The sequence below is a fragment of the Nocardia sp. NPDC058058 genome, assembly GCF_042885355.1.
Classification (GTDB): Bacteria; Actinomycetota; Actinomycetes; order Mycobacteriales; family Mycobacteriaceae; genus Nocardia.
Genome location: NZ_JBHVSA010000001.1, coordinates 2063413 through 2442888 on the forward strand (window position 1 = coordinate 2063413; position 379476 = coordinate 2442888).

General features: G+C 66.8%; 351 protein-coding genes, 7 tRNA genes and 2 pseudogenes (1 of these 360 only partly in view). 169 read left to right on the top strand and 191 right to left on the bottom strand.

Translation table 11 applies throughout. The features are described from left to right. Positions 1 to 1000: the 3' portion of an alpha/beta hydrolase gene (locus ACFVUS_RS09420; protein ID WP_387763063.1), read on the top strand. 56 nt of this gene lie to the left of the window's left edge; only the last 1000 of its 1056 coding nucleotides appear in the window; its start codon lies beyond the left edge, outside the window; it ends in the stop codon at positions 998 to 1000. A 165-nt stretch (positions 1001 to 1165) separates the two neighbouring features. Continuing rightward, complete coding sequence (locus tag ACFVUS_RS09425; RefSeq protein ID WP_387763066.1) at positions 1166 to 2104, top strand: SGNH/GDSL hydrolase family protein; 939 nt, start codon at positions 1166 to 1168, stop codon at positions 2102 to 2104. 99 nt (positions 2105 to 2203) lie between these two features. Here the strand turns inward: ACFVUS_RS09425 and ACFVUS_RS09430 are convergent, their stop codons facing one another. Together ACFVUS_RS09430 and ACFVUS_RS09435 are read right to left on the bottom strand one after the other, a co-directional pair. Beyond that, positions 2204 to 3871 (bottom strand): bifunctional 3'-5' exonuclease/DNA polymerase, encoded by a 1668-nt coding sequence (locus tag ACFVUS_RS09430; protein ID WP_387763068.1) that lies wholly within the window; start codon positions 3869 to 3871, stop codon positions 2204 to 2206. A 68-nt stretch (positions 3872 to 3939) separates the two neighbouring features. Then, entirely contained in the window at positions 3940 to 4608 is a 669-nt protein-coding gene (locus tag ACFVUS_RS09435; RefSeq protein ID WP_387763071.1) for a macro domain-containing protein, read from the bottom strand. 104 nt (positions 4609 to 4712) lie between these two features. On the opposite strand from ACFVUS_RS09435, the gene ACFVUS_RS09440 reads away from it, so the two are divergent. From ACFVUS_RS09440 to ACFVUS_RS09450, 3 genes are all read left to right on the top strand, one after another. Further along, on the top strand, positions 4713 to 6302 hold the full coding sequence (locus ACFVUS_RS09440) for an ADP-ribosyltransferase domain-containing protein (protein ID WP_387763074.1): 1590 nt from the start codon (positions 4713 to 4715) through the stop codon (positions 6300 to 6302). Positions 6303 to 6407: 105 nt separating this feature from the next. Beyond that, positions 6408 to 6530, top strand: a complete 123-nt coding sequence (locus ACFVUS_RS09445; RefSeq protein ID WP_387763077.1) for a hypothetical protein — start codon at positions 6408 to 6410, stop codon at positions 6528 to 6530. Between the two features lie 29 nt (positions 6531 to 6559). Continuing rightward, positions 6560 to 7027 carry a hypothetical protein gene (locus ACFVUS_RS09450; RefSeq protein WP_387763080.1) on the top strand — a complete coding sequence of 156 codons (468 nt, stop codon included), beginning with the start codon at positions 6560 to 6562 and terminating at the stop codon, positions 7025 to 7027. A gap of 24 nt (positions 7028 to 7051) precedes the next feature. Here ACFVUS_RS09450 and ACFVUS_RS09455 read toward each other — a convergent pair whose 3' ends face one another. From ACFVUS_RS09455 to ACFVUS_RS09510, 12 genes are all read right to left on the bottom strand, one after another. Then, positions 7052 to 7639: an SRPBCC family protein gene (locus ACFVUS_RS09455; RefSeq protein ID WP_387763083.1), complete on the bottom strand. Its 588-nt coding sequence runs from the start codon at positions 7637 to 7639 to the stop codon at positions 7052 to 7054. A 61-nt stretch (positions 7640 to 7700) separates the two neighbouring features. Further along, positions 7701 to 8324 (bottom strand): hypothetical protein, encoded by a 624-nt coding sequence (locus ACFVUS_RS09460; protein WP_387763086.1) that lies wholly within the window; start codon positions 8322 to 8324, stop codon positions 7701 to 7703. Between the two features lie 44 nt (positions 8325 to 8368). Further along, positions 8369 to 9634 carry an MCE family protein gene (locus ACFVUS_RS09465; protein WP_387763089.1) on the bottom strand — a complete coding sequence of 422 codons (1266 nt, stop codon included), beginning with the start codon at positions 9632 to 9634 and terminating at the stop codon, positions 8369 to 8371. Further along, the gene (locus ACFVUS_RS09470; protein ID WP_387763092.1) at positions 9631 to 10713 is read right to left on the bottom strand and encodes an MCE family protein; all 1083 of its coding nucleotides are present in this window, start codon (positions 10711 to 10713) and stop codon (positions 9631 to 9633) included. Before ACFVUS_RS09470 ends, ACFVUS_RS09465 begins: the two co-directional genes overlap by 4 nt. Beyond that, positions 10710 to 11804, bottom strand: coding sequence for an MCE family protein (locus ACFVUS_RS09475; RefSeq protein WP_387763095.1), 1095 nt, complete (start codon positions 11802 to 11804; stop codon positions 10710 to 10712). Before ACFVUS_RS09475 ends, ACFVUS_RS09470 begins: the two co-directional genes overlap by 4 nt. Continuing rightward, positions 11804 to 12847: an MCE family protein gene (locus ACFVUS_RS09480; RefSeq protein ID WP_387763097.1), complete on the bottom strand. Its 1044-nt coding sequence runs from the start codon at positions 12845 to 12847 to the stop codon at positions 11804 to 11806. Before ACFVUS_RS09480 ends, ACFVUS_RS09475 begins: the two co-directional genes overlap by 1 nt. Beyond that, entirely contained in the window at positions 12847 to 13869 is a 1023-nt protein-coding gene (locus ACFVUS_RS09485) for an MlaD family protein (RefSeq protein WP_387765467.1), read from the bottom strand. The genes ACFVUS_RS09480 and ACFVUS_RS09485 overlap by 1 nt, the downstream gene beginning before the upstream one ends. Positions 13870 to 13874: 5 nt before the next feature. Continuing rightward, on the bottom strand, positions 13875 to 15134 hold the full coding sequence (locus ACFVUS_RS09490) for an MlaD family protein (protein WP_387763100.1): 1260 nt from the start codon (positions 15132 to 15134) through the stop codon (positions 13875 to 13877). An 8-nt stretch (positions 15135 to 15142) separates the two neighbouring features. Further along, a complete protein-coding gene (locus tag ACFVUS_RS09495) occupies positions 15143 to 16003 on the bottom strand; it encodes an ABC transporter permease (RefSeq protein ID WP_387763102.1) in 861 nt (286 codons plus the stop codon). 1 nt (position 16004) lies between these two features. After that, on the bottom strand, positions 16005 to 16850 hold the full coding sequence (locus ACFVUS_RS09500) for an MlaE family ABC transporter permease (RefSeq protein ID WP_387763104.1): 846 nt from the start codon (positions 16848 to 16850) through the stop codon (positions 16005 to 16007). Then, positions 16847 to 17062, bottom strand: a complete 216-nt coding sequence (locus tag ACFVUS_RS09505; RefSeq protein ID WP_387763106.1) for a hypothetical protein — start codon at positions 17060 to 17062, stop codon at positions 16847 to 16849. Before ACFVUS_RS09505 ends, ACFVUS_RS09500 begins: the two co-directional genes overlap by 4 nt. 13 nt (positions 17063 to 17075) lie before the next feature. Then, positions 17076 to 18158, bottom strand: a complete 1083-nt coding sequence (locus ACFVUS_RS09510) for an oxygenase MpaB family protein (protein WP_387763108.1) — start codon at positions 18156 to 18158, stop codon at positions 17076 to 17078. 184 nt (positions 18159 to 18342) lie between these two features. On the opposite strand from ACFVUS_RS09510, the gene ACFVUS_RS09515 reads away from it, so the two are divergent. Beyond that, positions 18343 to 19017, top strand: coding sequence for a TetR/AcrR family transcriptional regulator (locus tag ACFVUS_RS09515; RefSeq protein ID WP_387763111.1), 675 nt, complete (start codon positions 18343 to 18345; stop codon positions 19015 to 19017). 141 nt (positions 19018 to 19158) lie between these two features. After that, on the top strand, positions 19159 to 21063 hold the full coding sequence (locus ACFVUS_RS09520; protein ID WP_387763114.1) for a CocE/NonD family hydrolase: 1905 nt from the start codon (positions 19159 to 19161) through the stop codon (positions 21061 to 21063). Positions 21064 to 21324: 261 nt separating this feature from the next. Here the strand turns inward: ACFVUS_RS09520 and ACFVUS_RS09525 are convergent, their stop codons facing one another. Continuing rightward, positions 21325 to 22326 (bottom strand): SDR family NAD(P)-dependent oxidoreductase, encoded by a 1002-nt coding sequence (locus tag ACFVUS_RS09525; protein WP_387765468.1) that lies wholly within the window; start codon positions 22324 to 22326, stop codon positions 21325 to 21327. 106 nt (positions 22327 to 22432) lie between these two features. After that, positions 22433 to 24493, bottom strand: coding sequence for an AMP-binding protein (locus ACFVUS_RS09530; RefSeq protein WP_387763116.1), 2061 nt, complete (start codon positions 24491 to 24493; stop codon positions 22433 to 22435). 204 nt (positions 24494 to 24697) lie between these two features. On the opposite strand from ACFVUS_RS09530, the gene ACFVUS_RS09535 reads away from it, so the two are divergent. The 3 genes from ACFVUS_RS09535 to ACFVUS_RS09545 are packed head-to-tail and all read left to right on the top strand — an operon-like array spanning position 24698 to position 28564. Further along, positions 24698 to 26002 carry a TetR/AcrR family transcriptional regulator gene (locus ACFVUS_RS09535; protein ID WP_387763119.1) on the top strand — a complete coding sequence of 435 codons (1305 nt, stop codon included), beginning with the start codon at positions 24698 to 24700 and terminating at the stop codon, positions 26000 to 26002. Further along, positions 25999 to 26940, top strand: coding sequence for an SDR family NAD(P)-dependent oxidoreductase (locus ACFVUS_RS09540; protein WP_387763122.1), 942 nt, complete (start codon positions 25999 to 26001; stop codon positions 26938 to 26940). The genes ACFVUS_RS09535 and ACFVUS_RS09540 overlap by 4 nt, the downstream gene beginning before the upstream one ends. Then, entirely contained in the window at positions 26930 to 28564 is a 1635-nt protein-coding gene (locus ACFVUS_RS09545; protein WP_387763124.1) for an AMP-binding protein, read from the top strand. The genes ACFVUS_RS09540 and ACFVUS_RS09545 overlap by 11 nt, the downstream gene beginning before the upstream one ends. 21 nt (positions 28565 to 28585) lie before the next feature. Here the strand turns inward: ACFVUS_RS09545 and ACFVUS_RS09550 are convergent, their stop codons facing one another. From ACFVUS_RS09550 to ACFVUS_RS09560, 3 genes are read right to left on the bottom strand one after another with little or no spacing between them, the layout of a single operon-like run. Continuing rightward, positions 28586 to 30223 carry a long-chain fatty acid--CoA ligase gene (locus ACFVUS_RS09550; protein WP_387763126.1) on the bottom strand — a complete coding sequence of 546 codons (1638 nt, stop codon included), beginning with the start codon at positions 30221 to 30223 and terminating at the stop codon, positions 28586 to 28588. A 47-nt stretch (positions 30224 to 30270) separates the two neighbouring features. Beyond that, positions 30271 to 31776, bottom strand: a complete 1506-nt coding sequence (locus ACFVUS_RS09555; protein WP_387763129.1) for an aldehyde dehydrogenase family protein — start codon at positions 31774 to 31776, stop codon at positions 30271 to 30273. Beyond that, positions 31773 to 33368, bottom strand: a complete 1596-nt coding sequence (locus tag ACFVUS_RS09560; RefSeq protein ID WP_387763132.1) for a GMC family oxidoreductase — start codon at positions 33366 to 33368, stop codon at positions 31773 to 31775. The genes ACFVUS_RS09555 and ACFVUS_RS09560 overlap by 4 nt, the downstream gene beginning before the upstream one ends. Before the next feature lie 148 nt (positions 33369 to 33516). Between ACFVUS_RS09560 and ACFVUS_RS09565 the strand changes: the two genes are divergently transcribed. Next, the gene (locus ACFVUS_RS09565) at positions 33517 to 34548 is read left to right on the top strand and encodes an AraC family transcriptional regulator ligand-binding domain-containing protein (protein WP_387763135.1); all 1032 of its coding nucleotides are present in this window, start codon (positions 33517 to 33519) and stop codon (positions 34546 to 34548) included. Position 34549: 1 nt separating this feature from the next. Here the strand turns inward: ACFVUS_RS09565 and ACFVUS_RS09570 are convergent, their stop codons facing one another. Continuing rightward, on the bottom strand, positions 34550 to 35230 hold the full coding sequence (locus ACFVUS_RS09570; RefSeq protein WP_387763138.1) for a formyltransferase family protein: 681 nt from the start codon (positions 35228 to 35230) through the stop codon (positions 34550 to 34552). After that, the gene (locus ACFVUS_RS09575) at positions 35227 to 38388 is read right to left on the bottom strand and encodes an amino acid adenylation domain-containing protein (RefSeq protein ID WP_387763141.1); all 3162 of its coding nucleotides are present in this window, start codon (positions 38386 to 38388) and stop codon (positions 35227 to 35229) included. The genes ACFVUS_RS09570 and ACFVUS_RS09575 overlap by 4 nt, the downstream gene beginning before the upstream one ends. A gap of 263 nt (positions 38389 to 38651) precedes the next feature. Between ACFVUS_RS09575 and ACFVUS_RS09580 the strand changes: the two genes are divergently transcribed. Further along, positions 38652 to 39368 (top strand): hypothetical protein, encoded by a 717-nt coding sequence (locus ACFVUS_RS09580; RefSeq protein ID WP_387763144.1) that lies wholly within the window; start codon positions 38652 to 38654, stop codon positions 39366 to 39368. A gap of 6 nt (positions 39369 to 39374) precedes the next feature. Here the strand turns inward: ACFVUS_RS09580 and ACFVUS_RS09585 are convergent, their stop codons facing one another. The 5 genes from ACFVUS_RS09585 to ACFVUS_RS09605 all read right to left on the bottom strand — a co-directional run bounded on the left by ACFVUS_RS09585 (position 39375) and on the right by ACFVUS_RS09605 (position 43347). Then, positions 39375 to 40058: a hypothetical protein gene (locus ACFVUS_RS09585; protein WP_387763147.1), complete on the bottom strand. Its 684-nt coding sequence runs from the start codon at positions 40056 to 40058 to the stop codon at positions 39375 to 39377. 108 nt (positions 40059 to 40166) lie between these two features. After that, the gene (locus ACFVUS_RS09590; protein ID WP_387763150.1) at positions 40167 to 40937 is read right to left on the bottom strand and encodes a DUF5984 family protein; all 771 of its coding nucleotides are present in this window, start codon (positions 40935 to 40937) and stop codon (positions 40167 to 40169) included. 60 nt (positions 40938 to 40997) lie between these two features. Next, positions 40998 to 42551 carry an acyl-CoA carboxylase subunit beta gene (locus tag ACFVUS_RS09595; protein ID WP_387763153.1) on the bottom strand — a complete coding sequence of 518 codons (1554 nt, stop codon included), beginning with the start codon at positions 42549 to 42551 and terminating at the stop codon, positions 40998 to 41000. A gap of 134 nt (positions 42552 to 42685) precedes the next feature. After that, positions 42686 to 43126, bottom strand: coding sequence for a type II toxin-antitoxin system VapC family toxin (locus tag ACFVUS_RS09600; protein ID WP_387763156.1), 441 nt, complete (start codon positions 43124 to 43126; stop codon positions 42686 to 42688). Beyond that, positions 43123 to 43347 carry a ribbon-helix-helix protein, CopG family gene (locus ACFVUS_RS09605; RefSeq protein ID WP_387763159.1) on the bottom strand — a complete coding sequence of 75 codons (225 nt, stop codon included), beginning with the start codon at positions 43345 to 43347 and terminating at the stop codon, positions 43123 to 43125. Before ACFVUS_RS09605 ends, ACFVUS_RS09600 begins: the two co-directional genes overlap by 4 nt. Before the next feature lie 149 nt (positions 43348 to 43496). On the opposite strand from ACFVUS_RS09605, the gene ACFVUS_RS09610 reads away from it, so the two are divergent. Next, positions 43497 to 43883: a hypothetical protein gene (locus tag ACFVUS_RS09610; protein ID WP_387763161.1), complete on the top strand. Its 387-nt coding sequence runs from the start codon at positions 43497 to 43499 to the stop codon at positions 43881 to 43883. A gap of 76 nt (positions 43884 to 43959) precedes the next feature. On the opposite strand, the gene ACFVUS_RS09615 is transcribed toward ACFVUS_RS09610, so the two are convergent. Further along, positions 43960 to 44772: an alpha/beta fold hydrolase gene (locus ACFVUS_RS09615; protein WP_387763164.1), complete on the bottom strand. Its 813-nt coding sequence runs from the start codon at positions 44770 to 44772 to the stop codon at positions 43960 to 43962. A 68-nt stretch (positions 44773 to 44840) separates the two neighbouring features. Between ACFVUS_RS09615 and ACFVUS_RS09620 the strand changes: the two genes are divergently transcribed. Continuing rightward, complete coding sequence (locus ACFVUS_RS09620; RefSeq protein ID WP_387763167.1) at positions 44841 to 45161, top strand: hypothetical protein; 321 nt, start codon at positions 44841 to 44843, stop codon at positions 45159 to 45161. 75 nt (positions 45162 to 45236) lie between these two features. Here the strand turns inward: ACFVUS_RS09620 and ACFVUS_RS09625 are convergent, their stop codons facing one another. The 3 genes from ACFVUS_RS09625 to ACFVUS_RS09635 form a co-directional block, all read right to left on the bottom strand. Further along, positions 45237 to 45509: a three-helix bundle dimerization domain-containing protein gene (locus ACFVUS_RS09625; protein WP_387763169.1), complete on the bottom strand. Its 273-nt coding sequence runs from the start codon at positions 45507 to 45509 to the stop codon at positions 45237 to 45239. Between the two features lie 246 nt (positions 45510 to 45755). Continuing rightward, positions 45756 to 46382, bottom strand: coding sequence for a class F sortase (locus tag ACFVUS_RS09630; protein WP_387763172.1), 627 nt, complete (start codon positions 46380 to 46382; stop codon positions 45756 to 45758). Then, the gene (locus ACFVUS_RS09635) at positions 46379 to 47200 is read right to left on the bottom strand and encodes a hypothetical protein (protein WP_387763175.1); all 822 of its coding nucleotides are present in this window, start codon (positions 47198 to 47200) and stop codon (positions 46379 to 46381) included. Before ACFVUS_RS09635 ends, ACFVUS_RS09630 begins: the two co-directional genes overlap by 4 nt. 480 nt (positions 47201 to 47680) lie before the next feature. Here ACFVUS_RS09635 and ACFVUS_RS09640 point away from each other — a divergent pair, with 480 nt between their 5' ends. Continuing rightward, positions 47681 to 47872, top strand: coding sequence for a hypothetical protein (locus tag ACFVUS_RS09640; RefSeq protein WP_387763178.1), 192 nt, complete (start codon positions 47681 to 47683; stop codon positions 47870 to 47872). 51 nt (positions 47873 to 47923) lie between these two features. Here ACFVUS_RS09640 and ACFVUS_RS09645 read toward each other — a convergent pair whose 3' ends face one another. Together ACFVUS_RS09645 and ACFVUS_RS09650 are read right to left on the bottom strand one after the other, a co-directional pair. Continuing rightward, positions 47924 to 48802: an EamA family transporter gene (locus ACFVUS_RS09645; RefSeq protein WP_387763181.1), complete on the bottom strand. Its 879-nt coding sequence runs from the start codon at positions 48800 to 48802 to the stop codon at positions 47924 to 47926. 256 nt (positions 48803 to 49058) lie between these two features. Then, a complete protein-coding gene (locus ACFVUS_RS09650; RefSeq protein ID WP_387763184.1) occupies positions 49059 to 49967 on the bottom strand; it encodes a LysR family transcriptional regulator in 909 nt (302 codons plus the stop codon). A 170-nt stretch (positions 49968 to 50137) separates the two neighbouring features. Here ACFVUS_RS09650 and ACFVUS_RS09655 point away from each other — a divergent pair, with 170 nt between their 5' ends. The 6 genes from ACFVUS_RS09655 (at position 50138) to ACFVUS_RS09680 (ending at position 57746) form a co-directional block, all read left to right on the top strand. Then, positions 50138 to 51127 carry an ABC transporter substrate-binding protein gene (locus tag ACFVUS_RS09655; protein ID WP_387763186.1) on the top strand — a complete coding sequence of 330 codons (990 nt, stop codon included), beginning with the start codon at positions 50138 to 50140 and terminating at the stop codon, positions 51125 to 51127. Next, positions 51124 to 53421, top strand: a complete 2298-nt coding sequence (locus tag ACFVUS_RS09660; RefSeq protein WP_387763189.1) for a hypothetical protein — start codon at positions 51124 to 51126, stop codon at positions 53419 to 53421. Before ACFVUS_RS09655 ends, ACFVUS_RS09660 begins: the two co-directional genes overlap by 4 nt. A 29-nt stretch (positions 53422 to 53450) precedes the next feature. Then, positions 53451 to 54188 carry an ABC transporter ATP-binding protein gene (locus ACFVUS_RS09665; RefSeq protein WP_387765469.1) on the top strand — a complete coding sequence of 246 codons (738 nt, stop codon included), beginning with the start codon at positions 53451 to 53453 and terminating at the stop codon, positions 54186 to 54188. After that, a complete protein-coding gene (locus tag ACFVUS_RS09670) occupies positions 54175 to 55020 on the top strand; it encodes an ABC transporter permease (RefSeq protein ID WP_387763192.1) in 846 nt (281 codons plus the stop codon). Before ACFVUS_RS09665 ends, ACFVUS_RS09670 begins: the two co-directional genes overlap by 14 nt. Before the next feature lie 150 nt (positions 55021 to 55170). Continuing rightward, the gene (locus ACFVUS_RS09675) at positions 55171 to 56367 is read left to right on the top strand and encodes an LLM class flavin-dependent oxidoreductase (RefSeq protein ID WP_387763194.1); all 1197 of its coding nucleotides are present in this window, start codon (positions 55171 to 55173) and stop codon (positions 56365 to 56367) included. 11 nt (positions 56368 to 56378) lie between these two features. Then, a complete protein-coding gene (locus tag ACFVUS_RS09680; protein WP_387763197.1) occupies positions 56379 to 57746 on the top strand; it encodes an NtaA/DmoA family FMN-dependent monooxygenase in 1368 nt (455 codons plus the stop codon). A 22-nt stretch (positions 57747 to 57768) separates the two neighbouring features. On the opposite strand, the gene ACFVUS_RS09685 is transcribed toward ACFVUS_RS09680, so the two are convergent. The 3 genes from ACFVUS_RS09685 to ACFVUS_RS09695 all read right to left on the bottom strand — a co-directional run bounded on the left by ACFVUS_RS09685 (position 57769) and on the right by ACFVUS_RS09695 (position 60631). Beyond that, on the bottom strand, positions 57769 to 58089 hold the full coding sequence (locus ACFVUS_RS09685; RefSeq protein WP_364631925.1) for a metalloregulator ArsR/SmtB family transcription factor: 321 nt from the start codon (positions 58087 to 58089) through the stop codon (positions 57769 to 57771). Positions 58090 to 58117: 28 nt separating this feature from the next. Continuing rightward, complete coding sequence (locus ACFVUS_RS09690; protein WP_387763201.1) at positions 58118 to 58489, bottom strand: hypothetical protein; 372 nt, start codon at positions 58487 to 58489, stop codon at positions 58118 to 58120. 120 nt (positions 58490 to 58609) lie between these two features. After that, positions 58610 to 60631, bottom strand: coding sequence for a serine/threonine-protein kinase (locus ACFVUS_RS09695; RefSeq protein WP_387763204.1), 2022 nt, complete (start codon positions 60629 to 60631; stop codon positions 58610 to 58612). 170 nt (positions 60632 to 60801) lie between these two features. On the opposite strand from ACFVUS_RS09695, the gene ACFVUS_RS09700 reads away from it, so the two are divergent. Then, complete coding sequence (locus ACFVUS_RS09700; protein WP_387763207.1) at positions 60802 to 61110, top strand: hypothetical protein; 309 nt, start codon at positions 60802 to 60804, stop codon at positions 61108 to 61110. Positions 61111 to 61140: 30 nt separating this feature from the next. Further along, positions 61141 to 61944 carry a HEAT repeat domain-containing protein gene (locus ACFVUS_RS09705; RefSeq protein WP_387763210.1) on the top strand — a complete coding sequence of 268 codons (804 nt, stop codon included), beginning with the start codon at positions 61141 to 61143 and terminating at the stop codon, positions 61942 to 61944. Positions 61945 to 61959: 15 nt separating this feature from the next. Here ACFVUS_RS09705 and ACFVUS_RS09710 read toward each other — a convergent pair whose 3' ends face one another. Then, entirely contained in the window at positions 61960 to 62340 is a 381-nt protein-coding gene (locus tag ACFVUS_RS09710; protein WP_387763213.1) for a hypothetical protein, read from the bottom strand. Positions 62341 to 62385: 45 nt separating this feature from the next. Further along, complete coding sequence (locus ACFVUS_RS09715; RefSeq protein WP_387763215.1) at positions 62386 to 63396, bottom strand: sigma-70 family RNA polymerase sigma factor; 1011 nt, start codon at positions 63394 to 63396, stop codon at positions 62386 to 62388. 138 nt (positions 63397 to 63534) lie between these two features. Here ACFVUS_RS09715 and ACFVUS_RS09720 point away from each other — a divergent pair, with 138 nt between their 5' ends. Continuing rightward, positions 63535 to 64125, top strand: coding sequence for a dihydrofolate reductase family protein (locus ACFVUS_RS09720; protein WP_387763217.1), 591 nt, complete (start codon positions 63535 to 63537; stop codon positions 64123 to 64125). A 38-nt stretch (positions 64126 to 64163) separates the two neighbouring features. On the opposite strand, the gene ACFVUS_RS09725 is transcribed toward ACFVUS_RS09720, so the two are convergent. From ACFVUS_RS09725 to ACFVUS_RS09740, 4 genes are all read right to left on the bottom strand, one after another. After that, a complete protein-coding gene (locus ACFVUS_RS09725) occupies positions 64164 to 64592 on the bottom strand; it encodes a pyridoxamine 5'-phosphate oxidase family protein (RefSeq protein WP_387763220.1) in 429 nt (142 codons plus the stop codon). A gap of 48 nt (positions 64593 to 64640) precedes the next feature. After that, positions 64641 to 65291 carry a response regulator gene (locus tag ACFVUS_RS09730; RefSeq protein ID WP_387763223.1) on the bottom strand — a complete coding sequence of 217 codons (651 nt, stop codon included), beginning with the start codon at positions 65289 to 65291 and terminating at the stop codon, positions 64641 to 64643. Further along, entirely contained in the window at positions 65288 to 66457 is a 1170-nt protein-coding gene (locus tag ACFVUS_RS09735; protein ID WP_387763226.1) for a sensor histidine kinase, read from the bottom strand. The genes ACFVUS_RS09730 and ACFVUS_RS09735 overlap by 4 nt, the downstream gene beginning before the upstream one ends. 110 nt (positions 66458 to 66567) lie before the next feature. Beyond that, on the bottom strand, positions 66568 to 67035 hold the full coding sequence (locus ACFVUS_RS09740; RefSeq protein ID WP_387763229.1) for a hypothetical protein: 468 nt from the start codon (positions 67033 to 67035) through the stop codon (positions 66568 to 66570). A 168-nt stretch (positions 67036 to 67203) separates the two neighbouring features. On the opposite strand from ACFVUS_RS09740, the gene lanKC reads away from it, so the two are divergent. The 3 genes from lanKC (at position 67204) to ACFVUS_RS09755 (ending at position 73450) form a co-directional block, all read left to right on the top strand. Continuing rightward, the gene (lanKC, locus tag ACFVUS_RS09745) at positions 67204 to 69819 is read left to right on the top strand and encodes a class III lanthionine synthetase LanKC (protein ID WP_387763232.1); all 2616 of its coding nucleotides are present in this window, start codon (positions 67204 to 67206) and stop codon (positions 69817 to 69819) included. Positions 69820 to 70139: 320 nt separating this feature from the next. Beyond that, complete coding sequence (locus tag ACFVUS_RS09750) at positions 70140 to 71405, top strand: MFS transporter (protein WP_387763235.1); 1266 nt, start codon at positions 70140 to 70142, stop codon at positions 71403 to 71405. Further along, positions 71402 to 73450 (top strand): prolyl oligopeptidase family serine peptidase, encoded by a 2049-nt coding sequence (locus ACFVUS_RS09755; RefSeq protein ID WP_387763237.1) that lies wholly within the window; start codon positions 71402 to 71404, stop codon positions 73448 to 73450. The genes ACFVUS_RS09750 and ACFVUS_RS09755 overlap by 4 nt, the downstream gene beginning before the upstream one ends. Positions 73451 to 73548: 98 nt before the next feature. Here the strand turns inward: ACFVUS_RS09755 and ACFVUS_RS09760 are convergent, their stop codons facing one another. Both ACFVUS_RS09760 and ACFVUS_RS09765 read right to left on the bottom strand, forming a co-directional pair. Then, a complete protein-coding gene (locus ACFVUS_RS09760) occupies positions 73549 to 74214 on the bottom strand; it encodes a hypothetical protein (RefSeq protein WP_387763240.1) in 666 nt (221 codons plus the stop codon). 71 nt (positions 74215 to 74285) lie between these two features. Further along, entirely contained in the window at positions 74286 to 75227 is a 942-nt protein-coding gene (locus tag ACFVUS_RS09765) for an oxidoreductase (RefSeq protein ID WP_387765471.1), read from the bottom strand. Positions 75228 to 75342: 115 nt separating this feature from the next. Between ACFVUS_RS09765 and ACFVUS_RS09770 the strand changes: the two genes are divergently transcribed. Then, positions 75343 to 76167: a hypothetical protein gene (locus ACFVUS_RS09770; protein ID WP_387763242.1), complete on the top strand. Its 825-nt coding sequence runs from the start codon at positions 75343 to 75345 to the stop codon at positions 76165 to 76167. Positions 76168 to 76242: 75 nt separating this feature from the next. Here ACFVUS_RS09770 and ACFVUS_RS09775 read toward each other — a convergent pair whose 3' ends face one another. After that, complete coding sequence (locus ACFVUS_RS09775; protein WP_387763245.1) at positions 76243 to 77604, bottom strand: VWA domain-containing protein; 1362 nt, start codon at positions 77602 to 77604, stop codon at positions 76243 to 76245. A 70-nt stretch (positions 77605 to 77674) separates the two neighbouring features. On the opposite strand from ACFVUS_RS09775, the gene ACFVUS_RS09780 reads away from it, so the two are divergent. From ACFVUS_RS09780 to ACFVUS_RS09795, 4 genes are all read left to right on the top strand, one after another. Further along, a complete protein-coding gene (locus ACFVUS_RS09780) occupies positions 77675 to 78781 on the top strand; it encodes a helix-turn-helix domain-containing protein (protein ID WP_387763248.1) in 1107 nt (368 codons plus the stop codon). A gap of 241 nt (positions 78782 to 79022) precedes the next feature. Next, positions 79023 to 82130 (top strand): MMPL family transporter, encoded by a 3108-nt coding sequence (locus ACFVUS_RS09785; RefSeq protein WP_387763251.1) that lies wholly within the window; start codon positions 79023 to 79025, stop codon positions 82128 to 82130. Positions 82131 to 82167: 37 nt separating this feature from the next. Next, positions 82168 to 82611: a hypothetical protein gene (locus ACFVUS_RS09790; protein WP_387763253.1), complete on the top strand. Its 444-nt coding sequence runs from the start codon at positions 82168 to 82170 to the stop codon at positions 82609 to 82611. Positions 82612 to 82746: 135 nt separating this feature from the next. Next, positions 82747 to 83190, top strand: coding sequence for a hypothetical protein (locus ACFVUS_RS09795; protein ID WP_387763255.1), 444 nt, complete (start codon positions 82747 to 82749; stop codon positions 83188 to 83190). A gap of 163 nt (positions 83191 to 83353) precedes the next feature. Here the strand turns inward: ACFVUS_RS09795 and ACFVUS_RS09800 are convergent, their stop codons facing one another. From ACFVUS_RS09800 to ACFVUS_RS09825, 6 genes and pseudogenes are all read right to left on the bottom strand, one after another. Further along, the gene (locus ACFVUS_RS09800; protein ID WP_387763258.1) at positions 83354 to 84064 is read right to left on the bottom strand and encodes a hypothetical protein; all 711 of its coding nucleotides are present in this window, start codon (positions 84062 to 84064) and stop codon (positions 83354 to 83356) included. A 191-nt stretch (positions 84065 to 84255) separates the two neighbouring features. After that, positions 84256 to 84471, bottom strand: a pseudogene (locus ACFVUS_RS09805) (nitroreductase/quinone reductase family protein); the annotation flags it as partial. An 18-nt stretch (positions 84472 to 84489) separates the two neighbouring features. After that, positions 84490 to 85740 (bottom strand): hypothetical protein, encoded by a 1251-nt coding sequence (locus ACFVUS_RS09810; RefSeq protein WP_387763261.1) that lies wholly within the window; start codon positions 85738 to 85740, stop codon positions 84490 to 84492. Further along, positions 85737 to 86930, bottom strand: coding sequence for a hypothetical protein (locus ACFVUS_RS09815; RefSeq protein ID WP_387763264.1), 1194 nt, complete (start codon positions 86928 to 86930; stop codon positions 85737 to 85739). The genes ACFVUS_RS09810 and ACFVUS_RS09815 overlap by 4 nt, the downstream gene beginning before the upstream one ends. A gap of 99 nt (positions 86931 to 87029) precedes the next feature. Further along, positions 87030 to 87524 (bottom strand): anthrone oxygenase family protein, encoded by a 495-nt coding sequence (locus ACFVUS_RS09820; protein WP_387763267.1) that lies wholly within the window; start codon positions 87522 to 87524, stop codon positions 87030 to 87032. Beyond that, positions 87521 to 88369, bottom strand: coding sequence for an SDR family oxidoreductase (locus ACFVUS_RS09825; RefSeq protein ID WP_387763270.1), 849 nt, complete (start codon positions 88367 to 88369; stop codon positions 87521 to 87523). The genes ACFVUS_RS09820 and ACFVUS_RS09825 overlap by 4 nt, the downstream gene beginning before the upstream one ends. 54 nt (positions 88370 to 88423) lie before the next feature. Here ACFVUS_RS09825 and ACFVUS_RS09830 point away from each other — a divergent pair, with 54 nt between their 5' ends. Continuing rightward, the gene (locus ACFVUS_RS09830; RefSeq protein ID WP_387763272.1) at positions 88424 to 88888 is read left to right on the top strand and encodes a MarR family transcriptional regulator; all 465 of its coding nucleotides are present in this window, start codon (positions 88424 to 88426) and stop codon (positions 88886 to 88888) included. Between the two features lie 58 nt (positions 88889 to 88946). Here ACFVUS_RS09830 and ACFVUS_RS09835 read toward each other — a convergent pair. Continuing rightward, positions 88947 to 89018: transfer RNA gene (locus tag ACFVUS_RS09835), tRNA-Val, on the bottom strand. Positions 89019 to 89367: 349 nt separating this feature from the next. Here ACFVUS_RS09835 and ACFVUS_RS09840 point away from each other — a divergent pair. From ACFVUS_RS09840 to ACFVUS_RS09850, 3 genes are all read left to right on the top strand, one after another. Further along, positions 89368 to 89440: transfer RNA gene (locus tag ACFVUS_RS09840), tRNA-Gly, on the top strand. Between the two features lie 23 nt (positions 89441 to 89463). Then, positions 89464 to 89534: transfer RNA gene (locus ACFVUS_RS09845), tRNA-Cys, on the top strand. 27 nt (positions 89535 to 89561) lie between these two features. Further along, positions 89562 to 89636: transfer RNA gene (locus ACFVUS_RS09850), tRNA-Val, on the top strand. 49 nt (positions 89637 to 89685) lie between these two features. On the opposite strand, the gene ACFVUS_RS09855 is transcribed toward ACFVUS_RS09850, so the two are convergent. Continuing rightward, a complete protein-coding gene (locus tag ACFVUS_RS09855; protein WP_364631856.1) occupies positions 89686 to 89931 on the bottom strand; it encodes a hypothetical protein in 246 nt (81 codons plus the stop codon). Between the two features lie 151 nt (positions 89932 to 90082). On the opposite strand from ACFVUS_RS09855, the gene ACFVUS_RS09860 reads away from it, so the two are divergent. From ACFVUS_RS09860 to ACFVUS_RS09875, 4 genes are read left to right on the top strand one after another with little or no spacing between them, the layout of a single operon-like run. Further along, a complete protein-coding gene (locus ACFVUS_RS09860) occupies positions 90083 to 90376 on the top strand; it encodes a hypothetical protein (RefSeq protein ID WP_387763277.1) in 294 nt (97 codons plus the stop codon). A 22-nt stretch (positions 90377 to 90398) separates the two neighbouring features. Beyond that, positions 90399 to 90824 carry a helix-turn-helix transcriptional regulator gene (locus tag ACFVUS_RS09865; protein ID WP_387763279.1) on the top strand — a complete coding sequence of 142 codons (426 nt, stop codon included), beginning with the start codon at positions 90399 to 90401 and terminating at the stop codon, positions 90822 to 90824. A 28-nt stretch (positions 90825 to 90852) separates the two neighbouring features. After that, entirely contained in the window at positions 90853 to 93270 is a 2418-nt protein-coding gene (locus tag ACFVUS_RS09870) for an ATP-binding cassette domain-containing protein (protein WP_387763282.1), read from the top strand. Positions 93271 to 93280: 10 nt separating this feature from the next. After that, positions 93281 to 93691, top strand: a complete 411-nt coding sequence (locus tag ACFVUS_RS09875; protein WP_387763285.1) for a VOC family protein — start codon at positions 93281 to 93283, stop codon at positions 93689 to 93691. A gap of 61 nt (positions 93692 to 93752) precedes the next feature. On the opposite strand, the gene ACFVUS_RS09880 is transcribed toward ACFVUS_RS09875, so the two are convergent. Beyond that, the gene (locus ACFVUS_RS09880; protein ID WP_387763288.1) at positions 93753 to 94967 is read right to left on the bottom strand and encodes a sensor histidine kinase; all 1215 of its coding nucleotides are present in this window, start codon (positions 94965 to 94967) and stop codon (positions 93753 to 93755) included. Between the two features lie 131 nt (positions 94968 to 95098). On the opposite strand from ACFVUS_RS09880, the gene ACFVUS_RS09885 reads away from it, so the two are divergent. The 3 genes from ACFVUS_RS09885 (at position 95099) to ACFVUS_RS09895 (ending at position 95748) form a co-directional block, all read left to right on the top strand. Beyond that, positions 95099 to 95458 carry a hypothetical protein gene (locus tag ACFVUS_RS09885; protein WP_387763291.1) on the top strand — a complete coding sequence of 120 codons (360 nt, stop codon included), beginning with the start codon at positions 95099 to 95101 and terminating at the stop codon, positions 95456 to 95458. A gap of 128 nt (positions 95459 to 95586) precedes the next feature. Beyond that, positions 95587 to 95659, top strand: a tRNA-Gly gene (locus ACFVUS_RS09890). 14 nt (positions 95660 to 95673) lie between these two features. After that, positions 95674 to 95748: transfer RNA gene (locus ACFVUS_RS09895), tRNA-Val, on the top strand. Positions 95749 to 95772: 24 nt separating this feature from the next. On the opposite strand, the gene ACFVUS_RS09900 is transcribed toward ACFVUS_RS09895, so the two are convergent. Then, positions 95773 to 96711 (bottom strand): LysR family transcriptional regulator, encoded by a 939-nt coding sequence (locus tag ACFVUS_RS09900; protein WP_387763294.1) that lies wholly within the window; start codon positions 96709 to 96711, stop codon positions 95773 to 95775. 143 nt (positions 96712 to 96854) lie between these two features. Between ACFVUS_RS09900 and ACFVUS_RS09905 the strand changes: the two genes are divergently transcribed. Beyond that, on the top strand, positions 96855 to 97172 hold the full coding sequence (locus ACFVUS_RS09905) for an EthD family reductase (protein ID WP_387763297.1): 318 nt from the start codon (positions 96855 to 96857) through the stop codon (positions 97170 to 97172). 11 nt (positions 97173 to 97183) lie between these two features. Here the strand turns inward: ACFVUS_RS09905 and ACFVUS_RS09910 are convergent, their stop codons facing one another. Both ACFVUS_RS09910 and ACFVUS_RS09915 read right to left on the bottom strand, forming a co-directional pair. Then, positions 97184 to 97669 (bottom strand): hypothetical protein, encoded by a 486-nt coding sequence (locus ACFVUS_RS09910; RefSeq protein WP_387763299.1) that lies wholly within the window; start codon positions 97667 to 97669, stop codon positions 97184 to 97186. A gap of 126 nt (positions 97670 to 97795) precedes the next feature. Continuing rightward, positions 97796 to 98215 carry a hypothetical protein gene (locus ACFVUS_RS09915; RefSeq protein WP_387763302.1) on the bottom strand — a complete coding sequence of 140 codons (420 nt, stop codon included), beginning with the start codon at positions 98213 to 98215 and terminating at the stop codon, positions 97796 to 97798. Between the two features lie 136 nt (positions 98216 to 98351). On the opposite strand from ACFVUS_RS09915, the gene ACFVUS_RS09920 reads away from it, so the two are divergent. Beyond that, positions 98352 to 98792: an SRPBCC domain-containing protein gene (locus ACFVUS_RS09920; protein WP_387763305.1), complete on the top strand. Its 441-nt coding sequence runs from the start codon at positions 98352 to 98354 to the stop codon at positions 98790 to 98792. A 104-nt stretch (positions 98793 to 98896) separates the two neighbouring features. Here ACFVUS_RS09920 and ACFVUS_RS09925 read toward each other — a convergent pair whose 3' ends face one another. The 4 genes from ACFVUS_RS09925 to ACFVUS_RS09940 all read right to left on the bottom strand — a co-directional run bounded on the left by ACFVUS_RS09925 (position 98897) and on the right by ACFVUS_RS09940 (position 101502). After that, positions 98897 to 99745, bottom strand: a complete 849-nt coding sequence (locus tag ACFVUS_RS09925; protein WP_387763308.1) for an alpha/beta fold hydrolase — start codon at positions 99743 to 99745, stop codon at positions 98897 to 98899. Further along, positions 99738 to 100217, bottom strand: coding sequence for an SRPBCC family protein (locus tag ACFVUS_RS09930; protein WP_387763311.1), 480 nt, complete (start codon positions 100215 to 100217; stop codon positions 99738 to 99740). Before ACFVUS_RS09930 ends, ACFVUS_RS09925 begins: the two co-directional genes overlap by 8 nt. A 40-nt stretch (positions 100218 to 100257) precedes the next feature. Next, the gene (gene sigJ, locus ACFVUS_RS09935) at positions 100258 to 101139 is read right to left on the bottom strand and encodes an RNA polymerase sigma factor SigJ (RefSeq protein WP_387763314.1); all 882 of its coding nucleotides are present in this window, start codon (positions 101137 to 101139) and stop codon (positions 100258 to 100260) included. A 162-nt stretch (positions 101140 to 101301) separates the two neighbouring features. Then, the gene (locus ACFVUS_RS09940) at positions 101302 to 101502 is read right to left on the bottom strand and encodes a hypothetical protein (protein ID WP_387763317.1); all 201 of its coding nucleotides are present in this window, start codon (positions 101500 to 101502) and stop codon (positions 101302 to 101304) included. 379 nt (positions 101503 to 101881) lie between these two features. Here ACFVUS_RS09940 and ACFVUS_RS09945 point away from each other — a divergent pair, with 379 nt between their 5' ends. After that, complete coding sequence (locus tag ACFVUS_RS09945; RefSeq protein WP_387763320.1) at positions 101882 to 102787, top strand: helix-turn-helix domain-containing protein; 906 nt, start codon at positions 101882 to 101884, stop codon at positions 102785 to 102787. Further along, positions 102784 to 102975 (top strand): DUF397 domain-containing protein, encoded by a 192-nt coding sequence (locus ACFVUS_RS09950; RefSeq protein WP_387763322.1) that lies wholly within the window; start codon positions 102784 to 102786, stop codon positions 102973 to 102975. Before ACFVUS_RS09945 ends, ACFVUS_RS09950 begins: the two co-directional genes overlap by 4 nt. A gap of 40 nt (positions 102976 to 103015) precedes the next feature. On the opposite strand, the gene ACFVUS_RS09955 is transcribed toward ACFVUS_RS09950, so the two are convergent. Then, on the bottom strand, positions 103016 to 103645 hold the full coding sequence (locus ACFVUS_RS09955; protein ID WP_387763325.1) for a hypothetical protein: 630 nt from the start codon (positions 103643 to 103645) through the stop codon (positions 103016 to 103018). A gap of 310 nt (positions 103646 to 103955) precedes the next feature. Here ACFVUS_RS09955 and ACFVUS_RS09960 point away from each other — a divergent pair, with 310 nt between their 5' ends. The 10 genes from ACFVUS_RS09960 to ACFVUS_RS10005 all read left to right on the top strand — a co-directional run bounded on the left by ACFVUS_RS09960 (position 103956) and on the right by ACFVUS_RS10005 (position 113817). Continuing rightward, entirely contained in the window at positions 103956 to 105074 is a 1119-nt protein-coding gene (locus ACFVUS_RS09960; RefSeq protein ID WP_387763327.1) for a hypothetical protein, read from the top strand. A 22-nt stretch (positions 105075 to 105096) separates the two neighbouring features. Continuing rightward, the gene (locus ACFVUS_RS09965; RefSeq protein WP_387763330.1) at positions 105097 to 105882 is read left to right on the top strand and encodes a hypothetical protein; all 786 of its coding nucleotides are present in this window, start codon (positions 105097 to 105099) and stop codon (positions 105880 to 105882) included. Positions 105883 to 105886: 4 nt separating this feature from the next. Continuing rightward, positions 105887 to 106744, top strand: coding sequence for a MinD/ParA family protein (locus ACFVUS_RS09970; RefSeq protein ID WP_387763333.1), 858 nt, complete (start codon positions 105887 to 105889; stop codon positions 106742 to 106744). Beyond that, the gene (locus tag ACFVUS_RS09975; RefSeq protein WP_387763336.1) at positions 106741 to 107370 is read left to right on the top strand and encodes a hypothetical protein; all 630 of its coding nucleotides are present in this window, start codon (positions 106741 to 106743) and stop codon (positions 107368 to 107370) included. Before ACFVUS_RS09970 ends, ACFVUS_RS09975 begins: the two co-directional genes overlap by 4 nt. Positions 107371 to 107388: 18 nt before the next feature. After that, positions 107389 to 109086, top strand: coding sequence for a cutinase family protein (locus ACFVUS_RS09980; RefSeq protein ID WP_387763339.1), 1698 nt, complete (start codon positions 107389 to 107391; stop codon positions 109084 to 109086). Beyond that, on the top strand, positions 109083 to 109946 hold the full coding sequence (locus ACFVUS_RS09985; RefSeq protein ID WP_387763341.1) for a hypothetical protein: 864 nt from the start codon (positions 109083 to 109085) through the stop codon (positions 109944 to 109946). The genes ACFVUS_RS09980 and ACFVUS_RS09985 overlap by 4 nt, the downstream gene beginning before the upstream one ends. A gap of 86 nt (positions 109947 to 110032) precedes the next feature. Then, positions 110033 to 110105 (top strand) — tRNA-Gly (locus ACFVUS_RS09990). A 221-nt stretch (positions 110106 to 110326) separates the two neighbouring features. Then, positions 110327 to 110659: a hypothetical protein gene (locus tag ACFVUS_RS09995; protein WP_387763344.1), complete on the top strand. Its 333-nt coding sequence runs from the start codon at positions 110327 to 110329 to the stop codon at positions 110657 to 110659. A gap of 102 nt (positions 110660 to 110761) precedes the next feature. Further along, positions 110762 to 112066, top strand: a complete 1305-nt coding sequence (locus ACFVUS_RS10000; protein WP_387763347.1) for a hypothetical protein — start codon at positions 110762 to 110764, stop codon at positions 112064 to 112066. 152 nt (positions 112067 to 112218) lie between these two features. Continuing rightward, positions 112219 to 113817, top strand: a complete 1599-nt coding sequence (locus ACFVUS_RS10005) for an ABC transporter substrate-binding protein (protein ID WP_387763350.1) — start codon at positions 112219 to 112221, stop codon at positions 113815 to 113817. A gap of 151 nt (positions 113818 to 113968) precedes the next feature. On the opposite strand, the gene ACFVUS_RS10010 is transcribed toward ACFVUS_RS10005, so the two are convergent. Then, the gene (locus tag ACFVUS_RS10010) at positions 113969 to 114841 is read right to left on the bottom strand and encodes a hypothetical protein (protein ID WP_387763353.1); all 873 of its coding nucleotides are present in this window, start codon (positions 114839 to 114841) and stop codon (positions 113969 to 113971) included. 299 nt (positions 114842 to 115140) lie between these two features. Between ACFVUS_RS10010 and ACFVUS_RS10015 the strand changes: the two genes are divergently transcribed. Further along, entirely contained in the window at positions 115141 to 116379 is a 1239-nt protein-coding gene (locus tag ACFVUS_RS10015; protein ID WP_387763355.1) for an MFS transporter, read from the top strand. Then, the gene (locus ACFVUS_RS10020) at positions 116376 to 116915 is read left to right on the top strand and encodes a GNAT family N-acetyltransferase (RefSeq protein WP_387763358.1); all 540 of its coding nucleotides are present in this window, start codon (positions 116376 to 116378) and stop codon (positions 116913 to 116915) included. Before ACFVUS_RS10015 ends, ACFVUS_RS10020 begins: the two co-directional genes overlap by 4 nt. A gap of 66 nt (positions 116916 to 116981) precedes the next feature. On the opposite strand, the gene ACFVUS_RS10025 is transcribed toward ACFVUS_RS10020, so the two are convergent. Together ACFVUS_RS10025 and ACFVUS_RS10030 are read right to left on the bottom strand one after the other, a co-directional pair. Next, positions 116982 to 118781 carry an ABC-F family ATP-binding cassette domain-containing protein gene (locus tag ACFVUS_RS10025; RefSeq protein ID WP_387763361.1) on the bottom strand — a complete coding sequence of 600 codons (1800 nt, stop codon included), beginning with the start codon at positions 118779 to 118781 and terminating at the stop codon, positions 116982 to 116984. A 183-nt stretch (positions 118782 to 118964) separates the two neighbouring features. Continuing rightward, a complete protein-coding gene (locus tag ACFVUS_RS10030; protein WP_387763364.1) occupies positions 118965 to 119630 on the bottom strand; it encodes a TetR/AcrR family transcriptional regulator in 666 nt (221 codons plus the stop codon). Between the two features lie 160 nt (positions 119631 to 119790). Between ACFVUS_RS10030 and ACFVUS_RS10035 the strand changes: the two genes are divergently transcribed. Further along, positions 119791 to 120741, top strand: a complete 951-nt coding sequence (locus ACFVUS_RS10035; RefSeq protein WP_387763367.1) for an oxygenase MpaB family protein — start codon at positions 119791 to 119793, stop codon at positions 120739 to 120741. 107 nt (positions 120742 to 120848) lie between these two features. Here the strand turns inward: ACFVUS_RS10035 and ACFVUS_RS10040 are convergent, their stop codons facing one another. Continuing rightward, the gene (locus ACFVUS_RS10040) at positions 120849 to 121676 is read right to left on the bottom strand and encodes a tyrosine-protein phosphatase (protein ID WP_387763370.1); all 828 of its coding nucleotides are present in this window, start codon (positions 121674 to 121676) and stop codon (positions 120849 to 120851) included. Positions 121677 to 121730: 54 nt separating this feature from the next. Further along, positions 121731 to 122756: a cell division protein ZapE gene (zapE, locus tag ACFVUS_RS10045; protein ID WP_375953979.1), complete on the bottom strand. Its 1026-nt coding sequence runs from the start codon at positions 122754 to 122756 to the stop codon at positions 121731 to 121733. Positions 122757 to 122791: 35 nt separating this feature from the next. Between zapE and ACFVUS_RS10050 the strand changes: the two genes are divergently transcribed. From ACFVUS_RS10050 to msrB, 4 genes are all read left to right on the top strand, one after another. Then, positions 122792 to 123562 (top strand): pyrimidine reductase family protein, encoded by a 771-nt coding sequence (locus ACFVUS_RS10050; protein WP_387765473.1) that lies wholly within the window; start codon positions 122792 to 122794, stop codon positions 123560 to 123562. A gap of 36 nt (positions 123563 to 123598) precedes the next feature. After that, a complete protein-coding gene (locus tag ACFVUS_RS10055) occupies positions 123599 to 125161 on the top strand; it encodes an alpha/beta hydrolase (protein ID WP_387763374.1) in 1563 nt (520 codons plus the stop codon). Positions 125162 to 125308: 147 nt separating this feature from the next. Continuing rightward, positions 125309 to 126592 carry a glycosyltransferase family 87 protein gene (locus ACFVUS_RS10060; protein WP_387763377.1) on the top strand — a complete coding sequence of 428 codons (1284 nt, stop codon included), beginning with the start codon at positions 125309 to 125311 and terminating at the stop codon, positions 126590 to 126592. Positions 126593 to 126631: 39 nt separating this feature from the next. Beyond that, entirely contained in the window at positions 126632 to 127075 is a 444-nt protein-coding gene (msrB, locus tag ACFVUS_RS10065; RefSeq protein ID WP_387763380.1) for a peptide-methionine (R)-S-oxide reductase MsrB, read from the top strand. Positions 127076 to 127089: 14 nt separating this feature from the next. On the opposite strand, the gene ACFVUS_RS10070 is transcribed toward msrB, so the two are convergent. After that, on the bottom strand, positions 127090 to 128550 hold the full coding sequence (locus ACFVUS_RS10070; protein ID WP_387763383.1) for a flavin-containing monooxygenase: 1461 nt from the start codon (positions 128548 to 128550) through the stop codon (positions 127090 to 127092). Next, complete coding sequence (locus ACFVUS_RS10075; RefSeq protein ID WP_387763386.1) at positions 128547 to 129395, bottom strand: short-chain dehydrogenase/reductase; 849 nt, start codon at positions 129393 to 129395, stop codon at positions 128547 to 128549. The genes ACFVUS_RS10070 and ACFVUS_RS10075 overlap by 4 nt, the downstream gene beginning before the upstream one ends. A 71-nt stretch (positions 129396 to 129466) precedes the next feature. Between ACFVUS_RS10075 and ACFVUS_RS10080 the strand changes: the two genes are divergently transcribed. Continuing rightward, a complete protein-coding gene (locus ACFVUS_RS10080; RefSeq protein ID WP_387763388.1) occupies positions 129467 to 130483 on the top strand; it encodes an AraC family transcriptional regulator ligand-binding domain-containing protein in 1017 nt (338 codons plus the stop codon). A 60-nt stretch (positions 130484 to 130543) separates the two neighbouring features. Here ACFVUS_RS10080 and ACFVUS_RS10085 read toward each other — a convergent pair whose 3' ends face one another. The 4 genes from ACFVUS_RS10085 to ACFVUS_RS10100 all read right to left on the bottom strand — a co-directional run bounded on the left by ACFVUS_RS10085 (position 130544) and on the right by ACFVUS_RS10100 (position 134916). Beyond that, on the bottom strand, positions 130544 to 132244 hold the full coding sequence (locus ACFVUS_RS10085; protein WP_387763390.1) for a hypothetical protein: 1701 nt from the start codon (positions 132242 to 132244) through the stop codon (positions 130544 to 130546). 182 nt (positions 132245 to 132426) lie between these two features. Then, positions 132427 to 133374 (bottom strand): glycosyltransferase, encoded by a 948-nt coding sequence (locus tag ACFVUS_RS10090; protein ID WP_387763393.1) that lies wholly within the window; start codon positions 133372 to 133374, stop codon positions 132427 to 132429. Positions 133375 to 133518: 144 nt separating this feature from the next. Further along, positions 133519 to 134214, bottom strand: coding sequence for a hydrogen peroxide-dependent heme synthase (hemQ, locus tag ACFVUS_RS10095; protein WP_387763396.1), 696 nt, complete (start codon positions 134212 to 134214; stop codon positions 133519 to 133521). Between the two features lie 51 nt (positions 134215 to 134265). Beyond that, a complete protein-coding gene (locus tag ACFVUS_RS10100) occupies positions 134266 to 134916 on the bottom strand; it encodes a TetR/AcrR family transcriptional regulator C-terminal domain-containing protein (protein WP_387763399.1) in 651 nt (216 codons plus the stop codon). Between the two features lie 114 nt (positions 134917 to 135030). On the opposite strand from ACFVUS_RS10100, the gene ACFVUS_RS10105 reads away from it, so the two are divergent. Continuing rightward, on the top strand, positions 135031 to 135972 hold the full coding sequence (locus ACFVUS_RS10105) for a threonine/serine dehydratase (protein ID WP_387763402.1): 942 nt from the start codon (positions 135031 to 135033) through the stop codon (positions 135970 to 135972). Positions 135973 to 136070: 98 nt separating this feature from the next. Here the strand turns inward: ACFVUS_RS10105 and ACFVUS_RS10110 are convergent, their stop codons facing one another. The 3 genes from ACFVUS_RS10110 to hemE form a co-directional block, all read right to left on the bottom strand. After that, positions 136071 to 137417 (bottom strand): protoporphyrinogen oxidase, encoded by a 1347-nt coding sequence (locus ACFVUS_RS10110; protein WP_387763405.1) that lies wholly within the window; start codon positions 137415 to 137417, stop codon positions 136071 to 136073. Between the two features lie 501 nt (positions 137418 to 137918). After that, positions 137919 to 139418, bottom strand: a complete 1500-nt coding sequence (locus ACFVUS_RS10115) for a DUF222 domain-containing protein (protein WP_387763408.1) — start codon at positions 139416 to 139418, stop codon at positions 137919 to 137921. Between the two features lie 79 nt (positions 139419 to 139497). Then, positions 139498 to 140565: a uroporphyrinogen decarboxylase gene (gene hemE, locus ACFVUS_RS10120; RefSeq protein ID WP_387763411.1), complete on the bottom strand. Its 1068-nt coding sequence runs from the start codon at positions 140563 to 140565 to the stop codon at positions 139498 to 139500. A gap of 74 nt (positions 140566 to 140639) precedes the next feature. Here hemE and ACFVUS_RS10125 point away from each other — a divergent pair, with 74 nt between their 5' ends. Together ACFVUS_RS10125 and ACFVUS_RS10130 are read left to right on the top strand one after the other, a co-directional pair. Continuing rightward, positions 140640 to 141269, top strand: coding sequence for a DUF3000 domain-containing protein (locus tag ACFVUS_RS10125; RefSeq protein ID WP_387763414.1), 630 nt, complete (start codon positions 140640 to 140642; stop codon positions 141267 to 141269). Between the two features lie 139 nt (positions 141270 to 141408). Next, a complete protein-coding gene (locus ACFVUS_RS10130; protein WP_387763416.1) occupies positions 141409 to 142662 on the top strand; it encodes an HRDC domain-containing protein in 1254 nt (417 codons plus the stop codon). A gap of 118 nt (positions 142663 to 142780) precedes the next feature. Here the strand turns inward: ACFVUS_RS10130 and ACFVUS_RS10135 are convergent, their stop codons facing one another. After that, positions 142781 to 143614 carry an enoyl-CoA hydratase gene (locus tag ACFVUS_RS10135; RefSeq protein WP_387763419.1) on the bottom strand — a complete coding sequence of 278 codons (834 nt, stop codon included), beginning with the start codon at positions 143612 to 143614 and terminating at the stop codon, positions 142781 to 142783. Positions 143615 to 143766: 152 nt separating this feature from the next. After that, on the bottom strand, positions 143767 to 145737 hold the full coding sequence (gene dxs, locus ACFVUS_RS10140) for a 1-deoxy-D-xylulose-5-phosphate synthase (protein ID WP_387763422.1): 1971 nt from the start codon (positions 145735 to 145737) through the stop codon (positions 143767 to 143769). Between the two features lie 144 nt (positions 145738 to 145881). Between dxs and glsA the strand changes: the two genes are divergently transcribed. The 3 genes from glsA to ACFVUS_RS10155 all read left to right on the top strand — a co-directional run bounded on the left by glsA (position 145882) and on the right by ACFVUS_RS10155 (position 148971). Further along, positions 145882 to 147756 (top strand): glutaminase A, encoded by a 1875-nt coding sequence (glsA, locus tag ACFVUS_RS10145; RefSeq protein WP_387763425.1) that lies wholly within the window; start codon positions 145882 to 145884, stop codon positions 147754 to 147756. A 77-nt stretch (positions 147757 to 147833) separates the two neighbouring features. Then, positions 147834 to 148520, top strand: coding sequence for an SIMPL domain-containing protein (locus tag ACFVUS_RS10150; protein ID WP_387763428.1), 687 nt, complete (start codon positions 147834 to 147836; stop codon positions 148518 to 148520). 76 nt (positions 148521 to 148596) lie between these two features. Beyond that, positions 148597 to 148971 (top strand): hypothetical protein, encoded by a 375-nt coding sequence (locus tag ACFVUS_RS10155; RefSeq protein WP_387763431.1) that lies wholly within the window; start codon positions 148597 to 148599, stop codon positions 148969 to 148971. Here ACFVUS_RS10155 and ACFVUS_RS10160 read toward each other — a convergent pair. The 3 genes from ACFVUS_RS10160 to ACFVUS_RS10170 form a co-directional block, all read right to left on the bottom strand. Next, the gene (locus ACFVUS_RS10160) at positions 148858 to 149667 is read right to left on the bottom strand and encodes a hypothetical protein (RefSeq protein ID WP_387763434.1); all 810 of its coding nucleotides are present in this window, start codon (positions 149665 to 149667) and stop codon (positions 148858 to 148860) included. The two genes, ACFVUS_RS10155 and ACFVUS_RS10160, sit on opposite strands and share 114 nt — an antisense overlap. Positions 149668 to 149760: 93 nt before the next feature. Further along, entirely contained in the window at positions 149761 to 151383 is a 1623-nt protein-coding gene (locus ACFVUS_RS10165; protein WP_387763437.1) for a class I SAM-dependent RNA methyltransferase, read from the bottom strand. Beyond that, positions 151383 to 153368 carry an APC family permease gene (locus tag ACFVUS_RS10170; RefSeq protein WP_364631716.1) on the bottom strand — a complete coding sequence of 662 codons (1986 nt, stop codon included), beginning with the start codon at positions 153366 to 153368 and terminating at the stop codon, positions 151383 to 151385. Before ACFVUS_RS10170 ends, ACFVUS_RS10165 begins: the two co-directional genes overlap by 1 nt. 228 nt (positions 153369 to 153596) lie before the next feature. Here ACFVUS_RS10170 and ACFVUS_RS10175 point away from each other — a divergent pair, with 228 nt between their 5' ends. After that, the gene (locus tag ACFVUS_RS10175) at positions 153597 to 154262 is read left to right on the top strand and encodes a TrkA family potassium uptake protein (protein ID WP_364631713.1); all 666 of its coding nucleotides are present in this window, start codon (positions 153597 to 153599) and stop codon (positions 154260 to 154262) included. Between the two features lie 3 nt (positions 154263 to 154265). Then, positions 154266 to 154955, top strand: coding sequence for a potassium channel family protein (locus ACFVUS_RS10180; RefSeq protein ID WP_375954014.1), 690 nt, complete (start codon positions 154266 to 154268; stop codon positions 154953 to 154955). 26 nt (positions 154956 to 154981) lie between these two features. On the opposite strand, the gene ACFVUS_RS10185 is transcribed toward ACFVUS_RS10180, so the two are convergent. From ACFVUS_RS10185 to ACFVUS_RS10195, 3 genes are all read right to left on the bottom strand, one after another. Further along, a complete protein-coding gene (locus ACFVUS_RS10185) occupies positions 154982 to 155686 on the bottom strand; it encodes a sigma-70 family RNA polymerase sigma factor (RefSeq protein WP_364631707.1) in 705 nt (234 codons plus the stop codon). 160 nt (positions 155687 to 155846) lie between these two features. Beyond that, positions 155847 to 156677, bottom strand: coding sequence for a DUF3159 domain-containing protein (locus ACFVUS_RS10190; RefSeq protein WP_387763441.1), 831 nt, complete (start codon positions 156675 to 156677; stop codon positions 155847 to 155849). Positions 156678 to 156682: 5 nt separating this feature from the next. Then, the gene (locus ACFVUS_RS10195; protein WP_364631704.1) at positions 156683 to 157075 is read right to left on the bottom strand and encodes an OB-fold nucleic acid binding domain-containing protein; all 393 of its coding nucleotides are present in this window, start codon (positions 157073 to 157075) and stop codon (positions 156683 to 156685) included. 158 nt (positions 157076 to 157233) lie between these two features. Between ACFVUS_RS10195 and ACFVUS_RS10200 the strand changes: the two genes are divergently transcribed. Next, positions 157234 to 157950: an alpha/beta fold hydrolase gene (locus ACFVUS_RS10200; RefSeq protein ID WP_387763444.1), complete on the top strand. Its 717-nt coding sequence runs from the start codon at positions 157234 to 157236 to the stop codon at positions 157948 to 157950. Positions 157951 to 158127: 177 nt separating this feature from the next. On the opposite strand, the gene ACFVUS_RS10205 is transcribed toward ACFVUS_RS10200, so the two are convergent. After that, positions 158128 to 159015, bottom strand: a complete 888-nt coding sequence (locus ACFVUS_RS10205) for a DUF3710 domain-containing protein (RefSeq protein ID WP_387763447.1) — start codon at positions 159013 to 159015, stop codon at positions 158128 to 158130. Between the two features lie 2 nt (positions 159016 to 159017). Next, positions 159018 to 159518 (bottom strand): dUTP diphosphatase, encoded by a 501-nt coding sequence (gene dut / locus ACFVUS_RS10210; RefSeq protein ID WP_364631695.1) that lies wholly within the window; start codon positions 159516 to 159518, stop codon positions 159018 to 159020. A 79-nt stretch (positions 159519 to 159597) separates the two neighbouring features. On the opposite strand from dut, the gene ACFVUS_RS10215 reads away from it, so the two are divergent. Beyond that, complete coding sequence (locus ACFVUS_RS10215; RefSeq protein ID WP_387765475.1) at positions 159598 to 160086, top strand: DUF3093 domain-containing protein; 489 nt, start codon at positions 159598 to 159600, stop codon at positions 160084 to 160086. 93 nt (positions 160087 to 160179) lie between these two features. Here the strand turns inward: ACFVUS_RS10215 and ACFVUS_RS10220 are convergent, their stop codons facing one another. After that, on the bottom strand, positions 160180 to 160482 hold the full coding sequence (locus ACFVUS_RS10220) for a DUF4193 domain-containing protein (protein ID WP_067566805.1): 303 nt from the start codon (positions 160480 to 160482) through the stop codon (positions 160180 to 160182). A 420-nt stretch (positions 160483 to 160902) separates the two neighbouring features. Here ACFVUS_RS10220 and cei point away from each other — a divergent pair, with 420 nt between their 5' ends. Then, a complete protein-coding gene (cei, locus tag ACFVUS_RS10225; RefSeq protein ID WP_387763452.1) occupies positions 160903 to 161580 on the top strand; it encodes an envelope integrity protein Cei in 678 nt (225 codons plus the stop codon). Positions 161581 to 161803: 223 nt separating this feature from the next. Here the strand turns inward: cei and ACFVUS_RS10230 are convergent, their stop codons facing one another. Next, positions 161804 to 162736 (bottom strand): inositol monophosphatase family protein, encoded by a 933-nt coding sequence (locus ACFVUS_RS10230; protein ID WP_387763455.1) that lies wholly within the window; start codon positions 162734 to 162736, stop codon positions 161804 to 161806. Positions 162737 to 162911: 175 nt separating this feature from the next. Here ACFVUS_RS10230 and ppgK point away from each other — a divergent pair, with 175 nt between their 5' ends. Together ppgK and ACFVUS_RS10240 are read left to right on the top strand one after the other, a co-directional pair. Beyond that, complete coding sequence (gene ppgK / locus ACFVUS_RS10235; protein ID WP_387763458.1) at positions 162912 to 163670, top strand: polyphosphate--glucose phosphotransferase; 759 nt, start codon at positions 162912 to 162914, stop codon at positions 163668 to 163670. A gap of 151 nt (positions 163671 to 163821) precedes the next feature. Continuing rightward, entirely contained in the window at positions 163822 to 165216 is a 1395-nt protein-coding gene (locus tag ACFVUS_RS10240) for an RNA polymerase sigma factor (protein WP_387763461.1), read from the top strand. An 864-nt stretch (positions 165217 to 166080) separates the two neighbouring features. On the opposite strand, the gene ACFVUS_RS10245 is transcribed toward ACFVUS_RS10240, so the two are convergent. Continuing rightward, positions 166081 to 166401: a hypothetical protein gene (locus ACFVUS_RS10245; RefSeq protein ID WP_364631678.1), complete on the bottom strand. Its 321-nt coding sequence runs from the start codon at positions 166399 to 166401 to the stop codon at positions 166081 to 166083. 347 nt (positions 166402 to 166748) lie between these two features. Between ACFVUS_RS10245 and ACFVUS_RS10250 the strand changes: the two genes are divergently transcribed. Then, positions 166749 to 167414: a pyridoxamine 5'-phosphate oxidase family protein gene (locus ACFVUS_RS10250; protein WP_387763465.1), complete on the top strand. Its 666-nt coding sequence runs from the start codon at positions 166749 to 166751 to the stop codon at positions 167412 to 167414. A 60-nt stretch (positions 167415 to 167474) separates the two neighbouring features. Here ACFVUS_RS10250 and ACFVUS_RS10255 read toward each other — a convergent pair whose 3' ends face one another. Then, positions 167475 to 171218: a BTAD domain-containing putative transcriptional regulator gene (locus tag ACFVUS_RS10255; protein WP_387763468.1), complete on the bottom strand. Its 3744-nt coding sequence runs from the start codon at positions 171216 to 171218 to the stop codon at positions 167475 to 167477. Positions 171219 to 171420: 202 nt separating this feature from the next. On the opposite strand from ACFVUS_RS10255, the gene ACFVUS_RS10260 reads away from it, so the two are divergent. From ACFVUS_RS10260 to ACFVUS_RS10270, 3 genes are all read left to right on the top strand, one after another. Next, positions 171421 to 172254 carry an alpha/beta fold hydrolase gene (locus ACFVUS_RS10260; protein WP_387763471.1) on the top strand — a complete coding sequence of 278 codons (834 nt, stop codon included), beginning with the start codon at positions 171421 to 171423 and terminating at the stop codon, positions 172252 to 172254. A 142-nt stretch (positions 172255 to 172396) separates the two neighbouring features. Further along, positions 172397 to 173383, top strand: a complete 987-nt coding sequence (locus tag ACFVUS_RS10265; protein ID WP_387763474.1) for an MHYT domain-containing protein — start codon at positions 172397 to 172399, stop codon at positions 173381 to 173383. Positions 173384 to 173458: 75 nt separating this feature from the next. Then, positions 173459 to 175051, top strand: coding sequence for a Na+/H+ antiporter (locus tag ACFVUS_RS10270; protein WP_387763477.1), 1593 nt, complete (start codon positions 173459 to 173461; stop codon positions 175049 to 175051). Here ACFVUS_RS10270 and ACFVUS_RS10275 read toward each other — a convergent pair. The 6 genes from ACFVUS_RS10275 to ACFVUS_RS10300 form a co-directional block, all read right to left on the bottom strand. After that, positions 175048 to 176115 carry a YdcF family protein gene (locus ACFVUS_RS10275; RefSeq protein ID WP_387763479.1) on the bottom strand — a complete coding sequence of 356 codons (1068 nt, stop codon included), beginning with the start codon at positions 176113 to 176115 and terminating at the stop codon, positions 175048 to 175050. The genes ACFVUS_RS10270 and ACFVUS_RS10275 overlap by 4 nt on opposite strands. Beyond that, positions 176112 to 177302, bottom strand: coding sequence for a DUF418 domain-containing protein (locus tag ACFVUS_RS10280; RefSeq protein ID WP_387763481.1), 1191 nt, complete (start codon positions 177300 to 177302; stop codon positions 176112 to 176114). The genes ACFVUS_RS10275 and ACFVUS_RS10280 overlap by 4 nt, the downstream gene beginning before the upstream one ends. A gap of 144 nt (positions 177303 to 177446) precedes the next feature. Continuing rightward, entirely contained in the window at positions 177447 to 178094 is a 648-nt protein-coding gene (locus tag ACFVUS_RS10285; RefSeq protein WP_387763484.1) for a response regulator, read from the bottom strand. Further along, positions 178091 to 179212, bottom strand: a complete 1122-nt coding sequence (locus ACFVUS_RS10290; RefSeq protein WP_387763487.1) for a sensor histidine kinase — start codon at positions 179210 to 179212, stop codon at positions 178091 to 178093. Before ACFVUS_RS10290 ends, ACFVUS_RS10285 begins: the two co-directional genes overlap by 4 nt. A 109-nt stretch (positions 179213 to 179321) precedes the next feature. Beyond that, positions 179322 to 180263: an ethanolamine ammonia-lyase subunit EutC gene (gene eutC / locus ACFVUS_RS10295; protein WP_387763490.1), complete on the bottom strand. Its 942-nt coding sequence runs from the start codon at positions 180261 to 180263 to the stop codon at positions 179322 to 179324. A 12-nt stretch (positions 180264 to 180275) separates the two neighbouring features. Further along, positions 180276 to 181688 carry an ethanolamine ammonia-lyase subunit EutB gene (locus ACFVUS_RS10300; protein ID WP_387763493.1) on the bottom strand — a complete coding sequence of 471 codons (1413 nt, stop codon included), beginning with the start codon at positions 181686 to 181688 and terminating at the stop codon, positions 180276 to 180278. 207 nt (positions 181689 to 181895) lie between these two features. On the opposite strand from ACFVUS_RS10300, the gene ACFVUS_RS10305 reads away from it, so the two are divergent. After that, on the top strand, positions 181896 to 182783 hold the full coding sequence (locus tag ACFVUS_RS10305) for a rhomboid-like protein (protein ID WP_387763496.1): 888 nt from the start codon (positions 181896 to 181898) through the stop codon (positions 182781 to 182783). Here the strand turns inward: ACFVUS_RS10305 and ACFVUS_RS10310 are convergent. The 4 genes from ACFVUS_RS10310 to ACFVUS_RS10325 all read right to left on the bottom strand — a co-directional run bounded on the left by ACFVUS_RS10310 (position 182679) and on the right by ACFVUS_RS10325 (position 186195). Beyond that, a complete protein-coding gene (locus ACFVUS_RS10310) occupies positions 182679 to 183869 on the bottom strand; it encodes a cation:proton antiporter (RefSeq protein ID WP_387763499.1) in 1191 nt (396 codons plus the stop codon). The genes ACFVUS_RS10305 and ACFVUS_RS10310 overlap by 105 nt on opposite strands. Positions 183870 to 183873: 4 nt before the next feature. Further along, a complete protein-coding gene (locus tag ACFVUS_RS10315) occupies positions 183874 to 184356 on the bottom strand; it encodes a cation:proton antiporter regulatory subunit (protein ID WP_364631644.1) in 483 nt (160 codons plus the stop codon). A 43-nt stretch (positions 184357 to 184399) separates the two neighbouring features. Further along, complete coding sequence (locus ACFVUS_RS10320) at positions 184400 to 184768, bottom strand: DUF952 domain-containing protein (RefSeq protein ID WP_387763502.1); 369 nt, start codon at positions 184766 to 184768, stop codon at positions 184400 to 184402. A 101-nt stretch (positions 184769 to 184869) separates the two neighbouring features. Continuing rightward, complete coding sequence (locus ACFVUS_RS10325) at positions 184870 to 186195, bottom strand: aldehyde dehydrogenase family protein (RefSeq protein WP_387763505.1); 1326 nt, start codon at positions 186193 to 186195, stop codon at positions 184870 to 184872. A gap of 135 nt (positions 186196 to 186330) precedes the next feature. On the opposite strand from ACFVUS_RS10325, the gene ACFVUS_RS10330 reads away from it, so the two are divergent. From ACFVUS_RS10330 to ACFVUS_RS10350, 5 genes are all read left to right on the top strand, one after another. Next, a complete protein-coding gene (locus ACFVUS_RS10330; RefSeq protein ID WP_387763507.1) occupies positions 186331 to 187368 on the top strand; it encodes an AraC family transcriptional regulator ligand-binding domain-containing protein in 1038 nt (345 codons plus the stop codon). 111 nt (positions 187369 to 187479) lie between these two features. Beyond that, complete coding sequence (locus ACFVUS_RS10335) at positions 187480 to 189285, top strand: acyl-CoA dehydrogenase (protein ID WP_387763510.1); 1806 nt, start codon at positions 187480 to 187482, stop codon at positions 189283 to 189285. Positions 189286 to 189620: 335 nt separating this feature from the next. Beyond that, a complete protein-coding gene (locus ACFVUS_RS10340; protein WP_029903635.1) occupies positions 189621 to 189815 on the top strand; it encodes a hypothetical protein in 195 nt (64 codons plus the stop codon). 226 nt (positions 189816 to 190041) lie between these two features. After that, positions 190042 to 191769 (top strand): DEAD/DEAH box helicase, encoded by a 1728-nt coding sequence (locus ACFVUS_RS10345; protein ID WP_387765477.1) that lies wholly within the window; start codon positions 190042 to 190044, stop codon positions 191767 to 191769. A gap of 1 nt (position 191770) precedes the next feature. Then, a complete protein-coding gene (locus ACFVUS_RS10350; RefSeq protein ID WP_387763512.1) occupies positions 191771 to 192331 on the top strand; it encodes a hypothetical protein in 561 nt (186 codons plus the stop codon). On the opposite strand, the gene ACFVUS_RS10355 is transcribed toward ACFVUS_RS10350, so the two are convergent. Further along, entirely contained in the window at positions 192310 to 192894 is a 585-nt protein-coding gene (locus ACFVUS_RS10355) for a class I SAM-dependent methyltransferase (RefSeq protein ID WP_387763515.1), read from the bottom strand. The genes ACFVUS_RS10350 and ACFVUS_RS10355 overlap by 22 nt on opposite strands. Before the next feature lie 55 nt (positions 192895 to 192949). On the opposite strand from ACFVUS_RS10355, the gene ACFVUS_RS10360 reads away from it, so the two are divergent. The 4 genes from ACFVUS_RS10360 to ACFVUS_RS10375 all read left to right on the top strand — a co-directional run bounded on the left by ACFVUS_RS10360 (position 192950) and on the right by ACFVUS_RS10375 (position 195431). Continuing rightward, positions 192950 to 193717, top strand: a complete 768-nt coding sequence (locus ACFVUS_RS10360) for a helix-turn-helix domain-containing protein (protein ID WP_387763517.1) — start codon at positions 192950 to 192952, stop codon at positions 193715 to 193717. A 71-nt stretch (positions 193718 to 193788) separates the two neighbouring features. Further along, positions 193789 to 194469 (top strand): hypothetical protein, encoded by a 681-nt coding sequence (locus tag ACFVUS_RS10365; protein ID WP_387763519.1) that lies wholly within the window; start codon positions 193789 to 193791, stop codon positions 194467 to 194469. Positions 194470 to 194496: 27 nt separating this feature from the next. Continuing rightward, positions 194497 to 194994, top strand: coding sequence for a DUF1992 domain-containing protein (locus ACFVUS_RS10370; protein WP_387763522.1), 498 nt, complete (start codon positions 194497 to 194499; stop codon positions 194992 to 194994). A gap of 125 nt (positions 194995 to 195119) precedes the next feature. Next, complete coding sequence (locus tag ACFVUS_RS10375; protein ID WP_387763525.1) at positions 195120 to 195431, top strand: DUF1905 domain-containing protein; 312 nt, start codon at positions 195120 to 195122, stop codon at positions 195429 to 195431. 77 nt (positions 195432 to 195508) lie between these two features. Here the strand turns inward: ACFVUS_RS10375 and ACFVUS_RS10380 are convergent, their stop codons facing one another. Both ACFVUS_RS10380 and ACFVUS_RS10385 read right to left on the bottom strand, forming a co-directional pair. Then, complete coding sequence (locus ACFVUS_RS10380; RefSeq protein WP_387763528.1) at positions 195509 to 196378, bottom strand: hypothetical protein; 870 nt, start codon at positions 196376 to 196378, stop codon at positions 195509 to 195511. A gap of 200 nt (positions 196379 to 196578) precedes the next feature. Continuing rightward, on the bottom strand, positions 196579 to 197193 hold the full coding sequence (locus ACFVUS_RS10385; RefSeq protein WP_387763531.1) for a TetR/AcrR family transcriptional regulator: 615 nt from the start codon (positions 197191 to 197193) through the stop codon (positions 196579 to 196581). Positions 197194 to 197286: 93 nt separating this feature from the next. Between ACFVUS_RS10385 and ACFVUS_RS10390 the strand changes: the two genes are divergently transcribed. Beyond that, positions 197287 to 199005: an amidohydrolase family protein gene (locus ACFVUS_RS10390; RefSeq protein WP_387763534.1), complete on the top strand. Its 1719-nt coding sequence runs from the start codon at positions 197287 to 197289 to the stop codon at positions 199003 to 199005. On the opposite strand, the gene ACFVUS_RS10395 is transcribed toward ACFVUS_RS10390, so the two are convergent. Next, positions 199006 to 200721, bottom strand: coding sequence for a DEAD/DEAH box helicase (locus tag ACFVUS_RS10395; protein WP_375954076.1), 1716 nt, complete (start codon positions 200719 to 200721; stop codon positions 199006 to 199008). 122 nt (positions 200722 to 200843) lie between these two features. Between ACFVUS_RS10395 and ACFVUS_RS10400 the strand changes: the two genes are divergently transcribed. Continuing rightward, the gene (locus ACFVUS_RS10400; protein WP_387763538.1) at positions 200844 to 201920 is read left to right on the top strand and encodes a YihY/virulence factor BrkB family protein; all 1077 of its coding nucleotides are present in this window, start codon (positions 200844 to 200846) and stop codon (positions 201918 to 201920) included. A 14-nt stretch (positions 201921 to 201934) separates the two neighbouring features. On the opposite strand, the gene ACFVUS_RS10405 is transcribed toward ACFVUS_RS10400, so the two are convergent. Both ACFVUS_RS10405 and sigJ (ACFVUS_RS10410) read right to left on the bottom strand, forming a co-directional pair. Next, on the bottom strand, positions 201935 to 204127 hold the full coding sequence (locus ACFVUS_RS10405) for a DUF4132 domain-containing protein (protein WP_387763540.1): 2193 nt from the start codon (positions 204125 to 204127) through the stop codon (positions 201935 to 201937). Positions 204128 to 204173: 46 nt separating this feature from the next. Then, a complete protein-coding gene (gene sigJ / locus ACFVUS_RS10410) occupies positions 204174 to 205085 on the bottom strand; it encodes an RNA polymerase sigma factor SigJ (protein ID WP_387763543.1) in 912 nt (303 codons plus the stop codon). A 135-nt stretch (positions 205086 to 205220) separates the two neighbouring features. On the opposite strand from sigJ (ACFVUS_RS10410), the gene ACFVUS_RS10415 reads away from it, so the two are divergent. Next, the gene (locus ACFVUS_RS10415; protein WP_387763546.1) at positions 205221 to 205826 is read left to right on the top strand and encodes an NADPH-dependent FMN reductase; all 606 of its coding nucleotides are present in this window, start codon (positions 205221 to 205223) and stop codon (positions 205824 to 205826) included. Continuing rightward, a complete protein-coding gene (locus ACFVUS_RS10420; protein ID WP_387763549.1) occupies positions 205792 to 206226 on the top strand; it encodes a YybH family protein in 435 nt (144 codons plus the stop codon). The genes ACFVUS_RS10415 and ACFVUS_RS10420 overlap by 35 nt, the downstream gene beginning before the upstream one ends. A gap of 36 nt (positions 206227 to 206262) precedes the next feature. On the opposite strand, the gene ACFVUS_RS10425 is transcribed toward ACFVUS_RS10420, so the two are convergent. Beyond that, complete coding sequence (locus tag ACFVUS_RS10425) at positions 206263 to 206415, bottom strand: hypothetical protein (protein WP_387763552.1); 153 nt, start codon at positions 206413 to 206415, stop codon at positions 206263 to 206265. 36 nt (positions 206416 to 206451) lie between these two features. Next, a complete protein-coding gene (locus ACFVUS_RS10430; RefSeq protein WP_387763555.1) occupies positions 206452 to 208071 on the bottom strand; it encodes an FAD-dependent oxidoreductase in 1620 nt (539 codons plus the stop codon). 164 nt (positions 208072 to 208235) lie between these two features. On the opposite strand from ACFVUS_RS10430, the gene ACFVUS_RS10435 reads away from it, so the two are divergent. Then, entirely contained in the window at positions 208236 to 208499 is a 264-nt protein-coding gene (locus ACFVUS_RS10435; protein WP_387763558.1) for a metal-sensitive transcriptional regulator, read from the top strand. 79 nt (positions 208500 to 208578) lie between these two features. After that, on the top strand, positions 208579 to 209220 hold the full coding sequence (locus ACFVUS_RS10440) for a dihydrofolate reductase family protein (protein WP_387763561.1): 642 nt from the start codon (positions 208579 to 208581) through the stop codon (positions 209218 to 209220). Between the two features lie 16 nt (positions 209221 to 209236). Here ACFVUS_RS10440 and ACFVUS_RS10445 read toward each other — a convergent pair whose 3' ends face one another. From ACFVUS_RS10445 to ACFVUS_RS10480, 8 genes are all read right to left on the bottom strand, one after another. Next, the gene (locus ACFVUS_RS10445; protein ID WP_387763564.1) at positions 209237 to 210157 is read right to left on the bottom strand and encodes a universal stress protein; all 921 of its coding nucleotides are present in this window, start codon (positions 210155 to 210157) and stop codon (positions 209237 to 209239) included. A gap of 35 nt (positions 210158 to 210192) precedes the next feature. After that, the gene (locus ACFVUS_RS10450; protein ID WP_387763567.1) at positions 210193 to 211044 is read right to left on the bottom strand and encodes a universal stress protein; all 852 of its coding nucleotides are present in this window, start codon (positions 211042 to 211044) and stop codon (positions 210193 to 210195) included. Positions 211045 to 211259: 215 nt separating this feature from the next. Continuing rightward, the gene (locus ACFVUS_RS10455) at positions 211260 to 213071 is read right to left on the bottom strand and encodes a tetratricopeptide repeat protein (protein ID WP_387763570.1); all 1812 of its coding nucleotides are present in this window, start codon (positions 213069 to 213071) and stop codon (positions 211260 to 211262) included. 112 nt (positions 213072 to 213183) lie between these two features. Continuing rightward, positions 213184 to 213564, bottom strand: a complete 381-nt coding sequence (locus ACFVUS_RS10460; RefSeq protein ID WP_387763573.1) for a hypothetical protein — start codon at positions 213562 to 213564, stop codon at positions 213184 to 213186. Positions 213565 to 213632: 68 nt separating this feature from the next. Beyond that, a complete protein-coding gene (locus tag ACFVUS_RS10465) occupies positions 213633 to 214580 on the bottom strand; it encodes a hypothetical protein (protein WP_387763576.1) in 948 nt (315 codons plus the stop codon). After that, the gene (locus ACFVUS_RS10470) at positions 214577 to 215080 is read right to left on the bottom strand and encodes a CGNR zinc finger domain-containing protein (protein ID WP_387763579.1); all 504 of its coding nucleotides are present in this window, start codon (positions 215078 to 215080) and stop codon (positions 214577 to 214579) included. Before ACFVUS_RS10470 ends, ACFVUS_RS10465 begins: the two co-directional genes overlap by 4 nt. A gap of 196 nt (positions 215081 to 215276) precedes the next feature. Further along, positions 215277 to 215774 carry a hypothetical protein gene (locus ACFVUS_RS10475; protein WP_387763582.1) on the bottom strand — a complete coding sequence of 166 codons (498 nt, stop codon included), beginning with the start codon at positions 215772 to 215774 and terminating at the stop codon, positions 215277 to 215279. 118 nt (positions 215775 to 215892) lie between these two features. After that, a complete protein-coding gene (locus ACFVUS_RS10480; protein ID WP_375954105.1) occupies positions 215893 to 216126 on the bottom strand; it encodes a DUF3039 domain-containing protein in 234 nt (77 codons plus the stop codon). A gap of 163 nt (positions 216127 to 216289) precedes the next feature. Between ACFVUS_RS10480 and ACFVUS_RS10485 the strand changes: the two genes are divergently transcribed. Continuing rightward, positions 216290 to 216640: a DUF3099 domain-containing protein gene (locus ACFVUS_RS10485; protein ID WP_387765479.1), complete on the top strand. Its 351-nt coding sequence runs from the start codon at positions 216290 to 216292 to the stop codon at positions 216638 to 216640. Here the strand turns inward: ACFVUS_RS10485 and ACFVUS_RS10490 are convergent. Then, the gene (locus tag ACFVUS_RS10490) at positions 216611 to 217921 is read right to left on the bottom strand and encodes an MFS transporter (protein WP_387765481.1); all 1311 of its coding nucleotides are present in this window, start codon (positions 217919 to 217921) and stop codon (positions 216611 to 216613) included. The genes ACFVUS_RS10485 and ACFVUS_RS10490 overlap by 30 nt on opposite strands. A 172-nt stretch (positions 217922 to 218093) precedes the next feature. On the opposite strand from ACFVUS_RS10490, the gene ACFVUS_RS10495 reads away from it, so the two are divergent. Next, positions 218094 to 219089, top strand: a complete 996-nt coding sequence (locus ACFVUS_RS10495) for a GlxA family transcriptional regulator (protein ID WP_387763585.1) — start codon at positions 218094 to 218096, stop codon at positions 219087 to 219089. Further along, positions 219086 to 219811 (top strand): VOC family protein, encoded by a 726-nt coding sequence (locus ACFVUS_RS10500; RefSeq protein ID WP_387763588.1) that lies wholly within the window; start codon positions 219086 to 219088, stop codon positions 219809 to 219811. The genes ACFVUS_RS10495 and ACFVUS_RS10500 overlap by 4 nt, the downstream gene beginning before the upstream one ends. 26 nt (positions 219812 to 219837) lie before the next feature. Here the strand turns inward: ACFVUS_RS10500 and ACFVUS_RS10505 are convergent, their stop codons facing one another. The 7 genes from ACFVUS_RS10505 to ACFVUS_RS10535 form a co-directional block, all read right to left on the bottom strand. Continuing rightward, positions 219838 to 220410: a hypothetical protein gene (locus ACFVUS_RS10505; RefSeq protein ID WP_387763591.1), complete on the bottom strand. Its 573-nt coding sequence runs from the start codon at positions 220408 to 220410 to the stop codon at positions 219838 to 219840. Then, positions 220410 to 220916 (bottom strand): F0F1 ATP synthase subunit B, encoded by a 507-nt coding sequence (locus ACFVUS_RS10510; RefSeq protein ID WP_387763594.1) that lies wholly within the window; start codon positions 220914 to 220916, stop codon positions 220410 to 220412. Before ACFVUS_RS10510 ends, ACFVUS_RS10505 begins: the two co-directional genes overlap by 1 nt. A 7-nt stretch (positions 220917 to 220923) precedes the next feature. After that, positions 220924 to 221181, bottom strand: coding sequence for a F0F1 ATP synthase subunit C (locus ACFVUS_RS10515; RefSeq protein WP_364631538.1), 258 nt, complete (start codon positions 221179 to 221181; stop codon positions 220924 to 220926). Between the two features lie 44 nt (positions 221182 to 221225). Continuing rightward, entirely contained in the window at positions 221226 to 221975 is a 750-nt protein-coding gene (atpB, locus tag ACFVUS_RS10520; protein WP_387765483.1) for a F0F1 ATP synthase subunit A, read from the bottom strand. Between the two features lie 29 nt (positions 221976 to 222004). Further along, positions 222005 to 222385, bottom strand: a complete 381-nt coding sequence (locus tag ACFVUS_RS10525) for a hypothetical protein (RefSeq protein WP_387763597.1) — start codon at positions 222383 to 222385, stop codon at positions 222005 to 222007. A 173-nt stretch (positions 222386 to 222558) separates the two neighbouring features. Continuing rightward, the gene (locus ACFVUS_RS10530; RefSeq protein ID WP_387763600.1) at positions 222559 to 224163 is read right to left on the bottom strand and encodes a cation acetate symporter; all 1605 of its coding nucleotides are present in this window, start codon (positions 224161 to 224163) and stop codon (positions 222559 to 222561) included. Then, entirely contained in the window at positions 224160 to 224498 is a 339-nt protein-coding gene (locus ACFVUS_RS10535; RefSeq protein WP_387763603.1) for a DUF485 domain-containing protein, read from the bottom strand. The genes ACFVUS_RS10530 and ACFVUS_RS10535 overlap by 4 nt, the downstream gene beginning before the upstream one ends. A gap of 213 nt (positions 224499 to 224711) precedes the next feature. Here ACFVUS_RS10535 and ACFVUS_RS10540 point away from each other — a divergent pair, with 213 nt between their 5' ends. Together ACFVUS_RS10540 and ACFVUS_RS10545 are read left to right on the top strand one after the other, a co-directional pair. Beyond that, positions 224712 to 226229 carry a methyltransferase gene (locus ACFVUS_RS10540; protein WP_387763606.1) on the top strand — a complete coding sequence of 506 codons (1518 nt, stop codon included), beginning with the start codon at positions 224712 to 224714 and terminating at the stop codon, positions 226227 to 226229. Positions 226230 to 226673: 444 nt separating this feature from the next. Beyond that, entirely contained in the window at positions 226674 to 227642 is a 969-nt protein-coding gene (locus tag ACFVUS_RS10545; protein ID WP_364631520.1) for a sigma-70 family RNA polymerase sigma factor, read from the top strand. 152 nt (positions 227643 to 227794) lie between these two features. On the opposite strand, the gene ACFVUS_RS10550 is transcribed toward ACFVUS_RS10545, so the two are convergent. Further along, the gene (locus ACFVUS_RS10550) at positions 227795 to 229891 is read right to left on the bottom strand and encodes a glycogen debranching N-terminal domain-containing protein (protein ID WP_387763609.1); all 2097 of its coding nucleotides are present in this window, start codon (positions 229889 to 229891) and stop codon (positions 227795 to 227797) included. Further along, positions 229888 to 231132, bottom strand: a complete 1245-nt coding sequence (locus ACFVUS_RS10555) for a glycosyltransferase family 4 protein (RefSeq protein ID WP_387763612.1) — start codon at positions 231130 to 231132, stop codon at positions 229888 to 229890. Before ACFVUS_RS10555 ends, ACFVUS_RS10550 begins: the two co-directional genes overlap by 4 nt. A gap of 170 nt (positions 231133 to 231302) precedes the next feature. Here ACFVUS_RS10555 and ACFVUS_RS10560 point away from each other — a divergent pair, with 170 nt between their 5' ends. After that, the gene (locus ACFVUS_RS10560) at positions 231303 to 232160 is read left to right on the top strand and encodes a class I SAM-dependent methyltransferase (protein WP_387763614.1); all 858 of its coding nucleotides are present in this window, start codon (positions 231303 to 231305) and stop codon (positions 232158 to 232160) included. A 7-nt stretch (positions 232161 to 232167) separates the two neighbouring features. Here the strand turns inward: ACFVUS_RS10560 and ACFVUS_RS10565 are convergent, their stop codons facing one another. Beyond that, complete coding sequence (locus ACFVUS_RS10565; protein WP_387763617.1) at positions 232168 to 232977, bottom strand: helix-turn-helix domain-containing protein; 810 nt, start codon at positions 232975 to 232977, stop codon at positions 232168 to 232170. Between the two features lie 86 nt (positions 232978 to 233063). Here ACFVUS_RS10565 and ACFVUS_RS10570 point away from each other — a divergent pair, with 86 nt between their 5' ends. Continuing rightward, the gene (locus tag ACFVUS_RS10570; protein ID WP_387763620.1) at positions 233064 to 233915 is read left to right on the top strand and encodes an SDR family NAD(P)-dependent oxidoreductase; all 852 of its coding nucleotides are present in this window, start codon (positions 233064 to 233066) and stop codon (positions 233913 to 233915) included. On the opposite strand, the gene ACFVUS_RS10575 is transcribed toward ACFVUS_RS10570, so the two are convergent. Further along, positions 233905 to 234477: a TetR/AcrR family transcriptional regulator gene (locus tag ACFVUS_RS10575; RefSeq protein WP_387763623.1), complete on the bottom strand. Its 573-nt coding sequence runs from the start codon at positions 234475 to 234477 to the stop codon at positions 233905 to 233907. The genes ACFVUS_RS10570 and ACFVUS_RS10575 overlap by 11 nt on opposite strands. Positions 234478 to 234560: 83 nt before the next feature. Here ACFVUS_RS10575 and ACFVUS_RS10580 point away from each other — a divergent pair, with 83 nt between their 5' ends. Then, positions 234561 to 236084, top strand: a complete 1524-nt coding sequence (locus ACFVUS_RS10580) for an MDR family MFS transporter (protein ID WP_387763626.1) — start codon at positions 234561 to 234563, stop codon at positions 236082 to 236084. Here the strand turns inward: ACFVUS_RS10580 and ppc are convergent. The 3 genes from ppc to ACFVUS_RS10595 all read right to left on the bottom strand — a co-directional run bounded on the left by ppc (position 236081) and on the right by ACFVUS_RS10595 (position 242884). Further along, entirely contained in the window at positions 236081 to 238843 is a 2763-nt protein-coding gene (gene ppc, locus ACFVUS_RS10585) for a phosphoenolpyruvate carboxylase (protein ID WP_387763628.1), read from the bottom strand. The two genes, ACFVUS_RS10580 and ppc, sit on opposite strands and share 4 nt — an antisense overlap. A gap of 74 nt (positions 238844 to 238917) precedes the next feature. Next, positions 238918 to 241653, bottom strand: coding sequence for a GNAT family N-acetyltransferase (locus ACFVUS_RS10590; protein WP_387763631.1), 2736 nt, complete (start codon positions 241651 to 241653; stop codon positions 238918 to 238920). Further along, positions 241646 to 242884: an acetoin utilization protein AcuC gene (locus ACFVUS_RS10595; RefSeq protein ID WP_387763634.1), complete on the bottom strand. Its 1239-nt coding sequence runs from the start codon at positions 242882 to 242884 to the stop codon at positions 241646 to 241648. Before ACFVUS_RS10595 ends, ACFVUS_RS10590 begins: the two co-directional genes overlap by 8 nt. A 204-nt stretch (positions 242885 to 243088) precedes the next feature. Between ACFVUS_RS10595 and ACFVUS_RS10600 the strand changes: the two genes are divergently transcribed. Beyond that, on the top strand, positions 243089 to 243775 hold the full coding sequence (locus tag ACFVUS_RS10600; protein ID WP_364631491.1) for an iron dependent repressor, metal binding and dimerization domain protein: 687 nt from the start codon (positions 243089 to 243091) through the stop codon (positions 243773 to 243775). 3 nt (positions 243776 to 243778) lie between these two features. Beyond that, positions 243779 to 244762 (top strand): UDP-glucose 4-epimerase GalE, encoded by a 984-nt coding sequence (gene galE / locus ACFVUS_RS10605; RefSeq protein ID WP_387763637.1) that lies wholly within the window; start codon positions 243779 to 243781, stop codon positions 244760 to 244762. 23 nt (positions 244763 to 244785) lie between these two features. Here the strand turns inward: galE and ACFVUS_RS10610 are convergent, their stop codons facing one another. Then, positions 244786 to 245967, bottom strand: coding sequence for a DUF4192 domain-containing protein (locus tag ACFVUS_RS10610; RefSeq protein ID WP_387763640.1), 1182 nt, complete (start codon positions 245965 to 245967; stop codon positions 244786 to 244788). Between ACFVUS_RS10610 and ACFVUS_RS10615 the strand changes: the two genes are divergently transcribed. Next, the gene (locus ACFVUS_RS10615) at positions 245966 to 246109 is read left to right on the top strand and encodes a hypothetical protein (protein WP_387763643.1); all 144 of its coding nucleotides are present in this window, start codon (positions 245966 to 245968) and stop codon (positions 246107 to 246109) included. The two genes, ACFVUS_RS10610 and ACFVUS_RS10615, sit on opposite strands and share 2 nt — an antisense overlap. A gap of 214 nt (positions 246110 to 246323) precedes the next feature. Here the strand turns inward: ACFVUS_RS10615 and ACFVUS_RS10620 are convergent, their stop codons facing one another. Continuing rightward, positions 246324 to 246731, bottom strand: coding sequence for a VOC family protein (locus ACFVUS_RS10620; protein WP_387763646.1), 408 nt, complete (start codon positions 246729 to 246731; stop codon positions 246324 to 246326). Between the two features lie 91 nt (positions 246732 to 246822). Here ACFVUS_RS10620 and ACFVUS_RS10625 point away from each other — a divergent pair, with 91 nt between their 5' ends. After that, positions 246823 to 247764, top strand: coding sequence for a helix-turn-helix transcriptional regulator (locus ACFVUS_RS10625; RefSeq protein WP_387763649.1), 942 nt, complete (start codon positions 246823 to 246825; stop codon positions 247762 to 247764). A 125-nt stretch (positions 247765 to 247889) separates the two neighbouring features. After that, positions 247890 to 248405 (top strand): hypothetical protein, encoded by a 516-nt coding sequence (locus ACFVUS_RS10630; RefSeq protein ID WP_387763652.1) that lies wholly within the window; start codon positions 247890 to 247892, stop codon positions 248403 to 248405. A gap of 48 nt (positions 248406 to 248453) precedes the next feature. On the opposite strand, the gene ACFVUS_RS10635 is transcribed toward ACFVUS_RS10630, so the two are convergent. Continuing rightward, the gene (locus ACFVUS_RS10635) at positions 248454 to 249125 is read right to left on the bottom strand and encodes a sensor domain-containing protein (RefSeq protein ID WP_387763655.1); all 672 of its coding nucleotides are present in this window, start codon (positions 249123 to 249125) and stop codon (positions 248454 to 248456) included. Positions 249126 to 249382: 257 nt separating this feature from the next. Between ACFVUS_RS10635 and ACFVUS_RS10640 the strand changes: the two genes are divergently transcribed. The 4 genes from ACFVUS_RS10640 to speD all read left to right on the top strand — a co-directional run bounded on the left by ACFVUS_RS10640 (position 249383) and on the right by speD (position 255437). Then, the gene (locus ACFVUS_RS10640; protein ID WP_387763658.1) at positions 249383 to 250330 is read left to right on the top strand and encodes a PAC2 family protein; all 948 of its coding nucleotides are present in this window, start codon (positions 249383 to 249385) and stop codon (positions 250328 to 250330) included. 63 nt (positions 250331 to 250393) lie between these two features. Beyond that, complete coding sequence (locus ACFVUS_RS10645; RefSeq protein ID WP_387763661.1) at positions 250394 to 252904, top strand: DEAD/DEAH box helicase; 2511 nt, start codon at positions 250394 to 250396, stop codon at positions 252902 to 252904. A gap of 245 nt (positions 252905 to 253149) precedes the next feature. After that, positions 253150 to 254211, top strand: a complete 1062-nt coding sequence (locus ACFVUS_RS10650) for a type III PLP-dependent enzyme (protein ID WP_387765485.1) — start codon at positions 253150 to 253152, stop codon at positions 254209 to 254211. A gap of 8 nt (positions 254212 to 254219) precedes the next feature. Further along, on the top strand, positions 254220 to 255437 hold the full coding sequence (gene speD / locus ACFVUS_RS10655) for an adenosylmethionine decarboxylase (RefSeq protein ID WP_375954152.1): 1218 nt from the start codon (positions 254220 to 254222) through the stop codon (positions 255435 to 255437). Positions 255438 to 255525: 88 nt separating this feature from the next. On the opposite strand, the gene ACFVUS_RS10660 is transcribed toward speD, so the two are convergent. Next, entirely contained in the window at positions 255526 to 256833 is a 1308-nt protein-coding gene (locus tag ACFVUS_RS10660) for a class I SAM-dependent methyltransferase (protein ID WP_387763664.1), read from the bottom strand. A gap of 85 nt (positions 256834 to 256918) precedes the next feature. Then, on the bottom strand, positions 256919 to 257530 hold the full coding sequence (locus ACFVUS_RS10665) for a TetR/AcrR family transcriptional regulator (RefSeq protein ID WP_387763667.1): 612 nt from the start codon (positions 257528 to 257530) through the stop codon (positions 256919 to 256921). A gap of 98 nt (positions 257531 to 257628) precedes the next feature. On the opposite strand from ACFVUS_RS10665, the gene ACFVUS_RS10670 reads away from it, so the two are divergent. After that, a complete protein-coding gene (locus ACFVUS_RS10670; protein WP_387763670.1) occupies positions 257629 to 259059 on the top strand; it encodes a DHA2 family efflux MFS transporter permease subunit in 1431 nt (476 codons plus the stop codon). Here ACFVUS_RS10670 and ACFVUS_RS10675 read toward each other — a convergent pair. Next, on the bottom strand, positions 259019 to 259924 hold the full coding sequence (locus ACFVUS_RS10675; protein ID WP_387763673.1) for a sterol desaturase family protein: 906 nt from the start codon (positions 259922 to 259924) through the stop codon (positions 259019 to 259021). The two genes, ACFVUS_RS10670 and ACFVUS_RS10675, sit on opposite strands and share 41 nt — an antisense overlap. A gap of 173 nt (positions 259925 to 260097) precedes the next feature. Here ACFVUS_RS10675 and ACFVUS_RS10680 point away from each other — a divergent pair, with 173 nt between their 5' ends. The 13 genes from ACFVUS_RS10680 (at position 260098) to ACFVUS_RS10740 (ending at position 284473) form a co-directional block, all read left to right on the top strand. Then, the gene (locus ACFVUS_RS10680) at positions 260098 to 260883 is read left to right on the top strand and encodes a DUF1963 domain-containing protein (RefSeq protein WP_387763676.1); all 786 of its coding nucleotides are present in this window, start codon (positions 260098 to 260100) and stop codon (positions 260881 to 260883) included. A gap of 10 nt (positions 260884 to 260893) precedes the next feature. Further along, positions 260894 to 261112, top strand: coding sequence for a DUF397 domain-containing protein (locus ACFVUS_RS10685; RefSeq protein WP_387763679.1), 219 nt, complete (start codon positions 260894 to 260896; stop codon positions 261110 to 261112). 81 nt (positions 261113 to 261193) lie between these two features. Continuing rightward, on the top strand, positions 261194 to 262177 hold the full coding sequence (locus ACFVUS_RS10690) for an aldo/keto reductase (RefSeq protein WP_387763682.1): 984 nt from the start codon (positions 261194 to 261196) through the stop codon (positions 262175 to 262177). A 124-nt stretch (positions 262178 to 262301) separates the two neighbouring features. After that, positions 262302 to 265682 carry a DUF4132 domain-containing protein gene (locus tag ACFVUS_RS10695; protein WP_387763685.1) on the top strand — a complete coding sequence of 1127 codons (3381 nt, stop codon included), beginning with the start codon at positions 262302 to 262304 and terminating at the stop codon, positions 265680 to 265682. Positions 265683 to 265716: 34 nt separating this feature from the next. Beyond that, positions 265717 to 267471, top strand: a complete 1755-nt coding sequence (locus ACFVUS_RS10700; RefSeq protein WP_387763688.1) for a hypothetical protein — start codon at positions 265717 to 265719, stop codon at positions 267469 to 267471. A 72-nt stretch (positions 267472 to 267543) separates the two neighbouring features. Continuing rightward, complete coding sequence (locus tag ACFVUS_RS10705; protein ID WP_387763691.1) at positions 267544 to 271041, top strand: DUF4132 domain-containing protein; 3498 nt, start codon at positions 267544 to 267546, stop codon at positions 271039 to 271041. Positions 271042 to 271109: 68 nt separating this feature from the next. Beyond that, positions 271110 to 273341, top strand: coding sequence for a DUF4132 domain-containing protein (locus tag ACFVUS_RS10710; RefSeq protein WP_387763694.1), 2232 nt, complete (start codon positions 271110 to 271112; stop codon positions 273339 to 273341). Between the two features lie 74 nt (positions 273342 to 273415). Further along, positions 273416 to 276763 carry a DUF4132 domain-containing protein gene (locus ACFVUS_RS10715; protein WP_387763697.1) on the top strand — a complete coding sequence of 1116 codons (3348 nt, stop codon included), beginning with the start codon at positions 273416 to 273418 and terminating at the stop codon, positions 276761 to 276763. A gap of 99 nt (positions 276764 to 276862) precedes the next feature. Continuing rightward, positions 276863 to 277927, top strand: a complete 1065-nt coding sequence (locus ACFVUS_RS10720) for an AAA family ATPase (RefSeq protein WP_387765487.1) — start codon at positions 276863 to 276865, stop codon at positions 277925 to 277927. 2 nt (positions 277928 to 277929) lie between these two features. Beyond that, entirely contained in the window at positions 277930 to 280587 is a 2658-nt protein-coding gene (locus tag ACFVUS_RS10725) for a DUF5682 family protein (RefSeq protein ID WP_387763700.1), read from the top strand. Continuing rightward, positions 280580 to 281704 (top strand): VWA domain-containing protein, encoded by a 1125-nt coding sequence (locus ACFVUS_RS10730; protein ID WP_387763702.1) that lies wholly within the window; start codon positions 280580 to 280582, stop codon positions 281702 to 281704. The genes ACFVUS_RS10725 and ACFVUS_RS10730 overlap by 8 nt, the downstream gene beginning before the upstream one ends. A gap of 2 nt (positions 281705 to 281706) precedes the next feature. After that, positions 281707 to 283989: a hypothetical protein gene (locus ACFVUS_RS10735; protein WP_387763705.1), complete on the top strand. Its 2283-nt coding sequence runs from the start codon at positions 281707 to 281709 to the stop codon at positions 283987 to 283989. 40 nt (positions 283990 to 284029) lie between these two features. Continuing rightward, entirely contained in the window at positions 284030 to 284473 is a 444-nt protein-coding gene (locus tag ACFVUS_RS10740; protein WP_387763708.1) for an RpiB/LacA/LacB family sugar-phosphate isomerase, read from the top strand. Positions 284474 to 284596: 123 nt separating this feature from the next. Here ACFVUS_RS10740 and ACFVUS_RS10745 read toward each other — a convergent pair whose 3' ends face one another. From ACFVUS_RS10745 to ACFVUS_RS10755, 3 genes are all read right to left on the bottom strand, one after another. After that, positions 284597 to 285058 carry a gamma-glutamylcyclotransferase family protein gene (locus tag ACFVUS_RS10745; RefSeq protein WP_387763711.1) on the bottom strand — a complete coding sequence of 154 codons (462 nt, stop codon included), beginning with the start codon at positions 285056 to 285058 and terminating at the stop codon, positions 284597 to 284599. After that, entirely contained in the window at positions 285055 to 285831 is a 777-nt protein-coding gene (locus tag ACFVUS_RS10750) for an MBL fold metallo-hydrolase (protein WP_387763714.1), read from the bottom strand. Before ACFVUS_RS10750 ends, ACFVUS_RS10745 begins: the two co-directional genes overlap by 4 nt. A 123-nt stretch (positions 285832 to 285954) precedes the next feature. After that, positions 285955 to 286863: a hydrogen peroxide-inducible genes activator gene (locus ACFVUS_RS10755; RefSeq protein WP_387763717.1), complete on the bottom strand. Its 909-nt coding sequence runs from the start codon at positions 286861 to 286863 to the stop codon at positions 285955 to 285957. A gap of 108 nt (positions 286864 to 286971) precedes the next feature. Here ACFVUS_RS10755 and ACFVUS_RS10760 point away from each other — a divergent pair, with 108 nt between their 5' ends. From ACFVUS_RS10760 to ACFVUS_RS10775, 4 genes are all read left to right on the top strand, one after another. Beyond that, on the top strand, positions 286972 to 287559 hold the full coding sequence (locus ACFVUS_RS10760) for a peroxiredoxin (protein ID WP_153806595.1): 588 nt from the start codon (positions 286972 to 286974) through the stop codon (positions 287557 to 287559). 40 nt (positions 287560 to 287599) lie between these two features. After that, positions 287600 to 288139, top strand: a complete 540-nt coding sequence (locus ACFVUS_RS10765) for a carboxymuconolactone decarboxylase family protein (protein ID WP_387763720.1) — start codon at positions 287600 to 287602, stop codon at positions 288137 to 288139. A gap of 215 nt (positions 288140 to 288354) precedes the next feature. Further along, positions 288355 to 289095: an HNH endonuclease family protein gene (locus ACFVUS_RS10770; protein WP_387763723.1), complete on the top strand. Its 741-nt coding sequence runs from the start codon at positions 288355 to 288357 to the stop codon at positions 289093 to 289095. Positions 289096 to 289122: 27 nt separating this feature from the next. After that, positions 289123 to 289815 carry a PhzF family phenazine biosynthesis protein gene (locus ACFVUS_RS10775; protein WP_387763726.1) on the top strand — a complete coding sequence of 231 codons (693 nt, stop codon included), beginning with the start codon at positions 289123 to 289125 and terminating at the stop codon, positions 289813 to 289815. Positions 289816 to 289931: 116 nt separating this feature from the next. Here the strand turns inward: ACFVUS_RS10775 and ACFVUS_RS10780 are convergent, their stop codons facing one another. Continuing rightward, the gene (locus ACFVUS_RS10780; protein WP_387763729.1) at positions 289932 to 291155 is read right to left on the bottom strand and encodes an aspartate aminotransferase family protein; all 1224 of its coding nucleotides are present in this window, start codon (positions 291153 to 291155) and stop codon (positions 289932 to 289934) included. 172 nt (positions 291156 to 291327) lie between these two features. After that, a complete protein-coding gene (locus ACFVUS_RS10785) occupies positions 291328 to 292068 on the bottom strand; it encodes a DUF5134 domain-containing protein (protein WP_387763731.1) in 741 nt (246 codons plus the stop codon). Positions 292069 to 292461: 393 nt separating this feature from the next. Here ACFVUS_RS10785 and ACFVUS_RS10790 point away from each other — a divergent pair, with 393 nt between their 5' ends. Further along, positions 292462 to 293052 carry a VanZ family protein gene (locus ACFVUS_RS10790; RefSeq protein WP_387763734.1) on the top strand — a complete coding sequence of 197 codons (591 nt, stop codon included), beginning with the start codon at positions 292462 to 292464 and terminating at the stop codon, positions 293050 to 293052. On the opposite strand, the gene ACFVUS_RS10795 is transcribed toward ACFVUS_RS10790, so the two are convergent. Together ACFVUS_RS10795 and ACFVUS_RS10800 are read right to left on the bottom strand one after the other, a co-directional pair. Further along, positions 292986 to 294815: a hypothetical protein gene (locus ACFVUS_RS10795; protein WP_387763737.1), complete on the bottom strand. Its 1830-nt coding sequence runs from the start codon at positions 294813 to 294815 to the stop codon at positions 292986 to 292988. The genes ACFVUS_RS10790 and ACFVUS_RS10795 overlap by 67 nt on opposite strands. Positions 294816 to 294818: 3 nt before the next feature. Beyond that, entirely contained in the window at positions 294819 to 295877 is a 1059-nt protein-coding gene (locus ACFVUS_RS10800; RefSeq protein ID WP_387763739.1) for an ATP-binding protein, read from the bottom strand. Between the two features lie 124 nt (positions 295878 to 296001). Here ACFVUS_RS10800 and ACFVUS_RS10805 point away from each other — a divergent pair, with 124 nt between their 5' ends. After that, positions 296002 to 296457 carry a GNAT family N-acetyltransferase gene (locus ACFVUS_RS10805; protein WP_387763742.1) on the top strand — a complete coding sequence of 152 codons (456 nt, stop codon included), beginning with the start codon at positions 296002 to 296004 and terminating at the stop codon, positions 296455 to 296457. Position 296458: 1 nt separating this feature from the next. On the opposite strand, the gene ACFVUS_RS10810 is transcribed toward ACFVUS_RS10805, so the two are convergent. Next, positions 296459 to 297103, bottom strand: coding sequence for a Pr6Pr family membrane protein (locus tag ACFVUS_RS10810; RefSeq protein ID WP_387763745.1), 645 nt, complete (start codon positions 297101 to 297103; stop codon positions 296459 to 296461). 137 nt (positions 297104 to 297240) lie between these two features. Between ACFVUS_RS10810 and hrpA the strand changes: the two genes are divergently transcribed. Beyond that, positions 297241 to 301515 carry an ATP-dependent RNA helicase HrpA gene (gene hrpA, locus ACFVUS_RS10815; protein WP_387763748.1) on the top strand — a complete coding sequence of 1425 codons (4275 nt, stop codon included), beginning with the start codon at positions 297241 to 297243 and terminating at the stop codon, positions 301513 to 301515. Positions 301516 to 301640: 125 nt separating this feature from the next. Here hrpA and nrdR read toward each other — a convergent pair whose 3' ends face one another. From nrdR to ACFVUS_RS10830, 3 genes are all read right to left on the bottom strand, one after another. Next, complete coding sequence (gene nrdR / locus ACFVUS_RS10820; RefSeq protein ID WP_387763751.1) at positions 301641 to 302120, bottom strand: transcriptional regulator NrdR; 480 nt, start codon at positions 302118 to 302120, stop codon at positions 301641 to 301643. A gap of 97 nt (positions 302121 to 302217) precedes the next feature. Then, entirely contained in the window at positions 302218 to 303456 is a 1239-nt protein-coding gene (locus tag ACFVUS_RS10825) for a hypothetical protein (protein WP_387763754.1), read from the bottom strand. A 441-nt stretch (positions 303457 to 303897) separates the two neighbouring features. Continuing rightward, a complete protein-coding gene (locus tag ACFVUS_RS10830; protein ID WP_387763757.1) occupies positions 303898 to 304305 on the bottom strand; it encodes a hypothetical protein in 408 nt (135 codons plus the stop codon). A gap of 303 nt (positions 304306 to 304608) precedes the next feature. Between ACFVUS_RS10830 and lexA the strand changes: the two genes are divergently transcribed. Next, positions 304609 to 305310, top strand: coding sequence for a transcriptional repressor LexA (gene lexA, locus ACFVUS_RS10835; RefSeq protein ID WP_387765489.1), 702 nt, complete (start codon positions 304609 to 304611; stop codon positions 305308 to 305310). Positions 305311 to 305386: 76 nt separating this feature from the next. On the opposite strand, the gene ACFVUS_RS10840 is transcribed toward lexA, so the two are convergent. From ACFVUS_RS10840 to ACFVUS_RS10925, 18 genes are all read right to left on the bottom strand, one after another. Beyond that, the gene (locus ACFVUS_RS10840; protein ID WP_387763760.1) at positions 305387 to 305848 is read right to left on the bottom strand and encodes a DUF2231 domain-containing protein; all 462 of its coding nucleotides are present in this window, start codon (positions 305846 to 305848) and stop codon (positions 305387 to 305389) included. Between the two features lie 110 nt (positions 305849 to 305958). Beyond that, entirely contained in the window at positions 305959 to 306594 is a 636-nt protein-coding gene (locus ACFVUS_RS10845) for a hypothetical protein (RefSeq protein WP_387763762.1), read from the bottom strand. A gap of 162 nt (positions 306595 to 306756) precedes the next feature. Next, positions 306757 to 308424 (bottom strand): alpha/beta hydrolase, encoded by a 1668-nt coding sequence (locus ACFVUS_RS10850; protein WP_387763763.1) that lies wholly within the window; start codon positions 308422 to 308424, stop codon positions 306757 to 306759. A 58-nt stretch (positions 308425 to 308482) separates the two neighbouring features. Continuing rightward, complete coding sequence (locus ACFVUS_RS10855) at positions 308483 to 308815, bottom strand: hypothetical protein (protein WP_387763766.1); 333 nt, start codon at positions 308813 to 308815, stop codon at positions 308483 to 308485. A 166-nt stretch (positions 308816 to 308981) separates the two neighbouring features. Then, the gene (locus tag ACFVUS_RS10860; protein WP_387765491.1) at positions 308982 to 309929 is read right to left on the bottom strand and encodes an acyl-ACP desaturase; all 948 of its coding nucleotides are present in this window, start codon (positions 309927 to 309929) and stop codon (positions 308982 to 308984) included. A 110-nt stretch (positions 309930 to 310039) separates the two neighbouring features. Next, a complete protein-coding gene (locus tag ACFVUS_RS10865; RefSeq protein WP_387763768.1) occupies positions 310040 to 311131 on the bottom strand; it encodes an alpha/beta hydrolase in 1092 nt (363 codons plus the stop codon). A gap of 116 nt (positions 311132 to 311247) precedes the next feature. Next, positions 311248 to 312108: a hypothetical protein gene (locus ACFVUS_RS10870; RefSeq protein WP_387763771.1), complete on the bottom strand. Its 861-nt coding sequence runs from the start codon at positions 312106 to 312108 to the stop codon at positions 311248 to 311250. 18 nt (positions 312109 to 312126) lie between these two features. Beyond that, positions 312127 to 312759 carry a hypothetical protein gene (locus ACFVUS_RS10875; protein ID WP_387763774.1) on the bottom strand — a complete coding sequence of 211 codons (633 nt, stop codon included), beginning with the start codon at positions 312757 to 312759 and terminating at the stop codon, positions 312127 to 312129. 12 nt (positions 312760 to 312771) lie between these two features. Continuing rightward, entirely contained in the window at positions 312772 to 313401 is a 630-nt protein-coding gene (locus tag ACFVUS_RS10880; protein WP_387763777.1) for a hypothetical protein, read from the bottom strand. Positions 313402 to 313412: 11 nt separating this feature from the next. Beyond that, on the bottom strand, positions 313413 to 314366 hold the full coding sequence (locus tag ACFVUS_RS10885) for an MlaD family protein (protein WP_387763780.1): 954 nt from the start codon (positions 314364 to 314366) through the stop codon (positions 313413 to 313415). Beyond that, positions 314363 to 315517: an MlaD family protein gene (locus ACFVUS_RS10890; protein WP_387763783.1), complete on the bottom strand. Its 1155-nt coding sequence runs from the start codon at positions 315515 to 315517 to the stop codon at positions 314363 to 314365. Before ACFVUS_RS10890 ends, ACFVUS_RS10885 begins: the two co-directional genes overlap by 4 nt. A gap of 5 nt (positions 315518 to 315522) precedes the next feature. Then, positions 315523 to 316692: an MlaD family protein gene (locus ACFVUS_RS10895; protein ID WP_387763786.1), complete on the bottom strand. Its 1170-nt coding sequence runs from the start codon at positions 316690 to 316692 to the stop codon at positions 315523 to 315525. A 2-nt stretch (positions 316693 to 316694) separates the two neighbouring features. Continuing rightward, on the bottom strand, positions 316695 to 317738 hold the full coding sequence (locus tag ACFVUS_RS10900; protein ID WP_387763789.1) for an MCE family protein: 1044 nt from the start codon (positions 317736 to 317738) through the stop codon (positions 316695 to 316697). Further along, entirely contained in the window at positions 317735 to 318739 is a 1005-nt protein-coding gene (locus ACFVUS_RS10905; RefSeq protein WP_387763792.1) for an MlaD family protein, read from the bottom strand. The genes ACFVUS_RS10900 and ACFVUS_RS10905 overlap by 4 nt, the downstream gene beginning before the upstream one ends. Continuing rightward, the gene (locus ACFVUS_RS10910) at positions 318736 to 319887 is read right to left on the bottom strand and encodes an MlaD family protein (protein ID WP_387763795.1); all 1152 of its coding nucleotides are present in this window, start codon (positions 319885 to 319887) and stop codon (positions 318736 to 318738) included. The genes ACFVUS_RS10905 and ACFVUS_RS10910 overlap by 4 nt, the downstream gene beginning before the upstream one ends. A gap of 2 nt (positions 319888 to 319889) precedes the next feature. After that, positions 319890 to 320750, bottom strand: a complete 861-nt coding sequence (locus ACFVUS_RS10915) for an ABC transporter permease (RefSeq protein WP_387763798.1) — start codon at positions 320748 to 320750, stop codon at positions 319890 to 319892. Further along, positions 320751 to 321650: an MlaE family ABC transporter permease gene (locus tag ACFVUS_RS10920; protein ID WP_387763801.1), complete on the bottom strand. Its 900-nt coding sequence runs from the start codon at positions 321648 to 321650 to the stop codon at positions 320751 to 320753. Positions 321651 to 321735: 85 nt separating this feature from the next. Continuing rightward, positions 321736 to 322371, bottom strand: coding sequence for a hypothetical protein (locus ACFVUS_RS10925; protein ID WP_387763804.1), 636 nt, complete (start codon positions 322369 to 322371; stop codon positions 321736 to 321738). An 84-nt stretch (positions 322372 to 322455) separates the two neighbouring features. Between ACFVUS_RS10925 and ACFVUS_RS10930 the strand changes: the two genes are divergently transcribed. From ACFVUS_RS10930 to ACFVUS_RS10950, 5 genes are all read left to right on the top strand, one after another. Then, positions 322456 to 322983: a hypothetical protein gene (locus ACFVUS_RS10930; RefSeq protein ID WP_387763807.1), complete on the top strand. Its 528-nt coding sequence runs from the start codon at positions 322456 to 322458 to the stop codon at positions 322981 to 322983. Positions 322984 to 323080: 97 nt separating this feature from the next. After that, a complete protein-coding gene (locus tag ACFVUS_RS10935) occupies positions 323081 to 325204 on the top strand; it encodes an MMPL family transporter (protein WP_387763810.1) in 2124 nt (707 codons plus the stop codon). Beyond that, positions 325201 to 325605: a hypothetical protein gene (locus ACFVUS_RS10940; RefSeq protein WP_387763813.1), complete on the top strand. Its 405-nt coding sequence runs from the start codon at positions 325201 to 325203 to the stop codon at positions 325603 to 325605. The genes ACFVUS_RS10935 and ACFVUS_RS10940 overlap by 4 nt, the downstream gene beginning before the upstream one ends. A 100-nt stretch (positions 325606 to 325705) precedes the next feature. After that, positions 325706 to 326728 (top strand): hypothetical protein, encoded by a 1023-nt coding sequence (locus tag ACFVUS_RS10945; protein WP_387763816.1) that lies wholly within the window; start codon positions 325706 to 325708, stop codon positions 326726 to 326728. A 241-nt stretch (positions 326729 to 326969) separates the two neighbouring features. Beyond that, on the top strand, positions 326970 to 328007 hold the full coding sequence (locus ACFVUS_RS10950; RefSeq protein WP_387763819.1) for a YbhN family protein: 1038 nt from the start codon (positions 326970 to 326972) through the stop codon (positions 328005 to 328007). Between the two features lie 41 nt (positions 328008 to 328048). Here ACFVUS_RS10950 and ACFVUS_RS10955 read toward each other — a convergent pair whose 3' ends face one another. Together ACFVUS_RS10955 and ACFVUS_RS10960 are read right to left on the bottom strand one after the other, a co-directional pair. Next, complete coding sequence (locus tag ACFVUS_RS10955) at positions 328049 to 328318, bottom strand: hypothetical protein (protein ID WP_387763822.1); 270 nt, start codon at positions 328316 to 328318, stop codon at positions 328049 to 328051. Between the two features lie 123 nt (positions 328319 to 328441). Continuing rightward, the gene (locus tag ACFVUS_RS10960; RefSeq protein ID WP_387763825.1) at positions 328442 to 329416 is read right to left on the bottom strand and encodes an oxidoreductase; all 975 of its coding nucleotides are present in this window, start codon (positions 329414 to 329416) and stop codon (positions 328442 to 328444) included. Positions 329417 to 329534: 118 nt separating this feature from the next. On the opposite strand from ACFVUS_RS10960, the gene ACFVUS_RS10965 reads away from it, so the two are divergent. Then, positions 329535 to 329978: a phage holin family protein gene (locus ACFVUS_RS10965; RefSeq protein ID WP_387763828.1), complete on the top strand. Its 444-nt coding sequence runs from the start codon at positions 329535 to 329537 to the stop codon at positions 329976 to 329978. 1 nt (position 329979) lies between these two features. Then, positions 329980 to 330573, top strand: a complete 594-nt coding sequence (locus tag ACFVUS_RS10970) for an SRPBCC family protein (RefSeq protein WP_387763831.1) — start codon at positions 329980 to 329982, stop codon at positions 330571 to 330573. Here ACFVUS_RS10970 and ACFVUS_RS10975 read toward each other — a convergent pair. Further along, positions 330570 to 331373 carry an SDR family NAD(P)-dependent oxidoreductase gene (locus ACFVUS_RS10975; RefSeq protein WP_387763834.1) on the bottom strand — a complete coding sequence of 268 codons (804 nt, stop codon included), beginning with the start codon at positions 331371 to 331373 and terminating at the stop codon, positions 330570 to 330572. The genes ACFVUS_RS10970 and ACFVUS_RS10975 overlap by 4 nt on opposite strands. Before the next feature lie 102 nt (positions 331374 to 331475). On the opposite strand from ACFVUS_RS10975, the gene ACFVUS_RS10980 reads away from it, so the two are divergent. Both ACFVUS_RS10980 and ACFVUS_RS10985 read left to right on the top strand, forming a co-directional pair. Further along, positions 331476 to 332456, top strand: coding sequence for an SDR family NAD(P)-dependent oxidoreductase (locus ACFVUS_RS10980; protein ID WP_387763837.1), 981 nt, complete (start codon positions 331476 to 331478; stop codon positions 332454 to 332456). Positions 332457 to 332459: 3 nt separating this feature from the next. Beyond that, on the top strand, positions 332460 to 332582 hold the full coding sequence (locus ACFVUS_RS10985; RefSeq protein ID WP_364631335.1) for a hypothetical protein: 123 nt from the start codon (positions 332460 to 332462) through the stop codon (positions 332580 to 332582). 28 nt (positions 332583 to 332610) lie between these two features. Here the strand turns inward: ACFVUS_RS10985 and ACFVUS_RS10990 are convergent, their stop codons facing one another. Together ACFVUS_RS10990 and ACFVUS_RS10995 are read right to left on the bottom strand one after the other, a co-directional pair. Next, positions 332611 to 333948 carry an ABC1 kinase family protein gene (locus ACFVUS_RS10990; RefSeq protein WP_387763840.1) on the bottom strand — a complete coding sequence of 446 codons (1338 nt, stop codon included), beginning with the start codon at positions 333946 to 333948 and terminating at the stop codon, positions 332611 to 332613. 100 nt (positions 333949 to 334048) lie between these two features. After that, positions 334049 to 334825, bottom strand: a complete 777-nt coding sequence (locus ACFVUS_RS10995; protein ID WP_387763843.1) for a GntR family transcriptional regulator — start codon at positions 334823 to 334825, stop codon at positions 334049 to 334051. Between the two features lie 116 nt (positions 334826 to 334941). On the opposite strand from ACFVUS_RS10995, the gene ACFVUS_RS11000 reads away from it, so the two are divergent. The 10 genes from ACFVUS_RS11000 (at position 334942) to ACFVUS_RS11045 (ending at position 344884) form a co-directional block, all read left to right on the top strand. Then, positions 334942 to 336390: an ABC1 kinase family protein gene (locus ACFVUS_RS11000; protein ID WP_387763845.1), complete on the top strand. Its 1449-nt coding sequence runs from the start codon at positions 334942 to 334944 to the stop codon at positions 336388 to 336390. A 120-nt stretch (positions 336391 to 336510) separates the two neighbouring features. Then, positions 336511 to 337677 carry a TDT family transporter gene (locus ACFVUS_RS11005; protein WP_387763848.1) on the top strand — a complete coding sequence of 389 codons (1167 nt, stop codon included), beginning with the start codon at positions 336511 to 336513 and terminating at the stop codon, positions 337675 to 337677. A 100-nt stretch (positions 337678 to 337777) separates the two neighbouring features. Next, complete coding sequence (locus ACFVUS_RS11010; RefSeq protein WP_387765493.1) at positions 337778 to 338353, top strand: RNA polymerase sigma factor; 576 nt, start codon at positions 337778 to 337780, stop codon at positions 338351 to 338353. Beyond that, complete coding sequence (locus ACFVUS_RS11015; RefSeq protein ID WP_387763851.1) at positions 338350 to 339042, top strand: ubiquinol-cytochrome c reductase iron-sulfur subunit; 693 nt, start codon at positions 338350 to 338352, stop codon at positions 339040 to 339042. The genes ACFVUS_RS11010 and ACFVUS_RS11015 overlap by 4 nt, the downstream gene beginning before the upstream one ends. Positions 339043 to 339266: 224 nt before the next feature. After that, positions 339267 to 339602: a cupredoxin family copper-binding protein gene (locus ACFVUS_RS11020; RefSeq protein ID WP_387765495.1), complete on the top strand. Its 336-nt coding sequence runs from the start codon at positions 339267 to 339269 to the stop codon at positions 339600 to 339602. A 20-nt stretch (positions 339603 to 339622) separates the two neighbouring features. Continuing rightward, on the top strand, positions 339623 to 340525 hold the full coding sequence (locus ACFVUS_RS11025; RefSeq protein WP_387765497.1) for a metallophosphoesterase family protein: 903 nt from the start codon (positions 339623 to 339625) through the stop codon (positions 340523 to 340525). 112 nt (positions 340526 to 340637) lie between these two features. Further along, the gene (locus ACFVUS_RS11030; RefSeq protein WP_387763854.1) at positions 340638 to 341858 is read left to right on the top strand and encodes an Ig-like domain-containing protein; all 1221 of its coding nucleotides are present in this window, start codon (positions 340638 to 340640) and stop codon (positions 341856 to 341858) included. Between the two features lie 143 nt (positions 341859 to 342001). Next, positions 342002 to 342988 carry a nitrilase-related carbon-nitrogen hydrolase gene (locus ACFVUS_RS11035; protein ID WP_387763856.1) on the top strand — a complete coding sequence of 329 codons (987 nt, stop codon included), beginning with the start codon at positions 342002 to 342004 and terminating at the stop codon, positions 342986 to 342988. A gap of 156 nt (positions 342989 to 343144) precedes the next feature. Next, on the top strand, positions 343145 to 343777 hold the full coding sequence (locus ACFVUS_RS11040) for a TetR/AcrR family transcriptional regulator (RefSeq protein WP_387763859.1): 633 nt from the start codon (positions 343145 to 343147) through the stop codon (positions 343775 to 343777). 93 nt (positions 343778 to 343870) lie between these two features. Continuing rightward, the gene (locus ACFVUS_RS11045) at positions 343871 to 344884 is read left to right on the top strand and encodes an NADP-dependent oxidoreductase (protein WP_387763862.1); all 1014 of its coding nucleotides are present in this window, start codon (positions 343871 to 343873) and stop codon (positions 344882 to 344884) included. 18 nt (positions 344885 to 344902) lie between these two features. Here the strand turns inward: ACFVUS_RS11045 and ACFVUS_RS11050 are convergent, their stop codons facing one another. Beyond that, a complete protein-coding gene (locus ACFVUS_RS11050) occupies positions 344903 to 345556 on the bottom strand; it encodes a hypothetical protein (RefSeq protein ID WP_387763865.1) in 654 nt (217 codons plus the stop codon). A 48-nt stretch (positions 345557 to 345604) separates the two neighbouring features. Beyond that, the gene (locus ACFVUS_RS11055) at positions 345605 to 346252 is read right to left on the bottom strand and encodes a hypothetical protein (protein ID WP_387763868.1); all 648 of its coding nucleotides are present in this window, start codon (positions 346250 to 346252) and stop codon (positions 345605 to 345607) included. 283 nt (positions 346253 to 346535) lie between these two features. Between ACFVUS_RS11055 and ACFVUS_RS11060 the strand changes: the two genes are divergently transcribed. Beyond that, positions 346536 to 347741 carry a PucR family transcriptional regulator gene (locus ACFVUS_RS11060; protein ID WP_387763871.1) on the top strand — a complete coding sequence of 402 codons (1206 nt, stop codon included), beginning with the start codon at positions 346536 to 346538 and terminating at the stop codon, positions 347739 to 347741. A 139-nt stretch (positions 347742 to 347880) separates the two neighbouring features. Here ACFVUS_RS11060 and ACFVUS_RS11065 read toward each other — a convergent pair whose 3' ends face one another. Continuing rightward, positions 347881 to 348786: a LysR substrate-binding domain-containing protein gene (locus ACFVUS_RS11065; RefSeq protein WP_387763874.1), complete on the bottom strand. Its 906-nt coding sequence runs from the start codon at positions 348784 to 348786 to the stop codon at positions 347881 to 347883. A gap of 79 nt (positions 348787 to 348865) precedes the next feature. On the opposite strand from ACFVUS_RS11065, the gene ACFVUS_RS11070 reads away from it, so the two are divergent. Next, positions 348866 to 349522 (top strand): SDR family oxidoreductase, encoded by a 657-nt coding sequence (locus ACFVUS_RS11070; RefSeq protein WP_387763877.1) that lies wholly within the window; start codon positions 348866 to 348868, stop codon positions 349520 to 349522. Positions 349523 to 349684: 162 nt separating this feature from the next. Further along, on the top strand, positions 349685 to 349921 hold the full coding sequence (locus tag ACFVUS_RS11075) for a hypothetical protein (RefSeq protein WP_387763880.1): 237 nt from the start codon (positions 349685 to 349687) through the stop codon (positions 349919 to 349921). A gap of 102 nt (positions 349922 to 350023) precedes the next feature. On the opposite strand, the gene ACFVUS_RS11080 is transcribed toward ACFVUS_RS11075, so the two are convergent. Then, complete coding sequence (locus ACFVUS_RS11080) at positions 350024 to 350563, bottom strand: hypothetical protein (RefSeq protein WP_387763883.1); 540 nt, start codon at positions 350561 to 350563, stop codon at positions 350024 to 350026. 218 nt (positions 350564 to 350781) lie between these two features. Here ACFVUS_RS11080 and ACFVUS_RS11085 point away from each other — a divergent pair, with 218 nt between their 5' ends. Then, positions 350782 to 351720, top strand: coding sequence for a hypothetical protein (locus ACFVUS_RS11085; protein ID WP_387763886.1), 939 nt, complete (start codon positions 350782 to 350784; stop codon positions 351718 to 351720). A gap of 89 nt (positions 351721 to 351809) precedes the next feature. On the opposite strand, the gene ACFVUS_RS11090 is transcribed toward ACFVUS_RS11085, so the two are convergent. From ACFVUS_RS11090 to ACFVUS_RS11130, 9 genes are all read right to left on the bottom strand, one after another. Then, a complete protein-coding gene (locus tag ACFVUS_RS11090; RefSeq protein ID WP_387763888.1) occupies positions 351810 to 352214 on the bottom strand; it encodes a hypothetical protein in 405 nt (134 codons plus the stop codon). Positions 352215 to 352363: 149 nt separating this feature from the next. Continuing rightward, a complete protein-coding gene (locus tag ACFVUS_RS11095; RefSeq protein ID WP_387763890.1) occupies positions 352364 to 352714 on the bottom strand; it encodes a hypothetical protein in 351 nt (116 codons plus the stop codon). A gap of 50 nt (positions 352715 to 352764) precedes the next feature. Beyond that, entirely contained in the window at positions 352765 to 353910 is a 1146-nt protein-coding gene (locus tag ACFVUS_RS11100) for an acyl-CoA dehydrogenase family protein (protein WP_387763892.1), read from the bottom strand. Positions 353911 to 354071: 161 nt separating this feature from the next. After that, positions 354072 to 354920, bottom strand: coding sequence for a lysophospholipid acyltransferase family protein (locus ACFVUS_RS11105; RefSeq protein WP_387763894.1), 849 nt, complete (start codon positions 354918 to 354920; stop codon positions 354072 to 354074). Positions 354921 to 355048: 128 nt separating this feature from the next. Beyond that, positions 355049 to 356578, bottom strand: a complete 1530-nt coding sequence (gene hflX / locus ACFVUS_RS11110) for a GTPase HflX (RefSeq protein WP_387763896.1) — start codon at positions 356576 to 356578, stop codon at positions 355049 to 355051. A 71-nt stretch (positions 356579 to 356649) separates the two neighbouring features. Then, positions 356650 to 357567, bottom strand: coding sequence for a diaminopimelate epimerase (gene dapF, locus ACFVUS_RS11115; protein ID WP_387763898.1), 918 nt, complete (start codon positions 357565 to 357567; stop codon positions 356650 to 356652). A gap of 25 nt (positions 357568 to 357592) precedes the next feature. Continuing rightward, a complete protein-coding gene (locus tag ACFVUS_RS11120) occupies positions 357593 to 358414 on the bottom strand; it encodes a TrmH family RNA methyltransferase (protein ID WP_387763900.1) in 822 nt (273 codons plus the stop codon). Then, positions 358415 to 359347 carry a tRNA (adenosine(37)-N6)-dimethylallyltransferase MiaA gene (gene miaA, locus ACFVUS_RS11125; protein ID WP_387763902.1) on the bottom strand — a complete coding sequence of 311 codons (933 nt, stop codon included), beginning with the start codon at positions 359345 to 359347 and terminating at the stop codon, positions 358415 to 358417. It abuts the gene before it with no gap. Next, positions 359344 to 360093, bottom strand: coding sequence for a hypothetical protein (locus tag ACFVUS_RS11130; protein WP_387763904.1), 750 nt, complete (start codon positions 360091 to 360093; stop codon positions 359344 to 359346). The genes miaA and ACFVUS_RS11130 overlap by 4 nt, the downstream gene beginning before the upstream one ends. Before the next feature lie 173 nt (positions 360094 to 360266). On the opposite strand from ACFVUS_RS11130, the gene ACFVUS_RS11135 reads away from it, so the two are divergent. Next, a complete protein-coding gene (locus ACFVUS_RS11135) occupies positions 360267 to 361691 on the top strand; it encodes a DUF349 domain-containing protein (protein ID WP_387763906.1) in 1425 nt (474 codons plus the stop codon). Here ACFVUS_RS11135 and ACFVUS_RS11140 read toward each other — a convergent pair. Continuing rightward, positions 361678 to 362985 carry a glycosyltransferase 87 family protein gene (locus tag ACFVUS_RS11140; RefSeq protein WP_387763909.1) on the bottom strand — a complete coding sequence of 436 codons (1308 nt, stop codon included), beginning with the start codon at positions 362983 to 362985 and terminating at the stop codon, positions 361678 to 361680. The genes ACFVUS_RS11135 and ACFVUS_RS11140 overlap by 14 nt on opposite strands. Before the next feature lie 207 nt (positions 362986 to 363192). Here ACFVUS_RS11140 and ACFVUS_RS11145 point away from each other — a divergent pair, with 207 nt between their 5' ends. Further along, on the top strand, positions 363193 to 363984 hold the full coding sequence (locus ACFVUS_RS11145) for a phosphatase (protein ID WP_387763911.1): 792 nt from the start codon (positions 363193 to 363195) through the stop codon (positions 363982 to 363984). A gap of 156 nt (positions 363985 to 364140) precedes the next feature. Here ACFVUS_RS11145 and ACFVUS_RS11150 read toward each other — a convergent pair whose 3' ends face one another. Next, the gene (locus ACFVUS_RS11150; RefSeq protein ID WP_387763913.1) at positions 364141 to 365205 is read right to left on the bottom strand and encodes a GlxA family transcriptional regulator; all 1065 of its coding nucleotides are present in this window, start codon (positions 365203 to 365205) and stop codon (positions 364141 to 364143) included. 95 nt (positions 365206 to 365300) lie between these two features. Here ACFVUS_RS11150 and ACFVUS_RS11155 point away from each other — a divergent pair, with 95 nt between their 5' ends. Continuing rightward, complete coding sequence (locus tag ACFVUS_RS11155) at positions 365301 to 366689, top strand: MFS transporter (protein WP_387763915.1); 1389 nt, start codon at positions 365301 to 365303, stop codon at positions 366687 to 366689. Between the two features lie 3 nt (positions 366690 to 366692). Here ACFVUS_RS11155 and ACFVUS_RS11160 read toward each other — a convergent pair whose 3' ends face one another. After that, positions 366693 to 367274, bottom strand: coding sequence for a hypothetical protein (locus tag ACFVUS_RS11160; protein WP_364632787.1), 582 nt, complete (start codon positions 367272 to 367274; stop codon positions 366693 to 366695). Between the two features lie 81 nt (positions 367275 to 367355). On the opposite strand from ACFVUS_RS11160, the gene ACFVUS_RS11165 reads away from it, so the two are divergent. Further along, positions 367356 to 367505 carry a hypothetical protein gene (locus ACFVUS_RS11165; RefSeq protein ID WP_387763918.1) on the top strand — a complete coding sequence of 50 codons (150 nt, stop codon included), beginning with the start codon at positions 367356 to 367358 and terminating at the stop codon, positions 367503 to 367505. An 84-nt stretch (positions 367506 to 367589) separates the two neighbouring features. Here the strand turns inward: ACFVUS_RS11165 and miaB are convergent, their stop codons facing one another. Beyond that, the gene (gene miaB, locus ACFVUS_RS11170) at positions 367590 to 369146 is read right to left on the bottom strand and encodes a tRNA (N6-isopentenyl adenosine(37)-C2)-methylthiotransferase MiaB (RefSeq protein ID WP_387765499.1); all 1557 of its coding nucleotides are present in this window, start codon (positions 369144 to 369146) and stop codon (positions 367590 to 367592) included. 229 nt (positions 369147 to 369375) lie between these two features. Between miaB and ACFVUS_RS11175 the strand changes: the two genes are divergently transcribed. The 4 genes from ACFVUS_RS11175 (at position 369376) to ACFVUS_RS11190 (ending at position 372605) form a co-directional block, all read left to right on the top strand. Continuing rightward, complete coding sequence (locus ACFVUS_RS11175) at positions 369376 to 370104, top strand: amino acid ABC transporter ATP-binding protein (RefSeq protein ID WP_387765501.1); 729 nt, start codon at positions 369376 to 369378, stop codon at positions 370102 to 370104. Positions 370105 to 370144: 40 nt separating this feature from the next. Next, entirely contained in the window at positions 370145 to 370978 is an 834-nt protein-coding gene (locus ACFVUS_RS11180) for a glutamate ABC transporter substrate-binding protein (protein WP_387763920.1), read from the top strand. Between the two features lie 71 nt (positions 370979 to 371049). Beyond that, the gene (locus ACFVUS_RS11185) at positions 371050 to 371730 is read left to right on the top strand and encodes an amino acid ABC transporter permease (RefSeq protein WP_387763922.1); all 681 of its coding nucleotides are present in this window, start codon (positions 371050 to 371052) and stop codon (positions 371728 to 371730) included. Continuing rightward, the gene (locus ACFVUS_RS11190; RefSeq protein WP_387763924.1) at positions 371727 to 372605 is read left to right on the top strand and encodes an amino acid ABC transporter permease; all 879 of its coding nucleotides are present in this window, start codon (positions 371727 to 371729) and stop codon (positions 372603 to 372605) included. The genes ACFVUS_RS11185 and ACFVUS_RS11190 overlap by 4 nt, the downstream gene beginning before the upstream one ends. Positions 372606 to 372976: 371 nt before the next feature. On the opposite strand, the gene ACFVUS_RS11195 is transcribed toward ACFVUS_RS11190, so the two are convergent. The 4 genes and pseudogenes from ACFVUS_RS11195 to ACFVUS_RS11210 form a co-directional block, all read right to left on the bottom strand. Beyond that, the gene (locus tag ACFVUS_RS11195) at positions 372977 to 373630 is read right to left on the bottom strand and encodes a hypothetical protein (protein ID WP_387763926.1); all 654 of its coding nucleotides are present in this window, start codon (positions 373628 to 373630) and stop codon (positions 372977 to 372979) included. Positions 373631 to 374351: 721 nt separating this feature from the next. Further along, positions 374352 to 374867 (bottom strand): annotated as a pseudogene (gene recX, locus ACFVUS_RS11200) (recombination regulator RecX); the annotation flags it as partial. Positions 374868 to 375635: 768 nt separating this feature from the next. Further along, entirely contained in the window at positions 375636 to 376670 is a 1035-nt protein-coding gene (recA, locus tag ACFVUS_RS11205) for a recombinase RecA (RefSeq protein ID WP_387763928.1), read from the bottom strand. Between the two features lie 160 nt (positions 376671 to 376830). Continuing rightward, entirely contained in the window at positions 376831 to 377853 is a 1023-nt protein-coding gene (locus ACFVUS_RS11210; RefSeq protein WP_387763930.1) for an Lrp/AsnC family transcriptional regulator, read from the bottom strand. Between the two features lie 100 nt (positions 377854 to 377953). Between ACFVUS_RS11210 and ACFVUS_RS11215 the strand changes: the two genes are divergently transcribed. After that, positions 377954 to 379476, top strand: a 1523-nt coding sequence (locus ACFVUS_RS11215) for an MFS transporter (RefSeq protein WP_387763932.1), incomplete at its 3' end; no start/stop codon positions are given.

The following is a 379476-nucleotide window of genomic DNA, read 5'->3' on the forward strand; positions in this document are numbered from 1 at the left end:
CGCGGCCTCGGGTTTCTGGGCCGCACCCGCATTCGCCGATCCGGGTGATCCGGTGATATCGAGCGGACATCTGCTCGCGAATCCCAATTCCGATGATGGGTCCAGCATCACCGGTGTCACGGTGACCGGTGATCGAACGTTGCGACTTCAGGTGTTCTCGGCGGCAATGCAGAAGAATGTCGAAGTCGATGTGCAGCGCCCCGCCGATCCCTCGCAACCGGCGCCCGCGCTCTATCTGCTCAACGGGGGCGGCGGCGGTGAGGATCAGCTGTCCTGGACCCAGCAGACCGACGCACTGAACTTCATGGCCGATAAGCAGGTCAATGTGATCCTGCCGGTCGGCGGCCGGTTCAGCTACTACACCGATTGGCGCGCACCGGATCCCGTGCTCGGGGTCAACGAGTGGAAGACCTTCTTCACCGCGGAACTGCCACCGCTGATCGATGCGGGATTGGGCACCACCGGCGCGAATGCCATTGCGGGCCTGTCGACTTCGGGAACCTCGGTGCTCCAGCTGGCCATCGCCAAGCCGGGCCTGTTCCGCTCGGTCGCCGCCTACAGCGGTTGCGCCCAGATCAGCGATCCCATCGGCCACGCCTTCGTCAATCTGTCGGTCGATGTCTGGGGCGGCGGCGACACCTTCAATATGTATGGGCCACAGAGCGATCCGATGTGGGCGGCGAATGATCCGTACCTCCACGCCGATGCCCTGCGCGGCACCAACCTGTTCGTCTCGAGCGGCACCGGCGTTCCCGGACAGTACGACTTCCCCGGCGCACCGCACTCCGAGGGCAGCATGGCGAACCAACTGATCCTCGGCGGCGGTATCGAAGCCGCCGTGAACTGGTGCACCCACAACCTCGCCGATCGCCTCCAACAACTCTCCATTCCGGCGACTTTCGACTTCCAGCCGACCGGAACCCACTCCTGGGGGTACTGGCAGGACGCACTGCGCAACTCCTGGCCGGTGCTCGCCGCGGGTCTGGGCGTTCCCGCGTGAAGGCGATCGGCCACCGGTTCAAGATGAAACCGACCGGTTTACTTGGAAATTGACTTAGCGAGTGTCTCCGCCGGAATGCCCGATATGTGCGTCAGGATGACCGTCGATCATCTGCTCCACCTCCCTCGAAGCTGTCCAACTGACCAGTTCGGAGGTTCCGCCGCAGTGAAAACGGTCCACCCCACACGAAACACCCTGCTGGTCTTCGGCGTACTGGCCGCATCCCTGATATCGATTCCGGCGCAGGCGGATACACCTGTCTACCGCGAATATGTGGCCCTCGGCGATTCCTGGACCGCGGCGGTTTTCACCACCCTGCCGCCCGCGATGACGGACGTACCCGCGGACTGCGTCCAATCCACCTCGAACTACCCGCACCAGGTGGCCGCCGCCCTCGGTATCAAGGTATTCCGCGACGCCAGCTGCGCCTCGGCCACCACCACCGATATGACCGGGGAGCAGCAACTCCCGCTGGGCGGTGTCAATCCGCCACAGTTCGACAAGCTCTCCCCCACAACCGATTTGGTGACACTCGGTATCGGCGGGAACGATATCGGGTTTCCGGCGCTCGCCATGAGCTGCCTGCAACCCCTCCCCGCGACCGCGACGGGGGCCGGTGCCGGGGCCGCCAAGGAAACCCCCGCCTGCGCGACGACTCCCGCCGCCGACGATCGCGTCACCGCCAAGATCGACGCCACCGCACCCCTGGTCCAGGCGACCATCACCGGCATCCGCGAGCGCGCGCCCAAGGCGCGAATCCTGCTGGTCGACTATCTCAACGCACTCCCCGTCACGGGAAAGGGTTGCCGCCCCGACCTACCCGCGGCCGATGTCGACATCACCTACCTACGAGACAAATTCGCTCTCATGAACGCCATGCTCGCCCGCGTGGCCAAGGCCGCCGGTATCGAGTTCGTGGACACCTACACCCCGAGCACCGGTCACGACGTCTGCCAACCGGCGGCGACCCGCTTCGTGGAGGGCATCGCCTTCTCCTCGCCGCACAATGCCCCCGGCGTCGCCTACCCGCTGCACCCGAATGCCCTGGGCGCCAACGCCCAGACCGCCGTCGTCCTCGAAAAAATCAGGCGCGCAACCTCGTAGCGAGCCGAACCGCCCCCTACCGCGCCACCTTCGGGATTCGGACGTGATCCGAACCGGATGCAGGCAATTCGAGCTCTCGATGAGCGTTGGGCCCGAATCCTATTTGGCGTCGTGGTAGCACTCGACGATCGCGGTGGTGAACGGGAAGCGGACCGGGATGGGGCCGAAGGCCAAGCGCGCCGCGGTGTCGGCGGCCGCCGAGATCGCGGCGGCCGCCGTTTCGGCGTCTGCGGCCGGACAGTGCACGATCACCTCATCGTGCTGGAAGAACACGAGTTCAGCGGCGGGCGTGGTCCGGGCCAGCTCGGAGCGCAGGGCCGCCAGTAGCAACAGCGTCCAGTCCGCCGCGCTGCCCTGAACGACGAAGTTGCGGGTGAACCGGCCTCGGGCACGAGCTTTCGGGCTCGGACCGTATCGGGTGGACAGTCCCGGATCATCGTCGGACTCGGCCTGCGCCGAGGCGGGCGGGCTGGTGCGGCCCAGCCAGGTCCGCACCAGGCGGCCCTGCTCCCCGGCGGTCGCGGCATCATCGACATAGGCGACCGCGGCCGGATAGCGGCGGCGCAGCTCGGCCATGTGCACCAGCGCGTCGCCGGAGGTCTGGCCGTAGATCGCGCCCAGCATCGCGATTTTGGCCTTGGCGCGATCGCCGTTGAAGGAGCGGGCGGCCAGATCGGCGTAGAGGTCCTCGCCGCGCCCCGCCACCTCCATCAGTCCCGGATCGCGGGAGATGGCGGCCAGTACACGCGGTTCCATCTGGTCGGCGTCGGCGACCACCAACCGCCAGCCCGGATCGGCGCGGATGGCCTTGCGAATGATCTTCGGGATCTGGAGCGCGCCACCGCCATTGGCGGTCCAGCGGCCGGATACCGTGCCGCCGGGCAGATATTCGGGACGGAAGCGGCCGTCGCGGACCCACTGATCGAGCCAGGACCAGCCGTGCGCGGTGTAGAGGCGGTACAGGGATTTGTAGGCGAGCAGGGGCGCGATGGCGGGGTGATCCACCTCCTGCAGCTCCCACTTGCGCGTGGAGGACAGCGGGATACCCACGCGGGCAAAGGCTTTGATGATGTCCTGGGGCAGATCGGGGCGCACCCGCACACCGTCGCCGAAGGCGCGCGACACCTCCTCGGCCAGCTCGACCATCCGCCGCGGTTCGGTACCGCTCGAAATGCGTTCGCCCAGCAGACTATCGAGCAGTTCCCGGTGCACATCGGCGTGCCAGGGAATTCCGGCGCGGGACATCTCGGCGGCCACCAGCATGGCCGCCGACTCCGCCGCGAGCAGCAGGCGCATGCGATCGGGGTGCTCGGCCTGCGCGGTGCGGGCCACCTGGTGGGCGTAAACCTCCAGCAGCGCGGTGAATTCGTCGATTCCGGACGGCAGCGGCACCGGACCGGACTCGAACAGCGACGGCTGGGCATCGGCGGCCCGCAGCGGTGCGTCCGCGGGCACCGGCTGCCGGTGCAGTCGCGCCCACGCCGCCGCCAGCGAACGCGGCTGGCCGGACTGCCCGTGCTCATGACCGATCAGCAGTGCTTCGGCCGCCTCCACGTCATAGCAGCGCTCGACCCGCACCCCGGCGTCGAGCAACTGCCGGTAGATCTCGGCGGTGGATCGCCACACCCACCGCTCCACCTCGGGACGATCCCGCACCGCCGCGGCGAGCGAGGGCTCGCGCAGCACCGGGCCGGCGGAACGACCGTCCGACTCCAGCGGACACAGCAGTGCACCTCCGTCACCCGTTGCCGCCAACGCCCATCGCATGTCCCAGAGTCTCGCATCGAGCACAGACAAGAACGGACAGCCACGAGCGCGGGCGGGCCGGAATCAGCTCAGCGCCTGGTCGCGGGACGCTTGATGCGCACCGGCTTATCGGCGGGCGCGTTCTCGATATCGTCCAGCTGAGCGAGCACGGTCGCGCGCAACTCGTCGTAATCGTCGAAGCTGTGGTCGTTGAACAGGGTGTACCCGGTCCACATCAGGTTGGCGCACACCCGCGCCGGCACCTGACCGGTGTTGGCCCCCATGCCCACCAGCGCGACCGAGGAGATACTGCCCGGGGCGGTTTTGTTCTGCCGGTGGATCGCCTGGAACGCCGCCGCGCAGGCGAGCGCGACATTGAGTGTCTCGCTGACATTCTCGGACGACTCCCGCATGGTCGGCGTGGAGATCAGAAACTTCGGATTGATCGCCCCCGACGACACGCAGACCGCGCTGCCGACCGGCAACCTGCCCTCGAATTCATCGCGGATGGCGCGCTGCACCCGCAATTGGATGCCCGCGCCGAGGTGGCGCTTGATGGCCGCGTCGACCCCGCCGTCCATCAGCCCGCGCGCATTGGTCGGGGTGACCCAGGCGTCGACCCGCTCGTCCAGGATCGACCCCTTGTGGATCTCGATCTCGGGATGGTCGGCGAACGCCGCCAGCCACGCCTGCACAACCTGCGGATTGATATCGGCCAGTACCACCCGCAGCGGCGGCTGCACACGGTTCGAACTCATGAAAACACTCCTGGTGAGATGCGGTCCTGCACTGTCCGGAACGCTACCCGGGCCCACCGACATGCTTTCTGCCAGAGCGATTTTCATGACATATAGTGCCGGGCGTGAGCACGAATGACCCGCTGGCCCTGACCGATCTCTTCCACGGCGGCGGTGAGCCGTGGCTGCCGGTTCTGCGCCCGGTGATCGAGGCGCAGCCGAACGCCGAGACCTTCATCGGCCCCGGCCGGGGTCCGAGCATCGTTCCGGTGCGCGAGTTGACCTTTCAGGCGCTCAAGCCCCATCCACCGCATAAGTGGAAGGTGGTGGTGTTCGGCCAGAACCCGTATCCGCGACCGGAGAGCGCGACCGGAATCGCCATGTTCGACAACGCCTTTCATGATTGGAAGGACAGTCAGTTCGGCCGGGTGATCAGCATTCGCTGCATCATCAAGGCGGCGGCCATGTGGAAATACGGTATTCCCAAGAAGACCCCGATCGCCGATATCCGCGCCCTGCTGCGCGAGCAGGACACCGTGCAGCCGCCGGAGTGGTTCCAGGCCATGCTCACCCAGGGTGTGCTGCTGCTCAATGCCGCTCTCACCGCCAGCAGCGACGGGGCGCTGCCCACCGATCAGCACACCGCGTTCTGGCGTCCGGTGGCCGAGCGCATCATCGAGGAGATCCTGCGCGCCAAGCAGGAGGCAGACGAGGCCGATCGCGGTGTCGTGTTCGCGTGGTGGGGCACGCACGCGCGCAGCCTGAAGAAGATCGTGCTGCAACTACAGCAGAAATATCCCGGCGTCGACGTCCGCCATGTGGATCACGCCAATCCCGCCGCACAGGGCGATATCTTCTGCGACGGTGACCATTTCGCGACGGTGAACGCGGCCCTGGCCGCCACGGGCGCGGATCCCGTCGACTGGCTGCCGAGCACCGGATGGAATACCGGCGAGACGGAAACCGCCGGGGCGGACCGCGATACCGCCGATCGCATGGGCGCGTTCATCGCCTCCACCATGGAATTGCATCAGCTCTATCTGGAACGCCTGGCGAGCGTCAAGGATGAGGGCCTGATCCTGCCCGCGATCACCGGCGTATTCGACACCCCGCTGATGAGTTTCCGCGATGCCATCGCGCCCGTGGCGAAACTGCTGTCCGGATTGGACCGGCACGCGGTGCTGTCGCACGAATTCGGCAAGCGGCGAGCGGATCAGCCCGGTGGTGGCCTGTCCGCCGATGCGATCGCGGCACTGTATCTCTACACCTGCGAGTCGGCGTTCTATCGGGAGATCAATGCCGTCTTGCGGACCGCGGACCGCTCGCGCCTGCTCCCCTATCTGCCCTATCTGCGTCTGCTGTTCGCGGCGGTGGCGGCACTGCCCACCCGCGATGCGCCGCTGTGGCGCGGCGTCGCCCTGGATCTGCGCGCGCAGTATCCGCTGAATCGCACCGTGACCTGGTGGGGTGTGTCGTCCTGCACGTCGAATTCCGGTGTGGCGCGCGCATTCCTGGGTGGTCGCGGCAAACGCACGCTTTTCGAGGTGCGCCCGGCGCGCGCGGTGAGCATTCGGAATTTCTCGGCGTTCACCGAGGAGGAGGAATTCATTCTGCTGCCCGGTACACAGCTCGAGGTGACCGGTGTGCGGTCCGAACGCGGCGGGCTCAGCATTGTGCAATTGACCGAATCGGCGGAGCGGCCGCTCGTGTCCTGACCACTCCGACGCCCGGCTATGACTAGAGTTCGGTGCGGATCATAAAGCTCGACTGTGCCACGCGACAATCTTTCCTATGCCACGCGACAATTGGGAGCGTTGTCCATGTCAGCAACATTATCTTCGGGCTTGGTCGCCCTGGGTTCGGCGGCACTGTCATTGGCGGACACCGTCACCGCCATCGCCGCGAATGTGGTGTTCATTCTGAGCGCCTTCGGCCTGCTGTGAATCGCAATCGGGACAGGACAGGAGCAGCAATGAGGGCTATTCCATGCGTCGCTGCCATCGCCGCGACCGCACTGGCGGCGCCGCTGTTCGGCGCGAGCACGGCCACCGCCGACCCCGCCGATCCGCCGCGGGTGTGCACGGTTCCGGCCGATATCACCGGCAAACACCTGATCACCTACGGCAGCACCGCGGCCGTCCCCGCCGCCCCCATCGGCGATTCGATGACGCTGCTGCGCTTCCCGGCCCCCGGCGCACTGCAGTACATGGTCGTCGGCAGCGGTATCTGGCGCGACGGCACCTATACCGCCACCTCCCCCGAACAGGGGGTCATGGTGATCGACGCGGTGCAACCCACCGAGGCCGAACCGATCACCTATTCCCTCACCCTGAAATGCCGCACCAACGACACCGGCGATTACACCTATTCCGCCCCGGGCGTCCCCGCAGCGAGTACGGACAATGTGGCGGTCTATCGCTTCACCACCGTGCAGCACTGATGCACTCGCGGTGCGGCTTTCAGCTCAGAGTCGACTCTGCAATTGGTCCATGATGATGCGCGCGAATGGGCGGACGAATACGGCCGCCCAGGAGAGCGGAATGAAGGACAGCAGGGCGGGGCGGCCCGCGATCGTCCAGGTCAATTCGGTGCCGCCCTCGGATGTTTCGCGCAGCTGGTAATCGACGGTGTAGAACTTCACCACCGGTGGGACCGAGGTGTGAATGCCGATCACGCTGAGCCGTGCGTTCGGGACGCGGCGGGTGACCTGTTCGGCGGCGGCGAAGAACAGCAGGCCGAGTTTGCGGACGGTGCCCGGGGTGCGGGCGGTGTCCGCGTAGCGCACGCCGTCCATCATCGGAATCCAGGAGAACGCTTCGTTTTCCAGCACCGACCACACCCGATCCGGCGGGGCGGCGAATTGGTTGACGACCGTCATCGTGAAGGTGGGTCGTACTGCCTCGAATTCGGTGAGCACCTGCTCGTCGACGGGTGGGATATCGGATTCGATGAGACGCCGGGCCCGGCGCAGCAGTGCGGCCGGGATGATGACGGCCAGCATCGCGCCGACGGCGACCAGCACCGCCGCAAGCACGATGAGCAGCTGAATCATGAAGTGCGGACTCCTGTTCGGCACGGCCGGAGATACGGGGAAATTGGTCGAGCGGGACGGGTCATTGGGTGCGCAGCAGCGGGGAGGACACCTTGTCGACCAGCCAGCGGTCGCCCGATTTGACCAGGGACAGGGTGATCGCGAGCTGTCCTCGGCGCGGCTGCCCCTGGGTGCCGACACTGGTGACGGATTGATCGATGACGACGACCGCCGCGGCGGTGTTCGCATCACTGGCAGAGATGGCGCAGTCGACGGTGCCGGACTTGGATTTCACCTGACCCTGCACCAGCACGTCTCGCAAATCCTTACTGGTGGAATCGAATTCCCGCTTCCAATCGCCGGTGGCGTGATCCAGGACCGCCGCGAAGTAGGTGTCGAGATGTTCGACGTCGTAGTTGGCCAGGACCGGGCCGTACTCGCAGGCGGTCTTGCGGGCCGCCTCGCGAGCCTCGACCAGGTCTTCGGCGTGCCGACTCCGCACCCACGTGTAGACATCGTGTGCGATCGCCGCACCGGTGAGCACCACCGCGGCGGCAGCGAAAAGTACTGTACGACGGGACAATCGGCGAGTGCGGCGCAGGTCGGCTGACGGCTCACCCGCCGGCACCGCCGCGCCCGGGGCCGGATCGCTCTCGTCCGCGGCGGGGCGAGCCACATCGTCGATCACTTCGTGGGTGTCGTTCACGGGTATCACGTCTCTCAGTGCGGTATCGGTGGGTGCTGCCGTAATCAGTTGGCGGGCAGGGGAACAGACAGTTCATTGCCGGTGACCCCGGGCGGCGGTCCGGAGGTGTTGTCGGGCCCGCCCGGGCGGGGTGCGTCGGCCGATCCGCGGATCTGCTGGCCGGGATCGTCGGTGACGCAGTAGTTGTAAAGCCGGATCGCGCCGTCGCTGACCTTGACCGGCGATACCGGGATGGTCGCGTACTCGCAGGTGGGTCGCGGCCAGATATCCACCATGGTGTGAAAAGCATTGTCGTGCACCGGGATACCCAGCATGGCGGTGCCGGAGCGCAGCGCCGGGAACAGTGCCGCCAGCGCGGGTGTCCGCAGCCGCGCGGCCCTGGTGATCGCGGCGAGATTGGTGACCAGATTCGTCACCGGATCGGTGGTCTCGGCGACCACCCCGCCGAGCGTGGCCAATTGTCCGGGACCCAGTTCGAGCAGTCGGCGCACCTCCTGATCGGCGGCGGTGAACTGCCCGAACAGCACGCCCGCCCCGCCGACGAGGGTGCCGAGATCGGGTTGCGCGTGGCTGGTGGTCTCGGCGATCACCTCGAGCTTCTCGACCAGATTGCGGGTTTGCGGCAGCAGTCCGGTCAGTCCGTTCATGGCCTGACTGATCCCGCTCAGCACGGTGCGCAGCCGGTCCGGCCCACCCGCGAGCGCTTTATCCAGCTCGGCGACAATCACATTCAGCCGTTCGGGGTTCAGTCCGCCGATGAATCCCGCCGTATCGGTGAGGAATTCGTTGATCGTCACCGGTGTGCCGGTGCGATCGGCGGAGATGACCGCGCCATCGGCCAGATAGGGTGGCCCGTCGGTATCGGGCCGGAAGTCCAGATACTGTTCCCCCGCCGCGGACAGCCGCGCCACCACGACCGTCCCGCCGACCGGAATATGCTGCGCCGCATCTATTTCGGCGATGGCGATGACACCGTGTTCGGACAGTTCCGCCGATCGGACGGTGCCCACCCGCACGCCCCGGAAGGTGACGTCGGAGTTCGGCAGCAACCCGCCCGAGGAGGTCAACTCCACCCGCACCGTCATGGTCTCCCGCAACGGATCGATGCGAACCACATCGATCAGCAGGTAGCCGCCACCGACCAGCAGCGTGATCACCAGGCCCACCGCCGCCAGCCCGGCGATATGCCGCCGAGCCCGGTCGGCGGCATCGAGCAGCACTTGCGCGACCACCTCCAGCACCAGGGCCGTCACCCAGCCACCCAGGGCGAACAGCTCGCGCCCGTTGCCCTCGGGGCGTTGCCGGTTCATCGCGCACCGCCCTGCAACCGGTTGATCACCCGGGTCAGCACATCGGCCAGGCTGCCGAGGAACGCGCCCGGATCGGTGCCGTCCGGCAGTCGGCTGCCGTTGGGATCGGTGAGCGCGCCGATGCTCAGGTAGGAAACCGTCGCCGCCACAGCCAGATTGGTCCCCTTCGTCGATGCCAGCACCGAGGGTTGCAGGGCATGCAGCCGATCGAGCGCACCCGCGAGGTTGTCCCCCATCGCGCTGAAACCGTCCATCAGCTGCTGCACGCTGTGGAACAGGCTGACGGTCTCCGCACTGCTGGTGGCGGTGAAATCACCTAGTGCGCCAAGGGTTCCGGTGACTTTGGCGGTGAGATCGGTGATGGCCCGGTTGTTCTCGGTGATGATGGAGATCAGCGGCGGGAAACTGTCCGCGGCCTGCCCCAGTTCGGCCTTGCGCTGATTCAGCGTGGTGCCCAGCGCGTCCATCCCGCGCAGCACACTGTCGAGCTGATCGGTGCGCTGATTCAAGGCCGTCAGCGTCGCGGTGATCTCGGTGAGCAGATGCGACAGCTGCGGCCCGCGCCCGGCCACCATGGAGTCCGCATCGCTGGTGATGCGCGCGACCTGTTCCAGCGCACCACCATTGAGCAGCATCGACAGTGACATCATGAGCTGCTCCACCGATGCGCCCGCCGAGGTGTGGTCGCGGTCGATGACATCGCCGTCGCGCAGCAGCGGCGTCCCGTCCCGATGCTCCGGAAGCGTCACCGCGACATAGATATCGCCGAGCGGGGTCGGCTGCCGCAGTTCGGCGCGCGCGTCCCGCGGCAGCGGGATGTCGTCCCGGATTTCCAATTCCACGGTCGCCAGGAAATTCACGGTGTCGATATGGGTGACGATGCCGATATCGCTGCCGCCGATCTTCACCCGGGCGCGCTCGGGCAGGTTCAGCGCATTGTCGAAGACGGCGCGCACCCGGTAGGTCGGCCCGCCCACACCGGGTTTGGGCAGCGGCATGGAATCCACGGTCACCGCGCACCCGGTCATCGACAGCGTGAGCAGGCTCGCCGCGGCCAGGCGGCGGATGCGGCGGCTCATCGCAGCAGTCCCAGCAGTGCGGCGGTCAGCCCGAAATCCGGTCCGAAATCCCGGAGTTTGCCGGTGCGGCAACCGTCGGATCGCATCTGCAATCGCTCGCAGAACAACGCGAGCAGTTCATTGTCGAGCAGGGTCTTATCGGTGAGCAGATGTAACCGCACGGCATTGGCCTCCGGACTCACCGCGTTCCCCAGGTTGGTGAAGAACAGCGGTCCGACATCGACGATTTCGGTGAGATCGCGGGCGTGGTCCCGCATTTGCGCGGTGATGCCGGTCAGGCGCGCCAGCGCGTCGGTGAGCGGTTGCCGGTTCTCCCCCACCACCGCACTGATATTGGCGACGAAGTCATTGATCTGGCCGAGCACCGCGCCCAGGCCGGGTGCTTGATCGCGCATGAGGGTTACCAATTGGGTGAGCCGGGCGCTGAAATCGCGGACGGTGGAATCATTGTCGGCGATGGTCTGGGTGATCTCGCTGAGCCGGACGATGGCATTGGAGATCTGATCCTTGTTGGCCAGAGTCACCCCGAATGCCCCCGACAGCGCGTCGAGCGTCTCGCGAATGCGATCGCCATTGCCGTTCAGCAGCGGGAACAGCACCCGGCTCGCCATCGGGCCGTCGGTATTGCTGCCCGCCAGCGCCTTTCCGATATCGTCGAACGACCGCAGGATGCGATCGAGTTCGACCGGAGTTCTGGTGCGCGGCAAGGGAATATGCCCGCCGTCCGAGAGCCGCGGACCGCCGGTGTAGGCGGGGGTCAGTTCGATATGCCGGTTGGTGATCAACTGCGGCGACACCAGCGCAGCAATGACTTCCGCGGGCAGTTGGACATCACCGTCGACGACCATATGAACCTCGACGTACCGGCCCTTGGGAATCAGCTCGGTAACCCGGCCCACGGGCAGTCCGAGCACGGACACCTCATTGCCGGCGTACAGGCCCGCGGTGTTCTCGAAATCGGCGGTGAGGGATTTCTCCTTACCCAGCAATCGATCCGGTAGTGAGGTCACCCCGTGTGGCAGGCCGGAGCAGCCCGCGGCGAACAGCAGGACGAGGGCGATAATGGCGAGACGAATAGGCGCGGTGCGCATCAGTGGCACCCCTGCACCGCTGCGGTCGCGCACAGCAGATTGTCCGGGAACACCCACGCCAGATACAGCTCGGAGTACGGCCCGTTGCCGAGGCTGTTGTTGAACTGCCGCAGCGTCACCGGCATGATCTGGAAGAGTTTGTCGAGGTTGTCCCTGTTCTTCTGCAAACCGTCCGACATCGTGTTCAGATCCCGGATCAATGGGGCCAGCCCACCGTTGTTCTCGATTCCCATATCCCGCAGGTTCTTCGAAATGGTCGCGATATTGTCGAGCAGCTGGGTGATCAAGCTCTGCCGGGCGGCGACCGCGTCACCGACGGCTTGGCCGCGGGTGAGCAGCAGCAGGACCGCGCTGCGGTTGTCCGATACCAATTGCGAGACCGAGTCGATATTGCGCAGCAGTTTGCCCACCTCGTCGCCGCGATCGCTGATCACCTTGGCCAGTACGCCGACCGAATCCAGCGCCTGTGCGGTCAGCTGCGGGGAATCACCCAGCTGCCGCGCGACCGCGTCGAGGGAGGCGCGCAACGCATTCGGGTCGACGCGTTCGAGGTGTTCGAACGAATGCGTGTACTCGGGATCGTTCACGACCTTGGCCAGGTTGTACGGCACCTCGGTTCGTGCCAGGGGTATGCGGTCGGTCCCGGGCCCGGTGGTCTTGCCCGCATCCAATTCCACGTGCATGCGGCCCAGAATGGTGGACATCTTGATCGCGGCCTTGGCATCGTCGCCGAGGCGGATATCGCTCTTGATCGACAGTCCGACCACGACCCGGTCACCGGCCACTCGCGCGGATTGGACCGAGCCGATCTCGATGCCGGCGATATCGACGCTGTCGCCGATGCGCAATCCGGCGGCCTGCGCGAATTCCGCTGTGACGGTGTGCCGTCCGATGCCCGCCCGGGTCAGCACGCTCGATGCCACCAGCAGCAGCAGGATCGCCGCACCGGCGGCCACGCCGAGCCACCACTCACGATTGCGGGAATAGCTCGGCACCATGTACCACAGCATTTTCAGGCGCGCGCCGACGTTCACTGCTCTCATTACCGGCATACCTCCGAATGCGCATTGCCGCCGATCTGGCTGATCACCCCGGGCGGGAACAGCACGCCCCAGAGCGAGACATCCAGACTGCAAATGTACGAACCGATGTAGGTGCCGTTGCCGCTGATCCGGGCCAGCCCGGCCAGCAGATAGGGCAGTTCGGCGGCGGTGATGTCGAGCCGGGAACCGTTGGACAGCAGGAGATTCACCCCGGCGGTGGCCGACTGCTGGGCTTGGGCCAGCCCCGGTTTGATCTGGTCGATGAGCTGGGCGAGCCGGGTGGTGGAACCGGCGGCCTGATCGACCGCGCCTTTGAGCGTCTCGCCCTGCGCGTAGAGATCGGACAGCAGTGTGCGCGATTGGGTGATGAGCGTGGCCAATTCGTCGCCGCGATGGGCCAGGCCCTCCACCACACCGCCGAGGTTGGTGATCACCTGGCCGAGGATCTCGTCGCGGTCGCGGAAGGTGCTCGCCAGTGCGGCGGCCTGGGTCACCAAGGCGCTCAACGAGACTCCGTCCCCCTGTAGCGCCTGCACCAGGGTGTTCGACAGTGAATTCACCTGTTCCGGTTGCAGGGTGCTGAACAGCGGCTGGAATCCGGCGAGCACGGTGGAGACGTCGAAGGAGGATTCGGTGCGCTCGTAGGGAATCGAGCTGCCCGGTGCGAGGGGTTGTGCCGCACCGGTTCCCGGGGCGAGCGCCACATAGCGCTGTCCGATCAGATTCTGATAGCGGATCAGCGCCTTGGTGGCGGTGGTGAGATGTTGGCGGGCCTGGACGCGGATCACCACGCGGGCGCGGCGATCGGCGTCGAGTTCGACCGTATCCACCCGCCCCACCCGCACCCCGGCCATGCGCACGTCATCGCCGACTCGCAGGCCGAGCACATTGCCGAATGTCGCCGTATAACTGGCGGTTTCGCCGCTCACCCCGCGTTGCAGGGTGGAGAAGATGGTGTAGGTGGCGATCAGCGCCAGCCCCGCGAACAGGGCCAGGCCCAGCACCGCGGTGCGAAGTTTCATCATGGTCAGCGCCCTCCCGGTCGCGGCGTCGAATCGGTGACGGTGAGCGAGCCGCCGGTCAGGATCGGGCCGAGCAGCATGAGCTGGGCGGCATTGGCGGTGCCGCCGGTCAATGCCGAAATGGCCTGTGCGCCTTGTAATCTGCCGGTCTGAAACGAGGCGGGCCGGGTCGACCCCGAGGGCATCGGCGAGCCGGACCCCGGGTCCGCCGCGGCGGTGCATCGCGGACCCGCCAGTTCGCCATAGCGCGGGCAGTCCCGCGCGGTGTACTGCTGGAACGGGGTGACGCTCAGATCCATCACCCAGCTCATCAGCTTGTTCGGACCCCAGTTGAAGACCGTCGACAATTTGCCCAGTGCCGCATTGAGATTGGCCACCGAGGCGGCGATGGCATCCGGATCGCGGGCGAGCGCGCCGAAGGTCTGATCCAGCCCGCCGACCAGCTCCGGGCCCGCGCCCGGATTGCGGGCGAACAGATCGTTGGTGGCATCGACCGCCCCGCTCGCGGAGCTCAGCAACGCCACCAGATCGGCGCGGTGATCGTTCAGGGTGCGGGCCACGGTCACCGATTCGGTGAGGGTGTCGATCAATTGCGGTGCGGACCTGTTCAGGGCCGACGCCGCCGCGCCGAGATCGCCCAGCAGATCACCGACCCCCGGAATGGCGCGGACCTCGGTGGTCCAGGTGTCCAGGCGTTCGATGGTGGAGCCCGGCATGCGGTAGGCGGGGTCGAGGGCATCGGCGAGCGAGCCGAGCACATGGGCGAGTTTGATCGGATCGATGGCATCGAGCACGGTGCGCAGGGTCGTCAGCGTGGCCTGCAATTGCGTGGTCACGGTGCTGGTGTCCTGTGCGATGGTCGTGCCGTCGCGCAGGCCCTGACCCGACGGGCCGTTGTCGATCAGCTCGACCGCGGTCACCCCGAACAGGTTGTTCGGCACCACACGGGCGGTCACGGTGGACGGGATGGCTTGGGCCAGTTCCGGTTTGATGCGCAGCACCACATCCTGGCGTTGTCCCGCCGCCGCGATGTCCGAGCTCCCGACCTGGCCCACCAGCATGCCGCGGAATTTGACGTCCGCCCGCTGCGGTAGGCCGTCGCCGGTGCTGGTCAGCCGCGCGGTCACATCCACGGTTCCGGCGAAGGCCCCGGTGTAGCGCAGTCCGAGCAGGTACACGGTGACGGTGGTGACCGCGGCGATGAGCAGGCCGATCAGGGCCAGCCAGGGCGCGGACAGACCCCTGCCGCTGGGATCGATGTACACGAAGACTCCTATCCGGAGATCCGGATGCCGGGATCGATGCCCCAAATCGACAGGGACAGGACCAGATTCACGAAGACGATGACGATGATCGAGGCGCGAATGGCCCGCCCGGCGGCCACGCCCACGCCCTCCGGTCCCCCGGCGGCGACGAAGCCGTAGTAGCACTGCACGAATGTCGAGATCAAAGTGAACACAACGACTTTGAGAATCGAGTAGAGCAGGTCCACCGGATTCAGGAACTGGTGGAAGTAGTGGTCGTAAGTGCCGAGCGTGGTACCGCCGAGGAAGATCACCGTGAATCGCGTACTCAGATAAGCGATCGCCAGGCCGATGGTGTACAGCGGCACGATCGCCACCACCGCCGCGACCATGCGGGTGCTGATCAGATACGGCAGCGGCCGGATGGCGATGGACTCGAGCGCGTCGATCTCCTCGGAGATGCGCATCGATCCGAGCTGTGCGGTGAATCGGCAGCCGGCCTGCGCGCCGAACGCCAAAGTGGCCAGTAGCGGGGCCAATTCGCGGGTGGTCGCGAAACCGGAGATCGCGCCGGTGAGCGGGCTCATGGTGAGCAGGTTCAGCGCGGTATGCGATTCCATGCCGACGGTGATGCCGCCGAACCCGCACAGGATCGCCACCACGCCGATGACACCGCCGCCCACCACCAGTGCGCCATTGCCGAAGCTGACATCGGTGATCAGTCGCAGCAGCTCTTTCCGATACTGCTTGAGCGCGAACGGAATCGCGGCGACCGCCTGGAAGAACACCAGCCCCTGATGACCGAGCCGCACCGGCACTGCCGCCGGGGCCGCGGCGACCGCGCGCACGCGCCGCAGCGGGCGCAGCACCGGCGGAACATAATTCGCCATTTCAGATGACCTTCGTCGGAAACAGCGTGTTGTACAGCTGGGTGACGATGATATTGCTGGCGAACAGCACGATCGCGGAGTTGACCACCGCCGAGTTGACCGCGTCGGCGACCCCGGCCGGGCCGCCCCGGGTGTGTAATCCGGTGTCGCAGGCGATGATCGCGGCCAGTGCGCCGAAGATCATCGCCTTGACCATGGCGATGATCAGATCGCTGGCCACCGCGAAGGAGGCGAAGGTGCTGATGTACGCCCCCGGCGTGCCCGCCTGAATGTAGACGTTGAACGCGTAACCCGTTGCGAAGCCCACGAATACGACCAGGCCGCACAGCAGGGTGCTGACCACGACGGCCGCCGCCAGGCGCGGTGCGACCAGCCGCCGGACCGGATCGACCCCCATCACCCGCATAGCGTCGATCTCCTCGCGGATGGTGCGCGATCCCAGATCGGCGCAGATGGCCGAACCGACCGCGCCCGCGATCATCAGCGAGGTGACCAGCGGCGCGCCCTGGCGGATGATGCCCAGGCCGTTCACCGCGCCGATGAAGGTGGTCGCGCCGACCTGGCTGACCAGCGATCCCACCTGGATGGAGACCACCACGGCGATCGGGATGGCCACCAGCAGCGTCGGTGTCGCCGATACGCTCGCCATGAACGCGCACTGTCTGATGAACTCCCGCACCGGGAATCGCCGCCGGACGAGCGAGCCGAACAGCTCCGCGGTCGCTCGTCCGGTCATCAGCACCTGCCTGCCCGCCGTTTCCACCGAGCGCTGCGGATGGTCGCGCCAGTAGTCCAGGCCGAAGGTCAGTACGCGCATGCGCGCGCTCTGCGGCGTGCCGATGGTCATCGCAGCTCGATATTCGAGATCACCAGTGGCGGCCAGGCGATGACCTCGCCGATCGCCGAGAACAGCAGGTCGAATCCGTGCAGATCGTTCAGGTGATCGTGGTGCAGGCCCAGCCAGACCAGTCCGATCACGACGTAGGGAACGCCGAATGCTATTGCCAGATACATGATCTGGCGCAGGCTGATGCGGTAGTTCAGCAGCTCTCTCAACATGACGCGCCCGCGCTCAGGCGATATTGCCGAGAATGGGCTGGGATTCGATGATGCCCTCGTCACCCGGGGGCAGACCGCTGCCGAAGATGCGATTCGCCTGCTTCTCGCGCAGTGCGCGGTGCGCCTGGGCGGGGATGTCATATCCGTAGCGCCGCTGCGCTTCTCGCGGTGTCATCGTCTCCTCGTGCACCGGCGGTATGCCCAGTAATACGGGGGCCGCGACGGCGACCGTCATCGGCGAGATCAGACGCAGCAGCAGAATCTCCAGTCGCGCATTGAGACTCACGATGGTGAACGCGGAACTCAGCAGGGGTACGACGAGCAGGTCAAGCAGCGGATTGGTCGGCAGCCCGGCCATTTTCCGCATCCAGCGCGGCATGGTGGCCAGGGTTCCCCGCCGCAGGAAGGCCGTGACGATATAGAACGCGGGCCGCAGCAGCGGCGGCATGGGCGGCAACATGACATCGGCCCGAAGCAGATGCCGCATCGCCTTTTTCGCGATGTCCGAGCCGAGCAGCTGCGGGCGCATGTGTTCGAAGTAATCCTGGATCCCTTCCCGGGTGCGCGGGACATCCGCCGGATCGCAGGTCTGGAGTTCGGCGGCCCGCGCGCATTCCTCCCAGTACCTGCCCTCCTCCTCCGCGCTCAGGCGGCCGGGGCCGTACTTCTCGTACGCGATGAGCAGCGAATGCCAGGCCGTGAGGTGAATCCACAACTGGGACTTGGGATCATTGGCGTCATAGCGCTGACCGGTGACCGGGCAGGTACCCACGCCCTTGGAGTGAATCTTGACCAGTACGTCCGCGGCCTTGGCGGTGGAGCGGCTGTCGGCGAACATCACCATGGCGAAATAGCGCAGGGTGCGGTCGTATCGGGTGCGCGGGCGATCGTAGATGGCGGCCGTGGCGTCCACGGACGCGACCAGCGCGGGGTCGAGTTCCTCGATGACGACGGCGCGCTGGAAGCCGATCGTGAGGCTGCTCGGATAGCTCCACACCTTCCAGGCGATGGAGTCGGGGCCGAAGAAGCCGTAATCCTCGGCCGGTTCCACCTCCGGCAGTGTGAGCCAGGAACGCAGGGATTCGATCAGTGGCATAGCTGTCCCACCCACTTTCTACTACTGCGTAGATTTCACTACTACGCTTGAGTAGAAAGAGTATTCACGCACGGAAACGCCCGTCAACGGCAGGACTCGCCAATTTCTACGCGACCGTAGCGATGCGGTCAGTCCGGATTGGGGTGCATGCGGGCGAGGCCTCGCACTGAGGGATCATGGCTGGGTGAGCATCGAGAAGAAGTCCGTCGGCGTCTGGCAGATATCGCCGGAGCGCGCGGAGTCGCGGCCGAAGCGGCGCAATGGTCCGCGACTGCCACCGCATCTGCGGCGGGAGCAACTTCTCGACGCGGCGCTGACCGTGGTCGGCGAGGACGGACTCTCCGGGCTCACCATGCAGGCGGTGGCCAAGACCGCCGGCGTCGCGAAACCCGTGCTGTACGCGGTGTTTCCGACGGCCCCCGAATTGGTCGGGGCGCTGCTGCACCGCGAGCACAGTCAGGGCATGACGCAGATCTTCGATGCCATGCCCAAGGATCTGCGCAATTCCAATCCCGATGCCGAGTATCAGGCGGCGGTGATGGCGTTCCTGGCCGCCGTGCGCACGGATCCGGTGCGCTGGCGGCTGATTCTGATGCCGCCCGATGACGCGCCCACCGATTACCGGGGGCTACTCGCCGCGGCGCGGGACCGGCTGGTGGAGCGCTGCGTCGAGTTGCTCGAACTCGGGATCGAATTGCGCGGCGGCCCAAGCGATGCCGATACCGAGCTGGTCGGGCATGTGCTGCTCGGGTTCATCGAGGTGCTGGGGCGGCTGGTGCTGTCCGATCCGGAACGCTTTCCACCGGAGCGGCTCGAATCCACGGTGCGCGCGCTCGCGAACACCCTGCCCAGGGGCTGACGCGACACCGCGGTTGCGCGGGGTCGCGCTGCGGGTCTACCGGTCACGAAAGATCGTCCCAGACAATATTGCCCGAATCCTGGACGAGGGTGTCTAGTCCGCCTTATGGTCGTTGCCAAGACGACGTTTTGGAGGCTCTTCATGTCCAGGTCCGCTGTCTCCGCCAGTTCCGGTATCGCATCGCTGCCACCGGACACGCGCTTCGATATCGGGCCCGCGCGGTTCGCGGCGGTACACACCGACACCACCGTGACGATTCCGATGTCGGACGGGGTGGTGCTGTGCGCCGATCTGGTGCGGCCCGGATACGACCGGAATACGCCTGTGCCGCAGGCATTTCCGGTCGTGGTGAACTTCACGCCGTACAACCGGATGGGGAATCGGTTCGCCGGGCGGATCGCGGGGTGGGCGCAACGGCGCGGTCAGCGAGGCTCCGGGTCGGATCGGCGGCGGTTCACCCGGCGCGATCTCACGCATACGCCCGCCGGGGGTGCGATCGATGTGTGGGCGACCAACCGAACCCTGGTGTCGCGCGGATACATTCAGTTGATCGTCGACGTGCGGGGTACCGGATCGTCCACGGGCGGATGGGATTTCTTCAGTCCGCGCGAGCAGCGGGACTATATCGAGACCCTCGACTGGGTGCGTGCTCAGCCCTGGTGCGATGGACATCTCGCGCTGACGGGCATCTCCTACGGCGGGATCGCGGCCTTGATCGCCGCCGGGCTGCGGCCCGAGGGGCTCGATGCGATCTTCGCCATCGTGGCCGGGGAGGACGCGCCGCGCGAGCTGGGATTGACCGGGGGCGCACTCACACTGGGGATGGGAGCGTGGCTGGCGGCGGTCAACGCGGCGAAATTCCTGCCCTCACCGCGCGGGATGATCCGGAATCGGGTACTGGGGTCATATCTGCGGGATCGGGTGCGCGAGTCCGGCGGGCTCGCACACGCCGCGCAGATCGCGCGGATCGCGGATCATCCGGACGGATTCCTCAATGAGCACTGGGATGAGCGCCTGGCCAGGTTCGAGGAAATCACCTGTGCCACTTGGATTCACGGCGCCTGGCACGATGTCTACAACCGGTCCAATTTCCGGATGTTCGATCGGCTGGCGCTCTCGGACGGGCGCAAACAGGTGCTCGTCGATGACGGCTATCACCTCACCGTGGGAGCCGGATTCGGGGAACCGGGGAATCCGCAATCGCTCGATGAATTGCAGTGTGCGTGGTTCGACAGGTGGTGCAAGGGGATCGAGAACGGGATCGACGGCTACGGCCCGGTCACCGTGCGCCGTCAGGGCGGCGGCGGATGGATCTCGCGCCCGGCGTTTCCCGATGCCACCGCACAGGTGCGGCGACTCTACCTCTCCCCCGAGGTCAGCGGTTCCGCCGCGCACGCGAATGCCGATGCGGCCCTTGGCGATACCCCACCCGACGAACTCACCCGACTACCGCTGCCGACCGCCGAGGCCAGCTGGACCTCCAACAATGTCGCGCTCATGTCCATGGGCGTGACCACCCTGTTGAGCGCCCGCGCGGGCTCGGACGACCGGGGCGCGGAAGCCACCGCGGTCACCTTCACCACCGCACCGCTGGACGCCGACCTGGCACTGTCCGGCCCGTTGAACCTGCGACTACGAGTGGAAGCCGGTGGTACGGACGCCTTCTGGTCCGTCACCGTCACCGATGTCGAACCCGACGGCGCGTCCGCCACCCTCACCCGCGGCTGCCTGCTGTCCTCGCTCCGAGCGATCGACACCGAACGCAGCACCCACATCGACGGCGAGCTGATCTTCCCCCTGCACACCCTGCGCGCCGACACGGTCCTCCCGGTCACCCCCGGCGCACCCTTCGACATAGCTATCGAGATCAACCCCACCGAGGCGGTCCTGCGCGCCGGTCATCGCCTCCGCGTCGCCATCGCCTCCAACGCCCCCGGCCGGCACTGGCTCCGCCCCGCCCTGAAACGAAAGATCAACGGCCAAACCATAATCCTGGACCCCGCCCACCCCAGCCACCTCACCTTCCTGGCAGCCGCCGACCACTGACCGGCAATACGATGGTCATCGGTCCAGCATGGGGAACTTACCTGGACAACGGTGCACAGGTCACCACGGCAACAATCAAGATTGCCCACAAACGAAGAGTTTTCACACCAACTCCTTGTCGACCGTCGACCCCCGAACCTCCCTTTGGCAAATATATAGCTACCGTCACGGGATTCGGTGCCGACACATCGAAGAGCCCGTGCCCTCGTCGCCGATCACACCGGTGACCGGCGACATCGCGTAGGCCTACTACCGAGAAGGTCAGTCGCCCACCGGGACTGACGAGGTGGCGACCTCGACGGGCGCGGGCGTGGGGACCTTGCCGGTCGGACGGCTCACGGGCAGGCCTTCGTGCCGCACGGGCGGCTGGGGGTTGCCGGGTCCGGGGTCGGGGAGCATGCGGTGGAGCTGGCGCAGGCCCTGGCGTGCGAGACCCGGGAACATCGTGTTGAAGAGCAGGGAAAGAGAGCCATGCGGGTTCTCGAGGGTGATCGGGCGGCGCACGATCGCGTTCACCAGCATTTCCACGGCAGCTTCGGCCGACAGGGCGGTGTAGCCGGTGAAGCCCAGGGGCGCGCTCAGTTCGGTCGCGACCAGCGGCAGCCGAACGTCGCTGAAAGCGATTCCGTCAGCGTGGCATTCGACCGCGGCCACGCGCATGACCGCTTCCAGAGCGGCCTTGGAGCCGAGGTAGGCGGAGAAACGGGGGACGTTGGTGATGACGCCGAGGGTGGAGCTGGACACGATGTGGCCGGAGCCGCGGCGGCGCATTTCCGGCAACAACCGCAACATAAGACCGACCGGTCCGAAGTAGTTGATACGCATGGTGCGCTCGAAATCGTGCAGGCGATTTTCGGAACTGGCGATCGAACGCCAGATGGAACGACCCGCGTTGTTCACCAGGATGTCCGGCGCGCCGAACTGGACCAGCACCTCATCGGCGAACTTGTTCACCCCTTCCTCGGTGGACAGATCCGAGGTGACGGCGTACGCCTGCCCGCCCCGGGTCCGGATCTCGGCGACGAGCTGATCCAATTCGCTTGTGCGGCGGGCGGTCACGACGACGATGGCACCCTCGTCCGCGACCCGCAACGCCAGCGCCCGCCCGATACCGCTGGACGCACCGGTGATGAGAACCGTCTTGCCCGCCACCCGGTCGTGCAGGGTGGGACCGAAGGGCCGCGGTAGCGGCCGCGGCACGGTCAAGACATTGACCACCTGCCGGACCAGTTCGTTCTGGAGTCCCGCAATGGCCTTTTTCACGCTGTTCAACGCACTACCTCGTACTTCTCAAACCTCAAATTCCCTGTGCGGGGATCGTATTCGATCATCGGGCAGGAGGCTTGCCAGGCAGTGTCGGGCGACCGGGTCAGTCGGTATACGCGCCGGTCAAGAGGTGTTTGAGAATTTTGCCCGTCTCACCACGTGGTAATTCGGCCACGAACTCGACCGCGCGCGGCACCGAGACGCGGCCCAGTCGCTGCCGGATGAACCGGCGCACACCCTCCGAATCCAGCTCAGCTCCTTCATGTTTCACCACGAACGCGATCAGCCGCTGGCCGAACTCGACATCCGGGACCCCCGCCACCGCCACTTCGCGGACCTGCGGCAACAGCGCCAGCATCTCCTCCACCGGGCGCGGGAAGACGTTCTCACCACCTGAGATAACCATCTCATCGTCACGACCCGCGATGAACAGTCGCCCGGTGGCGTCCAGATATCCCAGATCCCCGGTATCGAGCAGCGTCCCATTCTGTTCGGGCGGAACAGCATTCACATAACCCTCGAACAGCATCTGATTGGCCACGAAGACCCGGCCGATCACGCCCACCGGCACCGGTTTGCGATTGTGGCCGAGCACAGCGACTTTCGTGCCGAACGGCGGTCGCCCGGCGGTCATCGGGGAGATCCGCAGATCCTCCGGCGTGGCGATGGTCGCCCAGGACACCTCGGTGGACCCGTACACGTTGTAGAGCACCTCGCCGAACGCGTCCAGGAAACGCAGCACCGTCGAACCCGCCAGCGGCGCACCGCAACTGGCCACCACCCGCAGGCTGGACAGGTCGTACCGCGCCCGCACCGCGGTGGGCACATCCAGCAATCGCTGCACCATGGTCGGCACCACCAGCACGCTGGTGACCCGATGCCGGGCGATCAGGTCCAGCAGTTCCTCGGCCGAGAATCGTTCCGGCAGCACCACTGTCGCGCGCAGGGCCGCGGCCAATTGCAGCCCGCCCAAGCCCCAGGTGTGGAACAGCGGAGCCGGGATCAGCATGATCTCGTTCATACCGAAGGGAATTCGGGACAGCAGCGCCGCGAGCGCACCGAAACCCCGCGCGTGCGGCCGGCGCGCACCCTTGGGCGCTCCCGAGGTGCCGGAGGTCAGCACCACCAGCCGTCCGGGCTGGGGCGGCCGCCGAAAACCCTGCGCCGCCAACCCGATCAGCTCGTCCACGGTGAGCCGCCGCGCCACCGGCGGCTCACCCGCGGTGGTGACGCGCTGAATGCCCTGGTGCAAATAGTCCACCAGCGGTTCCAGTTCCGCGTCGACGAACAGCTTGATGAGACGATCGCGCTGCACGATCTCCTCCAAGCGCCGCGCCGACAGCCCCGCGTTCAACAGCACCACGTCCACGCCGATCTTCCCGGCCGCGACCATGGTCTCCACCATCCCGGCGTGATTGCGCGCCAGCAAGCCGATCGCATCACCGAACCGCAAACCCAGTGCCGCCATCGCGGCAGCGAGAGCCGTTGTCCGACTGTTGATCTCGGTGAAGGTATGACTGCCCCGCGCGTCCACCAGCGCTACTCGATCCGGGGTCACCGCCGCACCCGCCGCATAGCCCCCGGCCAGATTGAATCCCCAGCGCACCAGTCCGAACAATTGCCGCACCGCGAGATCGGGCCGTTTGGGCGCGACCACCCCGCGGTGCACCATATGCCAGGCCACCCCCAGTTGCCTGCGCGCCGGGGAATCCTCGGCATTGACCGCCACCGAGTTCCGCACACCCCGATTGATATCGGCGGCCCGCTCCAATCCGGTCCGAATCCAGCGCTGCACAGTCGCTTTCGGCAATTGCCCGAGCACCGGATGAATCCGGCCGATGCCGGAACAGCTGACCGTGACCCGGGTGCGCTCGGCATCGCCGACCAATTGCACCCGCACCACGCTGCCGAGCCGTTCGGAGTGCAATTCCAATCCCTCACACCAGCGTCCGGCAATCACCCGCACCTCGATCAGGCCGATTCCGGTATCCGGATCGCCGATGCGGAAGATGACGACCCGATCGCCGTCGATCGTGCCGAGCGGTTCGCATGCGCCGATACCCGGCAGAATGCGCGGATACGCGTGCGGGTCGACGAGCAACGACCACAGCGCATGCCGAGGGGCGACGATATCCACCGAAATATCGAAGTCATCGGTTATCACCGGAGTGCCACTCCCCTGTCCCCCGGAACGACCCTGGTTCCGGCCCTCCCGTTCTAGCGATCCAACCGGTCCGAAATGCCGGAATCGACAAAACTCCGTCGAATCACAAACGCCCATCGGAATCCGTTGTGCACCGACACATCCGATCCCGGGCGCACAACTGGTGAGTGACAGTACTCAAATACCAGTGGTATCTTGATTCGCATGGCACGCATGTCCCGACCCGAAAGCCAGGCGCGCACCCGTACCGATCTGGTTCACACCGCGCGCGATCTGTTCATCGCGGACGGGTTGTCCAGCACCTCGCTGGCCCGGGTCGCCGAGGTCGCCGGATATTCCAAGGGCGCGGTGTACTCCAATTTCCGCAGTAAGAACGAGCTCTGCCTGGAAGTCGTGGAACTGATTCACCTCGAGGCCATGGCCGATCTCGCGGAACTGCGCGAACGCGACGGGCAACCACCGGATCGGCTTGCGGCGGCGCTGAATTGGGCGGGCGCGAATGTGCGGGACACCGGCCGCAATCGACTCGAACTGGAGTTGGCACTGGCGGCGCAGAGCGATCCGGGATTGCGCGATCAGCTGACCGCGAATCTGGCCACGCTCCAGGACGCCATTGCCGCGCTCTTCGCCGATATGGCCGGTTCCGACGCACCGGACAGCTTCCGCGATGCCGCGAAAACCGTGTTCAGCCTGGGCGTGGGGTTGAGCGCACAGCGCCTGATCGATACCTCGGTCACCGCCGATCGGATCATGGCGCTGCTGCTGCCCAGCCTGCTGGCCACCGCCGGATTCGACGTATTGAAAGGTGTTCAAGCCGAGGCGGCGGTCGATACGGTTGAAAGTCGTTCAAAACAGAAGACGGCATCCACCCGCAGCGAAGCGTCCCGGGCCGCACTGCTCGGCGCGGCCGTCACCGTCTTCCGCGCCAAACGCTTCGACGAGGTGTCCACCACCGAAATCGCACAGCGCGCGGGCGTGGCGATCGGTTTGATCAACTACCACTTCGGCGGTAAGCGCGGCCTCTACCTCGCCGCCGCCGAATCGATCTACACCGGGTTCTGGGATCGACTGCAAGCCCTGCGCGGCCCCGCGGTATCCCGGCTCATCCGCGGCCTGGACCTGTACCTCGATACGGCCGCCGAATTCGAGGGCTCCCCGCTCGCATTGTCGACCCGGGTTCCCGATGCCGAATTGCGCGCCATCCAGCAGCGCCATATCGACCGCCTGGTCGACGGGATGATGCAGGAGCTGAGCGGCGGCGCGATAACGGCTTTGGCGCGCAGCGCCGTCATCGGCTGGCTCGCGTTCGTCGAAGGCGTGGTGACCGACTGGTTGCAGCACGCCGAACTGAGCCGCGTCCAGGTGCGAGAACTGCTGGTGGCCAACCTGTTCGCCACCGGGCAGACGGTACTGTCCCTCGCCCCCGGCACCCCACTGTCCTCGCGCGCCATCGGCGCGCTCCTCGACCGTTCCCAATTGCCCACCGAGACAACGGAGTACAACGAGTGAGCAACTCACTGGACGCCGGGCCCAACAATTGGCTCGCCGCCGGACCCATCGGCAGGTCCGCCATCTGGCTGGTCGGCCCGCGCCCCTACCGCAATCACGCCAAACTGCGCGCGGAGGTCGCGGACAAGATCGCCGTGATCACCGGCGCGTCCTTCGGCGTCGGCGAGGCCACCGCCCGCATCCTCGCCGCCGCGGGCGCGACCGTGGTGCTGGGCGCGCGCTCGGCCGAACAACTCGACCTCATCGTCCGCGAGATCAAGGAGGCGGGCGGTAACGCGGTCGCCATCCCGCTGGATCTGGCATCGGAGGAATCGATCTCGGCCTTCGCCGAACAGGTACTCACCCAGTTCGGCCAGGTCGATTACCTGGTGCACAACGCGGGCAAATCGCTGCGCCGTTCGATTCACCTGTCCTACGACCGGCCCAAGGATCTCAACACCACGACCGCCGCCAATTACATCGGGCCGATGCGGCTCACGCTGGCCCTGCTGCCCGGTATGCGCGCACGCGGGTCCGGACACATCGTCAATGTCTCGACGGCGGCGGTCATGTTCCCGGTCGCGCCCAAATGGAGTTTCTACCTATCCACCAAGGCCGCGTTCGATATCTGGATGCAGTCGGTCGCCATGGAGGCCCGACCGGACGGCGTCACGCTGACCAGCTTCTACGCCGGTGCCATGTTCACCCGGATGAGCGCGCCCAGCGGCTGGGTATCCGCGATTCCCGGACACTCCGCCCGCGATGCCGGATACATCATCGCCCGCGCGATCGTGCGCAAACCGCGCACGCTGGCCCCGAATGTGGTGTGGCCGCTGTCGGTGCTGGTGCCACTGCTGCGCACCCCGCTGGAGATCTCCACCACGTTCCTCTACCGGTTCCTCGGCGATACCAAGGCCTCGCTGCACAGCGTCGAGAACGGGGCGCGCAATGGCCAGTGACACCTTCCAATGGCGGGATGCCGTTGTGCCCCTGCTGACTTCGGGCGCGGTGCGCCCGATCGGACCGAGCGCACTGTTCCGCATCGGCCGGGGATTGCGGCAGTACGGGCCGTCCATCGCGACCGTGCTGGCCATGTCGGCGGCCCGGTATCCGGATCGGGTCGCGGTCATCGACGAGCGCGGTTCGATCACCTACGGGCAGCTGCAACGCCGGGCCGAAAAGATCTCCGCCGCACTGTATTCGCTGAGCCCCGCCGCGAAATCGCTTGCGGTGCTGTGCCGCAATCATCGCGGGTTCCTCGAGGCCGCGGTGGCGGGTGCGCAGTTGGGCTGCGAACTCGTCTTCCTCAATACCGATCTGCCCGAGGCGCAGTTGCGGCAGATTCTGGAACGGCATCGCCCCGATATCCTGGTGCACGATCAGGAATACGATTCGGCGGTCACGGCATCGGGTTTCGGCGGTGTGCGGGTGACGGCCTGGCAGGACTCCGAGACGGCCGTATCGCTGGATGCGCTGGCCCGGCAATCGCATCCGACACCACCGCCGGTGCGGCAGCCGGTGAAGATCACCCTGCTCACCTCCGGCACCAGCGGGCTGGCCAAGGGCGTGTCCCGCCCGATCAGCAGACGGGCGATCGCCGAGATGGTCGCGACCGCCATGGCGGCCACCCGTTTTCGCAATGGTGAGGCGATGGTGCTCGCACCGCCGTTCTTCCACGGTTTCGGCCTGGCCATCGCCCTCGGCGGGCTCGCACTCGGTTCGACGATGATCATTCGCAGGCGGTTCGATCCGGAAACCGCACTGGCCGATATCGACCGGCACCGCGCCGCGGTATTCGTGGGCGTGCCGGTGATGATCCAGCGGTTGATGGCCGTTCCGGAGCAGCGGCGTGGCGAATTCCGCACCGGTTCACTGCGTTTGGCGGTGACCGGGGCGGCTCCGATCTCACCCGCGACGATCGGGCAGTTCCTCGCGGCGTTCGGCCCGATCCTGGTCAATGGCTACGGTTCCACCGAGGCGGGCGTGGTCTCGCTGGCCACGGCGGCGGATCTGGCGCACTCCCCCAAGACGGCGGGACGCCCCGCGATCGGTGTGTCCGTGCGGATTCTGCGCGCCGATCGCACCCGGGCCGCGATCGGTGAGACCGGGACCATCTTCGTCCGCGGCGGACTCGGCTACCACGGTTATGTGTCCGACGGTAAATCCGCCGCACCGACCAAGGAGATCATCGACGGGCATGTGAACACCGGCGATATGGGCCACCTCGACACCGACGGCCGCCTGTACATCGACGGCCGCGATGACGACATGATCGTCTCCGGTGGCGAGAACATCTACCCCAAGGAGGTGGAGGATGTCCTCGCCGACCATCCGGCCATCGCCGATATCGTCGTAATCGGTGTTCCCGACCCGGAATTCGGACAGGTGCTGCGCGCCTACCTGGTGCCCGCGCCCGAACATCCCGTTCCGGCCGCCGATGCGCTCAAGACCTACATTCGGGGTCGACTCGAGCGATATAAGGTGCCGAAGGAATTCGTTGTGCTGGAGCAGATTCCGCGCAATCCGAGTGGAAAGGTATTGCGCCGCCAGCTCGACGGCCTATCCGGCCACGTGGCCGGTTAGGCTGCCGATTCGCGGCCGGAATCAGCCCAGCTTGGTGACCGATAGGGCACCATCTGCGTACTGGCCGCGCAGGCGCTTCTTGTCGTACTTGCCGACGGAGGTCTTGGGCACCTCCTCGATGAAGGTCCAGTACTCGGGCAGCTGCCATTTGGCGAACTTGTCGGCCAGGAAGTCGCGCAGCTCTTCGGGTTCGGCCTGTGATCCGGCGGCCAGCACCACCGCCACCAGCGGGCGCTCATCCCATTTGGGATCGGGAATGCCGATGACGGCGGCCTCGGCGACCGATGCGTGGCCGAGGACGGCGTTCTCCAGGTCCACCGAGGAGATCCACTCGCCACCGGACTTGATGACGTCCTTGGAGCGATCCACCAGGGTCAGGAAGCCGTCGGGACTGATCTTGCCGACGTCACCGGTGCGCAGCCAGCCGTCGTGGAACTTGTCCGGATCGATGGTCGCGCCGTCCGGGGAGTAGTACGAGCCGGTGATCCACGGGCCGCGAACCTCCAACTCGCCCAGCGATTCTCCGTCGTTCGGGATGACGTCGCCGTCATCGGAGACCAGTCGGGCCTGGACACCGGCGGGGAATCGGCCCTGGGTGTAGCGATAGGCCCAGCGCTCCTCGCCCTCGGAGGTGCTGGGCGGATGCGAGACCGAGCCGAGTGGGGAGGTTTCGGTCATACCCCAGGCGTGCAGGAGTTTGACGCCGTACTTGTCTTCGAAGGCGTGCATCATCGAGGGCGGCAGGGCGGCTCCGCCGACCACGCAGGTGCGCAGATGCGAGATGTCCTGGGGTGCGGCTTGCAAACCCGCCAGCACACCACCCCAGATGGTCGGCACCGCAGCAGCGAAGGTCGGCTTGAGCGCGGCCATCATCTCCAACAGCGGACCCGGTTGCAGGAAACGGTCCGGCATCAACAGGTTCGCGCCCGACATCATCGCCGCATACGGCAAACCCCACGCGTTGGCATGGAACAACGGCACGATCGCCAACACGGTGTCGGCTTCGCTGAAACCCATCCCGTTGGGCGCGCACACCTGCATCGCGTGCAGGAAATTCGAGCGATGCGAGTACACCACGCCCTTGGGGTCACCGGTGGTGCCCGAGGTGTAACACATACCCGCCGCCGACCGCTCATCCACGACCGGATAGTCGAAGGTATCAGGTTGCGCGGCAAGCAATTCCGCGTACGAATGCACCTGCACACCCTCGGGCGCGGTCAACGTCGACGCGTCACCGTTGGCCACGATCACATGCCGCACCGTCGTCAAATTCGGCAGGTACTGCGCGAACATCGGCACCAGCGTGCCATCGACGATCACCACCTGATCCTCGGCATGATTGGCCACATACACCAACTGCTCCGGGAACAAGCGAATGTTCAATGCGTGCAGCACCGCACCCATCGCGGGCACCGCCACGTACACGACCATGTGCTCGTTGTTGTTCCACATGAAGGTCCCGACCCGATCACCCTCACCGATGCCCAGCTCACGCAAGGCATTGGCAAGGCGGGCCGCGTCCGCGCCGATCTCGGCGAAACTCTGGGTACGCACACCATCACCGGTCCAGGTCGAAATCGTGCTCTCACCCTGGAAGGTCGACGCGTACTTCAGCAGTGTCGCCAGCGACAGCTGCTCGTCCTGCATTGTGCTCAACATTGAACTCTGATTCCTATCAATGGATTTCGAGGCGGGGAGGTCGGCGCTCAACCGTGTCGCAGCACGGTCAGGGTGGCCATCAGCTTGTCGATCTTGGCGGTGCGCGCGAAGGTGGTCAGCGGCAGCAGCGCCGGGAAGCGGCGGTGCGCAATGGATTTCGCGTAGGTGAACTCGCGCAGTCCGTCCGGGCCGTGAATGCGGCCGAAACCGGAATCACCGACGCCGCCGAACGGCAGTTCGGGCAGGGCGGCGAACAGGTAGACCAGGTTGACCCCGGTCATACCGGATCGGATGCGCCGCGCCAGCTCCTGGCCGCGCGCCTTGGAGAATACGGCCGCGCCGAGCCCGTAGCGGGAATCGTTCGCCCGCGCGATGGCCTCGTCCATATCGCGAACCCTGTTGACCGCCAACGTGGGTCCGAAGGTTTCCTCCGTCATGGCGATGGAGTCCTCGGGCACCTCCACCAGCACGGTGGGCTGCACCAGCCGATCGCCGACCGAGGCGATGCCGCCGACCAGCGCTCGCGCACCCCTGCCGAGCGCATCGGCGATATGGTCCGCGACCACCTTCGGCTGGGACGGCATGGTCATCGGGCCGAGCTGCGCCTCCGGATCATCGCCGGCGCGCAGGTTCGACACCAGATGGCCCAGCTTGCCGACGAATTCGTCGTACACCCGCTCGTGCACGTAGACCCGCTCGGTGCCGATGCACGCCTGTCCGGCGTTGGAGAGCCCGCCCCAGACCGCTGCCTCGGCCGCCTTGTCGAGGTCCGCGTCCGCGTCGACCAGCAGCACGTCCTTGCCACCGGCCTCGATCAACACCGGGGTGAGAGTATCGGCGCAGGCGCGCATGACCTTCTTGCCGGTGGCGGTCGAGCCGGTGAAGGCGATCTTGTCGACGCCCGAATTACACAGTGCCGCACCGGTTTCACCGAGACCGGTGACCACCTGGAGCACCGGATGTTCGGGCACCGCCTGCGCGAAGGCGTCCACCAGCCAGACACCCACGCCGGGGGTGAATTCACTGGGTTTGAACACCACCGCGTTACCCGCCGCGAGCGCGTACGCGATGGAGCCCATCGGGGTGAAGACCGGGAAGTTCCACGGCCCGATCACGCCGATCACGCCCAGCGGCAGGTATTCCACCGAAGCGCCGAGATCCGGCGCCATCAACCCGGTGGAAACCTTCTTGCGGCCCAGCACCTTTCGGGCATTGCCCGCCGCCCAGGCCAGGTGATCGAGCATCATCACGATTTCGAGCTGGGCATCCGCGGTGGGCTTACCGGTCTCGGCGTGCGAGATCTCGGCGAGCTGCGCCATCCGGCGGGCGATGATGCCGCGCCAGATCTTCAGCCGGTCGGCGCGTTCGGCGAAACTCAGCCCCGCCCACCAGGTCGCGGCTTCCCGGGCGCGGGCCACCGTATCGCGCACCTGTTCGGCGTCGAACACCGGATGGGTGCCGACCAGATCACCCGTGGCGGGGTTCAGTGAATCGAATGTCTCGGTGACCGTTGCCGTCACGATGGCTCCCTGGATATCTTCGGCCCGCGTCATGACGCCCGGCCGCCGCGAATCAGATCGGATGCCTTCTCGCCCACCATGACCGTGGGGGCGTTGGTATTGCCGCGCGGCACCACCGGCATCACCGAGGCATCGGCCACGCGCAGCCCGTCGATGCCGTACACCCGCAAGTGCGGATCCACGACCGCATTGTCGCCGGTGCCCATGGAACAGGTGGCGACCGGGTGGTAGAGCGTCTGGGTCCAGGCCCGAATATGGTCGGCCAGTTGCTCATCGGAGATGCCGTCGACGCGATCGGGCAGGAAGGGCTCGCCCAGGAAACGCGCGAGCGGCCGTTCGCGCGCGATCTCGAACACCCGGCGCGCACCGGCCACCGACGCGGCCAGATCGGCGGGATCCTCGAAGTAGGCGGGATCCATCTCCGGCTTCCACGCCGGATCGGCCGAACGCAGGCGCACCCGGCCCCGGCTGCCGACATTCACCAGGGTCACCCCGGCGGTGAACATCTGCCCGGCGGGTTCGCGGAAGCCATTGTCGTAGAAGCCGGTCGGCGCGACGATGACCTGGATATCGGGTGCGTCCAGACCGTCCCGGGAGGCGAAGAACGCCCCGCCCTCACCGACATTCGAGGACAGCGGGCCGCGGCCGGCCAGCTTCCACTGCGCCAGCCGCGCGGGGTTGGAGAAATCGGTGAGGTCCGAGGTGCCCTCGGTACGCCAAATCAGCGGCGTCACCGGATGGTCGTGCAGGTTCTCGCCGACGCCGGGCAGATCGACCACCGGATCGATACCGTGCTCGCGCAGATGCGCGGCGGGGCCGATGCCCGAAAGCATCAGCAGCTGCGGCGAATTGATCGCACCGCCGGACAGCACCACCTCACCGTTGGCGTGCGCCACCAGTTCCTGACCGCGATACCGGTATGCCACGCCGACCGCTCGGGTGCCGTCCAGAATCACCTTGGTGACAAACGCGTGCGTGCGGACGGTCAGGTTGGGCCGTTCCAGCGCGGGCCGCAGATAACCGTCGGCGGTCGACCAGCGCCTGCCGTTCTTGCAGGTCACCTGATAGTGGCCCGCGCCCTCCTGGGTCGCGCCGTTGAAGTCGGCATTGCGCGCCAGTCCGTGTCCCCGGGCGGCGTCGATCCAGCCGTCGGTCAGCTCGTGGGTGTAGCGCCGGTCCTCCACGTGCAACGGCCCTGTCGCACCGTGGAATCGGTCGCGCAGGCGCGTATTGGTTTCCGCGCGAACGAAATACGGCAGCACATCGTCGTAGCCCCAACCTTCCGCGCCGAAATCGTCACGCCAGGAATCGAAGTCGGCGCGATTGCCGCGAATGTAGATCATGGCGTTCATGGACGAGCAGCCGCCGAGCGCCTTCATGCGCGGCCAGAACGCGCGCCGCCCGCCCATATGCTTCTGTTCGGTGGTCTCGTAGTTCCAATCCCACCTGGTCTTGAACAGCTGCGGGAAGGCCGCGGGGATGGCGATCTCATCGGCTTCGTCCGCACCACCCGCCTCCAGCAGCAGTACCGAAATCGATGGATCCTCCGACAGCCGTGCGGCCACCACCGCACCGGCGCTGCCCGCTCCGACGATCACGTAGTCGAAGCTGGTGTGCTCGCTCAAGATTCTCCTCGCATCCTCACCGCTCCCGTGATCGCCGTCACGGTCCGCTCCGCCCGAGGGTAAGTCGGCGGGGGTGGTGATTCCCACGTCCGCGCGGGCCGGTTTTTTGATATTTTTGGCCAGTGACACTCGCTGTACGGAGTCGGCCATGAGCGTGCTGACCGCATTGCGCGCACCGACCAGCGCGCTGCTGATCACCCGGCTGGCCGCCGAACACGGCGTCGCCGAGGCGAAATGCCTGCGCGGCACCGGGGTCGCGGCCGCCGACCTGCGCCGTCCGGGCGCGCTCGTGACCGGGGCGCAGGAAATCGCCATCATCACCAATGTGCTGCGGGCGGTACCGGACACCACCGGATTCGGGCTGGCCGCCGGACTGCGCTATCACGCCACCGCGCACGGCATCTGGGGGTACGCGCTCATCGCGAGCCGATCGGTGCGCGATGCCATCGATGTCGGGCTGCGGTTCCTGGATCTGTCGTATTCGTTCAGCCGGATCACCGCGGCCGAGAGCGACGGCGAACTCGCGCTGGTGATCGAGCCGGAGGTGACCGATCCGCTGGTCGCCCGGTTCGTGGCCGAACGCGATATCGGCATCATCGCCACGCTGTACAGCGATATCACCGCGGCGGGAGGGCGATTGCACGCGATACGGCTGCCCTATTCCGGTCCGGAGTTCGCGAGCGCGCGGGCGACCACCGAACTCATTTCCCACACAACGCGATACGGGGCCGCCGACTACGCGGCCGTGTTCGATGTGCGGACCGTGGACGCGCCGCTGCCGCAATCCGATCCCTATACCGCCGACCTCACCACCCAGCAGTGCCGGGAACTGGCCATCGCGCGCCGCGCCCGGATCGGGACGGCGGGGCAGGTGCGCGAGGTCGTGCTGACCCCGCCGCGCGGACTGCTCACCGAACCCGAAGTGGCGGCGGCACTGCATATCTCGACCCGCACCCTGCGCCGGCAGCTGGCGGCGGAGGGGCATTCGTATCGTTCGCTGGTCGATGAGGTGCGCAGTACGCTCGCGTGTGAACTGCTGTCCGCCACCACCCTGCCGACCGCGACCATCGCCGATCGGCTGGGGTACTCCGAATCCGCCAGCTTCACCCGCGCTTTCGCACGCTGGACCGGACAGTCGCCGCTGCGCTGGCGTAAGTCGCAGCGCGAGGGCTCGGGTTAGGTCAGGCGGATCGGCTGGCAGCCGCGAGTTCGGGATAGAACGCCGAGAAGATGCCGAGATCGGTGGCCCGCGGGAAATCGGGGTGATCGGTCAGGTCGCGGAGACTGTCGAGGGCCTTGCGACCGTAGTAGCCGCTGTTCTCGGTCGGCTGTGGGATGGGGGTGATGCGTTGCGTGACAATGGCTTCGAGATTGCGTTCGAACAGCACCGTGCAGGCCCGCAGGCCCTGCAACATGATGTCCTGGAAGCCATCGGTCGGTGCGATCGGGAACTGTTCGACATCGAGCACCGAACCGGTGTCGACGCCCGCGTCGATTTCGTGCAGGGTCGCGCCGTAGGCGTTGTCGCCGTTGAGGATCGCGTGCGCGATAGCCGCCTCGGGCAGGCCCCGATGGCGGGGCAGCAGGCCATTGTGGATGTTGTAGATGCGCAAGCCCTTGTCCAGCACGGGGTCCCGCAGGATGGTGGCGTTATTGACCGAGAACACGATGCCGTCCGAGCAAGCGGCGGCCAGCTCATCGGCGGCGGCGTTCACATCGGCGGTGGCGAGCACCGGGGTTTGCCTGGCACCGGCCGATGCCCGCTGACCGGCGGGCACCACCACGAGATCGACGGAATACCCTGCGGCGGTGGCGAAATCGACGGCGCGCCACAGTAGCGAACCGCTGCCGATGAAGATCATTCGAAAGCTCCTGTACCCGCGGCGACGGCCACGGCCTCACATACTCGATTCAGGGTCAGATGGGTGATGAGGCCCTCGACCTGGGCCACGAACGCCTGTTCGGCGTCCCGGCCGACAATCCGCTTGGATACCTGGGCCAGCATCTCGACGGTGGCCAGTGAATCGCCGCCCAGGGCGAAGAAGTCGGAATCGGCCGCCAGATCGGCGGAATCGCAGCGCAGAACGCGAGCCCAGATCTCGGCGACCTGCTCCTGGAGATCGTTGTCGACGCCGGAGGGATTGCCGGGCAAGGCATTCCGGTCCGGACCGGAATCTTGCGCCGAGAGGTTCGCGAGCGCGGCGCGGTCGGTCTTACCGTTGCTGGTGAGCGGGAGTTCGGCCAGGTGGTGGAAACCGCTGGGGATCATGTACACCGGGAGGCGGTCGGCCAGGAAGTCGCGCAGCGCCTGATCGGCTGGCTGACCGGCCGGGGAGGTCGGCGCGGGCACCACGAAGGCTTCCAGGATGTGATCGCTGTATTCCTCGCGGCGGCGACTGATCACGGCCGCGGCGGCGATATCGGGGTGCGACTCCAGTACGCAGCGGATCTCGTCGGGCTCGACACGATTGCCGCGAATCTTGACCTGGTGGTCGACGCGGCCGACGAATTCGAGCGCACCGTCCGCGAGACGGCGCACCAGATCGCCCGTGCGGTAGGTGCGTTCGCCGTGCACGGTGACGAACCGCTCGGCGGTCAGCTCGGGGCGGTCGAGGTAGCCCGCGGCGACCTGCGGTCCGCCCAAATACAATTCGCCCGCCGTGCCGTCCGGCACCGGCTCGCCCTCGGGATCGAGCAGGTGCGCGGTGGTGCCGGGGGCGGGGAATCCGATCGGCGCGGAGGTCGCGCCGGGCGATCTCGTCTCGGTGAGGATGTGCGAGACACAGACCAGGCTGACCTCCGTCGGGCCGTAGCTGTTGACCAATCGCACCTCGGGGCCGAAGAATTCGCGCACCCGGCGGGACAGGTCATGGCTGAGCTGTTCGCCGCCGAGGACGACCGTATCGAACGCGGCGGGCCGAATATCCTGGCGCAGCGCCACTTCCGCGAGACTGGGCGTGAAGAACAGTGTGTTCGCACCGTTCTCGCCGAGCATGTCCGACAGGGTGAGGTGATTGATCTCGCCCGGCACCAGCAGCACCGTGCCGCCCGCGATGACCGGGGAGACCATCGCCATGGCCGCCATATCGGCCGCGGGCGTGTGATAGTGCGCGTACCTCGTGGCGGGCGTGAGCCGATACCAGTCCAGCGCCGCGCGCAGATAGTGCATGACGCCGTCATGGGTGACGCGCACGCCCTTGGGGCGGCCGGTCGAGCCGGAGGTGTAGGTCACGTAGGCGACATCGCCGGGTTCGACGCCGATATCGATTGGCTCGGAACCACTTTCGGGCAGGTTCTCCAGCACCAGGGTCGGCACGGCATCGCCGACGATATCGGCGTACCGGCGTTCGACCAGACAGACACCCACCCCGGAATCGCGCAAGGTCTGGATGATCCGCTCGCGCGGATGCTTGGGATCCAGCGGCAGGAACCCGGCCCCGGCCTCGAGAATGCCCCACTGCCCGGCCATCCCGTCCAGCGTCCGCCCAGCGAGAATGGCGACGATAGCGCCCCGCCCGATCCCGCGCTCGCGCAGCACATCCGCGACATCGGCCGAGCGCGCCCCCAACTGCGCATAGGTGAGCGAACCGTCCGGCCCGGTCACCGCGAGCGCGCCGGGACGCGCCGCGATCTGCGCGCGCAGCAATTCCACGAGCGTGACCGCCTGATCGACGGACGGGGGGCGCGGCGCATCGGCAGGGTTCAACTCATCGGCATCCGACCGATCGGACTCGACGGGCTGGCGCGCGGGATGCGATACCTCCGCATCGGCGACGGACCGCAGCACCGGCTCGGTCCGGTCGATGTGCACCTTTCCATCAGTCCCCGCCTGCTGAACCGGCTGATCGGGTGCGGTGAGCGCGGCCGCGATGGCGTCCAGCAGGGATTCCAGGCGTTCGGCGACACCGTGCCCGTTGCGGCAGGAGACCGTGATGCCGGTCGACTGCTCGGATTCCACGATGGCGAAGCTGATCGGCGCGAGACCGGTATGCGCCGGAATCGCCACCACGCCGGTCGGCGTGAAATCCGGTCCGGCGAAGTCCGCGAGCGCTACCTTGCCCGCGTGCGAGACGATGGCCGAGCACAGGTTGCGGCCCGTGCGCCTGCCGATCGCGTCGACCGTGCGCACCGCGGCCTTGGCCACCGGTACCGGAATCTGTTCCAGGCCCGGATTTTTCATCTGGTTGAGTTCATCGCGGCGCATCAGTCCGGCCAGCATGCGGCCGTTGATCTCGCGCCAGTTCTCCCCCGGCTCGGTGTCCAGGAACAGTGGCAGGGTGAGGTTCGCGGTCGAGCGCAGTTCGGCGTCATGGCGGCGCAGGTCGACCGGGATCATCAGGCGGGCCGTCGAACCCGTTGCACGGGCGACGATTTCACCGACCCGGGCCACGATCGCGTTCGTCGTCCCGGGCACGTTCCGATGCCGGAGCAGGAACGGGCGGCCCGCGACCGGGGCGCCGTGCCCGATCGGCGAGCGGAAACGCAATCGCATCGGCGCAGGTGATCCCGGAATGCCCAGGCGCAGTGCGAATTCCAGGTCGGTGGTCGGATCGTCAGCGCCCTCCGGCGTCTCACCGCGCAGTGCCCGGAAAACATCACTGGCCCACATCTGTAAGCCCTTGGCGTCCATGACGCCGTGGAAACCGCGGAAGATCACCGTGACGGGTTCGGCGGTGAGCAGCACCACCTCGCAATTCGGTGCTTCGGAGACGTAATCGGGCCGCGAGATGGGGCCGTTGAGGATGCCGTCCTCGGTGAGCCGGTCGTAATCGACGGTGGTGTTCGCGATCACCCGCACCCGGGGCGCGTCGGCCCCGGCGACCCAATCCCGGCCCGATCGCACCAATCGCGATCCGGGATGCGCCAGCGACGCGACCTCCACCGCGTCCCGCAGCCGCTCGGGGTCCAGCGCCCCCGCGCCCTCGACGACCACCTGGATCAGAAAGTGTGGGTGGACCTCCCGGGCGGAGAGATACATCCGTTCGGTGGGCGAGACGCGGCGTCGGAAGGCGCTGCTCAACTGGATCCACTCCTCAAACGATTCCCGCGCGAAAAGCGCGGTGCCACAAGCGATCATCATCGACCGGAACTCGCAGCCAGTCTAAGTGGGCAAACGGCAGGCAATGTGTGTGCTTGCTCTCACCGGTCAACGGTCCAGGTACGGCACGGTGCCGGACTTGGGTGTTTCCGAATACCGGTGGATCCGGCGCAATAGACTTCGGGTGATCTCATCTCGTCCCGGATCCGTCGAGTCTCGACCCGCTGGAGAACAGGAGCGGCCTCATGATCGCTGTCCGAGTCGCCGCCACTTTGGCCGCCGCCGTCACCTTCGGCGCCACCCTGGTCTCGATCGGCGCGGGTGCGGCCGACGCCTACGGTCCGGCGTCCTGCGCGGCCGGGGATCCGCTGCGGCCGACCGCGGAATTGTTCGGCACCTGGAATACCGCCACCATCACCGATCCCGCCGATCCGCGGCTGAACGATCCGCTCACCCAGTTCGAGCTGGAAGTGAACCTCACCGCGGCCATGGAACTCGGGCTCACCGTGCACTCCGAACCCATCGACGGCGTGTTCTGGTCCGAACAGTCGCAGCAGATCACCTATGAGCCTGCCCGCCGCTTCGAACTCGCCTGCACCGGACGCGACAATCTGTGCTGGATCGCCGACGATCTGCGGGTGCGGTACCACCAGGAAGCCGTGCTCGGCATCGAATTCTTGCCCGCAGACGATCCGCGTGCGGACGGATTCGTGGTGCAAGTGCCCGGGGTCGATCGGACTCGGCTGCACGATGGTCTGCTGGCCGACCCCGCCGCGCGTGACACCCTCGGCGGCGGATCGGTGACCGAGGACGGCACTCTCCTTCTGATCGCCGATCGCGCCGATCTCGACGCGGTGCGATCGTTTGTCGAAGGTCTTGGCGCACAATGGGATCCGGCCTCGGTGCGCTACGGCGACCGGCAGTATGTCACCGGGTACTGCGTCCCGGGCGTCTACTTCTGAGCCTGTTCACGACTCCGTATCGTGGCGGTGCAGCATGATCTCGCAGCCGACCAGGAACGTCCACGCCGGGAACAACCACCAGATCTGCCAGGCCAGCCCGGATCCGATCAGCAGAAGCAGCGCGATCACCACATTGACCGCGGACAACCAGCGTGGGAACGCGCCGCTGATCCGGCCCAGGGTCGTCAGCGAGAGAATGAAAACGGCGGCGACGCGCGGCGCGACACCGGTGAGCAGTTCGGCCCCCAGTGAATAGGCGAACGGTACCGACGCCGCGGCGGTGCCGCTATCGGTCATCCCCGCCAGCACATTCGGTGTGGCGAGCACCGCGAACGCCGCGAGCAGCAGGGCGATCAGCACCAGCCCACTGCCCAGGAACACCGTCGCGAACAGTTTGTCCTCACGATCGCCGATGCGACGGCGCAGCGTCCCGATGAACCACAGCAGCGCAATCGATGCGAACACGATCAAATAGCCCGCGATCGCCACCTCACCGTGCCCGCTCCCCCCGCGCAGCAGCGCCGCCGCCGTCCCCGCGTCCAGGTGCTCCCTCGACACCGGCCGCGTCAGCAGCACGGCCGCCGTGGCGAACACCGCGAACGCGATACCGGTCCCCCCGGTCGCCTCCAGCGACACCGCCCAATTACGGGCCCTGTCAAAGAATTTCGTCGAACTCGTCTCAGCTGTCATCGCGGCGAGACTCGCACACCCCTCACCCGGTCGGCCTCACCCACCGCGGGTGAATCCGGCCCGCGCACAGCGATATCCCGCCGCGACCCGTCTGTCCTGGACCAACCATCAGCGCGGAGCCAGCAGCGCGGCCCCCGCCCGCACCGCATCCCAATCGGTGCTGACCTGTCGTGCCAGCGCCCGGGGCAACCAGGTACGACGGTCCCGCTGTTCCCACATCAGGTGATCGATATCGAGTTCGACCCCGGCGGGTGGGCCGGTTTCGGCCAGCCGATCCACGCGCACCCGCATGGATTCGAACAGCCGGCGGTCGAAATCCGCTACGGCGTCCATGAATTCCGCCGTATCCACCGAAACTCGGCCCGATAGTGGTGCAGTGAAGGCGATTTCGCCCTCCGGGTCTTCGGTGGTGCGCCAGCCCAGTGTGACGGTGTCGACCGGATCGAGAGTGCGGCACCACCACAGGGTCGGCCCGAAACGCAGGTAAGAGGTATCGACACCGCGCTCGCCCGACGCGTCCCACGCCGCCTCGATCACCGGGTTGTCCAGCATCGAATCATCGAGATCGGCCGCCACCGACGGTCCGGTCACGATGAAGTCCACCAGATCGGCCGGGACGGGCTCGAGGATGTACGGCAGTACGCCCAGCATGTCCTCCCACAGCCGGACCACGTAGTAGTCCACCCACGGCAGCGGCGATCGATCCCCTTGGCCGGTCAGCCAATTCATGGTCCGATCGGTGAAGCGCAGCAATTCGACCCCACCCACATCCAGGCAGTACAGCCCTTCGGTGAGCCCGAACCAGTGCAGGTTCGGGCTCACCGAGCCCCAGGGGTGGACCTCTTCGAGGGGTGTCAGCTCGAATCGGAATCGGATCATGCCCCGATACAACCGGATAATCGGTGTGCGACCGAATTCTTTATGGCCGCGAGCCCGGGATCACATGGGGTAGATGGGGTGTTTGCGGGGGTTGAATTCGGGCTTGAGGGGTTGTTTGTCGCGCAGGAGGCGGAGGGCGTGGCGGATTTCGAGGCGGGTGCGGGAGGGTTCGATTACCGCGTCGATGTAGCCGCGTTCGGCGGCGATCCAGGGGGTGGCGACTGTTTCGTTGTACTGGTTGACCATGAAGTCACGCGCGGCGGCGCGGTGTTCTTCGGGGATGGCGGCGAGTTGGCGTTTGCCGAGCAGGTCCACCGCGCTCTCCGCGCCGATGACGGCGATGCGGGCGGTGGGCCAGGCGAAGCTGAAGTCCGCGCCGACCTGGCGGGCGGCCATCATGCCGTAGGCGCCGCCGTAGGATTTGCGGACCACCAGGTTGATGATCGGGACGGTGGCTTCGATGATGGCGCGGGGGACGCGGCCGCCTCGGATGATCACGCCCGCGGCCTCTTCCGAGAGACCGGGGAGGACGCCGGGGGTGTCGGCGACGAAGACCAGCGGAATGTTGAAGGCGTCGCAGAGACGGATGAAGTAGGTCGACTTGTCCGAGCAGGCGGCGTCGATCGAACCGCCGAGCACCAGTGGCTGATTGGCGATCACGCCGACGGGATAGCCGTCCACGCGGGCGAATCCGGTGATGAGGTTGGGTGCGAACGCGGCGCGGACCTCGTGGAATTCACCGTCGTCGAACAGGCGCAGCAGGATTTCGTGCATGTCGTAGCCGGAGCGGTCGGAGTCCGGGATGATCCGGTCGAGTTCCAGATCCGAGGCCGTGATCTCCGGTTCCAGACCGGGATTCACGATCGGCGGGGTTTCCACGCAGCTGGTCGGGAAGTAGCTCAGGTAGTTGCGCGCCCAGTCGTAGGCTTGCTGCTCGGTCTCGGCCACGTGATGCAGGGTGCCGCGCTTGGCCTGCACCTCCGCGCCGCCGAGCTCCTCGGCCGTGACATCCTCGCCGTTGACGGCCTTGATCACATCCGGCCCGGTGACGAACATGTACGAATCCTTGGTCCCGATAAGCACATCGGTGTTGATCGGCCCGTACACCGATCCCGCCGCGCACTTGCCGAGAATGATCGACACCTGCGGCACATATCCGGACAGCTTCTCCAGCACCCGGGAGATATCGCCGAACGAGGCGATGGAACCGACCGCGTCCTGAATGCGGGCACCACCGGAATCGTTGATCGTCACCACCGGGCACGCGTTGTCGAACGCGAATTGCAGTGCCCGCATGAACTTCTGCGCCGAGGTGACGCCCACGGATCCGCCGTACACGGTCTGATCATGAGAAATCACCACCACCGGCCGTCCGCCGATCAATCCGCGACCGGTGACCAAGCCATCGCCGTACAGCGCATCCGTCTGTCCCGGCTGCCGAGCCAGCGCACCGGTCTCGATGAACGTCCCGCGATCGAGCAGCATGTCCACCCGCTGCCGCACACTCGGAATGCCCTTCTTCTCCCGCTTGGCGACCCCGGCCTCGCCCGCGGGTTCCGCGGCGATCTCCAAAATCTTGGCCAGTTCATCGAGCTTCGCCTGCGTACCGATCACGCCTACTGCCACCTTCCCAACTCAGTTCTGCCCCCGCGACGTTAAGCGGTAGCAACGCCGTTCGGGGAGCAGAAACAGATATACGGGATGAATCACAGTGGAGCGAGACCCACGTCAGGGTTCGTATGCCACCGTCACGTGGCGAGATCGTCCGGCAAGACCTGGAAGGCCGCATACCGACTCAACGGCCGGAGCACACGAAAGTCCCTGCGATCCAGCGTCAGAATGCGATCGGTATCGAAATGGTCGGCCAGCACGACACATGTCGCGTCGACGATATCGAGGTTGAGGTCGTAGTACGCAGAGCGAACCTCGAGTGCCGAACGCAATTGCGGGGCACCGATTTCCCCGATGACGATACGTGTCTCGGCGATCCGGTCGGCCAGTCTGCCCAGTATCGCGTCCGCGACCTTTCGGCCCGCGCGCACACTTGCCACGTGATGGACCTCGGTCAGCGCCAGCGGGCTGACCACCAATGCGCTCGCGGCATCGGCCGCCCGTCTCACCGCGAAATGTTCCGGATCGGATCGATTGAACATCGCAAGCAAACCCGAGGTATCGGCGACGACAATCATGCGGGTCGATTCATCGCGTCGTGAATGTCATCCTTGCCGATCGGTCCACCCATGTCGAAGGTGTCCTCGTCATCGACCAGCGGCTCATCCCACTGACGGTGGCGCATCAGGTACTCCCGAACCGCGTCCCTGGTGATCTCATGCTTCGAACGTCCTTCGCTCTCGGCTTGCGCCTCTAGCGCGGCCTCTTCATCCGAAGGAAAACGCATCGTCCAAGCCATACGGCAATGATACCACCTGTGATACCAACCGAATCGGTCGATGCTTAAACAGTCAGGTTCCTGTGAGGTTCCTGGATCCGGTGCCGGGTGGGGGCGGGGGCTCATAGCCTGCGAAACGCATTCATTTCAGACGATTGAGGACACCCTTTATGCGTAAGTCACTCTGGGCCACCGGGCTCGCGCTCGCCGCCACCGCCGTACTGAGCTCCACCGGAACCGCGAGCGCGGTCGGCACCAGCATGGGCACCGACTCCATCTTCACCGTCGGCACCGATATCCAGGCGGGCACCTACACCACCAGCACCGCCCTCTCCACCTGCGCCTGGGCCCGCCTCTCGGCCCTGACCCCCAGCGCCACCGCCGTGCTGGAAACCGGCGGAGCCACAAACGGTTCCGCCACCGTCACCATCCAGTCCACCGATATCGCCTTCTTCACCACCGGCTGCGGCACCTGGACCCTGCAAACCTCTACCGGCTCCTCCGGCCTCGGCGGCGGCGGGCTGCTGTCGGGCCTGCTGTCCGGCAGCGCCTCCTAGCTCGATCCGGTCGGTCCATCCCCGACGGATGGACCGACCGCGTCAGCTGCCGTAATCGATTCCGCCCGTTGTCCTTTCATGCGGGATCGTGGCGGGTGAGGAAGTCGGCGGCGAGGCGGTTGACGACTTCGGGGGCTTCGTAGGCGGCGAGGTGGCCGATGTGGTCGAGGACGGCGAATTCCGCGCCGGGGATGGCGCGGGCCATGCGGCGGACTTCGGGGATGGGGAAGCTGATGTCCTCGGAGCCGGTGATGATGAGGACCGGGGAGTGGATTCGGGTGAAGAGGGCGTGTTGGTCGGGGCGGTTCACGACGATGCTCTGGACCGCGAAACCGGCCGAGCGGGGGTTGTTGCGGGCCAGGATCGTCAGGAAATCATCGACCAGTTCGGGACGCTCGCGGATCGTGGTGGCACCCAGGAAGCGGGGAACGACCAGGGTTCGAGGAAAGGCCATGCGGCCGAGGCGGCGGCTCAGGTGCGCGGAGAGAGCCAGCTTTCGGCGGTCCCAGGCGGGAGCCGGGGAGGCGGTGCCGTTGATGAGGATGGCGCAGGCCACGCGATCGGGGTGGGTGGCGGCCAAGGTACCGCCGATCATTGCGCCCCAGGAGTTTCCGATGATGTGAGCGCGCGGGATGGCTAATTCGTCGAGGATTCGGAGATAGCAGTCGGCGCTCTCCTCGAACGAGAATTGGCGATGTAGATGGGCACTGCCACCCTGCCCGGGCGGGTCGACCGCGATCGTGGTGTAGCGGTCGCCGAAATGGCGTATCTGTGCGGCGAAGAGCGTGTGATCGGTGAGCAGGCTGGGCAGTAGGAGTATCGGCTCGCCGGAACCGGCTATGTCGACGTAGATGCGGCCCAGTGCGGTGTGGATATACCTGCCGGTCATCGAAGTATCGTAAGCGCCACCGAAAAACGCGAAGTGCCGTAGATCACATTCATCGGTATGCTGGGTGGATGCCCCATAACCCAGGCTGGGTCAGACGGAACAGTTTCGCCGCCTGGTTCGGTTACACCTCGATACTCGTCTCATTCGGCACCTGCGCAATGGCTTTGGCCGCTGCCGCGAGTGGATACGCCGGTTGGGCGTTGATCGCGGGCGGCGTATGCGCCGCCACCGCCATCACGAGCCTGACCATCTTCGGGTCGACAGTGCACAGCGACCACGTCAAACACCACACCACGCCGCGGCTGCTCATGGATTGCTGGGAGGAGAGTCCGGATTTCGCGCAATTGCGCGGGCTCCCCGCGGCCATCGAACCCAAGCGACTCCAGTAGCCGCCGATGGAAAAAGCCGCAGGTTTCCGGACCTGCGGCTTCGGCGCGTCGAACTCGGCTGTGGGTCGAGCGAATTCACCACCGGAAGACCGGGCATAAGGGTTGGGCCCGATTCCATAGCGGGTCGCCGATATTCGCGGACGTGCGGTACGACACCCGCTTACTCAACTGCCGTTCGGCGATTCGCTCCACCAGCAGCGGAATGAATTCCCGAACTCGATGCCCTTCGAAATCGCGGTGTATTCCGCGCACTTCCTCACCGACAACCCGCGCCTGCAAATGCGGGAATTTAGCGGCCAGCCGGGCGACGAGCTCGCTGATCTGCCGCTCCTCTTCGGATGCCGTCATGCTCTGGTTTCGCCTCCATACGCAAACGGGGTGCGCCGGCAGCCAACGTCCTCATCAGGTTGCTCGGCGGACTGGACAACGGCCTCGCGGGACCGCACCCACAAAACTGTCATGAGAACCGAGCACTTTGCTCCGTCGAATCCCTTTGTGGCACAACCCGTCAGCTAATCGGCACCCGAGGTCCTCGACAACGACACTTGCAAACGACAAATGAAAGTACATTTGCAACTTGCAGCCGAAACGAGGTTACGTCACCGAATCCAGGGAGGAGAAGACGACCACGTTGGACAGGTAACTCTTGGCGGATTGATCGAAATCGCCACCGCAGGTGACCACTTGGAGGGTAGCCCCGCCGCGCGCGCCGTACACCAGCTGATCGGGGAACTCGGATTTGAGATACATCCGCACATCGGTGACCTTGAAATGCGCGGTCTTACCGTCCGCGCGCTTCACATCGATCATGTCGCCCGCTTTGACCTTCTTGAGCGAGAAGAAGACGCCTTCGCCCTTATAGGAGTCGACGTGACCGAGAATCACCGCCGACCCCTGCTCGCCGGGCGCGGGTCCCTGCTGATACCAGCCCGCCTGCTGATAGTCCACGGGGACCTGCACCGTGCCATCGGCGTTGAGGCCCAACGAGATCAGCGATCCGGACGCCTTGATCGAGGGGATGTCGAACGAGACCGGCGTGGATCGGGTGACCGCTGCCGCCGTCTGCACTTTGGCCGGCGTCGCGGTGGTGGTCGATGCGGCGGGCGTGGTCTCGGTGGATCCGCAACCGGTGATCAGGGCCGCGATGATCGCCAGCGCGGCGATCAGCACCGCGCCCGGCGTCCGCCGAATACCGCCCGCGCCCTTGATGTTTCGGTTCACCGCGCGCTCACAACGCACGCCATGCCGCCCGCGCCGGTCTCCGGTGCGCCCTTGGGGATCACATAGCCGCCCGCCGGGGTCTTATCGGTGACCGTGGTGCCGCCGGGGATGCCGGTGGTCGCGCCGACCGGAATCGCCATGCCGTACACCACGTCCGGTCCGGCCGCCGCCGCGCCGACGGCGATCAGATCGATGCCGCCCAGTCCGCCGGTCTGCACACCGCCGCCGGCGGTTCCGCCGACCTGCACGCCACCGCCGGTCTGCACACCGCCATTGGCAGTCCCGCCAACTTGCACGCCGCCGCCGGTTTGGACACCGCCGTTCGCGGTCCCGCCGACCTGCACGCCACCGCCGGTCTGCACACCACCGTTCGCGGTCCCACCGACCTGCACACCGCCGCCGGTCTGCACACCACCGTTGGCATCGCCACCGGCCTGTACGCCACCGCCGACCTGCGCACCGCCGTTGGCGTCCCCGCCTACCTGTACACCGCCGCCGCCGTTGCCACCGGCCTGTACGCCCGCGCCGAGGTCGCTGTTGCCGCCGCCCTGCACGCCGCCGTTGGCATCGCCGCCGACCTGGACACCGCCACCGGTCTGTACGCCGCCACCGGCATTCCCACCGGCTTGCACGCCGCCACCGCCCTGGGTACCGCCGCCGGCCTGAACCCCGCCCCCGGCGTTCGCGCCGACGCTCGGCGCGATGGTCACGCCGCCGCCCCCGGCCTGCACATCGAGTCCGAGCCCGAGACCCGCGTTCGCGCCCGCCCCGCCGGGATTCGCCCCGGCGTTGCCACCGCCATTGAGATCGACACCCAAACCGAGACCCGGAGCGGGCGTAGTCGTCGTGGGAGGTTCCGCGCCGACCGACGGAGCGCATAGCGCAACTGCTGCTACGGCGGCCGCCACCACCGTGAATGTCCTTGCCGACATTATGAATTCACTTCCAGACGTTGTATCCCGATGCTCTTCCTTCGGACCTTTCGGTCTGTCTGTTACCCCGGCGAATCCCCGGTTTCGAAAGTTATGGCAATACGGGAGCAAATAAAACCGGACGTCCGTTCAAATCCCCCAAGGTGAAACACCTGATTTCGCCGAAAGGTTGACACCGCCGACCCATGGGCAGCAGGCTGGATCCGGTTGTCGGCGACCCTCGCAGACTTCGAAGGACGCTCGACAGCGCTCGGAGACTCGACGGATGCGGGTTATCCCCCCGCAGTCCCATCTCGTAGTTCGGACCTGAAACCTACCGACGCGGAGGTTGGAATGTCTGACCGAAAAGGCCGTAAGCCCGGCCAGATGGCGAACAAGGTCAAGCAGGACATGAAAGACCAGGGCCAGCGCATGGCTGACGGCATGGATCGCATGGCCGACGACGCCAAGCGCGATATGGACCGCCTGGGCGACGGCATGAAGCGCGAAGCCCAGCAGGCGCGCTCGGAGATCAAGGGCATGAACCAGGAGATGAAGGACAAGCTGCAGCACCACTAGCCGTGCGCAGCCGAAACGGCCGGTCCATCCCCTCCCGATGGACCGGCCGTTTCAGGTCAGGACCATGACCGCGATGCCCGCGGCGACCACGCAGGTGGCCAGGACGCGGGGCTTGCCGAAGCCCTCCTTGAACCAGACCGCACCGATCACCGCCGCGATGATGATGCTCGATTCCCGCATGGCCGCGATCGAGGCCAGCGCACCGCGGGTTTGCGCCCACAGCACCAGCCCGTAGGCCGCGACGCTGAGTACGCCGCCGAGCAGACCGATATGCCAGACCGGGCGGACGCGCGGCCACAGCTTCGGCCCGATCCAGGCGAAAACCAGGATCGGCATGGCGACCTCGCCGAGCAGCATGAGCCAGGCGATATAGCCGAGTGTGCTGTGCGACAAGCGAATTCCGGTGCCGTCCACTACCGTGTACGCGGCGATCACCAGTCCGGTGGTGACGGCCGCACCGATGGCGGCCGGGCGACTGGGGTTATCGCGACGACCCCAGAAGACCAGGCACGCAAGGCCCATCGAGATCAGCAGGACGCCCGCGAGCTGTCCCGGGCCGGGCGTCTCCCCCAGTACGAGCGCCGCGACCAGTGCAACGACCAGGGGTGCGGTGCCGCGTGCGAGCGGATAGGTCTGGCTCAGATCGCCGAAGCGATAGGACAGCATCAGCAGTCCGTTGTAGAGGATATGCAGCACCGACGAGACCGCCAGATACGGCCAGCTGCGCGAATCCGGCACCGCCGCAACGAGAATCATGGGAATCGAGCACAGCACGCAGCCCAGCGGCACCAGCGTCAGCGCGGCGGCCTTATCGGGAATCCAGTGCGCGATGGCATTCCACGCCGCGTGCAGCACGGCCGCAACGAGAACCGCGATGAGTACGGCGATCGGAACACCGGCGGCGACGGGAACGGACGAAGCGAAAACCATTGGCGGGACTCTCTACTCGGTACCGCCCGGCTACAGGGCAGCACAATAGGAGTCCTCCAGGCTTTTATCCCTTCAGATGTCGGCGTCCGGCAGGTTGCCGTCCACCGAGGCGTAGCTCGGTCCAGTCCACCCACACCTGATTGTGTTGTCGTTCAGGCGGTGTGCGCGCGGAACCCTATACGCTGTCCCCGCCGACCCTAGCGGTAACCGCGCGTTCGCGCGAATCGCTGTTCGGCGGCGCTGCCGTCGCACCGGATCACCGTGGCACGGGATCGGTCGTGGGCATATCGGCGACGAATTCCAGAAAGCGCCGTGCCGCAGGCGAACTCGGTCCATCGTGCCGGTGCACCACCGCCACGGTCCGGCGCAGGTCCGCACCGGTGATCTGGAGAATTCGCGGGCCGTCCGGACGCTGCGCCGCGTGCACGGCGATCGATCGCGGCAACACCGCGACACCCAGGCCGAGGGCCGCGAATCGGATCATCTCCTCCACCCGAACGACCTCGAACGCGACGTGCCGGTCGATTCCGGCGCGGGCGAAACACTGGTCGACCTGTTCACGCAGGCCGTAGCCGGGCGGGAAGTCGATGAACCGCACCCGATCCAGCGCCCGCGCGGGCACCGGACCCGAGAGCGGATGGTCCACCGTGATCAGTCCAACCAGATCCTCGGTGAGCAGCTCACGCGCGATCAGTTTGGCGGGCAATGGTTTCGGCGGCAGACCGAGAATGGCCAGATCGAGTTCGGCGGCGTGGATCTGTTCGACCATCCGATCGCTGCCACCGCTGCGCAGCGCCACCTCGATACCCGGATAGCGGGCGTGGAAATTACAGAGCAGCACCGCCATATCCAGGGTGAGCGGCGGGCATTCCATCATGCCGACCGCGATATGACCGCTGATCAACCCGCGCAGTCCGGCGGCCTCGCTGGCGACCAGATCGATATCGGCCAGCGCCCGCTCGGCCAGCGGCAGCAGATGCTCACCTTCGCGGGTGAGCCGGACCGAGCGCGTGGTGCGGTCGAACAGTTTGACGTCGAGCTCATCCTCGAGTTTGCGGATCTGCTGACTCAGCGCCGACTGCACCACGAACTCACTGGCCGCGGCCGCGCTGAAACTGCGGGTGCGGGCGATGGCCAGGAAGTACCGCAGCTGTCTCAGCTCCATGACGATTATTCAATCACAGTGATAACTCTTAGCATTTCTATGTCTTTGACGCATGAATCGAGCCGTGGAAATCTCGGTGCTCCACAGCAGCGCAGTCCGCCGCGATTCGCGGCGTCAAGGAAAGCAGTATCGAATTGTTCCGCCCCGCTACACGTTTCGCGGTTCTCGCGATGGTCCTCGCGGCCACGCTGGCCGGATGCTCCACCGACTCCGAGGATGCGGGGCCGGTCGAACTCCGGCTCGGCTACTTCCCGAATCTCACGCACGCCACCGCGATTCTCGGAGTCGAGGACGGCAGCTTCCAGCAGGCCCTGGGGAGTTCGGCCACGCTGAAGGCGGCACGATTCACCTCGGGTCCGCCCGCCGTCACCGCGATCCTGTCCGATGCGGTGGACGCGGTATTCATCGGTTCCACGCCCGCGGTCAACGCGTTCCTCAAGACCAAGGGCAATGTCACCATCATCGCGGGGGCCACCTCGGGTGGCGCGCAGTTGGTGGTGCGGCCCGGCATCGAGACCGTGGCGGATCTGAAGGGTAAGTCCATCGCCGATCCCGCGCTGGGCGGGGCGCCCGATATCGCTCTCCGATACTGGCTGCGGCAGAACGGTTTTCAGACGGGTACCGCCGGTGACGGGGATGTGCACATCGTTCCGCAGGACAATGCGCAGACCGCGGCCGCCTATGCCGCCGGGGCGATCGACGGCGCATGGGTGCCGCAGCCGTATGCGGCACTGCTGGTCAGCAAGGGCGCGCACGTGCTGGTCAATGAGCGGACGCTGTGGCCGGACGGGCAGTTCAATACGACGAACCTGCTGGTCAGGTCGGCATTCATGAAGGCGCATCCGGAGGCGGTCGCGGCGCTGCTGCGCGGCCTGGTCAAGGAGACCGCGGCGGTGAACGCCGATCCCGAACAGGCCGGCCGACGCGCCAATGACGCCATCGGGAAGATCAACGGCGCTCGGCTCGGCGCTGCCGATTTGGCCGCGGCCTGGTCGGATATGACCTTCACCGTCGACCCGCTGCTGGGCACCATCAAGGAATACGCGCGGCGCGGAGCCGAGGTCGGGGTGTTGCCGACCGGCGATCTCGGTGGGCTCGCCGATCTGGGTCCGCTCAATACGGTGCTGCGCGCCGAGGGACAGTCGGCGGTGGCCGGATGATCACTCCGCGCACGCAGACCGGAGCCCGGTATCACGACTGCGGGGATGCCGCCGTCAGCCGGAAGGTCACCGAAGCCATTGCGGCACTGCCGTTTCTGGGCAGCCTGCACACCTCGACCGACACCTTGATCGCGGGCGAGATCACCGAAGTCGTGCTGCGCTACACCGTCGGCAGCTCCGGCATCGCCGACAGCGGGTGGCTCAAGCTCTGCTTCAAGTACTACTCGGACTGGGATCTGCAAACCACGGATCCGAGTGGAAGGGATTACGCCACAGCGGAACTCACGCATTGCAGCGATCTGGGCGGGGCATCGGCGGACAGTTTGGCCACCGTCCGCCGACTGCATACCCGCTACGACGTGAAAGGCGGTGAGCGGCCGTATCAGAAGGCGCTGCTCATTCACCTCGAGGACGGCTTCGTGCGGCCGGGCGATGAGATCGTCATCCGGCTCGGCGATCGGCGCAACGGCGGACCGGGCACCCGGGTGCAGACCTTCGTCGAGGACGCGTTCACCTTCCGGCTGTACGCCGATGTGCTGGGGACATCGCGGATGGGGCACGTCGAGGACCTGAGCGTGGATATCGCGGCCGGACCGCCGGGGCGGCTGGTCATCGCCGGTCCCCGGCTGGTGCGCGCCGGTGCGCCCGCACCGCTGCGGGTACATCTCGAGGATGTGTGGGGCAATGTCAGCACGGACGTCACAGCGCGCATCGAAGCGGCGGCCGGGGAGTGGTCGACCGCTGTGATGCTGCCCGAAAAGAGCTGGGCAGCAGCGACTCTCGAACTACCCGCGGTCGCGGTCGGCGCATACGATATCGGCGTCACCGCGACGCTCCCCGGCGGGCAGCGGCTCACCGACACCCGTGCCGTGGATGTGGTGACCGAACTTCCCGGTGAGCGAGCGTATTTCGCCGATCTGCACGTGCACTCCGATGACACCGTCGGCACCCAGGACAGCGCGTACAACTTCGCCTACGGCCGCGATATCGGCGGGCTGGACGTACTCGGCTACACCGCCAATGACTTTCAGGTCACCGATCAGGCCTGGCGCGAGGTGGTGGCGCTGTGCCGCGAAGTCAGCACGGACGGCGATTTCGTATGCCTGCCCGGGGTCGAATGGTGCGGCAATTCCGCCGTGGGCGGCGACCACAATGTCATCTACCTCGGCGAGGACACCGAACTGGCCAGGTCACTGCAATGGCATGACTCGATGACCAGCCGCGCGCCCACGCCGGAGCACTGGCCTATCACCGAACTGTACGACGCCTATGCCGCACGCCCGCAGGACTACCTGCTCATGCCGCATCTGGGCGGTCGCCGCGCGATTCTCGATTGGCATCACCCGGAATTGGAACGGCTCATCGAGGTGCATTCGGCCTGGGGCACCGGTTCCTGGTTCCTGCGCGATGCCATGCGCCGGGGTCTGCGGGTCGGCGTCAGCGCCAACAGCGACGAACATCGGGGCCGTCCGGGCGGCGGGGCTCCGGGGGCCAATATCTTCGGCGGGCGCGGCGGACTCACCGGTGTGCTCGCCCCCGAATTGACCCGTGCCGCGGTCGGTTCGACATTGCGGGCCCGCCGGACCTGGGCGACGACCGGGGCGCGAGCGGTCGCGCTGCTGCGCTCGGGCGAGCAGTGGATGGGCGATGAGCGGACTCGCACGGATGCGGAGATCGTCGTGTCGTATGCCCTCTACGCCGAGGGCTCATGGGACGAAATGACGATCTTCGACACCGAAGGTCCACTGCGACATCGTGATCTGCACGCCGAGACCGGATACGCACCGGATCTGATCCGGATCCGCTGGGGCGGCGCACGCCATCGGGACCGGTATCGCTGGGCATCCTGGCGGGGGCGAGTCCTGGTCGATGGGGCCCGAGTGCGGGACGCCCAGCCCTGGGCACAAATGCATCCGGAGGAGTTCCTCACCGTCGACGGCAATCGAATCGACTGGGCCGGAGCGACATACGGCGGCGATCACGGGGCGGTGCTGCGGCTCGACCGTGCGCCGGACGCGGTGCTCGATATCGAGGCGACCATCGCGGAGGATGCGCGCACCGAACGCTGCACCGTGGCGTGGAGCGATCTCGTCGACGGCCCGGTACGCCGCGAATTCGGTGGTGCGGGACTGCATGTCACGGTCGAACGACTCTCCGCCGATCCACTGCCCGGCGTGCTCACCGGGGAATTCGCGGTTCAGCTCCCGGCCGGGGACAGCGCACTGTATCTGCACGCCCGGCAGAGCGACGGGCACGATGTGTGGACCAGTCCGCTGTTCTTCACCGGCGCATGACCGCCGCGACGATGCGTCTGGATTCGGCCGTGCGAATCGAAAATGTCTCCAAGACATACGGTTCGGGGCGTACGGCGACTTCGGCGCTGGATCAGGTATCGCTGACCGTGCGGCACGGCGAGTTCGTCTGCCTGCTCGGGGCCTCCGGATGCGGTAAGAGCACGTTGCTGTCGATGATCGCCGGGCTCGACACACCCACCTCGGGGGCGATCGACACCTGCTCGGCGCGAGTCGGACTGGTATTCCAGGATCCGGCGCTATTCCCGTGGCTGACCGTGGCGGGCAATATCGCAGTGGCACTGCGTGCCGCCGGCGTGCCGAAAGCGGCTCGGGCACAGCGCATCACCGAACTACTGCGGATCGTCCGGCTGGAGGGGTCGGGCGATCGGCGGCCGCATCAGCTCTCGGGTGGGATGCGGCAGCGCGCCGCCATCGCTCGCGCGCTGGCGCAGGATTCGGAGATCCTGCTGCTCGACGAACCATTCGCGGCGCTGGACGCGATGACGCGGGATCTACTGCACGACGAGCTCGAAAGGATTTGGCGCGAGCGGGCATTGAGCACGGTGTTCGTGACACACAATGTGCGCGAGGCGGTTCGGCTCGGCGATCGGGTGATCCTGCTGTCCAGTCGTCCGGGCCGGGTCATCGAGGAGTACGAGGTGCCGCTGGCCCGGCCACGCCGCATCGATTCACCCGAGGTCGCCGTGCTGGCGGCGCACATCACCGATCGACTGCGAGCGGAGGTGGGGCGGTATGGACGCGGATAGTCGGCTACGCGCACTCGACGCGCTGGAAGCCCTGCCCGACAGGCGAAGTGGGTGGCCCGGCCGGATCTGGAGCGCGACCTGGCCCGCGCTCGCCGCGGCCGCGCTGGCCGTCGGGCTGTGGGAGTTGGTGGTGCTGAGCGGGTGGAAGGACCCGTGGGTGCTGCCCGGACCCGGTGAGGTGCTCCCCCGGCTCTGGCGGGATCTGACCGATCCGGGGTTCTGGGCGGGCCTCGGCTCGACCATGCGCCGCGCGGCCGGCGGCTTCGCGCTGTCCATCGGTGCGGGAATCGTACTGGCCGTCATCGCGATTCGGCCCCGGCCACTGCGCATCGCGGTCGGCTCGCTCATCACCGGATTGCAGACGATGCCCGCGATCGCCTGGTTCCCGCTGGCGATCCTGCTGTTCAAGCTCAGCGAATCCGCGATCCTGTTCGTCATCGTGCTGGGTGCGGCGCCGTCCATCGCGAACGGGCTGATCAGCGGAATCGACCACACCCCACCGGCTTTGCTGCGCGCGGGTCAGGTACTGGGTATTCGCGGGGTCTCCTGGTACGTGCACCTGCTGCTGCCCGCCGCGCTCCCGGCCTTCGTGACGGGTCTCAAACAGGGGTGGGCGTTCGCCTGGCGCGGACTGATGGCCGGTGAGCTGCTGGTCATCATCGGCAACCATCCGTCACTGGGCGTGCGGCTGGATTTCGCGCGCCAGACCAGTGATTCGGTGGAAATGCTCGCCACCATGATCGTGATCATGGCCATCGGCATCCTGGTGGATCGCCTGTTCTCGGCGGCCGACCACACCCTCCGCACGCGCCGGGGATTGATCGCACGCTAGACCCGGGGCGATCGGTCCCGGGTCACGGCGATCACGGACGGCTATTTCCGCAGGATCAACCTGATCGCAACCGTTGGCCGAATGACGGTCATCGACAAGGTTGGGAAGTACATACGCCGACTCGGCGGGCCGTGAACGAGGACGGGAATTATGGCATCGACACCATTGCACCTGGGCGTGGCCCTGGACGGGGCGGGCTGGCACCCGGCGGCCTGGCGGGAACCGAATTCGCGGCCCGCCGAACTGTTCGATGCGCGCTACTGGGGTGATCTCGCCGCCCTCGCCGAACGCGGACTGCTGGATTTCGTGACGATCGAGGACAGTCTGGCCGCACGCGTGGCTTCCGGTGACGGCGCCGCGCGGGTCCGGCTCGACGCCGAATTGATCGCCGCGCGCCTGGCACCGGTGACCAGCCACCTCGGGCTGATCCCGGTGGTGACGACCACGCATACCGAACCGTTCCATGTGTCCAAGGCGCTCGCCACCCTGGATTACACCTCGCGTGGCCGGGCGGGATGGCAGGCTCGTGTATCCGGAACCGCCTCGGAGGCAGCGCTTTTCGGCCGGCGCACGGTCGCCGAGCTGAGCACCGCCGAGTTGGCCGAAGCGGTAGCAACGGGCCGATTCCCGCAGGTGGTGCACGAACTCTTCGATGAGGCGACCGACGCCGTCGAGGTGGTTCGCCGACTGTGGGACAGCTGGGAGGACGATGCCGAGATTCGCGATGTCGCCGCGCGGCGGTTCATCGACCGCGACAAATTGCATTACATCGACTTCCAGGGGAAGCACTTCAGCGTGCGCGGCCCCTCCATCACCCCGCGCCCGCCGCAGGGGCAGCCGGTGGTGACGGCGCTGGCGCACGCACCGCTCATCTACGAATTCGCAGCGCGCGGTGCGGATCTGGTGTTCGTCACCCCGACGCGGGAAGACGGACCGGCACCGATCGTGCGCCAGGTCGCGGACGCCGCGGATCGAGTCGGGCGCGCCGGTGAACCGTTGCGGGTGTACGCCGATCTGGTGGTATTCCTCGATACCGGCGATGCCACCGGCGCACAGCGACTGGCCCATCTCGACGAGCTGTCCGGACGCGAATTCGTCTCCGACGCAGCTGTTTTCACCGGTAGCGCGGAGGCTTTGGCCGATCTGCTCGCCACCTGGCAGGACGCCGGGGTCGACGGGGTACGCCTGCGGCCCGGTGTGGCCGTCGACGACCTCACCGTCATCGCCGATGTGCTGGTACCCCTGCTGCAACAGCGCGGCCTGTTCCGCACCGAATACACCGAGACCACGCTGCGCGGGGTGCTCGGACTGCCCACCACCGTCCCCAACCGCTACGCGAACGCCTGAGCGAGGCCATCATGAGCACATCCCGTAAGCAGGTCATCCTCGGCGCGTACCTCGGCGGCGTGAACCACAGCACCGCCTGGTGGCATCCCGAGGCCGGCAGTCAGATCGAGTTCGACTCCTTCGAGCACACCGCGCGCACCGCCGAGCGCGGCAAATTCGACTTCTTCTTCCTCGCCGAGGGACTCATCCTGCGCGAGCGCGCGGGGCAGATCTTCGATCAGGACATCATCGGCCGCCCGGATACCCTGACGGTGCTGGCCTCGCTCGCCGCGGTCACCGAGCACCTCGGGCTGGCGGGCACCATCAACACCACGTTCAACGAACCCTATGAACTGGCACGGCAATTCGCCAGCCTCGATCATCTGTCGGGTGGGCGGGCGGCATGGAACGTCGTCACCTCGTTCGACGAATTCACCGGGCAGAACTTCCGGCGCGGCGGGTACCTGAAGCCCGCCGATCGATATGCCCGTGCCGAGGAAACCCTCGATGCCGTTCGCGCGCTGTGGGATTCGTGGGCCGACGACGATCTGGTGGCAGACAAGGAGTCCGGCCGATTCCTGGCCCGCGCCGACGCCGGTGAATTCGCCTTCCACAGTGGCCAATTCGATATCAGCGGGCGTTTCGACGTACCGCGCAGCCCGCAGGGGCGACCGGTGATCCTGCAGGCCGGGGTCTCACCGCAGGGCCGGGCGTTCGCGGCCGCGAACGCCGACGCCATCTTCTCCCCCTACGGCAAGCTGCCCGAGGCGGCCGAGTTCTACCGCGATATCAAGGCGCGCGCGGTGGCGGCCGGGCGTTCGGCGGATGACATCAAGATTCTGCCGTCGGCGAGTTTCGTGCTCGGTGACACCGAGGCCGAGGCGATCGAGAAGTATCACGCCGTTCGCAATGAGCAGGTCACCGGGCAGACCGCGCTGATCCTGCTGGAGCAGATCTGGAATCGCGATCTGTCCGCCTACGATCCGGAGGGTCCGGTGCCGTCCATCGATCCGGATCCCGATGCGCCGCCGATCATTCAGGATCGCGCGTTCGTACATCAGGATCGGTTCGCGACCGCGCAGCGGCTGCGCGATATCGCCGAGGCCAAGAAGCTGACGCTGCGCGAGGCCGTCATCGATCAGTTCGAGCGGGGTCCGCTGGTCGGCACCCCGGCGCAGGTGGCGCAGCAGATCGACGATTTCGTGCGCAATGACGGTTCGGACGGGTTCATCCTCGGCTCACATCTGGTGCCGTGGGGTCTGGACGAATTCGTCGATCGGGTGGTGCCGCTGCTGCAGGATCGGGGCGTGCTGCGCACCGAGTACACCGGAAATACGTTGCGCGACAACCTCGGTCTGCCGTCGGTGCGTTCGGCCACCGCGGTCACCGCCGAGAGCTGATCGGGGCCGGTGTGGTCGTGCACTAGCCCAGCGCCTCGACCTGGTCGGCGACCACACCGGTGAGAATCGCGCGGGCCACGGCGAGCAGCTCCGCGACCTTGGGGGAAGTGAGCTCGTAGGTAACCGAGAGGCCGGTGCGGCAAGCGCGTACCAAACCGGCGCGGCGCAGAATCGAAAGCTGCTGGGAGAGATTCGCCGCTTCCACGTCGATCTCCTCCAGCAGCTCCGAGACCGCGTGCGCACGCACACTGAGCAATTCCAGGACGCGAATGCGCACGGGATGGCCCAGTGTTTTGAAGAACTCAGCCTTCATTTGATAGAGCGGCCGCTGCATCGATGGCATTACGTGGCCACCCTTTCCGCCAGGTGAATCAGATTTCGAGCTCTTCCTCGATGTCCTTCAGCCGATGCCTGGCCAGCGCCAGGTTGCCGCGTTTGCGGTCCAGGGCGACATAGAGAAACAGACCGTCAGCCCTGCGACCACGCGTCGGCCGGATGAGATGGTACTGGCTGCCGAGCGTGATCAGGACGTCTTCGATCTCTTCGTTCAGCCCGAGTTGGTCCATCGTGCGAAGCTTCGCACGCACCAGTTCGGTATTGCCCGCCGCGGCGACCTCCAGGTCCAAATTCTTCGAACCGCCGAGGGTTCCGAGCGCCATACCGCTGTTGTAGTCGACGACCGCCGCGCCGAGCGCGCCGTCCAGCAGCATCATGTCTTTGAGCGCGACTTCCATATTCGCCATGATCATTCCTTTCCCGCATCGCCAAAAGCCTTGGCGTGCCGAGACGCTACCTGCGGCGGCGGTGAATCACAGTTGATTGCTGAAGAATTCCGCAAGGTATGCAATTCACTATTTCTGCAATCAGCGGGTTAGCACCGAGACGGTGCTGTCGCCCAGGTCGGCCACGTAGACCGTATGCGTGGCGGGGTCCACGGCCAGGCCCTGCGGACCCTGACCGACGCGAACGGTATCGGTGATCGCGCGGCCGGCGGTGTCGATCACCGACACGGTGAGCGCGGCATTGTTGGCGACGTACGCGCGGCGAGCACCGGGGTCCACGGCCACCGCGATCGGCAGATCCCCGGCGGGGATGGCGGCGGTGACCACGCGCGAGGAGATATCGAGCACCGAGATCACATAGTTCTCGTGCACACCGCCCACGACATAGGCGGTGTGCGCACCGGAGTCGACGGCTATGGCCAGCGCCCCGCCGCGTACCGGGATACCGGCGGAGACGGCGCGGGCCTCGGGGTTGATCACCGACACGGTGTTGTCGCCATTGGCGACGTAGGCGGTATGCGCGCCGACATCCACCGCCACACCGTTCGGATTCCTGCCGACCGGGATGGTGGCGGTGACCGTCCGCGCATCCGTGTCGATCATCGAAACAGTGTTGTCGCCAGGACTTCCCATGATGCTGCCGCTGGTGACATAGGCGGTATGGATATCGGGATCGACGGCCACGCCGGTCGGATTCCTCCCCACCGGGATACTGGCCGTGACCGCGTGTGAGACCGTATCGATGATCGAGACGGCGTTGTCGCGGGCATCGGTCACATAGACGGTGTGCGCCCCGGAATCGACTGCCACGCCGTTCGGGTATTTCCCAACCGGGATCGTGGCAATGACTGTGCGAGAGGCGATATCGATGACCGAGACGGTATTGGCCGCACCGTTGGTCACATAGGCGGTGTGCGCGGCGGAGTCGACGGCGATCGCATTGGGGCTCTGCCCGACCGCGATCGTCGCGGCGACGGGGGTGGTGCCGATGCCCGAGGAGTCATCCCAGCCACGAACTGCCGCCGTTGTTCCCAGGATCGCCACGGCCACAACGACTCCCGCGATCACCCGACGACGGTATTGCCAGAGAACGGAGCGGATCGCCGCGGGGCGGGAAGGCCGCGGGGATCGTGGGCTGTCCAGCGGTGGCACGTGTATCGCTGGAATACGCTGGGGCGGTATGGGATTGCTCGGCCGGGTGACGCGAACCGGACGTGGCCGGGTGACGCGAGTCGGGGTGGGCGGTGCGGCAGCACGGCGCGCTGGCTCGCGGTCGGCACCCGGGTTCAGGCACCGCCCGGCGTCACGGGCGAACTGTGCGCAGGTGGGATAGCGGTCGGCGGGATCCTTGGCCAGCGCCCGGGCCAGCACCGCGTCCAATGCGGTGGGAAGTAAAGGATTCCGGCTACTCGCGGCGGGAATGGCGGCCTGTAGGTGTGCGGCGATCAACTGGTTCAGGTCGGTGCCGCGATAGGGCACGGTACCGGTGACCATCTGAAAGAACGTGCAGCCCAACGAATACACGTCCGCACGGCCGTCGACGGTCGCGTCGAGCAGCAGTCGCTCGGGAGCCACGTACTGGAAGCTGGCGGGCACCTGGCTCACGCTGGTGAGCCGAATACTCTCGTCGAGCGCCTTGGCTATTCCGAAATCGGTTATCAGCGAACGGGTTTCGGCAAGCAGGATATTCGCGGGTTTGACGTCCCGATGAACGATGCCCCGAGTGTGCGCGTAATCGAGCGCGGCGGCGACTTCGGCGAGGATGTGCACCGCCGCGGGCAGCGGAATCGGACCCCGCGTCAGCACCCCGGCCAGATCGCTGCCTTCGACGAAGGCCATGGCGATCCACGGTCGCCCGGCCGATTCACCGCGCGCGTGCACGGTGACGATATTCGGATGATCCAGGCGGGCCATCGCATCGGCCTCGCGCAGGAAGCGCCGCGCCAGCTCCGCATCCCCGTTGCCCTTGAGAATCTTGAGCGCCACGAATCGCGGCAGGTCACGGTCCCGGGCCAGGTACACCTCACCCATTCCGCCCGCGCCGAGCAGGCGCTCGATGCGGTACCCCGCGAAGGACTCACCGGCATCCAGCGTGTTCCCCACCGGCATATCCTTCCCGCCCGCGATTGCGCCTGCGGCCCACGATGTTACGCGCGGCAGGTCATTTCGACAGCGGTCATGCCCCAGCTTCTCGGGGCTCGGGAAGTCATCTGAAGTGCGCGCATTTCGAATAGGCTCCGGCCGTAACCGTCAGCCCTCCCGGAGGTTCCGCAATGTCAACACCGCTCGCCCGCAATCGAATCCGCGTCATTGTCGCCGCACTCGCGATCGGCGCCACCGTCACCACCGCCGCCACCGCCCAGGCCGCGCCCGTCGCTCCGGGCGCACCCTCGATCGAAAGCCCCGTCGCGGCGCCGAATACCGGTTCGAGCGCGTTCGGAATCGACTGGGATTCGGGCATGATCACCGCCTCGGCCGCGGCCCCGTTCGCCATCACCGCCGTGATCGCCTGCCTGATCGGGATGAATACCGGCAGCGTCAAGTCCACCCCCGGCAACGACAACCCCTGCCTGCCCATCTGACCTCGGTGCACCGCCGGCTACCGTCGGGCAGTGAACCCAGCAGATACGCGCCGCCTCAAAGACGGCGACCTCGACTCCCGCAAGGAACATCTCCGACTACTTCTCGAGCGGGCTGCTGACGGCGATACCTCCGCCGAGGAGGCATTGCGCACGCTGGTGCGCGACTATCCGGGCTACCACCGCACGATCTACAGCCTGGCGTTGAATCGCGCGGCGGACTTCGGCGACGACACCCTGCGGGAACCGCTGCTCGCCGCGCTGGCCGATACCAGGTACAACTGCCAGGCCTGGGCGGCGATGGGATGCGCGGCGCTCGGTTTCCGCGACGCGGTTCCCTATCTGGTCGCGATGCTGGAACATCCGCAGGAGATGGCTCGCGAGCAGGCGGTGATCGCGCTGGGCCTACTCGGCGACCAGTCGGTGGTCCCGGCGCTCACGCCCGTACTGCGGGACCAGATCGCGGGCATGCGCGAACGAGCCGCGGAATCGCTGGGCCAGATCGGCGGTGACGCCGCCCTGGCCGCACTGTGGGATGAATTCGAGCACCGCCGGTACTACCGCATCGGCTATATCGCCAGCGCGCTGTCCACCTTCACCCCGGACATCATCCCGAGACTGTGCGAAGCCGCCGACAGCTCCGATCCCGACCAGCGCTACTGGGCGGCCGTCGCGCTCGGCTCGACCGGCGACGATCGTGCCGTGCCGACCCTGGAACGCCTGCTGGCGAACGACCGGGGCTCGACGGTCTTCGACGGCATGGTGAGCGTCGCCGCGAAGAAAGGGCTGCGCACATTGCGGCGAATCCAAGCCGCGATCGCAGCCCGCGAATCCTGAACGGGCACGGGGGAATCAGTCGATCTTGACGCTCATGCCGTAGTCGATGGTGTTGTGATGCGGCGAGGTCACGGTGAGCTGGTAGGAACCGTTGACGGGCAACACGACTCGAGTCCACTGGTTCTGGTAGGACAGGGTTCCGGTCGGGCCGGTGACGGTGACGACGACGTCGGACCAGTTGGGGTTGGCGTCGACGATCATCACCTGGCCGCCGCGGGCGTCGACCTGATAGGTGTCGTGGCTGAAGCCGGTGAGACGGCCGCTGACATAACCGTTGTCGGTGCCGTAGGCGAAGTAGATCTGGTGCACGTTATCGGCACTGGCGGTGCCGCTGCCCAGGATGGTGGCGGTGGACGCGGCGGCGAGGACGGCGGTGGCGAGCAATTTCTTTTTCATGACACCGATGGTGGGCGGCGCGACCAATCAGATCCCAAGCGCGCGCTAATGACGGAAACCGGGCGGTTGGACGCCCGGGAGGGAATGCGGCAGGCCGAATATGGGGAAGACGGAGTTCTCGAAGGCGGTCATGGCTCGGATTCCGTTGTCGGCGAGGGTTATCACGAACAGGCCCGCTCCGGCGAGACCCGTCGGGGTGTGCCGGTAGACACCGAACGCCGGTTGGCCGTTGGCCCGCGCCGGGATCAGTTCGAATCTCCGGGCGGAGCCGAAAAGGAATGCCAGGAAACGGGTTACGCTCGCGCGGCCACGGTATTCCAGGGGTAGCGGCGGCATCGATATGAAGACATCGTCGGTCAGCAGGGCCACCACGGCGTCGATGTCGGCGGACTCGTACGCGCTGACGAACTTCGCCACGATCGCGTCTTCGGCCGAATCGCCCGCGGGCGGCCGGTCTCCGGTGACGCCCCGCATTCCCGCACGCGCGCGTTTGAGCGCGCTCTTCACCGATTCGACTGTCGTATCGAGCATTTCGGCCACTTCGTGCGCGTGGAATCCGAGGACATCGCGCAGGATGAGGACGGCGAGCTGCCGTGGCGGCAGGATCTGCAAGGCGGTCACGAAGGCCAGGGAAATGGATTCGGACTGCTCGTAGCGCGCCTCGGGACCGAGCGGCACACTGACCGCTCCGTCCAGTAGAGCATCGGGATATGGCTCCAGCCAATGAATTTCACCGAGCCCGGTGGGTTCAGGTGGTTCGATTCCCGCGATGTCCCACTGCTTCGCGGGACGGCGGCGGGCCGAGCGCAGCGCGTCGAGGCAGCGATTGGTGGCGATGCGGTACAGCCAGGTGCGCAGCGAGGCGCGGCCGTCGAAGCGTTCGAGTCCGCGCCAGGCGGCGAGCATCGTGTCCTGTAGCGCGTCCTCGGCGTCCTGGAACGATCCGAGCATGCGGTAGCAGTGCACCTGTAGTTCGCGACGATGCGGCTCGGTCAGCGCGCGAAAGGCCTCACCGTCTCCGGCGCGCGCCCTCGACATCAGATCCGTTCTCGGCATGCTCGCCGCCCTGTTCCCGGTGTGTGACTCCATGCGGTATGGACGCCGGCCGAGGCCGGAAAGGGGCGGTCGCCCCCTTTTCCGCCGCCGTGGCGTCCACACCGGTGACAGCCGACAGTAGTTCGAAGGAGTACGGAAATGGGAAAGATCGTCATCAGCGCCAACGCGACCCTCGACGGAGTGGTCCAGGACCCCGACGGCCAGGAAGGGTTCGCGGCGGGCGGCTGGTTCCACCGGTTCGCGGGCACCCGGGATCTCGCGGACTGGACCGACAATGAGACCCGGGAGGTGCTCGCCGCCGACGCACTGCTGCTGGGCGGGCGGAGCTTCGACTGGTTCGCGACCCGGATGCACGGGGCGGATGTCCGCGTCAGTCGTACCTGGGCGGACCGCATGAACACCCTCCCAAAATACGCCGTGTCCTCGACCGCCGAGGGCCCGCGATGGAACAACACCACGGTCCTCAACGGCGATGCGGCAAAAGAGATTTCGGAGCTGAAGCGAAAGGTTGACGGAGACATCCTGGTCTACGGCAGCTATCAGCTCGCGCGCACGCTGCTGGCGGAGCAGTTGGCCGACGAACTGCGGCTGACAGTCTTCCCGGTCGTACTGGGAACCGGCCTGCGCGTCTTCGACGAGATCGGTGCCACGACACCGCTGCATCTGGTCGAGACGCGCAAGATCGGCGACGGCCTGATGTGCTGCACATACGAATTCACGCACGCCTGACGACCGAGTTCGCCGCCGGACGACCTCCGGCGGCGAACTCAGTTCAGCCAGGCCCCCACACCGGTGACCTTGGTCAGCCGCACCCGGATCAGATGCCCGAGTCCCAGCGCCGGATCGCCGAGGAAGTCCGCATCGGGACCGATGTACGCCTTACCCAGGCGATTCAGCAGAGCGCGTCCGTCCCCGCCCTCGACCACCTCGGCATGTCCTTCCGCCACCAGGTATTCGGCCAGCCCATGCGAATCGATGACACCGGATTCGTACGAGATCGACACCCGCGAATCCCGTTGCAGATTCCGGATATAGCGCTTGTCCATACTCATCGAGCCGATGGTCAGCGCATCGGCCTCGGCATGGGTCCATACGCACCGCACATAGGGTGCCCCGTCCTCGTTGATGGTGACCAGGTGGGCGAGCAATCCGCCATTGATCGCTGCTGCGGCCTTCGCGGGCAAGGTAGTCGACATGGGATGACGGTAACCGCCGCCCGCCGATTCAGCGGTGTCACGCGGGAGTCAGGTCATGAGGCCGCTCTGGTAGGCCAGGACGACCGCCTGGGTGCGGTCGCGGGAGGCGGTTTTGGCGATGACATGGGCGACGTGGGTGCGGGTGGTGGCTTCGCTGATGAACAGGTCGGTGCTGATTTCGGCGTTGGAGTGGCCGAGTGCCATGAGTACCAGCACTTCTCGTTCTCGGGCGGTCAGGGTCGAGAGAGTGGCGGGGGCGGTGGCTGCGCGGGGGCCGGTGCGGCGCAGGGCGCCCAGGACGCCGCCGACGATGCTGGGATCGAGCCAGCCGTCGCCCGCGGCGCAGCGGCGCACGGCTTGGATGAGGTCCGCGGGGGCAGCCTGTTTGAGCAGGAAACCGCTCGCGCCCGCGGCGAGCGCCTCCTGGACCATGGTTTCATCCCGGAATGTGGTGAGCACCAGGACCGCCGGTGCGCCGGGTTCGGCGGTGATCGCCCGGGTGGCGGCGACCCCGTCCAGCAGCGGCATCCGCAGATCCATCAGGACCACTTGGGGCGCAAGGGTTTTCACGGCCGCCACTGCGGCGGCTCCGTCACCGGCCTCGCCGATCACCTCGATATCGGCGGCCGTGCCGAGCAGCATGACGCAGCCCGCGCGCACCAGCGCCTCGTCCTCCGCGACGAGCACGGTGATCGTCATGGCATACCCGTCTCGGCGGGCAGGCTGGCGTGCACGAACCAGCCGTCACCCTCTGGGCCGCAGGACAATTCGCCGCCAAGGGCGTCGAGGCGCTCGCGGAGACCGTGCAGGCCGGTACCGGCGGAGAGTGCGGCGGCGGCCGGTGGCGCGCTGCCACCGGAACTGCGGACGGTCAGGTCGAGGGTGGAGGGATTCCAGGCGACGCTGAGCGTGACCTGTGCGCCGCGGCCCGCGTGTTTGGTCGCATTGGTGAGCGATTCCTGAACGGTCCGGTAGGCGGCCAGATCGGCGATGGGATCCAGGGGCCGCGGTGTGCCGGTGATCTCGCTGTGCACGCGCAGCCCGGCGTGCCGGGCGGATTCGAGCAGCCGACCGGCGTCGGCGAAGCGCGCCGGAGCCGCGTCGGCCGGATCGGTCGAGCGCAGCAATCCGAGCATGGAATGCAGTTCGGTCATGGCCTGTGCGCCCGCGTGTTCGATGACCTCCAGCGCCTGTTCCACGCGCGGATCACCGCCGGTGCAGAGTGCGCGAGCGGCTCCGGCGTGCAGGATCATGCCCGCCACCGCACCGGTGACGCTATCGTGCAATTCGTGCGCGAGCCGCAATCGCTGTGCGATGAGCTCCTTTTCGGCCTCGGCGGTCAATCGTTCTCGTTCGGCGCGGGCGTGTTGTTCCCGGGCGTGCACCACCCGTCCCGAGCCCCAGGCCACGGACAGAATGATCGACCAGATCACGATGGCGGCGAGGAAATCGCTGATCCGGGGCTCGGGCGCGGCGGACTGCGCGGATCGGTAGCTGAACAGTCCCAGTGGCAGCGCGGAGGCGATGAGCACGATCCGGGCGGTCAGCGCGGACGCCCGGCGCGCCACCGCGTAGACCGCGATAAGCAGGTAGGTGAACGGATAGTAATCCGGGACAACGAGATTCGCGCCGGTGTGCACCAGTGCCAGCAGCCACACCTCGAGCGGGAACCGGTGGCGCAGCAGCAGCGCCGCGCACATACCGAGGGCGAGTGTGGGCACCAGCCAGAACGGCAACCGCCCGCTACCGGTCAGATCCCGATGATCCCCGCCCCAGAAGGCCATATCCACGCCACCCGCCAGCACGACGAGTGCCAGGTCGGCGAGCCTGTGCCGCAAAGCGGGCGAAAGCCATGAATCGGCCACTGTCCCACCAGCGTCCGCCGCCTTCATGCGCTGCATTTTCCCACAGATCACCGCGCGCGGGGAGGTGCTCCCGGCCGAGATGACCTCCCCGGCAGGCGAACCGGCGAGCTTCAGTCGTTGCCGAACAGGTGCAGCAGCCAGCGAATCGGATCGTCGGCGACGTGCGGGGTCATATCGGGCGCGGCGGGGGGCGGGGCGGCGGCGAGCACCCGGCGGACGGCGGCAATGATTTCCGCCCGGGTCGGCTGCACGAACGGCTCGATACCCTCGGGGTCCTCGTGCAATTCGACCGGGACGCCCACCGCGGGAGCAACCGAGGCGACAGCCAGCTGGAGCAGCACCACATCCGGGGCATCGGGAAGCACCCGGACCCGAACGATATCGACGACTTCCGCGATATCGCCCGCCGCGGCGAAGATTCCGACCCGCACCGCCCGCGGCTCCTCCCCGAGTATCCGGTTCAGCGGCGGATCGACGAGGGCGAATTCCGGCTCGATCAGAGTGGCCGCACCGAGGAATTCACCCGTGGCCCCGGCATCACCCACCCCGTACACCACCACGGAGGCCTGCCTTGTCATATCGGCAGTGTCGCACGAATCGCGGTACTACCGCGCGGAGATGAGCCCTCTCATCGCGCCACGGTAGGCGCGGAACACCGCAGCGGGCCGATTCGCGCGAGGGCCGCGCCGGGGGATTCTTGACTCGTTCGATCCACCGGCCCAGAGCACGAGAAAGGCAGCAGCACAATGCTTCCCGACGCGGCCTTCACTTTTGCCCACCCCGACTACTACCAACCGGTCGATGACGTCGACCCGGGCCGGCGATACAACCCGACCCGGCCGCCGCACGGCTGGACCCGGCAGCGGTCCGAGATCTGGACGCACTGGACGCCGCCGCGCGCCGAACTCCCCGCACAGGGCTGGAAGGTGCACGTGTCGAGCACGCTCGGCTCCGCACAGCAGGTGCTCGACGTGGTCAGCGCCGCCTGCGCCGAGCTGGGTGTGCCGTTCAAGCACCTCGCCGGGCGGAACTACTTCCTGTGGCTGCACGGCAAACACGGCAGCCGCGTGCAGAGCGGCAAGTTCTGCGCGCTCTACCCCCCGACGCCACAGCTGGCATACACGCTGCTGAACCGGCTCGAACGCGAATTGACCGGTGTCGCAGGGCCGTACGTGCTCACCGACCGGCGATTCGGATCGTCACAGTGCGTGTCCTATCGGTACGGGTCGTTCCGGCCGCGGTACCGGTTGCAATCCGACGGCACCCGGCAACCGACCATGCTCGCCTTGGACGGCACCGAGATTCCGGACGAGCGCGGCCCTGGCTTCCTGCTGCCCACCGGCATCGCCGACCCCTTCGATACCGCTCCGAACCCGGACGACGAGGGTGATGAGGTCAGCTTCCACGGCTACACCTTCGAAACCATGCTGCGGCCGAGCAACGCCGGCGGCGCGTATCGGGCCCGTTGTGCCGACGGCACAACGGTATTCGTGAAGGAGGCCAGGGCGCACAACGGCTACGCCGGTGACGAACCCGCCCGGGAACGCCTCGAGCGCGAGTATCTGACCCTGCGCGCCCTGCACGCCCTCGCACCCGGCCTCGCCCCGCGACCGCTGGATCTGTTCGCCGAGTGGGAGCACACCTACCTGGTCACCGAATTCGTTCCCGGCCGCACCCTCAACAAATGGGTGGTCGCGAATTCGCCTGTGACCCAGGCCAAGCCGGATGCGACGGTGTTCCCCGCCTATTACCGGCGCTGCGGGCACATTCTCGATCAGCTCGCCGCGCAACTGGCCGCGCTGCACGAGTTCGGCTACGCGTTCATAGACCTGTCCCCCGGCAATATCCTGATCGATGACGACGATACGGTGCGCCTGATCGATTTCGAGGCCACCCAGCCCGTCGACCATCCGCTCGGGCTGCTCGGCACCCCGGGATACGAACCGCCGGAATCACGTTCGCCGGGCGCGCGCGCCGCGCTGGACCCGGTGCGGGTGGACGACTACGGTCTGTCCGCGCTCGCACAACTGCTGGTGTTCCCGATGCACGAGACCGCTCGGCGCAGCCCGCACACCCTGGACCACCTGCACGCGGAACTGGCCGAGATCTGCCCGCCGCCGCAACCGCTGTGGACGGCCGTGCTGCGCTCGCGGCGCGAACCGGACGCACCGGATCTGCCGACGCCCGGCGAAGTGCGCTCGGCACCGCTGGACAGCACCCGATGGCTGCGCGATCGCACGGCCGACGCCCTGCGGGCGATGGCCGATCCCGGACATCAGCGCTGGGTGTATCCGACCGCGCCACAGGGACATCGGACCAACACCCGGTGCGTCGCCCACGGCACCGCGGGCGTACTGCACGCACTGCGCGCCGTCGGCCACGAGATCGATCCGGCGGTGCTGGAGCGACTGCGCGTCGACGCCCTGCGCGAGCGCCGGGCGACCGGACCGGGTCTGCTGTTCGGCAATGCCGGAATCGCCTGGGTCCTCGACGATCTCGGCGAGCGGGACGCGGCGCTGGCCCTGCTGGCCGAGGCCGATACGCACCGGCTCACCACCGAGGCGGCGGGCTGGGGCGGCGGAGCGGCGGGGGTTGCCATGACCCACCTCTCGTTCTTCCATCGCACCGGCGATCCGAATCATCTGGACCGGGCGCAGCGGCTGCTGGACGCGATACCCGACGGCGATGCGCTGATTCCCGCGCTCGGCCGCGACCACGCCTCCGGACTCGTACACGGACGGCCGGGCATCGCGCTCGCGCTGTACTACCTGTCCAGGTTCACCGGAGCGGACGAACCGTTCCAGCGCGGACTGCGAATGCTGCGCGCGGAACTGGTGCACGCCGAACCACTGCCGGTGGGCGCCACCGGGTTTCGGGTCTCCACCCGCGACCGGCGCAATATGCCGTACCTCGGGTGCGGCAGCGCGGGCTACCTGCACGTGCTGGCGCGCTACCTCGGCCATCGACCCGATCCGGAACTGACCGAACAACTGCGTGCCTGCGCACGGGCGGTCGGCATCCGCTTCACCGCGGCGCCCGGTCTACTGCTCGGGCAGGCGGGGCTGGTGCTCGCGCACACCGACGTGGCGCGCCGGTTCCCCGGGGAGAAGTTCCTGCCCGATCCGCTCGCCCGGCCGACCGCGCTGTTCCTGCACGCGATCCCGCACGAGAGCGGCGTCCGCTGGCTGGGCGAGCACGGTCAACGGCTCAGCGCCGATCTGGCCAGCGGTTCCGCGGGCATCCTGCTGGCCCTGCAACACGCGACGGTCGGAGTCACCGACCCGCTGTTCACCCTCGACCACTGCCTCGACGACCGGAGTCGCGCGGCAGCACCGACCACAACCATTCCCGAGAGGAGGTGAATCACATGATCAACGTGCTCAAGCTCCAGCTGAAGTCCGATCCGGAAATCGGCGACGACGCCCCCGACAGCACCAAGAGCATCCTGCTCTGCATCGACGGCGGGGAGGTCGCTCAGTAATTCGCACCCAATTCACGCTCTCGCCGAGCTCGGGCCACCGAGCTCGGCGAATGCGTCTCATCGACAAGGCAATTCGAGGAATAGAGATGAAAAACCCACTCCCACTACTGGTTATGTCCCCCGGCGAGGACGTATTCGACGACGCGCCGGTCAGCGCGCTATCGGTCGTCTTCTGCGACGACGCGTATTTCGGGTGACACGATGGACCGATCAGCTGCCGCCGCGCCAGCGGCCGATCTGCGGCGCTACCGCATAGCGCAGGCGGCATCGACCTTCGGAAGCACGCTCACCGGCACCGCGGCATCGGTTGTCGCGGTCATCGGACTCGGCGCCGGTCCGCACGCCGTCTCGCTCATCGTGCTCAGCGCGATGCTGCCGACGCTGGTGTTCGGGCCGTTCGCGGGTGTGTTCCTGGATCGGGTCAGCAGACCGCGGCGGATGCTGCTGACAACCGATCTGATGGCTGCGGCGGCGGTGCTCGCGGTGGCGGCGGCCATGGTCGCGGGTGTACTGAATGTGGCCGGGCTGGCGGCACTTTCGATGATTCTCGGCATGACCCGGGTGGTATTCGAAGGCGTCTATTTCGCCCACCTGAACACCCTCATGGTCGCCGATCTCGGGCGGGCGCGGGCTGATCTCCAGTCCACCACGATGATGTCGCGGTCGGTGGCCACGTCGATCGCGGGTCCACTGGTGGCCTCGGTCGGCGCGGCGGCGATGTTCGCCTGCGATGCGGTGACGTATCTGTTCAGCGCCTACTGCCTGATCCGGCTCGAGGCGCCGGACCGGCGGGTGGTCGAGCGGCACGACCGATTCGATCGTGAATTCCTCGACGCCCTACGGGTGCTGCGCGGTCATCCCCTGCTCGCGGCATTGACGCTGTATCTGCTCGTGGGCGGGATGGCGGCGGGCGGGGTTTCGGCGCTGCGGGCGGTATTCCTGCTGCACGAGGTCGCGTTACCCGTTGCGGTGTACGGGATCCCGGCGGTGGCGGCGACGCTGTGCTCGGCCGCCGGGGCACTGCTCGCGCCTCGTCTGCACGCTCGCGGGGTGCCGCCCCGGCGAGTGCTGTCGGTCGCGGTATTCGGCGCGGCGCTCGGTGCTCTCGCACTGCCGATGGCGACGGGACCGGCGGCGGTCGTACTGCTGGCCGCCAGTATGGGTGCGGCGGTGCCCATGTTCTTCGGCGCGGTGCTCAATATCGCGCTGGTGACGGTGCTGTGCGACGGTGTCGGCGACGGCTACTTCGCGCGCATCGGCGCGCTACTGGCGACCGGGACCACGGCGGCGAGTCTGGTCGGCGCGCTGCTCGGTGGCGAAATCGGCGAAAGATGCGGCGCGCGAACCGGAATCTGGGTCTTCGCGGCCGCCGATCTGATCGCGGCCGCCATCTTCCTCACGACCGTCGGCCGCACCGCTGCGGGCAGTGACGGTGCTGTCGAGCCGATACCGGAGGTGGCGCGATGAACGCCGAATATCCAATCCCGCCACGCTCCGATTCGCGAGATGTCCTGCACGGCATCTCGATTCCGGATCCGTTTCGCCCGCTCGAGGACCCGGGTGATCCCGAGGTGCTGGCCTGGGCGGCGGCACAGCGGCAGCTGGCGGGCGACTATCTCGCGGCGCTGCCCGGGCGCACTCGGTTGCGCGAGGTACTGCGCGAGATCATCGTGCCGGGACCGGTCGCGTCATCGGTGAAAACCGCCGGAGCGCATCGCTTCCGGGTCGCGCGCCCACGCCCCGGCCTGCCCTGGGAGCTCCAGACCGACCGGGGAGCGCAGGAGGGCTGGCGGACGCTCATCGACGCGGCGGCATTGGGAGCGGACGCGATCCTGCGCCGCTGGGTGCCGTCACCGAATGGCAGCTACGTTGCCGTGCAGGTGACCTCGGGCGGGGCCGAGGATTCGACCCCGCTCTCGCTGGTCGACGCCTCGACCGGCGAAGTACTGCACACGTGCGCTTCGACCCGGTATTCGCCGGTGGCGTGGCTGGCCGACGAAAGCGGCTACTTCTATGTGCGCCGTAACGACAACCGTTGCGGCAGTGGTGTTTATCGGCATCAGGTGGGAACCCCGGTCGGTTCCGACGCACTGCTCATCGGTGACGAGGATCCGATGGGACGCTTTCATCTCGCCTTCTGGCAAGACCGCTGGCTGGTCATCACGGCCCGATCCGGCACCAGCCGGACCACCCGGGTATCGATCGCCGATGTGGCGGCCGGCGATTCGCCGCGGCCGCTCGACCTCGGCGGGCTGTCCGCGGCCGGTGTGGTGATCGACGATGCGGGCCGCATCCTCGCGATATCCACGGCCACTTGCGAATTCGGTCAGCTGCTGGTCGCCGAACCGACGCCCGGCGGCGGCTGGGGCGGTTGGCGGACCCTCGTCGAAGGCAGCGAGGTCGCGGTGCTGGCCGCCTTCGCCCTGGCCGCGACCGATGACGGCGACCGGCTGGTGCTGCTTCGCACCCGGGACGGCTATTCGGAGCTGTCGGTGCACGAAGCCCGCTGCGGCACTTGGCTGCTCGACGCCGAACTGCCCGGGGCGGGCACGATCGCCGCGATCGAGCCCACCGAGGACCCGGGTGTCCTGCTACTGAACTACACCGACTGGATCCGCCCGCTCGGAAAGTGGCGACTGGACCTGGCGACGGGGCGGGTCGAGCCGACGGAACCGGCACCGCACACCCTGTCCGGAATCACCGTCACCAGAACGACTTACCGCTCCGGGGACGCCACCGAGGTGCCGGTGACCGTACTCGCCCCCGCCGGGCCGCAGCTGCCCCGCCCCGCCATCCTGACCTGCTACGGCGGGTTCGGAATCACCATCCGCCCGGACTATCAGCCCGATGGCCTGGCCTGGGTGCTGGCGGGCGGAATCATGGTGATCGCGGGCGTGCGAGGCGGTGGCGAACGCGGCCGCCGCTGGCACCGCGACGGCGCGGGGGCGCACAAACTCAACGCGTTCGCGGACCTGCACGCCGCTGGCGACTGGCTGGTCGACACGGGCCGCACCCGGCGTGGCGAGCTGGCGCTGCTGGGCGGCAGCAATGGCGGACTCATGGCGGTCGGCGCCATGGTGCAACGCCCGCGGGATTACGCCGCGGTGGTCAGCGCGGCCGCACCCCTGGATATGGTCCGCTACGAACGCTGGGGACTGGGCCGCGCCTGGCGCGAGGAATACGGTTCCGCCTGCGACCCGGCGGAACTGCGCGTACTGCTGCGATATTCGCCGTACTACACCGTCACCGCACGGAGCGGTGAACGGCCGCAACGCTTTCCGGCCGCACTGTTCAGCACCGGCGACCGCGATACCCGGGTGCCCGCACTGCACTCCTACAAGATGGTGGCCGCACTCCAGAGTGAGTGCGGGGCACCGGTTCTGCTGGATGTGATCGCGGGCAAAGGCCATGCCGGGGGTGGTCGCGACGCCGCCGAGGCCCTGATATCCCTGCTCGCCTTCATCGCCCATCACACGGGATTGCGGCTCGATGACCCGCCCTCGGACGACTGATGGATCGCGCACTCGCACAGCGGCATTCGCGGATCAGTGCCCGCGTTCGGTGCGGCGCGGGCATGGCGTGCGGGCTCGACGCCGCCGGATCCGCTTCGCTAGCGGAGTTTGCCCAGGGTGTCCGCCAGCGATTTCGTGGCGCCCTCCACCGCGGTGGCCGTATCGGTTCCGGAGGTGAATGTCACGGTCGCCACCGCGCCGTTGTCCAGGCATCCGATCGCGCGGGCCTCGAACAGCGCGGGGTTGATATGCGATCGGCCCCCGGCGACCTGGGCCTCGTCGCCGATCTGGAGCGGGTTCGAGATCTGGATGTCATGCGCGGAATTGAACAGCCCGACCGCGCCCTTGGCGTCGTCGTACATGCGCCTGGGATCGGTTGTGCGAGTGAGCGTCACATTGATCGACGTGGGATCGTTCCGATTGGACTCCACGGTCCAGGTCGGGGACACCGAAATCGACTGGCCCGCAAACGCCTGCGTGCGGCAGCCCGCGCCGGGGGCGATCACGGCGAGGGTTTGCGGTGTGATGAGGCTGCATTGATCCGGCAGTTCGGTGATCTTCTTACCCGCCGCTCCCGCCCCGGAGGACGAGTCCGAATTGCCGACGACGACGGCGATACCGCCGCCGATCAGCAGGACGGCCGCGATGCCGCCGCCGACCAGCCACATCGTCTTGGGACGGCGCGGTGCGGGCGCCGGTGTGACGCTCGGCGCATTGCCGTCCCGCGCGCCCGCCGACGTGGTAGTCGGTCGATCGTTGATCATGCCTCGCCCCAATCGAATTCACGCCATTCACTATCGAGACGGGACGCTAACAGACTGTGCGCGGAGCGCTTTCAGGGGCGCGGCAGGTGATAGGCCACACCGGTCAGCCGCTCGGACTCCGACCACAGCTCCGCCGCCAGCTTCCGGTCGCGCGCCCGCGGGACGGGCTCGCGCCGGACCGGATAGCCCTTGGCTCGCCCGGTGGGTCCGATGTAGTCGCCGCCGGTCAGCGCCGGATCGGTGCCGGCCCGCAGTGTCGGCAGTGCGCCCATTGCCGTGGTCTGGGTGAGAAGTCCGGAGAACCAGCGCATTTCGGGTCTGGCGAGGAATCTGGCCGTACCACCGAGGTTCTTGTTGAAATCGGAATCCGCGACCCCGGGGTAGGCCGCGAGCGCGATCAGCGATGCGCCCGCATCGGTGAGGCGACGCTGAAATTCGAAGGTGAACAGGAGATTCGCGAGTTTGGACTGCCCGTAGACATACATCGGGTGGTATGCGCGGCGCTCATAGGTGAGATCGTCGAGTTCCAGGGTGGTGCGCCGATAACCGGCCGCGCGACTGGTGACCGCCACCACCCGTCCCGCCGGTGCGGCGAGCAGCCGATCCAGCAGCAATCCGGTGAGCGCGAAATGTCCCAGGTGATTGGTCGCGAAGGTCGACTCGAAACCGTCCACGGTCCGTTGCGGCCCGGTGCGGAACAGGGTTCCGGCGTTGTTGACGAGCAGGTCGATTCGATCGAATCGCTCGCGAAGCTCCACTGCCGCAGTACGAACGGATGCGAGCGATGCCAAATCCATTCGCACCACCGGCAATTCGGCATCGGGATGGTGCTGCCGAATCGATGCCGCGACCTGCTCACCCTTGTCCACGCTGCGACATGCCAGCGCCACCCGCGCCCCGCGAGCCGCCAATTGTCGTGCGGTTTCCGCGCCGAGCCCCGCGCTCGCGCCGGTGACCACGGCCGTCCGGTCGCTCAGATCCGGCATATCCGCGGCCGTCCACGGTGCGGGCATCGGTCTTCGGTTCGACACAGTTCCAAAGGTTAGTCGTTGCGCGTTCGGGTGGAGACTGAACCTGAAACGGTCGTACTTCGTAGTGGTTTCCATAACCGACGATTCGAGGATCACCATGCGGATACCGTCCCGCCTGTTATATGCCGGCGTCGTAGCCACCGGGTTCGCTGTCGCGGCCCTGCCCGCCGTGGCCGCGGCGGCACCGGGTGGCGAGTTCCAGTCACCGTCGCAGCCCGGTGGCGTGCCGGTGGCCGAGGCGGTTCCACCCGGCGGGCTGATCACCGGATTCCTGCGAAACCAGATCACCTACTGTTCGATAATCTGTCCGCTCGCGGTCCAGACCGCCGGCACCGCCGCGACCGCCATCCAGCAGGCTCCGACCGTATATTCGGCCGCTTCACAGGACCACGACCCGACCACGGCGCTCGGCATCGCCGCGGCCTCGATCACCGGACCCACGAGTGTCACGGCGCAACAGACGATCATCGCCGACGGCACGATCGTGGCGCCACGAGCATTGAACGCCTTCGAAGTCGGCGTAATCGGCCTCCTCGATATCGGACCCGCGGCCGCCGAGGGTGGACTCCCCGCCGCGGTCGAAGCGATCCAGACCGCTCGCCAAAACACCTACACCGCAATGAACGCCCCGATCGTCCCCTATCCCCCACGCACCGTCATCCCACACGACGCCACACAGTCCGCCGTCCTCGCGGTAATCGACGCAGGCGCCGCAATCGCCTTCCCCGCCTTCAACACCATCCTGACCGCCGCCGTCCAAGCCCCCGACGCCGCGGCACAGGAACTAGCAACCACCGGCGACCCCGACCAAGCCCTCGCCGCGGGCCTCACCACAGCGGCCGCAGCCCAAGCCGAAGCCCAAACCATCGTCACCGACGCGATCACCGCCGCCATCGACCAAATCGGCGCCGCGACTCAATAGATCTCACAGACACCATCGCAGCTTCGCGTCTTGGACCCGAAGACTCACTCGAGGAGACCGTGCCGGTGCTGATGCCTACGGCCGCATCCAAGTTCCGAACGCATCAACGAGTCCGGCATAGAACTTTTCACCAGGAACCGCCCCCGGGTTGTTGCCGACGTTGAAGAAGGCTGCGTTGGTGAATTTCGCGGACGCCGATGCGTTGAGGTTCTTGTAGAACGCCAGCTTGCCCGGCCCGAATCCCACGAACAGCCAGAACACCCCCAGTGTCGCGCTGTTCTGCATCAGAGCACGGATCTCAGCTTTGTCATTCGGGTCGCCGTGGACTTGAGCAATGATGAACGCGGGCTCCCTACTACCGGACTCCTGATAGTGGCTGACAGCCTGACGCATGGCATAGGCGACATTGCCCCAACCCCAGTCGATCTGAGTGTGCAATTCCCCGATGCGCCCGCGATAGTTCTCCAGACTCAGCTCTTCCAAGAATGGTTCACGTTCGCCGGAGAAGATCACCGGAACTATGCCGTCATCGTCGAGATTCGCGGACAGGGCGAGAACGCGTTCAGCGAAAGCCTGAACGGCGAACGACTCATAGAATTCACGCATTCCGACGCCGTGATCGAGGACCAGATATACGGCAGCACGCCGGCCGGCCAGCCCTACATCCGTCAAGGCTCGACTCGCCTCGCGGGCGGGAGCGAGAAGAGCCGGGGCACGCCGCTCCACCTTCGTCAGATCGATCGCCGAAACCTCAGACGACGTCGCGGGTGATCCATTGAAGGGCACTGTCGCACTGGGGCTTTCGTCGTCATCGATGGTGACTCCGAAGTCTGCGGCAAGTCCCGCGAGGCCAGTGGAATATCCCTGCCCGACCGCGCGGACTTTCCACCCCTCACCACGTCGATACAGCTCCGCCAACACCACCAGGGTCTCGCCACCGCTGAACCCCGGTGCCTCGAACCGCATCGTGGACGACGGGGTCTGTGAAATCCGCAACTGGGGTGCGGAAGTGAACACGGCGCCAGGCTGAAGCGGGTCTGCGCTCACCGCAATGACGACCTTGTCCACATCCCGGGGAACGGTTGGCAGATCGGCCGTGACGGTTGTTCCGGAGACAGACACGCCATCCTGTGACGGGTGGTTGTAGAAGACCAGGTCACTGTCGTTGCGAACCTTGCCGCCGGATCCGATCAAAAGGGCCGAGACGTCGACAGACAATCCAGACGATGTCACATCGCAGATGACCGAACCCATTGACAGAGTGGCATTCTCACCTTTACGCAGAGACGTTGCCGAATTCAATTGTGCCCACCTCTGATACCTGAAGTCTTGCTCATGATTTCGCGCACTACGTTGCGTAGCGCGAATGATGCTATGCCACAACCCACCTGCACCACCGTGACGAATCGTGCCAATCGCGGTGAATCCACAATCCACTGATGACCAAATACCGAAGAGTCGGTTCCACTGACGGAAACGGACCGTCCAGCAAACCGAGGGGTGCGATATGAACGTAGAGAGTGGATCGTTTCGATGGTCGGAGTCGCTGAAAACCTTCGTCGGACAGGACGATACGTCGGTGATCCTGAGCAACCTCCGCGACGATGTTTCCCTGGACTTTGGCCGGTGCAGGGCAGCGCGGATCAGCGAGATCGACGCTGCGGTCGAGGTCGCGACGGACGCTCTCGTGTCCACTGGCGCGCGACGAACGCCCATAACGCTCGATGTGGCGTTCAGGCCAGCGGAGGTCGGGGTAACTCGTTCGCATTGGGCTGCCGGCTACGTCGGTGACTGTGACGACATACTGACACTCAGCCGGCACAACGGGGAAATGACCGCGGGGATTGCCGTAATCGTACCGCCGTCGATGTTGAGCAATCCGGAAGCGGTCGAGGTGATACTGCTGCCGCACCTCGCGAGGTTCAATCTGAGATTCGTTGAGCTGAAACTGTTCCCGCACGATCCGAGTAGCGAGAACTGCGATGTGCGTGTGGTGCCGGAGCCGAATTCCACGTTGGAGGATCTCGTGTACGCGGGATGTCTGTTGCGCGACGTTGTGATGGCCTCACCGTCTCTCTCGACCAGCGAGGAGCTGTTCGCGCGCCTCGAGCGAGGCGAGGTTGATTCGCTTCTAGGGGTTGCGGAGTCTGTTGTGTTGGACGCCAAGCGAATTCACTATCTCAAGAGCGAGGTCGGGCGGTTGGAATTGGCCATCGACGTTGCAGCCTTCGCGAACTCCGGACAGGGTGGGGTGCTCGCGATAGGGGTGCGTGTGATCAAAGACCCGCTGGGGCGGGAGATTCTGGCATCTGTCGAGGGCTGCGAGATAGACCGCGGGGCCGAGTCACGATATCGCAAAGCGATCGATGACCTGGTATTTCCTGGCGTCGACGGGGTTCGGATGTGCCGTACGGAAAGCCCGCTGGGGGAAGTGTTCGGGATCTTCGTTCCCCGACAAGATCCCGAAAGAACTCCGTTCATCGTCAGGGGCGGGGGTAAGCGAGATACCAAGCACAGCACCGTGATGTTCCAGGTTCCGGTGAGAACCGGGGACTGCAATCTCCCGATGCGCGTGGAGCATATCCACAGTGTCTTGAAGTCTTGGTCCGACTGACCAGTTCCCGCTGCGGCGGCATAGATCGCCCCGTCGGCGGCGGTGTCGATTTCGCGTGCGGTAAGCTCGCGAAACTTGAGGTTACTCCTCCATTTTCGGCTTTTCGGCGATCGACCAGTCTCAGGGTGCGGTGGATCGGCAGCGGGGCCGGGGGGATTGTTCGCATGCGTGGGGGGCCGCGAAAGCGTTGGATTCGGGCCCCGGAATCGGCACACCCGGATACCACCTAGGAGAACCCTTCGTGTCCGTATACCTTTATCGGTGGGGCAAATTCGCGTTCAGACGCAAGTGGATCGTGCTGCCGGTGTGGCTTCTGCTGCTGGTGACGCTCGGCGTCGGCGGCAGCATGTTGAGCAAGCCGATGAGCGACAAGTTCAGCATGCCCGCGCTGCCGTCGGAGCGCGCAACGGACATCTTGGACAAGCAGTTCCCCGGCATGTCAGGACAATTCGGCATTGATGCCGTCGGCGGCACGTACGTCATCAAAGCGGGCGCGGGTACGAAGCTGACCGATAAGGACAACGCCACCGCCATCGATGCGCTGATCTCCGATATCGCGCAGCTTTCGGTCGACGGTCGGCGGCTCGTCACCGAAAAGGACGCCGCGGCACTGACGAACCCGATCGCGGTGACCAAGGCGATGGGATGTCTGTCCGACGCCGACCCGGCGGTGTGCGCGGGTGCGCCGCTGAATGTGCTGAATCAGCATGCGCCCGCCACCGTCGCGGTGCTCTCGGTGCCATTCGATATCGCCTCGGCGGCCGAAATCACCGACGCGCAGCGGCGGGCCGCCTACGAGGTGGCCGCCCCCGCTCGCGCGCACGGGCTGACCGTCGAGATCGGCGGCGCGATCGAGCAGAAACAGGGACAGCCCAGCGGTCAGGCCGAGATGATCGGCATGGGGGTGGCGCTGGTCGTCATGGTGATCGCCTTCGGGGCCATCGTGGCGGCGTTCGTGCCGATCGTCACCGCCATCGCCGGGCTCGGTGCCGCCATGCTGGTGATTTCGCTGAGTACATCGATCATCGAGATACCCAGCTTCACAACGTTTCTCGCGTCGATGATCGGTATCGCGCTGTCCATCGACTACGCGCTGTTCATCGTCTCCCGCTACAAACATGAACTGCGGGTCGCGGAGAGTTCCGAAGAGGCGGCGGGCATTTCGGTCGGGACCGCGGGTTCCGCGGTGGTGTTCGCCGGACTCACCGTCATTGTCGCGCTGGGTGCGCTGAGCATCGTCGGGGTGAACTTCCTGACGTTCATGGGTCTCGGCGGCGCCGTCGCGGCGTTCTTCGCGGTGCTGACCGCCATCACCCTGATGCCCGCTCTGCTCGGCGCTTTCGGCCGTTTCCTGTTCACACCGAAGCTGCCGTTGGTCGCTCGGCACGATCCGGAGGATGACACCTCGGTCACCATCGGCACCCGGGTGGCTCGCCTGATCGGTAAACGACCGTGGGTCGCGTTGATCATCGCGGTGGCGGCCTTGGGCGCGCTGGCCACTCCGGCGCTCGGGTTGCAGCTGGGGCTGCCCGGTGAGAACAGTTTCCCGGCCGATTCCACGGTGCGGCAGGCCTACGACATCAGGACCGCGGGCTTCGGCGAGGGCAGCAACGGTGTGCTGACCGTCGTGGCCGATTTGGAGCAGGTCCCGGCGGGCGAGCGCGATGCCGCGGTCGGCGCGCTGCGCGATCGGCTTGCCGGGTTCGCGGAGATGGATTACGTCACCGCACCGCGGCTCAGCGCGAACGGGCTCGGCGTAATGCTCAGTGGCGTACCGAAATCGGGGCCCAACAATCAGGCGACCAAGGATTTGGTGCGCGCGGCTCGCGATGCCGAAGGCGCGCTGACCGAGCGGTACGGCATCGAATACGGAATCACCGGAACCACAGCCATTTACGCCGATATGGACCATGTCCTACTCGGCAAGATCCTGCCCTATCTGGCGATCGTGGCCGGGGCGGCATTCGTGCTGTTGATCCTGGTGTTCCGGTCGATCCTGGTGCCGCTCACCGCGGCTCTCGGTTTCCTGCTGTCGATGGCCGCCACCTTCGGCGCGACCGTGCTGATCTTCCAGGAAGGCACCTTCGGCCTGATCTCCGATCCGCAGCCGATCATCAGCTTCCTGCCGATCATGTTGATCGGGTTGGTATTCGGGCTCGCCATGGACTATCAGGTGTTCCTGGTGACCCGGATGCGCGAGGAATACACGCACGGAAAGTCGCCGACGGACGCGATGATCTCCGGGTATCACCACGGAGCGCGTGTGGTGACCTCGGCGGCGATCATCATGATCTCGGTGTTCGGCTCGTTCCTGCTGGAATCCGATGTCACGGCCAAATCCATGGGGTTCGCGCTGGCCTGCGGGGTCGCGATCGATGCGTTCGTGGTGCGCATGGTTGTGGTTCCGGCGCTGCTGGTGATCATGGGACACGGAGCCTGGTGGATTCCGCAGTGGCTCAACCGAATCCTGCCCGATATCGATGTCGAAGGGGCGAAACTGCGTGTGCTGCAACGGCCGCCGGCGCCGCTCGATCCGCCGGTGCCCGTCGATGTCGTGTACTCCGAGCCGGTTGCCCCGGTCGTTGGACCGATGATCGGTGGCCGCATTCACCGGGATGACCGGCACCCCGTGCCCGCGGCCACATTGACGATGATCAGCCAACGCGGACAACAGGTTTCGCGTACGACCGCGGACAGCGACGGCAACTACACCATCGAGTCGCCCGCACCCGGCAGCTACGTCCTGATCGTCTCGGCGGACGGCCATCAACCGACCGCGGTCAACGTCATCGTGCGCAATGACGACGCGCAGCTGCTCGACGTCACGCTTGCGGGATCCGGTGAAGTGTCCGGTGTGGTGCGCACGATCGCGCACGAACCCGTACCGGATGCCACCGTCAGCGTGACCGACTCGCTCGGTGATGTGGCGAGTACCGCCGTCACGGCGGCGGACGGCACGTACACCTGTCACGGCGTGCCCGCCGGTGCCTACACCGTGGTGGCGGTGGCCGCCCGAATGCGGCCCACCGCAACAACATTGACGGTGCCCGACAGCGGGCGGCTCAGTTTCGACCTCACACTGACACCGATGGCGGTGCTGTCCGGCACGGTGCGCGCCGGCGACCGGACGGTGGGCGATGCCAGGATCACCGTGCTCGATTTGTCCGGCGCCATCGTCGGAACCGCGCGTACCGACGAGAACGGCCGCTACGCGGTGAGCGGACTGCCCGACGGCGAATACACCGTCATGGTTCGCGGATATTCGATGGTGACCGATCAGGTCACCGTCACCGGCTTCGCCGATCACCACCTGCGGCTCGGCTTCGACGACTACGCGCGGGTTCAGTGAGGCTGCTCCCCGATACATCGTGTGCGATGCTTTCCCCATGGTGATCAACGGTGAGAGTTCGTCCAGAGTCCGGCTGGCGGCACAGGCCTTCCTAGGCGTGATGCTCATGTCCGCAGGCACAAGCCATCTGACCTTCGCGCGCAACGATTTCCGCGCCCAGGTGCCGTCCTGGTTCCCACTCGACACCAATTTCGTCGTGCTGGCCTCCGGGGTCGTCGAGATCGGGCTCGGCGCGGCCCTGCTCGGGGCATGGAGGCAACCGCGGCGCGCGCTCGTCGGAGCGATCGCCGCCGCGTTCTTCGTCGTCATTTTCCCCGGGAATATCGCGCAGTTGGTCGAGCATCGCGACGCGTTCGGGCTCGATACCGACGCCAAACGCGCTGCGCGGCTTGTATTCCAGCCCGCGCTCGTGGCATGGGCATTGCTGGCCACCGACGCGGTCGGCGTGTGGCGTCGCAGCCGAGCGGTGTCGACCATCTAAATTGAAGTACTAGCTTTTCAATTTATCCACGCGCGACCACACCGCGCGGTTACCGTCGGAGCGGCACCCAGGTGCCCACCACTCCAACGGGAAGTACAGATGAGGCAAATGAGTTGGGCCGCAGCCACTGTGGCCATGCTGACGATTCCGGTCGCCGCGGCCGCATCGGCATCGGCCGCCGTCGACAGCGTGAACATGATGCAGGTCCTCACCGGCGCCGGCTGGTGCGAAGGCGCAGGAAACACCTGCACAATCCTGGTCTCCACCAGCGGCGCAGACGCCCTGACACCGGTCACCATCACCCTGGCCGGCCAACCCGTCGGCACCTTCACCCCCCAACCCGGCTCCACCCCCGGCACCGGATCCATCCAATACATCTACCGCTCAAAGCTTCCCGAAGGCATCTACAACCTCACGGCAACCCAGGGCTCATCCTCCAAGTCCATGACAATGCAGAACTGCGTCAACCAACCAACAGGCAGCTCCACCGCCTCGGCCCAGTGCACCGCAAACACCGCCCTCGGCGTACTACTGATGCCCCTGATCATCCTCAGCGGATCCGGGCACACGCAACTCTGAGTGGCCCGGCGGCACATGGAGTGCCAGCCGCGATGGCGCACGAAAACGGCCGGTCATCGTGATACCTGTGATGACCGGCCGTTTTCTCTTCCTCAGTCAGATTCCACGCTGACTTGGCAACGACAAGTCCCGAACAAGAAGATCCTGAACATTTGTTACCGAATCACAGGTCCTTGGCCGACACCACTTGGGCATCGCCGTCCCGGGCACACGCACACGGGAACCGAAGGTACTCCAAGCCATTGGGAACGAAAAGCGAGTATCCGGGCCGAATATTCCCCGGTCGGCCTGCAGCCTGGCTCCGGACCTTCTCGAGCGCGATATCGGGTGTGTCCGGTATCAGTTCCATACGGCCTATTGCCAATTCGTAGCAATACTGAAGGTCATGGCATGACCTGCAATCCCGTGCGGGTTCCCCCGACAGTTCGAGCTGCCTGAAATAATCGACACCCAGCCTAGCCGCATCACCGGTATGCAGCGGGGGGCATTGTTCGTGCGTGGCGCAGCCACATCCACGGCAGATCGAGCAGACGGGTGGCACGAGCACAGGATGGCACCGGCCCAGTTCTTTGGGGTAAAGGCAATGCCTGTCCACGCCACTGCCGTCGCAGGCCACACACTTCTCGACGCCATTCCAAACCTGCGTAATGGGGAAGAAGAGGTATCGGCGACGGGATTCCCTGTCGGATTTCTGGTAGCCGTAGCCAGTTTTTGCCATGAGCGCCTTGGCCGCATTCTTACGAGCGTGATCTTTCACCATCGAATGCCCAGTTCCGGCGCACAGTTTTCCATGACCCGACACGCCTACTGTCAGCATACGGATTTGAAAGTTGGCGATGCGGAGCACCTTCGGGCCATTTAGCCGATCGGTCATGGTCCAATCGAGATGCCGAGGCCACCAACCAGTAGCCCAGCACTTCGAGATCGTAGCCAATTCCGGCGCCCATGTCCTGACTTTGCGCAGCTGATCTACGTGACCGGATGTCGAGCGACAGAGCAGTTAGCGGGTTCGATCTTGACCTCGTCACTGAACCTCACCGAATCTCTTGTCCCAGTCCGGCAGGGTCAGTCGAAGTCGATGCGGACGGTCAGCAAGTTGGTCTGCTCGTACCACCGCGCTGTTGGCGCGTGGCAAGGTGCGGAGGCGAGCTCGTACATCGTTTCGGGCACCAGGTGTGCGGTGCCGGAGCGCCAGCGGCCGCGGATGCGGAGTCGGACCTTGTTGTCTGACTGGATGTTTCGGATGTAGTGGGATTTCTCGCCGAATTCGGAGACGAGCCAGTTCAATTGGGTGGTTGGCTAGTTCGCCAGGAGGTCCGCGATGGTGAGTGCTTCGGGGAGGGTCCAGGTCGCGGCTTCCGTGGCGAGTAGCTGGTCCCATGATGGGGATCCTGCGCTGTCTCGGGCGGCGGCATCGGCGCGGACTTTCAGGGCGAGCATGCCGATTCGTGTGAGGACGGGGAGGTTGAGATGTCTGGCGGCGATTGCGGTTTCGCCGGCGATTGCGGCGGCTGCGGTTTTCGAGAGGCTGATTGCTCCGGCTGCGGCGTGGGCGGCGAGGAGCATTTCTCGGTGGTTGGCGGCCGCGGAGGTTGTCAGGCGGGCGGTGCCTGTGGCGCGGTAGGACCGGAGGTGGGTGTGGGTTCGGATGACTATCTCGGTGGCGAACATCCCTAGGCCGGGGGTCAATAGTCCGGAGCGGAGGTTCAGCCCGTCGCCGGAATTTGTACCGGCGTAGGCGTCGTAGGCGAATTTTCGCAAACTGGCGTCGGGCATCTCGTAGAGGAGTGTCCAACCGGGCAGTGGGAGATTCATCAGGGTGACAAAGTCTGCGGCCCAGTGTTTCAGTAGAAGTGCTACTGCGACATGCGGTTCGGAGGCTTGGGCGAAGGGCAGGCCCGAACGGGTTGTCGTGGCGAATCCGGCCATTCGTTGTCCGCCGTCCCACCATGTGCCTTCGAAGACTCCGGTGCGAACTTGATTGAGGGCGGTGAAGAATCGGCCGATATCGTGGCCGGCGGATCGGACACGATGTGCCGGACCACCGAATTTCGGGCCGGTGTAGTCGATGGGGAGGCGGGCGGCTTCCTTCTCCCACCGGCGCAGCAGGTCGGTCTTCTTCAACAAGGACAGACCACCGAGAACGGCGGCGTCTACGCGGTTGTCGTAGAGATTGCCGAGTGCGCCGATGAGCGCGGAGATGCCGACGACCACCAGGTCGCTTCGTTCCCACGAAATGCGTTGGGCCGCACGCCATTCATCGAGTTGTGCGAGCGCGATCGGGTCGAGGATGTCGGCGATTTCGGGCTCGCCCCAGCCCTCGGCTACACGGCGCTGTTGCTGGCGGGCGGTGAGTTCGGAATAGGTGAGCTCCGCTGGAGTACTCGCGATGCGATCTCTCGCCACATGGTCGGTCGGGGTTCCCGAAAGCGCTGCCGCGGCGATCTTTTCGATGTCGTCGAGGTCGCGGGTGAGGGCATCCAGGTTGCCGATGTAGTCGGCATCGATCGGCGAGGTCCGGTCGCCGGAGTCGCCGTCGGCGGTACTCACGCCGCGTCCTCGAGATCGTCCGCGAGGATGGAAACTCCCTGGGCAAGACTTTCGACGGTCTTCTTCTCGCCCTCGAGGTCTTCGAGTTCGGCGAGCAAGGCCTGGAGTTCGTCATCCTCGGGCCCGGTGACACGTTCCTTGAGCCGATCGGCGACGACACGGAAGCGGGCGACGCGATCCTCTGCCGCGACGCGCTGATCTCGCTCCGCGTTCACCTCCGCCTGCTTGGCCTCGAGCTGCGCACGAAGAATGTCAATTCGTTCGGCGAGTGTCACGACGGTCTTGCCGAGGTTGGTGACTCGCTCGCGCAGACTGACAATGACGGCCTTCGCCGCCTCTTCATTGCCATCGACATCGCGGAGTACGAGTTGGGTAACGACGTGCAGCCGGATGGCGTCGGCCGCGATGCGAGCTGCGGTGAGCCCGGAGGCCTTTCCGGCAAGCGTGACCGCCCCGGCACCCACCGCACCACTCAAGCCGGTGATGACGGCGGCACCACCGGCCATACCGAGACCACCGGCGGCGAGGGAACCACCACCGATCGCGGCCAAGCCCGCCGAAGTCGCCACCGCGCCCGAATAACCGAGAACGATCGCCCCATACGCGCCCGCGATCGCGGGTGCGGCGAGGCCGCCGGTCAGAACGCCGAGTCCGAGGCCCGCCCCGGCCAGCAGCGCAATCTTGCTCCAGTTACCCGCCTTCGACAGCTTCTTGATCGCATCCCGGTACGCGGTTTCCACAGCATGAAGGTCTTCCGGATGCAATTGACCCATCGATTCATGAGCCGCCGTGAGAACCTCGGCGCGAACGGCCTTCTCCCATTTGCCCTCGGTCCACGGCTCGAACCCGTACAGGTCGATGAGCAGAAGGAGAGCTCGCGACCTTCTCGACACGACCGAGAAGATCTGTGGCCCAGCTGATTCGAGCGCTTCGAGATTCGGGGACTCGCCCTGCACGAGGATCTGATCAACGGCCTCGGCGACCGCGGGTGACCAGTCTTCCCGGTCGCGTTGCTGGATAGCCGCGACCACGTTGTCACGGAACGCATTACGGACTTCTCGCTTGGACGACAGGTTCTTGCCCTTCGATGCGGCGATGTCGCGCTGCATCATCCGGTACTGCCAGACCGTGAGGATGAAATCCTCGTCGGGAGTGAGGTCGAGCTTCTTCTGCACCTGTACCGCGTCCATGCGGTCGACATTAGCCAGATGATGCGGACGGAAAAAGCTGTTTCGATCGAAAGTGATTCCGGGCGAATGCATCTACACGGAATCGAGCCGCTAGGGCCGTCAGTTCGATTGCCGGCCAGCGAGAGTCAGCGCGATGCGGGCTCGGCTGGGGAGCGTGGCTGCCAGGGATAAGGATGCGAAGGCGAGGATGGCGGCTACTGTTCGGGCGAAATGGGCTAGTTGCCAGCGGTTTCGGATGGCGGACCAGTCGGCAGGTGGGGATTGGGGGTTCCACTCGAGCTGGTCGGCGTTGATCGGGAGGTTGACCACAATTGTCAGGCAGAAGACGAACAGGAGTAGCGCGAGGGCGGCCAACGTCAGCCAGCGGGTATTCGTTCGGAACGTGCGGTAGGTGAGGATCGCGGTGGTGAGTAGTGCGGGGAGCAAGGTGACGATGGCTAGTTTGTCCAGGGAGTCGAGTTCTACCAGTCTGACCTGGGTGTAGACGGTGCCGTCGAAGCGTCGCAGGGAGAACTCCAAAACCATTACGCCGGTGAGGAATCCGGCGAACAGGCCGGAGAACAACAGGCTGGCGACGCGCACGGATCTCGTCATGCCCATGCTGTCGCGTGATCGGCGCACCAGGTGGCGAAGGTGCGGGCGGGGTGGCCCAGGATCGATTCGATCTCGGTGGTTACCGTTGCGGGGCGGTTCAGTTCGCGGTGGTAGCGGGCCAGCAGTGTGTGGACGAATCGCTCGTCGAGACCGTTGCGGATCATGCCCTGTGCCGCCATTTCGGGTGGGACCTCTTGGAAGTGCAGTGGTCTGCCGATAGCGGCTCCGAGGATCGGGACCATGGCGTCGAGGCGGAGTGCCTCGGGGCCGGTGATGGCGATCTTTCTGCCGAGCAGTGAGTCGTCGAGGAGCGCGCGGGCGATCAGTTCGGCGACGTCGCGCTCGTGGATCACCGCTTCGGCGAAGCCGCCGTACGGACCCCGGACGGTATCGCCGAATGTGAGTTGGCCGCGCCACATTCCGAGGGTGTTCATCGCGAATGAGGTGGGTCGCACCGCGACCCAGGGCAGACCACTGTCGATAACGGCGCGCTCCACCTCGGCATTGCGGTCGCCGTTGCAGCGCGACGGTTGATGGTCGAGGTCGTCGTCGACATTGATCGCCGACATGACGACCAGTTTCGGGACGCCCGCTTCGGCGGCGAGTCGCATGAGTTCGTCGGTGTCGTCCTTGGCCGCGCGGGGATGGACGAAGAGCGCGTGGACGCCGCGCAGTGCGGAGCGGATCGCCTCTGGCGCAACGGCTTCCACTCCCGCGGGGAAGGCGGCCGCCTCCGGGCTCCGGGTCACGGCCCGGACCTCGACGCCTTCGGAAAGCAGTGCTTCGACGAGTGGCCGTCCGATGATGCCGGTCGCGCCGGTCACGAGGTACATGATGTCGTCCATTCGGTTGTCGTATAGTACGAGAACCGTAGCATATTACTTTGGGAGTCGTACTATATGAGTTCCGTATCACCTGGTCATCGGAAGGCGACCGTCGCGCTCAAGGGTTCGCTGCGCGAGCTGAGCAATCAGCTGTCGCTGCTCAATCGGCGAGTCGGGAGCAAGGTCGAGATGAAGGACGTCGATCTCGACTGCCTCGATCTGATCAATCGGATGGGTCCGCTCAGCCCGAAAGCCCTGGCCAACGAGGCGGGACTGCATCCGGCGACGCTCACCGGAATCCTCGACCGCCTCGAGAAAGGGGGTTGGATTGCCCGCGAGCGCGACCCGTCCGACCGCCGAGCCACGCTGATTCAAGGGCTGCGGGAACGCAATGCCGAACTGCTGAGCCTGTTTTCCGGGATGAACGCGTCCCTGGACGAGATCTGCGCCGACCACAGCGCGGCCGAACTCGAACTCATCACCGGCTTCCTGCGCCGCGCCGTCGCCGCGGGGCGCACCGCGACCGAGAACCTGACGTGACGAATGATCCGGGTACAAACACGAAAAAGCCGCAGATCGAGGATCTGCGGCTTTGCTGTGGTTCTAGCTGGGTTCGAACCAGCGACCCCTCGCGTGTGAGGCGAGTGCTCTCCCACTGAGCTATAGAACCGGGAGATGTTGCGGTGTTCGGGCGGCGGATTTTGTGCTGCTCGAACGAGAATGAAGATTACACACAGGGGTGGCGTGACGCCAAATCGCGTGCACAACGGCGTAAAAACGGGGTTCTACGGGGTGGTGTGACGGGTGAGGTTTCATCTGGGCGTTGCCGCGGGGATACGGGGGTGTCGCATGGGGCGGGTTGGATGGGGACGGACCTTTTACGCCTCGGAGCGGCCGGACTACACGGGTGTAGTTCATATTTACCCCTGTTTACCAGGCGATTTGTTACCTGCGCCGCGGGTCGGCTAGTGTTCTACCTCGTCAGCCGGACGGCCGCAAGGTCCCCGGGAGACAGAAATGCGGATGTAGCGCAGCTGGTAGCGCATCACCTTGCCAAGGTGAGGGTCGCGGGTTCGAATCCCGTCATCCGCTCGAGGGGCCAACACGGCCTGCTTGGCGGTGTGGCCGAGTGGTGAGGCAACGGCCTGCAAAGCCGTGCACACGGGTTCGATTCCCGTCGCCGCCTCTTCTTTATGAAGAGACATAAAGACCCGCGCGATTAGCTCAGCGGGAGAGCGCTTCCCTGACACGGAAGAGGTCACTGGTTCAATCCCAGTATCGCGCACCAGAGTTCACGAAAGGCCCGGCTTCGGCCGGGCCTTTCGTGTTTACCCAGATCAGTGGGCCGACAGGCTGCTGAGGACACCGTCGAGGTAGCCGCCGCTGAAGGCGCTGCCGAGGTTGGCGGCGGTGCTGCCGGTGTTCACGGAGCCGGCGCCGATCACATTGCCCAGGTCGGAGGCCGAGCCGGGGGTGATGTCCACCTCCTGGGCGTTGAGCGGAAGGCCTTCGGCGGCGGCTGTACCGGCGACGCCGCCGAGGAAGGCGAGAGCGGTCGCGCCGACGAGAATGGTGCGTTTCATGAAGTTGTCCCCTAATCCGGATCTTCGGCGGGCGCGGTGCTATCCCGCTCCGCCGGGGCAGAGCATATGAAACATTTCCAATTCAGATGTAGGTTTCGCGGATCACGCAGTGCCGCAAGCCAGATCGGGGCGCGGCTGCGAGACTGACAGCATGACGGTGCGCAATCCGGGGCAACAGCAGAATGGCCGATATGTCCAGCCGCCGCGGCCGAAGCGGTCGCTGTGGGCGCGGATCACGCGGTTCGGCATCCTGCCGGTGCTGCTGTTCCTGGTGCTGTTGATCTTCCTGCCGCTGATATTGCTCGCGGCGCTGATCTTCCTACAGCCCCGGCACGATCCGACCGTGCCCGCCGCGCCCTCGAATGGCGTCTCCGTCACCCAGCAGTCCCCCATCACCAGCGCGCAGACCTGCTATCCCTTCCAATTGGACTGCACGCCTCGGTGAATCGACGCCTAATCTCATACCCATGACCGGTACACCCGCGACGGAACAGCACCTGCGTGACCTGGCGCGACTGCGCAAGGTCCGCGATCGGATCGATCGCGAGTACGCGCAGCCGCTGGATGTGGTGGCGCTGGCGCAGGACGCGCATATGTCGGCCGGGCATCTGAGTCGGCAGTTCAAGCTCGCCTATGGCGAATCGCCGTACAGCTATCTCATGACCCGGCGCATCGAGCGGGCCATGACGCTGCTGCGACGCGCGGATATGAGCGTCACCGAGGTGTGTTTCGCGGTGGGCTGCTCCTCACTCGGGACGTTCAGCACGCGATTCACCGAGTTGGTCGGGGTGCCGCCGAGCACCTATCGCAAGCAGGAGGCCGACGCCACGGTCGGGATTCCGGCGTGCGTGGCCAAGCAGGTCACCAGACCGATCAGGAATCGAGAAGCCTAGGCATGTGATCAGCAAATAGGCTGATCGCATGACCACACCGACGAAGAAGCAGCCCGCCTCGCACGCCGCGGACAGCCACGAGGTGATCCGCGTATACGGGGCGCGGGTGAACAATCTCAAGGATGTCAGCATCGCGATTCCCAAGCGGCGGCTGACGGTCTTCACCGGGGTTTCCGGGTCGGGCAAGAGCTCGCTGGTGTTCGGGACGATCGCGGCGGAATCGCAGCGGTTGATCAATGAGACCTACAGCAGTTTCGTGCAGGGGTTCATGCCGAGTCAGGCGCGGCCCGAGGTGGATGTGCTGGAGGGGCTCACCACCGCGATCCTGGTCGATCAGCAGCGGATGGGGTCGGATCCGCGCTCCACGGTCGGCACGGCCACCGATGCCAATGCGATGCTGCGAATCCTGTTCAGCCGCTTGGGGAAACCGCATATCGGATCGCCGAAGGCGTATTCGTTCAATGTGGCCTCGATCAGTGGCGCGGGCGCGGTCACGGTGGAGAAGAACGGGCGGCAGGTGCGCGAGAAGCGCGCGTTCAGCATTACCGGCGGTATGTGCCCGCGCTGTGAGGGGCGGGGGTCGGTCAATGACATCGATCTGACGCAGCTCTATGACGAGAACAAATCGCTGAACGAGGGCGCGCTGACCATTCCCGGGTACAGCATGGATGGCTGGTTCGGCCGAATCTTCAGTGGCTGTGGGTATTTCGATCCGGATAAGCCGATCAAGAAGTACACCAAGCGTGAGTTGAACGATCTGCTGTACAAGGAGCCGACCAAGATCAAGGTCGATGGCATCAATCTGACATACGAGGGGTTGATCCCGCGCATTCAGAAATCGATGCTGTCCAAGGATGTCGAGGCGTTGCAGTCGCATATCCGGGCGTTCGTCGAGCGTGCGGTGACATTCACCGTCTGCCCGGAATGCCATGGCACGCGGCTCAGCGAGCAGGCGCGGTCGTCGAAGATCAAGAAGATCAGCATCGCCGACGCGTGCGCCATGCAGATCAGCGATCTCGCCGAATGGGTGAAGGGGCTCGATGAGCCGTCGGTGGGGCCGCTGCTGGAATCGCTCGGTCAGACGCTGGATTCGTTCGTGGAGATCGGGCTCGGGTATTTGAGCCTGGATCGGTCCTCGGGCACGCTGTCGGGCGGAGAAGCGCAGCGCGTCAAGATGATTCGGCATCTCGGGTCGGCGTTGACCGATGTCACCTATGTGTTCGACGAGCCGACCGTCGGGTTGCATCCGCATGACATCCAGCGCATGAACGAGCTGCTGATTCGCTTGCGGGACAAGGGGAATACGGTGCTCGTGGTCGAGCACAAGCCGGAGACCATCTCGATCGCGGATCACATCGTGGATCTCGGACCGGGTGCGGGCGCGGGCGGCGGCACGGTGTGTTTCGAGGGCACCGTCGACGGATTGCGCAAGAGCGACACCATTACCGGACGGCATTTCGACGATCGCGCCGCGGTCAAGGACTCGGTGCGGAAATCCAAGGGCGCGTTGAAGATTCGTGGGGCGAAGCTGCACAACCTGCGGAATGTGAATGTCGATGTGCCGCTCGGGGTGCTGGTGGTGGTCACCGGTGTCGCGGGGTCGGGCAAGAGTTCGCTGGTGCACGGATCCATCCCCGCCGGGGAGGATGTGGTGTCGATCGATCAGGCTCCGATCAAGGGGTCGCGGCGCAGCAATCCGGCGACCTATACCGGGCTGCTGGAACCGATTCGCAAGGCGTTCGCCAAGGCCAACGGGGTCAAACCCGCGCTGTTCAGCGCCAATTCCGAGGGTGCGTGCCCGGCATGCAATGGCAACGGGGTCATCTACACCGATCTGGCCGTGATGGCCGGGGTCGCGACCGTCTGTGAGGAGTGCGGGGGCAAGCGGTTCCAGGCCGCGGTGCTCGATTACCACCTGGGCGGGCGCGATATCAGCGAGGTGCTGGCCATGCCGGTGTCCGAGGCGGTCGAGTTCTTCAGCGACGGTGAGGCGAAACTGCCTGCGGCGGAGAAGATTCTGCGACAGCTGGCGGATGTCGGGCTGGGATATCTGACCATCGGGCAGCCGTTGACCACGCTGTCCGGCGGTGAGCGGCAGCGGCTGAAGCTGGCCACGCATATGGGTGAGAAGGGCGGGGTGTACGTGCTCGACGAGCCGACCGCCGGGTTGCATCTGGCCGATGTGGAGCAGTTGCTCGGGCTGCTGGACCGGCTCGTGGACTCCGGTAAATCGGTGATCGTGGTGGAACATCATCAGGCCGTGATGGCGCATGCCGACTGGATCATCGACCTCGGGCCGGGGGCCGGGCATGACGGCGGGCAGATCGTCTTCGAGGGCACGCCCGAGGATCTGGTCGCATCTCGCGCCACGCTGACCGGCGAACATCTCGCCGAATACGTGGGTCGGTCAGGAATCAAGAAGCGCGCGGCGCGGGCGCGCGGATAGCGTCTAGGACATGGACCTATCGATTCTCAACACTTTCCTCCCGCATAACGATCCGGAGGAATCGCTGGCGTTCTATCGGGACGCGCTCGGGTTCGAGGTGCGCAATGACGTCGAATACGGGCCGATGCGGTGGATCACCGTCGGTCCGGCCGGGCAGCCCGGGGTGTCGATCGTGCTGCATCCGCCGGGCGCGGATCCGGGGATCACCGAGGATGAGCGGCGCGTGATCACCGAGATGATGGCGAAGGGGACGTACGCGACGATCGTGTTGACCACCTCCGATATCAACGGGGTGTTCGACAAGATTCAGGCGACCGGGGCGGAGGTGGTCCAGGAGCCGATGGATCAGCCGTACGGGGTGCGGGACTGTGCGTTCCGGGATCCGGCGGGCAATCATGTGCGGATCAATCAGGCGCTCTGAGGTTCGGCGCATGCCGCGCCGACCCGGGCACGCTGTCGTGGTGCCCGAGTCGGCGCGGCCGTCAGTCCTCGACCGCCACCGGCCAGGGCAGGGTGGCGCGGAGTTGGAAGCCGCCGAATGGGCGGGGGCCGAAAGCGAGTGTGCCGCCCACCAATTCGGCGCGTTCGGTGAGGCCGAGCAGGCCGTAGCCGGACAGTGGGGCGGGTCGGGTCGCGTCGTCGCCTCCGGAGTCGCGCACGGTGACCGCCAGGCCCTCCCCCGCCGTGCCCTCCACGCCGATCCAGACGCGCGCGCCGGGGGCGTGTTTGCCGACGTTGGTGAGGCCCTCCTGGACGATGCGGTACGCGGTGCGGGCGCTCGTCACGGGCGGTTCGCCCACCGTGCGGTCGGTGAGTGTCACGGCGAGGCCGGAATCGCGGGCATCGGCCACCAGGGTGGGCAGGGCGGCCAGCGAGGGTTGCGGGGGTTCCGGATCGCTGGTGTGCAATTCGTCGGCGCGCAGTACGCCGAGCACATCGCGGAGTTCCTCCAGGGCCTGCCGGGAATTGTCGGCGATCGTTTTGGCGATCGCGCCGACCTGTTCGGAGTCCAGATCGGGGCGATAGGTGAGTACGCCCGCCTGCATGGCGACCAGTGAGATGCGGTGTGCGAGAACATCATGCATCTCGCGGGCGATGCGGTGGCGTTCCAGGATGCGGGCTTCGGCGGCGCGGGCGACCTGGGCTCGCTCGGCGATCTCGGTGCGCTGTTGCAGCGACCAGATCACCTCGCGGCGGGAGCCGACGGCGACGCCGATCGCCACCACGGCGCTGATGGCCAGCACCAAGAACGCCACGGTGTACCACAATGCGCCCGGCATGCCGGTATCGACGTTCAGGTCCGGGTACATGACCGTCATCACCATGCCTGACACGACGCCGGCAGCCGCGATCGGGACGATCTCACGGGAGCGGCGGCGGGTCGCCACCGAGGCCATCGCCAGCAGCGACGGCCCGCTCGCGGTCGTCGACACCGCCGAGGCGGCCGTGGTGATCGCGGCGACGGCGACCGGCCAGCGGCGACGGAAACCCAGCAGCGCCAGCATGGCCACACCGATGATGGGGTCGGCCACACACAGCCACATCATCAGCATCCTGGAAACATCGTCCGGCAGGCTCTGCTTGGCGATGATCCAGGACAGCGCGGCGAAGAGCACCACGACCAGCAGTCGCCAGCCCTGCTGCCACCAGCGCAGCGGCGCGGGGCCCGGGCGTAGGGGCATGCTGATCTCGGTCACCCCACCAAGATTCCCTTCGGATCCCGGTTGTGCGCATCAGCCTGTGGTCTGGAATCGAAGCGACTGAAGGATGACCTTTTCCCGGCCCGGTGACCTGCGTCATCGGGGGTTGCCGCTACTACGCTGGGGCCGTGATCGAGTTCGGTTCGCGGGCAAGGAAACTACCGGCGTCGCCGCCGGCGGTGTGGGAATCGCTCACCCGGCCGCGGCGGGCCGGGGCGCGGCCGTGGCTGAATCTGCTGGGCGATGAGGTCGAGCCGCGGATCCTGCGAGCCGAGGAACCACGGACGGTGGTGTGGTCGTCGCTGTGGCCGAGTCGGCCGGATGACGAGATTCTGTTCGAATTGTCGGCGACGCCGAGCCGGGAGACGCTGGTGCGATTCACACTGCTGACACCCGACGCGGCTCCAGACGCGAGCAAGGCCGGGCATCTGCGACGGAGGCTCAACGTGTTGCTCTTCGCGGATCTGCGGTACTCGTACGGCGGCTGAGCGTCCCGTGGCGAGCACTCCCCCGGACGCCACGAAACGCCCGATATGGTGCCGATTTGCTTTCCACCCCGGTTTGTCCCTAAAGTTCTGTCCCGCAAGCCGATCGGCTCCCGAGCCCCGGCAAGCAAGCGGATGTAGCGCAGCTGGTAGCGCATCACCTTGCCAAGGTGAGGGTCGCGAGTTCGAATCTCGTCATCCGCTCAAAGTACGACCCGGCGCGATTAGCTCAGCGGGAGAGCGCTTCCCTGACACGGAAGAGGTCACTGGTTCAATCCCAGTATCGCGCACCACGATTCGATCAGATCAGGCCCGGCTCACGCCGGGCCTTTCTGCGGCTGGTGGCCGTCTGAGGTGCCGGGTAGCCAGTGCAGTTCTTGTGCCAGGGTTTTGGCGGTGGCGCGGATGCGGCGGTGTAGGGGGGACTGCACGCGTGGGAGGACCAGGTGGATCGTCAGGGTGGGGGCATCTCGGAGTGGGCGCCAGGTTAGGCCGGGGGTGAGGACTGTGATGGCGGCTTCGCCTGCGGGGGCTAGGGTGCGGCCGTCGCGTAGGTCGCGTTGGTACATGTCGAAAGAGATTGCGGGGGTTTGGAATTGGGGGGTCGGGTGGATGTCTTGGAATAGGGCGGAGAGTTGGTCGTGGACTGCGGGGTTGGCGGTGCGGTCGGGGAGGCGTAGGGGGTAGGCGGCGGCTGTAGGGATGTCGATTTCGGGGTGGGCGGCTAGTGGATGATGTTGGGCCAGTTGGACACCTATGCGCTGGCGGCGTAGGAGGTAACGGCGTACGCCGCGGGCGGGTTGTTCGCCGCGGGTGATGCCGGCGTCGATGCGGCCGTCGGCTACGGCGGTGGAGATCTCCGGTGTCGACATCGGGACGGCGCTGACCTCGAGGCCAGGACTGTCGCGAATGAGTCTGTCCACCAGGGCCGGTGCCGTCTCGGCTCCCGTGCTGAGGCTGTATCCGATGCGCAGGGTGCCCACTTCACCTGCGCCCGCGCTCCGGGCGGCGTCCCAGGCTCGGTCCAGCGCCGCGAGGGCGGGTGGTGCGGACTCGGCCAAAGCCGCTCCGGCCGTGGTCAATACGACGCTGCGGGTATCGCGAATCAGCAGGGTGGTGCCGAGTTCGGCCTCCAGGCGGCGCATTCGGGCGCTGAGTGCGGGCTGGGCGATGCCGATCCGGGCGGCCGCGCGGGTGAAGTTCAGCTCCTGCGCCAGTACCAGGAAGTACCGCAGGCTCAGCGTGTCCGGTGCCACGCACCCTCCCCGTCGATTGATAACGAACGGTTCTGAGTCTATCCCGTTCCGGTCTTTCCCTTGCCCGCACATCAGGCCCTAACCTGCGGATATGACAATTCGACAGGCTCAGCGCACCAACCTCGATCCGCGCGGAGGCCGGCATGCATAAGCTGCTGGTCCTCTACCCCGAGCCCACCGACCCCGACCACTTCCGCGACTACTACGTGAACACCCACCTTCCGCTGGCCCTGGCGATGCCCGGCCTGCTCGCGGCGCGGTACAGCTTCGAGGTGTCGGCGGTCGGCGGACAAGCGCCGTATTTCGCGGTCTTCGAAGCCGACTTCGCCGACGCCGACGCAATGAAGGCGGCGCGGTCGTCGCCGCAGGGCCGGCGGGCGAACGCCGATGTCGCCAATTACGCCACCGGCGGTGTGGTCGTCATCGACTATCCGGCGTGGAGCGCATCCCCCGACGAGTAAGCCACCGACGGCTACGACTTGACTTCTTCGAGCCCCCACCTGATGTACAGGAAGGTGGGGGTGTGACTTTCAGGTTCGTAGTAGGCGAACGCCATTCCGCCATCACCGGCCATACTGCGGAACATGTAGTACTGGAGATCCTTGAACCGTGGATTCAGGAATTTCAGAATTTCCACGGCATCCGATTCGAAGCGGTCGATTTCGTCGCCGGAAGCGCCGGAACCCTTCAGGTGGTTGAGGATTCGCACGAAATACTGCTTCAGGTAGGCCTTCAGCTCCGCTTTGGTTTCGAAATAGGTTTGCGTGTAGCCGAAGCCCGCCTGCTCGTCGATGACATTGTTGACCTTCTCGTCCGAGTCGGCGCCCCTGGCAATGATCTTGGAATCGACTCGGAACAGTCCGGGAACCGAGGCACCTTCCGAATCGATCGCCGCCGCGATCTCGAAGGAGTCGGACATGACTTGATCGCCCGTGAAGATGTCGTGCCAGACCAGCATGTTCCCCAGCCCTCCGTAACGATCCCACGGCCACGACTACGGCGAGACCTGAAACCTATTGCAGCATAGTTCATTCAGACTACGGATTCGACCGGTCCCGGCTGCTTCTCTCTCATTGCCGTTGCGTCACAAGCACATTCCGGTCCCCATCGACTCCGAGTAGATGGCGCAGGTCATCGATGCGGTGCCGGTGCTGGTTACCACCGCACCGGTGTTCCGGTCTGTTTCGGTGACGGTGATCGTGGCTTGGATGGATTGGCCGTCGGTCACCTCGGGGCCGACGAGCCCGATGCTGAGTGACTGGAAACCGCCCGCGACGGACCAGGTGCTGCCGGATCCCGACGTCCCGGTGGACAGGGATACCGAGACCGATTCATCGGCTCCCGGTGTGAGGTTCGACAGCGTGACCATGATGGACGCGACGCGGTGGTTCGCGATGCCGATGCTTGCGGTCGGGACGACGTCCACGGCCTGAGCCGGTGCGCACAGCACCGCCGATCCCACCGTCGCCGCGAGCACGGCAATACCCAATGTTGTTGTTCTCATTGCTCACTCCCCCTGGATGAATCCCCACCGTAGCAAGGCAGCACGATGCTCGCTCCACACTTTTCATGCTCGACGGAATGTTTCGAGCGTGGGTCGCTACCGCACGAGAGCACCGGTGCCGTGGCATGGTGGTGGGATGGCGGAGGATGCTGAATTGAATCCGGCGGCGGTGGAGGTGGGGAGGTTCTTTCCGCAGTCGCCGGAGGAGGTGTGGCGGGCGTTGACGGATCCGGACCTGCTGGAGCAGTGGCTGTTGCGGTCCGTGGGGTTCACGCCCGAGGTGGGGACGCATTTCATGTTCGTGATGCCTACCGAGCCGCCCTCGGAGATCGTGTCGGAGGTGCTGGTCGCGCGGCCCGGGGAGCAGTTGACGTATACCTGGGTTTATACGAAAGGGGACAATCCGCCCAAATGGGTGGTGGATTGGACCATTGAGGCGCAGGGGCGGGGGACGCGGTTGTTGTTGACGCAGACCGGGTTCGATATCGAGGATCGGCGGCAGAAGATGGCGCGCAATGCCATGGAGCGCGGGTGGCGGAATCTGATGCCCAAGCTCGAGGCATTGCTGGCGCGCTGAGGCGCAGGAAGCCCGCCGCGCCACAGGTATCACACAGCAGGCTTCCGGGCCACAGATACCGCCCCGCGCCATAGGCATTGACGCGGGGTGGGCCCGAGCGATAGCTAGATCTGTCGGCGGAGGAACGCCTCCATGGGGGTCAGGACCGCTTGCGGGTCGTCGACGAAGGGCCAGTGGCCTGCGCCTTCGATGATGTGAATCTCCGCGGTGGGGAAGAACTTTCGCTGTTGGTCGGCGAAGCGGACGGGGATGTAGCGGTCGCCCGCGCCCCAGATCACGCATACCGGAAGGGAATCCGCGGATAGGCCGAGGTTTTGTTCGGGGAAGGCGCTCGCGGGGTCGCGGGTGTTGCGGTAGAGGGTCAGGACGGCGCGTTTGTGGGGCCAGTCGGCGTAACCGGCGACGCGGTCGACGTAGTTGCGCGGCAACGGTTTTGGATTGTCGCGATTGAGGGCGATGTGCATGGCGCGGGGGTTGCTCGCCAATTGGAAGAGTTCGCCCAGTAGCGGGGTCTGCCAGATGCGGGCGTAGCGGTGCCAGCTGTAGCCCTGGAGCGCACCGGTATTGATCAAGGTGAGGCTGGCCAGGGCGTCCCGATGGTCCAGTGCCCAGCGCAGGCCCCACGGGCCGCCGAAGTCGTGCAGGACCAGGTGGACTCGGGTGATGCCGAGTTGGTCCAGGAGCCGGCCGAGGAAGCGGGCGTGGCCGGTCACGCTGTGGTCGAAGGACTTCGGGCGTTCGGATCGCCCGAAACCCGGCATATCCATGGCGATTACGCGGGCGAAGCGCGCGATGGGCGGGACCAGGTCGATCCAGTCGTCCATGGGGCCGGGGTTGCCGTGCACGAAGACCACGGCCTCCCCCGCGCCCGCCGGATCGCTGTCGTGGACGGCGCAGCGGACGCCGTCCACGAGGTGTTCGGTGACCGCGAGGGCCGGGGTGGTGTCAGTCATGGGGAGCTTCCACGGGATTCGGCGGGATTCGGGAGGACAGGTCCGCGGCGCAGGCGCGCAGGATGCGGCCGAAGACATGGGTGACGATGGGCCGCGCGATGCGGCGGGTGGCGGCGGCCGCGGCGAAGGGGACGGCCATTTCGGTGGTGGTCGACCATACGACATGGGTGCCGCCGGGGACCTCGGTGAAGGTCATGGTGCCGCCCTCGTGGCGCGAGGGCGGGACGCTGCGATCGACCACGTAGTCGAAGGAGTGCGGGGCGTCGTAGCGGGTGACGCGTTCGACGAAATAGCCGATCAGCCAGGTGTGCACGCGGATCGCGCCGACGCCGTACGGGGCGTCGCGGCCGGGTTGGGTGAGCTTGCAGCGCAGCACCCAGCGGGTGCGTTCGTAGTTGGTGGTGGTCGCGCACCAGTCGAATACCTGATCGATGGGAGCGGGGATAGTGCGTTCTACGGTGATCGTTTCCATACCTCTGGGACACCTCCGGGTCCGAGACCGTGACATGTGATCAAGAAATTTCTCGCAGCAGTGGGCGAACCACATCGATCTCGCGCAGTTTGTCGGGATTGCGGACGGCGTAGAGGCCGGTGATCAGGTCACCGGACACCTCGATCATGAGAATGGAATCGAGTGAGCCGTCGGCGGCACGGCACAGCAGCGCGGGCAGCGCGTTGTAGCGGCCGAGCTCGAAAGTCATGTCCGCCATGGGACCTCGCGCCAGCGCGATGAGGTATTTGGCGACCGGCTCCGGGCCCAGGATCGGACGGCCCGCCACGGTGACCTTGCCGCCGCCGTCGGAAATCGACACCACATCCGGGGCGAGCACATCCATCAGCGTCTGCACCTCGCCGGTGCGGGCGGCCAGTGCGAAGCGGGCGATCACCGCGCGGCTGGTGTCCGAATCGGGTTCGTAGCGTTTGCGGCGCGCCCGCACGTGCGCGCGAGCGCGATGCGCGATCTGGCGCACGGTGGCATCGGATTTGCCGATCATGCCCGCGATTTCGACCAGGGAATGCCCGAAGACCTCGGACAGGACGAAGACCGCGCGCTCGGTGGGGCCGAGGGTTTCCAGCACCAGCAGCATGGCCATCGACACCGATTCGGCGAGCAGGATGTCGTGACTGGCATCGTTCTCGGTGCGGATCGGCTCGGGCAGCCAATTACCCACGTACTCCTCGCGCCGCCGCCGTAGCGCACGCAATCGATTCAATGCCTGCCGGGTCACCACCTGGGTCAGATATGCCCGCGGGTGCTCCACCCCGTCGGCATCGCGCCAGCGAATGTAGCTGTCCTGCAACACATCCTCGGCGTCGGCCGCACTGCCCAGGATCTCGTACGCGATCGTGAACAGCAGCGGCCGCAATTCGTCGAATACCCCCAATTCGCCCACGCCTACCAACCTAGCGCCGTGTCCGAGGATCGTGCGCGATAGTTCCCGCATGAATCTTCCGGGCGCACTCGCTACCCGACAATCGAGCGGGGGCGCGCGGACAAGATCACCAGGAACTGACGGTCGGAAATTGCGGCGTGGAGGTGCGTCAGTTTCCGGTGATCACATACTCGGCGGGTTGATCGGTGTCGCCGCCGGGGGTTCGGGGGGTTCGGATTGGTGGGCGAGGCGGGCGGCGACCTTGTCGAAATAGGCTCTGGCCGGGCAGGTTTCGGTATCGCAGGTTTGGTGGGCGCGGCGGCCGCGTTGTGCGACCTCGAGGTTCATGATCGGGTAGTCCGGGGGTTGATGGCCGATATCCATGGTGGCTGCGCCTTTCTTGCGACAGTCGACACCGTGCGGTGGCGGGCTATCGGGTGATCGATGGGGCGGGGGATGTAGAGGTGACCGCCGCCGGACAGCGCCAGGCGGTATGAGTGGGGCTCCTGGGGGTCGCGGTCACGATGAAAGCCCCAGCAGGACCAGGCGATGACGGTGCCGCACAGGGCGAGGATCGACAGGAGAGCCCATGCGTCCCAAGACATTACGACCTCCATACGGGAAATGACGATGCGGTCCATGACCTTTCACGCACCTAAGATTGAGCCAATTGGGGCTGCCAGCGAGGAAATTCCCGATAGCCTTGTGGAAATCCCCTGAGGGGTATTCCCATACGGGGCATCCCGAGTAGTGAGGCTAAGAAATGGCCGGATCATCACTCCCCCGCCGAGCAGCGGGACGCGTTCTCCGGGACTACCGAATTCGGGCGGGTAAAGGCCAATTGGTGGCCGGGCTGCACATCGAACTGTCACCGCAGAGCATTGGCCGCATGGAAGATGGTCGAAAGATCAAAATATCGACATCTCAAATTCGGGACCTACTGGATTTCTACGGGGTCGGACACCCGAGCAAAGAACGCGATGAGCTGCTGGCGTTGTGGGAAGAGGTCAAGCTGCAAGACCAGGCCGCCAAGCTGCAAGGTACGACGAAGGGCTGGTGGCGGTCCTACAGCGATCAATTCGCCTCACACTTCGATCACTATTTGAACCTGGAGTCGGCCGCCAATAAACTTACGACGCACCAGCTTTCACTGATACCCGGACTGTTGCAGACTTCGGAGTACCGCCGGGCTCTGACAACCGCAGCCGATCCGCAGCTGTCCGCGGTCGATGTGGAGCGGCGGCTCGAACTAGCCGCCCGCAGACGGCTGGTACTCGACAAGGAAGGCTTTCACGTCAAAGCCCTACTGTCCGAGTCCGTTCTGCGACAGCGGCCCGGCGCACCCACAATCATGGACGCACAATTGCGGCACCTCAACGCTGTCGCCGAGCGCGACAACGTCACCATTCGAGTCGTACCGTTCAGCGCACCGGCACCCATCGGACTGGTGGTCCGTTCTTTCGCCCTGCTCGAATTCCCGCCACTGGCAAGCAGATTGGTCGAACCTCCGGTCGTTTACGTGGACGGTTACGAAGGTGCGCTCTACCTGGAACAAAGCGAGGTGATCGACCGTCATCGACGAGCGATCATCGAACTGGAGCAGGTAGCGTTGAGCGGAGCCGCCACCCGAGATCTGGTGTGGAGTATCGCGAAGGAGCACACGGCGTGAATATCGATCTATCCCAAGCGAAGTGGTTCAAGTCCAGTAGGTCGCCGAACGCCTCCGAATGCGTGGAAGTCGCATTCATCGATAGTCATGTGGGCGTGCGGGATTCGAAGGATGCGGGTGGCCCGGCGCTGGTCTTCTCCGGCGAGCAGTGGGATCGATTCCTGGGCAGCGGGGTGTGGCGGCGCTGAAGTGCGCGGCCGCCGGTTCCGGAAGGCGGCGGCACCATGCCTACTTGGCGGGCTCCAGTTTCACCGCGTCCGTCGGGATCGACGGAATCGATTGCACCGTAGGGGTTTTGGAGGTGGGGTCGGGGAGGGTCAAGCGCCAGTCCTCGGCCGACCACTGGACGGTTTGACGGGTGGCGGCGATGCTGGCGTCGGGGTAGGTGGTGTAGATCGTCACCTCGGTGCGCAGCGGGTCGTAGGCGGGGATCTTGTAGCCGGAGATGCGGGGGGCCACGGCCGGGTTGGCGGGGGCGGTGATGGAGATCTGGGCTCGGGACAGCACCCAGGAGTCCTTGGCAGGGCCGGGCATCAAAGACTGCGAGGCGATCTCGGGCCAGGCGGCGTCGGGGGCCAGGGACAGGCGCACCGAGAGGTTCACCGCCGCCAGTGCCGCACCCTGCGGCGTATGCGAGTAGCCCGCCGCGGTGGTGGCGAGTTTGGTGGGGCCGTCATGCGCGCCGATGGGGAGTTGAATGCCCTGGAACGCTTCCCAGTGCACATCGGCGGGGGCGCGCGCCGGATCGGGCGGGGCGATATTGGTCGTCGTCACACCGCCGCCGCCGAGGCCGCCGCACCCGGTGAGAACACAGGCGGCGGCAAGGGGTAGCGCGAGGTGTGCTGGGTGTGCGCGCATGGGAATTCCTTCCGGGAACCGGCGGGCGCGATGAGAAATATTGCGCCGCACGGCTCTTGCGGTGAACGCGAGTGATCTTACGATGTGGAATCGGATGGGGCAGAAGTATTCGTTCCGACTAATCCGTATCAGGTTGTGAGGGGAACGGTTACGGGTAAGATCGACCCGGAAACATGATCATCGCACACCGGTGGGGTTCAGTCATGGGTCAACTGCGGTGGATTGAGCCGGAGGCGCGAATAACGCTGGTCGGCAGGGGGTTTCAGGCGGGTTCAACCGCCGTCGGCCGTTCGGGTAAGGGGAATGGGTAATGAATTCCAAACGAACTTCACTCGCATTATCGGTTTTACCGATAATGCTGGTCGCCGGGCAGGGGGTCGCCGCGGCCGCACCGGGACAACCGGGGCTCGCGGTACCGGGTGAGGGTCAGCCGGGGCTGAGCACCACGCCCCAGTCACCACCCGCGGCCACCGCGCCCAGTCCCGCGGACTGGATTCCGGATCCGCCGATCGCGCCGCCCAACCGGCCGCGTCCGCAACAGCAGACGCAACCGGATGTGAATACGCTGGTCGGGCCGAAACCGCAGGCCACACAGCCGGATACGGTCGAGCCCGAGCCGGAAGCGGTTCCGCAGGCGCCGAACCAGGAAGTCATGCCGACCGATCCGCACAAGCTGCGAGTGGGCGTGAATTCGGTGCAGCTGCCGGACTTCATCGACCTCAAGACGCGCAACAAGGCCCAGGCGTACCTCGATATGGCGGAGTGGCAGATCGCCGCGACGTACGATCGCCTCGGGTTCCCCCAAGATCAATCAGACCGCATGGCCGCTTCCAGCTTCACTGGAGCAGGACTCGGTTTGGCCGCTGGCGGACTGGCAACCGTTGCCGCAGTCCCGGTGGGCTGCGCAGTGGGAGCGGTTGTCGGCGGAATCGCAGGCGGTCTGATCGGCGGCATTCCGACAGCAGGAGTCGGAGCCCCGGCAGGCGTTCTGATCGGTGGTGTAACCGGCTGTCTGACAGGTGCTGCGGTCGTAGGCATTCCAGCTGTAGGCATCATCGGAACCTTGGGCGCAATGGCTGCCGGAGCGCTTGGCGGCGGCAACGCGAACCAGCCTCCGCCTCCTGACCCCGCGACGGTCGATCAGCCATTCGTAGCACCGGTTTCCGCCCCCGTGGCCCCGGTCGCGCCGATCGTCCCCGCCGTGGCCCCCATCCCCGCCGCACAGCCCGTCTACGACGCCGTGGCCCCCATCGCCCAGCAGGTCGAGACCGTGGTGAATCAGGTGGGTACCCAGGTCGCGCAAACCGTCGACCAGGTCACCCAAACCGTGGAAACCACGGTCGATTCCCTGCGTTCCGCCGTCGCCCAGATGCCGCCGCTGACTCCCGAATCCTTCCTGGCGGGACTAGCGCCCGCACCGGGTGCCTGAACGAGAAAGCCTGGGTGACGCCGTGATCGAACAGGACGACCGCACGGCGCCGCGACCACCGATACCCGCGTTACCGCCGACCGCTCCGACTCCGCGCTCCGCGCAGTCGGGCGGACCCGCGTGGGCGCAGTGGCTCGATGACTCCGCCACCGCGCCCGGCGATTCGAATGCCCATGTGCGCGTATCGCTCGCCAAGGACGGTGAGCTGTACGACGACGATCCGATGGCCCCGCTCATGGAGGCCGCGCGCGAGCGCGCGCTGCAAACCCGCCGCCGCCGTCAGCTGCGCAATCGGCTGATCGCCGCGGGAGCGGGGGCCGTCGTACTGCTGCTGGTCGCGGTGGGCGCGTGGGTGACACTCACCCCGAGCGGCACGCCCCTGGCCGCCCCCACCTCGGAACCCACTGTCGCGGCGGTGAACCCGCCCGCTCCGGCCCCGTGGTGCCAGACCAGCAGCACCGCCGACCGGGTGAGCGGTTCCAGCACAGGCGATCTCGACACCGGCCCGGGCGTCATCCTGCACCTGGAATACGCCTGGTACGTGCTGCGCGATGCCGCCGTGGTGCGCAGCATGCTCACCCCGGACGCGATGGCCGCCCCGGAACAGGCCACCCGCGATGCCATTTCGGCCGTCCCGGCCGGGACACAGCACTGCGTCGCCATCGCCCGGCTCACCGCCGACAGCTGGGATGTCACCGTCAACGAACTCCGCCCGGACGGCGCGCAATCGTCCTGGCAGCAGGTCTTCACCACCGTCAACCGGGATGGTCACGTGCTGATCAGCTCGATCCGGTCCTCCGGCGGGTGAGGACATGGTCGATGTCCACGATCTGATCCGCCGGGCCACCGAAGCCGAGGAAGAGCCCGCGCCGCGCACCCCGGTCGGTTCCCCCACCGACCCGGTGCCGCTGCGCGGCGGACAGGGCCGCCTGATGCGGGCCGCCGTCCCCTCGGTGCTGGTGCTGGGCGGCTCCGGATCCTCCGGATCATCGACCACCGCACTGGGATTGGCCGCCGCGGCCGCCGTCGACTCCGAGGGCGAGATCTGGCCGGTGGCCGTGGACGCCACGCTCGGCGGCGGCGATATCGGCCTGCGCGGCTGCGATACCGCGCAGCCGGTGAGCACCTTGCAAACCTGGCTGGTGTCCGCGCATCCCGAATTGCCGTCCAGCGTCGGCGCGTGCGCGGGGCAGACCAGTACCGGCGTGCGGGTACTCACCCGCAGTCCGGACGCGCTGCCGCGCCGGGAATCGCTGGTGTCGGTGGCCCGGCATCTCGAAACCGCCGGACTGCTGGCCGTTTTCGACGCGGGCGCACCGGTCACCAGTCGCCTGGCCGCTCCGCTGCTCGCCGATCCGCGGGTCGGGCTGGTCATCACCGTGGCCGCGCGGCCCGATGCCATCAACCGGTTGCAACCCGCGCTGAGCTGGCTGGACGAGAACTACAGCGAATTCGTGGTCGGCGACGCGGTGATCGTGCTGACCGAACAGACACCCGGCACCGGGGTCGGCATCCTCGCGCATGTGCGCGCGCACCTGGGCGAATGGGTGCGCGCGGTGCAGTTGGTGCCCTTCGATATTCACCTCGCCAGCGGCAGCCTCATCTCCTGGCATCGGATGGCCGCCGAAACCCGCGACGCGTACCTGGCACTGCTGGGAGCGCTGCGATGACCGCGCTCAGCGTGCCCCCGGTGCCCATGTGGCAGCGCGCGGTCCCGAACCGGCCCGCCCGGCCGCCACTGCTGTGGCTGGTCGGCGTGCACGGCGGGGCGGGCGTGAGCAGCCTGGCCGCCAGCATGAGCTGGGCCGGGGACGCCGGGCAGCGCTGGCCCGCGCGCATCGGCCTTGCCGCCGATATGGATTCACCGCTGGTGGTGCTGGTCGCGCGCACGCATATGCGCGGGATGAACATGCTGCATCGCGCGCTGGTCGCGCATGAACAGCACGCCACCCCGGCGGGCAGCGAGGTCGTCGGCATGATCACCGTCGCCGATTCCGCACGCCCACTGCCCAATCCGGTCGAGGAGCGCCGCCGCGATGTCGAGGATCTGGCCTACGACCTCGGCGCGCAGGTCTGGCGACTGGGCTGGCTGGAGCAGTGGCGCGCCCTGGAACCCCATGAAATGGCGGCGTGGAATCCGTCCGTATCCAGTTCACCGCTGGATGACGGCGATCCCACCCGCACACCGCCACAACCGGTTCGGCATCTCGCCGAACTGATCCTCACCACGGCCCGCGCGGCCGGGGCGCGGATCACCGCGAGCGCGCAACCCGGCGCTCGGAACCCGAGTCCATGAACTGAACGAGGTGCGGGCGTGGTCCGGAAACTGCTGCTCATCATTACCACCGCGGGGCTCTTCACCGCGGTGACCATAGGCGGGGCCGGTGCGGGCCCGCCCGATACCAGCCTGCCCATCGACACCTGCCCGGCGCTGTTCGCGCTCGGCGTGCAGGGCACCGGGGAATCCTCACCCGATGCCGCGGTGACCACCGATACCGGCATGCTGTCCACGGTCTTCCGGCCGATGATGTCCGAGGCATCCGATGCCGGACTGGTCGATCGCGCGTACGTACCGTACGAGTCGTCGTTCGGTGGTGTGATCTCCACTGACAAGACCACTTACTCACAATCGGTTTCGAACGGTCTCGATCGATTGCGGTCCATGGCCAAGCAGGTCGCGGACCGCTGCGCCAACACCAGGCTCGCGATTGCTGGGTATTCGCAGGGCGCGAACGTGGCATCGCTGTTCGCACAGGAGATCGCGGCGGGCAAGGGCGTGGTCCCGGCCGACAAGGTCGCGGCCGTCGCGCTGTTCGGCGATCCCACGCGCACTGCGGGCGCGGCCATGTTCCCCGGTAAGCCCGGACAGAAGGAACCCGATCCCGCGCCCGGCACCAACGGCACCGAAGTCGCGAAACTGCCGCCGCCACCGCAATCGGATCAGCCGCCGGCCGGATCCGGTATGGGCACCGCCGCCAAACTCGGCACCAATGTGAACACCATCAGCGCGGGCGGAACCACCGGCGGTGGAGTCAACTTCGGCAGCCTGAGCGGACGCGTGGCCAGCTTCTGCGCGGACGGCGATCTCGCCTGTGACGCACCGGATAACGCGCCGCTGCTGCGCGCGGTGGCCAATATCGCGGGCCAGGTGGAGATTTCGGGCGGTGATCCGATCGCCTCGCTGAAATCCATTGCCGAGGCGCTGGCATTCACCTCGATCAAGACGTTCACCAATGTGGTGAACAACGACATCTCCGGGAACTCGATCACCGATCTGTCGATTCAGCCGCAGAAATCGCTGTCGCAGCGGGTGGCCGACGCCGCCGATCCCAATACCGCGCTGAATCTGCCCGGTGCTATCCAGGCGCTGGTGAAGGTGGGCACCATTGCCTTCAATTCCGTTGTGGCCGTGGTGAAGAATGTACTGACCGGTACCAATATCGCCGAGATCGCGGCGGCCGGATTGGCGAATCCCATTGCCGGACTGGCGGTTCTCGGGGCCAAGCTGGTCGGTGCGGTGGCGGATCTGGTGCCGCCCACCACCATCAGCAAACTGACCAGTCAGGCCTTCTCGGCGCTGGTGCAGAATGTCACCGACAATAAGGATCTGCTCAACGTCACCACCTGGGTGCGGTACTGGAATACCGCCGCCAAGCATGATTACACGCATGCGCAGGGTGGCGGATTCGGCAACAGCCCAACGCAATTCGTGGGCACCTGGTTCGCGGCGCTGGCACACGATCTGTCCTCGGTGAGCACGCCCGGGGCCACACCCAAGGGCGGTAGCGACAAGCCCAGCGGCGGATTCGATTTCGCGCCGTCCAGCACCGTCACCACGAGTGCGGTGCCCGGGGGTCAATTCCCGCTCGGCATAGGCGATTCCAATGGCGGCGGAACCACCGCGCCCAGCACGTCCGGAGCGCCGCTGATCGCCATCGCGCCCACCACCGCGGTCGCACCCACCAGCGGCGCGCCGCTCATCCCGGACCTGCAACCGCAGGGGACGCGATGACCACACAGGAGCGGCGCGAACCGCAGCATCCGGACACCGATGATGAGTACACCGGCAACTGGTCGGATTGGATTGCGCCGGAACCGAAACCGGCCGCCGCACGGCACAGCGAGCCCGAGTACTACGACGACGATGACGACTACTACGACGATGACGACGAGTACGAGCCCGGACTGCGGCCGCATCTGGGAGCCCGGCATCGGCGTGCGACACCACTGCGCTCGAAACCACAGCGGGGGCCCTATCCCGCCTGGGCCGTACCGCTGCTCGGGGTGCTCGCCGTGCTCGCGGTGGTCGCCGCCGTGGCGGTGCAGATCGCGAAGATGAGTCCCGCCGACAAGAGCGGACCCATGCCGACGGTCGCCGCTCCCCCGGCGACCTCGGTCACACCGAGTTCGGCAGCACCGGCGGTGAACACCGATCCGACGCTGTGCCCGAATGAGATGAGCGGCACCAGCATCCGGGGCAATGGACCCGGCGGCACCCGCACCGGCACCGACGCGATCCTGGCGCTACAGAATCGGTACTACGTCGAACGCAATGGGGCGCGGGTGCGGGAGATGTTCGCGCCCGACGCCACCCCGCCGCCGGTCGCCGATATCCAGGCCGGGATCGACAGCATCCCGGTGGGCACCACCTACTGCGTGCAGATCATGCCGGGACCGTTCGCGGGGCAGCACATCATGGTGGTGAGCGAGGCGCATCCGGATAAGTCCAGCCGGGTGTGGCCGCCGCAGCTGGTGCTCACCTCGACCGTCGGGGATCGCACGCTGGTGGCCTCCATCGTGCCGCTACAGAGCGAGAACGCCGCACCGCAGAGCGCGACAGCACCCCCGCAGGGCGCGCCGGCACCGCGCTGAACACCCCGTTTTGGTGTTCGGCGCATCGTCGGCTAATGTCTTCTCTCGCACGCCGAAGGAGCCGCGAGGCCCCGGAAGACGCGCAAGCGGATGTAGCGCAGCTGGTAGCGCATCACCTTGCCAAGGTGAGGGTCGCGAGTTCGAATCTCGTCATCCGCTCAACGAATCCCCTGGTCCGAGGCTCTATGAGCCTCGGCTACCGCAATTTCTCAGCTCTCGCGCTCGGCAGATCGTCGTTGCGATTCGCATCGGGCCACCGAGTCCCGCACCGTGCAAGACTCCCGAGTCCAGTCCCCTGAACGCACGGAATCCGCTCTCGTGCAAAGCATCTCACAAACTTTCCCGGGCATGTCGGCTCATTTTGGAATATCGTGAGCGGGGTGACCCCCATGCTCAGCGCCTTCCACGACACTGTGCTTCATCTCAGCGACAGCTCTGTGCTCAATTTCAGCGACAGCTCTGTGCTCGCCCAGATCAGCAACCCGACCCCCGAGACACCGCCGGTGGCCGACAAACTCATGAAGCTGGTCCGCTACTTCACCTGGTTCGTGCTGCTGTCCGGCGTCATGGGAATCACCTACGCCGGTGGCCGCTTCGCCTGGGAGAAGTGGTCCGGCGGCGGTCTGGCCTCGCCGAAGATGGTGGCGGGCGCGATGATCGGCGGCATCATCGCCACCAGCGCCGGAACCATCATGAACGCGGCCATCGGCTGAATGAACCCGGCCGTCGGCTGATTCGAGCGGCCGACCTCCCGCAACCTGTCGGCCCCCGCCACTAAGCTCGTCGAACAGACTGGCGAAACGGCAGGGGCCACTGTGACGAGTACTGAGCGTGAGGCAGCAGCCTCCGGGAGCACCGGGCGCGATGCGGGCGGCACCGGGCGCGCCGCGAACGCGGCCGGGCGCGATCCGCGCATCTCCGCGCGCGAGGCGGCTGCCACCGGGCGCGATGCGAGCGCCGCCGGACGTGCGAACGCCGCCACCGGGCTCGATGGCTTCGGCCTGGAAGCCATCGACGAGGTGCTCGCCGCCATGGTCGGCGAACAGGCGGCCGAACGCCCGCGCGAAGGTCTGCTCATCACCTGCCGTCTCGGCCTGGACGGCGAACCACCGGAAACCCTGACTCTGCTGGGCGCGCGTTTCGGCGTTTCACGCGATCGCGCGCGCCAGCTCTACACCCGCGGCATCGGCAATATGGTGCGCGCCGCCCAATTGAGCGGTGAACACGATCTGAGCGTCTTCGCCGACCGCTACCCCGTCGGCTGGAGCGATGAGCGTCTGGTGCGCACGCTGCTCGCCGAAATCTATGCCACCGACAGCGATATCGCGGGACAGGATCGCGCGTATCTGCACCTGCGGCTGGCTGGGCACGATCTGCAGGAGTCGAAACGGTTGGCGGGCTTCGTCTTCCAGCGCATCGCAGGATGGCAGCAGAAGGGCCGCTGGCACCTGATGCCGCCCGAACACCTGGAAGAGGTTCCAGCGGACGCCTGGAACCCTTGGCTGCACCGCGTGGAGTGGGCGGCGGGCGATCCGCGGGAGCTGCCCACCGCGCCCGCGCGCACCCTCGATCTCGGCGATGACGGGCGCGGGTTCATGTACTCCGAAAAGCTGGCCCGGGAAACGACTTTCGACACCGGTCTGCAAGCGCGGCTGCTGCGGCTGCTGGACGGCAGTGAACGCGTGGAGAGCTTCCAGGAGTATCCGGCCGAGATCGTCTACGACATCGACGGCAGTGAACGCGTGCACTACCCCGCCGCCGTCGCACGCTTCACCGACGGGCGCGTGGTGCTCATCGATGTAATCCCGCTGGCACACACCGCATTCCATGTGAACCGGGTCAAATCCACCGCTGGGCGGGCCTACGCGCACGCGCAGGGCTGGGGCTGGCTGGTCTGGACCGGCGCGGACGAAGGCGTCACGGATCTGCTCGCCCGCAAGGTGAGCACCCGGCACGAGAACCAGCTCCGCAATCGGCTCGCCACCGGACCGGTCGACTGGACGGCGCTGCGCCGCTACCGCGAAAGCACCGGCATCGACCTGCTCGATCTGGCCGCCATGGTGCTGCGCAACCAATGGCGTTGGGACCGTGGGCCGTTCCTCCTGACCCGAGTCAGCTGAGCCGCAGCCCGTCATCCCGGCATGTTTTTGGCCGGGATCCACACCCACCGCGCCACACCGGTTTCATGGATTCCGGCCAAAAGCACGCCGGAATGACGGGGGTCGGTCGCTACGATCCAGATCTGCCGGAAACGCTGGAATCGGGAGACAACATGAAATGGTCCAGGCTCACCGCGCTCTGTTTCGCGGCCGTATTGGCCGCGAGTCCCGCATTGACGGGCTGCTCCTCCGGTGGCGGCGACGATGACGGCTACGTCACCGTCAATGCCGGAGAACCGCAGAATCCGCTGCTTCCGGCCAATACCAATGAGAATCAGGGCGGGCGCGTCGTCGACCGGCTGTTCGCCGGGTTGAAGTACTACGACGTGGACGGCAAGTCATACAACGAAATGGCGCAGTCGATCGACTCACCGGATCGGCAGCACTACACGATCACGCTGAAACCGGATTGGACCTTCACCGACGGCACCCCGGTGACCGCGAAATCATTCGTCGACGCGTGGAACTACGGCGCGCTGGGCAGCAATGCGCAATTGAGCAGCTGGGTGTTCTCCCCCATCGTCGGATACACCGATGTGTCGGTCGATCCGCCCAAGGCGCAGACCATGTCCGGGCTCAAAGTGGTCGACAATCGCACGTTCACAGTGGATCTCACCCAGCCCTCGATGGATTTCGAACTCTCGCTGGGCTTTTCACCGTTCTATCCGATGCCCGACGCGGCATACAAGGATATGAAGGCGTTCGGGGAGCATCCGATCGGGAACGGGCCGTACCAGTTCACCAGCTGGGACCACAATGTCAAGATCGTGATGCAGGCCAATCCCGGCTATCACGGCGGACGGCCCGCCAAGAACAAGGGCCTGCGGTTCATGATGTACCAGAGCTTCGACACCGCCTACGCGGATCTGCTCGCCGGGAATCTCGATGTGCTCGACACCGTGCCCGCCAGTGCGCTCGCCACCTACAAGAAGGATCTCGGCGAACGGGCCATCGATCATCCGACCGCACAGAACCTGCATGTCGGATTCCCCAAGGACCTGCCGCATTTCGGCGGGGCCGAGGGTGTGCTGCGACGCAAGGCCATCTCGATGGCGATCAATCGAGAACAGATCTGCGCCAACATCTTCCACGGGGCGCGACTGCCCGCCCGGGATTTCACCGCCTCCACGCTGCCGGGCTTCCGCGGCGATCTTCCCGGGGTGCAGTGGCTGAGCTACAACCCCGATGAGGCCAAGAAGCTGTGGGCGCAGGCCGATACGATGTCGCCGTGGTCCGGGGATCTACAGATCGCGTACAACTCCGACGGTGATCATCAGGCGGTCATCGAGGCGATCGCGAACAGCGTGAAGAACACCCTCGGCATCGACGCCGGGCCCGCGCCGTATCCGACGTTCAAGAATCTGCGCGATGAGATCACGCACCGCAGTCTGAACAAGGCCTTCCGATACGCCTGGCAGGGCGACTACCCATCCATGTTCGAATTCCTGACCTCGCAGTACCTCACCGGGTCCGAGACCAACGACATCGATTACGCCAACCCGGAATTCGACCGGCTGCTGAACGCGGCGCTGGCCGCGCCTACCCCGGATCAGGGATACGCGCTACTGGCGCAGGCGCAAACCCTGCTGCTGGCCGATATGGCGGACGTTCCAGTGCTGGAGTACAACGCCGCCTCGGCGCGCTCGGACAGGGTGCAGGCGAAGGTCACCTGGGCCGGACTGTTCGACTACGAGAACATCGAGAAGAACTAGCGCGGCGGGAGATGTCTTGGGGGGCAAGCTCCCCCGTCATCCCGGCGCGTATTTGGCCGGGATCCACACGGTCAACGGCACGTACCTGCCGGTGTGGATCCCGGCCAAAAGCATGCCGGGATGACGGGGGTGGATGACGGGGTGACAGCGATCAGATCATCAGCATGCCGGCGGCGATGAAGGTGACGATGATCAGCAGGGCGAACCAGGAGATCAACTGCCAGTGCATGATCGCGGCCTTCTGACCGGCAACCGTGATGCGCAGGGTGGCGTCCACACGGCTGTGATCGGCGATGCGGCGGCGGGCCTGGGCGAGATCGTCGGCCTGCTGCTGGGAGCCGGCCTCGGTGCGCTCCAGGCGCTGGGTCAGGCGCACCAGCTGCTTGGTCTTGTCGCGGGTGGCCTTGCGGGCCAGGGCGAGCGCGGTGCGCTGATTCTGGAGTTCCTGGCGCTGCCGTGCGATGACGGCCGCCTGTGTCCGAGTGTGACGTTCCCAATCGGTCACCGTGGCCCAGCCTCCCATATGCTCGTCGCGGAAGCCGTAGGCGAGCTCCTCCGCGACCCATCCTGTGATGAATTCCCGCAGCTCACAGGCGGATTGACTGGGCGAAACCACACCACCGGGGCCGCCGGAGAGCATACCGCCCAGCACCTTGTAGTCGCAGGCCGCGGGCGCGAAATCATCGATGCCGAGCGCGGGCAGCTGCGCGGTCCAGAAACCCGGCGGGGTGATCCACAGCACTTCATTGCAGCCGCCGGACTTCAGCGCCGCGGTCTGCTGCCGCGCCCGCGCCAACTCCGGTGCGGCACTGTGTACTTCGATGGCGCAGACGCGATCTCCTATGCGCCACAGCAGATCCGGCGTCAGACCGCCGATCGCCACGTCGACCTGCGCCTCATCCGCGCCCGCCGACAACAGGCGCGCGCGTAGCCAGAATTTGAACCGCTGGGTATCCCAGCGGCAGTCCGGACAACCCGGCTCCCGGCAGCGCTCCCCCGGGGCGTGCCCACGCGAATCCGCCACCGCTGATGTCTGATTCGGTTCCGCATCGACGAGGGCCACCGATTGCCCGCGCGGAACTCCAACACGCCTCGTGCTCACACGATCACCGCCCCAGCCACTTCTTCCATGAGCCGTTCCAGAGGTACCCGGAAACCTACCGGCCCACGCCGTACCCTCCAGAGTGCAGCAGCCGAGCGCCCCCCAGGCACGAAAGCGGCAAGATTCGTTATCCAACCGCGAGCACGACGTGATGAAGTGCCGCGCGGATTGTTATGGGCGCCCGGGATGCCGGACTCGATTGCCGCCGCTACTCTTTCGGGATGCTCGAGACCACGAACCCGCTGCTACGCGCGGCGCGCGCCGCGAATTCGGTGGCGTTCGCGCTACAGGGATTCTTCCTCGCGGTCGTGCTGACCGTACTTCCGCAGCAGCGCGACAAGTTCGGATTGACCGATACCTTGATCGTCGCGGCTGTGGCGATGATCTCCGTACTGGCGGGCGGGGGCAGCATCACCGCCGAGAAGATCGCACTGCGCTGGTCCAGCCGCACCGCACTGCGCATCGGCCTGCTGCTGATCGCCACGTCCGGTGTGGGAGTCGCGTTCTCGCCGAACAAGTTCGTACTGCTCGGGGCGCTCGCGGTCTACGGCATCGCCGTCGGCATCGTGGACGCGGGCACGAATATGCAGGCGGTATTCATTCAGCACGGCTATGGGCGATTCGTACTGTCCTCGTTCTACGCGGCCTGGAGTGGCGGCTCGATCATCGGCGCGCTGTTCGTATCGGCGTTCAAGGCGCTGAATGTGCCGCTGTGGGCGAGCATTCTGACCGCGTCCGCGGTGGTGCTGGCGGGTGTGCTGGCCGCCGGGCCGCGACTGCTCGGCACCGACCAGGCAGAGACCGGACCCGCCGAGCCCGAGCCCGCCGGATCGGTGCCGACCCGCATCTTCCTGATCTTCGGAGTGGTGCTCGCGCTGGCCTTCGCCATCGACTTCGCGGTCGGCAACTGGTCGGCGCTGTTCCTCACCGATGTGCTGCACTCGTCCTCCGCGACGGCCCCGCTGGCGCTGGCCGCCTATCAGGGCGCGTCACTGCTCGGACGGCTCACCGGCGATGTGCTGGTGCGGCGATTCGGGCCGCGCGCGGTGGTGCGGGCCGCCTCGGGGGTGGGTGCGGTCGGTCTGATCGTGGTGGTCGGCGCGCCGCATCCGGCGGTCGCCATCATCGGATTCCTCATTGCCGGAATCGGATTGCCGCTCATCGCGCCGCTGTGCTTCTCCGAGGCCGGACAGCTCACCAGCGGGCGCGGACTGGACGCGTTGATCGCGCGGCTCAATCTGTTCAACTACGCGGGCACCCTGGTCGGCGGCGTGGTGGTCGGGGCCATTTCGGCGGCGGCGAACCTGCGCGCCGGGTTCGTGGTGCCGCTGCTGTTCGCGTTCGTGCTGATCGGATTCGCGCAGGTGTTCCACACCCGGACCGGCGGTACCGGAGGCGCTGTGCCGGCCGCGGGAGCCGATGCGCGAGCCGATGCGGGGCATGCTTCACTGGACAAGTGAGCAACTCCCCAGTCACCATCGATCGGGCCGATTCCGGGGATGCGGCGGCACTGAGTGAAGTGGCCGCCGCGACGTTCCCACTGGCCTGTCCGCCGGGGTCCACGCCGGCCGATATCGCCGCCTTCATCGCCGAGGTGCTGTCGCCGGAACGGTTCGGCGAATACCTCAACGATCCGGCGCGCACCGTGCTCAAGGCCGTCGCAGCCGGGCAGATCGTCGGATACAGCCTGCTGCACACCGCCGAACCCGCCAATCCGGACGTGGCGGCGGTGATCAATCTGCGGCCGGTGACCGAACTCTCCAAGATGTACGTGCTGCCCGGACACCACGGCAACGGGGTGTCCGGAGGCCTGATGTCCACCGCCCTCGAAGCCGCGCTGCACGAAGGCAGCGCGGCGGTGTGGCTGGGCGTCAATCAGGAGAACGTGCGGGCGCAGCGGTTCTACAGCAAACACGGATTCCGCATCGCGGGCACCAAAACCTTTCTGGTCGGATCGCAGCTGCACAGCGATTACGTCATGCAGCACGAGTTCTGAGCGGAACAGGGCAGGCGATCAACCGGCCACGAGTGCCGGGCCCGAACACGAGCCCCCGGAACTCACTCACCCGGCCATAAGCGCTGGGGTCCGCGCGTCCATTTCCAGACGCGACCCACGGAAACGGGAACGCATTCGCCGGTCGTGTGTGACCAGCACTACCGCGCCCGGGAAGCCGTCCAGGGCCTGCTCCAGATCCTCGACCAGGGCCGGGGACAGATGGTTGGTCGGCTCGTCCAGGAGCAGCAGATCGGCGGGATCGGTTACCAGCCTTGCCAATTCGATGCGGCGACGCTGACCGTAGGACAGCTCACCCACCCGCAGGCGCAGATCCGCCGGACGGAACAGGCCGAGCGAGAGCAGCTCATCGGCATGCTCGTCCGGATAGCCGATCCGACCCGAAGCGAAGGCTTCGAGCACCGTTTCGGTTGCCGCCCAAGGTGATTCCTCCTGTCGCAAATGCCCGACGCGACCGCGCACGGTCACCTCACCGCTGTCCGGAACTAGTTCCCCGGCCAGCACCCGCAGCAGCGTGGTCTTGCCGACCCCGTTCGGTCCGGTTATCAGTAGCCGTTCACCTGCCCCGATGCGCAAAGTATCGAGGCACACGCGGCCGTTGACTACGAGGTCGGCCAGCTCCGCGACCAGGGAGCCCTCCCCCGCCACGCCCTGCGGCTCCCCCGACTTCCCGGTGTGCGGCACCTCCGTCATCCCGGCGTGGGTTTGGCCGGGATCCACTCCCGCCGTGTGGATTCCGGCCAAAAGCACGCCGGAATGACGAAGGGGTTCGCTGTTCGGACTAGGGAGTGAGCCTTCTTGACGAAGGGGTTCGCTGGAATGACGAGGGGTGGCGTGGAAGCGGAGCGGGTCCGCCGGTGGCGCAACCGGATTGGTGGTCAAGCGGGCCACCCTTTCCTTGGCGTTGCGGATGCGGGATTGGGCTCCGTGGCCGCGGCTGCGGGTGCGGAAGGGGCCCGCGGCGAAGACCGCGAGGGGGAGTTTGCGCGGGATGGCTTCCAGGCGGGCCACATTCGACTCCGCGAGGCGGGCGCCTCGGGTTAGTTCGGCTTGCCAGGCGTCGTATTCCTGCTGTTGGCGTTGGCGGGCGGCGGCTTTGGCGGTCAGGTAGCCCGCGTAGCCGTTGCCGTGCCGGGAGACGCGGCCCGCTTCGACCTCCAGCACCGTGGAGGTGATGCGTTCGAGGAAGACTCGGTCGTGGGTGACCGCCACCACCGTGCCGCGGTGGGCGCGCAGTTGCCGTTCGAGCCATTCGACGGCCGCGTCGTCGAGGTCGTTGGTGGGCTCGTCGAGCAGGAGCAGTTCCGGGGAGGACGCGAGGGTGCCCGCCAGGGCGAGGCGGCGGCGTTCACCACCGGAAAGCGTGCCCAGCAGGCGATTTCGATCCAGGCCGGGTAGGCCGAGACCGTGCAGTGCGGCTTCCACCCGCTGTTCGGCCTGGTATCCGCCACGTGCTTCGAAGCGGAGTACCAGGTCGTCGTAGACGGCCAGGCGCTTGCCCAGTGCTCCCGGTGCGATGAGCGCCTGTTCGGCCTGTCGCATCCGGGCCTCGAGTTCGCGGAGGTCGGTGAGCGCCAGGTCGATGGCATCGGCGACGGTGGCGGTCGGCCCCAGATCCAGGGTTTGCGCCAAATAGCCTGTGCCGCCGGGTGATTGCACGATGACGTCGCCGTTGTCCGGCAGTTCGCGACCGGCGATCAGGCGCAGCAGCGTGGATTTTCCGGAGCCGTTGTCGCCGACCACGCCGACCTTGTCACCCGGGCGGATGGACAGGGTGACGCGGTCGAGCACGGTGCGGTCGTCGTATCGTTTGGTGACTTCTACGAGGGTGAGTTGCGCGGTACGCATGGGTATCCCCTGTTCTCGGCAGCTGCCGGATCGCTCGGAACACGCACGAAAGACACACCCCGACAGGGGCGTTACGTGCGGGTGGTGATTCGCGGCGGAGCGAAGCTCAACGCGGCGAGGCGATTACACGAAGAAGAAGAAATGCATGAGGGTTAGGAACCTAACGGAGCGGCGCGGGGGCCGTCAAGACTTTTCTTCGGAAGCGGGCGCACCACCGCTGAGCAGGAACACGATCGAGCGCACGAAACCCTCGATCCGCTCGCGCGGGTACTCCCCCGGATCGCGCACCGCCATCCCGCCGAGCATTTCCGCGACCGTCAGCAGCGAATTGGTCAGCAGCCCCGAATCGATTGCGGCCCAGCGCGAATCCAGGGCAGCACCCATGCGCACCAGCGCCTCGGCCTGATCGAAGATACCGGTGCGGGAACTGCGCAGCGCGGCGCGATACTCCTCGGGCGCGGTACCGGGACTGGCCAGGATCAACCGCCAGCGGGTGGGATGGGAGAGCACCACCCCGACGAACGCCTCGACCGTCTTGGACGCGATATCCACCGGATCACCGCCGAGCAGATCGGTGGGCAGGGTGGTCACCACCTGATCCAGGGCGCGTTCGCGTTCGCGGTCCAGCAGTGCCTCGACCAATTCGGCGCGGGTCTTGAACACGGTGTACAGCACCGGTTTTCCCACACCCGCCGCGAGTGCGACCGCCTCCATGCTGAGTTCGTGCAGTTCGACCCGGGACAGCACCTCGTAGGCCGCGTCCAGCAGCTGTGCGCGCCGCTCTTCCGGCGGCAAGCGCGGGGCATAGCGGCGTTTGGGCCGTTCGGCCGCCGCGCGTGTTGTCGTCACTGCCTTCTCCACCTCATCGGCTTCATCATGTCAGCCGTCCGGAGGATTGTGGGAACCCTCCCCGGCCGAATCTTACGCGACCGTTGTATTCGATGGGAACAATTGCTACGGTTGCGTTGTATTCACCGTCGAGGCGGGCAGCGCACCAAGGAGACAACCGATGGGCTTCGATCCGACCACCCTTCGCCGGGACGACTACGGGTTCTTCGGACCCGACTCCCCCAGCTGGAAGATCTGGACCGCGCCGACCGCGGTGATCGGCTTCCAGCGCGCGGTCGTCCTCGAACACTTCGACCCGTTCCTGACCGCGGCCGTCGCCGACTCGCAGGGCATCTACAGCAACCCGCGCCAGCGCCTCGACCACACCTTCTCGTACTTCCTGCTCGCGGCCATCGCCGACGGGCGCACCGCCATCCAGGCCTCGGAACACCTCATGCAGGTGCACGCGCCGATGACCGGCATCGAACCCATCACCGGACAGCGGTACGCGGCCAACAGCCCCGAAACGCAGCTGTGGATTCACATCACCGGCTGGCATTCGGTGCTCAAGGCGTACGAGGTCTACGGGCCCGGCAAGCTCAGCCCCGAGGACGAACTGCGGTACTGGGAGGAATGCGCCATCGCGGCCGAACTCCAGACCTGCAAGCCCGAGGACGTACCGCGCAATCGCGATGAGGTGCGCGCGTACTTCGAGCAGGTGAAGCCGCGACTGTGCACCTCGGTGCGCGCCGAAGAGGGTATGCATCATCTGCTGCGCACCTCACCGCGCAATGGCGCGGGCATCACCTACGCGCTGGGCAGCATCGTGCTCTCGCTCACCACCTCGGCGCTCACGCCCATGTGGATGCGAAAGCTGGGGCGCTACAACGTACCTCGCATCGTCGACCCGCTGGTGAAGATCCCGGCCAAGCTGGTGGTGTGGGCCTTCACACTGTTCGGATCGTTCGGGCTGATCAAGGCCGCGCCGTTCATCGCGCCGATGGCGGGGCAGATCCTGAAGCAGCACCTGTCCAAAGAGCTGCCGACCACGCTGGAGACGATCACCCCGGCGCAGGCTCGGGAGCGATACAGCTTGCGGGGCAAGCGGACTCAGGTCGCCGAGGCCAGCTGACGGCCCGCTCGTCATCCCGGCGCGTTTTTGGCCGGGATCCACACGGTCGGTACATCAACCGAGGGTGTGGATCCCGGCCAAAAGCATGCCGGGATGACGGGGTGTTGTCAGGCGAGCAGTTTCGCCTTCAGCGCGGCAATGTCGCTGTCGGACAGCTTCAATCCGTCGCGGACATAGTTGTCGAAGCTGCCGTAGCTCTGATTCGCCTGATCGAAGGCCGAATTCAGGGCGGCGGCGTTGACGCCGTTGAGCGCGTCGGTGTCCGAGGCGCCGCGGTAGTAGTTCGACAGCAGGTAGTCGTAGGTGACGGTGTCACGGTCGACGCCCAGAATCGTCAGCAGCACAGCCGAAGTCCAGCCGGTGCGATCCTTGCCCGCGGTGCAGTGGAAGAGCACCGCACCCGGGTTGTTCGCGATATCACGGAGCACATCGGCGAAGCCCTCGTTCGCGCCCGGGGCGGTGATGAAGGCGCGGTACAGATCCGTGCCCGCCATCAGGGTGGACATCATGACCTGCGGCGGGGCCTGGCCGATGATGTCGTTGTGGTACTCGGTCGCCCCGGCGGGCACCTTGTCCACGCCCATGAGCTGCTGTTCCATCGTGGTGCGCAGATCGTGCACGGACTTCACATTGCGCGATGCCAGCACGGCCAGATCGGAATCGGTGGCCTTGGTCAGCTCACCGGTGCGGTACACCAGGCCGGTGCGCACGGTGTGGCCGTCCGCGGTGCGGTAGCCGCCCGCGTCACGAGCGTTCACCACGCCCTGCAAATTGAGCGAGCGGTCGGCGGTGTTCACCAGCACGTTGTCGGTGGAGGCGGGCGGCTGCACGGCGACGGCGGCGGGCTGATCGGCGAAGGCCACCGCCGGGAGCGAGCCGAAGGACAGCGCGGAGGCCAGCACCAGCGAAGCGCCGAGCACGCGGGGTCGAATCATGTAGAACTTCCCTTTCTCGAGTGCCCGGCGAAACCTGAACAGCCAGGCGGCAATCTAGGAGGCGGTCGCGGGAGCCTCGAATCGCGACAGCGCCAGCAGGCGCGAGATGGCGCGCAGATACTTCTTGCGGTAGCCGCCATCGAGCATTTCCTGCGAGAAAATCTGATCCAGCTTGGCCCCGGACACGGTGACCGGAGTGCCCGCGTCGTAGAGCCGGTCGGCCAGCACCACGATGCGCAGCGCGACCGCCTGATCGGTGACCGTGTGCACGCCGGAGATGTACACCGCGGACACACCGGAGATGAGCGCGTTGTACTTCGAGGGATGCAGCGTACTGAGATGCTTCAGCAGCGCGTCGAAGTCGTCCAGGGTGGATCCCGGTGTGTGGGAAGCCTTTTCGGCCAGCAGCTCGGGAGCGGTCGGCTCCGGGGCGGGCGGCAGATCGCGGTGCCGGTAGTCCGGGCCGTCGACGCGAATGGGCTCGAACAGCGAACCCAGCTTCTTGATCTCGCGCAGGAAGTCCTGCGCGGCGAACCGGCCCTCACCCAGCTGACCCGGCAGCGTATTCGAGGTGGCCACGATGGACACCCCGCGCGCGGTCAACTCGGCCAGCAGCCGGGACACCAGCATGGTGTCGCCCGGATCGTCGAGCTCGAATTCGTCGATGCACAGCACGCTGTTCGCGGCGAGCCGTTCGACGGTGTTGTTGAAGCCGAGCGCACCGACGAGATTGGTCACCTCACCGAAGGTGCCGAACGACTTCGGGCCGGGCACGCTGTGGAAGATCGAGGCCAGCAGGTGGGTCTTGCCGACGCCGAAGCCACCGTCCAGGTACAGGCCGATGCCGGAGACCGGCTTCTTCTTACCGAACAAGGGCTTCTTCGCATTGGCCTTGTGCAGCTTGGTGACCTGATCGGCGAATAGCTCGGCCTTCAGCACCGCGGCAGCCTGCGACGGCTCCTTCGGATCCGGGATGTAGCTGGCGAAGCTCACCTCGTCGAAGGTCGGCGGGGGAACCATCTGCGCCACGAGCTGGTCTGCCGGAACCTCCGGATGGCGATCGACAAGGCGTTGTTGCACCGCCATAGCGTAGTTACGTGGTGGAATCGGTTCTCATGCAGCGTATGCCCAATGCGATCCAGCTCACAGAACTCAACTTCGACGATCTGCTGGCGCTGTACGCGTACCCCGCCGGACCTGCGGAACCCTGGATCCGGGTGAATTTCGTGAGCAGCCTGGACGGCGCGGTCAGCGTGGACGGGCGCTCCGGTGGACTCGGCACGCCCGCGGACAAGAAGGTGTTCCGGATCCTGCGCGACCTCGCCGATGTGGTGGTCGTCGGGGCGGGCACCGCGCGGGCCGAGAATTACGGGGCGGCACACACGGATTCGCGCCTGCGCACCCGGCTGCACCATCACGGATTCGGGGGCGATCCCAACGGTGCCCCACCGCGCATCGCGGTCGTCACCGCCACGGCCACGCTGGATCCGGCCGGTCGGCTCTTCACCGATACCGGAGCGCGGCCGATCATCCTGACGACCGCCGCCGCACCCGAGGACCGCAAACGCGCGCTGCGCGACGCGGGCGGCGAAGTGATCGAAGCCGGGGACACCAGTGTCACCGCGACCGGACTCCGCGACGCGCTGGAAAGACTTCATATGCGACGCGTGCTGTGCGAGGGCGGACCCGCGCTCTTCGGTGATCTCATCGTCGCCCAGGCCGTCGACGAACTGTGCCTGACACTGTCTCCCATGCTGGTCGCGGGGACGGAACGACGAATCTCGATGTCCCCCAATGCCATGCCCACACCCATGACATGCCGCCATCTCATCTTCGACGAGGACGGCACGATCTTGACCCGCTGGACGCGCACGCACACCCTGTAGCTGAAACCGGCCGCGAGACCTGGCAGGCTGTACCGCATGCGCTGGACTCGGGCCGCTCTGCTGGCGTCGACACTTTCGATCCTGGTGACCACCGGCTGTGCCGCCGGGCCTTCGGATCGGCCCGCCGTTGCCGTGGAACGACCGCATCAGGGCATCAGCGAACCCACGACCGCGCCCACCGATAGTGCGCCGCCGCCACCGGAAGTACCGAAAACCGATCTGGCGTGGCACGACTGCACGGTGCCGACATTCAATCTGCTGTCGCTGGGCGCACCGCCCACCGGGCTGATCCTGGAATGCGCGGAGTACTCGACACAGGTCGATATCGCCGGGGCCGTGGGCGGCAACTTCCGCAACGCGGCCATGCGGGCGCGCTACGACCGCACGCCCAAGGACGTCGCACCGCTGGTGCTGACCTCCGGATCGGATCGGTCCTCCACCGCCACGCTCGCCTCGCTCGCGGCCGGGCCGTCCGGATCGCTGCTGGCCGCGCGGCCCATCGTGGCGGTCGATCGGCGCGGTATCGGCAGTTCGCAGCCGGTCAGCTGTCTCACCAACGATATTCGCCGCACCATCGCCGATCAGGCCCAATTCACCCACGGCACAGCCGATCCCGTGGACGCGGTCGCCAAGGCCAGCCAGGACGCCACCATCGCGTGCCTGGACTTCCTCTCACCCGCGCAGGGCACGTTCGACGCCGCGCACGCCGCGGACGATATCGAACAGCTGCGCAAGCAGTGGCAGGTCGACCACATCGCGGTAATGGGCACGGGCAGCGGCGCGACGGTCGCCATGAGCTACGCGCGCAAGTACGGCGACCACCTCGGGCGGCTGGTGCTCGATTCGCCGCAGGCGGTCGGGCTGGACGCCATCGGGCGGGCCGAACAGCGGGTGCGCGGGGCCGAGGCGGCACTGACCGCGTTCGCGGGCAAATGCGCTGCGCTGAAGTGTTCGCTGGGCGGTGATCCGCGCGCCGCCATCACCACGCTGGTGAACCGGGCGGGCAACGGCGAATTCGGCGATCTGTCCGCGGCCGCGCTCGTCACCACGCTCAACGGGTTCCTCGGTGATCCGCGCAATCAGGGGAATCCGCAGGTCACCGAATTCGCCGACGCGCTTTCGGCTTTGGGACGCGGCGACCGCGGGCCGATCACACCGCTGGTGCAGCGGCAGACCACGGCCATCGCCAATGACGGCGAATATGTGAACCGGTGCAGTGACAATCACGAACCCGCCACCCCGGTACGCGCCAAAGACCTTGCCACCCAATGGGGTGCGAAGTATCAGGTGTTCGGCAAGGTCGCGGCCATCGACCTGATGGCCTGCACCGCCTGGCCCGCACCCGCGGTCACGGCGCTGCCGGAGAAGTTCAGCATGCCGGTGCTGGTGCTCGGCGGCGAAGCCGATCCGGTCGCCGGCGTCGACAGCCGTCCGTCGGTCACCGGTGCGCTCGGCGCGGCCGGGGCGCGCACCGCGACCGTGGTCTGGCAGGGCTGGGGACACCCCACCTTCGCGCACTCGGGCTGCGCCCAGCAGACCGTGACGGACTACCTCAAAGACGCCAAACTGCCCCAGGACGGGACCGCCTGCCCGGCATAGTGCACAGCGGCAGCCCGCCTGACACCCGGATCGGAGCGCATCGGCACCCAGGATCGCCCTCCGACCGGCGGGTCCGCTTATGCGCCACGGCACGACACAGGCGGGTCGGCACACGCGGGAGGGGGCTGTTCGGTGTACCGTGCCCGAGTGTTCCTTCGCCAGCTCGAGCCACGCACCGCTCGCACCACCGCCGAGGTGCTGAACTTCGCTCTGTGGCCCTTCGCGGTGCTCACAGTGCTGAACCGGGTGTTCATCAAGGCCGTCAACGGGTACATCACCGATGACTTCCGGCCCGTGTACAACGCGTCGCTGGCGTTCCTGAACCACAAGGCGATCTACAACGCCAATTTCGACTCGACCGATCCGCACTACCTGTATCCGCCCAGTGGGACGCTGCTGATCTCTCCGCTCGCGATCGTCGATCCGGAGAAGTCGCGCTGGCTGTTCATCCTGGTGAACGCGGCGGCCATCATCCTGGCCGGATATCTGCTGCTGCGGCTGTTCAACTACAGCATCTCCTCGGTGGCCGCGCCCGCACTGCTGCTGGCCATGTTCGCGTCCGAGACCGTGACCAATACGCTGGTCTTCACCAATATCAACGGCTGTCTGCTGCTGGCCATGGTGGTGTTCATCCACCTGATCCTGCAGCGCAAAGACCTGTGGGCCGGTGTGGCATTGGGGTTGACGATCGCGGTCAAGGGACCACTGTTCGCACCGCTGCTGCTGATTCCGCTCATGCGCGGGCAGTGGAAGGTGTTCATCACCTCGCTGGGTGTGCCGCTGGTGCTGAACCTGCTGGCGTGGCCGCTGATCGTGGACTACAAGCAGTTCTGGTCGCACACGCTGCCGTACCTGGTGGAATCGCGGGACTACTTCAACAGCGCGATCGTCGGCAATGCCGGGTACTACGGGGTGGCGGGGTGGCTCACCTGGCTCATCCGGATCACGCTCGGCGTGCTGGTGCTGATCACGCTGTGGCTGCTGTACAAGTACTACCGCGAGGATGAGGTCTTCTTCATCTGCACCACCTCCGGCCTGCTCATCGCCGGTGTGCTGCTGCTCGGCTCGCTCGGCCAGATGTACTACTCGATGTTCCTGTTCCCCATGCTGATGACCGTGGTGCAACGCAATTCGCTGCTGCGCAACTGGCCGGCCTGGGTCGCGATCTTCGGCTTCATGTCCTACGACAAGTGGCTCTCGGACCGCTGGCAGAGCATCGGCCGGTCGCTGGACTACCTGCGCGTCACCTTCGGCTGGGGTCTGCTGCTCATCGTCGCGTTCTGCGTGATCGGCGACCGCTACCTCGCCGCCAAACGCGAAGGCCGCCTGCGGGACGGTCAGACCCTCGACCCGGCGTGGATGCATCCCGAACTCGAAGCCGACCCGGCGACCAACGGCCGCACCCGAATTCCGGAGCCCGTCACCACCTGATTCGGCCCCGCCAGCGCGCGAGGTATTAGCGTGGACCCCATGAGTTCCGACGCTGACACCTCGCTACCGGCACCCCGCATCCAGCTCACCCCGCAGGAATGGCGCGCCAAGCTGAGCCCGGAGGAATACCAGGTGCTCCGCGAGGCGGGCACCGAACGCGCCTTCACCGGCGAATACACCGACACCGAAACCGAAGGCGTCTACGCCTGCCGCGCCTGCGGCTCCGAATTGTTCCGCAGCGGTGAGAAATTCCACTCGCACTGCGGCTGGCCGTCCTTCTTCGACCCGGCCGACTCCGACGCGGTCATCCTGCGCGCCGACAACTCCCTGGGCGCGTCCCGCGTCGAGGTGCTGTGCGCCAACTGCCACAGCCACCTCGGCCACGTCTTCGAGGGCGAGGGCTACCCGACGCCGACCGACAAGCGGTACTGCATCAACTCCATCTCGCTGCGTTTGCAGCCCGCCGCGGGGTCTGCCGACTGAGTCTGCGGGGCTGATCACTCACCCGCATCGACGCGTCGCAGGGTGTAGTCGGCTCGATCGTGGCGGCTCATCATGGTTCGGTGGCGGTCCGGGGTCCACGGCCAGAGTTCCGGGGTGCCGTCGGGGCCGAGATACCAGCTGTCGCAACCCGATGCCCAGACCGTGCCGGGCAGGGCCCGGTGGATCGCCGCGTTGAAGTCGTCCGCGGCTTGCTGATTCGGCTCGATGGAGTCGAATTCGTGTGTGCTCCAGCGCTGGATCCAGCCCAGGATGTGTGCGGCTTGGGATTCGGCGATGGCGGTCAGGGCGTAGTTGCCGACGGGGCTGTGCGGGCCGATGAGGGTGAACAGGTTCGGGAACCCCGGGATGGCGACGGTTTGGAAGCCGCGCGGGGTTTCGGCCCAGGCCCGATCGAGGGTGAGGCCGTCGCGGCCGGTCAATTTCATGGGGCGCATGAAGGCGTGCGCGTCGAATCCCGTTGCGTAGACCAGCACGTCGAGTTCGTGCAGGTCGCCGTCGGTGGTCACCACGCCGCGCGGTTCGATGTGGTCGATGGCGGCGGTGACGACCCGCACATCATCGCGATTGACCGCGGTGAAGAAGCCGGAGGAGATGATCAGCCGCTTGCACATGGGGTCGAAATCGGGGGTGAGCGCGGAACGCAATTCGGGATCGCGGATGCGCGACAGGCTTATCCGGCACAGGGTTTCGATGAAGTCGCGGCGCTGACCGGGTTCGATCAGGGCCACCGCGAACCATTCGAACACCCCGCGCAGGGAGCGGTACGCGAGCCGGTTCAGGCCCGGCAGACCGCGGTACAGCGCCGATCCGGCGCGGGAGTACCGGAAGTTCGGGATGGGCAGCACCCAGTGTGGCGTGCGCTGGAACATGTCCACGTGGGCGGCGTCGCCCGCGAGAGCGCTCACGATCTGCACACCCGTCGAACCGGTGCCGATGACGCCAACGCGTTTGCCGGACAAGGTGATCGCGTGATCCCAGCGCGCGGAGTGGAAGCTCGCGCCCGCGAAGGACTCCATACCGGTGATGTGCGGGGTGCGCGGATGATGCAGCAGACCCGTTGCGGTGATGACGAAATCGGCGCTGTCGGTGTCACCGTTCGCGGTGGTGAGCGACCAGCGGCCGTCCTGGAATTCCGCCGCGGTCACCTCGGCGCCGAATCGGGTCCGCGCGGGCAGGCCGTATTCGCTTGCGACACGGGCGAAGTAGGCGTCGATCTCCGGGCCCGGGGAGAAGAAGTGACTCCAGTCGGGGTTCGGCGCGAAGGTGAACTGATAGAACCGCGACGGCACATCGCAGGCGAGACCGGGATAGGTGTTGTCCCGCCAGGTGCCGCCGCCGCGATCGGCCTTCTCGTAGATGGTGAGGTCATCGAATCCGTTGCGCAGCAAGGTGATCGCCATGCAGATGCCGGACATCCCGGCCCCGATGATGACCACGCGGGGCCGCCGCTTCATCGCGGATCCCCCGTCACGGCGGCGGCCTCGCGCACCAGTTCACGGATCGCGGGCAGTCGGGCCAGCAGCGGGTCGGTCCAGGCGAGCACGCTGCGCAGGGCGAGCAGCGCCGGTACGTACGACGGTGCGTAGACGATGCGATGGCGGTGCTCGATACCCCGCACGATCGCCTGGGCGGCCCGGCCGACCGGTACCGGGCGACCCGCGAAACCGAGGCGGTCCAGTAATCGGTTGAGCCCCGGCTCATTTCGCATGCGCGCCACCATCGGGGTGTCGATCGCGCCGAAATACGCGGTGCCGACGGCGATCCCGGTGTCCGCGAGTTCCATGCGCAGCGCGCGAGTGAATTGTTCGACCCCGGCCTTGCTGGCCGCGTACGCGGGCATCGTCGGACAGGGAATGACCGCGGCGATGGAGGCGACGGCCAGGACGTAGCCGCGGCGTTCACGCACGAAAGGCAGTGCGGCGCGGACGGTTCGCCATACGCCCAGCAGGTTGATGTCGACGACCCGTTCGAACTCCTGCGGATCGATCGACTCCACGGTGGCCCCCGGGCCGGAGATGCCCGCGTTGGCGACGATCACGTCGATACCGCCGAAGTGATCCGCCACCGCCGCCAGCGCGGAGGTCAGCGATGCGGCATCGGTGACATCGGCGACGATAGCAATCGATCGCGCACCCAGCTCGGATTCCATTGCCCGCACTGCTTTTTCGTCACGATCGAGCAATCCCACGTGATGTCCGTGGGCGACCAGCCGACGCGCGGTCTCCGCGCCGATCCCATTCCCCGCGCCGGTGATGACCACGACCTGGCCGCCCGGCCCCCGATTCGACTTCATTGTCATATCTAGACGCTATGGTTCGCGATCCGGCCGGAGCCAGGATCGCGACGGCCAGGCTTTGATACATTCGGCCAATGGCCCGCCCGTCGTGGGACTTTCCCCGCTCCCCCGCCGCACTGCGCGGCCTGCTCGCCACGGCGGCGGTGCACGGGGCGACGACGGCGGATTGCCTGCGCGGCACCGGACTCGATATCACCGTGCTCGAGGTCGACCAGCTGATCCGCGCCGATCAGGAGTTGGCGGTGGCCCGCAATCTGCTGGTCCGGCTCGGGGATCGGCCCGGCCTCGGCGTCGAGGCGGGACTGCATTACAACCTGACCAGCATGGGCATGCTGGGCTACGCCATGCTGTCCAGCCGTACGGTGCGCGAGGCCATCACGGTCGGAATCGACTATCTCGCACTGTCTTCGGCGTTCGTCCGGTTCGATCTCGCCGAAGCGGACGAGCAGGCGGTCCTGACCATCGATGACAGCGAGATCCCCGCGGATATCCGCCCGTTCCTCGTCGAACGCGATCTGGCATCGGTATTGCAGGTCGCGTTCGTATCGTTCAGTTCCGTACTGCCGATCGAAAGCCTCAGCGTGGCACTGCGTCTGGACGCGCGGCGGTGCGCGAGCCTGACCGACTACAGCGGCGGGCTCATGCATGCCACCCCGGACGCGGAGATGACCCGGATCCGATTCGCGCGCACCCTCCTCGATCAGCCGCTGACCGGCGGCGACGCGGAGACCCTGAATGCCTGCCTGCGCCAATGCGAAAGCATTCTCGACGGACGGCGCAGGCGCAGCGGAATATCGGCGGTGGTGCGAGCCAGGCTGCTCACCGACCCCCGCGAAATGCCCTCGATCGCCGCGCTGGCCGAGGAATTGGGGCTGTCCCAGCGCACGCTGCGCCGCCGCCTCGACGCTGAGCACACCTCATATCGCGCGCTCGTGGATGAGGTCCGGGAGGGGCTGGCCATGGAGCTGCTCACCACCACCCAATTGTCGATCGAACAGATCGCGCATCGGCTCGGCTACTCCGAAACCGCGGCGTTCACGCACGCCTTCGTCCGCTGGCGCGGCGCCGCCCCGGGCAGCTTCCGCCGGTAGTCGACCACGCGAAAAGTCCGGTGGACGAAGCATGTCCACCGGACTCGAGCTCGGGAACCGTCAGTTCTGCGGGGTGCAGCTGTAGCGGGGGTGGCCGCTCAGGGCGTCGGCGAACCATTCGGGGCGGATGGCCTGGCCGATCGAGGCACGGTCGGGGACGCGCAGGCACCAGTTGGGGCCGTTGCCGCCCTGGGGGGCGTATTCGCTGGCGAAGGCGCGGGACATGGCGTCATCGGACTGCATCAGGGTTTGGCAGGCGGATTCGTCGGCGTCGGCGCGGCCGTAGCAGCTGAACCAGGCGGAGGAGTATTTCACCGACATGGCGGGGGATTTCACGTTGCGGGGGACGCCGAGCCAGTTGATGGAATCGCCGTGGCTGCCGCTCTGGATATCGATCCACTGCTGTGCGACATCGGTTTTCGCGTTCAGCATGTCGCGGTAGCGGTCGGCGGTGCCGAAGGGGCCGTCGGTCGGGTTGAACAGGGATTGGTAGAAGTTGGTGATGCCGTAGGTGGACAGGCCGGGGATGTCGAAATCGGCGGTCTGCATCTGGACGGGGACGTCGGAACCCATCATCTGGAAGCCCGACATCAGGGAGGCGGAGGAGACGCGCGGAAGCGGGCGGCCGTCGAAGCCGTGACCCTTGCGCTGCCAGTCCAGGTAGCTGGAAACGCCTACGGCGCCGATGGATTGGCCGTAGACATTGATGTGATCCACGTCCATGAGGTCGATCCACGGGTTGACCTGATTGGCTCCGGCGGGCGCGTACGCGGGGTTCGAGCGCACCAGACGGGGCACCATCAGAATATTGGCGGCCTCGTTATTGAGATCGACGACCGGAATGATGTCCTGGCCCGCGACCCAGCGGATGCCGTCCTGCGCCGACCAACATGTCGAGGGCGCGAAACAGTCGGGGACGGTGAACTGGGGCAGGAACATGTCCAGCAGGGTGCCGGGGCTGTCGGGCTGTCCGACCTGGGACAGAGTGACGCCGATGAAGCCGTCGCGCACATACGATTCGGTGTACATGGCGATGTGATTCATCGTCTCGGCCGCACCGGGCATGCCGTAGGCGACCGGGAACTTCCGGCCCGAACCCTCCGCGCCCTCGGGCAGCCACACCATCGCCGACATGGGGATGCCGCGCGAACCGATGATCTGAATCTTGTGCACGTCACCGAGTTTGAAATCCGCGCCCGCGGTGTCGCCGGGAACACATGTCCCGGAACGGGTTTCGTAGAACACGCTGCCGTCGGAGTTCAGGCACGGGTAGCGGAACTTCGCGGTCATGAATGCGGGATTGTCGTAGACGTCGTCCAGCGCCACATCGGAAGTGGGCGACGAAGGATTATCGGCCAGACCGAAATTGCCGTCGTGATTCCAATCCGGCAGGTAATCCGGATGCGGCGGGAAATTGATTCCGAACGCCTCCAGATGCGCGATCAGATCCCATGCCTTCTGCGCCGCGACCAGAATCTTGTGCTGGGAATCGGGGCCGCTGTAGGTATCGGGATTCGCCAGATCCGCGAAACCGCCCTGCCAGTTGCCGGTGATATCGGTGATACCCGCGCGAATCAGGTAATCGACCATGCCGGGGGTCTTCAGATCCCGGGCCGTACCGCCGAAAATGCCGCTGACCAGGTCGGACAACTGCGTCATCAGATAGGAGTTATCCGGATTCGGATCCGGGGGCGGCGCGGGCTCGGCCGAGGCCATCGCGCCGCCCGCGGCCACCAGCGACAATGCCGTGGCAACGATCATGGTTGCTTTCCCCAAGCGACGCACCTGCCGCACCCGATCCTCCTGTGGTCGAACAACATTCACCCGGGTGTCGTCGAAATTCCCGTCGCCTGACGGTAAGGGGTGGAATTCGGGCGCAGAAGGACATCAACTGCCATCGAATTGACAGTTCGCGCCCGAGAATCACCGGGTGAATGATCGCCTCAGCGCGAGCGGAGGCGTTGCTTGGCCGATTGCGCCAGCTTCAGCCCGCCCGGGGCAACGGTGAGGGCGGTGTAGATGATCGCGGGTTTCACCGAGAAGCGTTCGCGCAGGGCGCGGCGGACCTGATCGCGGGCGGTTTTCGCGTCGGAGGCCGAAAGAGCCTCGCGGGCGCGGCCCATGGCCTGATGAAATCGGATCTCGCTGAGCTTGGTCAGTGCCGTCGAGCGCACGGCCGGGTCGGGGGTCAGATCGGCGATACGGGTGAACGCCGACTGCACACTGTCCTGGTAGGCCTGGAAAACGGCGGGATCCTCGGGGACGCGGTAGCCCGCCAAGGCTTCCGGAAGCACCCGAATATCGTTGCCCTGGGCGAGCATTCGAGCGAACAGCAGCAGACCTTCGACAGTCGGCACATCGGTGTCGTAGCCGCCGCCGGCCTGCCATGCGGCCGCCCGGATGGCGGCCGAATAGTAGAGAACCGAACCGGCCACGAATTCGGCGAGGGTGACGGAGTGGTCGACGCCGGGCTCGACGGTGACGCCGCCCTCACCCCGGAAGGTGGTCGAACTCGTCTCGCCCGCATCGGTGAAGCCGACCGCGTCGACCGCCACGACATCGACCCCGGGGTGCGCCCGAAGCAGCTCGTGCGTGCGGGCGCAGAAGGTCGGCATCAGCTTGTGGTTGGCGCGCACCACCGTGTAGATCTCGCCCGTCGCCGCGGCCGCGGCCTGATTGATCCCGGCGCCGAAACCCCGGGTCTCGGACCGCGCCAACCGGATTCGGTCATCCTCGTACTTGTCGACCACCGGCTGTGCGACGCCGGATTCGTCGATGACGATCAACTCCCATTCCGGGAAGGTCTGATCCCTGACCGAATCGATCAGGTCGATCAGCGGCCACTCGGGTCCGTCGACCACGGTCAGGATGCTGAACACCGGCTGAGTCATTGTGTGAATCCCCATCTTTCGATCAACGACCGACTCAGCCAACCAGATCGAAAAAGCCCCTCGGCGCGTCGCGATCCGACGCGCCGAGGGGCCTGGCGCTATTGCGTCATCTCGAACCGGCTACCGGTTACCGACGAGCGGCGATTACGGGAGGGCGGCGATCAGCTGCTCGACCTCGACGCGCGGGCCGGTGAAGAACGGGATCTCCTCGCGCACATGCAACCTCGCCTCGGTGGCGCGCAGTTCACGCATGAGATCCACGATGCGATGCAGTTCGGGGGCCTCGAAGGCCAGGATCCACTCGTAGTCGCCCAGGGCGAACGAGGCGACGGTGTTGGCGCGCACATCCGGGAATTCGCGGGCGGCCTTACCGTGATCGGCCAGCATCTTGCGACGCTCCTCATCGGGGAGCAGGTACCACTCGTACGAACGCACGAACGGGTACACGCAGATGTAGTTGCCCGGATCCTCACCCGCCAGGAACGCGGGGATATGGCTCTTGTTGAACTCGGCCGGGCGATGCAGGGCGGCATTGCTCCATACCGGATTGCTCACCGAGCCCAGCTCGGTGATCCGGCGGAAATCGGCGTACGCGGCCTGGAGTTCCTCGATCTTCTCGGCGTGCCACCAGATCATGAAATCGGCGTCGGCCCGCATACCGGCCACATCGTAGATACCGCGCACCACCACGCCGCGCTCTTCCAGCGAATCGAAGAAGGCCTTGGCCTCCTTGATGGCGGCCGCGCGATCCTCACCCAGCACGCCGGGTTCCACCTGGAACACCGAGAACATGAGATAGCGGATGGTGTCGTTGAGGGACTTGTAGTCGAGTCGCGCCATGACCCCATCGTGCCATTTCGCTTTCCGGATGGCGGCGGCGGACCCGGTGGGCTATTTCACGCTCGCGGCCCAGGAGCGGATCAGGCGGCGCAGGCCGTCGTGGAAGGGCTCGGTGTCGACAATGGCTTCGGCCACCTCGTTCAAATGCCCTGACAGCAGTGGGTATTCGTCGGGGTCGAGAGCGGCCAGGGTCGAACGGGTGCGCAGTTGAACGGCTTTGGTATCGCGATGCTCCACCATCGCGGCACAGCCGAGCGTGTACAGGTACATCTCCCGATAGGCTTGCAACGCCTGCGGCAGGGTCAGACCCAGCGAAAGGTTGTCGGCCACTTGCGGTTCGGTCAATCGAGCGAGCAGGCAGGGGCCGAGCAGTGGACGGGAACCACGCAACAGCACCAGACCCGGATGGGCCGCGATCAAGGTGTACCAGGCGATGAAACGCTGCTCGGTGGTTCGCGCCCACTCCCCCGACCCCGGGGCGATCAGGGGTAGGTCCACCGCCAGATGATCGGCGAGCAGATCCAGCAGGCCGAGGAAATCACCGCCGCCGCGGCGCACCACGGTCGTATGCGATACCCCGAGATAGGTGGCGATGGCCCGAAAGCTGAGCTGGGCCGCACCCTTGCTCTCGATGATCGCCAATCCGGCGCGCGCGATCGCCTCCGGGGTCGCCTCTTCGAGCGACTTCGAGGTCCTGGGCATGCGAACAGCGTAAGTTACAGTGTAATTATCCGTGCCATCGGCCCGGGCGCGTGTCGCGCGACCCCACCGGCCTCGACCGGTAACAGCCCCGAACCGAACAGCGAAGGAAGTGCAGTGCATCCGACTTACGCCGACGTGAAGGCGGCCAGCGACCGCATCTCCGGGCATATCCGCCCCGTGATCCTCACTCCCACCGACACCACCGACGGCATACACCTCCGGCTGGCGCTGGAACACCTGCAATACGCGGGGAGCTTCAAAGCCCGCGGCGCGGCCAATTTCCTACTCGCCCACCGGGAACGCGGGACGTTGCCGCGCGTCGGGGTCACCATCGCCTCCGGCGGCAACGCGGGCGTGGCGTGCGCGTGGGCCGCACGGATGGTCGACTCCGCCGCCACGGTGTTCCTGCCCAATTCCGCACCCGCGGTGAAACTGGCCCGGCTGCGCACGCTCGGCGCGCAGGTATTGCGCGGCGGGGACTCGTACGCGGACGCGGCAATCGAATGCGAGAGGTACGCCGCGACGACCGGGGCGCTGCGGTCGCATGCCTATGACGATCCGTACATCGCGGCGGGAGCGGGGACACTGCTGGAGGAGATCGTCACCCAGATGCCCGATCTCGACACCGTGGTCGTCGCGGTCGGGGGCGGCGGACTCTTCACAGGGGTGGCGACGGCCGCCGCGCACCACGGCATTCGGGTCGTCGCCGTCGAACCGGAGAACTGCCGCGCCTTCAATGCCGGACTGGCGGCGGGACATCCGGTGGACGTATCGATCGACTCCGTCGCGGCCGATTCCCTCGGCGCGCGCCGCACCTCCGAAATGGCTTTGTCGGCAGCTCAATCCGCCGACACCGTCTCCGTCCTGGTGACCGACGCCCAGATCATCGCCGCACGCCAATCCCTGTGGGACAACCGCAGACTCGCCGTGGAAAACGCGGCGGGAACCGCCTTGGCCGCACTGCATTCCGGCATCTACACCCCGGAACCCGGCGAACGAATCGCAGTCGTCATCTGCGGAGCCAACACCGACCCCACCGACCTCGTCACCCCATAACCGTCAGCCCCGAATCCCGCCGCTCAGGTCTCCCGCGCCAATGTGCGCGCGGGAGAGGGCATCCCAAGGCTGTGGAGTGGCGCGCGACGGTTCAGGCGTCAGGCGAGGGATGCGTGGATTCGGGCAGCGGCGGCGGTGCCGGAAGCCGCGCAGGCGGGTACTCCGACGCCGTCGAGATAGGCGCCGGCCAGGGCCAGGCCAGCGAGATCGGCTGTGGCGGAACGCAGGTCGGCAATGCGGGCGGTGTGGCCGGGAGCGTACTGCGGTAGGCCACCGCGCCAGCGTTGCACCACGGCGCTCAGCGGGCTGATGTTCGCGCCGGTGACCGTCGTGAGGTCGTCGACTGCGGCCTGGATCAGATCGACGTCCTGCCACGCGAGTAGCGAGTCATCGCCGAAGCGGCCGAAGGAGGCGCGGACCAGGGCCACATCGCGGGCGGCCAGGTGCGGCCACTTGCGGCTCGAGAGGGTGAATGCCTTGGCGCGCAAGGGTTCACCCGTCGCCACCAGAATGCCGGAGTTGTCAGGAAGTTCGGTGGCAGCGGGCAGGGCCATCGCCACGACTGCCGAGGAAGCCAGCTCGATACCGGCAGCAATCTCGGCGGCATCGGGCGCGATATCACGCAGCAGAGCGGCGGTCACGGGGGCGGGAGTGGCCAGCACCACGGCATCAACCGCACCGATCGGGTCGAGCTGCCAGCCCGCACCCGCACGGGTGAGCCGCGTTGCGGCGGTACCGGTTTCGACCTTCACATCGGCGGCGGCCGTCAGCGCGTCCAGCAGGGCGCGGTAACCGTCTCGGATACCACCGAATACCGGGGTCGTGGACGGGGGCGGGAGTGCCTCTCGCACGGCTTGGGTGAGGCTCTGCGCACCCGCGTCCAGGGCGGCGGCGAGGGTGGGCAGCGCGGCGCGGACGCCGATCGAATCGGCGGTTCCGGCATAGACGCCACCGAGGAGGGGATCGACGCTGCGGCGCACCACCTGCTCACCGAATCGATCCGCCACCAGTGCGCCGACGGAGATATCCGCGCCACGTTCCCAGTGCAGTGGGCTGCTGGGCTCGGCGGCGACGCGGGCGATGGTCTCCGCGTCAACCAGACCGGTAATGGACTCGGAGTCCGCTGGGATGCCCATCAGGGTGTTGCCTGGCAGCGGGTGAGCAGTGCCACCCGACCACACCAGGGGGCGCTTACCGGCGGGGTGGACCAGCTGATCCTCGATACCCAATTCGCGCATGAGCGCGGGGATTTCGGGGCGGCGGCCTACGAATGCCTCCGCGCCGAGATCGACCGGGTCGCCTTCTATGTCCGTGGTGTGCAGGATGCCGCCGAGGCGGTCTCTCTGATCGATCAGGACCAGGTCGGCTGATGCGCCCAGGGATTGGCGCAGTCTGTAGGCGGCTACCAAGCCGCTGATTCCGCCGCCGACTATTGCGATCCGCATCGATCACTCCTTTCCAGGTTGAACGTACTCTCGAGGTGGGGACACGGTTTGCACCCGGGGCCTTCGTAGCGGACTCACGTCCATACCTCGCCTTCCAGCGGGGTTCGGTAGATGGCCACGAATTTTCAGAGGGGTCGCTTCGTCTGCCGTAACCCGGCTTTACCCCACCGGGTGGGAAGCCACCTCACCTTCCAGCCTGGCTGGCTGGCCTTGGTCACCTCTCGAGACACAACACAAAAAGACAAAACCTCAAAGACCAAGACGCCGGGACGAGAAGAGCCTCGGACATCCTTGCGACATGCGTTGGTTCTGAAGGTGACCGGGGCCGGTCAGCCGAGCTGGGGGGTGAGATGGGTGCTGAGGTGAGGGGTGAAGGCGGGTACGGCAGGCGAGGTTCCCACTCCGAAAATTCGTGGCATTCTGCTGAACCCCGCTGGAAGGCGAGGTGTGGGCGTGGGTCTGCTACGAAGGCCCCGGGACCGTGCCGGGTAACCCGGGAGGCTAGTGCCGGGTGAGGGATGAGTTGCGGCGGTTGAGCCACTGCTTCAAGCGATCTCGCTCGCGTTTGTTGCGGGCCTGGATTCGCGCGACGGAGGCGGCCATCGCCTCATCGGGGTGATGACGGTGATTCACCTGGGGTGTCCCGGTGGGATCCATGTGAAGTGGTGCGATCCAACCGGTGCGGCCGGGGAAATCGCTGTCCGCACCGAGTTTCACCGTCTTCCACCCGTCGGGGCCGTCCTTGACCAGTGCGTGGCAGGCGTCGCAGGCGAGGGTGAGGTTTTCGATATCGGTGGCACCGCCGTTGGCCCATTCGGTGACATGGTGGACCGCCGCCAGTGTGGCGGGCGCGCTGCAACCGGGGCGGGTGCAGCCCCGTTCGGTGGCGGTCAGCGCCAAACGCTGTGCCTTGCTTGCCAATCGGTGCGCTTCCACCCGCCCCAGATGCAGCGGCATGCCGTGCGCGTCCAGCACCACGATGTAGTTCTCGACGTGGTTGGCGTTGGCGATCAGCCGCATGGCCTCGGGGATGGAGAGGGTGCCTCCGGCCGCGGTGGTCGCGATCCCGGTGCCCTTCTCCACATCGGCGGCGCTCATGCTCAGGATGGTTCCGACCGGCACACCACGATGCGTGCCGAGCTTGGCCGCGTCGAGCTCGAGGCGCAGGAAGGCAAGCAGCGCATCGTGATTGCGCTGTGCGGCGGTGCGGGTGTCTCGCTTGGCTGCGGCCTCGAGCGCATCGCGATCCACCGGTCCGGCGGTATTGGGGCTTTCCGGATCCTCGGGGTTGCACATGCCGGGGCGCGCGTACTTGGCGAGCAACGGGTCGACCAGGGCGCGCAGTTCGGGAGTGATCTCACCGCACAGCGGGGTCATGCCGTCGACGCGCTCGGTACCCAAGGTCACGCCGCGCTTGCGCTGGCGGTCGGCATCGGTGTTGAGCCGCCCATCCGGATCGACCCGAACCAGCAATGCCTCACCCAGCGGGCGAATGTCATCGGGCCACCCGGTCGTGGCGTATTCGGTGAGCGAGGCCTCGGCCCGGTCTCGAAGTTCGATGGCGGTGCTCCCCGGCAGCCGATCCATCACGTGCACGATCCGGCGCACGGCATCAACCGACATCACCCCGGCCCGCTGCGCCTCGGCCAGCATCGGAAACTCCGGCTCCAGCTCTTCACCCAACTGGCGACGCACACCAACCTTGGCGGCCAGGTTCACTCGCCCGTAGGCGTCCGCACGGGAAAGCCGCAGCGCCCCTTCCAGGAAGCGGGCCGGTGAGTTGACCCCCACGGTCTCATGCAGTTTGCGGCGAATGGTTTCGGAGGCGAACTGCACTTTGAGCGCATCGAGCCGACGCAGTTCGGTCTCGACTTCCCGCATGGCCGAAGTGAATTCATCATCCGAGAGCGGAATCAATGGGGAATCCAGCAGCCCGTCCACCGCGGCGCGCAACGCGTGCACGCCAGCGGCGACGTCTGTGGTGAATCCCCCTGATTCCATACCACAATTCTACCGCGATAAAACAGACCCGAAAAGGCTAATTCTATTGTGATGCAAGCCTTTTCAGAAGGGTTAGCATTTACAACGGCATAGGCAGGCTGTGAATCAATTTGACTGCCTCGGTAATTGCCGCCGGATCCGTATTCGGCAACACCCCATGCCCCAAATTGAAAATATGCCCCTTGGCTCCCAAGGTAATAGCCTCATCCGCTTCCCGGGCGATCCGAACCACCTCGGACTCGATCGCGGCCGACCCCGCGAACAACACCGCCGGATCCAGGTTGCCCTGCAACGCTTTTCCGGGCCCGACCCGCCGCACCGCGTCATTGAGCGGAATCCGCCAGTCCACACCGACCACGTCGGCCCCGGCCTCACCCATCGCGCCCAGGAGCTCTCCGGTCCCGACGCCGAAGTGGATCCGCGGAATCCCCGCCGACGCCACCTCCGCGAACACCCGCTGCGAATGCGGGAACACGTACTCCCGGTACTGCGCGAGCGTCAGCGCACCCGCCCACGAGTCGAACAGCTGCACCGCGTCCACCCCGGCCGCGATCTGCGCCTGGAGGAACTCGATGGTGATGTCGGTCAGCACGCCCAGCAGCTCATGCCAGGTGTCCGGATCGGCGCGCATCATCGCCTTGGTGCGCTCGTGGTTCTTACTCGGCCCGCCCTCGACCAGATAGGACGCGAGGGTGAACGGCGCGCCCGCGAAACCGATCAGCGGCACCTCGCCGAGCGCATCGAGCAGCAGCCCGATGCCGGCGGTCACCGCGCCCACCTCCTCGGCGCGCAGGCGCGGCAGCGCCCGCACATCGGCGACGGTGCGCACCGGATTCGCGACCACCGGACCCACCCCGGGCACGATGTCCAGATCGATCCCGGCGGCCTTGAGCGGAACCACGATGTCCGAGAACAGGATTGCCGCGTCGACATCGTGTCGCCGGATCGGCTGCATGGTGATCTCGCACACCAACTCCGGATCGAAGCATGATTCGAGCATGCCGATGCCCTTGCGCAGTTCGCGGTACTCCGGCAGCGAACGCCCTGCCTGGCGCATGAACCACACCGGACGACGATGCGGCACACCACCCGAGGCGGCTACTAGAAGGGGCGCGTCGGTCAGCTGGCGGCGGATGTGAGTGCTCATCACCGCTCATCGTAAAGGCCCCGGGCGGCGCGCCTCTCACTACACCGCGCCGGGTAGGTCTACCGTCCTCATACGTGACACCGCTCGACTTCCGCGACGGCGCCGCACCGACCCCAGAGCCAGAAGAACCCATCGGGTTCCGTGCCGCGGTCGATGCGATGGGAACCGCAACCGTGCATCCTCGGATCGAGCTAGCTCCGATCCGCCCGCCGCAGCGCCTGGCGCCGTACTCCTACGCGCTAGGCGCGGAAGTCACCCGGCCCGACACGAATGTGGTTCCCGTCGACTCCGACGGGGACGCCTTCGGGCGGCTCATCCTGCTGCACGATCCCGATGGGCAGGAAGCCTGGCACGGGGTCTACCGGCTGGTCGCCTATATACAGGCCGATATCGACTCCGCGCTCGCCGCCGATCCGCTGCTGCCCGAGGTGGCGTGGAGCTGGCTCGTCGACGCGCTCGAATCGCGCACACCGTTCACGGCACTCGGCGGGACCGTCACCTCCACCTCCTCGGTGCGGTACGGCGATATCGCCGGACCGCCGCGCGCGCATCAACTCGAACTGCGGGCCTCCTGGACCGTCGGCGACAGTGAGATGCGGTCGCATGTCGAAGCCTTCTGCGAGGTCCTCGCCTACGCCGCCGGACTGCCGCCCGCGGGCGTTACCCGGCTGGATGTGCGGCACGACGACGGCGATTCCGACTAGTCCCGTACGAGAACACCTGTACCGCAACGAAATCGATCCGGGGCCATTACGATTCCCAACAGCCCGGCCCCGAGTCGAGCTCCACCGTTTCGCCGACGTGACGCGGATCGCCCCTGTCCTACCCGTAGAGTTCAAGACCATGTCCGTACCAGAAGAGCCCGAAGCCACTGCCGCGGTACCGTTGCTCGCGCCAGTGGAGGGTGTGCCGCCGGTATTGGACAGTGCTGCCGAAATCACGGACGCGGCACGCCGCTTGGCCGCCGGCACCGGACCACTCGCGGTCGACGCCGAACGCGCCTCCGGATTCCGGTACTCCAATCGTGCCTATCTGATTCAGTTGCGGCGCGCGGGCTCCGGCTCATTCCTCATCGATCCGATTCCGCTCGACGGGGATCTGGAACCGCTCGCGGACGCCATCAACGGCCTGGAATGGGTACTGCATTCGGCCGATCAGGATCTGCCCGGACTCGCCGAACTCGGGCTGTACCCGGCCAAGTTGTTCGATACCGAACTCGGCGGGCGGCTCGCCGGATATGAACGCGTCGGACTCGCCGCCATGGTGGAGAACCTGCTCGGGCGTGAACTGCGCAAGGGGCACGGGGCCGCCGACTGGTCGACCCGGCCGCTGCCCGACGACTGGCTGAATTACGCCGCGCTCGATGTGGAACTGCTGCTCGAACTTCGGGACGCGGTCGCGCTCGAACTCGACGAGCAGGGCAAGACCGATTGGGCGGCACAGGAATTCGAGCATGTCCGCGCCGCCGAACCGTCCGCGCCCAAATCCGATCGATGGCGGCGCACCTCCGGGATCCACACGCTGCGCCGCACCCGGCAGCTCGGCATCGTCCGCGAACTCTGGACCACCCGCGACCGCCTCGCCCGGCTGCGCGATGTCGCACCGGCCCGCATCCTCCCGGACTCCGCGATCGTGGCGGCCGCCAATGGCGAACCCAAATCGATCGCCCAGCTGCGCGCGCTGCCCGTCTTCGGCGGACCGCGCCAGCGCCGCTACTCCCGCGAATGGCTCGGCGCGATCGAACGCGCCCGCGCCCTCCCGGAAACCGAACTCCCCCCGCTCACCCAGCCCTTCGACGGCCCACCCCCGGTCAACCGCTGGGAACGCCGCGACCCGGCCGCCGCCGCCCGCCTCCAGCGCGCCCGCTCGGCCATGAGCGACCTCTCCACCGAGGTCTCGGTCCCCATCGAAAACCTGCTCACCCCGGACCTACTGCGCCGCATGTGCTGGGACGGCCTCCCCCGCACCGCCACCAACGGCGACGCCCCGGGCCTGATCGACGCCTTCCTCGCGGCCGGTGGCGCCCGCCCCTGGCAGCGAGAACTCACCGTCCCCCGCCTCGCCGAAGCGCTCTACCCGGCCGACGACAAGGACTGACCTTCCCCGTCATCCCGGCGCGTATTTGGCCGGGATCCACACCGGGGAGTGGGCAGCCGATCGCGGTGGATCCCGGCAAAAAGCATGCCGGGATGACGCGGGTCGGTCCCGGGAGCGGTCAGTCTTCGAAGACCGGTGGCCTGCGGTCGCGGCGGGCTCGGATGGCCTCGTCGAAGTTCTCGGTGGTGAGGCGGACGTAGAGCTGGGCGGTGCCCTCGTGTTGCATGTGGGATTCGAAGCTGCTTGCTTCGAGGCCGCTCCACAGCATGCGTTTGGTGAGTTCGGTGCCCACTCGGCTCCAGCGGATGATCTGGTCGGCGGTGTCGTAGGCGGCTTCGAGGAGTTTGTCGGCGGGGACGACGCGCGAGACTATGCCGATGCGTTCGGCTTCGGCGGCGTCCACGTCCCTGCCGGTGAGCATGATCTCGAAGGCGCGGGTGGTGCCGACCACGCGGGGCAGCAGGTAACTGATGCCGAGTTCGGCCGAGGTGAGGCCGTTGTTGATGCCCGCGGCACGGAAGTAGGCGTCCTCCGAGGCGATTCGAATATCCGTGCCCACCGCGAGGCAGAAGCCGCCACCGATGGCCGCGCCGTTGATGGCGCTGATCACCGGCTGATGCATGCGGCGGATGGTGAGCATCACGTTATTGAGCAGTTCCATCGAACGCCGGGCGACCGTGGTCTTGGTCAGGCCCTCGACACCCGGAACACGGCCCGCGTGTTGCAGATCCGCGCCGGAGCAGAAGCCGTGGCCCGCACCCGTCAGCACCACCACGCGGACGTCATTGTCGGCGGCGACCGCCTCCAGGGTTTCGCGGAGCGGGATCATGACATCGAAGGCCATGGCATTCATCCGGTCCGGGCGATTGAGGGTGACCAGGGCGATCCCCGGGCGCGGCTGCTCCACCAGCACGAAAGCGGGTTCGCTCGACGCTGGGCCATCTACGGACATGCACGACTCCTGACCGAAAACTGTAACCGGTTCTAGAATCTACGCGAGAAGTGCTGCGGCGTATGCGAAAAGCCGTCTACACGGCGAGAGCGGACGATATCCGAGGATATCGCCCGCCCAGCTCATAACGCTTCGGTCCGGGAACAGCCCGGCTAGTCCGCGACCGCCCGTGCGGTGGCGCTGACCTTGCCGCCCTCGGCCTCGGACATCGCGATATCCGCCTCGGCGCTGTCACCCAGCCAGCCGTGTACCCGCTGCGCGATATCGCCGGGGGTCAGACCCAGATCGTGGTGAATCCGCGCACGCGTGGCATGGTCCAGGAAGTGCTGCGGCACACCGAGATCGCGGGTGGCGACATCGACCCCGGCGGAACGCAAGCGCGCCGACACCGTACTGCCGATACCGCCGTGCAGGCCGCTGTCCTCCAAAGTGACCACCAGCCGGTAGTTCTCGGCCAGCTTCACCACGGTGTCCGAGACCGGCAGCACCCAGCGCGGATCGACCACCGTGACCGAAACCCCTTCGGCCGACAGCAGATCCGCGACCTTCAAGGCCAATTCGGCGAACGCGCCGACCGCCACGAGCAGGACATCACCGCGTGCGGACTGGGCACCGGCGTCCTCCCCCTGCGGCAGCCGCAGCACATCCACGCCCTCGAAGCGCTCGACGGCGGAAATATCCTCCGACACAGTGCCCTTCGGGAAACGAATCGCGGTGGGGCCGTCGCTGATGTGCACGGCCTCGCCCAATTCCTCGCGCAGCGTCGCCGCATCGCGCGGGGCTGCCACGCGAATACCGGGCACGATGCCGAGCACCGAGAAATCCCACATGCCGTTGTGCGAGGCGCCGTCGTCACCGGTGATACCGGCGCGATCCAGCACCAGCGTCACGGGCAGCTTCAGCAGCGCCACATCCATCAGCAGCTGATCGAAGGCGCGGTTCAGGAAGGTGGAGTAGATGGCCACCACCGGATGCAAACCGCCCAGCGCCATACCGGCCGCTGAGGTCATGGCGTGCTGTTCGGCGATGCCGACGTCGAACATGCGCTCCGGGAAGCGTTTTCCGAACGCGGACAGACCGGTCGGACCGGGCATGGCGGCGGTAATCGCCACAATGTCGTCCCGCTGCTCGGCCTGATCGATGAGCTCCTTGGAGAACACCGAGGTCCAGGTGGTGCCCGAGGAACCACCGACCGGCTCACCCGTCTCCGGATCGATGCGGTTGATGGCGTGCATCTGATCGGCCACATGGTCTTCGGCGGGCTTGTAACCGCGACCCTTCTGCGTGACCACGTGCACCACCACCGGACCGCCGAAATCCTTGGCGCGCCGGAACGCCGCCTCCAGAGCGACGGTGTCGTGCCCGTCGACCGGGCCGACATACTTCAGCCCCAGATCGCCGAACAGCTCCTGCGGTGCGACGGCATCCTTTATGCCGGTCTTCAACGCGTGCAACATCGAATAGGCCGAATCCCCCACGCGCGGAATGGACTGCACGATGCGCTTGGTGGCGTCCAGGGCCTGCTCGTACGCGGGCTGCATGCGCAGACCCGCCAACCGCTCGGCGAGACCGCCGATGGTCGGGGCGTACGAGCGCCCATTGTCATTGACCACCACGACAACCGAACGGTCCTGCCCGGCGGCGATATTGTTCAACGCCTCCCAGCACATACCGCCGGTGAGCGCGCCGTCGCCGACGACCGCGACCACACTGCGCTTCTGCCTGGTGAGCCCGAACGCCTTGGCCAGACCGTCCGCGTAGGACAGTGAGGCCGACGCGTGCGAGGACTCGACCCAGTCGTGCGGGCTCTCGGCGCGGCAGGGGTAGCCGGACAGGCCACCTTCCTTGCGCAGCGCGTCGAACCCGTCCTTGCGACCGGTGAGGATCTTGTGCACATAGGCCTGGTGCCCGGTATCGAAGATGATCGGGTCGGCCGGCGAATCGAAGATTCGATGCAGCGCGATGGTCAGCTCCACGACGCCGAGGTTCGGACCCAGGTGCCCGCCGGTGACGGCGACCTTCCGCACCAGGAACTCGCGAATCTCCTCGGCCAACTCGCGCAGCTCCGGTATCGAAAGCCGACGCAGGTCCTCGGGCATGTCGACCCGGGAAAGCACTCCCACGGCTATTGCTCCCTCCGGATGTCTCCTGTGATTGCAACAGTCTACGGAGACCCGACCGGCCCCCAACGCCAGGAACTTAACTCCACCTGCGACATCCGCAATAGATGTGAGGCTCCACACACATTACCCGGATACAGTGGCCCAGTGGTCCCCCCAATTCCGGCCACTATCGGCCCAGCTCGCGTGTCGCACGGCGTGGTCGCGCGCATCATCGACGAAGTGTACGAATTGTGCCGATCTGATATGTCCGGTGAGCTCGCCGACTACATCCCGGAACTCGCGGCGGTGCAACCGGATTCATTCGGCATCTGCCTGGCTACGGCCGACGGCCAGGTGTACGGCAGCGGAGACCTGGACACCTGCTTCACGATTCAGTCGATCTCCAAACCCTTCACCTACGCACTGGCACTGGCCGATCGCGGCATCGCGGCCGTGGCCGAGCGCATCGACGTGGAACCCACCGGTGAGCCGTTCTACGAAATCAGTCTGGACCCCAAGACACAGCGCCCGCGCAATCCGATGATCAACGCGGGCGCGATCGCGTCCGCGGGCCTGGTCGACGGGCGGGACGCGGCCGACCGGTTCGCTCGGATACAACGCAGCTACAGCCGATTCGCCGGTCGTGAGCTTCGACTCAACGAGGCCGTCTACGCCTCCGAGGCGCGCACCGGCTACCGCAATCGCGCCATCGGCTATCTGCTGCGCGGGGCCGGGATCATCGACGGCGATCCGGACGAGGCGGTGGACCTCTACTTCCGGCAGTGCTCCATCGATGTGACCTGCCGTGATCTCGCCGTCATGGCGGCGACGCTGGCCAACAACGGCGTCAATCCCTTGACGCACGAACGCGCGCTGTCCCGGCCGCTGGTCGAGCAAGTGCTCAGCGTCATGACCACCTGCGGCATGTACGACGCGGCGGGCGACTGGGTGACCACCGTCGGGCTACCCGCCAAAAGCGGTGTGGGCGGCGGCATTCTGGCGGTACTGCCCGGACAGATCGGGATCGCCGTCCACTCACCGCGATTGGACGCGCACGGCAGCAGCGTGCGCGGCGTCAAAGCGTGCCGGGAGCTCTCGCATCGACTCGGACTGCACTTCCTGCATGTGACCCGGGCCGCGCACACCGCGATCCGCACCGCGTACACCGTCGCCGAAGCGCCCTCGCGATTGCGCCGCGACGCCGACGAATTGGACGTACTGCGCCAATGGGGCGAGCGCGCACAGATATTCGAACTGCACGGCGATCTGCTGTTCGCGGGCGCGGAATCCACGGTGCGCGCGGTGGAGGCGGCCTCGTTGTCGGGAGAGCTGGAAGCGCTGGTGCTCGATCTGCGCGAGGTCGCCGATGTGGCGGAGATCGCGGTGCGCATGCTCGACGATCTGCAAGCCGAACTCGCCGCGGCGGGATGCCGTGTGGCACTGGTCGATCCGGACGCCAAACTCGGGCATATGGAGTCGAGCCTGGATCCGGCCGATCCGCGCGGGCGGGTGTTCGCCGACCGCGACAGTGCCACCGAATGGTGCGAACAACTGATCATCGACAAATACCGGCCGGAGGATTGCACACCCTCGGCGGCATTGCGGATAGAACAGCATCCGGCACTGGCCGATCTGCCCGATGAGGAAAGGCAGCGGCTGGCCAAGGAATTCGAAATCCGCACCGTCGCGCGCGGGGAGCGAATCATCGCCCGGGACAGTCCGCGCGCCGGGCTGTTCCTTATTCTCGACGGTCGCGTACGAATCACCTTCGAGGATCGCGACGGGCGACGGCATCGGCTGATCTCCCTCTCCCCCGGAATGTCATTCGGTGAGATATCCCTCCTCACCGGAGTGCGATTCAGCAATGACATCTACGCCGAGAACACGGTGCGCCTGGCGGTGCTGCCGCCGGACAAATTCGATGAACTGACCCGCCAGGCCCCGGAAGTGAAACTCGCACTGCTGGAACGGCTCGCGACCGCCGCCTACGCCCAGGCCGACGCCGCCGTCCGGGCGCTCGCGGCGCACGGCGGCGTCTGACCGCGCGCGCCGGACCTGGGGAAACACCCGTCGTCGGTAGCATCGCCACTGCCCTGACAGCCATCGAGGAGGACACCGTGCCCAGCACCGGAACCGACACCGGCAGCATCACCATCTACGGATCCGGAAATGCCACCGGCACACCGGATCTCATGCGCGTGACCATGTCGATCGAAACCAAGGCGGATACGGTCGCACTCGCCTACGCGGCCGCCGGGGAGCGCACCACCGCCCTCATCGACGCACTGCGCGGCGACGGTGTGCCCAGGCGGGACATCTCCACCAGCGGCCTCTCGGTGCGCACCGACACGGTGTGGACCGAAGCCAATCGCGAGCAGGTCGTCGGCTACGTCGCGAGTACCGCGCTGACGGTGACGCTGCGCGATATCGCCGCACCCGAGAAGAGCGACGCCGACGGTGGCCCGGCCGCGATCATCGCGCATGCCGTCGACGCGGGCGGAAACGACGTACGGCTCGGCGGCCTGACACTGACCGTGAGCGATCCCGAAGCACTGCTCACCCTGGCCCGCGACGCCGCCTGGGACCACGCTCTGGACAAGGCCGAACAGTACGCGCGCCGCTCCGGCCGCACCCTCGGCCCGGTACTGGAGATCACCGAGGACACCTCGGGCCCCTCGATTCCCATGCCCCGCATAGCCTTCGCCGCCGCCAAGAGCGATATGGCCGGAGCCCCACCGATTCCCGTGGAACTCGGCGAAAGCGAACTCAACGCCACGATCAAGGTCACCTGGCAATTGAGCTGACACCGGGCAGGACGCTGAGCGCGATCGAATAGCATTGTGCCCGAGCAGAATTCGCCACATGACATAGCCTGATCGGGTGACCGGGAAAAAGCCGGGGCCGACGGAGTTCGCCCGGGAGATGAGCGCTCTCATCGTCGGGGGTATCGCCGCTCTCCTGACGGGCCTGACCTGGCAGGCGCACATGTGGCCGGTGGCAGTGCTGTTCGGTTGCGTGGCCGTGGCATGCGCGGTGCTGCTCATTCCGGCGGTGCTCGCGGATCTGCTCGGCCCGTTCATACTGGCCTGGACCGTGATTTCGGCATTGATCCGGCTCACGCCCGTTGGGCGGCGGCTGTTCTCAGAACTCGATATGCGAGAGCAGGGTGGCGGCGCGGGTCGCGGTGAGCTGGATGCGGAAGCGGGTGGCATCGGCTCGGGTTCGGTGCGGGTACGGGTTGATCGAGGTGAGTAGGCGGAGGTCGCGGAGTAGGCGGGTGCCCTCGCGGACCGAGAGGCGGGCGGTGTCGATGAGGTGGCGGACGTTCTTGGCGCTGTCCAGATCCTGGGTGCCCGCGGCGTAGGCGGTGAGGTGGTCCAGGGCCGATCTCAGGTGTTCCTCGCAGGCGGTGTAATCGCGGCGGGAGTAAGCGCGACTGGCCTGCTGTAGCTGTTCCAAAGGTGTTTGCTGACTGCGCAATTCGAGTTCGGTCTCGATCAGCGCCAGTTCCTCGGCCAGGGCGACCGGGAGCCGGTGCGTGGGTCTGAGCCGACAGCGCACGGTGGCGTCCGGGGCGGTGCCGCCGACCGTTTCGATGCGCAGCTGGTAGCCGTCGATCAGGAGCGCGGCGCGCAGGGTGCTCAGCCACGGCGGAAGTTGTTTGCGCTCCAGCGATTCCCCGCGCAGGAATTTCTGCGCGGTCACCTCGACCAGATTCAACAGGGCCTGATCGGCGTCGGCGTTACCGGCCAGCGCCGCCATGCGCGCGCCGTAGACGGGGGTGACCAAACGGCCCCAATAACTATCGCTGTTGACCCACATCTCCACGGTGTACTCCGGGCGCTTGAGGTCGACGCTCAGGAGCAGACCCTCGAGGGAGTAGAACTTGGCTTGATCCCCGTAGATCAGTTCCACTACCGACGCGAGGGTCGGGTCGGACAGCGTAGTCATGACCGCTATCTTGGCGGATGCCCGAACCTGGGCACAGCACGGCCCGCTTCCGGCGGGCAACCGGAGACGGACTCTGCCGCAATACGATCCGGGTCAGCGCTCCAGGACGGCGATGCACTCCACATGGTGGGTACCGGGGAACGCATCGAAGACGCGCAGGCCAGCGGGGTTGTACCCGGCATCGCGATACAGTCCGAGATCACGGGCGAAAGCCGCTGGATCGCAACCGATATGGACAATCCGGCGCGGGCCGCGTTCGGCCAGTGCCGCGATGACCTCTTTACCCGCACCCGCGCGCGGCGGATCCAGCACCACCACATCCGGTGCGGTATCGGGCTGTTCGACGATCCAGCGCTCCACCCGCTCGGCCCGCAATTCCACCCACGGCAGATCCCGCAGCGCCGCTTTACCTTCGGTGACAGCAGTGCGCGCGAACTCGACCCCGTGCACCGCGCCACCCGATCCGACCTGTTCGGCCAGCCGGGCCGCGAACACCCCGACACCGCTGTACAGATCCCACGCCAGCGCATCGGAGGCGGCACCGGCCCATTCCGCCACCACATCCGAATACCGTTGCGCGGCACCGTAATGCGGCTGCCAGAACCCGGTGGCGGACAGCTCGAACCGGCGACCGGACACATACTGCACGGTCCGGCCGCTGCCGTCGATGACGCGTTCGGCACGCGGCCCACTCGCAGCCGCACGACGGGCAGCAGTACTACTGCGATCACCACCGTGCCCACCGCCCGAGCGGCCACCGCGCCGGTCCCCACCGCGACCGTGTCCCGCGCGACCCCGGTCCTGCCGACCGCGCTCGGACTCCACCGGAGCCAACTCGATCAGATGCCGCATCCCGTCACCGTCAACGGCCACAACAAGATCCGCGCCCGGCGTCCACTTGCGATCGGCGATGCCCTCCATCGCCCCGGCCATCGGTTGCGGACACCGCAGATCCGCGATCACATCCGTGCTGCGGTAGCGATGCACCCCGGCGCGACCGTTCGCATCCACCACCAACCGCACCCGCGACCGCCAACCGGCCGTATACGACTGCGGCGCAAGCACACCCGGACGCCCGATCGCGGCACCCACGCCGAGATCATCCGACGATCCGGCGACGAGACCACGAACGCGCCCCGCCGCAATGCCTTTCACACGACCGGCGGCGATACCGCTCCCGAGCGCACCCGCGCGATCAGGTGCGGAGTCATCTCCGTTGGCGAGCACCGCCCCGCGTACCCGGCCCGCGGCAAGACCCCGCACAGCACCGAGCGTCCCCGGCCGAGCACCCGGTTCGGCCGCGAACGCATCCAGGCGAGCCGCCGCGCCGTACACCGGCGCCGGAATCACCTCGACCTCGAAGTCGGGCTCCCAGTCGGCGAGTCGGCGCAGCTGCTCGGAGACCACGGTCGCCTTGAGCGCGCGCTGACCCTCCGGACTGGCGTGTGCGAAATCGCAGCACCCCGCACCGCCCGGACCGGAGACCGGGCAGGTGGGGTCGATGCGGTCCGCCGAGGGCTCCAGGATCTCGATGGCATCGGCGCGGCAGAACGAGCCGCCGCGATCCTCGGTGACCTGAGCGCGCACCAGTTCGCCGGGTAGACCATGGCGGACGAAGAGGACTCGGCCCTCATGGCGGGCCACGCAGAAGCCGCCGTGACCGGGCGGGCCCAGCCGGACCTCCAGAATCGAACCGCGCCAGTCCTCTCGGCTCACTACTCGTCTCCGAATCCGCGCCGGACCGAACCGGGCGCATTGACCTCACGACCCGCACGGGCCTTGACCGATGAACTGAGCTGCCACGGCACCGAGGTCACCATGACACCGGGCTCGAACAGCAGGCGGCCCTTGAGCCGCAACGCACTCTGGTTGTGCAGCAACTGTTCCCACCAGTGGCCGACCACATATTCGGGAATGAACACGGTCACCACATCGCGCGGGGAATCCTTGCGCACCCGCTTCACGTAATCCACCACCGGCTTGGTGATCTCACGGTACGGCGATTCGATCACCTTGAGCGGCACCGAGATATCGCTGCGCTCCCACTCGCGCACCAGCGCGCGGGTATCGGGCTCATCGACATTGACGGTGATGGCCTCGATGGTGTCCGGCCGGGTGGCGCGCGCGTAGGCGATGGCCCGCTTGGTGGGCAGATGCAGTTTGGACACCAGCACGATGGAATGCGTGCGACTGGGCAGCACGCCATCCCATTCGGTCTCGTCCAATTCCCGCGACACCGTGTCGTAGTGCCGCCGAATGAGTTTCATGATGCCGAAGATCGCCGCCATGGTGACGATCGCGATCCACGCGCCCGCCAGGAACTTGGTGATCAGCACGATCACCAGCACGGTCGCGGTCATGGTCAGGCCGACCGCGTTGATCACCCGCGAGCGCTTCATGCGCATGCGCTGCGCCGGATCGGTCTCGGTGCGCAGCAGCCGCGTCCAATGCCGCAGCATGCCGGTCTGACTCAGCACGAACGAGACGAACACACCCACGATGTACAGCTGGATGAGCTTGGTCACCTCGGCCCCGAACAGCACCACGAACGCGATGGCCGCACCCGCCAGGAAGATGATGCCGTTGCTGAACGCCAGGCGATCACCACGGGTGTGCAGCTGGCGCGGCAGGAACCGATCCTGCGCCAGGATCGATCCCAGCACCGGGAATCCGTTGAACGCGGTATTGGCCGCCAGCACCAGGATCAGCGCCGTGACGATGGTGATGAAGTAGAACCCGGCCGGGAAGCCGTGGAACACCGCACCCGCCAACTGCGCGACCAGCGTCTTCTGCTCGTAGCCCGCGGGCGCGCCGATCAGATCCGCGGTGTTGTGCGCGTAGACGATGCCGACCTTCTGCGCCAGCACGATCATCGAGATGAACAGCGAGACCGCGATGACGCCCAGCAGCAGCAGCGTGGTCGCGGCATTGCGCGACTTCGGTTTCCGGAACGCGGGCACACCATTGCTGATGGCCTCCACACCGGTCAGCGCCGCACAGCCGGAGGAGAACGCGCGCGCGATGAGGAACACGAACGCCAGCCCCATCAAATGCTCGTCCTCGGCCTTCAGCTCGAATCCGTAGGACTCCGCGTGCACCTGATCGCCGAGCACCTCGATCCGGAAGAAGCCCCAGATGAGCATGAGGAACATGCCGATCATGAACGCATAGGTCGGAATCGCGAACGCGGTGCCCGATTCCCGGACACCGCGCAGATTGATAGCGGTCAGAATCACAATCGCCGCGACCGCGAACAACACCTTGTGCGTGGAGACGAACGGCACCGCGGAACCGATATTCGACGCCGCCGAGGAAATCGACACCGCGACGGTCAGCACATAATCCACCAGCAGCGCACTGCCGACGGTCAGCCCGGCGGTCGGCCCGATGTTCTTGGTGGCGACCTCGTAATCACCGCCGCCCGAGGGATAGGCGTGCACATTCTGCCGATAACTGGCCACCACGACCGCCATCACCAGCGCGACCGCCAAACCCACCCAGGGCGCGTAGGTGTAGGCGGAAAGCCCGGCCACCGACAGCACCAGGAAGATTTCCTCGGGCGCGTATGCCACCGATGACAAAGCATCGGAGGCGAAGACCGGGAGCGCGATTCGCTTGGGCAGCAGGGTGTGCCCCAGGGAATCACTACGGAATGGGCGGCCAACCAGCATGCGCTTGGCGGCCGTCGTCAACTTCGACACTTTGGTGAGCATAAGGGAGTGCGGGGCCGGTCGCGTCCACGGCGCGGCACGTTGGGGTGACGGACCGTAGTGTTGCGCGTGAACACTGCGAGCTCTGCCCGTTCGCACTGTGAGCTTTTCCGGGTTCCGGTTTGAATACCGGCGAGAGGGGGAAAGTGCCTCGGGAAAAACTCGGGCGGTACGGTAACCAGACCGCACACCACGGTTTTCGGGAATGGGGTTCGCACGGTGTACGTAGTGATCATGGGGTGTGGACGAGTGGGGTCCTCACTCGCCCGGGCTCTGGTCCGCATCGGCCACGAGGTCGCGGTGATCGATCAGAATTCGAGCGCCTTCCTGCGGCTGGGCCGTGATTTCCCCGGATTGTGCATCACCGGAGTCGGATTCGACCGGGATGTACTGACCCGCGCGGGCATCGAACGCGCAGGGGCGTTCGCGGCCGTGTCCTCCGGCGACAACTCGAACATCATCTCCGCGCGCGTGGCCCGCGAGACCTTCGGCATCGAGCGCGTCGTCGCGCGCATCTACGACGCCAAACGCGCCGCCGTCTACGAACGCCTGGGCATTCCGACCATCGCCACCGTGCCCTGGACCACCGATCGCTTCCTGCGCACGCTGGTAGCCGATCAATCCACCACCACCTGGCGAGATCCCACCGGCACCGTCGCGGTGACCGAGATCCCGCTGCACGAGGAGTGGTACGGCCGCACGGTCACCTCACTGGAGAGCACCATCGGCGCGCGCGTGGCCTTCCTGATCCGCTTCGGCCAGGGCGTGCTGCCGAACTCCAAAACGCTGCTGCAGGCCGATGACACCGTCTACATCGCCGCCACCTCCGGCACCGTCGGTGAAGCCGTCGCACTGGCCGGTAACGCCCCCGCTAGCGAGGACTGACTCATGAAGGTAGCCATTGCGGGCGCCGGCGCCGTCGGCCGATCCATCGCCCAGGAGCTATTGCGCGGCGGGCATCAGGTGATGCTGCTCGAGCGCCGCCTCGATCACATCGATCCCACCGCCGCGCCCACCGCGGTCTGGACGCACGCCGATGCCTGTGAGCTGGCCACGCTCGAAGAGGCCGGGCTGGAATCGTATGACGTGGTCATCGCCGCCACCGGCGATGACAAGGTGAATCTGGTGTTCGCCCTGCTCGCCAAGACCGAGTTCGGGGTCGGCCGGGTGGTCGCGCGGGTGAACGATCCACGCAATGAGTGGCTGTTCGATTCGTCGTGGGGTGTGGACGTCGCCGTCTCCACGCCACGACTGCTGGCCTCACTTGTCGAGGAGGCCGTCTCGGTGGGTGATCTGGTGCGGCTGATGACCCTGCGCCAGGGTCAGGCCAATCTGGTCGAGATCACGCTGCCCAGCGATACGCCGTTGGCGGGCAAGGCCGTTCGCACGCTGAAGCTGCCGCGCGATGCCGCGCTGGTCACCATTCTGCGCGGCGGCCGGGTCATCGTGCCGCAGGCCGATGATCCGCTGGAAGGGTCGGACGAGTTGCTGTTCGTCACCTCCGTGGAGGCCGAGGACGATCTTCGGAAAGCCCTCGGCGTCAACGGTTTCGGCAGCCCGGTCGGCGCAACCGCCTGATATCGCCCTCCGGGTGCCGTCACGGTTTACGACGCCGCCCGGAGTTCGGCGCGCAACTTGTTGAGCGCGCGGTGCTGCATCACCCGCACCACGCCCGGACTGGTGCCGATGGCCTCCGCGGTCTGCGCCGCGGTCCACCCCAGCACGATGCGCATGACCAGCACCTCGCGATGGGTGGGAGCCAGCACCTTCATCAGTTCCCTTGTGGCGGCCCGGGTTTCGGACTGCAACGCCCGCTCCTCCGGTCCGGCCTCGGTGTTCGGCTCATCCGGGAACTCCGCGACCGGGTAGGCCGGGTGCAGCTGCGCCCGGCGGAACGCGTCGGCGACCTTATTGGCCGAGATGCCGTACACGAACGCCAGGAACGACTTGCCCTGATCCCGGTAGCGCGGGATGGCCTGCACGGTCGCCAGGCAAATCTCCTGTGCCACATCGTCGGCCGTCACGTGCAGGTGTCCCGCACCGCCCATGCGCGCCGCGCAGTAGCGCCGCACCAGGGGGTAGACGATCTTGAGAATCTCCGAGACCGCCGCCCGGTCGCCCGCTGCCGCGGGGCCGATCAGCTTCTCCAATTCCGCTGCGGCACGCCGGGATTCCGTCGTCGCCGCCGTGGTGCCGTTCTTGGTTCCCCGCCCCGCCGAATGCCTGCGCGCGGCGGCCGTTGTCTGCACCGCGGTCCCGAGCCCCTCAACACGGTCCTGCGCTGCCACTGCCTTGCCGTCGGTAATCAACTCCGCGATCCTTTCGCCGTATCGTTCATAACGATCCTGCGATGATCGAGGCTTCGGAAATAGGCACCCCAGGGGTGGGTTGGTCACCCCCTTTACAACCCCAATTCCCCCGAAGGTGTTGCGCGGCGGGCGTTCAGCGCGATAAGTCGCTGGTAGAGGCTCAGTTCTCGGCAGACCCGGCGGTATCGGCCGCAGCGGCGGCCTTCGCACGATTCGCGGGCAGATGTCCGGCCTTGCGAACCGCCCACACCGTCACCACCAAGGCGACAGCGGTCAGCGGCCAGCCCATGGCCAGGCGCGCCACGGCCAGCAGACCGGTGCTGTTGGCCGCGTACAGGTGGTTCTGCACCAGGTAGCGAGCGCCGAATACGACCGCCCACACCACCGTCGCCAGATCGTAGAGCCGCATGGCGCGGCGATCGGAACGCCAATCGGTGCCGTGACCGTTCAGCACACCCCAGATGACACCCGCGAGGGGCCAGCGCACCACCAGCGACAGCAGGAACGCGCCCGCGTACACCAGGCTGGCGTAGATGCCGAACAGGAAGAAGCCCTTGGCCTCACCCATGCGGTAGGCGATGAACGCGCAGACGCCCACACCCAGGAACCCGGAGATAGCGGGCTGGATCGGGCCGCGCCGCACCAGCCGCCAGATCAAGATCGCGGTGGCCACACCGAGTGCGGCCCAAATGGCCGTGGTGAGCCCGCGCAGCGAATTCACCGGTACGAAAACCAGCACCGGCAGCGAGGAGTAGATCAGGCCGCTGAAACCGCCGAGCTGCTCCAGGAGGGTCTGCTCGACCTCTTCCTCGGCCAGCTCTTCCAACTCCTCGCGGACACCGTGCGGCTGCTGCACCGCGTACTGCTCGGTCACGGCCTCGGTGAGTTCGGCCTCACGCGCGGCGAACTCGGCCGCGAAGCCGTCCTCCAGCTCGCGAGGGGCACCGGTGGGCGCACGGCCCTCGTCATTGCTGCTGGCAGGTATCGGCATAGGTGTCAGGAGTTCCCGCGAAGTTCGTAGTAGGGGTTGAAAATGACCTTGCCGCCGTCACGCTCGCCGACCCGGCCGCGGACCAGGATACGACGCCCCGGCTCGATACCCGGGATGCGACGCCTGCCGATGAACACCAGGTTCACACTGTCGGTGCCGTCGAAGAACTCGGCCTCCACCTCGGCACCGCCCGACTTCGGACAGGCCTCGACACTGCGCAGGCGGCCCAGCATGGTGACTTCCTCACCGCGGCGACACTCCGATGCCCGGCACGCGCCCGACGCTTCCGACGTCTCGGCGAGTTCCTCGGCATCCAATCGATCCAGGTCCTCCGTCAGGCGCCGGCTCAAACGCCGGAAATACCCTGACGGGAAGTCCTTTCCACCCGAGGATGGCATCTCGCACGTCTCCTGATAGACCCTCACGGCGTGGGTCGCACGTCGTTCGATTCTTTCCACTTGACAGGAGGGTTACCCCCTGGCTGCGGATGTACACCGCCACTGTAGAGGTCACGGCCCGCACCCGCCACGCGCGCCCGTCCCAGTACGCTCGCCGGGTGCCAGATCTCCCCTCTCCGGCGGTCGCCGTCGCCCTGCCCGGAACCGGCTCCGACGCCCATTTCGCCCACCGGGCCTTCGGATCCGCCTGCGCCGCACTGGATATCCCGTTCCATCCGGTCGATCCGGACCCGCGGCGCGTCATCGACAGCTATCACGCCGCCCTGGACGCCGCCGCACGCTCGGGACCAATCCTGATCGCGGGCATCTCACTGGGCGCGGCGGTAGCTGTGAATTGGGCCGCACGGCACCCGGAATCGGTCTACGGCGTGGTCGCGGCACTCCCGGCCTGGACCGGAGCCGACACCACCGGCTGCCCCGCCGCCCTGAGCGCCGCCGCCACCGCCTCGGCCCTGCGTACGGACGGCATCGACGCGGTCATCGACATCATGCGCGCTTCCAGCCCCGCCTGGCTCGCCGAAGCCCTCACCCGCTCCTGGCGCTCGCAGTGGCCGGACCTGCCCTCGGCCCTGGACGAGGCCGCCGCCTACCGCTGGCCCGAACCGGAGTTGTTGAGCAGCATCACAGTCCCGGTCTCACTGGTCGGCGCGACCGACGACCCGGTACACCCCATCGCGGTCGCCGAACGCTGGGCCGACCTCATCCCGGGCAGCGATTTGCACCACATCACCCTGGACGAGCTGGGCGCGGATCCGGCCGTGCTCGGCGTGCGCGGATTCAGCACCCTGATCCAACGCCGCATCACAACGCGCTGACCACCCTCGTCATCCCGGCATGCTTGTGGCCGGGATCCCCACCACGGGAACTCCGGCGAGTTCAGTGGATCCCGGCCACAAGCGCGCCGGGATGACGTGATTCCCTACACGAACGGCCTTCGTACTCGCCTCGATCGAGGAAAGCGCGAAGGCCGTTGTCGTTCTTGGTGTTTCGGGTTACTGGAGGCCGAGCTGCTGCATGGCCGAACCTTCCGCGCCGCGACGCGGTTCGGTGTCGGCCGCCGGGACGCCGGGCTGCGGGCCACCCTGGAGCGCGGCGAGCTGCGCGGCAACGGCCTGCTGCTGCGCGGCCAGCTGCTGCTGGTGCGCGGCGGCGAGCTGATCCGCCAGCTCCTGGGGTAGGACCACCGGGAGCGGTTCGCGCACCGGGAGCGGCTCATCGCCGCGGCGCACGATGGTCTCGCTCATGATCGCGCGGGCGGCGGCGACCAAAGGCTGGCTCTCCGAGGCCGCGCCGGAGGGACCGGCCGCGACCAGGCGCACCATCCAGCGATGTCCGTCGACGCCGATGAAGCGCAGGTCCGCACCGTCGGTGACGGCGTGCAGTTCGCGACCCCAGGGCCCGTTCTGCACCGATACCTGCGCACCGTCCTTGCGCAGCGTCTCGGCGAGATCGGCTGCGACCGAACGCCATTGGCCCGCCGATTTGGGTGCGGCGTACGCGGCCACGGTGATCCGGCCGTGTTCGGTGGCCAGGTGCACCGCCTGCGGGGTGCCATCCGGGGTCATCTCGACCTGCAACTGCCCGCCCGGGGGCACCGGCACGATGACCGACCCCAGGTCCAGGCGCTGCTCGGCGACATCCTCGAGCTGATCGACGACGTCCTCGTAGTTGTACGGGCCGACCTTGGAGCCGCGCTCGGGCACCCGGAACGAGTCGGTGTCGAATTCCGAGGAGAACTCCGAAGCCGGTGCGGCGTACTCGGGTTCGTCGTCGTAGCCCTCGGCCTCGTATTCCTCGTCGTATTCGTCGTACTCGGTGTATTCGCCCTCGTACCGGCCCGCGTCGTCCGCGTCACCCTTGCGCTTCTTGCGTCCGAACATCGTTATGCCTCCTTGCCGGCTGTTCTACCCGCCCCGCCGGACTGCGCGGTCAGGCTGGCATGCCCACCGCTCGATCCGTATCCTCCTGCGCCCCGCTCGGTTTCGTCGAGCGTGTCGACCTCGGCGAAGTCGACCAGTTCGACCCGCTGCACCAGCAGCTGGGCGATCCGGTCACCGCGCCGGAGCTCGATGGGAGTACGTAAATCATGATTGATCAGGCAGACCTTGATCTCACCGCGGTACCCCGCGTCGACCGTGCCGGGGGTGTTGACGACCGACAGGCCGTGCTTGGCCGCGAGTCCCGATCGCGGATGGATCAAACCGACCGTGCCGATCGGAAGCGCGATGGCGATGCCGGTACCGACCAGCACCCGCTCCCCCGGTTCGATGATGACGTCCTCGGTGGTGCACAGGTCCACCCCGGCGTCGCCCTCGTGAGCGCGCGTGGGTACTGGCATGCCGGCATCGAGCCGCAGCAGGGAGATAGGAGGAATTCCGGTCACGTGCGCCGAGCCTACGCGTTCACCCCCGCTGCCATTGACCTAGTCTGATGTCGTGTCCGACCAGCCCCCTCAGGTGACCATGGAACCTCAGCAACAGACCACACCCCTCTACTCCGAGCGCCTGTGGGTGCCGCTGTGGTGGTGGCCCGTCGGCTTGGCCGTCACCGGCCTGCTGGCAGCCGAAATCCACATGGGCGCACCGGGAATCCGGGCGTGGCTGCCGTATGTGCTGCTTTTCCCCATCCCCGTATGGGTGCTGCTGTGGATGTCGCGGCACCGGGTCGAAGTGGCCCGCGACGGTGATGGAACCCCCGAATTGCGGATCGACACCGCCCATCTCCCGGCCACTTTCGTGAAGCGGGCGGCGGGTGTGCCGACCAGTGCGAAGAGCGCGGCCCTGGGTCGACAACTCGACCCGGCCGCCTACGTACAACACCGTGCCTGGATCGGCCCGATGCTCCTGCTCGTGCTCGATGACCCGGACGACCCGACACCGTACTGGCTTGTCAGTACGCGCCGGCCCGAACGAATCACAGAGGCGCTGGGCGTTCAGAACGCGACTGCCTAGCAGCCGCTTTCGAACCCCAGAGATCCCTTGCCGCGCTCGGCGAACCGAGCGCGGGCTGACGGATATTTCCTGCTCAGGGCTGTGTGACCTGGATCAGGCCGCGCAGTCCATGCAAATCAGCTGCCCGCCGGCCTCATTGGCCAGCCGGCTGCGGTGGTGCACCAGGAAGCAGCTGGAACAGGTGAACTCATCGGCCTGCTTCGGGATGACCCGAACCGAGAGCACCTCCTCCGAAAGATCCGCGCCGGGAAGCTCGAACGACTCCGCGGTATCGGATTCGTCGATATCCACGACGGCGGACGCGGCCTCGTTGCGACGAGCCTTCAGCTCCTCGAGCGAGTCCTCCGACACTTCGTCGGTTTCGCTACGCCTCGGTGCGTCATAGTCGGTTGCCATGTCGTCTTCCCCTCGTCCTTACTCCGTATATCCCGGACCGGCTCGATCCGGACCCGATTCCTGTCGGAATCGAACCGGGGTTTGCCGCCCCGCCCGTGGTGTACGCCACACGCACACCTGTCACCGATCCGGCCGGATGCTCCTGGTCCGCACCTGATCGCGCTCGGTCAACGCAGGACATGCCCTTGTTGTTCCCGAAATCGAACCCCCGATTCAACCCGGGCGATACGATCTGGGCCGCCAGACAATAGCGGACCCCGGGACAAAAGTCGCAATCAAAACACACGCGAGTCGAAACTGAGGGTCAATCGTCACCGGTCGGGGAACCGACCGAGACCTTGACGCGGCTTCCCGCGACCTTTCGAGGACTTACCGAGACCTTGCACGCAACGTCGGCAAGCTTTTCGTAGAGTGTGCCCTGTGGTTTCACTGATCACCCAAGGCAACTCGACCGACCCCGCGGGGCGGCCCTTCATTCGGCGACGCTGGGAGCCGTGGGCGGCCATGGTTGGCGTCATAGTCGTGATCTGCGCCGGTGTGTGGATCAAGGCACTGACGACGACCGAGTCCGACCCCGGCGCGATGGCGTGCAATTCGCCCAGTCCCGCGTCCAGTACCGCCGCACCCGCGGCCGCCCCGTTGGGGCAGCGGGTGGGGCAATCCCGGCTACGTGATGTGGAACCGGTGGCCCTCGCCCAGGCCAAGGTACGCGTGTTCAATGCCAACGGCCAGCGTGGTCAGGCCGCGCACGTGGCCTCGGAACTGGGTGATCTCGGGTTCGCCAGCGCACCGGACGTGCAGGTCGGCAATGATCCGGTCTACGTGAACGGTGATCTGGAGTGCACCGGGCAGATTCGTTTCGGCGTGAGTGGACGGCCCGCCGCGGCGGCCGTGCAATTGGTCGCGCCGTGCGCGGAGCTGATCGAGGATCAGCGCACCGATGACACCGTGGATATGGTGCTCGGCTCGCTGTTCCGCGATATCCGGCCCAGTACCGATGCCGAGGAAGTGCTTCGCTCCCTGAAGAATCCGACGCCGGGCACCACCTCCGCCATCGATCCCAAACTGCTCGACGCCGCCCGCCACGCGAAGTGCTGAGCCTTTGGCCCTCCGCTTCGCTCCGGGCGGGTTCGCGGCCCTGAAAGTCCCGAACCTTCCCTCCCTCCGCTCCTCCGCTTCGCTCCCCCGCTCCACTCAGTCCAGAACCGGGACGGCCGCGAACCAATAGGGCTGTGCCACAGACTGTTCCGCTCATCGCCGCACCTCGTCCAGAGGTGCGGCGATCTTCTTTTCCGCGTTCCGCGTGTCTAGCGGGCTGAAACTAAACCGGGATAGGGGTGGTGACACCGATCCGTTCCAGAAGATCGGACAATTCGGTCGCGATGCCGGGGGCGGCGGCGACCACCAATTCACCGGCCGTGCCCATCGAGGTGGGTGCGGGCAGGATCAGCACCGCGCCCGCCTCGGCGGCGATGAGCGCGCCCGCGGCCCAGTCCCACAGGTTCAGGCCGTGCTCGTAGTGCGCGTCCACCCGGCCCTCGGCGACCATGCACAGATCCAGGGCCGCCGAACCGAGACGGCGGATATCGCGAATCTCCGGCAACAGTTCGGCGATCAGTTCGCCCTGCCGGGCGCGACGCTTGGGCGCGTAGGCGAATCCGGTGGCGATCAATGCCATCGACACCGAGTCGACGGCATTGCAGCGCAATGGAATCGGCGTGGCGGTCGCACTCCCCCAGGTTCCGGAATCGGTGCGGTGCGCACCCTGACCGAGTCCGGCGCTGTAGGTGACCTCGTGCACGACGTCCGCGACGGCCCCGGCGACCGATCGCCCGTCGCGCACCGCCGCCACCGAGACCGAGTACGCGGGAATCCCGTAGACGAAGTTCACCGTCCCGTCGATCGGATCCACGACCCACTGCACGGCCGCTGGATCGTCCGCCAGCGTCCCGCCGTCCTCCTCCCCGACTACGCGGTCACCCGGGCGCAATTCGTCCACCAGGCGGCGGACCAGGGCCTCGGTTTCGGTATCGACGATGGTGACCGGATCGGTCGGGGTGCTCTTGGATTGCACGGCTTCGCCTTCGACCGCGCCCGGTCCGAAGACCTGAGGCCGGCGGGTGCGCACATGCGCGGCGGCGGTTTCGGCCAAATGGACCGCGATGCGCCGGAGTTCGGCGATGTCGGTCCCGTCGGCGGTCGCGGTGGTGTTCGATGCGGTGGAGGTGAAATCGGATTCCGGCACGAAGTCCATCGCAGCACAGATCCGGCACACCTCGCATTAGGCTTGTCGTGCACGACACAGCGCATCGGCCGGTTCCGGCCGCGTGGCGGGCGAATCCCGCAACTGTGAATTGATCACCGCCGGAGCCGGTATCGTGCCGCGCGCCGGGTTTCGCCGGCATCACTTGGGAGAACGAGGAGTCGTCATGTCCGCTCGGGGGCACGCGTTCGGGATCGACATCGGTGGTAGCGGTGTCAAGGGCGCCGAGGTCGATCTGACCACCGGTGAACTGGCCCAGGAACGCATCAAGGTGCCGACACCGCAGCCGTCCACGCCGAACGCGGTGGCCGAGGCGGTGGCGAAGGTGGTGGCGCAGTCGGGGTGGGACGGTCCGGTCGGCATCACCATGCCGAGCGTGATCATCGGTGGTGTGGTCCGCACGGCCGCCAATATCGACAAGTCCTGGATCGGCACGGACGCGCGCTCGCTGTTCTCGCTGGCGCTGGGCGGCCGTGAGGTGACGGTGCTCAACGACGCCGACGCGGCCGGACTCGCCGAGGACCGCTACGGCGCGGCAAAGGATCTGACCGGCTTGGTAATGCTGCTCACCTTCGGCACCGGTATCGGATCGGCCGTGATGTACAACGGCGTGCTGATGCCGAACAGCGAACTCGGCCATCTCGAGGTCGGCGGTCGCGAGGCCGAGCATCTGGCCGCGGCGTCCATCAAGGATCGCGAGGGCCTGAGCTACGCGGAATGGGCCGCCGAGGTGAGTAAGGTGCTGGTCACGCTCGAAAATCTGTTCTGGCCGACCGTGTTCGTCGCGGGTGGCGGCATCAGTCGCGACTACGCTGAATGGATTCCCTTGCTGACCAACAGAACCCCGGTTGTCGCGGCCGATTTGAAGAACACCGCGGGCATTGTCGGAGCGGCAATGGCCGTGTCTGCCGGTATCGCACCGTAAGCAGCCTGGTTCGATCGTTACAATGGAACAACATCCGGCGGTGCGCCGGTGAAACCAACCCGGCATGCGCGCCGGTTATCCCCCGACAGACCGCTCCGCCGGATCACCACTCTGGCGTGACGCCGCACGAGACCGTCACGAAAGGGCGTACGTGGTAGCCACGAATACCCGAGAGACCGCCGAATCGGCCGATGAGGCCGACTCCGCAGACACCACCGCAGCACGGCCGGTCAAGAAGGCTGCCGCCAAGAAAGCACCGGCCAAGAAGGCGGTAGCCAAAAAGGCCGCCGCCAAGAAGGTCGCTGCCAAGAAGGCGCCCGCCAAAAAGGCCGTTGCCAAGAAAGCCGGGGCCAAGGCCGAGGGCGCCGAGGGCGAAGCCGATGTGATCGGCGAGGACGAGGTCGAGCTCGACGACCTCGGTGACCTCGAGGTCGACGAGACCGATCTGGTCGAGGAAGATCTCGCGGACGACGAAGCCGAAGAGGAAGAGGCCGCCGCCCCGGCGGGCGAGGAGGCCGAAGAGGCCGAGGAGCCCACCGAGAAGGACAAGGCTTCGGGCGACTTCGTCTGGGACGAGGAGGAATCCGAGGCCCTGCGTCAGGCCCGTAAGGACGCCGAGCTCACCGCTTCGGCCGACTCGGTCCGCGCCTACCTCAAGCAGATCGGCAAGGTCGCGCTGCTCAACGCGGAGGAGGAGGTCGAGCTCGCCAAGCGAATCGAGGCCGGTCTCTACGCCACCGAGCGCCTGCGCGAACTCGCCGAAAAGGGTGAGAAGCTGCCCGTCCAGTTGCGCCGCGATCTGCAGTGGATCATGCGCGACGGCAACCGTGCCAAGAACCATCTGCTCGAAGCCAACCTGCGCCTGGTGGTTTCGCTCGCCAAGCGCTACACCGGCCGCGGTATGGCGTTCCTGGATCTGATCCAGGAAGGCAATCTGGGTCTGATCCGCGCGGTCGAGAAGTTCGACTACACCAAGGGCTACAAGTTCTCGACGTACGCCACCTGGTGGATTCGTCAGGCCATCACCCGCGCCATGGCCGATCAGGCCCGCACCATCCGCATCCCGGTGCATATGGTCGAGGTCATCAACAAGCTCGGCCGCATCCAGCGCGAACTCCTGCAGGACCTGGGCCGCGAGCCCACGCCCGAAGAGCTCGCCAAGGAAATGGACATCACGCCGGAGAAGGTGCTGGAAATCCAGCAGTACGCCCGTGAGCCCATCTCCCTCGACCAGACCATCGGTGACGAAGGTGATTCGCAGCTCGGCGATTTCATCGAGGACTCCGAAGCAGTGGTCGCCGTCGACGCGGTCAGCTTCACCCTGCTACAGGACCAGCTCCAGTCGGTCCTGGAAACGCTCTCCGAGCGCGAAGCCGGCGTAGTCCGCCTCCGCTTCGGCCTCACCGACGGCCAGCCCCGCACCCTGGACGAAATCGGCCAGGTCTACGGCGTCACCCGCGAACGCATCCGCCAGATCGAGTCCAAGACCATGAGCAAGCTCCGCCACCCGAGCCGCTCCCAGGTCCTGCGCGACTACCTGGACTGAGTTCGATACGAGAAAGGCCCCCTGAGCAATTGCTTCGGGGGCCTTTCTCGTTTCCTCGAAATCATCGAAAATCGCTGAAAACCGTTGCGGGGAAGCGGTGTAACGATGTGGCGTGGTGAGCGAATCCTTCTGTATCAGCTGATCGAAGGTTCGTTTGGAACGCGTGCTGCGTTCGATTCTTCGCGCGATGCGCCGGGATATCGGATGCGCCGACGCCGGATCACAGGGAAGCAGCTCGATGCAGATACTCGCGACTATTTTCGTGTTCGTATGGATGGGCTTGGTTGTCGTCGGGGTCATCGGGGTCATTCGTGGCCGGGTGCTCTGGGCGCGCATAAGCAGCAGGCGGGCGGCGGGGTGGGTGCTGGGCGCAGCTCTTCCGGTGTTCATCCTGATAGGAGTTGTTGCGCCGAAACAGGATTCGACGCAATCGGGGCAGGCTGGGGCGAGCCTTTCCAGTGCAGGTTCGCCTGCCGTCACCACGACGGTCGTGTCCGCGGTGACCAGGGAGGCCGTCCCAGCGCCTCTCGTCGCGGCACCGGCACCCGCACCGTCGACCACCACAGCGGCTGCCGCTCCCCCTCCGATCAACAACCCGGTCCCGATTCCCGAGGTGAACACGCCCGTATCGGTCCAGCCAACTGTCGAGGTTCGGGCGACTGCCCCCGCTCGCTCACAGCCTTCGACTGCGGTCACACCGGGTGCGTTCTGTAGCGATGCCGGAGCGACGGGCTACACCAAGTCAGGAACGCTGATGGTGTGCGAGACAAGCGCGACCGACTCACGATTGCGTTGGCGGCACGCATAACCAATGAGGATTGGGCCGCCGAATGTTGTTCGGCGGCCCAATCTTGTTGGCGGGCACTAGGCTTGGATTACTTCGATGCCGACCATGGCATTGAGCGAGTCGCAGCTGGCCCAGGATTGGTTTTGGCCGTATTGGATGGGGCCGTATTTCCAGTAGGTGAAGGGGACGGGCCAGGCTACGCAGGTGAGTTTTACCTGGTGCCAGGTCGGGAGCTCGCAGTTGGACATTCCGCCGGTGTTGAAAATGTTGTAGACGTGGCAGTTGGCCTGCCAGACCGGTACGTCGGCTTGGGCCACGCCCCCACCGGTGAGCACGGCGGCCGTGGCCGCGGTGGCTACGGCGGCGGCGCCGGCAGCAAGTCGCTTCGCAGATAGCATTCCGACCTCCTGAATAGGTGTTGTTGTGGAAGACATCGTGCGTATAGGTCGCGCTCGTTACTGCAATTTATTGTGAACGTTCGGGCCGTTCTTCGGTGTCGTTCCGGGATAGCGGGATGACAATTGTCAGACCGATACCACGACGCTCCGGCAATTACCGCCACGCACAAGGAATTCCATTCGCACGGATCGTTCACCACGCCCATGCCATCGCCATGAACGCCGGATAGGCGGGTGCGTCCATCAGCTGTGGCATGCTGGGATTCGCAGTCGAAATACCGAGGGATCGCACGTGCTCAAGTCGCTCATCGAACGCCCGATTCGAAGCCGAAGGTAGGTGTTGATACGTGGATCTGACTCCGCTCTCGCCGACGGAACGCAGCACTGTTCATCGTGACGCGCAGCGGGCGCGTACGGATCGGGCCGAGTTGTACGCCATTTTGGATGATGCGCTGGAATGCCATTTGGCGGTGATTTGGGATGGTGCGCCGCTGGTATTGCCGACGACGTTCGGGCGGGATGGCGACACCTTGTATGTGCACGGTTCACCGCATGCGGAGAGTCTGCGGTTGGGGGCGAGTACACCGGTGTGTGTGGCGGTGACTTTGGTGGACGGGGTCGTTTACGCGCGGGCGCTCAAAGATTTCTCACTCAATTACCGCAGTGCGGTGATTCACGGGCAGCCCGTCGAAATCCAGGACGCCCCAACAAAATTGCACGCATTGCGCACCATTGTCGAGCATTGTGCGCCCGGCTCTTGGGATTACGTGCCCGAACCCGATCCGCACGATGTCGGATGGACCTGTGTGCTGGCGCTGGATCTGACCGAAGCGTCGGTGAAGGTACGAAATGGCGGGCCGATGGATTCGGCCGCCGATATCGCGAACAGCGATGTGTGGGCGGGACATCTGCCATTGCGCACGATGTGGGACACCCCGATCCCCTCCCCCGACCTGCGCCCCGGGATCGAGTTGCCCGCCCACGTTCGTGACAGGCATTGGCCACCAGCCTGATTCGCATCCGCGATCGCCCGGATAAGCATCGCGTTCAATCGCTGGATCGGACGGGCCGCTCTAGGTTTCGGGGAGCTCCGCGAGGCGGGTTTCGATGCGGGTGGCGAATAGGGCCGCGCCGCGGGTGGTGGCGAGGTCGTGGGCTTCGCGCAGGGCGGTGCGTGCTTCGGCGAATGCGCCGTCGGCGGAGTGGGTTTCGGCGAGATCTTCCAGGGCTCGGATGAGTTCGGTCGCGGATTCGCCTCGGCGTAGGTGGGTTATGGCGCGGTGCAGTAGGGGGATGGTGGTGGTGTCCGCGGCGGCCATCGCCATCGCACGCCAGGCGCGGCCGAGGGTGACGGGGGTGTTCCAGCGTTGGGCGAGTTCGAGTTCCTCGGCGGCGAGTTGACGGGCCTGGGCGTGGTCACCGAGTGGGATCAGTTGCAGGGCGGCGGAACTGCGCCAGGGGATGTGTGCCGGGTTGTGTAGGTCCCAGGCGGCGAGGCGGCGGCCGCATTCGAGGAAGTGGGCGACGGCTTCGCGGTGCCGGTTGCGGGCGACGCAGCTCAGGGCGCGGACGTAGGTGATGGTGGTCCACTCCCACGATTCCGGATTGGTGTGGGCGCGAGTGGATTCCAGCCAGTCGTCGGCTTCGTCGAGACGGCCGGAGCCGAGCAGCGCGTGCGCGTATTGGGCGACGAGCGCGGGCGGGCGGCGCACCAGGGTGCCGGTAGGGGTGGCGGCGATTAGGGCGCATTCGCGTTCGGCGTCGGCGTAGCGGCCCTGCCGCAGTAGCGCTTCCGATCGCAGGATGAGGCGGTAAGCGTCGATCACGCCGAAGTATTTGTCCTCGCTCTGCGCACTGAGCTGCGCGGTGAGGGTGAGTTCGTCGGTCCACAGGGCGATATGGGCGAAGATGCCGAACAGTTCCCGAGGCAGCCGCTCATGGGGTTGCACACCGCTGGCGGGCAGGAACCGCGCGCGAGCGGCTTCGGCCGAGATGCGCACGGCGAAAACGTCATCCAGGGTGCGGGTGGCGGCGGTGACGACATCGGGCCGGGGATCGTGGCGGGCGAGTTCTCGATAGCTCGACCAGCCCTGCGAGGTCAGGGCGGCGACCATCCAGCGGGAGGCGCGCACCGAGGTCGCCGCCTCCTGATCACGAGCGGCGGTCTCGGCGAGCACCTGATCCAGCAGCGCATCCGCCTCGGTCGCTCGATACGCGGTGATCAAGGTCCAGGCCAGCGGAATGAGCGCCGCCGGAGCGGTTTTCGACTCCCGCTCCAAGGCCAGCGCCTGCTCCAGATACGCGCGGGCGGCGACGGGATCGGTCCACTGCTTCAGCAGCCCCAGCCGCAAGGCGAGGTCGGAGCGCTGCTCCGGCACCGAGATCCGCTGCGCCACTTCCAGATAACCGGTGGCTTCGGCCAAGTCCAGGGCGCGCACCGCTTCCGCCGCCGCGTCGATGAGCGTGGGCACCCAGTACGACCATTGCGGTCCGCTGAGTTCGAGCAGATACGCGGCCACCTCCCGGGTGTCGCGCGAGAGGAGCAGGGCACGCTGCGCGGCGAGCTCGCGCACCTGCCGGACTTCCGCACGCGGGCACAGGTGACGCAAGGTGTTGGCGGGCAAGCGATGCCGGAAGCGCGGCGGATCTGCGGCGGCGAGAATCCCCTCGGTGACCAGCAGCGAACAGCGCTCCCGAATCTCGGCCTCGGGTTGCTCGCACGCGGCGGCCACCACCTCGACGGGCGCGCGATAGTCCTGGAGTACAGCAATGGCCCGCAGCATCGCGCCGCCGTCTCGGGAGTACCGGTTCAGCAGGCGGCGCATGGCGCGTTGATAGGTGCCGCTGGGCAACTGCTCCGGCACATGCCGTGGAGCGTCGAGGAGCGCAAGGTCTTTCAGCAGTGCGCCGACCAGAATGGGCAGACCGCCCGTGGCCTGCTGTATCTCCAGCGCCAGTGCGTCCGAACAGCTTCCGCCCAAGGCCCGCCCGGCGAGAGCCGAGATCGCCGGCAATCGCAGTCCCGCCAGCCGGATCACTTCCGCGGCAAGGCATTCCAGCTCGGTATGCACCGACGAGACCGGCGCGAGATACCAGGTGCGCTCATCGAACACCGCCACCACCAGCACGGGCAGCGTGCGCAATTGCGGGGTCAAGGCCACCAGCAATTCCAGCGAGGGCGTGCCCGCCTCGGCCACATCATCCAGCAGCAGCACCCGGGGTTGTGATGCGAATCCGTCGCGCAGCAACGCCGCTTGCGCGCGGTAGTCGGTGTCCTCGATTCCCGCTGTCGCGGAATCCATTCCGGCCAGCCGGGCAAGTTCGTGAAACAGCCGCGGCTCCGGCCCGATCAGCTCCTTGGCATTGAGTACGACCGCATTCGGCACCCGCTCCGCGACGGCTTCGATCAACACCGTCTTCCCCGATCCCGGATACCCCGAGATCACCACGGTCCCGCCCCGCCCGCTCATCGCCCGCTGATACGCGCCGAAAATGGCCGCCAATTGCTCGTCGCGGTCCAGCAGCGCAACGCCGGAGTGCGCAAGCCGCGTATCGGCGGCAGCGTCCTTCGAAGGCACGGCGGCGGTGGGTGATCCGCCCGCAGACCAGTCCGAAAGCATTGCGACCGGGGCAGATTCGACCGAGAACGCCGCAGCCACGCCATAGCTCCGCGAAAACTGTTCCGGCCCAGCCCCATCGGGATGCGCCGCAGGCAACAGCGATCCTGTTGTTGCCGTCGATTCCGCTGACAGACCCCAACCGGCCGACCGCGTTCGATCGGCCGAGATCCCCGTCGGGCCGGACACTAGCGGCCGCATCTCGTCACCGACCGGGCCGGACACCAGCGACCGCATCTCGTCACCGACTGCCGCGCCCCGCCCCGAACCCGGCAACCGTTCACCAGCGGCCAACTGCGATCCGGCCGCCGATTCCCCCGATAGCTCGGAACCCATCGATGGTGCGCCAACCATCCCGGCTGCCGAACTCTGATCGGCCACAAGCGGATGCGGTATCGGTCCCCGAACCGATCGAGCAGGTGCGACCGCCGGTTCCACCTGACCCGCCAGTATGCGGCTCTGTAGTTCACGTAGCTCGTCACCGGGTTCGACGCCGAGTTCGTCGACCAGTCGCCGCCGAGTGCGGGCGTACACATCGAGTGCTTCGGCTCGTCTGCCCTGCCGGGCGAGCCCACGCATGAGCAAAGCGCTGGGACGTTCGCGCAGCGGATGTTCACTGACCAGCGGACGGACGCGATCGACCACCTGATCGGTGCGACCGAGGTCAAGGGCGACGTACAGGCTGTCCTCGAGGACGGCGAGCGCGCGTTCGTGCAGTAGTGCGCGGTGCGCGGCCACGACCGGTCCGGGCGCTCCGGCCAGTGGTTCGCCAGAGCACAGCAGTAGCGCCCGCGTGTAGCGCTCGTCGGCGGTCGCCGGATCACCCTGTGCGCGTGTACGTTCGGCCTCGGCGACGAGGCGGTCGAAGACACCGACATCGATCTGCTCATCGGTGATGTTCAGTTGGTAGCCGCCGTGTCCGGACAGCAGCACCGTGGGTGCGGCGCGGGGCGCGCGATCGGGTTCGAGGGCGCGGCGCAGCGCCGAGATGTGGGTTTGCACCAGGCCGATTCCGCTGGCGGGCGCGGCATCGTCGTACAGACCGTCCAGCAGTGCGGTGGCCGCGACCCAGCGGCGGCGGCGCATGGCGAGCATGGCCAGCAGGGAGCGGCGCTGTGGCGGGCCGAGCGCGACGATCCGATCGTCCAATCGCACCTGCACGCCGTCGAGCAGGGTGATCTGTATATTCGCCGCCGACACTGCGCGCCCTTCTCCGCCGGGTGGATGCCCCACCGCCGCGATCGATCCGTTTGCCGAACTCGGACAGCGTAGTCAGCGCGAGCGGCCATCGAGACCGCATCTGCGCGGTGGCGACTCCGGAACCACTACCGAAAGCGCTTGCGAGCTGGGCTTTCGGAATCCGTTCAGTGCGCGTTGAGTGATCGAAAGCATGGTCGTCGCCATGAGTATCACCTCGAAGTTCCGTCACACCATGCTGCTCGTCACCGCCCTGGGCCTGAGCATCGCCGCCACCGCCTGCTCCGCCGCGGGCGATAAGCCAGCCGCCGCCGCACCGCAACCCGATGCGAACAAGCCCGCGGTCCTGCTCGTGCACGGCGCGTTCGCGGACGGCTCCAGCTGGAGCCGGGTCGCCGAACGCCTACAGCGCGATGGCTACCGCGTGACCAGTGCGGCCGTTCCGCTGCGCGGTCTCACCTACGATTCGGCCTATATCCGCGGCCTGCTCGACGCCATGCCCGATAAGACGATCCTGGTCGGCCATTCCTACGGCGGCGCGGTGATCACCAACGCCGCGGCGGGTTCGCCGAAGGTCGCGGGTCTGGTCTACGTGGCCGCGTTCGCGCCGGACAAGGGTGAGAGCCTGGGCGAGCTGGATGCCCGCTACGGCGGTCCGGCCACCAAAATCACTGTGCCGCAGAACTATCCGCTCACCACGGGTGGTACCGCGCCGGAGTTGGTGATCAGCCCGGAGCAGTTCCCGGCCAATTTCGCGCAGGATCTGCCCGCCGATGAGGCGGCGCTGCTGGCCTCGGCGCAGCGTCCGGTGGCGGTGGCGGCGTTCACCGAGACCACGGTGGATCCGGCGTGGAAGTCGATTCCGTCCTGGTATCTGGTGGCGCGTGACGATCACATGATTCCGCCGGATGGCCAGCGCGCCATGGCAAAGCACATCAACGCGACGGTGGTGGAGCATGCCGGCAGCCATGCGATCGCGCTATCGCAGCCCAAGACGGTGGTGGAGCTGATCGAGACCGCGGCGGCCGCGGCGCACTGACCAGTGGTTAGTACCGCTGTGGCCTGACTCTCAGCCCCGGTTAATGTGAACGAAACATTCACATTTCAATTTCCCAATCGGACAACCGACCGGTACTCTTCGCCAGCGATCGCGAAAGATTCGTTGTGGCAATGGAGTTCGAGTGCTGGAAATAAGCCACTTCAGCTATGGGTGGGTCACCCCCGTGCTGGCCTACATAATGTCCGTCACCGGATGCCTGCTCGGCCTGCGGTGCACCGCGCGTGCCCGCACCGGTACCGGCCGCCGCGGCTGGCTCATCGCCGCGGCGGTCGCCATCGGCGGCACCGGCATCTGGGTCATGCATTTCATTGCCATGCTGGGGTTTTCCATCCATGGCGCGTCGATTCGCTATGACGTGCCGGTCACGCTGCTCAGCGCCGCCATCGCCATGATCGTGGTGTGGGTCGGATTGTCCATCGTGGCGACCGGGCGCTGGGGCGGCTGGGAGTTGCCGGCCGGTGGCACCATCACCGGACTCGGCGTGGGCGCCATGCACTACGCGGGCATGTACGCCATGAAATCGGATGCGATCATCGACTACGACTTCGGCCTGGTCACGCTGTCGATGGTGATCGCGGTGGTGGCGTCGATCGTGGCACTGTGGTTCACCTTGAATATCAATGGGATTCTCGCCACCGTCGGCGCGGCCCTGATCATGGCGGTCGCGGTATGCGGCATGCATTACACCGGAATGGCGTCCATGAGCGCGCATCACGCCGCGCACGCGAGCATGCCGCACGGCGTGAGCGGAATGCAGTTGCTCGCGCCGCTCATGATCAGCGTCAGCATGGTGACCATGGTGCTGCTCATCCATGTCGGGCTGACCGAGGTGGATGAGGCCAGCCGGGTCAGCGAGCCGGTGCGACCCGAGCCCGTGCGGCACGATCCGTGGTCACTACAGTCGAGTTCGCTGGGCGCGCAGTCGAATTCGGCCGCAGCGCAGCGCACGGCGGCGGGTTCGGGCGGCGTCACCCCGGTCGCCGGGCCGAGTCATGACCTGCCGCAACAGAATCCGGAGCCGTACCAGTATCCGCAGCCGCCGCTGTACGCCCCCGAGCGCGGCGCTTTCCCACCGGCGGGCGGCTATGTACCGGGCGGCGGAATCTGAGAACTTTCCGGCGGCTCACTGAGAAACCGGACCCGCTGGTCGACTTACCCGCATACGCGCAGCAAACTGGCTGGCGTGGCGCATCAAATGGAATTGATCTTCGTCGTCCTGTTCGCGACGATCCTGGCCCAGCCGCTCGGTAAACGGCTGGGCCAGGCGCCCGCGGTGCTCATGACCGCCTTCGGCGTCATTCTGGCGCTGATCCCGCAGGTCCCCGAGATCCACATCGATCCGGAGATGATCCTGCCGCTGGTGCTGCCACCGCTGCTGTACGCCGCCGCCCGGCGCACCTCCTGGCGGGCCTTCGCCGATAACTGGGGTGCGATCAGCATGCGCGCGGTGGTGCTGGTCATCGTGACCGCGGGGGCGGTGGCCTGGGCCTTCCGGGCGTTCTATCCGGCCGTGCCGATCGGGGCGGCGCTGGCGCTGGGCGCGCTGGTCGCACCGCCCGATCCGGTGGCGGTGTCCGCGCTGGCGGGCAAACTCGGGCTGCCGCGCCGCCTGGTGGCCGTACTCGAGGGCGAGGGCCTGTTCAACGATGTGACGGCCATCGTCGTCTACTCGGTCGCCATTCAGGCGGTGGTGACCGGCAAATTCTCAGCGTGGCATGCGGCCGGGCAGTTCGCGATCTCGGCGGTGGTCGGTGTCGGCGTCGGCCTGCTGTTCGGCTGGGCGGGCAGCAAGCTCATGCGGCGACTCGGCGAAGCGCCCTGGCAGGTGGCGCTGGGGCTGCTGCTGCCGTTCGCGGCGTACGGCGTCTCCGAGGCGCGCGACGGTTCGGCCGTGCTGGCGGTGCTGGTGTGTTCGCTGTATCTCACCGACGCCGCAACCGATTTCAGCGATAGCGATTACCGGCTCGTCGGTGATTCCTTCTGGGAGATCACCGAGATGCTGGTCACCGGTTTCGCTTTCGGGCTCATCGGCCTGGAGCTGAGCACCGTGCTCCGGGACGCCGGACCGGATTGGCCGCGCTTCATCGGCGGCGCGGCCGTGGTCATCGGTGTGGTGGTGGGGTTGCGGCTGATCTGGCTGCTGATCACCACCGCACTGTTCAAGAGTTGGTGGCGCGAACGCGACGCCGATGAGCCGTACACCTGGCGCGAGACGCTGGTCACCTGGTGGGCGGGCATGCGCGGGGTGGCGACAGTCGCACTGGCGCTGGCGGTTCCGTTCACCACCGATTCCGGGGAGCCGTTTCCGGGACGCTCGGAAATCCTGTTCACCGCGTTCGCGGTGGTGATGTTCACCCTGCTGCTCCAGGGCCCCACCCTGCCCGCGGTGGTGCGGGTGACCGGTGTGCACGTGGACACCGAACGCGAACGAGAGATGGAGCGCCGCCTGTGGACTCGCGTACTGGAGGCGGAACTGGCACGGCTGAAAGAGATTTCGGTGACCCAGGCGCTGCCCGAGGAGCTGTACGAGCGGCTGCGCGACGGTTTCGAACGACGGCTGGCGCAGGCCGATCCCGAAGCGGCGGAAGGCAATGCGCGGATCAATACCGATCGCGCCGTCGTATTCGCCAAACAGATGCGCGCCATCACCAATGAGGTGCTGGAGGCGGGGCGGACCGAGGCGCTGGCCGCCCGGCGCGAACCCGGTATCGCGCCCGATGTGGTGGATCGGGTGATGCGCCGCCTGGATCTGCGCACCAAGGCGGGCTCGCCCTAATTCCCGGCGTCCAAGCCGATGGGCAGATACGAGTAGATCGCCAACGCGGCGACCATGGCGAGCAGCACGCCCGATACCACCAGATTGGCGCGGCGATGCGAGACCAGGACCGCGATGAATTCGCGCAAGAAGGCGGCGGGTACGAAGTAGCGGGCCGTGCGCGCGCCGACGACCTGCGCGTCCAGTCCGAGCCGACGGGTCAGCTCGGCGGTGCGCAGGACGTGGAAGTCGCTGGTCACCACCGTCATCCGCGGTGACTCCGGTAGTTCCCGATGTCCGCGCAGCTGTTCGGTGGTGAACCGGAGATTCTGCTCGGTATTGCGAGAGTTGTTCTCCCGCACGATCTTCGCCGCCGGGATACCGGCGGCCTCGAGATAGTCGGCCATGGCGTCGGCCTCGGCGACCGACTCACCCGGTCCCTGCCCGCCGGAGGTCACCAGGACCGGGTCACCGCCCGCCGCCAACTCCGCCTCGTACGCGGTGCGCGCCCGATCCAGCCGGGAGGCCAGCAGCGGGGTCACCTGCCCGCCCGCCAGACCGCAGCCGAGCACCACCACCGCGTCCGCGCCCGGTCGCTGCGGCAATCGCGCGTACAGCACGGCGTAGCCGGTGAAGGCGAGCAACTGCACCAGCAGCAGCAATCCGATCAGCACCAGCGCCACTCCCAATCCGGTGCGCCAGGCGGGCGAGCGGCCACCGGGATCCAGCAGAATCCAGGCCGCGAGTGGGAACAGCAGCAGACCGATTCCGGCGAGCGGTGCGACCGCCGTGGCAATCCGCAGCCCCTCGCGGCGGGTCAGCACCACTCCGTTCGCCACCAGCCCGATCCCCGCCGCCAGCAGCGACAGCGGTGGCAGCAGCACGAGCACCGCGACCCCGATCTCGATCGCCACCAACGTATTCCGCTCCAGCAGCGCCACCACCGCCCACAGCGCGATCAACCCGAGCGCCGCGAACAGCACCAGCCCCGTCGACACCCGCCGCGGCTCCCGCACCACCCGCACCGCCCCGATGACCGCCAGCACGATCCCGGCGGTCAGCAGCGCGTACGCGAACCCGGTCACCTCGAATACCGTTCTACGCGCCCACTATCCGCGCCGAACGCCGCCGCAGAGCGTTCGACGGCCGATACGGGTGGTGTCGCGGATGCGAGGGCGGACACGGCGGCGGTATCTGGCGCGGTGGTGGCGGGCACAGTGGGCACGGTAGGCGCAGCCGCCGACATCCCCGCCCAGGACACGCGGCGCAACAGCCACTCCACCGGTCCCTGCGCGAATCGCCCCAGCCACCACAGCGATACCGCCGCCTGCGCGACGAGTATCAGCACACACAACGCCAGCGTGCGCGCCCACGCACCGGGTGCGAGCGGATCAAGACCCAGCGGAACGGCGAAATACCGCGCGGCGACGACCATGAGGGTCGCGGCGAGATAGTTGGTGAGGGCGGTACGTCCCAGCGCGGTGAGTACACGACCGATCGCAGCATCGGGGCGAGTATGCAAGGCGAGCAGCACCACACACCCATAAACCGCCGCCATGATCAGACCCGCGACCACGCCCGCCTCCGGATCAGCGGACTGCCACAGCAGCGCGGCCGCCCCGGCGGGAGCGAGCACGAGCAGCGCGAGCACGAGTGCCCCGGTACGAGGGCGATTCCCCGCAGCGGCCGGACAATCCGCCGCCCACCGCTGTCCGTCTGCCGCACCGGCTCGCCCGGTTCGGACCCCGTCCGCTCCGGCGAGCCACTGCGGCAAGCCCGCACAGCTCGCGGCGAAGCCGAGGAGGAACAGGCCGGGGACCAGCAGCAGGCCATTCGACACGGTGGCTGCCGCCGCGATCGACACCGCGCCCAGCACGCCGGTCACCGGCGCGGCGAAGCGGTCCGGGAGGAAGGTCGCGGGCAGCAGTAGAACGAGCGCGACAATCGCGTACGGCAGCAGCGCCTCGCCGGGTTGCAGCAGTTGATGCGCGGCACCCAGCGCCCCGATCGCGAGCACCCGGCGCAGCATCACGATGCGCGGTGACCGCGCCCGTTCCCGAGCCGACCGCCACATCAGCGCGAACCCGATCCCGAACAGCAGCGCGAACAGCGGAAAGAACCGGTGATACACCCCGAATTCCAGCCACCGCAGCACCGGATCAACGCTGCCATCCCGAATCGGGTCCAACCGCAGGATGGCGGGCGCATTGGCGAACAGGATGCCGCACAGCGCGAATCCGCGCAGGATGTCGAGGCTCGGTAGTCGTCGCATACCGATCATGGTCGCCAGCGGCAGCCCACGGGGACATCAGCCGAACGACCGAACCCGGCCCGCACCCCTCAGCCGAATGGCCGAACCCGGCGGTATCCATGAAGTATCGGGGGCAACGGGCACAGTCCCCACTTCCACCGAAGTTCAGTCCATCAGGCCGGATTGCCAGGCGCGGGCGGCTATTTCGACGCGGTTGCGGGCGTTCAGGCGGCGTTGGATGCTGGCGACGTGGGTTTTGACGGTGCCCAGGGAGAGGAAGAGTTGGGTGCCGATTTCGGCGTTGGTGGCGCCGGCGGCTACCAGGCGGGTGACGTCGAGTTCGCGTGGGGTGAGAGCGGTTATGGCCGTGGTGAATTCGGTGGGGGCTCGGCGGGAACCGGTTTCGCGGGTGCGGCGCAGCAGGCCGGTGGTGAGTTCGGGGCTGATGAGGGCGTCTCCGGCGACGGCGGCGCGGACGGCGGCCAGTAGCAGGTCGGGGCCGGAATCCTTGAGGAGGAAGCCGCTCGCACCGTTGGCCAGGGCGGTGTCGACGTAGTCGTCGTCGTTGAAGGTGGTCACGATGACGACGCGGGTGTCGGCGCTGATGCGGGCGCACACCTCGAGCCCGTCCAGGCGCGGCATGCGGATGTCGAGGAGTGCCACGTCCGGGTGGTGGGCGCGGACCGCTTCGATGGCTTGGACGCCGTCGGCGGCCTGGGCCACCACATCGATATCGGGGGCCGCGTCCAGGATCATGGCGAACCCCATGCGGACCATGTCCTGATCGTCGGCGACCAGTACGCGAATCGTCATATCCCGCCCTTGCTTTCGGCGACCGGCAGGCGGGCCGCGAGCCGCCAATGGCCGTTCAGGAGGCGTCCGGCGGTGACCGTGCCGCCTACCGCGGTGGCGCGTTCGGCCAGGCCGGTAAGGCCAACTCCCCCACCGCCGCCCAGTCCGGCGAAGCCGGTTCCGTTGTCGCATACGGAGATATCGACGGCGTCGTCGATCAGGCGCACGGTGACGTCGACGCGGCTGGCGTCGGCGGCGTGGCGGCGAATATTGTTGAACGCCTCCAACAGGATTCGGTGTGCGGCGAGCAGGACCGGGTCCGGGACATCGGGGGTGCGCACCCGCTCGTCGAGTTCGGTGACCACCTCGGCGTGCGCGGTGTCGGCGAAGCGTTCCACCAGATCCGCGAGATCCGTTGTCCCCGTGGGTGCGGCACCGTCGTGCAGATTTCCCACCAGGGCTCGGATATCGTCCAGTGCCCGCCGCCCCGAACCCTCGATCCGCGTCAGTAGCGGCCGGGTGCGCTCATCGGCCGCGAGCTGTCCGGCCTGGGCCAGCACCACCATGCCCATCACCTCGTGGGCGATGACATCGTGCAGTTCGCGTGCCATCTGCGCGCGCTCATCGGCCACCGCCGCGCCCCGCTCGATCACGAGTCGCTGCCGATGCGACCGCACCAGCAGCCCGATCCCCAGCGCTGTGATCGTGGGAATCGTCACCACGAGCAGCGGCAGCACATCGTCGGCCGGGCTCGACCGCAGTCCCAGCACCGATCCGACCGCCGCGACCCCGAGTACGGCGGTCAGCACCGCATCAAATGGCCCGGCAATCCGCGACGCCGCCACCCCGCAGGCCACGATCGCCACCCACGCCGAGGCCGTCGCCCACGGCGAGTGACTTTCCGGCCACCGCCACACCACCACCATCGCGATAACCAGCGCCGCCACCCCGACCAGCACCCCGGGCCGCCGCCACACCCGCTCCCGATCCTCGCGAATCATGCTCAGACAGGCGTAGATTCCGCCCGCCGCCCCGAGCAGGTCGACCAGCGTCTGCCCGAAAGATCCGGACGCCGTCAACTCCACGAGCGCGCCGAGACCACCCGGCAACACGCACAGAGCAAACAGCAGGCGACCCATACCCCGACCATAGCCACCACGGCGCGAGTCAGCTCGAAGCCCGGTCGGGAGCCCGCGATGTGTCGCCGGTCGACCCGAGCCGGATGCCACAGCGCGAAGCCTCGACGATCTAGGCCGACTCAGCCGCTTCCAAGATCACCGCATCGCCACCGCCGAGAGCGATCTCGGCGGAGGTGTCCTTGAGATCCACCCCGGAACGGCCGAGTCGCCGCGCGCCGTCGACGAGGGTGGCGGCGACCTGGGCCGCGCGGGTGTACCCGAGTCCCTCCGGCGGATGGATATTGGAGATGCAGTTGCGTTCGGAATCCGCGCGACCGGGTTCGGGCAGGTGGGTGAGGTAGATGCCCAGACTGTCCGCCACCGACAGACCCGGTCGCTCACCGATGAGCACCAGGAGCGTCCGCACGCCGAGCGCCGCGCCGATGTGATCACCGAGCGCCACTCGGGCTTGGGTGGCTATCACCGGCGGCGCGAAGGTGAGCCGGTCGCCGAGCGCATCGACGAGCGCCGCGAGCATGAGCACCCCGTGTTCGGCGAGCGCCAGCGGGGACAGCCCATCCGCGAGCACGACGCCGATATCCGCACCGGAGTGCGCCACCGCCGAAAGCCCCTGTCCGGCGGGCACTTCGGAGTTCGAGGGCAGGCGTCCCAAATCCGGTCGCCGCAGGTACTCCGACCGGTCGGCGGCACGACTGCGCACATGCGCGACCGCCCCGAGACCGAGCGCGTTCACCTGCGCCGCAAGCGATTCGACATCGAGCGGATTGTGCACGGCATCACGCGCGGCGGCGTGCGCGGCCCGCAACTCCAGCACATCGACGGTACGCAGCGCGTCCCCCGCACGCCCCAGCCCGATCCGCGCCTGCGTCGTGCGCCGCAACTCCGACCAGAACTCCTGCGCGACCGCGTCTTTCGCACCCGCACCGGCTGCCAACGGCACAACACTCCCACGTGCGTCCGAGGTCGGCGGGACGTCACCGCCCGTGGTCTCCATGGGGATCGTATTTCCGGCCGCAGTTTTCGGCTGGTGATCGGTGCTGTCGATGGTCACTGTTCTTCCCTCTCAGGAGGCGCCGGCGAGGGCGCGCAGGGGTGAGGTCAGGGGTTCGACGGGGAGGATGCGGCCGTCGGCGTCGAGCATGCCGAGGTTCTCCAGCCAGGCGGCGAATTCGGGAGCGGGCTTGAGGCCCAGCACTTTTCGGGCGTAGAGGGCGTCGTGGTACGCCAGGCTCTGGTAGCCGAGCATGACATCGTCCGCGCCGGGGACGGCGATGACGAAGGCGCAGCCCGCCGCGCCCAGCAGGGTCAGCAGCGTATCCATATCGTCCTGGTCGGCTTCGGCGTGGTTGGTGTAGCAGACGTCGACGCCCATGGGCAGGCCCAGGAGTTTGCCGCAGAAGTGGTCTTCGAGCCCGGCGCGGATGATTTGCTTTCCGTCATAGAGGTATTCGGGTCCGATGAAGCCGACCACGGTATTGACCAGCAGCGGATCCAGATCGCGGGCCACCGCGTAGGCGCGGGTTTCCAGGGTCTGCTGATCGACAGGTTTACCGCCGGTGCCGAGGTGCGCGCCCGCCGAAAGTGCCGAGCCCTGACCGGTTTCCAGGTACATGACGTTCTCGCCGACGGTGCCGCGCCGCAGCGACCGCCCCGCCTCATTGGCCTCGCGCAGCAGCGAGATGGTCACGCCGAAGCCGGAATTCGCGCCTTCGGTACCCGCGATGGACTGGAACACCAGATCCACCGGCGCGCCCGCCTCGATCAGCCCGACGGTGGTGGTGACATGCGACAGCACGCACGACTGTGTCGGAATCTCGAACCGCTGCCGCACCTCGTCCAGTAGATACAGCAGATCGGCGGTGGCCTTGGGCGAATCGGTGGCCGGATTGATGCCGATCACCGCGTCACCGCAGCCCAGCAGCAGCCCGTCCAGTACCGCCGCCGCGATGCCGCGCGGATCATCGGTGGGGTGATTGGGTTGCAGCCGCGTCGCCAGCGTCCCGGGCAGTCCGACGGTGGTCCGGAATCCGGCGGTCACCTCGGTGGCCTTGGCGACCGCGATGAGATCCTGGTTCCGCATGAGTTTGCTGACCGCGGCCACCATCTCCGGTGTCAGTCCGCGCGACACAGCCGCCAGTGTCACCGCGGCGTCGGCGGTGGCCGCCACCGCCAGCAGCCAATCGCGCAGTCCGCCCACCGTGAGATGCGAAACCGCCTGGAACGCAACCCGATCGTGGGTGTCGAAGATCAGCCGGGTGACCTCGTCGGTCTCGTACGGCACCACCGCCTCGTTCAGGAATACGGTCAGCGGCAGATCGGCCAGCACCCACTGCGCCGCGGCCCGCTCGGCATCGGAGGCGGCCGCGCATCCGGCGAGTTCATCGCCGCTGCGTTTGGGGGTGGCTTTGGCGAGCACCTCGATCAGCCCGTCGAAGGTGTAGTTCGCGCCGCCGATTCGCTGGTGGTACAGGCCCATTCCGCTCATCCTCCGGGCCCATGTTGCTGTGTTGTAACCATCGCTTTCCCGGGGCATTAATGCGCGTTACCTGTGCGCGGGATTGGGCACTCTTCACCTCGCGATACCATGGCACCGACGCCCTCGCGGGCCGTCGGTTCGAACGGTGACGATGTACAACGCAAGCGATAGTCGATGCACAGCGCACGCGAGAACGGACACCTGCACATGACTTTCGGCACGTATCGGCCACCGTGGCTCGATTCGGTGGACCCGGTCGACGAACTCCGGAGAGTCGGCGCCTGGTGGGGTCACCCGCACCGGTTGCGCCGGGCCGCGAGCGCGTATCAGCGTTTGCTGGCGGTGGCCCCGGCCTCCATCGCCTACGCCTTCACCCTCTTCGTCACCTGGTGGACGCTGCGCGGGGCCAGCGATATGGTCGGCCGCCGCCTGATCCTGTCGGCGTCCACGAATCTGCGCAATATGCAGCGTGATCCGATTCAGGTGCTGCTGGCCTCGGCCTTCTGGACCGACGGCGGTTTCCCCTGGGGCGATATCCTCATCCTGCTCACCGTGATGGCCCTGGCCGAACGCTGGCTGGGCTCACTGCGCTGGATTCTGGTGGTCGGCATCGGTCATGTCGGCGCGACAATCATTACCGTGCTGGGCATTTCGCACCGGGTGGACCAGAACCTGATCCCGATCCGGGTGACGGTGGCGTCGGATGTGGGCCCGAGCTATGGGATTTCGGCCATGCTCGCGGTGATGGCATATCGATTGCGCGGCCCCACCCGGTTGATCTGGGCCGCCGGACTGCTGATCTGGTACGGCTACGGCGTCTGGCACGGCCACACCTTCACCGATTACGGCCATTTCTTCGCGCTCATCATCGGTTTCGTGATCGGCGGGCTGGCGGTGGTCTCGTCCCGCCGCCTGCTGGCCTGGCGCAAATCGGCGGGCCGCTCCGGTCCGACGGCCGAAAGAGCGGCCGCCCCTTCGGATCCCGCGCCCTCAGACGCCGACGACGGGATCGACCCTGCTGCGGTTGCGCTGGAAAAACCCGACGACCGGCTCGACCACCCGAGCGGCGATCGGTCCCAGAACAGCCATCAGTAGGACATAGGCCGAGGCCAGCGCGGCCAGCCGATGGTCCGCGCCGCCCTTGGAAACCGCAAGTCCGGCAATGACAATGGAGAATTCACCGCGCGCGACCAGCGCCGCCCCCGCGCGCGCCCGGCCCATCCGCCGAATGCCCTGCCGCCGGGCCGCCCACCAGCCGGTGCCGATCTTGGTCAGCGAGGTGATCACCGCCAGCGCGATGGCCCAGCCCAGCACCGGGGGGATGGCCCGGGGATCGGTACTGAGCCCGAAGGCCACGAAGAAGATGGCCGCGAACAGATCACGCAGCGGCTCCAGCAGTTTGGCCGCTTCCTGCGCGGTGGATCCGGAGATGGCGATGCCGAGCAGGAACGCGCCCACGGCCGCCGAGACATTCAGCTCCGAGGCAACGCCCGCCACCAGCAGCGCCGCGCCGAGCAGTTTGAGCAGGAAGATCTCATTGTCATTGCTGTCCACCACGGCCGAGACATAGCGGCCGTAGCGCAGCGCCACCACCAACACCACGGTGATCGCCAGCAGCGCGATACCCAGTGAGGTCAGCCCGTTCCAGAAGCTCACCCCGACCAGCACCATGGTCAGGATCGGCAGGTACACCGCCATGGCGAGATCCTCGAACACCAGGATGGACAGGATCACCGGCGTCTCCCGGTTACCGAGGCGGCCGAGGTCGTTGAGCACCTTGGCGACGATCCCGGAGGACGAGATATAGGTGACACCGGCCATGGTCACCGCGCCGACCGGTCCCCAGCCCAGGAACAGCGCCACCAGTGCGCCCGGGGTCGCGTTGGCGACGATATCGAGCACGCCCGCGAGCCAGCCGAGGCGCAGCCCGGTCACCAATTCGGCTGCGGTGTACTCCAATCCGAGCAGCAGGAGCAGCAGCACCACGCCGATCTCACCGGCCAGATGGCTGAATTCGGTGGCGGCGCGCATATGCACCACCCCACCGTCACCGAAGGCGAGGCCGCCCAGCAGATAGAGCGGAATCGGGGACATGCCGAACCGGGCGGCGAACCGCCCCAGCATGCCGAGCGCGAACAAGATCGCGCCGAGTTCGATCAGAGCTAGGGCGGCAGAATCCACCGGCTCAGCCGTCGGCCAGGATGCGCGCGGCCGCGTCCAACCCGTGCGGTGTACCTACCACGACCAGCAGATCGCCGGCGTCGAGCACGAAATCCGGTCCGGGCGAGGGGTGCAGCTGCCCGGCGCGCATCACCGCGACGATCGAGGCCTTGGTGCGGGTGCGCATACCGGTCTCGCCGAGCATGCGGGTGCGATAGGGCGAGTTACTGCCGATCGGCAGCTGCCTGGTGGTGATACCGGGCAGATCGCGATGGTCTTCCTTGAGTTTTTCCACCAACTGTGGCGCGCCGAGCAGATTGGCCAGCACGGCGGCCTCGTCGGTGGTGAGCGGCACCTGCGCGAGGCAGGCGTCCGGGTCATCGCGCTGGGAGACGATCAGGTCGATGGCGCCGTCCCGATGCGCCACCACCCCGATCCGGCGCCCCGAGCGGACCTCGAAATCCTTTCGCACACCGATACCGGGCAGCGCTGTCACATCGACGTTCACCCGTCCAGATTAGGACAGGGTGGCCGGTAACCGGTGGAGCAGCTCAGCTCGTGGCGAGCGGCGCGTACTGACCGTCCGGTTCTGGCTGGTAGGAGGTGATTTCCTGTACCGCGGCCAGCGGCAGCGGACCGTACAGATGCGGAAAGCGCATGGACTCCGGATCGGACGGCACACCCGGTTCCCATTTCACGGGCGCGTCGAGGCGGTCGGGATCCAGGCGCAGCAGCACCATATCGGTGCGGCCCGCGAAGAGCCGATTGGCAGGCAGGTGCACCTGATACGGCTCGGACAGATGGATGAATCCGGCGTCGGCGAGCGAGGGCGCGCGGTACTCCCCCGCCGCGACCGCCGCCTCCCATTCCGCGCGAGTGCAGATGTGCAGCAGGGTCTTCGGTGTCGTCTGGTCTCCCACGGATGCCAACCTAGTCGCTCGCGGGACTCGTTCGTTCCCACCCGCGCCCGCCGGGGACAGGGCGGGGCGGGTGGGAACCGTATGGCGCGCGGGGCCCGGACTCAGTAAGGCGCGGGCCGGGCCACGTGCACCGATACGTCGTTGACGCCGACCGGGGTGGGCGCGAACCGGCCCACCGCGCGAGCGCCGACGGCCGCGTCCGAGGTCCAGACGCTGACGCAGGGCGCACCGGGCGGGCGCAGCGCGAGTTCGAAGGCCTCACCCGCCGCGGCCACCCGCACCACGGGCAGCACCGGACCGAGCGTCTGCTGGGTCAGCACCGCCATGGTCGGGTCGACATCGCCCAGTACGGTGGGCTCGAAACTGTGCCCGATGGCGGTGCCGCCGCAGTGCAGCGTCGCGCCTTTGAGAAGTGCGTCGCGCACCTGTTCGCGCACCAGGTCGATATGTTTGGCCGAGGTCATCACCCCGACGGCGGTGTCATCGTCGAGCACCGGTCCGAAAGCGGCGGTCTCATCCACGAGTTTGGCGAGAAAGGCGTCGTAGACCGAACTTTCGACATAGACGCGCTCAATGGCGTTGGGGTTTTGCCCGTTATTTGCCAACCCGCCCAGCGCAATGCTCGCGGCCGCTTTGTCCAGATCGGCGTCGGCGAGCACCACCGCCGTGGATTTGCCCCCGAGATCCAGACAGCACGGGATCAATCGGGCAGCGGCGCGCAGTGCCACCACCTTTCCCGTTTCGGCGCTGCCGGTGAATCGGATGTAATCCACCTGGTCGAGCACCGCGGGCCCGGCCTCATGTCCGGCGACGACCTCGAAAACCGCTGGGGCGCCGATACTCGCCCAGCCCGCCGCGATCGCCCGCATGGTGAGCGGAGTCTGTGAAGAGGGTTTGACAACCACCGCCGCCCCCGCGACCAAGGCGGGCAGCGCGTCGAACATGGCCAGCGCCAACGGATATGTCCACGGGCCGATCACCCCGACCACCGAACAGGCGTGGTGCGCGACCGCCAATTGCATGGCCGCGCCGGGGCGCATGGCCGCCTGCGGTAATTTGCCGCCGAGGAAATCGGCGGCATTGGTGCGGTAGTGATCGAGGGCCTCGATGGTGAGCGTCAGCTCCGCCTCGGTCTCGGTCTCCGGTTTACCGGTCTCCAGACTCAATAGTGAGACCAGCCCGGATCGGTTCTCCTGCAACCAGTTCCGGAACCGGTACAGCCAGTGGATACGCCCGACCACGCCTAGCGAGCGCCACAGCACGCTGCTGTCGCGCAGCCGTTCGACGGCATCGCGAACCTGATCGGGGGTGTGGGCGGGAACGGTGTCGATCACTCTGCCGTCGGCGGGGGCGATCACGATGAGCATCGGCGGGCCGACCTTTCCGGCAGACGGCACCTCTGAATATGCGGAAACCGCAGTGCGCATGAATCTCACCGTATGGGTGAGGTTTTCGAGCGACCAGCTGGCAATGGGCCAGGAATCGACGAATATAGGCCGCACCCAGGCAACTTACCGGCCGGTAACGGCCCGGGGACGCCGAAAGTTTGCGAGTATGCCTGAGTGACGGAAGAGTTGGCGCAACTGCGGTCCATCACCAGCACCGCCCTGCTGGCCGACTTCGCCCTGGGTCGCGGACTTACCATCCGGTCGGTATTACACGAATCCGGTATCAGGGAAACGGATCTGCGCGATCCGTCCACCGAAATCACGCTGGCACAGGAATTCTCGATTCTGCGCAATGTGGTCGCCGGTATCGAGGACGAACCCGGCCTGGGTCTGCTGGCCGGGCTGCTCTGTCATCCACCCTCCATGGGCGTCTTGGGTTTCGCGCTCATGAGCAGCGCGAATCTGCGCCAGGCCATGGATATCGCGCTGCGCTACGCCGATCTCTCCTTCACCGCCGCACACCATTACATCGAGGACAACGGCAGCGCCGAGGTGCGGGTGGTGCGCGATGACAGCGCGCTACCCAAGGACATCCGCCGCTTCTGCCTGGAGCGGGATCTCGCCGCCATCGCCACCATTCAGCAGGATCTGCTCCCCATGCGACTCCCCGCCGTCCGGGTGGAATTGGATGTCGCCGCCCATCCCATCTACGAGATGTTCGGCGCGGTCTTCGGCGTCGAGGAAGTGGCCTTCTCGATGCCCCAGTCCCGCATCAGTTTTCAGAGCACCACGCTGCAAACCCCACTGCCGCAGGCGAATATGTCCACCGCCCGCTTCTACGAACAGCAGTGCGCCGATCTCATGGAGAGCAGGCACAGCCGCACCGGGCTCAGCGGCCGGGTGCGCCAGCTGCTCATCCGGCACGGCGGCTCCGCCGATCAGGCGCGCATCGCCGCGGATCTGGATGTCAGCGTGCGCACGCTGCGCCGCCGCCTCGCCGAGGAGGGCACCACCTTCCGGGAGCTGAGCACCGAGACGGTCGGACTGCTCGCCGAGGAGCTGCTCATCGCCGGACTCACCGTCGAACAGGCGGCCGAGCGGCTGGGCTATTCCAGCGTCTCGGCGTTCGCCTCGGCCTTCCGCACCTGGAAGGGCCAGTCACCGGGGCATTTCGGCCGCCTGCACCGCGGTCGCACCTCGGTGCGCTCCTGAGTTCGTGGACCGCGCGCTCCCGGGTAGTGCCCGCCGCGCCGTGGGCGGGATCACCTTGATCTGGTAGACCGTCTGGTACGAGGCCATCCGTACCCGACCGTTCGAGGAATCATGAACCCGTCCGTGATCATGTCTGCCCGCGATATCGAGTTCCTGCTCTACGACTGGCTGGATGTGGAGTCCCTCACCGGGCGCGAACGCTTCGCCGATCACTCCCGCGACACCTTCGATCAGGTGCTGCGACTGTGCCAGGATCTGGCGGGCACCTACTTCGCGCCGCACAATCGCGAGAGCGATCTGCACGAGCCGGAGTTCGACGGCGAGAAGGTGCACATCATCCCCGCCGTCGGCCAGGCCGTGAAGGCCTTCGCCGATGCCGGAATGATCGGCGCGGCAATGGATTACGAGATCGGCGGCATGCAGTTGCCGCATGTGGTCTACACCGCGTGCATGGCCTGGTTCCACGCCGCCAACGCGGGCACCGCCGCCTATCCGATGCTCACCACCGGTAATGCGAATCTGCTTGCCACACACGGCAGTCCGGAGCAGATCGACCAGTTCGTCCGACCCATGCTGGACGGCCGCAATCTGGGCACCATGGCGCTGTCCGAACCGCACGCCGGATCGAGCCTGGCCGACATCACCACCCGCGCGGTCCCGCAGGACGACGGCTCGTACCGAATCTTCGGCCGCAAGATGTGGATTTCCGGTGGGGACCACGAACTTTCGGAGAATATCGTCCACCTGGTGCTGGCCCGCATTCCCGGCGCACCCGAGGGCACGCGCGGCATCTCACTGTTCATCGTGCCGAAATTCCTTGCGGACGAACAGGATCGGCCGACGGTCCGCAATGACGTGGTGCTGGCGGGCATCAATCACAAGATGGGCTGGCGCGGCACGGTCAATACCGCACCGGTGTTCGGCGACGGCAATTTCACCCCCGGCGGGCAGCCGGGCGCGATCGGCTATCTGGTCGGGCAGCCCAATCATGGTCTGGCACAGATGTTCACGATGATGAACGAGGCCCGGATCAGCGTCGGCCTGGCCGCCACCGCACTGGGCTACACCGGCTATCTCAAATCCCTGGACTACGCCCGCAATCGTCCGCAGGGCCGCCCGCTGGGAGCCAAGGGCGGCCCGCAGGTGCCGATCGTCGATCATCCCGATGTGCGGCGCATGCTGCTGGCGCAGAAGTCGTACGTGGAAGGCGCACTGGCCCTTGCCCTCTACTGCGGCAAGCTGGTCGACGAACAGCACACCGCCGAGACAGAGGCCGAGCGCACCGCCGCCGGCACGCTGCTGCGCATTCTCACCCCCATCGCCAAGAGCTGGCCGAGCCAGTGGTGCCTGACCGCCAACGACCTGGCCATCCAGGTGCACGGCGGCGCGGGCTACACCCGCGACTACGACGTGGAACAGCACTACCGCGACAATCGCCTCAACCCCATCCACGAAGGCACACACGGCATCCAGAGCATGGACCTGCTCGGCCGCCAGGTCACCCTCGACAACGGCGCGGCGCTGACCGCGCTGCTCACCCGGATGGCGGCCACCGTCGCGACCGCCCGCGCCACCGATGACGTGGAGCTGACCGGTTTCGCCGATGCGCTGGAGGCCGCCGCCGGGCGACTCGCCGCCACCACCGCGGGTCTGTGGCGCGACGCCGACGCCGAGATCGCGCTGGCCAACTCCGCCGTCTACCTCGAGGCGTTCGGGCATGTGACGCTGGCATGGATCTGGCTCGAGCAGGCGCTGGCCGCCGCGCCACGCGCGGCCCGCGGGGAATCCTTCGGACTCGGCAAGCGCAGCGCCGCCGGATACTTCTTCCGATGGGAATTGCCGCGCACCACCGCGATGTTCGATCTGCTCGATTCGCGGGATCGCACCACCCTCGCGCTCGACCCTTCATGGCTGTGAGCTTGCTAAGTGTGTTCGGAGGGTTATCGAATCGGAGTGTGAGTGTCGGTGCCCCCGGGTAGTCTCCCGATAGACAACTCGATCAGCGTGTACGGAGGGGCGTTTTCCACGACTCCACAGGGGATAACCGGGCCTGTTCGCTTTCAGCGAAATCGCAGGTCGTGTTAGGCAAAACACACGGGAAACTCCACGGGAACAAAGACCGCGCCCCGAACGTCTGACAGAGTAGTCATCAACCACTGCTGGGAAGTAGCGGTAGCGAGCTCGCGAAGTGGATCGCGAGCCCCACACCAGGCGAAGGATGTGCGAGCACCCGGAGCCAGGACGGAGGAGTCATGCCAGGAACCCTGACAAGCACCCCACTGACCGCGGTCGATCGTTGTGACCGCTGCGGGGCGGCTGCGCGTGTACGTGCAGTCCTTCCTGCCGGTGGCGAGTTGCTCTTCTGCCAGCATCACGCCAATGAGCACATGGATCGTCTCCGTGAGCTCGAAGCCGTGATCGACACGGAGTCGGCACCGGCGCTGTAACAGCTCCTCCACCTCGGAACTGGTTCACCAACCGAGGGGTCCGCTCGAAAATTGAATCTTCCCAACAGAATTACCCCCAACAACGGGCGGCCCCAACGGGTCGCCCGTTGTCCAGTTTTCGGACCCGGACTTGCGAAAAACGAATTTTGCTGTCTCAGGCCGGGATCCACGTCGTCAGGAGCGCGTTCTGTCCACCGTGCACGCCACCTACCTGCCCGATCGTCATATGTTCGCCCTGTGGAGCTGGCGCGCGTCCGCGCCCGGGGCCGCACCCGATATCGAGGGTGAGTCCGATACCGTCACGCTGGCCGTCCCCGAGGACGGCGGCTTCGCGGTGCGCGAGGTGCCCTGCCGGATGGTCGAGCCGGAGCGGTTCCCGGGACTGCGTCTCGCCACGCCCGGCGGCTCGGTGCGCGGCTGGCGCGAGGTATTGAACGGCGCGGAGCCCGCGCTGCCCATCGCCGCGCACGCGGTGCCCAATGCGGGCGGGAACGCCATCGTGACGGCGGAGCGCGCGGTGCGGGCGCTGCTGGACACCGTCACGCTCGGCAATGAACTGCGCAGCGGGCTGAAGGCCGAACTGCGGCCGTACCAGGCGCGCGGCATCACCTGGTTGCACGAGACCACGGCCGCGCACGGCGGCGCGGTACTCGCCGATGAGATGGGTTTGGGTAAGACCGTGCAGGCCATCGGGTTCCTGCTGGGGCGGATCGCGGCCGGACCGCAGTTGGTGGTGTGCCCCACCTCGCTGGTCGGCAACTGGGTGCACGAGATCGAGCGGTTCGCGCCCGGGCTCGCGGCCATCGGCTGGCGGGGCGGGGAGCTGCCCGAGGCGCCCGCCGGGACGGTGGTGGTGACCGGGTATCCGACGCTGCGCGGGCACGGGAAGGCGCTCGAGGCGAAACAGTGGGCGAGTGTCGTATTCGATGAGGCGCAGGTGCTCAAGAATCCGCGCACCCAGGTGTCCAAGGCGGCGCGCGGTATCAAGGCCGAGGTGCGGGTGGCCCTGACCGGTACGCCCGTGGAGAACAATCTGGACGAACTATGGGCGCTGCTGAACCTGGTTGTGCCGCACGAGTTCACGCACAAGGCGCAATTCCGGCGCAGGTTCGTGCGGCCCATCTCCGAGGGGTCCGCGCCCGCGGTGCTGCGATTGCGCGATGCCATCGAACCGGTGGCGCTGGCGCGGCGCAAGGCCGAGGTGGCCGGATCGCTGCCGCCCAAGATTCACACCGATCTGGTCTGCGATCTCACCCGGGAGCAGGAACGGCTCTACGACCAGCTGCTCGATCGGGCCGAGACGGAGGGGTTCGGATCGGGCGGACAGCGGCACACCCGGCTGCTGGCGGTGCTCACCGAGCTCAAGCAGGTGTGCAATCACCCCGGTCTGATCAACGGGGAGCTGGACGAATTGGCCGGGCGCTCGGGCAAATTCGATGTCTGCGCCGATATCCTGGCCGCCAATGTGGCCAATGACGCGCCGACGCTGGTGTTCACCCAGTACCGGCGCACCGGGGAACTGCTGGTGCGGCATTGCGCCGAGGAACTCGGCGTGACCGCGCCGTTCTTCCACGGCGGGCTCGATCAGGCGCAGCGCGGGGAGATCGTGGCGAACTTCCAATCCCCGGATGGGCCACCGGTATTGGTGCTGAGCCTGCGCGCGGCGGGCACCGGGCTCACGCTCACCCGCGCGGCCGATGTCATTCACTTCGATCGCTGGTGGAATCCGGCGGTGGAGGCGCAGGCCTCGGATCGCGCGCATCGGATCGGGCAGACCCGCACGGTCACCGTCACCACGCTGACCTCGGGCACCACCATCGAGGAGCACATCGCGGGCATGCACGATCGCAAGTCGGCGCTCACCGATCTCAGCGATACCGCCGGGATCGCGGCGCTGGCTCGCCTCGATGACGACCGACTATTCGAGCTGCTGCGTCGAAAGCGAGCCAACTGATATGGGCGACAATGACTTCGGATACACCGGCTGGGGTATGGATTGGGTGCGGCTGGCGCAACCGCTGAAGATGAGCAAACCGGAGCCGATGCTGCCGCGGGCGCGCAGCATCGCGGGTAACGGCCTGGTGCGCACCGAGATCGAGAACACCATGGTGCGGGCGATGATTCATCGCGGATCCGAGGCGTCGGTGACCTATCTGGAGCTGGTTCCGCTCACCGCCGCGACCATCGCCGCTGTCGCGGAGGTGATTCCGGCGGACGCGCTCACCCTGACCGATGAGCATCGGGTCGCGCTGGCCGAGCGCGGGATCAGCGTCGCACCGCAATTCGCGCGCATCGACTGCTCGTGCCGGGCGCGCAACGAGCGGTGCCTGCACTATCTGGCCACCTGCTACGCCCTTGCCCGGCAGGTCGACGAAACACCCTGGCTGGCACTGGATCTGCAAGGGTTCCGGAGCGGCGGGAGCGTGCCCGCGGCGAGCGGCGGGGAAACCCATGCCGTGCGCTGGACGCCGCTCTCCGCGCTGGATCCGGCGGCCTATTTCGAGGTGCCCGCGTAGGGGCGACGGGCGCGGAAGCGGAACATCGACGCGCCGGGTTCGATGTCGATATCGGTGAAGCCGATGCGCGTCAGACGGTCGGCGAGGGTGTGGGGCGGCACCGGGACGCAGGTGTCGCCCAGGTGGATGAGCCGGAACATGGGGCGGTCCAGGCCGTCGCTGCCGGCGAAGACGCCGTCCGGGCGCAGCACCCGGAACGCCTCGGCGAACAGGGCGTCCTGCTGGGCCGGGGAGGGGACGTGATGCAGCATGGTGAAGCAGACCACCGCGCTGAATTCCCTGTCCGGCAACGGCATCGCGGTGCCGTCGCCGTCGATGACGCGCATGCGCTCGGAGTGCCGCGAGCGCAGCCGGGTGGCCAGCGCCGGATCGATCTCCAAACCGCTGAGCACGGCGGTGCGCTCGCGCAGGGTGCGCACATTCGCACCGTAGCCCGGCCCCACCTCCAGGGCATTGTCACCGAGGTCCAGGCGGTCCAGTGCCCAGGGCACGATGCGGGTGGCGCTGGTCTTCTCCCACATCGCGGAGCCGCAGCAGAGCTGGTGCAGGACATTCATTCCCATGCGCATCACGTTAGGCAGCCCTTGCCCCGACCAGAACCGGCTACGGTGACAGATTGTGTCGTCAAACGGCCAACCCCCGGTCTTCCCCGCACCCACCGGGCCGACCGCCATGGTGTTCGGCGCCGGAACGCTGCCACCCGGACTCTGGTTCGACGAGCACGAGCATCCGCAACATCAGATCGCCTGGGCCACACGGGGAGTCATCACCGTCGAGGTGAACGGCGGCCGCTGGGTCCTGCCACCCACCCGCGCACTGTGGATTCCGGGCGGCATACGCCACCGCACCGGCACCTACGACGGAGCCATGATGAGCGGGATCTACCTCGAACCGGATCGCACACCCGTCACATTCACCGCACCGACAATGCTGCGGGTATCCGCCCTATTGCATGAACTCTTCGAGCACCTGACCGCGAGCACGACCGCCACGCCCGAGCGACAGCGCGCCGAATCGGTGATCTTCGATCTACTCGACCCGGTCGAGATCATCCCGATCGGCGCACGGCATCCCGTCGACGCGCGCGCCCGCCGGATTGCCGAGGCGCTGCGTGCCAACCCCGCCGATCCGCGCACCCTCGTCGAATTCGCCGCATCGGTCGCGGTCAGCCCGCGCACCCTGGCCCGCGCCTTCCTCGCCGAAACCGGAATCACCTTCGGCCAGTGGCGAACCCAAATCCGCCTGGCCGCCTCGTTACCGCTGCTCGCCGCGCATCTGCCCGTCGCCCGGATCGCGTCCCGGGTCGGTTACGCCACCCCGAGCGCGTATGTGGCGGCCTTCCATCGCGAGGTCGGCATCTCCCCCGCCCGGTATTTCGCCCGATAGATGCGATTTCGCGGCCTGTCGCCGGTGTGCGATAGCGTCTGCGCGACATATCGATTCGGGAGGGGTTCATCATGGGGCGGATTTACGTGATCGACGTCGATTCGACGGAGATCAAATCGGGCGACCGGAACAGCATCGGCGGCTGGCCGCTACTGGAGGCCGATCAGCCGTGGCCGGTCTGCGGGTGCGGGCAGCGCATGGTGCTGTACTTCCAGGTCCAGGTGCCCGCGGACATTCCTGTCTTCGGCGGCGAGCAACTGCTGGTCTTCCAATGCCCCGTGGAGAGCGACTGCCCCTGGTTCACGGGCGAGCAACTGCCCGAGAAATTCTGGGACGAATTCGACGGCCGCCGCCCGTTCTGGCGAATCCTGCTGCAGCGCAACGGTATCCCCACCGAGTCACCGGACCCGATCCTCACCCCGACCGCCCTGTCGCTGTCCCCCGACACCGACACCGACGATGACGACGACCGGCCCTACTACGGATTCAAGATCGGCGGTGCACCGCGCTGGTTCCAGGGCCCGGAGTCGCAGCGCTGCGCCTGCGGCACCGACCTGGCCTTCCTGGCCCAGGTCCCGGAGGACTTCAGCTTCTACGACTTCAAAGTCGCCGATGAGGACGACGATTCCGACGACGACGATTCCTACCCCGCCGCCCTCGACGACGGCCTCTTCGTCGGCAACCAGGTCTACATCCTGGCCTGCCCGTCCCGCTGCGACCCCGCCGCCGCCTGGCCCATCTGCCAGAACTGACGGTCGCGCGATCGGTACCCTGGAGGGGTGACCGAGCGTAAGCCGCCCGATCTCACCTTCGAATCCTGGATCGACAAGCAGATTCGCGAGGCCACCGAACGGGGCGAATTCGACAGGCTGCCCGGCGCGGGTCAACCCATCCCGCCGGGCATGGACGATGAGAACTGGTGGGTCCGAAACCTCCTGCAACGCGAGGGCATCGGCACCGACGCCCTCCTGCCCGAACACATAGTCCTGCGCCGCGACCGCGAACGCATCGACCACACCGTGCGGCCGATGACCTCCGAGCGCGCCGTCCGCGACGCCGTCACCGAACTGAACGAACGCATAGTCCGCTGGCTCCGCTCCCCCGGCGGCCCGGACATCCCCATCGGGCCGGTGCGCGCGGATGATGTGGTGGCCAGATGGCAGGCCGTACGGGAGGCCGAGCGGTCAGCCGAAATCCCGAGCGCGACAGACACATCACCCGAAACAGTCGACGTACCCACGAAACGATCCCGGTGGCGGCGTCTGCGTGGTCGGTGATTACCGCACCCGCGGCAGTCCCCGTACCCGGCGTACCGAGCCGTGCGGCTCCGGCACCCGCTGCTCAGGCGACCGCTCGCAAGGCCGGACCGAATGTTGTCGTACCGCTGGGTTACGGTCGGCGCATGGCGACAACGCGGTACTCCTTCACCAGTGAGCTATGGGTGTGGGAGGGGCCTGCGGCCTGGTACTTCGCCAGTTTGCCGGAGGAAGTGGCGGACGAGATCGAAGAACTGCACGGGCACCTCGCGGGCGGATTCGGATCGGTGCGCGTGCGGGTCATCGTCGGTGGGAGCAAGTGGGCGACTTCGCTTTTCCCGGATCGCAAGCGCGGGACCTACATTCTGCCGATGAAGAAGCCCGTGCGGATCGCCGAGGGACTCGATACCGGGGATACGTTCCGGATCGAACTGGAGGTCATCGGCAGCTCCGCGTGATCGGCACAGCTGCTCCGGGTTCGGTGTGAGCGAACGAAAGGGGAAGCGATCTCGCTGCCGAGACCGCTTCCCGCTGGTCAGTGCGCCGGGGCTAGTTCGGGCAGATGGGTGGGGAATTGATCGGTCAGATGGGTCATCGCCTGTAGATCACCGGAGACCGCGTTCACCATCGGCGCGGCCTGTGGCAGTTGTGCCATGACACCGTTGGCGACGGTGTCGATCGCGTTTCGGGCGTTGTCCGCGGCCAGGTCGATGGGCTGTGTGATCGCCTTGCTCGCCGGGTCCGGCGCGGCGGCTTCGTTCGGTGAGTCGACGACAGCGCCGCTCTTGTGCGTATCTCCCACGGCCGCAGCGTCGTTCGCGGCCGCCGGGGCGGGCTGCTCCAGTTTCTCACCGAGGAGCGGGAGCAGTCCGGAGCCGTCCGCCATGCCGAGTGCGCCGCCGTAGGTCGCGCCCAGCAGGCCGCCGATGGTGCCGCCCAGCACGGCGCCGATCACCATGCCGATGGGGCAGCCGATGAGCAGGAAGGGCAGGCCGACGAGGCAGCCGACGCCCATGCCGACGAAACCGCCGAAAAGGCCGCCCTTGAAACCGATTTCGACGCCGCGCTGGATGGCCTGTTCGGCCATCTTGTCGGTCGATGGCCCCGGGGCGCTGACCGCGGCCGTCATCGTCGGTGCGGGCGGTGCGGCCGCAGCCGTCGGCATGAGCGGTGCGGCCGCGGCTACCGGTGCGGGCGGTGCGGTTACGAACGGGGATACGTTGTCCGGCAGCGCAATCGAGGCATCGGTCAGGGCCGGGATTGCGAGCGCGGGTCGTACCAACCGCGCAAGTTCGGACCGATCGGCCAGTGCGGGGGCAGCGAGCGAGGCGATGCCCGCGCCGAGCGCTGATATGACGGCCACGGCGAGCGTTGTCCGGGCGACAGCGTTATTGACACTCATCATCAGACCCACTTTCGATCGATTGATCATGTGGATGGGGAAGGCGAGCCCGGGATTCGAGGTGAATCCCGCGAAACATGAAGGTTCTCTCTGTTTCTCCAGGTGAGGCTGCTCGCTTCGGCGATGGCGCGCGTCACCCGGCTGGGGTGAAGCCCCTGCGGCGGGTGACGCGGGCCACGATCTCGCGCGGCCGGTGCGGCGGCTCAGCGCAAGTCGAGCAGCGAACGCAGCACCTCGGACATGAGGTCGCGGGGAACGACACCCGGGTCGGCGATCTCCTCCAGCGCCAGACCGTTCGACAGCCCCATGATGAGGAAGACGAGGCTTTCGGCGGCGATGGGTAGCGCCACATCCAGTGCGGCAGCACGCTGTTCGAGTTCGGCGACCATGGCGGCGCGAACCGCCCGGCGATGCCGCACGTACTGGGCGCGCACGCTCTCATCGCGCACGGCGCGCTGCCAGAACTCCAGGAACAGCAATTGCCAATCGCGGTTGACGGCGGTCGCCTCGGTGAGTTGAGCGCCGAGATCCGCGAGTTCGGCGGCGGTGGGCGCGCTGCTGCCGATAATGCGCAGGGCCAGTTCGGAGCGCTCGGCTATCTGGGCATCCATGAGCGCGAAGAAGAGCGCGTCCTTATTGGCGAAATTCGAGTAGACCGCACCCTTGGTGAAGCCCGCCGCCTCGGCGATCTGGTCCAGGCGCGCACCGGCGAATCCATTGTCCGCGAATACTTTCGCGGCCGCGCGCAGGATGCGGTCCTGCACCTCGTCGCGACTGGGGCGGCGGTTGCGCGCGGGTGGTATGGCGGCGTCGGACATAGCCACACAATACGAGGCGGGACGACTGTTGACGTGACCGCCACCACGCTCGATACTCACGGGTATCGAATATCCGCGAGTAGGGAGTGCGTGATGGCGGACTACGACGTCGTTATCCGGGGTGGGTCGGTGTACGACGGGACGGGCAAGTCCCCGGTCGTCACGGATGTGGGGGTGCGCGATGGCAGGGTCGTAGCCATCGAACCCGTTCTACCGGAGGGGGATCGGACGATCGATGCCGCCGGTAAATGGGTGATTCCCGGAATGATCGACGTGCATACGCATTACGACGCCGAGGTGCTGACCGGACCGGGACTGGGGGAATCGGCGCGGCACGGCGTCACCTCGGTGATCTTCGGGAATTGTTCGCTGTCAACGGTTTACGCGGACGCGCAGGACTGTGCGGATATGTTCGCGCGGGTCGAGGCACTGCCGTGGGATGTGGTCAACGACGCGGTCAAGGAACATAAGACCTGGACCGATCCCAAGTCGTATGTGCAGGCCATCGCGGCGCGGCCATTGGGTGTGAATGTGGCTGCCTTCCTGGGACATTCGGATATCCGGGTGGCCGTCATGGGTTTGGGGCGCGCGGTCGACGCGAACGAACGTCCGACCGCCGCCGAACTGGATCGGATGGCGGAAATGCTCGGCGCGGCGCTCGATGCCGGATTCGTGGGGCTGTCCACCATTCGCAGTTCGTTCTCGAAACTCGAGGGAACACGCTTCCCAGCACGGCAATTGCCGTCGACCTATGCCACCTGGGCGGAGTACGCCCGGCTGAATTCGGTACTGCGGCAACGCGGCCGGGTGCACCAGAGCACGCCGAACCTCACCTCGCGCGCGGAGATCGGACGCTATTTCGCGCAGAGCGTCGGGCGCCTGTTCGGTCGCCGTCCACTCAAGACCTCGCTGCTGTCGGCCGCCGATATCAAGGCCGATCGCACCGTGGTCAACGCGGCGCTGGGCGCGGCCTGGGTGGCCAATCGACTCGGCCGGGCCGATCTGCGCTGGCAGCATCTGCCGGTACCGTTCGAGGTGTACGCCGACGGCATCGATCTGGTCATTTTCGAGGAATTCGGTTCCGGGGCAGCGGCATTGAACATCCGGCAGGTGCTCGAACGCGGCGAACTGCTGCGGGACGAGGGGTATCGCCGCCGCTTCCGCAAGGATCTGGCCAAGAAATTCGGTCCCCGGGTATGGCATCGCGATCTCGGCGACGCCGAGATCATGGCCTGCCCCGATGCCACCGTGGTCGGCAGATCCTTCGCGGCGGTGGCCGCCGAGCGTGGTATCACCGCGGCGGACGCGCTACTGGATCTGACCGTCGAACACGGCGCGGCACTGCGCTGGCGCACCACCATCGCCAATGATCGCGATGCGGTGCTGGACCGTTTGCAGACCTCGCCGCTGGTGCAGATCGGTTTCGCGGATTCCGGTGCGCACCTGCGCAATATGGCCTTCTACAACGCGAGCCTGCGCATGTTGGAGCGCGTGCACCGGCGCGGCTTCATGCCCTTGGAACAGGCGGTGCACCGGCTCACCGGTGAGCTGGCGGACTGGTACGGACTCGATGCCGGGCGACTCGCCGTCGGCACGCGCGCCGATATCGCCGTCATCGATCCCACCGGTTTCGACGGCACCGCCGACTACGCCGAGGCCGAGCTATCCGGCAGCGGGGTCTCGCGCATGGTCAATCGCAATGACCGAGCGGTCGCGGCGACCGTGGTCGGCGGACACGTGGTGTACGAATACGGCACGTTCGCACCGGGATTCGGCACCACCCTGCACGCGGGCACCTTCCTCACCGCCTGATCAGCTGGTGCGGCGCAGTACCGCGATGCGTTCGGTGAGCTGTTCCGCCGTCGCCAATGCCGTTGGCGGGCCGCCGCATTCGCGGCGTAGCTCACCGTGGATCACACCGTGCGGTTTGCCCGTGCGGTGATTGTGCATGGCCACCAGGCTGTTGAGTTCGCGCCGCAGTTCACCGAGCCGATCCGCGGTGGCGGCGCGCTCGGCGGAGGCCGCGTTGGTCGGCAGCGTCACCGTGCGCGCGGATTCGGCCGTGCGCTCCTGCAACTGTCGCGTCTGCCGATCGCGCAGCAGCGCACGCATCTGATCGGCGTCCAGCAGCCCCGGGATGCCGAGGTAGTCGGCCTCCTCATCACTGCCGGAGAAGGTGGCCGTACCGAACGAGTCACCGTCGTAGATCACCTGATCCAGTTCGGCGTCCGCGGCCAGGGCGATGAACTTCTTCTCCTCCTCGCCCGGTTCGTCCTTCTGCTTATTGGCGTCGATCAGCAGTTCGTCGTCGAGTTCGTTCTTCTCCCGATGCGGTTTGCCGATGACGTGATCGCGCTGCACCTCCAGCTGCGCGGCCAGATCCAGCAGCACCGGCACCGACGGCAGGAACACGCTGGCGGTCTCGCCGGTCTTGCGGGCACGCACGAATCGGCCGATGGCCTGCGCGAAGTACAGCGGGGTGGAAGCACTGGTGGCGTACACGCCGACCGCCAGTCGCGGCACGTCGACACCCTCGGACACCATGCGCACCGCGACCATCCACGGATCGGTGCTCTCGCTGAAGGTGCCGATATGCGCCGAGGAGGCCGGATCGTCGGAGAGCACAACGGTCGGTTTGGTGCCCGAGATATGTTCCAGCAGTTCGGCGTAATCGCGCGCCTTGTCCTGATCGGTGGCGATCACCAGACCGCCCGCGTCGGGCATACCGGTCGCACGCAACTGCCGCAGCCGGGTGTCCGCGGCGGTGAGCACCTTGGACATCCAGTCGCCGGCGGGGTCCAGGGCGGTGCGCCAGGCGCGCGCGGTGTGCTCGGCGCTCAGCGGCTCACCCAGGCGGGCGGAGTACTCATCGCCCGCGCTGTCCCGCCAGTGCGCCTCACCGGAGTAGGCCAGGAAGACCACGGGCCGCACCACGCCGTCCGCGAGCGCCTCGGAGTAGCCGTAGGTGTGATCGGCTTTGGACTTCTCGAAACCCGATTCATCGGCCTCATAGGTGATGAACGGGATCTTCGAATCATCGCTGCGGAAGGGCGTTCCGGTGAGCGCGAGTCTTCGGGTCGCGTCCCCGAAGGCCTCCTCGACCGCCTCACCCCAGCTCTTGGCGTCACCGGTGTGATGGATCTCGTCCATGATGACCAGCGTGCGCCGGTTCTCGGTGCGCACCCGATGCTTGAACGGATGCGAGGCGACCTGCGCGTAGGTCACCACCACACCGTGATAGTCCGAGGAGGTCGATCCGGTGGAGTTGGAGAAGTTCGAATCGAGCTGGATCCCGAGCCGCGCCGCTGATCCGGCCCACTGATGCTTCAGATGCTCGGTCGGGGCGACCACCGTCACCTGATCGATGGTTCGATCGGCGAGCAGCTCGGCCGCCACGCGCAGCGCGAACGTCGTCTTACCCGCGCCCGGAGTCGCGACAGCGAGGAAGTCCCGAGGCTTGGTTGTCAGATACTTGGTGAGAGCCCTGCGCTGCCAAGCACGTAATGAACCGCCACCACCCGAAGTCACTTGGAAGAGATTAGCGATGTGGACCGACAACGCACCAATCCAACACGGTCACAAGTAGTGCCGCACGACACATCGCGGGTCCACGTCCATTTGAAACGCTGGTGAGCGATGCTGTAGCCACAATGAACGAGCACGAAAAATCCCCGCAACACGCCGACGCGCCCGACGCGCCCGGGGCAGACGTGCGCGTCACCACACGACTCGGGCGCGTTCGAGAGCTCATCGTGCACGTCGCGGTGAAGGCGTGGGCCGATTCGATCTTCAACAAGTCCGCCGCCGCCGCGTTCTGGCAGACGCTGTCACTGGCCCCGCTGCTACTGGGACTGCTCGGCAGCCTCGGCTATGTCGGGCACTGGTTCGGGCCGGACACCGTGGACATCGTGGAAGCCAAGATCATCACCTTCAGCCGGAACCTGTTCAGCACCAGCGTGGTCGACGATCTGATCGAGCCGACCACCAATGACGTGCTCAAACGCGGTCACGGCGGGGTGGTCTCGGTGGGTTTCGTGCTCTCGCTGTGGGCCGGCTCCTCGGCCATGGCGACCTTCGTTGACGCCATCACCGCCGCGCACGGACAGGCCAATGCGAGGCATCCGGTATGGCAGCGAATTTTCGCGCTGTGGCTGTACGTGCTGTTCCTGGTGACCTCGGTGCTGATCCTGCCGCTGGTGGCGCTGGGACCGTCGCTGGTGGGGCGGGTGCTGCCGCGCGGGTGGAAGGAGCCGGGGCTCAGGCTGATCGACACCTTCTATTACCCGGGCGCGGGTCTGCTGCTGATCGTCGCGCTCACTACGCTCTACAAGCTGGCGCTGCATCGCACACTGCCGTGGCATCGACTGTTCGGCGGCGCGCTCGTGGCGGGCGTGTTCTTCATGACCGCCAGTGAGGGCCTGCGCCGCTATCTGGCCTGGGTCACCCGCACCGGGGTCACCTACGGCGCGCTGGCCACACCCATCGCCTTCCTGCTCTTCACCTTCTTCCTCGGCTTCGCGGTCATCCTCGGCGCGGAATTCAATGCCAGCGTCCAGGAATTCTGGCCCGCCCGCGCCACCCGGGCGGCTCAGATCCGCGCCTGGTGGGAACGGCGCAAAAAGCGCAGGGCCCCGGCCGCCGAGCCCGAATTCGACCCATCGGATCCGCCGACCGTCCAGCTGGTGTCGCTGAAGAAAGACCCGCCGACACTGCGCATGCGCTATTGATCGGGTGACCTCGGCTAGGGCGCGAGCCCGGCCAGATCGGCGAGAAGTTCCGAGGCGAGCACCGGATCGAGCTCCAACGGCGGTGTGCTGAAACGGATTCCGGTGATCGATTGATCGCCCATTGTCAGCGCGGACCCCGCCATGATGCCCGGGTCAAGCCCGATGGTCAGGGACTGGTTCGCATCGATCCGCCGGACGACCTCGAAGTAGATCCCACCGCCGTGGGCGTATCCACGTTCCCACCCCCGTCCCAGCAGACCGAGAATCGCACCGACCGGTACTGCGGCGCCCTGGAATCGAGCGATACTGCCACTCGCCCGTTCCTCCTCGGTGAGTTCGTAGACCGGTCGGCCGAGTTGCCCGAAGGGTTGCGTGATCTCGTAATCACCGAACACCTCGCCCCAATTCTTGACAGCGTCCCCGAGTTCCAGCGGATGTGCGATGCGGACTCGGGCGGACTCGGGCAGCGTGACGGTCGTATCGTCCACATCGGCCAGGGTGAGATCCTCGGCGATGCGGAAGACGAGATCCCCCGTGGTCCATATCAATCGGCGGGTGATGTGCCGAAGCAGCGGCGGCGACACCAGATAACGCTCGAAATCCGCGGCGCTCCAGTCCCTTCCGGTTGTCATGGCCTGTTCGAGTCGCCGGATCTGATCGGAAGCCGCGCCACGAGCCAGCTTCTTCAACTCGGTGAACTGCCGATAGGCGGCCGGTGCGAGTGCGCTGTCATCGGCGGCTGCCGGTTTGGGCAGTGACTTACGGGGCTTGCCCGCCGCGTCGATCACGAAAGGCATGAGCTTCTCATCGAATCCGACCGTGAAGTGGCGCGGGCCGTAGTCCAGCACAAGGGTGCCGTTCGTATCGAGTCCGAGGTCGGGGACGAGTCGATCGGCGATCTCCTCGACGCTGAGCCCACGGTCGGCGGCGGCCGCGGTCAGGCAGTCGACGGCTGTCTTGCGGAGGCCGGGAGCTTTGGCGCGCTGGGAGATTCGATGCAGTTGCGCGAGCGCGGTGTCGGTGCCCATGGCCCGCAGCACGTTCACCGCGTGCCTATCGCTGTTCGCCGTCGGCCAGCGCAGCACGGCCTCGCCGAACCGGCGCGTGGTTTCCGCATCGGCCAGCCAGTAGAACTGGTCGATGACCCAGCCGTTGCGACCCGGGGCGCGCACCGCGGCCCAGCGCTCGAACATGCTCCAGCCGAATGCCGCCAGTGAGCCGCGATCACAGGATTCCAGTGCCTCGATCAACCCCGGATAGGGCGTCGCGGCACCGAACCAGGACACCCCGGGCGCGAGCTCGAGCGCACCGATCAGACGTTCCACCGCCGCCGCGGGAAGCGGGCTGCCGTCACGCAAAAGTATCTGCGGCAACAGGTCTCGATCCAGCCAGGGCAGTTTCGACGGCGTGGCGGGCTTCTCGACCGGACCCGCTTGCGCCCGTGCGGAAGCCGCCGAGAGTGCCCGCTCGACTCCCGCCGCGGCCTCCGGGCCGTGGCTTCCCGCCGCCAGCACTTCGGGCAGGCCGAATTCATCGGCAATGAAAGCCAGTGCCGCCGTGGCTTTTTCGCGAGGCACCCGGGTCTTGCCCAGCGCGTCCGGGGTGAGCAGGGGTACCGCGGCGAGTCCATGCCGACGGAACCAGGCCTGGGCGATATGCCGCGCCGACTTCAATCGCACCAGCCAGTCGGCCATCACCACCGCGACCTCGACGGTGCACACCGGTAGCAGGGCCGAACCGCAGTCGAACGCGCTGACTCTCGCGTTCCGAAGCACCAGGGGCAGCACATCGGCCTCGAACCTCGCGACCAAGGCGCACAACCACGACAGTGGCGCGGAATACGCGAAATCCCGCTGCCACTCGTCGAGCAATGGCCGGACCGATTCCGCGGGGCCGTTGAGGAACAGGTATACCTGCGACTCCGCGTGGTCGTACTCACCTCGCTGGTATGCCGCCATCGTCGCGGGCCAGCCCTCTGCGTCCAGCCGCTCCTGGTACCCGTACCAAAAACGAATTCGCGCGCCCTCCGCGCGCCACTGTTCACGCTCCCCCGGCTCCCACACCACCTGTTCCACCTCGGGTGCGATCAGCCCCGATACCAGCGGTACCGCACGAGCCCGCTCGGCGGTTGCGGCCGCCTCGTAGGCCCGGGTCTGCCGCTCCCACTCCGGGTCGATGAACAGCTCCGGCAGTACTTCCCCCACCATGCCAATCCTCCTGTGACAACACCTTTCCGACGAGTATGGCCGAGCCCTACGACAGGTTCTCGTGCTGCTCTTGGACGGTCCAGGGCCGCAGCTTCTCCGGATTGCGGACGACCCAGATACGCGTGATGCGGCCGTCGGCGATATCGAACGCGTAGACCGAGACGATGGCCCCGTCGACCTCGGCGACCAAGCCGGGCTGGCCGTTGACGGTGCGCTCGATGAGCGTCACATCGGTTCTGCGGGTGGCTAGTTCGATCCAGATGCGGGCGATCCGTTCGCCGCCGACAATGGGGTGACGGAAGGTGACGGCGAGGCCGCCGCCGTCGGCGGTCGCGATGGCCGTCGGGTCGAGCAATCCGATCAGACCCTCGATATCGCTTGTCTCCCAAGCTCGTTTGAACTCGCGCACCACTTCGGCGCGATCCACGCCGGACGGGCGCTGCGCGGTGTCGACGCGGCGGCGCGCGCTGGAGGCGAGCTGACGGCAGGCGGCGGGTGTGCGGCCGACGACCTCGGCGACTTCGGCGAAGGAGTAGCGGAAGACGTCGTGCAGGATGAACGCCACCCGTTCGGCGGGGGTCATGGCATCCAGCACGACCAGGAATGCCATGCCGATCGATTCGTCGAGGGTGACCCGATCGGCGGGATCGGCGGGGACGGGTCCGCCGAGCCATTCCGAGCGGCCGGGCAGCGGCTCCGGAATCCATTCGCCCACATATCTTTCCCGCCGCGCCCGCGCGGAACCGAGCAGATCCAGGCAGATCCGGCTGGCGACCGTGGTCAACCAGGCTCCGGGGTTCAGTACATCCGCGCGCTGTCGATCCGAGAGCGCGTACCAGCGCACATACGTCTCCTGCACCACATCCTCGGCCTCGGCGAGCGAGCCGAGCAGGCGATAGGCGAGGTTGATCAGCTGCCCGCGCTCACTCATCACCGCGCCCAGTTGCGGATCGGTCATGGTCGGCTCCCTCTGTCGCTGCGGTCCTCATCGAATCCGACGAAATAGCGAACCGATCTGTGAGGCGGCCTGACATTCCGGACGGCTGTGTCGTCGGAAGGTCGTGACACTCTCAGCAGAGCAGGAGTTCGGCGAATGATCAAAATAGGCATCATCCTGGGCAGTACCCGCCCCAAACGCAATGGTCCACAGGTCGCGGACTGGGTGTTCGAGACGGCGGCGCGACGCGGCGACGCCGAGTTCGAACTGATCGATCTGGCCGATCATCCGCTACCGCATCTGGATGAGGCGGTGGCGCCGATGTTCGGACCGTCGGCGCACGAGCACACCCGGGCGTGGGCCGCGCGCATCGCGCCCTTCGACGGCTTCGTCATCGTGACCCCCGAGTACAACCATTCCGCACCCGGGGTGCTGAAGAACGCCATCGACCATATTTTCGCCGAATGGGTGGACAAGGCGGTCGGATTCGTCTCCTACGGCGCGGGCGGCGGGGTGCTCGCGGTGGAGCATCTGCGTTCGATCTGCGGGGTGCTGGGCATGGCGGATGTGAGCCGCCAGGTCAGCATCTCGGTGCTCACCGATTTCCGGAACTACACCGAGTTCGTCCCGGCCGAGCGGCACACCGCGGCGCTGCACGCCATGCTCGATCAGCTCATCGCGTGGAGCACCGCCCTCGCACCGCTACGCCACATCGAAGGAGTCGAATATGAAGACGCGGAACAGCTTTCAGTCACCCGCTGAGACCGTCGAGCAGATCATCGAGGCGCTGCGCGCCAAGGATCTCGACGCGGTCCGGCGGCTCTACACCCCCGATGTCATCTCCTTCGATGTGGAGCCTCCGCTCCAGCACGTCGGCGTCGAGGCGAAACTCGCCAACTGGTCGAAGGTCTTCACCTTCTTCGACGAGGTCGGCTACGAACTGCGGGATCTCGCCTTTACCGTCGGTGATGAGATCGCTTTCGGCCACGGCTTCGCCCGTCTCAGTGGCACCCTGGCCAACGGCGCGACAACCCCCGGGATGTGGGTTCGCGTCACCTATTGCATGCGAAAGATCAACGGCGACTGGCTGATCGCGCACGATCAGGTGTCGGTGCCGTTCGATGTCACGACCGGCACCGGGGTGACCGACCTGACACCGTGACCGAGTCCGGCGATGGTCGGCGCGGTGGCGGTGCGATCACCACCACCGCCACCGGCCGCGCGGGGCCGAATCCGCAGCGCAGGAACAGCGTTCGGATTTCGGCACGTCGCCGAGTACCTGTTCGACGTGGCTGCCGCAGCCGGTGAATCCGGGCTTACCGCAGGCGCGGCAGGTGGTGCGCTGACACATGAGATGATTCCTTTCGGGGAGAGCGTGTTTCGTCGCCTAGGACGGTTGGGTCGCGCTCCAGGTGCGGTAGCCGCCGTCCAGGTTGAATGCCTCGCGGCCGAGGTGGGTGAGCAAGCGGGTGGCACTGTTGCCGCGCTGACCGACCTGACAGAAGGCCAGGATCGGGCCCGCCGGGATTTCGGCGCTGCGCTCGCGCAACTCGTCCAGGGGGATGTTTCGCGCACCGGGGATGGATCCGGCGGCGAACTCCTCCGGGGAGCGCACATCCACCAGTTGTGTTCCGGCGGAAACCCTTTCGGCAACCTCATGCCATTGCAGGGTGCGCAGCGCACCGGTGCGCAGATTGTCGGCCAGGTAGCCGAGCATGTTCACCGGATCCTTCGCCGATCCGAATTGCGGGGCGTAGGCGAGTTCGAGGTCCATCAGGCGGGAGGCGCGGATACCGCCCGCCATGGCGGTGGCCAGGACGTCGATGCGTTTGTCGACGCCGGATCCACCGACCGCCTGTGCGCCCAGGATCTCGTCGGTATCGGGGTCCACCAGCAGTTTCAGCGATAGCGCGCTCGCGCCCGGGTAATACCCGGCGTGCGCCAGCGGATGGGTGTGCACCGCACGGAACGGACGGCCCGCGGCGCGCAGGCGCTTCTCGCTCCAGCCGGTCATGGCGACCGTGAGGTCGAACACTCCCAGGATCGCGGTGCCCAGCGCGGGCGGATCGCTGACCGGCAATCCGGCGATCACATCTGCGACCATGCGCCCCTGGCGGTTGGCGGCATTGGCGAGCGGAATCAGCGCCGCCTGCCCGCCGACCGCGTCCCGTTTCTGCACCGCGTCGCCGACCGCGTAGATGTGCGGAACCGATGTGCGCAGCGTGGCATCGACGACAATGCCTCCGCCGGAACCTATTTCGAGTCCCGCCGTGCGAGCGAGCGCACTCTCGGGACGCACGCCGATCGCCATCACCACCACATCGGCGGGGACGGTTCGCCCGTCCGCGAGGGTGACGGTGTCGGCGTCGATACGGGCCAGTTCGGCATTCATCTCCACCCGCACGCCACGCGCGCGCAGTTCCGCCGTGACGGGTGCGGCCATCTCCGGATCCAGCGGTGCCAGCAGTTGCGGCCCGCGCTCCACCAGGGTGGTCGAAATGCCCTGTCGCACCAGATTTTCCGCCATCTCCACGCCGATGAATCCGGCGCCGGTGACCACGGCGGAGCGGGCGTCGCCGAGCGCGGCGACCATCCGATCCACATCCTCGACATCGCGCAGCACCAGTGCCCGCTCGACGCCCGGCAGCGGCGGGACGATCGCCGACGCTCCGGTGCTGAGCACCAATTCGTCGAAGGATTCAGTGAATTCGCGTCCGGACTCCAGCTCGCGCACGGTCACGGTCCGCCCGTGCGGGTCCACCGCGATGACCTCGTGCCGCACCCGCACATCCAGCCGGAAGCGCGCGGCCAGCGAATCGGGCGTCTGCAAGAGCAGCGATTCCCGCTTCGGAATGACCCCGCCGACGTAATACGGCAGACCGCAATTCGCGAACGACACGTGCGCGCCGCGCTCGAACACGATGATCTCGGCGGACTCGTCGAGCCTGCGCAGCCGGGTGGCGGCCGACATGCCACCGGCGACACCACCCACGATCACGACCTTCATCTCACACCTCCTGACGGGCCACGCACGGGCACCCGACACAACAATCCATCGATATACCCCAGGGGGTATCTGACAATTCTGTTCCAACATACCCCATGGGGTATTCTCGGCAAGGGCGGGAGTCAACGTGACCATCCCGGACCCACCGAACGCAGGAGGCAATCATGGTCGGCGACGAAGAGACCATCACCGCGGTGCTCAATCGCCTGCGCCGCGCGCAGGGCCAGCTCACCGGTGTCATCTCGATGATCGAACAGGGCCGCGATTGCAAGGACGTCGTCACTCAACTGGCTGCGGTATCCAAGGCGCTGGACCGCGCCGGTTTCAAGATCGTCGCGAGCGGTCTGCGGGAATGCATGACCGGGGCGGAGGGCCGCGAACCCCTGAGCGAGGCCGAACTGGAGAAACTCTTCCTCGCCCTGGCCTGAATCTCCGAGCCCCGATGAATTCGCGGGCGCTCCCCCGTCTACCCAGTGACCGAACCGGCCGATTCATCGGGAGTGCGATATGGGATTGATCCACATCGAGATGTTCGCGACATTGGACCTCGTCGGGCAGGCGCCCGGCGGTCCGGGCGAGGACCCGGACGGGGGTTTCCCGTTCGGCGGCTGGCAGGCGCCGCTACTGGACGAAGTGTCCGGGGCGCAGGTCAGCGCGGCGTACGAGGGTACGGACGCGCTGCTGCTCGGCAGGCGGACCTATGACATCTTCGCCGGCTACTGGCCGGATCAGGCGAGTGCCGAGGACCAGGATTTCGCGAACCTGTTCAACCGGATTCCGAAGTACGTGGCCTCGCGCGGCACGCCCGAGCTGTCCTGGGCCGGGTCGTCACTGCTCGGGCCGGATCTGCCCGCGGCCGTGCGCGAGATCCGGGAGCGGCATGAGCACATCACCGTCGTCGGCAGCCTGAACCTGGTGCAAACCCTGTTGCGGGAGAAGCTGTTCGACCGCCTCGACCTGTGGGTGCACCCGATCGTGCTCGGCGTCGGCAAGAAGGTGTTCGACGGCGGTGCGGTACCCACCAACATCACGCTGCTGGAGCCTCCGGTGGCGGGCAAGCTGGGCACGGTACTGCTGCGCTACGGCCTGGCCGACGGAACGCCCGCGACCGGGGATATGAGCGCCCCCGATCGCGGCCTGTCCAGCTGAGCCGCAACGTTTTCCGCTATTCCGGGTGCACCACCATGACCGGGCAGTTCGCCTGCTGAACCAGTGCGTTGCTGGTGGAGCCGAGCAGCATTCCGGTGAAACCGCCGCGACCCCGGCTGCCCACGACCAGCAGTTGCGCGGTATCGGACCAGGTGAGCAGATGATCACGCGGATCGGCGAGGTGGATATCGCGGATGACCTCCACCTCCGGATAGTTCTCGCGGTACCCGGCCAGGCGTTCGACCAGCAGGGAACGCTCGGCCTCGGCGATCTGCTCGGCCTCGATGGAGGTGTCGATGATCCCGGAGAACTGGCTCAGGTACAGATCGCTCCAGGCGTGCACTGCGACCAGCGGCGCACCGCGCAGGGCCGCCTCCTGGAAGGCCACCGCGATGGCGGCCTCACTGACCGGGCTGCCGTCGACGCCGACCACGACCGGGCCGCTGGACGGCGGGGGCGCGTCGGCGGCCGAACTGCGGACGGTGACCACCGCACCGCGACTGTGACTCGATACCGACAGCAGGATCGACCCCAGGCGATTGAGACCGCGCCGGGGTTCCGGACCGCCGATCACCACCATGTGCGCGGTGGCCGACTGCTCGATGAGCAATCGCGCCGGATGTTCGGGTGAGACCTCGGTGGTGATGCGCAGATCCGGATCCACCTTCTCCGCGACCTGGCGCGCGGCGGCGACCAGTTCCTCGCCGTGCTGCGAAATCGGCAGCACCACATCCTGATTGACGACGGAGTAGGAGCCCAGCAGCGCGCGGGTCATCTCCAGGTTGGTGCCGTGCACGATGCGCAGTTCGCGCTCGCGCGCGGCGGCGGTCTGCGCCGCCCAGGCGACCGCGTGACTCGCTTCGGGCGTGCCGTCCACGCCGACCACGACCGGCGCGGACGCCAGCAGGTGGGGATTCTCGTTCCGGGACAGGCTCATTCGGTCCACTCCTGTTCTATCGATGACCGTCGGATTCAGTTCCGCAGGCGCACAATGGCGATGGGGCAGGCCACCACGGGCAGCAGCGCCTCACCGGTGGAACCCAGCGTCATACCCGGGAAGCCGCCGACACCGTGGCTGCCGACCACAACCAGTTGCGCCGCTTCGCTTTCCGCCAGCAGGGTGCGCACCGGGCGATCCTCGGTGACCACGCTGCGCACGCTCACCCCGGGAAACTCGGCGCGACTGTGCGCCAGGCTGTCGGCGAGCACCTGTTCGGCGCGCTCCTGCGAGCCGGATCCGCTCTGCCCCAGTCGATCCCAGACGTGCACCGCGACCAGTCCGGCACCGCGCCGGGACGCCTCGTCGAACGCGACCTCGATCGCGCGGGTGCTGTACGGCGAACCGTCCACACCGACGACCACCGGCAGCGTGGTGTCCGGCACCGGAACGCTCGGCACCACGACCACGGGGCCGAGCGCATGACGGGTCAGCGCCGTGCTGACCGAACCGAGCAGGCTGCGATGGTAGGCACCCAGCCCGCGCGAGCCCACGACCACGTAGCGCGCGGTCGCGGCCAGCGAGGTCAGGGTGGGGATGGGCGGTGCGTCGACCAGGAAGGTCCGGATCTCGAGGTCGCCGTGGGGTGCGGCGAACTCCGCGGCCGCCCGCGCGGCATCGGCCAGCGCCTGTTCGGCGGTCTGCCGATATTCGTCATGCCAGAGTCGGACCGGACTGTCGTCCAGGGGCGTCTCCACGAACGGCGGTACGGCGAACACCAGGTGCAGCTCCGCCCCGTGCAGCGCGGCATCGACCGCCGCCCACCGCACCGCATGCCCCGCCGACTCCGAGGAATCCACCCCGACAACCACTGGACGATCGATCATGCTGGCAGGCAACGTATCTCACCTCTCCGTCCCGATATCACGGTCCATGGCGACGTGCCTTCCGGTGCGACCGGAAGTGACTCCGTCCATTCCGACAATACCGGCGCAGAGCCCGGTTACCGGGTAAGCGCAATCACAGGGCTACCGCAGGGAATTTCGGCGGGACGCGGGCGACCGCGCGCCCGGATCCCAGCCTGGATCGGACGCAGCGGCGCTCACTCCTGCGTTTCGGCCTCCAGCAGCGCCCGGGCGAGGTCGAGAATGCCCGGATCCACCCACGGGCAGGCCAGGGTGAGCCGGCAGAACGAATCGAGGATGGTCACCGCACGCGATTGCGATGCCTCGGCCAGCGCGATGAAACGACGGCAGATCGCGAGTCCGATCTCGACGCGGGCGTCCGGCCGCATCCACGCGATCGCGACCAGCGCCACCGCGGCGGCCTCGCAGACCCAGTCCTCGACGCCGTCCAGCAGATCGAAAAGCACTGTGCGACGGGTAGATTCCTGCCACGGTTCGTCGACGCGATGGTGGGCGATGCCCAGACACGACCACATCTGCACCGCTCGCACCCACAATTCCGGATGCTGCGCGTAGAAGGGGTCGGCGTCCGGCGCGGGCGGATGCACCAGCGCGCCGAGCAGATCCGGCAGCGGCAGATCGGACAGCGCGACGGCGAAATCATAGGCGGCGGGCAGGTGCGGCCAGCGCAATTGCGTTGTCCACCTGATCTTCTCGGCGGCTTCGGCGGACGGCGGCGCGACAATGGGCACCGCGGTCATGGCGCCGTCCGGGTAGTGCCACACCGCGATACCCGCCGGATTGCCCGCGGCGAGCGGCAGTCTCGGGTCCGGATCGCCGACCTCGGAGACGATGATGTCGACGCGCGGCAGCGCCCGGCGCACGGTCAGCACGGCACTGGGCGGTTCGATCATGGAGACCGTACAGCGCAGCTCCAGTTCCGCGCGGCCTTCCGCGGGGACCTGCTCGAACACCTGCCGCAGCAGGTTCACCAGCGACTCCCCCGCACCCTCGATGTACCCGAGCCACGATGCGTCACTACAGAATTGCGCCAGCAGCTCACCGGCGTAGTGGTGGTCGGGATATTCGCGCAGGTGATCGGCGAGCGCGACCAGATGCCGGGTGTCCCCGTCGATGCGGTAGCGCAGTCCGAGCAGCGCGGGCGCGGCCTTCTCATGCGCGGGCGAATTCGCCACCACGGCATCGAGCCAGGGCAGGCCCAGTTCCGGCCGCCCGGTATCGGCATAGAGTTCGGCGAGATCGACGTGCAGGTATTCATCGGACGGATCCCGGCGCAGCTGATCGGCCCACACCTCGATCGCCTCGTCGGGGCGGCCGGTGCGGCGGTACACCTGACCCAGCATGACGCTGGTCATCTGGTCGGCGCTGATCCGATGCGCCCGCACCGCAAGGGATTCCGCGAGCTCGAAGGCGGTGAAGCGGCGCGCCAGCGAGGATCCCATCGCCAGCAGCCGGGCGTCCTCATCGTGCGATTCGACCGCGGCGCACAGCAATTCGTACAACGGCGCGATGGTCTGCCGCACCTCATCGGAAACCGGTTCCGGCAGTGCGCGATTGAGCGCCAGCACGGCGTACAGGATGGTGTCCGCGCTCAACGCGGGCACGATATCGGGCAGGCCCAGCCACGGCGTCCGCGCCCACGGCAGGCTCGGATCGAAGGCGACGACCTGGGTGAGCAGCGATACCGCCGAATCCCACTGCGCGTCGGCGGCCAGCACATGCGCCCGCGCGCCCATCGCGCCGAGACTCGGGCGATCGGTCGGATACAGCGTCAGCGCGGCGTCCACGCCACCGGCGGCCACCACGAGCCGGGCCAGGCACTCATGCGCTTCCGGCAGCAACGGCTCGAGCTGCAATGCCCCCGCGATGTGGTCCGCGGCGTGCGTGAGATCCCCGCTGTCGAGGGCCAGTACCGCGACCGCGACCTCACCCTGCGCCTCGATCCGCCGATCGCCGACCCCGTCACTTGTTTCCGATACCGCTGCCATCGCTCCCCATCATGTGCGCGAATCCACTGACTACGCGCCCATGATGTCCGAGTCGAGCCCGAGTTGCCAACGACGAAAACACCGGCCCCGCCGCCACACCGGACCCCGCGCGTCACCAGACCCGAATCGTCCCCCAGCAGCCGTGCCCCGCACTCCCCGACACCCACGGCGTCATGAGCTCGAACGGAATCGCACCGGCGGGCTGCGCGTCAACCGCGACCCGGGCGCGCGGGCTGAAATAGGCGCTCGGCAGAATCACCCGAATCTTCAGCGACGGCACCCGGAACTCGGACTGATCGGTGAACTGGAACCCGGTGTCGATATCGACGAAGAACGGCGTATTCGCGGGCACCGACACCTCGGTCGTCGAACAGTAGCCATTGTGAAAACCGAGCTCCACCACCGGCGGCGGATCCGCGACCGCCCGCGGCGCGGCAATCACCACCGCCGCGAGCACACCCGCCCCGACTACTCCGCCGTATCTGCCATTCATGACCGAACCCCTTCGTTCCCGACCCAGGACCCATCACGCACCTGCGGTGATCCTATGCGCGTTCGGCATCAAAGAGTGCGGGACAGCAACATTGCGGCGACCGCGGCGCTGTAGGCATGGCTCGCGGCAACGGGTTCGCGCGCCGGATAGTTCGAGCGGTGCGTGACGATGACACCGCCGGGCACCGTGACCGTGGTGTGCAGCACCGTGGCGACGCAGTTCCCGCCCGCTTTACCGGCGAGATCGACCACGACCGCCCCGGGCGGCAATGCGGCCAGTTCGGGAGCGCCGAGCAATACCGGCGCGCGTACGCCTCGCCGCACGGCCGCGCAAATCACCACGTCGATCCGCTCCCGCGCGAGCAGCGCGGGTATCTCGGAGTCGAGCGCGAATCGTCCCGCGCCATGCCGAATCGCGATATCCCGGTGCGCCGCGCGATGTCCCACGGCGATCACCGCATCGCCGTGCCGCGCCGCCGCGGTCACGGCGGCCAGGCCCGCATGCCCGCAACCCAGCACCAAGGTCCGGACCGGTTTCTCCCGCAGCTCCTGGGCCAGCAACCCGCGCCCCTCCGTGTACGCGATGGCACCGGCGATCCGGCTCATCGCGGACAGCGCGTCGGTATCCGAGCCGCTATCACCCGGCACCTGCTCGAACGCCACCGATTCCACCCCGCGCTCGCGCAACCACGCGATCGGTTCGGCCCGCGCGATCGGATCCTGAAATCCGATCAGCACCTGCCCTTCCCGCAAGGGCAGCGAATCCAGTTGATAGACAGGAGGTTTCACCCACGCGATCAGATCCGCAGCGTCGAACACCAGCGCGGGCTCGGCCACCAGCCGCGCTCCCGCGCGTTCATAGGCGCGATCATCGAAGCCCGCTCCGATTCCCGCGCCGGTTTGCACCACCACGGGCAATCCCGCCGCCGCCAGCCGCATCACATCCGCGGGTGTCACCGCCACCCGCCGCTCATCAGCCGCGGTCTCCCGCAGCACCCCGGCGATCAACCGACTCAACGATCCTCACCCCGGCGGCGATGCGCGGCCACGTGCACCCGCGTCGAGCAGCGAGTGGAACAGAACCGCCGCTTGCCATTTCGCGAAGTATCGATGAAAACGATCTCGCACCCCTCCCGATCACACCGGCCGATCCGCGCCGGATCCTCACAGAACAACGTGACCAACCCGAACGCGGTGTAAGCCTTCACCCGCTCGTCGATCGGCGCGGTCTCATCCGAGTAGTGCACATGCGGAGCCCGCCCGTCATGGGTCGAGATATAGGGCCGATGCGTGGTCTCGGCAAGCAACCCATTGAGCAACTCGACCGTCGGCGCACTGAACACCGCATCGAGTTCCTTTATCCACCGCCGCAATTCGGCTTCCTGCCGAGCATCGATCGCACCCACCGGCCGATAACCGGCCCCAACGAGCAACCCCTCGAGATCCTCGTCCGCCCCCGCGTTCACCAGCCGGGCGGCGATCTCCGCCGCCACCCCACCGTAAGGGTTGAAATGCACTAGACCATTACATCAGAGTGAACCCATGCCCGCCACCTGCCCCACCTGCTCCTGGCCCGCCCCCACCCTCATCTCGACCCACGGCCCCGTCCGCTACCTGCGCTGTGTATGCGGAAAATGGCTCATCGAAGACGACGCGACGGTGATAGCCACGGCAGGTGAAAGCGCTTTCGCCCCGGCCCGCGAACCCACGCGACTACGACAGCGATAGTTCGCGGGATCCGATCGAGCCGAGGTCATGGCCGAGCCGCGCGACGCGACCCGCGCGACGATGGTCCAGGATCGAGAGCACGACGACCGCGACGGCGCCGATCGTGTACGCAATGGCGGAAGCCGCGGCGATCGATTCGAATGTGGTTGCCGCGGAGCCGGATACGTTTCCATCACTCGTGGCCAGGGCGGCCAGCGGCACCAGATGATCGTCGTATTGATCCGTGAAATCCGGCAGTGTCAGCGCGAAGGACAGCACCGCGAGATCGGTGGCGACAAGCGCGGCCACGGTGCGCGAACGCAGCGACGGCGCGAAGACGACGGCCATTACACCAGCCAGCAGCGGTGGAGCCAGCACGACGGCCGCCGCGACACCCGCGCTCATGACCAGGATGACCAACCACCATCCGGGTGCGAACATCCGGATGGCCAGGGCAAGCAGAACCACGAAGATTTGACTGACGACGAGCAGGGACCGTTTCATGACCCGGGACCTTCCGCGTTCGAGAACTATCGACGCGTTCGATCCTGTCGAGTGCGAGCCCGCCCCGGATGAGGTCGACTACTCGCACCCTCGAGTAATTCTGCCCAGGGCTGGACCGTCAGTCCTTCTTCATCATCTCGTAGACGCGCTTGCACTCCTCGCAGACCGGGGAGCCCGGCTTGGCGGAGCGGGTGACCGGGAACACCTCGCCGCACAGGGCCTGGACGAAGGTGCCCATGACGGCGCTTTCGGCGATTTTGTTCTTCTTGACGTAGTGGAAGACCTTGGGGGTGTCGTTGTCGGTCGACTCGTCGGTGGTCGTTTCCGGACGTACCAGGGTGTCTGTGCTCACCCGTCCATGATGCCAGGTCACCGGCGGGCGGCAACCGGCATGTGCATTCGACAGGCGGGAGTGCAAGACTCGAGGTATGCAGCGTGATGGCGAATCAGGGGCCGAGGTCTCGGGCGGCGATGATCGCCCGGAGGTCGAATTCCTTCCTGCCGGTTCGATTCCCATGCCGGAGCGCAAACCGGCGGGGTTCTTCCGGGGCGAGAAGGATCATCCGACGCTGATCACCGAGGCGGCCACGTCGCTGGAGCAGCAGCACAAAGATCGGGTGCGGCGCTATGTGATGATCATGGCTTTCCGGATTCCGTGCCTGGTGGGCGCGGCGATCGCGTACGGCATCTGGCACAACTGGGTGATTTCGCTGCTGATCATCGGGGTGTCGATTCCGCTGCCGTGGATCGCGGTGCTGGGCGCGAACGACCGCCCGCCCCGCAGCAAGGACGAACCCAGCCGGTGGGACGGGCGGCGCAATCAGAAGGCGCTCGAATCACGCCCGCACAATGCCATCGACGGCTGAATCGCCGTCGACAGCCGAATCACCAGCTGAATCGTCCTGCGGCTGCCCGCGCCGGATGCTCGCGGACATCAGCGCCGCCAGCCCGCACAGTCCGCCCGCGATGAACCAGGCCATGGTGTAGCTGCCCTGCACATCGCGGATGACGCCCGCGCCGAAGGCAGCGATGGCCGCGCCGATCTGATGTGAGGCGAAGACCCAGCCGAAGGCGACCGGACCGTCATCGCCGAAATGCTGACGGCACAGCGCGACCGTCGGCGGCACGGTGGCGATCCAGTCCAGACCGTAGAAGATGATGAACGCCCACATGCTCGGCTGCACATCCGGTCCGAACAGCAGGGGCAGCACCAGCAGCGACAGCCCGCGCAGCGTGTAGTAGCCGACCAGCAGATACCGCGAATCCACGCGATCGGTGAACCAGCCCGAGGCGATGGTTCCGGCCACATCGAAAACACCGACCAGCGCGAGCAATCCGGCCGCGGTGGTGGCGGGCATGCCGTGATCATGGGCCGCGCTCACGAAGTGGGTGCCGATGAGACCGTTGGTTGACGCCCCGCAGATCGCGAAACCACCTGCCAGCAACCAGAATACGGGCTTGCGGGCGACCGAGAAGAGCACCGTGAGCGCCCGCCCGGCCCCGCCCGGCGCCTGGGTGCGCACGCCGACCGTGCTGCCGGGTTCCGCGCCGTACGCGGTGCGGCCGATATCGCTGGGATAGTCGCGAATGAACAGCAGCACCAGCGGCACCACCACCAGTGCGGTGCCCGCCACCACGAGAGACGGTGTGCGCCAACCGTAATCGCCCGCCAGCCGCGCGATCAGCGGCAGGAACACCAACTGCCCGGCCGCGCCCGCCGCCGTCAGCACACCGGTCACCAGCCCGCGCTGCCGCACGAACCACCGCCCGGTGATGGTGGCCACGAACGGCATGGACATCGATCCCACGCCGACCCCGACCAGCAGGCCCCAGGTGGCCATCAGCTGCCAGGGCTGGGTCATGAACACCGTCAGCCCCGCACCGGTGGCGATGAGCAGCAGCGCTCCCGCCACCACCCGCCGAATGCCGAAGCGATCCATCAGCGCCGCCGCGAACGGTGAAATCAGGCCGTACAGCAGCACATTCACCGAGACGGCGGCACCGATGGTGCCGTGCGACCAGCCGAACTCCTCGTGCAGCGGCTCCATGAGTACACCGGGCACCGATCGGAAGGCGGCCGCGCCCACCAGTGCGATGAAGCCGACCGCCGCGACGATCCAGGCCGGATGCAGGCGGCCCGAGCGCAAGGGCGCTGAGCTACCGGGGCCAAGCGAAGCAGAGCCTCGAGGAGATTCGACATCGGAATCGGTGTGCAGTTCGGTCACCGATTGAGCGTGACGGATTCCCGGCTGGCGAACGAGTGGCCTGAATGACACAATGCGTCAATATCCGGCCAATGTCGAGGAGAGGAGGCCGGTGATGGGCGCACCGCATCTGGTGGCCGTACTGGCGCTGGAACCGCTGATCGGATTCGATATGACGATTCCGCCGCTGGTACTCGGCGAGGCCAAGGACGATTCGGGGCAACCGCTATACGAGGTGCAGATCTGCGGATTGCAAGCGGGACAACCCATTTCCAGCACCAACGGCTTCCAGGTGGTCCCGAAGTTCGGCCCGGAACTGCTGGCCCGCGCCGATACGGTGATCGTGCCCGGCACCCGCATCGCCGAACCGCGCACCCAGGGCGTGCTGCCGCCGGAACTGGCCGCGGCGCTGGGCAGCATTCGCCCGGACGCCCGCATCGTCTCCATCTGCACGGGCGCCTTCGTCCTGGCCGCGGCGGGTCTGCTGGACGGCAGGCGCGCGACCACGCACTGGAATTTCGCCGACATGTTCCGCTCGCTGTATCCGGCGGTCCGGCTCGATGAGAACCTGCTCTTCGTTCAGGACGAAAACATCTGGTCCTCAGCCGGTTTGGCCGCCGGAATCGATCTGTGCCTGCATCTGATCCGCACCGACCACGGCAGCGCGGTGGCCAATAACGCCGCCCGCTACTGCGTGGTCCCGCCGTGGCGCGAGGGCGGGCAATCGCAGTTCATCGAACAGCATGTCCCCGAACCCGGCAATGACGGCACCGCGCCGACCCGGCTGTGGGCGCTGCGGCAATTGCATCGGGAACTGGACCTGAACACCCTGGCCGCGCACGCGTGCATGAGCGTGCGCACCTTCACCCGCCGCTTCAAGGCCGAGACCGGAATGGCCCCGGGCGCATGGGTTTTGCAGCAGCGGTTGCGTCACGCCCGGCAACTGCTGGAGACCACCGATCTGCCGATCGACGAGGTGGCCCGCTCGGCGGGAATGGGGACCGCGGCCTCGCTGCGGCATCACATGCGCGCCGAACTCGGGGTGCCGCCGCTGACCTACCGCAAGACGTTCCGCAAGGACTGGCATCGCGAGAGTTTGGAGACGGTATGACGATTCGATGGGTCTGGGCGTTCCTGGACACGCCCGCTGCGCGATTCGACGAGAGCGCGGAGTTCTGGCGCACGGTTACCGGCAGCACGCTCTCGGCCAAACGCGGTGACAACGATGAATTCCTGACGCTACTACCGGATTCCGGTACGCCGTCGGTGAAGATGCAGGCGGTGCCGCACGATCCGCGCGTCCACCTCGATCTGGATGTCGACGATGTCCCGGCGGAGGTCGAGCGGGCGGTAAAGCTCGGTGCCACAGTGGTCTTCGACAATCACGGGTACACCGTGATGCGGTCGCCGCACGGCATGATCTTCTGCTTCACCCCGGCGAGCACCGCGGGGCCGGTCGCGGCCGTCGTCACCGGCCCGGAAGGTGATCGCAGCCGACTCGATCAGGTCTGCCTCGATATCGGCCCGGCCGATCACCGCGACGAGGTTCGCTTCTGGACGGAGTTGACCGGCTGGCGCTGGACGCCCGGCACGCTGCCCGAATACTCCAGGCTCACACCGGATTTCGAGCTTCCGGTGAAACTTCTCCTGCAACGCCTCGACCAGGACCGCCCGACCGGCGCGCATCCGGATCTGGCCTGCGACGATATCGACAAGACCGCCGCCTGGCATGAGAAACTCGGCGCACTGCGCGTGCGCCGGGGCCGAGAATGGCTGGTAATGACCGATCCGGCCGGTCAGCACTACTGCCTGACCGGCCGGGATCCGGATTAACCGTGTCTATGTCACACGATTTCTGATCAATTCAACCCGGTCTGCGGCTGCTGCCGTCCGGCCGGGGTCGAGTTGGCCAGGGCCTCGAGATCGGCGAGGAAACGCTCCACGCTCTCGGACCTGGCCTGCGGGGTGCCGATCTGCTCGCGCACCTTCTCTTCGGTGAGCGCCAGCATGGCGGCCGACAGATCGGCCTCCAGATCGCGCATCAACTGCCTGCGGTACTGCAGGATCTGATCGCGGCCCTGTTTGCGGACCCGTTCGACTTCCTCGGCCGCCGCCTCCCGCATTTGCGCGATGATGCGATCGGCATCGGTGCGGGCATCGGCCCGCATGCGCTCGAGTTCGGCCTTGGCTTCGGCAATGGCGCTGTCGTAGGCGGTTTTCGCGTCGGTCAGCCGATCGGCCGCGTCCGTGCTCTCCTCCAGCTGACGCCGGACGGTGTCCTGCGCCTTGGACATGATCTTCCGTAGTGGCGGCAAAATGTATCTGACAAAAATCCATACGATGACGACGAACCCGAAGAGCTGGCTGAAGAACACCGGCCAATCGAAGGAAATGTCGTAAATCGGCTCGGCGAGTACGCCGTTCATGTGCATCAGGGCGTCCCCCGTCCTCTCTGCTGACCGGCGCTGGTCCGGGGTCTGTGCTTCACGCCGAGCATGCGATCGGCGAGATTCTGGGCCAGCGGTTCGACGTCCTCGCGGAGTTCGGCGGCGACCTGATCGGCCTCGGCACGCAAATGCGCCGAGGATTCGGCGACTATGTGATCGACCTCGTTCTTGGCGTCGCCACGGAGTTCTTCGAGTATTGCCCGGCCTTCGGCACGCGCCTGGTTCCGGATCTCGGCCGCTTCGGACCGAGCCTGTTCCAGTGCGGACTGGTATCTGGCCTCGGCCTCGGCGAACAATTCCGTCGCCGTTTTCGCGGTCGCTGCCGTCTCTTCGACCCGAGCCTCCCGTTCCGCCAGCACCTTTCGGATCGGCGGGACCACGAAGAACATGATGACCCCGAGCACGATCAGGAAGATCGCCAGCTCGACGAAGAAGGTGCCGTTGGGAATCAGGAAGTTTCCCGCGGCCTCCACATCTGTTCTCGGAGACATGATTACGCTACTTACCGGGAGTCGCGAATACGAAAAGCGCCATGAACGCCAGGTTGATGAAGTACGCCGCCTCCACCAGACCGACGGTCAGGAAGAAGTTGCCGCGCAGGCGGCCTTCGGCCTCGGGCTGCCGGGTGACGCCATTGATCAACGCCGCGCCGGCGAGACCGTCACCGATACCCGCGCCGATCGCACCGCCCGCCAGGATGATGCCGCCGCCGATAAGAGCGCCCTGGATGATACTCGCGGTTGCTGGGTCTGCCATTTTTCACTTCCTTTGTGGAAATCCTCACCGAACAGCGGTGCCGATCAGTGCTTTTCATCCTCCAGCGACATCGACTGGCTGAAGTAGAGGACGGTCAGCAGGGAGAAGATGAATGCCTGGATGGCGCCGACGAAAAGGTCGAAGATCTTCCATATAGCATTCGGACCCCAGCTGATCCAGAACGGGAACAGCGTGATCACCGCGATCATGACGCCACCGGCGAACATATTGCCGAAAAGTCGCAGCGCCAGGGAGAGCGGCTTGGCGATTTCCTCGATCACATTGATGAAAACCATGGGGCCCCAACCGGTGTGGCCCTTGAGCAATTGTTTGGCGTGGGTTCCGGGACCGCGCCGCGATACACCCGCGGCGTGATAGGCCACGAATACGAACAGCGCCAGCGCGTACACGAAATTGACGTCCGAGGCCGGCGGGGCAATCAATTCCCCGGAGCCGTACTGCACCGGCAGCACCGATAACCAATTGGACAGCAGGATGAACGTGAACAGCGTGACCGCCAGCGGCAGCACGAAGGGGGCGACGCGCATGCCGATGGCGGTTTCCACCTGGTTGCGCATCTGCACGGTGACGGCCTCGAAGAACAGCTGAACACCGTTGGGGACACCGGAAGTGAGCTTGACGCGCAGATAGAAGGCGAGCCCGAGCACGATGAGCGCGGCAACGGTGGTCGACACGATGGTGTCGACATTGAACTCGAGACCCCACAGGTGCGCGACGGCGTGGTCGCCGACGTGGATCTTCGGCTCCGAGCCCTCATCGGCGCTCAGGATCATGTTTGCGGTCAGCTGGGCGACGGGATGGCTCATGGCTGCTGTCGAAGCCCTTTCACCTCGGGCAATGCGGTATGCAGTACCAGAATCAATTGAAAGACGGCCAGCCCGAAGAAGATTCCGACTCCATAGGGGCGCGTGAAGAACGCGACGAGAATGGATAGTCCGGTCAGTATGAGAAGGCGCGCGGCGGAGGACAATGCGAGCTTTTGTTTGCTGGGCGTTTCCGCGTCGGTGATGCGAACAATGGACATCCACGTCACTTGCGCGTTGATCCAACCGAGAGCCAGTCCGGCGCTTATGAATACGCCGAGCAATAATCGATCGAACACTCCGGTCGCCGCAAGGACCAGTACGCCGAGTGCGACGACTATAACCGTCGCACGGCGCATTCGGAGCCTGTTGACGTCCACCTAAAACACCGCCTCGCCATCATCCCACCTCGCAGTGGGGCTGTGCATGACCGAAGCATACACAGCCCAACCACGTTGCGTAGCAGTATTTTTGATCTTCGAATTTTTCGATCTTGCAATGCCGGAACGGCTTTCAGCGACACCGTAGCGACAATTTCTTTAATCTCTTATTACTATTTCTTTTCCGCGCCTATGCCGGACAACGAACGTACCTGCATCTCGGCGAATTTCGCATTGTTGCGTTCCGCCGAAAGCATCGTTCCCAGCCAGCCCAGGACGAACGACACCGGGATGGACACCAGCCCCGGGTTCGCGAGCGGAAACCAGTGGAAGTCCATGGATTTGATCATTGACGTGGGCGTTCCCGAGACCGCCGGGGAGAACACGATGAGCACGATGGTGACCGCCAGCCCGCCGTAGATGCTGCACAGCGCCCCGGCGGTGTTGAAACGCCGCCAGAACAGCGAGTACAGCAGTGTCGGCAGGTTCGCCGAGGCCGCCACCGCAAACGCCAGAGCAACCAGGAAGGCAACATTCTGGTTCTTCGCCAGAATGCCGCCGACGATGGCCAGCGCGCCGATCACCACCGCGGTGACGCGTGCCACCGTCACCTCCCGATCCTTGGCATCGGGACTGCCGCGCTTGATGACATTGGCGTACACATCGTGCGCGAACGAGGCCGAGGCGGTGATGGTGAGCCCGGCGACGACCGCCAGGATCGTCGCGAAGGCCACCGCCGCAACGAATCCCAGCAGCACCGGGCCACCGAGTTCGAGCGCGAGCAGCGGTGCGGCGGCATTCTCCTTACCCGGCGCCTTGGCGATCTTCTCCGGTCCGACCAATGCGCCCGCGCCGTAGCCGAGCACCAGGGTGAACAGGTAGAAGACGCCGATCAGCCCGATCGCCCAGACCACCGACCGCCGCGCGTCCTTGGCCGTCGGCACCGTATAGAAGCGCATCAGCACATGCGGCAGCCCCGCCGTGCCGAGCACCAGAGCCAGTGCGAGAGAAAGGAAGTCGATCTTGGACGTGCCGTTCTTGCCGTACTTCACGCCCGGCTCGAGCAGCTTCTCCCCCACTTTGCCGCCGTGGTCGACCGCGTCCTGCAGCAGGCTGGACAGGTTCATCCCGTACTTGGCGAGCACCCAGACGGTCATGGCCCCGGCCGCGCCGATCAGCAACACGGCCTTGACGATCTGCACCCAGGTGGTGCCCTTCATACCGCCCACGAGCACGTACACGATCATGATCGCGCCGACCACCGCGATCACGAGATTCTGTCCGGCGCCGCCGGATACGCCGAGCAGCAGCGATACCAGCACGCCCGCGCCCGCCATCTGCGCCAGCAGATAGAACAGACTCACCGCGAGGGTGGAGGTGGCCGCCGCGGCCCGCACCGGACGCTGCCGCATTCGGAAGGCCAGCACATCGCCGAGTGTGAATTTCCCTGTGTTGCGCAGTAATTCGGCGACCAGCAGCAGCGCCACCAACCAGGCGACCAGGAAGCCGATGGAATAGAGGAAGCCGTCGTAGCCGTAGAGCGCGATGGCTCCCGCGATACCGAGGAAGCTGGCCGCGGAGAGATAGTCGCCGGAAATGGCGATCCCGTTCTGCGGTCCGGAGAAGGCCCGCCCGGCGGCGTAATAGTCTGTGGCCGTTCGGGTATCGCGGCTGGCCCAGAACACGATACCGAGCGTGATGACCACGAAGATCGCGAAAATGGTGATGTTCAGCCCGGGTCGGCTGCCCTCGACGGCGGCCGCCATATATACGGTCATGCGCGCGGCCCTTCCACATCGTCCCGGATCTCATCGGCGATGGGATCAAGCCGGCGATCGGCGTAGCGCACGTACACGCCGGTGATGACGAAGGTCGAGAGGAATTGCAGCAGGCCGAGAATCAGCCCGAGGTTGATATTCCCGGCGACCCTGGTGGCCATGAAATCGTGCGCGTAGTCCGCGAGCAGGACGTAGAGCGCGTACCAGGCCAGGAACAACGCGGTCATGGGAAAGACGAAGAGCCGGAAGCGCCGGCGTAGTCGCTGGAATTCGGGGCTGTCGTAGATCTGCTGCCAGTCCGGCTCGGTTCCGCCGGTCTCGATATCGGATGTCATCCGCGATACCTCCCTTGTGAACCAGGTCACAGTAGCAACGAATATCGATCCGAGCGGTCGGAATAACCGCAGGTGAGATCGTTCAATGATGTTGAAGTGAGCGGGAATTCACGCGTCTCGGCACGAGCGCACAACCGGCGAACCCCTCGCCGCGACGCGGGAACCGGGACCGCCCGAATATGCCCGGAGATTGCGGTGGCAGAGTTCGCACTCATGCCGACGAACCAGACGACCGCCTCGTCCCTGCTCGCCGACCTGGCCCCCGACCTCCGCAAGGCGCTGACCCGAGTCCGCTACGACTCCGATTCGCTGCTGGAGGTCCTCGGCGACGCCGCGCACGCCGCGCTCTGGCGCTCCGAACCCGTGCCGGTGCGCCGCGCCGCCCGCGAGGCCGGGGAACTCGGCACCCTGGTGCGCCTGCTGCTGCTCGGTGACCCCATGCCCGAGCGCGAGGTGGCCGCCGCGCTGGCCCCCGTCGATATCGACCGCGCGGTCGCGGCCGGACTGCTCGAACGCGATGGCGGCGATATCCGCCCCGCGCTGGATCTGCGCCCGCTCGATCTCGGCGACGGCACCCGCTGGGTGCTGTCGGATCTGGACGACTCCATGCGCCGCCGCACCCTCGATACCGATCATGTGCTCGGCGTCGGCCAGGCTTCCCTGTCGTTGCTGCGGGCGACTCCGACCCGGCCCGTGGACACCGTGCTCGATCTGGGCACCGGCTGTGGCGTCCAGGCCATTCACGCGGCGTCCTACGGCAAGCGGGTCACCGGCACCGATCTCAATGAGCGCGCGCTCTGGCTGGCCGAGGCCACCGCCGTGCTCAACGGCCTGGATATCGAACTGCGCCAGGGCTCCTGGTACGAACCCGTGGCGGGCCGTCGCTTCGATCAGGTGGTCGCCAATCCCCCGTTCGTGGTGGGCCCGGCACGCGTCGAGCACACATATAGGGATAGCGGTCTGGCCATGGACGGTGCGAGCGAACTCGTTATCTCCGGTATGCCTGCCATGCTGAACCCCGGCGGCACGGCCGCGCTACTGGCCTCCTGGGTGCACGTGGAGGGCGAGGACTGGCGCGCCCGGGTGTCGAGCTGGCTGCCCGATCAGGGCGTGGACGCGTGGATCGTGCAGCGCGATATCGCCGATCCCGCGCTGTACGTCGGAACCTGGTTGCGCGATGCCGGATTGGATCCGCGCGCACCGCAGGCGCAGGAGCGGGCCGAGCGCTGGTTGCAGGCGTTCGACGATGCCAAGGTCGACGGCATCGGGTTCGGTGTCGTCTATCTGCGCGATATCGACGGCCCGACCGAAATCCTCGCCGAGGACCTCACCCATCCGTTCGAGGATCCGCTCGGCATCGAGGCGAGCCGCTATTTCGAGCGTTCGGCGTGGTTGCGCGCGGTGGCCACCGATCCGGACCTGGTGCTGGCGAGCCGCTTCGAGGTGGATCCGAAGAGCGCGCTGGAACGCGTCTATCTGCCCGGGGCCGAGGGCTGGGAGCAGCGGGTGGCCCGCCTGCATCGCGGCGACGGCCCGCTGTGGCAGCACGAGGTGGACGACACCACCGCCGCGCTGCTGGCGGGTATGCGCCCCGACGGACTGCCGCTGAGCGAATTGGTGGAACTGCTGGCGTTCAGCGAGACCGGTGGCGCGGCCACCCCCGAATTCGAAGCCGCGGTGTTGGGCGTGGTGGTCAGTTTGGTCCGGCACGGCCTGATCCATCCGCGCTGACCCGCCCCACAACTCGATCTCATCTCCCGGCCGCCGACGCACTCCGCTCGGTGGCCGGTTCGTTTCTGTGCCGTGACCAGGCGTTTATCTGATCTCCGTGAGCTATCTCACGTTTGGATCACATCCGGCGGGTACCTCTGGAATGCCTCCGACCTGCGGATCGTTACACAAACCACTCGAACGACCAGCGGCAGGGCAAGGCCCGTACACACGTATTCGATTGCCGCGCTCCGAAGTTCGGGTTTCCGGCGGCGGCAACCACCCGGATAACGAAAGCCGCCGATCGGGTTCCGAAGTTCCGCACTGTACGCCCTTCTCAGGAACTTCTCAGCCGTCGATAGCGGAAACCGCAGCTCAGATACGGTTTATAAGCGCCATCGCTGGGAACTTTCCTGATGTCGGGTCCGTTGAACGGAGCGAGACACCACCGACAGGAGGCAAGTCATGACAAGCCCCGCCACCACTGACGTGCGCATCAGCGAACAGGACCTCGACGCCCAGAGCCCGGCAGCCGACCTGGTACGCGTGTACCTGAATGGCATTGGCAAGACCGCGCTGCTCACGGCCGCCGACGAGGTCGAGCTGGCCAAGCGCATCGAGGCGGGCCTCTACGCGCAGCACCTGCTCGAGACGGGTAAACGATTGTCCGCCGCGAAGAAGAAGGATCTCGCGATCCTGGTTCGCGAAGGCCAGTCCGCCCGCCAGCACCTGCTCGAAGCCAACCTGCGCCTCGTGGTTTCTCTGGCCAAGCGATACACCGGCCGCGGTATGCCGCTGCTGGACCTGATCCAGGAGGGCAACCTGGGTCTGATTCGCGCCATGGAGAAGTTCGACTACACCAAGGGCTTCAAGTTCTCGACGTACGCCACCTGGTGGATTCGTCAGGCGATCACCCGCGGTATGGCCGACCAGAGTCGCACCATCCGGCTGCCCGTGCATCTGGTGGAGCAGGTCAACAAGCTCGCCCGGATCAAGCGCGAACTGCATCAGCAGCTCGGGCGCGAGGCCACCGATGCCGAGCTGGCCCGCGAATCGGGTATCCCGCAGGAGAAGATCGCCGATCTGCTGGACCACAGCCGCGATCCGGTATCGCTGGATATGCCGGTCGGCAATGACGAAGAGGCCCCGCTCGGCGATTTCATCGAGGATTCCGAGGCCACCTCGGCCGAATCCGCGGTGATCGCGGGTCTGCTGCACCGCGATGTACGCGTGGTGCTGGCCACCCTCGACGAGCGCGAGCAGCAGGTCATCCGGCTGCGCTACGGCCTCGACGACGGTCAGCCGCGCACCCTGGATCAGATCGGCAAGCTCTTCGGCCTGTCCCGCGAGCGCGTCCGTCAGATCGAGCGCGAGGTCATGTCCAAGCTCCGCAAGGGTGAGCGCGCCGACCGCCTGCGCGCCTACGCGAGCTGATTTTCCAGCGGCCGAACGGATTCCGTTCGGCCGCTGCCTCATCTTCGGGCCGTCATACGAGGCGCCGGTCCGAGATACGCCAGCCGATTCACGTATTCCGTTGTCCCCCTCCGGGTTCGCGAGTCGGCTGGCGCTTCGCCGTCCGGGCGCTTTCACCCCTGGATTAGTCGCCAGTCCTCGGGCAACCCCTGCACGGTGATGGTTTCGCCGTGCGCTTCGATGGTCACCACGGCCGTGCCCAGGCGCAGATCCGCGAGGCGAATTCGGCCCGCTCGCGCCGGGAGTCGGGGAGCGACCGTCAACGTGCGATTCGGGACGTCCGGGGCCAGGCCCAGGAATGAGCGCATCAGCAGCAGCGGGGCCGCACTGGACCACGCCTGGGGTGAACACGACGTGGGATACGGGATGGGGGAATGGAATTCGGGGCGGGGGAAACCGCAGAACAGTTCGGGCGGGCGGGCGTCGAATTCGGCGATCGCCTCCAGGATGCCGACGGACAGGCGTTCGGCCAGTTCCAGCGCACCCGGGATATGGCGGTAGCGGAGCAGTCCGGCGACCACGATGGCGGTGTCGTGCGGCCACACCGAACCGGTGTGATAGCCCATCGGGTTGTAGCGGCGGGCGGTGGAAGACAATGTGCGCAGCCCGAATCCGCTGTCCAGGTCGGCACCACCGAGGCCGGCGATGAGGGCCTCGGCGCGCTCATCCTCCACGATGCCGGTCCACAGGCAGTGGCCCGCATTGCTGGTCGCGGTGTCGACCTGCTGCTTCGTACCGTCCAGGGCGAGGGCGTAGCGGTTTTCCGAGGGCATCCAGAAGGCTTGGTCGAAGCGCTGTTTCAGGTCCCGGGCCTGGGCGCGCAATCGCTGAGCGAGGGCGGTGTCGCCGAAGGCCTCGGCCAGATCCGCGCGGCCCTGGCGGGCGGCGTAGACGTACCCCTGCACCTCGCACAGCGCCAGCGGCGGATCGGCCAGGCGGCCGTCGGTGAAGCTGATGGCGTCCCAGCTGTCCTTCCAGCCCTGATTGGCCAGTCCGCGATCGGTTTTGCGGCGGTATTCGACGAATCCGTCACCGTCGGCGTCGCCGAATTCGTCGATCCAGGCCAGCGCGGCGTCCGCGGCGGGCAGCAGTTCCGCGATGGCGGAGCGGTCCACGCCCCATTGCAGGCATTCGGCCAGCAGCATGACGAAAAGCGGTGTGGCGTCGGCGGTTCCGTAATAGACGGTGCCACCGAGCACGGCGTCGCCACCCGGACCGTGCCGCATTTCGTGCATGATCCGGCCGGGTTCCTCCTCGGTGAGCGGATTGTGCTGTGTGCCCTGTAGTTTCGCCAGCTGCCGCAGGGTGCCCAGGGCCAGCGCCGAATCCAGCACCAGCGCCATCCACGAGGTGAGCAGGCTGTCACGGCCGAACAGCGCCATGAACCAGGGCGCGCCCGCGGCCACGTACGCGGTGCCGTTGTTCGGATCGTCCATGCGCAGTGCGCCCAGATCGCTCTCGGTGCGCTGCAGGATGGCGTTCAGTCCCACACCGCTGGCGGTGAGGCTGGTCGCGGTGGCGCGCCACTGCCGAATCTTGTTGGACGGGTTGTCATTCGAGTCGTCATCCAGGTTCACCGCGACCGGATGGTGTCCGACGATGGGCTGGCACAGCACCACCGTGCGCCATTGCGAGCGGCGCGGAACCACGATATGCCAGCTCAGCGAACCCGGTTGCGCGACAGGGTCTTCGGTCGCGGTGATGACCAGGCCGCGCCCGGAATTGGCGCGGTCGGACAGCCGCAGCGTGCTCTGGTCGGCGGCGAGTTCGCAACCGCCGCTGTGCACTCTGCCGTCCTTCACCGCGAACAGATCGGCGAAATCGGAGTCGGCGGCGAGCGTGACGGTCATGGCGGTGTCCTCGTCGCCGAGATTGTGCACCGTGATGGTCTCGCGCATGCCCTCGCCGATCATGCGGCGGCGCAGCACCAGCACCGTCGCATCGGCGACACCGTGATTGGGCGGTTTGCGGGTCACGAAGCGCGCCCGGAACGCCTCCGCCATCATGACCGAGAGATGTTCCGGCGCATGACCGTCCAGCCGCAGCTCCCAGCGCGAGAGCAGCCGGGCGTCCCGGTAGAACAACCCCTGGGCGGTACCCGGATGGATATCGCCCAATTGGTCGGAGAGGCAGAAGGTTCCGGCCTCCACCAGGGTGACGATCCCGCGACCGTCGACCGGTGATGGAGGCCCGGCGTTGAAAATGCTCATCGGCGGCTCACAACGGCGGTATCGGGCACGGTCATGGCGACGGCATCCGGCACCGCGCCGGCGACAGCATCCGGCACCGCCCGGGCGGCGGTCTCGGCGGCGACCTTCGCGGTGTGAATCACGCTGCGGTAGTCCGCGACTCGGGACGGAGTGCGATCCATGCCGTCGTCCATGGCACCGTGGTAGGCCGCTTCGTACCCGCGCACGAAGTGATCGGCGGCGAAGAGCCGCTCCACCCGCTCGCGACAGGCGTACGGGTCGATCTCCCCGGCCCGGTCGATGGCCGCGGGCAATTCCGCGGGATCCTCACAGATGAAGCCCGTGACACCGTGTTCGATGACCTCCGCGACCGCGCCGCCGCGCAGAGCGATCACCGGGGTGCCGCACACCATCGCCTCGATCATCACCAAACCGAACGGCTCCTCCCACTGGATCGGAAACAGCAGACAGCGCGCACCGGCCAGCAGTTCCCGCTTGGCGATGGCGTCGGCCTCGCCGAAAACCTGATCGGACGACGTGAGCAGCGGCTTGATCGCCTGTTCGAAGTACGCCTTCTCCGGCGGTTCATTGCATTTACCCGCCAGGATGAGCCGCAAACCCGCGGCATGCGCGGCCGCCAGCGCCAGATCGGGCGCTTTCGACGGCGAATACCGGCCCAGGAACAGCCCGTAATCCATTTTCTCCGCCCGGAACGGCCATTCCTCCGGCCGAATCGCATTGTGCACGCGGGAAATCCAGGGTAGGCCGGGAGCCAATTCGCGCTGCCGATCGCTGATGGCGATCAGATGGGCGCTGCGGTCGAATGATTCGTAGTACTCGCGCATATCCGCATCGACCGGTCCGTGCACCGTCACCACCGTCGGGATGCCGAGCAGCCGGTAGGCCGCCGCGTTGAGTGGACCCGCGAAGGTGTGGTCGTGCACGATGTCCACCGGGTCCTCGGCATGGAGTTCCTCGATGATCCGGCACACCTTCATAGCATTCACGATCTCGGGAAATGTTTCGCCCAGGCGCGCGGTGAGCACCTCATCCCATACCCGGATGAACCGCGCCTTGGTCCCCGCGCGCCCCGCGCCGAGCAGCGTCACCCGGTGCCCCCGATCGACCAGCGCGTCGGCGAGCGTGGCCACCATCGCCTCGACACCGCCGTATCCGGCGGGCGGAATATCGAAGTACGGCGGCGCGACCAGGACTATGTGCAGGGGATGTGCGGAGTATTCGGCCGAGAGTTCGAAAGTCATTCCAATCTCCTCGTCGTTGAGGTCTGAATGAATATCGAAAGCCAATCGACGTATCTATTACCTCGGCAATCGCATCGCAAACATCCCCCGCTGGCGACGCGTGGCCACGTGATCTAGAACTTGTGGAGACGCCCCGCAGACCGCCGGGCGGGCGAAGGAGCCACAGGCCGATGACGTCTCCCAGACCGCTGGTGACCCACGTATCCGATACCGCCCGCTGGGTGGCCGCGCGCCGCGCCGCCGAATCCGCCCGCCCCGACGCGCTGTTCCATGATCCGCTCGCCGACCGGCTCGCGGGCGAGCGCGGCCGGGAGATCGCCGCGGCGGCCGGACAGAAGCTGGATGACGACTGGTTTTTCGTGACCCGCACCAAGCTGATCGACGACCAGATCGTCGCGGCCGTCGCGGCGGGCTGCGATGCGGTGCTGAATCTCGGTGCGGGACTGGACACCCGCCCCTACCGCATGCACCTGCCCGCCGAACTGCGCTGGATCGAGGCCGACCTCCCGGGCCTGATCGCGGAGAAGAACACCCTGCTGGCCGCCGAGACCCCCGGGTGCGGATTGACCCGCACCGCAATCGATCTCACCGATCCGGAGGCCCTGGCGGCCTTGCTGGACACCGCCCTCGCCGATACCCGGCAGGCTCTCGTCATCACCGAGGGACTGCTGATGTACCTGCCCGAATCCGATGTCATCGCGCTGTCCAAGGCCTTCACCCGCCCCGAAATCGCGGGCTGGTGCCTGGAACTCAGCACCCCCGGGGTGGCCAAGCTGATGGCCGATCGCAAAGTGGGCCTGCTCGAACAATCCCCGATGCGGTTCCTTCCCGCGGACGGCATCGGCTTCTTCGAAACCCACGGCTGGACAGTCGAATACCTCGAACCGATAGCGGCGGGCGCGAACCGATTCGGCCGCCTCACCTCCCCGCAGCACCGCGCCGCGCTCGACGGGCCGCAGCCCGACCCCCGCGCTCCGGGGGAATGGCCGTACACCGCGGTCACCCGGCTGGGTCACCGATCCGCGTGAGGCGTTCTCAGAGGCGCGTGGTGCGCTGGCAGGATGTGGGCGCGGGCAGATCGCCTCGCACGAACTTGCCGGGCGTGACTCCCATCAGGGCGCGGAAGTCCGAGGTCATATGGGATTGGTCGAAATAGCCGGTGGCGGTGGCGATATCGGACCACGGGGTGTTGCCCGCGGCCGCGAGCACCCGGCGGATTCTGGCGATGCGGGCGTAATGCTTGGGTGAGACGCCGACACCGGCGGTGAAGAGATTGCGCAGTTGGCGTTCGCTGACCGCGAGGGTGCTCGCCACATCGGGCATCGGGGTGGCGCGGTGGATGGCGGCGACCGCGGAATCAAGCAGGCGGCGATGTTCGCGGCGGGTGGAGTTCTCCGAAAGTGCGCGCGGGAGTGCGGTTTCCAGAAAGTTCAGCACCTCGTCCAGGTCGATCTCGGTGAGTGGCCCGGCGAGATCGGCTGCGGGGCCGGGCATATCGGCCAGGCGCAGGACACGGTCGGTGAGATCGGCGGCGGGAGCGCCCAATAGCGGTTGGGCGACCCCGGGAGCCAGTCGCAACCGGAGGCAGCCCACGGGCTCTTTCGCACCGGCGTAGGTGGCACGGGTGCGCGGGCCGATCACCAGGGCGTCCCGACGACCCGAAGGCTCCGCGCGCAAAACTATCGTGGTCGCCGCGTGCGGCAGATGGGTGAAGCGCGGGGGCAGATCGGTGCGGGTGTCGATGCGACCGATCTCGGTGATCCAGGGGCGCAATGCCTCCGAGGGCGGCAGCGAGTCCTCGAAGCCGTCGGCGGTCACCAGGGCCTGGTTCGGTAGTGCGGTCACCCGATCCACTCTAGGCCGCGCGGAGCCCGCGAAGTGTGCCGGTTTTTCCTATAGCGCGAGGTAGGGGCGGCGGCATTGTTGGCAGCATGATCGTTATCACCGGTGCGACGGGAACCATAGGCAGTGCGATCGTGCGGCAGTTGGCGGCACGAGGAGTGAAGGTGCGGGCCGTGACTCGCAATCCCGAGGCGGCTCAGCTGCCCGAGGGCGTGGAGGTGGTGCGCGGTGAGTACCGCGATACCGATTCCATGGCAGCGGCTTTCGACGGAGCCGAGGCCGCGTTCATCGTGGGATTGCTCGGCCCGGAGTTCGTCGAGCTGGATCGGGCGCTGGTGACGGAGGCGCGCGAAGCCGGGATTCGGCGGATTGTGAAGCTGTCCGCCATCGGCACGGGCGAGCCGGAATTGGGCCGCGTCGGCACCTGGCATCTACCCGGCGAACAGGCCGTGCGGGACAGCGGGGTGGCGTGGACCATCCTGCGGCCCAGCAGTTTCGCGAGCAATACGCTGAGTTGGTCGCCGATGATCCGGGCCGGCCAGGCGGTGCCGAATCTGACCGGCGACGGTACGCAGGGCGTCATCGATCCGCGCGATGTCGCCGCTGTGGCCGTGGAAACCCTGCTCTCGGATACTCATTCGGGCCGGATCCTGACCCTCACCGGTCCGGATCTGCTCACCACCGGTGATCAGGCCGCCGCACTGTCCGCCGTGCTGAACCGGCCGATAGAGGTGGCCGATATCGATCGGGAACAGGCTCGCGAATTCATGATCGGTGCGGGCATGTCCGAGGAATTCGCGGACGGCGCGTCCGCCGGACAGGCCTTCGTCCGGGCGGGCGGCAATGCCATCGTCACCGATGAGGTGGAGCGGGTACTCGGCCGCGCGCCCGGAACCTATGCGGCCTGGGCACGCGATCACGCCGAGGCATTCACTTCCTGACCATCGGACCCCAACCGGTTTCCAGCAGTTCGAAGATGCGAGTGAAGTCCGCGGCCGGTGTCTCACTGCGCCGCGCGACGTCCATCGCACCGAAGACGAAGTGCGCCAGGGCCCTAACCGCGACATCGTCCGGATCGCGGCCCAGATCCTCGGCGATCGCTCGCGCCAGCGCACCTTCGTGGCGCTGCCACATGCGCCGGAAATAGCCGGTGAGCACCGGGGTTTCGTGCACCAGCCGCATGAAGTCCCGCATCTCCTGGGTCTCGCCACCCGCGGCGGACTCCAGAAACGCGTCGCGGATGCCCTCCAGCACCGTGGTGCCGGGCGCTCGATCGCGGACCGCGGCGATCAGACCCTGCTCGCGGTCCGCGTCGAGGTCGAAGACGAGCGATTCCTTCCCATCCGGGAAGTGCGCGAAGAGCGTGGGCACCGAGACATCGGCCGCCTCGGCGATCTCCTTGACGCTGACCGCGTCGTAACCGCGCTCGATGAACAGCCGCATGGCCACATCGGCCAGGTTCTTGCGGGTCTGTGCCTTCTTTCGCTCGCGCAGTCCACTCATGACCGCATCGTAGCCCATTGACCTAAGTCGTACAAATTTTTAAGTCCATTGAATTTTTTAAGTCGTTATGTTTTTCTGGAGTCATGACCGGAACAATCACGGCTCGGACCACCCCGCACAATGTGCGCTGGGTGCTGCTGGGCGTCATGCTCGCCATGCTGCTGGGAATGCTCGACAACATGATCGTCGGCACCGCCATGCCGACGATCGTCGGTGAACTCGGCGGCCTCGAACACCTGTCCTGGGTGGTCTCCGCGTACACGCTGGCGACCGCCGCATCCACCCCGATCTGGGCCAAACTGGGAGACCTGTTCGGCCGCAAGAACAATTTCCTCGCCTCGATCGTCATCTTCCTGATCGGCTCCGGACTCTCGGGAGCAGCGCAGAGCATGGAGCAGCTCATCGGCTTCCGCGTGCTCCAGGGCATCGGCGCGGGCGGGCTCGCCGCCGGGGCGATGGCCATCATCGGCGAACTGATTCCGCCACGTGAGCGCGCCAAGTACATGGGCATGACCGCCTCGGTCATGGCGCTGGCGACCATCGGCGGACCGCTGCTCGGGGGGATCGTCACCGACCACTTCGGTTGGCGCTGGGCCTTCTATCTGAACCTGCCGCTCGGGCTGATCGCCCTGGTGTGGTGCCAGACCACGCTGCATCTGACCGCGCGCAGACCCAATGCCAAGATCGACTACCTGGGCGCGGGACTGCTCACCGTCACCATTTCCGCGATCGTGCTGGCCACCACCTGGGGCGGCACCCAATACGCTTGGGGCTCAGCGCAAATGATCACCGTGATCGCGACGGCGGTGGTCGGGCTCGCGGCGTTCGCGTGGTCGCAGACCCGCGCGGCCGAGCCGATCATCCCGCTGGGGTTGTTCACCAACCGCAATTTCACCCTGACCGCGATTCTGTCGGCGGTGGCCGGTGTGGCCATGTTCGGCGCGGTGAGCTTCCTGCCGCTGTTCCAGCAGACCGTGCAGGGCGCGTCCGCCTCGAATTCGGGACTGCTGCTGCTGCCGATGATGGTGCCCGTCATCGTGGTCTCGCAGATCGCGGGCCGGGTGATGAGCAGAACCGGCCGCTACAAGGTCTTTCCGATTCTCGGCGCGCTCTTCCTGACCGGCGGCAGCATCGCCATGGCCACGGTCGATACCGGCACCAGCCGACTCACCTCGGGCATCTACATGGTGATGCTGGGCGCGGGCATGGGGTTCCTCATGCAGATGACCATGCTGATCGCGCAGAACAGCGTGGCCATGAAGAACATCGGCGCGGCGTCGGGAGTGTCGACCCTGTTCCGCACGCTGGGCGGTTCGTTCGGCGTGGCATTGTTCGGTGCGCTGTTCAATCGGCAGCTCACCGCCGCGATGACCGGACAGGGCAATACCGCCGGCGCGCAACCGGATCCGTCCGGCCTGGGCAAGCTGCCCGCGGCCGTGCGCGAGGCGTACCTGCACGGGGTGGCGTCCGGGATTCACAGCATCTTCCTGTGGTCGGCGGTGCTGTGCGCGATCGGCGTGATCGCCGCCCTCGCCATCGTGGAGGTGCCACTGCGGCAGATGGGCGCGCCCGCGGCGGCCGCGCCCGTCAAGGAACCCGCTGTCTAGCCGGAGTTGCGCAGGGCGGTGGCCAGGCCGTTCATGGTGAGCAGGATGCCACGTTCGACCAGTTCGGAGTCATCGCCCGCGCGGCGGCGGCGCAACAGTTCGACCTGTAGTTGATTGATGGGCTCCAAGTAGGGGAAGCGGTTATGGATGGATTCGGCGAGTGCCGGGTTGTCCGAGAGCAATTCGTCCGCGCCGGTGATGGCGGCGTACATGCGCGAAGTGCGGGAGAACTCCTCGCAGATCATGCCGAACACGGTGGCCCGCAAGGTTTCATCGGGCACCAGTTCGGCGTAGGTGGCGGCGATATCCATATCGGCCTTGGCCATGACCTGGGCGAGATTGGACAGCACGGTGCGGAAGAACGGCCAGCGCTGATACAGGTCGGCCAGTTGAGCCAGGCGGGCCGGGTCGTCGCCGATCCACTCCTCGATGGCGGATCCGGTGCCGTACCACCCGGGGAGCATGACCCGGGATTGACTCCAGGACATCACCCACGGGATGGCGCGCAGGTCGTAGACCGAGTTGGTGGGCTTGCGCGAGGCCGGGCGGCTGCCGAGGTTGAGATCCGCGACTTCGGCGACGGGAGTGGAGGCGCGGAAGTACTCGACGAAGCCCGGGGTTTCGTGGACCAGGCGCGAATACGCCTGGCGCGCAAGCTCTGCCAGCTCGTCCAGCACCGCGTAGGCGGGTTCGGCATCGTCGCCGAGGCCCTCCACATCCAGCAGCGTGGATTCCAGCGTGCCCGCCACCAGCGCTTCCAGATTGCGGTAGGCGGTACCCGCCTCGGCGTATTTGGTGGAGATGACCTCGCCCTGTTCGGTCAGGCGCAGCGAACCGCGCACCGCGCCGGCGGGCTGGGCCAGGATGGCGTCATAGCTGCGGCCGCCACCGCGACCGACGGTGCCGCCGCGACCGTGGAAGAGCCGCATGCGGATTCCGGTTTTGCGCGCGGTGTCGATCAGATCGAGCTCAGCCCGATACAGCGCCCAGTTGGCGGCCAGATAGCCGCCGTCCTTATTGGAATCGGAGTAGCCGAGCATGATCTCCTGCTGCATACCGCGCGCCCGGACCAGCCGCGCGTACGCGGGCACTTCCAGTGCGGCGGAGAGGATTTCAGCGCCACCGCGGAGATCGTCGATGGTCTCGAAGAGCGGGACCACGCCCACCGAGCTGGACGGCGGGGTATCGGCGTCACCCGGATCGAGGATGCCCGCTTCCTTGAGCAGCAGCGCGGCCTCGAGCATATCGCTGACCGAGGTGCACATGCTGATGATGTAGTTGGGCACGGTATCGGGCCCCAGATCATCGATGGCGGCCTTGGCGGCGCGCACCACCGCGAGTTCCTTGGCGGCCAGCTCGCTCAGATCGGCGGCCGGGCTGACAAGCGGCCTGCGCGTGGTCAATTCGGCGGCGAGCAGCTCCACCCGCTGCGCCTCGTCCAGCGCGGCGTAGTCCGAATGCACTCCGGCCCAGGCGAACAGCTCGGCCACCACCTGCTCGTGGGTTTCGGAGTTCTGTCGCAGATCCAGGCCCTGCAAATGGAAACCGAAGGTCTCCACCGCACCTCGTAGCGCGGCGAGCTGATCGTCGGCGAGCAGGCCGTCACCGGAGGCGCGCATGGACGCGTCGACCACGTTCAGATCGGCGAGCAACTCCTGCGGTCCGGCATACGGCCGCGCCCCGACATCGACTCCCTCGGTGGGGATTTCGTCCAGGGCCTGCCGCGCCGAGGCGGTGAGCCGGGCCCGAATGCCGCGAATGGCCCGGCGATACGGTTCATCGGCGCGCTGCGGTGAATCATCGAATCCGGCATCGGCCAGCGCCGCCAGTTCGGGTGTCACCGGTACCAGGCGTGCCGACTGCGAGAGTGACTTCTCCAGTTCGACAAGGGATTTCGAATACCGTTCGAAGGCGACCGATCCGGCGCGATGGGTGGCGCGATGCACCACGTCCGCGGTGACGAAGGGATTGCCGTCCCGATCGCCACCGATCCAGGAACCGGGCCGCAGCATCGGCCGGGCCAACAGCTCGTGTTCGGGCCAGCGGGCGCGCAGCGCGTCGCGCAGATCGGCGTTGATCTTCGGGATCACCTCGAACAGGGTGAGGTCGTAGTAGCGCAGGCCGACCTCGATCTCGTCCTGAATGCGCAAGCGCGCCAGGCGAATCAGCGCCGCGCGCCACAGTTGCAGCACCTGCCGCCGGATATCGGTGTCGATGATCGCGAATTCGGCCTCGTGCTCGCCATAGCGCTGACGCTGCTTCATGAGTTCGGTGATGCGCGCCTGCACATCGAAGATGGTGCGCCGCCGGGTTTCGGTGGGGTGCGCGGTGATCACGGGTGAGACGAGCGCATCGCCGAGCAGATCGGCGACCAGCGCGCCATCGAGCGGTGCGGCGTCGAGTTTGCGGTAGGTGGCCGCCAGGCTGGAGTCCTGGGGCGGCTCCCCCGCCGCGATATGCACCGCGCGCCGGCGATCGCGTTGCAGATCCTCGGCCAGGTTCGCCAGCAGCAGGAAGTGGCTGAAGGCGCGAATCACCGGGATGGCGGTGGCGATATCGAGATCGCGCAGCATATCGGCGACCGCGTCGCGATCCACCTCCTCGCGCCGAATCTTGAACGCCTCCACCCGGACCCGTTCGATCAGGTCGAAGACGTCCGCGCCCTCGTGATCGCGAATCGTTTCCCCGAGGATCCCGCCCAGGAATCGGATGTCATCGCGCAGTGGCGCGGTCGCCGTCTCGATCTGGTTCTCCCGCATACGATCACCTCTCCTTACCGACGATTCTTGATCCATCTCAACTCATTCGGGCACCGGGGCCACCGCTGTGTGAGTCATGCCATACGGCGCGGTCCGATATCGAATCTGCTGGGTTCGGGGCCGATGCGCACCCGGCTGTACAGCACCGCCGCGCCCTCGGGCGCGGCCATGATCGGCTCGCACTGCAACTCGCGGACCTCGGGCAGGTCATCACAAAGCGCCGAAATGCGCTGCGCCAGTTCGGCGAGCGCGGCCCGGTCCACCGGTTTGCCGATATCGCGGCCGCGCACGGTGCCCGAGAGCAGCGGGGCCGCGCGCGGGGCGTCGATGAGCTCGATGGACTCCGCCTCGGTGAGCGGCAGCGCGCGATACACCCGGTCACCGAGCAGATCGATAATGGTGCCGGACAGGCCGAAACTGATCACCGAACCGAACGACGGATCGTCCTGTACCCGGAAACCACAGCCGACGCCCTTGGTGGCCATGCGCTGAATGTGCACGGGATTGCCGGATATCTCGGCCAGATCGGTGAAACCGCGCCGCACCGCGTCCGGACGCCACAGATCGAGCCGGACACCGGTGAGATCCGGTCTATTGCGCCAGATCTCACCGGTCGCCTTGGCGGCCACCGGATAGCCGAGTTCCTCGGCGGCGGCCACCGCGGCATCCGCATCGCGCACCTCACGGAATTCGACGACGCGAATTCCGTAGCAGCCCAGCAGTTCCGCTGCCTCCAGATCGGTGAGCCAATGATCGGTCGCCGCGGCCATCCACGCGGCGACCAGTTCCCGCGCCCGGGCGGTATCGACGCCATCGGGACGCGCGACCGGTGATACCGGGCGGGTGCGCCAATCGGCGTAGCGCCGCACCCGGGCCAGCGCGCGGGCGGCGCGTTCCGGATCGCCGTAGGACGGAATGGATCCGCGCTCGAGCATGCCGCCCGGACCGCGCGTGGCGAGCAGATTCGACATGCCCTGATCGGCGACGAAGGTGGTGAGAACCGGTGTGTCCGGATCGGATTGCGCGCCCGCGCGAATGGCCTCGGCGAAGGCGGCGACCGCGGTCGGCACGGGCGGTGAGTAGATGACGATGACCGCGTCCACCGTGCGATCGGTGACGGCGGCGGCCACGGCGGTCAGATAGTCGGCCGGTCCGGCCTGCGGGCCGAGCTGGATCGGCTCCCCCACCGTGAGGCCCTCGCTACGCCCGGCATCGACCGCGAGCCAGGTCAGCGCGGCGCTATTGCCCAACACCGCCAAACGCGGTCCGGCGGGCAGCGGTTGATAGGCCAGCAGCATGGCGCAGTCGAAAAGCTCACTGATGGAATCGACCTGGACGATGCCCGCCTGTGCGAACAGATTGCGCACCAGGGAGCGATCCAGATCCGGTTCGCCGTCCACCCGCACGGCATTGCGGCCACTGCTCACGGCCACAATGGGTTTGGTGCGCGCCACCCGGCGCGCGATTCGGGAGAACTTGCGCGGATTGCCGAAGGTCTCGAGATACAGCAGCACCACATCGGTGGCGGGATCGCTGTCCCAGTACTGGAGCAGGTCATTGCCGGAGACGTCGGCGCGATTACCGGCCGAGACGAAGGTGGACAGCCCGAGCTGACGGGCCGCCGCCTCGCCGAGGATGGCAGCGCCCAAAGGGCCGGACTGACAGAAGAATCCGATACGGCCGCGCCCGGGCAGCACCGAGGCCAGCGTGGAGTTCAGCGAGACCGCGGGATCGGTGTTGGCGATGCCGAGCGCGCTCGGACCGACCACGCGCATACCGTGCGAGCGCACCGCGTCGACCAGTTCGCGTTCGGCGGCGTAACCGCGCGGGCCGGTTTCGGAGAATCCGGCGGTGAGGACCACCAGGCCCTTGACGCCCTTGGCCATGCAGTCGTCGAGCACCGAGCCGATTTCGGCGGCGGGCACAGCGATTACGGCCAGGTCGACCTCATCGGGGATATCGCGCACGGTCGGATACGCGCGCACCCCGCGCACGGCGGTGCGATTGCGATTGACCGGGAACACCGGCCCCTGGAAGCCGCCGGACAGCAGGTTCGCCAGCACCGCACCGCCCACCCGGGTCGCCAGCGGTGTCGCGCCGATCACCGCGACCGAGCGCGGGGACAGCAGATTCCCGACACTGCGCGCCTCCGAGGCGCGTTCGCGCGAATCGCGCACCGATTGCAACGCCTCGCTGGGATCGATCGCGAATTCCAGGTGCAGTACCGAGCCGTCTCGGCTGCGCTGCACCTGATATCCGGCATCGCGGAACACCTGCACCATGGCGTTGTTCTCGGCGAGTACTTCGGCCACAAAGGTTTCGATGTGGTTCTCGGCCGCCGCCCCCGCCAGATGCTCGAGCAGGATCGAGCCCAGCCCGCGCCCCTGATGCTGATCGGCCACCACGAACGCCACCTCGGCGGAGCGCGCACCCGCCCGCTCGGCCAGATACTCGTAACGGCCGACCGCAATGATGTCGTCGCCGAGCTCGATCACCAGCCCGACCCGATCCCGGTAATCCACGTGCGTGGTCCGATACAGATCCTTCGGCGTCATCCGCGGATACGGCCCGAAATACCGCAGATACCGAGTGCGATCCGACAACCGGGTGTGAAAGCGTTCCAGCCCCGCCGCGTCCTCCGGCGTAATCGGCCGCAACCGCACCACCCCGCCATCGGAGGCCAGCACATCGGCGAACCAGTGCTCCGGAGGCGGCGGCGGAACCGCCGGTGTGCCAGGTGTATCCGCGGGCAGCAGCGGCGGTGGTGTCGCATTACCCGATTCGGCTGTGGGGTCGGGGGATTCAGTCACGGGGATCCTCCGGATCCAGGCCGAGCAGGCCGAAAGTCGCTCGGCGGGTTGCCAGAATAGAGGTGTCCAGGGCACGGCGGGCCCGGTCCGCGCGCTCATCGCCGGTTTCGCGGCCGCCGCCGGGACCGTCCCAGCGGGTGAAGGTGGTGTCCGCGCCGTCGCCCATGGTCTCGGGCGGCGCGACGGTCGGGGCGTACGCGCCGACCAGTTCCTTCCACTGCGCGGGTATCGCGGTATCGGGATCGATGGTGCGATCCAGGGCGGTGGCGAGCAGATGCGTCCAGGCGCGCGGGACCACGCGAATGAGGCCGTAGCCACCGCCGCCGACGGCGAGCCAGCGGCCCTCGGCGTACTGATCGGCGAGATCGCGCATGGCGATGAAGGCGGCGCGCTGCCCGTCCACGCTCAATTCCAGATCGGCCAGCGGATCCTCACGATGGGTGTCGACACCGCACTGACTGATGACGATCTGCGGGCGGAAGGCCGCGAGCGCACCGGGCGCGACCGCGTGGAAACCGCGCAGCCACAGCTGATCCCGGGTGCCGGGCATGATCGGCAGATTGATGGCGGTGCCCTCGGCCTTGCCCGCCCCGGTCTCCTCGGGCCAGCCGGTATTGGGCCACAGCGTCGCGGGATGCTGGTGAATGGACACCGTCAGCACGCGCGGATCGCCATAGAACATGCGCTGCACGCCATCTCCGTGATGCACGTCCACATCGAGGTAGGCGATCCGGTCGAAGCCGTTCTCCAGCAGCCACGAAATCGCCACCGCCACATCGTTGTACACGCAGAACCCGGCGGCCGAATCCGGCATGGCGTGATGCATGCCACCGCCGATGCTCACCGCCCGTTTGGTGCGCCCGGACGCGATCTCCCGTGCGGCGGCCAATGTTCCGCCGACGATGACCGAGGCTGCCTCGTGCATCTGCGGGAAGACCGGGTTATCGGTCGACCCGAGCCCGAACGGCGGTGCGGCGGGCGGTGCGCCCGGAGGTTGCCGCGCGTGCTTGACCGCCTCGACGTAGTCGTGGGTGTGCACGCGCAGCAGTTCGGATTCCCCCGCCGCCTCGGGCGTGATCGTCTCCGCCCCGTCGAGCAGTCCCAGGTTCTCGGCCAGCGCCATGGTGAACCGCAATCGCACCGGTCGCATGGGGTGTTCGGGCGTCCACGTGTAGTCGAGGAACCTATCGCTCCAGACAACGGTTCCATCTCCACGCGCACGGTCGGGCATACCTGCCACGCTAATGCGTCGGCCGACTTCGTAGGCTAGTGACACTGCTGCACCGCCATTCCGGACCTCTGCCCCGTCACCCCCCGAAACCCGTGGGGAACACGCAGGCCGTCCTGGGTGTTCTCCCGGCGTTCGCGAAATATGCTGTCGCCCGGTGTAGCCGCCGCGCATGGGTAGAATTCGTGCCGACGAAGGGGTTAACAGGTGAAGGATCTGGTCGACACCACGGAGATGTACCTCCGTACCATCTACGACCTCGAGGAGGAGGGCGTCACGCCCCTGCGCGCCCGCATCGCCGAGCGCCTCGAACAGAGTGGGCCCACGGTCAGCCAGACGGTGGCGCGGATGGAACGCGACGGTTTGCTGACCGTTGCCGGTGACCGCCACCTCGAATTGACCGATAAGGGCCGGGCCATGGCGGTCTCGGTCATGCGCAAGCACCGGCTCGCCGAACGTCTGCTGGTCGACATCATCGGTCTGGACTGGGAGAACGTGCACGCCGAGGCATGCCGCTGGGAGCATGTGATGAGCGAGGAGGTGGAGCGCCGCCTGGTGGAGGTGCTGAACAATCCCACCACCTCGCCGTACGGCAACCCCATTCCCGGACTGGACGAACTGGGCGTCACCCCGAGTTCGGGCAGCGAGGAGAAGCTCATCCGGCTCTCGGATCTGCCGTCCGGTCAGTCGGCGGCGGTGGTGGTGCGCCGCCTCTCGGAGCACATTCAGACCGATCCGGAGATCATCGGCCAGCTGCGTGAGGCCGGCGTGGTTCCGGACGCGCGCGTGAATGTGGAGACCAAGCCGGGTGCGGTCGTCATTCTGGTGCCGGGTCACGAGGGCTACGAATTGTCCGACGAGATGGCCCATGCCGTCCAGGTGAAGTTGGTCTGAGTCTTGAAACTGCTGGTTACCGGAGGCGCGGGCTACGTCGGCGGCGGAGTCGCGCAGGTACTGCTCGAGGGCGGCCACGAAGTGGTCGTCGTCGATGATCTGTCCACCGGCAATGCCGATGGCGTCCCGGCCGGAGCGAAGTTCGTCGAGGGCGATATCGCCACCGCGGGCGTCGATCTGATCGCGGCCGAATCCTTCGACGGCGTCCTGCATTTCGCGGCGCAGTCGCTGGTCGGCGAATCGGTGACGCAACCGGAGAAGTACTGGCACGGCAATGTGGTCAAGACGCTCGCGCTGCTGGAGGCCATGCGGGCCGCCGGTACCGAGCGGCTGGTGTTCTCCTCGACCGCGGCGGTGTACGGCGAACCGGAGCAGGTGCCGATCGTCGAGGACGCCCCGAAGGCGCCGACCAATCCCTATGGCGCGTCGAAGCTCTCGATCGATTACGCCATCACCTCGTACGCGGCCGCGCACGGGCTGGCCGCGACCAGCCTGCGCTATTTCAACGTGGCCGGGGCGTATGCCGGGCTCGGTGAGAACCGGGTGGTGGAAACGCATTTGATCCCGCTGGTGCTGCAAACGGCGCTGGGGCACCGGGATTCGATCTCGGTCTTCGGCACCGACTATCCGACCCCGGATGGCAGTGCGGTGCGCGACTACATCCACATTCTCGATCTGGCGCAGGCGCATTCGCTGGCGCTGGCCCAGTCGCAGCCGGGCGTACACCGGATCTTCAATTTGGGCAGCGGTACCGGATTCTCGGTGCGCGAGGTCATTTCGGCCTGCCGCGAGGTGACGGGCCTGCCCATCGCCTCGATCGACGCCCCGCGTCGTGCGGGTGATCCGGCGGTGCTCATCGCCTCCAGCGATAGGGCGATGGCCGAACTCGGCTGGCGGCCCGAGCACACCGATCTGATCGAGATCGTGTCGGACGCCTGGGAATTCCTGCGCTCGCTCGGCGATCGCGCGCACAGCGCACGCAAGTAGATCTCTCGATTCCGCCGCGGATCTCACGGGTGCTCCGATCGCAGATCGACCCCGAGGTCCGCGGCGGCTTCGCGTCCGGCCTCGGCCAGGCGACGCAGGCGCTCGGGCGGCATACCGGTTTGCAGGCCGATATCGAGCAGATTCGCCATGCGATGTGATTCGTCGGAGGTCAGCGCCGCTTCCAGCGCCACCCCGGCCAGCGGTCCGTCCCCGCGCGCGTACGCGGCATAGCCCAGCAGCATGGCCGCCTCGGCGCGATCGGGATCGGGCAGGGCGCGGGTCAATTCGAGCCACAGCGTCTCCGCCGCGCGGGCGTGCGCGCCCGGCATGAGCCCGAACAGGATGTCCCGCACCGACGGATCGCGCAGGGCGACAGCCACTTCCGCGAGTTCGGCGACATTGGGCAAGGCGCCGGACTCGATATCGGCGATTCGCGCGAGCACCTGCCGCAGGGCGGCACGGCTGTAGAAGTTCGGCTCACCACGTCGCGCGGCCTGGGCGAGCCGATCGGCGGCGGCCTCGGTCGCGGACTCCAGTAGCGTCGGCATCTTGTCCCGCACAATGGCGTTCACCGCGATCGAGTCGACCAATTCCGTGCGGGACGCGCGCATCGGCCGGCCCTCGAGCACCTGATTCAGCGTCACCATCGAGGTCGCCGGATCGGGCTGACATCCCCCGCGCAGCGGTCCGAGCAGACTCCACCACGACAACTCAGCGCCGATCGCGCGCACCGCCCACGCACCGGCGAGCGGAATCGCATCGGCGTCCAGCCGATGTTCGAGCGCCGCGATCACATCGCGATGCCTGCGCGATCTGACACCGCGATGCCGATCAGCGGGCGCGGTCGCCCGATCATCGACGATCAGCGCCAGCACCGCGACCGCCTCCCCACGAGCGCACACGCTCGCCACCCGATCCACCAACTCCCCGGTGGCAACCCGCCCGGGACTATCCAAATCCATCCGAGCCACCACATCGATGGCGGCCCTACCGGACTCCCCGGACGCCGCCCGCAGCACGGTAATCACCAGCGACCTCGCCGGAACGAACCCGAGCATCGCGGGCACCGCCGCAATGAACTCCCCCGGATCCCGCAAATGCGAATCCGGCCCGGACAGCGATACGTCCGGCGGCAGCCCCTGAGGCGGTGCGTCTTCCGGGGTCGAGGGTTGGCGGTGGACGGGTGGTTCGGCAGGTGTGGTCATGGCGTCGACGGTCGGCGCGGGCACCGACAGCACCGAGGCGCTGGCAGGGCATCGGCCCCGTCTGTGGAATTTGATTCGCGCCGTGGACTATTCGGCGTGGCGCGCCGCCTCGAACCGCGAATCTGTCGGTGCGCGCTGCTAGCGACGAGCCGGGAGGCGCAAACGCGAACCAATCCCGTCATCCCGGCGCGTTTCTGGCCGGGATCCACACCTATCGGCGGATCCCGGCCACAACGTGAAATGAATTCGTTTCATTTTGGCCGAATGTGCCGTCACGTGCTGTTACAGTCCGCCTCAGCACGATCTTCGCGTGCCGGAACGGGTGGCACGCGAAGTGGGAGTCAGGCCGGTGCGTCCTATTCGGGATGCGTCTGGGCGAGCATTTCGAGGTAGTGCGGGTTGGACATGATGCCGAGGATATTGCCGAACGGGTCGATGACCGCGGCGGTGACGAATCCGGTGCCCGCGCCACGTTCGGTGATGGGCTCGTATTCCTTGGCACCCATGCTCAGCAGCCGCTCGAAGGTGGCGGAGAGGTCGTCGACGTGCCAGTTGACCACCTGACCGCCGGGCCGATCGGGCCGACTGGGCGCGAACTTGCGGTTGATGAGCCCCAGCTCGGCCTGGTAGTCGCCGATGCGGAACTCGTAGTACCCGCCGGGGACGGTGAAATACGGTGCGGTGCCGAGGAATTCGCTGTACCAGTCCTTGGCGGCCTCCAGGTCGTCGGCGTAATAGGTCACGGTGGCCATTCCACGCAGCATGTCGTTCTCCTTGGTCGTTCCGATGTCGATAAAACAATCATCGACCGCAAAGTGCTCACCGAATGAGCACTTTTATTGGCAAGATTCAAATATGCGAGCCGATCGATTGGTAGCCACCCTGTTGTTCATGCAGACCCGCGGCCGGGTCACCGCCGCCGAGGTCGCGACCGAACTCGAAGTGTCGGTGGCCACCGCGCGGCGCGATCTGGAGGCGCTGTCCACCGCCGGGATTCCGGTGTATCCGCAGGCCGGGCGCGGCGGCGGCTGGGCGCTGGTGGGTGGCGCGCGCACCGATCTGAGCGGTTTGACCGAGGGCGAGGCGCAATCACTGTTCCTGCTGCTCGGCCCGATGACCACCGCGAACCCGGCCACTCGGGCCGCACTGCGCAAGCTACTGCGCGCCCTGCCGCAATCCTTTCGTGCCGAGGCCGAGGCGGCAGCCGGTGCCATGATCGTGGATCCGGCGCGCTGGGGTGAACGCGATGAGCAGGCCCCACCCGATGTCGCGCGCCTACAGCGAGCGGTGGTGCGCCGCCGCAAGGTTCGATTCGACTACGGCCGCGCGGGCACCCGCACCGAGCGCACGGTCGACCCCTGGGGCCTCGTCGACAAGGACGCCATCTGGTATCTGATCGCCGGAACCGAACGCGGACAGCGCACTTTCCGGGTGGATCGCATGGCCGGGATCGAGATCACCGACGACACAGCGCATCGGCCCGAGGATTTCGATCTGAACGCCGCCTGGTCCGAGGTGGTCGAGGAGATGGAACAGCGCCGCGCGACCCTCGCGGCGACGGTGCTGGTGCCCGATCATCTGCTGCCGGTGCTGGCGCATCAGCAGGGCAGGCACTGTGAGATCGACGGCCCGATTCCGGACGGCCGCACCAGGGTTCGCATCACCGCTCCGAGCCCGCTGATGATCGCCCAGCAGTTGGCGGGCTGGGGTACCGCGCTCGAGGTCACCGAACCGGATTCGGTGCGCGCCGAACTCGCCCGTCTCGGTTCGGAATTGGTGGCGCGCTATGCCACCTGAGATACCGCTGCGCAGTCATGCATGATTCGAATCATGTTGCAGCACTTTTGATTTCGCCAAAACGAAGCCTGCACGCTGTTACCGTACGGCCGGTGCCCGTCGGAGGCGCCGGAAGGAATTACGCAATGACGAGAACACTTTCCAAGGTGGGCGCGGCCGCCGCGTTCGCCACCCTCGCGGGGCCGGTGCTGCTGGCCGGACCCGCCACCGCGGATATCGCCGATATCAGCGTGGTCGGCCTCATCCCGGGTAAGAACTGCACCGTCGCCGACGGCTGTTCGATCATCGTGGGCGTCTCCGGTGACAACAAGTTCAACCAGGTCGAGTTCCTGATCAACGGCACCAGCATCGGAACCGCCACGCCCGCCGCCAATTCCGGCGTGGTGACCGCTTCCATCGACTGGCACCCCACCGCCTCGGGCAGCTACACCATCGGCGTGAAGCAGGGCCTGTCCATGTCGACGATCGTCTACCCGGTCGGCGCACCGGGTTCGCTGTGCTCACTGCTGCCCAGCGGTTCCTCCAGCGGCTCCGGCGGCAGCGGTTCGGCGAGCGGTTCCGGCGGCAGCGGTTCGGCCGGAAGTGGTTCGGCGGGTTCGGGTTCCGCGGGTTCGGGTTCGGGCACCGGTTCTGCCTGCTGATTCGGCGTTGGAGCCGGGCAGGCAGGGGTCGGCTCCTTTCCCGAGTTCTCAGCCCTTGCGCACCTTGCTCACCGCGGTGGTGAACAGTGAATCAAGGGCTTGCGCATCGGCTTTGGCGTCGGTGAACGACATATAGGTGACGTTGATCCGCACATCGCCGATCTGTCCAAGCAGGGTTTGCATATTCCGTGTCATGCCCGCGCTACCGCTTTCGGAGCGGACGCTGCGGCGCAGCGCGAGCGTGTCATCGGCGTCCAGCGGTGGCGGCGGATCCATTTCGGTGGTGATGGTGGCGGTGGTGCCGCCATGTCCCACGCGCACGGTTCCGCAGCGCTGCAACTGCTCTCGCAACACGCTGAGTTTCTGATCGGTGCGCACCAATTCCACGGTGAGGGTGGCGCGCGCGGCGTCGTCGGTGCCGACGACCACCACGGGTCCGGCGGTCGGTGCCTGCGGCGCGCAGGTGGCGGGATCGATCATCGCGCCGGGCAGGACGCCGTCGAGATCGCTGGCGGCCTGACCCGCCGCGTCGACCGGCAGGGTGACCGCGGCGTAGCGCGCGGGAAATTGGGACGAGTCCGGCAGCAGCCGGGCCAATCCGCTATCGGTCTGCACGGCGGTGATCAGACCCTGTGACGCTTGCGGGTGACCGGATACGGTGCCGCCGCAGCCTGCCAATACGATGGCCGATAACGCGATACCCACGGGGCGGAAGGGCATTCGGCACCATCTGCGGGCGGGCATGGGGCAGGGCGTGTAAGCCACCTGCCGACCCGGCGAATTCGGCACGGTCACCCGTCCACTATGCCGAATATCTGCTGTTCACACCGAATGCCACGCCGCGTGGCGACCCCTCGGGAATGCGTGTCCGGGTGCGCCGCGTTGCAGCACGGGTGCGGGCGATGCACGACCTGTCGGCGCATGAGAGAGAATGGGTAACGGGTCGCGCAGGTGGGCCACGCAGGAAGGAGTACGCGATGGACTCAGAGTCGCATATGTACGAGCTGGAGTTTCCGGCTCCGCAACTGTCGTCCGCCGACGGCGCCGGTCCGGTACTGGTGCACGGGCTGGAGGGTTTCACCGACGCCGGGCACGCCGTCAAGCTGGCTACCACGCATCTGCGCGAGAGCCTGGAGAGCGAACTGGTCGCCTCGTTCGATATGGATGAGCTGCTGGATTACCGCTCGCGCCGCCCACTGATGATGTTCAAGACCGATCATTTCTCCGAGTACGCCGAGCCCGAGTTGAATCTGTGGGCGCTCAAGGACACCGCCGGGACCCCGTTCCTGCTGCTGTCCGGGCTGGAACCGGATCTGCGCTGGGAGAAGTTCACCACCGCGGTGCGTTTGCTGGCCGAACAGCTGGGCGTGCGCCGGACCATCGGTTTGAGCGCGATTCCCATGGCGATTCCGCACACCCGCCCGCTCGGCGTGACCGCGCACGCCAGTGATACCGATCTGATCGGCGATCACCAGCGCTGGCCGGGCGAACTTCAGGTGCCGGGCAGCGCGTCATCGCTGCTGGAGTACCGGATGGCCCAGCACGGCCACGAATCGGTCGGCTTCTCGGTGCATGTGCCGCACTATCTGACCCAGACCGCGTACCCCGAGGCCGCGCAGACGCTGCTGGAGAATGTGGCCGAGAACGCGGGCCTCGAGCTTCCGCTCGCCGCGCTGAGCGAATCGGCCGCGCGGGTGCGCGAGCAGGTCAACGAGCACATCTCCGGCAATTCCGAGGTGGAGAACGTGGTCTCGGCCCTGGAGCAGCAGTACGACAGCTTCGTCACCGCGCAGGAACGCCAGTCGAGCCTGCTCGCCAGCGATGCCGAACTGCCCACCGGCGATGAGCTGGGTGCGGAGTTCGAACGCTTCCTGGCCGAACAGTCCGGCTTCACCGAGGGCGAGGACGGCGAGCCGCGCCGCTAGTTCCCGCATCCGCTCCGCCCGCCGTGGGCGGAGCCGGGCAGATCGCCCAGTAACCTAGGGCGCGTGCAGCTATCCGAACTCGTCCCCGACCAAGCCATACCCGATGTGGACCCGGACTGGCTGTACGAGACTTTCACCGACTGGACCACTTCCGAGGGGCTGACGCTGTATCCGGCCCAGGAAGAGGCGCTGCTCGAGCTCTTCACCGGGTCGAATGTCATTCTGGCGACGCCGACCGGGTCGGGTAAATCACTCGTGGCGATCGGCGCGCATTACGCCGCGCTCAATCGCGGCCAGCGCAGCTACTACACCGCGCCGATCAAGGCGCTCGTCAGCGAGAAGTTCTTCGCGCTGTGCGAGGTGTTCGGGGCCGATCGGGTCGGCATGGTGACCGGTGACGCGGCGGTGAATCCGGATGCGCCGATCATCTGCGCCACGGCGGAGATTCTGGCGAACCTGGCGCTGCGCGAGGGCGCGAAGGCCAATGTCGGCCAGGTGATCATGGATGAGTTCCACTACTACTCCGATCCCGATCGCGGCTGGGCGTGGCAGGTGCCGCTCATCGAATTGCCGGGCGCGCAGTTCCTGCTCATGTCGGCGACGCTGGGCGAGGTCGACTTCTTCGCCGAGGATCTGAAGCGCCGCACCGGGAATGACACCGCGATCGTCTCGGGCGCGGAACGCCCTGTCCCGCTGAGCTTTTCGTACGTGCGGACGCAGATCAGCGAAACCCTGGAAGATCTCGTCACCACCAGTCTCGCGCCGGTGTACGTCGTGCACTTCACCCAGGCCGCGGCCATCGAACGCGCACAGGCGCTGATGAGCGTGAACTTCGCCTCCAAGGCCGAGAAGGACGCCATCGCAGAGGCGCTGGGTGAATTCCGGTTCGCCACCGGGTTCGGCAAGACGCTCTCGCGGTTCATCCGGCACGGGATCGGCGTGCATCACGCGGGCATGCTGCCCAAGTACCGTCGACTGGTGGAGAAGCTCGCGCAGGACGGGCTGCTCAAAGTGGTCTGCGGCACAGACACTCTCGGCGTCGGCATCAATGTGCCGATTCGCACGGTGCTGCTGACCGGGCTCACCAAATACGACGGGGTGCGCACGCGCCGGCTCAATGCCCGTGAGTTCCATCAGATTTCGGGTCGCGCGGGCCGCGCCGGCTTCGACACCATGGGCACCGTCGTGGTGCAGGCTCCCGAGCACGAGGTGGAGAACGCCCGGCTCATCGCGCGTGCCGGGGATGATCCCAAGAAGCTCAAGAAGGTCCAGAAGCGTAAGCCGCCGGAGGGTTTCGTCTCCTGGTCCGAGGAGACCTTCGACCGGCTGGTCGCGGCCTCCCCCGAGCCGATGCTCTCGCGCTTCAATGTGACCAATGCCATGCTGCTCAATGTCATTGCGCGCAAGGGCAATTGCTTCTACGCCATGCGACATCTACTGGAGGACAATCACGAACCGCGGGCGGCGCAGCGCAAACACATCCTCAAGGCGATCAAGCTGTATCGGGCGCTGCGGGACGCGGGTGTGGTGCAGCAGCTGGACGAGCCCGACGAATTCGGCCGGCACGCTCGGCTGATGATGGATCTGCAACGCGATTTCGCGCTCGATCAGCCGCTCTCGCCGTTCGCGCTGGCCGCGTTCGAGCTGCTGGACAAGGAGTCGCCGACCTACACCCTCGATGTCATCACGCTCATCGAGGCGACCCTGGAGGATCCGCGGCAGCTGCTGATGGCGCAGCAGCACAAGGCGCGCGGGGTGGCGGTCGCGGAGATGAAGGCCGACGGGATCGAATACGAGGAGCGGATGGAGCTCCTGGAAGAGGTCACCTGGCCCAAGCCGCTGGCCGAGGAGCTCATTCTTCCGGCGTTCGAGACGTATAAGGCCGGGCATCCGTGGGTGTCGGAGTTCGAGCCCGCACCCAAGTCCGTTGTGCGCGAAATGGTCGAAAGGTCCATGACCTTCGCGGAATTGGTGTCGGTGTACGAGCTGGCGCGCTCGGAAGGCGTGGTGCTGCGGTATCTGGCGGACGCGTATCGGGCGCTGCGGCGCACGGTGCCGGAGCAGGCGCGCACCGAGGAGCTCGACGACATCACCGAATGGCTGGGCGAGCTGATCCGGCAGGTGGACTCGAGTCTGCTGGACGAGTGGGAGCAGCTCACCAATCCGGGTGCGGAGACCGATACCGAACAGGTCGCGTTCGGTGCGGAATCCGTACGTCCCATTTCCGCGAACGAACGCTCGTTCCGGGTATTGGTCCGCAATGCCCTGTTCCGCCGGGTCGACCTGGCGGCCCTGCGGCGCTGGGAGGCGCTCGACGAGTTCGAGGACGAACTGGATTGGGAAGGTGAACTCGAGCCGTACTTCGCCGAGTACGACGAGATCCGCACCGGCCCGAACGCGCGCGGTCCGAAGCTGTTCCAGGTGGAGAAGCGGGGCGAGTTCTGGCATGTGCGCCAGGTGCTCGACGATCCGGCCGGCGACCACGGCTGGAGTATCAACGCGGTCGTTGACCTGGCCGAATCCGATGCCGCGGGCGAGGTCGTCCTCGACGAGGTCACCATCTCGGCGGGCTGAGTTCACGCCGCGAACCGGCTGATCCGGTCACACTCTCGTAAGGTCTCGGGGCCGCCTTCGGGCGGCCTCGCGGCGTTAAGGTGACGTAGTCGTTGATCGCCAGTTCGTTTTCCGACGCCAAGCACTGCTATTCTCGCTGGCTGTTGCCCGAGGCCGTTTTGACGGCCCGAACAGTGGGGAGTTCCCTTAGATTGACCGTCTCAAACTCTCGCGAGTCACCCTGTCTCGTCGTCGACCTCGAGCTGGTGCGTGCCAACTACCGCGCCCTGCATGCCGCGCTACCCACCGCGCGAATTCGCTTCGCCGTCAAGGCGAGTCCCCTACCGGAGATCATCCGGCTCCTCAACGTAGAAGGCGCTGAGTTCGACGTAGCCAGCGTCGGGGAGATCGAGCTCTGCCTCGCGCAGGGGGTTGATCCGGCCGTCATGTGCTACGGCAATCCCATCAAGAAGGCAGCTCATATCGCCGCCGCGTTCGCCGCGGGCGTGCGCCGGTTCGCCTTCGATACCGAGGACGATCTCGAACGTATCGCCGAGCATGCGCCGGGATCCGAGGTCGAGTGCCGATTCCTCGCCTCCGCTCCGCAGTCGCAGACGCCGTTCGGGACCAAGTTCGGTTGTGCGCCCGAGGAAGCCGGGCAGTTGCTGGTGCGCGCGCACGATCTGGGCCTACGGGTCGGCGGGCCGTACTTCCACGTCGGTTCGCAGCAGCTGGATCCGATCGCCTGGCAGATCGGCATCGAACAGGCCGGAGCCATCGCGGAAGCGTTGGCGGTCAAGGACATTCCGGTCGCGGCGGTGAATATCGGTGGGGGACTGCCGATTTCGTACGCCGACGCGGCTCCCGGCGTGGCCGAGCTGGGCGCGGTGATCACCGCGGCCGCCGCCCGCCATCTCCCGGAACACATCGACCTCATCGTGGAACCCGGTCGCGCCCTTGTGGGTAACACCGGTGTGATTCACGCGGAGGTGGTGAATGTTCGCCAGGCGCCGGACGGGCGGCGCTGGATATACCTCGACATCGGCCGCTACAACGGCATGGCCGAAACCGAGAACGAGTACATCGCTTACCGTTTCCAGACCGATCGCGACGGCGATCCGGTGGCCGAGGCGGTGGTCGCGGGTCCGACCTGCGATGGCGACGATGTACTCTATCAGCGCACGCGGGTCCTTCTTCCGACCACGTTGCGAGCCGGTGATTCAGTGCGAATCCTCGAGACCGGCGCCTATACGGCGAGCTATTCGTCGGTGTCCTTCAACGGTTTTCCGCCTTTGACTGTTCATGTCACTGGCGCTGAGCGAGAGTGAGTTTAGCCATGACGGCAGAATTCACCGGCTGGCATGTGCTGGCCGAGTTCGGTGGTGTCGACGCGGCCCTCTGCGACGACCTCGAACGACTCGAAGCCGCACTTCGAAAATCACTGGTCGCCGCGGGGGTGACCATCTGTGATGTCGTGCGCAAGCAGTTCGAGCCGCAGGGTGTCACCATCCTGGCTCTACTCGCCGAGTCACACGCCTCGATCCACACCTACCCGGAATCCGGCGACATCTTCGTCGACGTATTCACCTGCGGCAGTATCGGTGCCGGGGCGACCAAGGCGGTTGAGCTGCTCCAGCAGGAGCTTTCGCCCGCGACGGTCAATATGGAGGTCATTCAGCGCGGGCATGCCTCGCGCCGGATCCACGAGCCGGTCGGCGACGGCCTGACCCGCGTGTGGAATATGACCGACGTGGTGGTGGACACCAATACCCCGTTCCAGCACATGGTGATCGCGCAGACCGAGCAGGGGCTGTCGCTGTTCTCCGACGATGATCGTCAGTCCACCGAGTTCTCCCAGCTCACCTATCACGAGGCCATGCTGGTCCCGGGGTACGCGCTGGCCGAGAAGCTGGACAAGGTGCTGATCATCGGTTCCGGTGAGGGCGTCGCGTCGCAGATGTCCGCCGCGGCGGGCGCATCGCTCGTCGATCACGTGGACATCGATCAGCTGGAGGTGGAGCTGTGCGCCAAGCACCTCCCCTACGGTTACTCCGAGGCGGATCTGGCCGAGGCGGTCGCGCAGACCGGGCCGATCAAGATGCATTACGCCGACGGCTGGGACTTCCTGGCCAAGGCCGAGGCCGACGGCGTGCGCTACGACATGATCTGTATCGATCTGCCGGATGAGCGGGTCGAGGACGCACAGCACAATCGCCTGTACGAGGATGATTTCCTGAACCGCTGCAAGGCGATTCTGGCCGAGGGCGGCGTGCTCGCGGCGCAGGCGGGCTGTCAGACCATGTGGCGCAATGAGACTCTCAAGCGTTCGTGGACTCGCTTCCACAATCTGTTCGAGACGGTCGTGCCGTATGTCAGTGATGAGCACGAGTGGACGTTCATCTTCGGTACGCCGAAGGCGATCGAGGATCCGGTCGCCAAGATGACCGCTACGCTGTCGACGCTGCCGTACAAGGCGGAGACCATCGACGAGCGGGCGATCGTGCGCGGTGCGATCGAGCCGCACGCGCTGCGTGTTGGCGCGACGGTCGGCTAGCGGGACCACGTTCGAGCCCGCCCGGATTCGTTCCGGGCGGGCTTTCGTGTTTTTCCGGGATATGCTGTGCCGCTTGCGTTTTGGTGACTCAGATCCAGGCGCGGCGGGTGGCGGGCATGGCGGTGCGGCCTTCCGGCGTGGGGACCACGCCCAGCACCTGGTGCAGGCCGAGGCCGCCGTCCTCGAAGCCCAGGGCGGAGGCGGCCATATAGAGCCGCCATACCCGGGCGCGGCCTTCGCTGGTGAGCGAAACCGCACGGGCCCAATCGGATTCGAGGTTGGCGACCCAGTTGCGCAGGGTCAGCGCGTAGTGCTCGCGTAAGGATTCGACGTCGCGGATTTCGAATCCGGCGCGTTCCATGGCCAGGATCGTCTCGCCCACATCCATGAGTTCGCCGTCGGGAAAGACGTAGCGGCCCACGAATCCCCGGGAGTTCATCACCGATCCGCCCGGTGAGGAAATGGCGTGATTGAGTAGCCTGCCCTCTGGTCGCAGCAGCGCGCGCAGCGTCGTGAAGTATTCGGCGGCGCGCTTACTGCCCACGTGTTCGAACATGCCGATCGAGGAGATGGCGTCGAACTCCTCGCCCCGCAGGTCGCGGTAATCCTGGAGCCGGATCTCCACGCGCGCGGACAACCCCGCGTCGGCGACGCGCTTACGCGCCAATTCGGCCTGCGCGGTGCTGATCGTGACGCCCACGACCTGTGCGCCGTAGGCCTCGGCCGCATGCATCGCCATTGCGCCCCAACCACATCCGACATCCAGCAGTCGCATTCCGGGCCGCGCGTCCAACCCCAGCTTGCGGCAGATCAGATCGTGTTTCGCACGCTGCGCGTCCACCAGCGAAACGGCTGGATCAGCGGCCTGATGCCCGTCATCGCCCGGCCCGGCGAACCGGGCACACGAGTAGGTCATGCTCGAGCCGAGCACCAATTCGTAGAACTCGTTCCCCACGTCATAGTGGTGACTGATGGCCGCCGCATCACGCCCCTTGGTATGCAACCCCGCCCGCACCGGCCGCGCCTCCTCCGGCGGCCGCGCCGGTCGCCGCCCCAGCGCCCCCACCCGCCGCGCCGCCCCCACCGCCTCCCATACGGCATCAACCCCGAGCCGAGCATCCCGAGGCGCGGTAGAACTCAACGCCCGCAACAGCACGAAGATATCCCCCTCCAAATCCACCGCCCCGGACACGAACGCCCGCCCCACCCCCAACTCCCCCGGTGCCCAAACCACATGCCGCAGCGCGTCTTTCGACCGCACCCGCATCACCCCCGCACACTCCCCCACCGGCTCGATAACACTCCCATCCCAGAATTCGAACCGCACCGGCGACCCCACCCCCACCGCCGCCCGCATCAAAGGTTCGAACGCTTCCGCAACAGTCCGATTGCCCATCGCACCACTATGGTCCGGTTTCTCCGTTTTTCGTGGCGAAGTCGCTCACGACCAGGCTTGGCGTGTCGCCGGGGGGCCGACGGAGCTACTCCGCGGCGAGGCGGCCCAACAGCGTACGCAGCTGGTCGCGATACCAGTTCTCGAATTCCGGTGAGCCGGGCCGGATTCCGCCGGGCCCCTGGGCGGCCTGCGGGAAGATGACCGGCGCGGAGACGATGGCCAACAACGCGGTCCGCAGGAATTCCGGATCGAGCTCGGCGGGGAATTCGCCGCGGTCCCGCGCGCGCCGCAGGTTGTCCAGATCGGTGTCGGCGGAGTCGATATTCAGCTCGGGGTCGCCACCGGTCAAACCGTGCCAGGCCATCAGGCGCGCGGCGCGCGGCTCGGCGAATCCGGCGGCCAGGTAGCGGTCGGCGACCTGTTTCAGCGGTAGCGCGGGATCGGTCATGGCGGCTTCGCGCTGCTGCCAGTTGCGCTGGATCTCGCGGTACAGGTTCTCTTTTCCGCCGAAGTAGTAGGCGATCAGCTGCTTGTTCACCCCGGCGCGCGCCGCGATGTCCTGAATCCGCGCGCCGTCGAAACCCTTCTCGGAGAACTCGTCCAGAGCGGCGCTCAGCAGGGCTTGCCGCGAACGTTCGGCATCGCGCCTGCGGTCCTGCGGGTCGGGTGAGCGCCGGGGGCGGGAGGTCGCCGTCATGGAGATGACTGTACGTGAAAGGTGATTCTAGTATCCCGATGGATGCATTAATCATCCGTTTGGTTGACACAATTGTACGGCAGGATGACACTTCCAGGGTGACAGTCTCCAAGCGGCGCAATGGCGCCACCTCGAAATCCGAACTTCCCGCACACGCCCGAAAAGCCGTGGTGGTCATCCTGATCGGCGCCATCCTGTCGCTGCTCGATGCCACCGTCGTCAATGTCGCTGTGAAATCGTTGTCGCTGAGCCTGAATAGCTCGCTCGCGGTCATCCAGTGGGTGGTTACCGCATACCTGCTGGCGCAGGCTGCCGTGCTGCCCGTAACCGGTTGGGCCGCAAGGCGGATGGGGGCGGCGCGGCTCTACCTCGGCGCACTGCTGATCTTCACGATCGCGTCGATCTGGTGCGGTTTGTCGGATACCGCCGGTGAGCTGATCGCCGCGCGGGTGGTGCAGGGAATCGGCGGCGGGGCGATGCTGCCCGCCGGGCAAATGGTGCTGGTGGCGGCCGCGGGATCGGAAGGCTTGGCGAAAGTCATGGCGGCCGTGGGCATTCCGATGGTGCTCACCCCGGTGGTGGGGCCGACGATCGGCGGGTTACTACTGGAGTACGCGGGCTGGCCATGGATTTTCTTGATCAATGTGCCGATCGGCGCGGCCGGGCTGGCGCTCGGCCTGTGGTTGCTGCCGCGTGCGGCATCGACGGATTCAGCTGGGCCACTGGACCTTCCGGGACTGATGCTCGCCTCGACCGGGATGGTCGGACTCACTTACGGGCTCACCGAGATCGGTGCGCACGGCATCGGCACCGTGCGGGTGCTCATCCCACTGACAGCGGGACTGGCCGCCATCGTCCTTTTCGCGACGCGTGCACTGCGGATTCCCCATCCACTGCTGGATCTGCGGCTGTATCGCGATGCGCTGTTCAGCTCGGCCGCGCTGACCACCTTCCTCATCGGCGCGGCTACTTTCGGCGCAATGGTGTTGCTGCCCTTGTACTTCCAGTCGGTTCGAGGCCAGGATCCGGCGCACACCGGGATGCTGCTGGCGCCGCAGGGATTGGGCGCGGCGGTCGCGATGGCGGCATCGAGTCGCATCTTCGATCGCATCGGCAGCATGATCTGCGTAATCGGCAGCATGATCGGGGTGGCGGCGACCGTGCCGTTCCTGCTGATCACCGATACCACGCCGTATTGGCTACTCGGTGTGTCGATGGTGATGCGCGGGGTGGGCATCGGCTTGGCGGCGATGCCCGCGATGACGGTCGCCCTTCGCGGGTTGAGCCCGAGTCAAATCAGTGATGCCACACCGCAGCTCAACATCATGCAGCGGCTGGGTGGTTCGATCGGGACCGCCGTGTTCGTGACGGTGCTCGGTGATCAGCTGCGGGACAGCGGCATTCAGTCGTCGGTGCAGGCCGCGGCCTTCGGTACCACGTTCGCCTGGGTGCTGGCCGCAGCCGTGTTCGCCATCGTGCCGACCATCGCTATGGCTCTACTCGAACGTCGCTCTCGGCTGCGCGTGTAGCGGCTCGTGGCTGCCAGCCGGGTGGGCCGAAGAGGTAGCCGGCGCGGTTGCGCCAGGTGGTGGCGGTGCGGACATCGGTTATGAGGGAACGGATTTCGTGGGTGTAGACCTTGAGGGGGTTGTGGGTGGAGATTTGGTGGGTGAGGCCGAAGTCGACTCGTTCGAGTTCGGGGGCGTAGGTGCCGAAGAGGCGGTCCCAGAGCATGAAGACGCCGCCGAAGTTCTTGTCGAGGTAGGGGTTGTTGGCGCCGTGGTGGACTCGGTGGTGGGAGGGAGTGTTGAAGAGGTATTCCAGGGGTGACCAGAGGCGGTTGACGCGTTCGGTGTGCAGGGGGACCTGGTAGAGGATGGTTACCGCTTTGGCGAGCAGGATGGAGTAGACGGGGACGCCGAGCAGGGCCATGGGGACGTACCAGAGCTGGCCGAGCAGGTCCATCGCGCCGACGAAGCCGAGGCGGTTGGCGGTGGTGAGGTTGAAGTGCTCGCTGGAGTGGTGGACGCTGTGCGTGGCCCAGAACAGCCGGACCCGGTGTGCGGTGCGGTGTTCCCAGTAGTAGGCCAGGTCGGCCATCATGATGACGATCAGCCAGCCGATGCCGCCGGGCTGCCAGTGCAGCGGGGTGATGGCGGCGGCGACCACGACCATGGCCGCACCGCCGAGCACCTCGGTGAATCGCAGGATGAAGCCGTTGGCCAGCCCGAGGGTCAGATTCGTGAGGGTGTCCTTGACCCCGTAGCCCCGCCGCTCCGGATGCCGCCCCCTGCGCCTGCTGATCAGGAACGCGCCGATGTCGACCACGAGCAGGACATAGATCGCCCATTCCGAATTCGTGGCCACCGTTTCTACGATGTACTCGAAGTCCATGTGCCAGAAGGTAAGCCGGGCCGCTACCGGCGCACATCACTCGGGAGAGCGAGCCGGGGGTAATACCAGCGGGTGATTCACCCCCGGGCGTAATCAGGGTGAACGCTGTCGCGAAGCCTAACCACCTCCGTGTATATCGGCAGGGTTGCTCAACCTTCCGGCAGGATGTCGGGGTGAGTGAGCTTGATATCTACGGCGAGATGCGACTGCGAATCCCCTCGGAACTGCATGCGGCGTTCGAACTTTCGATTCGGCAGGCATTGCGATTGCGCCACGCGGGCGAGGGTGATGCGGTGATCGGATACTTCGGGGGGCTGCCCGAGCTACCGGAGGGCGTCGACTGGCCCGGCGACGACGACGGACACTACGAGCATGTGGCGACCATCGATCTCGCCACGCTGCCGGGGTTGGATCTCAATCTTCCTGCCTCGGGGCGGATTTCGGTGTTCGGCGATATGCAGGGGTGGTCCGGGGCGTTCCGGTACTTTCCGGCGGACGCGGTGCTGCGGGAAGCTCCGCTACCACCGGATCTGCTCGAAGCAGACCGGATCATTCGGCGGGTTCCCATGACCTACGCGGTGGTGCCGACCATGCCTCCGCTCGAATGGCTGGAGGAGTACCTGTTCGACAACGGCGACTACGACGATGCGGCCTACGAACAGTTGCGGGCGTTCGGCGACGGCTTCAGCCGCTCCTGGTCGAAACATCAATTGGGCGGGTGGGCCGAGGAGATCCAAGGCAATCGCGATGACGGCATCCTGCCCGGCACCGCCGCCGAACGCCACTTCCACCCGGACCACCCACCGACCTCGGCCCAAATCCTGCTGACCCAGTTCGACACCGACCTCGATATCAGAATGGGCTGGGGCGACTACGGCATGCTCTACTGCTTCATAGATTCCAAAGCCCTTGCCGCCCAAGACTTCACGGACGTCCACGTCCATTGGGAATGCCACTGACCGCAGCCGCGTGGTCAGGTTGTGGTCAGAAGAATCTGCGGGCTTTGGAGGCAAGGGCGCCTCGAAAGAGTGTGTCGAGGTCGCGTTCCTCGGCGATGCGGTTGGTGTGCGAGACAGCAAGCGCCCGGCCGAGCCCGCGCTGGTGTTCGCGGCGGTGCAGTGGGATGTGTTCGTGACAGCGGTGGGGGCGGGGCGATTCGATTCGGCCGAGTCCGGCTCGGTGGGTTGACTTGGAGTGCGCTCCAGGTCGTAGGTTCGTTTTCGAGCGGGTTGCGGCCCGGATTCGAGCTTGATCGAGGAGGAGTTGGGCATGATCGGGACCAGGAAGCTCGGGGAACTGACGGTGGGGGCCGAGGGGCTCGGGTGCATGGGGATGAGTCAGGCGTATGGGGTGCGCGATAGTGACACCGAGTCGATCGCGACTATTCATCGGGCGCTGGAGCTGGGGGTGACCCTGCTTGATACGGCGAATGTGTATGGGCCCGAGACCAATGAGGAGTTGGTGGGGCGGGCTATCGCGGATCGCCGGGATCAGGTGGTGCTGGCCACCAAGTTCGGGATCGTGTGGGGTGAGGGTGGCTCGATGGGAGCGCGGGGGGATGCGGAGTATGTGAAGCAGAGTTGCGATGCTTCGCTGCGGCGGCTGGGGGTGGATTACATCGATCTGTACTACCAGCATCGGGTGGATCCGAATGTGCCGATCGAGGAGACCTGGGGCGCGCTGTCGGAGCTGGTGCAGGCGGGCAAGGTGCGGTACCTCGGGATTTCCGAGGCGTCGGCGGACACCATTCGCAAGGCGCACGCGGTGCATCCGGTGACCGCGCTGCAGAGTGAATGGTCGCTGTGGACTCGCGGTATCGAGGACGAGATCCTGCCCACCGCACGGGAATTGGGGATCGGCATCGTGCCGTTCTCGCCGCTGGGTCGCGGCTTCCTCACTGGCGCGATCACCTCCACCGAGGATCTGCCCGCCGATGACATGCGCCGCCGCCTCCCGCGGTTCGCCGACGGCAATCTCGACAGCAATCTCGCGATCGTCGCCGCACTGCGCGAGCTCGCCGAGGAAAAGGGCCTCACCGCAGGGCAATTGGCGCTCGCCTGGGTGCTGAACCAGGGCGCGGACGTGGTGCCGATTCCGGGCACCAAGCGCCGCACCTACCTGGAGCAGAATGTGGCCGCGGCCGAGATCAGCCTCACCCCGGAGGATGTGGCGCGCATCGAGGCCGCCGCCCCGGCGAGCGCCGTCGCCGGTGCCCGCTACCCGGAGGAATTGGCCCGCGCGGCCGGGAAATAACCGCGAAACCGGTGCGGTGGGCTCGGTTCGCAGTGGATCGAGCCCCCGACCGCCGCTCCCCCGAATCCCTGTCGGAGCCTCTGGTTACAGTCGCTGCGTCAAACGCTCCACGATTCGGGGGATTATGCTCGACTCCGCTTACACCGCCACCGCCGCCCACCTTGATGAGGACCACTGGGTGGTGCCGGATGAATGGTGGGCGCGGTCGCTGCCCGTGCGCGGCCACGGGCCACGGCGCGAGCCACTGCCGGTGTCGGCGACGGCGATCGCCGATCAGGCCGAAAGGCTTGCCGCCCATCAGGATTCGGTTCGCGATACCCTGGGAAACTCGCATCCGGATCCCGAGTTGGCGCGGGCCGGCGCGGCGGCGGTAGCCGACTTCGCGACCTGTTCTCCGCTCGGCGCGGCGGCATTGTCGCTCGCGCTCGAGATCGCGGAGTACGGCACACCCGCGGTCGCTGATGCCTGGGTGCTTCAGCACGGCCTGGTTTTCGCGGCCGAAGCCGCGGTCCTGCACGCCGGGCTGATCCGCGATGGCGAATGGGACCGGTCCAACAACACCTACCGCTATCGAATCAGCCGCGGCTCGTCCGGTGATCCGGGCAGGTCCGATGCTCCGGAGAACCTGCGCCGCGTACGCGCCCTGCTCGCGGACGCATCCGAACAGGATTACCGTGCGGCGGTGGCCGCGATCGACGCATTGCGTTCCGCGCCGGGTGGTTTGGCGATTCGCATTGCCGCGTCGTATCTGCTCCCCACCGAACAGCATTGGGTGCGAGCGGATCTGGACGAGCTCACAAACCACGTCCTCGACTACAACAGCCGTTTCCTGATCCTGATCGGATCCGTGCACGCCTACGCGGATTTCGAACGTCTCGTCGGCGCGTTCCCCGCCAGCGCGTTCATCTACAGCTCACAGCACGGACTCTGGGAAACCGCGCTGGCGCGTTTCGGTCCCGAATGCGCCGGTGCGATCGATCGAATGCTGCGCGACCGTGAGCTCAGCGGTGACTACGTGGCGAAACTGGCGGCCATTCTGGCCCGCTTCCCCACCGATGCGGCGTTCTCGGCGCTCGCATCGCGAATCGAGCAGCGCTTCATCCCACCGGCGCTGCTGGAAGCGTCGCTGCGCTATCCGCGGCGCGCGCTGCGCCTGCTGGGTCCGATCGCACCCAAATCCGGTATGGCCCGCCATATTCTGCGCACCCTGGCCGCGCTCCGCCCGGCACTGGGCGCCCAGCTCCCGGAGGGCACCGGGTTCCTCGATACCGATCGGCTGCGCACCGCCGCACCGGCCGAACTCCCCGAGGTGCTGCGCGCCCTGCCGTGGCGCGAGGCCCGGGCGAAATCCAAGACGGTCAGCTTTCCCGAACTGGCACAGTCGATTCCGCACGGGCTGGCCTGGCTTCCGGGCGAACAGGCCGAGTGGGCGGCCACGGAGGTCACGGTCTATCGCCCGTACCACACCGATTGGGCGGCCAGTCTCGCCCGCGCGGTGGTGCAGAATCACGGCGATCTGATGCGCATGCTCGCCCTCGCCCCCGAGGAGCTGGCCCGGCCCTATCTGGCCACGACCAAACTCGACCGGTATTACACGGTCGAGCACGCGCTGCGCCGCATTCTGGCCCGCTTCGGCATGGACGCCCTGCCGTTCGTACTGCGTGCGGTGCAACAGGATACGCAGGGACTGGCGTATCTGCTGGCCCCGATCACCGGTAGCGCGGTGACCCTGACGACGATCCGCAGGCTCGATGGGAAAAACTCCCGCCCGACCGCACTGGCCTGGCTGGATCGCAATCACACGACGGCGCTGCCGACGATCATCGGCACCGCACTGGGCAAACCGGGTAAGGATCGCCGCCATGCCGAGAACGCGCTGCGCCTGCTGGCCGAGCGGGGTCATCGTGACGCGGTGGACAGTGCCGCACTGGCTCTCGGCGATCGGGTGGCCGAGGCGATCACCGCCGTGCTGGAGGCGAATCCGCTGCACCAGTTGCCGCCGAGGATCCCGGTGACACCGGATTGGCTGGTGCCGGAACAGCTTCCCGCACTGGCACTGCGCAGCGACGGCGGTTCCGCGCCGCGCGATGCCGCCACCTTCTTCTCCGCGTCCGACGCCCTGCACGTGTGCACGATGCTCGCCATGTCCGGCGCGAATGGCGATTACGCGGGTGTGGCCCAGGTGGTCGCTGCCACCGATCCGGAGTCGCTGGCCGAATTCGCCTGGGGCGTCTTCGAAGCCTGGCGCTTCGCCGGATATCCCTCGAAGGATTCCTGGGCGCTGCACGCGCTGGGTCTGCTCGGCAATGACGAGACCGCCCGCAGGCTCGGCCCGATGATCCGCAATTGGCCGGGCCAATCCGCCCATGCCCGTGCGGTTTCCGGGCTCGACATCCTCACCGCGCTGGGCACCGATGTGGCGCTCATGCAGCTGCACGGCATTGCCGAGAAGGCGAAGTTCAAGGGGCTCAAGACCAAGGCGCAGGAGAAGATCGCCGAGGTCGCCGAGACCCTGGAGCTGACCCCGGAGCAGCTGGCGGATCGTCTGGTCCCGGACTTCGGCTTGGACGCACGCGGCACGCTCGCACTTGACTACGGTCCGCGCGGCTTCCTCATCGGCTTCGACGAACAGCTCAAACCCACTGTGTCCGATGCGATTCGGGATGCCGACGGGAGCTGGCAGGCCACCGCGCTGCGCAAATCGCTGCCCAAACCGGGTGTCAAGGACGACGCCGAACAGGCGACCGCGGCCTACAAATCCTTCGGCCTCTTGAAGAAGGAGGTGAAATCGGCTGCCGCCGACCAGATCCGGCGCTTCGAGCGCGCCATGGTGCTCGGCCGTCGCTGGACCGCCGAGGAGCATCATCGCCTGTTCGTGGCACACCCGCTGCTGTGGCATCTCACCCGCCGCCTGGTGTGGGCGACCTTCGGCGAAAACGACGCTGTCACCCGATCATTCCGCATCGCCGAAGACCGCACCCGCGCCGATTCCGCCGACGACCCGGTAACCCTCGCGGACGAGACCGTCGTGGGCCTGGCGCACCCTTTGCATCTGGGCGACGATCTCGGCGCGTGGGGCGAGGTGTTCGCCGATTACGAAATTCTGCAACCCTTCCCGCAGCTACAGCGCGAGACCTACGCCTTCGACGCGGACGAGGTCGACCGCGGCACCCTCCCCCGCTTCCAGGACCTGATCATCCCCACCGGAAAACTGCTGGGCCTGAGCCGTTTCGGCTGGGAGCGCGGTGCGCCCGCCGACGGCGGCGTGTCCTGCGAGGTCTTCCGCGTCCTCGGCGACAACCGCTCCATGGTCATCGATATGGAGCCGGGCATCATCGCCGGTGAGGCGATGGAGTTCGATCAGCAGAAGATCACCGTGCGGCTCGCCACCACCGGTCACGAAGACTATTGGGTGCGAAACGATTCCCCGCACGTGTTCGCCGACCTGTCGCCGATCACCGCCTCCGAGGTGCTGCGAGAGTTGAATGCCCTCGTCACCGGCTGATCACCACACCTGGACGCCTGGCAGGATTTCGGACATGTCGGACAATTTCACAGATCGGGGCGAAGCACTCGTCACCGCCGCAACCGCCGGGGATACCGAGTCCGTTCGTCGTCTGACCGAGGCCTTCGTCGCCGCAGGCCTGATCGATGAGGCCATTCCGTACTGGGAACGGGCCCGCTCCGACGCGTTCGCCGCCTACACCCTGGCGCGCTACCGCAAGATCCGCGGCGATCGCGCCGCGGCCGAGCGACTGTACCGCGAGGGCGCACAACGCGATCGCGGCTGCGCGTACGGTCTCGCGGTGCTGCTCCAGGAGGACCGCGATCCCGAAGCCGCCGAATGGTTCCGGCACGGTGCGAGCCTCGGCAGCCTCGACTGCAAGATCGAGGCCGGGAAAATCCTCGCGGCCCAGGGCAGGTTAACCGAGGCCGTGGAATTCCTCATGGCGGGTGCGGAGCTGGGCGATATCGCGGTCTTCCGCCCGGTGCGGCTCTTCGAGGGCTTGCGCGCGGATCTGGACGCGGCGGCCGCCGATCTCGCGGAGGCGAGCGACGCCGAGGAGGCCGCGGAGCCCCGGCACGCGCTCAACGAGATACGCGGTCGGTTGAAGGATTATCCGGGGCTGTTGCCCGAGTTCGAGCGGCACTACCGCCGCGCCGCGGAACTCGGCGATACCGCCGCCATGGCCGATCACGCCATCGCGCTCGACGAATGCGGGGAACCGTTCGAGCCCATCGGCGCACTGCTGCTGCGCGCCCGCGAACTCGGCTACGCGGGCGCGACGTATCTGCTCGGTTTGTTCGCGGAGAGCCGGGGTCTGCTCGCCGACGCCGAGCGCTGGTATCTCGAGGCCGCCGAGGCGGATCACGAATCGGCGCAATGGAATCTGGCCGTGCTCTGTCTGCGCCAGCGCCGCCTCGACGAGGCCTCGCACTGGTTCGGCCGGATCGACCCGGACGATCCGGATGTCCCCGGCAAGCTCGCGGCCATCGAGCAGATGTGCGGTCAGGATCATTCGGATCGACTCGATGCCTTCGCACGGCTGCCCGAATGGCTCAGCCGCGCCGAATCGGGCGATACCGCCGCCGGTTACGAATACGGATCCACGCTGTGGGCGTGGGGCGGGGCCGCCGCCCGGCATATGGTGCGCTGGGTCCGCCCGGCCGCCGAGGCGGGCAATGCCCTCGCCGCCGAGACGCTGTCGAAGATGTACGACCAACTCACCGAACCGGCTCAGCGTGATCACTGGCAGCGCAGAGCCGCGGAGTTGGGCGACGCCGATTGCGCGGTGTCCATGGGACTGCTGTCCGAACACCACCACGATTGGCAGGAAGCCGAACGCTGGTACGAGCGCGCGGTTCCCGGCAGCGGTGGTCTGGCCCACATGTTCGCGGGCAAGCTCAAAGCCCAGCGTGGCGCGTACGCCGAGGCGGAACCTCTACTGCTGCACGCCTATCGGGCCGGCGCCGACCGCGAATACGCGCTCGAGGCCACCGCCTACTACGGCTATGTCCTGCACCGGCTGGGCCGCTCCGCCGAAGCCGCGCCGCTGCTGCGCACGGCTGCGGACCGGTGGCGCGAGGTCGCACGGCGCTACACACGCGATGACCTCGCAATCCTTTCGCGCACACCCGATTTCGCCGCGTTGGCCGAGGACGCGGAATACGCGGCCAAGGCGAACGCCGGGGCCAACGCCACAGCATGCACGGCCGAGCCCACCTCGGACGACATCACATCGATCTCGGCGGGCCAGACCGCCGGTCTCGTTGTGCGCGAATCCGATTCCTGACAGTTCGATCCGAACACCGACTACCTATCGCAGCGCGGTCGACGCGCTGTTCGAAGCCATTCCGGGGGAACCGTGAGTACCATTCGACGCAACGACGAGAACGCCTGGATCGTGCCGGGCGAATGGCAGGACCGGGCCGCGCCGTATCGCGGTCACGGCGGTATCGCGCCAATCACCCTGGATCCGAAAGCACCTGCTGCCCTGCGGAAGTGGATTAGCAACGAGGACGTTGCCAAAGCCGTCGAGGCGACCGCTATCAGCCGGAGCACGGACCTGGCCGATGCCGCGCGGGCCGCGCTCGCCGAACCGGAGAGCGCGACCCCGCTCGGCCGCGCGGTACTCGGTGGTCTGGCCGCCTACCTCGCCGATAAGACGGATCCCAGGGCGAAGACCCTGCACCGCCTACTCGACGCGTGGATCGGCGAGTACGGGGTCGTCGTGGCGGCCGAGACCGCGGTGCTCTGGGCCGGAATCGCGTTCGCCAGTACGAAGGTCAATCGCGAGTACCAGCCCGCCGCCGCGCGCATCGAGCCGGACGGGCCGTTCACCGATGCGGCCATGCAGCTGCTGTCGCGCTTGCGGGTACACCTGTGCATGGTGCCGGGTGACGAATACGCCGCGGTATTCGAACGTCTCGGCCGCTGCCGCGATGGAGCAACCCTGTCGGTGCGCGGCGCGACCTCGTATCTGATTCCGTCCCAGCGGGATTGGCTCGCACACGATCTGCACTCGATCAGCCGCCACGATTTCATCTGGTATTGGTTCCTACACCCCCTCGCGGTCGGGGCCGACACCCCGCCGGAGCCACTGCCGTCGGGCTTCTACATCGGCACCTTCACCGGCAAGGTCGAGGCGATGCGCGCCCTCGTGCACACCGGCCCCGCCGCCGCCGAATTCCTCGCGGGCGCACTGGACGCCTACTACCTCCCCACCGACGATCAACGCCAACTGGGCGCGATGCTGGCCCAATTACCCACGGACACGGCATATTCCGCCCTACTTGAGCGCGCCGACCGCCCGGTCCTGCGCGCCGCCCTGCTCGAGGCCACCTTGCGCTTCCCGAATCGCGCCTACCGGCTGCTCACCGCGACATCCCCGCGAACTCCACTCGCTGACGCGTTGCTCCGACAGTTGGCGCTCGTATACCCCCACACGGCAGCGGCCACCGGCCACGAGTCGCGCGCTGTTTCCGAGCTCGCAAGTGGTGCTCCCACACCGATCACCGTTGGGGCAGTAGCCTCCGGAAAACGCGGCGCGCCCGGCGGTCTCGCCGGGGCGTCCTCACCCCCTATCAACTCGGCAACGCCCGTCCCGGGAGGCGGTGTCGACGCGCCGATAGGCCGGTCGGTCATTGACGCCGTAGTAGAGGTGGACTCCGACGGGGAAGGGAGCGGGTGCGCCGCCATGTCGGACCTGCCGGAGCTGCTCCGCACGCCGCCGTGGGAACGCGGAGGCAGCGCGGCAACGCCTTTCGTGCTGAAGCGGGCACCCGCTGCGATCCCCGCCGCCATGGCCTGGCTGCCCGGTGAGCAGCAGGAGTGGGCGACGCTGCCCGCACCGCATTTCGAGCCGCACGAGGGGTGGGCGGGCGCGCTGGCGAAGGTGGTGTCCGGCGAGGGTCGGCCGCGGTACAACCCGATCGACATCTTCGCGCTGGCACCGCTGGAGCTCGTGACTCCGCACCTGGATATCCTGCGCGCACACTGCTATTCGGGCTGGACCGACCTCATGCGACGGGTGCTGGGACGTTTCGGCGATGACATCGCCCCGGCGATGGTCGAGGCCGTACAGCGGTACCCCTATGACAATGCGGGTGTGCTGATGCCGGTCACCGGTACCGCCGTCACCACTCTCATGACCCCGCTCTACAGTTCCAAGCGCGGCCGGGCGACCGCCCAGGCCTGGTTCGAACGGCATCTTGCCGTCGCGGCACCGGATCTGGTCGTCGGCGCGCTCGGCAAGCCGGGTAAGGCCCGCGTGCTGGCCTGGAATGTGCTGCGCGCATTCGACAATGCCGGAAACCGGGAGATATTCCTTTCGGCGGCAGCAGATTTGGGCAGGGATGCCGCATCGGCGTTCGAGGCCGAACTGTCCACCGACCCGCTCCTGCACCTGCCACCGGAACTCCCGCCCACCGCCGCCTGGCTTACGCCCAGCGCACTGCCGCCGATCGTGCTGCGCGAGAGCGGGACCGCGTTGCCGCCGCAGGCGGTGCACACGGTCTGCACCATGCTGGCGCTGTGCTCACCCGATGGCGATTACGCCGGGATCACCCGGTTCACCGCCATGGCGGAGCCGGATTCCCGCGCGCGCTTCGCCTGGGGGTTGTTCGAAACCTGGCAACTGGCAGGGTATCCCCCGGCACAGGGCTGGATCATGCACGCGCTCGGACGCTGGGGCGACGATGACATCGCCCGGGCGCTGACACCGTATATCCGCGCCTGGCCGGGCGAGAACGGGCACGCCCGCGCCGTCGCCGGACTCGAGGTGCTGGCCGCCATCGGCAGCGGACTCGCGCTGCGGCAGCTCAGCGGCATTGCCGAAACGGTGAAGTTCAAGGGTATTCGGGCGAAGGCGCAGGCGAAGATCGCACAGCTCGCCGCAGAACAGGGCATATCCGCCGATGAGCTCGCCGATCGGCTGATGCCCGAGCTCGGGATCGCCGCCGACGGCACGCTACGACTGGACTACGGCACCCGGGAATTCCGGATCGGCGTCGATGAACAGTTGCGGCCCTTGATCTTCGACGCACAGGGCAGATCCCTGAAGACACTGTCCAAGCCCGGCGTCAAGGACGATCCGGTACTCGCCGCGGCCGCGTACAAGCGGTTCGCCGACTTCCGGAAGGAGCTCAAAGCCGTCGCCGCCGAACAGATCCAGCGGCTCGAACGCGCCATGATCGAGAGCCGCCGCTGGACCGTGACAGCGCATCGTGAGCTCTTCGTCGACCATCACCTGACCACCCAGCTGGCCCGCCGTCTGGTCTGGCTCGCGATCGACGGCGATGCGACGCTGACCTTCCGAATCGCCGAGGACGGCAGTTTCGCCGACGCCCAGGACAACCCTGTGACGCTCGCGACCGATGCCGCCGTGGGCATCGCACATCCACTGCACCTGGCCGACACACTGCCGCACTGGGCCGAACGATTCTCCGATTACGAACTACTGCAACCGTTCCCACAGCTGGCCCGGCCCGCGTACCGGCTCACCGATGCCGAGCGCGCGGCCACGCGCATCGAACGATTCACCGACCGCGTGGTGCATCCGGCCAAACTGCTCGGCATGACCAGATTCGGCTGGTATCGCCAGGAACCGCAGGATGCCGGGCACTCCTGGTTCATCGCCCGCCCGGTTCCGGGTGGCCGGTCGGCCGCGATCCTGCTCGATCCCGGCCTGTCCTCACTCGGCCTGCAATATCAACCGGACCAGCGCATCGTCGAGGTGGTGATCGCACCGCCGGGAGCCGAAAAAGCCGATTGGCCCGGGGCTCCCGCACGCCACCGCCCAGCGGATCTGGACCCCGTCACCGCCTCGGAACTGCTGCGGGAGCTGGATATTCTCACCGCGTAGAGGCTGGCACCATACGAGAACCCGCACCGCGCGAGCGGTGCGCAGTACGAAACCCGGGGAGGGACAGCATGAGTGAATTGCGACGCGCCGATGAGGACGCCTGGTCGGTGCCGCACGAAGGGATCTGCGCGGTCGAGGAACTGCCGGACTTCCTTCGAACCCCGCCGTGGGAACGCGATACGCGAGCCACCGAGCCGATCACGATTCGCGGCCTACGCTCCACCCGCCCGCTCGAGGTGAGCTGGGAGCCGGGCGAACGGGAACGCTGGCTGGCCAAACCGGCGCGAGGGGACGACCGGGGTGCGGAATGGCCCGCCTATGTCGACAGGGTGCTGGGCAATCCGAATTCGCTCGGCTGGCCCCGCGGGCATATCTTCGCCGACGCACCGCAGGATCTGGTCGGACCGCGTGTCTCGGGGCTGCGCGCCGCCGATATCGGCACGAATGTCGCTGTGGCACAGCGCGTTCTGGCCCGGTACGGTGCGGTCGTCGCCGACCGGGTGGTCGAGGCGGCAATGATATATCCGGCCCTGCTCGTCGATGCGCTACAGCCGCTCAGTGGAGCCGATATCACCGATGCCATGGTTCGACTGCTGGCCGTCCGCAAACACCGCGAGGTCGCACTGGGCTGGCTGCGCCGCCATATCGATACGGCGGCAACCGATCTGGTGGCCGGGGCGCTCGATAAGCCCGGCAAGCAGCGCACCCTCACCTGGCAGGCGGTGCATATGCTGGCCGGAATCGGTTATCGCGCAACGCTGCTGACCGCCGCCGCGCACCTCGGGGATCGGGCGGCGGCCGGGTTCGAGGCCGAGCTGTCGGCGGATCCGCTGTCCCGATTGCCTTCTCGCATACCTGTTCTTCCGGCGTGGCTGCTGCCATCCGCCCTGCCCGCCCCGGTCCTGTCCGGCAACCGTCGCGCCTTACCCACCGAGGCGGTCGCCGCGGTCTGCGTCATGCTCGCCATGCACGGCCCGAACGGTCACTACCCGGGCGCGGTACGGGTCCGCGAGATCACCGACCCGTACACGCGCGCCGATTTCGCGTGGGCGCTCCTGGAAGCCTGGCGCGGCGTCGGCTATCCGGCCGCCGATGGCTGGATTCTGCACGCGCTCGGCCTGTTCGGCAATGACGACACCGCGCGCCGCCTCACCCCGCTCATTCGGGCCTGGCCGGGTGAGTCCGCGCATCAGCGCGCGGTGAACGGCCTCGACGTACTGGCCGCCATCGGCACCGATTTCGCGCTCATGCAGCTCAACGGCATTGCCGAGAAGGTGAAGTTCAAGGGCATCCGGACCCGGGCGCAGGAGAAGATCCAGCAGATCGCCGAGGCCCGCGACCTGACCGCCGAACAACTCGCCGACCGCCTGGTCCCACGCCTCGGACTCGCCGATGACGGGACATTGCGACTGGACTACGGCCCGCGCGCATTCCTGATCGCCTTCGACGAGACGCTCACGCCGATCGTCAGCGATGCCGACGGCACCCGCCGCAAAAGCCTGCCCAAGCCCGGCGCGAAGGATGACGCGGAGGCGGGCGCGCACGCCTACAAGGCGTTCACCACGCTCAAGAAGGACGTCAAAACTGTTGCTCGCGAACAGCTTCGGCGCATGGAGTACGCCATGGTGCGGGGCCGCCGCTGGACGATCGCCGAACACCGGCAACTCTTCATCGACCACCCCCTGCTCTGGCATCTCACCCGGCGACTGGTGTGGGCGGCCTTCGACGCCGAAGGCGCGATCACCCGGGCGTTCCGCATCGCCGAGGATCGCACCCTCGCCGATCTCCGGGACGAGCACTTCGCCCCGGCCGACGACCTGCGCCTGGGCATAGCCCACCCGCTGCACCTGACCGCTGACCTCCCCGCATGGAACGAACTGTTCGCCGATTACGAACTCCTGCAACCCTTCCCACAACTAGCCCGCGACACCTACGCCCTCACCGACGCCGAGCGCACCGCCACCGACCTCACCCGCTTCGCCGGAATCAAGGTGCCGCCCACCGCCGTCCAGGGCCTGACCGCGCACGGCTGGGAACGCCAGTCACCACAGGACGCGGGCAACTCCCACTGCTTCTACCGCCCGGTGTCCGAGGACTATTCGGTCGTCGTCGACATCGATCCCGGCTTGAGCGCGGGTATGCCACCCGCCGACCACGACCCCCAGGAACTCCCCCACGTCCACGTCGGCACCCGCGGTCACGAAGACCGACTGCACTATTCGAAGCCCCACCCGTTCAGCGTTCTCGATCCGATAGCGATCTCGGAAATGCTCCGCGATCTGGTCCGGCTCACCAGCTAGACAGCCGGCGCGGGGCGGCTGTCGGCGGGTGTGTTTACAGTCGATCTCGAATCAGCTCGAAGGGATGGGAATTCATGGCAGAGGCACCGGGTCGCGACGGCGGGGAGGCCGTGGCGGCCGAGGATCGGTTCGCGCCGCCGGAGGCACTGCGCAAGCTGGTGCGAATCCGGCGCGGCGGCCTGTCGACGCCCGAGCATCGCGATATCGATATGCCCGGGGTGACAGCAAAGGCCCGCGCGCTGACGGTCGAATCCTATGAAGCGGCCCTGCTTCGGCTCGAATCCCGTGATCCCGCTTTCGCGGCGAATCGTACGGCGCACCACATCGGGAATCTACTCACCGCGGCGGCTACCGGCCACGACGCCACCGGATTCGACACGGCCACCTGGGAGTTGACCACCGAACTCGCCGGCGCGCTGATCGCCACCCGGGCCGAGCGGTCCGTGCGGCCGACGCCCAAGGAACGGCGCATCGCCGGCGAGGAGGTGACCGCGCTGCTGGACTACTGGTTCGAGGTCCGCGGCATCGAGTTCGCGGCCGAAGCCCTGATGCGCGCGGTGACCGCACCGCTGTGGCGCAAACCGAACTCGTGGTCGGACGGTGCTCTCGAGACGCTGCGCGGCACCCTCGCGCCGCTGCGCACGCGGTTGGCCGATCACGCCGAACTCGAAGGCGTCATCGCGGTGCTGGAGCGGTTCCGCACACTGAACCGGCACGCGCGCGTCATCGCCGCGTATGTACTTCCGTCCCAGCACGAGTGGGTCGCGACCGCGATCGACGAGGTGGCCGCCGCCGACCGCGCGCAGGCCCATGCCCGACTGCTGGTCGACGCGGCGCATACGCCGGATCAACTGCGGCAGTTGGACAAGGTATTCAGCAGCCACTGGTATCCGTGGCCCGGCGCGGCGGTCGATTCGGCGAGCGCGGCGATGACGGTCGTCGACGGCGTGGGTTTCGAGGTGCTGCCGGTACTGCTGGAGTGGCTCGAACACCCGGAGGTACCGGCGAGCACGCTCAAAGGTCCGGTGGCCCAGGCGATTGCCACGATTCCCACCGATGCCGCGTTCAGCGCTCTGGCCGAGCGCGCCGACCGCCCCGCCGCACTGCACGCGATCAGGCAGGCCGCCGAATGGTTCCCCCGGCGCGCGCTGCGACTGCTCGACGCGCACCGCAATGCCGATATCCTGCGCGAACTGGTGCACCGGTCGCCTGCTCTCGCAGCGGAGCTGTTGCCGCAGTTACCTACGCAGACAGCCGAATTGGTCTCCACCGAATTGGCATCGGTTGCCGCCGCCACGGCGAACGATCAACATGTCGACATACCGGCGATCCTGACCACGCCACCGTGGCAGCGCACCCGGCCCGCACCGGTCGTCATCGCGGGTTTGACCGCGCCCGACACCGTGCGCTGCGCCTGGCTGCCGGGTGAGCACGCGCAGTGGCTGGCGGCCGAGGAGATCACCTCGCCGGACAACCTCCGCAAGGAACTGCGGCAACTGCGACCGTCGGCGCTGAGCCCGTGGGATCTGTACATCCTGCTCAATGCCGAACCCGACTACGTACGCCCGCTACTGGCCACGGCCCGAATGAGTTACACCTGGCATGACGATGACACCCTGCGTGTCCTGATCGCCCGCTACGAGACGGACGCTTATCCCCTGGTGCTGGATATCGCGCGCCGGTCGGCCCGCGATATCGGCGAAGTGCTCCTGCCGTTCGAGTCGGCGGCGGCCGTGGAACTGGCCGTCCAGTGGCTGGAACGGCGTACGCTGCGCCCCCTGGCGCTCGGCTACCTCGGCAGGCACGCCGAATTCGCTTCGCGCGCACTGATCCCCGACGCACTGTCCAAGGGTATGAAGGCGCGGCGGGTAGCCGGGCGCACGCTGCGACTGCTCGCCGAACTCGGGCACGGCGAGGCCATTCGCACCGCCGCCGCGACGTACGGTGCGAAGGTCACCGCCGGTGTCGAAGCGGTATTGGCCACCGATCCCGTGGAGGTGCTGCCCGCGCGCCTGCCCGTACTGCCCGACTGGGTGAATATCGCCGTGCTGCCGCCCATTTCGGCGGGCGCGTGCACCGCGCTACCGCTCGACGCGATGCGCAATCTGCTCACCATGCTGCTGCTGTCGACCCCCGGCGCGCCGTACGCCGGGATCGAGGTGGTCAAGAATTCGTGCGATGCCGGATCCCTCGCCGAATTCGCCTGGGCGGTCTACCGGCAGTGGTGGCAGGCGGGCGCTCCCACCAAGCACTACTGGGTGTACGAGGCGCTGGGCGGACTCGGTGATGACACGACCGTGGAACAGCTGCTCGCGGATGTACGCAGACAGTCGGATCCGCGCGCGCTGCCCGCCCTGGACACGTTCGTCGCAATCGGCTCGGACGCGGCGCTGCTGGCGTTGCGGGCGATCGGCGAGAAGGGCAAGTCCGCGCGGGTACGCGAAGCGGCGCAAAGCCGGATCACCGAGATCGCCGACCGCCTGGGACTGACACCGGATCAATTGGCGGACCGACTGGTTCCCGACCTGGGTTTGCGCGCCGACGGCACCGTCGAATTGGACTTCGGCCCGCGCCGGTTCGTCATCGGATTCGATGAGCAGTTGCGCCCCACGCTCACCACCGGCGACGGCAAAACGATCAAGACACTGCCCAAGGCCGGTGTCAACGACGATGCGGAGCGAGCCGAGCAGGCGCACAAGACCTTCCGGAAAATCAAGAAGGATGCCCGCGCGCTGGCGGCGGATCAGATCGCCCGATTGGAACGCGCCATGGTGACGCAGCGGCGATTCACCGTCGCCGAACTACGTGAGCTGTTCATCGCGCACCCGCTGCGCTGGCATATCACCCGGCGCGTCGTATGGGGCGTGTACCAGGACGGGATGCCGATATCGACCTTCCGGATCGCGGAGGATCGCAGTTTCGCCGATCACGTCGACGAGGCGGTGACGATCGCCGAGGACGCGATACTCGGTGTCGCTCATCCTCTGCACTTCGCGGACGACAACCGGGCGTGGGCCGAGGTGTTCGCCGATTACGAACTACTGCAACCGTTTCCGCAGCTGTCCAGGGAGACCTACACCCTGCCCGAGGCACTGCGCGGGGTGTCCGCGATTCCCGGCGACGGCACGAAGGTCGACGGCACCCGATTCCTCGGGCTCACCGCGCGCGGCTGGTCGCAGCCGCAGGTCGGCGATGGCGGCCACCTCTACGATTTCGAGAAACCGCTCCCCGGTGAGCGTTTCCTCCAGGTCCTGACATCGCCCGGCATCGCCAGCTGGGATCCGCGCGGTGATCAGACCTTCGACGTCCGCCTCTACCGGAGAGGACGCGGCGGGGTCGAACCCACCTTCGGCGAACTGGACCCGGTCACCGCATCGGAGATGCTGCGCGATCTCGCCTGGCTGCGGCACGCCGCCGGATAGTTCCGGACCACCCGCCGTTATCACACCTTCCGGACCGGCTCGATACAGTCGGGCCGATCGCCATACGCACCAGGGGACATAGTGACCAGCACCGAACATATGCAGCGCCCGCCCGCCGAACTGCGCTGGGCGCGGGATCTGGAGCGGCTGCGCGCGGCCGATACCGCACCCAAGCCGCCCGGGTGGGCGCTGAGCGTGGACGCGGCCAAGCGGTTCATCGTCGGGGATGCCGAGCTGGGGATCGCCAATAAGTTCGTCGGTGACGCCTCTCTGGTGGATCGGGCGCTGGTGAGCCTGGCCACCACGCGCGGGCTGCTGCTCACCGGTGAGCCGGGCACCGCGAAATCGCTGCTGTCGGAATTGCTTTCGGCGGCGATATCGGGTGACTCCACCCTGACCATTCAGGGTGGCGCGGCCACCACCGAGGATCAGATCCGGTACGGCTGGAATTACGCGCTGCTGGTGTCCGAGGGGCCATCGGAGCGGTCCATCGTGCCCGCACCCATGCTGCGGGGTATGCGCGACGGCAAGGTGGTGCGATTCGAAGAGATCACCCGCTGCCCGCTCGAGGTGCAGGACTCGATTCTCTCGTTGCTCTCGGATCGGGTGCTGGCGGTACCGGAACTCGGCGAGATGGTCTATGCCACAGCGGGTTTCAATGTGATCGCGACCGCGAACACCCGAGATCGCGGAGTGAACGATATGAGCGCGGCACTCAAGCGGCGGTTCAATTTCGAAACCGTCTTCCCCATCGGCGATTTCGCGGCCGAACTGGCGCTGGTCGAGGCCGAGGCCGAGACGCTGCTGCGCAAGTCCGGGGTGCCGCAGGCTCCGCCGCGCGACGTGCTGGAGGTGCTGGTCACCGCGTTCCGCGAATTACGCACCGGGGCAACCGATTCGGGGACACCGCTGGATCGAATGTCCTCGGTGATGAGTACCGCCGAGGCGGTGTCGGTGGCGCACGCGGTCGGACTGCGCGGCTGGTATCTGCGCGGGGAGGCCGGGGACGGCGCGGATATCGTGCACTGCCTGGCCGGTACCGCCGCCAAGGATGATCCCGACGATCTGGCGCGGCTGCGCCGCTATCTGGAGCAGCAGGCCCCGCGCAAATCCGGTCCCGCGTGGAAGGCGCTGCACGACGCCCGATTCCAGCTGCCGGGCTGACCATGAGCTTGGAAACGACGGTCGCCGCGGGGTCGGTGCGCGTCACCTTCCTCGGGGTACGCCACCACAGTCCGGCCTGTGCGCGATTGGTGCGCGACACCATTCGGGAGCTGCGGCCCGCGCACGTGCTCATCGAGGGACCGGCCGATATGAACGACCGGATCGGCGAGCTCCTGCTCGGGCACGACCTGCCGATCGCGGTGTTCAGCAGCTACCGGGACAGCGAAACCCGGCATATGTCCTGGGCTCCGCTGTGCGACTACTCCCCGGAATGGCTGGCGCTCACCGAGGGTCGCGCGGCAGGCGCGCAGGTGCGGTTCATCGATCTGCCCGCCTGGCATCACGCGTTCGCCGGTCAGGAGAATCGCTACGCCGATGCCGAACGGCGCTATGAGCGCGCCGTGGATCGACTGTGCCGCGAGTTCGCCGTCGACAATATCGACGCGCTCTGGGATCACCTCTTCGAACTGGATTCGCCGGACACCCTCGCCGAACGCCTCGCCGCCTACTTCGAATTGGTGCGCGGCGATGACGACGCCTCCCCCGGCGATATCGCCCGCGAGGAGTACATGAGCCGCTGGATCGACGCGGCCGTCACCGACCTCACCGGACGCGACGCGACCGGGGCGAACATCGTGGTGGTGACCGGCGGATTCCACCGGCCCGCGCTGATCCGCCGCCTCCTCGGAATCGCCGCGCCGACAACGACAGCTGCGCCCATCGGCGCGAAGGCCGGACCGGGCACCGGTCCGGCCGATACCGGGTCTGCCGCGAGCGAGGCCGCCGCAAACGACGGGGTCGGCGACAGCGAAGTCGGCGCGCAGGATGCGGTCGGCGACAGCGGAGTTGGCGCGAAAGTCGCTGTCGGTCAGACGGAATGGCCTGCGATTCCGCCTTTTCCAGGTGAGGGCATCGGCGGGAGCTATCTGGTGCCGTTCAGTTTTCAGCGGCTGGACGCGTTCGCGGGATATCAATCGGGGATGCCGTCGCCCGCGTATTACCAGCGGCTGTGGGAGCACAGCGCGCGGGAGGCGGCCGAGAGTGTGACCGAGGCCGTGGTGCGGCGATTGCGGGAACGGGGACAACCGGTTTCGACGGCGTCGCTGATCGGCGCGCGCACGCTCACCGTCGGTTTGAGTCGCCTGCGCGGGCACGAATCACCCTCGCGCACCGATGTTCTCGACGGATTGGCGGGCGCGCTCATCACCGAGGCGCTCGAGCATCCGCTGCCGTGGACGGGGCGCGGCCAATTGCGCGTCGGCACCGATCCGGTCGTGGTGGAAATGGTTGCGGCGCTGTCCGGTACGACGGTGGGACGGCTGCACGGCGAAACCCCGCACCCGCCGCTCGTACACGATGCCGAAGCCGAACTCGCCCGATGCGGGGTGCCCGACACCGGGCGTTTCGATATCGACCTCGCGACCGATTCCGGGCTCGCGGCCAGCCGTCTGCTGCATCGGCTGCGCGTCCTCGGCATCCCCGGGTACGCGCGCGTCACCGGTCCCGCCATCGGCAGGCCGCCGGAATTGACCGAGACCTGGAAGATCGTCGCGACCGATATGCGCCTGCCGCAGTTGATCGAGGCGGGTTCGCTCGGCGCGACCTGCGCCGAGGCCGCGGCCGCCCGGCTCGGCGAACGATTCGCGCACGCCGGTTCCGAGACAGGCGAACTCGCCACCGTACTGTTCGACGCCACGCTGTGCGGGCTCTCCGAATTGACCGGGCGCATCGTCGACGCGGTGCGTGGGCATATCGCGGCGGCGAGCACGCCCGGCGGCCTCGGGCGGCTGCTCGGTGTGACATTGGGCCTGTGGCGGCACGACCGGCTCTTCGGAACCTCCGACTCCCCCACCCTGGCCACCCTGATCGACGCGGCGGTACTGCGCCTGCTGTGGCTGATCGAGGGTATTCGCGGCGGCCCCGCCCCCGCCGACGACGAACTGTTGAAAGCCATTGCGGCCGTGCGCGATGCCGCACTGCACGCGGGCGCGGTGCTGACCATCGCGCGCCCGGATACGGTCGGGGTGTTCCAACGATGCACCGCCGCCGACCGGCCTCCGGCACTGCGTGGCGCGGCACTCGGCGCGGTGGTATCCCTGGCCCCACACGAGAGCCTGGATATCGCACGCGCCGTACGTCTTTCGGGCTCCCCGGATGTGCTCGGCGACTTCCTCGCCGGACTCTTCGCGCTCGCTCGCGAGCAACTCATGGACGAATCATCGGGCGAGAGGTACTCGGGGGCAGCGGATTCCGATCCGGCGGCCGTCGGCGCACCCTCCACCCCGCCGCCCGGATCGGCAGATTCCAGCCCGGCGGCAACGGCCGGGACACTGTCGTTCGACACGCGGTCGTTGCTCGCGGTCCTGGACGAACTGGTGGGCAAGTTCGACCCCACGGAGTTCCTGGGCGCGCTACCCGCATTGCGGCTGGCGTTCGCCTGGTTCCCGCCGCGTGAGCGTGCCGCCATCGCCACCAAGCTGCTCGAACTGCGCGGACTCAACGGTTCCGGATCGGCGCTGCTGCGCCTGCCCATCGACGCCGAACTGCTCGCGCGGGCGCACGTGGTCGAGGAGCGGGTGGATCGACAGTTGGCCGAGCACGGGTTGCTCGGCGAATCATTTTTCGGCGCAGCCGAACTCAGTGGAGTAACCCATGACTGACATCGATCCCGGCCTGGAGCGCTGGCGGCTGATACTCGGTGCGGCGGGCGATTCCGTCTGCGGTGGTTCCGGGCTCAGTGCCGATGCGGCGGGGCAGGACGCCGCGCTCGACTGGCTGTACGAGCGCGATGCGGATCTCGACCAGCGCGGTATTCGCCGCACCGGCGGCGACGGTCCCTCGATCGTGCACGCCGTCGACTGGCTCGACGATATCCACCGGCTGTTCCCCAAGGCCACCATCGAGCGGCTGGAGCGGGACGCGGTGCAGCGCTACGGCTTACACGATGTGCTCACCGATCCCGGCGTACTCGAACGCCTGGAGCCCAATGCCGAACTGCTCGGGGCGGTGCTGCGCACCAAACATCTGATGAATCCGGAGGTGCTGCGGATGGCGCGCCGGATCGTCGAGCAGGTGGTGCGCGATCTCATGGAGCGCATGGCCGCCGAGATCCGGGTCTGTTTCACCGGTACCAGATCCCGTCGCCCGAGCCGGATTCCGCGCGCGGCCGACTTCGACTTCCCGAAGACGGTGCGCGCCAACCTCGCCCACTATCGGCCCGATGAGCAGCGGCTGTACGTGGAGACCGCGCACTTCCGGGCGCGCACCCGCAAGCATATGGACAACTGGCAGGTCATCCTGCTGGTCGACCAGTCCGGATCGATGGCGAGTTCGGTCATCCACTCGGCGGTCACCGCGGCCTGCCTGTGGAATCTGCCGGGTATCAAGACCCATCTGGTCGCCTTCGACACCGATGTCGTCGATCTCACCCGCGATGCGGAGGATCCGGTCGAACTACTGATGAAGGTGCAGCTCGGCGGCGGTACGAATATCGCCCGCGCGGTCGCCTACGCCGCCCAGCTGGTGGAGCAGCCGCGTCGCACGATCATCGCCCTGATCAGCGATTTCTACGAGGGCGGCGATCCCGGCGCACTCATCCGCGGCTCCGCGGCACTGGTCGCGGAGGGCGTGATCATGCTCGGCCTCGCCGCCCTCGACGAACAATCTGACCCCGCGTACGACCGCGACACCGGCCAGCGCCTGGCCGATGTCGGCGTGCACATGGGCGCGATGACACCCGGCGAGCTGGCCGGATTCATCGCCGAAGCGATCGGATAATCATGCGCGCCGACCTCCTCGCCCTCACCGACGATTCACTCATCACGCTGGCGAACCGCGGCATCTTCAAACGCGCCGTCAAGGAGAACACCGCCGCACGGCCCGAGCTGACCGAATCCGCCGACGGCACAGTCGAAGCCGCGTTCGCGGACGGCACCCGCACCACCCTCGCCCCGGGCATCACCCTCGAGGCCGCCCCGTGCACCTGCGGCTCCACCACCATCTGCCGCCACCGCATCATGACGGTTCTCGCCTATCGCACGATCGCCACGGCCGACGGTGACATGTGCACGCCGGCCGAAAAGACCGACCCCGCAAGCGATGCCACTGTGGGCGTAGCGACCCCCACGGGAGCCGCGCCCGGGATAGCGACCAGTCCCGCGACTGAGGCTGGCACTGGTCTCGAGACCGGGGCTGGGGCTGAGGCCGGGGCAGGGCCTGGGGCCGGGACGGGGCCTGGGCTTCAAGCCACGGCTCGGGCCGGGGCTGGGGCTGGGGCTGGGGCTGGGGCTGGGGCTGGGGCTGGGGCTGGGAGCCAGCGTGCCACTGACGGAGCGGGGATCGACTCGGCAGACAAATTCGGCGGTACGACAGCCGAACTCGGTCAGGACGCGCATCGCGCGCTGCCCTCATCGCCCGCGCCGTGGTCCCCGGCGGCATTCACCGATGACGCGCTACGTGAGCTACTCGGCGCACGAGCCTTCGCCGCCGCCAAAAAGGCACGGCGCGCCGGGTACCGGGCGAGCGTGCGCAGGACGACGCCCCGGGATCCCGTTCCGGCGGTCGAATTATCGGCTGTCACAGTGCGATTCCTGGTTCCCGGGGAACTCGGCTACGCCCGGGCCGATGCCTCGCGGGGCACGCGTCCCGATGCCATCGCGCTGGCGGTGTGGGCCTTCCGCGTCGCGGACTCGCTCGATCCAACCGCCGAGACCCTGGAGGTCACCGTCGGCGACGCCGCCGACGGTTCGGCGGCCGTGGCGGCGGCCGCCTCGGTACTGAGCCCGCTGGCCGATCTGCTGAATGACGGTGTGGCCCATGCCGGTCCGGCCCTGCCAGCGGTTTTCGGCGCGGCACTGCGCACCCTCGATTCCGCCTCCGCGCGCTGGCCGCACGACGGCCTGACCGATCTGCTGGATCAGCTCACCGCCTATCGGGACCGCAGCGCCCGGCACGATCCGCTGCACGTCGCGACCCTCATGACCGAATTGGTGGCCCGGCATCGCGCGAGTGGTCGCGATTGGGTTCCGGTGCTCGGCACCGAGGAAGCCGCCAGCACTCCGCTGCGCCACCTGCGCCTGACCGGCTTGGGTGCGCGCATTACCGGTGACAGTGAATCCCGAACCGTCGAAACGTATCTCGCGCACCCCGAGGCCCGCATCGTGCTGACGCTTGCCGTCACCACCGCGATCGCCGAGGGCGCCACCCCGCCCACCGCCGCAGCCCTGGCCGCCCGCCGCAGCGGCACCGCGCGACTGGCCGATCTGGCCGGGGGCAATGTGGTGACCGAATCCGCCGTCCGGTCCGCCAATCGCACCGTGCGCCTGGCGAGCAGCCGGGTGGCGCGCACGTCGGTACTGCCGTCGACCGGTGAGTGGTCAACTCTCCCAACCGAACTCCTCATCACCGACCTCGACGCCGAGGCGACCCGGCTGACCACCCTGGCCCCGGCCGTCATCCGCCCCCGGGTCCGAGGCGAATCGCTGCGCGCGGTGGCGGTGGAGTCGATCGACGATATCCGTTATCTCCCTGGCGAACAGCGCCTCGAGGCGACCCTGCGCACCCGAACCGGCAGCGCCACCATCACCCAAACCCACAGCGCCGCAGCACCGGGCGCCGTGGACGCCCTCGCCCGGACCCTCTCCGGTGATGCGGGCCCGGTGCGCTATATCGCGGGCTTCCTGCACCGCGAGCACGGACGGCTGCGCTTGCACCCGACCGCGGTGGTGGCGGGCTCCACCGTCCATATCCCCTGTTTCGCCGACACCGCCCACGCCATCCCGAGCGCGACCGCGGACGCCGCCCGGGATCCGCTCACCGAGGCCATCACCACCGCCCTCGTACTCACCGCCGAGGTGGCGCACCGCGGCATTCGCCATCTCCCCCCGAGTTGGTTCACCCGCGCGGCCGAATCCGCCCAGGCCCTGCGTCGCGTCGGGCTCCGCACCGCCGCCACCGCCCTCGACACCCTCCGCCAGGCTCTCGGTTCGGCAACCGGCCACACCGCTCTCGACCTGTGGGTCTCCACCCACCTGCGGTTACAACTCACCGCCGACCAACTCTGAACCGCTGAATCGCGGCCGGCACACGGTCACAATGGGTGTTATGCGTATTTCCGTAGCGGCGGACGAGAACACCGGGGTCGCGGCCGATGTGGTGTCGGAATTGCGGCGACGCGGACACGAGGTGCTGGTGCACGGCGCCCTCGAGCCCGACGAACGCGACGACTGGGCCTGGGGCAGCGCCGCAGCGGCCTGGGACGTCTCCGAAGGCCGTGCCGACCAGGCGGTCGTATGCTGCTGGACCGGCACCGGGGCATCCATAGCCGCCAACAAGGTCCCCGGCATTCGCGCCGCGCTCTGCGTGGACAGCTACACCGCCGCCGGAGCCCGCCGCTGGAACGACGCGAACGTCCTGGCCCTGAGCCTGCGCCTGACCTCCCGGGCGCTGCTCAGCGAAATCCTCGACGGCTGGTTCGGCGGCGCGGCCAGCGACGACCCGGACGACATCGCCAATATCGAACACCTGGACCGCATCGCCGACTTCTGACCCGCGAGATCCGCACCGCACCCGAGCCGCGGTGCGCCGCAACAGATCTGCGAGCCGCCGTCTTCGTCCGAGGCACCCGCCGCAGTCGGACCGGCAGGCTCTACCCGCCGAATGCGGCCCGTGTCATACGGTCTCGCCGAGCTGAACCAATTCCCGCCGCCAGGCCGCACACTGCTCGGCATAGGTCGGCAGATGCGCGGTGGCGAATTCCCGAGCGGACCAGTCGCGGGACTCGACCACTTCGGTCCAGGCGTAGGTCCACGCGTAGTTCACCCGGTTGCCCACGTGCGCACAGACCGGGGACAGGTCGTACTCGTCGTCCTCGAACTCATCGAGCACCCACCATTGCGTGCGGGTCAGGCCGGTGAGCAGGAAACCCTGTGCCACACCGGAATCGGCGTGCACCAGGCCCGGGTAGATCTTCCCCGGCAACGCGGCGACCCGGCGACCGGGCACGGTCGCGGGGCGCAATTCCATTGTGCAGCCGATCAATTCGGTGAGCACCTCCGGAAATCGCAGGGTGCCGTAGACGAACAGCGGGGCATCGCCGGTCGGCAGGCGGCGTGCCCAGGAGCGGTCACTCACCGCCCGGTCCAGCGGGCGAAGACCGCGGCATCGTGCGAATTGACGATGCTGATCTGATGGCCGTGCAGGCGCTTGAGTTCACGCAGACGTCGCTGATTCTCGCGATAGGCATCCCGCACGATCGCACCCTGCTCGAAAACCTGTACCAGGAACGGCGTATTCGGCTGTTCGGGATCGATGGTGCTCTCGGTCATGAAGGCGTCACCGGCGTGCAGCAGCCAGCCGCGACCGGTATCGACCGCGACACCGGCATGCCCGCGGGTATGACCCGCCAGCGGGACGGCCAGGATCTCCGGCGGCAGGCCGGGCAGATCGCGCACCGCGGTGAAACCGAACCAGTCCTGTCCGCCGTCGACCTCGTTCACCATCCATTTGGGCCCGTGCTCCCACTGCTGTGCGCGATAGCGCAGGCGCTCGGAGAGCGTGGGCGTGGCGGTGGCGGCACGGAATTCGGGACCGTGCACATGGATGGTGGCCTCCGGGAAATCGGCCAGACCGCCGGAGTGATCGAGATCGAGATGGGTGAGGATGATGTGCCGTACATCGCGCGGGTCGTAACCCAGTTTCCGCACCTGGTAGATCGCGGTCTCGGTCTCGCGCAGCTTCGCGCCGAGGGTGAATCGGCTCGGCCCCACCATTTTCCCCGGCTCCCGCACGCATCCGAGCCCGAATCCGGTGTCGACCAGTACGAGTTCGGTCCGGGTCTCGATGAGTAGGCAGTGGTCGACCAGGCCGAAGGCCATGGTGCCGCAGTTCAGATGGTGAATCCGCATGGCCCCGAGCGTCCCAGACGCATTCGAACCGGTCAATTGGAACACGGCGCGCCCGGTTTGCACGCCTGGTGACGGCGATTCGGCACTGCCGCCGACAGCGTGTCGGCGCGGGAGACGGCCGCTTCAGTGCGGGCGATGGCTCCGGATGATCTCGGCCAGGCGTTCGTAGTCCTCACCGCGCGCGGTGGAGGCGCGATAGGCCAGACCCAGGGTGCGCCCGGGCGCGGGTGCGGCGAAGTACGCGATATCCAAAGTGCCGCGCGAGGTTTCGGCCGATACCGCCATCTCCGGAATCAGCGTGACGCCGAGATCGCCTGCGACACACTGCACCACGGTCGCCAGCGAGGCGGCGCGGGTATCGCCCACTCCGCCCGGGTGCGCGTCATGGGTGCGGCACAGCTCGAGAGTTTGATCACGCAGGCAGTGCCCTTCATCGAGCAGCAGCAGCGGTAGTGCGTCCATATCAGCGGGTTTCAGGTCCCGTCGCCCCGCGAACTTGTGCCCGCGCGGCACCACCAGGACGAATTCCTCGGTGTAGAGCGGAATCTCGACCAGTCCGGTGGCATCGGCGGGCAAGGCCAGCAACGCGACGTCCAGCACCCCGGAGCGCAGCCCGTCCAGCAGCCGTGCCGTCTGATCCTCGATCACATGCGGCACCAGGTCCGGTAGTTCGCGGCGCAGCTCGGGTAGCAAGGTGGGCAGCACATATGGAGCAACCGTCGGAATGATGCCCATGCGCATGGTCCCGCCGAGCCCCGATCCGGCAGCGGATGCGACAAATCGGTCAGCCGCCTCGAGCGTCGCCATCGCTTGCGGCAGAAGCCTTTTACCTGCGGGTGTGACCAACACGCGACGGGTACTGCGTTCGATCAATTGCAGACCCAGTCCGTTTTCCAGTGATGCCAGCGCCTGCGATAACGTGGGTTGGCTCACGTTCAGCCGAGCCGCCGCCGTACCGAAATGGCGGTATTCGGCAATCGCCACGAACGCACGCAGCTGCGACAGGGTTGGCTGATAAGTTTGATCAGTCACGCCTATCAGTATAGTGCGACCGATCACCTTTACCTTTTACCGAGGCTTGGGCAAGATCGGCTGCGGCAGTCACGACACGATCGATTCGACTACATACAAGGAGCACACATGGCCCTGCTGACCATCGGCGACCAGTTCCCCGCCTACAACCTGACGGCTGTTATCGGCGGTGACCTCTCGAAGGTGAACGCTCAGCAGCCCGACGACTACTTCACCCAGATCTCGAGCGACGACCACGCCGGCAAGTGGCGCATCGTCTTCTTCTGGCCGAAGGACTTCACCTTCGTCTGCCCGACCGAGATCGCCGCCTTCGGCAAGCTGAACGAGGAGTTCGCCGATCGTGACGCCCAGGTGCTCGGCGCGTCCGTCGACAACGAGTTCGTGCACTTCCAGTGGCGTGCCCAGCACGAGGAGCTCAAGACCCTGCCCTTCCCCATGCTGAGCGACCTCAAGCGTGAATTGGCCGCCGCCACCGGTGTTCTCAATGCCGACGGCGTCGCCGACCGTGCCACCTTCATCGTGGATCCGAACAACGAGATCCAGTTCGTTTCCGTCACCGCCGGTTCCGTCGGCCGCAATGTCGACGAGGTGCTGCGCGTGCTCGACGCACTGCAGTCCGATGAGCTCTGCGCCTGCAACTGGAAGAAGGGCGATCCGACCATCAAGGCCGGCGAGCTCATGACCGCTTCGGTCTGATTTCTTTCGAACCTGCTCTGACACAAAAGGATTGCGCGCTGTGACCATCGAGAACCTGAAGAACTCCCTGCCCGAGTACGCCAAGGACCTGAAGCTGAACCTGTCCTCGATCGCACGCACCACCGTGCTGACCGAACAGCAGCTGTGGGGCACCCTGCTCGCCTCCGCGGCGGCCACCCGTTCGGCCACCACGCTGCGCGAGATCGCCGAGGAAGCCGCCGACATCCTGTCGGAGGAGGCGTACAACGCCGCACTGGGCGCCGCCTCGATCATGGGCATGAACAATGTCTTCTACCGGGGTAAGGCGTTCCTGGACGGCAAGTACGACGATCTGCGCGCGGGCCTGCGCATGCAGATCATCGGCAATCCGGGTGTGGCCAAGGCCGATTTCGAGCTGTGGTCGTTCGCGGTGTCCTCGATCAACGGTTGTGCCCACTGCCTCGAGGCGCATGAGCACACCCTGCGGGAAGAAGGCGCATCGCGTGAGGTGATCTTCGAGTCGCTGCGTGCGGCCGCGATCGTGGCCGGTGTCGGCCAGGCCGTGGCCTCGACCGAGGCGCTGGCGAGCGTCGCCGTCTGATTCGGGTCGAATCCGTCGAATCCGGTCGAATCGATAGTCCGGAAAAGCCGCATACCCCTCGGGTGTGCGGCTTTTTCGCGTTGTCAGCGCCGCGGCGCACAGGTGTTATGCGTCACCGACACCCGGTGTGATATTTGCCAATGGTTAGCGGCAATCGGATCACCGGTCTGCAACATTGTCCGATTCATCCGGTTGGGCAACTTAGACTCCCCCGCATGCCCACGCGTCCCCGGACCAACGCCCGACGCCGCTGGCGCACATTCCTCGCCTCAACGGTGGTTCTCGCGGCGGTCGCGGCGGTCGGATTCACGCTCTGGAGCAATCGGCAGGATGAGCCGGTGCGGGAAATACCGGCGGCCGATCCCGGCGGTACCCCGCTACCCGGCACCCGGCAGGCGCACGGAGATCTGGACCGGCTCACCATCGCCTGGAATCGCAATTGGGAATCCTACGACCGCACCGCCTTCGGTCCCGGCTGGTCCGGGCGCGGCGGGGAGCCGGTACTGGCGGGCGGCTGTACCGCGCGCGAGAGCGTGCTGAAACGGGATCTCACGGAAGTGCGCCTGGCGGACAGCAATTCGTGCATGACGCTGTCGGGGGTGCTGATCGATCCGTATACCGGCGAGCGGCTCCCGTACGACCGGTTCAAGGCCTCGGATATCGAGATCGATCATGTGGTCGCGCTCGGAGACGCCTGGCGCTCGGGCGCGTCCGAGTGGAGTGCCGAACGGCGCGAACAGTTCGCCAACGATGTCGGCAATCTGCTCGCGGTGCAGAAGCGGGCCAACCAGGACAAAGGGTCCAAAACTCCGGATCAGTGGCGGCCGCGCAACGCCTACTGGTGCGATTACGCCCGCCGCTGGGTGGCGATCAAATCCCGCTGGGGGCTCACCGTCCAGGCCACCGAGAAGAGCGCCCTGACGGAGATGCTCGGGACTTGTCCCCCTCCCGCATAGCGGTAACCGTGGGTATGCTCGGCTCTCATGGGCATTCCGGAAAGTGATGGCGCACAGATCGAAGTGGTTCGCGTGTTCACCGACGCGACGGGCCGATTCGGCAATCCGCTCGGCATCGCCCGCGCCGCCGATGTCGAGGGAGTCGATCATCAGGCCCTGGCCGCCCGGGTCGGATACAGCGAAACCGTCGTGGTGCGCGAACCCGAGAACGAGCGCACCAGCATGCGGATCTACACCCCGGCGGTCGAACTGCCGTTCGCCGGGCACCCCAGCGTCGGCACCGGCTGGTGGCTGTTCCTCAAGGGGCATCCGGTCTCGGTCATCGATGTGCCCGCCGGGCCGGTAGACGTCTCGGTCAGCGATGGTATGACGTGGGTGCGCGCCCGCTCGGAATGGGCCCCCGCCTTCACCTTTCACCAATTCGAGAGCGTCGAGGAGATCGCGACGCTGGACCCCGCCGACTTCCCCGAGGGCAAGCATTACGTGTGGGGCTGGAGCGATGAGGCGCGCGGTGCGGTGCGGACGCGAATGTTCGCCCCCGCCATGGGAATTCCCGAGGACGAGGCCACCGGCGCGGCGGCCATCGCCCTCACCGCCAACCTGCGGCGCGGACTGTACATCACCCAGGGCGAGGGGTCGCAGCTGTTCACCGAATGGGATTCGGACGGCTGGGTGCGGCTGGGCGGCCGAGTGGTCGAAGATCACCCGGTGGTCATCTAGAGGCAGGGTCGCCCCCGTCATCCCGGCGTGTCTTTGGCCGGGATCCACACCGGTCAGCGGATGCGCCGCAGGTGTGGATCCCGGCCAAAAGCGTGCCGGGATGACGAAGGGAGTGCTCAGCCCAGTGCGGCGGCGAAGCCCGCCGCCATTTCGGCGACCTGCTCCTCGGTGATGACGAAGGACGGGGAGATCTGGAGTGCGCCCTGACCGGCGGCGCGGCCCGAGATGCCGTGCGCCCGCAGGGTTTTCACGAACGGCATGGCCTCGGCGGGATCGGCGAGCTGGACCGCGGCGACCGCGCCCAGACCGCTGCGCACCTCGGCGACCCGGGGGTGCGCGGCCAGCGGCGCGAAATGCTTGTGCAGCAACCCTTCCAGGTTCTTGCTGGCATCGAGCAGGTTCTCGCGCTCCATGATGTCCAGGTTCGCCATGGCGGCGGCCGCGGCGGCGGCGTGACCACCGTAGGTGTAGCCGTGCCGGAACCAGGTACCGCCCGCGAAGAACGGCTCGGCGATGTGCGGGGCGATGAAGACCGCGCCCATCGGGATGTAGCCGGAGGTCAGACCCTTGGCGGTGGTCATGAGATCGGGTTGCAGATCGAAACGCGAAGAGGCGAACCAGGATCCGCCGATACGGCCGAAACCGGTGACCACCTCGTCGGCGACGAACAGGATGTCGTTCTCACGGCAGATCTGACGCACCTCGGTGAGATAGCCCTCGGGCGGCAGGTACACCCCGCCCGCGCCGATGATCGGCTCGGCGAAGAAGGCCGCGATGCGGTCCGCGCCGACCTCTTCGATGAGCGCGAGCAGGGCCTTGGCGTCATCCCAGCCAATGGTGCGGGCGTCGGGCATGAATTCGCCGTAGCCCTCGTGGTTGACCGGGATGCCCGCGAGCGAGGTGCCCGCCACGTGCATGCCGTGGTAGGCGCGCTGACGGCCCACCACGATGGTCTTACCCGGCTTGCCCTGCACATTCCAGTAGCGCCGGGCCAGCTTCACGGCGGTATCGATGCCGTCCGAGCCGCCGGAGGTGAAGAAGATCTTGCTGCCGGGTACCGGGGCGATACCCGCGAGCCGTTCGGCCAGATCGCGCAGCACCGGCGAGGCCAGGTCGCCGAAGTTCGAGTAGTGCGCGATATCGGTCAACTGCGCGGCAACCGCGTCGGCGATCTCGCGGCGACCGTGACCGACATTGGTGAACCACAGTCCGGCCGTGGCATCCAGGTACCGGGTGCCACCCTCATCCCAGATCTGAGCGCCGTCACCGCGCGCCACCACGAACGCCCCACCGCTCTCGACGGCACCCATATCGGCGAAGCCATGCCACAGCGAACCCATCCCGCACCTCCGTCACACCGACATCGACGGCCCCATCCCGGGCGCGCCGCACACCCCACCATCACACCATCACGACGGTGAGCAGCGCGAACGACCCCCGCCCAACCGGTTGGTCCCGTGCGGCGCACAACTCGGTCCGGGCCACCGCATCCGGCGGCCCGGCAGCGGTCGATCAGCCCGCGACCGCGAGGACGAGCATGTAGGCGGTGCCGATATCCATCACCAGATGCGGCACCACGGCCGTCGGACCGGTGCCGACCGGATGCGGGAACACATGGCGCAGTGCCCGCCGGGACCATGGCACCGCCATCACCACCGCGTCGATCGTGAAGAGCGCGGCCAGGGTGAGCATGAGCCAGGGCGCGGGACCGCCCGACATATGCATTCCGTGCTCACCGTGCCCGCCCATGGCGTACAACATCGCCCCGGCCGCCACCACGTGATAGCCGAACGCGGCCACACTCACGCTGCGCCACCGCACGATTCGCGCCGCCAGCAGCGCCGCGTACACCACCACCATGGCGGTCAGCACACCCCGCAGTGCCCGGGGATCGGCCGCCGCCGGGAACACCAGCATGGCCAGCATGACCATGCACATGAGCAGATGCGCCGCGTCCGATTCCTGATCAATCCCCCGAAACCCGCTGCCCGCCAAGATATTTCCCTGGCCGGACACACCCGGCCAGCCCACCATGGGTGCCGGGCCGGAATGCTCTCCCCACCCGTGCGCACGCTCCCGGCCCGACGCGGCGCTTCCCCGCACCGTCGCGTTGCCGTCACCCTCCCCCACCGCCGTAGCCGCACCGGCGTGCTGCACCGAGGCCAAACGCCCCAGCACAATCACCAGCGCAACACCGAACGCGGCCGCCACCACCCAGCGCAGCGCCGCATACTCTTGCACGAATTCCGCCACACCCCACCACCTCTCAGCGCGGAGTCCCGATCACCTCCATGGTGGCATCGAACTCCCCTCCCCGGCACTGCCTTTCCCCCGCCGAACCCCCGGCGCGTCACCGCCCCACGAATCCGAATCGCCGAGAACAACTCTCCGTCGGGCAACCATCCCCTCCTCATCCCGGCATGCCTTCCTCGTCATCCCGGCATGCTTTTGGCCGGGATCCACACCCATCAGTGCATGCGCCGACTGGGTGGATCCCGGCCAAGAACGCGCCGGGATGACGAGGGTTGGGCGCGCGGGGGTGAGGGCCACGCGCGAGACGGAGTCCCCGATTGGCACGTGCTACTCGCGCAAAATCCTCACATTTTCCCCACGGGCACCCCTGAATCGATCGCTAGCGTGGGGGCTATGCGGCAGGTGTGGGAGATGTGGGGTGGGGTGCTCATGGTGTGGGCGCTCGCGGTTCCGGTGCTGGTGGCCGGGGTTCGGGTGGTGTTGTGGTTGCGGCGGGGGCAGCCGCGGGCGGTGGCGTTGCGGAATACGTTGGCGGAGGCGGGAATTCTCATCGGGACGGTGCCGTGGGTCTGGATGATTCTGACGCCGACCGGTGGAGAGCGCGGTGTCAGTCTGAGGCCGTTGCGGGATCTTTTCGACACGCTGGGTGACGGGCCCGAACAGGCGGTGGTTCAGGTCGGGGCGAACATGATCGTTTTCTTGCCGCTGGGGTTGCTGCTGCCGCTGCGGCTGCCTCGCTTCGCGGGGGTCGGGCGCATGTTCCTGGTCGGTGCGGCGCTTTCGGCGCTGCTGGAAATCGCGCAGTACGTGCTCGACCTCGGCCGTGTTTCCTCGGTGGACGATGTCCTCATGAATGCGTCCGGCGCGGCTATCGGTGCGGCGCTTACCGGCCCCGTGTACAGGATTGCCGTTCGAGTTCAGCTCATGCGGAAGACCGGACCGCGCGGGCGAAACGGGAGGGAAGCGCCAGCGGGGATCAGGTAGGCGTGTTCGGTGCGGACGCGGAGCACATCGCACATGCCGTCGGTGATGATCAGGACCGGGGCCTCGGAGGGGAAGTCCTCGGCACGTTCGAGCAGGCGAATACCGGGTTGCAATATCGTGCCGCCACGGCCGCGTACGCGAACTCGCGAGGCGATGTCATCCACCGGCAGGTAACCGGCGTCGTGGGCGGCCGCGTCGCAGTAGATGACCCGAGCGCGCGGCACATCGCGGGCGCGGGCATAGGCGGCGATCGCGCCCAGGCCCTTGCCCATGAGGGTGGCGGACATGGAGCCCGAGGTGTCCAGGACCACGCCGAAGGTAGGCAGCCGGACCGATTCCTCCGGCCGCATCCACGCCGGGCGCGGGATATCGGGGGTCGAGGACTGGCGGCGGGAGGCACGCGCATAGCTGCGGCGCTTCTCGACGGCGGGAACGAATTCGTCGAACCACTGCGCCAATTGGGCATCCCACGGAAGCGGCGGCTGATCCAGGGCGCGGATCTCCTGCTCCAGACCGGCGGGCAGCAGACCACGGCCACTGGACAGGTGATAGGCCAGACCGTTGGCGAGCGCGCCCCGGTAATACTGATCCAGATCCACGTATCGGCCGGGAGCGCCGCCGTGCGGCAGTGGTTCGCCGAAGATATCGCCCTGCCCGCGCCCACGCAGGGTCGCCAGGCGGCGCATGCGACGCAGGTCTCCCGCGATGCGGTCGTAAATCTGTTCCGCCGAAAGACCTTTCAGCTCCGGGTCGTACAGCAGCCCCTCGGGCAGCTCCCCCACGCCCATTTCCACGAGCCAGCCGTTCACCACGTAATCGCAGGCGATATTGAACAGATAGTGATCCCGCCAGGCCGCCCGCTCACCGTGTCGCAGTGCGGCATGCAGCATTTCGTGCGCGAGAACGAATTTCCACTCCTCATCGGTGAGCGCGGCGAACGGATTGACATAGATCTCAGCGGCCTCGGCGTTCACCGCCGCGATCGAAATATCCCAGCCGCGAGCCACTTCCGCCTCGGCGACGATCTTCATTCCGGCGGCGAGCGCACCGAGCAACGGGTAGGAGGAGACGAACCAGTTCAGCGCGCGATCCCACGGCCGCAACACCTGCTGCTTACCGCGCGTGACATCACTACCGGCGATATCCAGGGCAGCCCGCGCGGCCTCGCTGATCCCGATCGCGAACTGCCTGCCGAAATCCTGATTCTTGGCGTTCTCAGCGGTGCCGATGAAGAAATCGGGGAGGTCCGGCTGCCGGTATCGCTCGGGAACCCCGGTGGGCCACCAGCGTTCGGCAAGCGCGACCTCGTCGGAGCCGCCGGGTGCGGACGGCAGATCCACCGGGGCACGGCCGACCTTCAAGGTCAGCAGGTACTGATCCACCACGGCGCAGCACGCCGCTCGATACACCGGATGCGGAGACAGCGGATCGTTGAGCCTGAGTTCGACGAGCACGTTCTCTTCCAGCACTCGCGCGGGCTTGTCACGCGGATCGGCGTGCCCGAAACCCAAGTGCAGCAGCAGATGTGCGAAATGCCAAGCCCACTCCTCCGGTTCGGCTCGCCGCTTCGGATTGAAAAAGACTGTGCCGGAACCGGATACCACCGCCCACACCTGCGGCGGGAGTTCCCCCTGAGCCTCGTACAACGCGCGCCGCGCCCAGCGGAACAGCGGGTTCTCGCACACCAGCGCCCACCCTGCGAGCATATTCGCGTGCCAGGGGTCCACTACCTTGCGGCGCTTGCGCGTAGATCGTCCCGCCATCGCTTACCGCCGCGCCGCCAGTCGCGGCAGATCCCGCGTGACCTCGACCAGGAACCAGGTCGGCAGCACCGGCACGCCGTCGTCATCGGCGGCGATCACCAGCTGTGCGCATTCCACCGAGATCTCCGCGAGCTCGGTGAGCATGCCCTTCGCCCGCAGCACAAAGCGTTTCAGCCCGGCGGAGGCGTGTTCACGCGATTCCGGCAGCTCCTTGATCAGGCGGGCGCGGAAGGCCTCGGACAGGAAGAACAGCAGATCGCGGTCCGCGGGCTCACGCGGCCAGCCCGCATCACCCTTGATGACCGCCTCCAGATCGAACGCGTGCCGCACCGTCTTGACGAAGGCGCGGAAGCCGGAAGCGTGTGCGGTGGTGAGGGTTCCGCAGGACAGCACCCACAGCGCGGTGTCCTCGATCCCATTTCCGTAGGAGTGCAACGCATCCGAGAGCATGTGCCAGCCGCGCGGGGTGGAGAACGGTTGCTCGGTCTTGGGTGGGGTGGCCCACAGGTGATCGGGGCGCTGGGTCAGGTACTCCACCACCCAGGGGTGAATATCGTTGTGCGCGGCCCACTTCAGCCAGTCGTCGACATCGGCGCGCAGGTGTACGTGCACCATGCGGTTCACCAGCGCCGAGGCCATGGGCCGGGCCAGCGCGTTATCGGTGGCGCGGTTACCGGCCCCGATCACCACCGATCCGGCGGGCAGCTCGTAATTGCCGACGCGGCGATCGAGAATCAGCGAGTAGAAGGATTTCTGCACCTCGGCGGGTGCGGCGTTGAGCTCATCGAGGAACAGACAGTAGGGCTGTTCGCGGGCGATCATCTCCGGCGGTGCGAAACGGCTGCGATCATCCACGATCTGTGGCACCCCGATGAGATCCTCCGGCGCGAGCTGGGTGCCGAGCAGGGTGACGCATTCCAGTCCGAGCGAATCGGCGAATGCCCGCACCAGCGAGCTCTTCCCGATTCCGGGCGCACCCCACAGAAATACCGGCCGCACCACCGCGACGTGCAGCAGCAACTCCGGCAACTGATCCGGGGTCACCGTGACAGTCGCTTCCATCGATCCCTTCCTGGATGTCCGACGAACTCCGAGGTTAGAACCGCGTCCATCGGGCTGGCCAGCGAATTTCCCGGCGACCACCGGGCAAATAGTTCCGACCAATCGGTATCGATAGCCTGGAGGCATGCGCATAGTGGTGGACGATCTGTCCGGATCCGCGGTGATCGGACTCCTGGAAGACCATGTGGCCGAAATGCTGGAGAACTCCCCCGAGGACAGCATGCACGCGCTGGACGTGGCCGCGCTGCGCAAGCCCGACATCACCTTCTGGTCGGTCTGGGAGGGCGATGAACTCGCCGGATGCGGGGCGCTCAAGGAGCACGATCCCGGCTTCGCGGAGATCAAGTCCATGCGCATGACCACGGCATTTCGCGGGCGCGGCGTGGCCTCGCTGCTGCTGCGGCACATCATGGAACAGGCCCGGGCGCGGGGATACACGAGACTGAGCCTGGAGACCGGGTCCGGGGATTTCTACGCGCCGGCGGTGCGGCTGTACGAACGCCACGGGTTCGAACACTGCGGGCCGTTCGCGGACTACACCGACGATCCGCACAGCGTATTCATGACGCGCGAACTCTGAATCAGCTGATGTGCGTTCGGCTTTCGCGCCAGAAGCGGGCGACCATACCGTTCAGGGCGAGCACCGAGGCGGCCAGGAAGGCGAAGACGATCGCCAGCAGCACCAGCTTGCCCGCCAGCTCCAGGTAGCCGGGGCCGCGCGGATCGATGAACGGGTACGGGTACCAGTCCACGATCGGCCCGCGAATCAGCGTGTACACGCCGTACAGCAGCGGGTAGATGAGCAGGCCGCCGATCATGCGGACCGTCAGCTTCACCGCGGGCGCGACAACCAGCAGCCAATCGGCCAGCATCACGATCGGAATGATGCGGTGCAGGACCGAATTGGTCCACTGGCCTTCCATCTGCACATCGATATTCGACAGCAGCAGCGCGTAGATGATGCCGGTGATCACCATGTACAGCACGGCTCCGCAGCGCAGCAACTGCCAGCGCCGGTCGCCCGGATCGCGCACGGCCCCGACCAGCAGCACCACCATGGCCAGCAGGTTGGACTGAATGGTGAAGTAGCTGAAGTAGTTCGCGTACGAGTACCCGGCGGTGTGGATATTGCGCAGCGGTCCGTCCAGCAGGGCGACCAGGGCGAGCACACCGAAGGCGAACCGCAACCCTCGAATCCACATAGGCGTCCCAGCTGTGGTGTTCATTGCCCGATGGTCGCATGCGACGGACCGGAAAGGCGGACGATACGCCGATACAGCACACTTGGGGCAATCACACCGGAGCGATATGCGCCACCGCGCCGAGCGGGCCGGGCAATGACTTCGCTACGCTTGACGGTGCAATGACCAGGACTGCCGCCACTTCTCGCGAGCTGCGTTCCCGCCTGGCCGACCTCTCGATCCGCGACGAACATCGGTTGCGTCGGCGTCTCGACCAGGTCCGCGGCGGTGACCTCACTCAACTCGAAACAGATATCGACGCCGCTCAGCGCCGCGTCGACGCCCGCCGCGCCGCCGTGCCCGAGATCCGGTACCCGGAGCAACTGCCGGTCTCCGCGCGCCGCGACGATATCGCCAAGGCCATCGCCGACCACCAGGTCGTGATCGTGGCCGGTGAGACCGGCTCGGGCAAGACCACCCAGATTCCGAAGATCTGCCTGGAGCTCGGGCGAGGTGTGCGCGGGACCATCGGGCATACCCAGCCGCGGCGACTGGCCGCGCGCACCGTGGCCGAGCGCATTGCCGAGGAACTCGGCGGCGAACTCGGTGATGTGGTCGGCTACACCGTCCGATTCACCGATCAGGCATCGGATCGCACGCTGGTCAAGCTCATGACCGACGGTATTCTGCTCGCCGAGATCCAGCGGGATCGGCTACTTCGCCGCTACGACACCATCATTATCGATGAGGCGCATGAGCGGTCGCTCAATATCGACTTCCTGATGGGATATCTGAAGCAGCTGCTGCCCAAGCGGCCGGATCTCAAGCTCATCATCACCTCGGCCACCATCGATCCGGAGCTGTTCGCCCGGCACTTCAGCGATGAGAAGGGCACGCCCGCACCGATTGTGGAGGTGTCGGGGCGATCCTTCCCGGTGGAGATCCGGTATCAGCCGCTCTCGCTGGAAGTTCCGCTCACCTCGGATGATTCCGATGACGAGGACACCCGGGTGGTGGATCGCGATCCCACCGACGCCATCGGGGACGCGGTGCGCGAACTGCTCGCCGAAGGTGACGGGGACATTCTGGTGTTCCTGTCCGGTGAACGCGAGATCCGGGACACCGCGGACACGCTGCGGGATATGCGATTGCCGCGCACCGAGATTCTGCCGCTGTACGCGCGGCTGTCGGCGGCCGAGCAGCACAGGGTGTTCAGTTCACATGCCGGGCGGCGCGTGGTGCTGGCGACCAATGTCGCCGAGACCTCGCTGACCGTGCCCGGTATTCGGTACGTGGTGGATCCGGGAACCGCGCGCATCTCGCGGTATTCCATGCGCACCAAGGTGCAGCGGCTGCCCATCGAGCCGATTTCGCAGGCCTCGGCGCGGCAGCGCTCGGGTCGCTGCGGTCGTGTCGCGGACGGTATCGCGATCCGGCTGTACTCCGAGGACGACTTCGAATCACGGCCGCAGTTCACCGAACCCGAGATCCTGCGCACGAATCTGGCCGCGGTCATCCTGCAGATGACCGCGCTCGGGCTCGGCGATATCGAGAGCTTCCCGTTCGTGGAAGCACCCGACAATCGCGCGATTCGCGATGGCATCGCGCTGCTCGAGGAGCTGGGCGCGCTCGCCCGGCGCACCGAGGACGCCGATCGGGCCGAAATCCCGGACGCCGGACTGGTTCTCACGCCCATCGGCCGGGAAATGGCGCAGCTGCCGGTGGATCCGCGCATGGCGCGCATGCTGGTCGAGGCCAATCACACCGGATGCCTGGCCGAAGTGCTGATCATCGTGGCCGCGCTGTCCATCCAGGATGTGCGCGAACGCCCGGTGGAATTCCAGCAGGCCGCCGACACCAAACACGCGCGCTTCAATGTCGACGGCTCGGATTTCCTGGCCTACCTCAAACTCTGGGACTACCTCGGCGAGCAGCGGAAATCGCTGTCCTCCAACCAGTTCCGGCGCATGTGCCGCGACGAATTCCTGCACTACCTGCGCATCCGCGAATGGCAGGACCTGCACGGCCAGCTCCGCACCATCACCCGCGGCCTCGGCTGGTCCACCGATACCGACCAATCCGCCGGCGGCACACCGCGATCCGGTGACGACACCGAACAGGCCGACTCCGGACGCCCCGAAGGCGGCCGCAGAAACCGCCGCGGCGGCGGCCGCGCAGGTGCCACTACATCCGGATCAGCGACAGACTCCGGGCGCTCGGATAGGGGCGGTTCCGAATCCCGTGCGGGGCAGGGGCAGCGGGCGTCAGGCGGGTCCGCGAGCGGTACCGGATCCTCCGGTGGTGCGGCGGATCGGCGACGGACCTCGGGCGGTGGCGACCTGTCCGTTCGGCTGGCGGCACAGGCGGCCGCGGCGGATGAGGCCATGCCGTGGGATGTGACGTCCATTCATCAGGCGTTGCTGGCCGGAATGCTGTCGCATATCGGGGTTCGCGAGGCCGAGAGCCGGGAGTTCCTGGGCGCGCGCAATGCCAAGTTCATGATCTTCCCCGGATCGTCGCTGGCCAAGAAGGCTCCGCGCTGGGTAATGGCTGCCGAGTTGGTGGAGACCTCGCGGTTGTGGGGCCGGACGGCCGCGCGAATCGAACCCGAATGGGCCGAGCGGCTCGCCGGGGATTTGGTGAAACGCACCTACTCCGAACCGCACTGGTCGTCCAAGCGGGGTGCGGCGCTGGCCTATGAGCGGGTCACGCTGTACGGGATTCCGCTGGTCACGCAGCGGCGGGTGGACTTCGGGCGGATCGATCCGGAGCTCGCACGGGAACTGTTCATCCGGCACGCGCTGGTGCAGGGCGAATGGCAGACGCGGCACGAGTTCTTCGAGCGGAATCGCGAATTGCTGGACGATGTGGCCGATTTGGAGCATCGGGCGCGGCGGCGCGACATCCTGGTCGACGATCAGGTGCTGTTCGATTTCTACGACGGTCGCATTCCGGCCGATGTGGTGTCGGTGCGGCATTTCGACAGCTGGTGGCGCAAGGCGCAGCGGCAGGATCCCGCGCTGCTGGACTTCACCGCCTCGACCGTGGTCAATGACGATGCGGCACTGCTGGATCCGACCTCGTACCCGGACAGCTGGCGACAGGGTGAGCTGATCTTCCCGCTCACCTATCAATTCGAGCCCGGCAACGCCGATGACGGTGTGACGGTGCACATTCCGGTACCGCAATTGGCGCATGTGCGCGCGGTGGGCTTCGATTGGCTGGTGCCGGGTATGCGCGAGGAGCTCGCCACCGCGCTCATCAAGACGCTGCCCAAACAGCTGCGCCGACTGGTCGTGCCCGCACCCGATTTCGCGAATGCCGCACTGGCGGCGCTGACTCCGCGCGCGGAGCCGCTGCGCACCGGGCTGGCGCGCGAGCTGTCCCGGCTGGGGTCGGTCACCATTGCACCCGCCGATATCGATCCGGCGGCACTGCCCGATCATCTGCGGGTGACCTTCGCCGCCACCGACGGCGCGGGCGCCATCGTCGATCGGGACAAGAGCCTGGCGGCGCTGAAAACCCGTCTCGCACCGCAGGTGTCGAAATCGGTGGCGCGGGCGACCGCCGCCGCCGAACGCGCCCCGGCCGCGGTGTGGACCTCCGAATCGCTCGGCACGCTGGAACCGACGGTGCGCCGTCAGGTCGGCGGGCAGACCATAACCGGTTATCCCGCACTGGTTTCCGAGGGTGACGGCGTCGCGGTGCGGGTGCTCAGCTCACCCAATGAGCAGGCCGCCGCCATGCGCACCGGTACCCGCACGCTGCTGCTCAACGCGCTGCCCACCTCGGCGCGTTCGGTGACCGCGGCGCTGCCGCCCACCGATCGCCTTGCGCTGAGCCAGAATCCGTACGGTTCGCTGGACGCACTGCTGGAGGACTGCCGCGCCTGCGCCGCCGATGAATTGATCGCCAAGAACGGCGGTCCGGTGCGCAGCCCCGAGGAGTTCAAGACGCTGGTCGACAAGGTGCGGCCGAATTTCACCGGAACCGTTGCCCAGACAGTGCGTTTGGTGGTTCCGGTGCTGGCGGAGGCGCATCGGGTGCGCGCGGCGCTGGCCGATACCCGCGACCGCGAAGCCGCCCAGGACGTCACCCATCAACTCGACGATCTGGTCTTCCGCGGCTTCGTCTCCGAATGGGGCAGTACGCGTTTGCGCGAACTGCCCCGCTATCTGGAGGCCGCCCGGCTGCGCCTGGAAGCGCTCCCCGCCGCGGCCAATCGCGACCGCGCGGGCATGGCCGAGTTGGACCGCGTGCACGCCGCCTACGACCGCCTGCTGGAACTGCTTCCCGAAGGCCGCCGCAATGGCCGCGATATCCTCGAAATCTGGTGGATGATCGAGGAACTCCGCGTCAGCCTCTTCGCCCAGCAGCTCGGCACCCCCTACGCCGTCTCCACCAAACGCATCGAGAAGGCGATCGACGCCGCCCGTCGGCCCCCGGCCAAGCGCTGACCAACGCCGTGGAGTATCCGGGCGCTCCTCGGAACCCTGCGCGGCGGTTCGATATCCAACCGTTCGTGCCCACCTGCTTTTGAGCAGGTGGGCACGAATTCGTTTGGTGGCGGAGGGGTTATCCGTCAGTCGGCGGCGGTCGCGCCCACCGCGTTCTCGGCGCGGTGTTTGCGGAGCGAGGCGATCTCCTGCTCGAAATCCTCGGCGGAACTGAAGGATCGGTACACCGAGGCGAAGCGGAGGTAGGCGACCTCGTCGAGATCGCGCAGCGGCCCGAGGATGGCCAGGCCGACCTCGTGACTGGGCACCTCGGGAGAGCCCTTGGCGCGCACCGCATCCTCGACCTGCTGGGCGAGCAGGTTGAGAGCGTCGTCATCGACCTCGCGGCCCTGGCAGGCGCGGCGCACACCGCGCACCACCTTCTCGCGGCTGAACGGTTCGCTCACGCCGCTGCGCTTGACCACCGACAGAATCGCGGTTTCGACCGTGGAGAACCTGCGCCCACACTCCGGACAGGCACGTCGCCTTCTGATGGCGCTGCCTTCTTCGGCCTCACGCGAGTCGACCACCCTCGAGTCTGGGTGGCGACAGTACGGGCAATGCATCCGGGGGATCCTTCGTCGGGGCCTGGGCTCCTCAGCAACCTCGAGGATACCCGGACCGAAGGAGTCACCGCGCGTCCGCCCGGGTGAGCGGCCGCAATCAGGTGGTCAGCTGCCATTGCGCGGTGAGATCGCCGAGCAGATCCGGGAGCCTGCGGAGCAGTCGGCCGGATGCGAGTTTATCCGTAAACGGTTCCGCCAGAATAGGTCTCGCGACAGGCTGGTTCGCGGACAACTCCAGATAGCGCGGCAGCAGGTCGTGGGTGATGTAGTTCCAGCGCGTGTCGCGATCGGCCCAGTTGAAATCGGGCAGCGGGGTGCGCAGGGACATACCGCCCGCGGTGATGGTGGTGGGCGCGAACACGCCCGGGGCCAGCACGCCCGGTACGGCCGCTTTGCCCGCGACGGTGCTGACATAGGTCATGACCCGGCCCATGGCACCGCGCCCGGACGAGGTGACATCCCACTGGTCGGCGATGATCTGGTTCTGTTCGCGATCGGTCATGCGCAGTGCGGCATCGGCCAGTCCGGCCGGATCACCGTGGTCGATCTCACGCCAGGCGGTGACGGCGTTCTCATCGAGTACGCCCGCCCGGTACATCTCCTCGACCCCGGCCAGACCGGCGGCGGCATACGCCTCGTGCATGGGCACCTGGTCGATGAAGATGTGCTTCTGCATGATCATCAGCCGGGTCTGGTACCAGTTCAGATCGTCGGCGGTGAGTCGCTCACCCTCGGTGCCGAGCGTCTTGATATCGGCGGGCAGCAGATCCAGCAGTTCGGCGGGCGTGCCGCGCAGCAGATCGGCGACCGCGCCGCCCAGCTGATGTACGCCCGGCACGCTCACGATATCGGCGACATCACCCATATCGAAGAAGCCGGAGGCGAAGGACCCGCCCGCCAGCCCGGCCAGCCCGACCCAGTAGTAGTCCGGATGCTCGTTATTGAGCCGCAGGTAGTTCACGTACACCTGTACGAAGGTTCGCGAATTCGCGGGCACGCCGCGCGCGGGATCCCAAGCGCCCAGGTCGATATCGGCATTGCGGGTCGCGACCGTCAGCCAATACTGGTGCAGCAGAGTCGCATACCGTTGCGGCGCGACACCCGCCGCGCGAGCCTGATCCAGCGCACCCCGCAGCTGCTGCGGATCGAGCGGCAGCGCGGGATTCAACCCACCCCCGCCCGCACCGTCCCCATTGACGGACGGCAGGTCCAGATATGCGGCATAACCGGATTCGGCCTGCGCCGGAATCGCGACGAACCCGAGGACCAGCGCGATCAACGCACCCAACAACATGCCCAGCCGAAGCAAAGCTCTCGCACGGAATGGTTCGGCCACCCCGGCATGCTCGGCATGAGCGAGTCGCGTATCCCCAACGACATCGCGCACCACGTCGACTCGGCCGCGCCGCCCGGCATCCGAAGTTCGTGAATCTCGGCGTGTTCGTACGGATTCGCCGTTCGGTTGATGTGGTGCGTGCACGCCTGCCCGCGTGCGGGCGGTGCCCTGCGCCATGGTGTCCCCTTGCGATACACGCCGGTCCACCCGGGGCCGGCGTGACTGTAGCCTGTGTCACATTTGGGGCACCGTAGCAACGCGTTTCAGTTTTCAATCTGCATTTCCGGCCAGTCCGACTGGCCGGGCATCCCTATCGATTGGGCGGCGACTACCCAACGGGCCGTTGGCTATCGCGCGGCGACCGCGCTCGCAATCTCGTGGCGACCGCACCGCCATCCCCTGTGGTGCGGGCCGGATCCGGAGCGCGGTGAGGGCATCGGATCAGTGCGCGGGCGCGGGCGCCACATCGACGACGGAGACCGTCTGCGAGCCGAATTCGCCGGCGCGCAATTGCGCCAGGGCGATCAGGCCGACGACCGCCATCGCGGTCATCAGGGCGGTGAGCGCGATGGCGGCGAAGCCGATCTGCGCGCGCTGTACGCGGTTGAGCGGATGAATACCGCGGGCGGGGCCGGCCGGACGGCGTGTCACCACGTGCGGGCGCCCGGCGCGCGCGTGTTCACGACTGACGGGCAGTACCCGAGCGCGGCAGGGCCGCCGGTCCGCCGCGGCCTGGCGGGCCACCGCGTCGACCCGCTCCGGAGCGCGACTGCCACGCAGCTCCCAGGGAATGCTGTCGAAGCCGAAATCGCTTCCAATGGTGTCGAATTCGCTGATCACAGTGCTCATCGAAGAAACCTCCGGGGTTGACCTGCCGTATGACTCTGGACGGTTGACTCGCTCATGTGTTCGAAGAACTGATGTTCGAATTTCTACCACGTTCGACCGACAATGTCGCGTATTCGCGCGACATGCGTCGAACAGATGTTTGATCAGCCGCGAGTCTCGGTCTACAGTCGAGGCACGAGATCTCCGGACGTGCGGCGCGAGTCGCCTCGGAGGCCAATTCCGGTGAGACACAGCGGTGAACGGAGGACTGCGGCGGTGAGCGAACACGGCGCTGTGGAGGGTGACAACGGTCCAGCCGACCAGATCGGGGATGGAGCCGAAGCATCCGGTACGGGGACGGATCTCACCGTCCGCCAGCGCAAGGTGCTAGAGGTCATCCGTAGCTCGGTGAGCGACCGCGGTTATCCCCCCAGCATTCGGGAGATCGGTGACGCCGTCGGCCTCACCTCGACCTCCTCGGTGGCGCATCAGCTACGCGCCCTGGAACGCAAGGGCTATCTGCGCCGGGATCCGAACAGACCCCGGGCGGTCGATGTGCGCGGGCTGGACGAGACCGCATTGCGCGCCAGTTCCGGTGTGGCGCAGTTGCGTTCGGTCACCACCGAATCGGACGGTACGGGCGATCACCCGATCCCCACCTATGTGCCGGTACTGGGCCGGATCGCGGCCGGTGGTCCGATACTGGCCGAGCAGGCGGTGGAGGATGTGTTCCCGCTGCCGCGCGAATTGGTCGGTGAGGGTTCACTGTTCCTGTTGAAGGTCGTCGGTCAGTCCATGATCGAAGCCGCCATCTGCGATGGCGACTGGGTGGTCGTGCGCCAGCAGAATGTGGCCGACAACGGCGATATCGTCGCCGCCATGATCGACGGTGAGGCCACCGTGAAGACCTTCAAGCGCACCGGTTCCCAGGTGTTGCTGATGCCGCACAACCCGCTGTTCGAGCCGATTCCGGGCAATGACGCCCAGATTCTCGGCAAAGTCGTCACGGTCATCCGCAAGGTCTGACCGTGCCGGGTTGCCGTGACCCGGCGCCCGCCCGCAGACCGGGCGCCGGGTCACGACAATCTCGGATGCGACGGGTTCAACTCCCGACGCCGGTCCACACCGCGCGAGCTCCCGAGTCGCCGACCCGATAGGTCTGCACCATGGCCGCCGATCCGGCCGCCACCGCGAGCACCGCCACCGCGACGAGCAGCGCTCGTCCCAGCGGTTTGCCGCGTCCCTCACGCACCTGTGCCAGCACCAGTAGTGCCGCTGTAATCAGCAGGGGGACAACGAAATACAGCATCTGCCCGCCCAGGTGAGCGTGCTGATCGATCCGTGGCGGTGAGCCCAGTCGCTTTTGCAGCCACTCGCCCGCCTCGATGGTCAACGGCGTCAGCGCCGTCACCAGCGCCGCGAGCGCGGCGGTCGGCCAGATGAAACGCCTTCTGGCCGCGGGCCATACCCCGCATACGATCAGCAGTACCGCGGTCAGCGGTACCAGGACGACAATGCCGTGCACGAGTAGTACGTGCACGGGCAGGCCGTGAAATGTCCACATATTCCGGCACCCTCGATTCGCGATCCGCTGGTACCAGAACCACGTATCGGGACCGAATGCGGTTCGGCCGCGGCCTCACCCCTCGGATGCGCGCGCCCGATGGCGCGGAATCAGAACTGTTCGCTGGGTGCGGGTACGTCCTCGACCGGGCGGATCGGCTCGCGAGTCATACGCTCGGTCGGGGCGGAGGTCTCCAACCGCGAGATGAGCATGGTGGTTTCCAGGTCGGCGGGCCGTTCGGGGACCGCCGAGAGCAGTACGGTCTGTTCGTTCGCGCTCGGCGGGGTCGGTTCCGGCGGCGGGACCGGGCGCAGGAAGCCCAGCATTTCGTACTGCGCGCCGATGGTCATGGCGGCCGAGGTCTTGTCCTGGGAGATGAAGCCCTGATTAGGGCCGATGACCCGGCGCAGCGATTCCAGCCAACGGTGATCCAGCACCCGGCAGTCCGCCCAGGGGAAGTACTCGAGGCCGGTGCGGAGGTAGAAGCGGTCGCCGATCCGGCCCAGGCGCAGCAACTCCAGCAACCAGGCATCGATGCGATTGGGCTGGGCATTGCGGTAGATCCGGGTGAAGGGTTCGACGGTTGCCGCGGCGAACTCCCCGAAGGAGTTCAGCAACTCTGCCGGAAACTCATCGACCCTGACAAAACCGACCACATCAAGACCCTGCAACTGCTCCGGAAGTTGCGCGGCAAGCCTGCGCTCGTCATGCAGTTTGAACTTCCTGTTGATGTCCTCGGTGCGCATTTGTCTCCGATTTCCCGCCTCTACTGCCGGGAACCCTAGCATGAACCCAACCGTTTCAAACCAAGTTGGTCAGCTGGCCAATTCATGCTTTACTCGCACCTCCGCTATGTACCCGCAACCCATTTGCGCGCTGCGCTCGACGGTGTTCGTGGTCGAGAGCGATCAGGGGCGATAGCGCCCGGCAATGATTTCGCCCTGGGTGCGCAATGCCGGATTCGCGGTATCCCAATAGTTGCCGTGCGCCCACGGATCGATCGGGAGTTCGCGCAGTAACGGCAGGTCGAGCGTCGCCCCCGAGGAGCCGAAAACCGTTGCGCCGAAATCGGGATCGGTCGGATCGACCCCGTGGACGAAATGGCCGAGTTTCGGAATCGGGTCGGCCGGATCCGCCGTTGCGAAGACGTGCTCGCGATTGTGCGCGGGATCGACGCCGTCCAAACGCAATTCGACGGCGCGATCGACTTCCACGCCCGGACTGCCCACGAAGATCACATTGTCGGCCGCGATGGAATTGCCGTGACTGGCGGCCACACCAATTAACGTACTGCCGTAACTGTGCCCGATAACGGTGTTATTGGCGGGCATCGCATCATGGGTCGCGCGCAAACCGTTCTCGAACAGATCCAGTGCGGGAGCGCCGTCCTCGGCGTAGCCATCGTCGAGCGCGCTGCCAAGCACGGGCGGCGCGGCATAGCCGTACCAGGCGATCACCGACGTGCGCTCCGCCCGATCGGCCCGGCCGGCCGCATCGAGCAATGCTCGCGCCCGGACCACGCCCGTACCGATGCCGGCCAGCGGTGAGGCGGTGCCGGGCACGAAGGTCGCGATATTGCTCGCGGCATCCGGATTGTTCAGGGCGATCGCGCCCCGTCCGCGATCGTCTACGCCGAGCAGAAATCTCGGCGGGCCACCGGATTCGATGTGCGCGGCAGCGACGGTCACCGCCGTGTAGTCCGCGAGCCGGGCGCGAATCCGCTGCCGCTGCTCCTCCCACCGCCACAGCACATGCCAGTCGTGCGCGGTATCCGGCAGGTTCGTACGGTCGGCCCAGCCCGGATGCAGGGCGTCGATCGCGCTCAATTCGGCCGTCGCGGCGGTACGCAATCGGCCCAGATCGACGCGATTGTAGAAATCGCGCGCCACCGCGGGCAGCCCGTCCCGATTCCCGATCAGCGGATCGAACGCGAACAGCGCGTCCTGATCGGCTGGCGAGAGCGAATCCCACAGCTGCGCAAGCGCTTCCGGATCCTCGGGCAGGAAGGCGTTCCCGTCGAGGATCGCCCGCACCCGCTCATCCATCGCCCCGCCCCGCGGATCCGCGCGCAGCGCGACCAATGCCGACACCGCGGCGACGAGTCGAGCCCCGATCCGCTCATCGGTCTCCCCCGCCACGTCGAGCAACGGCGTCAGCCGGGCATGCAGTGCCGCCGCCTTCGCCTCGAAGCACGCCTGCAATACGAGATCCAAAGCGGCATTACCGGTATTGGCCTGCGGCGCGGTGACGCTCCCATCCTCACCGACCACGCACCCGTTGGCGGCGGCATCGCTCTCGATCTCACGAACCAGCGCACAGACATGCGCGAGCGCGGCAGTGTCGGCGAGCGCATCGGCGATATCGGCAATGGCCGCGCCAATATGGTTGGCGCTCAGCTGCGCCGCCATCGCACGCAGTTCTCCCGCGGTGGCCGCCGCACCCCGCCACCCGAGAACAGTCGCATCAACCTGTCGCCCGACCTCGTGCATAGCCGCGACACACCGCAGATTCGCCTCGACCACGGCATCACTCGCCACTCCAGCGACATCCGGGTGCCAGCCCCGAACCTGCGACATCGTGACTCGCGCCAATTCCCTCCCTCCTCACCGACCAATATTTGAACGGGTGATCGAGCTAGGGCGATCCGCGCATGTAGCTGTCGAGTTGGGAGCCGAGCGCGGCGTCCACTTCCTCGTAGGACTTCACGCCGTGCTCGACCACGCCCGATAGCGCGGTCAGGCGTTCGGCGAGTTCGCGTAGCGCTGCCGCGATGGGGGCACCCGCTCCGGCGGCGGCTGTGCCGATGGCGGAATTCGGCATGGCCGGGCCGACTTTCGCGATCAGGTCGACCGGATCGATCGCGGCGATGGTCTCGGCCTCCACGCGGACGGCGGCTGCCATGGCGCGCAGTGCGTCCAGGTCGGCGCGCAGTAGATCCCCCATGAGCTCCCCTTCGTCGAAGCTCAACGATAGGACTCGAACCTCGGCCGCGGACTGGCGAAACCGATTATGTGGATAAACAGTTCGCTATCCACAGGGTGGGGCGATGGTGGTTCGTCGGTCGAGGGGGTACTTGATTCGCGCGTGGATCCCGGCCAAAAGCACGCCGGGATGACGGGGGGGGGGACGGTGTCTAGACCGATTCGCGGTCGCGGCGGGCGGCTTCGCGGGCCAGGGAGCGGTCGCGTTGTTCTTCGAAGCGGATCACGTCCTTGGCCAGTTGGTCGAGGTGGGTGGCCAGTTCCTCGCGGATGCGGTCGCCGCGGGGGGTGAAATCGGTGCGGTCGAAGATGTTCCATTTGCGTAGGACGGGGAGGAGGACCTCGTCCAGGTGCTGGCGGAGGTCGTAGATGCCGTGTTTGGCGAGCAGGACGCTGTTGCGGCGGAAGTCGGGCATGCCCGCGCCGGGCATTTTGAAGTTGAGGATGACTGCCGCGATCGCTTCGAGGGCGTCGTCGGGGACCAGGTCCAGGGCCGCGGCGCAGATATTGCGGTAGAAGACCATGTGCAGGTTCTCGTCGGTGGCGATGCGCGAGAGCAGGCGATCGGCGATCGGATCATCGCAGACCTTGCCGGTATTGCGATGTGAGACCCGGGTGGCCAGCTCCTGGAAGGTCACATAGGCGACGCCGGGCAGGACGCTGTGATCGCCGGTGCCGGTGGGGTCGTCGACACCCTGGCCCATGCAGATCATGCGGGCGTTCTCCAGTGCGACGGGGTCGACGCCGCGGGTCACGACCAGGTAGTCGCGGATGGCGATGCCGTGCCGGTTCTCCTCGGCGGTCCAGCGGTCCACCCAGGTGCGCCAGGCGCGGTCGCGGGAGAAGGAATCGGAGATCAGCCGGTGGTAGGAGGGCAGATTGTCCTCGGTGAGCAGGTTGGTGATCATGGCGGCGCGGGCGAGCGGGCTGAGCTTGGATTGCTCGGGATCCCAATCGATTCCGCCCATGGCGGCGAAATTGCGGCCTTCGTCCCAGGGCACGTAATCGTGCGGATGCCAGGCTTTGGCCAGCGATAGGTGCCGGTTGAGATTGTCCTCCGCCACCGGCTCGAGTTCACGCAATAGATCCTGCGAGGTCATGGATTTGCCCACGGTCGTGGTCCTGTCTTTTCCCGTTGACGGCCGAATCCCTTGTCCGCGAGCCTACCCGGATCGGGCGTGGGCGCCAGGTACGGCGAACAAGACGACCGTTATGTAGCCATCCGCCGTCGAAATATCCGATCCCGCAGCCGCGGTCGCGGCGCGAGCCAGGCCGATACCTCACCGTGCACGACACGCTGATTGAATTCACCGATCTCCCGAATCGCGGCCCGCGCGTCCGGGAGAATATCGGCGGCCGCGTGGAATACGTGAATCGCTCTGTCCCACACCTGAACCCGGCATTCTACACCCGCCTCGGCGCAGCACCGAGCGAGTTGATCGGCATCGGCGCGCAACACTTCGGTGGAGCCGACCTGAATCAGCACCGGCGGCAGACCGGTGAAATCGCGATTGACCGGGGAGAGCATCGGATCCAGTTTGCCGTCCACCGCGATACCCCAGGAGGCCGGAATCGCCAGCGCCTCGGCCGAAAGCAAGGGATCGATCGCATTGTTCGGGTGCGTGAGCTTCTCGGTGGAGTCCAGATTCGCCCACGGGGCGATGGCGACAATGCCGCCCGGGATGGGCAGCCCGCGATTACGCGCCTCCAGCGCCGTGGTGAAGGCCAGGCCGCCGCCCGCCGAATCACCGGCGAAGATAATGCGTTCCGGTTCGAAGCCTTCGTCCAGCAGATATTGATACGCGCGGACCGCGTCCTCGATGGTCTCGGTGAGGTGCGCCCACGGCATCTGCCGGTAATCCACATTCAGCAGCGGCATCCCGCTCTCGCGGGCAATGCGCGCCACGATCCGCCGATGGGAATTGAGCCCGCCCGCGATGAAGACGCCGCCGTGGAAGTAGAGGATCGCGGCATCCTGAACACGCTGCGGGTCAACGGTATTGGCATTCCACACCCATTCGGCGCGGAATCGGTCGAACGCCACCGCTCGCCGCCGGGTACCGCGCGGCGGAACCAGCACCCGCGCCAGCGGATCGGCCAGCTCGACGGGTGCGAATATCGCGGTCCGGCCGTGCACCGGCCGCAGTCGACTCAACCACACGAGGCCGTTCACTCCGCGCCGAAGCGTGTTGTACGACAACGGATGTGCGATACGCAACGGCAAGCTCGCGGGCCCGCACATCTCGATGGTGACCGTATCCACCGTTCGGTCGCCTCCGGCACCCCTGGTCTGCGCGGTCATCAACGACTCCTCCACAACGAACGCACCCGGCGTCGATGCCGGACACTCTCGCCAGATTACATTGTCTCAGACAGTTGGTCGAGCGCGGATCGCGCGCCACCGACCGATCCGCCGCACTACTTCGCCGGGCCGGGCTGGGCGGCAGGCAATCCCGCCAGGGCACCGTCCTGACCCGCACCGGTCTTGCTGCCGATGTCCTTGTACCCGAACACCTTCCATTGGCCGCCCACCTTCATCAGGTCGACGTACTCGGTCACCGATCCGGTGGTCGGCGCGGCCTGCCCGGGCGCTTTGCCGGTCAGCTTCACCACCGCGAGCATCCGGATCAGGGTGTCGTTCTGGCTGATCACCGCCGCATCGGACACCACGCCGGTCATGCTCGCATCGGATTCCGCGAGCAGACTCAACAGCGCCTTGGTCTGGCGCACCTGCTCCTTCAGGGTGTCCGTGGTGGCACCGGTCATGGCCGCGTTCCACTTGGCCATACCCTTATCGTTCACCGCGTCCACCGTGTAGGCCGTGGCCAGGAAATCACCGCCGACCTTCAATGCCGCCGCCTGATCCGCCGCCTGCCCATCCGCCGCCGCGACACCGTGCCGCAGCCCGTCTCGCGCATCGGCGAAATGCCATGCGCCGAAACCCAATCCACCGGTCAGCAGCAGAACCACCGCTGCCACACCGAGCACGGCGGGGAGACCGACCCGATCCCCGATGCGAATCCGCCCACGCCTGGATGGGGCACTTGCCGCAACCTCGACCGCCCCGGCACCGACCTCGGCTTCATCGTCAACTGACACCGCGCTCCCGGAATCACCCTGCGGCGCAGCCGATAACCGCGCACTCGCGCCGGGTATCTCGTCGCGATCGGCCAGGCCGTCCACCGGGATCGGCGAATCCGGCACTGCTCGCGATGCGGCAGTCGGCTCGCCCGCTGCAGACTCGGTTGCCGAGGTCGGCGGGTTCTCTGCTGTCGTCATGGAATTCGTTCCTTCGCCTCAGCGCGGCGTCTGGTCGGGTGTGGGTGCGGGCGCGGGCGGTGCGGCCGGGGTGGGTGGGAGGCCACCGGCCGGGCCGTAGCTGGAGACCTTCCAGTCGCCGTTGATCTTGCGCAGGTCGACCAGGGCGGAGCTGTAGGTGGTGCCGGGGTCTTTGGCGTCCGGGTCGGTGCGGCCGGTGGATTCGATGACGGCGAGCAGGGTTACGGCGTCATCGTGTTGGGCGACGACACCGACGTCCTGCACCGTGCTCGCCATTTCGAGGTGGGCCTTGACGAGTTTGTCCAGCACCGTGCGCCATTGGGCGAGCTGGTCGTGCATGGAGTCGGTGGTGCTCGCGACCACCGCGCTGTCCCAGCGGTCCAGACTGGCGTCGTTGACGGTGAACATGGTGGTGAGGAAGGTCGATCCGGCCTTGGTCGCGGCGTCTCGGTCCGCGGCGCGGGACTGCGAGACGCTCACCCGATCGGCTGCCTCATCGCGCGCGAGTGCGAGGTAGCCGCAGGCGGCAGCGCTGCCGCCCAGCACTATCGCCGCGGCGGTACTCGCGGCGACGACGCGCCGCTTGGTCAACTCGATCCGCCGGTCGCGCCAGGATCGTTGGCCAACTGGCTTTTTCGGTGTGTCCTTCATGCTGTCGGACTCCTAACGCGGCGGTGCGGGGGCGGTGGTGGGGACGACCGGGGGTTGGGTAGCGGACAGATCGGCGCGCAGGGCCTGATCACCGCGCCCGGAGTCGACCGCCTTCCAGCTGCCGCTGTCGCGCGAAAGCTGTACCCAGACCGCCGAAGTCGTCTTCACCGGGTCGGGGGTCTGGAAGTTCTGAGTGCTCTCGTCGATGCGCGCGATCACCCGCACCCCGTCGCCCTGCCGCACGGTGCACGCCGCGTCGGAGACGGTGGCGGTCTTGCGCAGCTTCCCGGCCTTGATCAGCTCGGTATTGTCCTGTGCCACTTTGGGAGTGGCGAAGTAGTCATGTACCGGACCGGCGGTGAGGGCGGCCATGCCGACCGTCCAGTCGTCCGGCTTGCGATAGTCGAAGTTATTGGCCGCCAAGAGGAAATCGGTTCCGGCCTTGATGGCGGCGGTACAGTCGGCTTCCCGGTGCCGATAGTCGGCGAGGGTGTTCTCCAATGCGTCGTTCCGGCCGGACAGCTCCCAGTTCCGGTACGACATCACCCCCACCGTCGCCACCACCAGCAGCAACCCGGCCACCAGCCCGAGTACGGGAATCGGAATTCCCTGCTCGCTCCATTGTTTCCAGCGCGAACGCATTATTTCCCCATCTAGTGCGGTATGTCGACGAGCACCCGGAAGCCCTTGCCGTCCGGGAAGGCGGCGAGCAGCCCGTCCATGGTCTTGTTCAGATCCACGTACGAGTTCTCCACCGGATCGAGCAGATACGGCCGCAGCACCTCGAGCGCCGGACCGCCCTTGCCGATGAGCGTGGTCAGATACGCCATCAGCCGCTGACCGAGCGCGATGAACGGAATCACCTGCTGCCCACCGCTTTCCTCGGTGATATCGATGAGCTGATCGAGCAGCACCGGCAGTTCCGGCAGCAGGGTGCGCCCGAGCCGGTCGGCACTCGAGCGCAGCAGTTCGAGCTTCTGCCCCGACGATTCCGAGGCGGCCCCGGCCAGGAACCCCACCAGTCGCTGAATGAGTTCCCGGTTCTGCCGCAGCGTGGTCGCGAACATGCCGCCGGAGTCGACCAGCTTCTCGATGCTCGGCCCGACATCCTCAATGGCGACATCCGCGCCCTGCAGGATGGTGTTGATGGCCTCCGGATCGATCTGCGCCAGCACCGATTGCACCCCGCCCAGCGCGCGGGCGATGGTGAGCGGCTGCACCACCTGCCCGGACGGCACCACTCCCCCGTCCGGAAAATACGGCCCCGCAGTGGATTTGGGCGCGAAGTTGATGTACTGCTCGCCGACCGCGGACAGATTCGCCACGGTCACCTGGGAATCCATCCCGATGCGATAGTCGGATTTCACCGAAAGCCGGGCCAGCACACCGCCTTCGGATTTCGCCAGCGTGACCACCTTGCCGACCTGGAGGCCGTTCAGGGTCACCGGCGAGGTCTGCATCAGACCGCCGGAACTGGGCAGCAGCACCGAAAGCGAATAGGTGCGCGCCCCGGGCCGGAATCCGAAGACCCCGTAGGTCAGGTAGAGCGTGGCGCTCACCGCCATGAGCACCATGGCCAGCGCGGACACCAGTAGTTTGCGAGTCATCGCACCAGCCCCACCAATTTCAGTATCGGATTCACCCGATCGCGGAACGCCTGATCATTGGCCGCGATGATGCGGGCATCGGCCTCCGGATCACCGGTGAGCAGTTCCGGCGCGGTACGCGGCGCGATATCGGTGATCACCAGCGAGGGCAGACCGCGCGCGGACAGGAATGGCACGATCTTGTTCTGTAGCAGCGCATCGACCGCGGCCAGCGTGCGCGGCACCTCATTGGGCGTGGCGATTATCGCCTGCGCCAACGGGGTCCACACATCCAGGAATCGGTTGATGCGATCCACCCGCTTGCCGACCTGCGGATTGGCCTTGTCGACCAGGATGTCACCGGCGTACGCGGCCAACTCGCTGATGGAATCGACGAAGTACATGATGTCGGGCAGCACCTGCTGTACCACACCCAACAGCACCGGGGCCTGATCGAACACGAAGCGCCACACGTCTTCCGCCTGTCGGAAGGTGTCCAGCGCCGCGGTCGCGTTGTTCAGGATCGCACTCAACTGCCCCGTGCTCGCCCCCATGCGCTCGATGGTCACCGAGAACTTGGCCATGAATTCCCGGAAGTCCCCGGTATCGGCCGGGAACGCCTGATTCACGCTGGTGACGAAGCTCTGCACGAACGGGACATTGCCGCCGGTGACCCAGCTGACCACCGCGGTCATGTACTGCTCGACGCTGGTGGCCTGTTTGGTCTGGGTGATCGGAATGACACTGCCCTGCGACAGCATCCGCCCCGAATTGCGTTGCGGGATGCTCAGTTTGACGAAGGTGTCACCGAACAGCGTCTGCTGCGCCATTTCCACCGTGGTCTCGGCGGGCAGGTGCACATCCCGGTCGATGGCCAGTACGGCCGTCGGCTGATAGTAGGGCTGCTGATCCGCGGCGAGTTCGGGCACATGGGCGTCGGGTCGCGGTCGCACGGTGACCGATTCGACGATGCCGACCTGCGCGCCGTTCAACTCCACCTTGGTTTTGAGCGGCAGTGACAGCACATTGCCGAACTCGACCCGCACCTGATAGGTGGGTTTGCCGTAGCGGGTGCCCGGCAGCGGCATATCCAGCGGCCGCACCGCGCATCCGCCCACCGAGATCACCGTGAGCAGCCCGAGAAGCACCGCATACCAACGCTTTCCACGCATGCTCCTCACCTCCCACCGGCGGCCGAGAGCAGCAGCTGCACCAGCCCGAAGTCGACGGTGTCGCCCGGCCCGAAATTTCGATCGCACTGTGCGAACCACGGTTTGGCCATGGCGCACACATCGCGCGCGAGCGCGGGATCGATTCGAAAGCTCGGCGGCACGTATTGCAGCCGTCCGGCGCCGAGGTTCTGATCGAAGAGGTTGGCCGCACCCTGCAGGGCGGGTGGCACATCCTTCAGCAGATCCACGAATCCCTGTGTGTGCCCGAGTATCTGGAAGATCACCGGCATGGCCCCGTCCAGCCCGAGCATGATCAGCTTGCCCCATTTGTAGACCAGCAGATTGGCGATCGGCGGCACCCAGACGGCGATATCGGAGATGATGCGCACCAGATCCGGCCCGATGCGATTGACGATATTCAGCGCGTCGGTGCTCGCGTCCAGCAGGAAGTCACCGTCGCTCACCCCCTGATCGAGGTTCTCGCTGATCTTGCGGAACTCCTTGAGAATCGCGCCCATCAGGTAGTTCGCCCCGGCCGCGGAATCGCCGAGGATATCGGAGATATTGCGAATGGCCCCGTTCAGCGGCACCGCGCTGTCGTGCACCTGCTGGGCGATCCGTTTCAGCGAATCCCCCAGCACGGGGGGTTCCTGCTGCTGGAGCGGAGCGTCGTGCGGTTTCCCGGTGAGATCCTCGGACAGGTTCGCCACCGCCCGCATGGCCTCGGTGAATCCGACCGGAGTCTTGGTGCGCTCCCTGGGAATACACCCGCGATAGTCGAAGGTGCCGCCACCGCTGTAGGCCGGTCCGAGTTCGACACGACGGTCGGTGACAATGGAATTGGCGATGGTGACCGCGCCGAGCTGCTGTGGCAGCCGCACCTTGCGATCGACGGTCATGCGCACCCGCACACCGTCGGCCTGCGGTTCGATGGCGGTCACGGTGCCGACCTGAATGCCGAGCATGGTGACCTTATTGCCTTTGTACAGTCCGACCGCGTCGCGGAAATCGGCGCAGACCGCGAGCGGTTGGTAGGAGCTGTCGTAATACTGTTTGCCGGTCACGACGACCACGAGCCCCATGATCAGCGCGACCACACCGACGCCGGCCCCGATACGCCCCCGGCGCGAACGCGGCACGATGCGACCTCGGAACGCGCCCAATGGATTTCGCATACTCAGCACCCCGGCTTCCCGGCCGGGCACAGCGGTGTATCGGTGATGGTGGCCCCCGAATGATCGATGCGGACGTACGGGTTGTCGCTGTTCTTGGCGAACCATTCGAGCAGTCGCGCCAGGTTCTGGTTCATGCCCGCGAGCGCGTCTTTGTTGTGCACCAGATCCGCGACGCTCTTGTCGAGCGAGTCGTACAGCGGTTCCAGCGCCGGTCCCAACTGGTTGTCGGCGAAGGCGAAAACCGGTGTGACGTAGTCGAATGCGCGCCGAATCTGGGCCACCAGAGTGACCAGGCCGTCCCGGTTGGCCGCGACCATTCGATACAGGTCCAGCACATGATTTCCGGCGAGCTGGAGCCGGTCCACCTTGTTCATCAGCATTTCCAGATAGCCCTTGGCCACGTCGAGCGCCCGGGCGAATTCGGCCCGTCGCTGTACGACGATGGCCGATAAACTGTTGACGCTGTTGAGGATTCCGTTCAGCGCCGCGGGCTGCTGTTCGAACGCACCGGACAGTTTCGAAATGGACTCGCGCAGTTTCCCGGCGTCCAGTGCCGCCAGCGAGGGGGTGATGTCCTCCATGGCGGCGGTCAGATCGTAGGGCGTGCGGGTGTGCTCGCGCGGAATGATCTTGCCCGCGGCGGTATCCGGCCCGGCGGGCTCCACCGACAGGTAGCGCCCGCCGATCGGGGTGAGCAGTTTGACCACGATGCGGGAATCGACCCCGACACGCACCTTGCTGTCCAGGCCGAAGTCGATTTCGGCGTGATCGCCGACCAGGGTCACCGAGCGCACCTTGCCCAGCGAGATCCCGGCGACGCGCACGTCGTCGCCGCTGCGGACATCACCGGAATTCTTGAACTCGGCGCGATAGACGGTCTCGCCGAACGGGATGACGAACGCCCCGACCGCGGCGACCAGCGCCGCTACCGTCACCAGGATCGCCGCGATCCCGATCCGGAACTCGAATCGCGTCTGTGCGACAGCACTTCGAACGGTCAAGCGCGGCAGCTGGATTCGCGGCACCTTGATTCGCGGCAACTTCATTTGCACGCCCCCATTCGGTCGACGCCCATGAGGATGGTGGTCGGAATCGGCAGGCCGCTCAGACAACTCCAGGTCTCCCCCGACTTCGGTTCCAGCGTCAGACTGTTCAGCGTCTGCGCGGCCAGCGGTACCGCCTCCAGGGTCTGCCGGATGAAACTCACCATGTCCGGTCCCAGCAGCGAGTTGTAGAGCCGATCCATGCCCGGGAAATTGTCGTAGTAGATCCCGGCCAGCCGATCCAGCAGTGGAATCGCGGCGTTCAATCCCGGAATCGCCTTGTCGACAAGGTTTTTCAGCGTGTCCAGCTTGCCGTACAGCTGATCGACCACACCGAGCAGCTGGTCGATCATGGAGTCGATCTTGGGCGACTGACCCTCGAATCTATTGAGCAGTCCGGAGAGATTGTCGGCCAGCAGGGTCACCACCGGTTCCTGACTGGAGGCCACCGCGAGGATCTGATTCAGGTTGTCCAGCACCGGCCCGAGCCCGCGCCCGTCACCGGAGACCACCAGCAGCAGATTCTCCAGGAACTTGTCCACCGATCCGGAGGACAGCGTGTCGAAGATGGGCCGCACCGCGTCGAAAAGCTCGGAGATATCGAAGGATCCGTGCGTGCGGGCGATGGGTATGACCGATCCGGGCGGAATCTTATTGCCGGGAGCCACTTTCTGCTGCACGGCCAGATAGCGATCACCGACGAGCGAGGAGAACAGCACGGCGACTTCGGTGTTGTCGTACACCTCCTGCCCCTCGGCGACATTGAACCGCACGTAGGCGACGACACCGTCGAGCGCGATATCGGTCACCTTGCCGACCTGCACGCCGGCCATCCGCACGTCCGAGCCCTTCTTGAGCCCCGACACATCGGAGATCTGCGCGGCGTATTCGCGCACCTGCGCCTTGACCGGGGTTTGTAGCGCGGTCCAGATCATCGCGCCCATGAACGCGATGACCACGGCGACGACAATGAGCCGAATGGCCGCTGAGCGAACCGGTTTCATCGATCACCACCCGGTGCGGGTACGCCGAACAGGCCCGGCGGAATCGGCAGCCCGGGAATCTGCGACAGTCCGGGGATGAGCGGCGGAGCCGCCGGCACGGTCTGCGGTCCGGCCGCGACCACCTTGGGATCGCCGCCGAGATACGGCAGACCCGCGAGCAAGAGTTGCACCTGAAGCGAAACCGTCCCATCCGGATTGGTGACGAAGGCCCGGTCGATCTGATCGAGCAATTGCGGTAGCCGGGTGTAGAAACCGGTAAGTCCGCCGGTGGCGCCGGTGATCGGAGTGAGCCCGCTGAGAATGGCGTCGACGACCTGGGTGAAGCCCGGCTGCGGGAAGATCTTGATGGCATCGCCGATGACCTTGCCGACCAGGGTGACGATCGCCTCCAGGTCCGCGTGCCGCTCGGTCAGGAACGCGATGCGCGCGGATTGCGCGCGGAAGATCTCCAGCGCACCGCGCGCCACGTTCACCAGATCCTCGCTATTGCGCGCCGCTTCGCGCAGTCCGGGTCTGGGGTCGACGCCGACCAGGATGTCGTCGCCCACCTTGATGCGCCCGATATCGATGGCGGTGGCGATCATCTTGCCGATGCCGTCGGCGCTGCCCTCGAAATTGAGCACCTTGCCGATGCGCCCCACCGGACCGGTGTCGATCTTGCCGAATTGTTCGCCCACCATCCGGATCACCGAGGTGACGGTGACGGTCTGCGAATCCCGCGGCAGCGTGATGGTCGCGCCGTTGTGCAGCGGCTTACCGCGCGGACCGAGGTAGAACAGTTCCAGCGCGGTCATACCGAGGGTGTTGGAGGAGACGAAGCGCGCGCACACATTGTCGGCCAGGAACTCCGCGTTCTCCGGCGTCACCGACAGCTGCACGAATTGGCTTTGCGCACCGCGGGTTTCGACCTTGGCGACCTGGCCGATGCGCAGCCCGTCCATCTTGACGTCCGCACCCTCGACAATGCCCTCGCCGACCTGTTCGGCCTCGATGTTCACGGTGAACGCGGCGGTGAATCCGCCCTTGATGTAGGTGGTGAAGACCAGGGTCGCCACCATCAGCACCGCGCCGCCGATCAGGCCGGTGAGCAGTAGCTGCCAGGTCTTGGGTCCGCGCCCGTTGATGGCCTGAAACTTGGCTGTTCCCATGGCTATCCCGTAATTCGGATATCGCTGACGAACATGCCCCACAGCGCGGTGGTGAGCGTCAGATCCAGCACGATGATGAGCACCAGGCTGGCGCGAATGGCACGGCCCGACGCGACGCCGACACCCTCCGGCCCGCCCGAGGCGTAGAAGCCGTAGTAGGAGTGCACCAGGATCACCACGACGACGAAGACGATCGCCTTGAACAGCGACAGGAAGATGTCCTTCGGGTTCAGGAAGGCCTGGAAGTAGTGGTCGTAGGTGCCGCCCGCCTGCCCGTGCACCACCTTGATGAAGAACGCCGTCGCGAAATAGCTGGCCGCCAGCGAGGCCAGGTACACCGGGACCACGATCAGCACGCCCGCGATGACCCGGGTGGTCACCACGAACGGAATCGGTTCCACCGCGGTGGCTTCCAAGGCGTCGATCTCCTCGGAGATGCGCATGGAACCGATTTCGGCGGTGATGCGGCAACCCGCCTGTGCCGCGAAGGCGATGGCGGCGATGAGCGGGGCGAGTTCGCGGGTATTGGCGAACGAGGAGATGAAGCCGGTGAGCGGTCCCATGGCCAGCATGTCCAGCAGCCGGAAGGCCTCGATGCCGATGACGGCACCGGACATCAGGCCCATGAACAGCACCACGCCGACCGTGCCGCCGCCGACGATGACCCGGCCGTTGCCCCAGCCGATATCCATGAAGACCACGCCGATCTGGCGGCGATAGCGATGCAGGGTGCGCGGTACGGCCCGCAGCACGTGATAGGCGAAGGCGAATTGATGCCCCAATCCCACGATCGGGGTGAGGGTGTCGCCCGCGCGCTGTATCGAACGTTCGCCCAGCGCACGGTATTTCGATGGCAGAACCATTCAGATCCCCAAATTATCCGGAAACCAGATCGTCAGCAGCTGGGTGATGAGCACATTCGCGGCGAATGTGGTCATGACGCCGAGCACGACGGTGGCATTCACGCAATCGGCCACGCCTTTGGGGCCGCCGGAAGCCTCGAATCCGCGCTGGCTCGCCACCAGCACCACGAGAATTCCGAAAATGACTGTTTTGACGACGGCGATGAGCAGATCGGTGGTGCTGGCGAAGGCCGCGAAGGAATTGAAGAACGCGCCGGGCACGCCGCCCTGCACCAGGGTCATCATGTAAATGGTCGACATGCCGACGAACACCACGAGAATGCACATGAGCGGGCCGACGATGAACATGGCCGCCAAGCGCGGGGCCACCAGGCGATGATTGGGATTGATGCCCAGCGTGCGAATCGCGTCGATCTCCTCGCGAATCTTGCGCGCGCCGAGGTCGGCGGCGACCGCGGCCCCCACCGCACCGCCCATGAGAATGCCCGAAATCATCGGGGCCGCTTGCCGAATCACGCCCAGGCCACCGGCCGCGCCGGCCTGTGAGGTGGCTCCGACCTGCGCGGCGAGCGAACCCGCTTGAATCTGGATGATCGCCCCGAGCGGTACCGAAATGAGAATCGCGGGCCAGCCGGACACGCTCATCATGAACCAGGCCTGGGTGAGTGTTTCGCGCCAGGGATGGTTCAGTTTGATCGCATCGCGCACCAGGCCGTAGAGCGAATCCACGGTCAGCAGCACCAGTCGACCGAAGGTGCCGATCGAACCGAGCAAGGTATTCCACGCCCACAGCGCCAAACTCACCAGGGGTCGCAGAATGGGCGGAACCGCTTCCCGGACTGCGAGTCCGGGCACGGTCGCCAATTCACCGGATTGCTCCGCGCTTTCCACGGGCTGCATAAGTGAAACCTCCCCGCCACACCGTCTGAGACAATCTAGCCGAAGCGAACCGCGCTGTCCGCGAATTGAGCAATTCCGTACCGGACTACGGCATCCACCACTCGACCACCGGCTGCACCACGGGATTTCCGTCACCGCGCACAATGGTCAATACACTCTGGGTCAGTTCAATGGACAGTCCCCCGCCCGATCCGAACCATCCGCCACCGCGCGCGGTGATGCCGATGCGAATGGGCGTCCCGGTCGCCAATTCGTATGCCTTGAAAGTGGATCCGCACACCACGAAGAGCGTGTCCGCGGTACTGCCGACCGCACCGGCCCGCACCCACTCGTCACAGCGCGCCGATACACCGTCGCCGCCGTACCAGCCGTAGTGGTCGGCACTGCGATTGGCGAAGTTCGGCAGGGCGCTCGACGGCGCCGCGGTGTATGCGGCGCTATCGGGGACCTGCGGTGGAATCGCCTCGGGCGGTAGCACTTCGCGCGGCGCGCTGGTGGTGACCGCCCGGGTGGACGGCAGCACCGCGGTACTGCTCACGACGGGAGCCCGAGCGACCACGACAATCGGCGGTGGCGCGCCCTCATGGGCCCGGAACCACACCGCCGCACCACTTCCGGCGGCGATCAGCACCGCCGATATCAGCAGGCCCGAGGCGTACGCGAATGCCGACTCCCGCGGCCTGCGCAAGCTGCCCACCAACCCCTCCTCGAAAAATGACATCTACCGACTGAGACAGTTGTTAGCATACTGTGACTCAGGACCCATCAGAGCACAAATTGCGATCACCGTCACATCGGAGGGGACATGAAAGTTCGTATGGGAAGGGCACTCTCGCTGGCAGCTGCCGTCACGGCACTGTCTCTGACACTCATCGGCTGCGGCTCGGGGAATGTTCGCAGCAGCGATGTCACCATTACCGTCGCACCCACCAGCACCGCCGGCACCACCGCCAAAGGCGCACTCCCGGACCCGCTCACCGCCGATCAGCTGAACACCAAATTGCAGGATCTGTTCGGCAAGGGCCGTCAGGTCACCGATGATCAGCGGTTGTCCGTGGTGGCCGGTGGCGAGAAGTTCCGCAATGATCTGCCCGAATTGCAGAAAGCCATGTCGGAGAACCCGAATGCCAAGTTCGGCGTGGTCAGTGGATCGGTGGCGCTCAACGGCGATGTGCTCGAGGCCGAGTTCTGGCTGGACAAGGACGGCAATGGCAATCGCCGCTCGGCACCGCTGAATCTGTCACCGTCCAACGGGGAGTGGAAGATTCCGGTCAGCGAGATCTGCGGGATCCTGGCCCAGACCGACTACAAGTCGCCCGCCTGCGCCTCCTGAGCACGGGCATTCGAGGGGAGAGGCGAATATGTTCGGATGGCTGGGGCGATGGACATATCACGCCAGATATACCGTAATCGCGGGATTCATTGCGCTGATGGGGATTTCGGGACTGTACGGCTTCGGATATCAGGACAGGCTGACCGCGCAGGGCTTCTTCGACGACACCAGCGCATCGGTGGTGGGCACGAAACTGGCCGATGACACCTTCGGGCGTGATTTCGACGGTGATGTGATCGCGCTCTACACCGCACCGCCCGGCAGGCATATCACCGATCCCGAACTGGAGGCCGCCGGACGCGATCTGACCCGGAAGTTGTTGACCGACTATCGAACTCAGATCAAGGATGTCAGCGGGTACTGGAACGGTAGCCTGGGCAAGACCCGCTTCATCGACGAATCCAAGACCCGCGCCTTCCTGAGCATCGGATTGCAGGGCAGCGGCGATCAGGACAGCGTCGACTTCTATCACCAGATCCAGGACAGGCTTTCGATACCGGGGCTGGAGGTGCGGATCGCCGGGCGGGTACCGGTCGCCGACGCGGTCGGGCTGACCATGCAGGCCGATATCGCGCGCATGCATCTGATCGCGTTGCCGCTGGTGGCGATCGTACTGTTCGTCGTCTTCGGTGGTGCGGTCGCGGCCGCGCTGCCGCTGATCATCGGCGGGCTCACCATCGCGGGCGCGTGGGGCGTGATGAAGCTGCTCACCCTGTTCATGCCCGTGCACCAATTCGCCGACGCGGTGATCTCACTGATCGGCCTGGGCCTGGCCATCGACTACGGACTGTTCATGGTGAGCCGCTTCCGGGAGGAGATCGCCGCGGGCGGATCCACCGAAGCGGCCGTGCGCATTACGGTGTCGACGGCCGGGCGCACGATCGTGTTCTCCGCGACCATCATCGTGGTGTGCGTCGCGGGGGTGCTCATCTTCCCGATGACATTCCTGCGCTCGGTCGCCCTGGGGGCGCTCACCGCGGTGATACTGGCCGCGCTGCTGTCGATCACGGTGTTGCCCGCGCTGCTCGGCGTATTGGGAAAACGGGTGGACGCCTTCGGATTACAGCGCTTCTCCCGCACCCGGACGGCCGAACAGATCGATGCCTCGTTCTGGTCGCGCCTGGCCACCTGGGCGATGAAACGCCCCCGGCTGCTGGCGTATCCGATCATGCTGGTGCTGCTCGCGCTGATCCTGCCGTTCCTGCACGCGCAATACGCCGGGCTGACCGAAAAGTACCTGCCACCGGGCAATGAAACCCGTTCCGCGCAGCAGAGTTTCGACGCCCTCTTCCCGACCGAACGGGTATCGCCGATCAAGCTGGTGATCGAGGGCGCGGACCGGGGCACGCTGTCCGCCATCGTCGCGGCCGCGAACCGGATCCCCGGGCGCACCGCCGATTTCGAGAAGCCGTTCTCCAATGGCGTGGCCAAGGAGGGCGTCAACGTCAAGGTCTACACCTCCGGGCTGGCCGATCCGGGCAATGCCGATGCGGTGATCGCCGGATTGCGCGCCATCACACCGCCCGACGGCGTGACCATGTACGTGACGGGTCTGCCCGTCCTGGAACGGGATTCGATACACGGCGTGATCGACCGGCTGCCCTGGCTGCTGATCATTCTGGTGCTGGCGTCGTTCATCATGATGTTCCTAGCCTTCGGCTCGTTCGTACTGCCGCTCAAGGCCGTGGCGGTGAGCGCGCTGAGCCTGACCGCGACCCTGGGCTTCCTGTCGTTCGTGTTCTACGACGGGCACGGCGCGACCCTGCTGAACTTCACCCCGCAACCGCTCAGCTTCCCGGTGCTGGTGGTCATCATCGCGATCATCTTCGGGCTGTCCACCGACTACGAGATCTTCCTGATGTCGCGAATGGCCGAGGCGCGGGCGCGGGGCGCGGGCACCACCGAATCCATTCGGTACGGCACCGCGCACACCGGCGGCATCATCACCGCCGCCGCGCTGGTGCTGATCGTGGTGACCGGGGCGTTCGGGCTCTCGGATCTGGTGCTCATGAAATACATCGCCTACGGGATGATCGTGGCACTGGTATTGGACGCCACGGTGATTCGCATGCTGCTGGTGCCGGCGATCATGACGCTGCTCGGCGATCGCTGCTGGTGGGCTCCCGCGTGGGCGAAGCGACTGCACGCGCGAATCGGGCTCGCCGAGTTCGAGACCGGCCCGGAGCCGGTGCGGCCCGCTACCACGGAGGTCGCGGTATGACACCCCGCATGTCGACGGCGCTGGTCGCGGGCCTGCTGCTGGCGGGAATGTCCGCACCGGCCGGAGCCCAGCCGGAGACACTCGCGCAGATCGACTGTTCGGCAAGTCATCGGAACGGTCCGATCCTGGAAGTCCGCTGCGCCAACGCCGATTCACAGCCGGGCACGGTGGATCTGATGTACGTGTGCAGTACGCCCCTGGACTTCGACCGCCGGATCGTGTTCAACGAGCCCGGAATTCCGATCGGCGGCGGGGCGACGCTACGTCTGACCAGGGACTGCGGACCGGATCAGGTGGTGTTCACGTATCAGCTGTGGGCGCTCACCCGGGGTCAACTCGACGACCAGGCGGCTCGACAGGATCAGATCCGCGCGCGGCGGGATCGGGCCGCCGGACGCTAGCTCGCCACCCGCTTCCTTTTGCGGTGCCAAACACCGTCTGAGACAATCCCTTTCGACAGCGCACGAGACCGCCGCACACGGGCGGGAATGGGGATACGCAATGGCACAGGACACCGCGGAACTACTGCTCGACGCAGCGGTCGCCTACATACTCGATCAGATCAGCGGCGAAAGTCTGGTGGCGCATTCGGATTCGATTCTGCGCGACGCCTTCGAGGTCGCCGAGACCATGAAGGTCGGCGAGGTACTCGAGCGCGCGTCGGTGCAGCAGACCGCGCTCTCGATCATCGAACTGCTCAACAGCAGTGCGCTGAACCGGAATCTGTTCGAGGCGCTGGCGGACGCCATCTACGAATTGGCGGCAAATGACCAATTCCGCCTCGGCGATGTCGTCGATCGCGACGGCGTGGCCCGGCTGGTCGCCACCGTGCTCGGCATGCACACCATGTTCGAGCGCGGTCTGGACCGCTTCGCACAGAGCCCGCTGGTCGGCACCGTCGCCGCCACCTTCGTCAATCGCATCGTCTCCGGCGCGGCCGATGCGGCGCGCAGCCGGGCGGAGAAGATACCGGTGGTGAAATCGGCGCTATCCCTTGGTGATCGGACCGTCGGACGGGTGCTCAGCGCGGGTGACAAGGCCTTCGGCGAGCGACTCGGCGAGGCGGGCGCGGCGGCGGCGCAGTACGCGGTCAAGCGCACCAATCACGCCATCCTGACGGTCGTCAAGGAGACCCCGCTGACCGATGCCGCCATGGAGGTCTACGACCTGTTCGCCAATGAACCGGTCAGCGATCTGCGGGAATTCATCGAACTGGAGGAGTTGCGCGCTCTGATCGGCGCGATATTCGACCTGGTCACCACGGTCAAGAATCACGACTATCTGGCCGAACTGGTCGGCGATGCCACCGATATCCTGCTGAATCACTACGGCGATTACACGGTCGCCGGACTCTGGCAGGAAGTGGGGCTGACGCCGGAATTGCTGCGCGATGAATTCGTCCGCTACGCACCGCCCATTATCGACCTGGCCAAAGCCGATGGCGTACTGGCCGGATTGGTGCGGCAGCGCGTGGAACCCTTCTTCCGATCCGCGGTCGTCACCGAAATCCTCGCCGGTGCTTGAGATTTGATTGCGTATTGTCTCAGACACGTTTAGTCTGAACGCGACCCATGATCATTCGATGCGTACCCCACCGAATGGTCACCGGTGTCCCGGGAGCGACCCGCTACGATCTGCACTGTCCGGCAGTGCCCACTCATGTGCCGGATTGCGGGTCGCTCCCTGCTCCGGCGCGTTAATGTCGAGCATCGGATCTGCGATTCACAGCACGATTACGGCATCAGCGACATCACGAGGAGAGCCGATGGCTCTGGCCATTCCCGCAACCGCGAGAAAGGCGCTCCCGACCGTGATCTGCACGGTGGTGGTCGCCGCAGCCGCGCTCTGGCAGCACGAGACGGTCGCCGCGGGTATGCGCGCGCTGCTCGCCGCCGATCCGCGCTGGCTCGCCCTGGCGCTGGTGGCCACGCTCGGACTCTGGCCCACCTCGGTGTGGATGCTGCGCGGTTCGATTCCCGCACAACCCTCTTCGGCACGGCTTTTCGCATTGCAACTCGCGGTGCCCGCCATCGGCTTGATTCCGGCGGCATCACTGCTCATCCGGCTGCGCTTCCTGCGCCGCGAGGGCTTGAGTCACAGCGCCGCCGTGGCATCGATGACCCTGTTCGGTTTCGCCGCACTGGTGGTGCGCATACCGCTGGTGATCGTGGCGATTCTGGCCACCCCCGGCCTGATCGACCGCACCAACGGGCAGCCGCCCTGGCACGATCTGGGCGCGCGCACCGCCGCCTGGTGGCACGGTGCGACCGGAAACGCCTGGCACACAGCGCTGATCGTGGGCATCGCGGTACTCGGCCTCGGGGTGGTCGGCGCGGGTGCGACGATCACGCTGCGGCGCTGGCTGACCGGCCGGGGTGGCTGGCACGGCCTGCTGCACCGCGCCCGCACCGGGCGCACCGATGCCGAATTCGCCTGGAAATCCGTGGCCGCCACCGCCCTGCGCCCGCGCCGGGCGGCGCTGCTGTGGCTCTGCGCACTGGCCCAGCCGCTGCTCATGGTGGTCGCGCTGTGGGCGGTGCTGCACGCGGTGGGCGCGAATCTCAGCTTCGCCGACACCTTCGTGGTGCAGCTGGTGACGGTCGCGCTCGCGCCGCTACTGCCCTCCCCCAGCGGCGTCGCCGCCAAGGAGGTGACCCTGGCTGCGGGGCTGACCGCCATCGCGGGCCTGACCGGCGGGGTCGCGGTCGGCGCGGCGCTGGGCTTCCGACTGCTGACCTTCTGGTTCCAAATCCCGCTGGGCCTGGGTTCTTTCGCCTATCTCAATCACCGCCGCGCCATCTGAGCACGGCGGTCCGGACTCCCCGAAGTCCGGAACTCACCACATCAGAGCGCGGTGCACTCGATGGTCGAGAACTTCGCCACACCGCGCCACGAAGTCTGCGCCTGACCCTTGGCCGCCCGCACACCCTGACGCGCGCTGACGGTCACCGTCGGCAATTGCGCACCCGCGTAGTCCTGACCGGTGCACGAATAGTTGTACGCCACACCGGGTCCGTGCGGACTCGCCTGCGCGGGGGCGGCCCCGACCACGGCGAACACCGGCGCCACCGCCATTACCGCGACGGGCACACCCATCCACAGCCTCGAGCTCACAAGCATCTCCTCACGCATTTCGGGGTAAGCCGGTAAACAGCAGCCGAATTCTCGCACGCCGGGATGGACCGCGCCGGGTGGTCGAATGATCTCGTGGCGGCGGCCCAATCCGGCGTTATGCGATCAGGCGGGCCAGTCGTAGGTGATCCCGGTGAGCTTCTCGCTCAATCGCCAGAGCGCGCGGGCCTGGGTTCGGCTGTAGGCGAGCGGATTCCGCAGCGTGCGGCGCGGATAGCCGAACGTCTCCAGACCGGGACCGAGGTAGGCGTTACCGGGCAGGTCCGGCATGGTGGCGGCATAGAGCTGGGGCAGCGCGCCCATGCGGTCCGGCTGCGCCATCGCGACCAGGGCCTGCTGCTGGAGTGCGGCGAGCCGAGCGGACGCGCCCTTCTCCGTGCCGGAATCGTAGAGATTGGTCGCGGACAGACCCGGGTGCGCGGCCACGGCGGTCAGCGTGGTGCCGGCGGCGCGCCGGTCCAGCTCCGCGGTGAAGAGCAGATTGGCCAGTTTGGATTGGCTGTACGCGAGCCAGCGAACATATATGACACGCCAATTGGGGTCCGGCCAATTGATGACCCCGCCCCAGGCCGCGATGGAGGAGACGGTCACCACGCGCGGCGCGGGCGCGCGCAGCAGTGCCGGGAGCAACAATCCGGTGAGCGCGTAGTGACCCAGATGATTGGTGCCGAACTGCGCGTCGAAACCCTCGGCGGTGCGCACATTGCGGGGCAGCGCCATCACCCCGGCATTGTTCACCAGGATGTCGATGGCATTCTCGCGCACATCGAGATGATCCGCGGCCCGGCGGATCGAGGTCAGATCGGCCAGATCCAGCGGCAGCACTTCGGGTTTCGGGCCCGTCGCGGCGGCGGCCACCGATTCCAGCGCGGTGGCGGCCTTGAGCTCATTGCGGCAGGCCATGATCACCTGCGCGCCCTTGGCGGCGAGCGCTTCGGCGGTGCGCAGGCCGAGGCCGCTGTTCGCGCCGGTGACCACCGCGGTCTTACCGGAAAGGTCGGGAATATCGTCCGCGGTCCAGGGTCGAGGTAGTAGCGGCAGTCGCGCCGTGGTCGTCCGGGCCGAGAGCACTTTGGCCATTCCGTTCACCCTCCTGGGGAGATTTGCCGTCTGAGACAATCTAGCCGACCGTGTTAGGATGCGACAGTTCGGGCGGCCGGCGGCCGCCGATGAGGATGCTGATCCGAGGGGGCCGCAGATGGCGGGCGACCAAACCAGTTACCGCACAGCGATCGCAGCGCGACCGAGTGAGCCCGAGCGGATCCTGCGGCTGCTGCTCGCCGAATTCACCGCCTGGGCCGGGCCCACACTGTATCGCGCCGGGAAGTTCGTGCTCGCCGAGTTGGTTCGGGGCGTAATCGCTTTGGCCGCACTGTGTTTCGCCGTCATCGCGGCTGCATACGGCACCGTCTACTTCTTCCGGTTCCTGACCGAACTGCTGGCGCGGTGGATGCCGCACTGGGCGGCACTGCTCACCACCTCGAGCCTGATGCTGATCCCGGCCGGTATCGCCGCGCTGTTCGGGCTCTGGCAGATCTATCGGATGCGCAGTGTGCGCGCCACCGCCGCGGCCGCCGCGCGGGCGGGCGACGCGGTCCGGGGCTTCGCCCGGGCGAACGGCAACGGCGCCAAGGGGTTCTGACGTGGTCACCATCATCATCGTGCTGATCGTGCTCGTGGTGCTCGGCGCGATCGGTGCGGGCATCACCGCACTGCTGCTGCGCAGGTGGACCGTGGCCGTGCTGGCCGGGCGAGGTTTCGAGACCAGCCCGCTCACCTCGGCGCAGATCGACGAATACCTCGACGACAAAGGCACTTTCACGGTGACCGCCACCCGCGAGTTCGCCGTACCGCCCGCCAAGCTGTGGGATGCCTTGCAGCTCAACGGAACCTTCTCCTGGCTGCCGCTGGTCAACGGCGTGCGCTATCACGACGAGTACCGGCGCGAAGGCGCGCTGCGCACCATCGACTGCACGCTCTTCGCCGTGCGGGAGCGGGTGGTGATCATGACCCCCGGGCAGCGACTCACGGTGAGCGGCACCGGAATATCGGTGCCCATCGCCGTCAAGTCCTGCGCCGAGGACTACCGGCTCACCGCGACCGCCACCGGTACGGAACTGGCCTGGACCATCGCCTTCCGGCCGCGCATCGGCTCCTTCCTGCCGCTGCGCTGGGCCGCGCCCTTCGTGCGGCCCTTCACCACCTTCGCGCTGCGGGGGCTGGCGTCACGTCTCTAGGGCTCCAGCTTGCGCGCCAGATAGTCGTCGACGCGGGCGAGCACCGCGCGGCGGGTGAACCGGGAGCGCAACCCGGTCAGCCTGTCCCGCTTGGCGATTCGCGCGGCCAGGCGCGCACCGCCGGGCGAGACCCGGCTGCCCAGATATTGCGCCCGCGCCTCGAACGGCGTGGGCACCACGGCGGGATTGCGGCCCGCCACCCGGACGATGGTGCGCGCGATATCCTCGGTCGGCTCCGGGGCCGGACAGACAGCGGTCACCCCCACACCGGTGCCCGCGAACTCCAATCGCAATCCCTCGGTGAGCATTTGGGCCGCCGCGCGGGTGGCGCAGTACGGTGCGCTGAGCGGAATCGGGGTGAAGGCCGCCACCGAGGTGACATTGATGATGCGCCCGCCGCGCCCGGAGTCCACCATCTGCCTGCCGAAGTGGGTGCAGCCGTGCACCAGCCCCCAGAGGTTCACCCCGAGCAGCCGCTCCCAATCCTCGAGCGTGTGCTCCAGAAACGGCCCGGCCGTGGTGTATCCGGCATTGTTGACCAGTACCCGGGGCGTGCCGAATTCGGTCTGCACATCCTCGGCGAAGGATTCCATGGCGATGGCGTCGGCCACATCGACCGCGTACGGCGTCGCGTCACCGCCGAACGCCTCGATGGATTCCACGGTCCGCACCGCGCATGCCTTATCGGCATCGGCGACGACGACCATGGCCTTCTTGCGCGCGAAGCGTTGCGCCACCGCGCGTCCGATGCCGCTGCCCGCACCGGTGATCACCACAATCTGGTGCTCGAAGCCTGTCATGTGTGGTCCCCTGATTCCGCGGCTGCGGCGCTGCGTTCAGATTCATTTACTGTCCCAGACAGTGTACACTTCAACTCTCCAGCGCAGGAGCGGGACCAGCAGATGAAAACCTTCCAGCCACGGCTCGCCGTGGTGACCGGCGCGGGCAGCGGTATCGGCCGCGGCACCGCCAAGGCCCTTGCCGATCGCGGGGCCACCGTAATCGTCGCCGATATCAATTTCGCCACCGCGAAAGATACAGCGGCGCTGATCCATTCCCACGGCGGGCAAGCCCTGCCCTATGCCCTCGACGTGGCCGATCCGGTCTCCATGGAGGGGCTGGCCGACTACGTGCGCGCCGCGCACGGCGTACCCGATGTGGTGGTCAACAATGCCGGAATAGTGGTCGGCGGACCATTCTTCGACATCCGACCGGCCGACCTGCAACGAATCGTGGATGTGAATCTGACCGCCGTCGTGCAGGGGTGCCGGCTCTTCGGCGCCCAGATGGCCGAGCGCGGCACCGGTGGGCAATTGGTGAACGTCTCCTCGGTCGCGGCCTTCGCGGCCATGCGGCTGGGCACGCCCTACGCCTTCACCGCCGCCGGGGTGAAGCATCTGAGCGAAACGCTTCGAGTTGAAATGGCACCGCTCGGTATTGGAGTCACCGTGGTGTGCCCCGGACTGATCGCCACCAATCTGGCCGCCACCGCCTCGCTGGCCACCCTGAGCACCGAACAGGTCGCCATCACCCGGCAGATCGTGGTGAAGGGCATGACCCTGCTCGGCATGCATCCGGACAAGGCCGGGCGCAAGATCGTCGAGGCAGCCGCCGCGAATCGCGCCATGCTGCCACTTCGCCTGGAATCACGGCTGATTCACCTGTTCACCCGCGCCTTCCCCAACTTCACCCGGGCACTCATGCGGGTGGGCACCGGACCCGAGGTGGAGCGCGCGGTGCGCTTCGTCATCGACCATCCGGGCTTCGTCGGCATCGCCCGCGAGGCGGCCGAACTCATGCCGCAGCGACCGGGTCTGCAAACCTATTGGGAACCACCGGAATACGATGATCCGCCACCACCGCCCATTCCATTGAGGAGATGAAGCATGGAAGAACGCCCGTCCACCCCGGCCGAACCGCCCACCCGCAGAAATCTGGTGATCGTCGTCGCCATGGCGCTCACCGTGATCGCCGCGCTGGTCACGGTGAGCGCGCTGGTCGGAGCCTGAGCCCGAGTCGGGCCGATTCGCCCTCGGCTCAGGCCGCTTCGCCCTCGGCGACATAGCCCGGCAGCCAGCGTTCGACCAGTCCGAGATACGGACCCTCGGCATCGAGTTGGGCGCAGACGGCGATGATGCCGCCCAGCACCCGGCCGAGCATGACCAGATCCGGCAATTCGGGCGGAGTGCGCACGGCCATGGTGTTGTTCATCGATATGTTCCGCATATCCATGGCGCGCAACATGTGTCCCTGCAACAGCTCCCTGGTGATGCGCAGGCGATCACCCTGGAATTCGGCGACCACCGGGGCCACCACACGCAGGATCGGATCGGCGTCCAGATGATGTCCCGGGCGTACGAAACCGTTGGTGTGCAATGCCGCCAGCAGTGCGTCGTAGTCTTCGGCGACGGCCAAGCGGGCCAGTTCGCCCACCACCGGCGGCAGACCGTCCGGCAGCGCGATGGTCGCGCCGAAATCGAGAATGCCCAGCCGCCCGTCCGCGAGCAGTTGATAGTTGCCCGGATGCGGATCGCAGTGCAGGTGACCGACGAGTTTCGGTGAGCTCAAACCGAATTCGACCAGCAGCTGACCGGCGCGATCACGCTGCGCCGGGGTGCCCTCGGCGATGACCTCGGACAGTGGAATGGCATCCATCCACTCGGTGATCATGACCTTCGGCGAGCTGGCGATCACGCGCGGTACGAAGAAGTTCGGATCCTCGGCATAGGCCTTGGCGAAACGACGCTGATGATCGGCCTCGATGCGGTAGTCCAGCTCATCCTCGGTGCGCGCGACGAATTCCTCGATCAGCGCCTTCACGTCCACGCCCGGCATGAAGACGCCGAAGGTGCCCGAAAGCATTTGCAGCAGTTTCAAATCGGACATTAGCGCGACATCCGCGCCCGGGTACTGGATCTTCACCGCCACGGTGCGGCCGTCCCGCCAGACGGCGCGGTGCACCTGCCCGATACTGGCCGCGGCCACCGGGGTGTCCTCGAACGAGGTGAAGCGCTCGCGCCAGCGGGTGCCCAATTGTTCGTCCAGCATGCGGTGCGCCTGGGCCGTCGGCATGGGCGGCGCCTGATTCTGCAGGCGCGCCAGCGCCTCTCGATACCGGTCCGCGAACCGGGCGGGTACCGCGGCCTCCGCGACACTGAGCGCCTGGCCCAGTTTCATCGCACCGCCCTTGAGCTCCCCCAGGACCCGGAACACCTCATCGGCGGCCTTCTCGATCAGCGCGTCGTCGATGGCGCCGCGATCCGCTCCGGTCATGATCGCCTTACCGGTCGCGGTCATGCGCCGCGCCACGATGCCCATCGGCAGTGCCGCGATCTTGGCCGATCGTGCCAGACCGGTTCTTCTCTTGCCCGCCATCGGGTGCCTCGATTCGTATCGCCGTTACCCGCGTGCGCGAGTGGGATAGCACTGTGCCCCCGGGGCACGAATCGAAGATTAGATTGTCTCAGACGGTTGGTCAAACAGCGTGCCGCGCACCACTTTCGGCGCTCTCGGCATCCAGGCCGACCAGTTCGTCGAAATGCGCCACCACCTTCTCGTGGAACATCGCGAACAGATCCTCGAACAGCGCCAGCTGCGCCTCGGACGGGCCGCTGCCGGACTCCCACACCGCCAGCAGCGCGCGCCACACCAGCACGTGCAGATCCGGTGAGGCCGCGAAGTACGCCTGCACCGCCGCCGGCACCTCGAACAGCATCTCGCCCACCGAATTCAGCACGGCGCGTTGCATACTGTGGCCGAGTTCGGTGAGAAGTGCCCTGATCAGGCCGATCTCGATCGCCAGCATGCGAACCGCGTCGGGATCGTCGGCGCGCGCCTCGATTTCGAGCTCATCGATCGCCGCGCGCAGCACGCTCGGATCCAGACCGCTCTCGGCCTCGGTGTAATCGAGCAACGCCTCGAGCACGATGACCCGTTCGGTGGCGACGATATTGCGGAAGATATCGGCCGCCAACTCCGGTTCGTGCATGGAGAGCCGGAACAGACGACGATAAACGTCCAGGCCACCGGTGTGCCGCACATCCCGCACGGTGAAACCGCGACCCCGATGCGCGTCCACGAAACCGTAGGACTCCAGCCTGCCGAGCACCAATTGCGCGGTGGCGCGGTTCATTTCGAACTCATCGGCGACCTGGCGGACCGAAGGCATGAGATCACCGGGTGCGTACACCCCCGTGGCGACCCGGCGAGCGAGTTCGTCGGCGACATCGGCGACGACCGTCTGGGCACCCATCCTGTCACCTTTCGACAACTATCGGATACGTCCCAGACAGTTTATGCTCCTATGTGCCAAACTGCACGTGCGCGCACCTGAACAGTCGCGCGCCGCGCACACAATGAGGTGAGCATATGACGGAGCGGCGAACCAGCAGTCGTTCAAGGGGTACCGGCGGCACGCCGCCGGTTCGGACCGCGGTTCGCAATGCCAAAATCGCGTCGCTGCCCATCGCCTACGCCGGTCGCCAAGCGGCCGGGGTCGCCAAGCGCGCCCGCGGCAGATCCGCCGCCGAGGTCAATCAGGAAATCCAATTGCGCACGGCCCAGCACATTTTCGAGGTGCTGGGCGAGCTGAAGGGCTGCGCCACCAAACTCGGACAGCTGCTCGCGCTGTACGAGCTGGCGCTGCCACCGGAACTGGCCGAACCGTATCGGACCGCGCTGGCGCAACTGCACGATTCCGCGCCCGCCATGCTGCCCGTGACCGTGCACGCCGCCATGGCGGACGAGCTGGGCGAGAGCTGGCGCTGGAACTTCCTGGAATTCGATGACCGGCGCGCCGCCGGGGCCTCGATCGGGCAGGTGCATCGCGCGGTGTGGCGGGACGGCCGCCAGGTCGCGGTGAAGGTCATGTACCCGGGCGCGCATCAGGCGGTGCTCGGGGATCTGGAACAGCTGCGGCGACTGTCCATCCTGGCCACCGTGTTCGCACCGGGAGCCGATGTGCCCGCGGTGACCGAGGCCATCTGCACCAGCGTGGCGGGCGAACTCGACTACGCGGCCGAGGCCGAACATCAGCGGATATTCGCCGAGGTCTTCGCCGACGACCCGGATATCGTTGTGCCCAAGGTGATTACCCAGCGCGGCAATGTGGTGGTCAGCGAATGGCTGCACGGTACACCGGTCACCCGGATCATCGAATCCGGTGCGCCCGAGGAGCGCAGCCGGGTCGGCATGCTGATCCTGCGATTCCTACTCTCGTCCTGGGTGCGCACCGGACTGCTGTACTGCGATCCGCATCCCGGGAATTTCCGGGTGCTGCCGGACGGGCGGCTCGGCGTGGTCGATTTCGGGGCGTGCGTGTCGTGGCCGCAGGACGGGTTCACCGAATTGGTCGGCGAGCTGGTCGATTCGGCGTTGAACGGCACCATCGCCGATCTGGACGTCGCGCTGCGGCGGCACGGCTTCGTGGAGCCGAACCGGGCCTACGATGTGGCGGCCATCGCCGAGGGCATCGCGGTGGTCAGCGAACCGCTGGCGGAGAGCACCTTCCGGTTCACCACCGAATGGCTGCGGCATCGGGTGCGGCATGTGATGGATCCGCGGCTGAGCAACGCGCATCGGCAGATGACCATCCCGGCGTATGTGACGCCGTTCGCGCGGGCGCTGCTCACGGCCATGGGCGTGCTCGCGCAGCTGGAGGCCGAGGGGCCGGTGCGGGCGGAGTTCGCCCGCTGGTCGCCCGAGCTCGCCACGGCGTTCGAGCGCTTCGACAATCACCGCGCCCAGCCGACGGATCTGGGTCTGGTCCGGCAGCTGCGCGCCAATCCGCCGACGCGGCGGTTCTCCGTCGTCAGCTGAACACGCCACTCGATCGCACACGGGCATAGAACCGGCCGTGGGGTGGGCATAGAACCGTTCTATGCATCCATCGGAATGCGGGCGGTACCGGGGAGTTTGCCGCTGGCCGATGCTGAATGCATGACCACACTGACCTTCCGCCCCAGTTCCGACACCACGTCAGCTGTTGCGAAGGCGTCCGCTCCGGCGCGCACCGCCGTCGAGCGCGCGGTCGGCCGCGAACCCGGTGACGCGCTGCGCGCGCTGGCCCCCAACTGGTTCGCGGTGGTGATGGGCACCGGCATCATCGCCAATGCCGCCGCCACCCTCCCCCTGCAATTCCCGGGTCTGCGCGGCGTCGCCACCCTCGTCTGGGCGGTGGCCGCCGGACTGCTTGCCGTGCTGTCGATCGCCTGGATCGCGCACTGGCGACGCCACCCCGAGATCGCCCGATCGCACGGCGCGAACCCCGTCATGATGCAGTTCTACGGCGCTCCTCCCATGGCCCTGATGACCATCGGCCTGGGCACCCTGCTGCTCGGCAGCGATGTGATCGGCATGTCCGCCGCGGTCACCATCGACTGGGTGCTGTGGAGCGCGGGCACCGTATTGGGTCTGATCTCCGCCTGCGCCATCCCCTTTCGCATGATCACCCGGCACAGCTTCGACGGCGACGCCGCGTTCGGCGGCTGGCTCATGCCCGTGGTGCCCCCGATGGTCTCCGCCGCCGCGGGCGCGCTGCTCATCCCCCATCTCCCCGCGGGCCAGCCCCGCATGACCCTGCTGTTCGCCTGCCTGGCCATGTTCGGCCTGAGCCTGATGGCCGCCTTCCTCACCATCACCATGATCTGGTCCCGGCTGCTGCACCACGGTCTTCCCGCCGCGGGCATGGTCGCCACCGTCTGGCTGGTGCTCGGACCCCTGGGCCAATCCGTCACCGCCGCAGGCCAACTCGCCACCGTCGCGCCCACCGCCCTGCCCGCCCGCGAGGCTGCCGGACTCGATGTCTTCGCCCTGCTGTTCGGCGTGCCCACCTGGGGCTTCGCCATGCTGTGGCTGGGCCTGGCCATCGCGGTCACCTGGCACGCCCGAAAGTCCATGTCCTTCAACATGACCTGGTGGGGCTTCACCTTCCCCCTGGGCACCTGCGTCACCGGCAGCACCGTCCTGTACGCCCACACCGGCGCGACCCTGTTCGCCGTGGTCGCGGTGGCCCTGTTCGCACTCCTGGTGGCCGCCTGGGCCGTGGTGGCCGCCCGCACCGTGCACGACTCGCTGTACGGCAACCTGCTGCGCCCCGCCCGCTGAGGCCGAATCCCGGGAATCGGGTGCCGCTGTAACCCGCGACGCTATCTACTGGAAGGCGTGGTTATGCGTCGTTGGCGGAGCCTGGGAGTGGCTGTTCATGATGCGGCGGACGACTGCTGGACGCGATCGGGGGGTCGAGGGTGCGGGGAGTGCGCCCGGCCGGGGGTTGCGGCTCGTGGACGGTGAGCACTATTCGGGATGGGAAGCCCTCTACCGGGACAATGTGGGGTGGGTGTACTCGCTGATGTTCGGGAAGGTCGGGAACCGGCCCGATGCGGAGGATCTGACGGCCGAGGTGTTCAGTACCGCGCTCAAACCATTGCGGATCGAGGCGTCGGTGCCCGAGGTGCGTGCCTATCTGCGGGCGACCGCCCGAACCGTGCTGGCCGGATATTGGAAGGCTCGGATGGGGCGGGAGATCACCACCATCGATATCGACATCGTGGATGATCCACCGCAGCAGACCGGTACCGACGGACGCGCGGAGGCGCAGGCGCGCAAGGTGCTCGAACGGCTGCCGGACAACTATCGGCGGATTCTGGAATTGCGATTTCTACAGGGGCTGTCGGTGCGGGATGCGGCGAATGATCTCGGGGTGACGGTGGCGAATGCGAAAGTGTTGCAGCATCGGGCTTTACAGCTGGCTGCGCGGTTGGACGAGGGAGGTGCGCGATGAGCGGGCGGGATGTGCGGCGGTACATGGAGGAGTTGCTGGCCGGGCGGGCGCCCCGGGGATTCCGGCCCGATGACGAGGAAGCCGAGCAGATGCGGGCGGCCATCGAGTTGCGGGCCGCGCGGCACGGGAGCGATACCCCGAGCGAGGATTTCCTGGCGAGCCTGCAACGCCGGTTGGCGGCGGAAATCGATGGGGAGGAACAGGATTCGCCGCCCGAGACCGGGACGCGGCGGCGACAGGTGTTGATCGGCACCTCGGCGGCAGCCGCGGCGGCCGCCGTGGGAGCCGCAGGGGCCGTGGTGGATCGGACCCTGCTGCACCCCGCGGAGCCGGAACAGCCCGCGGCACAGACGACCCTGGAACCCAATAACGGGTCGTGGCGGCCGATCGCGGCGGGCGCGGACCTGCCCGAGGGTGGCACCATCGCCTTCGATATCGGGACGGTGAGCGGATTCGTGCGGCGTGCCAACGGAATTCCGGTCGCGGTATCGGGGGTGTGCACGCATCAGGGCTGCAAACTGTGGCTGGACGCCCCGGCCGACCGGTTGCGCTGCCCCTGTCATTCCACCTCGTTCTCCACCGACGGCGTGGTGCTCACCCATCAGCTGAAGATCGCCCCGGCACCGCTGCCGCACCTTCAGGTTCGCGAAAACAACGGCGCGATAGAGATTTTCGGGCCGACCGTGTAACCCGCCGCCCTATCTGTAGGTGACAGATCCCGCACCCGCGGGTGATGGATCCGATAGGGAGGCCCGGACTCATGAGACTTATCCGCAGCCGTCGGCGCACGGCCCTGGCCGTCGCCGCCGTCGCGACCGCGCTCACGCTGAGCGCATGCGGCGGCGGAGGCGACAAGGCCACGGACAATCCCTCTCCCACACCGGTTTTCGCTTCCGGCACCGATACTCCCGGGATGGTGCCGGGTGGCAGCGGACCGGCCATGCCCGGCATGCAGGGCACGTCCAGCACGGCAACGGCGCCGGCGGATGCGAAGGCCGGTCCGAACGCCGTCACCATCGATAATTTCGCCTTCGCCCCGGCCACCCTGACCGTTCCGGTCGGCACCACGGTCACCTGGACCAACCGCGATGAGGAACCGCACAATGTGGCGGCGAGCGACGGCGGCTTCCATTCGCCGAATCTCGGTGCGGGAGCGAGGTATACCTTCACCTTCACCAAGGCGGGCAGCTTCGCCTACATCTGCGCGATCCACCCGTTCATGCACGCGACGGTGGTGGTGACGCCGTGACCGAGGACGATCCCCAGGGCATGACCCGCCGCCAATTGCTGCGGCACAGCGCCTGGTTCGGTTCGGCGGTGGGCCTGGCGGTGGTGGGCGGTGAGGTGGTCTCGCATATCGCGGGCACCGCGCAGGCCGCCACCGGACGACCCACGCTGCGCTTCGCCCAGCTCAGTGACAGCCATATCGGTTTCACCGGCACCGCCAACGGCAATGTCACCGAAACCTTCAATGAGGCCATCGGACAGGTGAATTCGCTCGGGTACACCCCGGACTTCGTGATCCACACCGGCGATCTCACCCACCTGGCGACACCCGAACAGTTCGATCAGGTGCATCAGATGCTGGGCGGGCTGAGCACCCCGCACGTATTCACCGTTCCCGGCGAACACGATTCGAGCGATGACGGCGGGCAGCGGTATCGCGACACCTTCGGGCGGGGCACCCGGGGCGACGGCTGGTACAGCTTCGATATCGCGGGCGTGCACGTGATCGGCCTGGTCAACACCCTGAACCTGCAAGCCCTTGGGCATCTCGGCGTCGATCAGCTGGAGTTCGTTCGCAAGGATGTCGCCGGATTGTCCAGTGACACACCGATCATCGTGTTCAGCCACATTCCGCTGTTCGCCATGTATCCCCAATGGGGCTGGGGCACAGACGATGCCACCCAGGCCCTGAGCTATCTGCGCCGGTTCAGCTCGGTCACCTGTCTGAACGGTCATGTGCACCAGCTGTTCACCAAGACCGAAGGCAACATCACCTTCTACAGCGGCACCACCACCGCCTATCCGCTGCCCAAACCCGGCGACGGTCCCGCCCCGAAACCGGTGACGCTGCCCGCGGGCAAGCTGCACGACGCCCTCGGAATCAGAGAGGTCACCTATCAAAAAGGGCAGCAGATGCTGGCGATCAAGGACCAAACGCTGAAGTGAGGTAACAAGTCGATGACTTTGTGCCGTTCCGCGTCTCGCCGGGGCGCTGCGGAACGAATGCAAACGCAAGATGGTCTACTAGGCTGAGCAGTAACAAGATGGAGGGAGTCCCATGCCACTCCACCGTTTTCGATCTTCCGCCGCCACCGGCATATTGGCGGTTCTGATCGTGGTGATAGCAGCATGTTCGTCGGCTTCCACACCCAATGGCACGCCCGGGCCGGATTCGCCCGTGACACAGGCCATCACGCTCAGTCCCGCGGAGGGTGCGGGCAATGTGGATCCGTCCGCACCCGTCGAGGTCAGCACATCGCGCGGCGTGCTGACCGCGGTCACCCTGACCAATGACGAAGGCCGGACCATCGACGGCACCTTCACGCCCGATCAGACGGCGTGGAAGCCGAACGTCCAGCTCGGCTACGGGCGGACCTACACGCTGAAGGCCGAGGGTATGACCGTCACCGGTGCGACCGGGCCGGTGACCTCGACCTTCACCACCATTCAGCCCGCGAATCAGACGAAGGTGTATCTGAACACCACCGGCGGGGAGGCGCTCGCCGAGGGCGGCACCTATGGCGTCGGCACCGTCATAGTCGCGCATTTCGACGAGGACATCACCGATCGCGCGGCGGCGCAGAAGCGGCTGATCGTCACCACGACCCCGAAGGTCGACGGGGTCTGGTACTGGATGGACAACCGCAACGCGCACTGGCGGCCCAAGGACTACTACGCGCCCGGCACCAAGATCAGCGTGGCCGCGAATATCTATGGTGTACAGGTGGGACCGGGACTGTTCGGACAGGAAGACAGCAGGGTCAACTTCGTCATCGGGGCCGCGCACGTCTCCATCGCCGATGACAACACCCATATGGTCGATGTGTTCGAGAACGGCAATCTGATCCGCTCCATGCCCACCTCCATGGGTCGCGGCGGCAGCGAGACCATCGCCGGGCGCACCATCACCTTCTGGACCCAGCCTGGCGTCTACACCGTCATGGACAAGGCCAATCCGGTGATCATGGACTCCTCCACCTACGGTCTGCCGATCAATTCCCGGCTCGGCTACAAGGAGGCCATCGGCTGGGCCACCCGGATCAGCACCGACGGCATCTACCTGCACGCCCTGGACTCCACCATCTGGGCGCAGGGCAGTCAGGACGTCTCGCACGGCTGTCTCAACCTCAGCTCCGACAACGCGCGCTGGTTCTTCGACTACGCGCTCCCGGGCGATGTGGTGGAAGTACGCAATACCGGCGGCGCACCCCTCGAGGTCTGGCAGAACGGCGACTGGGGCATGCCCTGGGACGAATGGGTCGCGGGCAGCGCCAAGTAGCCGGGACCGTCCACTCCCGCACGAATAGACGTTCTCAACTCTGATCCGCTGAGTCGATATTCAGTTTTTACACGCATTATGCGTATTTCAGCGCTTCTACCGGCACACTTGACTGACTGAGTTTTCAGTTGGAGACTGGCCGCATGAGTCAGAGCGATTTCGTCCTCAGCACCGCCCTCACCCCGCCGCCGTCGTATGCCCGGATGAGCGATACCGATCGCGCGCCGCTGCGCGTCGGGTTGGTACAGCATCGATGGCTGGCCGATCCGGACGAATTGCGCGCTCAGTTGAGCGCGGGCATCGGGCTCGCGGCGGCGCAGGGCGCTCGCGCGGTCTTCCTGCCCGAACTCACGCTCTCGCGCTATCCCGCCGATGTGCCCGCGGCCGAGAATCCGGGCGCGACCGCGGAGGAACTGCTGACCGGGCCCACCTTCACCTTCGCCGCGGCGGCCGCCCGCGAGCACGGCGTACTGGTGCACGCTTCGCTGTACGAGCGCGCCGACGGCGCCGACGGCCTCGGCTTCAACACCGCGATTCTGGTCTCCCCCGAGGGCGAATTGCTCGGGCGCACAAGGAAACTGCATATCCCGATCAGCGCCGGATACTACGAGGACACCTACTTCCGGCAGGGACCGCCCGCGGGCGATCCGCATCCGGTGTACCGGCCCGCCGCCCTCGACGGCGCGGCGCTGGGCCTGCCGACCTGCTGGGATCAGTGGTTCCCGGAACTGGCGCGCAACTATTCGCTCGGCGGTGCGGAAATCCTGGTGTACCCGACCGCCATCGGCTCCGAACCGTCCATGCCCAGCTTCGACACCCAGCCCATCTGGCAGCACGTGATCGTCGGCAACGGCATCACCGCGGGCACATTCATGGTGGTGCCCAATCGATTCGGCGATGAGGGCGGCGTGAACTTCTACGGCTCGTCCTTCATCTCCGACCCGTACGGGCGGATTCTGGTGCAGGCCCCGCGCGATGCCGCCGCGGTCCTGGTCGCCGATCTGGACCTGGCCCAGTGCGCCGACTGGCTGGACCTGTTCCCCTTCCTGACCACCCGCCGCCCGGACACCTACACCCGGCTCACCGCCCCGGTCGACACCGGTCGGCCGTACGGCGTGGTCGCGTCCTGACCGACCGTGCCCGCGGAAACCGCTTCGCGGACAAGCCCGTAAGCCGCGAGCGTGGAACCGCGACCGCGGGGGTAATGAACAGTGGGAGCCCGGGACGGCGGCCGGCCCGGGCTCGGGGCTAGCATGGCCGCACATTCGAAGGGTGAGGTTGAGACGGTGAAGGACAGCAGCGGGCCGAACCGCCGGGAGGCGATCCTGCAGGCAAGCGCCACCGCTATCGCCTCGCGCGGCGTGCGCGGCCTGCGGGTCAGCGATGTGGCCGAGGTGGCCGGGGTTTCACCCGGACTGCTCTATTACCACTTCAAGGATCGGGACGGCCTGCTCGCGGCGGCGCTCACCTACATCAATGACCGCGCCCGCTCCTATCGCACGGCCGCGGGTGCGGGTGATTCCGCGCGGGAGCGGCTCATACACCAGATCCTCGACGAGATCCAGGATCGGGCCGAGGTTCGCGAGAACTCCTTGGCCTGGAACGAGTTACGCGCCTGCGCCGTCTACGAGGAGGCCCTGCGCGAACCGCTCACCCGCACCTCACGCCGCTGGAGCGGCGAGATCGCCGACACCATCCGGGTCGCCCAGGCGCTCGGCGAAATCTCCGGCGCACTCGATGCCGACCACCTCGGCGGTATCGCCACCGCACTCACCGAGGGTCTGTCCTCCCGCTGGCTCTCCGGTGAGATCGATACCGACGAGGCTCGCGCGCAACTGCGCCGGGCACTGGAAGCCCTTCTCCCGCAGCCGCTCCCACAGAGCCGCGGACGCAGGGGCGCGGCGACCACCCGCCGCTGACGAGGCCCGGTGACCGGGACACCTACCTGAATCGGCGGTGATCGGGGTGTGGGTGTTTCAGAATGGGGCGTCGTCCATCGAAAGGTCCTGCCGATGAAGAGCACCCGTATCGTGCTGGCTTCCCGTCCGACGGGGATGCCGCAGCCGGAGAACTTCCGCACCGAGACGGTGGAATTGGAGCCGCCCGCACCGGGACAGGCGCTGTTGCAGACGCTGTACCTGTCACTCGATCCGTATATGCGCGGGCGCATGAGCGACGCGCCGTCGTACGCACCGCCGGTCGAGGTCGGCGAAACCATGTGCGGGGCAACGGTTTCCCGGGTCGTCGAATCGAGCGATCCGGCCTTGCTGCCCGGCGACGTGGTGCTGGGCTACGGCGGGTGGCAGACGCATTCGATCGAGTACACGCAGTACCTGCGCAAGCTCGATCCGGCCGCCGCACCGCTCACCACCGCGCTCGGCGTGCTCGGAATGCCGGGCTTCACCGCCTATTCCGGCCTGCTCACCATCGGACAGCCCAAGCCAGGCGAGACCGTGGTGGTGGCCGCCGCCACCGGTCCGGTCGGCGCGACGGTCGGGCAGATCGCCAAGATAAAGGGCGCTCGCGCGGTCGGCATCGCGGGCGGACCGCGCAAGGTCGCGCTGCTGCGGGAGAAGTTCGGCTTCGACGCCGCCATCGACCACCGCGCACCGGATTTCGCCGAACAGCTGGCCGCCGCCACCCCCGACGGCATCGACGTCTACTTCGAGAATGTCGGCGGTGCGGTCTTCGACGCGGTGCTGCCGCGGCTGAACAAGTTCGCGCGCATCCCCGTATGCGGCCTGATCGCCTCGTACAACGACACCGAACTGCCGCCGGGCCCGGATCGCATGGGCCAGCTCATGGGGCACATACTGCGCAAGAGCCTGTCCCTGCGCGGCTTCATCCAGACCGAATTCCTGCATCAATTCGACGAGTTCTACCCCGATGCCACCGGCTGGCTCGCCGACGGGCGGCTCACCTACCTCGAGGATGTGGTGGACGGCCTGGACAACGCGGTCGCCGCGTTCCAGGGACTGCTCACCGGGAAGAACCTCGGCAAGCTGAGCATCAAGGTCGCGGATTAGGCCGCGCCGGAACCGATTTCACCGCATGGCGGTGATGTAGGGCCGCAGGCCGAGCGTAATGTCCACGCATGCCCCGAGCAGGACATCACGCTCGGTGGGGTCGGGGGCGCGTTGCAGTAGCAGCCTGGTCCCCAGAATCGGTGTGGGCAGCGGCTGTCCGGCCCGATCCCACCAGATGTAGGTGTCGTACAGATCGTTCGCGATCCGGCCCAGCGTCCAGCCGCCGGCGGTGCGCACCACATCGAGGCGGCCGAACTCCTCGCCCATGCGGTCGAGAATCCGCAGCCGGAACAACTCTGGCGATTTCGGCTCGTCCGCGGGGACGAAATGCAGCAGCGTCCCGGCGGTCGAACCCACGGCCGTCGAGGTGTCCGCGCGGTTGATGGTGCCGATGGCGCTGCCGTCCGCGCGGCTCAGCACGGTCGGCGCGGCCTCCCTGGACTGCACCCAGACGACCGAACCGTCGGCGTAGGTGATGCGATGCTTGCCGGTACCGCCGTTCTTGAAACCGAAGAGCATGGCCATCTTGCCGCCGAAACCGTCACCTGCCCCCTGCACGCCGTCGGCCAGCGGATCCCCCGGCCCGGACTGGAACGTGACCTGCAGGGCATTGGACAGTTTGTGGACGACCCGACCTTCGATCATCATCGAGCCGCCCCGCGGGGCTGACATCCGTCGATGGTAGGCCCGGATATCGGCGGGCAGACCCGAATTCGCAGTTCAGTTGCCGTTGGGGTGGCCGACCACGGCGAGCGCGGTGGTCCAGTCCGCCGCGATGGCGCCCTGCGCGTCGGTGAGCGCGACCTTGCCGGTGCAGACCAGACTGTGCAGCTGGTTCTCCACCTTGTCCTTCGGATTGGCGATTCCGGCCCCCGGCTTGTGATCCGGGGACGGCGGTTCCACCCAGAGATTGCGTGGATCGTTCGGGTCGCCGCCGAGCTCGAGCGAGATGAGATGGTCGTATTCGGCGTCCTTCGGATCACCGGTGAAGGCGTAGGACTTGATATTGGCTTCCTTCTCGCGGCCGGTGATATTCGAGTTCGGCCGAATCGATGCGGTATAGCCGGATTTACAGATGGTGTCGGCCAGATTCGCCGCGGTCACCTTCGGATTGGTCGCGCCGGGTGTACAGAGCGGATCCGGAAGCGGTTGTCCGTCAGCGGTTTTGCCGAAGTGGCAGGTACCGGGCGCGGGCTGGGCCTGCACCGTGTACTGCACCGGGCCGGGGCCGACCGGCACCGTCACATTCTGCTGTTTGGCGGGTGGTCCCGAAATCACCTGTGCCACATGGTTTGCCGGATGGGTGGCGCATCCCGCCGCGACCCCGAGGGTCAGCAGAGCGGTCAGCAGGGTCCTGTACGCGTTCATAACAATCCTCGAATCCCACCGCGAAACATCTCAATTGTGCGCTATGCCTTGGGAACACGCGCAATGACGACATGCGAGAGGGAAATCCCCGGTCCTGTGGTCCTACCAATCGGCCCTTCGGCACACCAATTGTTCCCACGACCGGGAACTGTGCTCGCGCACAGCCCAATTGGCTCAACCATGCCCGAGCACGCTCGAATACCGCACTAATCGGGCCAAATCGATCGTTCGACTCTCTCAGTACTGTGCACGGCAACAATTCTGGACGGTACGATCAATTGCCATGAACACCTCGAACACCCTGCCCGGAGGGTTCGTGGCACGCGCCAGCACCACACTGCTGGAGCGCATCGACGATGTGGTCGACCGGGTAGCAGCGGAAATCGAACGAGCCGAACCGGTTTACGGAAATCTGCGCGCGGTGACGCCGGAGGACCTGCGGCGCGCCAACCGCGCCAACCTCGAAGCCATCCTGGGACATCTGGCCGGACGCCGCGAGATCGGCATCGCCGCACCGCGCAGCACCGGCCACCGCCGCGCGGAGACCGGAGTCCCGCTACCCGCGGTGCTGCGCGCCTACCGCATCGGCTCCGGTGTGGTGTGGGACGAACTGCTCGCCATGGCCGGAGACGATCCCGAGGCCAGCCGCGAACTGCTCGGCATCGCCTCGCACGTCTGGAAACTGGTCGACGACTACTCGCAGGCGCTCACCGACGGGTATCAGGAGACCGTGGCCGAACAGCTGCGCCGCGATGCCCGCGCCCACGACGCGGCACTGGAGGCACTGCTCACCGGGCAGGTCGACGGGGCTCGACTATGGGAGTGCGCCCGCGCGCTCGGACTACCCGCGCAGGGGTCGTACGTGGTGGTGGCGGCCACCACCGGCACCGCCGCCGCCGAGGCGCTGCCCGGGGTGGACCGGGGGCTGTCCATGCTGGGCGTGGCCTCGGCATGGCGGGTGCGGGCGCACAGTCATATCGGAATCATCACTCTCACAGCACGTTTCACCGAACCTCGACTGCGCGCGCTACTGGCCGAGCGCAGTGTCGGGCGGGCCGGGATCAGCTCGGTGTTCACCGCGCTCACCGAGGCCGCGGCCGCGCTGCGACAGGCCGAATTGGCCTGTGCCGCAGCGCAGCCCGGCTCTCACCAGGTGCTGCGCTATGACGACGCGCTGATTCCGGTGCTGCTCGCGGGCTCGCCGGAGGCCGCGGGCGCGCTGGCGCGCAGCGTACTCGGACCGGTGCTGGCACTGCCCGAACACGATCGGGAGGTGCTGCTGGAAACCATGCGCACCTGGTTCGAACAGGACGGCGAGGTCTCCGCGGTCGCCGCGGCGCTGTTCTGCCACCGCAATACGGTGCGATTCCGAATAAACCGGGTGGCCGAACTGACCGGGCGCAGACTCACCGAACCGCGCGCCGCCACCGAGATCCAGCTGGCCCTGGAGGCCCGCCGCATCCTCGGTGACGCCGCACCGGGGAAGTGAGACCCGGATTCGGTCGCCGGTCACGAACTCCGCGAAGGCCCGATCGGAAGTTCGAGCTGGGCGCGACCATCCGCGCCCAGCGCCCGCGACACCGTGCCGCGCCGAGGTGGGATTGCCTTCCACCACCGCGATGTTCGCGTCAGCTGTCCAGCTTCGCGGTGATCGCGGCAGCGACCGGGATGCCGCGACGCAGTACCGCCGCGGTGAAGGCACGCGCCAGTACATCGCCGGGAGTCCCTTGTAGACAAACGATTTCGCGGCTGACGGTGGGGCGGATGCGGCGCAGCGCCGCCGGGAGTCCGGCGGGAAGCGCGGTGGTGGGGACCAGGGCGATACCCACACCGGCGGCGGCCAGCTGTGCGGCGGTGGCGGCCTGACGGGTGCGCATGGCGACGGTGAACTCCGCTCCTTGGCGGGTGGCCTGTGCGTCCAGCCAACCCGCGAGGCCGTTATCGGGGTGATAGTGGATGAGGGGTTCGTCGCGCAGGTGCCGCAGGGTGAGGTGTGGGCGATCGGCCAGGGGGTGGCCGGGCGGGAGTACCGCGATGATCTCCTCGGTGCCGATGACCTCGGCAGCGCCGGTCCAGCGACTGGGCCGAGGACCGATGGCCAGGGCTGCCGCGCCCGAATCGACCAGGCGGGCAAGCTCATCCGCGCTGGTGGCCTCGGTGAGCGCCAGGCGCACCAGGGGATTGCGACGCAGCCAGCCGCGCAGCACGGGTGCGAGCAGTCCGGCCGTCATACTCTCCGCGCAGGCCAGGCGCAGCGATCCGCCCTCGCCGCGCGCGGTGGCGCGACCGCCGTCCATGGCGCGATCGACGGCCGCGAGGGCTGTGCGCGCCTCCCCGATCACGCTGTCCCCCACCGCCGTCGGGCGCACGCCCCGGGGTAGCCGCTCCACCACGGGCGCGCCGATCTCCCGCTCCAATGCGGCCAGCTGATGCGACAGCGCGGGTTGGGACATATGCAGTCGCGCCGCCGCCTCGGTGATCGATCCGGCGTCCACGACCGCGATCAGGCATTCCAGCGCACGCAGGGTAGGCATTCGGAGATTCTATGGCAGCGATCGAAAACCTTCAGATCGCGACGGGATGATTCGCCCGGCGCGACGCGCTGATCCGAATATGACAGCACTCGAGAACAAGACCCTGGTGATCATCGGCGCGAGCTCCGGCATCGCCGCCCGCATTGCCGCCGATGCGACCGAACAAGGCGCACAGGTGATTTCGACCGGCCGCCCGGAGGTCGACCTCACCGATGAGAACTCCATTCGAGCCCTGGCCGCACGCGTCGGCGAACTCGACTACCTGATCACCCTCGCCGCCGACCACGCCAACGGACCCGTCACCGAGCTGGATCGCGAGGCCGTGCACCGCGCCTTCGACGCCAAGGTCATCGGCCCGATCCTGCTGGCCAAGCATTTCGCCCCGCGCTTTCGGCCGGGCGGCGCGATGCTGCTCTTCTCCGGTGTGGCCGCCTGGCGTCCGGCACCCGGCCGCAGCGTCATGGCCGCGACGAACGCGGCGGCCGCCACCCTCGCCGAGGCGCTGGCCGTGGAGCTCGCGCCGCTGCGGGTCAATGCCCTCTCCCCCGGCATCATCGATTCCGGCGCGTGGGACGGACCCGCCAAGGACGCGTTCTTCGAATCGGTCGCGTCCCGGAATCCGGCCCGGCGCATCGGCACCCCGGCCGATATCTCCGCCGCCGCGCTACTGGCCCTGACCAATTCGTTCCTCACCGGAACCACCCTGCATGTGGATGGCGGCGGTCGCCTGGTGTGATGCCGCCGGGGCCGAAACACACTGACGCCGTGCGATTTCGGCTCCCGAGCACGCCTGCGACCAGCACGTACGAAATCTCCAACCAAACAGTTGCAAATGCGGCGCGGAAGTGGTCTACTCACATCTGCAACCAAACGGTTGGAGTTTCGAACGGAGTCTGAAATGACTGTCACAGCCCCCACCACCGCCCCCTCGGTGCACGTTCGCGCCGCGATCACCTGGCTGGCGATCTTCCCGATGGTCGCCCTCGGCATGACCCTGATGGCCCCGTTCACCGCGACCTGGCCGCCCGCGCTGCGGGCGCTGGCACTGACCGCGGTCGTGGTGCCCAGCGCGGTGTACGTGGTGGTGCCCCGCCTGATGGCGGCACACCAGCGGATCACGCACCGGCACAACTGAACTCGGGCCGCCCGGTGCCCGAGGCGGTCCGCCACCCAGCACCGGAGTCGCCCACCACCTACGCCTGCGGCGCGATTACCCTTGCGCCGCAGGCGTTTGCGGTCAGGTGAGGGCGAAGGTCAGCAGCGCCGCCGCACCACCGCCCCCGCGCGACCAGGAGTAGCCGAACCAGACGCCCGGGGTGATCTCACGAATCTCGTCGTAGATCTGCGGGGTCGGCGAGGGGGCATAATTCAGCGCCCAGGTCGGGCGGCCGTCCAGAATGGCGGGCGCGCTGTACACATCCGCGCGCCACCCCTCGATGCCGGCGCCGGTGATGCGGTTCTCCAGATAGCCGCCATTGGGTCCGGTGTAGAAGGTCTTGCCGATCCAGACCAGGGGCGTCCACGCCTGCATATCCACCGGTCTGATGACCCAGCCGTTCTTGACGCCCATCGGCACCGCGCCCTGATCGGCATCGCGGAAGATATCGTCCTGCTGCGCCGGCGAACACCGAAAACGCAGTGAGTCAATGGTTGCCGCACGATCGCCGTTGTACAGGACGCAACCGCCGCCGTAATCGGCATCCGCGGCGGCAATCGGTGCGGTGAAGGGATTGAGCGCGAACGCGGTACCTAATCCGGCGAGGGCGAGCAACCTCACCAGGGCATATCTCAGTGTTTCGCGGCGTGAATGCATCACTGCCTCCAACGGTCGACCCCGACCTAACAGCGATGCTAGTTCGCTATGAGATAGCCACGGATAAGTGCAATACAAAAGAGACCAAAAGGTCTTCTACCTGCGACGGCGTATTCGCACATTGACAGCCAACTGCCAGCTGGTTCACGAAACCCGCGCAGCTTCGCGGCGATTAATTGACCATGGCTCGGAAAATTTCACGATCGCCGCGGACGCGGTGGGTATGGCTCGCCCTCGGCTGCCTGGTCGCCGTGATCGCGGTGGCGCTGAGCGTGCCCAGCGCGGTCGCCGCGGCACGCGACACCGGCGCCCCCGGGCAACACCCGATCAGCACCACCCAACCGGTGGAGACGCCCGTACAGGTGGCCCCGCCGACGACGCCGCAGCAGACGCCCGCCATGATCGCGCAGCAGATGCAGACCGCGATCCAGGCGGCCTCGCCCGGCAGCACGGTCGGCATCGACGTCGTCGACATCGGCTCAGGCGCGGTACTGGCCGACCTCAATGCCGATCAGCAGTTCTACACCGCCTCGGTGGTGAAACTGCTCATCGCCCTCGACGATCTGAAAAGCCAGAACTGGCAGGCGGATTCGGATACTTCGGCCGAACTGACCCAGATGCTCGCCACCAGCGATGACGATATCGCCGATGCGCTCTGGGACGCCGACGGCGGCGGCGATATCGTCACCCGCATGGCCGATCTCATCGGCCTGCCCGGCACCCAGGCGCCCGCGGACAACGCGCAGTGGGGCGAAACCCTCACCACCCCACAGGATGTGGTGAAACTCCTCGACTACCTGAACGACACCGTGCCGCTGCCCGCACGCACGCTCATCCTGTCCGCCATGCGCGGGGCCACCCAGATCTCCGCCGACGGCACCGATCAGTACTTCGGCATTCCGGACGGGCTCACCGGGGACTCCTGGGCCGTCAAACAGGGCTGGATGGCACTGGAGGACTCCACCACCCTCGATACCACCGGATTGGTCGCCGCCACCCCGGGCGGACCGCTGCGCTACGCCGTGGTGGTGCTGACCACCCAACCGGCCGATATGAGCTGGACCGCCGCGGGCGCGGCACTCACCGCGGGTGTGACGCTACTGCGCACGGTTATCGCCTAGGTCCGTAATCGCCTGGGCGACAGGGCGATACGGGAAAGGCCCGCACGCAGCGCGGCGTGCGGGCCGAAACCGAGACCGAGACGGCGGGTCTAGTCCAACGGGAGCACCGCGGCCGTACCGGTGATGACGGTATCGCTCTTGTCGACCAGGGCGGCGCGCACCTGGACCGATTGGCCCGAGGCCAGCGCCACCGCACCGGGGGCGGCGGTCAGCGTCACCGTCGCCTGCTGCGAGCTGCCATCGCAGGTGGGGGCGGTCAGGGTGCCCTGCGCGGACGGACGGTCGGCATTGGGGTCGCCGACCAGGACCTTGAGCCCCGCGACACCGGCACCGGCGTCGCAGGAGTACAGGACCCCGACAACCGTGGTGTCGGCCCCCTTGATCTCGATGGAATTGGCCGCCAACGCGGCGGGAGCGGTGGAAATCAGGCCCGCGCCCAGAGCGGCGAGGGCGAATGCGGTGCAGGCGGAACGCTGACGAATCCGATTAGTCACCATCGCTCCATGGTGGCAGCACCCGTCCCGTGCCCGGCGGGAACCCCGGTCCGCACGGCGCGTCCGGGTCGCGGACCCCCGACGAAGCGACAGGCCGATACCGCCCTACAGCTGCCCGAAAACACCGGGGGCCGAAGGATATTGCCCGATCAGCTCGGCTGATCCAGCAGCACCCGGACGCTGACCCGGCCCTTCTCATCCCGGCGGGCCGTGGCATATCCGCCGCGGTCGATACCGTCGAGGTGCAGGGAGATCGGGCCGCCCTCGCCCAGGAAGTTCCGCCACCACTTCTTGTTGTCCGGCATGGCGACGCCGATGGTGATCGTCTCGCCCTTGCGCGAATAGAACACCGGGGTGCTGAACGTCTTGCCGGAACGTCGCCCGACATAGGTGACCTCGACGAAGCCGCGCCGCATGAGGCCGCCGATCACCGGCATCCCCGTCAGCGCGACAACCGCGCCGTTGACGCTCCGTGTGATCGATCCCAAAGTGATTGCCATACCGGCAGCCTACCGACCGGCTGGTGCCGAAGCGTTGAAAACCGTTGGGATCAGGCGAGTTTCAGGGAACGGCCGATGATCTCCTTCATGATCTCGGTGGTGCCGCCGTAGATGGTCTGCACGCGAGCGTCCATGTACGCCTTGGCGATCGGGTATTCGCGCATGTAGCCGTAGCCGCCGTGCAGCTGCAGGCATTTGGTGATGAGGTCGAGCTGCTCCTCGGTGCTCCAGTACTTGGCCATGGCGGCCTCTTCCACGGTGAGCTTCTCGACATTCAGCAGTTCGATGCAGCGGTCCACGAAGACGCGGACGGCGGTGGTCTTGGTGGCGAGCTCGGCCAGCACGAAACGCGTGTTCTGTTGCGCGCCAATCGGTTTGCCGAACGCCTTGCGATCACGCACGTACTGGATGGTGTTCTTCAGCGAGCCTTCCATGGCGGCGGCGGCCATGACGGCGATGGACAGGCGCTCCTGCGGCAGGTTCTGCATCAGGTGGATGAAGCCCTGACCCTCGGTGCCGAGCAGGTTCTTACCGGGCACGCGAACATCCTGGAAGGAGAGCTCGGCGGTGTCCTGCGCCTTGAGGCCGATCTTGTCGAGGTTGCGGCCGCGCTCGAAACCGGGCATACCGCGCTCGACGACCAGCAGCGAGAAGCCCATCGCGCCCTTCTCCGGATCGGTCTGGGCGACCACGATGACGATATCGGCGTTGATGCCATTGGTGATGAAGGTCTTGGAGCCGTTGAGGATCCAGTCGTCGCCGTCCTTGACCGCGCGAGTCTTGATGCCCTGCAAGTCCGAACCGGTGCCGGGTTCGGTCATGGCGATGGCGGTGATGATCTCGCCCGAGCAGAAGCCCGGCAGCCAACGCTGCTTCTGCTCCTCGTTCGCCAACTCCAGCAGGTAGGGGGCGATCACGTCATTGTGCAGGCCGAAACCCAGGCCCGAATACTGCGCGTAGGTGACCTCTTCGGTGACCACAGCGTTGTAGCGGAAATCCTTGACGCCACCGCCGCCGTACTCCTCCGGCACCGCCATACCGAGGAAGCCCTGTTTGCCCGCTTCCAGCCAGACCGCGCGATCGACGATGCCGTCGTGCTCCCACTGCTCGTGGTGCGCGGCCACATGCTGATCCAGAAACTTTCGGAACGACTCCCGGAACAGATCGTGCTCGGGTTCGAAAATAGTGCGTTCCACGCCAACCTCCTGAGTGACCACATCGGCACATCGCCTCTGCCCATACGGTACTCGAAAGTCGAATCAGGGTTAACTTCGAACCCCGGAAAAGTGGTCCGAACTGCGCCTGTCGCCATTGACAAGGCAGATCGAAGCAGCTGAACCCCGGTAAACCTACGGAATCAGAGACCGACCGCGGAGAGGGTCCGGCCCAGCAGTGAACGGCCGCGATCACGGTCCCGTTCGGTGAGCAGGAAACCGATCTCCTCCTCCAGCGCCTTACGCGTCACGGCCTGCAATTCCAGCGCGGCCGCCTCGGCGTCGGTGGCATCACGCCACGGACTGGTGTCGATCGGCGTGCCGAGCGCGAAATAGAAACGCTCCGGCTTGGGCACCAGGGTCGGGCCGAGCCCGCGAATCAGCGGCGGGGTCAGATTCGCCCGCAAACCCAGACCGGTGACCGCCATGCGCAGCGGGCGCATGACCGGATGATCACCATCGAAGACGATGTCGTAGATATCATCGCCACCGACCATGGCGATCGGCACGATCGGAGCCCCGGTCGCAATCGCCATGTGCGCGAAGCCCGTTCGGCCCTCCCACAGCAGCTGATACTTCTGGCCCTTGCCGCGCATGGCTTCCCGGCCACCGCCCGGGAACACCGCCACCGCCTCACCCTGCTCCAGCAGCGTGGTGCAGTTGTGCCGGTTACCGCGCACAACTCCCAAGCGGTGCAAGCCATCTCGCAAAACCGGCACATCGATGAGGATGTTCTCGGCCAGACCCCGCACCAGCCGGTCATGTTTGGCCAGAATCTCCGCCGCCAGCAGCGGGGCATCGGTCCCGCCCGCCAGCGTGTGATTGCCGACCAGCAACACCGGGCCGTCCAGCGGGAAATTCTCCAGCCCGTAGAAACGCGGACTGAACCAGGCGCGCGAGGGCGCGGTGATCAGTTCGATGACCCGGCGATCGGTATCGGTCAACTCGACGTGCAACGGCGCACCGTCGGTGAGCCCCCGTGACTCGGTCAATTGATTGTCATTTGAAGACAAGACATCCCTCCCTGCAGAGATTCCGATAGCGGCATGCTAACGAAATACCCTGTAAGGGAGGGAATCCACCCCGCTCCCGAGTGGGCCCTCGGGCGAGGCGAGTCCGACTACTCGGCCTCGGCCTCGACTTCGGCGGCGGTCTCGGCGTTGACGTCGACGCCCGCATGTGCGAACTCGCTCAGGATGCCCGCGAGGGAGGCGGGAACCTTGGCGCGCACCAGCGTGCCATCGGCCACATGATCCGAGGTGAGGATGCGGCCGTCCGCGTGAATGCGGGCGAGCAGATCACCGCGGGTGTAGGGCAGCAGCACGCTGACCTCCACCAGACCGCCGAGCACCTTGTCCAGGCGCTCACGCAGTTCGTCCAGACCCTGACCGGTGGCCGCCGAGACGAACACCGCCTCGGGCAGCCAGCCGCGCAGCTGGGTCAGCTCCATCGGATCCAGGGCATCGATCTTGTTGACCACCAGCAACTCCGGCGGAGCCGCGGTCTTGGTCTCGCGCAGCACATCGGTGACGACCTCGCGGACCGCCTTGATCTGCTCGCCCGGCAGCGCGTCCGAACCATCCACCACGTGCAAGAGCAGATCCGCGCCGGTGACCTCTTCGAGGGTGGAGCGGAACGCCTCGACCAACTGGGTCGGCAGGTGCCGGACGAAACCGACGGTATCGGTGAAGACGACCTCGCGGCCATCCTCCAGCGCGGCCTTGCGGGTGGTCGGATCCAGCGTCGCGAACAGCGCGTCCTGCACCAGGATGCCCGCACCGGTGAGCGCGTTCATCAGGCTCGACTTGCCCGCGTTCGTATAACCGACGATCGCCACCTGCGGGATACCGCTGGATACGCGCCGATGCCGCTTGGTATCGCGGGCGGTCTTCATCTCCCGGATCTCGCGGCGCAGCTTGGCCATGCGCTCACGAATGCGCTGACGATCGGTCTCGATCTTGGTTTCACCGGGACCACGGGTACCCACGCCACCATTGGCGCCCGCACGACCACCGGCCTGCCGGGACATGGACTCACCCCAGCCGCGCAGTCGCGGCATCATGTACTGCATCTGCGCGAGCGCGACCTGCGCCTTGCCCTCACGTGAGGTGGCGTGCTGGGCGAAGATATCCAGAATCAGCGCGGTGCGGTCGATGACCTTCACCTTGACGATCTTCTCCAGCGCGGTCAGCTGCGCGGGACTCAATTCACCGTCGAGGATGACCGTATCGGCGCCGGTCTCGAGGACCATGGCACGCAATTCCTCGGTCTTGCCCGAACCGATGTAGGTGGCCTTATCCGGTTTGTCGCGGCGCTGGATCAGCGAATCGAGCACCTCGGAACCGGCGGTCTCGGCGAGCGCGGCCAATTCGGCCATTCTCGATTCGACCTGCGCGGTGGTGCCCTCGGTCCAGACGCCGGCCAGCACCACGCGCTCCAGGCGCAGCTGCCGGTATTCGACCTCGGTGACATCCTCGAGCTCGGTGGACAGACCGGCCGTGCGGCGCAGGGCGGCACGTTCATCGAGCTGCAATTCACCGACCGTCGGCGACGCGGAGTCACCCGCGGTCGGCGACGTGGACCAGCCGGTCGCGGCGTCGTCGGTGTTCTCCTCAGCGGGAGTGAACTCGTACGTCTCTTGTTTACTCATACGCCTCCATAATCCCACGGACCAACGGAACAGCGCATTCGGTTATTTCCGGGCGACAGGACAGGCGTGTCCTAGGCGTCCTGCCACCACTTGGCGGCGATCCTGCCGGTGGCCACCAGCACCGACGGACCGCGCAGGGTCGCGGCGCCGTGGTCGATACCGACGGTGACGGTGCCGCCGGGGATGTGGACCTGGATATGGCCGGTGTCCTCGGCCAGATCGAAACCGTCGCGAGCGAGAGCGGCCGCGGCCGCGGCGACGGTTCCCGTTCCGCAGGAACGGGTTTCGCCCACACCGCGTTCGTAGACGCGCATATCGACACCGCGATTGCCGTCCGAGGCGACACCGAGCGCGGTCAGGATTTCGACGTTCACGCCATTCGGGAAGACGGTGTGGTCGAAGGAGGGGGCATGGGTCAGGTCCAGATCGAGCAGGTCCCGATGGGTGAGTTCGGGGTCGACACACGCCAGGTGCGGATTGCCGACGTCGATGCCGAGACCGGTGAATTCGCGACCGGCGAGGGTGGCGGTGGACTCGCCCAGGGTGCGCACCCGGCCCATGGCGACGGTGACCTCACCGTGCACCGGATCGGCGTGATGGACGATCACCGGGCGGGCTCCGGCGCGACTGCCGACCACGAATTCGGTGGCGGATTCCAGGCCGGTGGCGACCAGGTAGTGCGCGAACACGCGCACGCCGTTACCGCACATCTCGGCGATCGAACCGTCCGCGTTGCGGTAGTCCATGAACCAGTCCTCCAGGCTCACGCCTTCGGGAAGCACTGGGAGAGTGCCGTTTTCGATGAGCGCGCCCGCGCGGGCCACGCGCAGCACACCGTCCGCGCCGATACCGCGCTGACGATCGCACAGTGCGGCCACGCGTGATTCGGTCAGCTCCAGCCAGGCATCGGGGTCCGGCAGCACGACGAAATCGTTCTGCGTGCCGTGTCCTTTGCCGAAGTCGATATCAGCCGCGTTCTCGTTCACCATTCGTCCTCACCCAACACCCGAGTTGTCACCGCAACGCCCGGCGCTGCCGGGAAATTTCGTACAGGGCCACCGCCGCCGCCGACGGGGCTCCCAGGGAACCGTCGGACGGGACGCACACCAGCTCATCGCACACCTGCCGCCAGGCGGGGGCGAGCGTTTCGCTTTCATCACCGATGACCAGCACGGTGGCGGCACCGAACTCGAACTCGTCGAGGGCGATACCGCCGTGATCGTCACTGCCGACGATACGGGTGCGGATCCCCCGCGCCAGCTGCCGGTCCCGGAACGCGGTCAGTTGCGCGGGTCCGGAGGCGCGCAGGACGGGGACCGCGAAGAGCGCGCCGTCGGAGGCGGTCACGCTCTGCGGGTCGTAATGGTCCGCGCCGGAACCGGTCACGATCACCCCGCTCGCACCGAACGCCGCCGCCGAGCGGATCAGCGATCCCAGGCGGACCGGTGAACCCGGGCGGTCGATGACCACCACGGTGGGCGGCTGCTCCGGCGTACCCGGGGCGAAATCATCGAGTTCCATACGGCGCGAGACCGCCACCGCGACCAATTCCGGCACCGATTCCGACGGTTCGGCCAGCTCGGCCATCACCTCGGGAACCAGCCCGATGCTGGGCACCCCGCTGGATTCGAGAACCTGGCGCGCCCAGCCGGACGGCTCCGGCGCACCCAGGCGATAGACGAGAGTCTCCAGGGGCCAATGACATTCGAGCGCGCGGGCGATGGGACGCTGACCGTGCACCAGGAATCTATTGTCGCGCAGGCGACTGGCCCGACTGTTCAGATATGCCTGCCACACCTGGACCGAGGCATTGCGGGCATTCGCGCGACGCGTCACTCAGCTGACTTCCTGTTCGTCCTTCGCCGTCGAGGAGTTGACGAGCGTCAGCGCCGTCTCCGCCAGCCGCGGATCCGCGCCGTCCACCCAGTGCACCCGTTGATCGCGGCGGAACCAGGATCGCTGTCGCCGGACATAGCGCCTGGTGCCGATGAAGGTGCGCTCCTGCGCTTCGTTCAGGTCGTATTCGTTGTCCAGGTAGTCCAGGACTTGTGCGTATCCGATTGCGCGGCGGGCGGTCTGGCCGTCGCGCAGGCCCCGGCCGATCAGGGTGCGCACCTCGTCCACCAGACCGGAGTCGAACATCTTCGCGGTACGCAGTTCGATGCGGGCGTCCAGTGCGGCGGTGTCCCGGTCGACGCCGATAATGACTGTGCCCCAGCGGGGTTCGCCGATCTGCGGGGCGGAGGCGGCGAACGGCTTACCGGTCAGCTCGACCACCTCGAGGGCGCGGACCATACGGCGACCGTCGGTGGGCAGGATGGTGTCGGCGGCCACCGGATCGGCGGCGCGCAGCGCCTCGTGCACGATGACCACGCCGCGTTCCTCGAGCAGGGTCTCCCATTTGGCGCGGATCTCCGGATCGGTGGCCGGGAAGTCCCAATCATCAAGCAGCGCTTGGACGTACATCATCGAACCGCCGACGATGACGGGGGTGTGACCGCGCGCCATGATGGCCTCGACATCGGCCCGGGCCGCGGTTTGATACACCGCGACGGTCGCGGTCTCGGTGACATCGAGAACATCGAGTTGGTGATGCGTGATGCCGCGGCGTTCGGCGAGCGGGAGTTTCGCGGTGCCGACATCCATGCCGCGATAGAGCTGCATGGCGTCGATATTGACGATCTCGCCGTGTAGTCGTTCGGCCAGATCCAGGGCCAGATCGGATTTTCCGGTGGCGGTCGGGCCGACGACGGCAATGGGCCGAATCATGCGGCATCACCCGGAAGCCAGCTGCTCGCGTGGTAGGCGATGCCGAACGGGGCTGCGGCATAGAAGGTTTCGACCCGGGGGTCGGCGGCGTCGGCGGCGAAGAGGCCGGCCAGCACCTGGAAGGCCGGGCGGCCCGCGACATCGAGTTCGGCGCACAGGCCCACATCGAGCCCGGCCAGTGCGGACCGATCACCGGTCGCGAGGGCGTGATCGATCTCGGCCTGCGCCGCTTCGGCGCGCGGGTCGAGGTAGCGCGGGGCCTTGAGCGACAGGGTTGCCGCACCGTCGCCGACGACCAACACCCCATACCGGTCAGTCGCTGAATCCAGTTCGGCGCGCAGCCGCTCGCCATACGCCAGGCACTCGGCGGCAGGTGTGTCGGACGCCACCAAGCGCGCCACGGCGATCGCGTCCGGGGCCACCCGCTCGCGCAACCAGCCACCGATCAAGACCGCCAACGGCAATTCGGGATCCGGATTCCCGGTAGTCGCGGTCGCCGACAAACCGACCCGGACATCCACTCCGTAGCCCCGGAAGGTGCCCGCGGTCTCCGAGTCGTACACATTGTCCGAATCCGCCACGCCCACCACAATCCAGCGTTTGGCCTGGCCAGCCAGCTCTCCGGCGGCCTCGAACACCGCGCCGCGCAATTGCGCGACCGCACCGTCGGCCGCCGCGCCTGCCGCACCACCCAGCTCGGGTATCAGGGCGGGTGGCGAGGGGACCAGCGACGCAACACAGAACACGCGGTCAACCGTAGCGCTACCGCGCCTCACCAGCCCCACCCCACCTGATCGCCGCGCCACGGAGGTGGCCTCAAAGACAGCATTTCGCATCTCAGCCTGGTTGAATGGGGAGAGTTGGACAATGAGCTAGGGCGTAACCAGGCAGCCGTGACGCGCGGCAGGGACGAGGAGCAATGAGCGACAACAGCGGAAACGAGAAGGCTACCCAGTCGGAACCGACCTCGACGCCCCAGCCCGGCGCCGCCCAGCGTCCGTCTCCGGCCACCGCCGCCGGTCCCCGCCCGGGACCAGCGCCGCGTAAACCGGAAGCCCCGAAGCCCCACGCCGTCAAGCCCTCTCCCGGCCCGGCGACCCCGCATCCGCATCCGGTCGTGGTGCCGAGCGTGAGCGATCCCAGCCAGTGGGGCCGCGTCGACGAGGACGGCACCGCGTGGGTCAAGACCACCGACGGCGAACGCGTCATCGGATCTTGGCAGGCCGGCGACACCGCCGAGGGCCTGGCCCACTTCGGCCGCCGCTTCGACGATCTGGCCACCGAAGTGGCATTGCTCGAAGCCCGCCTGGCCGCCGGTACCGACGCCCGCAAGACCAAGACCGCGGCCACCGCGCTTGCCGAGACATTGCCCGGTGCCGCCGTCATCGGCGATATCGACGGGCTCACCCAGCGGCTGCGCGCGATCATCGAACACTCCGACGAGGCCGCCGCGCACGCCAAGGAGGAGAAGGAACGCTCCCGGCACGAACAGACCGAGCGCAAGGAAGCCCTGGCCGCCGAGGCCGAGCAGATCGCCGCGGAATCCACCCAGTGGAAGGTCGCGGGCGATCGGCTGCGCGAGATCCTGGACGAGTGGAAGACCATTCGCGGGGTCGATCGCAAGGTCGACGACGCACTGTGGCGACGCTTCTCCAAGGCACGCGAGGCATTCAACCGCCGGCGCGGCGCACACTTCGCGGAACTGGATCGCGAACGCGCCTCGGCCAAGACGCATAAGGAAGAACTGTGCGTGCGGGCCGAGGAATTGGCCAACTCCACCGATTGGGCGGGCACCGCCGCGGTCTTCCGCGATCTGCTCGCCGAATGGAAAGCCGCGGGCCGCGCCCCGCGCGAAGCCGATGAACAGCTCTGGAAGCGCTTCAAATCCGCGCAGGACGTGTTCTTCGCGGCCCGCAATTCGGCCGCCTCGGAGCGGGACGCCGAATTCGAGGAGAACGCGCACTCCAAGGAAGAGCTGCTGCTGCACTACGAGAACCTGAATCCGGAGACCAACCTCGACTCCGCTCGCGCCGCGCTGCGCGATCTGCAGGAGAAGTGGGACGCCATCGGCAAGGTGCCGCGCGAGCGCATCCACGATCTGGAGGCGCGACTGCGCGCGGTGGAGAAGCGGGTGCGCGATGCCGTGGACGCGCAGTGGCGGCGCAGCGACCCCGAGGCCATGGCCCGCGCGGCGCAATTCCGGGAGCGGGTGGCGCAATTCGAGGAGCAGGCCGCCAAGGCACAGGCGGCCGGTAAGACCCGCGATGCGGAGAAGGCACTGGAACAGGCCAAGCAGTGGCAGGAATGGGCCGAAGCCGCCGAGGGCGCGGTCAGCCAGCGCTGAGACTTTCGCGTGAACGGTCCGAGGGCAATCGATCCTGTTGCCCCCGGGCCGTTTTCGTTTCGCTGTGCAGCCATGCGGCCGCGACGGCGAACAGCGCGAGGGTGAGCCAGATATAGGCGTTATGGGACAGGATCGCGTAGCGGCCGTGCGCCGGCATATCGAAGACGCTGCCCAGGCGCAGGCCCAGCAGGTCCAAGACGCCGCCGGAGGAGACCGCGAAGACCACCAGCAGTACCGCCGGCGCGAACAGGCCGCCCCGGCGCAGTGCGAGATCGGCCAGGTAGATCAGCAGCGGGGCCAGCCAAACCCAGTGGTGTATCCAGCTGAACGGGGATACCGCGGTGCTGGTCAGCCCGCAGAGCACCACGGCGGGCAACTCCCGGCCGGTCGCCGAGAACCGGCGGGCCAACCACAGGCATACCGCGACAATGGCGAGAGCGCCTGCGAGCCACAGCAATTGGAGTCCGGCACCCGAGCCCAGGCTGCGCGCGATCAAGCCGCGCAGCGTCTCGTTCTGCGGATTCGCCGGTACGCCCACCCGGGCCGGATCGGCGAACGCACCGCTCCAGAAGGTCCACGAATCCTTGGGCAGCACAGCCAATCCCACGATCATGGTGGCGACCAAGGCGCCGATCGCGGTGGCGGCGGCCCGGAATCGGCGCGTCACCAGCAGGTAGAGCACGAAAAACAGTGGGGTGAGCTTGATTCCGGCCGCGATACCGGTCAGCACACCCTTCCAGCGGGAGGAATCGGGCAGGCTCATATCCGCCAGCACGATGAGCAACAGCAGGATATTGATCTGACCGAATGCCATGGATTCGCGAATCGGCTCACACCACAGCAGGATTGCCGCGCTCGACAGCGCCAGCAGCGCCATCCGGCGATCACGCCGGTAGCCGAGCATCGACAGGGCCACCCATCCCGACGCGGCGAGAATCGCGAAATTGCCCAACTGTCCGACCCAGGTGAACACGGTGCCGTGCAACGCCACCAGCGGGACGAACAGCAGCGCCGAGAACGGCGTGTAGACGAATTCCCACACCCCGCGGGTACTCCCCCGCAGCGGACTGTCATAGACCGACACCCCGTCCACCACGCGTTGCGCCGCGATCTGATAGGTGCCCAGATCCATCAGATGCGTCATCATCTGCGTATTGACGGCCACCTGTTCGAGGTAGCGCCACCCGGCGAGTAGGCCGAGCACCGCGAAGGCGCACACCACCGCCGCGGGAATCGTGCGCCGCTCCGGCACCACACTGTTCGTGTCCGCGAGCCGCTCGACTCCCACTGACATGCTGCCTCCACCGATACCTGGTCTCCGCTTGCCCGAACCACCGTAGTGACGGATGCCCGGGCGCGCACACCGCAAACCGGTTCGTTTGTCTCGCGCACAGCGGCCGTCCCGACCCGGCCGGTGATCACGCTCGCCGACTGACTCGGCGGATTACCTTGGGGCGCAAATAGATCGAGGTCGGGACCGAGGTCCGGTTAGGCTCGCAGGATGGGACCGACGCGGGAAACACTGGTCGCGCATCTGATGGCGACCGGTATGGCGGGGCAGGTGGCGACGCCCCGGGAGAACAATCTGGATCACTACCAGCGGCTGGCCTACCGGGATCCGGACTATATGTTCGGATTGAATCCGGGGCCGCGCTGGGAGGATCCGGCCGAGATCCTGGAATTGATGGCGCGCAAGGTCGGAGTGGATCCGCGCCCGCAGTTTCACCGGGGCGTCGACACCATCGATCCCGAACTCACCGCGTCCGCGCTGGATCGATACGCGGAACGATTCCAACAGGCGGTGCGCGAACGGCAACGGGTGTTGTTCGCCACCGGACATCCACGCACCCTGGCCCGCCTCTATCAACACCTTGCGGCCGCGCTGACCGAGGCGGGCGGGACGATCGTCCGGGCGGGCGCGGGCGCCGGCTACGACGGGTACACCCGGCGCGGCTGGCAGCGCCTGGAGGTCGACTTCTTCCTCGGCGTCGCGACCATCGGAGACTCGGTCGGCCCGGTGCACACGCATTCGGATCGGCCGATCCGCCTGGTACTGGCCGCACTCGAGAAGGCGGGCGAGGCGCGCCCGGATCTCGTTGTCGCCGACCACGGTTGGTGCGGCGGCGCGGCCTACGCCGGAATCGACGCCATCGGCTTCGCCGACTGCAATGACCCGGCGCTCTTCGTCGGTGAGGAGGAGGGCACGGTCGCGGTCGCCGTTCCGCTAGACGACGGCATCGACGAAGAGGAATACGACCTGCTCGGCGAATACATCCTCACCAGCCGCCCATAGCTACACACCCGACCCCGTCATCCCGGCATGCTTTTGGCCAGGATCCACACTGGCAGCGTCACAACAGGTTTGGTGGATCCCGGCCAAAAGCGCGCCGGGATGACGAGAAGTCGGACGCCGGGATGACGAGAAGTCGGACGCCGGGATGACGAGGCCTCAGCCGGTGATGATCTCGTGGCGGGTGATGCGGTGGGAGCGGCGGTATTCGCTCGGGGAGACGCCTACCTCGCGCCCGAAATGGGTGCGCAGGTTGGCGGCGCTGCCGAGACCGCAGCGGTCGGCTACCACATCCACCGGTAAGTCGGTGCGTTCCAACAGTTCCCGGGCGCGGATGACGCGCTGGGTGAGCAGCCATTGCAGTGGGGTGCCGCCGATTTCGGCGTGGAAGCGGCGGGCCAGGGTGCGTTCGCTGGTATTGGCGTGGCGGGCCAGGTCGGTGACGGTGAGGGGCTGATCCAGGTGGTGGATGGCCCATTGCAGGGTTGCGGACAGGCCGGAATCGGCGGGATAGGCGGGGACCGGGGATTGCAGGTATTGGGCCTGTCCCCCGGCCCGATGCGGTGACACCACCAGGTGGCGGGCGGCGGCATTGGCCGCGCCCGAGCCCAGATCCTTGCGAATCAGGTGGATGCACAGGTCCATTCCGGCCATGGTGCCCGCGCTGGTGAGGATGCGGCCGTCATCGATGTAGAGCACGGCGGGATCGATGTCCAGGTGCGGATAGCGCTCGCGCATGGCGTCGATATGCCGCCAGTGCGTGGTCATGCGACGGCCGTCGAGCAGACCCGCCTCGGCGAGTACGAACGCGCCGGTGCAGAGCGAGACGATGCGCGCGCCTGCCTCGTGCGCGGTGCGCACGGCCTCGACCAGATCGCGGGGCGGGGCCTCGCGCACGTTCGGCGTGGACGGGATGACCACCGTATCGGCGCGGATCAGATCGTCGTAGTCATGAGCCGTCAACGCCACGAACGGATCTCGCAGCGTGGCGGTGGCGGCGTCGCGGGGGCCGCAGAGTTGGAAGCGGTACCAGCGGTGCGGGTCGACGCCCAGGGGCGGTTCGTGGAAGACCTGATACGGGATGGCGACCTCGAAGACCGGCATGCCGGGAGCCACGGCGACGGCGAGGGTTCCGGGTTCTTTGAGCGTTCCGGGATCGTTGAGGGTCCCGGGGTCATCGAGCGTGCCGGGTTTGTCGAGTGTGCCGGGGTTGTGCGGCTCCATATTTCCACGGTAAACCCGAGCGCTGTCAGAAATCTAGCGCATCATGGCATTCCTGCCACTGGTTGCCGGAATGACTGTCTCGGATAGTCGAATTCATGACAACGACGACCGAAGACGAAGCAGCTCAGCGGTCCGAGACGCCGCTCGCGGGGCGGTACCGAATGCTCGCCATCGCCGGTATCGCCCAATTTCTCGCAATACTCGATCTTTTCGCGGTCACCGTCGCGTTTCCGGCGCTGCGGGAATCGTTCGACAGCTCGACCGGTGCGGTGTCGTGGACCTTGAACGCGTACACGATCGTGATGGCGGCGCTGCTGGTTCCCGCCGGGCGGCTGGCCGACGATACCGGGCGCAAGCGCGGATTCCTCATCGGCATAGCGCTTTTCGGGCTGGCGTCGATCGCGTGCGGGACCGCGCCGAATCTGGCCGTACTGCTCGTCGCGCGCATCACACAGGCGGCAGCGGCGGCGCTGCTGGTGCCGACCGGACTGGGACTGGTGCTGCCCAGCTTCCCGCGCCGGGAGCATGCGACGGTCATGGGCATCTGGACCGCCATCGCGGCCGCCGGCGGGGCCAGCGCGCCGGTGCTGGGTGGACTGCTGTTGCAGGCCGGGTGGCGGTGGATCTTCTTGCTGAACGTGCCGTTCACGGTGGTGGCGTTCGTGCTGGGCCTGCGGGTGCTGCCCGATATCGCACCGGGTGTGCGACGGCGGCTGGATCCCCTTGGTGCACTGCTCATTCTGGGCGCGACGGCGGGATTCACCACGGTGTTCGTGCAGGCGGACACCTGGGGTTACACGGGGGTGGCGACCCTCGGCATGCTCGTCGCCGCAATCGGCCTGGCCGTGTGGTTCGCCGTGCACATCCGACAGCACCCCGATCCGGTGGTGAGCCCGGTTGTGCTGCGGCACAAGCTATTCCGGATCGCCGCGCTCGGAGTGTTCTGCTACTACCTGGCTTTCGCGGCCATGATCCTGGAGATCACGCTGTTCCTCACCGAACGACTGCACTATTCGGTGCTCGCGGCCAGTCTCGGTGTGGCTCCCCTGCCGATCAGTTGCCTACTGCTGTCGCCGTTCTCGGGCAGGTTCATCGCGCGCTTCGGTGCTCGCGCCTCGGCGGCACTGGGTGGTGCGTGCCTGGCGGCCGGTGCCGCGTGGTGGGCGGTGGTCAGCGGATTCACCGACTCCTACGCGCTGATCATCCTGCCCGGCGGGATACTCGCCGGAGCCAGCACGGCGCTGCTGCAACCGCCGCTGTTCGGTTCGGCGGCGCTGCTGCCCGCCGCGGAGACCTCGCTCGGCTCGGGCACGCTCATGATGGCGCGGCAGACCAGTTCCGCACTGGGCGTTGCCATTCTGACCGCGATCCTGGGTGCGGGCGCACACCACACCCTCGGTGAATTCCGCGCGGGCTGGCTCTTCATGACGGTCGTGGGCATCGCCGCGATGTTCGCGGGCCTGGCCTACCGACCGGATCGGTGAGGACTACTTATCGCCGAAGAGGCGGCGGTGGTCGCGTTCCTCGGCTTCGGCGGCGGCGATGCGGCGCTGTTCCTCGGCGGCCAGGTGCACCGTGGTGCGGCTCCAGACCACGCGAATCCAGTGGAAGGTCAGCACCATGATCACGATGGTGGACAGGATCAGGCCGATGCCGGGGCCCGCGCCGTGATAGTTGCCGAGGCCGGGGGTGTTGCGATGCCAGATGGAGAAGACGCCGAAGACGCTGCCGATGGCCGAGCCCGCGACCGCGATCCACGCCAGCGCCCAGCGGCGGGTGGCCAGGGCCAGCAGGGAGAAGCCGATACCGAAGACGACCACGAACCATTCGAAGACCCGTGACGGCAGGCCGATGTGCTCGGCCTTGGCCGCCGCGTCGTAGAGGATCACATCGAAGCCGCGCGCCTGTCCGGCATGCGGCAGCACCAGCGAGAACAGCAGCAGGAACACCGCACCCGCGACCACCATCGCGCGTACGCCCGGGTCGATCTCCCCCGCGATCTTGCGCTCGACGGCCTCCAGATCCGCGCGGAACTGCTCGAAGTCCTGACTGTTCTCCGCCGACTTCATGGTCTCCTCATTCGCCTCGGGCGCATCCGCACGCGCCGAATCTGATTGTGCCGCTGAGTCTTCCGCCGCATCCGCAGGGCCGTGCCCTGCATCCGTACCCGGCGCGCCGCCATCATGATCGAGCGCGGCGGCATCGTCGCCATGTTCCGGACGCGGTTCATCATGACCTTTTCCGGCATGCGCGGAACTGTGGTCGGGGCCGTTCGGCTGCTGCTCGGTCATCTGTGGTGATCCTGAGTCATGCGGGAGTGGGGTCGACCCATCATGCCCCGCCCCGGATTCCGACTACTACGCGGTGTCGGAATCAGGACGCGATCAGGCACCGCATTCGGTGCCGCAGCCGGAGGCGGCGGCCGCGACGACGAGCGGCTTGCCGATGCCGGGCAGGCCCAGGCCGACGCCGATGGGCGCGGTCTTGGGGGTGATGCCACGCTCGTGGGCGTCGCCCGCCGCCGTGCGGCGGTGGGATTGGATCGGGGCGTCGGCGATGAGGTGGTGGGGGGCCGCTTCGGTGATCGCGACGGTGACGATATCGCCGGGGCGGATTTCCGAACCCGCGGGCAGGTCGGCGGTCGGGCGGAAGTGGACCAGGCGGCCGTCCCGGGCGCGACCGCTCATGCGGGCGGTGGCGGCGTTCTTCTTGCCCGCGCCCTCGGCGACCAGCAGTTCGACCGTGGTGCCGATCAATTCGCGATTGGCCTCGAGGGACACCTCCTCCTGTAGGGCGATGAGTCGCATATAGCGCTCCTGCACCACCTCTTTGGGAAGCTGATCGGGCATCTCCGCGGCGGGCGTGCCGGGGCGGATCGAGTACTGGAAGGTGAAGGCGCTGGTGAAACGCGCCTGCCGCACCACATCCAGGGTCGCCTGGAAATCTTCCTCGGTCTCGCCCGGGAAGCCGACGATGATGTCGGTGGTGATCGCCGCGTGCGGCATGGCCGCGCGCACCTTCTCGATGATGCCGAGGAATTTCGCGCTGCGGTATGACCGCTTCATGGCCCTGAGCACGCGATCCGAACCCGACTGCAACGGCATATGCAGCTGCGGGCACACATTCGGGGTCTCGGCCATCGCCTCGATCACGTCATCGGTGAATTCGGCCGGATGCGGGGAGGTGAAGCGCACCCGCTCCAGGCCCTCGATGCTGCCGCAGGCGCGCAGCAGTTTGGCGAACGCGCCGCGATCGCGCTCCTCGGTCGGATCGGCGAAGGAGACGCCGTAGGCGTTCACGTTCTGCCCGAGCAGCGTCACCTCCATGACGCCCTGATCGACCAGCGCCTGCACCTCGGCGAGCACATCGCCGGGGCGGCGGTCGACCTCTTTACCGCGCAGCGCGGGCACGATGCAGAACGTGCAGGTGTTATTGCAGCCCACCGAGATCGACACCCAGCCGGCGTACGCGGATTCGCGCTTGGCGGGCAGCGTGGACGGGAACGCCTCCAGCGATTCGATGATCTCGACCTGGGCCTGCTGATTGTGGCGGGCCCGCTCCAGCAGCACCGGCAGCGAGCCGATGTTGTGAGTGCCGAACACCACGTCCACGTACGGCGCCTTCTTGACCACGGTGTCGCGGTCCTTCTGCGCGAGGCAGCCGCCGACGGCGATCTGCATGCCCGGGCGCTCGGCCTTGATCGGCGCGAGGTGGCTGAGCGTGCCGTACAGCTTGTTATCAGCGTTCTCGCGGACCGCGCAGGTATTGAACACGACCAGGTCGGCGGTATCGCCGGTACTTGCCTTGACGTATCCCGCGTCTTCGAGCAGGCCCGAAAGTCGTTCGGAGTCGTGCACATTCATCTGGCAGCCGTAGGTGCGCACCTCGTAGGTGCGCGCATCCTGCTCGGCAACCGCGTCATGTGCTGAAACCTGCGCCAACGAATTCACCCAATCAGGGTAATGGCTGGGCTCTCGGGGCCATAAACCCCGTCCGATGCTGGTGACCTGCGTCTCCGCGATCACCGGGGTATCAAACCCGGGTTACGGGAGGGTGTCGAGTCAAGGCACAGTACCGGTGTTCCCACCGAAGACGAGCATTTCGGGCACAGTGCCTCTAAGGTCACAGGTCATGACCGACGCGCCTGTTTCCATCAGCAAGTCCGCGCCGATGATCTCGATGCGGAGTGTGGACAAGCACTTCGGCTCGCTGCACGTGCTGCGTGACATCAATCTCGAGGTGCCCACCGGGCAGGTCGTGATCGTGGTGGGACCTTCGGGTTCCGGCAAGTCGACCCTGTGCCGCACCATCAACCGACTCGAGACCATCGACTCCGGTGAAATCGCCGTCGACGGGGTGAAACTGCCCGAGGAGGGTAAGGCGCTGGCCAAACTCCGCGCCGACGTCGGCATGGTGTTCCAGTCCTTCAATCTGTTCGCGCACAAGACGATTCTGGAGAACGTCATGCTCGCGCCCGTGAAGGTGCGCGGCACCGACAAGGCGCAGGCCCGCACGCACGCCATGGAATTGCTGGAACGGGTCGGGATCGCCAATCAGGCGGACAAGTATCCGGCGCAGCTGTCCGGCGGACAGCAGCAGCGCGTGGCGATCGCGCGTGCGCTCGCCATGAATCCCAAGGTCATGCTGTTCGACGAGCCCACCTCCGCGCTGGACCCGGAAATGGTGTCCGAGGTGCTCGAGGTGATGGTGCAGCTGGCCAAGGACGGTATGACCATGGTCGTGGTCACGCACGAGATGGGATTCGCGCGCCGCGCGGGCAATCGCGTGCTGTTCATGGCCGACGGGCAGATCGTCGAGGACACCGATCCGGACTCGTTCTTCACCGCACCCAAATCCGATCGCGCCAAGGACTTCCTCGGCAAGATCCTGAGCCACTGACGTTTCCCTACAGACGTTTCCCTACAGAGAAGGACTCTCGATGAGGTTCAACCAGGTACTCAAGGTCGCGGTCGGCGCGCTGGCGCTAACGGTCGTCGCCGCCGGTTGTGGTGGCGGCAGTGATAAATCGGCGCAGCAGAACGCGGCGAGCGGCAAGCTGACCGTGGGCATCAAGTACGACCAGCCGGGTCTGGGCCTGCACAACAAGGACGGCTCGTTCAGCGGTTTCGATGTGGATGTGGCCAAGTACGTGGCCGATAAGCTGGGCGTGAAGCCGGAGAACATCACCTTCAAGGAAGCGCCGTCGGCGCAGCGCGAAACGCTGATCCAGAACGGTCAGGTCGATTTCATCGCCGCGACCTACTCGATCACCGATAAGCGCAAGGAGAAGGTCGATTTCGCGGGGCCGTACTACCTGACCGGGCAGTCGCTGCTGGTGCGCTCGGACAACACCGATATCACCGGCGCGGATTCGCTCAACGGCAATAAGAAGCTGTGCTCGGTGAAGGGTTCCACCCCGGCACAGAACGTGAAGGACAAGTACGCCAAGGACGTTCAGCTGCAGGAGTACGACACGTACTCGCTGTGCGTCGAGGCGCTCAAGTCCGGGTCGGTCGACGCGGTCACCACCGATGACATCATTCTGCGCGGTTACGCGGCGCAGTCGCCGGGTGCGCTGAAGGTGGTCGGCGCGCCGTTCACCACCGAGAAGTACGGCATCGGCGTCAAGAAGGGCGATGCCGAATTCCGCGGCAAGGTCAATGACGCCATCGAGGCCATGATCACCAGCGGCGCCTGGAAGGCGGCACTGGAGAAGAACTTCGCCGGAACCGGTTTCGAGATCCCGGCGCCGCCGCAGGTCGACCGGTACTGAGTTGAGCAGGCGTGCCGGGCGGTGAATTCGCCCGGCACGCTTTCTATTTCGAACGGAGGGGCTCGGGCGCCGTGTTCAACTTGATCTCGGACTACCACACCCAGCTGCTGGACGCGTTCTGGGTGACCATCAAACTGACGCTGTATTCGGCTGTGCTGGCACTGGTTCTGGGCACGATCGTGGCCGGAATGCGGGTGGCGCCGGTGCCGATCGCGCGGTTACTCGGCACGGCCTACGTCAATGTCTTTCGTAATACGCCACTTACGCTGATCGTCATTTTCTGCTCGATCGGGTTGTATTCGACGCTCGGTGTCAAACTCGCCGCGGCGGGGCCGAATGACCTGGCGGAGAACAATTTCCGCTTCGCGGTGCTCGGATTGGGTGTGTACACGGCGGCTTTCGTGTGCGAATCGCTGCGGGCGGGCATCAATACGGTGCCGCTGGGGCAGTCCGAGGCGGGTCGCTCGCTGGGGCTGACCTTCCTGCAGAATCTGCGACTCGTGGTGCTGCCGCAGGCATTTCGCGCCATTATCGGCCCGCTCGGGAGTGTGTTCATCGCACTGACCAAGAATTCCACCGTCGCCTCGGTGATCGGCGTCGGCGAGGCCGCGCTGCTGATGGACACCATGAACGAGAACGAGGCCGCACCACTGGCCATCGGCGCGATCTTCGCGCTCGGCTTCGTGGTGCTGACCCTGCCGGCCGGTCTGCTGTTCGGCTGGCTGGCCAAACGATATGAGGTGGCGCGATGAGCTCGGCATCGGTTCTCTACGACGCGCCGGGCCCCCGCGCGCGGCTGCGCTACCGGATCTACGGTGGCGTGGTCGTGGTGATCGCGGCGGCGGTGCTGTGGTTCGTCTACGACGCGTTCGACAGCAAGGGGCAGTTCGAGGCGGCCAAGTGGAAGCCCTTCCTGGAAGGGGACATCTGGTCCACGTATCTGCTGCCGGGTCTGCGCGGAACCATCGAGGCGGCCGGGCTCTCGATCGTGTTCGCGCTGGTGATCGGCATGGTGTTCGGCATCCTGCGGCTATCCGATCATCGCAGCGTGCGGATCTTCGCGGGAACGGTCGTGGAGGTGGCGCGGGCCATCCCGGTGCTGATCCTGATGATCTTCCTGTTCGCGATCTTCTCGCAGAACAATGTGTTCCCGTCGGATCAATTGGCGCTGGCCGCCGTGGTGACCGCGCTGACCGTCTACAACGGATCGGTGATCGCGGAAATCGTGCGCTCGGGTATCCGGTCCCTGCCGCGCGGCCAATCCGAGGCCGCCGTGGCCCTGGGCCTGCGTAAGAACCAGGTCATGCGCCTGGTGCTGCTCCCCCAGGCGATCACCGCCATGCTGCCCGCCCTGGTCTCGCAAATGGTGGTGGCGCTGAAGGATTCGGCCCTGGGCTACCAGATCACCTATGTCGAAGTCGTCCGCGCCGGTAAGCAACTCGGTGCGGCCGAACAGAACACCATCCCCGCCCTGCTGGTGATCGCGGTGATCATGATCGCCCTCAACTACACCCTCAGCGTGATCGCCACCCGCCTGGAACGCTGGCTCCGCACCCGCAAGCGCGGCAGCCGAACGGCCCTGCCCGCCAACACCACCACCGCGGCCCCCGGTATGAGCCTCACCTGACGCCCGCGGCTGACCCCGGGGCGGATAAACCTGACCCGGGGTCAGATCCCGACTTCGGGCCAATGTGCCCGAGCCTCGGACAACAACCGCCCCCACCTCGCATACTGCTGATATGAGCGAAGCCGACAGCGCCCGAAGACAATTCCGTCTCGGCCTGCTCCTGCTCGCCCTCGCCACCCCGATTGCCGCCGTCTGCACCGCCCTGGCCGCAGCCCTGGGCGCCCTCCTGCTCGCAGACGCCCGCAAACGCCTCAACCCCCCAACCCCCCTCCCCACCCCGAGAACCAACCCCCGCTCGGCAAGCCCCCGCCCAACCCCCCGAGCCGACTCCCGCCGCCCCCGCCGCGGCCCCCGCCAACACGGCCGAGTCCTCAACTGACCAGCATCGCGGCCAGATCGTAGGCTCGCGCGAACTCCCCGGCCCATTCGGCGGCATGGTCTCTTTCGAAAGCCCGAAACAGCCTGTCCCGCACCTCCTCCCGCCGCAGCCACGCAGTCACACGGTCCATCCGATCGGGTCGATACATCACATCCCGCACGATTTCCGCGAGATGCCGATCAGCGGCAATTCCCGAGGTCGATTCCCAGGCCACCAGATATGGCGCAGGGTCGAACCCAATCACTCCGATGCCGCGCAGGAACTCGGCCGCGCTCGTGAATGCCCCCACCCCGGCGGGAAATTCAGCCAGCACCGCAGCCCACACGCTTTCCAGAAACTCCTCGATCGCGGACTGCTCGGCACGCGGCCAACTACGCCAGTGCTCCTGTGTCAGCTTCCCCAGCACGATCTCCGGATCGAGCTCATCAGAGGTGACCAGTCGCGCCAGCAAGAGCGGCACAAGGGATTTCACGTCAGCACGGTCACCGACGGTATTGCCGAGTTTGATTGCGAGCCAGTACAGATCCGCGTCCTCGACTCGAACCGGTGGACCGCAGTGCGGGCAGCGGTCGAGGACCGCTCTGCGCGGATACGCCGCGAACGCCTGAGCTACAGCCGCCAGGGCAATCTCAACCGAATCCGCCACCTACCGATCCTCGCATCAGGTGCAGCTCAAAGACCAAGACATAAAAGGCAAAAGCGCCTGGACAAGAGGTGCCCAAGGTTGTGTGTCGCGAGGGGTAACCATCACCTGCCAGCCAGGCCGGTAGCGGGAATTGCGTTGCCAACCGGTGGCTCGAGCCGGGTACGGCGGACGAGCCGAAAATTCTTGGCCATCTGCCGAACCCCGTTGGAAGGAAGATTCGCGGGTAGTCCGCTACGGAGGCCCCGGGACCAGAGGGTCAGCGGCGGTCGGGGTCGGCGGCGGCCAGTTCGGCTTTGACGATGGTGTAGGCGGTGGATTGGTTGTAGCCGCGGCGGGCGAGCATGCCTACGAGGCGGGTTATTGCCTTTTGGCGGTCCAGGTTCGGGGGGAAGGTGCGGAGTTTGCGGCGGACCAGGTCGACGGCCGGGTCGGAGTCCGTCTCTTCCGATGCGGAATCCTCCGGGTCGTCGGCGATGATGGCTTTGCCGAATTTGTAGGTCGGGCGATTGTGGGCCGGTGTGGATTTGGCGAGTTTGGGTGCCTTCGACAGGCGGGGTGAGGCCGAGTCGTCCGGGCTGAGATCCGCGTCTTCGGCGGCGGCCCCGCGGGTTCCGATGCGTGATCGGGTGAGGCCGCCGGGTGATTCTGTCGACGCCTCATCCGACTGATCGGGAGGGGTGCGGCGGGAAGGCTGGGGTGGGGGTTTGCGGGTGTCGGTGAGACCGGCGGCCGCTACCTCGGGGGCCACCACCGCGAAGGCGGTGCCGGGGTTGTAGCCGCGGCGGGCGAGCATTCCGACCAGGCGGGTGATCGCCTTTTGGCGCTCCATGTCCTCCGGGAAGGTGCGGAGTTTGCGACGCACCAGGTCGGCGGCGCGGGCGAGTTCGTCATCGGAGGTGATGGTGGAGAGTGCCTCGTCGGCGACTTCCTGCGCTATGCCCTTGCGGCGGAGTTCCTCCGCGAGCGCCTTCTTGCCCTTGCCGGAGTAGGTGTGGCGCGAGTAGACCCACTGCTGGGCAAAGGCCGCGTCATCGACGAGGCCGACTTCGGTGAGGCGATCCAGCACCTGATCGGACACCGCGGTCGAGAAGCCGCGGGCGGCAAGCTTATCCGCCAATTCGAATCGACTGCGCGCACGATCGGTGAGCAGCCGCAGGCAAATCTCCTTGGCCTGCGCCGGTTTACCACCGTCGGGCAGCGGCTCCACCGGCTGCCCCGGACGACGCCCCCGCTGAGAACGCCGCCCCCGACCGGATCCCCCGTCCGAGCCTGAGTCTGTCCCGGACCGCCTCGAATCCGACTCGCCCCCAAAGGATTCCCCATCACCCCGGCGTCGGCGACGCCGACCGTTGAACTCGCCGTCGGCGGAGTCGGCATCACGCGAACGCCGACCATCCGACTCACCATCGGCAAAGTCGGCACCACGCGAACGACCATGGCGGCCATCCGACTCACCATCGGCGGAGTCGGCATCGCGCGAACGAGCACGGCGGCCATCCGACTCGCCATCGGCGGAGTCAGGGTCGGCATTGTCACGCCGGGCACGGCGGCTATTCGGCTCGTCGCCAGAGGGTTCCGTGTCATCACGGCGGGCGCGCGTGGAAGCGGTGCGGCGGGTGGAGGATTGGGTCCAGCCGCCGGTGCCGGAATCGGATTCGGACCAGAGTTGCGAAGTATCGGCCGCACCGGACCACGGGTCACTCGAGGCGGATTCCTCCCAGCGGGAGGGGGCGGCGGAGGCACCGCTGTCATCCCACTTGCTGGGGGCATCCCAAGCGCCACGACCGGAGGAACCGCCTGCGCCGGAGCCGTTTCGAGTCCTGGCACTTCCCGAACCGGAGCCGCCGGAGCCGGACGCGCCGCCCGCCCGCGCCGCGCGCTTGGCGCTGCGGGATTCGAGGGCGTCGAGTTGGCGGCGGAGGCGTTCTACGGCGTCGAGGCGGGAGTCCTCGGGCCCCGGCCGGGTGGGCCGGGGCTCGGGGGTGGTCCGGTCTGTCATGGGAGGTTAGAAGTCGGCGGGAGCCTCTTCGGCGGTGACGTCCGCGCCGATGCCGAGCTTCTCCTTGATCTTCTTCTCGATCTCGTCGCGGACATCGGTGTTCTCCAGCAGGAACTTGCGGGCGTTCTCCTTGCCCTGGCCGAGCTGGTCGCCCTCGTAGGTGTACCAGGAGCCGGACTTGCGGATGAAGCCGTGCTCGACACCCATATCGATGATCGAGCCTTCCTTGGAGATGCCGACGCCGTAGAGGATGTCGAACTCGGCCTGCTTGAACGGCGGCGAGACCTTGTTCTTGACGACCTTGACGCGGGTGCGGTTACCGACCGCGTCGGAACCGTCCTTGAGGGTTTCGATGCGGCGCACATCCAGGCGCACCGAGGCGTAGAACTTGAGCGCCTTACCACCGGTGGTGGTCTCGGGCGAGCCGAACATGACGCCGATCTTCTCGCGCAGCTGGTTGATGAAGATCGCGGTGGTGCCCGAATTGTTCAGGGCGCCCGTCATCTTGCGCAGCGCCTGGCTCATCAGGCGGGCCTGCAGACCGACGTGGCTGTCACCCATTTCGCCTTCGATTTCCGCGCGCGGCACCAGGGCGGCGACGGAGTCGATGACGATGATGTCGATGGCGCCGGAGCGCACCAGCATGTCGGCGATTTCCAGGGCCTGCTCACCGGTGTCGGGCTGCGAGACCAGCAGCGCGTCGGTGTCGACGCCGAGCTTGCGGGCGTAATCGGGATCGAGCGCGTGCTCCGCGTCGATGAACGCGGCCACGCCGCCCAGGGCCTGCGCATTGGCGACCGCGTGCAGGGCGACGGTGGTCTTACCGGAGGATTCCGGACCGTAGATCTCGACGACGCGACCACGCGGCAGACCGCCGATACCGAGCGCGACATCCAGCGAGATGGAACCGGTCGGAATCACCGAAATGGGCTGACGCACCTCTTCGCCGAGGCGCATGACCGCGCCCTTGCCGAAGCCCTTCTCGATCTGGGCGAGCGCGAGTTCCAGCGCCTTATCGCGGTCAAAAGCCTGTGGTGCCATCGTCTGGTTCCCCTTTTCGGCGGGTTGTCTTCGTGCTGTGGTTGGCGCTCACGTTAGAGGGCGGCACCGACAAGTTCCGACGACGAGCTTAAACGAACACCTGTTCGAGGCAAACACCACGCCCGCCGACACGCGGGACGGATATTTTCCGATCCCGGAATCAGCGGATCAGCGAGATCCGGTCGGTATCCATGAGCGCCTGCGCCTGCTTGAAGGTCCGCAGCGACGGTGTCACCTCCACATCCACGATCCCGTCGAGCGCGCCCAGCCGCTCGGTGACGAACCGGTACAGATGCGCGATATCGCGGCACACCACCGCCGCGGTCAGCGTGGTCGGCCCGGTGGTCGCCGCGACGTAGGTGACCTCCGCGTAGGTGGCCAGCGCGGACCCGACCGCGGTGAGATCGGCGGGCCGCACCCGCATCCAGATCGCCGCGCGCACCGCGTAACCCATGCGTTCGAGCGCGAAGTCGAGATCGAAATACAGCACACCGGATTCGACGAGCTCACTCATGCGCCGCGCGACCCGGGGCGCGCTCCAGCCGGTGGCCGTCGCCAGTTGTGCGTAGGGCGCGCGCCCGTCGCGGGCCAGAATCGCCAGCATCGCCTCGTCCTCGCGGGTCAGCGCGACCGGTTCGTCGAGTACCGCCGCGTCCCGTACCGGTTTGGCCGGACCCAGCGCCCGCAGTTGCTCGGCGGTGAACAACCGGCTGAAGCGCGGCCAGTCCTCATCCTGTTCGAAGCCGTGCATGACCTCGTACGCGATCAATCCAGTGACCTGCGGCGCGTTCGGAATTATCTTCAGTAGCAAGGCATCTCGCCGCTCGGCGGTGCGCGCCCGGCTGACGCACATCACCTCCGAACCGGTGGAGAGCAGCGAGACCCAGCTCAGTTCGGGCAGTCGCGCCAGCGCCTCGCCGAGCCGCAGGGCCGCGTTCGGCGTCGATCGGATGCGCAGGATCCAGCGCGCGTAGCCGAGGGGTACGACATTGACCTGCCCGGAGACGTGAATAATGCCGCGCTGCAACAGCGATCGATATCGCCGGGCCACGGTCTGCTCCGAAACATCCAGTACCGCCGCGAGTTTGGCGAAGGGGATGCGGGCGTCCACCACCAGCCCGTGGATGATTCGCCTATCGAGGTCATCGAGAATGGCAGATTCCTGAGTGGATTCGTCAGCCATAGGAAGAATCTAACGGAAATGCCGCTGTGAGTGTGCGAAATCCGGGCCACAGGCGACTCTGAACGCATAAATCGTTCGTTCTTTCCGTGGAGGCTCCCTCATGCGAAAATGGCTCCCCCTTTTCGCCGCGTGCCTGGGCACGCTCATGCTGCTCATCGACGTCACCATCGTGAACGTCGCCCTGCCCGATATGGCTGCCGACCTCGACACCGGACTGTCCGGCCTGCAATGGATCGTGGACGGCTACGCGCTCGCCCTGGCCGCGCTACTGCTGGTACTCGGCTCGCTCGCCGACCGGCTGGGCGCGAAACCCGTCTACCTGGCGGGGCTCGCCCTCTTCGCGGTGTCGTCCCTGGCGTGCGGAATGGCCGGGGACACTTCGATTCTCGTGCTCGCCCGGGTATTCCAGGGCATCGGCGGCGCGGCCATGTTCGCGACCACGCTCTCGCTGCTGCACGCCACCTATACCGGCCGCGATCGCGGTATCGCCTTCGGCGCGTGGGGCGCGGTGAGCGGTGCGGCGGCCGCGCTCGGCGTGGTGCTGGGCGGTGTGCTCACCGATCTGCTGTCCTGGCGCTGGATCTTCTTCGTCAATCTGCCGATCGCCGCGGTCACCATCGCGATGTCGATCGTCGTTTTCCCTGCCTCACAACGCAATTCGGGTCATCGCGTGGATCTGCCCGGCATGCTGGCGTTCACGGTGGCCGCGACCGGGATCACCTTCGGCATCATTCGCGGCGGCGAGCACGGCTGGGATGACGGCGGCGCGCTGACCACCCTGCTATTGGGCATTGCCGCCGCCGCGCTCTTCGTGCTCGTCGAATCCCGCAGTGCGGCACCGATGTTGCCGCTGCGCCTGCTCGGCAACCGCACCTTCGCCGGAACCCTGCTCGGCGCGTCCGGGCAGACCTTCGCGGCCTTCGCCGCCTCGCCGCTCATCTCGCTGTGGTTGCAGCAGCAGCTGCATATGAGCCCGCTGCGCACCGGCCTGGCATTGCTTCCCATGGCCGTAACGGCTTTCGTGGTGGCCGGTGCGACCGGGCGCTTCCTGCACGACGCCGCCGCGCAGTGGACCATCGGCGCGGGCCTGATCGTGATCGGTATCGGCGCGGGATTGCTCACCCTGGTCGACAGCGGATCCTCCTGGACCGCTTTGATTCCCGGCCTGGTGGTGATCGGCGCGGGAGCGGGTATCAACGCGCCGGCACTGGTGTCGACCGGCATGGCGGCGGTGCCGCCGCGGCAGAGCGGCACCGCCGCGGGTGCGGTGAACACCGCCCGCCAGCTCGGGCTGGCATTGGGAGTCGCGGTGCTGGGCACCGTATTCCGCAGTGGCGCGGGGGATGCTCGGCCGACTCCACCCGGACGATTCGTGGACGGACTGGACACCGCCTTCACCGTGGCGGGCGTGGTCGGCCTGGTATTCGGTGCGGTGGCGTTCGCACTGCTGCGCAGGACACAGGTGCAGTCACCGCCGGTGACTCCCGTGGCCGTGGCGGGGGGGGGGTTCGCCGAGCCGCCCACCCCCCCCCCCCCCCACAAAAAGGGTTCGCCCCAACGCTTCCCAAAAAACCACCGCCAAAAACTCCTAAAAACTGAGCACGGCCACGCACACCCCAACGC

Coding starts and splice junctions, on each gene's coding strand:
- ACFVUS_RS11145 (WP_387763911.1), top strand. CDS start 363,193: ATGGGACCGACGCGGGAAACACTGGTCGCGCATCTGATGGCGACCGGT.
- ACFVUS_RS10810 (WP_387763745.1), bottom strand. CDS start 297,103: ATGAACACCACAGCTGGGACGCCTATGTGGATTCGAGGGTTGCGGTTC.
- ACFVUS_RS10325 (WP_387763505.1), bottom strand. CDS start 186,195: ATGCGCACTGCGGTTTCCGCATATTCAGAGGTGCCGTCTGCCGGAAAG.
- ACFVUS_RS10845 (WP_387763762.1), bottom strand. CDS start 306,594: ATGCGCACCGAGGACATCAACAGGAAGTTCAAACTGCATGACGAGCGC.
- ACFVUS_RS10025 (WP_387763361.1), bottom strand. CDS start 118,781: ATGCGTACCGCGCAACTCACCCTCGTAGAAGTCACCAAACGATACGAC.
- ACFVUS_RS10865 (WP_387763768.1), bottom strand. CDS start 311,131: ATGACCGCGCAGACCAGGGGTGCCGGAGGCGACCGAACGGTGGATACG.
- ACFVUS_RS11020 (WP_387765495.1), top strand. CDS start 339,267: ATGGTGCCGGGTGGCAGCGGACCGGCCATGCCCGGCATGCAGGGCACG.
- ACFVUS_RS09505 (WP_387763106.1), bottom strand. CDS start 17,062: ATGTTGAGAGAGCTGCTGAACTACCGCATCAGCCTGCGCCAGATCATG.
- ACFVUS_RS10460 (WP_387763573.1), bottom strand. CDS start 213,564: ATGAATGGCAGATACGGCGGAGTAGTCGGGGCGGGTGTGCTCGCGGCG.
- ACFVUS_RS09680 (WP_387763197.1), top strand. CDS start 56,379: ATGAGCACATCCCGTAAGCAGGTCATCCTCGGCGCGTACCTCGGCGGC.
- ACFVUS_RS09870 (WP_387763282.1), top strand. CDS start 90,853: ATGACCACACCGACGAAGAAGCAGCCCGCCTCGCACGCCGCGGACAGC.
- ACFVUS_RS09485 (WP_387765467.1), bottom strand. CDS start 13,869: ATGAAACTTCGCACCGCGGTGCTGGGCCTGGCCCTGTTCGCGGGGCTG.
- ACFVUS_RS10110 (WP_387763405.1), bottom strand. CDS start 137,417: ATGCGGATCGCAATAGTCGGCGGCGGAATCAGCGGCTTGGTAGCCGCC.
- ACFVUS_RS10945 (WP_387763816.1), top strand. CDS start 325,706: ATGGCACAGGACACCGCGGAACTACTGCTCGACGCAGCGGTCGCCTAC.
- ACFVUS_RS10500 (WP_387763588.1), top strand. CDS start 219,086: ATGACGATTCGATGGGTCTGGGCGTTCCTGGACACGCCCGCTGCGCGA.
- ACFVUS_RS10950 (WP_387763819.1), top strand. CDS start 326,970: ATGGCTCTGGCCATTCCCGCAACCGCGAGAAAGGCGCTCCCGACCGTG.
- ACFVUS_RS10350 (WP_387763512.1), top strand. CDS start 191,771: ATGGGCGACAATGACTTCGGATACACCGGCTGGGGTATGGATTGGGTG.
- ACFVUS_RS10505 (WP_387763591.1), bottom strand. CDS start 220,410: ATGCACATGAACGGCGTACTCGCCGAGCCGATTTACGACATTTCCTTC.
- ACFVUS_RS10515 (WP_364631538.1), bottom strand. CDS start 221,181: ATGGCAGACCCAGCAACCGCGAGTATCATCCAGGGCGCTCTTATCGGC.
- ACFVUS_RS10875 (WP_387763774.1), bottom strand. CDS start 312,759: ATGAAGGACACACCGAAAAAGCCAGTTGGCCAACGATCCTGGCGCGAC.
- ACFVUS_RS09535 (WP_387763119.1), top strand. CDS start 24,698: ATGGCACGCATGTCCCGACCCGAAAGCCAGGCGCGCACCCGTACCGAT.
- ACFVUS_RS10910 (WP_387763795.1), bottom strand. CDS start 319,887: ATGGGAACAGCCAAGTTTCAGGCCATCAACGGGCGCGGACCCAAGACC.
- ACFVUS_RS10230 (WP_387763455.1), bottom strand. CDS start 162,736: ATGGACTTCGTGCCGGAATCCGATTTCACCTCCACCGCATCGAACACC.
- ACFVUS_RS09615 (WP_387763164.1), bottom strand. CDS start 44,772: ATGACCGGCAGGTATATCCACACCGCACTGGGCCGCATCTACGTCGAC.
- miaA (WP_387763902.1), bottom strand. CDS start 359,347: ATGATTCGGCCCATTGCCGTCGTCGGCCCGACCGCCACCGGAAAATCC.
- sigJ (WP_387763543.1), bottom strand. CDS start 205,085: ATGACCGATCCGCAACTGGGCGCGGTGATGAGTGAGCGCGGGCAGCTG.
- ACFVUS_RS09760 (WP_387763240.1), bottom strand. CDS start 74,214: ATGATCAACGATCGACCGACTACCACGTCGGCGGGCGCGCGGGACGGC.
- ACFVUS_RS11095 (WP_387763890.1), bottom strand. CDS start 352,714: ATGGCAATCACTTTGGGATCGATCACACGGAGCGTCAACGGCGCGGTT.
- ACFVUS_RS09710 (WP_387763213.1), bottom strand. CDS start 62,340: ATGAAAAAGAAATTGCTCGCCACCGCCGTCCTCGCCGCCGCGTCCACC.
- ACFVUS_RS10915 (WP_387763798.1), bottom strand. CDS start 320,750: ATGGTTCTGCCATCGAAATACCGTGCGCTGGGCGAACGTTCGATACAG.
- ACFVUS_RS09875 (WP_387763285.1), top strand. CDS start 93,281: ATGGACCTATCGATTCTCAACACTTTCCTCCCGCATAACGATCCGGAG.
- ACFVUS_RS09740 (WP_387763229.1), bottom strand. CDS start 67,035: ATGACAAGGCAGGCCTCCGTGGTGGTGTACGGGGTGGGTGATGCCGGG.
- ACFVUS_RS10495 (WP_387763585.1), top strand. CDS start 218,094: ATGGGCGCACCGCATCTGGTGGCCGTACTGGCGCTGGAACCGCTGATC.
- ACFVUS_RS10780 (WP_387763729.1), bottom strand. CDS start 291,155: ATGGGTTCGCTGTGGCATGGCTTCGCCGATATGGGTGCCGTCGAGAGC.
- ACFVUS_RS10455 (WP_387763570.1), bottom strand. CDS start 213,071: ATGGCAGCGGTATCGGAAACAAGTGACGGGGTCGGCGATCGGCGGATC.
- ACFVUS_RS09715 (WP_387763215.1), bottom strand. CDS start 63,396: ATGCCGAGAACGGATCTGATGTCGAGGGCGCGCGCCGGAGACGGTGAG.
- ACFVUS_RS10715 (WP_387763697.1), top strand. CDS start 273,416: ATGGCAGAGGCACCGGGTCGCGACGGCGGGGAGGCCGTGGCGGCCGAG.
- ACFVUS_RS09955 (WP_387763325.1), bottom strand. CDS start 103,645: ATGCGCGCACACCCAGCACACCTCGCGCTACCCCTTGCCGCCGCCTGT.
- ACFVUS_RS10280 (WP_387763481.1), bottom strand. CDS start 177,302: ATGCGACGACTACCGAGCCTCGACATCCTGCGCGGATTCGCGCTGTGC.
- ACFVUS_RS09585 (WP_387763147.1), bottom strand. CDS start 40,058: ATGACAGCTGAGACGAGTTCGACGAAATTCTTTGACAGGGCCCGTAAT.
- ACFVUS_RS11150 (WP_387763913.1), bottom strand. CDS start 365,205: ATGGAGCCGCACAACCCCGGCACACTCGACAAACCCGGCACGCTCGAT.
- ACFVUS_RS10725 (WP_387763700.1), top strand. CDS start 277,930: ATGAGCTTGGAAACGACGGTCGCCGCGGGGTCGGTGCGCGTCACCTTC.
- ACFVUS_RS11160 (WP_364632787.1), bottom strand. CDS start 367,274: ATGAAGTCGGCGGAGAACAGTCAGGACTTCGAGCAGTTCCGCGCGGAT.
- ACFVUS_RS10750 (WP_387763714.1), bottom strand. CDS start 285,831: ATGCGGATTCACCATCTGAACTGCGGCACCATGGCCTTCGGCCTGGTC.
- ACFVUS_RS10260 (WP_387763471.1), top strand. CDS start 171,421: ATGAGTATCACCTCGAAGTTCCGTCACACCATGCTGCTCGTCACCGCC.
- ACFVUS_RS10435 (WP_387763558.1), top strand. CDS start 208,236: ATGGTCGGCGACGAAGAGACCATCACCGCGGTGCTCAATCGCCTGCGC.
- ACFVUS_RS10510 (WP_387763594.1), bottom strand. CDS start 220,916: ATGTCTCCGAGAACAGATGTGGAGGCCGCGGGAAACTTCCTGATTCCC.
- ACFVUS_RS10070 (WP_387763383.1), bottom strand. CDS start 128,550: ATGAAGCGGCGGCCCCGCGTGGTCATCATCGGGGCCGGGATGTCCGGC.
- ACFVUS_RS10535 (WP_387763603.1), bottom strand. CDS start 224,498: ATGACATCCGATATCGAGACCGGCGGAACCGAGCCGGACTGGCAGCAG.
- ACFVUS_RS10665 (WP_387763667.1), bottom strand. CDS start 257,530: ATGACGGCGACCTCCCGCCCCCGGCGCTCACCCGACCCGCAGGACCGC.
- ACFVUS_RS09570 (WP_387763138.1), bottom strand. CDS start 35,230: ATGATCTTCATCGGCAGCGGTTCGCTACTGTGGCGCGCCGTCGATTTC.
- ACFVUS_RS10440 (WP_387763561.1), top strand. CDS start 208,579: ATGGGATTGATCCACATCGAGATGTTCGCGACATTGGACCTCGTCGGG.
- ACFVUS_RS09750 (WP_387763235.1), top strand. CDS start 70,140: ATGGACCGATCAGCTGCCGCCGCGCCAGCGGCCGATCTGCGGCGCTAC.
- ACFVUS_RS09800 (WP_387763258.1), bottom strand. CDS start 84,064: ATGACCGATCGGCTAAATGGCCCGAAGGTGCTCCGCATCGCCAACTTT.
- atpB (WP_387765483.1), bottom strand. CDS start 221,975: ATGATCCTGAGCGCCGATGAGGGCTCGGAGCCGAAGATCCACGTCGGC.
- ACFVUS_RS10075 (WP_387763386.1), bottom strand. CDS start 129,395: ATGACAATGAAGTCGAATCGGGGGCCGGGCGGCCAGGTCGTGGTCATC.
- ACFVUS_RS09960 (WP_387763327.1), top strand. CDS start 103,956: ATGAATTCCAAACGAACTTCACTCGCATTATCGGTTTTACCGATAATG.
- ACFVUS_RS09700 (WP_387763207.1), top strand. CDS start 60,802: ATGTCAACACCGCTCGCCCGCAATCGAATCCGCGTCATTGTCGCCGCA.
- ACFVUS_RS10415 (WP_387763546.1), top strand. CDS start 205,221: ATGATCAAAATAGGCATCATCCTGGGCAGTACCCGCCCCAAACGCAAT.
- ACFVUS_RS09545 (WP_387763124.1), top strand. CDS start 26,930: ATGGCCAGTGACACCTTCCAATGGCGGGATGCCGTTGTGCCCCTGCTG.
- hrpA (WP_387763748.1), top strand. CDS start 297,241: ATGACCAGGACTGCCGCCACTTCTCGCGAGCTGCGTTCCCGCCTGGCC.
- ACFVUS_RS09480 (WP_387763097.1), bottom strand. CDS start 12,847: ATGAGAGCAGTGAACGTCGGCGCGCGCCTGAAAATGCTGTGGTACATG.
- ACFVUS_RS10445 (WP_387763564.1), bottom strand. CDS start 210,157: ATGAGCCTGTCCCGGAACGAGAATCCCCACCTGCTGGCGTCCGCGCCG.
- ACFVUS_RS09510 (WP_387763108.1), bottom strand. CDS start 18,158: ATGCCACTGATCGAATCCCTGCGTTCCTGGCTCACACTGCCGGAGGTG.
- ACFVUS_RS10335 (WP_387763510.1), top strand. CDS start 187,480: ATGAACCCGTCCGTGATCATGTCTGCCCGCGATATCGAGTTCCTGCTC.
- ACFVUS_RS09855 (WP_364631856.1), bottom strand. CDS start 89,931: ATGAAACGCACCATTCTCGTCGGCGCGACCGCTCTCGCCTTCCTCGGC.
- ACFVUS_RS09430 (WP_387763068.1), bottom strand. CDS start 3,871: ATGCGATGGGCGTTGGCGGCAACGGGTGACGGAGGTGCACTGCTGTGT.
- ACFVUS_RS10840 (WP_387763760.1), bottom strand. CDS start 305,848: ATGTGGACATTTCACGGCCTGCCCGTGCACGTACTACTCGTGCACGGC.
- ACFVUS_RS10475 (WP_387763582.1), bottom strand. CDS start 215,774: ATGAAACGGTCCCTGCTCGTCGTCAGTCAAATCTTCGTGGTTCTGCTT.
- ACFVUS_RS10290 (WP_387763487.1), bottom strand. CDS start 179,212: ATGGGTCGCCTGCTGTTTGCTCTGTGCGTGTTGCCGGGTGGTCTCGGC.
- ACFVUS_RS10055 (WP_387763374.1), top strand. CDS start 123,599: ATGCGCTGGACTCGGGCCGCTCTGCTGGCGTCGACACTTTCGATCCTG.
- ACFVUS_RS09435 (WP_387763071.1), bottom strand. CDS start 4,608: ATGAGTTCGAACCGTGTGCAGCCGCCGCTGCGGGTGGTACTGGCCGAT.
- ACFVUS_RS11030 (WP_387763854.1), top strand. CDS start 340,638: ATGCCACTCCACCGTTTTCGATCTTCCGCCGCCACCGGCATATTGGCG.
- ACFVUS_RS10485 (WP_387765479.1), top strand. CDS start 216,290: ATGCCGGAGCGCAAACCGGCGGGGTTCTTCCGGGGCGAGAAGGATCAT.
- hemQ (WP_387763396.1), bottom strand. CDS start 134,214: ATGGCGCGACTCGACTACAAGTCCCTCAACGACACCATCCGCTATCTC.
- ACFVUS_RS09975 (WP_387763336.1), top strand. CDS start 106,741: ATGACCGCGCTCAGCGTGCCCCCGGTGCCCATGTGGCAGCGCGCGGTC.
- ACFVUS_RS09865 (WP_387763279.1), top strand. CDS start 90,399: ATGACCGGTACACCCGCGACGGAACAGCACCTGCGTGACCTGGCGCGA.
- ACFVUS_RS11005 (WP_387763848.1), top strand. CDS start 336,511: ATGACCACACTGACCTTCCGCCCCAGTTCCGACACCACGTCAGCTGTT.
- ACFVUS_RS09690 (WP_387763201.1), bottom strand. CDS start 58,489: ATGGCGAATATGGAAGTCGCGCTCAAAGACATGATGCTGCTGGACGGC.
- ACFVUS_RS10340 (WP_029903635.1), top strand. CDS start 189,621: ATGCCAGGAACCCTGACAAGCACCCCACTGACCGCGGTCGATCGTTGT.
- ACFVUS_RS09930 (WP_387763311.1), bottom strand. CDS start 100,217: ATGGAAACGATCACCGTAGAACGCACTATCCCCGCTCCCATCGATCAG.
- ACFVUS_RS10860 (WP_387765491.1), bottom strand. CDS start 309,929: ATGACCTCGCAGGATCTATTGCGTGAACTCGAGCCGGTGGCGGAGGAC.
- ACFVUS_RS09620 (WP_387763167.1), top strand. CDS start 44,841: ATGCCCCATAACCCAGGCTGGGTCAGACGGAACAGTTTCGCCGCCTGG.
- ACFVUS_RS09815 (WP_387763264.1), bottom strand. CDS start 86,930: ATGGACGCGGTACAGGTGCAGAAGAAGCTCGACCTCACTCCCGACGAG.
- ACFVUS_RS09520 (WP_387763114.1), top strand. CDS start 19,159: ATGTCCAGGTCCGCTGTCTCCGCCAGTTCCGGTATCGCATCGCTGCCA.
- ACFVUS_RS10115 (WP_387763408.1), bottom strand. CDS start 139,418: ATGGAATCAGGGGGATTCACCACAGACGTCGCCGCTGGCGTGCACGCG.
- ACFVUS_RS10530 (WP_387763600.1), bottom strand. CDS start 224,163: ATGACCGTATATATGGCGGCCGCCGTCGAGGGCAGCCGACCCGGGCTG.
- ACFVUS_RS10900 (WP_387763789.1), bottom strand. CDS start 317,738: ATGAAGTTGCCGCGAATCAAGGTGCCGCGAATCCAGCTGCCGCGCTTG.
- ACFVUS_RS10035 (WP_387763367.1), top strand. CDS start 119,791: ATGGGCTTCGATCCGACCACCCTTCGCCGGGACGACTACGGGTTCTTC.
- ACFVUS_RS10720 (WP_387765487.1), top strand. CDS start 276,863: ATGCAGCGCCCGCCCGCCGAACTGCGCTGGGCGCGGGATCTGGAGCGG.
- ACFVUS_RS10575 (WP_387763623.1), bottom strand. CDS start 234,477: ATGAGTGGACTGCGCGAGCGAAAGAAGGCACAGACCCGCAAGAACCTG.
- ACFVUS_RS10040 (WP_387763370.1), bottom strand. CDS start 121,676: ATGATTCGACCCCGCGTGCTCGGCGCTTCGCTGGTGCTGGCCTCCGCG.
- ACFVUS_RS09905 (WP_387763297.1), top strand. CDS start 96,855: ATGCATAAGCTGCTGGTCCTCTACCCCGAGCCCACCGACCCCGACCAC.
- ACFVUS_RS09970 (WP_387763333.1), top strand. CDS start 105,887: ATGGTCGATGTCCACGATCTGATCCGCCGGGCCACCGAAGCCGAGGAA.
- ACFVUS_RS10160 (WP_387763434.1), bottom strand. CDS start 149,667: ATGACTACGCTGTCCGACCCGACCCTCGCGTCGGTAGTGGAACTGATC.
- ACFVUS_RS09580 (WP_387763144.1), top strand. CDS start 38,652: ATGATCGCTGTCCGAGTCGCCGCCACTTTGGCCGCCGCCGTCACCTTC.
- ACFVUS_RS10710 (WP_387763694.1), top strand. CDS start 271,110: ATGAGTGAATTGCGACGCGCCGATGAGGACGCCTGGTCGGTGCCGCAC.
- ACFVUS_RS10220 (WP_067566805.1), bottom strand. CDS start 160,482: ATGGCAACCGACTATGACGCACCGAGGCGTAGCGAAACCGACGAAGTG.
- ACFVUS_RS09945 (WP_387763320.1), top strand. CDS start 101,882: ATGGCCGGATCATCACTCCCCCGCCGAGCAGCGGGACGCGTTCTCCGG.
- ACFVUS_RS10005 (WP_387763350.1), top strand. CDS start 112,219: ATGAAATGGTCCAGGCTCACCGCGCTCTGTTTCGCGGCCGTATTGGCC.
- ACFVUS_RS11035 (WP_387763856.1), top strand. CDS start 342,002: ATGAGTCAGAGCGATTTCGTCCTCAGCACCGCCCTCACCCCGCCGCCG.
- ACFVUS_RS09640 (WP_387763178.1), top strand. CDS start 47,681: ATGGCGAACAAGGTCAAGCAGGACATGAAAGACCAGGGCCAGCGCATG.
- ACFVUS_RS10555 (WP_387763612.1), bottom strand. CDS start 231,132: ATGACTTTCGAACTCTCGGCCGAATACTCCGCACATCCCCTGCACATA.
- ACFVUS_RS10405 (WP_387763540.1), bottom strand. CDS start 204,127: ATGGTGGGGGAAGTACTGCCGGAGCTGTTCATCGACCCGGAGTGGGAG.
- ACFVUS_RS10050 (WP_387765473.1), top strand. CDS start 122,792: ATGCAGCGTATGCCCAATGCGATCCAGCTCACAGAACTCAACTTCGAC.
- ACFVUS_RS09605 (WP_387763159.1), bottom strand. CDS start 43,347: ATGGCTTGGACGATGCGTTTTCCTTCGGATGAAGAGGCCGCGCTAGAG.
- ACFVUS_RS10205 (WP_387763447.1), bottom strand. CDS start 159,015: ATGTTCGGACGCAAGAAGCGCAAGGGTGACGCGGACGACGCGGGCCGG.
- ACFVUS_RS10660 (WP_387763664.1), bottom strand. CDS start 256,833: ATGGGCAATCGGACTGTTGCGGAAGCGTTCGAACCTTTGATGCGGGCG.
- ACFVUS_RS11000 (WP_387763845.1), top strand. CDS start 334,942: ATGACGGAGCGGCGAACCAGCAGTCGTTCAAGGGGTACCGGCGGCACG.
- ACFVUS_RS11175 (WP_387765501.1), top strand. CDS start 369,376: ATGATCTCGATGCGGAGTGTGGACAAGCACTTCGGCTCGCTGCACGTG.
- ACFVUS_RS10805 (WP_387763742.1), top strand. CDS start 296,002: ATGCGCATAGTGGTGGACGATCTGTCCGGATCCGCGGTGATCGGACTC.
- ACFVUS_RS10610 (WP_387763640.1), bottom strand. CDS start 245,967: ATGACCACACCTGCCGAACCACCCGTCCACCGCCAACCCTCGACCCCG.
- ACFVUS_RS09450 (WP_387763080.1), top strand. CDS start 6,560: ATGAGGGCTATTCCATGCGTCGCTGCCATCGCCGCGACCGCACTGGCG.
- ACFVUS_RS09825 (WP_387763270.1), bottom strand. CDS start 88,369: ATGGACGACATCATGTACCTCGTGACCGGCGCGACCGGCATCATCGGA.
- ACFVUS_RS09920 (WP_387763305.1), top strand. CDS start 98,352: ATGGCGGAGGATGCTGAATTGAATCCGGCGGCGGTGGAGGTGGGGAGG.
- ACFVUS_RS10790 (WP_387763734.1), top strand. CDS start 292,462: ATGCGGCAGGTGTGGGAGATGTGGGGTGGGGTGCTCATGGTGTGGGCG.
- ACFVUS_RS09610 (WP_387763161.1), top strand. CDS start 43,497: ATGCGTAAGTCACTCTGGGCCACCGGGCTCGCGCTCGCCGCCACCGCC.
- nrdR (WP_387763751.1), bottom strand. CDS start 302,120: ATGCATTGCCCGTACTGTCGCCACCCAGACTCGAGGGTGGTCGACTCG.
- ACFVUS_RS10880 (WP_387763777.1), bottom strand. CDS start 313,401: ATGCGTTCGCGCTGGAAACAATGGAGCGAGCAGGGAATTCCGATTCCC.
- lanKC (WP_387763232.1), top strand. CDS start 67,204: ATGCTTCCCGACGCGGCCTTCACTTTTGCCCACCCCGACTACTACCAA.
- ACFVUS_RS10630 (WP_387763652.1), top strand. CDS start 247,890: ATGACGAGAACACTTTCCAAGGTGGGCGCGGCCGCCGCGTTCGCCACC.
- ACFVUS_RS10885 (WP_387763780.1), bottom strand. CDS start 314,366: ATGACTCGCAAACTACTGGTGTCCGCGCTGGCCATGGTGCTCATGGCG.
- ACFVUS_RS10580 (WP_387763626.1), top strand. CDS start 234,561: ATGACCGGAACAATCACGGCTCGGACCACCCCGCACAATGTGCGCTGG.
- ACFVUS_RS11025 (WP_387765497.1), top strand. CDS start 339,623: ATGACCCGCCGCCAATTGCTGCGGCACAGCGCCTGGTTCGGTTCGGCG.
- ACFVUS_RS09730 (WP_387763223.1), bottom strand. CDS start 65,291: ATGACGATCACCGTGCTCGTCGCGGAGGACGAGGCGCTGGTGCGCGCG.
- ACFVUS_RS10400 (WP_387763538.1), top strand. CDS start 200,844: ATGAACGAGCACGAAAAATCCCCGCAACACGCCGACGCGCCCGACGCG.
- ACFVUS_RS10760 (WP_153806595.1), top strand. CDS start 286,972: ATGGCCCTGCTGACCATCGGCGACCAGTTCCCCGCCTACAACCTGACG.
- ACFVUS_RS09445 (WP_387763077.1), top strand. CDS start 6,408: ATGTCAGCAACATTATCTTCGGGCTTGGTCGCCCTGGGTTCGGCGGCA.
- ACFVUS_RS11060 (WP_387763871.1), top strand. CDS start 346,536: ATGAACACCTCGAACACCCTGCCCGGAGGGTTCGTGGCACGCGCCAGC.
- dapF (WP_387763898.1), bottom strand. CDS start 357,567: ATGGTGAACGAGAACGCGGCTGATATCGACTTCGGCAAAGGACACGGC.
- ppgK (WP_387763458.1), top strand. CDS start 162,912: ATGTCCGCTCGGGGGCACGCGTTCGGGATCGACATCGGTGGTAGCGGT.
- ACFVUS_RS10740 (WP_387763708.1), top strand. CDS start 284,030: ATGCGTATTTCCGTAGCGGCGGACGAGAACACCGGGGTCGCGGCCGAT.
- ACFVUS_RS11010 (WP_387765493.1), top strand. CDS start 337,778: ATGCGGCGGACGACTGCTGGACGCGATCGGGGGGTCGAGGGTGCGGGG.
- ACFVUS_RS10625 (WP_387763649.1), top strand. CDS start 246,823: ATGCGAGCCGATCGATTGGTAGCCACCCTGTTGTTCATGCAGACCCGC.
- ACFVUS_RS10965 (WP_387763828.1), top strand. CDS start 329,535: ATGGCGGGCGACCAAACCAGTTACCGCACAGCGATCGCAGCGCGACCG.
- ACFVUS_RS10975 (WP_387763834.1), bottom strand. CDS start 331,373: ATGACAGGCTTCGAGCACCAGATTGTGGTGATCACCGGTGCGGGCAGC.
- ACFVUS_RS10775 (WP_387763726.1), top strand. CDS start 289,123: ATGGGCATTCCGGAAAGTGATGGCGCACAGATCGAAGTGGTTCGCGTG.
- ACFVUS_RS10215 (WP_387765475.1), top strand. CDS start 159,598: ATGGAACCTCAGCAACAGACCACACCCCTCTACTCCGAGCGCCTGTGG.
- ACFVUS_RS10285 (WP_387763484.1), bottom strand. CDS start 178,094: ATGACGATTCGCGTACTGGTCGCCGACGATCAGGACATGGTCCGCATG.
- ACFVUS_RS10245 (WP_364631678.1), bottom strand. CDS start 166,401: ATGCTATCTGCGAAGCGACTTGCTGCCGGCGCCGCCGCCGTAGCCACC.
- ACFVUS_RS09795 (WP_387763255.1), top strand. CDS start 82,747: ATGCTGACGATTCCGGTCGCCGCGGCCGCATCGGCATCGGCCGCCGTC.
- ACFVUS_RS10695 (WP_387763685.1), top strand. CDS start 262,302: ATGCTCGACTCCGCTTACACCGCCACCGCCGCCCACCTTGATGAGGAC.
- ACFVUS_RS10870 (WP_387763771.1), bottom strand. CDS start 312,108: ATGACGACAGCAGAGAACCCGCCGACCTCGGCAACCGAGTCTGCAGCG.
- ACFVUS_RS09625 (WP_387763169.1), bottom strand. CDS start 45,509: ATGACGGCATCCGAAGAGGAGCGGCAGATCAGCGAGCTCGTCGCCCGG.
- ACFVUS_RS09830 (WP_387763272.1), top strand. CDS start 88,424: ATGAGTTCCGTATCACCTGGTCATCGGAAGGCGACCGTCGCGCTCAAG.
- ACFVUS_RS10305 (WP_387763496.1), top strand. CDS start 181,896: ATGACTTTCGGCACGTATCGGCCACCGTGGCTCGATTCGGTGGACCCG.
- ACFVUS_RS10390 (WP_387763534.1), top strand. CDS start 197,287: ATGGCGGACTACGACGTCGTTATCCGGGGTGGGTCGGTGTACGACGGG.
- ACFVUS_RS11075 (WP_387763880.1), top strand. CDS start 349,685: ATGACTGTCACAGCCCCCACCACCGCCCCCTCGGTGCACGTTCGCGCC.
- ACFVUS_RS09765 (WP_387765471.1), bottom strand. CDS start 75,227: ATGCCCGCACCGTGGACGGCCGCGGATATGCCGGATCTGAGCGACCGG.
- ACFVUS_RS09820 (WP_387763267.1), bottom strand. CDS start 87,524: ATGACGAGATCCGTGCGCGTCGCCAGCCTGTTGTTCTCCGGCCTGTTC.
- ACFVUS_RS09465 (WP_387763089.1), bottom strand. CDS start 9,634: ATGAACCGGCAACGCCCCGAGGGCAACGGGCGCGAGCTGTTCGCCCTG.
- ACFVUS_RS09685 (WP_364631925.1), bottom strand. CDS start 58,089: ATGCCATCGATGCAGCGGCCGCTCTATCAAATGAAGGCTGAGTTCTTC.
- ACFVUS_RS10800 (WP_387763739.1), bottom strand. CDS start 295,877: ATGGAAGCGACTGTCACGGTGACCCCGGATCAGTTGCCGGAGTTGCTG.
- msrB (WP_387763380.1), top strand. CDS start 126,632: ATGAGTTCCGACGCTGACACCTCGCTACCGGCACCCCGCATCCAGCTC.
- ACFVUS_RS09780 (WP_387763248.1), top strand. CDS start 77,675: ATGAACGTAGAGAGTGGATCGTTTCGATGGTCGGAGTCGCTGAAAACC.
- ACFVUS_RS10940 (WP_387763813.1), top strand. CDS start 325,201: ATGACACCCCGCATGTCGACGGCGCTGGTCGCGGGCCTGCTGCTGGCG.
- ACFVUS_RS10570 (WP_387763620.1), top strand. CDS start 233,064: ATGATCGTTATCACCGGTGCGACGGGAACCATAGGCAGTGCGATCGTG.
- ACFVUS_RS09470 (WP_387763092.1), bottom strand. CDS start 10,713: ATGAGCCGCCGCATCCGCCGCCTGGCCGCGGCGAGCCTGCTCACGCTG.
- ACFVUS_RS10380 (WP_387763528.1), bottom strand. CDS start 196,378: ATGATGAGTGTCAATAACGCTGTCGCCCGGACAACGCTCGCCGTGGCC.
- ACFVUS_RS10935 (WP_387763810.1), top strand. CDS start 323,081: ATGGGGATTTCGGGACTGTACGGCTTCGGATATCAGGACAGGCTGACC.
- ACFVUS_RS10080 (WP_387763388.1), top strand. CDS start 129,467: ATGGCCCGCCCGTCGTGGGACTTTCCCCGCTCCCCCGCCGCACTGCGC.
- ACFVUS_RS10560 (WP_387763614.1), top strand. CDS start 231,303: ATGACGTCTCCCAGACCGCTGGTGACCCACGTATCCGATACCGCCCGC.
- ACFVUS_RS09755 (WP_387763237.1), top strand. CDS start 71,402: ATGAACGCCGAATATCCAATCCCGCCACGCTCCGATTCGCGAGATGTC.
- ACFVUS_RS10365 (WP_387763519.1), top strand. CDS start 193,789: ATGGGGCGGATTTACGTGATCGACGTCGATTCGACGGAGATCAAATCG.
- ACFVUS_RS09725 (WP_387763220.1), bottom strand. CDS start 64,592: ATGTCGACTACCTTGCCCGCGAAGGCCGCAGCAGCGATCAATGGCGGA.
- ACFVUS_RS10990 (WP_387763840.1), bottom strand. CDS start 333,948: ATGGCGGGCAAGAGAAGAACCGGTCTGGCACGATCGGCCAAGATCGCG.
- ACFVUS_RS09915 (WP_387763302.1), bottom strand. CDS start 98,215: ATGAGAACAACAACATTGGGTATTGCCGTGCTCGCGGCGACGGTGGGA.
- ACFVUS_RS09985 (WP_387763341.1), top strand. CDS start 109,083: ATGACCACACAGGAGCGGCGCGAACCGCAGCATCCGGACACCGATGAT.
- ACFVUS_RS10345 (WP_387765477.1), top strand. CDS start 190,042: ATGTTCGCCCTGTGGAGCTGGCGCGCGTCCGCGCCCGGGGCCGCACCC.
- ACFVUS_RS10640 (WP_387763658.1), top strand. CDS start 249,383: ATGGACTCAGAGTCGCATATGTACGAGCTGGAGTTTCCGGCTCCGCAA.
- ACFVUS_RS09910 (WP_387763299.1), bottom strand. CDS start 97,669: ATGCTGGTCTGGCACGACATCTTCACGGGCGATCAAGTCATGTCCGAC.
- ACFVUS_RS10700 (WP_387763688.1), top strand. CDS start 265,717: ATGTCGGACAATTTCACAGATCGGGGCGAAGCACTCGTCACCGCCGCA.
- ACFVUS_RS10735 (WP_387763705.1), top strand. CDS start 281,707: ATGCGCGCCGACCTCCTCGCCCTCACCGACGATTCACTCATCACGCTG.
- ACFVUS_RS10690 (WP_387763682.1), top strand. CDS start 261,194: ATGATCGGGACCAGGAAGCTCGGGGAACTGACGGTGGGGGCCGAGGGG.
- ACFVUS_RS09645 (WP_387763181.1), bottom strand. CDS start 48,802: ATGGTTTTCGCTTCGTCCGTTCCCGTCGCCGCCGGTGTTCCGATCGCC.
- ACFVUS_RS11135 (WP_387763906.1), top strand. CDS start 360,267: ATGAGCGACAACAGCGGAAACGAGAAGGCTACCCAGTCGGAACCGACC.
- ACFVUS_RS10425 (WP_387763552.1), bottom strand. CDS start 206,415: ATGTGTCAGCGCACCACCTGCCGCGCCTGCGGTAAGCCCGGATTCACC.
- ACFVUS_RS11070 (WP_387763877.1), top strand. CDS start 348,866: ATGACAGCACTCGAGAACAAGACCCTGGTGATCATCGGCGCGAGCTCC.
- ACFVUS_RS09720 (WP_387763217.1), top strand. CDS start 63,535: ATGGGAAAGATCGTCATCAGCGCCAACGCGACCCTCGACGGAGTGGTC.
- ACFVUS_RS10920 (WP_387763801.1), bottom strand. CDS start 321,650: ATGCAGCCCGTGGAAAGCGCGGAGCAATCCGGTGAATTGGCGACCGTG.
- ACFVUS_RS11155 (WP_387763915.1), top strand. CDS start 365,301: ATGACAACGACGACCGAAGACGAAGCAGCTCAGCGGTCCGAGACGCCG.
- ACFVUS_RS09500 (WP_387763104.1), bottom strand. CDS start 16,850: ATGACCATCGGCACGCCGCAGAGCGCGCGCATGCGCGTACTGACCTTC.
- ACFVUS_RS11045 (WP_387763862.1), top strand. CDS start 343,871: ATGAAGAGCACCCGTATCGTGCTGGCTTCCCGTCCGACGGGGATGCCG.
- ACFVUS_RS10420 (WP_387763549.1), top strand. CDS start 205,792: ATGAAGACGCGGAACAGCTTTCAGTCACCCGCTGAGACCGTCGAGCAG.
- ACFVUS_RS10545 (WP_364631520.1), top strand. CDS start 226,674: ATGACAAGCCCCGCCACCACTGACGTGCGCATCAGCGAACAGGACCTC.
- ACFVUS_RS11055 (WP_387763868.1), bottom strand. CDS start 346,252: ATGAACGCGTACAGGACCCTGCTGACCGCTCTGCTGACCCTCGGGGTC.
- ACFVUS_RS09790 (WP_387763253.1), top strand. CDS start 82,168: ATGGTGATCAACGGTGAGAGTTCGTCCAGAGTCCGGCTGGCGGCACAG.
- ACFVUS_RS10980 (WP_387763837.1), top strand. CDS start 331,476: ATGAAAACCTTCCAGCCACGGCTCGCCGTGGTGACCGGCGCGGGCAGC.
- ACFVUS_RS10190 (WP_387763441.1), bottom strand. CDS start 156,677: ATGCCGATACCTGCCAGCAGCAATGACGAGGGCCGTGCGCCCACCGGT.
- ACFVUS_RS10540 (WP_387763606.1), top strand. CDS start 224,712: ATGCCGACGAACCAGACGACCGCCTCGTCCCTGCTCGCCGACCTGGCC.
- ACFVUS_RS10930 (WP_387763807.1), top strand. CDS start 322,456: ATGAAAGTTCGTATGGGAAGGGCACTCTCGCTGGCAGCTGCCGTCACG.
- hemE (WP_387763411.1), bottom strand. CDS start 140,565: ATGAGCACTCACATCCGCCGCCAGCTGACCGACGCGCCCCTTCTAGTA.
- ACFVUS_RS10195 (WP_364631704.1), bottom strand. CDS start 157,075: ATGCCATCCTCGGGTGGAAAGGACTTCCCGTCAGGGTATTTCCGGCGT.
- ACFVUS_RS10620 (WP_387763646.1), bottom strand. CDS start 246,731: ATGCTGCGTGGAATGGCCACCGTGACCTATTACGCCGACGACCTGGAG.
- ACFVUS_RS10300 (WP_387763493.1), bottom strand. CDS start 181,688: ATGGGCCTGTACCACCAGCGAATCGGCGGCGCGAACTACACCTTCGAC.
- ACFVUS_RS09860 (WP_387763277.1), top strand. CDS start 90,083: ATGACGGTGCGCAATCCGGGGCAACAGCAGAATGGCCGATATGTCCAG.
- ACFVUS_RS09925 (WP_387763308.1), bottom strand. CDS start 99,745: ATGACTGACACCACCCCGGCCCTCGCGGTCACCGAACACCTCGTGGAC.
- ACFVUS_RS09475 (WP_387763095.1), bottom strand. CDS start 11,804: ATGCGCACCGCGCCTATTCGTCTCGCCATTATCGCCCTCGTCCTGCTG.
- ACFVUS_RS09555 (WP_387763129.1), bottom strand. CDS start 31,776: ATGACGCGGGCCGAAGATATCCAGGGAGCCATCGTGACGGCAACGGTC.
- ACFVUS_RS09495 (WP_387763102.1), bottom strand. CDS start 16,003: ATGGCGAATTATGTTCCGCCGGTGCTGCGCCCGCTGCGGCGCGTGCGC.
- ACFVUS_RS10895 (WP_387763786.1), bottom strand. CDS start 316,692: ATGCGAAATCCATTGGGCGCGTTCCGAGGTCGCATCGTGCCGCGTTCG.
- ACFVUS_RS10135 (WP_387763419.1), bottom strand. CDS start 143,614: ATGTCCGTAGATGGCCCAGCGTCGAGCGAACCCGCTTTCGTGCTGGTG.
- ACFVUS_RS11065 (WP_387763874.1), bottom strand. CDS start 348,786: ATGCCTACCCTGCGTGCGCTGGAATGCCTGATCGCGGTCGTGGACGCC.
- ACFVUS_RS10635 (WP_387763655.1), bottom strand. CDS start 249,125: ATGCCCTTCCGCCCCGTGGGTATCGCGTTATCGGCCATCGTATTGGCA.
- ACFVUS_RS10960 (WP_387763825.1), bottom strand. CDS start 329,416: ATGGCCAAAGTGCTCTCGGCCCGGACGACCACGGCGCGACTGCCGCTA.
- ACFVUS_RS10015 (WP_387763355.1), top strand. CDS start 115,141: ATGCTCGAGACCACGAACCCGCTGCTACGCGCGGCGCGCGCCGCGAAT.
- hflX (WP_387763896.1), bottom strand. CDS start 356,578: ATGAGTAAACAAGAGACGTACGAGTTCACTCCCGCTGAGGAGAACACC.
- ACFVUS_RS11210 (WP_387763930.1), bottom strand. CDS start 377,853: ATGGCTGACGAATCCACTCAGGAATCTGCCATTCTCGATGACCTCGAT.
- ACFVUS_RS10090 (WP_387763393.1), bottom strand. CDS start 133,374: ATGACTCAGCCGGTGTTCAGCATCCTGACCGTGGTCGACGGACCCGAG.
- ACFVUS_RS10730 (WP_387763702.1), top strand. CDS start 280,580: ATGACTGACATCGATCCCGGCCTGGAGCGCTGGCGGCTGATACTCGGT.
- ACFVUS_RS10925 (WP_387763804.1), bottom strand. CDS start 322,371: ATGTCATTTTTCGAGGAGGGGTTGGTGGGCAGCTTGCGCAGGCCGCGG.
- ACFVUS_RS11050 (WP_387763865.1), bottom strand. CDS start 345,556: ATGTCAGCCCCGCGGGGCGGCTCGATGATGATCGAAGGTCGGGTCGTC.
- ACFVUS_RS09940 (WP_387763317.1), bottom strand. CDS start 101,502: ATGGATATCGGCCATCAACCCCCGGACTACCCGATCATGAACCTCGAG.
- ACFVUS_RS10850 (WP_387763763.1), bottom strand. CDS start 308,424: ATGTCGCAGGTTCGGGGCTGGCACCCGGATGTCGCTGGAGTGGCGAGT.
- ACFVUS_RS11180 (WP_387763920.1), top strand. CDS start 370,145: ATGAGGTTCAACCAGGTACTCAAGGTCGCGGTCGGCGCGCTGGCGCTA.
- ACFVUS_RS11085 (WP_387763886.1), top strand. CDS start 350,782: ATGGCTCGGAAAATTTCACGATCGCCGCGGACGCGGTGGGTATGGCTC.
- speD (WP_375954152.1), top strand. CDS start 254,220: ATGACGGCAGAATTCACCGGCTGGCATGTGCTGGCCGAGTTCGGTGGT.
- ACFVUS_RS09655 (WP_387763186.1), top strand. CDS start 50,138: ATGGTCCTCGCGGCCACGCTGGCCGGATGCTCCACCGACTCCGAGGAT.
- ACFVUS_RS10770 (WP_387763723.1), top strand. CDS start 288,355: ATGCCCACGCGTCCCCGGACCAACGCCCGACGCCGCTGGCGCACATTC.
- ACFVUS_RS10355 (WP_387763515.1), bottom strand. CDS start 192,894: ATGGGAATGAATGTCCTGCACCAGCTCTGCTGCGGCTCCGCGATGTGG.
- recA (WP_387763928.1), bottom strand. CDS start 376,670: ATGGCACCACAGGCTTTTGACCGCGATAAGGCGCTGGAACTCGCGCTC.
- ACFVUS_RS09650 (WP_387763184.1), bottom strand. CDS start 49,967: ATGGAGCTGAGACAGCTGCGGTACTTCCTGGCCATCGCCCGCACCCGC.
- ACFVUS_RS09550 (WP_387763126.1), bottom strand. CDS start 30,223: ATGTTGAGCACAATGCAGGACGAGCAGCTGTCGCTGGCGACACTGCTG.
- ACFVUS_RS10100 (WP_387763399.1), bottom strand. CDS start 134,916: ATGCCCAGGACCTCGAAGTCGCTCGAAGAGGCGACCCCGGAGGCGATC.
- ACFVUS_RS10615 (WP_387763643.1), top strand. CDS start 245,966: ATGGCGTCGACGGTCGGCGCGGGCACCGACAGCACCGAGGCGCTGGCA.
- ACFVUS_RS10130 (WP_387763416.1), top strand. CDS start 141,409: ATGTCCGTACCAGAAGAGCCCGAAGCCACTGCCGCGGTACCGTTGCTC.
- ACFVUS_RS10995 (WP_387763843.1), bottom strand. CDS start 334,825: ATGGGTGCCCAGACGGTCGTCGCCGATGTCGCCGACGAACTCGCTCGC.
- ACFVUS_RS11190 (WP_387763924.1), top strand. CDS start 371,727: ATGAGCTCGGCATCGGTTCTCTACGACGCGCCGGGCCCCCGCGCGCGG.
- ACFVUS_RS10905 (WP_387763792.1), bottom strand. CDS start 318,739: ATGAAACCGGTTCGCTCAGCGGCCATTCGGCTCATTGTCGTCGCCGTG.
- ACFVUS_RS10450 (WP_387763567.1), bottom strand. CDS start 211,044: ATGATCGATCGTCCAGTGGTTGTCGGGGTGGATTCCTCGGAGTCGGCG.
- ACFVUS_RS09660 (WP_387763189.1), top strand. CDS start 51,124: ATGATCACTCCGCGCACGCAGACCGGAGCCCGGTATCACGACTGCGGG.
- ACFVUS_RS10550 (WP_387763609.1), bottom strand. CDS start 229,891: ATGAGCATTTTCAACGCCGGGCCTCCATCACCGGTCGACGGTCGCGGG.
- ACFVUS_RS10985 (WP_364631335.1), top strand. CDS start 332,460: ATGGAAGAACGCCCGTCCACCCCGGCCGAACCGCCCACCCGCAGAAAT.
- ACFVUS_RS10675 (WP_387763673.1), bottom strand. CDS start 259,924: ATGGACTTCGAGTACATCGTAGAAACGGTGGCCACGAATTCGGAATGG.
- ACFVUS_RS09600 (WP_387763156.1), bottom strand. CDS start 43,126: ATGATTGTCGTCGCCGATACCTCGGGTTTGCTTGCGATGTTCAATCGA.
- ACFVUS_RS10890 (WP_387763783.1), bottom strand. CDS start 315,517: ATGCGTGGAAAGCGTTGGTATGCGGTGCTTCTCGGGCTGCTCACGGTG.
- ACFVUS_RS10430 (WP_387763555.1), bottom strand. CDS start 208,071: ATGAAGGTCGTGATCGTGGGTGGTGTCGCCGGTGGCATGTCGGCCGCC.
- ACFVUS_RS09770 (WP_387763242.1), top strand. CDS start 75,343: ATGCGGATACCGTCCCGCCTGTTATATGCCGGCGTCGTAGCCACCGGG.
- ACFVUS_RS10830 (WP_387763757.1), bottom strand. CDS start 304,305: ATGAGCACTGTGATCAGCGAATTCGACACCATTGGAAGCGATTTCGGC.
- ACFVUS_RS11140 (WP_387763909.1), bottom strand. CDS start 362,985: ATGTCAGTGGGAGTCGAGCGGCTCGCGGACACGAACAGTGTGGTGCCG.
- ACFVUS_RS10595 (WP_387763634.1), bottom strand. CDS start 242,884: ATGCCCGACCGTGCGCGTGGAGATGGAACCGTTGTCTGGAGCGATAGG.
- ACFVUS_RS09565 (WP_387763135.1), top strand. CDS start 33,517: ATGAGCGTGCTGACCGCATTGCGCGCACCGACCAGCGCGCTGCTGATC.
- ACFVUS_RS09670 (WP_387763192.1), top strand. CDS start 54,175: ATGGACGCGGATAGTCGGCTACGCGCACTCGACGCGCTGGAAGCCCTG.
- ACFVUS_RS10385 (WP_387763531.1), bottom strand. CDS start 197,193: ATGTCCGACGCCGCCATACCACCCGCGCGCAACCGCCGCCCCAGTCGC.
- ACFVUS_RS09675 (WP_387763194.1), top strand. CDS start 55,171: ATGGCATCGACACCATTGCACCTGGGCGTGGCCCTGGACGGGGCGGGC.
- ACFVUS_RS10180 (WP_375954014.1), top strand. CDS start 154,266: ATGAAGGTAGCCATTGCGGGCGCCGGCGCCGTCGGCCGATCCATCGCC.
- ACFVUS_RS09455 (WP_387763083.1), bottom strand. CDS start 7,639: ATGATTCAGCTGCTCATCGTGCTTGCGGCGGTGCTGGTCGCCGTCGGC.
- ACFVUS_RS10795 (WP_387763737.1), bottom strand. CDS start 294,815: ATGGCGGGACGATCTACGCGCAAGCGCCGCAAGGTAGTGGACCCCTGG.
- ACFVUS_RS11015 (WP_387763851.1), top strand. CDS start 338,350: ATGAGCGGGCGGGATGTGCGGCGGTACATGGAGGAGTTGCTGGCCGGG.
- ACFVUS_RS10085 (WP_387763390.1), bottom strand. CDS start 132,244: ATGATCGTTGCCACGGCATTGTCGCTGGTGGCCGCGGGCGGCGCGATG.
- ACFVUS_RS09590 (WP_387763150.1), bottom strand. CDS start 40,937: ATGATCCGATTCCGATTCGAGCTGACACCCCTCGAAGAGGTCCACCCC.
- ppc (WP_387763628.1), bottom strand. CDS start 238,843: ATGCGGGAGAACCAGATCGAGACGGCGACCGCGCCACTGCGCGATGAC.
- ACFVUS_RS10375 (WP_387763525.1), top strand. CDS start 195,120: ATGGCGACAACGCGGTACTCCTTCACCAGTGAGCTATGGGTGTGGGAG.